The 461,373-nt window shown below is 59.8% G+C and carries 382 protein-coding genes, 4 tRNA genes, 5 rRNA genes, 1 other RNA gene and 8 pseudogenes (1 of these 400 running past the window's edge); 160 read left to right on the top strand and 240 right to left on the bottom strand.

All coding sequences use genetic code 11. The features are described 5' to 3' along the window. Nucleotides 1-94: 94 nt before the first annotated feature. Nucleotides 95-916 (bottom strand): carbon-nitrogen hydrolase family protein, encoded by an 822-nt coding sequence (locus tag KSS91_RS05920; protein ID WP_217837328.1) that lies wholly within the window; start codon nt 914-916, stop codon nt 95-97. 124 nt (nt 917-1,040) lie between these two features. On the opposite strand from KSS91_RS05920, the gene KSS91_RS05915 reads away from it, so the two are divergent. Continuing rightward, nucleotides 1,041-1,841, top strand: coding sequence for a helix-turn-helix transcriptional regulator (locus KSS91_RS05915; RefSeq protein ID WP_217837327.1), 801 nt, complete (start codon nt 1,041-1,043; stop codon nt 1,839-1,841). A 165-nt stretch (nt 1,842-2,006) separates the two neighbouring features. Beyond that, complete coding sequence (locus tag KSS91_RS05910; RefSeq protein WP_217837326.1) at nt 2,007-3,626, top strand: FMN-binding glutamate synthase family protein; 1,620 nt, start codon at nt 2,007-2,009, stop codon at nt 3,624-3,626. A gap of 49 nt (nt 3,627-3,675) precedes the next feature. Here the strand turns inward: KSS91_RS05910 and KSS91_RS05905 are convergent, their stop codons facing one another. The 3 genes from KSS91_RS05905 to KSS91_RS05895 are packed head-to-tail and all read right to left on the bottom strand — an operon-like array spanning nt 3,676 to nt 6,498. Then, on the bottom strand, nt 3,676-5,184 hold the full coding sequence (locus KSS91_RS05905; RefSeq protein WP_217837325.1) for a glucosyltransferase domain-containing protein: 1,509 nt from the start codon (nt 5,182-5,184) through the stop codon (nt 3,676-3,678). A 1-nt stretch (nt 5,185) separates the two neighbouring features. After that, nucleotides 5,186-6,127, bottom strand: a complete 942-nt coding sequence (locus tag KSS91_RS05900; RefSeq protein WP_015093685.1) for a glycosyltransferase family 2 protein — start codon at nt 6,125-6,127, stop codon at nt 5,186-5,188. After that, complete coding sequence (locus KSS91_RS05895) at nt 6,124-6,498, bottom strand: GtrA family protein (protein WP_217837324.1); 375 nt, start codon at nt 6,496-6,498, stop codon at nt 6,124-6,126. Before KSS91_RS05895 ends, KSS91_RS05900 begins: the two co-directional genes overlap by 4 nt. 245 nt (nt 6,499-6,743) lie before the next feature. Between KSS91_RS05895 and KSS91_RS05890 the strand changes: the two are divergent. Further along, nucleotides 6,744-7,862, top strand: a pseudogene (locus tag KSS91_RS05890) (OpgC family protein); the annotation flags it as partial. Nucleotides 7,863-7,883: 21 nt separating this feature from the next. Here KSS91_RS05890 and KSS91_RS05885 read toward each other — a convergent pair. Then, the gene (locus tag KSS91_RS05885; protein ID WP_217837323.1) at nt 7,884-9,305 is read right to left on the bottom strand and encodes an amino acid permease; all 1,422 of its coding nucleotides are present in this window, start codon (nt 9,303-9,305) and stop codon (nt 7,884-7,886) included. A 524-nt stretch (nt 9,306-9,829) separates the two neighbouring features. Between KSS91_RS05885 and KSS91_RS05880 the strand changes: the two genes are divergently transcribed. Beyond that, nucleotides 9,830-12,952 (top strand): transglycosylase domain-containing protein, encoded by a 3,123-nt coding sequence (locus tag KSS91_RS05880; RefSeq protein ID WP_217837322.1) that lies wholly within the window; start codon nt 9,830-9,832, stop codon nt 12,950-12,952. Nucleotides 12,953-13,123: 171 nt separating this feature from the next. Beyond that, the gene (locus tag KSS91_RS05875; protein ID WP_217837321.1) at nt 13,124-17,779 is read left to right on the top strand and encodes a dermonecrotic toxin domain-containing protein; all 4,656 of its coding nucleotides are present in this window, start codon (nt 13,124-13,126) and stop codon (nt 17,777-17,779) included. Nucleotides 17,780-17,842: 63 nt separating this feature from the next. On the opposite strand, the gene KSS91_RS05870 is transcribed toward KSS91_RS05875, so the two are convergent. The 11 genes from KSS91_RS05870 to KSS91_RS05820 all read right to left on the bottom strand — a co-directional run bounded on the left by KSS91_RS05870 (nt 17,843) and on the right by KSS91_RS05820 (nt 31,141). After that, nucleotides 17,843-19,096, bottom strand: coding sequence for a hypothetical protein (locus tag KSS91_RS05870; RefSeq protein ID WP_217837320.1), 1,254 nt, complete (start codon nt 19,094-19,096; stop codon nt 17,843-17,845). A 36-nt stretch (nt 19,097-19,132) separates the two neighbouring features. Next, nucleotides 19,133-19,627: a CS1 type fimbrial major subunit gene (locus KSS91_RS05865; protein ID WP_217837319.1), complete on the bottom strand. Its 495-nt coding sequence runs from the start codon at nt 19,625-19,627 to the stop codon at nt 19,133-19,135. Between the two features lie 63 nt (nt 19,628-19,690). After that, complete coding sequence (locus KSS91_RS05860; RefSeq protein WP_217837318.1) at nt 19,691-20,434, bottom strand: molecular chaperone; 744 nt, start codon at nt 20,432-20,434, stop codon at nt 19,691-19,693. 59 nt (nt 20,435-20,493) lie between these two features. After that, nucleotides 20,494-21,747 (bottom strand): hypothetical protein, encoded by a 1,254-nt coding sequence (locus tag KSS91_RS05855; protein WP_102674814.1) that lies wholly within the window; start codon nt 21,745-21,747, stop codon nt 20,494-20,496. Then, nucleotides 21,748-24,270 carry a CS1-pili formation C-terminal domain-containing protein gene (locus tag KSS91_RS05850; protein WP_217837317.1) on the bottom strand — a complete coding sequence of 841 codons (2,523 nt, stop codon included), beginning with the start codon at nt 24,268-24,270 and terminating at the stop codon, nt 21,748-21,750. A gap of 110 nt (nt 24,271-24,380) precedes the next feature. Next, entirely contained in the window at nt 24,381-24,857 is a 477-nt protein-coding gene (locus tag KSS91_RS05845; RefSeq protein ID WP_102699083.1) for a CS1 type fimbrial major subunit, read from the bottom strand. Between the two features lie 466 nt (nt 24,858-25,323). Beyond that, a complete protein-coding gene (locus tag KSS91_RS28095) occupies nt 25,324-25,893 on the bottom strand; it encodes a hypothetical protein (RefSeq protein WP_225923722.1) in 570 nt (189 codons plus the stop codon). A gap of 752 nt (nt 25,894-26,645) precedes the next feature. Beyond that, nucleotides 26,646-27,230 carry a CS1 type fimbrial major subunit gene (locus KSS91_RS05835; RefSeq protein ID WP_367617151.1) on the bottom strand — a complete coding sequence of 195 codons (585 nt, stop codon included), beginning with the start codon at nt 27,228-27,230 and terminating at the stop codon, nt 26,646-26,648. Nucleotides 27,231-27,238: 8 nt separating this feature from the next. After that, nucleotides 27,239-27,979 (bottom strand): molecular chaperone, encoded by a 741-nt coding sequence (locus tag KSS91_RS05830; protein WP_217837315.1) that lies wholly within the window; start codon nt 27,977-27,979, stop codon nt 27,239-27,241. Between the two features lie 38 nt (nt 27,980-28,017). Further along, complete coding sequence (locus KSS91_RS05825; protein ID WP_217837314.1) at nt 28,018-30,540, bottom strand: TcfC E-set like domain-containing protein; 2,523 nt, start codon at nt 30,538-30,540, stop codon at nt 28,018-28,020. Nucleotides 30,541-30,649: 109 nt separating this feature from the next. Then, nucleotides 30,650-31,141 carry a CS1 type fimbrial major subunit gene (locus tag KSS91_RS05820; protein ID WP_217837313.1) on the bottom strand — a complete coding sequence of 164 codons (492 nt, stop codon included), beginning with the start codon at nt 31,139-31,141 and terminating at the stop codon, nt 30,650-30,652. 358 nt (nt 31,142-31,499) lie between these two features. Between KSS91_RS05820 and KSS91_RS05815 the strand changes: the two genes are divergently transcribed. Beyond that, complete coding sequence (locus KSS91_RS05815; RefSeq protein WP_015093673.1) at nt 31,500-32,075, top strand: PadR family transcriptional regulator; 576 nt, start codon at nt 31,500-31,502, stop codon at nt 32,073-32,075. After that, nucleotides 32,072-32,857: a siderophore-interacting protein gene (locus KSS91_RS05810; RefSeq protein ID WP_217837312.1), complete on the top strand. Its 786-nt coding sequence runs from the start codon at nt 32,072-32,074 to the stop codon at nt 32,855-32,857. Before KSS91_RS05815 ends, KSS91_RS05810 begins: the two co-directional genes overlap by 4 nt. A gap of 189 nt (nt 32,858-33,046) precedes the next feature. Here KSS91_RS05810 and KSS91_RS05805 read toward each other — a convergent pair whose 3' ends face one another. Both KSS91_RS05805 and KSS91_RS05800 read right to left on the bottom strand, forming a co-directional pair. Further along, a complete protein-coding gene (locus KSS91_RS05805) occupies nt 33,047-33,688 on the bottom strand; it encodes a Pr6Pr family membrane protein (RefSeq protein WP_126053026.1) in 642 nt (213 codons plus the stop codon). 2 nt (nt 33,689-33,690) lie between these two features. After that, complete coding sequence (locus KSS91_RS05800) at nt 33,691-33,921, bottom strand: VF530 family protein (RefSeq protein ID WP_007975135.1); 231 nt, start codon at nt 33,919-33,921, stop codon at nt 33,691-33,693. 295 nt (nt 33,922-34,216) lie between these two features. Between KSS91_RS05800 and KSS91_RS05795 the strand changes: the two genes are divergently transcribed. From KSS91_RS05795 to cmoB, 7 genes are all read left to right on the top strand, one after another. Next, nucleotides 34,217-35,599: a carbohydrate porin gene (locus KSS91_RS05795; RefSeq protein WP_217837311.1), complete on the top strand. Its 1,383-nt coding sequence runs from the start codon at nt 34,217-34,219 to the stop codon at nt 35,597-35,599. A gap of 223 nt (nt 35,600-35,822) precedes the next feature. After that, the gene (locus KSS91_RS05790; RefSeq protein WP_217837310.1) at nt 35,823-38,234 is read left to right on the top strand and encodes a glucose/quinate/shikimate family membrane-bound PQQ-dependent dehydrogenase; all 2,412 of its coding nucleotides are present in this window, start codon (nt 35,823-35,825) and stop codon (nt 38,232-38,234) included. 316 nt (nt 38,235-38,550) lie between these two features. Further along, entirely contained in the window at nt 38,551-40,968 is a 2,418-nt protein-coding gene (gene lon, locus KSS91_RS05785) for an endopeptidase La (protein WP_225923721.1), read from the top strand. A gap of 217 nt (nt 40,969-41,185) precedes the next feature. Further along, a complete protein-coding gene (locus KSS91_RS05780; RefSeq protein ID WP_217837309.1) occupies nt 41,186-41,578 on the top strand; it encodes a protease inhibitor I42 family protein in 393 nt (130 codons plus the stop codon). Between the two features lie 2 nt (nt 41,579-41,580). Further along, the gene (locus KSS91_RS05775; protein ID WP_217837308.1) at nt 41,581-42,216 is read left to right on the top strand and encodes a lysoplasmalogenase; all 636 of its coding nucleotides are present in this window, start codon (nt 41,581-41,583) and stop codon (nt 42,214-42,216) included. Between the two features lie 162 nt (nt 42,217-42,378). After that, nucleotides 42,379-43,122, top strand: coding sequence for a carboxy-S-adenosyl-L-methionine synthase CmoA (cmoA, locus tag KSS91_RS05770; protein ID WP_217837307.1), 744 nt, complete (start codon nt 42,379-42,381; stop codon nt 43,120-43,122). Beyond that, complete coding sequence (gene cmoB / locus KSS91_RS05765; RefSeq protein WP_217837306.1) at nt 43,119-44,075, top strand: tRNA 5-methoxyuridine(34)/uridine 5-oxyacetic acid(34) synthase CmoB; 957 nt, start codon at nt 43,119-43,121, stop codon at nt 44,073-44,075. The genes cmoA and cmoB overlap by 4 nt, the downstream gene beginning before the upstream one ends. 131 nt (nt 44,076-44,206) lie before the next feature. Here cmoB and tadA read toward each other — a convergent pair whose 3' ends face one another. Both tadA and KSS91_RS05755 read right to left on the bottom strand, forming a co-directional pair. After that, the gene (tadA, locus tag KSS91_RS05760; RefSeq protein ID WP_007973921.1) at nt 44,207-44,704 is read right to left on the bottom strand and encodes a tRNA adenosine(34) deaminase TadA; all 498 of its coding nucleotides are present in this window, start codon (nt 44,702-44,704) and stop codon (nt 44,207-44,209) included. Next, complete coding sequence (locus KSS91_RS05755; RefSeq protein ID WP_217837305.1) at nt 44,704-46,080, bottom strand: multicopper oxidase family protein; 1,377 nt, start codon at nt 46,078-46,080, stop codon at nt 44,704-44,706. Before KSS91_RS05755 ends, tadA begins: the two co-directional genes overlap by 1 nt. A 192-nt stretch (nt 46,081-46,272) precedes the next feature. On the opposite strand from KSS91_RS05755, the gene KSS91_RS05750 reads away from it, so the two are divergent. Next, nucleotides 46,273-50,919: a membrane-targeted effector domain-containing toxin gene (locus KSS91_RS05750; protein ID WP_217837304.1), complete on the top strand. Its 4,647-nt coding sequence runs from the start codon at nt 46,273-46,275 to the stop codon at nt 50,917-50,919. Between the two features lie 108 nt (nt 50,920-51,027). On the opposite strand, the gene guaA is transcribed toward KSS91_RS05750, so the two are convergent. The 8 genes from guaA to KSS91_RS05710 all read right to left on the bottom strand — a co-directional run bounded on the left by guaA (nt 51,028) and on the right by KSS91_RS05710 (nt 58,384). Beyond that, entirely contained in the window at nt 51,028-52,605 is a 1,578-nt protein-coding gene (gene guaA / locus KSS91_RS05745; protein ID WP_008053207.1) for a glutamine-hydrolyzing GMP synthase, read from the bottom strand. Nucleotides 52,606-52,703: 98 nt separating this feature from the next. Further along, the gene (gene guaB, locus KSS91_RS05740; RefSeq protein WP_102670162.1) at nt 52,704-54,173 is read right to left on the bottom strand and encodes an IMP dehydrogenase; all 1,470 of its coding nucleotides are present in this window, start codon (nt 54,171-54,173) and stop codon (nt 52,704-52,706) included. A gap of 219 nt (nt 54,174-54,392) precedes the next feature. Then, the gene (locus tag KSS91_RS05735) at nt 54,393-54,941 is read right to left on the bottom strand and encodes a hypothetical protein (protein ID WP_007973932.1); all 549 of its coding nucleotides are present in this window, start codon (nt 54,939-54,941) and stop codon (nt 54,393-54,395) included. A gap of 199 nt (nt 54,942-55,140) precedes the next feature. Next, the gene (purT, locus tag KSS91_RS05730; protein ID WP_217837303.1) at nt 55,141-56,322 is read right to left on the bottom strand and encodes a formate-dependent phosphoribosylglycinamide formyltransferase; all 1,182 of its coding nucleotides are present in this window, start codon (nt 56,320-56,322) and stop codon (nt 55,141-55,143) included. Nucleotides 56,323-56,399: 77 nt separating this feature from the next. Then, nucleotides 56,400-56,867, bottom strand: coding sequence for a VUT family protein (locus KSS91_RS05725; RefSeq protein ID WP_217837302.1), 468 nt, complete (start codon nt 56,865-56,867; stop codon nt 56,400-56,402). A gap of 135 nt (nt 56,868-57,002) precedes the next feature. After that, nucleotides 57,003-57,218 carry a DUF1289 domain-containing protein gene (locus KSS91_RS05720; RefSeq protein ID WP_015093657.1) on the bottom strand — a complete coding sequence of 72 codons (216 nt, stop codon included), beginning with the start codon at nt 57,216-57,218 and terminating at the stop codon, nt 57,003-57,005. After that, on the bottom strand, nt 57,215-57,739 hold the full coding sequence (locus KSS91_RS05715) for a gamma carbonic anhydrase family protein (RefSeq protein ID WP_095964847.1): 525 nt from the start codon (nt 57,737-57,739) through the stop codon (nt 57,215-57,217). The genes KSS91_RS05720 and KSS91_RS05715 overlap by 4 nt, the downstream gene beginning before the upstream one ends. A gap of 45 nt (nt 57,740-57,784) precedes the next feature. Continuing rightward, nucleotides 57,785-58,384, bottom strand: a complete 600-nt coding sequence (locus tag KSS91_RS05710) for a CoA pyrophosphatase (protein WP_007973942.1) — start codon at nt 58,382-58,384, stop codon at nt 57,785-57,787. Nucleotides 58,385-58,531: 147 nt separating this feature from the next. Between KSS91_RS05710 and KSS91_RS05705 the strand changes: the two genes are divergently transcribed. From KSS91_RS05705 to nagE, 7 genes are all read left to right on the top strand, one after another. Continuing rightward, nucleotides 58,532-59,083 (top strand): NUDIX hydrolase, encoded by a 552-nt coding sequence (locus KSS91_RS05705; protein ID WP_007973944.1) that lies wholly within the window; start codon nt 58,532-58,534, stop codon nt 59,081-59,083. A gap of 121 nt (nt 59,084-59,204) precedes the next feature. Beyond that, nucleotides 59,205-59,708, top strand: coding sequence for a L,D-transpeptidase family protein (locus KSS91_RS05700; protein WP_007973946.1), 504 nt, complete (start codon nt 59,205-59,207; stop codon nt 59,706-59,708). A 284-nt stretch (nt 59,709-59,992) separates the two neighbouring features. Beyond that, the gene (locus KSS91_RS05695) at nt 59,993-60,724 is read left to right on the top strand and encodes a GntR family transcriptional regulator (RefSeq protein WP_217837301.1); all 732 of its coding nucleotides are present in this window, start codon (nt 59,993-59,995) and stop codon (nt 60,722-60,724) included. Between the two features lie 35 nt (nt 60,725-60,759). Further along, on the top strand, nt 60,760-61,866 hold the full coding sequence (gene nagA, locus KSS91_RS05690) for an N-acetylglucosamine-6-phosphate deacetylase (protein WP_217837300.1): 1,107 nt from the start codon (nt 60,760-60,762) through the stop codon (nt 61,864-61,866). Beyond that, nucleotides 61,847-62,869, top strand: coding sequence for an SIS domain-containing protein (locus KSS91_RS05685; RefSeq protein WP_086780430.1), 1,023 nt, complete (start codon nt 61,847-61,849; stop codon nt 62,867-62,869). The genes nagA and KSS91_RS05685 overlap by 20 nt, the downstream gene beginning before the upstream one ends. 156 nt (nt 62,870-63,025) lie before the next feature. Next, nucleotides 63,026-65,542: a phosphoenolpyruvate--protein phosphotransferase gene (gene ptsP / locus KSS91_RS05680; RefSeq protein WP_217837299.1), complete on the top strand. Its 2,517-nt coding sequence runs from the start codon at nt 63,026-63,028 to the stop codon at nt 65,540-65,542. A gap of 40 nt (nt 65,543-65,582) precedes the next feature. Then, nucleotides 65,583-67,298, top strand: a complete 1,716-nt coding sequence (gene nagE / locus KSS91_RS05675) for an N-acetylglucosamine-specific PTS transporter subunit IIBC (protein WP_217837298.1) — start codon at nt 65,583-65,585, stop codon at nt 67,296-67,298. 199 nt (nt 67,299-67,497) lie between these two features. Here the strand turns inward: nagE and KSS91_RS05670 are convergent, their stop codons facing one another. Both KSS91_RS05670 and purL read right to left on the bottom strand, forming a co-directional pair. Continuing rightward, nucleotides 67,498-67,809 carry a YqfO family protein gene (locus tag KSS91_RS05670; protein WP_217837297.1) on the bottom strand — a complete coding sequence of 104 codons (312 nt, stop codon included), beginning with the start codon at nt 67,807-67,809 and terminating at the stop codon, nt 67,498-67,500. Nucleotides 67,810-67,814: 5 nt separating this feature from the next. Continuing rightward, the gene (purL, locus tag KSS91_RS05665; RefSeq protein ID WP_217837296.1) at nt 67,815-71,711 is read right to left on the bottom strand and encodes a phosphoribosylformylglycinamidine synthase; all 3,897 of its coding nucleotides are present in this window, start codon (nt 71,709-71,711) and stop codon (nt 67,815-67,817) included. 285 nt (nt 71,712-71,996) lie between these two features. On the opposite strand from purL, the gene mltF reads away from it, so the two are divergent. Beyond that, complete coding sequence (gene mltF / locus KSS91_RS05660; RefSeq protein WP_015093646.1) at nt 71,997-73,457, top strand: membrane-bound lytic murein transglycosylase MltF; 1,461 nt, start codon at nt 71,997-71,999, stop codon at nt 73,455-73,457. A gap of 126 nt (nt 73,458-73,583) precedes the next feature. On the opposite strand, the gene pdxJ is transcribed toward mltF, so the two are convergent. The 8 genes from pdxJ to lptF form a co-directional block, all read right to left on the bottom strand. Continuing rightward, a complete protein-coding gene (pdxJ, locus tag KSS91_RS05655; protein WP_217837295.1) occupies nt 73,584-74,330 on the bottom strand; it encodes a pyridoxine 5'-phosphate synthase in 747 nt (248 codons plus the stop codon). A gap of 52 nt (nt 74,331-74,382) precedes the next feature. Then, the gene (recO, locus tag KSS91_RS05650) at nt 74,383-75,072 is read right to left on the bottom strand and encodes a DNA repair protein RecO (RefSeq protein ID WP_217837294.1); all 690 of its coding nucleotides are present in this window, start codon (nt 75,070-75,072) and stop codon (nt 74,383-74,385) included. A 131-nt stretch (nt 75,073-75,203) separates the two neighbouring features. Next, nucleotides 75,204-76,106, bottom strand: coding sequence for a GTPase Era (era, locus tag KSS91_RS05645; RefSeq protein WP_007973959.1), 903 nt, complete (start codon nt 76,104-76,106; stop codon nt 75,204-75,206). Next, complete coding sequence (gene rnc, locus KSS91_RS05640) at nt 76,099-76,788, bottom strand: ribonuclease III (RefSeq protein WP_007973960.1); 690 nt, start codon at nt 76,786-76,788, stop codon at nt 76,099-76,101. The genes era and rnc overlap by 8 nt, the downstream gene beginning before the upstream one ends. Nucleotides 76,789-76,973: 185 nt before the next feature. Next, nucleotides 76,974-77,828: a signal peptidase I gene (lepB, locus tag KSS91_RS05635; RefSeq protein WP_015093643.1), complete on the bottom strand. Its 855-nt coding sequence runs from the start codon at nt 77,826-77,828 to the stop codon at nt 76,974-76,976. Nucleotides 77,829-77,833: 5 nt separating this feature from the next. Continuing rightward, the gene (lepA, locus tag KSS91_RS05630; RefSeq protein ID WP_007973962.1) at nt 77,834-79,633 is read right to left on the bottom strand and encodes a translation elongation factor 4; all 1,800 of its coding nucleotides are present in this window, start codon (nt 79,631-79,633) and stop codon (nt 77,834-77,836) included. A gap of 171 nt (nt 79,634-79,804) precedes the next feature. Next, nucleotides 79,805-80,866, bottom strand: coding sequence for an LPS export ABC transporter permease LptG (gene lptG / locus KSS91_RS05625; protein WP_217837293.1), 1,062 nt, complete (start codon nt 80,864-80,866; stop codon nt 79,805-79,807). Next, nucleotides 80,859-81,977, bottom strand: a complete 1,119-nt coding sequence (gene lptF / locus KSS91_RS05620; RefSeq protein WP_217837292.1) for an LPS export ABC transporter permease LptF — start codon at nt 81,975-81,977, stop codon at nt 80,859-80,861. The genes lptG and lptF overlap by 8 nt, the downstream gene beginning before the upstream one ends. A gap of 432 nt (nt 81,978-82,409) precedes the next feature. On the opposite strand from lptF, the gene KSS91_RS05615 reads away from it, so the two are divergent. Genes KSS91_RS05615 through KSS91_RS05605 form a run of 3 tightly spaced genes read left to right on the top strand, consistent with a single transcriptional unit; the run spans nt 82,410 to nt 84,805 of the window. Next, complete coding sequence (locus KSS91_RS05615; RefSeq protein ID WP_015093640.1) at nt 82,410-83,900, top strand: leucyl aminopeptidase; 1,491 nt, start codon at nt 82,410-82,412, stop codon at nt 83,898-83,900. A 60-nt stretch (nt 83,901-83,960) separates the two neighbouring features. Then, nucleotides 83,961-84,389 carry a DNA polymerase III subunit chi gene (locus KSS91_RS05610; RefSeq protein WP_015093639.1) on the top strand — a complete coding sequence of 143 codons (429 nt, stop codon included), beginning with the start codon at nt 83,961-83,963 and terminating at the stop codon, nt 84,387-84,389. Between the two features lie 8 nt (nt 84,390-84,397). Beyond that, entirely contained in the window at nt 84,398-84,805 is a 408-nt protein-coding gene (locus KSS91_RS05605) for a DNA polymerase III subunit chi (RefSeq protein ID WP_217837291.1), read from the top strand. A 139-nt stretch (nt 84,806-84,944) separates the two neighbouring features. Here the strand turns inward: KSS91_RS05605 and KSS91_RS05600 are convergent, their stop codons facing one another. Beyond that, nucleotides 84,945-85,712: a sulfite exporter TauE/SafE family protein gene (locus KSS91_RS05600; RefSeq protein WP_217837290.1), complete on the bottom strand. Its 768-nt coding sequence runs from the start codon at nt 85,710-85,712 to the stop codon at nt 84,945-84,947. A gap of 100 nt (nt 85,713-85,812) precedes the next feature. Here KSS91_RS05600 and KSS91_RS05595 point away from each other — a divergent pair, with 100 nt between their 5' ends. The 4 genes from KSS91_RS05595 (at nt 85,813) to leuA (ending at nt 91,093) form a co-directional block, all read left to right on the top strand. Further along, nucleotides 85,813-86,703, top strand: coding sequence for a LysR family transcriptional regulator (locus KSS91_RS05595; protein WP_217837289.1), 891 nt, complete (start codon nt 85,813-85,815; stop codon nt 86,701-86,703). A 42-nt stretch (nt 86,704-86,745) separates the two neighbouring features. Continuing rightward, nucleotides 86,746-88,125 carry an exodeoxyribonuclease VII large subunit gene (gene xseA, locus KSS91_RS05590; RefSeq protein WP_217837288.1) on the top strand — a complete coding sequence of 460 codons (1,380 nt, stop codon included), beginning with the start codon at nt 86,746-86,748 and terminating at the stop codon, nt 88,123-88,125. Nucleotides 88,126-88,128: 3 nt separating this feature from the next. Next, entirely contained in the window at nt 88,129-88,950 is an 822-nt protein-coding gene (locus tag KSS91_RS05585) for a M23 family metallopeptidase (RefSeq protein WP_217837287.1), read from the top strand. A 463-nt stretch (nt 88,951-89,413) separates the two neighbouring features. Then, nucleotides 89,414-91,093, top strand: coding sequence for a 2-isopropylmalate synthase (gene leuA, locus KSS91_RS05580; protein ID WP_095964827.1), 1,680 nt, complete (start codon nt 89,414-89,416; stop codon nt 91,091-91,093). Nucleotides 91,094-91,298: 205 nt separating this feature from the next. On the opposite strand, the gene KSS91_RS05575 is transcribed toward leuA, so the two are convergent. The 21 genes from KSS91_RS05575 to trmJ form a co-directional block, all read right to left on the bottom strand. Beyond that, nucleotides 91,299-92,090: an amidohydrolase gene (locus tag KSS91_RS05575; RefSeq protein WP_217837286.1), complete on the bottom strand. Its 792-nt coding sequence runs from the start codon at nt 92,088-92,090 to the stop codon at nt 91,299-91,301. Further along, entirely contained in the window at nt 92,078-93,226 is a 1,149-nt protein-coding gene (locus tag KSS91_RS05570; protein WP_217837285.1) for a pyridoxal phosphate-dependent aminotransferase, read from the bottom strand. Before KSS91_RS05570 ends, KSS91_RS05575 begins: the two co-directional genes overlap by 13 nt. Before the next feature lie 224 nt (nt 93,227-93,450). Then, entirely contained in the window at nt 93,451-94,923 is a 1,473-nt protein-coding gene (gene der / locus KSS91_RS05565) for a ribosome biogenesis GTPase Der (RefSeq protein ID WP_007973987.1), read from the bottom strand. A gap of 232 nt (nt 94,924-95,155) precedes the next feature. After that, the gene (gene bamB / locus KSS91_RS05560; RefSeq protein WP_217837284.1) at nt 95,156-96,307 is read right to left on the bottom strand and encodes an outer membrane protein assembly factor BamB; all 1,152 of its coding nucleotides are present in this window, start codon (nt 96,305-96,307) and stop codon (nt 95,156-95,158) included. Continuing rightward, nucleotides 96,300-96,941 carry a tetratricopeptide repeat protein gene (locus KSS91_RS05555; RefSeq protein ID WP_217837283.1) on the bottom strand — a complete coding sequence of 214 codons (642 nt, stop codon included), beginning with the start codon at nt 96,939-96,941 and terminating at the stop codon, nt 96,300-96,302. Before KSS91_RS05555 ends, bamB begins: the two co-directional genes overlap by 8 nt. Before the next feature lie 41 nt (nt 96,942-96,982). Continuing rightward, nucleotides 96,983-98,272: a histidine--tRNA ligase gene (gene hisS / locus KSS91_RS05550; protein ID WP_217837282.1), complete on the bottom strand. Its 1,290-nt coding sequence runs from the start codon at nt 98,270-98,272 to the stop codon at nt 96,983-96,985. A gap of 23 nt (nt 98,273-98,295) precedes the next feature. Continuing rightward, complete coding sequence (gene ispG / locus KSS91_RS05545; RefSeq protein WP_003185136.1) at nt 98,296-99,405, bottom strand: flavodoxin-dependent (E)-4-hydroxy-3-methylbut-2-enyl-diphosphate synthase; 1,110 nt, start codon at nt 99,403-99,405, stop codon at nt 98,296-98,298. Between the two features lie 3 nt (nt 99,406-99,408). After that, nucleotides 99,409-100,449: a RodZ domain-containing protein gene (locus KSS91_RS05540; RefSeq protein ID WP_217837281.1), complete on the bottom strand. Its 1,041-nt coding sequence runs from the start codon at nt 100,447-100,449 to the stop codon at nt 99,409-99,411. Beyond that, entirely contained in the window at nt 100,449-101,207 is a 759-nt protein-coding gene (gene pilW / locus KSS91_RS05535) for a type IV pilus biogenesis/stability protein PilW (protein ID WP_217837280.1), read from the bottom strand. Before pilW ends, KSS91_RS05540 begins: the two co-directional genes overlap by 1 nt. Before the next feature lie 12 nt (nt 101,208-101,219). After that, nucleotides 101,220-102,368 carry a dual-specificity RNA methyltransferase RlmN gene (gene rlmN, locus KSS91_RS05530; protein WP_015093627.1) on the bottom strand — a complete coding sequence of 383 codons (1,149 nt, stop codon included), beginning with the start codon at nt 102,366-102,368 and terminating at the stop codon, nt 101,220-101,222. A gap of 28 nt (nt 102,369-102,396) precedes the next feature. Continuing rightward, nucleotides 102,397-102,822, bottom strand: a complete 426-nt coding sequence (gene ndk / locus KSS91_RS05525; RefSeq protein ID WP_007903599.1) for a nucleoside-diphosphate kinase — start codon at nt 102,820-102,822, stop codon at nt 102,397-102,399. A gap of 88 nt (nt 102,823-102,910) precedes the next feature. Then, nucleotides 102,911-103,111 (bottom strand): Fe-S cluster assembly protein IscX, encoded by a 201-nt coding sequence (iscX, locus tag KSS91_RS05520; RefSeq protein ID WP_007973999.1) that lies wholly within the window; start codon nt 103,109-103,111, stop codon nt 102,911-102,913. Between the two features lie 14 nt (nt 103,112-103,125). Continuing rightward, on the bottom strand, nt 103,126-103,467 hold the full coding sequence (fdx, locus tag KSS91_RS05515) for an ISC system 2Fe-2S type ferredoxin (RefSeq protein WP_015093626.1): 342 nt from the start codon (nt 103,465-103,467) through the stop codon (nt 103,126-103,128). 2 nt (nt 103,468-103,469) lie between these two features. Continuing rightward, a complete protein-coding gene (gene hscA / locus KSS91_RS05510) occupies nt 103,470-105,332 on the bottom strand; it encodes a Fe-S protein assembly chaperone HscA (RefSeq protein WP_217837279.1) in 1,863 nt (620 codons plus the stop codon). A 51-nt stretch (nt 105,333-105,383) separates the two neighbouring features. Then, complete coding sequence (hscB, locus tag KSS91_RS05505) at nt 105,384-105,905, bottom strand: co-chaperone HscB (RefSeq protein WP_007974002.1); 522 nt, start codon at nt 105,903-105,905, stop codon at nt 105,384-105,386. An 8-nt stretch (nt 105,906-105,913) separates the two neighbouring features. Further along, entirely contained in the window at nt 105,914-106,237 is a 324-nt protein-coding gene (gene iscA, locus KSS91_RS05500) for an iron-sulfur cluster assembly protein IscA (protein WP_007974004.1), read from the bottom strand. A 28-nt stretch (nt 106,238-106,265) separates the two neighbouring features. Next, nucleotides 106,266-106,652, bottom strand: a complete 387-nt coding sequence (gene iscU / locus KSS91_RS05495; RefSeq protein ID WP_007974006.1) for a Fe-S cluster assembly scaffold IscU — start codon at nt 106,650-106,652, stop codon at nt 106,266-106,268. Nucleotides 106,653-106,753: 101 nt separating this feature from the next. After that, the gene (locus KSS91_RS05490) at nt 106,754-107,968 is read right to left on the bottom strand and encodes an IscS subfamily cysteine desulfurase (protein WP_007974008.1); all 1,215 of its coding nucleotides are present in this window, start codon (nt 107,966-107,968) and stop codon (nt 106,754-106,756) included. A 50-nt stretch (nt 107,969-108,018) separates the two neighbouring features. Then, nucleotides 108,019-108,510: a Fe-S cluster assembly transcriptional regulator IscR gene (iscR, locus tag KSS91_RS05485; RefSeq protein ID WP_007974010.1), complete on the bottom strand. Its 492-nt coding sequence runs from the start codon at nt 108,508-108,510 to the stop codon at nt 108,019-108,021. Nucleotides 108,511-108,747: 237 nt separating this feature from the next. After that, entirely contained in the window at nt 108,748-109,524 is a 777-nt protein-coding gene (gene cysE, locus KSS91_RS05480) for a serine O-acetyltransferase (RefSeq protein ID WP_007982740.1), read from the bottom strand. A gap of 2 nt (nt 109,525-109,526) precedes the next feature. Next, on the bottom strand, nt 109,527-110,297 hold the full coding sequence (trmJ, locus tag KSS91_RS05475; RefSeq protein ID WP_007974014.1) for a tRNA (cytosine(32)/uridine(32)-2'-O)-methyltransferase TrmJ: 771 nt from the start codon (nt 110,295-110,297) through the stop codon (nt 109,527-109,529). A 146-nt stretch (nt 110,298-110,443) separates the two neighbouring features. Between trmJ and suhB the strand changes: the two genes are divergently transcribed. Further along, nucleotides 110,444-111,262 (top strand): type III secretion system regulator SuhB, encoded by an 819-nt coding sequence (suhB, locus tag KSS91_RS05470; protein ID WP_007974015.1) that lies wholly within the window; start codon nt 110,444-110,446, stop codon nt 111,260-111,262. Between the two features lie 250 nt (nt 111,263-111,512). On the opposite strand, the gene KSS91_RS05465 is transcribed toward suhB, so the two are convergent. The 6 genes from KSS91_RS05465 to queA form a co-directional block, all read right to left on the bottom strand. After that, complete coding sequence (locus KSS91_RS05465; protein WP_015093622.1) at nt 111,513-112,061, bottom strand: glycine zipper 2TM domain-containing protein; 549 nt, start codon at nt 112,059-112,061, stop codon at nt 111,513-111,515. 121 nt (nt 112,062-112,182) lie between these two features. Beyond that, complete coding sequence (secF, locus tag KSS91_RS05460) at nt 112,183-113,097, bottom strand: protein translocase subunit SecF (RefSeq protein WP_015093621.1); 915 nt, start codon at nt 113,095-113,097, stop codon at nt 112,183-112,185. 9 nt (nt 113,098-113,106) lie between these two features. Then, a complete protein-coding gene (gene secD / locus KSS91_RS05455) occupies nt 113,107-114,975 on the bottom strand; it encodes a protein translocase subunit SecD (protein WP_015093620.1) in 1,869 nt (622 codons plus the stop codon). 64 nt (nt 114,976-115,039) lie between these two features. Next, entirely contained in the window at nt 115,040-115,375 is a 336-nt protein-coding gene (gene yajC, locus KSS91_RS05450) for a preprotein translocase subunit YajC (protein WP_007956696.1), read from the bottom strand. Nucleotides 115,376-115,418: 43 nt separating this feature from the next. Further along, nucleotides 115,419-116,534, bottom strand: a complete 1,116-nt coding sequence (gene tgt, locus KSS91_RS05445) for a tRNA guanosine(34) transglycosylase Tgt (RefSeq protein ID WP_162130301.1) — start codon at nt 116,532-116,534, stop codon at nt 115,419-115,421. 14 nt (nt 116,535-116,548) lie between these two features. Further along, nucleotides 116,549-117,613: a tRNA preQ1(34) S-adenosylmethionine ribosyltransferase-isomerase QueA gene (gene queA / locus KSS91_RS05440; protein WP_217837278.1), complete on the bottom strand. Its 1,065-nt coding sequence runs from the start codon at nt 117,611-117,613 to the stop codon at nt 116,549-116,551. A 107-nt stretch (nt 117,614-117,720) separates the two neighbouring features. Between queA and KSS91_RS05435 the strand changes: the two genes are divergently transcribed. Beyond that, nucleotides 117,721-117,805: transfer RNA gene (locus KSS91_RS05435), tRNA-Leu, on the top strand. A 173-nt stretch (nt 117,806-117,978) separates the two neighbouring features. Next, entirely contained in the window at nt 117,979-118,308 is a 330-nt protein-coding gene (locus KSS91_RS05430) for a hypothetical protein (protein ID WP_217837277.1), read from the top strand. A gap of 385 nt (nt 118,309-118,693) precedes the next feature. Here KSS91_RS05430 and KSS91_RS05425 read toward each other — a convergent pair whose 3' ends face one another. After that, a complete protein-coding gene (locus KSS91_RS05425; protein WP_217837276.1) occupies nt 118,694-119,104 on the bottom strand; it encodes a hypothetical protein in 411 nt (136 codons plus the stop codon). A 64-nt stretch (nt 119,105-119,168) separates the two neighbouring features. After that, the gene (locus KSS91_RS05420) at nt 119,169-119,990 is read right to left on the bottom strand and encodes a lipid II-degrading bacteriocin (RefSeq protein WP_217837275.1); all 822 of its coding nucleotides are present in this window, start codon (nt 119,988-119,990) and stop codon (nt 119,169-119,171) included. Nucleotides 119,991-120,837: 847 nt separating this feature from the next. Between KSS91_RS05420 and KSS91_RS05415 the strand changes: the two genes are divergently transcribed. Together KSS91_RS05415 and KSS91_RS05410 are read left to right on the top strand one after the other, a co-directional pair. Beyond that, nucleotides 120,838-121,143, top strand: coding sequence for a DUF3077 domain-containing protein (locus KSS91_RS05415; RefSeq protein WP_217837274.1), 306 nt, complete (start codon nt 120,838-120,840; stop codon nt 121,141-121,143). Nucleotides 121,144-121,778: 635 nt separating this feature from the next. After that, a pseudogene (locus tag KSS91_RS05410) lies at nt 121,779-124,150 on the top strand (TOTE conflict system archaeo-eukaryotic primase domain-containing protein). 97 nt (nt 124,151-124,247) lie between these two features. On the opposite strand, the gene rrf (KSS91_RS05405) reads toward KSS91_RS05410, so the two are convergent. From rrf (KSS91_RS05405) to KSS91_RS05395, 3 genes are all read right to left on the bottom strand, one after another. Next, nucleotides 124,248-124,363: ribosomal RNA gene (gene rrf, locus KSS91_RS05405) — 5S ribosomal RNA — on the bottom strand. A gap of 165 nt (nt 124,364-124,528) precedes the next feature. Then, nucleotides 124,529-127,422 (bottom strand): 23S ribosomal RNA (locus KSS91_RS05400). A gap of 312 nt (nt 127,423-127,734) precedes the next feature. After that, nucleotides 127,735-129,271, bottom strand: a 16S ribosomal RNA gene (locus KSS91_RS05395). The 16S, 23S and 5S rRNA genes sit together here, the layout of an rRNA operon. Before the next feature lie 375 nt (nt 129,272-129,646). Here KSS91_RS05395 and KSS91_RS05390 point away from each other — a divergent pair. Beyond that, a complete protein-coding gene (locus KSS91_RS05390) occupies nt 129,647-129,931 on the top strand; it encodes a DUF3077 domain-containing protein (protein WP_217838365.1) in 285 nt (94 codons plus the stop codon). 447 nt (nt 129,932-130,378) lie between these two features. Here the strand turns inward: KSS91_RS05390 and KSS91_RS28910 are convergent. Beyond that, nucleotides 130,379-130,591, bottom strand: a pseudogene (locus KSS91_RS28910) (DUF6429 family protein). A 635-nt stretch (nt 130,592-131,226) separates the two neighbouring features. Here KSS91_RS28910 and KSS91_RS05385 point away from each other — a divergent pair. Genes KSS91_RS05385 through KSS91_RS05370 form a run of 4 tightly spaced genes read left to right on the top strand, consistent with a single transcriptional unit; the run spans nt 131,227 to nt 136,359 of the window. Further along, nucleotides 131,227-131,703, top strand: coding sequence for a formate dehydrogenase subunit gamma (locus tag KSS91_RS05385; RefSeq protein ID WP_056855147.1), 477 nt, complete (start codon nt 131,227-131,229; stop codon nt 131,701-131,703). Beyond that, nucleotides 131,703-133,262 carry a formate dehydrogenase beta subunit gene (locus KSS91_RS05380; protein WP_217837273.1) on the top strand — a complete coding sequence of 520 codons (1,560 nt, stop codon included), beginning with the start codon at nt 131,703-131,705 and terminating at the stop codon, nt 133,260-133,262. The genes KSS91_RS05385 and KSS91_RS05380 overlap by 1 nt, the downstream gene beginning before the upstream one ends. Then, complete coding sequence (gene fdhF / locus KSS91_RS05375; RefSeq protein ID WP_217837272.1) at nt 133,259-136,141, top strand: formate dehydrogenase subunit alpha; 2,883 nt, start codon at nt 133,259-133,261, stop codon at nt 136,139-136,141. The genes KSS91_RS05380 and fdhF overlap by 4 nt, the downstream gene beginning before the upstream one ends. Beyond that, on the top strand, nt 136,138-136,359 hold the full coding sequence (locus tag KSS91_RS05370) for a formate dehydrogenase subunit delta (protein WP_015093611.1): 222 nt from the start codon (nt 136,138-136,140) through the stop codon (nt 136,357-136,359). Before fdhF ends, KSS91_RS05370 begins: the two co-directional genes overlap by 4 nt. A 136-nt stretch (nt 136,360-136,495) precedes the next feature. Here KSS91_RS05370 and KSS91_RS05365 read toward each other — a convergent pair whose 3' ends face one another. The 8 genes from KSS91_RS05365 to KSS91_RS05330 all read right to left on the bottom strand — a co-directional run bounded on the left by KSS91_RS05365 (nt 136,496) and on the right by KSS91_RS05330 (nt 148,439). Continuing rightward, a complete protein-coding gene (locus tag KSS91_RS05365) occupies nt 136,496-136,840 on the bottom strand; it encodes a potassium channel family protein (RefSeq protein WP_217837271.1) in 345 nt (114 codons plus the stop codon). A gap of 276 nt (nt 136,841-137,116) precedes the next feature. Next, nucleotides 137,117-138,760, bottom strand: coding sequence for a fatty acid--CoA ligase (locus KSS91_RS05360; protein WP_217837270.1), 1,644 nt, complete (start codon nt 138,758-138,760; stop codon nt 137,117-137,119). Nucleotides 138,761-138,783: 23 nt separating this feature from the next. Further along, nucleotides 138,784-140,562, bottom strand: coding sequence for an acyl-CoA dehydrogenase C-terminal domain-containing protein (locus KSS91_RS05355; RefSeq protein WP_217837269.1), 1,779 nt, complete (start codon nt 140,560-140,562; stop codon nt 138,784-138,786). A gap of 6 nt (nt 140,563-140,568) precedes the next feature. Beyond that, on the bottom strand, nt 140,569-143,088 hold the full coding sequence (locus KSS91_RS05350; protein ID WP_217837268.1) for an efflux RND transporter permease subunit: 2,520 nt from the start codon (nt 143,086-143,088) through the stop codon (nt 140,569-140,571). A 16-nt stretch (nt 143,089-143,104) separates the two neighbouring features. Continuing rightward, entirely contained in the window at nt 143,105-144,196 is a 1,092-nt protein-coding gene (locus tag KSS91_RS05345) for a WD40/YVTN/BNR-like repeat-containing protein (RefSeq protein ID WP_217837267.1), read from the bottom strand. Between the two features lie 149 nt (nt 144,197-144,345). Continuing rightward, nucleotides 144,346-145,704, bottom strand: coding sequence for a DUF1329 domain-containing protein (locus KSS91_RS05340; RefSeq protein WP_217837266.1), 1,359 nt, complete (start codon nt 145,702-145,704; stop codon nt 144,346-144,348). A 41-nt stretch (nt 145,705-145,745) separates the two neighbouring features. Further along, nucleotides 145,746-147,749, bottom strand: coding sequence for a DUF1302 domain-containing protein (locus tag KSS91_RS05335; RefSeq protein ID WP_217837265.1), 2,004 nt, complete (start codon nt 147,747-147,749; stop codon nt 145,746-145,748). A gap of 123 nt (nt 147,750-147,872) precedes the next feature. Then, entirely contained in the window at nt 147,873-148,439 is a 567-nt protein-coding gene (locus tag KSS91_RS05330) for an RBBP9/YdeN family alpha/beta hydrolase (protein ID WP_015093602.1), read from the bottom strand. A gap of 355 nt (nt 148,440-148,794) precedes the next feature. On the opposite strand from KSS91_RS05330, the gene KSS91_RS05325 reads away from it, so the two are divergent. Then, complete coding sequence (locus KSS91_RS05325; protein WP_217837264.1) at nt 148,795-149,829, top strand: AraC family transcriptional regulator; 1,035 nt, start codon at nt 148,795-148,797, stop codon at nt 149,827-149,829. Nucleotides 149,830-150,308: 479 nt separating this feature from the next. On the opposite strand, the gene KSS91_RS05320 is transcribed toward KSS91_RS05325, so the two are convergent. From KSS91_RS05320 to KSS91_RS05290, 7 genes are all read right to left on the bottom strand, one after another. Next, a complete protein-coding gene (locus KSS91_RS05320) occupies nt 150,309-151,319 on the bottom strand; it encodes a YeiH family protein (RefSeq protein WP_102674826.1) in 1,011 nt (336 codons plus the stop codon). After that, nucleotides 151,316-151,642 carry a Rieske (2Fe-2S) protein gene (locus KSS91_RS05315; RefSeq protein ID WP_015093598.1) on the bottom strand — a complete coding sequence of 109 codons (327 nt, stop codon included), beginning with the start codon at nt 151,640-151,642 and terminating at the stop codon, nt 151,316-151,318. Before KSS91_RS05315 ends, KSS91_RS05320 begins: the two co-directional genes overlap by 4 nt. Then, a complete protein-coding gene (locus KSS91_RS05310; RefSeq protein ID WP_217837263.1) occupies nt 151,639-152,301 on the bottom strand; it encodes a DsbA family oxidoreductase in 663 nt (220 codons plus the stop codon). The genes KSS91_RS05315 and KSS91_RS05310 overlap by 4 nt, the downstream gene beginning before the upstream one ends. Next, on the bottom strand, nt 152,298-153,629 hold the full coding sequence (locus tag KSS91_RS05305; RefSeq protein ID WP_217837262.1) for an MFS transporter: 1,332 nt from the start codon (nt 153,627-153,629) through the stop codon (nt 152,298-152,300). Before KSS91_RS05305 ends, KSS91_RS05310 begins: the two co-directional genes overlap by 4 nt. 92 nt (nt 153,630-153,721) lie before the next feature. After that, entirely contained in the window at nt 153,722-154,774 is a 1,053-nt protein-coding gene (locus tag KSS91_RS05300) for a beta-keto acid cleavage family enzyme (protein ID WP_095965801.1), read from the bottom strand. A 101-nt stretch (nt 154,775-154,875) separates the two neighbouring features. Then, on the bottom strand, nt 154,876-155,724 hold the full coding sequence (locus KSS91_RS05295; protein WP_007979208.1) for a TauD/TfdA dioxygenase family protein: 849 nt from the start codon (nt 155,722-155,724) through the stop codon (nt 154,876-154,878). Between the two features lie 13 nt (nt 155,725-155,737). Then, on the bottom strand, nt 155,738-156,718 hold the full coding sequence (locus KSS91_RS05290; RefSeq protein WP_015093595.1) for a quinone oxidoreductase family protein: 981 nt from the start codon (nt 156,716-156,718) through the stop codon (nt 155,738-155,740). 297 nt (nt 156,719-157,015) lie between these two features. Between KSS91_RS05290 and KSS91_RS05285 the strand changes: the two genes are divergently transcribed. Together KSS91_RS05285 and KSS91_RS05280 are read left to right on the top strand one after the other, a co-directional pair. Further along, nucleotides 157,016-158,938 carry an alkaline phosphatase D family protein gene (locus KSS91_RS05285; protein WP_217837261.1) on the top strand — a complete coding sequence of 641 codons (1,923 nt, stop codon included), beginning with the start codon at nt 157,016-157,018 and terminating at the stop codon, nt 158,936-158,938. A 140-nt stretch (nt 158,939-159,078) separates the two neighbouring features. Beyond that, the gene (locus tag KSS91_RS05280) at nt 159,079-159,579 is read left to right on the top strand and encodes a P-loop NTPase family protein (protein ID WP_217837260.1); all 501 of its coding nucleotides are present in this window, start codon (nt 159,079-159,081) and stop codon (nt 159,577-159,579) included. Nucleotides 159,580-159,735: 156 nt separating this feature from the next. Here the strand turns inward: KSS91_RS05280 and KSS91_RS05275 are convergent, their stop codons facing one another. Next, nucleotides 159,736-160,911, bottom strand: a complete 1,176-nt coding sequence (locus tag KSS91_RS05275) for an aspartate aminotransferase family protein (RefSeq protein WP_217837259.1) — start codon at nt 160,909-160,911, stop codon at nt 159,736-159,738. 102 nt (nt 160,912-161,013) lie between these two features. On the opposite strand from KSS91_RS05275, the gene KSS91_RS05270 reads away from it, so the two are divergent. Then, complete coding sequence (locus KSS91_RS05270) at nt 161,014-161,919, top strand: LysR family transcriptional regulator (protein WP_217837258.1); 906 nt, start codon at nt 161,014-161,016, stop codon at nt 161,917-161,919. 34 nt (nt 161,920-161,953) lie between these two features. Here KSS91_RS05270 and msrA read toward each other — a convergent pair whose 3' ends face one another. Together msrA and msrB are read right to left on the bottom strand one after the other, a co-directional pair. Continuing rightward, nucleotides 161,954-162,661: a peptide-methionine (S)-S-oxide reductase MsrA gene (gene msrA, locus KSS91_RS05265; RefSeq protein WP_217837257.1), complete on the bottom strand. Its 708-nt coding sequence runs from the start codon at nt 162,659-162,661 to the stop codon at nt 161,954-161,956. 43 nt (nt 162,662-162,704) lie between these two features. Beyond that, the gene (gene msrB / locus KSS91_RS05260) at nt 162,705-163,223 is read right to left on the bottom strand and encodes a peptide-methionine (R)-S-oxide reductase MsrB (protein WP_217837256.1); all 519 of its coding nucleotides are present in this window, start codon (nt 163,221-163,223) and stop codon (nt 162,705-162,707) included. A 300-nt stretch (nt 163,224-163,523) separates the two neighbouring features. Between msrB and KSS91_RS05255 the strand changes: the two genes are divergently transcribed. Next, a complete protein-coding gene (locus tag KSS91_RS05255) occupies nt 163,524-164,243 on the top strand; it encodes a response regulator transcription factor (RefSeq protein ID WP_116581040.1) in 720 nt (239 codons plus the stop codon). Continuing rightward, nucleotides 164,240-165,760 carry a sensor histidine kinase gene (locus KSS91_RS05250; protein ID WP_217837255.1) on the top strand — a complete coding sequence of 507 codons (1,521 nt, stop codon included), beginning with the start codon at nt 164,240-164,242 and terminating at the stop codon, nt 165,758-165,760. Before KSS91_RS05255 ends, KSS91_RS05250 begins: the two co-directional genes overlap by 4 nt. A 112-nt stretch (nt 165,761-165,872) precedes the next feature. Here the strand turns inward: KSS91_RS05250 and KSS91_RS05245 are convergent, their stop codons facing one another. The 4 genes from KSS91_RS05245 to KSS91_RS05230 all read right to left on the bottom strand — a co-directional run bounded on the left by KSS91_RS05245 (nt 165,873) and on the right by KSS91_RS05230 (nt 171,005). Continuing rightward, nucleotides 165,873-166,628, bottom strand: coding sequence for a class II aldolase/adducin family protein (locus KSS91_RS05245; RefSeq protein ID WP_217837254.1), 756 nt, complete (start codon nt 166,626-166,628; stop codon nt 165,873-165,875). Next, nucleotides 166,625-167,575, bottom strand: a complete 951-nt coding sequence (locus KSS91_RS05240; protein ID WP_126049411.1) for a CobW family GTP-binding protein — start codon at nt 167,573-167,575, stop codon at nt 166,625-166,627. Before KSS91_RS05240 ends, KSS91_RS05245 begins: the two co-directional genes overlap by 4 nt. Then, nucleotides 167,572-169,320, bottom strand: a complete 1,749-nt coding sequence (locus tag KSS91_RS05235; protein ID WP_217837253.1) for an amidohydrolase — start codon at nt 169,318-169,320, stop codon at nt 167,572-167,574. The genes KSS91_RS05240 and KSS91_RS05235 overlap by 4 nt, the downstream gene beginning before the upstream one ends. 80 nt (nt 169,321-169,400) lie before the next feature. Then, the gene (locus KSS91_RS05230) at nt 169,401-171,005 is read right to left on the bottom strand and encodes a 5-guanidino-2-oxopentanoate decarboxylase (protein WP_217837252.1); all 1,605 of its coding nucleotides are present in this window, start codon (nt 171,003-171,005) and stop codon (nt 169,401-169,403) included. 150 nt (nt 171,006-171,155) lie between these two features. Between KSS91_RS05230 and KSS91_RS05225 the strand changes: the two genes are divergently transcribed. The 7 genes from KSS91_RS05225 to KSS91_RS05195 all read left to right on the top strand — a co-directional run bounded on the left by KSS91_RS05225 (nt 171,156) and on the right by KSS91_RS05195 (nt 179,208). Further along, on the top strand, nt 171,156-172,061 hold the full coding sequence (locus KSS91_RS05225; RefSeq protein WP_015093578.1) for a LysR substrate-binding domain-containing protein: 906 nt from the start codon (nt 171,156-171,158) through the stop codon (nt 172,059-172,061). A 300-nt stretch (nt 172,062-172,361) separates the two neighbouring features. Further along, nucleotides 172,362-173,453, top strand: coding sequence for an ABC transporter ATP-binding protein (locus tag KSS91_RS05220; RefSeq protein ID WP_217837251.1), 1,092 nt, complete (start codon nt 172,362-172,364; stop codon nt 173,451-173,453). A 90-nt stretch (nt 173,454-173,543) separates the two neighbouring features. Then, nucleotides 173,544-174,656 carry an ABC transporter substrate-binding protein gene (locus KSS91_RS05215; RefSeq protein ID WP_217837250.1) on the top strand — a complete coding sequence of 371 codons (1,113 nt, stop codon included), beginning with the start codon at nt 173,544-173,546 and terminating at the stop codon, nt 174,654-174,656. Nucleotides 174,657-174,666: 10 nt separating this feature from the next. Beyond that, entirely contained in the window at nt 174,667-175,539 is an 873-nt protein-coding gene (locus KSS91_RS05210; protein ID WP_217837249.1) for an ABC transporter permease, read from the top strand. Between the two features lie 7 nt (nt 175,540-175,546). Further along, nucleotides 175,547-176,374, top strand: a complete 828-nt coding sequence (locus tag KSS91_RS05205) for an ABC transporter permease (protein WP_015093575.1) — start codon at nt 175,547-175,549, stop codon at nt 176,372-176,374. A 300-nt stretch (nt 176,375-176,674) separates the two neighbouring features. Further along, complete coding sequence (locus KSS91_RS05200) at nt 176,675-177,379, top strand: hypothetical protein (RefSeq protein ID WP_007970398.1); 705 nt, start codon at nt 176,675-176,677, stop codon at nt 177,377-177,379. Between the two features lie 398 nt (nt 177,380-177,777). Further along, nucleotides 177,778-179,208 carry an aminotransferase-like domain-containing protein gene (locus KSS91_RS05195; RefSeq protein WP_217837248.1) on the top strand — a complete coding sequence of 477 codons (1,431 nt, stop codon included), beginning with the start codon at nt 177,778-177,780 and terminating at the stop codon, nt 179,206-179,208. A 114-nt stretch (nt 179,209-179,322) separates the two neighbouring features. On the opposite strand, the gene KSS91_RS05190 is transcribed toward KSS91_RS05195, so the two are convergent. The 10 genes from KSS91_RS05190 to KSS91_RS05145 form a co-directional block, all read right to left on the bottom strand. Beyond that, nucleotides 179,323-180,123 (bottom strand): N-acyl homoserine lactonase family protein, encoded by an 801-nt coding sequence (locus KSS91_RS05190; protein WP_217837247.1) that lies wholly within the window; start codon nt 180,121-180,123, stop codon nt 179,323-179,325. Nucleotides 180,124-180,137: 14 nt separating this feature from the next. After that, the gene (locus tag KSS91_RS05185) at nt 180,138-181,097 is read right to left on the bottom strand and encodes a diiron oxygenase (RefSeq protein WP_217837246.1); all 960 of its coding nucleotides are present in this window, start codon (nt 181,095-181,097) and stop codon (nt 180,138-180,140) included. A 67-nt stretch (nt 181,098-181,164) separates the two neighbouring features. Further along, nucleotides 181,165-181,923 (bottom strand): TauD/TfdA family dioxygenase, encoded by a 759-nt coding sequence (locus tag KSS91_RS05180; RefSeq protein ID WP_217837245.1) that lies wholly within the window; start codon nt 181,921-181,923, stop codon nt 181,165-181,167. A 21-nt stretch (nt 181,924-181,944) separates the two neighbouring features. Next, nucleotides 181,945-182,817: a branched-chain amino acid aminotransferase gene (locus tag KSS91_RS05175; RefSeq protein ID WP_217837244.1), complete on the bottom strand. Its 873-nt coding sequence runs from the start codon at nt 182,815-182,817 to the stop codon at nt 181,945-181,947. A 31-nt stretch (nt 182,818-182,848) separates the two neighbouring features. After that, nucleotides 182,849-184,189: a KamA family radical SAM protein gene (locus KSS91_RS05170; protein WP_217837243.1), complete on the bottom strand. Its 1,341-nt coding sequence runs from the start codon at nt 184,187-184,189 to the stop codon at nt 182,849-182,851. 32 nt (nt 184,190-184,221) lie between these two features. Then, nucleotides 184,222-184,866, bottom strand: coding sequence for a glutathione transferase (gene yfcF / locus KSS91_RS05165; RefSeq protein ID WP_217837242.1), 645 nt, complete (start codon nt 184,864-184,866; stop codon nt 184,222-184,224). Between the two features lie 232 nt (nt 184,867-185,098). Further along, on the bottom strand, nt 185,099-185,584 hold the full coding sequence (locus KSS91_RS05160) for a cupin domain-containing protein (RefSeq protein ID WP_217837241.1): 486 nt from the start codon (nt 185,582-185,584) through the stop codon (nt 185,099-185,101). Between the two features lie 84 nt (nt 185,585-185,668). Further along, entirely contained in the window at nt 185,669-186,163 is a 495-nt protein-coding gene (locus KSS91_RS05155; RefSeq protein WP_046040191.1) for a RidA family protein, read from the bottom strand. 48 nt (nt 186,164-186,211) lie between these two features. Beyond that, nucleotides 186,212-187,492: an ATP-grasp domain-containing protein gene (locus tag KSS91_RS05150; protein WP_217837240.1), complete on the bottom strand. Its 1,281-nt coding sequence runs from the start codon at nt 187,490-187,492 to the stop codon at nt 186,212-186,214. 42 nt (nt 187,493-187,534) lie between these two features. Continuing rightward, nucleotides 187,535-188,635 carry an MFS transporter gene (locus tag KSS91_RS05145; RefSeq protein ID WP_217837239.1) on the bottom strand — a complete coding sequence of 367 codons (1,101 nt, stop codon included), beginning with the start codon at nt 188,633-188,635 and terminating at the stop codon, nt 187,535-187,537. Between the two features lie 148 nt (nt 188,636-188,783). On the opposite strand from KSS91_RS05145, the gene KSS91_RS05140 reads away from it, so the two are divergent. Further along, complete coding sequence (locus KSS91_RS05140; protein WP_217837238.1) at nt 188,784-190,202, top strand: aminotransferase-like domain-containing protein; 1,419 nt, start codon at nt 188,784-188,786, stop codon at nt 190,200-190,202. 548 nt (nt 190,203-190,750) lie between these two features. Then, nucleotides 190,751-191,029 (top strand): DUF3077 domain-containing protein, encoded by a 279-nt coding sequence (locus KSS91_RS05135; protein WP_007970376.1) that lies wholly within the window; start codon nt 190,751-190,753, stop codon nt 191,027-191,029. A gap of 100 nt (nt 191,030-191,129) precedes the next feature. On the opposite strand, the gene KSS91_RS05130 is transcribed toward KSS91_RS05135, so the two are convergent. The 7 genes from KSS91_RS05130 to cyoA form a co-directional block, all read right to left on the bottom strand. Next, complete coding sequence (locus KSS91_RS05130) at nt 191,130-191,582, bottom strand: hypothetical protein (protein WP_217837237.1); 453 nt, start codon at nt 191,580-191,582, stop codon at nt 191,130-191,132. Further along, nucleotides 191,566-192,204, bottom strand: coding sequence for a DUF6036 family nucleotidyltransferase (locus KSS91_RS05125; protein WP_217837236.1), 639 nt, complete (start codon nt 192,202-192,204; stop codon nt 191,566-191,568). Before KSS91_RS05125 ends, KSS91_RS05130 begins: the two co-directional genes overlap by 17 nt. Before the next feature lie 231 nt (nt 192,205-192,435). Continuing rightward, nucleotides 192,436-193,323: a heme o synthase gene (cyoE, locus tag KSS91_RS05120; protein WP_217837235.1), complete on the bottom strand. Its 888-nt coding sequence runs from the start codon at nt 193,321-193,323 to the stop codon at nt 192,436-192,438. A gap of 11 nt (nt 193,324-193,334) precedes the next feature. Continuing rightward, nucleotides 193,335-193,670 carry a cytochrome o ubiquinol oxidase subunit IV gene (gene cyoD / locus KSS91_RS05115; protein ID WP_015093559.1) on the bottom strand — a complete coding sequence of 112 codons (336 nt, stop codon included), beginning with the start codon at nt 193,668-193,670 and terminating at the stop codon, nt 193,335-193,337. Then, the gene (locus KSS91_RS05110) at nt 193,671-194,297 is read right to left on the bottom strand and encodes a cytochrome o ubiquinol oxidase subunit III (RefSeq protein WP_015093558.1); all 627 of its coding nucleotides are present in this window, start codon (nt 194,295-194,297) and stop codon (nt 193,671-193,673) included. Between the two features lie 3 nt (nt 194,298-194,300). Next, nucleotides 194,301-196,331 (bottom strand): cytochrome o ubiquinol oxidase subunit I, encoded by a 2,031-nt coding sequence (gene cyoB, locus KSS91_RS05105; protein WP_126049372.1) that lies wholly within the window; start codon nt 196,329-196,331, stop codon nt 194,301-194,303. Between the two features lie 3 nt (nt 196,332-196,334). Continuing rightward, complete coding sequence (cyoA, locus tag KSS91_RS05100) at nt 196,335-197,279, bottom strand: ubiquinol oxidase subunit II (protein WP_217837234.1); 945 nt, start codon at nt 197,277-197,279, stop codon at nt 196,335-196,337. Nucleotides 197,280-197,306: 27 nt separating this feature from the next. On the opposite strand from cyoA, the gene KSS91_RS05095 reads away from it, so the two are divergent. Beyond that, complete coding sequence (locus tag KSS91_RS05095) at nt 197,307-197,567, top strand: hypothetical protein (protein ID WP_041474780.1); 261 nt, start codon at nt 197,307-197,309, stop codon at nt 197,565-197,567. Between the two features lie 551 nt (nt 197,568-198,118). Here KSS91_RS05095 and KSS91_RS05090 read toward each other — a convergent pair. Continuing rightward, a complete protein-coding gene (locus KSS91_RS05090) occupies nt 198,119-198,628 on the bottom strand; it encodes a disulfide bond formation protein B (RefSeq protein WP_217837233.1) in 510 nt (169 codons plus the stop codon). 288 nt (nt 198,629-198,916) lie between these two features. Continuing rightward, the gene (gene hmpA, locus KSS91_RS05085) at nt 198,917-200,098 is read right to left on the bottom strand and encodes an NO-inducible flavohemoprotein (RefSeq protein WP_217837232.1); all 1,182 of its coding nucleotides are present in this window, start codon (nt 200,096-200,098) and stop codon (nt 198,917-198,919) included. 156 nt (nt 200,099-200,254) lie between these two features. Here hmpA and norR point away from each other — a divergent pair, with 156 nt between their 5' ends. The 4 genes from norR (at nt 200,255) to KSS91_RS05065 (ending at nt 203,967) form a co-directional block, all read left to right on the top strand. Further along, the gene (gene norR / locus KSS91_RS05080) at nt 200,255-201,805 is read left to right on the top strand and encodes a nitric oxide reductase transcriptional regulator NorR (protein ID WP_217837231.1); all 1,551 of its coding nucleotides are present in this window, start codon (nt 200,255-200,257) and stop codon (nt 201,803-201,805) included. A gap of 270 nt (nt 201,806-202,075) precedes the next feature. Beyond that, the gene (locus KSS91_RS05075) at nt 202,076-202,978 is read left to right on the top strand and encodes a chemotaxis protein CheV (protein WP_007970363.1); all 903 of its coding nucleotides are present in this window, start codon (nt 202,076-202,078) and stop codon (nt 202,976-202,978) included. A gap of 27 nt (nt 202,979-203,005) precedes the next feature. Beyond that, nucleotides 203,006-203,464, top strand: a complete 459-nt coding sequence (locus KSS91_RS05070; protein ID WP_217838364.1) for a GNAT family N-acetyltransferase — start codon at nt 203,006-203,008, stop codon at nt 203,462-203,464. Between the two features lie 176 nt (nt 203,465-203,640). Next, nucleotides 203,641-203,967, top strand: coding sequence for a hypothetical protein (locus tag KSS91_RS05065; RefSeq protein ID WP_217837230.1), 327 nt, complete (start codon nt 203,641-203,643; stop codon nt 203,965-203,967). A 93-nt stretch (nt 203,968-204,060) separates the two neighbouring features. Here the strand turns inward: KSS91_RS05065 and KSS91_RS05060 are convergent, their stop codons facing one another. Next, nucleotides 204,061-204,318: a hypothetical protein gene (locus tag KSS91_RS05060; protein ID WP_015093550.1), complete on the bottom strand. Its 258-nt coding sequence runs from the start codon at nt 204,316-204,318 to the stop codon at nt 204,061-204,063. A gap of 213 nt (nt 204,319-204,531) precedes the next feature. Here KSS91_RS05060 and KSS91_RS05055 point away from each other — a divergent pair, with 213 nt between their 5' ends. Then, nucleotides 204,532-205,506: a 2-hydroxyacid dehydrogenase gene (locus tag KSS91_RS05055; protein ID WP_217837229.1), complete on the top strand. Its 975-nt coding sequence runs from the start codon at nt 204,532-204,534 to the stop codon at nt 205,504-205,506. Between the two features lie 195 nt (nt 205,507-205,701). Next, nucleotides 205,702-206,211, top strand: a complete 510-nt coding sequence (locus KSS91_RS05050) for a DUF2165 family protein (protein WP_217837228.1) — start codon at nt 205,702-205,704, stop codon at nt 206,209-206,211. A gap of 6 nt (nt 206,212-206,217) precedes the next feature. On the opposite strand, the gene KSS91_RS05045 is transcribed toward KSS91_RS05050, so the two are convergent. Continuing rightward, nucleotides 206,218-207,120, bottom strand: coding sequence for a DMT family transporter (locus KSS91_RS05045; protein WP_095965844.1), 903 nt, complete (start codon nt 207,118-207,120; stop codon nt 206,218-206,220). A gap of 151 nt (nt 207,121-207,271) precedes the next feature. Here KSS91_RS05045 and KSS91_RS05040 point away from each other — a divergent pair, with 151 nt between their 5' ends. Next, the gene (locus KSS91_RS05040; RefSeq protein ID WP_217837227.1) at nt 207,272-208,147 is read left to right on the top strand and encodes an AraC family transcriptional regulator; all 876 of its coding nucleotides are present in this window, start codon (nt 207,272-207,274) and stop codon (nt 208,145-208,147) included. Between the two features lie 117 nt (nt 208,148-208,264). Here the strand turns inward: KSS91_RS05040 and KSS91_RS05035 are convergent, their stop codons facing one another. The 5 genes from KSS91_RS05035 to KSS91_RS05015 all read right to left on the bottom strand — a co-directional run bounded on the left by KSS91_RS05035 (nt 208,265) and on the right by KSS91_RS05015 (nt 214,297). Further along, nucleotides 208,265-210,694, bottom strand: a complete 2,430-nt coding sequence (locus KSS91_RS05035) for a TonB-dependent siderophore receptor (protein WP_217837226.1) — start codon at nt 210,692-210,694, stop codon at nt 208,265-208,267. A gap of 239 nt (nt 210,695-210,933) precedes the next feature. Beyond that, nucleotides 210,934-211,923 carry a FecR family protein gene (locus KSS91_RS05030; protein ID WP_217837225.1) on the bottom strand — a complete coding sequence of 330 codons (990 nt, stop codon included), beginning with the start codon at nt 211,921-211,923 and terminating at the stop codon, nt 210,934-210,936. Continuing rightward, nucleotides 211,920-212,492: an RNA polymerase sigma factor gene (locus KSS91_RS05025; RefSeq protein WP_041474778.1), complete on the bottom strand. Its 573-nt coding sequence runs from the start codon at nt 212,490-212,492 to the stop codon at nt 211,920-211,922. The genes KSS91_RS05030 and KSS91_RS05025 overlap by 4 nt, the downstream gene beginning before the upstream one ends. Nucleotides 212,493-212,727: 235 nt before the next feature. Continuing rightward, nucleotides 212,728-213,135, bottom strand: coding sequence for an HPF/RaiA family ribosome-associated protein (locus KSS91_RS05020; protein WP_007970346.1), 408 nt, complete (start codon nt 213,133-213,135; stop codon nt 212,728-212,730). A gap of 214 nt (nt 213,136-213,349) precedes the next feature. Next, nucleotides 213,350-214,297: a LysR substrate-binding domain-containing protein gene (locus KSS91_RS05015; protein WP_217837224.1), complete on the bottom strand. Its 948-nt coding sequence runs from the start codon at nt 214,295-214,297 to the stop codon at nt 213,350-213,352. 135 nt (nt 214,298-214,432) lie between these two features. Between KSS91_RS05015 and KSS91_RS05010 the strand changes: the two genes are divergently transcribed. Next, nucleotides 214,433-215,809, top strand: a complete 1,377-nt coding sequence (locus KSS91_RS05010; RefSeq protein WP_217837223.1) for an L-serine ammonia-lyase — start codon at nt 214,433-214,435, stop codon at nt 215,807-215,809. 309 nt (nt 215,810-216,118) lie between these two features. Beyond that, complete coding sequence (locus KSS91_RS05005) at nt 216,119-216,436, top strand: DUF3509 domain-containing protein (protein ID WP_102674856.1); 318 nt, start codon at nt 216,119-216,121, stop codon at nt 216,434-216,436. Here the strand turns inward: KSS91_RS05005 and KSS91_RS05000 are convergent. Then, nucleotides 216,433-216,933 carry a phosphate-starvation-inducible protein PsiE gene (locus KSS91_RS05000; RefSeq protein WP_015093539.1) on the bottom strand — a complete coding sequence of 167 codons (501 nt, stop codon included), beginning with the start codon at nt 216,931-216,933 and terminating at the stop codon, nt 216,433-216,435. The genes KSS91_RS05005 and KSS91_RS05000 overlap by 4 nt on opposite strands. A gap of 276 nt (nt 216,934-217,209) precedes the next feature. On the opposite strand from KSS91_RS05000, the pseudogene KSS91_RS04995 reads away from it, so the two are divergent. Continuing rightward, nucleotides 217,210-217,449 (top strand): annotated as a pseudogene (locus tag KSS91_RS04995) (YebG family protein); the annotation flags it as partial. Between the two features lie 260 nt (nt 217,450-217,709). Here KSS91_RS04995 and KSS91_RS04990 read toward each other — a convergent pair. Further along, nucleotides 217,710-218,729 carry a Glu/Leu/Phe/Val dehydrogenase family protein gene (locus KSS91_RS04990; RefSeq protein WP_007970336.1) on the bottom strand — a complete coding sequence of 340 codons (1,020 nt, stop codon included), beginning with the start codon at nt 218,727-218,729 and terminating at the stop codon, nt 217,710-217,712. A 183-nt stretch (nt 218,730-218,912) separates the two neighbouring features. Here KSS91_RS04990 and KSS91_RS04985 point away from each other — a divergent pair, with 183 nt between their 5' ends. Next, nucleotides 218,913-219,716, top strand: a complete 804-nt coding sequence (locus tag KSS91_RS04985) for a SirB1 family protein (RefSeq protein ID WP_217837221.1) — start codon at nt 218,913-218,915, stop codon at nt 219,714-219,716. Nucleotides 219,717-219,833: 117 nt separating this feature from the next. On the opposite strand, the gene maiA is transcribed toward KSS91_RS04985, so the two are convergent. From maiA to hmgA, 3 genes are read right to left on the bottom strand one after another with little or no spacing between them, the layout of a single operon-like run. Then, entirely contained in the window at nt 219,834-220,469 is a 636-nt protein-coding gene (maiA, locus tag KSS91_RS04980; RefSeq protein WP_126049339.1) for a maleylacetoacetate isomerase, read from the bottom strand. Between the two features lie 12 nt (nt 220,470-220,481). Continuing rightward, nucleotides 220,482-221,786 (bottom strand): fumarylacetoacetase, encoded by a 1,305-nt coding sequence (gene fahA / locus KSS91_RS04975; RefSeq protein ID WP_217837220.1) that lies wholly within the window; start codon nt 221,784-221,786, stop codon nt 220,482-220,484. Nucleotides 221,787-221,789: 3 nt separating this feature from the next. Further along, on the bottom strand, nt 221,790-223,094 hold the full coding sequence (hmgA, locus tag KSS91_RS04970; RefSeq protein ID WP_126049335.1) for a homogentisate 1,2-dioxygenase: 1,305 nt from the start codon (nt 223,092-223,094) through the stop codon (nt 221,790-221,792). Between the two features lie 163 nt (nt 223,095-223,257). Between hmgA and KSS91_RS04965 the strand changes: the two genes are divergently transcribed. Further along, complete coding sequence (locus tag KSS91_RS04965) at nt 223,258-224,055, top strand: IclR family transcriptional regulator (RefSeq protein WP_217837219.1); 798 nt, start codon at nt 223,258-223,260, stop codon at nt 224,053-224,055. A 69-nt stretch (nt 224,056-224,124) separates the two neighbouring features. Here KSS91_RS04965 and KSS91_RS04960 read toward each other — a convergent pair whose 3' ends face one another. The 3 genes from KSS91_RS04960 to KSS91_RS04950 all read right to left on the bottom strand — a co-directional run bounded on the left by KSS91_RS04960 (nt 224,125) and on the right by KSS91_RS04950 (nt 230,001). Continuing rightward, on the bottom strand, nt 224,125-226,671 hold the full coding sequence (locus KSS91_RS04960) for a helix-turn-helix transcriptional regulator (RefSeq protein ID WP_217837218.1): 2,547 nt from the start codon (nt 226,669-226,671) through the stop codon (nt 224,125-224,127). A 142-nt stretch (nt 226,672-226,813) separates the two neighbouring features. Next, the gene (locus KSS91_RS04955; protein WP_217837217.1) at nt 226,814-228,184 is read right to left on the bottom strand and encodes a DUF1329 domain-containing protein; all 1,371 of its coding nucleotides are present in this window, start codon (nt 228,182-228,184) and stop codon (nt 226,814-226,816) included. A 23-nt stretch (nt 228,185-228,207) separates the two neighbouring features. Beyond that, on the bottom strand, nt 228,208-230,001 hold the full coding sequence (locus tag KSS91_RS04950; RefSeq protein ID WP_217837216.1) for a DUF1302 domain-containing protein: 1,794 nt from the start codon (nt 229,999-230,001) through the stop codon (nt 228,208-228,210). 544 nt (nt 230,002-230,545) lie between these two features. Between KSS91_RS04950 and KSS91_RS04945 the strand changes: the two genes are divergently transcribed. Continuing rightward, nucleotides 230,546-231,316 carry an N-acetylmuramoyl-L-alanine amidase gene (locus KSS91_RS04945; protein ID WP_217837215.1) on the top strand — a complete coding sequence of 257 codons (771 nt, stop codon included), beginning with the start codon at nt 230,546-230,548 and terminating at the stop codon, nt 231,314-231,316. 74 nt (nt 231,317-231,390) lie between these two features. Here KSS91_RS04945 and KSS91_RS04940 read toward each other — a convergent pair whose 3' ends face one another. The 4 genes from KSS91_RS04940 to KSS91_RS04925 form a co-directional block, all read right to left on the bottom strand. Next, nucleotides 231,391-232,302, bottom strand: coding sequence for an SDR family oxidoreductase (locus tag KSS91_RS04940; RefSeq protein WP_217837214.1), 912 nt, complete (start codon nt 232,300-232,302; stop codon nt 231,391-231,393). Nucleotides 232,303-232,594: 292 nt separating this feature from the next. Continuing rightward, a complete protein-coding gene (locus KSS91_RS04935; RefSeq protein ID WP_217837213.1) occupies nt 232,595-233,497 on the bottom strand; it encodes an alpha/beta fold hydrolase in 903 nt (300 codons plus the stop codon). Continuing rightward, entirely contained in the window at nt 233,497-234,279 is a 783-nt protein-coding gene (locus KSS91_RS04930) for a class II aldolase/adducin family protein (protein ID WP_217837212.1), read from the bottom strand. Before KSS91_RS04930 ends, KSS91_RS04935 begins: the two co-directional genes overlap by 1 nt. 226 nt (nt 234,280-234,505) lie before the next feature. Continuing rightward, nucleotides 234,506-234,961 (bottom strand): flavodoxin, encoded by a 456-nt coding sequence (locus KSS91_RS04925; protein ID WP_217837211.1) that lies wholly within the window; start codon nt 234,959-234,961, stop codon nt 234,506-234,508. 102 nt (nt 234,962-235,063) lie between these two features. Here KSS91_RS04925 and KSS91_RS04920 point away from each other — a divergent pair, with 102 nt between their 5' ends. Together KSS91_RS04920 and KSS91_RS04915 are read left to right on the top strand one after the other, a co-directional pair. Further along, complete coding sequence (locus KSS91_RS04920) at nt 235,064-235,540, top strand: PAS domain-containing protein (protein WP_217837210.1); 477 nt, start codon at nt 235,064-235,066, stop codon at nt 235,538-235,540. A gap of 54 nt (nt 235,541-235,594) precedes the next feature. Continuing rightward, the gene (locus tag KSS91_RS04915; protein WP_217837209.1) at nt 235,595-236,200 is read left to right on the top strand and encodes a hypothetical protein; all 606 of its coding nucleotides are present in this window, start codon (nt 235,595-235,597) and stop codon (nt 236,198-236,200) included. A gap of 3 nt (nt 236,201-236,203) precedes the next feature. Here KSS91_RS04915 and KSS91_RS04910 read toward each other — a convergent pair whose 3' ends face one another. Next, nucleotides 236,204-237,163 carry a MerR family transcriptional regulator gene (locus tag KSS91_RS04910; protein ID WP_217837208.1) on the bottom strand — a complete coding sequence of 320 codons (960 nt, stop codon included), beginning with the start codon at nt 237,161-237,163 and terminating at the stop codon, nt 236,204-236,206. Between the two features lie 223 nt (nt 237,164-237,386). Here KSS91_RS04910 and KSS91_RS04905 point away from each other — a divergent pair, with 223 nt between their 5' ends. From KSS91_RS04905 to KSS91_RS04875, 7 genes are all read left to right on the top strand, one after another. Further along, nucleotides 237,387-237,956 (top strand): putative antibiotic biosynthesis monooxygenase, encoded by a 570-nt coding sequence (locus KSS91_RS04905; protein WP_217837207.1) that lies wholly within the window; start codon nt 237,387-237,389, stop codon nt 237,954-237,956. 171 nt (nt 237,957-238,127) lie between these two features. Then, entirely contained in the window at nt 238,128-238,838 is a 711-nt protein-coding gene (folM, locus tag KSS91_RS04900) for a dihydromonapterin reductase (protein ID WP_217837206.1), read from the top strand. 20 nt (nt 238,839-238,858) lie between these two features. Further along, a complete protein-coding gene (gene folE, locus KSS91_RS04895; protein ID WP_102701473.1) occupies nt 238,859-239,419 on the top strand; it encodes a GTP cyclohydrolase I FolE in 561 nt (186 codons plus the stop codon). 2 nt (nt 239,420-239,421) lie between these two features. Continuing rightward, a complete protein-coding gene (gene folX, locus KSS91_RS04890; protein ID WP_007970304.1) occupies nt 239,422-239,793 on the top strand; it encodes a dihydroneopterin triphosphate 2'-epimerase in 372 nt (123 codons plus the stop codon). 96 nt (nt 239,794-239,889) lie between these two features. Next, nucleotides 239,890-240,186, top strand: coding sequence for a DUF1244 domain-containing protein (locus tag KSS91_RS04885; RefSeq protein ID WP_008023232.1), 297 nt, complete (start codon nt 239,890-239,892; stop codon nt 240,184-240,186). Next, a complete protein-coding gene (locus KSS91_RS04880; RefSeq protein WP_217837205.1) occupies nt 240,179-240,517 on the top strand; it encodes a HopJ type III effector protein in 339 nt (112 codons plus the stop codon). The genes KSS91_RS04885 and KSS91_RS04880 overlap by 8 nt, the downstream gene beginning before the upstream one ends. Nucleotides 240,518-240,765: 248 nt before the next feature. Next, the gene (locus tag KSS91_RS04875) at nt 240,766-242,016 is read left to right on the top strand and encodes a 2-aminoadipate transaminase (RefSeq protein WP_217837204.1); all 1,251 of its coding nucleotides are present in this window, start codon (nt 240,766-240,768) and stop codon (nt 242,014-242,016) included. Nucleotides 242,017-242,189: 173 nt separating this feature from the next. On the opposite strand, the gene trxB is transcribed toward KSS91_RS04875, so the two are convergent. Beyond that, nucleotides 242,190-243,146, bottom strand: coding sequence for a thioredoxin-disulfide reductase (trxB, locus tag KSS91_RS04870; RefSeq protein WP_007970300.1), 957 nt, complete (start codon nt 243,144-243,146; stop codon nt 242,190-242,192). Between the two features lie 315 nt (nt 243,147-243,461). Here trxB and cysZ point away from each other — a divergent pair, with 315 nt between their 5' ends. Both cysZ and KSS91_RS04860 read left to right on the top strand, forming a co-directional pair. After that, the gene (gene cysZ / locus KSS91_RS04865; RefSeq protein ID WP_102675408.1) at nt 243,462-244,214 is read left to right on the top strand and encodes a sulfate transporter CysZ; all 753 of its coding nucleotides are present in this window, start codon (nt 243,462-243,464) and stop codon (nt 244,212-244,214) included. Between the two features lie 57 nt (nt 244,215-244,271). Then, nucleotides 244,272-245,471, top strand: coding sequence for a glycosyltransferase family 4 protein (locus tag KSS91_RS04860; protein WP_217837203.1), 1,200 nt, complete (start codon nt 244,272-244,274; stop codon nt 245,469-245,471). A 100-nt stretch (nt 245,472-245,571) separates the two neighbouring features. Here KSS91_RS04860 and KSS91_RS04855 read toward each other — a convergent pair whose 3' ends face one another. The 3 genes from KSS91_RS04855 to KSS91_RS04845 form a co-directional block, all read right to left on the bottom strand. Then, entirely contained in the window at nt 245,572-246,675 is a 1,104-nt protein-coding gene (locus tag KSS91_RS04855) for an NADH:flavin oxidoreductase (protein ID WP_102675407.1), read from the bottom strand. Nucleotides 246,676-246,895: 220 nt separating this feature from the next. Then, nucleotides 246,896-247,378 carry a glutathione peroxidase gene (locus KSS91_RS04850; RefSeq protein WP_007970293.1) on the bottom strand — a complete coding sequence of 161 codons (483 nt, stop codon included), beginning with the start codon at nt 247,376-247,378 and terminating at the stop codon, nt 246,896-246,898. A 122-nt stretch (nt 247,379-247,500) separates the two neighbouring features. After that, entirely contained in the window at nt 247,501-247,986 is a 486-nt protein-coding gene (locus tag KSS91_RS04845; RefSeq protein ID WP_007942189.1) for an FKBP-type peptidyl-prolyl cis-trans isomerase, read from the bottom strand. Between KSS91_RS04845 and KSS91_RS04840 the strand changes: the two genes are divergently transcribed. From KSS91_RS04840 to yihG, 3 genes are all read left to right on the top strand, one after another. Continuing rightward, nucleotides 247,955-248,281 (top strand): DUF3565 domain-containing protein, encoded by a 327-nt coding sequence (locus KSS91_RS04840; RefSeq protein WP_102675406.1) that lies wholly within the window; start codon nt 247,955-247,957, stop codon nt 248,279-248,281. The two genes, KSS91_RS04845 and KSS91_RS04840, sit on opposite strands and share 32 nt — an antisense overlap. Nucleotides 248,282-248,342: 61 nt before the next feature. Then, nucleotides 248,343-250,442, top strand: coding sequence for a phosphate acetyltransferase (pta, locus tag KSS91_RS04835; RefSeq protein WP_007970292.1), 2,100 nt, complete (start codon nt 248,343-248,345; stop codon nt 250,440-250,442). After that, nucleotides 250,443-251,348 (top strand): 1-acylglycerol-3-phosphate O-acyltransferase, YihG family, encoded by a 906-nt coding sequence (yihG, locus tag KSS91_RS04830; RefSeq protein ID WP_217837202.1) that lies wholly within the window; start codon nt 250,443-250,445, stop codon nt 251,346-251,348. A 178-nt stretch (nt 251,349-251,526) separates the two neighbouring features. Here the strand turns inward: yihG and cysN are convergent, their stop codons facing one another. The 3 genes from cysN to KSS91_RS04815 form a co-directional block, all read right to left on the bottom strand. Continuing rightward, nucleotides 251,527-253,425 carry a sulfate adenylyltransferase subunit CysN gene (gene cysN, locus KSS91_RS04825; protein WP_102701496.1) on the bottom strand — a complete coding sequence of 633 codons (1,899 nt, stop codon included), beginning with the start codon at nt 253,423-253,425 and terminating at the stop codon, nt 251,527-251,529. A gap of 9 nt (nt 253,426-253,434) precedes the next feature. Next, nucleotides 253,435-254,352, bottom strand: coding sequence for a sulfate adenylyltransferase subunit CysD (gene cysD, locus KSS91_RS04820; protein ID WP_007970286.1), 918 nt, complete (start codon nt 254,350-254,352; stop codon nt 253,435-253,437). Between the two features lie 258 nt (nt 254,353-254,610). Then, on the bottom strand, nt 254,611-255,369 hold the full coding sequence (locus KSS91_RS04815; protein ID WP_116580973.1) for a Nif3-like dinuclear metal center hexameric protein: 759 nt from the start codon (nt 255,367-255,369) through the stop codon (nt 254,611-254,613). 103 nt (nt 255,370-255,472) lie between these two features. On the opposite strand from KSS91_RS04815, the gene algW reads away from it, so the two are divergent. Then, a complete protein-coding gene (algW, locus tag KSS91_RS04810) occupies nt 255,473-256,633 on the top strand; it encodes a Do family serine endopeptidase AlgW (RefSeq protein WP_217837201.1) in 1,161 nt (386 codons plus the stop codon). Nucleotides 256,634-256,754: 121 nt separating this feature from the next. On the opposite strand, the gene hisC is transcribed toward algW, so the two are convergent. The 10 genes from hisC to KSS91_RS04760 all read right to left on the bottom strand — a co-directional run bounded on the left by hisC (nt 256,755) and on the right by KSS91_RS04760 (nt 264,703). Further along, nucleotides 256,755-257,807 (bottom strand): histidinol-phosphate transaminase, encoded by a 1,053-nt coding sequence (gene hisC, locus KSS91_RS04805; protein ID WP_217837200.1) that lies wholly within the window; start codon nt 257,805-257,807, stop codon nt 256,755-256,757. 2 nt (nt 257,808-257,809) lie between these two features. Further along, a complete protein-coding gene (hisD, locus tag KSS91_RS04800) occupies nt 257,810-259,135 on the bottom strand; it encodes a histidinol dehydrogenase (RefSeq protein ID WP_007970280.1) in 1,326 nt (441 codons plus the stop codon). A gap of 125 nt (nt 259,136-259,260) precedes the next feature. Continuing rightward, nucleotides 259,261-259,896, bottom strand: coding sequence for an ATP phosphoribosyltransferase (gene hisG, locus KSS91_RS04795; RefSeq protein WP_007970278.1), 636 nt, complete (start codon nt 259,894-259,896; stop codon nt 259,261-259,263). A 124-nt stretch (nt 259,897-260,020) separates the two neighbouring features. Then, a complete protein-coding gene (murA, locus tag KSS91_RS04790) occupies nt 260,021-261,286 on the bottom strand; it encodes a UDP-N-acetylglucosamine 1-carboxyvinyltransferase (protein WP_015093505.1) in 1,266 nt (421 codons plus the stop codon). Nucleotides 261,287-261,308: 22 nt separating this feature from the next. Then, nucleotides 261,309-261,548, bottom strand: coding sequence for a BolA family protein (locus tag KSS91_RS04785; RefSeq protein ID WP_015093504.1), 240 nt, complete (start codon nt 261,546-261,548; stop codon nt 261,309-261,311). Nucleotides 261,549-261,662: 114 nt separating this feature from the next. After that, nucleotides 261,663-261,968, bottom strand: a complete 306-nt coding sequence (locus tag KSS91_RS04780) for an STAS domain-containing protein (protein ID WP_217837199.1) — start codon at nt 261,966-261,968, stop codon at nt 261,663-261,665. Beyond that, complete coding sequence (locus KSS91_RS04775) at nt 261,965-262,618, bottom strand: MlaC/ttg2D family ABC transporter substrate-binding protein (RefSeq protein ID WP_217837198.1); 654 nt, start codon at nt 262,616-262,618, stop codon at nt 261,965-261,967. The genes KSS91_RS04780 and KSS91_RS04775 overlap by 4 nt, the downstream gene beginning before the upstream one ends. Before the next feature lie 11 nt (nt 262,619-262,629). Further along, a complete protein-coding gene (mlaD, locus tag KSS91_RS04770; protein ID WP_007970271.1) occupies nt 262,630-263,097 on the bottom strand; it encodes an outer membrane lipid asymmetry maintenance protein MlaD in 468 nt (155 codons plus the stop codon). Continuing rightward, nucleotides 263,097-263,894: a lipid asymmetry maintenance ABC transporter permease subunit MlaE gene (mlaE, locus tag KSS91_RS04765; RefSeq protein WP_095965888.1), complete on the bottom strand. Its 798-nt coding sequence runs from the start codon at nt 263,892-263,894 to the stop codon at nt 263,097-263,099. The genes mlaD and mlaE overlap by 1 nt, the downstream gene beginning before the upstream one ends. Beyond that, nucleotides 263,894-264,703, bottom strand: a complete 810-nt coding sequence (locus KSS91_RS04760) for an ATP-binding cassette domain-containing protein (protein WP_095965889.1) — start codon at nt 264,701-264,703, stop codon at nt 263,894-263,896. The genes mlaE and KSS91_RS04760 overlap by 1 nt, the downstream gene beginning before the upstream one ends. A 275-nt stretch (nt 264,704-264,978) precedes the next feature. On the opposite strand from KSS91_RS04760, the gene KSS91_RS04755 reads away from it, so the two are divergent. From KSS91_RS04755 to KSS91_RS04710, 10 genes are all read left to right on the top strand, one after another. Beyond that, nucleotides 264,979-265,953 carry a KpsF/GutQ family sugar-phosphate isomerase gene (locus KSS91_RS04755; RefSeq protein ID WP_102675714.1) on the top strand — a complete coding sequence of 325 codons (975 nt, stop codon included), beginning with the start codon at nt 264,979-264,981 and terminating at the stop codon, nt 265,951-265,953. Then, on the top strand, nt 265,953-266,477 hold the full coding sequence (locus KSS91_RS04750) for a KdsC family phosphatase (RefSeq protein ID WP_008018712.1): 525 nt from the start codon (nt 265,953-265,955) through the stop codon (nt 266,475-266,477). The genes KSS91_RS04755 and KSS91_RS04750 overlap by 1 nt, the downstream gene beginning before the upstream one ends. Before the next feature lie 7 nt (nt 266,478-266,484). Further along, complete coding sequence (lptC, locus tag KSS91_RS04745; protein ID WP_217837197.1) at nt 266,485-267,057, top strand: LPS export ABC transporter periplasmic protein LptC; 573 nt, start codon at nt 266,485-266,487, stop codon at nt 267,055-267,057. Next, a complete protein-coding gene (gene lptA / locus KSS91_RS04740; protein WP_104450946.1) occupies nt 267,044-267,592 on the top strand; it encodes a lipopolysaccharide transport periplasmic protein LptA in 549 nt (182 codons plus the stop codon). The genes lptC and lptA overlap by 14 nt, the downstream gene beginning before the upstream one ends. Continuing rightward, nucleotides 267,592-268,317 carry an LPS export ABC transporter ATP-binding protein gene (gene lptB / locus KSS91_RS04735; RefSeq protein WP_007970262.1) on the top strand — a complete coding sequence of 242 codons (726 nt, stop codon included), beginning with the start codon at nt 267,592-267,594 and terminating at the stop codon, nt 268,315-268,317. The genes lptA and lptB overlap by 1 nt, the downstream gene beginning before the upstream one ends. A gap of 245 nt (nt 268,318-268,562) precedes the next feature. Further along, nucleotides 268,563-270,056 (top strand): RNA polymerase factor sigma-54, encoded by a 1,494-nt coding sequence (locus KSS91_RS04730; protein ID WP_015093497.1) that lies wholly within the window; start codon nt 268,563-268,565, stop codon nt 270,054-270,056. 74 nt (nt 270,057-270,130) lie between these two features. Beyond that, nucleotides 270,131-270,439 (top strand): ribosome hibernation-promoting factor, HPF/YfiA family, encoded by a 309-nt coding sequence (gene hpf, locus KSS91_RS04725; RefSeq protein ID WP_007941242.1) that lies wholly within the window; start codon nt 270,131-270,133, stop codon nt 270,437-270,439. A 12-nt stretch (nt 270,440-270,451) separates the two neighbouring features. Next, nucleotides 270,452-270,916 carry a PTS IIA-like nitrogen regulatory protein PtsN gene (ptsN, locus tag KSS91_RS04720; RefSeq protein WP_116580967.1) on the top strand — a complete coding sequence of 155 codons (465 nt, stop codon included), beginning with the start codon at nt 270,452-270,454 and terminating at the stop codon, nt 270,914-270,916. 2 nt (nt 270,917-270,918) lie between these two features. Beyond that, nucleotides 270,919-271,776 carry an RNase adapter RapZ gene (gene rapZ / locus KSS91_RS04715; RefSeq protein WP_150718656.1) on the top strand — a complete coding sequence of 286 codons (858 nt, stop codon included), beginning with the start codon at nt 270,919-270,921 and terminating at the stop codon, nt 271,774-271,776. A gap of 15 nt (nt 271,777-271,791) precedes the next feature. Then, entirely contained in the window at nt 271,792-272,064 is a 273-nt protein-coding gene (locus tag KSS91_RS04710; RefSeq protein ID WP_015093494.1) for an HPr family phosphocarrier protein, read from the top strand. A 66-nt stretch (nt 272,065-272,130) separates the two neighbouring features. On the opposite strand, the gene pmbA is transcribed toward KSS91_RS04710, so the two are convergent. Further along, nucleotides 272,131-273,477: a metalloprotease PmbA gene (gene pmbA / locus KSS91_RS04705; protein ID WP_217837196.1), complete on the bottom strand. Its 1,347-nt coding sequence runs from the start codon at nt 273,475-273,477 to the stop codon at nt 272,131-272,133. A 108-nt stretch (nt 273,478-273,585) separates the two neighbouring features. Between pmbA and yjgA the strand changes: the two genes are divergently transcribed. Beyond that, nucleotides 273,586-274,110, top strand: coding sequence for a ribosome biogenesis factor YjgA (yjgA, locus tag KSS91_RS04700; RefSeq protein ID WP_007970253.1), 525 nt, complete (start codon nt 273,586-273,588; stop codon nt 274,108-274,110). 104 nt (nt 274,111-274,214) lie between these two features. On the opposite strand, the gene tldD is transcribed toward yjgA, so the two are convergent. The 8 genes from tldD to mreB form a co-directional block, all read right to left on the bottom strand. Continuing rightward, nucleotides 274,215-275,657, bottom strand: coding sequence for a metalloprotease TldD (tldD, locus tag KSS91_RS04695; RefSeq protein WP_217837195.1), 1,443 nt, complete (start codon nt 275,655-275,657; stop codon nt 274,215-274,217). A 12-nt stretch (nt 275,658-275,669) separates the two neighbouring features. After that, nucleotides 275,670-276,524, bottom strand: coding sequence for a carbon-nitrogen hydrolase family protein (locus KSS91_RS04690; protein WP_126049272.1), 855 nt, complete (start codon nt 276,522-276,524; stop codon nt 275,670-275,672). Between the two features lie 184 nt (nt 276,525-276,708). Further along, the gene (locus tag KSS91_RS04685) at nt 276,709-280,512 is read right to left on the bottom strand and encodes a YhdP family protein (protein WP_217837194.1); all 3,804 of its coding nucleotides are present in this window, start codon (nt 280,510-280,512) and stop codon (nt 276,709-276,711) included. A 75-nt stretch (nt 280,513-280,587) separates the two neighbouring features. Beyond that, nucleotides 280,588-282,045, bottom strand: a complete 1,458-nt coding sequence (gene rng, locus KSS91_RS04680; RefSeq protein WP_007970246.1) for a ribonuclease G — start codon at nt 282,043-282,045, stop codon at nt 280,588-280,590. A 57-nt stretch (nt 282,046-282,102) separates the two neighbouring features. Continuing rightward, entirely contained in the window at nt 282,103-282,699 is a 597-nt protein-coding gene (locus KSS91_RS04675; RefSeq protein WP_217837193.1) for a Maf family protein, read from the bottom strand. Nucleotides 282,700-282,731: 32 nt separating this feature from the next. Further along, nucleotides 282,732-283,223 carry a rod shape-determining protein MreD gene (mreD, locus tag KSS91_RS04670; RefSeq protein WP_007970244.1) on the bottom strand — a complete coding sequence of 164 codons (492 nt, stop codon included), beginning with the start codon at nt 283,221-283,223 and terminating at the stop codon, nt 282,732-282,734. Next, nucleotides 283,223-284,359, bottom strand: a complete 1,137-nt coding sequence (gene mreC / locus KSS91_RS04665) for a rod shape-determining protein MreC (RefSeq protein ID WP_126049266.1) — start codon at nt 284,357-284,359, stop codon at nt 283,223-283,225. The genes mreD and mreC overlap by 1 nt, the downstream gene beginning before the upstream one ends. A gap of 143 nt (nt 284,360-284,502) precedes the next feature. Continuing rightward, nucleotides 284,503-285,540, bottom strand: coding sequence for a rod shape-determining protein MreB (mreB, locus tag KSS91_RS04660; RefSeq protein WP_015093487.1), 1,038 nt, complete (start codon nt 285,538-285,540; stop codon nt 284,503-284,505). A gap of 211 nt (nt 285,541-285,751) precedes the next feature. On the opposite strand from mreB, the gene gatC reads away from it, so the two are divergent. The 6 genes from gatC to KSS91_RS04630 all read left to right on the top strand — a co-directional run bounded on the left by gatC (nt 285,752) and on the right by KSS91_RS04630 (nt 290,990). Beyond that, nucleotides 285,752-286,039, top strand: a complete 288-nt coding sequence (gatC, locus tag KSS91_RS04655) for an Asp-tRNA(Asn)/Glu-tRNA(Gln) amidotransferase subunit GatC (protein ID WP_007976465.1) — start codon at nt 285,752-285,754, stop codon at nt 286,037-286,039. A 16-nt stretch (nt 286,040-286,055) separates the two neighbouring features. Then, nucleotides 286,056-287,507: an Asp-tRNA(Asn)/Glu-tRNA(Gln) amidotransferase subunit GatA gene (gene gatA / locus KSS91_RS04650; RefSeq protein WP_007976467.1), complete on the top strand. Its 1,452-nt coding sequence runs from the start codon at nt 286,056-286,058 to the stop codon at nt 287,505-287,507. A 10-nt stretch (nt 287,508-287,517) separates the two neighbouring features. Further along, nucleotides 287,518-288,963 carry an Asp-tRNA(Asn)/Glu-tRNA(Gln) amidotransferase subunit GatB gene (gene gatB / locus KSS91_RS04645; RefSeq protein ID WP_217837192.1) on the top strand — a complete coding sequence of 482 codons (1,446 nt, stop codon included), beginning with the start codon at nt 287,518-287,520 and terminating at the stop codon, nt 288,961-288,963. Between the two features lie 163 nt (nt 288,964-289,126). Continuing rightward, entirely contained in the window at nt 289,127-289,501 is a 375-nt protein-coding gene (locus tag KSS91_RS04640) for a septal ring lytic transglycosylase RlpA family protein (protein ID WP_008051680.1), read from the top strand. A gap of 50 nt (nt 289,502-289,551) precedes the next feature. Beyond that, nucleotides 289,552-290,613: a calcium/sodium antiporter gene (locus tag KSS91_RS04635; RefSeq protein WP_217837191.1), complete on the top strand. Its 1,062-nt coding sequence runs from the start codon at nt 289,552-289,554 to the stop codon at nt 290,611-290,613. After that, nucleotides 290,610-290,990 carry a carboxymuconolactone decarboxylase family protein gene (locus tag KSS91_RS04630; RefSeq protein WP_015093483.1) on the top strand — a complete coding sequence of 127 codons (381 nt, stop codon included), beginning with the start codon at nt 290,610-290,612 and terminating at the stop codon, nt 290,988-290,990. The genes KSS91_RS04635 and KSS91_RS04630 overlap by 4 nt, the downstream gene beginning before the upstream one ends. A gap of 156 nt (nt 290,991-291,146) precedes the next feature. On the opposite strand, the gene KSS91_RS04625 is transcribed toward KSS91_RS04630, so the two are convergent. The 9 genes from KSS91_RS04625 to KSS91_RS04585 all read right to left on the bottom strand — a co-directional run bounded on the left by KSS91_RS04625 (nt 291,147) and on the right by KSS91_RS04585 (nt 302,795). After that, the gene (locus tag KSS91_RS04625) at nt 291,147-292,088 is read right to left on the bottom strand and encodes an AEC family transporter (RefSeq protein WP_217837190.1); all 942 of its coding nucleotides are present in this window, start codon (nt 292,086-292,088) and stop codon (nt 291,147-291,149) included. Between the two features lie 159 nt (nt 292,089-292,247). Then, nucleotides 292,248-293,801, bottom strand: coding sequence for a galactarate dehydratase (garD, locus tag KSS91_RS04620; RefSeq protein ID WP_217837189.1), 1,554 nt, complete (start codon nt 293,799-293,801; stop codon nt 292,248-292,250). A gap of 11 nt (nt 293,802-293,812) precedes the next feature. Beyond that, nucleotides 293,813-295,186, bottom strand: coding sequence for an MFS transporter (locus KSS91_RS04615; RefSeq protein ID WP_217837188.1), 1,374 nt, complete (start codon nt 295,184-295,186; stop codon nt 293,813-293,815). 188 nt (nt 295,187-295,374) lie between these two features. Further along, nucleotides 295,375-296,820: an aldehyde dehydrogenase family protein gene (locus KSS91_RS04610; RefSeq protein ID WP_217837187.1), complete on the bottom strand. Its 1,446-nt coding sequence runs from the start codon at nt 296,818-296,820 to the stop codon at nt 295,375-295,377. 59 nt (nt 296,821-296,879) lie between these two features. Then, a complete protein-coding gene (gene kdgD, locus KSS91_RS04605) occupies nt 296,880-297,791 on the bottom strand; it encodes a 5-dehydro-4-deoxyglucarate dehydratase (protein ID WP_007981458.1) in 912 nt (303 codons plus the stop codon). 419 nt (nt 297,792-298,210) lie between these two features. Further along, nucleotides 298,211-298,960 (bottom strand): FadR/GntR family transcriptional regulator, encoded by a 750-nt coding sequence (locus tag KSS91_RS04600; RefSeq protein WP_015093478.1) that lies wholly within the window; start codon nt 298,958-298,960, stop codon nt 298,211-298,213. Between the two features lie 194 nt (nt 298,961-299,154). Continuing rightward, nucleotides 299,155-300,882: an ABC transporter ATP-binding protein/permease gene (locus KSS91_RS04595; RefSeq protein WP_015093477.1), complete on the bottom strand. Its 1,728-nt coding sequence runs from the start codon at nt 300,880-300,882 to the stop codon at nt 299,155-299,157. Nucleotides 300,883-300,979: 97 nt separating this feature from the next. Further along, nucleotides 300,980-301,540, bottom strand: a complete 561-nt coding sequence (locus KSS91_RS04590; protein ID WP_007973041.1) for a response regulator transcription factor — start codon at nt 301,538-301,540, stop codon at nt 300,980-300,982. Continuing rightward, the gene (locus KSS91_RS04585; protein WP_102698840.1) at nt 301,533-302,795 is read right to left on the bottom strand and encodes an ATP-binding protein; all 1,263 of its coding nucleotides are present in this window, start codon (nt 302,793-302,795) and stop codon (nt 301,533-301,535) included. Before KSS91_RS04585 ends, KSS91_RS04590 begins: the two co-directional genes overlap by 8 nt. A 387-nt stretch (nt 302,796-303,182) precedes the next feature. Between KSS91_RS04585 and KSS91_RS04580 the strand changes: the two genes are divergently transcribed. The 10 genes from KSS91_RS04580 (at nt 303,183) to KSS91_RS04535 (ending at nt 316,547) form a co-directional block, all read left to right on the top strand. Beyond that, nucleotides 303,183-303,899: an SIMPL domain-containing protein gene (locus KSS91_RS04580; protein WP_015093475.1), complete on the top strand. Its 717-nt coding sequence runs from the start codon at nt 303,183-303,185 to the stop codon at nt 303,897-303,899. Between the two features lie 447 nt (nt 303,900-304,346). Beyond that, entirely contained in the window at nt 304,347-305,972 is a 1,626-nt protein-coding gene (locus KSS91_RS04575; RefSeq protein ID WP_007973045.1) for an ABC transporter substrate-binding protein, read from the top strand. Between the two features lie 303 nt (nt 305,973-306,275). Beyond that, nucleotides 306,276-307,877, top strand: a complete 1,602-nt coding sequence (locus KSS91_RS04570; RefSeq protein ID WP_217837186.1) for an ABC transporter substrate-binding protein — start codon at nt 306,276-306,278, stop codon at nt 307,875-307,877. 173 nt (nt 307,878-308,050) lie between these two features. Continuing rightward, on the top strand, nt 308,051-309,484 hold the full coding sequence (locus KSS91_RS04565; RefSeq protein WP_126049241.1) for an OprD family porin: 1,434 nt from the start codon (nt 308,051-308,053) through the stop codon (nt 309,482-309,484). 78 nt (nt 309,485-309,562) lie between these two features. After that, entirely contained in the window at nt 309,563-311,158 is a 1,596-nt protein-coding gene (locus KSS91_RS04560) for an ABC transporter substrate-binding protein (RefSeq protein WP_217837185.1), read from the top strand. Between the two features lie 73 nt (nt 311,159-311,231). Then, complete coding sequence (locus KSS91_RS04555; RefSeq protein WP_015093471.1) at nt 311,232-312,242, top strand: ABC transporter permease subunit; 1,011 nt, start codon at nt 311,232-311,234, stop codon at nt 312,240-312,242. A 10-nt stretch (nt 312,243-312,252) separates the two neighbouring features. Next, nucleotides 312,253-313,164 (top strand): ABC transporter permease subunit, encoded by a 912-nt coding sequence (locus tag KSS91_RS04550; RefSeq protein ID WP_095965919.1) that lies wholly within the window; start codon nt 312,253-312,255, stop codon nt 313,162-313,164. 10 nt (nt 313,165-313,174) lie between these two features. Then, nucleotides 313,175-314,143 (top strand): ABC transporter ATP-binding protein, encoded by a 969-nt coding sequence (locus KSS91_RS04545; protein ID WP_217837184.1) that lies wholly within the window; start codon nt 313,175-313,177, stop codon nt 314,141-314,143. Continuing rightward, entirely contained in the window at nt 314,143-315,123 is a 981-nt protein-coding gene (locus tag KSS91_RS04540; RefSeq protein ID WP_007973052.1) for a peptide ABC transporter ATP-binding protein, read from the top strand. The genes KSS91_RS04545 and KSS91_RS04540 overlap by 1 nt, the downstream gene beginning before the upstream one ends. Nucleotides 315,124-315,350: 227 nt before the next feature. Next, nucleotides 315,351-316,547 carry a hypothetical protein gene (locus KSS91_RS04535; RefSeq protein ID WP_217837183.1) on the top strand — a complete coding sequence of 399 codons (1,197 nt, stop codon included), beginning with the start codon at nt 315,351-315,353 and terminating at the stop codon, nt 316,545-316,547. A 185-nt stretch (nt 316,548-316,732) separates the two neighbouring features. Here KSS91_RS04535 and KSS91_RS04530 read toward each other — a convergent pair whose 3' ends face one another. The 3 genes from KSS91_RS04530 to KSS91_RS04520 all read right to left on the bottom strand — a co-directional run bounded on the left by KSS91_RS04530 (nt 316,733) and on the right by KSS91_RS04520 (nt 320,156). Continuing rightward, a complete protein-coding gene (locus KSS91_RS04530; protein ID WP_126049235.1) occupies nt 316,733-316,984 on the bottom strand; it encodes a hypothetical protein in 252 nt (83 codons plus the stop codon). Between the two features lie 146 nt (nt 316,985-317,130). After that, nucleotides 317,131-318,366 carry an MFS transporter gene (locus KSS91_RS04525; protein WP_015093466.1) on the bottom strand — a complete coding sequence of 412 codons (1,236 nt, stop codon included), beginning with the start codon at nt 318,364-318,366 and terminating at the stop codon, nt 317,131-317,133. Between the two features lie 206 nt (nt 318,367-318,572). Then, the gene (locus tag KSS91_RS04520) at nt 318,573-320,156 is read right to left on the bottom strand and encodes a peptide chain release factor 3 (RefSeq protein WP_007981495.1); all 1,584 of its coding nucleotides are present in this window, start codon (nt 320,154-320,156) and stop codon (nt 318,573-318,575) included. 555 nt (nt 320,157-320,711) lie between these two features. Here KSS91_RS04520 and KSS91_RS04515 point away from each other — a divergent pair. The 7 genes from KSS91_RS04515 to KSS91_RS04485 all read left to right on the top strand — a co-directional run bounded on the left by KSS91_RS04515 (nt 320,712) and on the right by KSS91_RS04485 (nt 328,598). Then, a complete protein-coding gene (locus KSS91_RS04515; protein ID WP_217838363.1) occupies nt 320,712-321,401 on the top strand; it encodes an ABC transporter permease in 690 nt (229 codons plus the stop codon). Nucleotides 321,402-321,421: 20 nt separating this feature from the next. Further along, nucleotides 321,422-322,315, top strand: coding sequence for a glycine betaine ABC transporter substrate-binding protein (locus KSS91_RS04510; protein WP_217837182.1), 894 nt, complete (start codon nt 321,422-321,424; stop codon nt 322,313-322,315). A gap of 12 nt (nt 322,316-322,327) precedes the next feature. After that, nucleotides 322,328-322,981, top strand: coding sequence for an ABC transporter permease (locus tag KSS91_RS04505; RefSeq protein WP_217837181.1), 654 nt, complete (start codon nt 322,328-322,330; stop codon nt 322,979-322,981). Then, a complete protein-coding gene (locus KSS91_RS04500; RefSeq protein WP_217837180.1) occupies nt 322,978-324,135 on the top strand; it encodes an osmoprotectant ABC transporter ATP-binding protein OsmV in 1,158 nt (385 codons plus the stop codon). The genes KSS91_RS04505 and KSS91_RS04500 overlap by 4 nt, the downstream gene beginning before the upstream one ends. A 655-nt stretch (nt 324,136-324,790) precedes the next feature. After that, the gene (locus tag KSS91_RS04495) at nt 324,791-325,954 is read left to right on the top strand and encodes a type III PLP-dependent enzyme (RefSeq protein ID WP_217837179.1); all 1,164 of its coding nucleotides are present in this window, start codon (nt 324,791-324,793) and stop codon (nt 325,952-325,954) included. Nucleotides 325,955-326,536: 582 nt separating this feature from the next. Beyond that, a complete protein-coding gene (locus tag KSS91_RS04490) occupies nt 326,537-327,565 on the top strand; it encodes an alpha-xenorhabdolysin family binary toxin subunit A (RefSeq protein ID WP_217837178.1) in 1,029 nt (342 codons plus the stop codon). 31 nt (nt 327,566-327,596) lie between these two features. Further along, nucleotides 327,597-328,598, top strand: coding sequence for an alpha-xenorhabdolysin family binary toxin subunit B (locus KSS91_RS04485; RefSeq protein WP_217837177.1), 1,002 nt, complete (start codon nt 327,597-327,599; stop codon nt 328,596-328,598). 17 nt (nt 328,599-328,615) lie between these two features. Here KSS91_RS04485 and KSS91_RS04480 read toward each other — a convergent pair whose 3' ends face one another. Together KSS91_RS04480 and KSS91_RS04475 are read right to left on the bottom strand one after the other, a co-directional pair. Continuing rightward, nucleotides 328,616-329,392, bottom strand: a complete 777-nt coding sequence (locus tag KSS91_RS04480) for a tetratricopeptide repeat protein (RefSeq protein WP_217837176.1) — start codon at nt 329,390-329,392, stop codon at nt 328,616-328,618. Further along, on the bottom strand, nt 329,389-330,069 hold the full coding sequence (locus KSS91_RS04475) for a Fe2+-dependent dioxygenase (RefSeq protein ID WP_007973074.1): 681 nt from the start codon (nt 330,067-330,069) through the stop codon (nt 329,389-329,391). The genes KSS91_RS04480 and KSS91_RS04475 overlap by 4 nt, the downstream gene beginning before the upstream one ends. Nucleotides 330,070-330,276: 207 nt before the next feature. Here KSS91_RS04475 and KSS91_RS04470 point away from each other — a divergent pair, with 207 nt between their 5' ends. Together KSS91_RS04470 and KSS91_RS04465 are read left to right on the top strand one after the other, a co-directional pair. Further along, nucleotides 330,277-332,601: a TonB-dependent receptor gene (locus KSS91_RS04470; protein ID WP_217837175.1), complete on the top strand. Its 2,325-nt coding sequence runs from the start codon at nt 330,277-330,279 to the stop codon at nt 332,599-332,601. A gap of 253 nt (nt 332,602-332,854) precedes the next feature. Beyond that, nucleotides 332,855-335,383 carry a PepSY domain-containing protein gene (locus KSS91_RS04465; protein WP_217837174.1) on the top strand — a complete coding sequence of 843 codons (2,529 nt, stop codon included), beginning with the start codon at nt 332,855-332,857 and terminating at the stop codon, nt 335,381-335,383. A 38-nt stretch (nt 335,384-335,421) separates the two neighbouring features. On the opposite strand, the gene KSS91_RS04460 is transcribed toward KSS91_RS04465, so the two are convergent. From KSS91_RS04460 to ptsP (KSS91_RS04435), 6 genes are all read right to left on the bottom strand, one after another. Beyond that, entirely contained in the window at nt 335,422-336,321 is a 900-nt protein-coding gene (locus KSS91_RS04460; protein ID WP_217837173.1) for a hypothetical protein, read from the bottom strand. 105 nt (nt 336,322-336,426) lie between these two features. Then, the gene (locus KSS91_RS04455) at nt 336,427-338,673 is read right to left on the bottom strand and encodes an alpha-xenorhabdolysin family binary toxin subunit A (protein WP_217837172.1); all 2,247 of its coding nucleotides are present in this window, start codon (nt 338,671-338,673) and stop codon (nt 336,427-336,429) included. A 285-nt stretch (nt 338,674-338,958) separates the two neighbouring features. After that, on the bottom strand, nt 338,959-340,548 hold the full coding sequence (locus tag KSS91_RS04450) for an alkaline phosphatase D family protein (protein ID WP_217837171.1): 1,590 nt from the start codon (nt 340,546-340,548) through the stop codon (nt 338,959-338,961). Nucleotides 340,549-340,642: 94 nt separating this feature from the next. Further along, nucleotides 340,643-342,382, bottom strand: a complete 1,740-nt coding sequence (locus tag KSS91_RS04445; protein ID WP_217837170.1) for a PTS fructose-like transporter subunit IIB — start codon at nt 342,380-342,382, stop codon at nt 340,643-340,645. Between the two features lie 11 nt (nt 342,383-342,393). Further along, the gene (gene pfkB / locus KSS91_RS04440) at nt 342,394-343,335 is read right to left on the bottom strand and encodes a 1-phosphofructokinase (RefSeq protein ID WP_015093451.1); all 942 of its coding nucleotides are present in this window, start codon (nt 343,333-343,335) and stop codon (nt 342,394-342,396) included. Beyond that, a complete protein-coding gene (gene ptsP, locus KSS91_RS04435; protein ID WP_217837169.1) occupies nt 343,335-346,196 on the bottom strand; it encodes a phosphoenolpyruvate--protein phosphotransferase in 2,862 nt (953 codons plus the stop codon). The genes pfkB and ptsP (KSS91_RS04435) overlap by 1 nt, the downstream gene beginning before the upstream one ends. 290 nt (nt 346,197-346,486) lie before the next feature. Here ptsP (KSS91_RS04435) and cra point away from each other — a divergent pair, with 290 nt between their 5' ends. Both cra and KSS91_RS04425 read left to right on the top strand, forming a co-directional pair. Further along, on the top strand, nt 346,487-347,482 hold the full coding sequence (cra, locus tag KSS91_RS04430) for a catabolite repressor/activator (protein WP_217837168.1): 996 nt from the start codon (nt 346,487-346,489) through the stop codon (nt 347,480-347,482). 3 nt (nt 347,483-347,485) lie between these two features. Then, on the top strand, nt 347,486-348,265 hold the full coding sequence (locus tag KSS91_RS04425; RefSeq protein ID WP_217837167.1) for a TatD family hydrolase: 780 nt from the start codon (nt 347,486-347,488) through the stop codon (nt 348,263-348,265). A gap of 125 nt (nt 348,266-348,390) precedes the next feature. Here the strand turns inward: KSS91_RS04425 and KSS91_RS28720 are convergent, their stop codons facing one another. The 5 genes and pseudogenes from KSS91_RS28720 to KSS91_RS04405 form a co-directional block, all read right to left on the bottom strand. After that, a complete protein-coding gene (locus KSS91_RS28720; protein WP_437179748.1) occupies nt 348,391-349,095 on the bottom strand; it encodes a methyl-accepting chemotaxis protein in 705 nt (234 codons plus the stop codon). A 153-nt stretch (nt 349,096-349,248) separates the two neighbouring features. After that, nucleotides 349,249-349,452, bottom strand: a pseudogene (locus KSS91_RS28715) (HAMP domain-containing protein); the annotation flags it as partial. 1,174 nt (nt 349,453-350,626) lie between these two features. Continuing rightward, entirely contained in the window at nt 350,627-351,463 is an 837-nt protein-coding gene (gene ampE, locus KSS91_RS04415; RefSeq protein ID WP_217837165.1) for a regulatory signaling modulator protein AmpE, read from the bottom strand. After that, nucleotides 351,460-352,020: a 1,6-anhydro-N-acetylmuramyl-L-alanine amidase AmpD gene (ampD, locus tag KSS91_RS04410; RefSeq protein ID WP_217837164.1), complete on the bottom strand. Its 561-nt coding sequence runs from the start codon at nt 352,018-352,020 to the stop codon at nt 351,460-351,462. The genes ampE and ampD overlap by 4 nt, the downstream gene beginning before the upstream one ends. 62 nt (nt 352,021-352,082) lie before the next feature. After that, nucleotides 352,083-354,260: a DUF1631 domain-containing protein gene (locus KSS91_RS04405; protein ID WP_217837163.1), complete on the bottom strand. Its 2,178-nt coding sequence runs from the start codon at nt 354,258-354,260 to the stop codon at nt 352,083-352,085. 264 nt (nt 354,261-354,524) lie between these two features. On the opposite strand from KSS91_RS04405, the gene nadC reads away from it, so the two are divergent. Beyond that, the gene (gene nadC, locus KSS91_RS04400) at nt 354,525-355,373 is read left to right on the top strand and encodes a carboxylating nicotinate-nucleotide diphosphorylase (protein WP_015093443.1); all 849 of its coding nucleotides are present in this window, start codon (nt 354,525-354,527) and stop codon (nt 355,371-355,373) included. 131 nt (nt 355,374-355,504) lie between these two features. Here nadC and KSS91_RS04395 read toward each other — a convergent pair whose 3' ends face one another. After that, nucleotides 355,505-355,810 (bottom strand): DUF6388 family protein, encoded by a 306-nt coding sequence (locus tag KSS91_RS04395; RefSeq protein WP_217837162.1) that lies wholly within the window; start codon nt 355,808-355,810, stop codon nt 355,505-355,507. Between the two features lie 226 nt (nt 355,811-356,036). Between KSS91_RS04395 and KSS91_RS28465 the strand changes: the two genes are divergently transcribed. Continuing rightward, nucleotides 356,037-356,159 (top strand): hypothetical protein, encoded by a 123-nt coding sequence (locus tag KSS91_RS28465; protein WP_263986918.1) that lies wholly within the window; start codon nt 356,037-356,039, stop codon nt 356,157-356,159. 12 nt (nt 356,160-356,171) lie between these two features. On the opposite strand, the gene KSS91_RS04390 is transcribed toward KSS91_RS28465, so the two are convergent. From KSS91_RS04390 to rlmE, 16 genes are all read right to left on the bottom strand, one after another. Further along, nucleotides 356,172-356,247: transfer RNA gene (locus KSS91_RS04390), tRNA-Thr, on the bottom strand. A gap of 140 nt (nt 356,248-356,387) precedes the next feature. Beyond that, complete coding sequence (gene pnp, locus KSS91_RS04385) at nt 356,388-358,493, bottom strand: polyribonucleotide nucleotidyltransferase (RefSeq protein WP_056854971.1); 2,106 nt, start codon at nt 358,491-358,493, stop codon at nt 356,388-356,390. A 206-nt stretch (nt 358,494-358,699) separates the two neighbouring features. After that, nucleotides 358,700-358,969: a 30S ribosomal protein S15 gene (gene rpsO / locus KSS91_RS04380; protein ID WP_015093441.1), complete on the bottom strand. Its 270-nt coding sequence runs from the start codon at nt 358,967-358,969 to the stop codon at nt 358,700-358,702. A gap of 118 nt (nt 358,970-359,087) precedes the next feature. Continuing rightward, nucleotides 359,088-360,005, bottom strand: a complete 918-nt coding sequence (gene truB, locus KSS91_RS04375; protein WP_007973105.1) for a tRNA pseudouridine(55) synthase TruB — start codon at nt 360,003-360,005, stop codon at nt 359,088-359,090. A 3-nt stretch (nt 360,006-360,008) separates the two neighbouring features. Then, nucleotides 360,009-360,410 carry a 30S ribosome-binding factor RbfA gene (gene rbfA / locus KSS91_RS04370; RefSeq protein ID WP_008047443.1) on the bottom strand — a complete coding sequence of 134 codons (402 nt, stop codon included), beginning with the start codon at nt 360,408-360,410 and terminating at the stop codon, nt 360,009-360,011. 159 nt (nt 360,411-360,569) lie between these two features. Next, nucleotides 360,570-363,095, bottom strand: a complete 2,526-nt coding sequence (gene infB / locus KSS91_RS04365) for a translation initiation factor IF-2 (RefSeq protein WP_126049202.1) — start codon at nt 363,093-363,095, stop codon at nt 360,570-360,572. A gap of 27 nt (nt 363,096-363,122) precedes the next feature. Next, nucleotides 363,123-364,604 (bottom strand): transcription termination factor NusA, encoded by a 1,482-nt coding sequence (gene nusA / locus KSS91_RS04360; RefSeq protein WP_007973112.1) that lies wholly within the window; start codon nt 364,602-364,604, stop codon nt 363,123-363,125. 59 nt (nt 364,605-364,663) lie between these two features. Continuing rightward, entirely contained in the window at nt 364,664-365,122 is a 459-nt protein-coding gene (rimP, locus tag KSS91_RS04355; protein ID WP_007973115.1) for a ribosome maturation factor RimP, read from the bottom strand. Between the two features lie 138 nt (nt 365,123-365,260). Then, nucleotides 365,261-365,337 (bottom strand) — tRNA-Met (locus KSS91_RS04350). A 97-nt stretch (nt 365,338-365,434) separates the two neighbouring features. Beyond that, nucleotides 365,435-365,520: transfer RNA gene (locus tag KSS91_RS04345), tRNA-Leu, on the bottom strand. A gap of 22 nt (nt 365,521-365,542) precedes the next feature. Beyond that, nucleotides 365,543-365,926 carry a preprotein translocase subunit SecG gene (gene secG, locus KSS91_RS04340; protein ID WP_060541200.1) on the bottom strand — a complete coding sequence of 128 codons (384 nt, stop codon included), beginning with the start codon at nt 365,924-365,926 and terminating at the stop codon, nt 365,543-365,545. A 4-nt stretch (nt 365,927-365,930) separates the two neighbouring features. Then, entirely contained in the window at nt 365,931-366,686 is a 756-nt protein-coding gene (tpiA, locus tag KSS91_RS04335; protein ID WP_095965943.1) for a triose-phosphate isomerase, read from the bottom strand. 66 nt (nt 366,687-366,752) lie between these two features. Further along, nucleotides 366,753-368,090 carry a phosphoglucosamine mutase gene (glmM, locus tag KSS91_RS04330; protein ID WP_217837161.1) on the bottom strand — a complete coding sequence of 446 codons (1,338 nt, stop codon included), beginning with the start codon at nt 368,088-368,090 and terminating at the stop codon, nt 366,753-366,755. 16 nt (nt 368,091-368,106) lie between these two features. Next, on the bottom strand, nt 368,107-368,958 hold the full coding sequence (gene folP, locus KSS91_RS04325; RefSeq protein ID WP_217837160.1) for a dihydropteroate synthase: 852 nt from the start codon (nt 368,956-368,958) through the stop codon (nt 368,107-368,109). Nucleotides 368,959-368,966: 8 nt separating this feature from the next. Then, nucleotides 368,967-370,877 carry an ATP-dependent zinc metalloprotease FtsH gene (ftsH, locus tag KSS91_RS04320; RefSeq protein ID WP_015093436.1) on the bottom strand — a complete coding sequence of 637 codons (1,911 nt, stop codon included), beginning with the start codon at nt 370,875-370,877 and terminating at the stop codon, nt 368,967-368,969. A 199-nt stretch (nt 370,878-371,076) separates the two neighbouring features. Then, nucleotides 371,077-371,709, bottom strand: a complete 633-nt coding sequence (gene rlmE, locus KSS91_RS04315; RefSeq protein ID WP_007988685.1) for a 23S rRNA (uridine(2552)-2'-O)-methyltransferase RlmE — start codon at nt 371,707-371,709, stop codon at nt 371,077-371,079. 105 nt (nt 371,710-371,814) lie between these two features. On the opposite strand from rlmE, the gene KSS91_RS04310 reads away from it, so the two are divergent. Next, a complete protein-coding gene (locus KSS91_RS04310) occupies nt 371,815-372,123 on the top strand; it encodes a YhbY family RNA-binding protein (protein WP_007942889.1) in 309 nt (102 codons plus the stop codon). A gap of 9 nt (nt 372,124-372,132) precedes the next feature. Here KSS91_RS04310 and KSS91_RS04305 read toward each other — a convergent pair whose 3' ends face one another. From KSS91_RS04305 to grpE, 8 genes are all read right to left on the bottom strand, one after another. Beyond that, on the bottom strand, nt 372,133-372,537 hold the full coding sequence (locus KSS91_RS04305; protein ID WP_015093435.1) for a hypothetical protein: 405 nt from the start codon (nt 372,535-372,537) through the stop codon (nt 372,133-372,135). Between the two features lie 28 nt (nt 372,538-372,565). Then, on the bottom strand, nt 372,566-373,042 hold the full coding sequence (greA, locus tag KSS91_RS04300) for a transcription elongation factor GreA (RefSeq protein WP_032829443.1): 477 nt from the start codon (nt 373,040-373,042) through the stop codon (nt 372,566-372,568). Between the two features lie 2 nt (nt 373,043-373,044). Further along, nucleotides 373,045-376,266: a carbamoyl-phosphate synthase large subunit gene (gene carB, locus KSS91_RS04295; RefSeq protein WP_015093434.1), complete on the bottom strand. Its 3,222-nt coding sequence runs from the start codon at nt 376,264-376,266 to the stop codon at nt 373,045-373,047. A gap of 117 nt (nt 376,267-376,383) precedes the next feature. Continuing rightward, nucleotides 376,384-377,520, bottom strand: a complete 1,137-nt coding sequence (gene carA, locus KSS91_RS04290) for a glutamine-hydrolyzing carbamoyl-phosphate synthase small subunit (protein ID WP_095965946.1) — start codon at nt 377,518-377,520, stop codon at nt 376,384-376,386. Between the two features lie 259 nt (nt 377,521-377,779). Then, entirely contained in the window at nt 377,780-378,583 is an 804-nt protein-coding gene (gene dapB, locus KSS91_RS04285; RefSeq protein ID WP_217837159.1) for a 4-hydroxy-tetrahydrodipicolinate reductase, read from the bottom strand. Between the two features lie 10 nt (nt 378,584-378,593). Further along, complete coding sequence (gene dnaJ, locus KSS91_RS04280; protein ID WP_007973132.1) at nt 378,594-379,718, bottom strand: molecular chaperone DnaJ; 1,125 nt, start codon at nt 379,716-379,718, stop codon at nt 378,594-378,596. A gap of 296 nt (nt 379,719-380,014) precedes the next feature. After that, nucleotides 380,015-381,931 (bottom strand): molecular chaperone DnaK, encoded by a 1,917-nt coding sequence (gene dnaK, locus KSS91_RS04275; protein ID WP_126049196.1) that lies wholly within the window; start codon nt 381,929-381,931, stop codon nt 380,015-380,017. Nucleotides 381,932-382,033: 102 nt separating this feature from the next. Beyond that, complete coding sequence (gene grpE, locus KSS91_RS04270) at nt 382,034-382,600, bottom strand: nucleotide exchange factor GrpE (RefSeq protein WP_007988694.1); 567 nt, start codon at nt 382,598-382,600, stop codon at nt 382,034-382,036. 240 nt (nt 382,601-382,840) lie between these two features. On the opposite strand from grpE, the gene recN reads away from it, so the two are divergent. Continuing rightward, complete coding sequence (recN, locus tag KSS91_RS04265) at nt 382,841-384,514, top strand: DNA repair protein RecN (protein WP_217837158.1); 1,674 nt, start codon at nt 382,841-382,843, stop codon at nt 384,512-384,514. Nucleotides 384,515-384,695: 181 nt separating this feature from the next. On the opposite strand, the gene fur is transcribed toward recN, so the two are convergent. Further along, a complete protein-coding gene (gene fur, locus KSS91_RS04260) occupies nt 384,696-385,100 on the bottom strand; it encodes a ferric iron uptake transcriptional regulator (RefSeq protein ID WP_003197684.1) in 405 nt (134 codons plus the stop codon). 97 nt (nt 385,101-385,197) lie between these two features. On the opposite strand from fur, the gene KSS91_RS04255 reads away from it, so the two are divergent. Beyond that, complete coding sequence (locus KSS91_RS04255) at nt 385,198-385,725, top strand: outer membrane protein assembly factor BamE (protein ID WP_007973139.1); 528 nt, start codon at nt 385,198-385,200, stop codon at nt 385,723-385,725. Nucleotides 385,726-385,786: 61 nt separating this feature from the next. Here KSS91_RS04255 and KSS91_RS04250 read toward each other — a convergent pair whose 3' ends face one another. Genes KSS91_RS04250 through KSS91_RS04240 form a run of 3 tightly spaced genes read right to left on the bottom strand, consistent with a single transcriptional unit; the run spans nt 385,787 to nt 387,939 of the window. After that, entirely contained in the window at nt 385,787-386,101 is a 315-nt protein-coding gene (locus KSS91_RS04250) for an RnfH family protein (protein ID WP_217837157.1), read from the bottom strand. Beyond that, nucleotides 386,094-386,528 (bottom strand): type II toxin-antitoxin system RatA family toxin, encoded by a 435-nt coding sequence (locus KSS91_RS04245; RefSeq protein ID WP_217837156.1) that lies wholly within the window; start codon nt 386,526-386,528, stop codon nt 386,094-386,096. The genes KSS91_RS04250 and KSS91_RS04245 overlap by 8 nt, the downstream gene beginning before the upstream one ends. A gap of 7 nt (nt 386,529-386,535) precedes the next feature. Then, nucleotides 386,536-387,939, bottom strand: coding sequence for a sodium-dependent transporter (locus KSS91_RS04240; RefSeq protein ID WP_217837155.1), 1,404 nt, complete (start codon nt 387,937-387,939; stop codon nt 386,536-386,538). Between the two features lie 118 nt (nt 387,940-388,057). Between KSS91_RS04240 and smpB the strand changes: the two genes are divergently transcribed. Next, the gene (smpB, locus tag KSS91_RS04235; RefSeq protein WP_007933497.1) at nt 388,058-388,540 is read left to right on the top strand and encodes an SsrA-binding protein SmpB; all 483 of its coding nucleotides are present in this window, start codon (nt 388,058-388,060) and stop codon (nt 388,538-388,540) included. Between the two features lie 116 nt (nt 388,541-388,656). On the opposite strand, the gene KSS91_RS04230 is transcribed toward smpB, so the two are convergent. Further along, on the bottom strand, nt 388,657-389,424 hold the full coding sequence (locus KSS91_RS04230) for a GntR family transcriptional regulator (protein ID WP_095965953.1): 768 nt from the start codon (nt 389,422-389,424) through the stop codon (nt 388,657-388,659). A gap of 261 nt (nt 389,425-389,685) precedes the next feature. Between KSS91_RS04230 and KSS91_RS04225 the strand changes: the two genes are divergently transcribed. The 22 genes from KSS91_RS04225 (at nt 389,686) to KSS91_RS04120 (ending at nt 418,107) form a co-directional block, all read left to right on the top strand. Further along, nucleotides 389,686-391,380: a lactate permease LctP family transporter gene (locus KSS91_RS04225; RefSeq protein ID WP_015093425.1), complete on the top strand. Its 1,695-nt coding sequence runs from the start codon at nt 389,686-389,688 to the stop codon at nt 391,378-391,380. A 151-nt stretch (nt 391,381-391,531) separates the two neighbouring features. Continuing rightward, a complete protein-coding gene (locus KSS91_RS04220; protein ID WP_095965955.1) occupies nt 391,532-392,356 on the top strand; it encodes a (Fe-S)-binding protein in 825 nt (274 codons plus the stop codon). Beyond that, nucleotides 392,353-393,810 carry a LutB/LldF family L-lactate oxidation iron-sulfur protein gene (locus KSS91_RS04215; RefSeq protein ID WP_116580919.1) on the top strand — a complete coding sequence of 486 codons (1,458 nt, stop codon included), beginning with the start codon at nt 392,353-392,355 and terminating at the stop codon, nt 393,808-393,810. The genes KSS91_RS04220 and KSS91_RS04215 overlap by 4 nt, the downstream gene beginning before the upstream one ends. Then, nucleotides 393,807-394,478, top strand: coding sequence for a LutC/YkgG family protein (locus tag KSS91_RS04210; RefSeq protein WP_217837154.1), 672 nt, complete (start codon nt 393,807-393,809; stop codon nt 394,476-394,478). Before KSS91_RS04215 ends, KSS91_RS04210 begins: the two co-directional genes overlap by 4 nt. Then, complete coding sequence (locus KSS91_RS04205) at nt 394,475-397,285, top strand: FAD-binding and (Fe-S)-binding domain-containing protein (protein WP_217837153.1); 2,811 nt, start codon at nt 394,475-394,477, stop codon at nt 397,283-397,285. The genes KSS91_RS04210 and KSS91_RS04205 overlap by 4 nt, the downstream gene beginning before the upstream one ends. Nucleotides 397,286-397,474: 189 nt before the next feature. Then, the gene (locus tag KSS91_RS04200; protein WP_217837152.1) at nt 397,475-397,750 is read left to right on the top strand and encodes a PA2433 domain-containing protein; all 276 of its coding nucleotides are present in this window, start codon (nt 397,475-397,477) and stop codon (nt 397,748-397,750) included. Between the two features lie 170 nt (nt 397,751-397,920). Beyond that, nucleotides 397,921-398,199, top strand: a complete 279-nt coding sequence (locus KSS91_RS04195; protein WP_217837151.1) for a PA2433 domain-containing protein — start codon at nt 397,921-397,923, stop codon at nt 398,197-398,199. Nucleotides 398,200-398,293: 94 nt separating this feature from the next. Further along, nucleotides 398,294-398,687: a transfer-messenger RNA gene (ssrA, locus tag KSS91_RS04190) on the top strand. Nucleotides 398,688-398,874: 187 nt separating this feature from the next. Beyond that, a complete protein-coding gene (locus KSS91_RS04185; protein WP_217837150.1) occupies nt 398,875-400,131 on the top strand; it encodes an integrase domain-containing protein in 1,257 nt (418 codons plus the stop codon). Nucleotides 400,132-401,083: 952 nt separating this feature from the next. Continuing rightward, nucleotides 401,084-402,064, top strand: a complete 981-nt coding sequence (locus KSS91_RS04180; RefSeq protein WP_217838362.1) for an integrase domain-containing protein — start codon at nt 401,084-401,086, stop codon at nt 402,062-402,064. Further along, nucleotides 402,061-402,348, top strand: coding sequence for a hypothetical protein (locus KSS91_RS04175; RefSeq protein WP_217837149.1), 288 nt, complete (start codon nt 402,061-402,063; stop codon nt 402,346-402,348). Before KSS91_RS04180 ends, KSS91_RS04175 begins: the two co-directional genes overlap by 4 nt. Before the next feature lie 213 nt (nt 402,349-402,561). Beyond that, nucleotides 402,562-404,379, top strand: coding sequence for a hypothetical protein (locus KSS91_RS04170; protein ID WP_217837148.1), 1,818 nt, complete (start codon nt 402,562-402,564; stop codon nt 404,377-404,379). Nucleotides 404,380-404,921: 542 nt separating this feature from the next. Beyond that, nucleotides 404,922-405,689, top strand: a complete 768-nt coding sequence (locus KSS91_RS04165; protein WP_217837147.1) for an SIR2 family NAD-dependent protein deacylase — start codon at nt 404,922-404,924, stop codon at nt 405,687-405,689. A 61-nt stretch (nt 405,690-405,750) separates the two neighbouring features. Continuing rightward, complete coding sequence (locus KSS91_RS04160) at nt 405,751-407,196, top strand: esterase/lipase family protein (RefSeq protein WP_217837146.1); 1,446 nt, start codon at nt 405,751-405,753, stop codon at nt 407,194-407,196. Nucleotides 407,197-407,208: 12 nt separating this feature from the next. Next, nucleotides 407,209-407,733, top strand: coding sequence for an opioid growth factor receptor-related protein (locus KSS91_RS04155; RefSeq protein WP_217837145.1), 525 nt, complete (start codon nt 407,209-407,211; stop codon nt 407,731-407,733). Between the two features lie 249 nt (nt 407,734-407,982). Then, nucleotides 407,983-410,382: a type I restriction-modification system subunit M gene (locus KSS91_RS04150; RefSeq protein WP_217837144.1), complete on the top strand. Its 2,400-nt coding sequence runs from the start codon at nt 407,983-407,985 to the stop codon at nt 410,380-410,382. After that, entirely contained in the window at nt 410,375-411,697 is a 1,323-nt protein-coding gene (locus tag KSS91_RS04145; RefSeq protein ID WP_217837143.1) for a restriction endonuclease subunit S, read from the top strand. The genes KSS91_RS04150 and KSS91_RS04145 overlap by 8 nt, the downstream gene beginning before the upstream one ends. An 18-nt stretch (nt 411,698-411,715) precedes the next feature. Next, nucleotides 411,716-411,853, top strand: coding sequence for a hypothetical protein (locus KSS91_RS04140; RefSeq protein ID WP_217838485.1), 138 nt, complete (start codon nt 411,716-411,718; stop codon nt 411,851-411,853). Between the two features lie 312 nt (nt 411,854-412,165). Next, the gene (locus KSS91_RS04135) at nt 412,166-415,183 is read left to right on the top strand and encodes a type I restriction endonuclease subunit R (RefSeq protein WP_217837142.1); all 3,018 of its coding nucleotides are present in this window, start codon (nt 412,166-412,168) and stop codon (nt 415,181-415,183) included. Nucleotides 415,184-415,587: 404 nt separating this feature from the next. Next, nucleotides 415,588-416,049 (top strand): cysteine hydrolase family protein, encoded by a 462-nt coding sequence (locus KSS91_RS04130; RefSeq protein WP_217837141.1) that lies wholly within the window; start codon nt 415,588-415,590, stop codon nt 416,047-416,049. Nucleotides 416,050-416,211: 162 nt separating this feature from the next. Continuing rightward, complete coding sequence (locus KSS91_RS04125) at nt 416,212-416,574, top strand: DUF6124 family protein (RefSeq protein ID WP_217837140.1); 363 nt, start codon at nt 416,212-416,214, stop codon at nt 416,572-416,574. A 126-nt stretch (nt 416,575-416,700) separates the two neighbouring features. After that, nucleotides 416,701-418,107: a DUF2252 domain-containing protein gene (locus tag KSS91_RS04120; protein ID WP_217837139.1), complete on the top strand. Its 1,407-nt coding sequence runs from the start codon at nt 416,701-416,703 to the stop codon at nt 418,105-418,107. 92 nt (nt 418,108-418,199) lie between these two features. Here KSS91_RS04120 and KSS91_RS04115 read toward each other — a convergent pair whose 3' ends face one another. Together KSS91_RS04115 and pmrG are read right to left on the bottom strand one after the other, a co-directional pair. Continuing rightward, the gene (locus tag KSS91_RS04115; RefSeq protein WP_217837138.1) at nt 418,200-419,045 is read right to left on the bottom strand and encodes a phosphatase PAP2 family protein; all 846 of its coding nucleotides are present in this window, start codon (nt 419,043-419,045) and stop codon (nt 418,200-418,202) included. A gap of 31 nt (nt 419,046-419,076) precedes the next feature. Continuing rightward, nucleotides 419,077-419,748, bottom strand: coding sequence for a lipopolysaccharide core heptose(II)-phosphate phosphatase PmrG (gene pmrG, locus KSS91_RS04110; protein WP_217837137.1), 672 nt, complete (start codon nt 419,746-419,748; stop codon nt 419,077-419,079). A 261-nt stretch (nt 419,749-420,009) separates the two neighbouring features. Between pmrG and KSS91_RS28710 the strand changes: the two are divergent. Together KSS91_RS28710 and KSS91_RS28705 are read left to right on the top strand one after the other, a co-directional pair. Beyond that, a pseudogene (locus tag KSS91_RS28710) lies at nt 420,010-421,023 on the top strand (methyl-accepting chemotaxis protein); the annotation flags it as partial. Nucleotides 421,024-421,065: 42 nt separating this feature from the next. After that, nucleotides 421,066-421,929, top strand: coding sequence for a methyl-accepting chemotaxis protein (locus KSS91_RS28705; protein WP_371317832.1), 864 nt, complete (start codon nt 421,066-421,068; stop codon nt 421,927-421,929). A gap of 124 nt (nt 421,930-422,053) precedes the next feature. On the opposite strand, the gene KSS91_RS04100 is transcribed toward KSS91_RS28705, so the two are convergent. From KSS91_RS04100 to KSS91_RS04065, 8 genes are all read right to left on the bottom strand, one after another. Then, on the bottom strand, nt 422,054-422,473 hold the full coding sequence (locus tag KSS91_RS04100; protein WP_015093374.1) for a type II toxin-antitoxin system VapC family toxin: 420 nt from the start codon (nt 422,471-422,473) through the stop codon (nt 422,054-422,056). Continuing rightward, a complete protein-coding gene (locus tag KSS91_RS04095) occupies nt 422,470-422,715 on the bottom strand; it encodes a FitA-like ribbon-helix-helix domain-containing protein (RefSeq protein WP_217837135.1) in 246 nt (81 codons plus the stop codon). Before KSS91_RS04095 ends, KSS91_RS04100 begins: the two co-directional genes overlap by 4 nt. A 94-nt stretch (nt 422,716-422,809) precedes the next feature. Next, a complete protein-coding gene (locus KSS91_RS04090) occupies nt 422,810-424,183 on the bottom strand; it encodes a DUF1329 domain-containing protein (RefSeq protein ID WP_217837134.1) in 1,374 nt (457 codons plus the stop codon). A 134-nt stretch (nt 424,184-424,317) separates the two neighbouring features. Beyond that, a complete protein-coding gene (locus KSS91_RS04085) occupies nt 424,318-426,273 on the bottom strand; it encodes a DUF1302 domain-containing protein (RefSeq protein WP_217837133.1) in 1,956 nt (651 codons plus the stop codon). Nucleotides 426,274-426,314: 41 nt separating this feature from the next. Then, nucleotides 426,315-427,616: a phospholipase C/P1 nuclease family protein gene (locus KSS91_RS04080; RefSeq protein WP_217837132.1), complete on the bottom strand. Its 1,302-nt coding sequence runs from the start codon at nt 427,614-427,616 to the stop codon at nt 426,315-426,317. A 239-nt stretch (nt 427,617-427,855) separates the two neighbouring features. Further along, nucleotides 427,856-429,424, bottom strand: coding sequence for an FGGY-family carbohydrate kinase (locus KSS91_RS04075; protein ID WP_217837131.1), 1,569 nt, complete (start codon nt 429,422-429,424; stop codon nt 427,856-427,858). Between the two features lie 20 nt (nt 429,425-429,444). Next, nucleotides 429,445-431,034 (bottom strand): glycerol-3-phosphate dehydrogenase/oxidase, encoded by a 1,590-nt coding sequence (locus KSS91_RS04070; protein ID WP_217837130.1) that lies wholly within the window; start codon nt 431,032-431,034, stop codon nt 429,445-429,447. A 5-nt stretch (nt 431,035-431,039) separates the two neighbouring features. Then, a complete protein-coding gene (locus KSS91_RS04065) occupies nt 431,040-432,635 on the bottom strand; it encodes an FAD-binding oxidoreductase (protein WP_217837129.1) in 1,596 nt (531 codons plus the stop codon). Between the two features lie 210 nt (nt 432,636-432,845). Between KSS91_RS04065 and gliR the strand changes: the two genes are divergently transcribed. Continuing rightward, on the top strand, nt 432,846-433,874 hold the full coding sequence (gene gliR / locus KSS91_RS04060) for an AraC family transcriptional regulator GliR (RefSeq protein ID WP_126049152.1): 1,029 nt from the start codon (nt 432,846-432,848) through the stop codon (nt 433,872-433,874). A gap of 41 nt (nt 433,875-433,915) precedes the next feature. Here gliR and KSS91_RS04055 read toward each other — a convergent pair whose 3' ends face one another. From KSS91_RS04055 to mdaB, 5 genes are all read right to left on the bottom strand, one after another. After that, the gene (locus tag KSS91_RS04055) at nt 433,916-434,284 is read right to left on the bottom strand and encodes a glyoxalase superfamily protein (protein ID WP_015093365.1); all 369 of its coding nucleotides are present in this window, start codon (nt 434,282-434,284) and stop codon (nt 433,916-433,918) included. 234 nt (nt 434,285-434,518) lie between these two features. Next, nucleotides 434,519-435,976, bottom strand: a complete 1,458-nt coding sequence (locus KSS91_RS04050; protein WP_217837128.1) for an N-acyl-D-amino-acid deacylase family protein — start codon at nt 435,974-435,976, stop codon at nt 434,519-434,521. Nucleotides 435,977-436,057: 81 nt separating this feature from the next. After that, on the bottom strand, nt 436,058-437,503 hold the full coding sequence (locus KSS91_RS04045) for a SulP family inorganic anion transporter (protein ID WP_095965975.1): 1,446 nt from the start codon (nt 437,501-437,503) through the stop codon (nt 436,058-436,060). 334 nt (nt 437,504-437,837) lie between these two features. Then, the gene (locus KSS91_RS04040) at nt 437,838-438,749 is read right to left on the bottom strand and encodes a LysR family transcriptional regulator (protein ID WP_217837127.1); all 912 of its coding nucleotides are present in this window, start codon (nt 438,747-438,749) and stop codon (nt 437,838-437,840) included. 248 nt (nt 438,750-438,997) lie between these two features. Then, the gene (gene mdaB / locus KSS91_RS04035) at nt 438,998-439,588 is read right to left on the bottom strand and encodes an NADPH:quinone oxidoreductase MdaB (RefSeq protein ID WP_217837126.1); all 591 of its coding nucleotides are present in this window, start codon (nt 439,586-439,588) and stop codon (nt 438,998-439,000) included. 163 nt (nt 439,589-439,751) lie between these two features. Between mdaB and KSS91_RS04030 the strand changes: the two genes are divergently transcribed. Continuing rightward, nucleotides 439,752-440,066: a putative quinol monooxygenase gene (locus KSS91_RS04030; protein WP_015093360.1), complete on the top strand. Its 315-nt coding sequence runs from the start codon at nt 439,752-439,754 to the stop codon at nt 440,064-440,066. On the opposite strand, the gene KSS91_RS04025 is transcribed toward KSS91_RS04030, so the two are convergent. Continuing rightward, nucleotides 440,056-440,820, bottom strand: a complete 765-nt coding sequence (locus KSS91_RS04025) for a sulfite exporter TauE/SafE family protein (RefSeq protein ID WP_217837125.1) — start codon at nt 440,818-440,820, stop codon at nt 440,056-440,058. The two genes, KSS91_RS04030 and KSS91_RS04025, sit on opposite strands and share 11 nt — an antisense overlap. 215 nt (nt 440,821-441,035) lie before the next feature. Here KSS91_RS04025 and KSS91_RS04020 point away from each other — a divergent pair, with 215 nt between their 5' ends. The 4 genes from KSS91_RS04020 to KSS91_RS04005 all read left to right on the top strand — a co-directional run bounded on the left by KSS91_RS04020 (nt 441,036) and on the right by KSS91_RS04005 (nt 443,413). Then, complete coding sequence (locus KSS91_RS04020; protein ID WP_217838361.1) at nt 441,036-441,920, top strand: LysR family transcriptional regulator; 885 nt, start codon at nt 441,036-441,038, stop codon at nt 441,918-441,920. 42 nt (nt 441,921-441,962) lie between these two features. After that, nucleotides 441,963-442,541 (top strand): NAD(P)H-dependent oxidoreductase, encoded by a 579-nt coding sequence (locus KSS91_RS04015; RefSeq protein ID WP_095965982.1) that lies wholly within the window; start codon nt 441,963-441,965, stop codon nt 442,539-442,541. Nucleotides 442,542-442,590: 49 nt separating this feature from the next. Beyond that, complete coding sequence (locus KSS91_RS04010) at nt 442,591-442,962, top strand: MerR family transcriptional regulator (protein WP_217837124.1); 372 nt, start codon at nt 442,591-442,593, stop codon at nt 442,960-442,962. A gap of 106 nt (nt 442,963-443,068) precedes the next feature. Then, complete coding sequence (locus KSS91_RS04005) at nt 443,069-443,413, top strand: cupin domain-containing protein (protein WP_007900627.1); 345 nt, start codon at nt 443,069-443,071, stop codon at nt 443,411-443,413. Nucleotides 443,414-443,578: 165 nt separating this feature from the next. Here KSS91_RS04005 and mmsB read toward each other — a convergent pair whose 3' ends face one another. Together mmsB and KSS91_RS03995 are read right to left on the bottom strand one after the other, a co-directional pair. Beyond that, a complete protein-coding gene (mmsB, locus tag KSS91_RS04000; RefSeq protein WP_126049136.1) occupies nt 443,579-444,466 on the bottom strand; it encodes a 3-hydroxyisobutyrate dehydrogenase in 888 nt (295 codons plus the stop codon). A 10-nt stretch (nt 444,467-444,476) separates the two neighbouring features. Continuing rightward, on the bottom strand, nt 444,477-446,003 hold the full coding sequence (locus KSS91_RS03995; RefSeq protein WP_015093354.1) for a CoA-acylating methylmalonate-semialdehyde dehydrogenase: 1,527 nt from the start codon (nt 446,001-446,003) through the stop codon (nt 444,477-444,479). Nucleotides 446,004-446,153: 150 nt separating this feature from the next. Here KSS91_RS03995 and KSS91_RS03990 point away from each other — a divergent pair, with 150 nt between their 5' ends. Then, complete coding sequence (locus KSS91_RS03990) at nt 446,154-447,101, top strand: LysR family transcriptional regulator (protein ID WP_007973226.1); 948 nt, start codon at nt 446,154-446,156, stop codon at nt 447,099-447,101. A 47-nt stretch (nt 447,102-447,148) separates the two neighbouring features. Here the strand turns inward: KSS91_RS03990 and KSS91_RS03985 are convergent, their stop codons facing one another. Next, nucleotides 447,149-447,709 (bottom strand): hypothetical protein, encoded by a 561-nt coding sequence (locus tag KSS91_RS03985; protein WP_225923720.1) that lies wholly within the window; start codon nt 447,707-447,709, stop codon nt 447,149-447,151. 183 nt (nt 447,710-447,892) lie between these two features. On the opposite strand from KSS91_RS03985, the pseudogene KSS91_RS03980 reads away from it, so the two are divergent. Beyond that, nucleotides 447,893-448,030 (top strand): annotated as a pseudogene (locus KSS91_RS03980) (LysR family transcriptional regulator); the annotation flags it as partial. A gap of 100 nt (nt 448,031-448,130) precedes the next feature. Here KSS91_RS03980 and KSS91_RS03975 read toward each other — a convergent pair. The 7 genes and pseudogenes from KSS91_RS03975 to KSS91_RS03950 all read right to left on the bottom strand — a co-directional run. Then, the gene (locus tag KSS91_RS03975; protein ID WP_217837123.1) at nt 448,131-449,675 is read right to left on the bottom strand and encodes a class I SAM-dependent methyltransferase; all 1,545 of its coding nucleotides are present in this window, start codon (nt 449,673-449,675) and stop codon (nt 448,131-448,133) included. Between the two features lie 267 nt (nt 449,676-449,942). Beyond that, nucleotides 449,943-450,008: pseudogene (locus tag KSS91_RS28700) on the bottom strand (OmpA family protein); the annotation flags it as partial. A gap of 146 nt (nt 450,009-450,154) precedes the next feature. Beyond that, entirely contained in the window at nt 450,155-452,257 is a 2,103-nt protein-coding gene (recD, locus tag KSS91_RS03970) for an exodeoxyribonuclease V subunit alpha (protein ID WP_217837122.1), read from the bottom strand. After that, nucleotides 452,254-455,943 carry an exodeoxyribonuclease V subunit beta gene (recB, locus tag KSS91_RS03965; protein ID WP_217837121.1) on the bottom strand — a complete coding sequence of 1,230 codons (3,690 nt, stop codon included), beginning with the start codon at nt 455,941-455,943 and terminating at the stop codon, nt 452,254-452,256. Before recB ends, recD begins: the two co-directional genes overlap by 4 nt. After that, nucleotides 455,943-459,392 carry an exodeoxyribonuclease V subunit gamma gene (gene recC, locus KSS91_RS03960; RefSeq protein ID WP_217837120.1) on the bottom strand — a complete coding sequence of 1,150 codons (3,450 nt, stop codon included), beginning with the start codon at nt 459,390-459,392 and terminating at the stop codon, nt 455,943-455,945. Before recC ends, recB begins: the two co-directional genes overlap by 1 nt. A gap of 238 nt (nt 459,393-459,630) precedes the next feature. Continuing rightward, nucleotides 459,631-459,746: ribosomal RNA gene (gene rrf / locus KSS91_RS03955) — 5S ribosomal RNA — on the bottom strand. Nucleotides 459,747-459,911: 165 nt separating this feature from the next. Then, nucleotides 459,912-461,373 (bottom strand): 23S ribosomal RNA (locus tag KSS91_RS03950); it runs 1,432 nt beyond the window's last position.

Here is a 461,373-nt window from a genome sequence, read left to right as displayed (position 1 = left end):
GCCCGCTCCCACATTGGTTTTGTGAATGCCCGAGATCAAATGTGGGAGCGGGCTTGCTCGCGAAGGGGCCGGCACCAGCCACACAGAATCTGGATCAGCCCTTGGGAATCAGCAGCTCGAGCAATCCAGTTGCATGCTCGACCACCTCCCCCGGCAACTTCAGCCGCTGATCATCCAGATACCGATAATCCTGACGCGCCGCCGTCAACTGACTCAGGTCCAGTTCAACGGCAAACTGCCCTTCCTCGCGTCCGGCCTCGAACAGCAGCGTGCCCAGCGGATCGACCAGCGCACTGCCACCGGCAAACAACAAACCGCCATCACCCTCTTCCACCCGGTTGACCATCAGCGCAAACGCCTGGTTTTCCTGGGCGCGGGCCATGATGGCGGTGCGGTGGGTCGGGCCGTAGGGGTCCATGTTGCCGTTGGTGACGATCAACAACTCGGCGCCCAGTTGCGCCAGGGCGCGGGCGCTTTCGGGGAATTCGATGTCGTAGCAAATCAGCAGGCCCACGCGTACGCCGTTCCACAGGCAAGTGGCGTAGCGATCACCCGCCTCGTACACACCGCGATCCGAGGCCCACAAGTGCGTCTTGCGGTATTTCAGCGCGATGCCTTCAGGGGTGATCAGCAGCGTGGTGTTGTAGAAGCGGCCGTTGTCGATTTCGGCCATGCCGATGGCCACGGCGATTTTGCGCTGGCGGGCGGCGTCTAGCACCGCACTGACGGACGGACCGTCCACTGGTTCGGCGACATCGGCCACGGACTCCGCCGAAGGGAAGCCCATCAAATGGCCTTCAGGGAACATGATCAGCTGCGTGTCGGCTGCGCACGCGGCGATGGCCGCCAGGGTGCGTTCGAGGTTGTAGGCTTTATCGTTGTCACGGCCTGCCAATTGGGCGAGTTCGACCTTCATGGGTATTCCTTGTTGTGGCCCGGGCGGCAGAAAGATTGCCCGGTCGGTGTCTGTGCGCCAGTATGCGCAGCAAGCAACCGGGCGGGGAATCACGCCGCTGGGGTAACACGATAGGGGTAGATGCATGACACTCTCGTTGGACGACATCGCCTGGCACCGCTCGGTGGGGCAACTGATCGACGCCCTGGACAAGCCCAATTTCTGGACCCAACTGGTGCGTTTGCTGGATCAGTACGTGCCCTTCGACAGCTGGGTGGCCCTGCTTTTCAGCGCCGATCAGCGCCCGCAGGTGTTCGCCGAATGCCCCGGCGAGGACGGCAGCACCGACCCGTTGTTCCAGGATTACCTGCGCGGCCTGTACCTGCTCGACCCCTTCTACATCGCCTGCCTCGAGCAGTCGCGCACCGGGCTGTATCGACTGTCGGAAGTGGCCCCGGAGCACTTCGAGCTGACCGAGTATTACCAGCGCTACTTTCGTCTGAATGTGGTGGCCGACGAAATCCAGTTCAATTGCCAGCTCGAAGGCGACCGCACGCTGTGCCTGTCCCTGGGCAGCACGCAGCGTTTCAGCGGCCAGCAGATCGCCTTGTTGTCGTTGATCCAGCCATGGGTGCTCGGCCTGTTGCGCCAGCGTCTACCCTATGAAATCAACGAAGCGGCGGCCCTCGCTCCCGCACCGCCGCAAGCCGACTGGCGGGTGCAACTGGAGGCCTCGGTGCAGCAGCTCAAGGGTGCGCAGTTGACCGCCCGGGAGCTGGATGTCGGGCGTTTGATGCTCAGCGGTTGCTCCAGTAAAGAAATCGCCCGTAAGCTGGAAATCTCTGTCGAAACCGTGAAAGTCCACAAGAAACACATGTACAGCAAGCTGGGGATCAAGTCCCAGTCCGAGCTGTTTTCGATTTTTCTCCAGGCACAAAATGCCTGACAACCCATTGGGGGGCTTTGCTTTTATGTGGGAGCGGGCTTGCCCGCGAAGAGGCCATCACATTCAACATTGATAGTGGCCGACACAGCGTCTTCGCGGGCAAGCCCGCTCCCACAGTGTTTTGTGTTTAGCCAAATTTATTGAGTCCGAACCCAAGGAAACCGTATGAGCCTGTCACTCCTGAGCCGCTACGCCTTCTTTGCCGTCTGCGTGATCTTCACCCTCGCCAGCCTGCCCTTTCTTGACTATGACTGGCTCTGGCCGATCACCGCCGTCACTGGCGTCCTCAGCCTGATCGGCCTGTTCGATCTGCTGCAGAGTCCCCACGCGGTGCGCCGCAATTACCCGATCCTGGGCAATATCCGCTACCTGGTCGAAGGCATCCGCCCGGAAATCCGCCAGTACCTGCTCGAATCCGACAGCGAAGCCCTGCCCTTCTCCCGGGCCCAGCGCTCGCTGGTTTATTCCCGGGCCAAGAACGAAACCGCCGACAAACCCTTCGGCACCCTGATTGACGTGTACCAATCGGGTTTCGAGTTCATCGGCCATTCCATGCGCCCGGCGCCGTTGAGCGACCCGAGCAGTTTCCGCGTCACCGTCGGCGGCCCGCAGTGCACCCAACCGTATTCGGCGTCGGTGTTCAACATTTCAGCCATGAGTTTCGGCTCTCTCAGCGCCAACGCCATCCGCGCGTTGAACCAGGGCGCCAAGCTGGGCAATTTCGCCCATGACACCGGCGAAGGCAGCATTAGCCCCTATCATCGGGAACACGGCGGTGACCTGACATGGGAGCTGGGCAGCGGTTACTTCGGCTGCCGCACCAGCGACGGTTGTTTCGACCCGGAACGCTTCGCCGCGCAAGCCCGCACGCCACAGGTGCGGATGATCGAAATCAAGATGAGCCAGGGCGCCAAGCCCGGTCACGGCGGCATCCTGCCCAAGCACAAGGTCACCAGGGAAATCGCCGAAACCCGCGGCATCCTGATGGGCGAGGATTGCGTGTCACCCTCGCGCCACACGGCATTTTCGACACCGATCGAAATGATGCATTTCATCGCACAACTGCGTGAGTTGTCCGGCGGTAAACCGGTGGGTTTCAAGTTCTGCCTCGGCCATCCGTGGGAGTTCATGGGCATTGCCAAGGCCATGCTGGAGACGGGCATCCTCCCGGACTTCATCGTGGTCGATGGCAAGGAAGGCGGCACCGGCGCCGCGCCCGTGGAGTTCACCGACCACATCGGCGTGCCGATGCGCGAGGGCTTGCTGTTCGTGCACAACACCCTGGTGGGCCTGAACCTGCGGGACAAGATCAAACTCGGCGCCAGCGGCAAGATCGTCAGCGCCTTCGACATCGCCAGCGTGCTGGCCATCGGTGCCGACTGGGCCAACTCGGCGCGCGGCTTCATGTTCGCCATCGGTTGCATCCAGTCGCAGAGCTGCCACACCAACAAATGCCCGACCGGCGTCGCCACCCAGGACACCCTGCGCCAACGCGCGCTGGTGGTGCCGGACAAGGCCCAGCGCGTATTCAACTTCCACCGCAACACCCTCAAGGCCCTGGCGGAAATGCTCGCCGCCGCCGGCCTCGAACATCCGTCGCAGTTGTCGGCCAAGCATCTGGTGCGACGCATGTCGGCGACCGAGATCAAGCTGTTCTCGCAGCTGCACGTGTTCCTCAAGCCGGGGGAATTGCTGACCGGCGAAGTGAACGGCGAGTTCTACTCGCGGATGTGGCAGATGGCCCGGGCCGACAGTTTCGAGCCCAACGATGTAGCCGCCGCCTGACCCACGCTGCAGGAGCGGTCGCAGGCTGCGATCTTTTGATCTTCGCCCGTCACCAACGCAGCGATTTGCTCAAGGCCGGCTCCTTCATCACGATAAAACCGTAATCGCCAATCAGGTAAATCCGGTAGAACTGGCTGTCCACCAGCGCCGGATAGCCCTGATAGCCAACCCGCGTCGCGTTGCGGCGCTCGCGCTCCGCCACCACATTGGTGATGCCCGCTTTCGGCAGATTCTCGGCCAGCATGTAAAAATCGGTATTGAGCAGGTAGTGCAGCACCGGCATCTGCTTGAACGTGCCTGCCGCCGCCACCAACCAATAGTCGGAGTAAGTCACCGAGAGGTAGATCCGCCTGGCCTCGCGCAGCGACTGATGGCTGGCGATGTCGTACGCAAGGCTGGCCAGTGCCGTGGACGCAAAGGTTTTCTGCAGCGTCAGCACCCGGCCATAGGCGAACGACAAAGACAGCATCGCCAGCAGCGCAATGATCAACAACAGTGGCAGTCGCTCATGAATCGACGCCAGCGCCAGATGGCTCAAATAGCACAGCAACACCAGCAGCACGGCGAACCCCATCAAGGTGCGGGCACCCTCATTGAAATCGCGGAAAAACAGCGCGACACCGGACACCAGCAGCGTCACCACCGGCACTGTCAGCAAGCACATCAAACCGATCAACAGTTTCTTCGGCCCGTCGTCCTGACGCGCCGCTACGTTCAGTCCCAACCGCACCGCCCCGGCTATCGCGAGCAACAGCAACCCGCCGAACACCCAGAGCCATCCGCCATGGAACAGCAGCACGACTTTTTCCAGGACCCGGGCCATGTTGATCTGGATCTGCAATAAAGGATGCGCCGTCCAGTCCAGCAGCAACGTGCGCTTGGAATCCATGAATAGATAAGCGCTGACGCTGTAGATCAACCCGCCGAGGATGACCTGGGCGGCTTTCCAGCCCAGCAGGTCGCGCCATGGCACCGGGGCGGTTTTATCGTTGGCGGCCCTGAGCAATTCCAGGCAACACAGGCCCAGGAACACATTCAGGCTGATCTGATACAACCCCAGCGCCAGTGCAATCAGGAACGAGGGCACCAGCCATTGCACGCTGCGCCACGGATGACGAAAGGTGATCGCGTAGATCACCGCCACCAGGCTCAAGGTCGTGGTGGGACCGTCGTATTGATAGGACAGGTTCTGCAGGAAGAACGGGTTGTACCAGAGCGGCAACAGCACCAGACAGCAAGCGACGGTCGGCTGGCGAAAATAATGGAAGGTCAGGCTGGTCAGCGCGGCCGCCATGGCCAGCGTGGCGATCAACAGGGGCAAGGGAAAGATGTTCGGCGCGGCATGGCTGAAAGTCAGCGCGTTGTAGAACAGTTGGGCGAAGAGTCGGCCCTGTTCGGACCAGGCCATGCCCGCCGCCAGCGAGCGCCAGTTGTCATCGATGTAGGGATAATCCGCGAGGATCAACGGCAGGACATACACCAGGGTGGCGAGCAGAAAAAACCGCCAGACCTCATGCTGGCTGAGCTCGCGAACGAAAAAGTCGCTGAACCGGCCCATGCTAGTGCCCGCCCCGGTCTTTACCGCCGACGATGTCCTTGATCACATAACGCGGCCGGTGCTTGGCCTCGATATAGATGCGACCGATGTACTCGCCGAGGATGCCGATGCCGATCAGTTGCACGCCGCCGAGAAACAGGATCGCGGTCATCAGCGACGGGTACCCGGGGACGTTGTTGCCGAAGAAAATCTTGTCCAGCACCATGTACACCGCGTAAAACACCGCGAAAATCGAGATGCCGCCACCGACATAGGTCCACAAGCGCAGCGGCACGGTGCTGAACGAGGTCACGCCTTCCAGGGCCAGGTTCCACAGCTTCCAGCCATTGAACTTGCTGTTCCCCGCTACCCGCCCGGCCCGCTCGTACTCCACCACCACGGAGTTGAACCCGGCCCACGACAACACGCCTTTCATGAACAACTGATGCTCGGGCAGGGAACGGATCACGTCGACCACCTTGCGATCCATCAGCCGGAAATCTCCGACGTTTTCCTCGATTCGGGTGTAGGCGATGCGATTGAGCACGTGGTAGAAAATCGACGCGCTGTGGCGCCTGAGGTAACCGTCGACGTCCCGATTGCGGCGCTTGGCGAGCACCACATCGGCGCCCTTCTGCCATTGCTCGACCAACAACGGGATGACGCTGATCGGGTCCTGCAGGTCGACATCCATGGGAATCACGGCATCGCCGCTGGCGTGCTCCAGGCCGGCAAACAGGGCCGGTTCCTTGCCGAAGTTGCGCGAAAAATTGATCAGCAGCACCTGCTCATCGGCCTCGGCCAGTGCTGTGGCCTGTTCGGCCGTGCGGTCGGAACTGCCGTCGTTGATGAAGACGATTTCAACCTCGGTGTCGCCCAGTTTCAACTCTCGGCGCACGGCCTGATAAAACAGGTTGATTGACTGCTCCTCGTTGAATACCGGGACGATGAGCGAAATTTTCATTGATCACGCCCGCGAAACACCACGTATTTGGAATACAGGAAACCGAACACCAGGCTCAACGCTGAAAACAGGGCCACGGTGAGCAGGCCATGCAGGCGCCACACATCACCCAGGTGACCGATGCCCAGGCTCAGTGTCCCCATGCCCAGAAGAAACAGCAGATAACCGCCGATCGTGGCACTGGCGGCGAAGGTAAATTGCGCGTTCATGTAGAACGAAAATGACGCAGCCACGCAGAAGGCTGCCAGGTTGCTGAGTGCCTGACTGAGGCCGGCCGCCACGCTCAGTAGAAAAAAGACCTGCCAGTGAATCAGGGTGTTGGCGACCCCGATCACCGTGTAGCTGGACAGCCCTTTCCACAACAGTCTCATGTGAGGCTCCCGTTTCAAGAACGTTGTACTTATGAGTATTTGAGCCTGTCTGCTGTCAGAAATCGCAGATTGGCGGACCTTTCAGACCAGCGGTTGAGCCTTGGAGCAACGTCCGAGACATCCGGTAATATCCCGGTTTTGCAATTCACTGCGAATCACGCCACCCTGCGCGCCGCCGACTTGGCTCGCGGCCCTTTGCGCCCGCAGCCAATCCCATTTTCACTCGCTGATACGAGCCTGCTGTCATGACGTTAGCGCGCGATCACCGGATCGACTTTTTTCGTGGCCTGGCACTGATCTTCATCTTTTGGGATCACGTGCCCCACAACCCTTTGGGGCAAATCACCCTGCGTAACTTCGGTTTCAGCGATGCGGCCGAGGTTTTCGTGTTTCTGGCAGGTTTTGCGGCGGTGCTGGCGTACGGCAAAGTCCTGGCGCGCGAAGGCTTTCTGATCGCCTGCGTGAAGATCCTGCGCCGGGCGTGGGTGCTCTACGTGGTGCATATCTTCCTGCTGGCGATGCTGATGGGCATTGTGTTTTTCGCCAACAGTCACGTGGAAACACGGGATCTGGTGGAGGAAATGGGCATGCATCATTTCATCAGCAACCCACAGCAGGCCCTGATCGATGAACTGCTGTTGCGCTTCAAGCCGAACCTGATGGACCCGTTGCCACTGTACATCGTGCTGCTGGCCGGACTGCCCCTGGTGCTGCCGATACTGGTGCGCAAGGCCTGGGTGGTGGTCGCGATGTCAGTGGCGCTGTACCTGATGGTGCCACTGGCGGGCTGGAACCTGGCGGCCATCAAGGACGGCGTGTGGTATTTCAACCCGGTCGCCTGGCAATTGCTGTTCGTGCTCGGCGGCGCCGCTGCGATCCACAGCCAGCGCCCGCGCCTGCCCGAAACCCGCCCATTGGTACGCCAGCCCTTGTTTGTGAGTGCGGCGCTGTATGTCGTGGTCGCGGGTGTGTTGACCGTCCTGTGGCGTTGGCCGGACCTGCACGATGCCGTGGTGCCGGCGAGCCTGCAAAACTTCTTCTACCCCATCAGCAAGACCAACCTGTCCCCCGTGCGCCTGCTGCACTTCCTCGCACTGGCCTACGTCACGGCGAAACTGATTCCCGACAGCGGATGGACGCAAAACTGGCTGGCGCAGCAAAGCTGCCGCATGGGCCGTTTCTCGCTGGAGATTTTCTGCCTGGGCGTGCTGCTGGCGCCCTTGGCGGACATGGTCAATGCCCTGACCGACGATGCGTTTGCCATGCAGATTTTCACGGCGCTGGTGGGCGCCGGGCTGATGGCGTTGCTGGCGATGTGGCTTGAGTTCAACAAGCGTTTGAATCAGACAATCAAAAAAGCCCCGGTCAAATGGACCGGGGCACATTCACGAAACCGAACGCACCGCCCCCTGCGACACATTAGTCGGTTGCAGCTTGAACACGTAGAACAGCACCGTCAGCAGCACCAGGAACGCGGGCCCCACATACAACGCCACGCGGGTATCCGGGAAGTACGCCATCAGGCCGACCACCAGCACCAGGAACGCCAGAGCCAGGTACGAACTGACCGGGTAAAGCCACATGCGATATTTCAGGCCGGCCGCTTCGCTGGCGCTCAGCCCTTTACGGAACTTGAGCTGGGCCAGCAGGATCATCACCCAGGTCCAGATCGCGCCGAAGGTGGCAATGGCCGTCACCCAGACAAACACTTTTTCCGGCACCAGATAGTTCAGCAACACGCCCAACAGCAAGGCGCCAATCGACAGCAGCAATGCACGACGCGGCACGCCGTTGTTCGAGGTCTTGGCAAAGCCGGCCGGGGCCTGGCCGTTCTGCGCCAGGCTGTAGAGCATGCGCCCGGTACTGAAGATGCCACCGTTGCAGGACGACAGCGCCGCCGTGATCACCACGAAGTTGATGATGCCGGCGGCGGTCTTGATACCCAGGCGCTCGAAGGTCATCACGAACGGGCTGCCCTGGGTGCCGATTTCATTCCACGGGTAGATCGACAGGATCACGAACAACGCGCCGACGTAGAACAGCAGAATCCGCCAGAACACCGAGCCGATGGCGTTCGGAATGGTCTTTTGCGGGTTCTTCGCCTCACCGGCGGTCAGGCCGATCATCTCCACGCCCAGATAGGCAAACATCACCATTTGCAGGGACATCAACACGCCTTGCACGCCGTTGGGCATGAAGCCGCCATGGGTCCACAGGTTGGAAATCCCCAGGGCCACACCGTCGTTGCCGAAACCGAAAGCAATGATGCCGATGCCGCCGAACACCATCGCAATGATGGTGACGATCTTGATCAAGGCAAACCAGAACTCGAACTCACCAAAAGCCTTGACCGCGATCAGGTTGATCGAGCCCATGCTGATCAACGCAGCGAGCGCCCAGATCCAGCGCGGTACATCGGGAAACCAGATCCCCATGTATACCGCCACGGCCGTGATTTCCGCGACGCAGGTCACCAGCCACAGGAACCAGTAGTTCCAGCCGGTCAGGAAACCCGCCAACGGGCCCAGATAGTCTTGGGCGTAACGGCTGAACGAGCCGGCAACCGGGTTGTGCACGGCCATCTCGCCGAGGGCGCGCATGATCACCAGGATCGCCAGACCGCCGATGATGTAGGACAGCATGATGGCCGGGCCGGCCATTTCGATGGCCTTGGCCGAGCCCAGGAACAGGCCGACGCCGATACAGGCACCGAGTGCCATCAGGCGAATATGCCGCTCGCCGAGTTCACGTTTGAGCGGACCGCCCTGAGCGGTCTCGCCTTGGGGCAGGTGATTGCCTACGGGCATTGGGTACAACCTCGTCTTGTTATTGGATATGACCACCGAGTGGCGAAGCGCAGGCCGATAAGCCATCGCTTCCCGAACCGGCCCTGCCTCGTGGGCAACGCCGTCCTGTAGGAAAAACCCGCAAGTTCAGTGGGAAAAGCGGCGCCGAGTATTGCACAACAATGGTGCATCGTCATGCCCCTGCCAAAGCCGTATTTACCCCTTCGACATGTCTAAATCAGCTATTTCAGACAACCACCCCTTTCCAGCCACAGCAGTACCTGTGGCGAGGGGGCTTGCCCCCGTTCGGCTGCGAAGCAGTCGCAAAACAGGAAAACGCGGTGTACCAGACAATCACCAGTCGCAGGTTTTAGCGCCGCTTCGCAGCGCAACGGGGGCAAGCCCCCTCGCCACAAGTGCTTCAATTAGCCTGATTATTGGTGCGTCCGTGCATCATTTTGCCCTTCACATTTTTTTCACCCTCGCCAACCACCGTCTAAGCTTGAGTCAAGTCCGATCAATCTGCGTGAATGGATCAGTCGACTATGGGCGCTTTGTGGCAAACCGATTCGAGTAAAACCGTGGTCCCGACTGATAGTGTGGATGAAGCGCCTATACCTGAAAAACCCCGTCGTTCCAGACACGGGTGGGGAGCGTTCTGGCTATTGCTGTTGATTATCGCGATTGTCGTGGGGCTGGCCGCCATGAGGGAGATGCGCACCTCGAAGTTCCAGGCCCAGGAAGTCAGCAAATATGCCGCGTCACTGAACTATGAGCTCAAACCCGGCCCCAGCGATGCGATTCGCTATCCAGGCGATGGCCCGTTCGATCGGCGCCTGGGCTACAGCTCTATGGATGAGTTCCTGCCGCGCCTGATCAAGCGCAACTTCGTCGTTGAGGCGCAATCCCGCTTTTCTCCAGAGCTGTTGAAGTACACCGACAAAGGTCTGTTCGTGCCTTATGCCGAGAAAATCCAGGCCGGGCTGTCGATCACCGATTGCCGCGCAGCGCCGCTGTACCAGTACAACTACCCGCAACAACTTTACTCAACCTTTGCCTCGATCCCGCCGGTGGTGGTCAACAGCCTGCTGTTCATCGAGAACCGCTTCCTGCTCGATCCCAGGCAGCCGCTGGCCAACCCGGCGGTGGACTGGCCGCGGTTCGGCATGGCGGCGTGGTCCCAGTTGGCCAAGATGTTGCACGTGCCCGGCCAGTCCGCCGGTGGCAGTACCCTGGCCACGCAACTGGAGAAGTACCGGCACTCCCCCGATGGTTTGACGGTCAACGGCGCGGAAAAAATTCGCCAGATGATTTCTGCCACCGTACGCGCCTATCAGGCCGGGCCACAAACCCTGGAAGCGCGGCAGAACGTGGTTCGCGACTACCTCAACAGCGTGCCGTTGTCAGCCGTACCGGGCCACGGTGAAGTGCATGGCATGGCTGAGGGTTTGCGTGTGTGGTACGGCTCCGATTTCGAAAGCGCCAACAAGGTGCTGAACAGCCCGGCAACGGATCCAAAGACCATGGCGGAAAAAGGCCTGGTCTTGCGTGAAGTGCTGTCATTGATGATTGCGCAGCGCCGCCCGTCGCATTACCTGACCAAGGGCCATGATGAACTGGCCGACCTCACCGACAGCCATATTCGCCTGCTGGCGCAAAACCATGTGATCGACGCCGAGTTCGCCGCCGCCGCCCTGGCCAGCAAAGTGACCTACCGCGACTGGGCCACCCAGCCGACCATGCAACCGATCGAAACCAACAAGGGCATCAGCGTGGCGCGCAGCCGTCTGGCCGGCATGCTCAATCGCCCTTTGTATGACCTCGACCGCCTTGACCTCTCCGCCACCAGCACCCTGCAAGGCGAGTTGCAATCCGAGGCCACCGAGTACCTGAAAAAGCTCGCAGACCCTGAATTTGCCACGCAAATCGGCCTGATCGGCGAGCGCCTCCTGACCACCACCAGCACCACCCAGGTGCGCTACAGCTTCACCTTGTTCGAACTGACACCGGACGGCTCGCGGGTTCGGGTACAGACCGACAGCACCGACCAGCCCTTCGACATCAATGAAGGCAGCAAACTGGAACTGGGCTCCACCGCGAAAATGCGCGTGCTGACCACCTACCTGCAAATCATCGCCGAGTTGCACGACAAATACGCCGGCATGGCCGTTGCGGAACTGAAGAAGGTCGAGGTGCCGGATCAGGACCGCCTGAGCCGTTGGGCGGTTGATTACCTGGTTGAAAACAAGGACCGCGACCTGAAAAAAATGCTCGGCGCAGCCCTGGACCGCAAATATTCCGCCAGCCCCGGCGAGGCGTTTTTCACCGGGGGCGGCCTGCATGTGTTCAACAACTTCCGCAAGGAAGACAACGGCCGGATACCGACCCTGCGCGACGCCCTGCGCGAGTCGATCAACCTGCCGTTCATTCGCCTGATGCGTGACCTGGTGCGCTACACCACCTACTCCGGCCCCAACAGCAGTGCCGAACTGCTCAAGGACGACCGCGACCCGCGGCGCCAGGAATACCTGGCCGAGTTCGCCGACCGCGAGGGCACGTCTTTCCTGCTCAAGTTCTGGAAGAAGTACAGGAACAAGAACACCCAGGAACGGCTCGAAACCTTCCTGGACGGCATGCGCCCGACGCCGATCCGCATGGCCGCCGTACATCGCTACCTGCTGCCACAGGCCAGCCAGGAAAGCTTCAACGCCTTCGTGCGCTCGCACCTGACGGGGGCCAAGCTCACGGAAAAACTCACTGACGAACGCCTCGTGCGGCTCTACGAAGCCTACGGTCCCGGCGCCTACGACTTGCCGGACCAGGGCTTCATCGCCAAGGTTCACCCATTGGACCTGTGGATGATGGGCTACTTGCTCAATCACCCCGACGCCAAGTGGGCCGACGTCGTCAAAGCCAGCCAGTTCGAGCGCCAGGAAGTCTACAGCTGGCTGTTCAAAAGCAGGCACAAAGGCGCCCGTGACAGTCGCATCCGCACCATGCTGGAGATCGAGGCATTCCTCGACATTCACCAGCGCTGGCAGCAAGTCGGTTATCCGTTCGACCACCTGGTGCCGTCGCTGGCCACCGCCATCGGCAGCTCCGGTGACCGCCCGGCAGCCCTGGCCGAATTGATCGGCACCATCCTCAACGATGGCGTGCGCATGCCGACCCTGCGTATCGACAGCCTGCATTTCGCCGCGCATACACCCTATGAAACCCAACTGGTCAATGACCCCGACGTCGGCAAACGGGTGATGCCATCCGAAGTCGCCACGGCCATGCGCGAAGCCCTTTCGCAAGTGGTCGATGCCGGTACGGCCAAACGCGTGTCCGGCAGTTTCAAACTCGCCGACGGCAGCCCGCTGGCGATGGGCGGCAAGACCGGCACCGGTGACAACCGCATCGAAGCCGTCGGTTCGGGCGGGCGGATCCTGAGTTCCAAATCGCTCAACCGCACGGCCACGTTCGTGTTCTACATCGGCGATCACCATTTCGGCACGCTGACAGCTTTCGTGCCGGGCCGCTCGGCGGAGAACTTCACCTTCACCTCGGCGTTGCCGGTGCAGGTGCTCAAAGGCATGGCGCCGATCCTGACGCCGTACCTGCAACCGGGCACCCACACGATGTGTCAGCCAAAGGCAGCAACCGAGACAACCGCTCGCCGCTAGGCATGGATCGGCAGATGCGCCCGCGTGGCTGTAACTATGTATTTTTCACTCCTGATTTTTACCGGGTTCGGGGCGCAATCGACGTCGTTACGAACCGGTTTTTGCGCTTTTTTTGGGGCTGCCGCCTGCCTAGCCTGATCGCTCCATCCATGATCAAAGGACGATCAGGCAATGCCCCACCCACATCGAATTTCAGACCCGGATCAAAGCATCCACTTCGACCTGGTCAGGAAGGCCATCCCCTCCTGGCTATCAGAGGCTTCACTCCCCCGTATCAACGCACTGAAAACTGACCGGGTAAGCATTCCCGACTGGCAGGCTGACGCCGCAAAAGCGTTACAGGAGCGGTTGAAACAGAGCATCAAGCTCGGCTGGAACGCGCAAAACGATGTCGATAGAGTGTTCAGCAAACTGCAGGATGTCTACGCCTTCGCCAAACCCTTGTTGCAACAGGCACTGAAAGAACGTTTCGGCGTTGAAGATGACGTCGAAGAAACCTGGTTGCGGCTGTATGCACCGGCAGAAACGTCATGGTGGGTGCATGACTTTTCCGGCGGAACCACCAGCCGCACCGTCTCGCTGCTGGATGCCGCCCTGCACAATTTTTCCCGTGACGAGGCGTTCACCCAAGCCTCCGAATTCATCACCCGCCCCGACGCCCGCGGGCATTTCAGCGTGGTACAGCTCAAGCACAAGCTGAGTATCGAGCAGTTCAAGTCGCTGTGCCGCGAGCTGGATATCGGCAGCCGTTACCAACAACACCTGAGAGATTTTCTGCTGCCGCATAACCGGGTGGCCAGCAACGTCCTGCGCCACAAAGTCAGCCTCAGCCACAAGACCGCGCTCAACATCGCGGCGAACATGGCGCTGATGAAAAACGACATCGGGCAGGATGCCTTTGACCTGGTGCAGGGACTGCTCGATGACCGCAAGAACCTGCGCTGGAGGGGCCGCTCCGTCGACTGCTACAACCTGTCGATGATGGACATTCACCTGACCGGCATCGTGCTGATCACCCCTGATGCCAACACCGCGACCGATTCCGTGCCCGTGATCGCCTATGTTCCCCATGACCCGCAGCACCCGCTCAAGCAGTACCCGTCGTCGCTCGAATTCATGGCCGAACTGACACGCCAACTGCGCGATGCCGACGCCCCCGGCAGCTACCAAAAATTCTTCAGCCAGTTCGTGCCTCATCAGCAGCGCGGGCATTTTTTTGCCGGGTTGAACAACCGACTGAGCAAGGTCAAATGGCAACCGGCCCCGGCTGGTTCCAACTTGCCGAGCTGGCGGGATACGCCGGTGGATAACCCCAACCTGCAATTTCACCTGTCGAGCGTCAGGAACGATCGGGACACTGTTTTCAACGGCGACCTGTGGGGCTACTTCCACCGACAAAAAATCAACAAGGTACTCAACGACGCATGGGACATCGCGATTTCCACCGAGTACGCCGACCGCATGGCCCGCTGGGCCTGGTGGGACAACCTGGAAAAAATGCTCTCGGACATTCTCAATGCCGCGTTGCTGGTGGCGACGCCACTGGTGCCCGGCATGGGCGAATTGATGCTGGCCTACACCGCGTATCAACTGACCGATGAGGTGGTCGAGGGCCTCGTCGATCTGGCCGAAGGCCGCGTCGCCGAGGCTGGCGAACAAGCCATCGGCGTGCTGCAAAGCGTTGTGCAACTGGGTGCGTTCGCCGCGGGAGGCGCGATCGGCAACGTCGCAAGGGCGAAACTCTCGCCGTTTTTCGAAAGCTTGAAACCGGTGCAGTTGGCAAACGGTGAGACTCGCCTGTGGAACCCTGACCTCAGCCCCTATCAACGAACCGACGTGGATTTACCCACGGACGCCCGGCCTGATGGACAGGGTCTTCACCAGCATCAGGGCCGGCGCATCCTGCCCCTGAACGATCAACACTTCGAAGTGCTGGAAGATCCGGTCACCGGACAACAGCGCATCCGCCATCCGCAGCGTTTCGATGCCTACGCACCGACCTTGCGCCACAATGGTCACGGGGCCTGGGTCTGCGAAACGGAAAACCCGCGCGAGTGGGAAGGCTCGACATTGATGCGGCGACTTGGTCACAGCGTCGATGGTTTCAACAATGAACAACTGGAACAAATTCGCCAGATCAGCGGTACCCATGAAGCCGCACTGCGGCGGATGCACATGGACAGCTCGGCACCACCGCCATTGCTGACCGATACCCTGCAACGCCTGGGCTCACCCGTGCCTGCCAGCACCCCGCTACCCGCCGACAGCGTTGCGCTGTTCAGCGAATTCCCCGACCTGCCCGACACGGTGGCGCAAGGCATTCTCGCCAACGCCAGCGCCGCGGAACGCCAACAGATCGAGCAGAAAAAGCGCCTGCCGCTGCGCCTGAAAAGCCAGGCGCGAGAACTGCAATTCGAGACGCAATCGTTGCGCGCCGCCCACGGTCTGTACGATGACGCGTTGATCAACATCGACACAGAACGCCTGGTGCTGGGCACCTTGCGCATCAACAGCGACACCTTCGGTGAGCTGCGCATCGAGATCAGGGAAGGCACATTCGACGGTGAACTGCGCTGCAGCGCCGGGCCCGAGAGCGCAGCGCGGGTCCGGGTGTTGATTCATGATGACGCGGGAAAATATGAGGTGCGTGACGGGTCGAATCAGCCAATCCATGCAGCGCAGGGCTTTTTCGAAGCCTTGCTGCAGGCGACCCAGCACAATGGGCAAAACGCGCTGGGCTTCAAGCCGGGGGACGCCGAACGCCTCAGGCAGTGGGCCATTGTCAAGATCGAGCCTCTCGGCGAACGTCGAACGATACTCGCCGCACCGCCCATCCGCGCCGTGCCCGAGCATCAGACACTGCTGCTGGTGCGGGGCCCATTCACCAGCCGGGCCGGCGAAACCCTGCACGAGCGAATCCTGGACCTGCACGAGGATTTCAGCGACCGTGAAGTCGACGCCTTCGCCAATGCCCTGATCGCCCAAGGCGAGCCGATGCAAGCCATCGAGCAGCGGGAAGACGATTTCGACGAACTGCGCGTGATCCTCAATCGTTGGGCATACCAGCAGGAAACCACCTGGGGACCGGGCAGCACGGCTTTTCGTGATGAAGGCGGCCAACATATCGCCGAATGCCTGCTCAAGAGCTTCGAGCGAAAGCACAGGGACATCGGCAACCGTAGCGACCCGGACAGTTACGCGCTGGATCTCTCCACCGAGATGCAGCCCCTGAACCTGGATACCTGGTGGTCAAAGCGCCCCCCGGAGCTGCAAAAGTTCCTCGACAAGATCACGGTTCTGAAACTCGCCAACACACGTTTTTCCAGTGAGCCGAACGGCTTGCTCAAAGCGTTCCCGAACCTTCGCGAACTCAGCGCCAGGCGTTGCGACCTGACCAGTCTTCCACACAGCATCGGTTCCCTGCACCGACTGGAACGCCTGCAGCTGAGCGATAACGCGATCGTGTTGGATGCCGCTGCCGTCAAACAACTCAAAGACCTGACCTACCTGGAAATCCTCAGGCTCGACAGTAATCCACTGGGGTTGTCACCAGACATCAGCCGCATGCCGAGGCTGAAAGTCGTGGCCCTGAACAAAACCGGGCTGACCACATGGCCCGAGGGCACGCTGGCGAAAACCAGACCACGCGGTTTCTTGCTGGACCTGCGGGAAAACCCCCTCGACTTGATTCCCGAAGTTGTCCCCGGCTCGGCAAAAGCCTGGGTGATCGCGCGTACCCTGCTGGATGTCGCGGATCTGTCGGAGCTGAATCAGTTGCAATACCAGCAAATCCGACGCTCAGTGAATTTGCCGCCGACGCCCCTCGAGGCATCCACCAGTCTGATAAATGTGGTCATCCACGCCACCGACCCGAACAACTGGACCGATGTGCCCGGCTGGGGAGTGGAGCGGACGGCAAACTGGCTTGAGCTGACCGACGACCCTCAGGCCCATCGGTTCCTGACCGTGGTGCACGAAACGAAAAACTCTGCCGATTATCTCGTCGGCGGTGAACCCCGCAGGCAACTGATGCAACGCGTGGTACGCATGCTCGATGCCGTCTACATCGACACCGCACTGCGGGAAAAGCTCTACACCATGGCCATCGCCCCGGTCGATTGCGCCGATGCAGGGGCGCAGTTGTTCAACAACATGGGCATACAGGTGCTCGCATCCGAGGCTTACTCCTACTCCACGGACTCTGCGGAGCTGGAACGCAAACTGGTCACCCTGGCCCAAGGTGCCGCGCGGCTGGAGCACGTCAACGAGATCGCCCGCGCCGATGTCGCCAGTCGTGGCGGCAACCCGGACGATGTCGAGGTCTATCTGGCCTATCAGACGGGTCTGGCGGATCGCTTGCAGCTGCCCTGGCAATCAAAAGGCATGCTGTACAGGCCAGTATCCGGTGTCACCGACGCCATGATCGATCAGGCGTACGACACGGTGCTGGCGCTGGGCGAAGGTGATGGCCTTGTCAATAAAATGCTTGAGCAGGCATTCTGGGAAACCTGGCTGGGTGAAACTTACCCGATTCAAATCGAGGCGAATAAACGGGAGTATCTGAACAAATACGAGTTGCTGGAGACCCTGCGATCCACCCAGCGCGAATGGGTCGAATCCACGCAATTGACGGATGTGGAACGAGCGGCACTGCGCAACAGGCTTGAAGATCTGGCCAACAAGTTGCCGGTCGCCGAGACGGTTGTCTTCGCCGATGAACCGATAAGCGAAGCGAACTTCGACCGGTTCCTCGTCGATCTGTGGGACGCCGAAAAAGAACTGTCCAGGCGTTTGACGCGCGCGGCGTTGAGCAGGGCCGGGTTGTAATAGCGGCGGCATCGTGAGGCAAACCTGACGGCATTCGTTGCGGTCAGGTTTGCCGCAACCACGTCAGATATCCGAATCCCAGATCACCGTGACATTGCCGGAATAGCGGCTGGCCACGCCCGGCTGCAGCATGAACTCCATCTGGTTTTGTGCAATTTCGAAATGCAGAGTCCCGGGAGCCCGATCAACATAGAAACCAGGTTGAAACTGTTGCGAATTGGCTTGCCCGGTTCGCAGTCGCTGACGCCTGACCGGTTGCCCGGACAGGTCCGTCAGGCCATTTGGCAGACTGACGCTGACTTGAAGCTCGACCGATCGCCTGGAGACGGGATCATTCAACATGCATTCGTAGGGAAAGCCGCCGAACTGACATTCCATCTGCATCTTGAAGCGCGATGAGGCCGAGATATTGAAGGTCTGGTCGCGAAACAGGCTCACTGGCCGGCGGCCTGCCTGCAGCCAGCTCTGCCAGCCACCCACCGGTACCAGTTGGACCTTGTTGCCGCCCGGTGGAATATCGACTTTCAAGGTGTGCTGCACGTCCAGTACAAAACTCAAGGTCAAATCACTGTCGGTTGGCAGCATCACATCACCCATGTCGAAGTCCCCGCCGGGACCGATACGATAGCTCAGGTCACCGGTGTAAAGCCCCGATGACATGCCAAGAGGATTTGGCGTTCGCAACTCGTAGGCGAAATCCAGGTACTCATAGGACATTACCGGTATCAGGAATTTAGCTGTTTTGACACAAGCCGCTTCAACCGGAGTTTTCCAGAAAAAACGAAACGCATGATCTGTATAGAACCCGACACCGCTGTACAGGCAGGGAGGTGACGCGTTGACCCAGGCACCTGCCACGCCCCCCGACCACAAGCGTTGGTGTCCTTGCGCCGCACTCGGTGCGCCTGTCAGATTCGCGGCCGTATCGCTAAGGGCGTATCGGGAACCGATGCCGGCAATGCGCACCTCGACTTTTTCAGATTCCTGCGTAGCCACGTTGGTCACCGTCAACGTCCGCCACTGCGCAGGTACTTTGAACATGGCGCTATTACGCGACACATCATCAGGTTGCATCGCTCTGATCGATTCGAAGCGCATGGGCAACCGGATGCTGAACATCTCGTTGTCCCGGCATTCACTGGGTGCATCCGCGCAGTAGCCACTGGACGGTGTTTTATTGATGAACTTGTTGCTTTGCGGATTGGCTGAGTCGGGCGTGAACAATGCCCTTATTTCCTGATTCACCGCCTCGGCCGAAGTCGGCACAAACAACACCAGCAAGCACAGCCATCCCGGCAGACAAGTATTGAGATTCATGAAAGCTCTCTCCGATATTACAGCGAATGGCCGGGTTCAAGGCGCTGCGGCACTGAAGACCAGATTCACATTGCCGTAGTAGCGGCCCGGCTTGTAACCGCCCGCGGGCACCTTCGGCTGGATCTGCAGGGCAAAGCGCTTGCCCGCGACAGCCTGCTCGCGCGAGAGCACTTCAAGGGGTTGCGGGTCGTGGCTCAACGTCTTGCCGTTGAAGCTGACGAGCAGGTAGATGTTCTGCTCATCGCGGCCGTTGGACAGATAGGGTTCGCTCTCCAGCCGCGCGTGGATGGCGCTGGTGTCATGCTTGACGTCGAAATTCTTGCGCAGCCCCTCCAGCGACCGGGTGTGGATGTTCCACGGAAAAACTTGCTCGCGATGAATCCAGTCCGACTCGGCCGGTATCACGTAGAAACCCAAGGTCGGGATATCCACCGACACTTCGAATCGGTGCTCTTCGCGGGCGGCGAATGCCAGGGAACTCATCAGTGCCGCGACGCCTGTCGACAGGGCGATGGCTGAAAGCTTGATCATTTCAGGTACCTGTTACGTCCAAAAAAGCAGCGGGCAATGACGGCCACGCGTGTGTACCGGCGGTTACTGGCTGGCAATGCGCAAGGCCTTTTTCGATGCGCCCTCGACCAGGTTGAAGCGGTATTCCCGTCCCGGCTTCTTGTCGAATGCGAACTCTTTTCCCGCACGAATGTGGTGCTTGGTGGTGGGCTCGCACTCGTTTTCCTGCTTGATCGAGCAGTTGCGGAATTCGTCGACGACCACCGACGTGTTGCCGTTGTTGCGAATGCGATAAGTACTGGCGCCGTTGTCGATCTGGCTGTCGTACCGGCTGTTGTTCGGCCTGACGAAGAACACCGTGCCGAAGCCGGTCATGACGTTGACACCGGCCGAAAGGTTCTTTTTGTAGTCCTCGCGCTCGTCGCTGGACACCGCGAATTCGTCTTCCTTTTCCGGCACCACCGGGATGAAGCGCACGCGGAAATAGCGCTCGGTATCGCGCGCGCCCATGAACAACAGACGCGTGCCCTGCATGCCGTTGGCCGGAACGATCAGGCGTGCGGGGCTGGCCATCAGCCCGTCGCGCGATGTCGCGCCAGGGTCGCTTTTGACCGGTACTTCAGTGGCGTTGCCATCGGCGTCGTAGACGATTTCCAGAATGTTGACCTTGACGAAGGCCGTGCTGTCACCGCTGTTGAACACGCGCTTGAGGTAGGTGCTTTTGTCGCCATCCAGATAGTCGTACACCGTTCCGACGTTGATTTGCGGCCCGGCTTGAAGGCCCAGGGAAAATCCGCTCAAACCGATCAATAAAAACACACGCTTCATAACTTTTAGTCCTTGGTCATTGAACACACTGCCGGTACGACTGATCGATGCGTTGGCCATCAGATTTCCGAGTCCCAGATCACAATGACAATGCCGGTATAGGTGCCGGCAACACCGGGCCTCAGCATGGATTCCATGTACGATTGCTCAACTTCGAAATGCAGGGTTCCCGGTGCCCGGTCCACATAGAAGCCGGGCTTGAACTGCTGCTCATTCCCCGCACCGGTCCTCAATCGCAGGCGTCTCACGGGTTGGCCTGAGAGGTCGGTTATGCCATTAGGCAGGCTTACGCTGATGTGTAAGACGACTCGACGACCGTTATCCGCACTATTCTCCAGTCCGCATTCGCCACCTATTCCGGGCCCGCATTGCATCAGTATCTTGAATCGCGTCGAGGCCGATATATTGAAAGTCTGGTCACGGAACAGTCGCACCGGCCGGCGTCCGGCTTGCAGCCAGCTTTGCCATCCGCCTTGCGGCTCCAATCGGATTTTGTTGCCACCTGGAGGGATATCGACCTTGAGGGTGTGCTGAACATCAAGCACAAAACTCAGGGTCAGATCGGAATCGTTGGGCACCATCACGTCGCCCATGTCAAAGTCACCGCCCGGCCCGATGCGATAAGTCAGGTCGCCGGTGTAGAGCCCTGAAGACATACCAAGCGGATTGGGCGTACGCAGTTCATAGGCGAAATCCAGGTACTCGTAGTACATGGTCGGAATCCTGAAACTGGCAGTTTTTACGCAGGTGCCCTGAATCGGGGTTTTCCAGTAAAACTGGTAAAAATCATCGGTGTACCAACCGACGCCGCTGTACTGACACGGCGACGGGGGGTTCACCCAGCTGCCATACGGGCCGCCCCACAATGCCCGGTGCCCTTCAAGCGTATTGGGTGCACCTGTAAGGTTGGTGACCTTGTCGTCGAGCACGTACCGCGATCCAAATCCGGCAATGCGCATCTCGACCTGTTCCGACTCACCGGTTTCGGCATTCGTAACCGTCAATGCACGCCATTGCGCCGGCACGGTGAACATCGAACTGTTGCGCTGCGAGTCATGGGGTTGCATGGCCCTTACGGAATCGAACCGTATGGGCAGGCGGATGCTGAAGGTCGCGTTCTGTTCGCATTGGTCGGGATAGTCCGCGCAGTAACCACTGACCGGGGTTTTGTTGATGAACGTATTACGTTGCGGGTTTGCCGGGTCAGGCCGGAACAAGGCCCTGATCTCCTGATTGACCGCCTCGGCCGTGGGCGCCACAAACAGCGCCAGCAAGCACAGCCACTGCGGCATACACGTCTTGAAATTAACCATTCAACTGGCCTCCTGGCGAGTCAATGACGCATCCGCCAACGTATCCGGCGTGCACCGCAGATCGCCGATCATCAACACGTTGTTTTCACTGCGGTGCTTGTCGGTATCGAGCCGGAACTGGCACAGCAACTGGTCGGCGTAACGCACTTCGAGGGTCGGTGAACCGGCATGCATTTCCATCGAGAAGAAGCCATCGACTTCACTCACCCCACGGCTGGCGTGGTTGATCACGTGGTGGCCCTTGAGCGGCCGGCCTTGTGGGTCGACCAGACGTCCGAGCACGGTCAGGGTTTTCATCACGTAGACCTTGCGGTACTCCACGCCGCCCTTGTTCAGGTGATAACGGGTGCGTGCCGGCTCGATGCTGGCCGCTGGTGCGTGATTGCCTTCGAAATCGAAGCTCACCGAACTGTTCCTGTAGGCCGTCAGCGGTATGAAATTGCGCCCCGGACGCAATGCCGCGCTGCCGCCGCTGAGGTCGTCGGCGCGTAACGCGATGCCGTCGATATCAGACTCGACATCGACGATCATCCCGGCCCCTCGTCCTTGATGCTGACTGGTCAGGGCCATGCGCTGGCCACCGACGACCACGGTGCTGTCCAGGTTCAAGCCGCCGGTGAAGTTGTCGTTGAACGACGAGCGCTGGATAAAACCGTCGCCGTTGATCGCGTCGGTGCGAAAGTTCGCCAGGCTCGACAGGCCGACGCCGTAGGTGTCGGTCAACGCAGTCACCGAGACGCTCTGCAGGATGTGGTCTTGCAGGTCTTTGCGATAACCGAGCGAGGCGTTAGTGTCGCGGCTGCCATCACGGGCGGTGCGGCTGCCGATGCTGCCGGAAACCTGCTGACCCGGCCCGCCGAGCGCCACGCTGATGCTCAGGTCGACCCCGCGATTGCGCGCGTCACCACTGCTGTAACTGCCGGGACGATCGAACAGTGACAACCGCCAGTTGGCGTCGCTGCCCAGCAGCATCGTGCGCTGCGTCCAGCCCAGGTCGACGCCGACGCCTTCAACGTTGCCATCACTGTGGGAGACCCGCGCGTTGAGCGAACTCTTGCGGCTGATGCGGTGGTTCAGCGCCAGCGATGAATTGCTGGTCTCGCCGGTGAACACATTGCGTTGGCGCACGCGGGTGCCATCGGGCAACGTATCGTAGGTGTTGGTGGTGTCGAGCCAGCTGCGGTTGTGGCTCACCACCAGACTGCCGGAACCATAGTTGTAGAGCGCTTGCAGATCGGCGCCGGTGCCGTGGTCTTCGGTCTGGTACAGATTGGCATAGAGGCTGACGCTGTTGGCCAGGCTCCAGTCGATGGAACTGCCGTACTGCAGCGTGTTACGCACCTGACGTGCCGACAACCCGAGGATTATCCGTGGATGCAGCAGGTAGTTGATCGCCGCGCCTGCGGTCGCATCGCCGCTGTACTGTTGATCCCAGTTGCTCAGCAGTTTGCTTTCCTGCCCGGCGAACAGGTTGTAGCGCCAGCGCTCCTCAAAGTTGCGCCAGTTGGTCGGTTTGTAGATCAGCTCCTGAGTAGTCGAGGTGACCTGGCCGTCTTCTATCAAGCGCACTTCCACATCATAGATGCCGCCGGGCAACGGGCGGGTATCGAGGGTTTGCAAACCGGCGGGCACCGATTGGGTGTTGAGCAGCAGACCATCGCGATAAATCTCCACCGACGCCTGGCGATTGGCGGTGACATAGATCGGATAAACGCTGGGTTTGGGGCTGTCGATCGCCAGGCTGTCGGAACTGCCGTACATCACGCCAACGGCGGTGTCGGGGCTGGTGCCGAACGAACGGGGCTGACGGGTCAGGCCCTCGGAATTGGGGGTGAAGTAGCCCAGGCGGAAAAAACTGCCTTGCAGTTCGCGCTGGGTGTAGAGCTCGTGTACCGCGTGATAGGTCTTGTCATCCGGCCCGCCGAGACGCGCCAGTTGCATGTTGAAGGTCTGGCTCCAGTTGCCCAGGCTGCCGCTGGCCTCCAGGCCATAACGCCCGCCGAGGTTCTGATCCTGGCCGCCGTTGAGGTTGAGCTGGTTGCGCACCATCAGGCCGCTGCTGCCGCCTTCGGGCTGGTCGTAGAAACGTTTGGCCTCAGTGTCGCGCTCGGCATTTTCAGTGACGATCGACAGCAAAGAGTTTTCCAGGTTGTAGTGCACCGCCAACATCTGCTCGGGGCATTGGCCGCTGCAGGTGCCCAACGCCACGCCGGGTTTCAGAATGCTGGCCCAGGTGTCGCGTTCGCCAGCGCTAAAACGGCTGTCGCTGGTGTCGGTGAAATCGAGCAAGGTGACCCGGTCATCGCGGGACAACACGATCATCGCTTCGCCGAGGGGTTGTTGATCAAGCTCGACCCGTACGGCCAATGGCACATCGAAGAAATGTTCCTCGAAATCGGCCGGCAGACCCTTGGCCTGGGCCAGTAAACTTCGAGGCGTATTATCAACGGAAGTCGGCGCCGCAAATGCGCTGCTACATAACAGCAACGCAAGCGTTGCCGCGATGGGCGTCATCGGGAACATGAACAAATACTCTGATTACAAGGAAGTCAAAGCCCGGTCGGCAAACTTGATAGTTTGCCGACCGGTTACGTTACTTTGAGCAAGTAAACGCTTACCGTCGCAGTTGTTACTTATACGGAAGGTTCAACGACCAGCATGACGACACCGGTGTAATCACCCGCATCAGGTTTACCGCCCAGTGCACTGATCTTGAACGGTGCGCGATAGCGGACGTTCGATTCAGCTTCGCCAACAACTTCCTGCGAAGTGGTGGTCAGGGTTTTACCGTTGAGCTCGACTTTCAAGTCGATGGTCTTGTTCCCGGCGATCAGTTTCGGCACGCCTTCCAGGCGGGCGTTCACTTTGCCGGCGGTGTGCAGCACATCAAAGTGCCCGTCGACGGTCTTCATGGAGTCAGTGCCCGGGTTGTAGCTCATGTCCTGGTCTTTGTTGACCAGGTCCGAATCAACCGGCACCGCGTAGAAATCGTCGGATGGAACATGGGCCACAATGCTGATGGAGTGTTTGGCTTCGGTGGCGGCAAACGCCATCGAGGAACTCAGTGCCAGAACAGCCAGAGGAGCAGCGAACGCGATTTTCTTGAACATCTTTCAGTACCTGTCGTTTAAAAAAAAGGATCTAAGTATTGAAAGTTTCGCTGAAGCAAAACAGTCACGAGCAGTGATGTTCCAGCGCAACTCTCAACGCCGAAAGATGATCGTTCAATAGTTCTGGAAAGTAAGCAGGCAAGTTCCGACAAGCTCGTAGCCGGATCGCCATTACACTGGAGAGAAAAAAGCAGGAATAACTTAAACTTCAATATTTGACCGTAAGAATAATACTACAAATACGAAATCAAAACCAAAAACAATGCCATTTAACAGCAACAACTTCCGTAAGACCGATACTACATTACCCGCAAACAAAGGCCGGCATCAACACATTAGAGAGTTAACACTAATTTCAGCGGCTTGCGCTGATTAAAAGCGCTGTTTTTTTCGATATTGAGGGCTTTGCAGGGGCGCACGGCGCCAGAGCTTGCGCCATTGCCCTGCAAAGCCTCGAACGGTTGGCTCAGATCACTTCCGAATCCCAGATCACCGTGACGTTGCCCGACCAGTTTTTTGCCTTGCCGTCCTGCAGCATCTGCTCGACGTGCTCCCGGGCGACTTCAAAGTGCAGGGCTCCCGGCTTGCGGTCGACGTAATGACCGGGCTGGAACAGCTCGGTGCCGCTGCCATCAAGGCGCAGAGGACGACGATCGACCGCCTGCCCCGAATCGTCCGTCAAGCCGTTGGGCAGGCTGACGCTGGTGTTCAAGGGCACAAGCTCAGAAGAGTCGGCAGCGCGCAACGCGCAGGTGTTGCCAACGGAATGCTGGCATTCAAGCTGCATCTTGAAGCGTGAGGAGGCCGAGAGGTTGAACGTCTGATCGCGGAACAACCGTACCGGCTTGCGCCCCTGATTCAACCAGGCTTGCCAACCGCCTTGGGGGACCAGCTCGATGCGATGGCCGCCGGGGGGGATTTCGACTTTGAGCGAATGCTCGACGCTCAAGGTGAAGTTGAGGGTGATGGCACTGTCGTTGGGGAGCATTACATCACCCATGTCGAAGTCCTTGCCTGGACCGGTGGTGTAGGTCAATGAGCCACGATATTCTCCTGACGACATACCCAGAGGGTTGGGGGTCCTGAGTTCATAAACGTATTCGACTGAGCTGAACCTGAACCAGGGAATATCCTTGGTAGGCACAACGCCGCAGGCCCCCGCGCCTTCAGGAATTAGCCAAAAGAAAAACGCAAAAGCGCTTCCTGCAACATTAATGTCAAGTCCGGTACAGGGGGCTGGCGGTCTTGTCCATGGAGCGCGCCACCTCCCTCCCCCCGGTGGCGTCCAGGCACTAACTCCTGGTGGGTAGGAGATATTCCAGGTACCGCCAATGCCTGCCACTCGCACCTCAACGGTCTCTCGCTCACCTGTACGACTGTGGACAACGTCCAGTGCTCGCCAGCTCGACGGGACACTGAAGGTCGCCCCTTGCCGGGGATCGGCATGCCCGGCTGGAATAGGCTGCGAAGAATCAAATCTCAAACCGGGTACCCTCAGGCTGAAGATACCTAATTGCGCGCAGCGGCTAGCTATAAAGTTTGGGCACACTCCGGTCTGTGGGGTTGTGTTAACAAACCGGTTGATCAGGGGATTCGCCGGATCTGGCACGAACCTGGCACTGATTTCCTGCTCCACCGCTCTGGCGGGTGGGGCATGCAATCCGGCGAGCAAGCCTCCTGCCAACGAGAACGCTGCCATTGTTCTTAGCGAAAAAAATAACTTCATTATTAATTAACCCGAAACTTCAGTATGGTGGCTACACCCGTCACTAATGGCACAGAACAAGATCAAGGAGCGATCGCCTCAAAAATCATATGCACACTGCCGTAGTACTCACCGGATTTATAACCGTCGACAGGTTTGACAGCTGCAATCAGCAACTCCACGCGTTTACCACTTTTACCGTCCAGTTCCGAAATGACCTCAGCATTGTTCACACTGAGTTTTATCCGATTGAACGTGACATCCAGCGCGATGTTGTCGACGTCTCTGCCGTTACTTAAGTAAGGTACCTCACTCAAACGGGCAGCAATCGCTCCATTGGCGTTTTTGACATCGAATTGTTTACGCAGCGATCCAAATTCCGCCGTCTTCAGATTCCAGGGCAGTTTTTGCTCTTGGCCTATCCACCCCGGATCCACCGGCAACACATAAAAATCCGCAACAGGGATAGTCACTGACACTTCAAAGGTTTCGCGTTCCACTATTGCAAAGGCGTAAACACTCGCCAGCGTCAGACATACCATCGAGGTGACGGTTATCCATTTTTTCAACATGATCTTCACCTGTTGCTTGCACTTCAATTCTGCAAACAAAGAAATCGAAATCGATATAAAACTAAAAAGCCTGGAAGCAATGAGACGCTCACCCAACTACGGCTTCATCCCTTGATCTCCAGGTTCTGGCTTTTGCTTCCTTCAACCATCGTAAAACGGTATTGCCTACCAGCCTGCTTTTCGAACTGGAATGTCCGACCGGCCAGAATGTGATGCTTGGTTGTTGGCTGACACTCCTGCTCGTTCTTGATCGAGCAGTCCTTGAATTCCTCGATCACCACCACACTATTGCCGTTGTTGCGGATCCGGTACTGTCCCGCCTCGTTCTCGATCACGCTGTCAAAGCGTGTCTCTTTCGGACGAACAAAGAACACCGTGCCATAACCCGACAGTACATTGACCCCGGCCGACAGGTTTTTCTTGTAGTCGTCGCGTTCCTGCTCGGAGACGGCGAACTCATCTTCCTTTTCCGGCACTACCGGCACATAACGCACGCGGAAGTAACGTTCCTTGTCACGTTCGCCCATGTACAACAAACGCGAACCCTGCATGCCATTGGCCGGCACGATCAGTCGCGCCGGACTGGCCATCAGCCCGTCACGCGATTTAGCGTCTGCCTGGTTGACCAGCGGAAATTCCCGGGCTTTGCCATCGGCATCGTAGATAATTTCGAGAATATTGATCTTGACGAAAGCCGTGCTGTCGCCACCATTGAATACACGCTTCAGATAAGTACTCTTATCGCCGTCCAGATAGTCGTAGACCACCCCGACATTGATCTGCGGCGCGGCCACAACAGCATGGGAGAAAAGAGAAAAACCAAACAGTGCCAACAGACGCTTCATGACATACCACCTCAATAAATTAAAACCGTCGAACCGGATCAACCGGCCGTCTCAGCGTTGCTGGTTGCATCCGCCAACGTCTCTGGTGAACAACGCAAATCCCCAATCATTAACACATCGTTTTCCCGCTGGGCGTTGTCCGGATCGAGACGGAAACGGCAGAGCACCTGATTACCGGAGCGCACCTCCAGCGTCGGTGAACCGGCGTTCATTTCCATGGAGAAGAAGCCGTCGACTTCACTCACCCCACGACTGGCGTGGTTGATGATGTGATGGCCCTTGAGGGGGTTACCCTGGGGGCTGACCAGGCGGCCGAGTACGGTGACGGTTTTGCTGATGGTGATCTTGCCGTACTCGACGCCGCCCTTGTTCAGGTGATAGCTGGATCGAGGCGGTTGAATGCTCGCGGCGGGCACGTGGTTGCCCTCGAAATCGAAGCTCACCGAGCTGCTTTTATACGCCGTGAGCGGCACGAAGTTACGACCCGGGCGCAGCACGGCACTGCCGCCGCTCAGGTCATCGGCACGCAGGGCAATGTCGGCGATATCCGACTCAACGTCGATGATCATGCCCGCTCCATCGCGGTGGGTTTGGCTGGTCATGACCATTTTCCGCGCACCGATTGCCACGGTGCTGTCCAGGTTGAGTCCGCCAGTCAGGTCATTGTTATAGGAAGAACGCTGGATAAAACCGTCACCATTGGCCAGGTCCGATTGCATCGTGGTCATGGCGGACAAGCCCATGCCATAGGTATCGGAGGTCGCGGTAGCCGAGACACTCTGCAGCAAGTGATCCTGAAGGTCTTTACGATAGGTCAGCGAGGCATTGTTATCACGCCCGCCCTCCCGCGCCGTGCGCGAACCGATGCTGCCGGACCATTGTTCTCCTGAGTCGCCCAGTGCGATGTTGAGGCTCAAGTCAATACCACGGTTTCTGTCACTACCTGAACTGACACTGCCCGGCCGGTCGAACAGCGACAATCGCCAGTTGGCATCACTGCCAAAGAGCTGAGTGCGCTGAGTCCATCCCAGATCCAGCCCCGTGCCTTCGGTATTCCCCTGGCTATGGGATACACGGGCATTGACCGAGCTTTTGGTGGTCAGTCGGTGATTGACCGATAGCGATGAGTTGCTGGTCTGGCCGACGAACACATTGCGCTGACGCACCCGCGTGCCGTCGGGCAAGGTGTCGTAAAGCCGGGTCGTGTCGAGCCAGCTGCGGTTATGGCTGGCGACGATGCTGCCCTTTCCATAGGAATACAAACCCTGCACATCAAGGCCGGTACCGTAGTCTTCGGTCTGGTAGATGTTGGCGAAAAGACTGGCATTGTTGACGACCGTCCAGTCGACCGATGCGCCGTATTGCAGGGAGTCACGCACCTGCCGGCCGGTCAAACCGAGGATCACTCGCGGGTGCAACAGGTAGTTGAATGCCGCTCCGGCAGTCATATCCCCCTCGGATTGCTCATCCCAGTTGCTGAGCAACCTGGACTCACGACCGGCGAAAAGGTTGTAGCGCCAGCGCTCGTCATGATTGCGCCAGTTGTTCGGTTTGTAGACCAATTCCTGAGTGCTGGACGTGATCTGACCGTCTTCGACCAGTCGCACTTCCACCTCGTAGATGCCGCCCGGCAGCGGGCGCGTATCGAGGGTTTGCAATCCGGCGGGCACGGCTTGGGTATTGATCAACAGGCCGTCGCGGTAGATCTCTACCGAGCCCTGGCGATTGGCAGTGACGTAGATCGGATAAATCGCCGGCTTCGGATTGTTGATCACCAGGCTGTCGGAGCTGCCATACATGACACCTAGCGCCGTATCGGGGCTGACGCCAAATGTACGAGGCTGACGAGTCATTCCTTCGGTGGTGGGAGTGAAGTAGCCCAGGCGCAGGAAATTGCCCTCCAGTTCGCGCTGGGTATAGAGCCCATGCACGGCGTGATAGAGCTGATTTTCCACGCCCCCCATTCGGGACAACTGCAGGTTGACGGCTTGAGTCCAGTTTCCCAGGCTGCTGCTGGCTTCGAGGCCGTAGCGCCCGCCCGTATCCTGGTTCTGGCCGCCATTGAGGTTCAATTGATTGCGCACAATCAGACCGCTGCTGCCGCCTTCCGGCAGGCTGTAGTAACGCTGCGCCTGCTCATCGCGTTCGGCGTTGGCGGTGAGAATGGACACCAGCGAGTTTGCCAGACTGTAGTGCACGGCAAGCAATTGCCCCGGGCATTTGCCCTGGCAGCTGCCGAGCGCGCCCCCTTGGCTCAGATAGTTTGACCAGGTATCTCGTTCGCCTGCCTTGAATTTGCTGTCGCTGACATCGGTAAAGTCGACGAGGGTAATGCGATCATCGCGACTTAACACCACCATCGCCTCACCAAGAAACTGTTGATCAAGTTCCACCCGGACCGCCAACGGCACATCAAAGAAGTGCTCCTCGAATTCAGTCGGTAAACCCTTGGCCTGAGCCAGCAGACTTCGAGGTGTATGGCCATTGTCCGTCGGCGCAGCCAAGGCATTTGCACAAAAGACAAGGGCAAGCGCCGTCGCGATGGGAGTCATCGGGAACATGAACGAATTACTCTGAATATAAAAACGTTAAAAACCGAACGACAAACAAAATAGTCAGTCGTTCGGCAAGTGCTATCGAATTAGACCTTGGCCTTAATTAATAACCTTATTAAGGACCCACTTTAGGAATGGCGTCGAAGATCACCACGGGTGTGGCGGTGTAGTTTCCACTCTTGCCAGCGGCCGGTTTGGCTGCGGCAATTACCAGTTCGGCCCGAGTGCCAGGTTTAGCCAGGGCTTCACTTACAACTTCCTTGGAGGTTTCCGTCAGTTCTACGCCGTTGAAGGTATAAGTCAGGGCGATCGAATCAGTACCATTGAACAGTGGCTGTGGACCACCTTCAACATAGGCGCCCACTGCACCGTCAGTGTGCTTCACATCGAACATCTCACGCAACGAGCCCAATGTGCCATCCACCACGTTGTAGGCCATTTTTTCGTTGTCGCCGAAGCCAGGGGTCACTGGCTGAGCATGGAAAACGCTACTCGGGACGGTGGCGCTGATATTAATGGAGCTGCGTGCTGTTTCGGCGGCAAATGCAACGGAAGAACTCAGCGCCAGGATTGCCACAGGAACGGCAAATGCAACTTTCTTGAACATGCTTGAATACCTTTTAATTTCAATGACAGATTATTAAAAACAAGCCAAAAACAACAAGAACATGCCGAAATTATATTCAGCAAGTTACTGAATCAGTATTTAGCCAAGTTTTAACCCGAAAGATATTCAAGCAATCACAAGGAAAAGTATGTAGGGATATTCCTCACCGCATGTAGTAATAAAAACCGTACATCAGCGAGTAGTCGTTGTGTCTCTCAAGTCGTTACCCAACCCTGACGTCAACGCCTGAAAGCCACCACCGCTCACCACCGCTCACCACCGTTGGTCACCACCCCTTGCACAGGCCACAAGATATATCTTAAGTTATGTCTAAATACGACGAGAGAGAACGCAAAAAATGAGAGACCATCATTCCCCCCACCGCGAACACGGCGACGGCCGCGATGGCTTCGAGAAACGCCCTGGCCGCGAACGCGGTGGGCGTGGCCCGCGAGTATTTGCCCCCGGCGACCTGAAACTGCTGCTGCTGGCGTTGATCGCCGAACAGCCGTGCCACGGCTACGACCTGATCCGCCAGATCGAAGGCATGTTCGACGGCGCCTACAGTCCCAGCCCCGGCGTGATCTACCCGACCCTGACGTTTCTTGAAGAAAGCGAATTGATTACCGGCGACGCCGAAGGCGGGAAAAAACGCTACAGCGTGACCGACGCCGGACGCCAGTCCCTCACCGAGCAAGCCGTCGCCCTAGAAGGTGTGCGGGTGCGCATCGATGTCAGCAAGCGTTCGTTGCGTGGCCATGATCGCCCGGCCGAAATCCACGAGGCGGTGCACAACCTGCGCCATGCCCTGCAACTGCATCACGGCCGCTGGAGTCCGGAAGAAATCCAGCGCGTTGCGGCCCTGCTCAACGACACCGCCAAAGCCATCGTCGACGGCCCTGCCGTTCAACCCGTTCAGGAGAAAGCCGAATGACTGAAGTGATCGCGCAAACCATTCACCGCGTCATGCACGAAATCAAACGCCGTCGCCTGGAGGTGTTGCGCGTGGTCGACCTGACCCCGCGCATGCGCCGGATTACCCTGGGCGGGCCGGAGTTGGCGGGGTTCGTCAGCCTGGGTACGGACGATCACGTCAAACTGTTGTTCCCGCAGAACGCCGAGCAGGCTGCGGCACTGGAAACCCTGGTGCTGGGCGCCGGCAAGGACAACGGCCCGCTGCCCGAGATGCGCGACTACACGCCGCGCCGCTATGACCTGAGCACCCTGGAACTGGACATCGACTTCGTGCTGCACGGCGACGGCCCGGCCTCGACCTGGGCCGAACAGGCCAAACCGGGGCAGTTCCTGCACATCGGCGGGCCGCGGGGCTCGATGATCGTGCCGGACATGTTCGACAGCTACTTGCTGATCGGTGACGAAACCGCCCTGCCCGCCATCGCCCGGCGGCTCGAAAGCCTGGCGGCCAACCGCCGTGCGCTGGTGATCGTGGAAGTGGAAAACGGCAAGGAGCAGCAAGTGCTGGAAAGCGCTGCCGAGGTCAATGTGATCTGGGTGCTGCGCGAAGGTGGCAAGGACAACCTGCTGACCACCGTGCGCCAGATCCAGGTGCCCGGCGGCAGCCTGTACGCGTGGGTCGCGACCGAGAGCAAGGTGTCGCGGCGGATTCGTCGGGTGTTGCTCGATGAGCATGGGCTGAACGAGCAGTTCGTCAAGGCGGTGGGCTATTGGCGGCTGGATGGCAGCGACGAGGAATAACAGGCGTCACACTGTGGCGAGGGGGCTTGTCGGATCGCCGCACCGCCCCGTTCGGCTGCGAAGCAGTCGTAAAATCTGCTCGTACGGTGTTTCAGATAAAACCTCGTTGCAGGTTTTAGCACTGCTGCGCAGCGCAACGGGGGCAAGCCCCCTCGCCACAAAAAGCATTCCACACCGCCTTATCTGCGGTTACATTCGAGCACGCCACCGATCCAGCGCCACCACCCACAAAGCAATCACCACAAACCCCGCCAACAATCCCCCGGCGTTGATGAACACCTGTGGATAACCCAGTTTGTCCACGTCAATGAACGGGTACGGATAAGTCGCCAGCAAATGCCCGCGCAGCAACGAGTAAGCGAAGTACACCAATGGATAAATCACCCACAACGCGATATGCCCCCAACGCAACGAGCCTTTCGGTACACAGAACCACCAGTACCCCAGAAACAGCAGCGGCATGACGTCATGCATCAGCTCATCGGCCAGCCATTGCCAGCCTTCGGGATGCCATAGATGGCGAAGCAATACGCTGTACGCCAGGCCGACGACAGTGATGCTCACGGCAACCCCACTAATGACCCAGGGCTGCAAGAACCAGCGTCGAGCGGCGGACTCGCGGGACGTCAGTTCACAGGTCAGCACCGTCGCCACCAGGGTGTTGCTCAGCACGGTGAAATAGCTGAAAAAACTCACCAGCCCACCGATCAGACTGGCCCCCAGCGTCCAGCGCGAATAGAAAATCAGGTACATCTGGATGCTCAATCCCGCCCAGCCGAGCATGGCAGCCACGACTACAAAACGGCGGCGCATCGCGCAAGGATCGACCATGTTCAGAGCGGTCGTTTGGTGCGCATCAACTTCACATACAGACGTTCGACCTTCTCCCGCGCCCACGGGGTTTTACGCAGGAACGTCAGGCTCGACTTGATGCTTGGGTCGCTCTTGAAGCAGCGGATATCGATGCGTTCGGCCAGCCCCGACCATTCGTAGTGTTCAACCAGGGCGTTGAGGATTTGCTCCAGCGTCACGCCGTGCAGCGGGTCGATGTTGTGTTCGGTCATGCCGGGCCTTCAAGCAGAGTGGGAATTGGAAGTCGCGCACCTTACGTTAAATGTAGGTGAAACGGAAAAGATCGCAGCCTTCGGCAGCTCCTACATTGGAATGCGATCCCCCTGTAGGAGCTGCCGAAGGCTGCGATCTTTTGTCACTGTTACCGAATCCGAAAGGCTGCATGTCAGTAAAAGCCCTTTCTCTATTTGTAACAGATCATTATCCTTGCACCCGCTTTAGCTGAAACGCTTCTGCTAGCTATTTCTTCCGTTTATTCCCCAGAAAAAGATCAAGAATTTCTTCTCTATGCCTGATTTTCAACTTTCGAAAGACAGCGCTGTCTTCAAACCTGTTGCCTGCCGAAACACCTTGAACCTGATAGGCGGACTCACCGCTTTGGGCCTTGCCACTTGCGCTCACTCGGCTCCGGCCTTCGATAGCGGCTCACCGTGGATGCTCGGCGACTGGAACGGCACTCGCAGCGAACTTGCGGAAAAAGGCTACGACTTCAAAGTCGATTACACCGGTGAAATGGGCAGCAATCTGCACGGCGGCTACGACCACGACCGCACCGCCCGCTACAGCGACCAGTTCGGCCTGGGCACCCATCTGGACTTGCAGAAAATCCTCGGCTGGGACGACGCCGAGTTCCAGCTGACCATCACCGAACGCAGCGGCAACAACATCAGCAATGACCGCATCAATGACCCGCGTGTCGGCGGTTTCACCTCGGCCCAGGAAGTCTGGGGCCGCGGCCAGACCTGGCGCCTGACGCAGATGTGGTATCAGCAGAAGTTCCTCGACGAAAAACTCGACATCAAGGTCGGCCGTTTCGGCGAAGGCGAAGACTTCAACAGCTTCCCTTGCGACTTCCAGAACCTGGCGTTCTGCGGCTCCCAGGTCGGCAACTGGGCGGGCGACATCTGGTACAACTGGCCGGTCAGCCAGTGGGCACTGCGGGTCAAATATCACCTGACGCCAGAGCTTTATGCACAGGTCGGCGCGTACGAGCAGAACCCGTCGAACCTGGATCGCGACAACGGCTTCAAGCTCAGCGGCAGCGGCACCCAGGGCGCGGTCCTGCCGGTGGAACTGGTGTGGACGCCGAAACTCAACGGCCTGCCGGGTGAATACCGCGCCGGTTACTACTACAGCAGCGCCAACGCCACCGACGTCTACAAGGACAGCAACGGCCAGCCTGCCGCCCTGAGTGGCGAAGCCTACCGCAGCGCCTCGAGCAAGCACGGCATGTGGCTGGGCCTTCAGCAGCAAGTCACCAGCCTGGCCAGCGATCATTCCCGCGGCCTGAGCCTGTTTGCCAACGGCACGATGCACGACAAGAAGACCAACGCCATCGACAACTACGTCCAGGCCGGTCTCGTCTACAAAGGGCTGTTCGACGCCCGGTCCAGGGACGACATCGGTTTTGCCATGGCCCGCGTCCACGTCAACCCGGCCTATCGCAAGAATGCCGAGGCGACCAACCAGGCCAATGCCGTTTTCGACTACGACAACCCGTCCTACCTGCCACCCCAGGACACCGAATACAGCGCCGAACTCTATTACGGCGTGCACGTGACCAACTGGCTGACCGTGCGCCCGAACCTGCAATACATCCGCCATCCCGGCGGCGTGAACGAGGTCGACGACGCGCTGATTGGCGGGATCAAGGTCCAGTCGTCGTTCTGAGCAACACCATAAAACCTTTGTAGGAGCGAGCTTGCTCGCGATGGTCGTCAACGATAACGCTGCGAGCCTGACTCCCCGCGGCGTTCTCGGGTTTTTCGCGAGCAGGCTCGCTCCTACAAGGACTACGTCAACCACACCGGTTTTATGAACCATGCCCGCGCCGGATCGTCATCTACAGTGAACTGGCGCAGGACTACTTGAAACATCACGGAGAATCACACTTATGAGCACTGATGGTGCCTTGGGTCGAAGCCGTCTGTTGCCGACCCTGCTCGGCATGCTGCTTCTGCTAATGGGCCTGGCCATGCTGGCCGGGGGGATCAAGCTGAGCATGCTCGGCGGCTCGCTGTACTACCTGCTGGCCGGCATTGGCATTGTGCTGAGCGGCGTGTTGCTGATCGCCGCCCGCCGCGCGGCGCTGGGCCTGTACGCACTGGTGCTGTTCGCCAGTACTGTTTGGGCGCTGTGGGAAGTCGGCCTCGACTGGTGGCAACTGGTGCCGCGCCTGGCGCTGTGGTTTGCCCTCGGTGTGGTGATGCTGCTGCCGTGGTTCCGTCGTCCATTGCTGATCAACGGCCCTGCCCCTGTGGGAACTGGCGCCTTGAGCGTGGCCGTGGTCCTGGCTGGTGTGACCGCCGTGGCCAGCCAGTTCACCCACCCGGGCGAGACCTTGGGCGAACTGGGCCGCGACACCGCGGACATGACCAGCACCGCGCCGCAGATGCCCGAAGGCGACTGGCAGGCCTATGGCCGCAGCGAATTCGGCGACCGCTACTCGCCGCTCAAGCAGATCACCCCGGCCAACGTCGGCAAGCTGCAAGAAGCCTGGCGTATCCAGACCGGCGATCTGCCAACCGCCGATGACCCGGTGGAACTGACCAACGAAAACACCCCGCTCAAGGCCAACGGCATGCTCTATGCCTGCACCGCCCATAGCAAGGTGCTGGCGCTGGACCCGGACACCGGCAAGGAACTGTGGCGTTTCGACCCGCAGATCAAGAGCCCGGTGGGCTTCAAGGGCTTCGCCCACATGACCTGCCGCGGCGTGTCGTACTACGACGAAGCGGCCTACGCCCAGTCTGAAAACGCTGCCTCCGCCGTCATCTCTGAAGCCGGAAAAGCCGTCGCCCAGGCCTGCCCGCGTCGTCTGTACCTGCCAACCGCCGATGCACGCCTGATCGCACTCAACGCCGACACCGGCAAGGTCTGCGAAGGTTTCGGTAAAAACGGTGTGGTTGACCTGACCCAAGGCATCGGCCCGTTCACCCCCGGTGGCTACTACGCCACCTCGCCGGCTGCGATCACCCGTGACCTGGTGATCATGGGCGGCCACGTCACCGACAACGAGTCGACCAACGAGCCATCCGGCGTGATCCGTGCCTTTGACGTACACGACGGTCATCTGGTGTGGAACTGGGACAGCAACAATCCAGACGCCACCGAACCACTGCCAGAAGGCGAACACTACAGCCGCAACTCGGCCAACATGTGGTCGCTGGCCAGCGTCGACGAAAAGCTCGGCATGGTCTACCTGCCACTGGGCAACCAGACCCCTGACCAGTGGGGCGCAGACCGCACCCCGGGCGCCGAGAAGTTCAGTGCCGGCCTGGTCGCGCTGGACCTGGCCACCGGCAAGGTGCGCTGGAACTACCAGTTCACTCACCATGACCTGTGGGACATGGACGTCGGCAGCCAGCCAACCCTGCTGGACATGAAAACCGCCGACGGGGTGAAACCTGCGCTGATCGCCCCGACCAAACAGGGCAGCCTGTACGTCCTCGACCGTCGTGACGGCACGCCGATCATCCCGATCAAGGAAATCCCGGTTCCCCAAGGCGCCGTGAAAGGTGACCACACCGCACCGACACAGGCCCGTTCGGACCTGAACCTGCTGGCCCCGGAACTGACCGAAAAAGCCATGTGGGGGGCCAGCCCGTTTGACCAGATGCTGTGCCGCATCCAGTTCAAGGAGCTGCGTTACGAAGGCCAGTACACCCCGCCGTCGGAACAGGGCAGCCTGATCTATCCGGGTAACGTCGGCGTCTTCAACTGGGGCGGCGTTTCGGTCGACCCGGTTCGCCAGATGCTGTTCACCAGCCCGAACTACATGGCCTTCGTCTCGAAAATGGTGCCTCGCGCCGAAGTCGCGGCCGACAGCAAACGCGAAAGCGAAACAGCGGGCGTGCAACCGAACACCGGCGCACCTTATGCGGTGATCATGCACCCGTTCATGTCGCCGCTCGGCGTACCGTGCCAGGCGCCGGCCTGGGGCTACGTGGCCGGCATCGACCTGACCACAGGCAAAGTCGTGTGGAAACGCAAGAACGGCACCAGCCGCGACAGCTCGCCATTGCCTATCGGCCTGCCACTCGGCGTGCCAAGCATGGGCGGCTCGATAGTCACCGCCGGCGGCGTCGGCTTCCTCAGCGGCACGCTGGATCAGTACCTGCGCGCCTATGACGTCAATACCGGCAAGGAGCTTTGGAAATCGCGCCTGCCGGCTGGCGGTCAGGCTACGCCGATGACCTACACCGGCAAGGACGGCAAGCAGTACGTGCTGTTGGTCGTCGGTGGCCACGGCTCACTGGGCACCAAAATGGGTGACTATGTGATTGCGTACAAACTGTCCGAGTAAGTTTTAGCGGCAGTAAAACGAAAGGCGACGCCCGTGAGGACGTCGCCTTTTTTGTGGCCGCAGATTTCAAATCACCCCCGACCCCCTGTGGGAGCGAGCTTGCTCGCGATAGCGGTCTGACAGTCACTTCAAGGGTGTCTGTCATGCCCCCATCGCGAGCAAGCTCGCTCCCACAGGGGATAGTGTCGCCGCAAAATCCAGCTAACCTGTCTCTGCGCTGAACACGCCTTCGAAACACGGCGTTGCAGAAAATGACCGTTGAAACCACCGCCAACCTGCCCCATCTAAGACCCATACCCATTGTGCAGGTGCCCCCATGAGCGACCAGCAAGAATTCCCCGAAGACCCGAGCGAATACGCCGATCCACAAAGCGCTCCACAGCACAAACCCGGCAAAGGCCTGGCCCTGCCCGGCCAGAACCTGCCGGACAAGGTCTACATCATCCCGATCCACAACCGGCCATTCTTCCCGGCCCAGGTTCTGCCGGTCATCGTCAACGAAGAGCCGTGGGCCGAGACCCTCGACCTGGTGGCCAAGTCTGAACACCACTCCCTGGCCCTGTTCTACATGGACAGCCCCCAGGAAGATCCGCGCCACTTCGACACCTCGGCCCTGCCGCTCTACGGCACCCTGGTCAAGGTGCACCACGCCAGCCGCGAAAACGGCAAATTGCAATTCGTCGCCCAGGGCCTGACCCGTGTGCGTCTGAAAACCTGGCTCAAGCACCATCGCCCGCCGTATCTGGTGGAAGTCGAATACCCGCACCAGCCCACCGAGCCGACCGACGAGGTCAAGGCCTACGGCATGGCGCTGATCAATGCGATCAAGGAACTGCTGCCGCTCAACCCGCTGTACAGCGAAGAGTTGAAGAACTACCTCAACCGCTTCAGCCCCAACGATCCGTCGCCGCTGACCGACTTCGCCGCCGCCCTCACTTCGGCCACCGGTAGTGAGCTGCAGGAAGTGCTCGACTGCGTGCCGATGCTCAAGCGCATGGAAAAAGTCCTGCCGATGCTGCGCAAGGAAGTCGAGGTCGCGCGCCTGCAAAAAGAGATTTCCGCCGAAGTTAACCGCAAGATCGGTGAACATCAGCGTGAATTCTTCCTCAAGGAGCAACTCAAAGTCATACAGCAGGAGCTGGGCCTGACCAAGGACGACCGTAGCGCCGACCTCGAACAGTTCGAGCAGCGGCTGGTGGGCAAAGTCCTGCCGGCGCAAGTGCAGAAACGCCTCGAAGAGGAAATGAACAAGCTGTCGATCCTCGAGACCGGCTCGCCGGAGTATGCGGTCACCCGCAATTACATCGACTGGGCGACCTCGGTGCCGTGGGGGGTGTACGGCGAGGACAAACTCGACCTCAAGCATGCGCGCAAGGTGCTGGACAAACACCACGCCGGCCTCGACGACATCAAGGACCGCATCCTCGAATTCCTCGCAGTCGGCGCCTACAAAGGCGGGATCAGCGGCTCCATCGTGCTGCTGGTCGGCCCGCCGGGCGTGGGCAAGACCAGCGTCGGCAAATCCATCGCCGAATCCCTGGGCCGACCGTTCTATCGCTTCAGTCTTGGCGGCATGCGCGACGAAGCCGAGATCAAGGGCCACCGCCGCACCTACATCGGCGCGCAGCCGGGCAAACTGGTGCAGGCGCTCAAAGACGTCGAAGTGATGAACCCGGTGATCATGCTCGACGAGATCGACAAGATGGGCCAGAGCTACCAGGGCGATCCGGCTTCGGCCTTGCTGGAAACACTCGACCCGGAACAGAACGTCGAATTCCTCGACCACTATCTGGACCTGCGGATGGACCTGTCCAAGGTGTTGTTCGTGTGCACCGCCAACACCCTCGACTCGATCCCCGGCCCGTTGCTCGACCGCATGGAAGTGATTCGCCTGTCGGGCTACATCACCGAAGAAAAAGTCGCCATCGCCAAGCGTCACCTGTGGCCCAAGCAGCTTGAGAAAGCCGGCGTGTCCAAGGGCAGCCTGAGCATCAGCGACAGCGCGCTCAAGGCGCTGGTCGACGGCTATGCCCGTGAAGCCGGCGTGCGCCAACTGGAAAAAAACCTCGGCAAACTGGTGCGCAAAGCGGTGATGAAACTGCTCGACGAACCGAAAGCGGTGATCAAGCTCGGCCCGAAAGATCTCGAAGCGTCGCTCGGCAAACCGGTGTTCCGCAACGAGCAGGTGCTGGCGGGGGTCGGCGTGATCACCGGCCTTGCCTGGACCAGCATGGGCGGCGCGACCCTGCCGATCGAAGCCACGCGTATCCACACCCTCAACCGTGGGTTCAAGCTCACCGGGCAGTTGGGGGATGTGATGAAAGAATCGGCGGAGATCGCCTACAGCTACGTCAGTTCGCACCTGAAGTCCTATGGCGGCGATCCGAAGTTCTTCGACGAAGCCTTCGTCCACCTGCACGTACCGGAAGGCGCCACGCCGAAGGACGGCCCGAGCGCCGGCGTGACCATGGCCAGCGCCCTGCTGTCGCTGGCACGCAACCAGCCACCGAAAAAAGGCGTGGCCATGACTGGCGAACTGACGTTGACCGGGCATGTACTGCCGATTGGCGGGGTGCGCGAAAAGGTGATTGCAGCGCGGCGGCAGAAGATTTTCGAGCTGATCCTGCCGGAGGCCAACCGGGGTAATTTCGAAGAACTGCCGGAGTATCTGAAGGAGGGTATTACCGTGCACTTTGCCAAGCGCTTTGCGGATGTGGCCAAGGTGTTGTTCTGATGGTCTTGTAGCGCCTGTACTGCCGTCTTCGCGGGCAAGCCCGCTCCCACAGAAAATTGAGTCAGTCACAAAACTTATGTGCACCCTCAATCCCTGTGGGAGCGGGCTTGCCCGCGAAGGCGTCGGCACTGACAACGCCAACTCCCAACCCTGTCACACTTTGTCTCATCTTCAGTTATGCTCGCCGTTCGTCGCCAACGCCGGAGCCACTGATCTCATGTCCCCCACTCGCCTGCTTGTCCCCCTCGCCCTCGCCTTGCTGGCCGCGTGCGCCACGCAACCTGCACACAACGTGACTGTGGAAAAACAGAGCGAATGCCCGGTGCAACTCAGCAACGGACAAAACCTGATCCTGACCCTGCCGAGCAATCCGACCACGGGTTATCGCTGGGCGATCCAGGATTCGGCCGGCGGCGTACTGCACGCCTTGGGGCCTGAGGTGTATCGAAATCCGGAAGATGCCGGCATCGTCGGTTCGGCCGGGGTTTCGACCTGGCGCTTCCAGGCTTTTGCGACCGGCACGGGACGCCTGCGCCTGACCTCGCAACAGCCATGGGCGCCGGAAGTGCTGCCGGTGGACTCGTTCGACTGCGCGATTTCGGTTAACTGACCGTGGGCTGGCTGATTCTGGCGCTGATGGGCGCAGTGACCTTTCTTTATGGCCTGAGCGTGCATGCCTCGCTGCTGTGCCTGCTGGTCAAGCCGCTTCCGGTACTGGCCCTGCTCGGCTGGCTGCACGACGCTCCACCCGGCGAGTACCGGCGCTGGATCAGCCTGGGCCTGATTTTCTCCTTGCTCGGCGACGTGTTGCTGGCGTGGCCGGGGGATTTGTTCGTGTTCGGTCTCGGCGCATTTCTGGTCGCCCACCTGGCGTATCTGAAAGCCTACTTGAGCGATTGCCGGCGCCTGGCTCTTTTACCCCTGATCATCGCCCTTGGCGTTGGTGCGGTGCTGTTGGGGATTCTGATTTCTCATGGACTGGGGCCACTACTGGTTCCGGTGATCGTCTACGGCCTGGCGATCAGCACCATGCTCTGGCGTGCGCTGGCCCGGCTTGGCAGTGATGTGCCCAAGCGTTCGGCCTTGCTGGCTGCCGGTGGCGCGGTGGCCTTTGTGTTTTCGGACAGTGTGATTGGCATCAGCCGTTTTGTGGTGCCGTTCGATGCGGCGCCCTATGTGATCATCCTCAGCTATTGGCTGGGGCAGTGGGGTATTACCGCTTCCGCGTTTGGTCAGAAAGAGCGTTAAAAAGATCGCAGCCTGCGGCAGCTCCTACAGGGGATCGCATTCCTATGCAGGAGCTGCCGCAGGCTGCGATCTTTTGATTTGGCGGTTTATCAGACAACCCGCGCATCCCCGCGCCAACTTGGCTAAAATGCCGGCCTTTTCACCGACACCGCTGGAACCGCCGTGAGCAAAGAACCCGATCGCCTTTTCGCCCAGCCTTTGGCCCAGGTGCCTGACTTCGCCTTTAACGAGGACGTGGTGCGGGTGTTCCCGGACATGATCAAGCGCTCGGTGCCGGGCTATCCGACCATTGTCGAAAACCTCGGCGTGCTCGCCGCGCAGTTCGCCCAACCGGGCAGCGTGCTCTACGACCTGGGCTCGTCGCTGGGTGCCGTGACCCAGGCCTTGCGCCGGCATGTGCGCACCGATGGTTGCCGCGTCATCGCTGTGGATAACTCGGCGGCCATGGTCGAGCGCTGCCGCGAATACCTCAATGGCCAGGACTCGATGTTCCAGGAGTTGCTGCCGGTCGAGGTGATCGAGGGCGACATCCTGGCGCTGAAGTTCCAGCCGGCCTCGGTGGTAGCGCTGAACTTCACCCTGCAATTCATCGCCCCGGACCAACGCACCGCGCTGTTGACGCGCATCCGTCAGTCGCTGTTGCCCGGCGGCGCCCTGATCCTCTCGGAAAAACTGCGCTTCGAAGACGAGCAGGAACACGCGTTGCTCACCGACCTGCACATCGCCTTCAAACGCGCCAACGGCTACAGCGAGCTGGAAATCGCCCAGAAACGCAGCGCCATCGAAAACGTCATGAAGCCCGACAGCCTCGAAGAACACCGCGAGCGCCTGTTGGCCGCCGGGTTCTCGAAAGTCGTGCCGTGGTTCCAGTGTCTTAACTTTGCCTCGTTGATTGCCCTGCCATGATTGATCTGTCTCCCCTCGCCCGCCGTCTGGCCGGCACGCCGCTGGCCGAATGGGCCAACACCCTGCAGGCGCAACTCGACAAGAAAATGGAAAAGGGCCATGGCGACCTGGAGCGCTGGCAAAGCGCGCTGGACGCCCTGCCAAGGATCCAGCCGAGCGAAGTCGATTTGCTCAACGGCCTGAAGCTGGACACCGATTGCGACGATGCAACCCGCGCGCAAATGCGTTCCGCGTTGATGGGCCTGTCACCGTGGCGCAAGGGCCCCTTCGACCTGTTCGGTGTGCACGTCGACACCGAATGGCGCTCGGACTGGAAGTGGTCGCGGGTCGCCCCGCATCTGGACCTCGTGGGCAAGCGCATCCTCGATGTCGGCTGCGGCAACGGCTACTACATGTGGCGCATGCTCGGCGCCGGTGCCGACAGCGTGATTGGTGTCGACCCCAACTGGCTGTTCTTCTGCCAGTTCCAGGCGGTGCAACGCTACCTGTCCGAACCGAACGCCTGGCACCTGCCCTTCCCGTTCGAAGACCTGCCGCCGAACCTCGAAGGCTTCGACACAGTATTTTCCATGGGCGTGTTCTACCACCGTCGCTCGCCCATCGAGCATTTGCTGGCGTTGAAGGATTGTCTGGTCAAGGGCGGTGAACTGGTGCTGGAAACGCTGGTGGTCGAAGGCGACAAGCACCAGGTGCTGGTGCCGGAAGACCGCTACGCGCAGATGCGCAATGTGTGGTTCCTGCCGTCGGTGCCGGCGCTGGAGTTGTGGTTGCGACGTGCCGGGTTCACTGATGTTCGCTGTGTGGACGTGAGCACGACCACCGTCGAGGAACAGCGTGGCACCGAGTGGATGAAGTATCAGTCGCTGAGCGATTTCCTCGATCCGGAAGATCACAGCAAGACCGTTGAAGGGCTGCCGGCGCCGATGCGGGCGGTGATTGTGGCCCGTAAATAACAGCCACTGAAGATCCCCTGTAGGAGCGAGCCTGCTCGCGATGGACTCAAGAACACCGCGGGGAACCAGATTGCCCGCGTAATCGTTCACGACCATCGCGAGCAGGCTCGCTCCTACAGGGGGGTCAGTGTTTAGTCGGAAGGTTTTGCTCTTCGGGCCTTGAAGAACTCACTTAAAACAGCCCCGCACTCCTCCGCCAACACCCCCCCCTCATGCAACACCCGGTGATTCAAAAAGCCCTGGGTAAAGAATTGCCCCTGGCTCTGCACAATCCCCGCCTTCGGCTCCAGCGCGCCATACACCACCCGCGTGATCCGCGAATGCACGATCAGCCCGGCGCACATGCTGCACGGCTCCAGCGTCACATACAGCGTACTGCCGGGCAGGCGATAGTTGCTGACGGCCTCGGCGGCGGCGCGAATCGCGACCATCTCGGCGTGGGCACTGGGATCGCTGGTGCTGATCGGGCAATTGAAGCCACGCCCGATGATTTCACCGTCCTGCACCAGCACCGCGCCCACCGGCACTTCGCCCAGGGCTGCGCCTTGGGCGGCCAGGGCCAGGGCTTCACGCATGAATTCGCGATCACGGCTGCGGTCGATGATGGCGGCGGGACGAATCTGACGCATCACGCCACCTCGATGGCGGCCATCAGGCCGGTTTCCATGTGATCGATCACATGGCAGTGGAACATCCAGACCCCGGGGTTATCCGCCACCAGCGCCACTTGCGCGCGCTCGTTCTTGCCCAGCAGATAAGTGTCGGTGAAGTACGGAATCACTTTGTGCCGGTTCGAGGCGATGACTTTGAAGCTCATGCCGTGCAGGTGAATCGGGTGCTGATACTGGGTCATGTTCTTCAATTCAAAAATGTAGCTCTTGCCCTTTTCCAGCTTGGCAATCGGGCGGTCGGCGCAGGTCTTGTCAGTGATGTCCCAAGCCTTGCCGTTGATCTGCCACAGGCTCGGCGGCTTGCCGTTGTCGACGTTGACCGACACCGAGCCGACCCACTCGAAATTGAAGTTGAGTTTCACGGCATTGGCCAGGTCCGGCTCGGCAATCGGGTTGGCCGGCAGTGCCGGCGGCCATTGGCTTGGTGCGTCGGTATTGGCCACTGAACGCAAGGTACCCAGGCGCACCGGGCCGTTGCGCAAGGACAACTCTTCACCGGCCGCTGGCGCCTTGATCGCAAGACAAATGCGCATGCCGGGGCCGAGCCAGTATTCCTTGCCCAGCGGGCGCGGTTCGATGGGGTTGCCGTCCAGCGCGTAGATCTGCGCTTCGACGCCGGGAATGTTCAGGCGATAGGTCAGGGTGTTATCGAGATTGAGAATGCGCACCCGGGTGATCTGCCCCGCCGGCAAGTCGATCACCGCCTGCGGCACACCGTTGATGGTCGCCAGGCGTCCCGCCGTGCCGCCACGGGCCGCTTCCCGGGGAATGCTGAACTCGACGAAATTGCCGACCTCGTCGACATGCCAGCTCTTCAGGCTCAAGGTCTTTTCGTACTTGAAACCGGTGGGCTCGCGCTCTTCGATGATCAACGGGCCCACCAGGCCACGGCCGAGTTCTTCGCTGCTGTTCACATGCGGGTGGTACCAGTAGCTGCCGGCATCCGGTACGCGGAATTTGTAGTCGAAGTACTCGCCCGGCAGCACCGGCAATTGCGAGACGTAGGGTACGCCGTCCATTTCCAGCGGCAAGCGGATGCCGTGCCAGTGAATGGTGGTCGCCACCGGCAAGTGATTGATGAAGCGCACCCGCAGCCATTCACCCTGACGCACCCGCAACTCGGTGCCCGGCGCCGACGGGCCAAAGGCCCAGGCCTGGGTCTTGTGCCCGGCCACCAACTCCACGTCCAACGGCGCCGCAATCAGCTCATAGTCGTGACCGGCATCCGCATCGGCCATCTTGCCCAGCCAGTAGCGCGACGCACCACCGGCTCCCACGCCAACGACAACAAGACCGGCCAGGCCACCGAGTATTTGGCGACGGGTAAAGGACATGAACTCAACTACCTCACAAATCAACGACAGGCCAGCGACCCGGAAAAGGCGAATACGATACACCTGCAACTGCGAAACGGTAAGGGCGATGCAGTGACGCACGCCGGATCGCCCATGCATATAACTATGTAGTACACCTCCTCTGAACGAACGGGTCATGCTCGATACTCGTTTCTCAAGGAGTGAGACTGCATGAATCCAAATCAAAACCGGCCCCTGCCCAATGCAGACGACAAGGCCACCCTCAAGGCCATCGCCACCCGCATCATCAAGACTTGCCCCAGCCTGCAAGACACCGCTCATGACGTCGCCCTTAACCTGCTGAAAAAGTACGGCATCACCGGCCTCGATCCGGACCGGGTGTATTTCCACCGCTTCGACGCGTCGCAAAGCAGCTCGAAGGCCTTCTCCGGATGGGAGCATGTCAACGCCACCCCGACGTCGTCCATGACCCTGACCCAACTGGTGATCCACCGCTTCCGCGCCGCCGATCAGGACAATGCCGATCTGCTGGATGTATATGCGGGTTTCTATACCGTTGGACCGCGCACCGGGACTTTCAATGAAACCAACGAAGTGCGCCTGCACGGCAACGACGTGCTGACGGACTTCTGGAGCATTGACTTCAGCGCGATCTACAACGAACGGCTGACGAGCTTCTGGAGCGAATCCGGCGCCGACTTCCGTACCCTGGCCAAGTGCAATTTTCTCATCAACGCCTTGCGGGCCCGCGACCGTAAAAAGCTCAGTGACGCGGACTTCAATGTCGCCGTCACGGCCGTCATGGGCCCCATCACCTGGCCGGTCAGCCTGCAGATGTTGCAAACGCAATACCCCGATACGCATGCCCAGGTACGAATGCTGGATGTGGCCGGCTACCTGTCGAACAACATTGTGCGCATCAAGGCGCCCAAAGGCCGGCAGATTCTCTACCTTCCCGGAGAGGCCGAAGCCTTCAAGGTGCTGGAAACCGAAACGGACATGCACTTCTGGGTGTTGCTGCAAATGAATGACGAGGCGCGACGCCAGGCATTCATGGCGCACTTCTCCATGGTCGATCGCCAGGACATCGCCGATAACCTCACGGACCTGATGAACCGCCTGGTGGGCAGCTGGAGTGTGTACGACCATCAGTTGATCAATCAGGAAAACCGCGGCGTTGACGGTGACGTTTTCAGTTGGCTGCGAGACTCGACCAAGGCCGCGATGTCCGCCGAGGCCGCGCTGTCACTGACCTCCAATGGCGATCTGCGTGAAAAACTGTGGATCGGTTACCTCAGCGCCGGCGTGAAAGTGTTCGGTCCGATGGCGGTCGTCGGCTGGCCGGTCGCACTACCGGTTATCGGCGCCAGCATCGCCAACATGGGGTTGAACATCGATCAGGCAGTCAACGGCAAAACCGCCGAGGAACGCAAGGCCGGTGTGCTTGGCGCGGTGCTCAGCGGTATCGACATAGTGTTCAACCTGCTCGTCCTCAAAGGTCCCGGTTCGCTGGAAGAAGCCGGCCCCGAAATCGACGCCGCCGAGGCGAAGGAAATGGCTGAGCTGAAGGAGACAACACCACCGGCCAAAGCCCCCAAACCCGGACCGACCGAGGTGGCCGTTGGAACAACGGATAATGTCGGACCTACGGTCAAGGTGCCGGAATCTTTCAAGATCAAGGTATCGCTCAGCGACGACACACTGGTTCACGAACCCGGCAAGTTTCAAGGCACCTATCAGCTTGCTTCCAACCCTTCGTCCGCGATAAAGCTCAACGACAGCGCGTACTTCGTGCGCTATGAATCCGATATCAATGGCCGTGGCACCTGGGCCATCATCGACCCGGCCAACCCCCATGCATTCTCTGGTTCGATCCCCGTGCGTTTAAATGCTGCTGGCACCTGGGAAATCACCCCGCGCCTGGGACTGAGGGGCGGCATGATCGTACCGCCGGTTTCCAGCGCTGGTGCGACAAGCGAGCCCGTCACCGAAGAATGGGCGCGTACACCGGGCATTCATGTGCCCGGCCTCGAAGACCCGCAAATGAGGGCCTGGGCACTCGGTGGACCCGATGTACGTAATTTGTACAGACGTTTACGGAGCATGGGCAGCATAGATGCACGTAGCGAGCTTGGGATCGAAGCAGAACTCACCGAGTCCTTGAGCGAGTTCCAGCTGGATCAGGAAGAGCCACGCAATGAATTGATCAGCGATGCAAACGCTTACTACGAGCTCAATCCCCCGCCCCCTCGCCTTCCAGTCCCTGCACGGGTGTTAAACACATCGACCGAACTGCTCGACGTCGCATTCGCGGAAAAACCGGGACTGATCGTTGGCGAGAGCCGCGGCAGTATCGGCAGTAAGCAGTTCCTGATCGAAAACATGCCCGCCCTGGCCCGCCGCGGCGTGAAGACGTTGTACTTGCAGGAACTGCTGGCCAACGTCAATCAGCTCGATCTGGACACTTTCGCCAGAACCGGCGAAATGCCCGAAGAGCTGGAGAACTACCTGAGAAAACTCGACTTCAAGGCCGGCAACGATCCCGAGGGCAGATTCAACCTGCTGGCGCTGGTGAGGTCTGCCAACGCCCAGCGTGTGCGGGTGCAGGCCATCGATATGACAACGACCTACAACATCAACGAAGACTCGTTTTCCCGGCATCCGGACAGCCAAATGGCGAGGAGTTACTTTGCTGGCGAGGTCATTCAGCTCAATGAAGAATTGAAGGGGCCCGCCAAATGGATTGCCTTGGTCGATCAGGAACACATGACGAGTTTCAGAGGCTATCAAGGCATCAGTGAACAGACTGACGCCTTGAGTGTACGAATCGAAGACGTGACACCGGGTCAGGCACTGCCCATTGGCTCCGATCCGGGATTAGCGGTGGAATATGCAGACTATCCGGGCTCGCCTGTCGAGGAGGAAGGGTCCGGCATCACTGGTTTCGACCACATCCGAGACAGCATCAAAGGCGACTGGCGTGTACAAATGCAAACTCCGTGGGCCTACCGGACGCCACAAGAGCTGCGAGCGCTGTTACCGGAACCGGGGATGTTCACCTTTCAGCGCTACAGAAGCAGCCTGTTGGTGGTCTATCGCAATGCCGAGAACCGAATGGCCGACACTGTGATCAGAATGACACCCGGTGGCAGGATCAACCTGGATACTCCGCTTGGGCCGGCCTATGACTCCATGACAGTGGATAACCTGGGGGAACTGAAACAGGCACTGATTGAAAATGGCATGCAACCGATGGGTTGGCCGCCAGTGGCTGGAGAGGTCGAGGGTGCGGCATCGGAGCTCGAGGAGCTTGCCCGGGTACGACCTGAAGTCCAGCGGCCGAGCATACCCCAGCACTGGCAAGCCAACGAATTGCTGGAAGGGATAACACCCGAAACAACGCCCGGGAAATTCCAGGGTATCTATCGACTCGATTCCGAGCCCTCGACGGCCATCATGGTGAACGAGACTCCCTTCTACGTTCGCTTTCAAAACGATGGCGCCGGATCCGGGCACTGGGCCGTAGTTGATCCGCAGCGACCATCAACGTTCGTCGGCTCGATCCCAGTAAGACTGAATGCCGAAGGTGAGTGGGAAACGATGCCACGATATGGACTCAAGGGTGGCGGTAACGACCTGGAAGGAGTGTCGCTACGCAAACCCACCACAAAATACGACGCACCTGCCAGATACAGCCTCAGGAAACTGGCGATGGGCAAACCGGAGACCCATGTCAAAGTCAGCCGTTTGCCCGACGGCACAATGAAAGGGATAACCACCTACGACGAATACATCGCCGCCCCTCGTGCCGAGTTGTCACGGGACGCTCGAAGCTTCTTTGCCCGCAGCGGTTTCTCCACTTCCCTGCCTACCCGCCCGGCCATCCCCGTCGTCACGCCCTCGACCACCGCCACAGAACTGATCGGGCAGGCGCTGGATGCAGCAAATGGCCTGGTCATCGGTGAGAGTCAGGACCGCATTGCCAGTATGCGTTTTCTCATCGAGAACATGCCGACACTCGCCAGACAGGGGGTCAAAACACTTTATTTCCATCGCCTGCTCAACGATTTCAGTCAACTGGACTTGAACACATTCTTCAGCACCGGGGAAATGTCCGATGACCTGGAGGAAACGCTGCAACAACTGCAAAGCGACCCGTCAGGGCGGTATACGCCGCTTGAAGTGGTCAGGGCTGCGCGACTCAACGGCATTCGGGTTCAGGCGACTGACTGTCTGGCGAGCTATCGCTATCCCGCCTCGCCACTTCCCGACATGCATGAGCAAGCCATAAAGAACTACCTCACCCACACGATCATGCAGGCCAACGAATCCCTCAATGGCGCAGGTAAATGGGTGGTACTGACCGATCAGGAAAACATCAATACCTTTCGCGGCATGGCCGGCATCAGTGAAATACAGGGCGGCATCGGCTTGCGCATCGAAGAAGTGTTGCCCGAACAGCACCTGTTGATCGAGACAGACCGGGGCATCGAAGTGGGACGGGGCTTTACCACGCAACCGGACCATGTCAGTGGCGAATACGATACGCTGTACGCCGACCTGAGCCTGCAGATGCCGCTACCGCTGCTCGAGCGAACACCGGCGGAACTCAATCGGCTGCTGTTCCGGCAAGGCATGTTCACCTTCGAGAAAGTCGATGGAACCTGGACCTTGATTCATCGCGGCAGAGACCGCCAGATTGCGCGAACGCTGGTCGAGCGTACGGCTGACGGCAAATACCTGATCAATCGCCCGACATGGACTGATGTGCATCAGGTGCCATACGCCAGTATCGTCGAACTGTCCTGGGCCCTGAGCCGCATGGGCATGGACCTCGAAGGACGTCTGCCTCTGTAATTCGTGCCTGTTTCTGCCACGCCTGCATGCAAGAAGCCCCCGGTCTCGCGACCGGGGGCTTCTTTTACCGCTATCGTTTTGAGCCCGGGTTCACAGGCTCAAATACGATCACTCCCACTCAATGGTCGCCGGCGGCTTGCTCGACACGTCGTAGGTGACGCGGGAGATGCCTTCGATTTCATTGATGATGCGGCCGGATACGGTTTCCAGCAGTTCGTAAGGCAGGTGAGCCCAACGCGCGGTCATGAAGTCGATGGTTTCCACGGCACGCAGGGCCACGACCCAGGCGTAACGACGGCCATCGCCAACCACGCCAACCGATTTCACCGGCTGGAACACCACGAACGCCTGGCTGACCTTGTGGTACCAGTCGGCCTTGCGCAGTTCTTCGATGAAGATGTGGTCGGCACGACGCAGCAGGTCGGCGTATTCCTTCTTCACTTCCCCGAGGATACGCACGCCCAGGCCCGGGCCCGGGAACGGGTGACGGTAGACCATGTCGTATGGCAGGCCCAGTTCCAGGCCCAGACGACGGACTTCGTCCTTGAACAGTTCGCGCAGTGGCTCGACCAGTTTCAGGTTCATTTCTTCCGGCAGGCCGCCCACGTTGTGGTGCGACTTGATCACGTGGGCCTTGCCGCTTTTCGCGCCAGCCGACTCGATCACGTCCGGGTAGATGGTGCCCTGGGCCAGGTACTTGATGTTGTCCAACTTGCAGGATTCGGCATCGAACACGTCGATGAAGGTGCGACCGATGATCTTGCGCTTCTTCTCCGGGTCGGCTTCGCCGGCCAGGTTACCCAGGAACTGCTCCTCGGCGTTGGCGCGGATCACCTTGACGCCCATGTTCTCGGCGAACATGGCCATCACTTGCTCGCCTTCGTGCAGGCGCAGCAGGCCGTTGTCGACGAACACGCAAGTCAGCTGGTCGCCGATGGCCTTGTGCAGCAGTGCGGCAACCACGGACGAATCGACACCGCCGGACAGGCCGAGCAGGACGTTGTCGGTGCCGACCTGGGCGCGAACCTGGGCGATGGCGTCTTCAGCGATCTTCGACGGGGTCCACAGCGCTTCGCACTCGCAGATGTCGAGGATGAAGCGCGACAGGATGCGACCGCCCTGCTTGGTGTGGGTCACTTCCGGGTGGAACTGCACGCCGTAGTAGCGACGCTCGTCGCTGAACATGCCGGCGATCGGGCAGCTCGGGGTGCTGGCCAGGATGTGGAAGTCTTCCGGCATCCGGGTGACCTTGTCACCGTGGCTCATCCATACGTCGAGGCCGAACAGGCCGTCGGCGTCGATGTGGTCTTCGATGCCGTCGAGCAGACGGCTCTTGCCGACCACGTCTACGCGGGCGTAACCAAACTCACGCAGCTCGGAACCTTCAACCTTGCCGCCCAGTTGCTCGGCCATGGTCTGCATGCCGTAGCAGATACCGAAGACCGGCACACCCAGATCGAAAACGGCTTGCGGGCAGCGAGGGCTGTTGGCTTCGTGAACCGACTCCGGGCCACCGGCGAGGATGACGCCTTTAGGAGCGAATTCGCGGATCGCATCTTCGTCCATGTCGAACGGATGCAGTTCGCAATACACGCCGATTTCACGCACGCGGCGGGCGATCAGCTGGGTGTACTGGGAACCGAAGTCGAGGATCAGGATGCGGTGAGCGTGAATGTCGAGGGCCATGATTCAGTCTCGTCTAAAAAATTCGGAAACAGTCGTGATTCAGAAACAACTCGGGGCTGAATAAAACAGCCCCGGTCGTTAACTTTTTGCTGGAAGGCTCAACCTACGCGGTAGTTTGGCGCTTCCTTGGTGATCTGCACGTCGTGAACGTGGGACTCGGCCATGCCGGCGCCGGTGATCCGCACGAACTCGGGCTTGGTGCGCATCTCTTCGATGTTGGCGCTACCGGTGTAGCCCATCGAGGAGCGCAGGCCGCCCATCAACTGGTGGATGATCGCGCTCAGGGTGCCCTTGTACGGAACACGCCCTTCGATACCTTCCGGAACGAGCTTCTCGGCGCCTGCCGAGGAGTCCTGGAAGTAACGGTCGGAGGACCCCTGGGCCTGGGACATGGCGCCCAGCGAACCCATGCCGCGATAAGCCTTGTACGAACGGCCCTGGAACAGTTCGATCTCGCCCGGCGCCTCTTCGGTACCGGCGAACATCGAGCCCATCATCACGCAGGAAGCACCGGCCACGATGGCCTTGGACAGGTCACCGGAGAAACGGATACCGCCGTCGGCGATCAACGGCACGCCAGTGCCTTCAAGGGCAGCGGCGACGTTGGCGATGGCACTGATTTGCGGTACGCCGACACCGGCGACGATACGGGTGGTGCAGATCGAGCCAGGGCCGATACCGACCTTGACCGCGTCAGCGCCGGCTTCGGCCAAGGCCTTGGCGGCAGCGCCGGTGGCGATGTTGCCGCCGATGACCTGCACTTCAGGGAAGTTCTGCTTGACCCAGCGAACGCGGTCGATCACGCCTTTGGAGTGACCGTGAGCGGTGTCGACCACCACCACGTCAACGCCGGCGGCGACCAGAGCGGCAACGCGGTCACCGGTGTCTTTACCGGTACCGACTGCAGCACCCACGCGCAGACGACCTTGATCGTCCTTGCTGGCCAGCGGGTAAGCCTTGGCTTTTTCGATGTCGTTGACGGTCATCATGCCCTTGAGGGCGAATTTGTCGTCGACGATCAGCACGCGTTCGATACGGTGCTTGTGCAGCAGTTCACGCACATCGTTCTTGTCGGCGCCTTCCTTGACCGTGACCAGACGCTCTTTAGGCGTCATCACTTCACGGACAGTGGCTTCCAGACGGTTCTCGAAACGCACGTCACGGGAGGTAACTATGCCGACCAGGTCGCCATTGTGCAGCACCGGAACGCCGGAGATGTTGTGCATGCGGGTCAATTCGAACAGTTCGCGCACGGTAGCGTCGGCGACGATGGTGATCGGATCCTTGACCACACCGGCTTCGTAACGCTTGACCTTGCGGACTTCGGCAGCTTGCTGCTCGATGGTCATGTTCTTGTGGATGATGCCGATACCACCTTCCTGAGCCATGGCAATTGCCAGACGGGCTTCAGTGACGGTGTCCATGGCAGCGGAGACCAGTGGAATATTCAGCTCGATGCCACGGGTAAGGCGGGTCTTGAGACTGACTTCGTTAGGAAGCACCTCGGAATAACCGGGCACTAGGAGAATGTCGTCGAATGTCAGAGCTTCTTGGCTGATACGCAGCATCGCGGGGGCTCCCGAGCGGGAAAATGGAAGCGCGCCATTATAGTCAGACACCCCCTCGGGTTCAATGTAAAACTCTGACTATTATTGGCATTACTGACATACGGGGCGCTTTTTTGTAGGAGCGAGCTTGCTCGCGATGGTCGTGAACGATAATGCGGGTTGCCTGGAAACCCGCGTGGCCTGAAAGTTCATCGCGAGCAAGCTCGCTCCTACAGAAGTTCAGAGTTCGACTTTGACCCAGCTGACCGGCTGATCGAGCCAGTCGGCGAACTCGTCGAGAAAGCTTTGCTTGAACCCGGCTTCGGCCCAGTTGTTGAAGATGAATCCGAGGTTGGAGAAACCGCATTCCTGCAGGAACAGAAAGCCGTTGATGTCGTCTTCATGCCCGCATTCCGGACAGGTGAAGTTATCGGTGCGCCCCGGCATCCAGTCTTCCAGGCTTTCGAACAGCGCTTCACCGACTTCCTTGCGGCACTCGGCGCAGCCTGCTTCCTCAAGGAAACCCTTGGCCGGCGTATAGATGCAGCGCTTGGTAATGATCTCCAGGCCATTGACCGGCTCACCGAACGGCAGGGCTTCGGGGTGCAGGACCACTGCGCGGGCACCGTCGGCGATGGCATGGGCCATGCGATTGCCGGTGCGGCCGCAGGTGGTCAGCTCTTCCTGGATGATGTTCTTGCGCACCAGCCAGCGCACAACGGCCCGGGCCCGGGGCTCGTGCACCGGCAGGGTGGAGATTTTCGGGACGATGATGCTTTGGGAATTCATGGGTACAGGCCTGGAGCATTGATGAAGGGTCTTGGGCATCCACAAATTATAGGTCGACCCCGACCTGATGCCTGGCACCGATCCTGTGGGAGCGGGCTTGCCCGCGAAGACGGTGGGTCAGTCAACACCTAGTTTGATGTGCCGACGCCTTCGCGGGCAAGCCCGCTCCCACAGGGATTGCAGACTTGCCCGAGAAGTTTTACAGCTCTACCACAACCGCCTGCGAAGCACGGGTCGCCTTGGCGCGGGCGGCTTCGATCGACTCGTCGCGCGCCAGGGCCACGCCCATGCGGCGCTGGCCGTTGACTTCAGGCTTGCCGAACAGGCGCAGCGCGGTATCCGGCTCGCTCAAGGCAGCGCCCAGGTTGGCGAAAGCGGTCCGGGTCGACTGCCCTTCCACCAGAATCACCGCCGAAGCCGATGGCCCGAACTGACGGATCAACGGGATCGGCAGGCCGAGAATGGCCCGTGCATGCAGGGCGAACTGCGACAGGTCCTGAGAAATCAGCGTGACCAGACCGGTGTCGTGCGGGCGCGGCGAGACTTCGCTGAACCACACCTGGTCACCCTTGATGAACAACTCGACGCCGAACAGACCACGGCCACCCAGGGCTTCGGTCACGGATTTGGCGACGCGTTCGGATTCAGCCAGGGCAATCGGGCTCATGGCCTGCGGCTGCCAGGACTCCTGGTAGTCGCCCTTCTCCTGACGGTGACCGACCGGCGCGCAGAAGGTGGTGCCGCCCACGTGGCGCACGGTCAGCAGGGTGATTTCGTAGTCGAAATCGATGAAGCCTTCGATGATCACCCGACCTTTACCGGCACGGCCACCTTCCTGGGCGTAGTCCCAGGCTTTCTGCACGTCATCGACGCTGCGCAGCAGGCTCTGGCCCTTGCCCGAGGAACTCATGACCGGCTTGACCACGCATGGGAAACCGAGGTCTTCGACGGCCTTGCTGTAGTCCTCGAAGGTGTCGGCGAAATGGTACGGCGAGGTCGGCAGGTCCAGCTCTTCAGCGGCCAGGCGACGGATGCCTTCGCGGTTCATGGTCAGTTGCGCGGCGCGGGCGGTCGGAATCACGGTGAAGCCTTCGGACTCCAGCTCCACCAGGGTCGCGGTGGCGATGGCTTCGATTTCCGGGACGATGAAATGCGGCTTCTCGGCCTCGATCACGGCACGCAGGGCAGCGCCGTCAAGCATGTTGATCACGTGGCTGCGGTGCGCCACCTGCATGGCCGGCGCGTTGGCGTAGCGATCCACGGCAATCACTTCAACGCCCAGGCGTTGCAGCTCGATCACCACTTCCTTGCCCAACTCGCCACAGCCACACATCAATACGCGGGTCGCGGTGGGCGACAATGGAGTTCCGATACGGGTCATCTGAAGGTCCTCAAGAAGCGGATCATCGAGGGAAGCACGCTTCCCATGGGGAGAAAGCGCGGCATTTTACATGAACTTCAGCTGACGACAGCCTGTTTGCGCAGGCGCCAGGCCATGATCAGCCACACGGCGGTGACCCCGGCGAATTTCGAGCCCAGGGCGGTGAGGATCACCCCCGGCGTCAGGGCGTCGATCATGCCGAAGAAGATAAAGGTATCGAGGGGAATGCTCAGGGCCGAACTTATCCACAGGCGATCATGCAGCGGGCGCTTGGTGATGCTGAACACCAGCCAGTCGATGCACTCGGAAACCGCGAACGCCGTGGCGCTGGCCAGGGCGATGGACGGATCGGAGGTGGCGTAGGACAACACCAGCGCCACCAGCATCGCCACGAGGGCGCCATGCCCGAAACGGGTTTGCACCATGTCGCGCAACACAAACACCAGCCCGCCCCAGGCCGACCAGAGGATGTCCAGGTGTGGCGCGGTGGAAAAGGCGAAGTTGATCAGCACGACGCTGCTGATGTAGGTGATCAGGAAGAGCATAGGCTTGGAAAGCACCTGTGAATTTGCCGCACAGGATACTGTAGGAGCGAGCCTGCTCGCGATGGTCGTTAACGAAAACGCAGGGGAGTCTGGTTCCCCGCGGTGTTCTTGAGTCCATCGCGAGCGGGCTCGCTCCTACAACCGCGGTTTTGCCCCGATCATCCACACTAACCCACTGGCCTTGGCCCGTTCATGACACAACCCCAGCACCTTGCGCCGTTCGTCGTTGGTCATGCGGCTCCAGCGGGTGATTTCCTCAACCGTGCGCTGGCAACCGGTGCAGATGTCATCGTCATCCAGCGCACAAATACTCACGCAGGGCGACGCTACCGGGCGTTCAGTGGCCGTCATTCTTCCTGCTCGACCAGATCGCGGGCATAACGCTGCGAGTTGTGCACATAGTGGGCAGCGCTGGCTTCCAGCATCTTGATTTGCGGCTCGGTCAATTCGCGCACCACTTTGCCGGGCGAACCCATGACCAGCGATCCGTCCGGAATCTCCTTGCCTTCGCCGATCAGCGAATTGGCGCCGATGATGCAGTTCTTGCCGATCTTCGCGCCATTGAGAATCACTGCGTTGATGCCGATCAGGCTGTAGTCGCCGACGGTGCAGCCGTGGAGCATGGCGTTGTGGCCGATGGTCACGCCGGTGCCGATGGTCAGCGGATAGCCCATGTCGGTGTGCATCACGGTGCCGTCCTGGACGTTGCTGTTCTTGCCGATCAGAATCAACTCGTTGTCGCCGCGCAACACGGCGTTGAACCAGACGTTGGCGCCCTCCTCCAGCTTGACCTTGCCCACCAGCACGGCATTGGGGGCGACCCAGCTCTGTGGATGGGTTTGGACACGGGCGTCGCCCAGGCGGTATTTCATTGTTGTTTTCCTCAGGGCTCGGGCAGTGCCATTCGAACGATGGCTTCAGGTATTGATAAAGCTTTTGGGAGGTTGATGCAGGCTGATTTTGGCGTCATACAGCAGGTTGATCAACTCGACGATCATGATCGCCGTCAGCCCCCAGATCTTGTATTCGCCAAAGCGATAGCTCGGCACGTACCAGCTGCGGCCCTGATAGTCGATGCGATGGGTATGTTCGCGGGGGTCTTTGCGGAAGAATTCCAGGGGCACGCTGAACACCGCGGCAATCTCGGCATCGTTGGCCCGGTATTCGACAAAATCCGGGATCACCCCGACATAGGGCGTGACCATGATGCCATGCAGGCTGATCAGCGGACTGAGCGGGCCGATCACCTCGACCAGCCCCGGCGGCAGGCCGATTTCTTCCTCGGCTTCACGCAGGGCGGTGAAAATCAGGTCGGAGTCTTCGGGGTCGCGGCGACCACCGGGGAAAGCGACTTCGCCGCCATGGGTCGACAGGCCGCTGGCACGCAGGGTCAACACCAATTCGGGTTCGTCACTGCGGGTGATGGGCACCAGCACCGCGGCCTCGGGAAAACGACGATCGGTCTCCAGTGTGCGTGGAGTGTGGTTACTAACCCGATGCAGTAGCTCGTCCAGCATGAGTGTTCTCGATTTGTGCCTTACCCGGCATCATGCACCAATCGCTGCGGTCGCCCAACCCCCGCAACCGCCCCATGTCGCGAAACGACAACTTGCCGACCGGCACTGCCTCACGCCAAGATAGGCGCAGCATTCAGGAACCCCAGCATGAAATTTTGCAGCCAGTGCGGTAACCCGGTGACCCAGCGCATTCCCGAGGGCGATTCGCGCCTGCGTTTTGTCTGCGACAGCTGTCAGGCCATCCACTACCAGAACCCCAATATCGTCGCCGGCTGCGTGGCGACCTGGGGCAGCAAGGTGTTGCTGTGCCGGCGGGCCATCGAGCCGCGCCGCGGTTACTGGACCCTGCCCGCCGGTTTCATGGAAAACGGCGAGACCATCGAGCAGGCCGCCATTCGCGAGACCGCCGAGGAAGCCTGCGCCCGGGTGCGCAACCTGAGCATCTATACCCTGATCGATGTGCCACACATCAGCCAGGTGCATGTGTTCTTCCGTGCCACGCTTGCGGACCTGGATTTTTCTGCAGGCCCCGAGAGCCTGGAAGTGCAACTATTCGACGAAGCGGACATTCCTTGGGATGAGCTGGCTTTCCGCACGGTGGGCCGTACCTTAGAATGCTTCTTCGCCGACCGGCGGACCGAGGTCTATCCCGTACGGTCTGAATCGATTCCGCCGCTTGCTCAGCCTGCCATTATCTGATGCCATATTGGTATCATTCGTAGCCGCTGAAAAATCGTACGAACGCGGCCCGAGCCTTCGGCGGCTCCCACAAAAACATCTATAAATAAATAGTCGCGACACCTCCTGGGGAATCGTTTCAATGCGCTGGTTGCTTGCCCTGTTCTGTTTGTCTTTCGTCGCGGTGTCCCAGGCTTCTGCCCTGGAACCCCTGGACGGCAAGGTCATCGAGAAAATCCTGGTTCTCAAGTCTTCCCATCAATTGCAATTGATCAATGACGGCAAGCCGCTCAAGACCTATCGCATTTCCCTGGGCAAGCGTCCCAAGGGGCCGAAACTGATGGAAGGCGACAAGCGCACCCCGGAAGGCCTCTACTGGGTCGACTGGCGCAAGGTCAGCGATAAATTCAACCTGGCGATGCACATTTCCTACCCGAACATCAGCGACTCGGCCCGCGCCCGTCGTGAAGGCGTCGAGCCCGGCGGCATGATCATGATCCACGGCACCCCGGATACCGAAGACACCCCGGAAGACCTGTTCCACACCCTGGACTGGACCGACGGCTGCATCGCCATGCGCAACATGGACATGCGTGAAGTCTGGAACCTGGTGCCGGACGGCACGATGATCGAGATTCGTCCGTAATTCCTTCGACCATTGGTCGGCATCAAAAAATAAAATCAGAAGATCGCAGCCTGCGGCAGCTCCTACGGGGTGAATACCATTTCGCTCTGTAGGAGCTGCCGCAGGCTGCGATCTTTGTCGTTTTAAAGCCTACCGCTAATACCACTTCAAACCACCCAGCCTCAAGCCGGCCAGAATCGACCTATTCCTGTAAAACACTCGCGTTGACATGGTATGCAAGTGGTATTAGTTTCGCCTCACAACCGGGCGACAACAATCCTATATCCGCATCGGACAATGCCTACATGAACGACCTACAGGCCCTGCGCCCCGACGACACCCAACCCACGCCGTTGTACCTGCAACTGGCACGCAATCTGGAAGCGGCGATCCATGCCGGCCAGTGGAAAGCCGAACAGGCCATGCCGTCGGAGCGCCATCTGAGCGAGACCTTGGGTATCTCCCGCGTCACCGCCCGCAAGGCGCTGGAAGTGTTGTTCGAACAAGGCCTGATCCGCCGTAACCAGGGCTCCGGCACCTTCATCACGCCGCGCCTCGAACAACCGTTGTCGCGCCTTTCCGGTTTCAGTGAAATGCTAAGGCTCAAGGGGTTTGTGCCCGGCTCGCAATGGCTGGAGCGGGAAATCACCCTGCCGACCCACGAAGAGCTGATCCGCCTCGGCCTGTCGCCCAACGACAAGGTCGCGCGGCTCAAACGCCTGCGCAAGGCCGACGACACCGTGATGGCCATCGAGATGAGCACCCTGCCCGCCTCGATCATTCCCAAGCCGCAAGCGGTGGGTGATTCCCTCTACGAATTCCTCGACGGCATCGGCAAGCCGGTGGTGCGCGCCTTGCAGCACATCCAGGCGATCAACGCCACGGACGAGTTCGCCGCGCTGGTCGGCATCGCCCCCGGCACCGCCATGCTGCTGATGACCCGGGTCGGCTACCTGGAAGACAACACGCCCATCGAAGTCACCGACACCTATTGCCGCAACGACTACTACGACTTTGTCGCCGAGCTGCGTCGCTGACAAAACAGCCGGCCGTTAAAAACCGAGATCCCGACATGTCCGAAGACAACATCCTCACAGCCCACGGCTGGGTTCGCGGCCGACTGGTCCACGCCCACGGCAAGGTCGTGTCCATCGAAGGCGTCCCTTGCGATCCGGCGGACAACGACCTGCCTTATCTGCTGCCGGGCTTCATCGACCTGCACGTTCACGGCGGTGGCGGCAAAGACATCATGGAAGGCACGCCCGCCTTCGAAACCATCACCCGAACCCATGTGCGCTTCGGCACCACGTCGCTGCTGGCGACCACCATGACGGCACCGAGCGAAGAGATCACCAGCGTGCTCGAAGCCGTCGGCGAATTCTGTGAACAGCGGCCACAAGGCTGCGCGCGGGTGCTCGGTGTGCACCTCGAAGGCCCCTACATCAACCCCGGCAAGCTCGGCGCGCAACCCAACTTCGCCCACACCGCGTTGATGGCCGAGGTCGAAGCGTACCTGGCACTGGCGCCGATCCGGGTGATCACCATTGCCCCGGAAATCGCCGGTCACGATGCCTTGATCCGCGACCTCAGCCGCCGCGGCATCCGCATGCAGATCGGCCACACCCTGGGCAGTTACGAGGAAGGCGTCGCAGCGCTGGAGGCCGGCGCCAGCAGCTTCACCCACCTCTACAACGCCATGAGCCCGCTGCATCACCGCGAGCCGGGGATTGTCGGCGCCGCACTGGCCCACGCGAAGTACGCCGAACTGATCCCGGACCTGCTGCACGTGCACCCCGGCGCCATCCGCGTCGCCCTGCGCTCGATCCCGTGCCTGTACTGCGTCACCGACTCGACCGCCGCCGCCGGCATGCCCGACGGCGAGTACAAACTCGGCAGCCACACCGTGACCAAGTGCCTGGGCGGCGTGCGCCTGCCCGACGGCACCCTGGCCGGCAGCACCCTGACCATGGATCAGGCCCTGCGCAACCTGGTGAAAATCGGCCTGCCCATCGCCGAAGCCTCGCAGCGTCTGTCGCAATTCCCCGCCGACTACCTCGGCCTCACCGAACGCGGGCGCCTGCAACCAGGGGCCTGGGCCGACTGCGTGCGGCTGGATCGCTCACTGAAACTGACCGCCGTCATGGTCGAAGGAGAAGACATTGACTTCAAAAATGCTTGAAGAGGCGCTGTCCTCGTTCGAGGCCGTGCAAGCCCAATTGCAGCAACTCGACCCGCAGATGATCGAGATCGCCGGACGCCTGCGTCGTCAGCCGCCGCAAGTGGCCATGACCGTGGCGCGTGGCAGTTCCGACCACGCCGCCAGTTACTTCGCCTACCTGACCATGCAGCTACTGGGCATTCCGGTGGCGTCGTTGCCGATGTCGGTGGTGACCATGCAGCAGGCGCCGCTGAAGGTCAGCGGCCAGGTGGCATTTGCCTTCTCGCAATCGGGGCAAAGCCCGGACCTGGTCAACAGCCTGCGCCTGTTGCGCAAGCGCGGCGCCTTGAGCATTTCGCTGGTCAATGCCGAGGACTCGCCGCTGGAAGCCGCCTGTGAGTTCAGCCTGCCGCTGTGTGCCGGCACTGAAAGCAGCGTCGCTGCGACCAAGAGTTTCATCGCCACCCTGAGCGCCAGCGCGCGGTTGATCGGGCACTGGAAGGAAGACGCCGAACTGCTCGAGGCCGGCTTGGCCTTGCCCGACGGCCTGCGCAACGCCGCGCAACAGGACTGGAGCCCGGCCATCGAGGCCTTGCGCGATTGCCAGCGGCTGATGGTGATCGGCCGTGGCGCCGGTTTCGCCATCGCCCAGGAAGCGGCGCTCAAATTCAAAGAGACCTCGGCGATCCAGGCCGAAGCCTTCAGCAGCGCCGAAGTCCGTCACGGCCCGATGGCCCTGATCGGTGACAACTACCCGCTGCTGGTGTTTGCCCCACGGGGCGCCGAACAGGCCGGTCTGCTGAGCCTGGCCGCCGACATGCGCCAGCGCGGCGCCCGTGTCCTGCTGGCCGCGCCGGATGACGTGCGCGAGCGCGACCTGACCCTGACCCGCGCCGAACACCCGGCCCTCGACCCGATTCTGGCGATCCAGAGTTTCTACGTGATGGCCGCCGGCCTGGCCGTGGCCCGCGGCATGGACCCGGACCAGCCGCGGCACTTGAGCAAAGTCACCCGCACCCATTGAATCATTGTCCCCTGTGGGAGCGAGCTTGCTCGCGATGGACGTCAACGATGACGCGTGTTTCCTGAATGAACGCGTTGTTCTCAGGTTCTTCGCGAGCAAGCTCGCTCCTACAGGGGGCACGTTGATCCGAACTGTATTTTTTGATGAGACCGAGCCATGCATAACAACAATAAAGAGCTGACTTTAAGCGCCCCGCTCAGCGGCCCGGTGCTCACGCTCACCAAAGTCCCGGACACGGTGTTTGCCAGCGGCGCCATGGGCGACGGCATCGCTATCGATCCGCTCAACGACACGCTCCACGCCCCCTGCGCGGGGGTGGTGGTGCATGTCGCGCGCACCGGTCACGCACTGACCTTGCGTGCCGACAACGGCGCGGAATTGCTCCTGCACCTGGGCCTCGACACGGTCGAGTTGCAGGGCCAGGGCTTCTCGATGCTGGTCAAGGAAGGGGCGCGCGTCGCCAATGGCCAACCCCTGCTGCGCTACGACCTGGACAAGGTCGCGCAACAGTGCAAAAGCCTGGTCAGCCTGCTGATCCTCACTAACAGCCAGGACTTTCAGGCGCGGCCCATCACCCTCAAATCGGTGAAAGTCGGTGAGCCGCTGCTGCACATCATTCGTCGACAGACATCGACCGCAGAGGTCGATATCGAGTTTGCCGGCGCAGAGATTGTCGGCCTCGTACGCATAGCGCACCGTGGCGGCCTGCACGCGCGGCCGGCGGCGTTGATCCGTCAGACCGCACAAGGTTTCAAAAGCAAATCGCAACTGCACTTCGCCGGCAAGTCGGCCACCTGCGACAGCCTGATTGGCCTGATGGGGCTGGCCATCGGCGAGCAGGCAGAAGTCCAGGTCAGTTGCCAGGGCCCGGATGCCGAAGCCGCGCTGCAAGCCTTGCTCACCGCGTTATCCACAGCCCTGGCCGAAGACACTCACGCCGCCGCGCCACCGACGATCGCCCAACGCAATCGCCCCGCCGAAGCCGGTGTGTTGCACGGCGTTTGCGCGGCGCCGGGCCTGGTCGGCGGGCCGCTGTTTCGACTGAATGCGATCAGCCTGCCAGCGGATGCCGGCCATCATGATCCGCAACAACAACACCAGGTTCTGGACGCGGCACTGAGCCAGGTGCGCAGCGAAATCGACCACACCCTGGCCCAGGCAAAAAAACACAAGGACAGCGCTGAAGAGGCCATTTTCGCCGCACACCTGGCGCTGCTCGAAGACCCGGCCTTGCTCGACGCTGCCAGCCAATCCGTCGACCAGGGCACAGCTGCGACCCACGCCTGGAGCCAGGCCATCGACGCGCAATGCGAAGTGCTCCAGCAAACCGGCAGTACATTGCTCGCCGAACGCGCCAATGACCTGCGCGACCTCAAGCAACGGGTGCTGCGCGTATTGCTCGGCGATACCTGGCATTACGACGTGCCGGCCGGCGCCATCGTCGCGGCCCATGAACTGACTCCGTCCGATCTGCTGCAACTGAGCCAGCAAGGCGTCGCCGGGCTGTGCATGGCCGAGGGCGGTGCGACCTCCCACGTAGCGATTCTGGCCCGGGGCAAAGGCCTGCCGTGCATGGTCGCACTGGGCTCGACGCTGCTCGATCAGCAACAGGGGCAACCGGTGGTGCTGGACGCCGACGGCGGCCGCCTCGAACTGACCCCCGGCACACAGCGCCTGGCCGACGTGCGCCAGCTGCAACAGCAACAGCAACAACGCCGGGCCGAACAACAGGCCCAGGCGCACACACCGGCGTTGACCACCGATGGCCTGCGCATCGAAGTCGCCGCCAACGTGGCGTCCAGCACGGAAGCGGCAGACGCATTGGCCAATGGCGCCGACGGCGTCGGCTTGCTGCGCACCGAATTTCTCTTCGTCGACCGCCACACCGCCCCGGATGAACAGGAACAACACCAGGCTTATCAAGCCGTGCTCGATGCCATGGGCGACAAGTCAGTGATCATCCGCACCATCGACGTCGGTGGCGACAAGCAACTCGATTACCTGCCACTGCCCGCCGAGGCCAACCCGGTGCTCGGCCTGCGCGGCATTCGCCTGGCCCAGGTCCGCCCGGAAATGCTCGACCAGCAACTGCGCGCGCTGCTGCACCTGAGCCCGTTGTCACGCTGCCGGATCCTGCTGCCGATGATCACCGAAGTCGATGAACTGCTGCACATCCGCCAGCGCCTCGACGCCTTGTGTACCGAACTGGGTCTGACGCAACGCCCGGAGCTGGGGGTGATGATTGAAGTGCCGGCCGCCGCGCTGCTGGCCGAGCAACTGGCGGAGCACGCGGACTTCCTGTCCATCGGCACCAACGACCTGTCGCAATACACCCTGGCCATGGACCGCGACCACGCAGGGCTCGCCGCGCGCGTCGATGCGTTGCACCCGGCCCTGCTGCGGTTGATCGCCCAGACCTGCGCCGGTGCGGCGCAGCACAAGCGTTGGGTCGGAGTGTGCGGGGCACTGGCGTCCGATCCACTGGCCACGCCGGTGCTGATCGGCCTGGGAGTCAGCGAGCTGTCGGTGAGCCCGGTACAGATCGGTGAAATCAAGGACCGCGTGCGTCATCTCGACGCCAGCGAATGCCGGCGCATCAGCCATGACCTGCTCAAGCTGAGCAGCGCCAGTGCCGTGCGTCATGCCTGTCACCAGCACTGGCCTCTGAGCTAGCTCTTTACAAAAGAAGAACAAAAATCCAGGGAGATCCGCCATGTACCAACTTTTCATTGAAGGCCTGCAACGCCTCGGCCGCGCGCTGATGCTGCCGATCGCGATCCTGCCGATTGCCGGCCTGCTGCTGCGTCTGGGCGATACCGACCTGCTGAACATCGCGATCATCCATGACGCCGGCCAGGTGATCTTTGCCAACCTGGCGATGATCTTCGCCATCGGCATCGCGGTCGGTTTCGCCAAGGACAACAACGGTACGGCGGGACTTGCCGGCGTGATCGGCTACCTGGTGATGATCGCCACCCTCAAGGTCCTCGACCCGAGCATCAACATGGGCATGCTCGCCGGGATCGTCAGCGGCCTGATGGCCGGCGCGCTGTACAACCGCTTCAAGGACATCAAGCTGCCGGAGTACCTGGCGTTCTTCGGTGGCCGACGGTTCGTGCCGATTGTCACCGGGTTCGCCGCCGTGGGCCTGGGCGTGGTGTTCGGCTATATCTGGCCGCCGATCCAGCACGGCATCAACAGCTTCGGCACGCTGATGATGGAGAGTGGCAGCCTTGGTGCGTTCGTCTTCGGCGTGTTCAACCGCCTGCTGATCGTCACCGGGCTGCACCATATCCTCAACAACATGGCGTGGTTCGTGTTCGGCAATTTCACCGACCCCACCTCCGGTGCGCTGGTCACCGGCGACCTGTCGCGCTACTTCGCCGGCGACCCGAAAGGCGGCCAGTTCATGACCGGCATGTTCCCGGTGATGATCTTCGGCCTGCCCGCCGCGTGCCTGGCGATGTACCGCAACGCCCTGCCGGAACGGCGCAAGGTGATGGGCGGGATATTCCTGTCGATGGCCCTGACCGCGTTCCTGACCGGCGTGACCGAGCCGATCGAATTCGCCTTCATGTTCCTCGCGCCGCTGCTGTTTCTGCTGCATGCGTTGCTGACCGGCCTGTCGATGGCCGTCACCAATGCGCTGAACATTCACCTGGGCTTCACCTTCTCCGGCGGCTTCATCGACATGGTCCTGGGCTGGGGCAAATCCACCAACGGCTGGCTGGTGTTTCCGGTGGGCCTGGCGTATGCCGTGATCTATTACGTGGTGTTCGATTACTGCATCCGGCGTTTCGACCTGAAGACGCCGGGCCGCGAAACCAGCGCTGCCGCCCCGCAAGTGGCGGTGGCCGACAATGAACGCGCTGGGGCTTACATCAAGGCCTTGGGCGGCGCCGCAAACCTGATCACCGTTGGCGCCTGCACCACGCGGTTGCGCCTGGACATGGTGGATCGCAACAAGGCCTCGGATACCGATCTAAAGGCGCTCGGCGCCATGGCCGTGGTGCGTCCGGGCAAGGGCGGGAGCTTGCAGGTAGTGGTCGGGCCGATGGCCGATGCGATTGCCGATGAAATTCGCCAAGCGATGCCGGCGCCGGGTCGTGCCATGGCGTCGTCGCCGGCAGTGGAAATCGATGCGCCTGCACCGGCCGCCGTGGCGACACCTGAAGCGCAGCAATGGCTCAATGCGCTGGGGGGTGGCGACAATGTGCTGCAACTCGACTGCATCGCCATGACGCGCATCCGCCTGCGACTGGCCAATGGCAAGGCATTGTCGGAGTGTGATTTGAAAGCGCTGGGTTGCCAGGGTGTGAGTCAGCTGGACGGCGGGATCTGGCATCTGCTGGTTGGCGACAAGGCGGCGAGTTTGAGTGGGGCGTTGGAAGCGTTGGTCAATCGCAGTGAGGTCAGTGCCAAGGTTTAGCGTCTGATTGTCAGGACCCCATGTGGGAGCGGGCTTGCTCGCGAAGAGGGAGTGTCAGTCACCATCAATGCTGGCTGACCCGCCGCCTTCGCGAGCAAGCCCGCTCCCACAATTCTGATCGGTGTACATTCGTTAAACGGCGCAATAAAAAACCCGCTGAAATCACTTTCAGCGGGTTTTTCATTTCAGCAGCGGAGAATCAGAAATCCTCCAGCCGCCACACTTCATAAGCCGGTGTCTCGTAGGGATGGCTCTGTTTCAGAGCCACCACCACCGAGCGAATCAACTCATCAGCCACTACAAGCTCGACTTTCCATTCCTCGACCTGTTCGACCTGCCCTGCCTCGCCAATGAACGGCTGACTGCCGTCCAGTGGACGAAACTGGCCCAGACCCAACACTTGCCATGCACAGTGGTCGTAAGCACCGATCCGTCCGCCACCGGCAGCGAATACGGCACTTTTGACCTGTTCCACATGACTGGTCGGAACAAAGAAGCTGAGCTTGTACATCGCTATCAGTTAACCCACACACGAGCATTACGGAACATGCGCATCAGCGGTGCATCTTCGTTCCAGTCATCCGAACGCCACGAGTTCTGCACGGCGCGGAACACACGCTCCGGGTGCGGCATCATGATGGTCACGCGACCGTCACGGCTGGTCAAACCGGTGATACCGCGCGGCGAGCCGTTCGGGTTGGCCGGGTAGCTTTCGGTGACCTTGCCGTGGTTGTCGACGAAACGCATCGCCACGCAACCGGACAGATCGGCTTCCAGCAGTGCTTCTTCGCTGGCGAACTCGGCATGACCTTCGCCATGGGCGATGGCGATCGGCATGCGCGAACCGGCCATGCCCTGCAGGAAGATCGAATTCGACTCCTGGATCTGCACCATGGCAACACGGGCTTCGAACTGCTCGGAACGGTTGCGCACGAAGTGCGGCCAGAACTCGCTGCCCGGGATCAGCTCGTGCAGGTTGGACATCATCTGGCAACCGTTGCACACGCCGAGGGTGAAGCTGTCGTTGCGCTCGAAGAAGCCCTGGAACGCATCGCGGGCGCGGCTGTTGAACAGCGCGGATTTCGCCCAGCCTTCACCGGCACCCAATACGTCGCCGTAGGAGAAGCCACCGCAAGCGACCATGCCCTTGAACTCGTTCAGGTCGACACGACCGGCCAGGATGTCGCTCATGTGCACGTCGATCGCGTTGAAACCGGCGCGGTCGAACGCCGCCGCCATTTCCACCTGACCGTTGACGCCCTGCTCACGCAGCACGGCAACCTGTGGGCGGATGCCTTTCTTGATGTAAGGCGCGGCGATGTCCTGGTTGATGTCGTAGCTCAGCTTGACGCTCAGGCCCGGGTTGTCTTCTTCCAGCAGCACGTCAAACTCTTGCTCGGCGCAATCGGCGTTGTCACGCAGGCGCTGGATCTGGTAGCTGGTCTCGGCCCACTGGCGTTGCAGCAGACGACGCTGGCCTTCGAACACGGTGTCACCGTTGAAGGTGATACCGATCTCGCCATTGTTGATTGGCTGACCGATCACCGACACGCAATCGCCCAGGCCGGCAGCGCTGAACTGCGCGAGGATGTCCGGGGTGGCGTCCTGGCGAACCTGGATCACGGCACCCAGTTCTTCGTTGAACAGGATCGCTGCGATGTCGGCGGAGGAATCCGCCAGGCTGTCGAGGTTCAGGCTCAGGCCGCAGTGACCGGCGAAGGCCATTTCGACGACGGAGGTCAGCAGACCACCGTCGGAACGGTCGTGGTAAGCCAGCAGGTGACCGTCGGCGTTGAGGCCCTGGATCACGGCGAAGAAGGCCTTCAGGTCTTCGGCGTCGTCGACGTCCGGCGCCTGTTTGCCGAGCTTGCCGTGAACCTGCGCGAGGATCGAGGCGCCCATGCGGTTCTGGCCGCGGCCCAGGTCGATCAGGATCAGGTCAGTGGTGCCCTTGTCCATGCGCAGTTGCGGGGTCAGGGTCTGACGGATGTCAGTCACTGGCGCAAAACCGGTCACGATCAGGGACATTGGCGACGTGACGGACTTGTCCACGCCTTCATCGTTCCAGCGCGTGGCCATGGACATCGAGTCCTTGCCCACCGGAATGGTGATGCCCAGCTCAGGGCACAGTTCCATGCCGACCGCTTTCACGGTGTCGTACAGACGCGCGTCTTCGCCCGGGTGACCGGCAGCGGACATCCAGTTCGCCGACAGCTTGATGTCGGAGATCTTGCCGATGCGCGAGGCCGCGATGTTGGTCAGGGTTTCGCCGATGGCCATGCGGCCCGACGCCGGAGCGTCCAGCAGTGCCAGCGGAGTCCGCTCGCCCATGGCCATGGCTTCGCCGGTGTAGACGTCGAAGCTGGTGGCGGTGACGGCAACGTCGGCCACCGGAACCTGCCACGGGCCGACCATCTGGTCACGGGCCACGAGGCCGGTGATGGTGCGGTCGCCGATGGTGATCAGGAAGCTCTTGCTCGCCACGGCCGGGTGATGCAGGACACGCTCGACGCAGTCGGCAATGTTCAGGGTCGACGGATCGAAGTCGTCGCCCAGCTCGGCTTCACGTACCACCGAACGGTGCATGCGTGGCGCCTTGCCCAGCAACACTTCCAGTGGCATGTCCACCGGGCTGTTGCCGAAGTGGCTGTCGGTGACGGTCAGCTGGGGTTCGGCAGTGGCTTCGCCGACCACGGCAAACGGGCAACGCTCACGTTCGCAGATCGCCTTGAAACGCTCGAAGTCAGCCGGGCCGACCGCCAGAACGTAGCGCTCCTGGGATTCGTTGGACCAGATTTCGTGCGGGGCCATGCCCGGCTCGTCGTTTGGAATGTTGCGCAGTTCGAAACGGCCACCGCGGTCGCCGTCGTTGACCAGTTCCGGGAAGGCGTTGGACAGACCACCCGCACCCACGTCGTGGATGAAGCTGATCGGGTTCTTGTCGCCCAATTGCCAGCAACGGTCGATGACTTCCTGGCAGCGGCGTTCCATTTCCGGGTTTTCGCGCTGTACCGAAGCGAAGTCCAGGTCCGCCGAGCTGGTGCCGGTGGCCATGGAGGAAGCCGCGCCGCCACCCAGGCCGATCAGCATCGCCGGGCCACCGAGCACGATCAGCTTGGAGCCAACGACGATCTCGCCTTTCTTGACGTGCTCTTCACGGATGTTGCCCATGCCGCCAGCCAACATAATCGGCTTGTGGTAGCCGCGAACTTCGTCACCGTGCGGGGTGGTGATCGACTGTTCGAAGGTACGGAAATAGCCGGTCAGGGCCGGACGACCGAATTCATTGTTGAACGCAGCGCCGCCCAATGGGCCTTCGATCATGATGTCCAGCGCGGTAACGATGCGCTCAGGCTTGCCGTATGGCACTTCCCACGGCTGTTCGAAGCCCGGGATCTGCAGGTTGGACACGGTGAAACCGGTCAGGCCGGCTTTCGGCTTGGCACCGCGACCGGTGGCGCCTTCGTCGCGGATTTCGCCACCGGAACCGGTGGACGCGCCCGGGAACGGAGCAATCGCGGTCGGGTGGTTGTGGGTCTCGACCTTCATCAGGATGTGCACCGGTTCCTGCACCGCGCCGTACTGGCGGGTTTCAGGGTCCGGGAAGAAGCGACCGGCCACGGAACCGACGATCACCGAAGCGTTGTCCTTATAAGCCGACAGGACGCCTTCGTTGTGCATCTGGTAGGTGTTCTTGATCATGCCGAACAGGCTTTTATCCTGGCTCTGGCCGTCGATGTCCCAACTGGCGTTGAAGATCTTGTGACGGCAGTGCTCGGAGTTCGCCTGGGCGAACATCATCAGTTCGATGTCATGTGGGTTGCGCTTCAAGCCGACGAAGGCGTTGACCAGATAGTCGATCTCGTCTTCGGCCAGGGCCAGGCCCAGCTCGGTGTTGGCTTTTTCCAGCGCGGCGCGGCCGCCGCCCAGCACGTCGATGGCGGTCAGGGGTTTCGGTTCGGCGTGGCTGAACAGGCCGGCGGCCTGTTCGAGGTTGCCCAGGACGATCTGGGTCATGCGGTCGTGCAGACCGTCAGCGATCAACTGGGCTTCAGCGTCGCTGAACTGGCCGGCCACGTAGAACGCGATGCCGCGCTCCAGGCGCTGGATTTTCGCCAGGCCGCAGTTGCGGGCGATATCGCTGGCCTTGCTCGACCACGGCGAGATGGTGCCGAAACGCGGCAGTACCAGAAACAGACGACCGGTCGGTTCTTGTACCGGAACGCTTGGACCGTACTTCAGAAGGCGCGCGAGCACCTGCTGTTCGTCGCCGGTCAGGACGCCGGTAACTTCGGCGAAGTGAGCGAATTCAGCATACAGGCCGCTGACAGCCGGAACCTTCTGGCTCAGTTGCTCAAGGAGCTTGCTGTGGCGAAAGGCGGAAAGGGCAGGAGCGCCGCGCAGGATCAACATCTTCGGGACAGCCTCGGGAAGGGGTGTGCTTTGAGGCCGTGCATTCTAGCCTAAACAGCCCGCGACATCACCCGAAACGCTACGCACGGTTGCACTCGGGTGTCGATCTGTGTTTCTGCCCCGAAAGTCAGGTTAACCGGGCGTGTGACGACAGCTTATTTTTACTGTGACAAAATGCAGACAAGGCCCGTTCCTGCGGGGTTTCGGCCGGATTTGTGATCTCTAGCAGACTCGCCCTTCACTGTCGAGATATGGCGCCCGTGGTCCTTTGCGTATACTGCGCAGATGTTTTTCCCAATGGCTTTGCGTCCGCGGTACGCCAAATGGCTGATCGCAACCGGACTCTTCCTGATGCTCGGCGCCTGTGTTGATAAACCCAACACGCTCGAGCGCGTAAAGGAGGATGGCGTGCTGCGGGTGGTTACCCGAAACAGCCCCGCCACCTACTTTCAGGATCGCAACGGTGAAACCGGCTTCGAATACGAGCTGGTGAAGCGCTTCGCCGACGATCTGGGGGTCGAGCTCAAGATCGAGACCGCCGACAACCTCGATGACCTGTTCAACCAGGTAGGCAAGCCCAACGGCCCGGTGCTGGCGGCTGCCGGTCTGGTCAGCAGCGAAGAACGCAAGAAGCAGGTGCGCTTCTCGCACTCTTATCTGGAAGTCACCCCGCAGGTCATCTACCGCAACGGCCAGTCACGGCCGACCGACGCCAAGGACCTGGTGGGCAAGAAAATCATGGTGCTCAAGGGCAGCACCCACGCCGAACAATTGGCAAAGCTGAAACAGAAATTTCCCGGCATCGAATACGAAGAGTCTGACGCAGTCGAGGTCGTCGATCTCCTGCGCATGGTCGACGAAGGTCAGATCGACCTGACGCTGGTCGACTCCAACGAAGTCGCGATGAACCAGGTGTACTTCACCAACATCCGGGTCGCCTTCGACCTCGGTGACGCCAGCAACCAGAGCTGGGCTGTCGGGCTAGGCGACGACAACAGCCTGCTCAACGAAATCAACGACTACCTCGACAAGGTCAAGAAAAACGGCACCCTGCAACGCCTCAAGGATCGTTACTACGGGCACGTCGACGTTCTCGGCTACATGGGCGCCACCACCTTTGCCCAACACTTGCAGCAACGCCTGCCCAAGTACGAACAGCACTTCAAGTCCTACGCCAAGAAAGAGAAAGTCGACTGGCGCCTGCTGGCGGCCATCGGCTATCAGGAATCCCTGTGGCAACCGACCGTCACGTCCAAGACCGGTGTTCGCGGCCTGATGATGCTGACCCAGAACACCGCGCAGGCCATGGGCGTGTCCAACCGCCTCGATCCGAAACAAAGCATCATGGGCGGCGCCAAGTACCTGGCCTACATCAAAGAACAGCTCGACGACTCGATCCAGGAACCGGACCGTACCTGGTTTGCCCTGGCGGCCTACAACGTCGGCAGCGGCCATCTGGACGACGCGCGCAAACTGGCGGCCAAGGAAGGATTGAACCCGGACAAATGGCTGGACGTGAAGAAGATCCTTCCGCGCCTGTCCGAGAAAAAGTGGTACAGCAAGACCCGCTACGGCTACGCCCGCGGCGGCGAACCGGTGCATTTCGTGGCGAACATCCGTCGCTACTACGACATCCTGACCTGGGTAACCCAGCCACAGCTTGAAGGCGACCAGGTCGCCGAGGGCAAACTGCTGGTTCCGGGGATCGACAAGAGCAAGCCGGCTCAAGAGCCTGCGCCGCTCTGACAGAACAACCGAGATCAAATGTGGGAGCGGGCTTGCTCGCGAAGACGGAGTGTCAGCTAACAGAGATGTTGACTGATAAACCGCTTTCGCGAGCAAGCCCGCTCCCACATTGGCAATCTGTTGGCTTTAAGATTTGGCAGCAGCCGCCAGAATCAGCGCCTTCATCTCCGACACCGCCGACTTGAAGCCAACGAACAACGCATGGGCCACCAGCGCATGCCCGATGTTCAGCTCGTTGATGCCCTTGATCGCGGCCACGGCTTCAACGTTGTGATAATGCAGGCCATGCCCGGCATTGACGATCAGGCCCTGGGCCAGGCCGCAGGCCACGCCATCGGCGACACGCTTGAGTTCTTCGGCGACTTCGGTCGGTGTCTCGGCATCGGCATAACGCCCGGTGTGCAGTTCAATGGCCGGGGCGCCAACACGGCGCGAGGCTTCGATCTGACGCTCGTCGGCGTCAATGAACAGCGACACTTCGGAGCCGATCTTCGACAGGCGTTCGACCGCCGCCTTGATCCGCGCTTCCTGTCCCGCTACATCCAGCCCGCCTTCGGTGGTCAGCTCCTGACGGGTTTCCGGCACCAGGCAAATGTGCGCCGGGCGGATGCGTTCGGCGAACTGCATCATTTCTTCGGTGATGCCCATTTCGAAGTTCATGCGGGTTTGCAGCACATCCTTGAGCACCAGAACGTCGCGCTCCTGAATGTGCCGGCGGTCTTCGCGCAGGTGCACGGTGATGCCGTCAGCCCCCGCCTCTTCCGCGTCCAGTGCTGCCTTGACCGGGTCCGGATAACGGGTGCCCCGGGCCTGACGCAGGGTGGCAACGTGGTCGATGTTCACGCCAAGAAGAATACGGGTGCTGGTGGTCACGGAAAGCGCTCCAGAAGAAGAGAAAGTTCGGTGCACAGCATACACGGGGAAATTACGGCTTTCGAAACAACTCGCGGGAAACCAGTGGGCGTCCACCCAGATGCACGGCCAATGCCTGACGCATCAAACGCTTGGCCGCCGACAACGCACCCGGTGCGCTCCAGTCGGCATCGGCCATCGCCAGCAGTTCGGTGCCGTTGAACAGACCCGGTTGCAGCAGGTAGACCCGCTCCAGCCCGGCATCCACTTGCAAACGGTAGAGACCGTCGGGGGCGATGGCCTCATCGTGGATATCCGCAGTCAGTGAGAATCCGTAGCCAAGATCATCGAGCAAGCGCCATTCGAACGAACGCAGCAACGGCTCCAGCGCCCGACCTTCGGCCAGAGCAAGCAGGGTCGCGGCGTAATGTTCGAATACGGCGGGATGGGGATCTTCGGCAGGCAACAGGCGAATCAGCAGCTCATTGAGGTAAAGACCGCTGAACAGCGCCTCGCCATTGAGCCAGGTAGAAACACCGGCACTTTCCATGCGCCCGACGTTCTTCAGTTCGCCCTTGCCCCGGAACTCGACTTCCAATGGCACGAATGGCCGTGCCAGCGTCCCGGCCTTGCCTCGCGCACTGCGCAACACCGCCCGCAGCCGGCCTTGCGGCGTCAGGAAATCCACCAGCGCACTGTTTTCACGGTAGGCGCGCGAGTGCAGGACGTAGGCGGGTTGGGCGATGGGCGGAGTTGAGGACATCAAGTCTCACATACTGTAGGAGCGAGCTTGCTCGCGATGGTGGATAACGATAACGCGGGCTTTCTGAATGAACGCGGCGCTCTCAAGTCCATCGCGAGCAAGCTCGCTCCTACAGAGGGGCTTTCGGGGTATTACAGGTCGCCGTAACCCAGCGAACGCAATGCGCGCTCGTCATCGGACCAGCCGCCCTTAACCTTGACCCACAGGTTGAGCATGATCTTGGAGTCGAACAGCAGCTCCATGTCCTTGCGCGCTTCGGTGCCGATTCGCTTGATGCGCTCGCCCTTGTCGCCAATGATGATTTTCTTCTGGCCATCGCGCTCGACGAGGATCAAGGCATGGATGTGCAGGGTCTTGCCCTGCTGCTTGAACTCTTCGATTTCAACGGTGATCTGGTACGGCAGCTCGGCGCCCATCTGGCGCATGATTTTCTCGCGCACCAGCTCGGCGGCGAGGAAGCGGCTGCTGCGGTCGGTGATCTGGTCTTCCGGGAAGAAGTGATCGTTTTCCGGCAAGTGCTCGGCAATCACCCGCTCCAGTGCATCGAGGTTATGCCCGTGCTGCGCGGAAATCGGGATGATCTGCGCATTCGGCAGCTGCTCCTGCAACCAGCTCAGGTGCGGCATCAGCTCGGCCTTGTCTTCGATGCGATCGGTCTTGTTCAGCGCCACGATCAGCGGGCCGGTCACGTACTGGACGCGCTCGAGCACCATCTGGTCTTCTTCGGTCCACTTGGTGCGGTCGACCACGAAGATCACCACGTCGACGTCTTTCAACGCCGCCGAAGCGGTCTTGTTCATGTAGCGGTTCAGGGCCTTCTCGCCACCCTTGTGCATACCGGGGGTGTCGACGTAGATCGCCTGCACGTCGCCCTCGGTCTTGATACCGAGCATGTTGTGGCGGGTGGTTTGCGGCTTGCGCGAGGTGATCGCCAGCTTCTGACCCAGGATGTGGTTCAGCAGCGTGGACTTGCCCACGTTCGGACGGCCGACGATGGCAACATAGCCACAGCGCGTTGCGTTTGTATCAGTCATTGCCATTCTCCACACCCAGGGCAATCAGTGCTGCGGCGGCCGCTACCTGTTCGGCAATACGACGGCTCACACCCTGACCTCGGCTTTTTTCATTCAGTAAGATGATTTCGCATTCGACGAAGAACGTCCGGCAATGCGGCTCACCCTGGATATCCACCACTTCGTAACGCGGCAGCTCACAACCACGGGACTGCAGGAACTCTTGCAGGCGGGTCTTCGGATCTTTGTTGGTGTCGACCAGCGTCAGGCCTTCGAACTCTCCGGCCAGCCAGGCGAGCACACGCTCGCGGGCCACTTCCATGCCGGCATCGAGGTAGATCGCACCGATCAGCGCTTCGAGGGCATCGGCCAGAATCGACTCGCGACGGAAACCGCCGCTTTTCAGCTCGCCGGAGCCCAGGCGCAGGTACTCGCCCAGATCGAAACCACGGGCCAGTACGGCCAGGGTCTCACCTTTCACCAGGCGTGCGCGCAAACGCGACAACTGGCCTTCGCGGGCCAGCGGGAAACGCTCGAACAACGCCTCGCCGGCGACGAAGTTGAGGATGGCGTCACCGAGGAATTCCAGGCGCTCGTTGTTACGCCCGGCAAAACTGCGGTGAGTCAGGGCCAGGACCATCAGTTCCTGATCCTTGAAGGTGTAGCCGAGCTGACGCTCTAGACGGCTTAAGGAGACGCTCACGGTTTACCCACGCTGAGTTCGTGGTTCGATTGCACTGCCATCGCCGTGAGGCGGCGCAGGCTTGGGACAATTAACGCTGTGTTCAAAAATAACGTCCTGAATATCATTGGCTTCATGCTTTTTCCGTCACCTTCTTCAGGTTCCAGAAATGCATTCGGCGCTGTGTTCAACAGCGCCGTGTTTGATTACTTGATCAGGCCAACCCGCGAGAAATTCGGCAGGTGACTGAGTTTGGGTTCCGGCCAGCTCATCCAGACCGCGAAGGCCTTGCCGACGATATTCTTGTCGGGAACCATGCCCAGCAGATCCTTGGGAATGCTCGGATCATCCCAGTAGCGACTGTCGTTCGAGTTGTCACGGTTGTCGCCCATCATGAAGTAGTGCCCGGCCGGCACGGTCCACGAATGGTCCGGCATGGCGCGGTAGCGACTCATCTCTTTACGGATCATGTGCTCGGCGGCGCCGAGTTTTTCCTTGTAGAGCTCGGCGCTGCCCAGCGTGCCCGGCTCGGAGCCGACCAGTTGCTCGGCAATCGACTGACCGTTGACGAACAGACGCTTGTCGGCGGTGTAGCGAACAGTGTCGCCCGGCAAGCCAACCACACGCTTGATGTAGTTGACGTTCGGATCGCTCGGATAGCGGAATACCATCACATCGCCGCGCTGCGGATCACCGACTTCGATGACTTTCTTGTCGATCACCGGCAAGCGGATCCCGTAGGAAAACTTGCTCACCAGGATGAAGTCACCGACATCCAGGGTTGGCTTCATCGAACCGGAAGGAATCTGGAACGGTTCCACCAGGAACGAACGCAGCACCAGCACGATGAACAACACCGGGAAGAACGACTTGCCGTATTCGACCAGCAGCGGCTCTTTGTTCAGCTGCTCGACCACGACCATGTCAGGCTGGCTGACGCTGCCCTGATAGGAAGCGATGGCGGCACGCCGACGCGGGGCCAGGATCAACAGATCGAGCAACGCCAACAAGCCGCAGACAAATACGGCGATGACCAGCAACAGCGGGAAATTTAGTGACATAGGACCTAACTATCCAACCTGAGCACTGCAAGGAAGGCTTCCTGTGGAATTTCCACGTTGCCGACCTGCTTCATGCGTTTCTTACCGGCCTTTTGCTTTTCCAGCAGCTTTTTCTTACGGCTGACGTCACCACCGTAGCATTTGGCCAATACGTTCTTTCTGAGCGCCTTGACGGTTGTCCGCGCCACAATCTGCCCGCCAATGGCGGCCTGGATTGCCACGTCGAACATCTGCCGAGGAATCAGATCCTTCATCTTCTCGGTCAGCTGGCGACCTTTGTAGTGCGAATTGTCACGGTGCACGATCAGCGCTAGGGCGTCGACCTTGTCACCGTTGATCAGCACGTCCAGTTTCACCAGGCTGGCCGATTGGTAACGATCGAAATGGTAGTCCAGAGAAGCATAGCCGCGACTGGTGGATTTAAGACGATCGAAGAAGTCCAGCACCACCTCGTTCATCGGCAAGTCGTAGGTCACTTGTACCTGAGAGCCGAGGAACAGCATGTCGACCTGTACACCGCGTTTTTCGATGCACAGGGTAATGACGTTGCCCAGGTGCTCTTGCGGCACAAGAATATTGGCGCGCACGATCGGCTCGCGCATGTCTTCGATGGCAGACAGGTCCGGCAGCTTCGACGGGTTATCGACGTAGATCGTCTCGCCGGTCTTGAGCAGCAGCTCGAAGATTACCGTAGGCGCCGTGGTGATCAGGTCCAGGTTGTACTCGCGCTCCAGGCGCTCCTGGATGATTTCCATGTGCAGCATGCCGAGGAAGCCGCAACGGAAGCCGAAGCCCAGGGCATCGGAGCTTTCCGGCGTGTATTGCAGCGACGAATCGTTGAGGGTGAGCTTTTGCAGCGCCTCGCGGAAGTCTTCGAAGTCGTCGGAGCTGACCGGGAACAGGCCGGCGTAAACCTGCGGCTGAATGCGCTTGAAGCCTGGCAGCACGTCGACGTCCGGCGTCGAGCTCAAGGTCAGGGTATCGCCCACTGGCGCACCGTGAATGTCCTTGATGCTGGCAATGATGAAGCCCACTTCGCCGGCCTTCAGGTCAACGGTCGGGGTGTGTTTCGGGTTGAATACACCGACGCTGTCCACCAGGTGGATCTTGCCGGTGGACTTGACCAGGATCTTGTCGCCCTTCTTCACGCGGCCGTGGCGCACGCGCACCAGGGAGACAACGCCCAGGTAGTTGTCGAACCAGGAGTCGATGATCAACGCTTGCAGCGGATCTTCGATGTTGCCGGTCGGCGCAGGAATGGTGGTCACCAGGCGCTCGAGCACTTCATCGACGCCCAGACCGGTCTTGGCAGAGCAAGTGACCGCGTCGGTGGCATCGATGCCGATGATTTTTTCGATTTCTTCCTTGACACGCTCAGGATCGGCCTGTGGCAGGTCGATCTTGTTCAGCACCGGCATCACTTCCAGGCCCTGCTCGATCGCCGTGTAGCAGTTGGCAACCGACTGCGCTTCAACGCCTTGGCCGGCGTCGACCACAAGCAGCGCGCCTTCACAGGCCGCCAGCGAACGGCTGACTTCGTAGGTGAAGTCAACGTGGCCGGGGGTGTCAATGAAGTTCAGCTGGTAGTTGATACCGTCTTTGGCTTTGTAATACAGAGTAACGCTGTGCGCCTTGATGGTGATCCCGCGCTCGCGCTCGAGGTCCATGGAGTCCAGGACCTGGGCTTCCATTTCGCGCTCGGCCAGGCCGCCACACATCTGGATGAAGCGATCGGCCAGCGTCGACTTGCCATGGTCAATGTGGGCGATGATGGAGAAATTGCGGATATGACTCAAATCACTCACGGATCAACACTCAAAAAGGCTGCAGGCATAGCCCGCCGAAAAATAGCCGGGAATTGTACCTGATCCACGGCACAAGCGTCACGTTCGCAGGTCAGACGGCACCTACAAAAACGCCCCGGTCTTGCGACAAGGGCGTTTTTGATCGTCAAAGCGGTCGGAAAAAGCCCGCCATCAACCTGCCCGGCGCAACAGCCAGAGCCCGGCCACGGCACAAATACCCGCCGGCACCAGCACCGAAAGCAACGGTGGGAAGCCGAACACCTGGCTCGAAGGGCCCAACAAATCCTGAACGATGCGGAAGGTGAAGCCCACCAGCACGCCGGTGAACACCCGTTGACCCAGGGTCACCGAACGCAGCGGACCAAAGATGAAGGAAATCGCCATCAACACCAGGGCGGCAGTCACCAGCGGCTGCAACACTTTGACCCAAAATGCCAGCCAGTAACGGCTGTTGTTCAACCCCTGGTCCGCCAGGTAGTGGATATAACCCCACAGACCGCTGATCGACAGCGACTCTGGCACCATGACCACGGTGCTCAACAGTTGCGGACTCAAGGCCACGTTCCAACGCTCGACCGGGTGCGACACCACTTCAGTACTGCGCTCGTGGAACACTGTGGTCGTGACGTCCGTCAACTGCCAGTGATCCGTGTCGAACTCGGCACGCTTGGCGAAACTCGCCGACAGCATGTGCCGCTCGCTGTCGATACGATAGCGAGTCACGCCGTACAGGATGCCATTAGGCTGCACCGAGTTGACGTGAATGAACTCATCGCCCTGGCGGTGCCACAAACCGTGCTTGGCGCTTTGTGCATCGCCGCTGCCCTGGGCCAGCGAGCGATTGGCCTGCGCGGCGGTTTCAGCAGGCGGAGCGACGTACTCGCCGATCAGCAAGCCCGCCAGCATCAACACCAGCATCGGTTTCATGACCGCCCAGACGATCCGGCCGACCGACACACCGGCGGCGCGCATGATCGTCAATTCACTGTTGCTGGCCAGAGTGCCCAAGCCGATCAGGCAACCGATCAGCGCGGCCATCGGCAGCATTTCGTACATCCGGCGCGGCGCCGTCAGCGTCACATAGCCCAGCACATCGACCAGAGTGTAGGTATCGCTGACTTCACCCATCTCATCGATGAAGGCAAACAGCGTCGCCAGACCAAGAATGATCCCGAGCACCGCGAGAATAGCCATGAACACGCTGCTACCAATGTAGCGATCCAGCTTAACCACGGGCCACCTCCAGCGCGCTGCGGCGACTCGCCCGCTTCAAGCGCAAAGGCTCCCAATAGAGCAGGCCCAGGCCAATGGTGAGGAAAATCCCGTGCACCCACCACAAGCCCACCGCGGCGGGGATCTTGCCTTTATCAAGGGCACCGCGGGCGGCAATCAGAATGCTCAGGTAAGCCATATAAAGAAGAATCGCCGGCAATAATTTGAGGAATCGGCCCTGACGCGGGTTGACCCGCGACAGCGGCACCGCCATCAAGGTCACGATGAACACCAGCAATGGCAGCGATATGCGCCATTGCAATTCGGCGCGCATGCGAATGTCTTCACTGCCGATCAACGTACTGGTCGGCATCGCATCGCGGTCGGTGACTTCGTCGCTGACTTCCGGCTTTGGCAGCAATACGCCGTACTCTTCGTACTTGATCGCCCGGTAGTCGGCCTGACCCGGACTACCGTCATAGCGATAGCCGTTATCCAGGATCAGGTAGCGGTTGCCGTCCGGGCGAATTTCCTGACGCCCCTTTTCCGCCACCAGCACGGAAATTCCGCGATCCTTGTTGTTGGAACTGATGTTCTTTTGCGAGATGAACACACCGCCCAGATTCACGCGATCATCCGACATGCGCTCGGTATAGGTGACCCGGGTGCCGTCACGCAGGGACTGGAAGCGCCCCGGCTCCAGGGTATCGAATTCGGTGAGCGCATCCTGCTTGTTCAGCAGCAGCTGAAACTGATTGGCCCCCTGTGGCGCCAGGCTCAGGCTCAGCCACGCGACGACGAGTGCAACCAGGGTGGCAGGAAACATCGTCATCCAGACCAGCCGCTGCTGACTCATGCCGGTGGCCGAGAGCACGGTCATTTCGCTTTCGAGGTACAGCCGCCCGTAGGACAACAGGATCCCGAGAAACAGCCCCAGCGGCAGGATCAGCTGGAGGAACCCCGGCATGCGAAAGCCCATGATCAGGAACAGCGAGCCCGGATCCAGCAGGCCCGAGGCCGCCTGGGCGAGGTATTTGATGAAGCGACCGCTCATGATGATGACCAGCAGCACGGCGCTGACGGCGCTCAAGGTCAACAGGACTTCGCGGGACAGATAACGGAAGACGATCAAACCAGACACTCCAGGGTTGTCAGGCTAAGGCGGCCAAACAAGCAAACATATCGGACAGCCCGCAAGACAGAGCCGCCGAAAAAAGATGGCGCATTATCCTGTGATTGGGTGCGCCTGTCACTGCGCAATGCATAGGGCCGCAGGGTGTAGGGGCGAGCTTGCTCCGGGCGGCGTTCCGACGATGGTCGTCAACGATAACGCGGAGAGCCTGAAGCCCCGCGGTGGTCTCGGGTTCTTCGCAAGCGGGCTCGCTCCTACAGAGGCCGTCAATTCCATGAAGATCGTACAACCGAGGGTTGTCAGCCGCCGGTAGCGAGGTTCAAACTGCGGCCTTTGTCGCCGGTCGATCCTGGCGCCTTTCTTTATATAAGCAATCGACGCACATAAGGTGTCGGGTGCATGCGTGATAACCATCAATTCAGGGACCCGGACATGGAACTGGTTGTAAAAAGCGTCAACCCGGAAACGTTGAAGACCGCCACTCTCGTGGTCTCCGTCGGCGAAGGCCGCAAGCTCGGCGCTGTTGCCAGACAACTCGACGAACTGAGCGGCGGCGCGATCAGCGCAGTGCTCAAGCGCGGCGACCTGGCCGGCAAGGTTGGCCAGAGCCTGTTGCTGCACAGCCTGCCGAACCTCAAGGCCGAACGTGTTCTGCTGGTGGGCACTGGCAAGGACGACGAACTGGGTGACCGCCCGTTCCGCAAAATCATCGCTGGCATCCTCAACACCCTGAAGGGCCTGGGCGGCAGCGACGCGGTACTGGCCCTCGACGAAGTCGTGGTCAAGGGCCGCGACAGCTATGGCAAGACCCGCCTGCTGGCCGAAACCCTGGTGGACGGCGAGTACAGCTTCGAGCAGTTCAAGAGCCAGAAAGCCGATCCCCGCGCCCTGAAGAAAATCACCCTGCTGACCATCAAGGCCGCTCAAGCTGAAGTGCAGCGCGCCGTGACTCACGCCACTGCCATCGCCAACGGCATGGCCTTCACCCGTAACCTGGGCAACCTGCCACCAAACATCTGCCACCCGACCTTCCTCGGTGAGCAGGCGAAAGACCTCGGCAAGGAATTCAAGGATCTGAAAGTCGAAGTCCTCGACGAGAAGAAGATCAAGGCCCTGGGCATGGGTTCGTTCTACGCCGTAGGCCAGGGCAGCGCCCAGCCGCCACGCCTGATCGTCATGCAATACAACGGCGGCAAGAAATCCGAGAAGCCGTATGCGCTGGTCGGCAAAGGCATCACCTTCGACACCGGCGGCATCAGCCTCAAGCCAGGCGCCGGCATGGATGAAATGAAGTACGACATGGGCGGTGCCGCCAGCGTGTTCGGCACCCTGCGTGCCGTGCTGGAACTGAAGCTGCCGATCAACCTGGTGTGCATCCTGGCCTGTGCCGAGAACATGCCGAGCGGCAACGCTTCGCGCCCTGGCGACATTGTCACCACCATGAGCGGCCAGACCGTGGAAATCCTCAACACCGACGCCGAAGGCCGTCTGGTGCTGTGCGACGCCCTGACCTACTCCGAGCGCTTCAAGCCGCAAGCGGTCATCGACATCGCGACCCTGACCGGTGCCTGCGTGGTCGCTCTGGGTTCCCACACGTCGGGCCTGCTGGGCAACAACGACGAACTGATCGGCCAACTGCTGAGCGCCGGCAAGGCTGCCGACGACCGCGCCTGGCAACTGCCGCTGTTCGATGAGTATCAGGAACAGCTGGACAGCCCGTTCGCCGATATCGCCAACATCGGCGGCCCGAAAGCCGGCACCATCACCGCCGCCTGCTTCCTGTCGCGCTTCACCAAGAACCTGAACTGGGCGCACCTGGACATCGCCGGCACCGCCTGGACCAGCGGCGGCAAGGACAAGGGCGCCACTGGCCGTCCGGTTCCTCTGCTGACCCAATACCTGCTGGACCGCGCCAAAGCCTGAAACCAATGACCCTGGGGGGCATTGCTTTCGGGCAGTGCCCCCAAGGGCTCAGGAACCGCAATGACCAAAGTCGACTTCTATATACTGCCCAGCGCCGATCCTTCGGCACGCCTGGATTTCGCTTGCAAGCTCACCGAAAAGGCCTGGCGCATGGGGCACCGCGTCTACCTGCATTGCAGTGACGCCGCCCAACGCAACGATCTCGACGCACGCCTCTGGACGTTCAAGGGTGAAAGCTTCGTTCCCCACGGCCCCGCCGAAAACGAACCGGATGGCTTGATTGTCCTGGGTCTGGGTGACGATTGCGGTCAGCATCAGGACTTGCTGGTCAATCTCGACCTGAAAGTCCCGGCCTTCGCCCAGCGTTTCGCCCGCGTGGCGGAAGTGGTGGTGGAAGACCCGACGATTCGCCAGGCCGCGCGGGAGAGTTTCCGTTTCTACCGCGAACAGGGCTATCCTCTGCAAGATCACCGTTTACAGCGACTCTGAGCCTTCCAATGGACACTCCAAAACCGCTGCAACAGTCCGCGCACCTGCTGGACGACCTTGAGTCGATCCGCCAATTGCTCGGCGATGACAACCTGCAACCGCCCCTGCTGACCGACACGGTCGAGGAAGGCGATCAGGAACAGATTCCCATGTTGTTCGACGCGGTCAGCGAGCCTTCGCCGCCCGTCGAACCGACAGCCCCTGCCCCGATCGTAGAGCCGGTCATCACTGCTGCGCCGGCGCCTGCAGCCAGCAAGAACCCGGATGACCTGTTGCACCTGGACAGCGAACTTCGCGCCGCCGCGCAGCTGATCATGCAAGACGTGATCGACGATTTCGCCCCGCACATCGAGACCGAAATCAAACGCCGCCTCAGTGCACGACTGGAGCGGTTGTTGAGCCAGTACAACGATTGAACAACTTGCGGTGAGGGCTCTTCTGTGGGAGCGAGCTTGCTCGCGATGAGGGCGTCATATTCAACATTGATGTGTCTGTTTGACCGCTATCGCGAGCAAGCTCGCTCCCACAAAAAGCCCCCTGCAACAGGTTGAATCTTCAGGTGCTGAGATAGCGCCCGATCAACGCAATCCCGCTGGCCAGCACCAGCCACGTCACCAGACGCACGAACCCCTCGCGGGACATCCGCATGGTCAGGCGCCGCCCAATCCACAGCCCCAGCACCATCGCCGGCAACAGACACACCGCCAGCACCAGCAATGGCAGATCGGCATACACACCGGCGATTGCAAACAGACTCAATCGCACCACTGTACTGCAACTGATCAGTGCGCTCTGGGTGGCCCGGGCCGCCTCCTTGGGCAACCGACTGTTCAGATAGATCGCATACAGAAAGCCGCCGCTGCCAAACAACGCGCCAAACATCCCGCCCACCGTCCCCATCGGCAGAGCCCACACTGCGGACAACTGCGTCGGGCGGGTTTTAACCCACAGGCTGTAGATCGCATAGGCACTGATAAACAGCCCCATCAACAGCAACAACAGATCGGACTTGAGGTTCAGCAGGAAAATCACTCCCAGCGTGCAGCCCACCGCCATGCACGGCAGCAGCCGCAACAGCTCCGACCGGGCAACATCCCGCCGCGAAGGCAACAGGTTGCCGAATGCCGCGACGAAATCGAGCAACACCAGCAATGGCACGATCTTCGACAGCGGCATGAACAGAATCAGAATCGGCCCCGCGATCAACGCCGTTCCGAACCCGGCGATGCCGAACACAATGTAGGCCAGGGCGATGCCCGCGCCGATGACCAGCCAGTCCATGGCGCTGAAAGGCCATTGGTTCAACAACGTCAATACGCTCATTGCAGCGTTCCTCTACTTTAAGTTCGCTGACTTTAGCCATCGCTAAGCGTTGCGACTAATATCATCAAAGCCACTAACCCATCTCAAAAAGGCATGCCTTGTGCTTTCAACCCGGCAACTGCGTTACTTCGTTGAAATCGCTGAATGCGGCAGCTTCAGCGCCGCAGCCGAGCGCCTGTTCATCGCCCAATCGGCCCTGAGCCGGCAAATCAAGGACATGGAAGTCCACCTGCAAACCCCACTTTTCGAACGTACTGCACGGCGGCCCCAGCTCACTCCAGCGGGTGAGGCTTTCTTACCCCGCGCCAAAAACCTGTTGAGCGAGCTGATCAAAGCCAGCGAGACGGCCACCAGGATCGGCAAAGGTCAACACGGCACCTTACGCTTGAGCCATTCCAGCACTGTGCCCATGAGCGGCCGACTGCTGCGCAGCGTCGGCCGTTATCTCGAACATCATCCTGGCGTGTCCATGGACATCGCTCAGTTGTCTTCCGAGGCGCAGCTGCAAGAGTTGGCGGACGGCCGACTGGACATCGGCCTATTGCGCCTGCCAGTGCTGCGTCAGTGTGAAGAGGTGCAAATCGACCCGCTGTACGACGAAGCTTTGCTGGTGGCAGTCCCGCCCGATCACTGGCTGGCCGGGGACAAATCCGGGCGGAAGATCAACCTGGCGCAGCTACGCGACGAAGCGTTTATTTCCATCCCTCATCCCCAGCGAGGCGGTCTTAGCTACCTGTCTGCCGAGTTGTGCATGCGCCAGGGCTTCTTTCCCAAAGCAGCTCGGGTAATGTCGCGTAAAACCACGCAACTGCAACTGATCCAGGCGGGATTTGGTATCGCCCTCTTGCCGGAATCGATGCAAGACATTGCGCCACCCAACGTTCTTTTCCTGCCTTTGGCAGACCCCGGCAGCCATAGCTGCGTCGCTCTGGCGTACCGCAAACACCCCACAGCACTGGTTCAACAGTTCCTCGAGCATTTGGTCATATAGGGGTCGTGCATTCACTTGAAGAATGCCTTTAAACTGCGCCCCATGATTAAAGATCCCTTTGCAAGACTCGGCCTGGACCGCGAAGTCCTGACCGTCAGCCAACTCAACGGCCGCGCGCGGGTGTTGCTCGAAGACGTGTTCAGCAACATCTGGGTAGAGGGCGAAATCTCCAATCTCGCCCGCCCGGCGTCCGGCCACGTGTATTTCACCCTCAAGGACAGCGGCGCCCAGGTGCGTTGCGCGCTGTTCCGGCAGAACGCGGCACGGGTTCGTCAGGCCTTGAAGGACGGGCTGGCGGTCAAGGTGCGCGGCAAGGTCTCGTTGTTCGAGGGGCGCGGTGACTATCAACTGATCCTCGACACCGTGGAGCCGGCCGGCGATGGCGCCTTGCGCCTGGCCTTCGATGCACTCAAGGAAAAGCTCAGCGCCGAAGGCCTGTTCAGTGCCGAGCGCAAGGTCCCGCTACCGGCGCATCCGCAACGCATCGGCATCATCAGTTCGCCCACCGGGGCGGTGATCCGCGACATCATCAGCGTGTTCCGCCGTCGCGCACCGCAGGTGCAGTTGACGCTGATCCCCACCGCGGTTCAGGGCCGCGAAGCCACCGCACAGATTGTCCGTGCGCTGAAGCTGGCGGATGCCCGGGGTTTCGACGCCCTGATCCTGGCCCGGGGTGGAGGTTCGCTGGAAGACCTCTGGTGTTTCAACGAAGAAGCCGTGGCCCGTGCCGTGGACGCTTGCGTGACGCCGATTGTCAGCGCGGTCGGGCATGAAACCGACGTGTCGATCAGCGACTTCGTCGCCGATGTTCGCGCGCCCACCCCCTCCGCTGCCGCCGAATTGCTGGCACCTGATTCCAGTGACCTGGTGCGTCGGGTCGAAAGCCTGCACCGCCGGCTGGTGATGCGCATGCGTGACCGCTTGATGCGCGACCGCCTGCGCCTGGAAGGTGTCTCTCGCCGCCTGCGTCATCCCGGCGAGCGCCTGCGCCAGCAAGCGCAACGCCTGGATGACCTGGACATGCGCATGCGCCGCGCGTTCGAGCGTAGCCTCAACACCCGTCGCGAACGCTTGATCCGTCTGCAAACCCGTCTGGCCGCACAGCATCCGGGCCGGCAACTGGCGATGTTGCGCCAGCGCCTCGACAGCCTGGCCGAACGCCTGCCGCGCGCCATCCGCGAAGGGCTGAAGAACCGTCGCCTGCAATTGCACAGCCAGATGCAGACCCTGCATGTGGTCAGCCCGTTGGCGACCCTCGGCCGTGGCTACAGCATTTTGCTGGACGAGCGCGGCATTGCGATCCGCAACGCCGCGCAAACCCATACCGGCCAGCGCCTGAAAGCCAAGCTGGGCGAAGGCGAACTGCAAGTGCGGGTCGAAGACAACCACCTGACGCCTGTCACCCTTTCTTTACTGGACTGATCCATGCCGCGTTTCCTGGCTCCATTGCTGTTGCTGCTCCTGACCTTCAACGCCCACGCCGACAGCTACATCACCCGCCTGTTGAACAAACCGGTGCCGGGCGGCGTGGCGGTGGTGGATCTGGGCCCGTCCGCCCAGGCGCCAAAAGCCAGTTATCAAGGCAAACCCGTGCTGGTCGTGAAGGAGCAGAACAACTGGCTGGCCATAGTCGGCGTGCCGCTGACGGTCAAGCCGGGGGCTCACTCGATCAGCAGCGGCGGCCGCAATCTGAATTTTACGGTTGGCAACAAGAAATACCCGGAACAGCGCATCACCCTGAAAAACACCCAGCAGGTCAATCCGGACCCGGAAAACCTCAAGCGCATCGAGCGTGAACTGGCCGAGCAGATTGCCGCTTACCGCACGTTCAGCCCCAATACGCCAAGCAATCTGCTGCTGGACAAACCGGTGAACGGGCCGCTGTCGAGCAAGTTTGGCGTGCGCCGATTCTTCAACGGCGAAGAACGCAATCCGCACTCAGGCCTGGACTTTGCCGTGCCGGCCGGCACACCGATCAAGACCCCGGCCGCGGGCAAGGTGATCCTGATCGGCAACTACTTCTTCAATGGCAATACGGTTTTCGTCGATCATGGTCAGGGCTTCATCAGCATGTTCTGCCATATGTCGAAAATCGACGTGAAGGTGGGGCAGCAACTGGCGCGCGGTGGCGTGGTTGGCAAGGTCGGGGCAACCGGCCGGGCTACAGGGCCGCATATGCACTGGAACGTCAGCCTGAACGATGCGCGGGTGGATCCGGCCATTTTCATTGGGGCGTTTCAGCCCTGAATCTTCGCCGAGGCTGATGGCCTCTTCGCGGGCAAGCCCGCTCCCACAGGGATTGGGCTGTACCTGTGGGAGCGGGCTTGCCCGCGAAGGCGCCATTCCAGCCACCAGAACCCCCAAGTCTGCCTCCTGGAGTCCCGCTTCACTCAATTGCGCACCGCTCAAACCTCGCGCAAAAAACAAGATCATCGCAACCACTTGAAGCAATAAAATCTCGATAAACACCCATCCACGAGTATTCCTCTCAATTTTTTTCGACTGCTTGCCATCCTTTCCCCCCGCGGTTAGGGTTGAAGGCATGAAAACCTCTCACACCCTCATTCAGCTCCGCCAGCACCGCAGCCTGTGCCTCGTCAGCGCACGACTGCCGGGCTGAATCGTGGTGCCTCGTCCCAAGCGTCAGTCCAAGAACTTTTGATCCACCGGCAGGCCGCCTTTTTTCGGCCCACACAATAAGGATTTCCCGATGAGCATGCTCAAAGACCCGTCTTCGAAATACCGCGCGTTCCCGACCATCGACATTCCGGACCGCACCTGGCCATCGAAAACCATCACCGCAGCACCGATCTGGTGCAGTTCCGACCTGCGCGACGGCAACCAGTCGCTGATCGAGCCGATGGACGCCGTCAAGAAGCTGCGCTTCTGGAAAACCCTGGTACAGGTCGGCGTGAAGGAAATCGAAGCATCGTTCCCGGCCGCTTCGCAAACCGACTTCGACTTCGTCCGTACCCTGATCGAAGGCAACCACATACCGGACGACACCACCATCCAGGTGCTGACCCAGGGCCGTGAAGACCTGATCGAGCGCACTTTCGAATCCCTGCGCGGCGCGAAGAAAGCCATCGTTCACCTGTACAACGCGACCTCCCCTTCCTTCCGCCGCATTGTCTTCAACCAGGACAAGGACGGGGTCAAGGCCATCGCCGTGAACGCCGCCAAGCTGTTCGTCAAATACGCAGCCATGCAGCCGGACACCGAGTGGACCTTCGAATACTCGCCGGAGACCTTCAGCGCCACCGAGCTGGAGTTCGCCAAGGAAGTCTGCGACGCGGTAATCGAGGTGTGGAACCCGACGCCTGAGCACAAGATGATCCTCAACCTGCCGGCCACCGTCGAATGCGCGACCCCGAACATCTATGCCGACCAGATCGAATGGTTCGGCCGTCACATCAACCGTCGTGACAGCGTGATCATCAGCCTGCACACCCACAACGACCGTGGCACCGGCGTTGCTGCCACCGAACTGGGCCTGATGGCCGGCGCCGATCGCGTCGAAGGCTGCCTGTTCGGCAACGGCGAGCGTACCGGCAACGTCGACCTGGTGACCGTGGCCCTGAACCTCTACACCCAGGGCGTGAACCCTGAGCTGGACTTCTCCGACATCGACGGCGTGCGCAAAGTCGTAGAAGAGTGCAACCAGATCCAGGTACACCCGCGTCACCCGTACGTCGGCGACCTGGTGCACACCGCGTTCTCCGGCTCGCACCAGGATGCGATCCGCAAGGGCTTCGCCCAGCAGAAATCCGATGCCTTGTGGGAAGTGCCGTACCTGCCGATCGACCCGGCTGACATCGGCCGCAGCTACGAGGCGGTCATCCGCGTCAACAGCCAGTCGGGCAAGGGTGGTATCGCCTACCTCCTGGAGCAGGAATACGGCATCAGCCTGCCACGTCGCATGCAGATCGAATTCAGCCAAGTCGTGCAGCGTGAAACCGACCGCCTGGGCCTTGAGATGACCGCCCAGCAAATCCACGCGCTGCTGCACAGCGAGTACTTGCAGGCCAACACCCCGTACGCGCTGGTCAGCCATCGCCTGCAGGAAGAAAACGGTCACAGCGCCGTCGAAGTGGAAGTGGCCAGCAAAGGCCAGGGCGAGACCAACCTGCACTGGCGCGGCAAGGGCAACGGTGCCCTGGAAGCGCTGGTGGCCGGTCTGCCGATCCCGGTGGAAATCATGGACTACAACGAGCACGCCATTGGCGCGGGCACCAATGCCAAGGCTGCGGCCTACATTGAACTGCGCGTGAACGGCGAACGTGCGGTGCACGGCGTCGGCATCGATGAAAACATCACCACCGCCAGCTTCAAGGCCCTGTTCAGCGCGCTGAACCGTTCGCTGAGCCAGCCGGAAGCGAAAGCGGCGTAATCGGCCTTCGCTGAAATGCAAAAGGCCCCGGGGTTTGCACCTCGGGGCCTTTTTTTGCCTGCTTGTTTTTTGTTGTCTGAACCGGCCCCTTCGCGGGCAAGCCCGCTCCCACAGGGTATGTGGGCGTACACAAAATTTGTGTTCGCAACGGTCAACTATGGGAGCGGGCTTGCCCGCGAAGAGGCCCTGTCAGGCAGCGAAAATCTCAGGTGAACTCGAAGGTATCGGCATCCAGATTCGCCGGAAACCGTGTGCGATAAGCTTGAAGGTCTGCGGCATTCAGAACGACCTGAAACACCCCATCCGCCTCTCCCGCGCTCAGCAACGTCTCGCCCTGGAAATCCAGCACCTGGCTGTCCCCGGTATAGGCAAAGCCCTTGCCATCTGAACCAATACGATTCACCGCCGCCACATAGCACAGGTTCTCGATCGCCCGCGCCGGCAGCAGACGGTTCCAATGCTGGCGTCGCGCACCTGGCCAATTGGCGGTGTACAGCAACAGATCCGTGTCCTGAGCGTCACGACTCCACACCGGGAAGCGCAAGTCGTAGCAAATCAGCGGCCGCACGCGCCAGCACTTTAACTCGAACTGCACCTGACGCTCGCCCGGGGTGTAGTGGTTGTGCTCACCGGCCATTCGGAACAGGTGACGCTTGTCGTAATGCAACACCTCGCCATCCGGGCGTGCCCACAACAGGCGATTGCGGTGACTGCCGTCGGCGGCCTGGATGATCACGCTGCCGGTAATCACGGCATTAAGTCTTGCCGCCTGAACCCGCAGCCACTTGCTGGTGGGGCCGTTTTCCGATTCCGCGAGGGTCTCGGACTCCATGGAAAAACCGGTGGTGAACATCTCCGGAAGAATGATCAGGTCAGCGCCGCGAGCCTGCTCCAGCAATGACTCAAAATGCTCCAGGTTGGCCTGACGGTCGTGCCAGGCCAGGGATGTCTGGATCAGCGCCACGGTCAGGTTCGGCAATTCACTCAGATCGCGCATAGTTTTTCCGCCGCTTCACACAGGGTCTCCTCACGCTTGGCAAAGCACAGCCGCACCAGACGCTGCCCTTCAGGCGGCGTCTGGTAGAACACCGAAATCGGGATACTTGCCACACCATGTTCGCGAGTCATCCACAGGGCCATCTCGACATCATTGAGGTCCGGGCGGATCTGCGAGTAATCGACCAACTGGAAATAGGTGCCGCTCACCCGAGTGAAACTGAAACGCGACGGCACCAGCAGATCGCAGAACAGATCACGCTTGGCCTGATAGAAGTCCGGCAGCTCTTCGACGTGCTCAGGATGCTCGGCCATAAAATCGGCCAAGGCATATTGCAGCGGCGTCACACCACAGAAATTGACGTACTGGTGCACCTTGCGCAATTCCGCCGTCAGGGCCGGCGGCGCGACCACGTAGCCGGTTTTCCAGCCGGTGACGTGGTAGGTCTTGCCGAACGAGCTGACCACGAAAGCACGCTGATACAGCTCTTCATGGGCCAGCACGCTGACATGGGGCACACCGTCATACACCAGGTGTTCGTAGACTTCGTCGCTGATCACATAGATGTCGCGATCGCGGATCAAGGCGGCCAACTGATCGAGTTCGGCACGACTGATCAATGCGCCACTGGGGTTGTGCGGAGAGTTGAGAATGATCATCCGCGTGCGCGGGCTCAGTGCCTGGGCAAGCTTCTCGAAGTTGATACTGAAATCGTTCAAGCCCAGTTGTACATGCACGCAACGACCGCCGGCCAGCTCTACCGAGGGCTCGTAGCTGTCGTATGCCGGGTCAAACACGATGACTTCGTCGCCGCTGTGGATAACCGCCTGAATGGCACAGAAAATCGCCTCGGTCGCGCCTGGGGTGACCGTCACTTCAGTATCCGCATCCACCTGCGTGCCATAGCTGCGGGCGATCTTCACCGCAATCTGCTGACGCAACACCGGCAGGCCGGTCATCGGCGAATACTGGTTGTGGCCACTGGCGATATGCCGGCCGACCGCATCGCACAGGGCCTGCGGGGCCGCGAAATCGGGAAAGCCCTGGGACAGATTGAGCGCGCCGGTCTGTGCCGCGAGCTGAGACATCTGCGTGAAGATGGTGATGCCGACATTCGGCAGCTTGCTGGTGATCATCGGTGGTTCCCTGCTCTACACCCGGCTCTACGGCGGCGCGGGGGAGTCCGAGAATAGCCCAAACGGCGCCCATAAAAAAAGGGCGCTCTGGTGAGCGCCCTTTCTCTGACCGACCCCTGTAGGAGCTGCCGCAGGCTGCGATCTTTGATCTTGTCTTTAAAGCAAAATCAAAAGATCGCAGCTGCGGCAGCTCCTACAAAAGCGGTCGATCTGGCCTTCAGGAATCAGCGCTTATCGCGGCGCTTCTTGTCGGCTTTCTTGTGGTGTGACATCAAACGACGCTTCTTGTTGACCTGACGGTCGGTGAGCGTGTTCTTGTTGCCTTCGTACGGGTTCTCGCCACCCTTGAACTCGATGCGGATCGGCGTACCGACCAGCTTCAGCACACGACGGTAAGTGTTTTCCAGATAGCGCACGTACGACTTCGGCACCTTCTCGATCTGGTTGCCGTGGATCACGATGATTGGCGGGTTTGCACCACCGAGGTGGGCATAACGCAGCTTGATCCGGCGGCTGTTGACCATCGGCGGCTGGTGCTCGCTGACCGCGTCTTCGAGGATCTGGGTCAGGCGGCTGGTCGGCCAACGGGTAACCGCAGACTTGAACGAGTTCTGTACCGACGCGTAGAGGTTGCCCACGCCGGTGCCGTGCAGGGCCGAGATGAAGTGGATATCGGCGTAGTCAACGAAGAACAGCCGACGTTGCAGCTCGACCTTCACGAAGTCGCGCTCGCTCGGCGTCATGCCGTCCCACTTGTTGATCGCGATGACCAGCGCACGACCCGATTCAATGGCGAAGCCCAACAGGTTGAGATCGTGATCGACCACACCTTCGCGGGCGTCCATCACGAAGATCACCACGTTGGCGTCTTTGATCGCCTGCAGGGTTTTGACCACGGAAAACTTTTCGACTTCTTCGTGGATCTTGCCGCGCTTGCGCACACCGGCCGTGTCGATCAGCGTGTACTTCTCGTCGTTACGTTCGAACGGGATGTAGATACTGTCGCGGGTGGTGCCGGGCTGGTCGTAGACGATGACCCGATCTTCACCGAGCATGCGGTTGACCAGGGTCGACTTGCCGACGTTCGGACGGCCGATGATCGCGATCTTGATCCCGTCCTTTTCACTTGGGCCAGGAATGCGCTTGGCTTCCTCGCCTTCAGCGACGACCTCTTCCTCTTCGCCTTCCTGCGGCTCGTCTTCGTCACGCGGGAATTCACTCAGTGCCGCTTCCAGCAACTGGGTGATACCACGGCCGTGGGCACCGGCGATCGGGATCGCATGGCCCATGCCCAACGGGGCGAATTCGGCGCGGGCCATTTCCGGGTCGATGTTGTCGACCTTGTTGGCGACCACGTGGGAACGCTTGTTACGTTTGCGCAAATGCTCGGCGATCATCTGGTCGGCGGCGGTAAAACCGGCCTTGGCATCTACCAGGAACAGAACGACATCGGCTTCTTCGATGGCCAGCAGCGACTGCTCGGCCATCTTTTCGTCCATACCGTGCTCGTCACCGGAGATACCGCCGGTGTCGATCAGAATGTAGGAACGCCCTTGCCACTTGGCCTCACCGTACTGGCGATCACGGGTCAGACCGGACAAGTCGCCGACGATGGCGTCACGAGTCCTGGTCAGGCGGTTGAACAAGGTGGACTTGCCGACGTTCGGTCGGCCCACCAGGGCGATTACGGGAACCATGCGGCTCTCCACTTCGTTATTTCAGAAAATACAAAAGCCGCTGCGAGGCAGCGGCTGGTGCTCGGGGCAATCACGTTGTCATTTGTAGGAGCGAGCTTGCTCGCGAAAAACGCCAAGACACCGCGTTTATTCAGGCCGCCAACGTCATCGTTGACGTCCATCGCGAGCAAGCTCGCTCCTACAGTCCTACAAACGGTGAAGCCGCTTGGGGGTTAAAACCCAAGCATAGTCGTTACTTTATGGTCAGGGCTTCCAGTTTGCCGCTGTTGCCATACACATAAATCGTGTCACCCACCACCAGCGGACGGGCACGCAGGCCGTCGCTGTCGATGCGCTCGCGGCCGACGAATCGACCGTCCACCTGACTCAGCAGGTGCAGGTAACCTTCCAGGTCACCGACTGCAACGTAGCTGGAGAACACTTCCGGGGCCGACAGTTGACGACGGGCCAGCGAATCGTTGCTCCACAAGGCTGTGGTGGAACGCTCGTCGACGCCTTCAACGGTACCCGAAGACAGGCTTACATAAACGGTGCCAAAGCCCTGGGCGACACCGGCGTAGCTGGAAGCATCACGCTGCCAGAGCTGACGGCCGCTTTGCAGGTCCAGAGCCGCAACGCGCCCCTGATAGCTGGCGACATACAGCGTCTCGCCCGACAGCAGCAAGCCACCGTCAATATCGACCACGCGCTCCAGCTCCGAACGACCTTGCGGGATCGCTACGCGCTGTTCCCACACCGGTACGCCGTTGGAGATGTCCACGGCAACCACTTTGCCGGTCGACAGGCCAGCCACCGCGAGGCGGTTGGTCACGATCGGCGCACTGGTGCCCCGCAGGGTCAGAACCGCAGGCGTGCTGTCATAGATCCAGCGACGATCACCGGTGGAGGCATCCAGGCCGATCAGGCGATCGTCCTGGGTCTGAACCACCACAACGTCACCGTTGTTGGCTGGCGGTGCCAGCACTTCGCTGGACACGCGAGCGCGCCACTTTTCTTCACCGTTGATCGCGTCCAGGGCAACGATTTCACCCTTGATCGTACCGATCGTGACCAGACCGTAACCAACGCCGACAGCGCCGGAAACAGACAGCTCGAGATCTTTCTTCCATTTGACGTCGCCCGTGTGGCGATCCATCGCCATCAACACGCCAGTGACATCGGCGGCATAGATGGTATCGCCATCGATGGCCGGAACCAGCATGTTGTAGGTTTCGCCCTGACCGTCACCGATCGAACGACTCCACTGCTTTTGCAGAACCACTTCTTCCTTGAAGTCGACCAGTTCGGCCGGAGGCAGTTCTTTTTTGCTGTTGCTGCTGCAACCCGCGGCCAAAATGGCCAGGGCCAGCAATGCTGCATGTTTCCAACGAATCACGTCACGCATCCCCTTTGGCCAGGTCGTCCAGCTTGATTTGCAGGCCACCGACCGCCGCTTCATCCGACAGTGCCGCCTTGGCTTTTTGATACGCCGTGCTCGCCTCGTCGGTACGACCCAACTGCACCAGCAGGTCGCCCTTGAGTTCTTCGCGGGTGGCCAGGAATGCCTTGTCGGCATCGCCTTCGAGCAGCTTCAGGGCTTCGTCGGCCTTGTTCTGCGCGCCGAGTACCTGGGCCAGACGCTGACGGGCGATTTCGCCCAGCGCCGGGTTGGCCGGCTTGGCGACAATAGCCTTGAGCTCGGTGACCGCGTCGTCCAGCTTGCCGCTGTCGACCGCGACCTTGGCCACGAACAGGCTGCCGTACTGCGCGTAGGCGCTGCCGCCGTACTCGCTGTTAAGCTTGCCGGCCAGGTCCGAAACACGAGCCGCATCAGGCTTGCCGTCAGGCGTCAGCGTGGTTTCGAGCAATTGCTGATAGAGAATCGAGGCGCCTTGCGACTGATTGCTCTGATACTTGTGGAACGCCTGCCAGCCGAACACGATGACCAACGCCAACAGGCCGCCAGTGACCAGGGGCTTACCGTTGCGTGACCACCATTCCTTCAGTTCCATCAAATGTTCGTCTTCGGTACTCGACACCCCAATACTCCTTAATCGCTAATTCGGCTGTTTAGACAGCTTCAACCCTGCACGACGCAGGTGGCCAGGTGCGCTGCAAGCGCATCCCAGGCAATGCTTTGTTGTTCACCCTGGCCACGCAGGGGTTTGAAACCTACCACTTGCTGGGCCATTTCGTCGTCACCGAGGATCAGCGCGTACAACGCACCGCTCTTGTCGGCCTTCTTGAACTGGCTTTTGAAACTGCCGGCGCCGGCATTCACTTGCAGGCGCAGGTTGGGCAACTGGTCACGGACGCGCTCCGCCAGGGTCAGCCCGGCGAGTTCGGCGGCTTCACCGAAGGCGCAGAGGTAGACGTCAACCTGACGGGAGATCTCTTGCGGGATCTGCTCCAGGGTTTCCAGCAACAGCACCAGGCGTTCGATGCCCATGGCAAAGCCAACGCCGGCGGTCGGCTTGCCGCCCATCTGCTCTACCAGGCCGTCGTAACGACCGCCAGCACACACGGTGCCCTGGGCGCCGAGCTTGTCGGTGACCCATTCGAAAACGGTCTTGCTGTAGTAATCCAGCCCGCGAACCAGCTTCGGGTTGATCACGTAGGGAATGCCGGCGGCGTCCAGGCGAGCCTTGAGGCCCTCGAAGTGCACGCGGGATTCTTCGTCGAGGTAGTCGGCCATCTTCGGCGCATCGACCAATACCGCCTGGGTCTCGGCGTTCTTGGTATCAAGAACCCGCAGCGGATTGGTTTTCAGGCGACGCTGGCTGTCTTCGTCGAGTTTGTCCATGTGCGCCGAGAGGTATTCGACCAGTGCTTCGCGATAACGGCCGCGGGATTCACTGGTGCCCAGGCTGTTGAGCTCGAGCTTTACCGCATCGCGGATGCCCAGCTCGCCCCACAGGCGCCAGGTCAACACGATCAGTTCGGCGTCGATGTCCGGACCGTCGAGGTTGAACACTTCGACACCAATCTGGTGGAACTGGCGATAGCGACCTTTCTGCGGGCGCTCGTGACGGAACATCGGACCGATGTACCAGAGTTTCTGAACCTGGCCGCCGCCGGTGATGCCATGTTCCAGCACCGCGCGCACGCAAGCCGCCGTGCCTTCAGGGCGCAGGGTCAGGGAGTCGCCGTTGCGGTCGTCGAAGGTGTACATCTCTTTTTCGACGATGTCGGTCACTTCACCGATGGAGCGCTTGAACAGCTCGGTGAACTCGACGATCGGCATGCGGATCTGCTTGTAACCGTAGTTATCCAGCAGGCGCGAAACGGTGCCTTCGAAATGACGCCACAGGGGAGTCTGTTCGGGCAGGATGTCGTTCATGCCACGAATGGCTTGCAGAGACTTGCTCACGTTAAATCCTTAAATTCGTTCGATCAGCCACGCGCGATAACGGCAGCGTCAGCTTCGACCTTTTCGGCCGCTTTCTGGCGGATCAAGCGTTCAAGCTCATCCACCAGATTGTCATTCGTCAGTTTCTGCGATGGCTTGCCATCGATGTAAATCAGGTTGGGCGTGCCGCCGGTCAAGCCGATATGGGCTTCCTTGGCTTCACCCGGGCCGTTGACCACGCAACCGATGACCGCAACATCCAGCGGTACCAGCAAATCCTCGAGGCGCCCTTCCAGCTCGTTCATGGTCTTGACCACATCGAAGTTCTGCCGCGAGCAGCTCGGGCAGGCGATGAAGTTGATGCCACGGGAACGCAGGTGCAGGGATTTGAGAATGTCGTAGCCGACTTTCACTTCCTCGACCGGGTCGGCCGCCAACGAGATGCGGATAGTATCGCCAATCCCTTCGGCGAGCAGCATACCGAGGCCCACGGCAGATTTCACCGTGCCTGAACGCAAACCACCGGCTTCGGTGATGCCCAGGTGCAGTGGCTGGACGATTTCCTTGGCCAGCAGGCGGTACGCTTCGACGGCCATGAACACGTCGGAGGCTTTCACGCTGACCTTGAAGTCCTGGAAGTTCAGACGTTCAAGGTGCTCGACGTGACGCAAGGCAGACTCGACCAGCGCAGCAGGCGTGGGCTCGCCGTATTTCTTTTGCAGGTCTTTTTCCAGGGAACCGGCGTTCACGCCGATACGGATCGGGATTCCGCGGTCACGGGCGGCATCGACCACCGCGCGCACGCGATCTTCGCGACCGATGTTGCCCGGGTTGATCCGCAGGCAATCGACACCCAGCTCGGCGACGCGCAACGCGATGCGGTAGTCGAAGTGGATGTCGGCAACCAGGGGGACTTTGACCAGCTGCTTGATCTTGCCGAAGGCCTCGGCAGCGTCCATGTCCGGTACGGAAACCCGCACGATATCGACGCCAGCCGCTTCCAGGCGATTGATTTGCGCGACCGTGGCCGCGACGTCGTTGGTGTCGCTGTTGGTCATGCTCTGCACAGCGATAGGCGCATCGCCGCCAACAGGCACGTTACCGACCCAGATCTTGCGGGATTCGCGACGTTTGATTGGAGATTCGCCGTGCATGACTTATTGACCCAACTTCAGGCGAGCAGTCTCGCCACTGGTGAACGGAGCGACATCGACTGGCTGGCCGTTGTAGCTGACCTGAGCGCCGCGGGCAAAGCCCAGGCGTACGGAAAACGGTGGTTTGCCATTGACCGCCAGGCTGTCGCCTTTGCGTTTGAGACCGCTGAACAGCACCTTGCCGCTACCGTCGGTCACTTGTGTCCAGCAATCAGAGGTGAACTGCACCTGAACCTGGCCTTGACCGGCCACCGGTGCGGCTGCGGCTGGAGCAGGAGCAGGAGCCTGAGCGACTACCGGTGCAGTCACCGCAGGAACCGGGACGGCAGCCGCTGCCGGAGCCGGATTTGCCGGGGTCACCGGCGCTGCGACAACGGGCGCGGGGGTATGAGCGGGTGCGGCTGGTGTGGTCGGCGTTGCCGGGGTGGCCGGCGTTGTCACTTGAGCCTGTTCCGGTGCTTCAGCCGGAGCCTCGGCCTGCGGCAACGCGAGAGCGGTTCCGCCTTCGGTCTGACCTTCCACGACGGCCTGGTCTTCCGGCTCGTCCAGCGGATGAATCTGTGTGGTACCGTCGGCCCCTTCGACTTCTACGTGTTCCGGAGTCAGACCGATCAGGTCCTTGGTGCGCATCGAGGTCTGATCCTGCCACCAGACGAAACCGCCACCAATCACCGCTACCAGCAACAGCAGGCTGACGACTCGCAAAATGGTGTGGGAAACCCGGACCGGCTCTTCAATACGACCCAGGCTGTGAACATTGCTGCCCTGGGAGTCGGTACCGGTGGATTGATCGAATTGCTGGACTAGAACGGCCTGGTCCATGCCGAGCAACTTGGCATAGGCGCGAATATAACCACGGGCAAAGGTATGCCCAGGCAGCTTGTCGAAAGCGCCGGCTTCCAGATTGCTCAAGGAAGTGGTGGTGAGGTTGAGCTTGAGGGCCACTTCGGCCAGCGACCAGCCATTGCTTTCGCGGGCCTGGCGCAAAGTCTCACCGGGGTTAACGCGATTCGCTGCTACAACTTCGGGATGCGCCGCTTTCATCATTGCTCCGACAGGTATTGCTGATATTCCGGCGTACCGGGATAGAGTCTTTTTAGTTGCAGGCCTTTACTTGCAGCCTTGTCGCGATCTTCGAACACGTTTGCCAGCCGAACGCCGAGCAATAGACTACGTGCATTTTGCTCGGAGAGCTGGCTGAAACGGTCGTAATAATCTCGCGCGGGCACATAATGCCTGTCTTCGTAAGACAACTCAGCCATTTCCAGCAATGCACGAGGTTGTTGCCGGTTCAGGCGCAGGGCTTTTTCCAGTTGCTGCAGGGCCAGATCACGCTGGCCGAGCATCGCAGCGGTCATGCCCAGGTTCTCGAACACCCGCGAACGCTCAGGATACAGCGTATCGGCAGCCGCTTGTTCAAAGCGCTCGTAGGCTTGCGTGTAACGTTTTTGCTCGAAAAGAAAGCTGCCGTAGTTATTGAGGATTCGTGCGTCGCCCGGACGGGAAGACAGCGCCTTGCGAAAATGCTCGTCAGCAAGTTCCGGCTCCATCTCGGCCTGGAACACCAGCCCCAGCGCCGCGTTGGCATCAGGGTCGGAGCCATCGAGTTCCAGGGCTTTTCTCAGCGGAACCTTGGCGCGCTCGGTCATGCCTTGTTGCAAATACCCGATACCGAGTTGCACATACGCCTCACGCGCTTCATCACGGCCCTTGCTGGTCTTCATCGGGTTGTAATCACCCGAAAGCACGCAGCCAGCACACAGGCTGGCCAACAGCAAAAGCAGCGCAAAGCGCAGGGACATAGAGATCCTCTCTTAATTGTTGTTCGCAGTGCTCGAAGCAACATCGCTGTCGGCGTTCAATTCACGCACGGCGATATAACGTTCGCTGCGACGGGTGCGATCCAGCACCTGCCCTACCAATTGACCACAGGCGGCGTCGATGTCTTCACCACGGGTGGTGCGGACGGTGACGTTGAAACCGGCATGATGAAGCTGATCCTGGAAGCGACGAATGGCGTTGTTGCTCGGACGCTCGTACCCGGAATGCGGGAACGGGTTGAACGGGATCAGGTTGATCTTGCACGGGATGTTCTTTAGCAGCTCGATCATTTCCACTGCGTGCTCAAGCTTGTCGTTGACGTCCTTGAGCAAGGTGTACTCGATGGTCAGCACACGCTTTTCGCCCAGGGACGACATGTAGCGCTGGCACGACTCGAGCAGCATCTTAAGCGGATACTTCTTGTTGATCGGCACCAATTGGTTACGCAATGCGTCATTCGGTGCGTGCAGGGACAACGCCAGGGAGACGTCGATGTGCTTGGAGAGCTCATCGATCATCGGCACCACGCCGGAGGTCGACAGGGTCACGCGGCGCTTGGAAATGCCGTAGCCCAGGTCGTCCATCATCAGATGCATGGCCGCGACGACGTTGTCGAAGTTCAGCAGCGGCTCACCCATGCCCATCATCACCACGTTGGTGATGGCACGGTCGACGGTTGCCGGGACGCTGCCAAAGGATTTGTTGGCAATCCACACCTGGCCGATGACTTCGGCGGCGGTGAGGTTGCTGTTGAAGCCTTGCTTGCCGGTGGAGCAGAAACTGCAATCCAGGGCACAGCCTGCCTGGGACGAAACGCACAAGGTGCCGCGTTTGCCCTGGGGAATGTACACGGTCTCGACGCAGCTGCCGGACGCCACGCGCACCACCCACTTGCGGGTGCCGTCGCTGGAGATGTCCTCGCTGACCACTTCCGGACCACGGACCTCAGCAACAGCCTTGAGCTTTTCGCGCAAGGCCTTGCTGACGTTCGTCATGGCATCGAAATCATCGACACCAAAGTGGTGAATCCATTTCATTACCTGACCGGCACGGAAACGCTTCTCCCCGATTGAGTCGAAGAATTTTTCCATTTCCTGTTGAGTCAGACCCAGCAGGTTAGTTTTTACAGTCGATGTAGTCATGGATTCACCTTCACTCTTAAGCCAATGCTTAGCGAGTGGTTACTTCAGTAGCTGCGAAGAAGTACGAGATTTCGCGAGCGGCAGCGGCTTCGGAGTCCGAACCGTGTACGGCGTTGGCGTCGATGGAGTCAGCGAAGTCAGCGCGGATGGTGCCGGCAGCAGCTTCTTTAGGGTTGGTAGCGCCCATCAGCTCACGGTTCAGAGCGATAGCGTTTTCGCCTTCCAGAACCTGAACGACAACCGGACCGGAGATCATGAAAGCAACCAGGTCGTTGAAGAAGCCACGAGCGCTGTGCTCAGCGTAGAAGCCTTCGGCTTCGGCTTTGGACAGCTGCTTCAGTTTCGAAGCTACAACGCGCAGGCCAGCTTTTTCGAAACGAGTGGTGATCTCGCCGATCACGTTTTTAGCAACGGCGTCAGGCTTGATGATGGAGAAAGTACGTTGAACAGCCATGGTGTAACTCCAGAAACGGTAATTTACGAAAAATTAAACCCGCGAATTATACGCGGGTTCTCGGGTATTGCCTAACCTGCGGCGTGGCTCAATCGCGTTCTTCGATCCAGTGGGCCTGAATGGCCTCCAGGATCTTTTCGCCACAATGCTCAGGCATATCGTCGAAATCGGGCAATTCCATTACCCATTTGCGCAGATCGACGAAGTTGACCGACATAGGGTCCACGTCGGGCTTGCTTTCAGCCAGCTGGATCGCGATCTCCAGCACATCAGTCCACTTGAGTTTCATGACAATTCCTTGAATCAATGCGGCGCTTCGGCGGCGTGGTTGAGCGAGTACTTCGGAATTTCGACCGTCAGGTCTTCGGTACCGACCTTGGCCTGGCACCCCAGGCGGGACTCGCGCTCAAGACCCCAGGCTTTATCAAGGTAGTCTTCTTCCAGCTCGTCGGCTTCTTCCAGCGAGTCAAAACCCTCACGGATGATGCAGTGGCAGGTGGTGCAGGCGCAGACGCCGCCACAGGCGCTTTCCATCTCGATGTGGTGCTCATGAGCCAGTTCGAGGATGGAAACCCCCGTCTCAGCCTCAACAACCATGCCTTCGGGGCAAAACTTCTCGTGTGGCAGAAAAATGACCTGCGGCATCGTTATTCCTCAATCTCATTCAGGTTGCGCCCCGCCAGCGCGGCTTTCACCGTCGAGTCCAGGCGGCGGGCAGCAAAGGCGTCGGTCACTTGCGACAGACGCTTGGTCTGCTGCTCGATGGCGTAACCATCGGTACCTTTCATCAGTTCATTCAGTTCCTGCACCTGCGCATCGATGACCATGCGTTCCTCGGCGTCGAGCAAGCGCTCGCCATCGGCCTCCAGAGCGGCCTGCACGGCTTCGATCAGGCGCTGGGCGTCGACCTGCTGTTCGCGCAGTACACGGGCAACCTTGTCGTCATTGGCGTGCTGGAACGAGTCCTTGAGCATTTTGGCGATTTCGCCGTCGGTCAGGCCGTAGGACGGCTTGACCTGAATGCTGGCTTCGACGCCCGAACCCAGTTCGCGAGCGGAAACACTGAGCAGACCGTCGGCGTCGACCTGGAAGGTCACGCGAATCTTCGCCGCACCCGCCACCATTGCCGGGATACCGCGCAATTCGAAGCGCGCCAGGGAGCGGCAGTCGCTGATCAGCTCGCGCTCGCCCTGCAACACGTGGATCGCCATGGCCGACTGGCCGTCTTTATACGTGGTGAAATCCTGGGCGCGGGCGACAGGGATGGTGGTGTTGCGCGGAATCACCTTCTCCATCAGGCCGCCCATGGTTTCCAGGCCCAGGGACAGCGGAATCACGTCGAGCAGCAGCAGTTCGCCACCATCGCGCTTGTTACCGGCCAGGGTATCAGCCTGGATCGCAGCACCAATGGCGACCACTTGATCCGGGTCGATTTCAGTCAGGGGCTGGCGACCGAAGGCTTCGGCGACGGCTTCGCGAACGCGAGGTACGCGAGTCGAACCACCGACCATGACCACGGCGTGCACGTCTTCCAGCTCAATACCGGAATCACGCACCGCACGACGGCAGGCCTTGAGGCTGCGTGCGACCATCGGCTCGATCAGCGCATTGAAGGCTTCACGGGTCAGCTCGGCTTTCCACTCGCCATAGGCGACTTCAACGGCAGGCGCATTGGTCAGGGCTTCCTTGGCCGCACAGGCGGTTTGCAACAAGTTGCGCTGCGCACCTGGATCGAGGTCGGCGGACAGGCCCGCGCTCTCGATGATCCAGCCAGCGATCGCGTGGTCGAAGTCATCGCCGCCCAGGGCGCTGTCGCCGCCGGTGGCCAGGACTTCGAAGACACCGCCGGTCAGGCGCAGAATCGAAATATCGAAGGTACCGCCGCCCAGGTCGTAAATGGCGACCAGGCCTTCGGCATGCTGATCCAGACCATAGGCCACAGCGGCAGCGGTCGGCTCATTGAGCAAACGCAGCACATTCAGGCCGGCCAGCTTGGCCGCATCCTTGGTGGCTTGACGTTGAGCGTCATCGAAATAGGCCGGAACGGTGATCACCGCCCCCACCAGCTCACCGCCCAGGGTCGCTTCCGCGCGCTGGCGCAGGACCTTGAGGATATCGGCGGACACTTCGACCGGGCTTTTCGGGCCCTGGATCGTGTCGATGAACGGCATGTGCGACTCGCCGCCGACAAAGCGGTAGGGCAGTTGCTCGCCCAGCTGCTTGACGTCGGACAGACCACGACCCATCAAGCGCTTGACCGACAGCACGGTGTTCAAGGGATCGGTGGCGGCAGCCAGCTTGGCGGATTCGCCAACCTCGACGCGATCGGCGTGATAGCGCACGGCAGACGGCAGGATGACCCGCCCTTGCGCGTCAGCCAGAGGCTCGGAAAGTCCACTGCGCAATGCAGCGACCAGCGAATTGGTAGTGCCCAAGTCGATCCCCACAGCCAGACGACGCTGGTGCGGTTGAGGACTTTGGCCGGGTTCGGCGATCTGCAGTAGGGCCATCGTTATCAGGACTTATCTGTATATCAGGCGTGCGACCGGAGCGGCACTGGGTTAGTCGTCGAGGCGCTCTTCTAACTGGCGCACTTCGTAGGTGAGCTTGTCGAGGAACTGCATGCGCCGCATCAGGCGTTCGGCCCGTTCACGTTGCGCGGCATCGTTCCAGCAAGCTGCGAAGCTTTGGTTCAGTTCATCCTGGGCAGCCTTCAGGCGACGCTTGAAGACGGCAACGCCATTGAGGTCGGCGCTGTCCTGCAGGTCTTCGAGCTCTTCACGCAGCTCCATCTGCTGCAGAAGGAACTCCGGATCATGCACCGTGACCTCCAGCGGCAGCTCGCCACCATTCAAGGCGAGCAGGTAACGCGCGCGCTTGGGTGGACTCTTGAGCGTCTGATAGGCCTCGTTGAGGCTCGCGGATTGCTCCAGCGCCAGCCGCTGCTCGCGCTCGGAAGCGTCTGCAAAGCGGTCCGGATGAACGCCGCGCGCCAACTCACGGTAGCGCGTAGCCAGCTGATCGAGATCCAGATCGAAACTCGGTTGCAGCTCGAATAAAGCGAAATGACAAGGAGTACCCACGACAAGCCTCAGATGTTGAAGCTTTCGCCGCAGCCACATTCACCGCGCACGTTGGGGTTGTTGAACTTGAAGCCTTCGTTCAACCCTTCCTTGACGAAATCGAGCTCGGTGCCGTCCAGGTAGGCCAGGCTTTTCGGGTCGATAATCACTTTTTCGCCGTGACTTTCGAACACCTGGTCCTCAGCAACCACCTCGTCGACAAACTCCAGCACGTAGGCAAGGCCGGAACAGCCCGTGGTGCGAACACCCAGACGAATCCCTTCACCCTTGCCGCGCCCGTCGAGGGAGCGTCGCACGTGCTTGGCCGCCGCTTCTGTCATGCTGATAGCCATCGTTGACTCCTTACTCGTCGCCAAATGCTTAGATCAAGCCTTTCTTCTGCTTGTAGTCGCGAACAGCCGCCTTGATAGCGTCTTCAGCGAGTACCGAGCAGTGGATTTTCACTGGCGGCAGGGCCAGTTCTTCAGCCAGCTGGGTGTTCTTGATGGTTTCCGCTTCGTCCAGGGTCTTGCCCTTCATCCACTCGGTAGCGAGGGAGCTGGATGCGATAGCCGAACCGCAGCCGTAAGTCTTGAACTTGGCATCTTCGATGATGCCGGCGTCGTTGACCTTGATCTGCAGGCGCATCACGTCGCCGCACGCCGGAGCGCCGACCATGCCGGTGCCGACATCAGGATCTTCCGCGTCCATCTTGCCGACGTTGCGCGGGTTTTCGTAGTGGTCGATGACCTTTTCGCTGTAAGCCATGATTCTCAATCCTCACTCATCAGGGCCGCTCTTGAGACCCTGTAGTTGCGCTGCATTTACCGCCGCGCTGCTACAGGACCTGTATCCGGCGGCTTCTATAGTTAGTGTGCCGCCCACTCGATCTTCGAGATATCGACGCCGTCTTTGTACATGTCCCACAGCGGCGACAGAGCGCGCAGCTTGGTTACGGCCTCGCAGACTTTCTGCGCGGCGTAGTCGATTTCTTCTTCGGTGGTGAAACGACCGAAGGTGAAGCGGATCGAGCTGTGAGCCAGTTCGTCGTTGCGGCCCAGGGCGCGCAGTACGTACGAAGGCTCAAGGGATGCCGAGGTGCAGGCCGAACCGGACGAAACCGCCAGATCCTTGAGCGCCATGATCAGCGACTCGCCTTCAACGTAGTTGAAACTCAGGTTCAGGTTGTGCGGAACGCGAGCGGTCAGGCTGCCGTTGACGTACAGCTCTTCCAGGTGCTCTACCTGCTTGTAGAAACGGTCGCTCAACGCCTTGATGCGTGCGTTCTCGGCTGCCATGTCTTCCTTGGCTACGCGGAAAGCTTCACCCATGCCGACGATCTGGTGGGTCGCCAGGGTGCCGGAACGCATGCCACGCTCGTGGCCGCCACCGTGCATGGTCGCTTCGATACGCACGCGCGGCTTGCGGCTTACGTACAGGGCGCCGATGCCTTTAGGACCGTAGGTCTTGTGGGCGGAGAACGACATCATGTCGACTTTCAGCTTCTGCAGGTCGATCTCGACCTTGCCAGTGGACTGAGCGGCATCGACGTGAAACAGGATGCCCTTGGAACGGAGCAGTTCGCCGATCGCTGCGATGTCGTTGATGGTGCCGATTTCGTTGTTCACGTGCATGACCGAAACCAGGATGGTGTCGTCGCGCAGTTCGGCTTCGATCATCTCAGGCGTTACCAGACCATCGGTGCGAGGCTCGATGTAGGTCACTTCGAAACCTTCACGCTCCAGCTGGCGCATGGTATCCAGGACAGCCTTGTGCTCGATCTTGGTGGTGATCAGGTGCTTGCCTTTGGTGGCGTAGAAATGTGCCGCACCCTTGATTGCCAGGTTGTCGGATTCGGTGGCACCGGAGGTCCAGACGATTTCACGCGGGTCGGCGTTGACCAGGTCGGCCACCTGACGACGGGCGTTTTCAACGGACTCTTCAGCTTTCCAGCCGAACACGTGGGAACGGGACGCCGGGTTACCGAAGTTTCCGTCGACCAGCAGGCATTCACTCATCTTTTGCGCGACACGCGGATCAACCGGGGTGGTCGCAGAGTAATCAAGGTAAATCGGCAATTTCATGGACTATCTCCTAAATCAGGCTGGCTGGCGTGCCGCTAGCTCTTTGGCTGTCATTCGACGGCGGACGCTTCAATCTTGTCCAGGCGTGGCACCTTGCTGTTGCAACGGCGCTGGTCCTGACGCTGGGCTACTTCCTGCACCTCACGGCGAGTTACAAGGTCAGCCAAGCTGATACCGCTCAGAAATTCGTGAATCTGCAGGCTCAGGTCGCACCACAAGTGGTGGGTCAGGCAGGTGTCGCCTTGATGGCAATCACCTTGGCCCTGGCATTTGGTGGCATCGACCGATTCGTTCACCGCATCGATCACCTGGGCGACCTGGATGCCCTGCATGTCGCGGGACAATTGGTAGCCACCGCCCGGACCACGCACGCTGGACACCAGATTGCTGCGGCGCAATTTGGCAAAAAGCTGTTCGAGGTAGGACAGGGAGATGCCTTGGCGCTCGGAGATATCGGCCAGGGACACGGGCCCGTGCTGCGCGTGCAACGCCAGGTCAAGCATGGCGGTCACGGCGTATCGGCCTTTTGTAGTCAGTCGCATGGACAATTACCACGGAGTTCGGAATGAGGCGAGTATGCAATTCCCTAGTATTTAAGTCAACTATAAGACCTAGTACTTTAGTCAGGATTACCCGCAAAAGAGCGGGCGCATCATAGCAAAGGCTGGGCGTGTATCACCAGTAAATGCGCGTTATCGTTCTTCGCGAGCAGGCCCGCTCCCACAGGGGCGATGAACATCCTGTGGGAGCGGGCTTGCTCGCGAAGGGAGCGGCGCGATCTAGCTGGCCTGACTCTGATCCTTGTCCTTCACACAGGCGAAATCTTCTTCGCGCAGCTCAGGCAGATCTTTCGCACAGTAATTACTGCCCAGATCCTTCAACGCCCCGCACATCCCCTCCAGTCGACCATCGACCGCCTGCAGGTGATCGAGCAATTGGTTGATGGCGCGAGCCACCGGGTCAGGCATGTCTTCAGTCACGCCGTAGGCATCAAAACCGATCTTCTCGGCCATGGCCTTGCGCTTGGCATCCTGCTCTTCGTCGGATTTGACGATGATCCGCCCCGGAATCCCGACCACAGTCGCACCCGGCGGCACTTCCTTGGTCACGACAGCATTGGAACCCACCTTGGCACCGGCACCGACAGTGAACGGGCCGAGCACCTTCGCACCCGCCCCGACCACCACGCCATCACCCAGGGTCGGGTGACGCTTGCCCTTGTTCCAGCTGGTACCGCCCAGGGTCACGCCCTGGTAAATAGTGACGTCGTCGCCGATCTCGGCGGTTTCACCGATGACAATGCCCATGCCATGGTCGATGAAAAAACGACGACCGACCTTGGCCCCCGGATGGATCTCGATCCCGGTCAGCCAGCGACCAAAGTTCGACACCAGCCGCGCCAGCCACTTCAGGTCCGCGCGCCACAGCATCGCCGACAAACGGTGAATCCAGATGGCGTGCATGCCGGGGTAGCAGGTCAGGACTTCAAAAGCGTTACGCGCCGCCGGGTCTCGATGGAATACGCTCTGGATATCTTCACGCAAACGCTCAAACATCATTAATCCTTCCGCTTTAGAAGCTCACCACGGGCCGCTTTCTGGGTTTCCGTGAGGATGCCACGCAAAATATTCATTTCCGCCCGGCTGACCGAGCTGCGTCCGTACAACCGGCGCAGGCGCGCCATCAAGTGCCGTGGCTTTTCCGGATCGAGGAATTCGATGGCCACCAGGGTTTGCTCCAGGTGTTCATAGAATCGCTCCAGCTCGTCCATGGTCGCCAGCTCAGCGCTCTTAACCGAAGCCACCTCTTCCTTCTCGACCTTGCTTGGCTGGCCCTGGGCCGCCAACCAGGACATGCGCACTTCATAGCTCAACACCTGCACCGCCGCCCCAAGGTTCAGCGAACTGAACTCAGGGTCGGATGGGATGTGCACGTGATAATGACATCGCTGCAGCTCTTCGTTGGTCAGGCCGGAATCTTCACGACCGAACACCAGGGCGATTTCCGCGCCCTGCCCCGCTTCCTCGACCACCTTCGTTCCGCATTCGCGGGGATCGAGCAGCGGCCAGGGAATGCGCCGGTCGCGGGCACTGGTACCCAGCACCAGATTGCAGCCGACCAGGGCATCTTCCAAGGTGGCGACGACTTGCGCGTTTTCAAGGATGTCACCGGCACCGGAAGCACGGGCGTCGGCTTCGTGATGCGGGAACTGACGAGGCTCGACCAGCACCAGCCGCGACAAGCCCATGTTCTTCATGGCACGCGCAGCCCCGCCGATATTGCCCGGATGGCTGGTATTGACCAGGACGACACGAATGTTATGCAGCAAGGGAGGCGCTCTCGAACACGATAATCGGGAGCGGAATCTTACAGCTGAAGCTACCGTTAAGCCATGAAAGCGAACGTCGTCCTTCTCCTGTAGAAACTTTCTGATAGAATGCCCGGCTTTCTTTAACAACCTTAGGTGACACATCCATGCAGCCCATGCTGAATATCGCGCTGCGCGCCGCCCGCAGCGCCAGTGAATTGATCTTCCGCTCCATCGAGCGCCTGGATACCATCAAGGTCGACGAAAAAGACGCCAAGGATTACGTATCCGAGGTGGATCGCGCCGCCGAACAGAAAATCATCGACGCCCTGCGCAAGGCGTACCCGAATCACTCGATCCTGGGTGAAGAGACCGGCATGCACGCCGGCACCGGCATCGAAGGCGAAGAGTACCTGTGGATCATCGATCCGCTGGACGGCACCACCAACTTCCTGCGCGGCATTCCTCACTTCGCTGTCAGCATTGCCTGCAAATACCGCGGTCGCCTAGAGCACGCTGTTGTTCTGGACCCGGTTCGCCAGGAAGAATTCACCGCCAGCCGTGGTCGCGGCGCTCAACTGAACGGTCGTCGCCTGCGCGTCAGCGGTCGCACCAGCCTGGACGGCGCCCTGCTGGGTACCGGCTTCCCGTTCCGTGACGAGCAGATGGACAACCTCGACAACTACCTGGGCATGTTCCGCGCCCTGGTTGGCCAGACTGCCGGCATCCGCCGCGCCGGCTCCGCGAGCCTGGACCTGGCCTACGTAGCTGCCGGCCGTTTCGACGCCTTCTGGGAGTCGGGCCTGTCCGAGTGGGACATGGCCGCTGGCGCCCTGCTGATCCAGGAAGCAGGCGGCCTGGTGAGCGACTTCACCGGCGGTCACGACTTCCTCGAGAAAGGCCACGTCGTTGCCGGCAACACCAAATGTTTCAAGGCAGTTTTGACGGCGATCCAGCCGCACCTGCCGGCCTCGCTGAAGCGCTAAGCTTCCCGCGACAGAAAAAGCACCCTTCGGGGTGCTTTTTTTTGCCTGGAATTCACCCCTCAAAAACACCACAACCCTCTGTAGGAGCGAGCCTGCTCGCGATGGTGGTCAACGATAACGCGGGAGTTCTGGAAGAACGCGGCGTCCTCGGATTTTTCGCGAGCAGGCTCGCTCCTACAGGGGGTTGCGGTGCTGCATAAATCCCGGGCACAAAAAAAGCACCCCGCAGGGTGCTTCTTTTTTATCCAGATCACTGACCTTGCTGATTCTCCGACAGGATCAACTTGCCTTCCTTGTCCACCGGAATCTGGTTGCCCGGATCACGATCCATGCGCACCTTGCCTTCCTTGCCGTCCAGCGAATACCGCACGTCGTAACCTACAACCTTGTCACTGATGTCGTTGACCGTGTTGCAGCGGGTCTGGGTCGTGGTGTAGGTATCACGCTCCTGCATACCTTCCTGCACCTTGTTGCCGGCATAACCACCACCGACAGCACCCGCGACCGTGGCGATCTTCTTGCCGGTGCCGCCACCGACCTGGTTACCCAGCAAACCACCTGCCAATGCACCGACCACAGTACCGGCGATCTGATGTTGATCTTTCACCGGCGCCTGCCGGGTGACAGTTACATCCTTGCACACTTCACGTGGAGTCTTGATTTGTGTCTTGACCGGCTCAACGGCGAGTACTTGTGCGAACTCAGGACCGCTTTTAACCAGGCTGTAGGTGGCCACAGCGCCCCCGGCAGTCACACCGACAGCACCCAGTACAGCACCAACCAGCATCGACTTGTTCACATGAACCTCCTGGACCATCACATACGGAACATGTCCGCGCTTCTCCCAGCCTTGGAGCACAAAAAAAGGCGCGAGTTCAACTCGCGCCTTTTTTGGACTACACCGCCAGAAGAATTGTCCTTCAAGGACGGTCGTCGACTTCCTTCTCGGTATTGGCAGGAGGAATCAGGTCTTCCGTGCTCAGGTTCAGCCAGATCAGCACCACGTTCGCGATGTAGATCGACGAGTAAGTACCCGCCAGAACACCGATGAACAGGGCGATGGAGAAACCGAACAGGTTGTCGCCGCCGAAGAACAGCAGGGCCGCGATCGCCAGCAAGGTGGAGATAGAAGTCGCCATGGTCCGCAGCAGGGTTTGCGTGGTCGAGATGTTGATGTTCTCGATCAGGCTGGCCTTGCGCAGGACACGGAAGTTCTCACGAACCCGGTCGAATACCACGATGGTGTCGTTGAGCGAGTAACCGATGATCGCCAGTACCGCCGCCAGCACCGTCAGGTCGAAGGTGATCTGGAAGAACGACAGGATACCGATGGTCACGATCACGTCGTGGATCAGGGACACGATCGCACCGATCGCGAACTTCCACTGAAAGCGGAACGCCAGGTAGATCAGGATGCCGCCCAGCGCCATCAGCATGCCGAGGCCGCCCTGGTCGCGCAGCTCTTCACCCACCTGCGGGCCGACGAATTCGACACGCTTGACCGTCGCCGGGTTCTCGCCGCCGACCTTCTGCAAGGCCTCGGCCACCTGGTGACCCAGTTGCGGGTCTTCGCCAGGCATGCGCACCAGCAGGTCGGTGGTTGCACCGAAGTTCTGCACGACAGCGTCATTATAACCGGCGCTCACCAGCTGCTCACGCACCTTGGAGACATCAGCCGGACGCTCGTAGGTCAGCTCGATGAGCGTACCGCCGGTGAAGTCCAGGCCCCAGTTCATGCCCTTGGTGGCGACACTGAACAAGGCCAGCACGGTAAGGAACAATGTGACGCCGAACGCGAAGTTGCGAACGCCCATGAAGTTGATTGTACGTAACATGGCAGCCCCTTAAATCCACAACTTCTTGAAGTCACGACCGCCGAAGATCAGGTTGACCATCGCGCGGGTCACCATGATGGCCGTGAACATCGAGGTAAAGATCCCGAGGGACATGGTCACTGCGAAGCCCTTGACCGGGCCGGTGCCCATGGCAAAGAGGATGCCGCCGACCAGCAAGGTGGTCAGGTTGGCGTCGAGAATCGCGGTGAATGCCCGGCCGAAGCCTTCGTTGATTGCACGCTGCACGGTCATGCCGGCAGCGATCTCTTCACGGATCCGCGAGAAGATCAGCACGTTGGCGTCGACGGCCATACCCATGGTCAATACGATACCGGCGATGCCCGGCAGGGTCAGCGTTGCACCCAGCAGCGACATCAGCGCCAGCAGCATCACCATGTTCACCGCCAGAGCGACGGTGGCGATGAGGCCGAAGAAGCGGTAGATGGCCATGATGAACAGCGAGACGAACAGCATGCCCCACAGCGACGCATCGATACCCTTGGTGATGTTGTCGGCACCCAGGCTTGGACCAATGGTGCGCTCTTCAGCAAAGTACATCGGTGCAGCCAGACCACCGGCACGCAGCAGCAGCGCCAGCTCGGACGACTCGCCCTGGCCGTTCAGGCCGGTAATACGGAACTGGGCACCCAGCGGCGACTGGATGGTCGCCAGGCTGATGATCTTCTTCTCTTCCTTGAAGCTCTGAACCGGCACGTCTTTCTCGACGCCGTTGACCACTTGCTTGGTATAGGTGGTAACCGGACGCTGTTCGATGAAGATCACCGCCATGCTGCGACCGACGTTCGAACGGGTCGCACGGTTCATCAGCTCGCCGCCGTGGCCATCCAGACGGATATTCACTTCTGGCCTGCCGTGCTCGTCGAAGCCGGCCTTGGCGTCAGTCACCTGGTCGCCGGTGATGATCAGGCCGCGCTCGATCAGCGCTGGAGGACGGCCGCCTTCACGGAACTCGAAGGATTCGGAAGTGGCTTTCGAAGCACCAGGCTCAGCGGCCAGACGGAACTCGAGGTTGGCCGTCTTGCCGAGGATACGCTTGGCTTCGGCGGTGTCCTGCACACCCGGCAGCTCAACCACGATGCGGTTGGCGCCCTGGCGCTGGACGATCGGTTCGGCAACACCCAGCTCGTTGACGCGGTTACGTACCGTGGTCAAGTTCTGCTTGATGGAGTATTCGCGGATTTCCGCCAGCTTGGCCGGGGTCATCGCCAGACGCAGCACCGGTTGACCATTGAGGTCGGCCGGAACAATGTCGAAATCGTTGAAGTTCTTGCGGATCAGCACACGGGCCTGTTCACGGCTGTCTTCATCAGCGAAGCCCAGCTGGATGGCACCATTGAGTTGCGGCAGGCTGCGATAGCGCAGCTTTTCTTTACGCAGCAGGCTCTTGACGTCGCCTTCGTAGACTTTCAGGCGTGCATCGAGGGCTTTGTCCATGTCCACTTCCAGCAGGAAGTGCACACCACCGGACAAGTCCAGACCCAGCTTCATCGGGTGCGCAGCGAGGTTGCGCAGCCATTGCGGGGTGGTTTGCGCCAGGTTCAATGCAACGACGTAGTCATCACCCAACGCCTTGCGTACAACGTCCTTGGCCGGCAACTGGTCTTCAGCCTTGGTCAGGCGAATCAGACCACCCTTGCCGCCCTCTGCCAGCGTGGCAGCCTTGACGTTGATCCCGGATTCCTTGAGCGCAGCGCTCACACGATCCAGATCAGCCTGATTGACCTGCAGTGCAGTGCTTGCACCGCTGACCTGAATGGCCGGGTCATCAGGATAAAGATTGGGAGCGGAATAAATCAGACCGACCGCCAGCACCGCCAGGATCAGAATGTATTTCCACAGAGGATATTTGTTCAGCATCACGCCGCCCGTTTATGACGCGGGGCGCCTTGCGCGCCCCGTCGATTGAAAATGAAGTTGAAACTTAGATCGCTTTGAGCGTGCCTTTTGGCAGCGTGGCGGCGATGGCGCCTTTCTGGAACTTCATTTCGACGGTGTCGGAAACTTCCAGAACGACGAAATCGTCGGCCACTTTAGTGATCTTGCCGGCGATGCCGCCGGTGGTCACAACTTCGTCGCCTTTCTGCAGACTGCTCAGCAGGTTTTTCTGCTCTTTGGCGCGCTTGGCCTGTGGACGCCAGATCATCAGGTAGAAGATGACCAGGAAGCCGACCAGGAAAATCCACTCGAAACCACCGCCCATAGGGGCTGCCGCAGGGGCTGCAGCGTCTGCCATGGCATTAGAGATAAAAAAGCTCATTTAGCACTCCAGTTGCAAATGTTGAATCTTGGGGTCAGGAAACTCAGTCCAAAGGCGGAACAGGTAACCCGCGTTTGGCGTAGAAGGCATCGACAAAGGCGGCCAATGTACCCTGTTGAATAGCCTCGCGCAAACCAGCCATAAGCACTTGATAATGACGCAAGTTATGGATGGTATTGAGCATGCTTCCCAGCATTTCGCCGCACTTGTCCAGGTGATGCAGATAAGCGCGGGAGAAGTTCTGGCAGGTATAGCAATCGCAGGTCGGATCGAGCGGCGAATCATCATGGCGATGGAACGCGTTACGGATCTTCAGCACGCCGGTATCGATGAACAGATGCCCATTGCGGGCATTACGGGTTGGCATCACGCAATCGAACATGTCCACACCGCGGCGCACACCCTCAACCAAGTCTTCCGGTTTGCCAACGCCCATAAGGTAACGAGGTTTGTCAGCCGGCATCATGCCCGGCAGGTAATCCAGCACCTTGATCATTTCGTGCTTGGGCTCGCCCACCGACAGGCCGCCGATGGCCAGGCCATCGAAGCCGATCTTGTCCAGGCCTTCCAGGGAGCGCATGCGCAGGTCCTGGTGCATGCCGCCCTGAACGATGCCGAACAGCGCCGCGGTGTTGTCGCCATGGGCTTCTTTCGAACGCTTGGCCCAACGCAGGGACAACTCCATGGAAATACGGGCGACGTCTTCATCAGCCGGGTACGGCGTGCATTCGTCGAAAATCATCACGATGTCGGAGCCCAGGTCACGCTGGACCTGCATCGACTCTTCCGGCCCCATGAACACCTTGGCGCCGTCGACCGGCGAGGCGAAGGTCACGCCCTCCTCCTTGATCTTGCGCATGGCGCCCAGGCTGAACACCTGGAAACCGCCGGAGTCGGTCAGGATCGGGCCTTTCCACTGCATGAAATCGTGCAGGTCGCCGTGCTTCTTGATCACTTCCGTGCCCGGGCGCAGCCACAGGTGGAAGGTGTTGCCCAGAATGATTTCAGCGCCAGTCGCCTCGATATCCCGTGGCAGCATGCCCTTGACCGTGCCGTAGGTGCCCACCGGCATGAAGGCCGGGGTCTCGACGGTACCGCGCGGGAAGGTCAAACGACCGCGACGAGCCTTGCCATCAGTGGCCAGCAGCTCGAAAGACATACGACAGGTGCGACTCATACTGTTTCCTCTGGGCCCGATTCTTTAGGGGCAGTCGGCGCAGGATTACGCGTGATGAACATCGCATCACCGTAGCTGAAAAAGCGGTACCCGTTGTCGACCGCGGCCTTGTAGGCCGCCATGGTCTCGGGATAACCGGCGAACGCCGAAACCAGCATCAACAGCGTGGATTCGGGCAAATGGAAGTTGGTGACCAGGGCATCGACCACATGAAACGGCCGGCCAGGGTAAATGAAAATGTCTGTATCGCCGCTGAACGGCTTGAGCACGCCATCGCGCGCTGCACTTTCCAGCGAGCGCACGCTGGTGGTCCCCACCGCCACCACGCGACCACCGCGCGCGCGGCAGGCGGCAACGGCATCCACCACGTCCTGGCCGACTTCCAGCCATTCGCTGTGCATGTGGTGGTCTTCGATCTTCTCGACCCGCACCGGCTGGAACGTACCCGCGCCCACGTGCAAGGTCACGAACGCCGTCTCGACGCCCTTGGCGGCAATCGCCTCCAGCAGCACCTGATCGAAATGCAGCCCCGCCGTCGGCGCCGCCACCGCGCCCAAACGCTCGGCGTAGACGGTCTGGTAACGCTCGCGGTCGGCACCTTCATCCGGGCGGTCTATATAAGGAGGCAACGGCATGTGCCCGACGCGGTCGAGCAGCGGCAACACCTCCTCAGTGAACCCCAGCTCGAACAACGCATCGTGCCGCGCCAGCATCTCGGCCTCGCCACCGCCGTCGATCAGGATCTTCGACCCAGGCTTGGGCGACTTGCTGGAACGCACATGGGCCAGCACGCGATGACTGTCGAGCACCCGCTCCACCAGGATTTCCAGCTTGCCGCCGGAAGCCTTCTGGCCAAACAGCCGCGCCGGAATCACCCGGGTATTGTTGAACACCATCAAGTCGCCGGGACGCAAATGCTCCAGCAAATCAGTGAATTGACGGTGTGCCAGGGCGCCGCTGACCCCATCCAGGGTCAACAGACGACTATTGCGACGCTCGGCCAAAGGATGGCGGGCAATCAGCGAATCAGGTAGCTCGAAAGTAAAGTCAGCAACGCGCATGATGGGGTTCGTCTAGCAGGGCCGGGAAGTCTAGCGGAATTATCAAAAATTCTCCATGTACCTGATTGACCAGCGGTTATCTCATCTCTATACTTCGCCGCCATTGAGCCCTGATGGCGGAATTGGTAGACGCGGCGGATTCAAAATCCGTTTTCGAAAGGAGTGGGAGTTCGAGTCTCCCTCGGGGCACCAAAATTAAGAAAGGTCTTGCTTAGCAAGGCCTTTTTTTTCGCCCACAGAAAAGCCACCCCTGACACACCGCGAACAACGCACTGACCTGTAGGAGCTGCCGAAGGCTGCGATCTTTTGATCTTGCGTCTCTTCTACCCTCCTCGCCGGAAGAACATTTCACAAGGATTTCCCCCATGGAATTGCACTTGGAAACCGTCGCCCTCTTCTCCCTCAAACTGGCTTATGAAACGGAAGGTCAGAGCCCGATTTTGCGGGATGATTTGGTCATGGGGGATTACCAGCGGGATGTGTTTGAGTTGCTGGTGCGGCGGGGGGATGTTGAGACAATCCAGCAAAAAGTGGACGCGTGCGTGGGCTTGGCAATGGAGGCTCTAGGCGGTGCGGAGAACCCCCTTGGACGAGAGCTAAACAGACTGGCGACTGATTTTAGCAGCGCACAGACGATGGAGCAGCTTGATTCCCCGCTCATGGCACTCAGGGAGTACTTGAAAGCTGTCCAGTGACGGTCCGCTTGTTGGCCAAATGCCTTGGCCGCCATGTGTTGACTAATAGTAAATCTGCCCCCCTTTCTGCAATTAGAATCTGTCGCCGCCCTTTCCGTAGATCACGCGCAAGAAGACGATCCAGCACAAGGACGTCGCGACATAGAACATCGGGGATGTGTCGGCTAAGCCAGGACATGACGATGAGCCAGATGTCTGGTTTGTCGAACATACTTGACAACTGAATTCCCCTTTTTTTTGGGGGGGGACCGAGAATAGGTCCGGCAATTCGCGCCACCCTCATCTACCTGGAGCAAAAAAGGGAACAAGGGCGTGCCAGATACGAAAAAGCCATAGCGATTGTTGAGGCTTTAGAGATGTACAGGGATAAAAAACGCTGCTACGACTATGCATTTCGTCTGCGGAATAACGCCAAATCCTGTCGGACAAATAAAAATGTTGCAACTAAATAAACAAGTGCTGGCGCAAGAGCCAGTAAAGAAACGTCATAGGCCAATGCCAGACTTAAAGCTCCGACAAAAAACGTAAATAGCATTACGGGTAAGCGCACCAGAAATGACAGCACCGTGACCCATTTTTTGTTTGGAGCCCATACCAGTAGAAAGGAAGAAAAAGCCTGTAAAACCATAACAAAAGCAGAGAAGTACGCAACATAAAAAACCACAAAAAACGTAGGAGCTGGTTTTTCCCCCTCATCTACGTTGACGATGGAGCTATAGAGTGAGCCCCATAGCAAAATGACGCCCAACACAAGCAACAATGCTGGGGAAAAATACTTGCAAAACTGCTTAAACATATCTTTCTCCGTCCGTGAATTATCTGAAGTAGGCGCCTCGAAAAACAAAGGCGCCTATGTTACATCAACGATTGATCGAGACGCCTAGTGAACCCTCAATCGCGATTTCATAGGGTTGACCATTCATTACTCTGTGTATCGCGTCAAGGACTGCGGTAGAGGACTCACCAAGCCAGCTCCGATGAGTGCTTGGGTTGCCGTCGTAGATATCGTTGTAAGCCTTGGCATTACCGTTGAAGTTCAAGCGGCCATCTGCCGTCTTGGTGACTGCACCTTCAATTTTCAGAGTGATGCTCCCGAGCCAGGATGCGGTCATCCACGAGTCGTTTGCTGTATTGTAGGGCACTTTGTCTAGGTAGATTGAAGAGATACCAACCGGGGCTGCGGCTAGTGCAGTTTCCAGCAATGGCATCTTCGTGGTGGACAGTTGCAAGCTCAGCTTGTTGATATTGGTTCTTGCAGTAGCACCTTTGCCGAACACCAAATGCCCCATCGCTGCAACTGGAGTCAAAACCCCGCCCGAAAAGTACGCTGTATCGTATTCAAATAGCTTTTTGTCCGCGATTTGGCGGCTGGCGTAGTTCAAAGCTTGCGCAGGGCTCTGATCAGAATCATTAGAGCTGAATGTATCTGCCCAACGCATCACCCCGAAATCGAAGGGAAAACCCGGCACGACATAGTTTACTTGACCATAATGCGCTTGCTCATTACAAAGCTTAATTATCATTTCGCGCCAATGGCCATTTGCATAATGAACATTTCGCTGTTGTTGCTGATGTAGCAGAATGACTCCTGGGTTTGGGGCTGGAAACGGTGCACCAGGTGGATTGGAATAGCCAGGTTCCGTTGCATAAATATAAATCGGTGGCAGTTCGATTGTGTTCATGGTTTTACCTACGTTGCTTCAGTTGCGCAGCATTTGCTGCGGTTGAGTCGCTCGTAGGCGATTGCTCGAGGCTCTTGACCCCGTCGCGGGCATGCACCATGCCGAACTTCATGACGCGAGTATCGGTTTCCATAACTTCACCACAGCAGGTGGTCTTGTCACCCTTGCGAATGAGGTATCCCTTTCTCATTGCTTGCACTCCGTGTCCATTCACGCGCCAAGTAAGGCGCGTGCTGCGGTTATATGAATCGCGCCGACTCAAGAATGAGTGGGCGAATACAAAGTACGTGGGCGCGGAGGCAATTCAAGACGTTGCGGAGCGAACAGGAGAGTTCCTACAAGCTATACAGAAATAACCGACGAAGATTGAGATAGAACAAGCCCCCCCGTTGGTGCTTGTTTCGCACTCAAAACCGGAAAAATGGAAAAGACCACATTACGTCACCACTCAGATTTGTGGCCGATATGTCTGAAGGTTGCAGGAATGGAGTCCGCACGATACCCTTCCACCGTCGCTGCCAATTCAGCGACCGGGTGTGGAAACCCGTGTAATTCAAGGCGCAACAGCGCCCCCATCACGTCTGCCGGCGCTTTTTTTATGCCTGCGGCGTGAGTTATGGCGGCTGTGCGTGGGACGTCTTCGGGCGTGCCGGTTTCCTTGATTCCCGGTTTTCCACCCTGCGCACAGCTGTCACCCATTCGTGTGGAAACGAACGTGACAGCTCCTCATATCAAGGAGCTGGATAATGCGCAGTATCAATCCGTTTGAAATTTGGCTTTTCTCTCTTCGCGATTCCCAATCGCGTAATGCCCTCCCCCATTGCCTCTCCATCCTCGGAGGTGGGCAATGACTGAACAAACTGAACTCAAAACCATTGGCTTGACGCCGGCCATCTACTGCGCAGATCAAGCGCTGTTTCATGTCACTCGCGGTGTTCCTCTTGGCGATGCGTTGTCGATGGCCTCCGATTTTCTGTTCCTGGCCAAGACGCTCACTGAAGATGCTGCTTATGCCAGAGACACCGACCGTCACGCCTGGGCTGCACATTATCTGACTTCGATGAGTAAGGCGTTGGTGGATGATGCGGTGAAGGTGCTGATGCGGGATCGGGATAATGAAGTGGCGTCCAAGCGGGCGGGGGCTACGGCTTAGGGGTAGTGGGCGACGCGCCGGGATAGCTTTTGGTTTCAAGCGTCGGGCGTGATGTTGTGAGGGCGGGCTTGGTTGCGGTGGACAGGGGTGTTCAGTGGGACATGTGGATGCCTTGGGTTTTTCGCGAGCGGGCTCGCTCCTACAGGGGGTTGTGGTTTAGTTCAGGGGTTTGTGCTGGCCGGGCTGGCGCCTTCGCGGGCCCGCTCCCACAGAGGGTTGCGGTGAGCTGGCAGGCATTGTTTGGCTCCAGCGGGTTTTGATTTCGGTGCACCTTCGGCATTGATAGTGGTTGGGCTGGCGCTTTCCGCCCCGCACTGAATATCTCGTTTGGTTTTTGAACGACCACATGAACCCAAACTCGAAATCGACGCCCTACTACCTGCTGACTACAAACCTGATCACTCTGCGCCTGGGAAAATCCTGGAACTTTCCACGCTAGCCGAATGCCAGCAACTGCGCGCTCTGTATCCCTCACCGGCAGATTGAGCCTGCCAACGATTTGATTAGGATTAGGGCGGACCTCTTGAGCTCCTGAACCGAACCTCTGTTGTTTGATAACCTCTATGTTTTACTGATGGACTGAGGGTTGTAGCTCGAGGCTACAGGCTTCACCTGAGACGTAGAGGCTCAAGGCGGTGATAGACACTAGTCTGGTGGCGCAACTAAGGGCTGAGAATTCAAGATTGGTTGCCTTGCTGGATGCTCATGGCATCGATTGGCGCCCGCCTGCTGAGCCAGTCAAGATAGCGATTGTCCAAGCAGAGCAATCACAGCAACTCGATACTGAAGGAAAGCTTGCCCTATTCCGAAGCTTGTTTCGCGGTAGAACGGACGTCTACCCCATCCGTTGGGAAAGCAAGACAGGCAAATCAGGATACGCACCCGCTTGCGCAAACGAATGGAGACTAGGCGTTTGTGAGAAGCCCCGAATCAAATGTGGCGACTGTGGTAACCGCCAGCTGCTTCCGCTGACCGATGAGGTGGTCTATTGCCATCTGGCGGGCGAAGTGGTCGTTGGTATCTACCCCCTACTCTCTGATGACACTTGTTATTTTTTGGCGGTCGACTTCGATGAGGCCGAATGGCGTGATGATTCCAAAGCTTTTGTGCAGTCATGCCATGAGCTGAACGTCCCGGTGGCGCTGGAAATATCGCGCTCAGGCCAAGGGGCTCATGGCTGGATTTTCTTTGAGCGTAATGTTCCTGCCTGCGATGCGCGCCGCCTCGGTGCCGCAATCATCAGTCATGCCTGCGAGCGCACCCGCCAGTTGGCGCTCAGCTCCTATGATCGACTGTTTCCAAACCAGGACTATATGCCCAAAGGCGGCTTTGGAAATCTCATCGCGCTCCCTTTGCAAAAGCGGGCCAGGGCCCAAAACAACAGCGTTTTTGTAGACGACACGCTTGAGCCTCATCCTGATCAATGGGCCTTCCTGGCATCGATTCAGCGCATGAGTCCAGAAGATATCCAGCCCGTTATTATCCAGGCGATGGGTAATCGAGACCCTCTAGGGGTCGCCTATGTCGATGACGAAGGTGATGCAGAACCCTGGAAAGATCGTGAATCGAGATCACGTAAATTGACATGCCCGTTGCCCGCTGCTGTCAACATCACGCTGGCTAACTTAATTTACTTTGAAAAGTCGGAATTGCCACAGCCATTGGCAAACCAGCTTGTCCGGCTCGCTGCCTTTCAAAATCCAGAGTTCTACAAAGCTCAGGCCATGCGCATGTCAGTGTGGAACAAGCCAAGGATTATCGGCTGCGCCCAGAACTTCCCCAAACATATTGCGTTACCGCGTGGCTGTTTGGATGCTGCGCTGGAGCTTTTAGAGGAAAACGGGGTTACCCCTATTTTTAAAGACGAGCGCTTCGTGGGCGACCCCATCGACGTGAGTTTTCTCGGGACCCTGCGTTCTGACCAAGAGGCTGCTGTCAGCGCAATGCTAAGTCATGACACCGGTATCCTCTGCGCACCGACAGCTTTCGGTAAAACGGTGAGTGCTGCTGCATTGATTGCCACTCGTGGCATAACACGTTGGTGCTTGTGCATCGGACGGAACTGTTAAGGCAGTGGCAAGAGCGCTTGCAGGCGTTCATGGGAGTCGAGAATGGTGTCGTTGGTACCCTTGGGGGCGGAAAAGCGAAGCTTACCGGCATCATCGACATTGCCGTAATGCAGTCGTTATCGCGAAAAGGCGAGATCAGCGATCAGGTAAAAAACTACGGCCAGATCATCGTTGATGAGTGTCATCACCTATCAGCCGTGTCATTCGAGGCGCTACTGAGGAGCGCGACCGCGCGGTACGTACTGGGACTCACCGCAACCCCAGTGCGCCGAGATGGGCAACAGCCTATTATTTTCATGCAGTGCGGACCGATCCGACATTCTGCTGCTCGGCCAGCGAGTGCGCCTCATGACCTATCTGTCGTGCCTCGATTGCTGTCCAAACCAATAGTGGTTCCCGACGGCTTTGGGATTCAGGACATTTTTCGGCGTCTAGCCGACGACTTTGAGCGGACAGCCAAAATCGTCTCGGAGATTGAACTGGCGTACAACGAGGGTAGAAAAATTCTAGTGCTAACGGAACGGACGGAACATGTGGATGCCCTTGAATTAGAATTGAAGCAGCGCGTGCATAACCTTTTCACGCTTCATGGGCGAGTGCCTAAGAAACAGCGCATTTCCCGTATGCATGAGCTTGAGTCCCTTCCCCCTGATGCTCCACGGGTGCTGTTGGCAACAGGAAAACTAGTAGGTGAAGGTTTCGATCACCCGCCGTTGGACACGCTGGTACTGGCAATGCCCATCTCATGGAAGGGAATCCTTCAGCAATATGCGGGGCGGTTGCATCGATCGCATGCCGATAAGGCCGACGTGCGAGTGATTGACTTCGTTGACGGGGGAAATGTCGCGCTGCTGAGAATGTGGGATAAGCGCCAGGCGGGTTACAAAGCGATGGGCTACCGCATGGCTGATTCCATGGCCACCATGGACCTACTCTAACGTGGTTGACGGTCAACTTCCGCACCAGTCTCAGGATGCTTTTTTCAAGGACAAACAAAACCCCAACTGCTTTCTCAATTGGGGTTTCGGAATTTAATCTTGACGATGACCTACTCTCACATGGGGAAACCCCACACTACCATCGGCGATGCATCGTTTCACTTCTGAGTTCGGGATGGGATCAGGTGGTTCCAACGCTCTATGGTCGTCAAGAAATTCGGGTACTGAGTCGTGGCCAGACGGCCTCGCTTCAGCAAATTGGGTATGTGACAGCTGGGTGTTTTGTGAGTCTTTCGAACTTTCGGTTCGTTTCGTCTTCACACACCGCAATCTGGTTGCTCTGGATTAGAGAGCCGACGCAAATTGCTTGGGTGTTATATGGTCAAGCCTCACGGGCAATTAGTATTGGTTAGCTCAACGCCTCACAGCGCTTACACACCCAACCTATCAACGTCGTAGTCTTCGACGGCCCTTCAGGGGACTCAAGGTCCCAGTGAGATCTCATCTTGAGGCAAGTTTCCCGCTTAGATGCTTTCAGCGGTTATCTTTTCCGAACATAGCTACCCGGCAATGCCACTGGCGTGACAACCGGAACACCAGAGGTTCGTCCACTCCGGTCCTCTCGTACTAGGAGCAGCCCCTCTCAAATCTCAAACGTCCACGGCAGATAGGGACCGAACTGTCTCACGACGTTCTAAACCCAGCTCGCGTACCACTTTAAATGGCGAACAGCCATACCCTTGGGACCGGCTTCAGCCCCAGGATGTGATGAGCCGACATCGAGGTGCCAAACACCGCCGTCGATATGAACTCTTGGGCGGTATCAGCCTGTTATCCCCGGAGTACCTTTTATCCGTTGAGCGATGGCCCTTCCATACAGAACCACCGGATCACTAAGACCTACTTTCGTACCTGCTCGACGTGTCTGTCTCGCAGTCAAGCGCGCTTTTGCCTTTATACTCTACGACCGATTTCCGACCGGTCTGAGCGCACCTTCGTACTCCTCCGTTACTCTTTAGGAGGAGACCGCCCCAGTCAAACTACCCACCATACACTGTCCTCGATCCGGATAACGGACCTGAGTTAGAACCTCAAAGTTGCCAGGGTGGTATTTCAAGGATGGCTCCACGCGAACTGGCGTCCACGCTTCAAAGCCTCCCACCTATCCTACACAAGCAAATTCAAAGTCCAGTGCAAAGCTATAGTAAAGGTTCACGGGGTCTTTCCGTCTAGCCGCGGATACACTGCATCTTCACAGCGATTTCAATTTCACTGAGTCTCGGGTGGAGACAGCGCCGCCATCGTTACGCCATTCGTGCAGGTCGGAACTTACCCGACAAGGAATTTCGCTACCTTAGGACCGTTATAGTTACGGCCGCCGTTTACCGGGGCTTCGATCAAGAGCTTCGCGTTAGCTAACCCCATCAATTAACCTTCCGGCACCGGGCAGGCGTCACACCCTATACGTCCACTTTCGTGTTTGCAGAGTGCTGTGTTTTTAATAAACAGTCGCAGCGGCCTGGTATCTTCGACCGGCGTGGGCTTACGGAGCAAGTCCTTCACCCTCACCGGCGCACCTTCTCCCGAAGTTACGGTGCCATTTTGCCTAGTTCCTTCACCCGAGTTCTCTCAAGCGCCTTGGTATTCTCTACCCAACCACCTGTGTCGGTTTGGGGTACGGTTCCTGGTTATCTGAAGCTTAGAAGCTTTTCTTGGAAGCATGGCATCAACCACTTCGTCACCCAAAGGGTAACTCGTCATCAGCTCTCGGCCTTAAGATCCCGGATTTACCTAAGATCTCAGCCTACCACCTTAAACTTGGACAACCAACGCCAAGCTGGCCTAGCCTTCTCCGTCCCTCCATCGCAATAACCAGAAGTACAGGAATATTAACCTGTTTTCCATCGACTACGCTTTTCAGCCTCGCCTTAGGGACCGACTAACCCTGCGTCGATTAACGTTGCGCAGGAAACCTTGGTCTTTCGGCGTGGGTGTTTTTCACACCCATTGTCGTTACTCATGTCAGCATTCGCACTTCTGATACCTCCAGCAAGCTTCTCAACTCACCTTCACAGGCTTACAGAACGCTCCTCTACCGCATCACCCGAAGGTGATACCCGTAGCTTCGGTGTATGGTTTGAGCCCCGTTACATCTTCCGCGCAGGCCGACTCGACTAGTGAGCTATTACGCTTTCTTTAAAGGGTGGCTGCTTCTAAGCCAACCTCCTAGCTGTCTAAGCCTTCCCACATCGTTTCCCACTTAACCATAACTTTGGGACCTTAGCTGACGGTCTGGGTTGTTTCCCTTTTCACGACGGACGTTAGCACCCGCCGTGTGTCTCCCATGCTCGGCACTTGTAGGTATTCGGAGTTTGCATCGGTTTGGTAAGTCGGGATGACCCCCTAGCCGAAACAGTGCTCTACCCCCTACAGTGATACATGAGGCGCTACCTAAATAGCTTTCGAGGAGAACCAGCTATCTCCGAGCTTGATTAGCCTTTCACTCCGATCCACAGGTCATCCGCTAACTTTTCAACGGTAGTCGGTTCGGTCCTCCAGTCAGTGTTACCTAACCTTCAACCTGCCCATGGATAGATCGCCCGGTTTCGGGTCTATTCCCAGCGACTAGACGCCCTATTAAGACTCGCTTTCGCTACGCCTCCCCTATTCGGTTAAGCTCGCCACTGAAAATAAGTCGCTGACCCATTATACAAAAGGTACGCAGTCACCTAACAAAGTAGGCTCCCACTGCTTGTACGCATACGGTTTCAGGATCTATTTCACTCCCCTCTCCGGGGTTCTTTTCGCCTTTCCCTCACGGTACTAGTTCACTATCGGTCAGTCAGTAGTATTTAGCCTTGGAGGATGGTCCCCCCATATTCAGACAAAGTTTCTCGTGCTCCGTCCTACTCGATTTCATGACTAAGAGATTTTCGCGTACAGGGCTATCACCCACTATGGCCGCACTTTCCAGAGCGTTCCGCTAATCTCAAAGCCACTTAAGGGCTAGTCCCCGTTCGCTCGCCACTACTAAGGGAATCTCGGTTGATTTCTTTTCCTCAGGGTACTTAGATGTTTCAGTTCCCCTGGTTCGCCTCTTGCACCTATGTATTCAGTACAAGATAACCATCTTATGATGGCTGGGTTCCCCCATTCAGACATCTCCGGATCAAAGTCTGTTTGCCGACTCCCCGAAGCTTTTCGCAGGCTACCACGTCTTTCATCGCCTCTGACTGCCAAGGCATCCACCGTATGCGCTTCTTCACTTGACCATATAACCCCAAGCAATCTGGTTATACTATGAAGACGACATTCGCCGAAAATTCGAATTTCTCAATTAAGAGAACTCACAAATTTTACCTTAGCCTGATCCGTTACCAGTGAAAGTAACGTTCAGTCTATCTTTCTATCACATACCCAAATTTTTAAAGAACGAACTAGTCAAAGACTAGAAATCAATATTCACGCTGGAATACTCATTTCTAAACTCTAACGAAACAGACCACCTTAAAGGCCGGCCTCTCGTCTTCTTCAATGAATCAAGCAATTCGTGTGGGAACTTATGGAGCAGCTGAGTCGTCGATTAAGGAGGTGATCCAGCCGCAGGTTCCCCTACGGCTACCTTGTTACGACTTCACCCCAGTCATGAATCACACCGTGGTAACCGTCCTCCCGAAGGTTAGACTAGCTACTTCTGGTGCAACCCACTCCCATGGTGTGACGGGCGGTGTGTACAAGGCCCGGGAACGTATTCACCGCGACATTCTGATTCGCGATTACTAGCGATTCCGACTTCACGCAGTCGAGTTGCAGACTGCGATCCGGACTACGATCGGTTTTGTGGGATTAGCTCCACCTCGCGGCTTGGCAACCCTCTGTACCGACCATTGTAGCACGTGTGTAGCCCAGGCCGTAAGGGCCATGATGACTTGACGTCATCCCCACCTTCCTCCGGTTTGTCACCGGCAGTCTCCTTAGAGTGCCCACCATAACGTGCTGGTAACTAAGGACAAGGGTTGCGCTCGTTACGGGACTTAACCCAACATCTCACGACACGAGCTGACGACAGCCATGCAGCACCTGTCTCAATGTTCCCGAAGGCACCAATCCATCTCTGGAAAGTTCATTGGATGTCAAGGCCTGGTAAGGTTCTTCGCGTTGCTTCGAATTAAACCACATGCTCCACCGCTTGTGCGGGCCCCCGTCAATTCATTTGAGTTTTAACCTTGCGGCCGTACTCCCCAGGCGGTCAACTTAATGCGTTAGCTGCGCCACTAAGAGCTCAAGGCTCCCAACGGCTAGTTGACATCGTTTACGGCGTGGACTACCAGGGTATCTAATCCTGTTTGCTCCCCACGCTTTCGCACCTCAGTGTCAGTATCAGTCCAGGTGGTCGCCTTCGCCACTGGTGTTCCTTCCTATATCTACGCATTTCACCGCTACACAGGAAATTCCACCACCCTCTACCATACTCTAGCTTGTCAGTTTTGAATGCAGTTCCCAGGTTGAGCCCGGGGCTTTCACATCCAACTTAACAAACCACCTACGCGCGCTTTACGCCCAGTAATTCCGATTAACGCTTGCACCCTCTGTATTACCGCGGCTGCTGGCACAGAGTTAGCCGGTGCTTATTCTGTCGGTAACGTCAAAACACTAACGTATTAGGTTAATGCCCTTCCTCCCAACTTAAAGTGCTTTACAATCCGAAGACCTTCTTCACACACGCGGCATGGCTGGATCAGGCTTTCGCCCATTGTCCAATATTCCCCACTGCTGCCTCCCGTAGGAGTCTGGACCGTGTCTCAGTTCCAGTGTGACTGATCATCCTCTCAGACCAGTTACGGATCGTCGCCTTGGTGAGCCATTACCTCACCAACTAGCTAATCCGACCTAGGCTCATCTGATAGCGCAAGGCCCGAAGGTCCCCTGCTTTCTCCCGTAGGACGTATGCGGTATTAGCGTTCCTTTCGAAACGTTGTCCCCCACTACCAGGCAGATTCCTAGGCATTACTCACCCGTCCGCCGCTGAATCAGAGAGCAAGCTCTCTTCATCCGCTCGACTTGCATGTGTTAGGCCTGCCGCCAGCGTTCAATCTGAGCCATGATCAAACTCTTCAGTTCAAACATCTTTGGGTTTTGAGAAAACCCTAAACTTGGCTCAGCAATCGTTGGTTACATCTTTGATTTCTCGCGGAGTAACTTGTGATGCTGATAATCTGTTGACTAGCAGTCTGACCCCACAAGCACCCACACGAATTGCTTGATTCAGTTGTTAAAGAGCGGTTGGTTAAGATCTTTCGTCTCAACCGAGGCGTGCACTCTACAGCAAACCCCTTTAAGCAGCAACCTTAAAAGCTTCTGATTTCAATAATAAAATCAACCACTTAAGCCAAAACCAGCATCAAACTGCTCGTTAGCGGGAGGAGAATACTACAGCATTAAAATACGTGGTCAACCCCTGCCTAGAAATTCTTTTCCCTTACTGAACTCAAAACCATCGGCCTGACACCCGCGATCTACTGTGCGGATCAAGCGCTGTTTCATGTCACTCGTGGCGCTCCTCTCGGCGATGCGTTGTCCATGGCCTCCGATTTTCTGTTCCTGGCCAAGACACTCACTGAAGATGCTGCTTATGCCAGAGACACCGACCGTCACGCCTGGGCGGCGCATTATCTGACTTCGATGAGTAAGGCGTTGGTGGATGATGCGGTGAAGGTGCTTACTCGGAATCGGGATAATGCGCTAGCGTCCAAGCGGGCGGGGGCTAAGGTTGCGGGGTAGTGAGTGAAGCGCCGGGGAAAAATCAGGCGTTAGGTTGCGACAGCGGGTTTGCTTGCGATGGGCGGGGTATTCAGCGGGATATGTGGATGCCTTGCGTTTTTCGCGAGCAGGCTCGCTCCTACAGGGAATTGGCGTAGCTAGTTCCGTGCTTCATAAACAAGAAGACCCGAACGTAATGCCGGACTGAGCCAGCACCAGAGGATCGGGCGCGATTGGGGTTGATGCCGCCGCAGCTTACGGACCGAGTCAATGTATGCAGCTTGCGACGATCTACCACGGGCGAAACCGCCCGCTTGTGAGAAGCCTGAAACAGCGCACTGTGAAGAGTTGTAGGCCTTTCCTGAATAGCGGCAGGGACATTCTCGACGATGCCAGACGCTAGCGAAATTCGCCTATGGCAACGGCTGAGAGTTGGACTCAAGCTGGCCTAGAGTTTTTCACGCCGAACTACTGGTCAGCTATCCGCCGACCTCGCTCCAGCCCTTCCTCCGTTAACCAAACTGATTTGTTCCTGTTCACCGGATTACTGATCAAACCATGTTCAAGCTATCGGTTCATGATCTCGAAATCGAACCCTTTCCAAGTGTTGCCACTGTCGGAACTGAAGGCTGCCAATAGAGCAAGCACGGCGTCTTCAATGAGTTTGTCGTCGTATTCCATGATGATTGTTCCGCTCATAATCGATAGCTATCGTCGAGTCTATGGAGGGTGCTCCATCCCCGAGGACATCCATGGAATTAATAATAGTAGTGCGCTCAGCCAGGCGACACGGGTGAACAGACCCACGGCTTCTGTATCCAGCTTTTCAACTGAGCAAGTGCCGCCAGGCGACCGATCCAGTATTGATGGTGGTTGGGCTGGCGCTTTCGCGAGCAGGCTCGCTCCCACAGGGTTAGCGGCGTACTTCAGAGCATCTGCTCCGTAGAATTGCCCTCGGTTCTGATGCTTCTTCTCCCCTGTAATGCTTGCTATACATCAGCCATCGACAAGCCCTCCGGGCATTAGGCCAGTGCGTGAACGCCCTACGCACCACTCATCTAGACTTAATGGATAGTCGTAGGCAGAACCGAGCACGTCGCTTTGGTGCAGGTCGATCAATAGCGGCGTGGCAAGCTGCCTTTTATGCCCAGTAGAGGTGCGACGTAGATCGCGCCGGGCACAACAAGATGCCCGTTCAGGGTGCCCTGGCCAACGGCCAAATTGCCACGATACCGTGACGTGGTGTGAGTGCCGCAGCCGACACTTTCGGACGACCGACGACCTTCTGGTTTGTCCGTGACCGTGAGGATTGCTGAATGCCTGATGAGATGTTGCACCTGCCTGTGGTCAACAGTTTGCTGGAGCGCCACAAGGGCTCTGCGGGTGCGCTGTTGCCCATTCTTCATGATATTCAGGAGCGTATCGGTTACGTCCCCGATGTCGCCGTCCCCGAGATTGCCCATGCCCTGAACCTGAGCCAGGCCGAGGTTCGTGGGGTGATCAGTTTTTACCATGACTTCCGTACCGCGCCGCCCGCGCGGCATATCCTGCGGCTGTGCCGGGCCGAGTCGTGCAAGAGTCGCGGTGCCGAGCAGTTGGCTGCGCAGTTGCGTGAGCGTCTGCAACTGGATGACCACGGCAGCAGTGCCGATGGCAGCATCAGTTTGCGGCCGGTGTATTGCCTTGGGGCCTGTGCCTGCTCGCCGGCTCTGGAACTGGATGGTCGGGTGCATGCGCGGCTGAGTGCTGAACGTCTGGATGCGCTGCTCGATGCTTGCCGGGAGGACGCGTGATGCCGACTCTTTATCTGCCCTGTGATTCGCTGGCTCGTGCTGTGGGTGCCGATGAGGTCTCGACGGCCCTGATCACTCAGGCCAAGGAACGCAATCTGCCGCTGGAACTGCAGCGCACCAGTTCGCGCGGTCTGTATTGGCTGGAACCGTTGCTGGAGGTGGACAGCCCGCAAGGCCGTATTGGCTTCGGGCCGCTGACAGCCGCCGATGTGCCGTCGGTGCTTGATGCGCTGCAAGGCGAGCCGTCCGCTCATCCATTGGCCCTGGGTCTGGTGGAAGAGCTGCCTTATCTAAAGTCTCAACAACGCCTGCTGTTCGCCCGCGCCGGCATTACCCGGCCGCTGTCGCTGGATGATTATCGAGCCCATGGCGGTTTCGAAGGTTTGAACAGGGCCGTCGCCCTTGGCGGTGAGCAGACCGCGACGGCGGTGTTCGATTCAGGCCTGCGTGGCCGTGGCGGCGCGGCCTTCCCCGCCGGGATCAAATGGCGCACGGTGCGTGCGACCGAAGCGGCGCAAAAGTACATCGTGTGCAACGCCGACGAAGGCGACTCCGGCACTTTTGCCGACCGCATGCTGATGGAAGGCGACCCCTTCCTGCTGATCGAAGGCATGGCCATTGCCGGCATTACTGTCGGCGCCACCTACGGCTACATCTATGTGCGCTCGGAATATCCGGATGCCGTGGCCACCCTGCGCAACGCGCTGCAGATTGCCCGGGAGAACGGTTACCTGGGCGCCAATGTTGGCGGCAGCGGTCAGGCCTTCGATATGGAAGTGCGGGTCGGTGCCGGTGCCTACATCTGCGGTGAGGAAACCGCGCTGCTGGACTCTCTGGAAGGCAAGCGCGGGATCGTCCGCGCCAAGCCGCCGATTCCTGCCTTGAAGGGGCTGTTCGGCCAGCCGACGCTGGTGCACAACGTGCTGACTTTGGCCTCGGTGCCGCAGATTCTGGCCAAGGGTGCGCAGTTCTATCGCGATTACGGCATGGGCCGCTCCCTGGGCACCATGCCCTTCCAATTGGCGGGCAATATTCGTCAGGGCGGGCTGGTGGAACGGGCCTTTGGCCTGACCCTGCGGGAACTGGTGGAAGACTACGGTGGCGGGACTGCCAGTGGCCGGCCGCTGAAGGCTGCGCAGGTGGGCGGCCCGCTCGGCGCCTGGGTGCCGCCGTCGCAGTTCGACACGCCGCTGGATTACGAGGCCTTCGCCGCCATCGGCGCAATGCTCGGTCACGGTGGTGTGGTGGTGGCGGACGACACCCTGGACATGGCCCATATGGCGCGTTTCGCGATGGAGTTCTGCGCCGAGGAATCCTGTGGCAAATGCACGCCGTGCCGCATCGGCTCGACTCGGGGCGTGGAGGTGATCGATCGCCTGCTGGCAGCGCCTGACCAGAACGGTCGCGATGAGCAGGTGATCATCCTCAAGGACCTGTGCGACACCCTGCAATACGGTTCGCTGTGCGCATTGGGCGGCATGGTTTCCTTTCCGGTCGCCAGCGCCCTCAAGCACTTCCCCGCCGACTTCGGCTTGCAGCCCTCGGAGGCCGAGCAATGATCACTCTCTTCGACCCGAACACCGATATCGATCTGGGCACCCCTGCCCGCGAAAGTCAGGTGCAAATCACCCTGAACATCGACGGCCGCAGCATCAGCGTGCCCGAAGGCACCTCGGTGATGCGCGCCGCTGCGCTGCTGGGCACCACCATTCCCAAACTCTGTGCCACCGACAGCCTGGAAGCCTTCGGCTCCTGCCGCATGTGCCTGGTGGAGATCGACGGCATGCGCGGTTATCCGGCGTCCTGCACCACGCCGGTCACTGAAGGCATGACCGTGCACACCCAGACGTCGAAGCTCGCCACCCTGCGCCGCAACGTCATGGAACTGTACATCTCCGATCACCCGCTGGACTGCCTGACCTGCTCGGCCAACGGCAACTGCGAGCTGCAAACCGTGGCCGGTCAGGTCGGCTTGCGGGAGGTGCGTTACGGCTATGAAGGCGACAACCATCTGGCCGATGTGAAGGACACCTCCAACCCGTACTTCGACTACGACCCGAGCAAGTGCATCGTCTGCAACCGCTGTGTGCGCGCCTGCGAAGAAACCCAGGGCACCTTTGCCCTGACCATTACCGGGCGCGGTTTTGAATCCCGGGTGGCGGCCGCCGGTGGGGATAACTTCCTCGATTCGGAATGCGTGTCCTGCGGCGCCTGTGTACAGGCCTGCCCTACCGCAACCCTGATGGAAAAAAGCGTGGTCGAACTGGGTCAGCCGGAACGCAGCGTGATTACCACTTGCGCCTATTGCGGCGTGGGCTGCTCGTTCCGCGCCGAGATGAAAGGCGACCAGCTGGTGCGCATGGTTCCGGACAAGAACGGCCAGGCCAACCACGGCCACTCATGCGTCAAGGGGCGCTTTGCCTGGGGCTACGCCACCCACCCGGATCGCATCACCAAGCCGATGATCCGCAAGCACATCAACGACCCGTGGCAGGAAGTCAGCTGGGATGAAGCGGTGACCTACGCCGCCAGCGAATTCCGTCGGTTGCAGCAGAAATACGGCCGCGACTCCATTGGTGGCATCACCTCCAGCCGCTGCACCAACGAAGAAACCTACCTGGTGCAAAAACTGGTGCGCGCCGCGTTCGGCAACAACAACGTCGACACCTGTGCGCGGGTCTGCCACTCGCCTACCGGCTATGGCTTGAAACAAACCCTGGGCGAGTCCGCCGGCACCCAGAGTTTCGACTCGGTGATGCAGGCCGACGTGATCCTGGTGATGGGCGCCAACCCCAGCGACGCCCACCCGGTGTTCGCCTCCCAGCTCAAACGGCGTCTGCGTGAAGGCGCGCGGCTGATCGTCATCGACCCACGGCGCATTGATCTGGTGGACTCGGTGCACGCCCGCGCCGAACTGCACCTGGCCCTGCGTCCCGGCACCAACGTCGCCATGCTCAATGCGCTGGCTCATGTCATCGTCACCGAAGGGCTGCTCAACCAGGCCTTTATCGACGCCCGTTGCGAGGGCAGCGATTTTGCTAATTGGAGCGAGTTCGTCAGCCGTGCGGAGAACTCGCCGGAAGTACTTGGCGCGATCTGCGGCGTGCCCGCTGCCGACATCCGCGCCGCAGCCCGCCTGTATGCCACCGGCGGCAATGCGGCGATCTACTACGGCCTCGGCGTCACCGAGCACAGCCAGGGCAGCACGGCAGTCATGGGCATCGCCAACCTCGCGATGGCCACGGGCAACATCGGCCGCGAAGGCGTGGGCGTGAACCCGTTGCGGGGGCAGAACAACGTTCAGGGCTCCTGCGACATGGGGTCTTTCCCCCATGAGTTGCCCGGTTACCGGCACATCTCCAACGAGGTGGTGCGGGCGCAGTTCGAACAGGCGTGGAACGTCACTCTGCAACCTGATCCGGGGTTGCGCATTCCCAACATGTTCGAAGCAGCGCTGGGCGGCAGCTTCAAGGGCCTGTATTGCCAGGGTGAGGACATCGCCCAAAGCGATCCGAATACCCAGCACGTCACCGCCGCTTTGTCAGCGATGGAATGCGTGGTGGTGCAGGATATTTTCCTCAACGAAACCGCCAAGTTCGCTCACGTGTTCCTGCCGGGCAGTTCGTTCCTGGAAAAGGACGGCACCTTCACCAACGCCGAACGGCGCATCTCCCGGGTGCGCAAGGTCATGGACCCTCTGGGCGGCAAGGCCGACTGGGAAGGCACAGTGGCCCTGGCCAATGCCCTGGGTTACCCGATGCATTACAAACACCCGTCGGAAATCATGGATGAAATCGCCAGCCTGACGCCGACCTTCACCAACGTCAGCTACACCGAACTGGATCGCCACGGCAGCCTGCAATGGCCGTGCAACGCCGCGGCGCCGGACGGCACACCAACCATGCACATCGAAGAGTTCGTGCGCGGCAAGGGGCGTTTCATGCTCACCGGCTACGTGCCCACCGAGGAGAAGGTCAACACTCGCTATCCGCTGCTGCTGACCACCGGGCGCATCCTCAGCCAGTACAACGTCGGCGCCCAGACCCGGCGTACCGACAACGTCGCCTGGCACGACGAAGACCGCCTGGAAATCCACCCGAGCGACGCCGAAAGCCGGGGCATCAACGAAGGTGACTGGGTCGGCATCGGCAGCCGTGCCGGGCAGACTGTATTGCGTGCGCGGATCACCGAACGGGTCGCCCCGGGCGTGGTGTACACCACTTTCCACTTCCCGGAATCGGGGGCCAACGTGATCACCACCGACAACTCCGACTGGGCCACCAACTGTCCGGAGTACAAGGTCACTGCCGTCGAAGTCAGCCGCGTTTATCACCCTTCGGAGTGGCAAAAGCGCTTCCAGGAATTCAGCGAGGAACAGGACCGTTTGCTCAAGGATCGCCGCCACGCCCGTGGTGATAAAGCCGAGGTGCGCCGATGAGTACTGAAAACCTGATCAAAATGGCCAACCAGATCGCCCAGTACTTCGCCAGCCAGCCGGACCAGCAACAGGCGGTGCTCAGTGTGCGCAATCATCTGCAGATGTACTGGGCGCCCAGCATGCGCAAGGAATTGCTGGCCTGGCAGACGGAGCATAAAGGGGCGGACCTGCATCCGCTGGTGCAGGCGGCGGTTAGTGGGGCGGGTTGGGGGGCTTAGCCTGAAGGAGCCCGGATGAATAACTGTGGGAGCGGGCTTGCTCGCGAAGGCGTCAATCCAGGCGACATTGATGTTGAATGTACTGGCCCCTTCGCGAGCAAGCCCGCTCCCACAGGAGAGTGCGTGTTGGTTGCCCCTATTCCTTGTCCTTGCGTGACGCCGTCACCGTCACTTCAATCGCCCGGACACTGATCGCCGCGAATGTCGCCGTCATCAGTACCCCATTGAAACCCAGCAGAATCGCCAGTACCCGTGACACACCCAGTTTGGGCACCAGTTCTCCGTAGCCGATGGTCAGCCCGGTCACGAAGGCAAAGTAGACGCCGTCAAACGGGCTCCACCCTTCCAGGTGGGCGATGATGAGGCCGAACGCAATGATCACTAGCAGCAGTATCGAAAAGATCGGCCACACCACTTTGAAGTAGAACCAGACGGCCTTGTAGAACTCGTGGCGGACGTTTGATGCACGGGTGAGGTTCATGTCGTGGGCTTCCTGGGAATTGACTGATGCACAGCGGTTCAATACCCCGTTCAGCTTGGCACAAGCGCTGAAAACTGCGACCAACGGGGCGTTATCTCTGGCCAGGACTATGACAAAGATGACGCCAACCGGGCTATCCGGAAACCGCCCGCTGTTGGATTCCTGTAGGAGCGAGCCTGCTCGCGATGGTCGTCAACGATAACGCGTGCTTCCTGTTTAAACGCGGCGCGCTCTAGTCCATCGCGAGCAGGCTCGCTCCTACAGGGTTCCAGGCTCTCAGTTCGCTTCCGTTTCCCGAATCAGCTTCTTGTTAATCTTGCCAACACTGGTCTTGGGGATTTCCGCGACGAACTTGAACTGCTTGGGGATCGCCCATTTGTTGATGCGGCCGCCGTCGACGAAAGCTTGCAGGTGCGTCTCGAGGATCTTGCGGTCCAGGTATTGCCCCGGCTCGCACACCACCATGGCCATGGGCCGCTCGCCCCACTGCTCATCGACGATGCCCACCACCGCGACGGACATGACGCCCGGGTGTTCGCTGATCAGGCTTTCCAGTTCCAGGGAGCTGATCCACTCGCCGCCAGTCTTGATCACATCCTTGATGCGGTCCTTGATTTCCACGCCGCCCTGTTTGTCGATCGAGGCCATGTCGCCGGTGTGCAGCCAGCCGTTGTGCCACAGTTCCGCGCCTTTGTCCGGGGCTTTCAGATAGCCCTGGGTCAGCCACGGCGCGCGCACCACGATCTCGCCCAGGGACTCGCCGTCATGGGCCACGTCATTGCCCTCGGCGTCGATGATCTTCAGGTCGACCAGCGGCACCGGCGTGCCGGTCTTGATGCGGATCGGCAGCTGGGCTTCAGCGGATAGCTGAAGATCCTCGTCGCGCAGGTAGGTCAGGCACAGCAACGGGCAGGTTTCCGACATGCCGTAGCCGGCGTGCACCACCATCCCTTTGGCGCTGGCTTCACTGGCGATGCCGAGGGTCAGCGCACTGCCGCCGAGGAGCATTTTCCAGCCGTCGAAACGGGTCGCCTTGCCTTCTTCACAGTTGAGGATCATTTGCAGGATGGTCGGCACGCAGTGGGAGAAGGTCACCTTCTCTTCGCGGTACAGCCTGACCAGGCTATTGGGTTCGTAGCGGCCGGGATAGACCTGCTTGATGCCCATCAGGGTCGCGACGTACGGCACGCCCCAGGCATGCACGTGGAACATCGGCGTGATCGGCATGTACACATCGTCGGAACGCAGCAGCGGCTGGCCCTGATAGACGCCCAGGGTGCCGACGGCATTCAGGGTGTGCAGCACCAGTTGCCGATGGCTGAAGTACACGCCTTTCGGATCGCCGGTGGTGCCGGTGGTGTAGAACAGCGTGGCGACCGAGTTCTCGTCGAAATCGGGGAAGTCGTACTGGTCCGGGGCCAGGGACAGCAACTGCTCGTACTCACCGAGCACCGGCAGCGATGTCGTAGTCGCCTCGTCATCGGTGAGCTGCAGGTAGCCTTTTACCGTTTCCAGCCGCCCGTGAATCTGTTCGACCAAGGGCAGGAAGTCGTCATGCACCAGCACCAGGTCATCCTCGGCGTGGTTCATGGTGAACAGCACCTGATCCGGTGACAGGCGAATGTTCACCGTGTGCAGCACCGCGCCGATCATCGGCACGGCGAAGAAGCATTCCAGGTAGCGGTGGCTGTCCCAGTCGAGCAAGGCCACGGTGTCACCGGCCTTGACCCCGGCCGCCGTCAGCGCATTGGCCAGGCGGCGGATGCGCTGGTTGAGCGTCTGGTAGCTGTAGCGCAGTTTGTCGGCGTAGACGATTTCCCGGCCCGGCTCGTAACGCACGCCGGACAGCAGCAATTGCTTGATCAGCAAGGGATAGGCATAAGCGCCGTCGGCGGGCGGGATTATTTTTGTTTTCAGCATGGTTGGAGTTCCTTGTCCTTCGATCAGAACTGATCGGCTTTCAGCTCGTAGAGGCAGTCACTACCGGCCTTGACCGATGCGCTCAACGAGTGGATACGCGGCAGCAACCGGGCGAAGTAGAAACGCGCGGTGGCCAGTTTGCTGGTGTAGAAGTCGTCTTCGGCATCCCCGCTGATGACGGCCTTGGCCATGCGCGCCCACATGTAGGCGTACGCGGTGTAGCCAAACACGTGCAGGTACTCGACCGAGGCCGCGCCGATTTCATTCGGGTTGCCCTGGGCCCGGTCCAGCAGCCACGCGGTCAGCTCGTCGAGGGTATCCACGGCGGCATTCAGCGGCTTGGTGAACTCGTCGAGGTCCGCAGCGGCGTTAGCGGTAAAGTTGCGGATTTCCGAGGCGAACAAGCGGTAGAGCGCCCCGCCGCTGCCGACGATCTTGCGCCCGGCCAGGTCCAGGGACTGGATGCCGTTGGTACCTTCGTAGATCTGGGTGATGCGCACGTCGCGCACCAGTTGCTCCTGGCCCCACTCGCGGATGTAGCCGTGGCCGCCGAAGACCATCTGACCGTGCAAGGTGGTTTCCAGGCCCATGTCGGTGAGGAACGCCTTGGCCACCGGGGTCAGCAGTGCCACCAGTTCTTGCGCGCGATTGCGAGTGACTTCATCTTCGCTGTACCTGGCCGTGTCCAGTTGCAACGCGACGTAGCTGGAGAACGCACGGCCGCCTTCGTTCAAGGCTTTCATGGTCAACAACATGCGGCGCACGTCCGGGTGCACGATGATCGGGTCGGCGGCCTTGTCCTTGTTCTGCGCACCGGTCGGCGCACGGCTTTGCAGACGGTCGCGAGCATACGCGACGGCGTTCTGATAGGAACGCTCGCCCTGGGCCAGGCCCTGGATGCCCACACCCAGACGCTCGTAGTTCATCATGGTGAACATCGCCGCCAGGCCTTTGTTCGGCGCGTCGACGATCCAGCCGGTGGTGCCATCGAAGTTCATCACGCAAGTGGCGGAGGCCTTGATGCCCATCTTGTGTTCAATGGAGCCGCAGGACAGCGCGTTGTTTTCGCCCAGCGAACCGTCGGCATTGACCAGCACCTTGGGCACCAGGAACAGCGAGATGCCCTTCGGCCCCGCCGGTGCATCCGGCAGGCGCGCCAGCACCAGATGGATGATGTTCTCGGTCAGGTCGTGGTCGCCGCCGGTGATGAAAATCTTGCTGCCGCTGACCTTGTAGCTGCCATCGGCCTGGGGTTCGGCCTTGGTGCGAATCAGGCCCAGGTCGGTGCCGGCGTGGGCTTCGGTCAGGCACATCGAACCGGTCCAGGTGCCGGCGTACATGTTTGGCAGATAGCGTTGCTTGAGCTCTTCGCTGGCGTGGGCCTTGATCGACAGGCAGGCACCGGCGGTCAGCATCGGGTACAGGCCGAACGACAGGCTGGCCGAGTTGACCATCTCTTCGACCTGCGCCGAAATCGCCTTGGGCATGCCCATTCCGCCGTACTGTGGATCACCGCCGACACCGACCCAACCGCCCTCGGCGAAGGCTTGATAGGCCCCGGCAAAACCCTCTGGCGCGGTGACCGAACCATTGCTCCAGGTACAGCCCTGTTCGTCGGTGGCGCGGTTCAAGGGTGCGATGACTTCGCCAGTGATCTTGCCGGCCTCTTCGAGGATGGCAGCGGCGGTTTCTTCATCGATCACGTCGGCCAGGCCGGGCAAACTGGCCCAGAGCCGGGACACCTGGAAAACCTCGTTGAGTACGAAGCGCATGTCGCGCAGGGGAGCTTTGTATTCAGACATCTTGGCTTACTCGGAAGTGGTCAGGGCATGGGGCATGCCCGGACGTTCAGTGGATTCAGTGTTCTCGGCGGCGGTAGCGGAGCCCGGCTGCGGGACCCGTTCGCGCAGCAGGAAGTACGACAGGGCCGGAATCAGGATCAGCGCACCGAGCATGTTCCACAGGAACATGAAGGTCAGCAGGATGCCCATGTCGGCCTGGAACTTGATCGGCGACCAGACCCAGCACACCACGCCGGCGGCGAGGGTGATGCCCACCAGCCCGACCACCCGGCCGGTAAAGGACACGGCGTTGCGGTAGGCCTGGGACAGCGGCAAGCCCTGGCGCTGGAAGTGCAGTTGCACGCTGAGCAGGTACAGGGCGTAGTCCACGCCGATACCCACGCCGAGGGCGATCACCGGCAGGGTCGCGACTTTCACGCCGATGCCCATGGCCACCATCAGGGCTTCACAGAGGATCGAGGTCAGCACCAGGGGCAACAGCGCCACCAGCGTGGCCCGCCAGCTGCGGAAGGTGATCAGGCAGAACAGCGTCACCGCCGCGTACACGTACAGCAGCATGGTGCGATTGGCTTCGCGCACCACGATGTTGGTCGCCGCTTCGATACCGGCGCTGCCAGCGGCGAGCAGGAACTGGCGATCCTCGGTGCTGTTTTCCCTGGCGAACCTGTCGGCAATCGCCACCACCGCATCGAGGGTTTCGGCCTTGTGATCCTTGAGGAAAGCGATCACCGGCATCAGCGAGCACTCGGTGTTGAACAGCTCCGGGGAGTTGACCGAGGCTTGCTGCGCGGCGTAGTTGAGCACGTCCTGGTTGCGCTGGATGCTGTTGAGCTTGGGATTCCCTTCGTAGGTGCCGGCGGTGATCTGCCGTACCGCGTTGACCAAGGACGCCGTGGCCTGCACGCCCGGATACTGTTGCAGCTCCCAGGCCAGGCGGTCGGCGAGCACCAGGGTCTTGTAGTTCAGGCAGCCTTCCGGCGCGGTCTTGATCATCACCGCGAACAGGTCGCTGGACAGTGCGTAATGCTGGGTGATGTAGGCGTTGTCGCGGTTGTAGCGCGAGTCGGCGCGCAACTCCGGGGCGCCGCTTTCCAGGTCACCGATCTTCAGGTTGAGGCTGACCACATAGCCGCCAATGCCCATCAGCACCGCGACCAGCACGGCACCGGTGGCCCACTTGGCGGTGGTGAAGCGGTCGAGCGCGTCCCACAACCGGCCGAAGCCTTTGTGCTTTTCGGCACGGGTGTCGATTTTCAGCGCGCGCTCGGCGGCCTTGGCGCCAACTCCGATATAGGACAGCGCCACCGGCATCAGCAACAGCGAGGTGAAGATCAGCACGGCGACGCCGATGCTGGCGGTGATCGCCAGGTCCTGGATCACCGGAATGTCGATCAGCATCAGCACCGCAAAGCCCACGGCATCGGCCAGCAATGCGGTGACGCCGGCAATGAACAGGCGGCGGAAGGTGTAGCGCGCAGCGATCAGCTTGTGGGTGCCACGGGCGATGTCCTGCATGATGCCGTTCATCTTCTGCGCGGCGTGGGACACGCCGATGGCGAAGATCAAAAACGGCACCAGCACCGAGTACGGATCGATGGCGTAACCGAGCCAGGCGACGATGCCCAGTTGCCAGACCACCGCGACCAGCGAGCAGCCAACCACCAGCAAGGTGCTGCGCACGCAACGGGTGTAGGCGTAGATGATGGCCAATGAAGTGACGACGGCCAGACCGAAGAACATCATCACCTGAATCAGGCCATCGATCAGGTCGCCCATGAGTTTGGCGAAGCCGATCACCCGCACCTTGTAATGGCCGGTGCCTTCTACCCCGGATTTACGCGCAGCGCTGTCGCCGGCGTATTCGATCTTGTCGCGCAACTGCTCTTCGAGCATCTGCGAGAACGCGTGGTAGTTGATGCGCTGGCCACCGGCGGCGGCTTTGTCCAGCAGCGGCACGATCAGCATGGTCGACTTGAAGTCGCTGGCCACCAGGCTACCGACAATGCCGGCGCGGGAAATGTTCTGGCGCAGCTGTTCGATCTGTTCAGGCTGCCCTGAATAGGTGTCGGGCATCACCGGGCCACCCTGGAAACCGTCCTCGGTGACTTCGGTCCAGCGCACCGCAGGACTCCACAGCGACTTCATCCAGGCGCGGTCGACGCCTTCGGTGAGGAACAGCTGGTCGTTGACCTGCTTGAGTACGTCGAGGTATTCGGGATCGAAAATATCGCCCTGGGTGTTCTCCACCACCACCCGCACCGAGTTGCCCAGACCGCGCAGCGAAGCGCGGTTTTCCAGGAAGTTCTGGATGTACGGCTGGCTCTGCGGAATCATCTTTTCGAAGCTGGGGCGCAGCTCCAGGCGCGTCGCTGCCATGTAGCCGAGCACCACGGTGGCCAGGGCCATCAGCAGCATGAACAGCGGACGGAAGTTGAACACCAGGCGTTCCAGGCGGTTGCCGGAGCGGTGGTCGAAATCACGCAGATCGCGGATCACCGGCATGGCGTCTTGTTTGATGTTGCCCATGTCTGGGTTCTCGCTCTTAGGGTTCGAGGGCTGGATCGGCGGACAGCGTCCGGGCACCACGGTTTCCCGCCAGCATCAGTGCGCCGTCGGTGGACTGGGCAGCGCCGGCGACCGGTGTCGGTGCCGGTTGCCGCACCAGATGCATCTGCGCGCCCGTCCCCTGGCTGACCAGCATCTGCCCGCCCTGGGTGAACAAGCGATAATTGCCACGGGCATCGATCAGGCCCGCGGTGATGCTGACGTGCAGGCCGCTGTCCAGCGCAGTCCAGCTCTGGCCGCCATCGGTGCTGCGCAGCACGTTGCCGCGCAGGCCGTAGACCAGCACTTCGCCGGGCTTGCCGAGCACGCCGAAGAAGCTGCCCTGATACGGCGTCGGCACGGCATTGAAGCGTTGGGCGCTGTCGTCCCACTTGAGCAACAGGCCTTGCTCGCCGGCGATGTACAACGCATCGCCAGTGGAGGCGATGGCGTTGAGGTGGAAGCCCTGCGGGTTGTCGGTGCGGTCCTGGAATGGCGTCCAGGTCTGGCCGCCGTCGTCGGTGCGCAGGATCAGGTTGAACACGCCGACCACATAGCCGGTTTTTTCGTTGGCGAACCAGACATCGAGCAGCGGTTTGTCCGCGCCCTGATCGACTAGTCGTTGGCCTTCCATAGCCAACTGGGGCCATTGCTCGTTGCCCGGCTCGGCCTTGGCCAGCGCCGAGTAATGCTTGATCAGCAATTCGCCGATCTGGCGACCGTCGAGCTGCTTTTGCCAGGTCGCGCCGGCGTCGCTGCTGTGCAGCACCACGCCGTCATTGCCCACCGCCCAGCCTTGGGTGGTGGTCGGAAAATTCACCGCAGTGAGGTCGGCACTGGCTGGTACGGCGGCCTGCTGCCAGTGGCTTCCCGAATCATCGGAAAACAGAATATGGCCACGCTGGCCGACGGTAATCACGCGCCCGCCAGCGCGGGTCATACCGGACAACGGGCTGTTGATCGCCAAGGGACTGGCCTTGGCGGGCAGGTCCAGCACATCGACGTAATCGGCCGCCTGGACGATGCCCAGCGATAGGCCGAGCACAACGCCTGACGCCAAACGCACAATATTATTTTTATACGAACACATGCTGCGTCCTCTTCGGAAAACCGCGTCGTGCAGGTCATGTGGGAGCGAGCCTGCTCGCGATGGACGTTAACGATGACGCGTGCTTTCTGGATGCCCGCGTCGCCCTCTGGTCCATCGCGAGCAGGCTCGCTCCCACAATGGATCGTGGCTTAGCGAATACCGGCGCCGGCCAGGGATTCCGAAGACCATTGGGCCTTGGAGAGCGGCTCGATGTACTTGATGCCGCCGTAAGGGCCGACCACACCGTTGATGTTGTACGAACCACCGACCAGGTCGTAGATCATGAAGGGCGTGGAATCCGGAACCTGCTTGTCATAGCTCTGGCTGAGGAAGGCGAAGGAACCGCGATACAGCTGACCACGGGCGTCATATTGATCCGAGGCCAGAGCGGTCCAGCTGTCTTCGTCGAGGTAGAAGCGGCGCTTGGCGTAGATGTGACGGGCACCGGCCTTGAGGTTGCCTTCGACGACCCACACGCGGTGTTTTTCCCAGCGTACGAAGTCAGGCGACAGGTGATTGGCGGTGGTCAGCGACTTCGGATCCTGGACGTAGGTCAGTTTGTAGGTGTTGTAGGGCACGATCATTTCCTGCTTGCCCACCAGTTTCCAGTCGTAGCGGTCCAGCGCACCGTTGAACACGAACACGTCATCGTAGGTGCCCGCGCCGGCGGTACCCGGGTTAGGCGTGTCGTACGCCAGGCTCGGCGCCAGTTTCACCCGACGCTGCCCCGGCAAGTACTGCCAGGCACGACGCGGCTGCTGCAACGGGTTGGCGGCGTCCTTGAGCATGATCGCCTCGCCGGCACGGCGCGCAGGGCCGGTGTACGCCAGCTTCATCTGGTAGTAAACGTCGGCGCTGCTGATCGGCTGCGAGAGGTTTTCATAGATCGGGTAGGAGATGTTCGCTTGCCCGGTGGTCGCCAGGCTCGGCACACCGGCGGAGTCGACGTTCCAGGAGTCGTACTTGGAGCTGATGCTGACGCCCTGGTAGCGCAACAGGAAGTTCCACATCGCTTCATTGCCGGACTGCGGAATCGGGAACGGAATGCCCGGCAGCACGTTGTCGATGGCCAGGCCACCTTCGAGGGACTTGGCGCCGCTGGCGTTCTTCACGCCGTTATCCAGAATCGCTTGAGGCAGCGAAACGGTGCGGTGCGTCGGGAACACGTCGACACGGAACGTCGGGAAACGCTTGGCCAGTTCTACCGTGGTTGCCGTGAGCTGCCCCTTGTATTGATCGACGTTCTTGCCGTCGATCACCAACAGCGGCTTTTCGCCGGCAAACGGATCCGGGCGCATGCTGTCGCCGGCTTTGAAGCTAGCCGGCGCGGTGGTCAGGCCACCGTTGTAGGCGGGAATGGAGCCATCGGCGTTCCCGGCTTTTTCGGCGCCCACCAGCGTCAGGCTGGTGCCCAGCTTGGCAGCTTCCTGAGTTGAAACAGCAGCCTGTGCCTGGGCGGCAAAGACCATGGCCAGCGAAGCGGCCAACACGGTTTGAACAAATTTCATCTTGTTATTCTCCTGCTTGCTTTGAGCAAATCAGTGGTGAATCAGAATGTTGTTTTCATCGTCAGGTACACGGCGCCACGGTCCTCGGTCGTGGCACCACCGCCGGAGAAGGACGAGTAGCCGCCGGCGTAGCAGGCGTAGTTTTCGTTGCCGCTGAATGCGTTCGGGGTGGAGCCGTCGCCGCCGTTCGGGCCGGTGCTCACACCGCTGACGTTGCACTTGTCGGTCTGGCCGAAGGAGTCCACGTACTTCAGGTCGATAAAGTATTTGTTGTACACAATGGCGCCGACGCCCACGGCATAGTTGCCGGTGTCCTTGGCACCGCCACCGGAGACCGGCGACACACCGTCGAGACCGACGTTGACGGACATTGGTGCGTTGAGGTCGACACCGGGGAAAACCTGGTACCAGGTCGGTGTGAAGTTGACTGCCAGACCCCAGTTGTCACGGGTCGGCGCGTCGATGCCGCGATAACTGTCCTTGCCCTTGTAGAGCGCTTCGTTCTTGCTATCGAGCTTGAGCAGGTTGCTGTAGTACAACTCGGCCAGCACGGTGGCCTGATCGAACACCGGCGTTTTCGGCAGGGTCATCAGACCGTTGAGCGTCCAGTGCAAGGTGTCGCCTGTGGCGCTCATGCTGTCGCCACGGCTCGGGGTGTCGTAGACCACACCGGTGGCATCCGTACGTGCAGGCAGCAGACCCAGACCTTGACCCAGGCCCAGCGGGCTGCGGGTACTGACGATCGCCGGGATACTGGCCAGCGGCATGTTGTGGCGAACGTTCAGGTCCGAACCGACGCTGATCCCGCCGACATCCTTGGACAGGCTCAGGCCAAGGATCTTGATGTTGTCGGCATAGGCCAGTTGATAGGTGGCGGTGTCCAGCGAATTGAGGGTGTTGATCACCGCAGGCACTTGCCCTGCCGGGCGGGTGCCGTTCGGGTTGGCCGAAGTAATGCCCCTGGCGTCCAGATAGGCTTGCGGCAGGATTTCCGAGGTTTCGCGGTAGTAAACGCCGAGGGTGCCATCCAGCCACGCCGGCGACCACTTGGCCATGACGCCCCAGTCGCCGCTGTCATGTGGCGTCAGGTCCTTGCCGCGACGCACATTGGTCAAGGCGTTGCACGGCGCCAGGCCACAACCCAGCGGGCTGCCCGGTACCACGGCGTTGGTGTTGCCCAACAGGAACGATTGCGCGCCGAAGCCGACCAGGTCGGAACCGCCGTAATAGGTGCCCGCTTCCGGCAGGCGCGCGGCATCCCAATTGAGGAAGTACTGGGCACCCACGGTCAGCTCGGGATTGACGGTGAACGTCATCGACAGCTGGTTGCGCGGAACGAACAGTTCCTTGGCCTCGGTACCCGGCGACGCGGCAAGCTTGGCCAGGTCGAGGCCGGACTGGCCATAGCTGACCGAGTGCACCGGGTTGAGAATGGTCTCGCCCCAGAACACGTTGTGCTGACCGGCCTTGGCGCTGAACATCGACTCCTCGCCCACTTCGGTGCTGTAGAACACGAAGGCATCGAGGATTTCGCCCGAAGGACCGCTGTAGTAGCGCTGGGCATAGTTGCTCAGGTGCGGGCTGCCGTTGCCGACGTTGTCACGGGTGACCCCGGCCAGGCGCGGGTCGTTGGCAATCAGGCCCGAACGCGCATCGTTGCCGTTGACGAACGGGTTGGAATTGGAGCCGGTGTTGTCATAGGCCTTGTCGTACCAGCTGGCGGCGCTGACGCGAAAACCCATGGCGTTCTTGTAGACCACGTCCATTTCGGTCAACAGGTCGATACGGTTGGTGATGTTGGTGCCGGCCTTGCGGAAGTTGTAGTCGCCGTCGTTGTTGTTCGGCGTTCCCAACATGCGTTTGTCGGCGCTTTCGGTGCGCACGCCATAGTTGTACTTGATGGTGTTATCCACCCGTACGTTCCAGTCCGGATTCCCCGTCTCGATTTCGGCCCCATCGGCCACCGGCACGGTTGCCGCGAGAATGGCCGAGGCCAGCAAGGTGTAGCGTGGAGCGGTGAAGCCGTGACTCTTGTTGTTGTGCATTGCGTTGTCTCCGCCTTTTTGTATTTGTTTTTAGCGCAGCCGCCCTCACGCAAGCCTCTTCGGGTTTGCGTTTAAGGAATGAGGGCAAATGCCGGTGGCGTACTGCCAGTCCAGCTCCTTGTACTAGCGGTCCAGCTCCAGGATGAGTGCTTCGGCTTGCGGCCAGTGGCCAAATCCTGCGGCCGGATTGAGGTGACCGACATCGCCCAGATTGAGCAATTCGGCGCCCCAGCCTTCTGCCATGCGGGTGACCGCAGGCAGCGTGGCAAGGTGATCGTTGGTGCTGCCGGCGACGATGCTGCGAAATGGCAGCGGACCTTGTGGCAGAGGATTCCAGCCCTGGCTACGCAGGGTTTCGGAAGATGGATAGTTTGCCGGCCAGACCGCATCGAGGTCCGGTGGCGCGGCCAGCAAAGCGCCCTTGATCGGACGGCTGTAGTGCGCAGCCCAGTGCGCGACCATCAGTACGCCGGCACTGTGGGCCACCAGAATCACCGGCCCGTCGATCTGCTCGAGTTCGTGCTGGATGGCCCGCACGCGAGCCATGCAATCGAGCTTGTCGGTCTCCAGCGGCGGGACGCTACGCACGTTGCTCAGCCTGGCTTGCAGCAACGTTTGCCAATGTTCGGCCACGTGCTCGCGCAGACCTGGAACGATCAGAACGGTGGCGGCAGTTTGCAGTTTGTCCACGGTCAACACCTTCGCTTTCTCGATAACTCGACTGGCTGTTTGCGCCAGGGGCTTTTTGTAGGGTCGACATTAAAGAGCGCCCACCCGAAGCGCTTTACATTGGACGTCAGGCACTTTTCTTTTGACGACAAATTGTCCGACACTCAGACGCGTGACCGCCGGTCTAAAAACCCCGCAGGTTGGCGCAGGGTCACTGTAATCAACGGATGAGCGCTGATGGCTCCCTGCAGCGTAGAAGATGGGTGAGCGCACAGCATGAAAACCATCGACGACATGACAACTGTTCAACTGTTGATACGCTGGATATAGTCGCCACGCTCACGCCAATCGCCATCGGCACAGGGAAGCCCCTCGCATGACCAAGCTTGTTCGCGCCGCCGTCTTGACCAACTACCTTGAGGTCACCCAGTACCTGGGTTTCAACCCGCGCGACGTGCTGGCCGCTGTCGGCCTGAGCAGGGCCCAACTGCTAGCCCCTGAACACCGCATCCAGATCGATGCCGCCGTACGCCTGCTGGAAGACTCGGCCACCGCCAGCGGTTGCCAGACCTTCGGCCTGAGCATGGCCGAGTCGCGCCAGCTCTCGGACTTCGGCGTGGTCAGCCTGTTGCTCAGCCACCAGCGCACCCTGCGCGATGCCTTGCAGGTCGTGGTGGATTACCGACACCTGATGAACGACTCGCTGGCCATCTTCATCGAAGAGGCCGGCAAGATGGTGATCATTCGCGAAGAGGTGGTCACCGAAACGCCCATGCCAAGCCGCCAGGCCACGGAGCTGGCCATCGGCGTGATGTTCCGGCTGTGCTCGGCCCTGCTGGGCAGTCACTGGCACCCCTACAGCGTCAACTTCATGCACCAGGCACCGGACAACCTGCACCTGCACCGCCGGCTGTTTGGCTGCAAACTGGAGTTCGGCAGCGAGTTCAACGGCATCGTCTGCCCCGACATCAGCCTCGACATGACCAACCCCAACGCCGACCCGGCCATGGCCCGCTACGCCCAGAGCTACCTCGACTCGCTGCAGGGCCACGAAGGCACCTCGATGCTGTTCGAAGTACGCAAGGCGATCTACCTGCTCCTGCCCATGGGGCGCGCCACCATCGAACAGGTCGCCCAGAGCCAGGGCATGAACGTGCGCACCCTGCAACGCCGCCTCAAGGACGACGGCTGCGCCTTCAACGACGTGATCAACGATGTGCGCCGTGATCTGGTGCTGCGTTACCTGGACAACCCGAACTACTCGCTTAGCCGCATTGCCGACATGCTTGGCTATTCGATGGCGAGTTCGTTTACGCGGTGGTTTATCAGTCAGTTCGGGATGCCGCCGGCTTCATGGCGTGCGCAAAAACAATCCACAGCAAAACCTGGCGCAGGCCCGAAAGAATCCTGAGTCGAGCACACAAAAAAAGGTTCTTCATGTAGGAGCCAGCCTGCTGGCGATGGACTCAAGTGCGCCGCGTTGACCCAGGTCACCCGCGTTATCGTTAACGACCATCGCTGGCAAGCCAGCTCCCACAAGGGACCGCGCCCACGCTGAAACTGTAGGAGCCAGCCTGCTGGCGATAGACTCCAGTGCGCCGCGTTGATCCAGGTCACACGCGTTATCGTTGACGACCATCGCTGGCAGGCCAGCTCCTACAGGGGACCGCGTTTATCCAGCCCATACGCGTCATCGTTGACGACCATCGCGGGCAAGCCAGCACCTACAAGCGACCGCGTCCGAGTCCAAACCAGTGAAAGCAAAAAAAACGGCGACTGCTGGTACAGTCGCCGCGAAAGACCGGTGTTTGTGACACCGGTCGAGAGCCCCACGGCATGAGGAGTCAACGCCGTGTGGCCCTGCCATAAAACCTGTGCGTGATGAAGCGTTCAGAGCCCCCAGCGCAGCAGCAACAGCACCAGCACGACGAGGAACACCGTCTCCCCGACCATCAGCAGGATCGGCTTGATCCCGACCGCCGCCAGCTCACGCAAGCGGGTCTTCATGCCCAGGGCACTGATGGAAATCACCAGGCACCAGCGCGACAGTTCGTTGACCGTGCCTTGCACCGCAGGCGCGATCCATCCAGTGCTGTTGATGCAGGCCAGGATCAGAAAGCCGACGGCGAACCACGGCAACAGCGGCGGGCGCTTGCCGGTCGGGTCGGCGCCTTGCATGCGGGTGATCATGGCGGCGGTGACGATCACCGGCAGCAGCATGGCAACACGCATCAGCTTGACCACCGTGGCCGTGTCGCCGGTCTCGGTCGACATGCTGTAGCCGGCGCCGACCACCTGGGCTACGTCGTGGATCGTGGCGCCGAGGAACACGCCCGCCACCTGCGGCGATAACTCTAGCCAGTTGGCGATCATCGGGTAGACGATCATCGCCAGGGTCGATAGCGCCGAGACGCCGATCACAGTGAACAGTGTGGCCCGCTCTTTCTGCGGATGGTTCGGCAGCGCCGCTGCCAGTGCCAGGGCCGCCGAGGCGCCGCAGATGGCGGTCGCGCCACCGGTGAGCATGCCGAACAGGCGCTGGAAACCCAGGGCCTTGGCCGCGACCACCGAGACACTGATGGTCACCACCACCAGGATCACCACCAGCGCAATCGGCTTCCAGCCCAGCGCGGCCATTTGCTCCAGGGTGATGCGCATGCCCAGCAGCGCCACGCCAATGCGCAGCACGGTGCGGGCGGTGAACTCGATACCGGCCTTGCACGGACCGTCATCGGCGAGAAAATTCAGCGCCATGCCCAACAGCAAGGCGAACAGCATGACCGGCGCACCGTAATGCTCGGACAGGAACGACGCGGCGGCCGCCACGATCAGGCTGACGATAAACCCCGGTGCCAGTTCGCGCGTGCGACTGTGGATGCGGGTGAGAGCAATGGCGCTCATGGCGCGGCCTCCTCGGAAACGATGACGATAAACGCCTGGCCGTCGATGATCTCGACCGGGTAGTTGGTGACTTTGACTTGCCTGGAGTTGAGCAAGTAGCCGCTGTGCAAATCGAAGCGCAGACCATGGGCGCAGCATTGAATCACCCGGCCCTCAAGACGCCCGCCACACAGCGAAGCGCCCTGATGCGGGCAGCTGTCGTCGATGGCAAACAGCTGCCCGTCGACGTTGAACAACGCCAGGCTTTTGTCCTCGAATTCGAACAGCGCCCGGCCACCGGCCTGCGGGTGTTTGCCGGCCGGCACGGGAATGCGTCGGGTCATGCTGGCTGCCGCTCGCGATCACTTTCCTTGAGGGCCTCGTTCATGGCCCCGAGCAACGCCTGAGCAGGTTGTGCACCGATCACCGTCATGCGGTTGTCGAACTTGAAGCTCGGCACGCCACTGGTCGCGCCGGGAGCCCCTTCAAACGGCGTGGCATCGCCCTTCAGGCAATCGAGCAGCCCGTCCGGAGCGACGCCGCAGGAGCGGGCAATGGCCAGCAAGGTCTCGCGGCAACCGAGGTTTTCGCGTCTCAGGAAATAAGCGGCGAACAGTCGTTCGAGCAACATTTCACGCTGACTGGCATTGCCCAGTTCGCTGACACGCTCGAACAAACGATGGGCGTCTGCGGTGTTGGGCATCGTCTCGATACGGCTGAGGTCGATGGCCAGGCCGACCGCACTGGCCGCCTGCTGCACCTGCTTCTGGCGCATGGTCATGGCGTCGGCATTGCCCAGGCGCTTGCGGTAGAAATCGGCGAAGGGTTCACCCTCTACCGGTATCTGAGGCAACAACTGCACGCCATGCCACACGGTGGTGATCTGCACGTCCGGGTGGCGACTGCGAAACTGCACCTGCGCATGCTCCAGTTGGCGTTTGCCGATCAGGCACCAGGGGCAGATAAAATCGAAAAACACATCAATACGTAAACGACGACTCACAACTTCACCTCTAAACCCGCTTCACCGACAGGGTCAGGCACGCTCTGACCCTGAAGCCGGGCAATATCTTTGTGGTAGTGACACTTGGCATAAAAGAACACCGCCGCCGCCGCGAGGCTGACCAGTGGCACCAGTTGAAACGCGGCATGCAAGCCGATGAGATCGGACACCCGGCCGGTGATGAACGGACCCGGTGCCAGCCCCAGCATGTTGTTGGCCAGGGTCAGCGTGGCGAACGCCGTACCGTGCACCGAGTAATGGGTCAGGTTGGCAACCATCGCACCGGCGGGGCCTGTGGTGCCGGTGGCAATCGCCATGCCCAGGCAGATCAGCAGCAGTTGCACTGGCCCTGCCTGCAAGGCAAACGCCGCCGACAACAGCAGGCAACTGCCCAGGCAGAAGCCGATGGCCAGGCTGACCTTGCGCTCCGGCGAGTTGCGACACAGGCGATCGCTGAGCATGCCGCACAGGATCATGCCCGCACCGCTGCACAACACGATGATCGCCGCCATGCCGCCGGCCTTGTCGGTGGGCATGTCGTAGTAGCGGTTGAGGTAGCTGGGAATCCACACCATCACCGTGCCGCCGACGAACAGCTGCAAGCCGCTGGCGATATAGGTCGACACCACCGAACGGCTGGACCACAGCGTGCGCAGCGGACGCTTGACCGCGGCAGCTGTCTTGTTCGCAATCTGCGCGGCACGTTGTGGCGCAATGCGCGCCTCCTTGACGATGAGCGGATAAATCAACGCCAGCACCAGGCCAAACAACGACATGCCGGCGAACGACCAGCGCCAGCCGAGCTTGGCGGCAATCGCACCACCCAACGCCATGCCCAACACCGAACCGAACATCCCGCCCGCCATGAAGGCACTGGCCAGGGTGGCCCGCATGTGTTTGGGGAACACCGAAATCACCACCGCGATGCCCACGCTGCCGTAGGCGGCTTCGCCGACACCGACCATGAACCGCGCGATGAACATCTGCTGGTAGTCCTGCGCCAGCGCGCAACCCAGGGTCGCCACGCTCCACAGAAACGCCATCAGCGCCAGGCTCTTGACCCGGCCGAAACGGTCGGCCATCAACGACAGGGGAAACGTCAGCAGGCCGACCATCAGGGCGACGATGCCGCTGAGCAGCCCCAGCTGTCCGTCGCTCAACGCCCACTCAGTCTTGAGCAGGGGGAATACCGCGTTCAGTACCTGACGCGACATGTAATCGGAAATCAACAGGCCGAACGTCAAGGCAAAGACGATCCAGGCATATTGGCGCGCAACGCCGACTCCGCTGGAGTCGTCATCGTCAGCGGCTATTGGGTGAAAGGCCATGCAGCCTCCTCAAGAGCTTTGTTTTATTTTTGTTATCAAGCGTGTAACGGTCAGGCGGACGAGAGGTCACGGCCTCTCGTCCCGACCCTCGGTCAACCGCGTTGCGGTACACCTTTTTGCCCAGCCTTGCGGTTGGGGGCCATGCCGTTGGCCAACAGGGTTTCTTCGATGGTTTCGTACTGCACGCCGATGCGGTAGATCTCGCGGGCTTCTTTGCCGGTGGCGATTTCGCGGCCCAGTTCGTGGGCGATGCGCACGGTCTGCCGGATCTGTGCCACCGAGCCGAAACGATCGCCCTTGTGATCAATGATAGTGTCTTCATTGCCCACGCGCGGGTGCATGCCCATGGCCATCGACATGGTGTTGAACGGCATGACGTTCTTGAGCAGCGATTCGGAGGTCAGGGTGCAACCGTCCGGCGCGCGGTGGATGAAGTTGAAGAAGTTGAACGGGTTCGGGCCGTCGAAGCCGCCGCCGATGCCGATCCAGGTCAGGTTCAGCGGGCCCTTGTAGATGCCCCTGCGCACCAGGCGCTCGAGGGTTTCCATGGCGTGCATGCCGGTCAACTGGAAGTGCGGCTGGATGCCGTTGTCCATCAGGCGCTTGAGGTGCTCGGCAACCCAGGCAGGGCCGGCCGGTACGGTCATTTCGCTGTAGGCAGCCTGGGTCAGCGGATTGGCCAAGGAAGTACCTTCCAGGTATTCCGGATACAGCAGCTCCATGATGTTCATCTGGGTGGTGTTGATCGCCACGGTGACCTGATCCGGCTTGGGGGTCAGCTCGGCCAGCATGTGACGAGTGTCGTCCGACAGCCACTTGGCCGCTTCGCCATCGCTTTCCGGGGCGAAGGAAATCGAACCGCCGACCTGGATGATCATGTCCGGCACGGCTTCACGCACACCGGCAATCAGCTCGTTGAATTTCGACAGGCGCTTGGAGCCCTTGCCGTCCAGTTCACGCACGTGCAAGTGCAGCACCGTGGCACCGGCTTCATAGCATTCGACCGCTTTCTGGACTTGCTCGTCCATGGTCAACGGGATGTCTTCCGGGAAGTCTTCGGGCATCCACTCCGGGCCGTACGGGGCCACGGTGATGACTACCTTTTCCATGTTTTCCGGGTGCAGCGAATCGTCGAAGAATTGCATGGTCTACTCCAGTTCTTATGATTGTCCCGCCCACCCGGAGTCGAGCCGGGTTGGCGTGTTTACGAGTGCGAATGCGCGAGTGCGATGCCGGTGGCGTTCGATCAGAACGTCTTGTCGCCGATGATCCCGGCACGTTCCATCTTGCGATGGCACGGCGGGTAATCCATGACGGCGTAATGCTGGGTACTGCGGTTGTCCCAGATGGCGATGCTGTTCGGCTTCCAGCGCCAGCGCACCTGATACTCGGGGATGTACGCCTGACTGATCAGGTAGCGCAGCAACTCGCCGGCGCCAGGGTTGGCGTCCTGGCCGAAGCGCACCCGCTCAGGGGTGTGGTAGTTGCTGAAGTGGGTGGTGAACGCGTTGACGAACAGCACTTTCTCGCCGGTTTCCGGATGGGTGCGCACCACCGGGTGCTCGGCGTCCGGGTACATCGCCTTGAGCGCCAGGCGTTTTTCAATCGGCATCGCCGCACCGAAGCTCGCTTCGATGCTGTGGCGGGCACGCAGGTCAGCGATCTTGACCTTCACGTCTTCCGGCAAGTTCGCATAGGCCTGGACCATGTTGGTCCACATGGTGTCGCCGCCCACTGGCGGGCATTCCACGCAACGCAGCACGCAGCCCATCGGCGGTGCTTCGCGCCAGGTGGCGTCGGTGTGCCAGGCGTTTTCATAGCGATCCATCGGCTGGTCCGGATTCTTGTAGATCCGCACCAGCCCCGGATGATCCGGATCACTGCCGGCCACCGGATGATCTTCCAGCTCGCCGAAGCGTCGGGCGAAGGCCACGTGCTCGGCGCGGGTGATGTCCTGATCGCGCAGGAACACCACGCGGTGCTTGAGCAACTGAGCACGAATCTCGGCAAACAGACCGTCGTCATGCACCGCGTCGGCCAGGTTGACGCCGATCAGTTCGGCGCCAATGCTGCAGGTCAATTGTTCGACTTTCATGGCTGGCCGCTCCTTAAACGACGAAAATCGAAGAGCCGGTCGTCTTGCGCGATTCAAGGTCGCGATGGGCCTGCACCGCGTCCTGCAAGGCGTAGTGCTGGTTGATCTCGATCTTGATCCGGCCGCTGCCGACGTGGTCGAACAACTCGCCAGCCAGGGCGGCTTTTTCGGCCGGGTCGCTGATGTAGTTGGCCAGGGCAGGACGGGTCAGATACAGCGAACCTTTCATCGCCAGCATCACCGGGTCGAACGCCGGGATCGGTCCGGATGCGGTACCCACGCAGACCATCAGGCCACGGGGTTTCAACGAATCCAGCGAACCCATGAAGGTGTTCTTGCCAACACTGTCGAACACCACGTTGACGCCCACGCCGTCGGTCAGTTCGCGAACGCGAGCGGCGACGTCTTCATGGCTGTAATTGATCGTATGGTCACAACCGTGAGCCCGGGCGATTTCCGCCTTTTGTTCGGTCGACACCGTGCCGATCACGTTCAGGCCCAGCAACTTGGCCCACTGCGAAACGATCAGGCCGACACCGCCGGCAGCGGCGTGCAGCAGGATGCTGTCGCCGGCCTTGAAGTCGTAGATGCGTCGCATCAGGTACGAAGACGTCAGGCCGCGCATGGTCATCGCAGCAGCGGTTTCGAAGCTGATGGTTTCCGGCAGCTTGATCAGCGGCGCGGCCGGGATCAGGCGCTCGGTGCTGTAGGCGCCGAGGGTATTGAGAAAACCGGTGTAGGTGACGCGGTCACCGACCTCGACGTTGGTGACCCCTTCACCAACCGCCTGGACCACGCCGGAAGCCTCGACGCCCATGCCATTAGGCATAGGAATCGGATAGGTACCGTTACGGAAATAGGTGTCGGCGTAGTTCAAGCCAACCGCCACATGACGCAGACGAACCTGGCCTGGACCGGGTTCGCCGACTTCGACGTCCTCGTAACGTAGAACTTCGGGACCACCGGTTTCATAAAAGCGTACGGCTTTGGCCATTTTCTTATTCTCCAATCTGCAATATGGGCGTGTTGCATCGAATTGCGCTGATTGGACTGTAGGACGCGGCCTGTTGTGACGCTTCTCATCAGGCGACAATGGCTTTTCATTTCATGACAGGTAGGGCCGCTCCCGGGCAACGAGCAAAATGGCCAATGCCGGCAGGATGATTTTGTACATGTGTTCCTCCCTCCCGCTGAAATGCCGGCACAGGGCGCGGCAGATTCACTCTAGCCAGTCCCATCGTCACCTGCGCTATCATCGCCCGCCTCGATGCCCCAAGAGCCTTGACCCCGGATGTCCGAAACACTGCCACTGCCCGATGATCACCCAGCCCTGCCGCCGGTCCTGGCGGGCCCGCTGCTGCGGCGCCTTGAGCCCACGCGGCTGGTGCTGTGGCTGGTGGGTTCCAGGGCGCTGGCGCTGACCTTGCGCCTGCAGGGCGTCGGTGACATCCGCCTCGATCGCGGGCAATGCACGGTGATTGCCGTAGGGGCTCATGCCTTTGTGCACTTGATCGACGTGCCACTCGATTGCGCCCTGCCCTGCGACGAGTCGATCGACTACGACCTGCTGATCGACGGTGCAGAAAAAGGCATCGCCGACTGGGCGCCGCACCTGCTGTACGGCGATGCCCCTTGCCCGAACTTCGTCCTGCGCGCACGGGTCGATCAATTGCTGCACGGTTCTTGCCGCAAGCCTCACCACCCGGCGGCAGACGGCTTGCTCTGCGTCGACCGGTTGCTGGCGCAGGAACATGCAGCCACGGATCGCCCGGCGCTGTTGATGATGACCGGCGATCAGGTCTACGCCGACGATGTCGCGGGGCCGATGCTGCGGGCGATTCACGCCTTGATCGAGCGTCTGGGCCTGTTTGGCGAACACCTCGAAGGCGCCGTGGTCAGCGACAGCGCCAGGCTCTACGAACATCCGGCCAGTTACTACCACCGTGCGGATCTGCTGCCGGCGCTGCAAAGCAATGAAACCCTGCGCGAGCGTTTCTTCGGCGGTGCGCGCAAGCCGATCTTCACCAGCAGCAGTGCCGACAATCACCTGGTGACCTTCGCCGAAGTCATGGCCATGTACCTGCTGGTCTGGTCCCCTGTGCCCTGGACTCTGATAGCCCCCCAGGCACCGACGCTGACACCGGAACGGCTCAAGCGCTACACCCTTGAACAGACACGCATCGATGTCTTCACGGCCGGCCTTGGCAACGTCGCCCGGGCACTGGCGCATCTGCCGACGCTGATGATTTTCGACGACCACGACATCACCGATGACTGGAACCTGTCCGCCCAATGGGAGGAAACGGCCTACGGCCATCCGTTCTCCCGGCGCATCATCGGCAACGCACTGCTGGCGTACATGCTTTGCCAGGGCTGGGGCAACAACCCGGATGCCTTCGCTGCCCTGCTGCACAAGGCCGGTGCGTTGAGCGCCAGCACACAGGAGCGCCACCTCGACAGCAGGGTTCAGGACGATCTGATCGATGATCTGCTGAAATTCCAGCACTGGCATTACGTGCTGCCGACCACCCCGGCCATGGTCGTGATCGACACCCGCACCCGGCGCTGGCGCAGCGAAATGAACCTCAAGCAGCCTTCCGGCCTGCTCGACTGGGAAGCCCTGAGCGAACTGCAACAGGACCTGCTGGACCACCCGAGCGCGATCATCGTTTCACCGGCGCCGATCTTCGGCGTCAAACTGATCGAAACCGTGCAGCGGGTCTTCAGCTGGTGCGGTTATCCACTGCTGGTGGACGCGGAAAACTGGATGGCCCATCGCGGCGCGGCCCAGGTGATACTGAATATCTTCCGCCACTCGCGCACGCCGGGTAACTACGTGGTGCTGTCGGGCGATGTGCACTACTCCTTCGTCTACGAAGTGCTGATCCGTCACCGCAAGGCCGGGCCACGCATCTGGCAGATCACCAGCAGCGGCATCAAGAACGAATTCCCCGCCACCCTGCTCGAATGGTTCGACCGCATCAACCGCTGGCTGTACTCACCACGCTCGCCACTGAACTGGCTGACCAAACGTCGACGCATGCGCATCGTGCCGCATGTCCCGGAACACGCCGAAGCCGGAGAGCGGCTGTGGAACTCGGCGGGGATCGGGCAGGTGTTCTTTAATGAAAAGGGTCAGCCGCAGGACATTTTTCAACACAACGCCAATGGCTCACCAAAGACACGAATGGTTGCGCCGGAGGGTGAGTACTAAAGGTATAACCCCTGTGGGAGCGAGCTTGCTCGCGATGGCGGCGTATCAGTCGACATTGATGTTGGCTTTGAGTCCGTCATCGCGAGCAAGCTCGCTCCCACAGTGATCCTCGTCAGGCACATAGGTAGAGGCAACTCGGCATGGACCTCACCCGCACCCTGATCATCGGCAACTCCGGCTCCGGCAAGAGCTGGCTGGCGCAGCGGCTGGCCGAGCAATTGCGTGAGCCCTGGACCGATCTCGACCGGATTCACTGGCTGTCCGACGAACACAGCATCGCTCGCCCCCGAAATGAAGCGCTGGGAATGGCACGGATCGCGGCCGATGAAGAGCGCTGGTTGATCGAAGGCGTGTATGGCTGGATCGCCAGCGAACTCCTGTCACGGGCGACTGCGCTGATCTGGTTGAGCCTCGGGGACGAGGATTGCGTGGCCAACATTCGCCGACGGGAAACACAGGATGACGAACGGTTGGTGGCCTTGCTGGAGTGGGCGGGCAGTTATCGCAAGCGTGATGATTCAAGTGGATTTGCTGCGCATCAGCGGTTGTTCGAAGGCTTTACCGGTTCGAAAATTCAATTGATGGATTGGAAAGAAATCACCGACTTCGCTTCAGAAGTAGGAACAATACCTATCAGTTAAGGCACAAAACCTGTGGGAGCGAGCTTGCTCGCGATGGCGATTGCACAGTCAACATCGTCGTTGACAGACTCTCCGCTATCGCGAGCAAGCTCGCTCCCACAGGATTTGCGGTGCGCACGGCCTTATCCGATCGGCATCACGCTGTAGGGCCGTGTTTCAAGCCTCTTTCACCACACCACTCACCCCCCTGACAATCATCTCCACCTCCCGCTCATCCAGAGTCAACGGCGGTAGCAGACGAATGGTTTTCCCCCGCGTGACGTTGATCAGCAAGCCATGATCCCGCGCAGCGATCAGGCTCAGGTCGCGGATCGGTTGCTTGAGTTCGATGCCGATCATCAGCCCCAGACCACGGATCGCAATGACGTTCGGGTTGTCCGCCAACTCGGTGCGCAATCTGTCGAGCAGCCGCGCGCCCTGGAGCCGTGCGTTTTCCAGCAGCCCTTGTTCTTCAACGATATCCAGCACGGTGCACCCGACCCGGCAGGCCAATGGATTACCGCCGAAAGTGCTGCCGTGGCTGCCCGGCGTGAACAATTCGGCCGCCTTGCCACGGGCCAGGCAAGCGCCGATGGGCACGCCGTTGCCCAAGCCTTTGGCCAGGGTCATGACGTCCGGAACGATGCCTTCGTGCTGGAAGGCGAACCACTGGCCGGTGCGGCCGATGCCGGTCTGGATTTCATCGAGCATCAGCAGCCATGAGCGCCGATTGCACAGTTCGCGCACGGCCTTGAGATAACCCGGTGGCGCCAATTGCACGCCGCCTTCGCCCTGGATCGGTTCCATCAATACCGCCACGATCCGCGAACCGTAAGCCTGTTGCACCTTGTCCAGCGCATCGAGGTCGCCGAACGGCACTTTGACGAAATCCCCCGGCAGCTGGTGGAACCCCAGGCGCACCGCCGGGCCGTCGCTGGCCGACAAGGTGCCGAGGGTGCGCCCATGGAACGCGTTCTCCATGACCACCACCAGCGGCTGTTCGATACCTTTGTGCCAGCCGTGCAGCCGGGCGATTTTCAATGCGGTTTCGTTGGCTTCGGCCCCGGAATTGTTGAAAAACGCCCGGTCCATGCCCGCCAGCCGCGTCAGTTTCTGCGCCAGCCGTTGTTGCCAGTCGATGCTGTAGAGGTTCGAGGTGTGCAGCAGCAACCCGGCCTGCTCGGTGATGGCGGCGACGATTTTCGGGTGGGAGTGGCCGACGTTGGTCACCGCCACACCGGCGACCGCATCCAGGTATTCGCGACCGGCCTGATCCCACAGGCGAGTGCCCAGCCCCTTGTCGAAACTCAGGGCCAGGGGTTGGTAAGTGCTCATCAGGCAGGCGGCGGTCATGACATCAAGCTCCAGCAAGGGTCGGTGTTTTTGCAGTATGGTTAGCCACCTGAGCTGGATAAACGCTGTAGAACTTCAATCATTTAAAAGCTGGGCTTGATAATGGATCTGTTCCAGGCAATGAGCGTTTACGTGAAAGTGGTGGAGACCGGCAGCATGACCGCCGCCGCTTTTCAGTGCGACATGTCCACGACCATGGTCGGCAACCACCTCAAGGCCCTGGAAGAGCGCCTGGGTGTGCGCCTGCTCCATCGCACGACGCGGCGTCAGCGGCTGACCGAATTCGGCGTCGCCTATTACCAGCGTTGCCAGGAAGTACTGGGTCTGGTGGCCGATTCCGAGCGTCTGGCCGAGCAGGCCCTCGACGAACCGAGCGGGACGCTGCGCATTACCGCTCCCCTGACCTTCGGCACCGAACGCCTGGCGCCGGCACTGAGTGAGTTCAGCCGGCAAAACCCGCGGGTGAAACTCGACGTGGTACTGACCAACCGGCGCCCGGATCTGCTGGAAAACGGCCTGGACGTAGCCTTTCGCCTCGGCGCGCTGGAGCCCTCCAACCTGATCGCCCGCCCGCTGATCGACTACACCCTGACCATGTGCGCGTCACCGGACTATCTGGCCCGTCGCGGCACACCGCAAACGCCTGAAGACCTGCGACACCACGACTGCCTGTCCTTTGCCTATCCGGCCGGGGATGACTGGCAATCGGTGCAAAAGGAATGGCGCCTGGCCGGTCCCGAGGGCGAAGTCAGCGTGGGGGTCAGCGGGCCGATGCTGATCAACAGTTCGGCCGGTTTGCATCAGGCGGCGCGGACCGGCATGGGCATCGTGATGATGCCCGACGCCCTGGTCGAGCAGGACCTCAAGGACGGAAAGCTGTTGGCCTTGATGCCCGATTACTGCCCGCCCAGCCGGCCGATGCACCTGGTCTATGCCCAGGATCGCCACCGTTTGCCGAAACTGCGACGCTTCGTCGAATTCGCCGTACAGATGTGGGGCAAGCACTAGTCGGTCGAACAGGCATGCAGTCGCTGATCGCCATTTACCTCCCCGCCTTCACCAGCACCGGCTGTTCCTGATAACGATTCGGGTACAGCTGCTTCAACTGCGCAACCTTCGGCAAATCATTGATCACGATGTACGGATAGGTCGGATGCTCGGTCAGGAAATCCTGATGTTCCTCCTCCGCCGGGTAGAAACCGTTGAAAGTTTCAAGTTTGGTGACGATCGGCTTGTCGAAGGCATGGGCGGCGTCGAGCTGGGCGATGTAGGCCTGTGCGACCCGCTGCTGCTCGGCACTTTTGGTAAAGATCGCCGAACGATACTGGGTGCCGGTGTCCGGTCCCTGGCGATTGAGTTCGGTCGGGTTGTGCGCCACTGAGAAGTAGATTTGCAGCAAGGTACCGTAGCTGACCTGGCTCGGATCGAAAGTCACTTCGACAGACTCCGCATGGCCGGTATTGCCGTTGCTGACACGCTCGTATTGCGCCGTGTTGGCCGCGCCACCGGCGTAACCGGAAACCGCATTTTTCACACCTTTGACGTGCTGAAACACCCCTTGCACACCCCAGAAACAACCGCCGGCGAACACCGCCGTTGCGCTTTGAGCCTGGGTGGTTTCATCGAGGGCCGGCGGCGGAATAACGACGGCGTCTTCAGCACCACTGAGAGAGAACGCCGAGCATGTACCGATAACGCCAACGGTGGCCAGTGCCAACAGCGTACGGCGCCAGGTGAGCAGGTTTTTCATGTAAGGAACTCCTGAATGATCCAAGGGGGCAGGCAGTCAAAAATCAGACGGTTCGGGGCTCGAACTTCATCGCCAGGCCGTTCATGCAGTAGCGCAGGCCGGTGGGTTTCGGGCCGTCATCGAAGACATGGCCCAGATGCCCGCCACAGCGCCGGCAGTGCACCTCTTCGCGGACCATGCCGAACGCACGGTCCTGACGGGTGGCCACGGCCTTGTCCAGCGGTGCCCAGAAACTCGGCCAGCCGGTGCGGCTGTCGAACTTGGTGGCCGAGGAAAACAGCGGCAGATCGCACCCGGCACAGACGAAGGTGCCGTCGCGGTGCTCGTTGTTCAGCGGACTGCTGTAGGCCCGTTCGGTGCCCTCTTCGCGAAGGATCTCGTACTGCTCGTTACTGAGAATCGCGTGCCATTCGCTGTCGCTGTGGGTCACTTCGAATGTTTCCGCTGCGCTGGCCTCACTGATCAAGGCCGAGCCTGTGGAAAACTTCGGCAACAGGCCGATCGCCAGAGCTGCAACGCCCAGCCCGCTGCTCGCCAGAAGAAATTGCCGTCGTGAAAACATGCTCGCCTCCAAAAATCCAGGGGTGTTTCATGGAACACAGCCTAGGCTTTGGGTGATCGCCAAATCCTCACGGGAAGTTAAACAATTCGTGATAACTCGGGCGCTGAAAAACCCGCACAATGCATAACGCCAACCTTGAACACTGCTATTCCTGTGGGAGCGGGCTTGCTCGCGAAGGCGGAGTGTCAGTCGATGGTGATACTGGCTGACCTGACGCTTTCGCGAGCAAGCCCGCTCCCACAGTTTTTCTTGAACATAAGCCGAATGGCATGTGCTCATTGCACCGAAGGATTGATCTGGATGGAACAAACCAAACGCGTCCTCGTGGTCGAGGACGACCAGCACATCGCCGACCTGATCTGCCTGCATCTTCGCGATGAGCAGTTCGAGGTGGTGCACAGCGCCGATGGCGATGAAGGCATGCGCCTGCTGCAGCAAGGCAACTGGGACGCACTGGTCCTCGACCTGATGCTGCCCGGTGTCGACGGCCTGGAAATCTGCCGCCGCGCCCGGGCCATGGCGCGCTATACGCCGATCATCATCACCAGCGCGCGCTCCAGCGAAGTGCACCGGATTCTCGGCCTCGAACTGGGCGCCGACGACTATCTGGCCAAGCCCTTTTCCATGCTCGAACTGGTGGCACGGGTCAAGGCGCTGCTGCGCCGGGTCGATGCCATGGCGCGCAACCTGAAGATGGACGCCGGCAGTCTGCTCACCGACGGCCTGGCGATCGACCCGATCACCCGCGAGGTGGCCCTCGACGGACGGCGCCTGGACCTCACGCCCCGGGAGTTCGACTTGCTGTACTTCTTCGCCCGCCAGCCCGGCAAGGTGTTTTCGCGCATGGACCTGCTCAACGCCGTGTGGGGCTATAGCCACGAAGGCTACGAGCACACGGTCAACACCCACATCAACCGCCTGCGCGCCAAGATCGAGGCCGATCCGGCGCAACCTGTACGCATCCTCACTGTCTGGGGCCGCGGCTACAAATTCGCCACCGGGGAGGAGCCGCAGCCATGAGGCTGACCCTGACGCAACGCCTGTCCCTGGTGTTCGCCGTGCTGCTGCTGGTGTGCTGCGGCACGTCGGCGTGGATGCAGGTGCGCTCCAACCAAATGCATGAACAGGAAGTGGTGCAAGGCTTGTCCCGGGACCTGGCGCAGCACATCGCCAGCGACACGGTGCTGATGGACACCCAGGGCCTGATGCCCAATGCCGTGCGCGATTTGTTCAGCAAGCTGATGCAGGTCAACCCCAGTGTCGAGGTGTACCTGCTCGACACCGAGGGCAAGATTGTCGGCAGTGCCGCGCCCGAGGGCCGGATCCGTCGGGAGCGGGTCGACCTCGCGCCGATCCAGCGCCTGCTACGGGGCGATCCGCTGCCGATTCCCGGCGACGACCCGCGCAGCGTCGATGCGCGCAAGGTGTTCAGCGCAGCACCGCTGAAGGTGGATGGCAAGCCGGTGGGCTATCTCTACGTGGTGCTGCTCGGTGAGGATCACGACCGCCTGGCCGAACGCGGTGCAACCAGCGCGGCGCTCAACACAGCGCTGCTGTCCATCGGCCTGGTGGCATTGCTGTGCCTGATTGCCGGCCTCACCGCGTTTGCCCTGATCACCCGGCCGTTGCGCCGCTTGACCGAAACCGTCAGCCAGTTCGACATCGATGGCGTACCGGTCACGCCGGCCCTGCCCGTCGCGGTGGAAAAAGCCGCCAGCCACGATGAAATCGCCGTGCTCGATGCCGCGTTTCGGCAGATGCAGGCCCGCCTGGGCGAACAATGGCGTTCGTTGACCCGCCAGGACCAGGAGCGCCGCGAACTGGTGGCGAACATCTCCCACGACTTGCGCACGCCGCTGGCCTCGCTGCACGGCTATCTGGAAACCCTGTCGCTCAAGGACGCCACGCTGTCCCCTGCCGACCGCCGTCGCTACCTCGGCATCGCACTGGACCAGAGCCGCAAGGTCGGTGGTCTGGCGCAGTCGTTGCTGGAACTGGTGCGGCTGGAACACGGCTTCGTGCAGCCGGTGCTGGAGCGTTTTTCCCTGACCGACCTGGCTCAGGACATCTTCCAGAAATTCGAACTCACCGCCGAAGCGCGCCAGGTCGAACTCAAAGCCACGTTCGCGCCAAACGCCTCGGCGGTCTGCGCGGACCTCGGCTTGATCGAGCGGGTGCTGACCAACCTGTTCGACAATGCCCTGCGCCATACACCGTCAGGTGGAGACATCGAACTGGGCCTGCGCCCGCAAGGGGCATTCATCGAAGTCACGGTCAGCGACACCGGCCCGGGCATTGCCCCGCAATTGCGCGAAGGCTTGTTCCTGCGCCCGTTCAACATCGGCGGCGCACGGCGTGATGGCGGGCTGGGGCTGCGGATCGTGCATCGCATCCTGCAATTGCACGGGCGCGATATTCAGCTGATCGATGTGCCGGGACGGGGGGCGACCTTTCGGTTTTCGTTGCCGATCGATGAAGAGACAGCGTTGGCGCTGGCGGTGCGGTCGATGAACCTAAATACACCGAGGCAGGCCTGACAGACCGCGGCGCCTGCTTCGCGAGCAAGCCCGCTCCCACATTTGGAATGCATTCCCCTGTGGGAGCGGGCTTGCTCGCGAAGAGGCCGGCTCAAACAACACAGGATCTGGATCAGTCGCGATAACCCGGCGCCACTCGATCCAGCATTCGCAACAAGGCCGCCCAGGCCAGTTGCATGGCATCCGGGTCATCGAACTCGCCCTCATCCAACGGCCGCCCCGGATCATTGAACTGCCGCTCGGTGTGCGCGCAGACCTCGTGCGACGGCAGAACAACTTCACCGGCAGCTTGCGCGGCCAACTGGATTTCGCAGGCTTTTTCCAGGTAGTACATGCGCAGGAACGCCTGGCTCACCGTTTCGCCCACCGTCAGCAACCCGTGGTTGCGCAGCATCATCACCGGCTTGTCGCCCAAGTCCGCCACCAGCCGTTGCTGCTCGCTCAAGTCCAGCGCCACCCCTTCGTAGTCGTGATAGGCAACACGGCCGTAGAACTCCATGGAAATCTGATTGACCGGCAACAACCCGCACTTCAACGCCGCCACCGCACACCCGGATTTGGTGTGGGTGTGCAGCACGCACTGCGCGTCTTCTCGAGCGCCATGGATCGCACTGTGAATCACGAAACCCGCCGGATTGACCGGGTACGGCGATGGCTCCACAGCGTGGCCATCGAGGTCGATCTTCACCAGGTTGGACGCGGTGATTTCGTCGAACATCAGCCCGTAGGGGTTGATCAGAAAGTGATGCTCCGGCCCCGGAATGCGCACCGAGATGTGGGTGAAGATCAAATCGGTCATGCGAAAGTGCGCAATCAGGCGGTAGCAGGCCGCCAACTCTTCACGCAGACGTTGCTCTGTCGATGTCATACCCCGGCAACCTCTTTCACAGTGCAATCTTCCAGCCCTTGCCCCAAGGCCTCCCAGCCATCGAAACCCCGGCGAGCGATGAACACCAGGCGTGTTGTGTTGGCCAGGGCGTCATCCAGCGCCGGCAGAAACTGACTGCGGGTGCCGACATGTTGCAGCCAGTGCGCCGTGCTGCCCGGCGTCAGCAACACCAGGCCTTTGACCCGGAACACATCACTGGGCAACGCCCTCAACCAGCCACGCAAGCACTCGACATCGAGGGCCGCGTTGCTCTGCCACAACCAGCTGCTGAACATCTCGCCGTGATCGCTATCGGACACCCGGGTCAGCGGTTTCTGCGCCCGAGGCTCAAGGTCCAGATCGGTATCCAGCCACAACGCATCGGGCAACTCGGCTTGCACACTTTCATGCACACGCGTTCGGGCGCCCAGTGCATCGCGCAAGGCCTGCAACTGCGCCGCGTCGACCAGATCGGTCTTGTTCAGCAACAGCAAGTCGGCAGCGGCCACCTGCGCCCGAGCCAGGCGCGCGTATTCACCGTCGAGTTGCAGATGGCGGGTGGCGTCGACCACCGTGATCACCATGTCCAGTTGCATCTGGCTGCGCAGCTGTGGATAAGCCAGGGTCTGCACGATGCGCTGCGGATCGGACACACCGCTGCACTCGATGACGATACGCTCCAACCTTGGTTCAAGCTGCGCCAGGCTGGCGAGTTGCGCCAGCAGGTCTTCCTGCACCGTGCAGCAGATGCAGCCGTTTTGCAGGCTGTACACCGCGTCGGTGACTTCGGAAACGATGGCCGCATCGATGTTCAGCTCGCCGAAATCGTTGACGATCACCGCCAGCCGACTGCCTTCGGCACGGCGCACCATACGGTTGAGCAAGGTGGTTTTACCGGCGCCGAGAAAACCCGACACCACGGTCACGGCGATACGTGGGGAAGTCATTCTGCCTTGCCCTCCAGCACCGGTGGTTCGCCCTGCCAGACGGCTTTGAGGCCGACCGTTTCCAGCGTTGAGTGGCGGTCGTAGACCAGTTGCCCTTCAACGAAGGTCAGCAGCACCTGGGTCTTGTGGATGTAGTTGCGTGCCGGTGCAGCGAACAGGTCGCGGTCGATGACGATCAGGTCCGCCGACTTGCCCACTTGCAGGCTGCCGGTGCTGTGTTCCAGGCCCATGGCCACGGCGCCGTTGCTGGTGATCACGGTCAGCGCCTGTTCGAGGCTGATCGGGTCGCCGAAGCACGCCGGGTCGTCGTTCCACGGGTTCTGCCGGGTGATCATGGTTTCCAGCGCCAGCCACGGGTCGATGGACGCCACCGGCCAGTCGGTGCCCATCACCGCAGTGCCGCCGGCGGCGAGCACGCCTTTGAAATCGTAGATGCGCTTGAGGCGTTCCTGGCCGTAACCGGAACGCGCACCGCTGGCGAACGGCGTCGGGTACCAGGCGGCCGGCGAAAACTCGGCGATGACATTCAGCTCCTTGAAGCGTGGCAGGTTGCCGGGGTGCAGCAAGGTGCTGTGGGCGCACTGGTGGCGCACACCGCTGAAACCGTTGCGACGACGGGCCTCGGCCACGGCATCGAGGAACACATCGGACGCGCCGTCACCGGTGCAGTGGGCGATCACGCGGATGCCCTTGCGGTCCATGTCCACCACCATGTCGGTGATGTGTTCCGGGGTCAGGTTGAGCTTGCCGCGCCAGCTCGATTCCTGCGGCCACGGGGTCAGCAGGTACGAAGACTTCGGCTCCACGGTGCCGTCGAAGTGGAACTTCACCGCGTTGGCGCTCAGACGCGCGCTGCGGTAGTAGTGACGTTCACCGGCCAGCAGCTCCCAGCGACGACGCACCGGGAAGATGTCGTCCTGCCAACTGATCGCCGCTTCGATGCGCACCGTCAGCTCGCCGCTGTCGTCCAGTTCCTTGAGGGCCTGCAAACGCTGTTCGCAGACGTGCACGTATTTGCTCGCCGTGACGCCACGCGAACTCTGGAAGTGCACGCCATCGCGGTAGGCGCGACGCAGTACGCTGACCGGTGTCGGTGGCATGGCGGCATGGATCATCGCGTAGGCGCCGTCGATCATCAGGCCGGTGGGTTCGCCGCTCAGCTCGTCACGCTCGAAATAACCGTTGCGCGGGTCGGACGTGTGGCGGTCGATGCCGGCCAGTTCCAGGGCCTTGGAGTTGACCATCATGGTGCCCCACATGCGGTCGAGCAGTGCCACCGGGCGGTCCGGCATGACGCTGTCGAGCCACTCGCGGCCCGGGGTCAGGCCGGCCTCACGGAAGGTGTAGCGCACCCAGTACTGGCCGTAGATCCAGCCGTCGCCGGGATGGCTGTCGGCGTAGGCGAGGATGCTTTCGCGCAGCTGCTCCGGGGTCGGGTCTTCGATGCCGACGTCGAGGTCATCGGCGTAGCGTGGTGCCAACGCGAGGTCGGGGTGCGTGTGCATGTCGTGCAGGCCCGGCATGCAGAATGCGCCTTGCAGGTCGTGCATGCGGGTGTTCGGGCCCTTGAACATCTCGATCTGGCCGAGGCTGGCGACTGCGATCAACTTGCCGTCGCGGATGGCCACGGCCTCGGCCCACGGGTTGGCCGGGTCCTGGGTGTAGATACGCCCGTTGGCGAGGATCAGGTCGGCGTAGGTCCCCTGCACGGAATGGGTAGAGGAAAAGTTATCGGACTCAGCCATGTAAGCCACCTTTGAGTTCAGGAGATTGAAAGGTCTGCCGACGTAGTGCGTGTCGGCGACCTGAAAAAATTGTTGTTGTTTTAGTCAGCCAGAAAGGTTGCGGCATCGACCTCGATCATCACCGGCTCATCGCTACTGCGGAGTTGCCCCAGCAGCTCGCACAAGCCGTCCAAATCCCGTGCCCGGTGATGGCTGACGTGGCAGCTTTGCGCCAGCGCAGCGAAGTCCGGCGTGAGGATGTCCACCCCCAGCAACGGCACCGCCTTGGCGTTCATGTAGTCGCGGATTTCGGCGTAGCTGCTGTTGTTCCACAGCAGCAGGATCACGCCGACGCCGGCCTCTTTGGCGGCGATCAGTTCGGCGCTGGAAAACTGCAAGCCACCGTCGCCGACCAACGCCACCACCGGTCGCAGGGGTTGGGCTAGCTTGGCGCCGATGGCGGCGGGCAAACCGTAGCCGAGGGTGCCGTAGCCGCTGCCGGCGTTGAACCAGCTATTGGGGGTTGGCGCCCGGTAGCCGAGGGCGCCCTGGTACACCGGTTGGGTCGAATCGCCGACGATCAGTGGCTGCGGCAAGTGATCGCGCAGGGTATCGAGCAGCGTTTGCATACGTGATTGTCTGGCGCTCCAGCCGGCGTGTTCGAGGGCGTTGACCTGGGTCACTCGCTCAGCCGCCCAGGCTGGATCGGCCTGGCGCTGCGGCAGTCGATCGAGCAACAACAGCAAGCCTTGCCCGGCATCGCCCAGCAAGCCGACCGTGGCCGCTTGTACACCGAGTATTTGCATGGGATCGATGTCCAGGCGAATCAGCGGTGCCTTGAACTGCACAGGGCCAAGACCGAAAAAGTCGTAGTCGGTTTCCCCGAGTTCGGTGCCGACGGCCAGCACCAGGTCGGCCTCGGCAAACAGTTCGCGACCATGGGCCGAGGACTGCACACCGTCGAGCAACAAAGGATGTTCGGGGGCCAGCAAACCGCGGGCATTGGTGGTCAGTGCCACGGGGGCCTGCAGGCGTTCGGCGAGTGCGGTCAGGGCTTCACTGGCCCGGCGCGCGCCACCACCGGCGAGAATCAAGGGACGCTTGGCGTTGTTGATCAGGGCCACGGCGTCATCGATGGCTTGCGCCGCCGGGGCCGGCGCGGCTGGCAATGAACGCGGGCGCAGGTCCAGCCCGTCGGCAGACATCTCCAGCACATCCAGCGGAATCTCGATGTGCACCGGCCGCGGCCGCGTACAGCCGAACAAGGCAAAGGCCCGTGCCAGCACTTCCGGCAATTGCGACGGGTGTTGCAGCGTATGGCTGAAGGCACAGACCCCGGCGACCAGCGCGCGCTGATCCGGCATTTCATGCAGGTGGCCATGGCCCAGGCGCAGGTGTTCGCGACGGTTGCAGGTGGAAATCACCAGCATCGGCACCGAGTCGGCATAGGCCTGGCCCATGGCGGTGATGATGTTGGTCATGCCCGGTCCGGTGATGATGAAGCACACTCCGGGCTTGCCGCTGGCACGGGCATAACCATCGGCCATGAACCCGGCGCCCTGCTCGTGGCGCGGGCTGATGTGCTTCAGGCGACTGCCGTGCAGGCCACGATACAACTCGACGGTGTGCACGCCGGGAATACCGAAGACGGTTTCAACACCATAGCCTTCCAGCAACTGAACGAGCGCCTCGGCACAACGGGTCATGCAGCACCTCTTGGATAAGGGGCCAGCTCGGCCCAACGACGAATGGGGCTAGTATTGTTGAATCAACCGATACAACAATCGATTTTTTTTGGCCTGACTGTTCGATTTACGTCACCATATCGACTGCTCAAAACCATAACGGGATGATTTATGCGTTTTCCTTCGATGACAGCCCTTCGTGCGCTGGATGCGGTTGCCCGTCTGGGTAGCGTGTCGGTCGCGGCCCGTGAACTGAACCTGACCCGCAGCGCCATCAGCCACCAGATCAGCAAGCTGGAGGAGTGCGTCGGTTTCGCCCTGACCGAGCGCATTGGCCGAGGCATCGGCCTGACGTATCAGGGCGAACGCTATGCGCGGGAAGTGCACGGGATTCTGTTGAACCTGCTCGACGCCGGGCAGTTGGTCGACGACCAGGAAATCTCTGGGCGGCTGTGCGTCAGTTGCGCGCCGGGGTTCGCCACCTATTGGTTGTGCCACCACATTGGTGCGTTTCTGCGCCAGTACCCGCAAGTGCAACTCCAGCTGATTTCACCCCGCACGCCGGATGACGTAAATAACCCGGCTGCCGACCTGTGCATCGCCTACGGGATTGGCGACTGGCCGGAAATGATCGTCGAGGAGATCGTGGCATTGCGTTTCTTCCCGGTGTGCAGCCCGCGCCTGATCAACGCCTTGGGCGGCCTGAAAAGCCCGCAGGAACTGAGCAGCTACCCCTTGCTGCACATGACCGACTACTCGGACTGGCGCGTGTGGCTGACCGCCGCGGGGGCTTCCGGGGTCAATGCGACGAGCGGCATCCTGTTCTCCGATGCGCACTGCGCCCAGTCCGCGTGCATTGCCGGCCAGGGCATCGCCATCGGTGACAACCTGATCAGCGGTGACGCGTTATCCAAGGGTTTGCTGGTGCGCCCGTTCGACATCACCATCGATTTGCACCGTGGCTACTACCTGGCGGCAGACCCGCAAAAGGCCGACCGCGCCGTGGTCCAGGCCTTCGGCAACTGGATCAAGACCCAGCTGCAATCGTCCCGTCAGACCTGGCAGGACACCCTGTAAAAGCACATCACATTCCCCTGTGGGAGCGAGCTTGCTCGCGATGAGGCCACCACAGTCACCATTGATGTCGCCTGATAAATCGCTATCGCGAGCAAGCTCGCTCCCACAGGGTAGAAGCTCTATTTCGGGGCCTCTGGCCGAGGCGAAATACACAGCTTATTTGTTCAATAAAACTAACCAATACGAGCAAAATAATTCCATTGATGTAGCGATATTTTTAACAATAATAAGCCCAAAGCCCATTTCGGATTCGCATCCGTCCTCGTACGTCTTATGGGCAATAAAAAGAGGAACCTCATTGTGTCCAGCCGTTCAGCGATCCAGCTCAGCGCTCAAGGTATCAGCCAGTATTACGGCCGTTTCGCGGCGCTGGATAACGTCGATCTCGACGTTCGCCAAGGTGAATTTCTTACCCTGCTGGGTCCGTCCGGCTCGGGCAAAACCACCTTGCTGATGATTCTGGCCGGTTTCCTCAGCCCGACCTCGGGCAAGCTGATGGAGCAAGGCGTCGACATCATCCGGCGCTCCGCCGAGAAGCGGAACTACGGCATGGTGTTCCAGGGTTATGCGCTGTTTCCGCACATGAGCGTGGCCGACAACGTGGCCTACCCGCTGCGCATCCGCAAAGTCCCCGCTGAAGAACGAAATCGCCGGGTCAAGCACATCCTTGAAGTGGTTGGCCTCAGTGCACACATGCACAAGAAGCCCGCCGAGATGTCCGGCGGCCAGCAGCAGCGCGTGGCGATTGCCCGGGCGCTGGTGTTCGAGCCGGAACTGCTGCTGCTCGACGAGCCACTGTCGGCGCTGGACAAGAACCTGCGCGAACAACTGCAAACCGAGCTGCAACGCATCCACCGTCAGGTCGGTACCAGTTTCGTGTTCGTCACCCACGACCAGAACGAAGCATTGGCGCTGTCCTCGCGCATCGCGATTTTCAACCACGGCAAGCTGACCCAGGTCGACACCCCGGAAAACATCTACAACCGCCCCGAGAGCCGTTTCGTCGCCGAGTTCCTGGGCAAAATGAACCTGTTCCCGCTGGACAACCTGACCCGCAACGGCCAGACCGCCAGCGGCCGCTGCGGCACCAGCGTATTGCATGCCCAGGCGCCGAACGCACTGAGTGCGGCACCGATCGTGCTGGCCGTGCGCCCGGAGCACATGGAGCTACACAGCGAGTGCCCGACCAGGGAGGGCTACAACGTGATGCCCGCGCAACTCACCGACAAGGTTTATCAAGGCTCCAGCACCCATCTGGCGCTCAAGGTCGGCGGCGACACGCTGCCGATCAACCTGTCCGTACCCGGCAATCACCCGGGCGCGTCGATGCCCGGCGGCGCGCCGGTGTGGCTGAGCTGGCCGGTGCAGCAAAGCTTCCTGCTTCAGGCCTGAACCCAAAAAAAATTGCGTCACAAAGCTCTCTTCCAATGACAACAACAAGGCTGGTGCCCATGCAGGCACCCGCTGACTGAGGACTTGCCCATGCGCCAGGATCACCAACAAGACTGCATCGAAGTGCTTATCGACAAGGCCCGCGACGGTCAGATCAACCGCCGCACCTTTATCCAGGCCATGGGCCTGCTGGCAGCGGTGCCCCTGGCGCTGCGCAGCGGCATCAGCTGGTCGGCGGACAAGCCGCTGGTGGTGGTCAACTGGGGCGGCGACGCCCTGAACGCATTCCGTTCGGCATGGACCGACACCTTCACCAAAAACACCGGCATCCAGGTGCGTATCGACGGTGCCGGCCCGACCGAAGGGGCCATCCGCTCGCAGCTGGCCAGCGGCCAACCGAGCTGGGACGTGGTCGACGTCGAGAGCTACAGCGCCATCGTGCTGGGCCGGGAAAAGATCCTGCAGCCACTGGACTACAACACCATCAAGCGCGATCAGGTGGCCCCGGCGCTCTCCTCCGATTACGGCATCGCCAGCTACCAGTTCAGCTACGTGATGGCCTGGGACAGCGAAAAATTCGGTGAAAACGGGCCCAAGACCTGGGCCGATTTCTGGGACGTGAAGAAATTCCCCGGCAAGCGCACGCTGTACAAGTGGATGAACGGCATGCTCGAAGCGGCGTTGCTGGCCGACGGGGTTCCAGCTGATCAGTTGTACCCGCTGGACGTGCCACGGGCCCTGAAGAAGATCGACGAGATCAAGCCGCACGTCCTGTCGTTCTGGAGTTCGGGTGCCGAGAGCCAGCAACTGATGGTCGACGGCGAAGTGTCGGTGGGCGCGATCTGGCACACCCGCGCCAAGCTGCTCAGCGAAGACACCGACAACCGCGTGCGCTGGAGCTTCGACAACGGCTTCATCAACTCCAGCAGTTGGGCGGTATTGAACGGCAACCCGGGCGGCACTCAACCGACCATGCAGTTCATCCAGCAAGCCTTGCAGCCTGAAGGCCAGCTCAAACTGTTCGAACTGCTGGGCAACGGGCCGTCCAACAGCGCCACGGAAAAGCTGATGTCGGCCAAGCAACTGGAAACCAACTGCGCCTCCGAAGAAAACCTGAAGAAGCAGATCGCTCTCAACGCCCAGTGGTACGCCGACAACTACTCCAAAGCTCTGGAAGAGTACCTGACGCGGCTGTCCAAGTGAGCCTGTGACCATGACCACCACCCTGACCTCGACCCTGACCGCCCCCAAGCCCCGCTTCAGCTCGCCGGGCCTGGAGCGCGCCCTGCTGCTGTTTCCACTGCCGGTGTTGCTGCTGGTCTTCTACGTGCTGCCGTTCCTCGGCGTGGTCGGCTGGAGCTTCTCGCTGCCGACGCCGGGCATCGAGCAGTACCAGCGCATCGCCACGGACCCGGCGATCCACGAAATGCTCTGGCGCACGTTGCGCCTGTGCCTGACCGTCAGTGGCCTGGCCTTGATGATCGGTTACCTGCTGGCCTACTGCTGGGTGTTCAGCCCGCCATTCTGGCAGCGCGTGGTGGAGATCTGCATCTTCATTCCGTTCTGGATTTCCGTGTTGGTGCGGGCCTTCGGCTGGTTGATCGCCCTGCGCAGCAACGGCGTGCTCAACAACGGGCTGATGGGCATGGGGTTGATCGACCAGCCGCTGCAACTGAGCCGCAATGAGATAGGCGTGGTCATCGGCATGCTCCACGTGATGATTCCGTATGCGGTGTTCCCGCTGCTGTCGACCATGCGTCAACTCGACCAGCGTGTGCTCATGGCCTCGCGCGGCCTGGGGGCCGGTGCCTTGCGCACCTTCTGGCAAGTGCTGCTGCCGCAGACCCTGCCGGGCATTCTGGGCGCGTTCATCATGGTCTTCGTGTTCTGCCTGGGCTTCTTCATCACCCCGGTGCTGTTGGGTGGCGGGCAAACGGTGATGATCGCCGAGTATGTGTTCCTGCAAATGTTCCAGACCAGCAACTGGGGCCTGGGCGCGGCACTGAGCGTGGTGTTGCTGGCCCTGGTCAGCGCGCTGATCTGGGTGCTGTTGAAAATGACCCGCGTCAACCGACTGGTAGGCTGAGATCACTATGAATACCCATCGCACAAGCCTGAGTACGCGGCTGTTGGCCGTGGTCGCCATGGCCTTCATGCTGTTCCCGCTGCTGACGGTCATTCCGGTGTCGTTCACCAGCAAGCGCTTCCTGTCGATGCCCGAAGGCAACTGGTCGCTGCGCCACTACGAAGCGCTGGTGAGCAACCCGGACTGGTTCCACGCCATCAGCCAGAGCCTGACCATAGCCTTCGCCACCAGCGTCATCGCCACCCTGCTGGCCGCGAGTTTCAGCCTTGGCATCTGGTACATGCGCTCCAAATGGGCCACGGCCCTGATCGGCCTGGTGCTGTTACCGATGGCGATCCCGCCGGTGATTTCCGCGCTGGTGCTGTACTTCATGGAGACCAAGCTCGGTCGTTTCGCCCCCGGCATGGGCTACGACACCCTGACCGGCGTGGTGATTGCCCACGTGATCATGGTGGTGCCGTACGGCGTGGTGACCATGCTGGTGGCCCTCAGCCAGATCGACCGGCGCATCGAACTGGCCTCGCGCAACCTTGGCGCCAGCCTGATGCAGACCACGTTCATGGTGATCCTGCCGAACCTGAAACTGGGTCTGGCCTCCACCGCCTTGCTGGGGTTTGCCCTGTCCTGGGAAGAAGTGGCGGTGACGCTGTTCATCACCAGCGTCAACGTCGACACCCTGCCCAAGCGCATCTGGAGCGGCTTGCGCGATAACGTCGACCCGAGCGTCGCGGCGATTTCGGTGTTGCTGATCTCGCTGACGTTGCTGGTGCTGATCGGACGGCTGGTGGTTCAGCATCTGGCGGATAAACGGGCGCAGAAACTCCTGCATCCGTAAGCACTTCAAAAAAAAGCCCTGCGCTTGCCATACAAGCGCGGGGCTTTTTTCGTTCAACCGCCGCCACTCCTGTAGGAGCGAGCCTGCTCGCGATGGTCTCAAGGGCACCGCGCTCATCCAGAATGAACGCGTTATCGTTAACGTCCATCGCGAGCAGGCTCGCTCCTACAGAAAGCAAAAACATGACCAGCCGCCTGTTGATCCGTGACAACGCGGCGTCGGTCCAATAGATTAGGCGGCCTGAAAAAGCCCCCGGGCTTTCTCGCCCCTATTCAAGTTCAAAGAAGTAGTGAAATTTCAATGTCCGATTCCAACACCGCTGAATCCGTAGTCACCTTGTCGTCCAAAGCGGAATACGAAAACTCCATCAATCTTTCACAACACGTACCCCAGGCGAAAACCATCAGCGAGATGGTGCTGGACGCTTTCCAGTCCACCCGCGAAAGTGATCAGATCCGCGAACTGCGCGCCGCCATTCGGCAGGCCCACGACAGCTTCGACGACGACAAGGCCTATGAACTGATGGGCCAGCTCAAGCAACTCAAGGACGCCGAAGCCGCCGACATCGCCGCGCTGGAAGACCTGAGCAGCAAGTTCCCGATCAGCCGCATCCTCTCCAGCTTCAAGGACGACCCGGCGTTCCAGGAAATCGTCTACGGCCTGGCCCTGAAGGTGCTGAACCAGACGCACCAGGCCATCAGCAACCCGAGCGGCGGCAAGAGCAAGGCCGCCAAGGCCAAGAAAGAAGTCGAAGTGTTCACCATCAGCAAGGACGGCATCAGCGTCACCCTGCCGCTGCGCACCCCGCGCTCGCGCCTGAACGTCGACCGTGAAGCCCTGGAGTTCCTCGGTTTCACCTTCGTTGGCGAAGGCGATGAGGCGGAACTGGAAAGCGAGACGTTCCTGGACAACAGCGGCGCCGAGCAAGCGGTCAACCGCAAGAACATCATCACCGCCCTGCAGCAGCAGACGGCGTTCGATGGGTACAGCATCGCTGCGCAGTAAAGCACCCCGTGGTGAGAGGGCTTGCCTGTGGCGAGGGGGCTTGCCCCCGTTCGGCGGCGAAGCCGTCGTAAACTCGGTGAATGCGGTTTTACTGAAAAACTCAAATAGCTTGATTGGGGCCGCTTCGCAGCCCAACGGGGGCAAGCCCCCTCGCCACAGGCAAGCTCCTCACCACAGGCCCCCTCCCCTCCCCATAGAGTCCTCAGCGACTGACTCAAGAGCCCCGCCATCCGTGCGGGGCTTTTTATTGCCCGTGATTCAGGCAAAACCGCGATTACTCTTCCAGTATCGACGCTGAACAACACTTCCCTTCACCCATGAGCACCACGGGTCCGCCTGCGGGGAGCGTCAACTCACTTTCCAGCCCAGACCTTGGTGGTGCAACTGCTGAGGTCATCATGAACACGACCCCTTTGTATCGCCAACTGGCCAATCACTATCTGGACGCTATCCGCAGCGGCACCTTGAAAACCGGTGAACGCTTGCCCTCGATCCGCTTGATGATGGAAAAACACGCCGTCAGCCTGTCGACCGCGGTGCAGGTGTGCCGGGAACTGGAAGATTGCGGCGTCCTGGAAGCCCGACCGCGTTCCGGCAACTACATTCGCCTGCCCGATACCTTGCCCAGGCCCACCCCGGTAGCCTCGGCGCCAGCGCTGGATACCAGCGCCTATGTCGGCATTCATCAACAGGTCTCAACGGTGCTCAAGGCCAGCCAGCGCGCAACGATCAAGGTCAATTTCGCCAGCGCCTACTGCGCGCCGGAGCTTTATCCGCTGAAGACCTTGCAAGACAACATGATCAAGTCGCTGCGCTACGACACCCGCCTGCTCGGCGCCGCGGGCTCGACCTGCGGCAACAGCGCATTGCGCCACCTCCTGGCGCGGCGGGCGCTGGCCAGCAAGACCCACCTGGCCCCCGAGCGGATCGTGATCACCAACGGCGCCACCGAAGCAATCAACCTGGCCTTGCGTGCAATCACCCGCCCCGGAGACACCGTGGCCGTGGAGTCGCCGACCTTCTACGGTCTGCTGCAAATTCTCGAAAGCCTGAGCCTGCGAGTACTGGAAGTCCCGGCCTCGGCCCACACCGGGCTCAATCTGGCGGCCCTGGAACTGCTGCTGCAAGGCCCTGAACGGGTCACGGCGTTGATCGTCATTCCCAACCTGCAAAACCCGCTGGGCAGCATCATGCCCGACGCCAACAAGGCACGCCTGGTGAAACTGTGCGCCGAGCACAACACCGTGCTGATCGAGGACGACACCTACGGCGACCTGGTGGACACCGAGCAGCCGCTGTCCACGCTCAAACATTGGGACTGCACCGACAACGTGATCTATTGCGCCTCGCTGAACAAAACCCTGGCACCGGGCATGCGCCTGGGCTGGATCAGCGCTGGCAAATGGCACGACCGTGTGGAGATGCTCAAGCACACGCAGTCGCGGGGGGGCGAGCTGTTATCGCAACTGGCGGTCAGCGAATTCATGCGCACACCCTCTTATGAACGTTACCTGCGACGGTTGAGGAAAACCCTGACCGGACAACGCGCGCAGATGAGCACGGCAATCGCCCGCTATTTTCCCATCGGCACCAGCGTGACCCACCCGCAAGGCGGCACGCTGTTATGGGTGGAATTGCCTCGCCGGCATTCATCCATGGCGTTTTTTCACGAAGCGCTGAAGGTCGGCATCCAGATTTCCCCTGGGGATATCTTTTCCAACACCGAGCGCTTCAATCACTTTGTGCGCATTGGCTGCGGCGCGCCGTATTCGCCACGGATTGATGAGGCACTGCAGACGTTGGGACGTATCCTGAAAGCTCAGGGTTAACACCGGTACTGTGGGAGCGGGCTTGCTCGCGAAGGCGTCTGTACGTTCAAAATTGATATGTCTGACACACCGCTTTCGCGAGCAAGCCCGCTCCCACAGGGTTTGAGGTGATCTTCAGATCGGGGGTTGGTGCAGACAAACGATATGCGGATCGTCATTCCAGTGCGCGAAGCGCTCGGCGATCAGCGGGTCGTGGCCGGGGATGACGTGGTCTTCACCATCGGCCAGGCGGTCGATCTCGGTGAAGGCTTCGAGGGTTTGCGCCAGGTCATCGAGGATCGGGAACGGACTGCGCTCACGAATGTTGACCCACAGATGCGCGGCATCCGAGGCCAGTACAATCCAGCCGCGCTCAGTGTTCACGCGCACCACCTGGCTGCCCGGCGTGTGTCCGCCCACGGGGTGCAGGGTCACACCTGGCAACACTTCGACCGTGCCGCTGTGCAAACGCATCCGCCCTTCGAACAGCGGCGGCAACGCCGACATCACGTCCTCGACTTCGTAGGTTTTGTTCACCGTGCGATGGGACATTTTCGGTCCGGTGCAAAAACGCAGTTCCGCCTCCTGCAAATGCACGGTCGCCTTCGGGAACAGCCCGAGGTTGCCGGCATGGTCCCAGTGCAAATGGGTCAGGATCAGGTGTTCGACCCGGGCCGGATCGATGTCCAGTTGCCGCAGGGATTCTTCCGGCAGGCGGTACATCTGGCGATTGCGCCGGTCCGCCGTGGCCGGTTGGAAACAGGTGTCGACCACGATCACCTGCTGCTCGTTGCGGATGACCCAGAAGTAGTAATCCAGCGGCATCGGCGCATTCGGATCACCGCAACAGGCGTCGTAGAGAAAATTCTCCCTGGCGGTGCGCTGGGCGTTTGCGCCGACACGGATGGCGAACACTTCGTACACAGGCATGGACATAGACACCTCCGGGCTCAGGCGGCCGCCGTGGTTTTGAGGGTCGGACGGAAGTCGAAATCGATCTGCTCGCTGATGCCCAGGTCCTGTGCCAGTTTATGCAGGCCGCTGTAGTCGCGCATGATGGTCGCGTTCTTGTTGCTTTCGCGGGTGTCGGCAATGATCAGTGCCGCCTCCTCGACCCCGAGCTGCGTCAGAATCGCCTCCCACATCGAATAGTCCTGAGCGACAAAGGCACTCAGCGCCACTGACAGGTTGCGTGCGAAAAATTCCCGCTGGGTCGGCTGCATGTTGGCGTACATGACCTTCGCCACTTCAGCCAGCACCTTGCTGTGAGCGTATTCGTCGCGGTTGTGCAGCTCGGCCACCCGGCGGTTCTGCGGCTGGATGGTCTGGTCATCCGCCAGCAAATCCAGATAGGCGTTGACGCTGATCTCGGCCACCACCGCAAAAGTGATCGCCGCCAGATCCCTCTGCCATTGCTCGGTCAGCTCTGCCTGCAAGGCCTTCAGGCGCAGGTAAGTGACGGACGGTGGCAGATCCAGATTCTGATCCAGCGCCCGCTCCAGCCTGGTCCGTTCGATGGCGCGCAGGTGCATCAGTGTGTGGTAGTGCTCGTCGATCAGGGTCTGTTGCATGGCCTCGCGAAAATGCCAGTCGTCCTTGCCCAGGTACTGATTGGCAATGACGCTGAGGGCCGGATTGACAATGTGTTCTTCGGCGGTGACGGTGCGCAGGTTGTAGCCGATCCAGCCCCAGGTCACCACGCTGCTTTTGAGCTCATCACTCAAGGCCTGGAATTTTGGGTGATGGAAAAACGGCACCATGCACTCCGGGTAATCCGGGCGCAGCGGGTCGAACTCTTCAGTGATCCGGGCCCTGTCCGGCGCACAAACGGAGGCGCGCCTGGTCCAGGCCTGGTTGAGCCGCACGATCAGTTGATGATCGACCTGGGCGATCTCGATTGCTGTTTGCATGACGCGATACCTGTAGGACGCGTACCCGCCAAGGGGTACGCCAGAAAAATGAAGGACGCCGGAAAAATCAGGCCAGCCAATAGCGGGTCAGGTTGCGCGCCGGATCAGTGTAACGACTGCGGGCGTGAATCATCCGCCAGTTGTCCCAAATCAGCAGGCATCCGTCGGGAATGAGCACAGGAATGTTGTGCTCGACGAAGTACGCCTCGCCGAGCGCGGCAAACCTGGCCAGCGGCGAGGTGCTGTTGGCGACCAGGGATTGTTGTAGAGCTTCCCTGGACGGGTTTACATCGCCGTAGTGAAACTGGTTGTAACTGAAACGGAAAATATCCCCGTCCTCCGTAGGCGTGAGGATGTACTCCTTGACCCGCCGTTGGCCCGGTTCACCCGGTTTGGCGGTGGCGACAAATTCGACCGGAGTGTCATCGAGCCATGCGCGCAGTTGCGGCTCGCTGCGTTCGAGGGCGCGGAGAAATTCAAAGCCGTCCACCAGCCCGGTGTGCCCGCCCCCGCACGTGGCCTGCTTATGGCAATGCAACGCCAGGTAACGGGGCGGCGGTCCGTACACCGGCGCCTCAGTGTGCGGGCCAATGCCGTTCATGCTCTGGGAATACGGCAAGTCTTCGTAGCCTGGCTTGCGGGTAATGGCAAAGGCCGTCTGGCCGTTGAACTGCGGAATGATCCGACCGAACGCCTGCAAGGTACCGGTGACATCATCGGCAAATTCGTCCGCAGTCAGCACAGTCCAGCCCAGCGTCGACAGTTCTTCATGGCGATGGCCGAGCAAAATGTAAGGTTGAGACGCAACAATCCCTTGATCCGACATGGTGAGATTCCTGGCAGGTGATCAGGCGTTTACGGTTGAGGTGTAGGCGGCAATGAAGTCGCGGCAGGCGTCGCCCGGTCGATAGCGCCGCTCATCGATGCTCTGCACCGGGGTGATTTCGGCGGCGGTGCCGGTGAGAAAACACTCGTCGAAGTCGCCGAGTTCCGTAGGCAAAATCGTCCGTTCGACCACCTGATAGTCCAACGCCCTGGCCAGTTCGATCACGGTTTGCCGGGTAATGCCGTTGAGAAAGCAATCCGGCAGCGGGGTGTGCAGCGTCCGGCCTTTGACGAAAAACACATTGGCGCTGGTGGCTTCGGCGACATGGCCGCGCCAGTCGAGCATCAACGCATCGTGGTACCCCGTGCTCTCGGCGTCGTGCTTGCTCAGCGTGGCGATCTGGTAGTGCCCGGAAGCCTTGGCCTCGAACGGGCTGCTGCAAGGTGGCGGGCGGCGCCAGCTCGCGGTTTTCAAGCGGATGCCGGCCATGCGCGCCGCCGGGTCGAAATAGCTCGGCCACTGCCAGCAGGCGATGGCCAGGTGAACACGGTTGAAGCGTGCAGAGGTGGAGATCATTTCACTGCCGCGCCAGGCCACCGGGCGCAGATAACCGTCGACCACCTTGTTGCGTTGCAGCAGTTCATGGCTCGCCGCCTCCAGTTCGGCCAGCTCATAGGGGATGGCAAAGTCCATCAGTTGCGCCGAGCGGTACAGCCGCTCGCTGTGCTCGCGCAGCTTGAAGATCCTGCCGTTGTAGACCCGCTCGCCTTCATACACGGTGCTCGCGTAATGCAGGCCATGGGTCAGCACATGCAACTGCGCCCGGGACCACTCGACGAACTCGCCGTCGAGCCAGATGACACCCTCGCGCTGATCAAACGGGATACTGCTCATTTCCATATCTCCCCATTGCTCATGAATTTTCCTACGCCGTTTCCAGTAACACCGGTATCAATTCCGGCACGGCAGAGAGCTCGGTCTGAAAGAAGAACGAACGCTCGCCGAAGGCCGGTTGCAAGTCGTCGAACCAGGTCGCTTGCGGATCGAAGCGCGCGTAGAACGTGCGCAACACCCATTGCGGATTGCGTGCCTGGAGGAACTGCAAGACGAAGACTTTTTCCCCGGCGACGGTCTCGATGCCGTTGATCAACACCTTGCCGTAGAAGGTGCTCATGGACGGCCCGCGCACCGTTCGCGCAAGCCCAGACACCGTGCGGTACGCCGCCTGGAAGATCTCGAAGGCCCGTGCCAGCGGCATCGCGAAGTAGTGGCTGGGGCCGGTGTCACGCTCGACGAACATGTAATACGGCACGGCCCCTAGCCGCACGCCTTCGGTCCACAGCGCGGCCCAATCGGCGGGGTTTTCGTTGATGTGGCGGATCACCGGCGCCTGCATGCGCAGTGTCGCGCCCGTCGAGCGGATGCGCTCGATGGCCTGGCGGGCAATGGCCTGGCGGATCTCCACCGGGTGGTTGTAGTGGCCCATGATCGACAGGTTTTTACCCACCGCGACGATGCGCCGGAACAGCTCCAGCAACTCGGGCGCATCCTTGTCGCTGACAAAACGCTGCGGCCAGTACGCCACCGATTTGGTGCCGATGCGGATGCTCTTGAGGTGTGGCAATTGCAGCAGCGGCTCGATGTAACCGGCCAGCGAGCGGGTGTTCATGATCATCGGGTCGCCGCCGGTAATCAGCACGTCCGTGACTTCGGTATGCACCCGCAGGTAACTGACCAGCTCCTGGGACTCTCGGGCGTTGAATTTGAGTTCTTCCTCGCCGATGAACTGCGCCCAGCGGAAACAGAAGGTGCAGTACGCGTGACAGGTCTGACCGGCACCGGGGAAAAACAGCACGGTCTCGCGGTACTTGTGCTGGATGCCCGGTAGGACTTTGCCGTTGAGCGTGACGCCGTTGTGGGTCAACTGTCCGGCCGGATGCGGGTTCATGCGCAGCCAGATCGCCTCGATCCGATGCTTGATCGCCGCGCTGTCATCCAGCTCGATCAGTTGTTTGAGCGAGGCGTATTCCTCTGGCAGCAACATGTCCTTGTGGGGAAACGTCATGCGAAAAACCGGATCGTCCGGAATGTTGTTCCAGTCAATCAGTGTGCCCAGCACGTATTCGTTGGTGCGAAACGGCATGACCCGGGCCACCACGGTCATGGCCTCCTGCAACGCCGGCGTCAGCTTGTGCCAGTAAGGCGTGTCGCGGATGGTGCGTGAGTTATAGGGTTTGTAGCGTTCGTGCTCCGACAGTCCTTGCATGGCCGCGCTCCTGGTGGTTGCCCTGAGTGTTGTTAGGCGATGGCCGGCGCTTTGCGCTCTATGTCCATCCACGCCCGGACGCTGTCGCGATCCCACTGGCGACGCACATAGGCTTGGAGCCGTGCCGGCACCGGATCGCCGTTGGCAACCAGGCGATTGAGCATGATTGCCAGGTCGGTGTCGGCAATGCTCCAGTCACCGAACAGATGCTCGGCGCCCTCCTCCAGCAAATGGTCGGAGACGAACAACAGGCGTTCGACGGCGGCTTGGGCCTCGTCGGACAGCGCGGTGTTTTTCTTGCCGAAATACACCAGGTCAAACGGGCGCTCCTTGCGCACCACCAGCAAGTCACTACGCAACCAGGCCTGCAATTGACGGGCGCGGGCACGCTGCTGGAGGCCTTGCGGATAGAGTTTTTTATGCCCCGGGCAGAGTTCATCGAGGTACTCGGCAATCGCCGAGGATTCCGACAAGGCAAAATCGTCGTGAACCAAGGTTGGTATTTTGCAGGTCAGCGAAAGATCGCGATAACTAGCCCCATAGTTCTCGCGCGATTTCAGATCAACCGTAACAAGTTCAAATGAAAGTTGCTTTTCGTTGAGCGCGACAAAAGCCGACATCGCAAAAGCGCTGACATGATCGGCGCCGACATACAGTTTTAGTTTCCTGTTTTCCATAGAGCACTCCATTCACTGACTGCAGGGATTAACGTGCATTGGAAGTGATCTTAGTTAGTTGAATGAAGGCTGAATAGATACAGAATTTGTCCGTTTCAATCGATACAGAAAGTGGCTCTTTACCGGCAGACACGCAGCCAAAAGCGCTGCAAATGGGAATACAGCGGCAGGCCTGTAAAACAAAAAAAGGGAGCCAACGAAGGTTGGCTCCCTGGGTTGATGCATTGGGAAATTACGGCTGGGTGGTGATCAGGCCATGGCTGTCGGCAAAGTTCGAGAGCAGTGCCATTTGTGGCATGTTGCTCATGTTCAGCATCGCCAGAGGCTCGTGTTTGCTGGTGTTGACGAAACCATGCCGGGTCCATGCCGGTACCAGCAGCACGTCGCCGCTGCTGACGTCGACCCCATCGGCATCCCCGAGAGTCAGCACGCCACTGCCACACTGGATAACGAACAGATGCCACCAGGAATGGGCATGACCGTTGAGCGTTACACCGGGGTTCAGCCATTGCATGGCGATCGCCATCCCCGGCGTCACTGCACAGCCGTCAATGCTCTTGTCATGAGCCAAGGCGACAATATCCACGTCGCTGGCCTCTAGGGTCTGACGCATTCCCGCCAACTCAGTGCCTTTCCACACCTTCGCACTTTGCTGTCGATGATGCAGGCTCTGACGAAAGTCCTTATATGAAAAAAACGCACCTTGAAAGTTATCCATTCGCACGTCCTTTCTTTTTATTTCCCACACTTTAGCGCTAAACCTTAAGTTATAGGGTTCAGCGCTGTAAAGTCTGGAATTAATTTACAAAACCGATGGACGCAGGGCGGCAATCATGTCCACTTCTATCGCGGCATTCTTGGGTAATTGATAAACACCTACTGTAGTGCGCGTATGTTTACCGGCATCGCCCAACACGTGGCTGAACACATCCGAGGCGCCGTTGGCCACTTCGCTCAAGTCGACAAAATCCGCCGTGGACTTCACATAGACCGTTACCCGGATCAATGACTTGATCTTGTCCAGCGAACCGATGGCATCGACGATCAACGCCAGCCCGCGCATCGCACTGATGCTGGCGGCCGCTTGCGCATCGGCCATGCTGAGGTCCAGCCCGACGCGGCCAGGGTAATGGATCTTGCCGTTCATGCGTGGCACCAGGCCGCTGATGTACAACTCATCGTGATGACGGATCAGCGGCGCGTAATGCCCGCCTGCGGTGTTTTCGCCGTAGATGTCATAGCCAAACTCTTTGGCCAGGGCGATGAAGCGTTCATCGCAGGTCATGTGCTGGATCATTGATCGAACCCTCTTGATCGGTAATGCAAAAAACGGGTGCTTGCGGGCTCAGCACACGGCGCGACTGGCCGGTGCCAGGCAAGTCACCTCAATGCGTGACTCAATCGACTCGGCCAGGCGCAACAGGTCGTTGCTCAGTTGCCCGTAGTCTTCGTTGAACAACACGATGTGGCCGACGAATGAGAAGTTGTCTTTGACCAACGCGCTGACCGAGTCACCGATACGTTTGGCGTACTGCCCTTCCACCATGTCGATACGCAGTGCGCGGGCCAGGGCCTCGATGTCTGGTGTTGCCCGCAGGATGCCGCCGGCTGGCGCTCTTAGCAGGCGAATGCCGCAGTAGCCGCGAGCCACCGGCTCATGCTGCTCGGTCTTGCCTTCCACCGCCCAGCGCACCCAGCGTTCCCACGGATCGAAATTGACGAAGGCGTGCTTGGCCAGGTCCCAGATGTGCATGCCGCCAGGGCGCATGTTGGTTTCCACGGCGCTGGTCAGGTTCTCGCGGCGCAGGAACACTTCGTTGTGCCAGGCACCGTTGTCCCCGGACACCAGACCCGCCATATGCCGACCGGCAGCCATCAAGCGTGCCTGAACCTGCGCCGCAAGCGGTGCAGGGACGACTTGCTGGATCTCGGCGCGGTAGGCGCCTTCGGTGGTGGTTTTTTCAGTCACCCAGGTGCTGCCGGCCACATAGTCCCAGCTGTATTCGCGGGCGTTCTGCACCAGTTCTTCAAGGACGATGCCGCCTTCGCGGTAGGGCTTGAGTGCGAGCCAGGCGTCATCGCATTCCGAAGGGTGATGGATCACGCGACAGCCTCGGCTCGCCCCTTCGCAGGCTGGCTTGATGAAGGCCTTGCCACCCAGTTCGACGACGCTCTGGCGCAATTCCGGCAGGCTTTCGATCCGCACGGAAAACACCGGCCGGTATTCTTCGGGGGAACGGCTGGCCGTGGCTTCAAGCCGGCGAAAGATCTGCTTGTCCAAGCCCGCCCGTGCTTCGTCCGGGGTAATGCCCGGCAGGCCGAAGTGAGTGGCCAGTGCTGCACCGAGCAGCACGCCGCGATCGGAGAACGGCAGTACGCCGATCAGCTTCCAGTTGTCGGCATTCAGGCACCCCACCACCAGTTCAAGGGACGCCGCCACGTCTTTCTCGGCCAGTGAAGTGCTGCAGACGTGATCGGCCACCTGGTCGTCATGGGGCTGAATCTTCTCGACCAGCAGGATGAGCCTGGCGTTGTAGAGCGACTTGCACAGCTCGCGCAATTTCTGGATGTCGTGAACCCGATTGCCGTTGTAACCGACCACTACCACGCATGAAGTCGTATTCATAATGCCCCCGACCTGCAAAGTGAAAACCGCAACGGCGATGACTCAGTCATGCAGCGACGCATTGGATTTACGGTTGAGCCAGTACCAGGCCAGGATCCCGCCGGCGCCGATGGCGGCGAGGACCAGCGCGTTGTACGGCGCCGGCACCACTCGCATGATCAACACGGTCAGCCCGGCCCCCACACCCAGGGACACTTCCTTGACGAACATGTTGTTTTGCTTGACCGAGAAGTAGTCGAGGTAGCTGAAGGCGCATTCGGCGATCGACAGCAACGCCACCCAGATCAGCGCCCCGGCAAGGGTTTCGACGTGGAATGCGGCTGGCGAAGACAGCACGGCAAAGCCGCCGACGATGATCCCGATCACCGCCACGACCTTGAAGCGCCCGGTGCGCTCGATCAGCTTCATCACTGGCACCTGGGCGAACACCACCACGGCGCTGTTGAGGATCAGCATCAGGCCGTACCAGGCCGGCAGCTCGCCGGTCTTGAGCAGGATCGCCTGTGGCAGGATCGAGAACACCCCGAACAGCTTGATGCCCATGATGATCCCGGCGATCACCCACGGCAGTTTGTTGCCCCAACTGCTGCCGACCTGACTGGCCGGACGGGCCAGCACCGGTTCGCTGGTGAAGGTTGCGCCGAGGGCAATCGGCAGGCACAGCAACACGAACGCCGCCGCACCGAGGAAAAACATCGTAGGCGTGAGAAGCGGCGACAGCAGGATCAAACCGGCCACCAGACTGCCCATGTTCATGGCCACGCGGTTGTAGGCCGCGCCTTCCTTGGTCTGGGCCGCTTCGCTCTTGATCAGGTAACCGGCTATGGCAATGCCGTAGGCAAAGAGTGCGGCGGCAAACATCACCATGCCTTGATTGCTGGTCAGCGCCAGCAGCACCAGGCCAAGGCCGGCACACAGCAGCGTGACGCTCAGGGAGCGGCGGCCAAGCACCAGTAAAGTCAGGGGCAACAGCAGTAACAAGGCACGATATCCAAGGGCCAGGATGCTGTTGGTGGCCGTGTCGAGCCAGACGTTGGCCTTGCCCAGCACCGCGAACAGCGAGACAGCCGTGATGATCCGGATCGTGAATAACCGCAGGTTAATGACCGGCTTGGCCACCGCGACCGTTGTTTCGACACTCATGCAGCACCTCAGGAACCGGATGAACGCCCACCAATAAAGGCCGACATTCGGAAAAGTCTGTAAGGGCATGGTAGAGAGAGAGGCTTGTCCTGATCAGGGCAAGTTCGTATAGAATCCAACGAACTTTACTGCCGGAGAGACCAGTAAAATGCAGGTTCAACGCGCAGTCATTGCCGCCATTGAATTCCAGCCCGGCGCGCCGCTGGTGCAGCAGATCGTCGATCAGTTAACGCATGCCATCAGCACCGGGGGCCTGCCCCACGGCGCCAAGCTGCCGCCGATTCGCGAACTCTCCGACTTGATGAACGTGGGCAAGTCCACGGTGGTCGATGCCCTGGACCGGATGCGGGCCAAGGGGCTGGTGGTGTCGCGCCAGGGCTCGGGGCATTACGTGCATCGCTCCGAAGCGGCGCTGAAAAGTGGTACCGGCCCGGACCTGCAACCCCAGGACACCCTCAGCGTGATTCGCCGCGCACTGCTGTTGGACAACGGCGCGCTGCGCCCCGGCTGCGGTTTCCTGCCGACCTCGTGGCTACCCGCCGAAGAATTGCAGAAAGCCGTGCGCAGTACTCTGCGAGCGACATCGTTGCGCATGGGCGAGTACGGCGTGGCCGGCGGTTACTTGCCATTGCGCCAGGCTCTGCGGGTCAAACTCGCGACCTTCGGCATCGAAGCGCCGGTGGATCAGATCATCACCACCGCCAACACCATGCAGGCCATCGACCTGCTGATGCGCCTGCTGGTCAAACCCGGCGACACCGTACTGCTCGATGATCCGTGCTACTTCAACATGCACGCCAACCTGGCGCTGCACGGGGCCAAAGTCATCACCATCGCCCGGGATTGCGACGGCATGGACCTCGATGCGCTCGAGCAACTGCTGATCGCCCACAAACCCGTGCTGTACATGACCAACAGCACACTGCATAACCCCACCGGCCACTCGTTCACCCCGGCCCAGGTCTACCGCTTGCTGGAATTGAGCCACCGCCATGGCTTCCACATCGTCGAAGACGATCTGTATTGCGATATCCAGCAACGCCGCACCCCGCGCCTGGCGGCCAGCGGGCTGGACAATGTGAGTTATGTGTCCGGCTTCTCCAAGACCCTGACCGCCAACAGCCGCGTCAGCTACACCGTGCTCTCGCCACAACTGGCGGCGCGGATGGTCGCCCTGAAAATGGCCTGTGGTGGCGTGACCTCGGAACTGGCGGAGCAGATCACCTGCACCATGCTCAGCGACGGCAGCTATGCCAAGCATGCGCGGCGCACGGTGGACCGGCTGTATGAATCCAACAGCCGAGTGGCCGGTTGGTTGGCGCAGGCCGGGTGTTCGCTTTCCTCGCTGCCCGGCGAAGGCGTGTTTATCTGGGCGCGATTGCCGGATGGATTGCATGCCGAGAACCTGGCTCGCCAAGGGCTGGAAAATAACATGGTATTGGCACCGGGTACCTTGCTGAGCAAAGGGCCGAATGCCAGTCAGTTCCTGCGCTTCAATGTGGCGCACAGCGATAGTCTGCAGGTGCGTGAGCGGTTTTTCCGGTTGCTGGATAAACCCCATAAATAACTGACTGCTCTCAATCCTGTGGGAGCGGGCTTGCTCGCGAAGAGGCCGCCACATCCAGCATCAATGTTGCCTGACACACCGCCTTCGCGGGTAAGCCCGCTCCCACAGGAGGTCAGCGTCGTACATAAAATTGGCGGCACAACTGATCCTATGTGGGAGCGGGCTTGCCCGCGAAGAGGCCGTCACATCCAGCATCAATGTTGCCTGACACACCGCCTTCGCGAGCAAGCCCGCTCCCACAGGGGTTGTGGTGTCCCGGTCATCCCCGCCGGCAAGGATGAGGTCGGCAATCGTAGCGATCTGCTGGTTGCCGGCGCTTTTTTGTGTCTGCACACTCGTGCAATGGCGGCTGTGCGTGGGAGCCCTTCGGGTCTGCCGGGTTCCTGTATCTCCGGTTTATCAGCCCGCGCATAGCTGCCACCCATTCGCCTGATAACGAACGTGGTAGCTCTCTACTTGATACGGGAGTTTTACTCATGAACGCCATTGATCCCTCTGCTACACCTGTCACGCCCCTCCACCTCCAGCCCAGCAGGAGGTGAAACCCAATGACCAACCCCCAAGACCTGAAAACCATCGGCCTAACCCCCTTCTCCTACCACGCCAACGAACCACTGTTCCGCATCAACGCCGGCGTCCCGGTGATCGAAGCCCTCTACCACGCCTCCGACCTGCTCCACGTAGCCAAACTGCTCGCCTCAGACGCCGCCATGGTTCGCGACTCCGACCGGCACGCCTGGGCCTCGCACTTTCTGCAGGACATGAGCAAGGCGATCATCGATGACGTGGTGAAGGTGCTCGATGCACCGTGTAACAACCGCGCATAAACAAAAAGCCCCACCCTTCTCTCGAAAGGCGGGGCTTACAAGCTGACGATTGTTGTCACTTCAGGGCCGAACGAGGTAGCCCGTTTGTTGCAAGCTGGACTCAGAAAAACATTGCACGCTGCTCAGCTTCGTAGTGCCGGGTCTGGAAAGGCATGAGGGTTTGGGCTTTCAGGCCGAGGCCCTCACTCAATCCCCAAGAGACAGCGAGCTCATCACGACGTCGACGTAATGGCGTGACGGTTTGTAGCGTCGCGACTTGCCTGGAAGTCGAATGTGCAAAAAGCTCGAGGACATTGAGGGTCTCCGACACCCGTAGATCGGATAAGCAAGTAAATCGAGTGAATCGTTCGAGCAGATAGCCCGCGCGCCGAACCTCCACTTCGTCAGTGTGACGACTCAAAAAAGCGCTGACCTCGTTTTCCAGATTTGAATTCGAGTACCAGACCGCTTTGGCGGCGCTCACGAGTGCATCGTCATCCGCTTGATTCAAAGGTCTTGTTACCAGCGTGTCCAATGCGGATGAGAGGACGTGGCCGCTATGGGGCTTCGTCATCTGGGCTCTCCAGGTAATCGTGCAAAATATTCGTAAGAACGGAGATGGGTGGCTCTTTATTGCCAACATATACATCAATTGCCTGCAACGCCAGTCGACGGAATTCGCTGGTCAGTACGAAACCCGCCCTGAGAAGTGCCTTGATATCACCAATGTCCTGATCGGTCGCTCTGCCCAGCTTGGAAATGGCAATGTCGACAGGTGCTGCAATATGAACGTGCAGCGGGGATTCGACAGGAAACTCTTCAAAGGGAAGGCTGCGCTCCCAATAGTCCTCGTGAATCGGGCCAAAACTGGTGTTGTATTGAAGGTCGTAGTTCAGCTCCATCAAGCGTCCTGATCGCTCATCGACAAACTGTTCGGGTATCTCCGCGAGCATGGTTTGCAGATGTAAACCGTCGGGGACATGAGCCTCATAAATCTCGGCATCGACGTCGGTGGAAACGCGATGATGGGTGTAAAGGTGAACAGCGCAGCCACCGAAGACGATGATTTTGACCGCCCCGGGTCCTGCGCTCTCAAGTTCCAGCTCCGCTTCGACAGATTTGAACATCGAAATCAAAGCCTGCCCTAACGCTGTATTCGTATTAACGCGCGGGGTGATTACCTCTGGCAGTTCCATCGTAGAGCCTCTGGGATGCTTGTAATGACAGCATTCCGAGGCTAGAGATACGACTTCCGACCCTCAACCTGAAAGCCCCGTAGGACAGTACTGGTACATACGTAAGCATTTTCGCTTGCCCGCTCGCCCCATTGTCAGCGAGCCTGCTCGCCGTGGCGGCGCCAGGAAAATCCCAATGAAAAACCCCGCTCCTCTCTCGAAGGCGGGGCTTTTCGTTACAGCATCTAAACCTTAAGGCGCGTACGTCAGCAGCAACTCAGTCGGCACTTTGAAGTCCAGGGACATCATCACGCTCAACGCGGTAATGGTGAAGATCGAGAACACGAACAGCTTGCGTGCCCAGACCGTGTCATCCACTGCCTTGTAGCCGGTCCAGGCCATGTACAGCCAGTACATGCCCATGGCCGCGGCGACGGCGAGGTAGCTCATGCCGGCGTAGCCGCTGAAGGTCAGCATCAAGGTCGCCACGAGGAAGGCCAGGATGTAGATCAGGATGTGCTTCTTGGCCACTTCGATGCCGCGCTTCACTGGCAGCACCGGAATCGATGCGGCCAGGTAATCGTTGAAGCGGAAGATCGCGATGGCGTAGGAGTGCGGCATCTGCCACAGGCTGAACATCACCAGCAGGGTCAGCGCGGCCATGTCGAAGGTGTTGCTCACCGCGACGTAGCCGATGACCGGCGGCATGGCGCCCGACAGGCTGCCCACCAGCGTGCCGTGAACCGACTTGCGCTTGAGGTACAGGCTGTAGAAGCCGACGTAGATCACGAAGCCGATGACGGCGAACAGCGCAGCCAACGGATTGGCCACCTTGTACAACAGGGCAACGCCGGCGACACCCAGGACGGTCGCATAAACCAGCGCCAGTTTCAGGGAAATCAAGCCCTGGACCAGCGCCCGGTTCTTGGTGCGTTCCATCTTCAGGTCGATGTCGCGGTCGATGCAGTTGTTGAACACGCAACCGGAGGCAACCACCAGGGACGTGCCGATCATGGCGGCCAGGAAGATGGCCAGATCGACATGCCCTTTGGAGGCCAGGAAAAATCCGCCTGCCACAGAAAGCACGTTACCGAAAATGATCCCCGGTTTGGTGATTTGGATAAAGTGCTTAAGGGACATGCGGATCTACCTCACTTCGCCATCATGAACGTGTGGATGCTGAACATGATCCACAGCGACAAGCCAACCAGCAGGACAATCACGATCGCGGCGAAGACAAACGCAATCACGTTGTTACGCTGCGCGGCCGAACGGTCCAGGTGCAGGAAGTACACCAGGTGCACCAGCACCTGGACGATCGCGAACGCCAGGACGATCAACAGGGTGATCGACTTTGGCAGCGTCGGGTACATCACCAGACCGAATGGAATGACGGTCAAGATCACCGACAGGATGAAGCCGATGGCGTACGACTTGTAGCTGCCGTGACCGGCGTCGTCGTGGTGGGAATGAGCTGGGTTAGCCATTTACATAGTCCCCATCAGATAAACAACGGTGAATACGCAGATCCAGACAACGTCCAGGAAGTGCCAGAACAGGCTCAGGCAGCTCAGACGGGTCTTGTTGGTCGCCGTCAGGCCGTTTTTCTGCACCTGGTACATCATGATGCCCATCCAGATCAGACCGGCGGTCACGTGCAGACCGTGGGTACCAACCAGGGTGAAGAACGCGGACAGGAAACCTGAGCGGCTAGGGCCGTAGCCTTCGGAGATCAAAATGTGGAATTCATTGATCTCCATGGCGATAAAGCCTGCACCTAACAGGAAGGTCATGCCCAGCCAGCCGAGCACCGCCTTCTTGTTACCCTTGTACAACGCCAGCATGGCGAAGCCGTAGGTGATCGAACTGAACAACAGAAGAGCGGTTTCGCCCAGTACGTATGGCAGTTCGAAGATGTCGTGACCCGAAGGGCCACCCGCTACGTTGTTAACCAGTACCGCGTACACCGCGAAGATCGACGCAAACAGAATGCAGTCGGTCATCAGGTAGAGCCAGAAACCGTATACGGTCATCTCGCCCGAGTCGTGGTGGTGGTCATCATGCCCATGTCCATCGACATGGGTGTGTCCAGCATTGGTCACTAAATTCGACATGGTTTAAGCCTGTTCCAACGAGGTTTCAACACGGGTGGCGGTGGCCGGGATTTTCCCTGCCGCTACCAGACGCTTGTGCTGCTCGGCTTCGATGCGCTCGATCACATCGACCGGCACCATATAGCCTTGATCATCACGGGCCGCGTGGATCACGAAGTAGATCACGGTGCCGGCCAGGCTAGCGATTGCCAGCCACCAGATGTGCCAGATCATCGCGAAACCGAACACGGTCAACAGTGCACCCATGACCACACCGGTGGCGGTGTTGTTGGGCATGTGGATCGGCTGGTACTTGGCCGGAGCCTTGTAAGCGGTGCCGTTTTCCTTGGCTTCGGTGAACGGGTCGATGCAGTCGGCTTTCGGCAGCACGGCGAAGTTGTAGAACGGTGGTGGCGACGAAGTCGACCATTCCAGGGTGTGGGCATTCCACGGGTCACCGTGTTCGCACATGTTTTCCGGCTTGTTGCGGTCACGCACGCTGACGTACAGCTGGATCAACTGGCAAGCGATACCCACGGCGATCATCAGCGCACCGAACATGGCGACGTACAGGTACGGCACCCACTCAGGGTTGGTGGTGGCGTTCAGGCGACGGGTCATACCCATGAAGCCCAGTGCATAGAGCGGCATGAATGCGACGAAGAAGCCCGAGATCCAGAACCAGAACGCTGCCTTGCCCCAGCCTTCGTGCAGCTTGAAGCCGAACGCTTTAGGGAAGTAGAACGCGAAACCTGCGATGTAACCGAATACCGCACCGCCGATGATCACGTTGTGGAAGTGCGCGATCACGAACAGGCTGTTGTGCAGAACGAAGTCGGCACCCGGGATGGCCAGCAGTACGCCGGTCATGCCACCGATGGCGAAGGTCACCATGAAGCCCAGGGTCCACAGCACCTGGCTGGTGAAACGCAGACGGCCCTGGTAGATGGTGAACAGCCAGTTGAACAGTTTCACACCCGTCGGGATGGAAATCAGCATCGTCGCCAGACCGAAGAAGGCGTTGACGCTGGCACCCGAACCCATGGTGAAGAAGTGGTGCAGCCAAACCATGAAGCCCAGGATCGAGATCGCACCCGATGCGTAGACCATCGAGTGGTGGCCGAACAGTTTCTTGCCGGTGAAGGTCGAGATGACTTCGGAGAAGATACCGAACGCTGGCAGGATCAGGATGTACACCTCAGGGTGACCCCATGCCCAGAACAGGTTCACGTACATCATCGGATTGCCACCAAGTTCGTTGGTGAAAATGTGGAAATCCATGTAACGGTCAAGCGTCAGCAGTGCCAGGGTAGCGGTCAGGATCGGGAACGAAGCCACGATCAGGACGTTGGCCCAGGTGCAGGTCCAGGTGAAGATCGGCATGTCCATCAGCTTCATGCCAGGGGTACGCATTTTCAGCACGGTGGCCAGGAAGTTGACCCCCGTCAGCGTTGTCCCCAGACCCGATAGCTGTAGCGCCCAGATGTAGTAGTCCATCCCCACGCCAGGGCTGTATTGCAGGCCTGACAGCGGCGGATAGGCAACCCAGCCGGTCTTGGCGAATTCGCCGACGCCCAGGGACAGGTTGATCAGTACCACGCCGGAAACCAGCAGCCAGAAGCTCAGGGAGTTCAGGAACGGGTAGGCAACGTCACGCGCGCCGATCTGCAGCGGCACTGCAAGGTTCATCAGGCCGGTGAAGAATGGCATCGCCATGAAGATGATCATGATCACACCGTGGGCGGTGAAGATCTGGTCATAGTGTTCAGGTGGCAGGTAGCCAGGCGAACCCTCGGTGGCCATGGCCAGTTGGGTACGCATCATGATGGCGTCGGCAAAACCGCGCAGCAGCATGACCATGGCGACGATGATGTACATCACGCCGATTTTCTTGTGGTCGACGGACGTCAGCCACTCGGTCCACAGGTAGGTCCACTTCTTGAAGTAGGTGATTGCAGCGAACAGCGCCAGACCACCGAGCGCGATCATGGCGATGGTCACCATCACGATCGGCTCGTGGAACGGGACCGCTTCCCAACTTAATTTACCAAACATCGTTTACTCCTCTGCCCCGGCAGCTGAATGCGCGTTCATGTCCATTACTTGCGTAGCGGCCACTTCTTTCTCTTCTTTCTCGTGCTTCACTTTCGGACCCGGTTTCATGCCTTCGTACTTGTCGACGATGGTCTGGAACAGGTTCGGCGTCACCGAGGAGTAGAGCTCGACTGGGTTGTTCTGGCTCTGCTTGGCAAGGGCTGCGTATTCAGCTTGTTCAAGCTGTTTAGGTGCCTTTTTGACTTCACTTACCCAGGCGTCGAATTCTTCCTGAGTCGTTGCGATCGCTTTGAATTTCATGCCGGTGAAACCAGCGCCGCTGTAGTTGGCGGAGATACCGTCCATCTCAGCGTTTTCGTTGGCGATCAGGTGCAGCTTGGTCTGCATGCCCGCCATCGCGTAGATCTGGCCACCCAGTGCAGGGATGAAGAACGAGTTCATCACGGCGTCAGAGGTAATGCGGAAGTTGATCGGGGTGTGCGCCGGGAACACGATCTTGTTGACCGTGGCGATGCCTTGTTCCGGGTAGATGAACAGCCACTTCCAGTCCAGTGCGACCACTTCGATGGTCACAGGCTTCACGTCCGATTCCAGTGGCTTGTACGGGTCCAGAGCGTGGGTCGACTTGTAGGTGACGTAACCCAGGGCAATGATGATCAGCACCGGAACGGCCCACACCGCGATCTCGATCTTGGTGGAGTGGTTCCATTTCGGGGTGTAGGTGGCGTTGGTGTTGGACGCGCGGTATTTCCAGGCGAACAGGAAGGTCATGACGATGACCGGAACCACGACCAACAGCATCAGCAGCGTTGCGGTGATGATCAGGTTTCGCTCGTCCAGACCGACCTGGCCCTTGGGATTGAGCAAGGTCATGTTGCAGCCTGACAGCAACAACGTGCCGATCAGCGGCAATAAGCCTAGTAGTCTGGGGTACCTGTTTTTACTCATCTCACGACCTCTAAAGCAGCTTGCGCAATGCAGTTGGGTTTTGATCGCCAACACTTCACCCTGCCAAGGGTTGGCATTTTTCTTGGATTGAATAAGGGCATGCCCGTCGTGCGTCAGACGCTGTACGACAAATCCCGGGCCTGCGGTGAGTTCTTATTCGAATTCGTGGTCAAAGGCCTTGTTACAGACCAATTCCATTTGGTGCGGGTAGTTGGAGGCTCCGACACCTGGGCATCGCATGAAGCCACCAGACCTCTCGACACCCTGTTCCTGCACATACCTGGTTAAGATTTGAGCAGCGTCGGGAATTCAGTGCGGGCGATTGTAGATATGTAGCGTTTTATAAACCATGTCTCATCCCGAAATAATTTTTATCCGAACCGGCAACAATCATTCACCGTTTTCGCAAAAGTGGCGCATCTTATCGAAATTGATTCTCAACAAAAACACCAAAATAAGTAGGTCTTCCGCCCACAGTTCAGACAGTATCGGATGCCGCCCTGGTGCCCTTGACCCTGCCAGAGGCCCGATATGACGGGGACTCCGGCCAATCGTAAGCCCCTGTTAAAACTGCCTGTTCGGGTCCGGGACGGAAAAAAACGGGAGCCTGCAAAACAGCCCAATTTCGTTACGAATCCATGTGCCAATCCGGCTTCCATGAACGCCCTGCGACACCGACTCTGTGACAACATGTCGCACATGTGTCGCACCCTTGGCTGCCCCACATCAGGGTCTTTTTACCTGGGCTCTGGAATGCGCTGCTCAACACAAAAAAAGCCCCGCTCCTCTGTGCAAGGAACGGGGCTTTTTTGTCCGACAATACGTAGCAGCAGATGACCTCAGCGCAGCGCTTTGCGGTTACGCGACGTCAGCAGCGGCACCAGCACCACGATCAGTACGAACGCCACCAGCGCCCACTGCGCCAGCGACAAACCGAGGATCGGCGGGTATGGCGTGGAGCAGAAGCCATCGACCTGGAAACCCAGCGGGAAGATCTTCGCCAACGGCAGATCATCGACAATCGGTTGCAACACATCGATGCCGCAGCTGACCGCCGGATAGAACTGCGTATAAACGTGATGCCCGGCAACGCCTGCACCTGCCAACGCGCAGATCACCACCAGGGTTTCGAACACCGAGATGCTGCGACGGTTGCGCATGGCCGCGCCGATGAAGGCGAAGATCGCGATCAGCAGCAACGCATAACGTTGCAGGATGCACAGCGGGCAAGGCGCCTCGCCCAGGACAATTTGCATGTACAGCGCGCCGCCGATCAACGCCAGGCAAATGATGCCCAACAACACCAGGTAGCGCCGTTCACGCCCCAACCGCATGGATTCATCGCTCATCGCGTTTCCCTTCAAGATTCGAGTGCCCGCCAGTCTACACGCTGGCCCGGACCTTTGAGAGTCTGGAGCATGTGAGGGGGATTCGAGGGAATAGACGATAAGGCGGTTAAGAAGGGATTAACTTTCGAGCGTTTTTTCAGTTCAGGACCGCAGTGCGGCATTCGCGAGCAAGCCCGCTCCCACATTGGACCTGTGTCGTTCACAAAATTTGTGTTCGCCGAAGATCCAATGTGGGAGCGGGCTTGCTCGCGAAGCAGGCGACTCGGTCCCCCGAGTCGCCGCAACCACTTATTCCAGCGCCGCTGCCGGCCCGAAGAACTCATAGCGGCTTTGCTTCTCCGGGACACCCAGTGCCTTGAGATGGCGCTTGATGGACGCCATGAAACCTTTCGGCCCCAGGAAGTAAACATCCAGGTCACGCTGCTCCGGCAGCCATGCATTCAACTGCTGCTGGCTCAACAAACCGACCTTGTGCGCCGCCGGGCTCACGCCATCGTCCTCGGAATAGCAGTAGAAGCGCTTGAGTTGCGGGTGACGCTCGGCCAGGCCATCGATCCAGTCGCGGAAGGCATGCACGCTGCCGTTGCGCGCGCAGTGGATGAAATGCACCGGCCGCTGAGTCTCCAGCGCCGCTTCGAGCATCGCCAGGGTCGGGGTGATGCCAACGCCGCCGCTGATCAGTACCAATGGTTTGTCGCTGGCGGTCAGGGTGAACTCGCCCGATGGCGGGAACAACTGGATGCTGTCGCCGACATGCATCTGGTCATGCAGGTAGTTGGAGGCGCGACCACCGGCTTCACGCTTGACGCTGATGCGGTACTGGCCTTTGTTCGCCAGCGCCGACAGCGAGTAGTTACGACGGATCTCTTCACCGTCGAGGATCAGTTTCATGCCGATGTACTGGCCGGGTTCTGCCGCGAGGATCGGACCTTTGTCCACAGGTTCGAAGTAGAACGAAGTGATCTCGGCGCTTTCCTGGACCTTGTCCACCACGATGAATTCCCGCGCCCCGCGCCAGCCGCCGTGGGCCTGTTCTTTTTGGTCGTAAACGCTGGCTTCGGCACCGATCAGGATGTCCGCCAGTTGGCCGTAGGCCGCGCCCCAGGCCGCGATCACTTCAGGGGTGGCGATCTCTTCGCCCAGTACTTCGGCGATGGCCCGCAGCAGGCAGCTGCCGACAATCGGATAGTGTTCAGGCAGGATCTGCAGGGCCACGTGCTTGTTGATGATCTTGGCCACCAGGTCGCCCAACTGGTCGAGCTGATCGATATGACGCGCATACATCAATACGCCGTTGGCCAAGGCACGCGGCTGGTCACCGCTGGCCTGGTGGGCCTGGTTGAACAGCGGGCGCACTTGCGGGTATTCGGAGAGCATCATGCGGTAGAAGTGCGTGATCAGCGCCTCACCACCGCTTTCGAGCAGCGGCACGGTGGATTTGACGATGGCACGGTCTTGAGCGCTCAGCATAAGGTGACTCCTGGTCTTCTTGGGTTGCTAACGGATTACCCTATGCGTATCAGCTTTCGTGCCAACTATTTAATCGTTTAAAATCAATGAGTTAATAACTTAATAGTCATTTCGACACTGCCTGCTTTATAGTCATACCGACTACACGGAGTCACTATGACTGCAAAACCACTGCTCACCGCTTTGCTGCCCCTGGTCTCCGACCTGTCCCGCGAGCTGCCCGAGGGCGAGCGTTATCGCCGCCTGCTGGAAGCCATGCGCGCCTTGCTCCCGTGCGATGCCGCCGCCCTGCTGCGCCTTGATGGTGAATGGCTGGTGCCACTGGCCGTCGACGGCTTGAGTACCGACACCCTCGGTCGGCGTTTCAAGGTCAGTGAGCACCCGCGTTTCGCAGCGCTGCTCGGCAGCCCCGGCCCGACCCGTTTCGCTGCCGACAGCGACTTGCCTGATCCTTATGACGGCCTGGTCGATGGCCTGGATGATCATCTGGAAGTCCACGACTGCATGGGTTGCCCCTTGTTCATCGACGAGCGCCCATGGGGTCTGTTGACCCTCGACGCCCTCGATCCGGAGCGTTTCGAACCGATCGAACTGGATGCCCTGCAAGCCTTCGCCAGCCTCGCGGCCGCCACGGTCAACGCCGCCGAGCGCATCGAGCGATTGAACAACCGGGTCGAAGATGAGCATCAGCGCGCCGAGGTCTACCGCCAGGCCAGCGGCCAGCAGAATCGCGAGTTGATTGGCCAGAGCAAGGCCCACAAGCGTCTGGTCGAAGAAATCAGCCTGGTCGGCGGCAGCGACCTGACCGTGCTGATCACCGGCGAAACCGGGGTCGGCAAGGAGTTGGTGGCCCAGGCCATCCATGCTGCCTCGCCCCGCGCCGACAAGCCGATCATCAGCCTCAACTGCGCCGCATTGCCCGATACCTTGGTGGAAAGCGAGTTGTTCGGCCATGTCCGCGGCGCTTTCACCGGGGCGATGAACGACCGTCGTGGCAAGTTCGAACTGGCCAATGGCGGCACGCTGTTTCTCGATGAAGTCGGTGAGTTGTCGCTGACCGTGCAGGCCAAGCTGTTGCGCGTGTTGCAGAGCGGTCAATTGCAGCGACTGGGTTCGGACCAGGAGCATCAGGTCGACGTGCGCCTGATCGCGGCGACCAACCGCGACCTCGCCGAGGAAGTGCGCAGCGGTCGTTACCGTGCCGACTTCTACCATCGCCTCAGCGTTTATCCGCTGCTGGTGCCGGCCCTGCGCGATCGCGGGCGCGATGTGCTGCTGCTCAGTGGTTACTTCCTCGAGCAGAACCGCTCGCGCATGGGCCTCAACAGCCTGCGCCTGAACAGTGACGCCCAGACCGCGCTTTTGGCCTACGACTGGCCCGGCAATGTGCGCGAGCTTGAACATTTGATCGGTCGCAGCGCCTTGAAAGCCTTGGGCAATTGCAAGGAACGGCCGAAGATTCTCAGCCTGAGCGCCGCCGACCTGGACTTGCCCAACGCCAGCGTTGAAACCGCTGCAGAGCAACCTGTCGCCACCGTCACCCAAGCGCCGACCGGCGATTTGCGTGAGGCCACCGAGCGTTATCAGCGTCAAATGATCGGTGCCTGCCTGGAACGGCACAACAACAACTGGGCAAGCGCGGCCCGTGAGCTAGGCTTGGATCGGGCGAACCTGGGGCGAATGGCCAAGCGGTTAGGGATGAAATAGTGTTTTTCAGTGTCGAGTGAAATCTTGTGGCGAGGGGGCTTGCCCCCGTTGGGTCGCGGAGCGGCCCCAGCTTTCCAACAATCAAACCGAGTCGCTGGATTTACGACCGCTTCGCGGCCGAACGGGGGCAAGCCCCCTCGCCACAATGGTCCTGTGTTTGACCCAAGATAGGCATTCACCCTAAAGCCTGCCCCCGACAAGTCGATAACCCGGCATCGAAGTCATGGCAATCCCGGGATTGCCCGTCACCTTTTTCCAGAGAAGGTTCATATGTCCTCCACCAAAGCCCGCGCAGACTCACTTTCGCTTCTGCTGTTTACCCTGCGCAGCGGCAAGCTGATGGCGATCAACCTGCTCAAGGTCAGTGAGATCATTCCCTGCCCGCCGCTGACCCGGCTGCCGGAGTCACACCCCCATGTCAAAGGCATCGCCACCCTGCGCGGCGCATCGCTGTCGGTGATCGACCTCAGCCGCGCCATTGGCGAGCGCCCGCTGGAAGACCCGAACGGCGGCTGCCTGATCGTCACCGATGTCAGCCGCTCCAAGCAGGGCCTGCACGTTCAGGCCGTGAGCAAGATCGTCCATTGCCTGACCACCGACATCCGCCCGCCGCCCTTCGGCTCCGGTGGTTTGCGCGCCTACATCACCGGCGTGACGTCGGTCGATGGCACCCTGGTGCAGGTACTGGACATCGAAAAGGTCATCCACGGCATCGCCCCGGCACAAATCGAAATGGCGCCGACCGAACTGAGCATGGAAGACGCCGAACTGCTCGGCAACGCGCGCATCCTGGTGGTCGACGACAGCCAGGTCGCCCTGCAGCAATCAGTGCACACCTTGCGTAACCTTGGCCTGCAATGCCATACCGCCCGCAGCGCCAAGGAAGCCATTGACTGTCTGCTGGACCTGCAAGGCACCGCGCAGCAGATCAACCTGATCGTCTCGGACATCGAAATGTCCGAGATGGACGGCTACGCCTTCACCCGCACCCTGCGGGAAACCCCGGACTTCGCGCATCTTTATGTATTACTGCACACGTCGCTGGACAGTGCGATGAACGCCGAGAAAGCACGACTGGCGGGGGCGAACGCGGTGCTGACCAAGTTCTCTTCGCCGGAATTGACCCAGTGCCTGATCACTGCGGCCAAGGCTGTCGCCGAACAGGGATATTGAGCCTTGGCCGAGGATTTTTGCTGGCTGATGCGGCGCGACCTCACTGAAGTCGTGCCGTCACCCGATTGGCCAGCTGGCCTGCAACTGAGCGAATACCATCCCGAAATCGGCGCAGCCGTGCACCGGTTGATGGAGTTCGGTTACCTCGAAGGTGGCGGTCGCGTGGCAGCGCTGGACATGTGGCAATGGCAGTTCGAAAGCGACCCGGAATATGACCCGGCGCTGTGCTTTATCGCCCGGGATGCCGAAGGCATTGTTGGCGTGTGCCAGTGCTGGACCAGCGCCTACATCAAGAACCTGGTGGTGCATCCACGGTTTCAGGGTCGAGGATTGGGACGTGCCTTGTTGTTGCAGGCGTTCAAGGTGTTCCAGCAACGGCGCGAAGGATATGTGGATTTGAAGGTGCTGGAAGACAACCACTGGGCGCGGCGATTGTATGAAAGTGTCGGGATGCGTGCCGTTCGCCGGGAGCCGGTTCCGGACTGATACGCCGCAGTCGCGAGCGGGCTCGCTCCCACAGGGTTATGTGTCGTGCACAGAATTTGTGGTCGTACTCGGTCAGTGTGGGAGCGGGCTTGCCCGCGAAGAGGCCGGCAAAACCGCCTCAAAACCTTCAGGCATACTCCAGCCTTGACCATTGCACATCCAAGGACGCCTGAACCATGAAAGCAGCCACCCTGGCTTTTCTCAGCCTCACCGCCCTCACCTCTCAGGCCTGCGCCTCCAGCCCCGACGCCTGGGCAGCCTACGATAAAGCCGTACTCGCCAGTTGCACCAAGGCCAGCGGCCTGAAAGACGCCAAACCCGTGGGCAACGCCGCGCAGTTCGATGACCGGGTTGGCTATACCGCGCTCCTGCTCCAGGGCCAGTACCCGCAAAAGCACATGAAAGGCGCACAAGGCGCCGAGCTGTGCCTCTACAACAAAAAGAGCAAAACCGCGTACGTCACCGAATGGGACTCCATCCGCCCGGCCGCCAAGGTCAATTGAGTGGCGCACATTTCGTTGCGGGCAGTTTGATCAATAACTTGTGCTACCAGCATTGGCCTGCTCGCGAAGACGGCAGGCCAGGCACTGGAAACTTCAGCGTTTACCCATCGACCGACGAGTCCCCGGCGGCGCCATGCCCGGCGTCTTGGTGTGGCCGTTCTTGGCGCCGTTCTTGTACCACGGCTGGTTCGAGCCTTTGGCTGCCGCCAGTTCGCCCGGCTTGAACGGGAACTTGAATGCCGGGATCCCGGCTTTGGCTTCGCTGTCGGTGCTGGAGTCAACGCTGACTGGCAGCTCGGCCTGCACGTCGCTCTGGGCGTCGGCGACCGGCGGTTGTTTCGGGGAAGTCATGAAAGCTCCGGGTGATGCATGAAATGTCGGGCCCGGTGAGCGAGCCGCATGCCACAGTATAAGAAGTGCGGCAGTATACCGGAACGGCAGCGACAAGCTTCAAGCGGCAAGCTGCAAGTTAAAAACGATGGGGGCGACTTTTAAACTTGCAGCTTGCCGCTTGAAACTTGTAGCTTGCTAAGCATTCTTCACCGCCCGACGAGCCCGCCTCTCATGAAAAAGACTGTCCTGGCTTTCAGCCGCATCACCCCGGTAATGGTCGAACACCTGCAACAGGATTTCGACGTCATCGTGCCGAACCCGAAAAACGGCGACATCAACGCCCAGTTCAACGAAGCCCTGCCCCACGCCCACGGCCTGATCGGCGTTGGGCGCAAACTCGGCCGCGCCCAACTGGAAAACGCCGCCAGGCTGGAAGTGGTGTCCAGCGTCTCGGTGGGCTACGACAACTATGACCTGGCCTACTTCAACGAACGTGCAATCATGCTGACCAACACGCCGGATGTGCTCACCGAAAGCACCGCCGACCTGGCGTTCGCGCTGTTGATGAGCAGCGCACGCCGCGTCGCCGAACTGGATGCCTGGACCAAAGCCGGGCAATGGCAGGCCACTGTCGGTGCGCAGCTGTTCGGTTGCGATGTGCATGGCAAGACCCTGGGGATCGTCGGCATGGGCAATATCGGTGCTGCCATCGCCCGACGTGGTCGCCTGGGGTTCAACATGCCGGTCATCTACAGCGGCAACAGTCGCAAGACCGGGCTGGAGCAGGAACTCGGCGCGCAGTTTCGCAGCCTCGATCAGTTGCTGGCCGAAGCTGATTTCGTCTGCCTGGTGGTGCCGCTCAGCGAGAAAACCAGGCACTTGATCAGTCATCGCGAACTGGCGCTGATGAAGCCGAGCGCGATATTGGTGAACATCGCCCGTGGCCCGGTGGTGGATGAACCGGCGCTGATCGAAGCGCTGCAAAACAAGCGCATTCGTGGTGCCGGGCTGGACGTGTACGAAAAAGAACCACTGGCCGAGTCACCGCTGTTCCAGCTGAACAACGCCGTAACCTTGCCGCACATCGGCTCGGCCACCCATGAGACCCGCGATGCCATGGCCAACCGTGCCTTGGCCAACTTGCGCAGTGCCCTGTTGGGCGAGCGGCCACAGGATCTGGTCAATCCGCAGGTGTGGAAAGCCTGATTAAACAATGGCACGTCATAATCGGCGTGCCACTTTATATAAAGCCTGGAAAACATCCCCTTTTAAACAACTTACCACCCAACCCATACAACAAGCGACACAACTCGCAAAGCACTCCCCCCCCAACACCATCTAAACATCTATAAACTCCGAAAAACAATAACGCATCAATCGTACATTCGGAGATCATCCTGCATGAGCTATTTCACCACTGCCTGCCTGGTAAGGCGGAGCAAATTAATAGTTGTCTTCATGGCGGCATTATTCGGTATAACGACCCTTCTCAACAATATTACCGACTACGCTGCATACGCTGAGTATATCGGGCGAATCATCAGCATGAGCGACACCACCGGCAATGACTCCCGCCAATACCGCGCCATCAGCTCAACCCTGTTTCACCACCGATTTTACTGGGCACTGATCACACTCGAGACCATATTCACATGCAGCTGCATAGTTGGAGTCTATCAACTCTACCGTAAACTCAACGCACCACTCAGTGAGTTCCACGAAGCCAAAAAATTCGCAATAAGCGGCTTTATTACAGCCATTTTTGCGTATCAGACCTTCTACATCATCATACTAAACGAATGGTTTGACTTAGAGTACTCCAAACAGGCCAACGCCTTTGAATGGGCACAAACTCACATTGAATACATGTTCTTCGGCATTATTTATCTGTTGGCGGCAAAGGATTCCTGAATAGTTTCAGGCCAGCTTGCCCGCCACCGGACTGGCACTTGCCTTGGGCTTGCGAAACACCAGCACATTACCCAACATGACCATCACCAGCCCCGCCATTGCCGGAGCGGTCCACTGGTAACCCTCGGCGAACGCCGAGACATTTAGCGCCACCACAGGGAACAGCACAGTGCAGTAGGCAGCACGTTCCGGCCCCATGCGGCCGACCAGCGTCAGGTAGGCGGTAAAACCGATCACCGACCCGGGAATCACCAGATACAACAGTGAGCCGATATAACGCGCGCTCATTTCCAGGTCGAAGGGAATGCCTTTGACCAGACACCACACCGAGAGCATCGCCGCCCCGTAGGCCATGCCCCAGGCATTGGTGGTCAGCGGCTTGAGACCGGCCTTCTGTTGCAGGCTTGAGAGCATGTTGCCCGCCGAGAAACACAAGGTGCCGCACAGGGCCAGACCAAGGCCGAGCAAGGTTTCCGGGCTGGCGGTATGCCCGGCCAGTTCCGGCCAGAACAGCAGGCCCAGCCCAAGCAGGCCCAGCGCACCGCCCATCAGCACGTTGCGGGCGATTCTCTGACCGAAGAACACCCGCGCGTTGAGGGCATTCCACAAGGTGGCGGTGGAAAACACGACGGCCACCAGACCGCTGGGGATCCACTGGCTCGCGGTGAGGAAGCACATGAAGTTGACGCAGAACAGGCACAAGCCCTGAGCCAGGCAAATCAGGTGTCCGCGACGGTTCATCACTTGCAGGCGCCGACTGAGCAACAGGATCACGAACAGCACCAGCGCGGCGAGGCCGAAGCGATAGACGATCGACACGGGAATCGCCACCACGCCCAGCTGCCATTTCAAGGCAATCCAGGTGGTGCCCCAGATCAGCACGGTCAGCAGGTACAAAGAAAGGTTCATGACAAAGGCTCCTCGATAGGTGCCCAGTGTCCGGCGCCACGCCTGGACGCACTTGCATAAACTTGCGCTTTTGTCTGGCGACAGGCTGGCAGGCGCACGTCTACGGAGTAGGATGCAGGGCGTTGGATGCAGGTGTTAGAGAGCAACGATCATGGCTGCACTGGATACCCTACAAGTCTTTCAAGCCCTCAACCGCTCGCCGAATGCTCGTCTGGAGCACAGCGCCGAGCTGGGTGACGGCTTGTCTGCAGCCTTGTGGAGCAATCACCACGACGCCCGGGAATACGAAGCGCCCAGCCACCACACGTTGTCCTGCTACATAGCCGGCGGCACCGGCACCTTCCGTCGCGATCAGCCCGGCAACAAGGGCGCCCCGGACAAACTGTGCATCCTGCCGGCCGACCACCAGTCAGGCTGGGTGATCAACGGCGACATTCGCCTGGCGCACCTGTATTTCAGCCCCGAACAATTTGCCCTCGGCTGCGTCACCCTGCTTGATCGCGAGCCACGGGAAATGCAGCTGCGCGAGCAGACCTTTCTCGATGACCCGCAGCAGGCGCTGCGCTTTCGGCAATTGATCAGCTTGAACTGGGACGAACCGGGCGAACGCCTGCTGACCAGCAGTCTGGCCCACGAACTGCTCAGCCATGCCCTGCTCAGCCAGGTCAACGCCCGACAAGGCCTGCGCCTTAAAGGTGGATTGGCCGCGCATCAGCGTCGGCATCTGGTGGAGTACATCAACAGCCATCTGGACGAGGCCATCAGCCTCGGTCAGTTGGCTGCGTTGTGCGCGTTGTCGGAGTACCACTTCGCGCGGATGTTCCGCGAAAGCTTCGGCTTGCCACCCCACCAGTACCTGCTGGCGCGGCGCATGAACCGGGCGCGGGAATTGCTGCGCACGACGGCGCAGCCACTGGGGGAGATTGCGCTGGCTTGCGGCTTCTCCAGTGCCAGCCACTTCACTAACCGCTTTCGCCAGTCACTTGGCGGGACGCCCGGTGAGTATCGGCAGGCGTTTTTGCGCTAGATCCGGGATCTTCGGCGCCTTTCAGGCCGCCATCGCGAGCAGGCTCGCTCCCACCTTTGGACTGCTTTTCCCTGTGGGAGCGAGCCTGCTCGCGAAGAACGATGACGCGGTCTGTCGTCAGAACTCCAAGGTGCTCGACAGCGTCACCTGCCGCGAATCTCCCATGGAAACAAAGAACCGGCTCGCCGCCGAGGTGTAGTAGGTGCGGTCGAACAGGTTCTTCACGTTGAGCTGGAACTTGACCCTCTGTCCGTCGACCTGGGTGTCGTAGGTGGCGAACGCATCGGCCACGGTGTAGCTCGGCAGGTCGAAATCGTTCACCGCGTTACCCGCGCGCTCACCCACATAACGCGCTCCGGCGCCGACCCGCAGTTGATCAGCGCCAATGACGCTGCCGAAGTCATAGACCGCCGACAACGAACCGCTGTTCTTCGCCACGTTTTGCAGTTGATTACCCTTGTAAACCGGGTCTTCGGTGACTTCGGCATCGGTGTAGGCGTAGCTGCCGATCATGCTCCAGCGATCGGTGAGCTGACCGCTCAAGTCCACTTCCAGGCCACGGGAGCGCACTTCGCCAGCAGCGCTGTAGATCGTGGTCGGGCCTTCGGCGTTGGCCACCAGCACATTGCGCTTCTTGATGTCGAACAGCGCGATGTTGCCGGTGACGCGACCCGGCAGATCAAGCTTGGCACCCAACTCCCAGGACTTGGCTTCTTCCGGCGCGATGCCGCCGTCAAGCACCGTACTGCTGCCGCTCAACGGCGCGATGGTCGAGTTGGGTTTGAACGATTCGGTGTAGCTGCCGTAGAACGACAAGGCATCGGTGTACTTGTACACAAGGCCCGCGCGCGGCACCCATTGCTGCCCGTTGCTGTCGGTGTTGGCGTGGAACGGCACGCCTTTGCCGGCGTACTGGTCATAAACCTGGAAACGCGCGCCGGCCACCAGAATCCATTGCTCGTTGAGGTGGATGGAATCCTGCAGGAAGGCCGAATCGCTGCGCAGTTCATCGGTCTGCGCACTGTCGGGCGCACTGACGGTGGTGCCCGCCACTTCCCGACCATAGACCGGATTGACATAACTGAACGTGGTCAGGCTTTTCTGGCGGATCAGGTCTTCGCGGTAGATCTTGCGGTACTCGTCATCGATGCCGAACAGCAGGTCGTGCTGCATGCCGAGCACATTCACATTGCCTTCGAGGCTGGCGGTGGTGAATCGGTCGGTGCTGATCGCGTTCTGCGTGCCGTCCATGTTGCGGGTCAGGGTGCCCTTTTTTGTGTCGATGGCGGTCACTCGCACCTGGCTGGCGTCGTAGGTTTCGCGGTTCCAGCTATAGCCGAAATGGGCTTTCCAGTTGTCGTTGAGTTCGTGATCGGCCTCGAAGTGATAGAGGTCCGAACGCCCTTCCATGTTGTTGAACGGCTCGTCGAGACGCTCGTTGCGCGAGATGTCCAGCGGGTGGTTGGTCCGCGGGTCGATCAGCGTACCGCGGTCGAACGGCGTGAGGAATTCGCGGTGCTCATAGGCGAACAGCAGCTGGGTGCTTTCGCCGTACCAGGCCAGCGACGGCGCAATCAGGCTTTCGCGATGCACGCCGAAGTTGCGCCAGTAATCTTCGTCTTCGTAGTCCAGCACCATGCGGTAGGCCAGCCCGGAATTGCCGAGGGCGCCGGTGCTGTCGAGAGTGCCGCCGCTGCCGTTCTTGCCGTCGTCATAGCTCGAACCGCGCGCAGTCAGCGCGTTGTATTGCTCAAGTTCGGGCTTCTTGCTGACCATGTTGACCACGCCGCCCGGATCCTGGATGCCGTAGAGCAACGAGGCCGGGCCCTTGAGCACTTCGACCCGGTCCACGCTGGCGTTGAGACCGCGGCCCTGCACGATCGGCATGCCGTCGCGCATGATCGAGCCGTTACGGTTGTCCCCAAAACCGCGAACCATCACCGAGTCCTGGGTGCTGCCCAGGGTGTTGGCCTGGGTGATTCCGCTGACGTTGGCCAGGGCGTCATCGAGATAGCGCGGTGCCTGATCGCGGATCACCTGGGCCGGGACGACATTGATGGTCTGCGGGATGTCCTGAATCGGGGCGGAAGAGCGCATCACCGAAGAGGTCGGCGGCGGCTGGTAGCTCATGGACTCATCCATCACCGAGGTGATAGTGGTCGCGCCCAGTGTCAACGCACCTTCAGTCGGCTGCGGTTCCAGCGCCATGGTATGGCCGTCGGTGCGGCGGAACGTCAATCCCGAACCGGTGAGCAGACGTTGCAGGGCCTGTTCGGCACTCATCTGTCCATTGACCGCCGGCGCATTGAGGCCGTACGGCGCTTCATCGGTATAAACGACGCTGATGCCGGTTACCCGACTGAAATCACTCAGGGCCTGGGGCAGCGGTTTGGCGGCCAGCGAGAAACTGAACTGCGCACGCGGCTGACTGCTGCCCGTCTCTGCGGCCAGCGCCAGGCCAAGCGGCAACAACACCGATGCCGAAAAGCTCAACGCAGACACACCCAACCATTGTTTGACCGAACCCGATTTTGCCCTGGACTTCATGACTCATGACCTGTGTAGAACCGCAACGGATGCGAATGACTCGCAGTTTCAGTCACTACACGGATGGCGATCGGGTTTACCTCACAACGATTTGAAAATATTTTTTATTCAGGGTGACGTGGTGTTTGAACTGGCCCCTTCGCGGGCAAGCCCGCTCCCACAGGGTTGTGTGTTGCCCTAATCGTGTGACCGACTCAGTACCTGTGGGAGCGGGCTTGCCCGCGAAGGGGCCGCCAGCTTCAACGCAAAATAATCAGATGCCCCAACACCTGATGCTGCTCAAACCCCAACACACCCTGCAACGAACTCAACACCGCCTGCGGGTCCCTGCTCGGGAAGCTGCCACTGACCCGGCGTGCCGCCAGTTCATCGTTGAGCAACACAATCCGCCCGGGGTAATAGCGCCCCAGATCCCGCACCACATCGGCCAGCGTCGCCTTGTAATAATTGAGCCAGCCCTGGCGCCATGCCAACTGCGCTTCGCTGTCCACCGCGTGGAGTATTTGTGCCGAGCCTTCGCCGTAGGCGACTTGCTGGCCGGCGGTGAGGATTTGCTGTTCGGCATCCTGGTCCGCCGTCACCCCGACTCGCCCGGACAGCACTGTGACCTGCGCCCCCCGAGGTTGCAAACGGACTTCGAACTGCGTGCCCAGCACCCGTGCCTGGCCTTTCTCGGCGTCCACCACAAACGACTCACCGCTGTGAGTAACGTTGAAAAACCCGGCGCCGCGACGCAGTTGCACATGCCGCTCGCCGCGACTGAAATCCACGGCGATGGCACTGTCGGCATCCAGTGTCACCTGCGACTGATCGGCCAGGGTGACGGTGCGGATTTCCCCCGGTGCCGAAACGAAGTCCGCGCCCAGGTCATCGATCCAGCGCGAGGGCTGCCAGCCTGTACCGAGACTGACCATCAACAGCAGACACGCCGCCATCGCCAGCGCACCGGACCAACGCCCGACCGTGCTGCGCCGAGACTTGTCCATGGCGTTGAGATACCTCTGCAAGGCCAGGGCTTCTTCATCGGCGAGCATGCGCGCCGGTCCTTCGCTCAGCTCCCACAAGACCTGCGCCCGGGCATAGGCCTCGGCATGGGCGGGATCGGCCTGCAACCAATGACTGAAAGTCGCCTGATCAGCACTGCTGGGCTGGTCATGCAACAGACTCAGCCAGGCCAGCGCTTGCTGTTCCTGAGCGGGCGTCGGGATGACGCGTTCGAAGTGGTTCACGGTGCTTTCCCTGGCGTACGCGGTTCGGGGTCCCGAAGGCTGGCCTTGCAGGCTTCGAGGGCGCGCATCATATGTTTTTCGACGGCACTTTGGGACAAGCCCATGGCCTTGGCGATCTCGGCGTATTTACGGCCGTGAATGCGATTGAGCAAAAAGATCTGCCGCGTGCGCTGCGGTAACGCGCGCAATGCGGCTTCGACGTGACGCAGATCGTTGCCCGCCTCCAGCGCCGCTTGCGGTCCGCTGCCATGGCTGTCCGGTGATTCCACCAGCATGCCTTCGCTGGCCCGCACCCGCGTGCCTTCACTGCGCAAATGATCGATGGCGATGTTGCCGGCGCAGCGCAACAGGTAGGTACTGAGTTCCTCGACTTGCACCAGCGGCCGCCGCCAGAACCGCAGGAACAAGTCCTGAACCAGGTCCGCTGCCGTCGCCTTGCAACCGACACGCCGACTCACCAGCGCTTCCATTTGCGAACGCTGGGAGAGAAACACCTGGAGAAAATGTGCACGGTCGCCGCGCTGTTGATCACGCTCGATATCGTGGGGGTCGGGTGGGAGAGTCATCATCGTTCATGTTTCGACCTGAAAACCGGGGAGGCCACGACAGCCTCAGGGGCCCGGCAAGGCCGCAATATTAATGATAAATATTCTCATATGCAAAAAGATCGGGTGAAGCCCTCTATCTCACCCGTTGGTTCACCACAGCCCATGCCAATGACCATGGAATCCAAAAGCCACCGAAACGAGAACGGGCCTGCAGTGCAGGCCCGTTCTCATGGGAAGGTAAAAAGTGAATCAGGTGTCAGCCGTTAAGCGCTGCCTGTTCGTTTTCCAGAAACTCTTCTTCCAGCAGCTGGTCGGCATGGGCGCCACTCTCGATGGGCACCACATTTGCTCGTTTGCCGCGTAATTTGCCGAACATATGCTCCAGCGCATGTTCAAGTTTGGTGGCTGCTCCGTCGATCGCCTGCTCCATGGTGGAGGCTTTATGGGTGACGGAAACCGGTTGATGGCCTTTTGGCCGCGCCTCCAGCTGGCAGCGCATGTCGTGGGGACCCGGCTTGTCGCCGTTCTCGTCCCGCAGGTGAACCTCGACGCGTGTCAGGTCCTCTTCGTAGCGTTCGAGCGTGCTCTCAATGGTCGTACGTACCCACTCCTCCAGTCGTTTACTGCCTTGAATATGGTTATCGCTATTGACTTGGATTTGCATAGTTCATCCCTTATTTCAGCTAGCTCGCGAGAGGCCGGTCAGCTAAGCCCTTGGGCGTCATCACCGTGACCTCTTGGTTACACAATCGGTCTGTACGCTGAACAATTCAACCCCCTGAAAAAGATAAATGTTCAATCGCAAAAAAAGCCGGACAACCGGTAAAAGCGCTGTTAAGGTCGGGAGTTGGGTCGACCTGCTCTTGCGTAATAATTGCTCACATTTGCTGCTCCCCCAACGGATGCAGGCTGCGAAAAGCCTCCGCCTCCTCCACCAACCAATCGTGCACCGCGCGCACACCCGGATGGCTCAATGCCCCCGGTGCGTAAAGCAGCATGTAGCGCTTGTGATTGGGCACCGCCAGGCCAAACGGCACGATCAACGCCCCGCGTTCCAGCTCATCGTTGAGCAACGTTCGTCGGGCAATCGCCACGCCCATCCCGGCAATGGCCGCTTCGATGGTCAGGTGATTGCGATTGAAGGTATGCCCGCGCCGCACATCCGCCCCTTCGAAGCCGATGGCGTTGAGATAAAACTCCCATTCCGCATATTCATAGCTGCCGCGCCAGGCGGTGATGTCGTGCAACAACGGAAAGTGCATCAGGTCTGCCGGACCGTGCAGCGGCGGACGACCCCGCAACAGGCTCGGCGCACACACTGGGAAAATCTGTTCATCGAGCAAGGCTGTGGATAACAGCCCCGGGTAGCTGCCGTCGTTCAGGTCGATCGCCAGGTCGAAGTCACCTTCATGCAACGGCACGCTGCTGTCCTCGGCCACCAGGCGCAACTGAATGTCCGGGAACCGCTGCTGCAAACGCGGCAGGCGCGGCGTCAGCCATTTGCTCAGGAAGGACGGAATCGAACGCACCCGCAGAATCCCGCTGATCATGCCCGCATCCAGTCGCCGCAATTCCGCGTCGATACTGCCAAAAGCCTCGTTGACGGTAATGGCCAGTCGCTGGCCCTCCGCGCTCAGCTCCACGCCACGGGCGCGGCGGTGAAACAGGCGAAAGCCCAGGCGCTCTTCCAACTGGCGGATCTGCTGGCTGACCGCTCCCGGTGTGATGTGCAGTTCTTCGGCGCAGCGGGTGAACGACAGGTGCCGCGCGGCACAGGCAAACACGTTCAGCCAGACATAGGTCTGGGCATGTAATTGACGGCTCATCGTTTAGTCCTGCTAAAGGATGTCTTAGGAAATTTCGTTGGTCACGTAGGACCTTGGCGGGCAGTATCGCCGACATAGCGCTTGTCCTACAAAAATGGCGGCGATTCCTCTTCCATTGCTTGTGCAGGCTTTAGCATGGCTATCAGTGTTTTCGATCTCTTCAAAGTTGGCATCGGCCCGTCCAGTTCCCATACCGTCGGTCCGATGCGCGCCGCCGCGACCTTCGCTCAACAACTGGTCGAACTGGGTTTTCTGACTGACGTGCGACGCGTGGAGATTCGCCTATACGGCTCTCTGTCGGCGACCGGCGTCGGTCACGCGACGGACCGCGCCTGCGTCATGGGCTTGATGGGCGAATGGCCCGACAGCATCGATCCCACCACCATCGACCGCCGCATTCACACCCTGCGCGAAACCGGCAAATTGTGTCTGGCAGGCGTTGCGGACATTGCCTTCGACTGGCAACACGATCTCCTGCTGCTTGACGAAAGCCTGCCCTACCACCCCAATGCCATGTCCCTGACGGCTTTCGGTGAAACCGGCGAGCTGTTCGAGCAAACCTATTACTCGGTGGGTGGCGGTTTCATCATCGAAGCCGCCGAAGCCGAGTCCGGGATCGCACCGGCCGGCGATGTGGTGCTGCCTTACGATTTCTCCAGCGCCGCCGAACTGCTCAAGCTGTGTAACGAGCACGGGCTGCGGGTCAGTGAGCTGATGATGGCCAACGAACGGGCGTGGCGTGGGGATACCGAGATCCGCCAGGGCCTGTTGCATATCTGGTCGGTGATGCGCGAATGCGTCGAGCAAGGCTTGCGTCACGAAGGCATACTGCCCGGCGGTCTGAATGTTCCACGCCGAGCGGCGAAACTGCATCGCAGCCTGCAGGAAATCGGCAAGCCGAATGTCATCACCTCCACCTTGTCAGCAATGGAATGGGTCAACCTGTACGCCCTTGCCGTGAACGAAGAAAACGCGGCAGGCGGGCGCATGGTCACGGCGCCGACCAACGGCGCAGCGGGAATCATTCCGGCGGTGCTGCATTACTACATGAAGTTCAATGCCGATGCGTCTGACGACGACGTGGTCGCGTTCTTCCTGGGTGCAGCCGCCGTTGGCATCCTGTGCAAGAAAAACGCATCGATCTCCGGGGCCGAAGTCGGCTGCCAGGGCGAAGTCGGCTCTGCCTGCGCCATGGCCGCCGCGGGCCTGGCAGAGGTGCTGGGGGCCAGCCCGGAACAGTTGGAAAACGCCGCCGAAATCGGCCTGGAACACAACCTCGGCCTCACCTGCGACCCGGTTGGCGGTCTGGTGCAAGTGCCGTGCATCGAACGCAACGCAATCGCCGCCGTGAAAGCCATCAACGCCACGCAAATGGCCCTGCGCGGTGATGGCAAGCACTTCATTTCCCTGGACCGGGTGATCCGCACCATGCGCGACACCGGAGCCGACATGCACGACAAGTACAAAGAGACGTCACGGGGCGGACTGGCGGTGAACTGGGTGGAGTGCTGATCACTTTGGAGGCACGTCGAGGTTTATTGCCCTGAAACGTGCAGAAAACGCGGCCCCTGTAGGAGCGAGCCTGCTCGCGAAAAACCCTCAGGCGCCGCAAACCATCTGGTTTGACGCGTTATCGTTGACGACCATCGCGAGCAAGCTCGCTCCTACAGAACTTGTTTTTTGTCCGACAATTTTTCCGGCATGGGCCTTGCTACTTCCCTGTTGGAACAATGATGGCGAGATGGCCGATGGTCTGACGTTGCGAACCAACCCGATCACGGCCGGTCAACAACTGCACGTTCAATCAGGCGGTGACGCATCATGGACAACCCTTTCCAGCTCATTACCGATGCCTTTGCAGCGGACTACCAGATCAACCTGAGCATTCAGGGCCTGGACGGCAGCATCATGCTGACCCTTTCCAACAGTGGGCGCGTAGTGGCCAAACGCATGATCAGCGCCGAACAACGCAATGACCCCCAACGCCTCAAGCGACTGGTTCAAAGCATTCAATTCGGCATTGCCATCGAACAGGGCCACAGCGCCGTGGCCATCCTCGAAGCCATGACCACCGGCAGCGGACGGAACTTGCCGCCCCCTGCCGTCAAAGGGCGGCTGCGCCCCACTCTCGGACTCTAGATTTCGCCCTTCTCGACCTCTGGATGTTCACTGGAACCCGCGCCGGTCTTGCGATGCGGATTTTCGATCTTCACCGAGGGAAATTGCGACGAAGCGTAACGCACCACCAGAATCGCAAACGCCAACAGCAGGATCCCGCCGCACAGGTAAATGATCCCCAGGTCCGGCGGGTTGTGGTGCGAAACGTTGGAAATCAGCAGTCGCGTCAGCGCGGTAATCGCCACGTAGATCAGGAAGCGCACGGGCATGTGGTTGGTCTTGAAGTAAATCCCGACCATCGCCCCCAGTTCCAGATAGATGAACAGCAGCAGGATGTCATCGATCTTGATGTGCCCCTCTTCGATCATCCCGAGAAATTCCATCACCGCCGCCCACGCGGTCACCGCGCCGATGGCGAACAGCGCCAGGTAATGAAAGGTCTCGACGAACAGATTGCCCAGGGACTCGGCCAGTTCATGCACGCTCTGCCGCAGTTTCTCGGCCCAGTTGATTTTCACGATGATGCTTCCTTAGGTCGGTTCGACCGGATGATGCGGGTTGGACGTGACGGTTTTTCTGCATGCAGAAAAAAGGCCAGCCCATGATGGCGAGGCGTTCTGGATTGCGCGCCGTGGCGTTTGGTCGCACCTGTGCAGGACCTCGCCTGACAAATACCGAAACCGGTCTACATTAAAAAGCCACTACCCAAACGACAGGGTTTCGCTTATCCTTTCGCTGTATATAGATACAGTAGTCGAAACCGACAACCAATGTGAAGGCATGTGAGGTGGTGAATGGCCGTCGAAGTGGTATACCGCAGCAGCCGAGATCTGGAGCGCTTGTTCATGGATAAAGCCGAAGCTGACCGTCATGACAAAATGCTCGAACTGGCCGAATTGCTGGCTGAAGTGTTGCAAAAAGCCGTTCCGTCCCTGACCGAGCAGCAAGTGGAAGAAGCCGGGATCTACATGGCGAAGAATCGCGATGTGTTCGCCAAGGCGTTCAAGAGCCAGCCGGACGCCCTGTCCGAACTGCTTGCGGCACCTGTTGAAGTCGTGGAACCGGTTGTAGCGCCTGAGGTGGTTGAAGCCGCTGAGCCGATCACCTCGGCCAAGCCTGCCAAGGCTGCGAAAACAGCAAAATAAGCGACTCCCGAATTGAATAGGCCCTGAGTCCGATGGAGTCAGGGCCTTTTTCATGTCCTAAGATCAAAAGATCGCAGCCTTCGGCAGCTCCTACACGGGATAACGTTCAACTTGTAGGAGCTGCCGAAGACTGCGATCTTTTGATCTTTTTATCGATACAGCACCTTTTCCGCCAACTCGTCCGCCACCCGGGCCGGCGAACGTTTTTCCGCCTGGGCGTGGGCAAACACCTCGGTCAGGCGCGAGCTGATTTTCGACAGGTGTGCGGTGATGGTCGACAGTTCTTCACCACGGTGCTTGAGCGACACATAGATCAGACCGCCGGCGTTGATCACGTAGTCCGGCGCATACAGGATGCCGCGACGTTCCAGTTGGTCGGCGACATCCAGATGCGTCAGCTGATTGTTCGCCGAACCGGCCACTGCCGAGCAGCGCAGTTGCGTCACGCTGTGGCTGTTCAGCACCCCACCCAAACCGCATGGCGCAAGAATATCGCAAGGTGTGCTGAGCAGTGCGTCGTTGGCGATGGGGTGAGCCCCGAGTTGCTCCATCGCCAGTTGCACCTTGCCGTGATCGATATCGCTGACCAGTAGTTCGGCACCGGCGGCGTGCAACTGTTCTGCCAGGGCATAACCGACGTTGCCCAGGCCCTGAATGGCGACGCGCAGACCTTCGAGGTTGTCGCTGCCCAGTCGTGCCATCGCAGTGGCGCGAATGCCGGTGAATACGCCCATCGCCGCGTGCGGCGCGGGGTCACCCGCCGAGGTGGTGCTGGTGACATGTTGGGTCTGTTGGGCGATGCAATCCATGTCCGCCACTGAGGTACCGCTGTCGATGGCCGTGATGTAGCGCCCGTCCAGCTGATTGATACAGCGCCCGAAGGCTTCGAACAGCGCGGCGCGGTTGGCCACATGAACGGGGCGAATGATCACCGCCACGCCGCCGCCCTGGGCCAGACCGGCCAGTGCCGCCTTGTAACTCATGCCTTGGGCAAGGCGCACCGCATCCTCGACCGCAGACTCGTCGCTGGGATAGGCAAGATAACGACATCCACCCAGGGCAGGCCCCAGTCGGCTGTTATGAATGGCAATGACCGCCTTTAACCCGGTGACCGGGTCAACGCTCAGATGCAGCGATTCAAGGCGAGTACTTTGCATGAGAGCGAACATCGTAAGGCTCCCGAATCACTTCTTGTAGACGCCAGTATAGGCTTGCGCCCGAAAATTGCAGAAGCGCACCGGAATAAGCACGGCTTCGATGCAGGCTTTCGGAAATAACCGGAATTCGCTCTTGCGCAGCACTGGACGAATGCCGGCGAGGGGACTAAAACGAGGCATTGCCCGGAGATTTTGATGACCCCGCGCCAATCGTTCTTCGCCTGCCTGCAACGTTCACCGCCCGCGCTGTTCGAGGCGGCGCTATGGATTGCGGTCGAGCATGACGGTGAAGTGAACCCCCAGGCGGTGCTGGCCGATTTCCAGGAATTGCAGCAACGGGTCAGCGGTGGCTTGCCGATGCTGCCGGTCAGTGAGCTGGCCCAACCGCTATTGCGGCGCATGAACGACCTGGGCTTCGCCCAGGACGACTTCACACCCTTGCGCCCGCAAGTGGCACTGCTCGACAAAGTACTGGATCGTCGGCGAGGGCAACCCTTGACGCTGGGGTTGATTGCGCTGGAGTTGGCCAGGGGCCTGGAGATCCCCATGGTCGGGGTCAACTTTCCCGGGCATTTCCTGCTGCGGGTGCCGGGCTCCGATCATTTACTCGATCCCTGCGGCGGCCGTCGCCTTTATCCGAACGATTGCCGAGAGTTGTTGCATCGCCAGTATGGCCCGGACATGAAGCTCAGCGCCGACCATCTGGTCACCGCCGAGCCGGTGCAGATGCTACAACGGCTGTCGCGCAACCTGCGCCAGTTGTACCTCTCCCACGACGACTTCATCAATGCCCTGATCGACGCCGGACGCGTCCTGGAACTGGGCAATGCCAGTAGCGCCGATTATCTGGCCCGGGCCAGCCTGTACCAACGGCTGGACTGCCCGAACGCCGAGCGTTTTGACCTGGAGCACGCACTGCTGCTCAGCGACGATCCCATCCAGCGGATTCGCCTCACGGACCGGCTGGGGCATCTACCGCCGAATGCCATCGTTCACTGATCAAAAATCATTGTGGGAGCGAGCCTGCTCGCGAAGAGGGAGTGTCAGTCAAATCAATATGACTGACACACCGCTATCGCGAGCAAGCTCGCTCCCACATTGGGTCGGTGTGAACCGTTATGGCGTATCTGGCTGATTCGCCGGATGCGCCTGGATGAACGCCGGATGCGTCGCCGCCAATGCCGCCACTCGCCGAATGCGTGGATAAGCCTCAAGGGAAACATTGAAGCGCTCGGCCGCGTACAGCTGCGGAATCAAGTACACGTCCGCCAGCCCCGGCTCGGGGCCGAAGCAGTAACCGTCATCACCAATCAACTGCTCTACCGTGGCCAACCCCTGGCCGACCCAGTGGCCGATCCACTCCACCACCTGCGGTTCGTCGTGGCCCGACTGGCGCAACCGGTTGAGCACGCTGACGTTGTGCAGCGGGTGCACATCGCAGCCGATCACTGCCGCCACGCCACGCTCATGTGCGCGGCTGGCGAGGTCCCTGGACAGCAGCGGCACCTGTGGATAACGCTCCTCCAGGTATTCGATGATCGCGGGAGACTGGATCAGCAACTCGCCTTCATCGGTACGCAAGGCCGGCACGCGGCCCTGCGGGTTGATGCCCAGATAAGGCAGCTGTCGATGCTCGCCGCCCTGGGGTGCGATCAGGTTGACTGGCAGGGATTGATAATCCAGGCCCTTGAGCGCCAACGCGATACGCACCCGGTACGACGACGTCGATCGGTAGTAAGTATAGAGTTCCATGCCCCGCTCCTCTCAGCGCGCCGGCAGCACTTTGCCGCGGCACTCACCGAAACCGATGGAGGCGAAACCGTCGCGGCGGCAACGGCCGCGCAGGATGATTTCGTCTCCGTCTTCAAGGAACTTGCGCACCTCGCCCGAGGCCAGTTCGATCGGTTTTTTACCGCCTTCGGTGATTTCCAGCAGGCTGCCGAACTGACCGCTCTCCGGCCCCGACAAGGTGCCCGAACCGAACAGGTCACCGGCCTGCAACTGGCAGCCGTTGACGCTGTGGTGCGCGACCATTTGCGCCACGGTCCAGTACATGTGCTGTGTGTTGCTCAGGGTCAGGCGATGGGCCGGCAGGTTCTGCTCGCGCATGGCCTCGGTGAGCAGCAGCACTTCCAGTTCGATGTCGAACCCGCCAGCGGCCTGATCGCGTTTGTCGAGCAGGTACGGCAGAGGCTGCGGATCGCCTTGCGGACGTGCAGGCTGGGCACGGCGGAATGGCTCCAGTGCTTCGGCGGTGACGACCCACGGCGAGATGCTGGTGATGAAGCTTTTCGACAGGAAAGGCCCCAAAGGCTGGTATTCCCAGGCCTGGATGTCCCGTGCCGACCAGTCGTTGAGCAGGCAGAAACCGGCGATGTGATCGGCGGCATCGCCGATGGCAATCGAGTCGCCCATGTCGTTGCCCTGGCCGATCCAGATGCCCAGCTCCAGTTCGTAGTCCAGGCGCGCACAAGGGCCGAACGTCGGTTCGCTCTGACCGGCCGGCAACGTCTGGCCTTTCGGGCGACGGACGTTGGTACCGGACGGGCGAATGGTCGACGCACGACCGTGGTAGCCGATTGGCACGTACTTGTAGTTCGGCAGCAACGGGTTGTCGGGACGGAACAATTTGCCGACGTTCTGCGCGTGCTCGATGCCGACGTAGAAGTCGGTGTAATCATTGATTTTTGCCGGCAGGTGCATCTCGCAATCCGCCGCCAGCGGCAGCAGTTTTGCGCCCTGGGCTTCGATCTTGCCGTGCAGGGTGCTGCCCTCGGCGAACAGTTCCAGCAAGCGCTCGCGCAACGCGACGCGAGCCTCACGTCCCAGCTCGAAGAAGGCATTCAACTGACCACCAAGGGTCGCTTCGACCGCGGCTTTCGCAGCGCCATCAAACAACCCGGCCTCAAGGGCCGCTTGCAGGTCAAAGATGTGTTCGCCGATGGCCACGCCACTGCGCGGTGCCGAGCCGTTGAGGCTGAACACGCCCAGCGGCAGGTTTTGCAGGGGAAAATCCGCATGGCCGTTGGCGGATGCAACCCAGCTGCGAGTGATGGAAGTCTGCGTCATGGGTTATCTCCGGGTCGGGTCGAAAGTGGCGGGCAGCGTAGCCCAGCAGGCATCGTAAGTGTTTTGCAGTTGCGGGCAATCGAGGGCGAAACGGCTCGGACGCAATACCTGGCTGGTTTCGAACATGAATGCCATGGTGTTGTCGATTTTCGCCGGTTTGAGGTCAGCGTTGATCGCTTTGGTGCAAGTCTCTCCGTCGGGACCATGGGCGCTCATGCAACTGTGCAAGGACGCACCGCCGGGCACAAAGCCTTCGGCCTTGGCGTCGTATTCGCCCTGGATCAACCCCATGAATTCGTTCATCAGGTTGCGGTGGAACCACGGCGGACGGAAGGTTTTCTCGGCCACCATCCAGCGCGGCGGGAAGATCACGAAGTCGAGGTTGGCCAGGCCATGAACGCTGGTCGGCGAGGTCAGGACGGTGAAGATCGACGGATCGGGGTGATCGAAACTGACGGTGCCGATGGTGTTGAAACGGCGCAAATCATATTTGTATGGCACGTTGTTACCGTGCCAGGCAACCACGTTGAGCGGCGAATGATTGAGCTCGCACGCCCACAGCTGGCCGAGGAATTTCTGCACCAGCGTGGTGGGTTGTTGCAGGTTCTCGTAGGCCGCCACCGGGGTCAGGAAGTCCCGCGGATTGGCCAGGCCATTGCTGCCAATCGGCCCCAGGTCCGGCAGACGCAACGGCGCGCCATGGTTTTCGGCGACATAACCACGGGCCTGCGGGTCGAGCAGTTCAATGCGGAATTTAAGACCGCGTGGCAGCACGGCAATTTCCAGCGGCTCCAGTTCAAGCACGCCCAGTTCGGTGGCAATGCGCAGGCGCCCCAGTTCAGGCACCAGCAACATCTCGCCGTCGGCGTTGAAGAACACGCGCTCCATGGAACGGTTCGCGCGGTAGTTGTAGATGCTGATACCGGCCGGCTTTTCTGCGCCCGAGTTGGCGGCCATGCTCACCAGGCCGTCGATGAAGTCGGTCGGCTCGGCGGGAATGTCCAGCGGGTTCCAGCGCAGGCGGTTGGGGGTCACCTCACCCAGCGGGCCGCCGGCCAGCTGCCGATCGAGTTTGATGAACGCCGGATGATTGGCCGACGGCTGAATGCGGTACATCCACGTCCGCCGCCCCTCGCTGCGCGGCATGGTGAACGCCGTGCCGGAGAACAGCTCGGTGTAGAGACCGTACGGGGCTTTTTGCGGGGAGTTCTGGCCGACAGGCAGTGCGCCGGGCAAGGCTTCGCTGCTGAATTCGTTGCCGAAGCCTGACAGATAGGCCAGCGCTGGCATCGTTGAATCGGGGTTCATGGAGCCTCCTGAACAGGGAGTCGGCAGTGGCCGCTCACTCTGTTGCAGAGGTCGAGGCACGCCTGGGTTATTTTTATCGTAATTTGATTACGCATAACGTAATTTGATTGGTATTGACCGTCAAGCTATAAAGACGCCCATTCGTCCCGGGATCCCAGCCACCATGGAAAAAACCAGCGACAACAACGGTAAACAGAAAGTCCGCTCGGCCGAGGTGGGCACTGACATCCTCAAGGCACTGGCCGAGTTGTCGCCTTCGACTTCGCTGTCGCGCCTGGCCGAGCATGTGCAGATGCCGGCGAGCAAGGTCCACCGCTATTTACAGGCGCTGATCGCCAGCGGGTTTGCCGAACAGAACGCAGCGACCAACCATTACGGCCTGGGCCGTGAAGCCTTGCGCGTGGGGTTGGCAGCACTCAACAGTATGGACGTGCTGAAAGTCGCCGCCCTGCCCCTGGCCGAGCTGCGTGATGACTTGAACGAAACCTGCTTTCTGGCGGTATGGGGCAATCAGGGCGCGACCGTGGTGCACATCGAGCCGGCAGTGCGTGCGGTGACGGTGGTGACCCAGCTGGGCTCGGTGCTGCCGCTGCTCAGCTCTTCGACGGGACTGGTATTTGGCGCCTACCTGCCGAAACGCGAGACCGAGGATCTGCGCGTGCAGGAGTTGCAGTCCCACGCAGCCCATGTGCTGGCAGACGATCAGGCCTACGCGGCCCAGTGCGAACAAATCCGCGCACGCGGTTTGCACCATGTACATGGTTTGCTGCTGCCAGGGGTGGATGCCTTGTCGGCACCGGTATTCAATGCGATGGGCAGAGTGGTTGCCGTGCTGACGGTGGTGGGGCCGACTTCCTTGTTCCATGCCGATGAAAACGGACCGGCGGCGCAACGCCTGTTATCCGCCAGCCGTGCGGTCAGCTGGCGCATGGGTTATGAACCCGCCGCATCCGCGACCTGACTGCCATAGCTGTGCCAACCAGGCAGGGTTGGCATGCCTTTAATTCATTCCAAAACCAAAAACCAACACTTACCAAACCTGCATTATCAATCCCAGCTTCTTCGCCATGGCAACTGCCTGTGTGCGTCGCTCCACACCCAACTTGCTGTGAATGCGCCGGGCATGGGTTTTCACCGTATGCAACGAAATGAACAGTTGTTCGGCGATTTGCTGATTGGAGTTGCCTTGGGCAATCAGGTCCAGCACTTCAAGCTCTCGCCCACTCAGCAAACTGACATCGGTGTCCCTATCGACCACTGACGCCGTTCCCTGTAGACGACAAATCAATCCCGGCTGGCGCAAATTCAAATCACGCAATGCCTGTTGCCCATGACAACGCTTCACCAAGGCCAGGCCGGCCTCCAGCGCTGCATGAGCCATGTCCGGCTCATCCGTCAGGTACGCCACTTCACAGATTGCCAATTGCAACTCCGTTTCCAGCGCCAGCATGGCCTGTTGTTGCGCCTGCTTGAGTAACGCCTTGAGACGATCCATTGGACTTTGCGCCAGTTGAAGTTGAGTCTCGGCCAACACCAACTGGTATTCGATACGCGCAATCAGTTGCAGCGTGGCGGGTGGTGCCTGGCGTGCATGAGTCCCGCGATAATGACGCAAGACTCGGGTCAGCGCTTCCCGGACCAACTCCGGGCGCCCTTGCTGCAGCCAGAAATGACTGCTGATTTGCAGCAGTACGCTGCGATAAACCGTGTCGGGGATCTGTCGTTGCTGCATCAACCGTTCGGCTTCGCGCAGACGATCAAACGCAAGGGCATAATCGCGCTGGTTGGCGGCCATCTGCGCTTGCCCGAGAAAGCCATACAGCGCGTGCTTGTCCTGGCTTTTCAGGCAGTCCTCCAGGCCGGACTGGAAGAAACCGGCGGCCAGCTCATCTTGTCCCTGACAGAGGGCCAGCCGTCCTCGGCGCAGGGCAATTCGCCCCAATAGCGGCGTCGGTCGATCAGCTTCTCGAGACAACAGCGCAACAGTATCAGCCAACAAGCTCTCGGCGCGTCGGGGCGCTCCGCGCATCTCCAGCAACTGCGCGTGATCGAGTTCAAGCAGCCCTTCGAACAATAGCGAGCCTTGGGCGCGCGCCAGGCACAGTGCCTCGCGATTGAACGTCTGCGCCACATCGAGTTCGGCGTTGAGCAACGCCTGCTGGGTCAGTCCTGACAGGCACAATAGTCGCGCCGGCCAGGCATCGACGCTCAACTCGGCCAGCGCTTCGAGAAAGTGCCCGCGAGCCGCCTCCATACGGCCTTGCAAATGCAGGAGCCAGCCCTGTTGCGCCTGCCAGCGTGCCAGCAGTTGCCGTTGCAGCGTCTGCGTAGGCTGCGGGGTAAATCGTGCCAGTTGCCCGATGCACGCGGCGGCAGGATCGAAACGTCCGGCAAACAACAACGCCGCGCTGACCAGCCCGACCAATTGCGGCGTAACAAGGGTCAGCTCAGCCTGTTGACGCTCGTGGAGTTTCAACAACAGGCAGACATTTTCGCGCCGGAACAAATGTTCGAGGCTGAAGTGCTGCAACAGACTGACCGCCACTTCGAACTCCTGCGCCAACAGCGCCTGCTCGAACGCACCTTGCCAGTCCTCTTCGGCGCTGAACCATTGGCACGCGCGGCGATGCCAGGATCGCCCGGCCGGGGTCGGCTCTTCAGCCATTGCCCGGGCCAGTGGCTCGAAGATCCGCAACCACTCGACGGAATCTTCCCAAGGTTCAATGAAGCAGCCCATGTCCTGCAACGCGTGCAGCCACTGCGCGCCCTCTCCCGTACCGAAAAGATGCTCGCACAGGCTGGCGTTGAAGCGTGGCAGATGAACCAACACCTGCCAGACCTCAACCAACTCCGGCGGCAAGGTGTTGAACAACTCGTGCTGCAGATAATCGAGCAACGTTGCCGAACGCCCCTGCTCAACCGACCACGGGCAACCATTGAGCAACGCAATCCGCACACCAGCGCACCAGCCACCGCTGCGCTCAACCACCCTCTTGGCGGTCTGGGCCGCCAGGGTCGGCTCGACATGACCGAGTAACTGCCCGACCTCGGCCTCGGTAAACGCCAGCGCCCGGCCTTCGCACTCGTACAACTCATCATCGAGCAGCAGCCGCGGCCAGTTGCAGGAGGGTCGACGACGGGAACCCAGCCACCAGGTCAGCGCCGGGCTGGCGACGGCCAACAGGCGATCGAGCATCCGGTCGAGTTCCGCGTTGGGTGCACGGCAGTAATCATCCAGAAACAGCCAGGTCGGGGTCTGTAATCGGGCCAGATGCGCCAGCAGCCCGGGCTCATCCGCCGAGGGCAGATCCAGCGCTTGCGTCAGGCGCAACAGAAAATCGGCAGCACTCAACGACTCCCCCGCCAGCGGCAGCCAACAGACCCGACAGTGCTCCGGCGCCCGCAGCAGGCATTCGCTGAGCAACGCGCTCTTGCCACTGCCGGGCGGTGCGCAAAGCAACTTCACCCTCGCGGTCGACACCAGCATGGGCTCGATCAGCCGCTCGCGGGACAGATGATGGGACGACAGTCGGGGCACAAGGCCTGGGCGGTCCAGACAGTGCGTCATTGCAGTCATTGTGATGCGCCTTTTTTTATAATTCTGGCGCCACCCTAGCCCCCTCCCGAGCGCTTGTTGAAGAAGTATTCAACACACTGATCGCCCCCTATAAAAAAGGTGACCGCAAAGTCACCCTTTTGTGTAGAAGCCTGTAGGAAACCTACCTGACCCCCGTGCTACGCAAGGCTGCTGGTGTGTAGTCCCCCGCTTTTGCATCGATGTTGAATTCGAAGCTGCGCTTTTCTTCGTTCTTCATTCCCAGTGCGATATAGCGACCGGCAATCAGGTCATACAGCGCTTCGACGGTGTAGGCCGGCACCTGGTGATCGTAGTAGAACTGGGCATGCCCTTCGGCGACGCGCCAGAGCTGTCCACGCCCGTCGTAGTGGTCGGCCAGCGCCACTTGCCAGCTGTCTTCGTCGATGTACATGTGGCGCTTGGCGTACACGTGCCGCTCGTTCGGCTTGACCGTGGCGACGACTTCCCAGACCCGGTGCAACTCATAGCGGGTCAGGTCCTGGTTGATGTGCCCGGCCTTGATCACATCCGTGTACTTGAGGTCTGGCGAGTCGAGCTTGTAGCTGTTGTAGGGGATGTACATTTCCTTTTTGCCGATCAGCTTCCAGTCGTAGCGATCCGGCGCGCCGGAAAACATGTCGAAGTTGTCGGTGGTGCGCAGGCCATCGGATGAGGTGCCGACACCGTCATAGGCAACCTGTGGCGCACGCCGTACCCGACGCTGGCCGGCGTTGTAGATCCAGGCCTTGCGCGGTTCCTTGACCTGATCGAGCGTCTCGTGAACCAGCAGCACGTTGCCCGCCAGCCGCGCCGGTGCGGTCACCTCCTGCTTGAAGTAATTGAGCACGTTATCGTCGCTGCCCGGTTTCAGATCGCTGAGCAACGACGGCACGGCGACTTCGTCCTTGAAGCGGATCACCGTGAAATCGCCATTGGATTGCGGCGTCGCCTGGGTGATAGTGCGACGCAGATTGCCGCCGTGGTAACGGGTGACGTGGTTCCAGATCACTTCCACGCCATTCTTTGGAATCGGGAACGCGTAGTAGCGATTGCCGGTGAAGTTGGCCAGACCGTTACCGTCGTTGATCGGTGTTACGTTCAGCGCACTGCGCTTGGCCGACTCATAGATTTCTGCCGGTAACGCCACGGTGCGGTGGCTGGGATAGACCGGGATCTTGTAAGTCTCGGGGTAGCGCTTGAACATCGCTATCTGGCCGTCGGAAAGCTTGTCCTTGTACTTGTCGACGGTCGCTGCGGTGATCACGAACAATGGTTTTTCGTGGGCGAACGGGTCGGCCAGGAAACCTTTGCTGTCCACCGCGCCAGCGTTTTTCGGGATGCCACCGGTCCAGGCCGGAATCGAACCATCGGCATTGCCGGCCTTCTCGGCTCCGAGCGGGGTCAGGCTGGTGCCAAGCTTGTTGGCTTCCTCTGGCGACACCGCGGCCATCACGTTGGCGGCCAGCAGACTCAGAGCCAGAACGGTGCCCAATTGCAGAATCATCTTGCGCATTGAATTCATCCTTTTCAGCCAGATCAGAAGTTCACACCAAAGCTCAACGCCACGAAGTCACGGTCGGTGAGGACGTTGTAGTCCCCGCCGAAAAAATCGGTGTAACTGAGGCTTGCGGTATAGGTGTTGCGATAGTCCGCATCGACACCGAGGCTGATGGCCTTGGCGCCTTCGTTGAACAGGCCGTTGGGGCCATAGCCGGAGACGTCGTGGGACCACGAGAGATTGGGCCTGACGTTGATCCCGGCGATGAGGTTGTTGTAGTCGAGGATGGCCCGAGCGCGATAACCCCACGAAGTCGAGGTCACGAAGCCGTCGGTGTCGCCGCCGAAACCATACTGGCCATACACCGAGTCGCGGCCGTAGCGCAACTTCGTACGTGCTTCCAGGCCACCGACCCGAACCACCGCCGCCTCGCCCACCAGCGTCAGGCGATCGGCACCTGCGACCTGATCGATGAAATGCGTCAAGGTGCTCTGGACCTGCGTCACCTCCTTGCGGCGGTAACCTGTGTTGTCAGCCCCCGGTGACGTGGCGATGGGCGATGCCGCACCGCCTGCAATCGGATTGAGCATGGCCAGGGTCAGGTCATTGGTGTTGACCTGTACCGGGAGGTTGGGGCGGTAGCTGATTTCCCCGCTCCACGCAGTGCCGGTCGATAAGGTGGTGGCGAAGCTGGCGCCGTAGAGGCGGATGTCCTCCGGATATTCGAGGTAATACTGGCCGCGACCGAGCATCACACTCTGGGCCAGGCCTGAACCGCTGCCGGGGGCGATTCGGTTGGCGGCGGCTACGATTCCCGGAAGGCTTGCCAGCGTGCTGAGCCCGGCGGTGGTGGTCCCGACGTTGGGGCCGCGGCTGTGGTAGTTCATGAAGTACAGGCCGTACTCGGTGTCGTCCCCCAGCCAGCGCAACGCCGTACCCCACTGTCCGGAATCCCGGGCATCACGGTCGCCACCACGGGGAACGATCACGCCCTCTTTGCTGACCTCGAAGCCCTGTCCAAAGGCAGCCGCAATCGGCTGCAAGGGTGCAATGGCCGGGCTGGCGACGGTGTAGCCCTTGTTGCAGCCATCGGCCACCACATCGACACCAAAGAAGGTGCCACAGTTATCGACGACCGTCTGATCCCATTCCAGTTGATAGAAGCCTTCCACGGTCAACTTCTCCGTCAGGCCCTGGGAGGCGAACAGCATGTTGACCGGGATCAGGCCCTCCTTGATCTCGGCGCCAGGACGACGGAACGCGGACACGTCGACCGGGTTGATACTGTTGATCGAGTTGCCGATGAAGGTGCTCTCCCCCCAACTGACCACCTGCTTGCCGGCACGCACCGTGCCCGGCAAATCGGCGAGGGAGTAGTTGTGATAGACGAATGCGTCGAGGATTTGTCCGCCTGAAGACTTGGCGCCTTCTTTGCGATTGTGATCGCTGATGTCCTTGAATGGGCGGCTTTCATCCTTCAGTTCGAAGTCGTACCAGTACTTGCCACGCACAAACGCGCCGGTGTCGCCGTACTTCAGTTCGAGGTCATGAATGCCCTTGAAGATCTTCGAGAAGGTTTCGCCTTTCTTGAAGTTCAGGCGCCCGTCGTCACCAGTCGAAGACTGGCCGGAACCGCCATTGACGGTGCCTACCAGGGCATCATCCGCATCACGCATGCCCCAACTCGCGCCGACCGACAATGAGGAGTCAAACGTCCCCTCGATTTCCCCAATGCTGAACGAAATGGCCTGAACCTGGGCACAGCAGCCCAATGCGACCGCGGCCGCCAGCGCCTGCGGTGTGAAGATGGCGCGCATTGTTGTTTTTGTCATGCGTCTTCCCCGGTGAGTGACAGAAGGCCTCACCCTACTGCCGGGGCACCGGGATCGATAAGCGCACCAAAGAGGTATTCGTGGTGTACCTCTAAAGGATGACTGGCACAAGGTCACTACCCGGAAGTCGGGCAGCCGAATCCTGACTGTTGCCCGTGCTGCAACAGTGCATGTCGGGAATTGGTATTTTTCCTACGGCGCCGAGGGCTTATTCTTACTTGGCTGCCACGGAGCCTGCGCCGTGACTGAAGATTTCAGATGATTCGAGGATTCGGTTCATCGCCCGTGTTCACTGACGTTGATTTGTAGCTCCTGATCCAACGTCTTACTTTGGCCGCTGCGTTTGCAGCGGCCTTTTTTATGGGCGATGTTTTTTGATGAATGACTGCGACCAGGAAAAAGTTCGCATGCCTACATTGCTTTCAGAAAACGACTACCAGCATTGGGAAACATCACAAGCACTCCAGCCATTAAGTTGACCAGCAAGTCGGCGAACAACCTTGATCTTCGTCCGACTGCAAACTTACTTATTGCGAGTGCAACCATGAAGCCCATCAACTACAACAAGTATCGCTCAGCCAGAAGCTTCAACAGCCGAATACGCTTTCTGGTTCTTCACTACACCGCCGCTAACTTCTCAAGTTCTGTCAGTGCCCTGACCGGCCCGAATGTCAGCGCGCACTATCTGGTTCCGGATATCACCGACCCCAGCTACCTGAAAGCCGGTTATACCGGGCAAGAAGTGTTCAACCTGGTGGATGAAAGCCATCGCGCGTGGCATGCGGGCGTCAGTCAGTGGGGTAACCGTAGCAATCTGAATGACACGTCAATCGGCATTGAGGTGGTCAACCTGGCGACTGACAACAAAGGCCAATTCACCTTCCCGCCTTATCACCCCGAGCAGATTGCCGCGATTGAACTACTGGCGCTGAACATCCTCAAGCGCTACCCGGATATCACGCCGACGCAGGTGTTGGGCCACTCCGATATTTCAATCGGCCGCAAGAGCGACCCGGGGCCGATGTTTCCCTGGCAGGCGCTGTACCTGAAAGGCGTCGGCGCCTGGTTCGATGAAGCCACTCGGGACCAATACCTGAGTCAATACACCACATCGGGTGTTCCAGGCCGAAGCGAATTGCTGGGGCTGTTCAAGTCCTATGGATACAATGTTTCGGGCGCCTCGACGGAAGGTGGTTTTCAACAATTGGTGCGGGCATTCCAGATGCATTTTCGCCCGGAAAAATTTGACGGAAAAATGGATGCGCAGACAGCCGCCAATCTGAAGGCACTGGTATCCAAATACTTTTCCGACTGATCGATGGCAAACGATTTTCCAACCGACAAATGCAGCAACCGGCAAGGTCAGTCAGTGTGACCTTGCCGGCAATGTCAGAGCGAATACTTCTGCAAATTCCCCATCATTTCCTTCAATGCTTCGATGTTGTCCTTCGGATGCGCCGCACCTTCGAAGTCGCAAATCTGTTGCCAGTGCGCCGCCACGTCTTCCGGTGAGAAGCCGGCCCGTGGGTCGAACCCGACACCGAGACTGCGTTCCCAGCGGACCTTGCCCATCCAGCCACCGCCGACTTCAAACAGACCGGAGGTTTCCTGGCAGGTCTCGCTGGCCAGGTACACCACCAGCGGGCTGACCAGTTCCGGCTTGAGCTGTTCGAAGACTTGCGGCGGGATCAGGCCTTCGGTCATGCGCGTGCCGCCGGTGGGGGCGATGGCGTTGACCAGGATGTTGTTCTTGCGGCCTTCGATGGCCAGGGTGCGGGTCAGGCCATAGAGACCGAGCTTGGCCATGCCATAGTTGGACTGGCCGAAATTGCCATAGATACCCGAGGTCGACGCAGTGAAAATCACCCGGCCGTAGTTCTGCTCGCGCATATGTGGCCAGGCGGCACGGGTGACTTTGTAGGCACCTTCGACGTGGACGCGGTAAACCAGGTCCCAGTCGGCGTCTTCCATTTTGTGGAAGGTCTTGTCACGCAGGATCCCGGCGTTGTTGACCACCACGTCGACGCGACCGAAGACGTCCAGGGCATGCTGGACCAGTTTGTCACCGTCAGTGACCGAATCGTGGTTGGCCTCGGCAATGCCGCCGGCCTCGCGTATGTCCGCTACCACGCGGTCGGCGGCCGAGGCATTGGCGCCTTCGCCCTGGGTCGAGCCGCCCAGGTCGTTGACCAGAACCCTGGCGCCCTGTTTGGCGAACAGCAGTGCATGCGCCCGTCCCAGGCCGCCACCGGCACCGGTGATGATCACGACTTTATCTTCGAAGCGCACAGACTCATTCATGGGGGGACTCCAGCAGGCCAAGGGACAATGAGTCCGAGTTTCCGGCACGGCGCAGCGGGTCACAATCAACACGGGGGAGGCTGAATGGTGCGCGATAAGGCTGGGGGATGATTGATAGAGAAATGGACACGAACCCTGTGGCGAGGGGGCTTGCCCCCGTTGGTCTGCGAAGCGGCCCCAAAATACAGCGCAGTGATTCAGATACAACGCGTTAAGCAGGTTTACGACTGCTTCGCAGCCGAACGGGGGCAAGCCCCCTCGCCACAAAAGCCCAGCAGGTTCACGCTGCGAATCAGGAGCAGGCGACTTTGCGCGGCGGAGAAAGCAGTTGATCGCGAAACGCCAGGTAGTGCCTGAGGACCTCGCAGGGTGCCTCGATCTGCGGGTAGTGACCGATGTCGGGCAACACCACGGTGTCCGCATCCGGGATCAGTTCCCGGTAACGCTCGACCATATGCACACCGGAGATCGGATCGACCCCGCCATCGATCACTCGCAGCGGCACTTCACCGCGCTGCATCGCGCTCACCCAGCGGTTGCGCCAGACGCGTCGTTCCGGGATGTAGGCGATCAACTTGTGCATGATCCGTGGCCCACGCTGGCTTTCGACCAGGCTCCAGAAATCATCCATCTGGCTTTCACTGGGCCGGGTTTGCGGGCCGAAAATCTGCCGAAAGCTTCTCACCAGGCCATCACGGCTGAAGGCGCGGCCAATCATCCAGCCCAAAGGGCTGAGCAAGAGCTTTTGCATCAATACCGGGCGGTGGGTTTCCGGAAACAACCCGCCGTTGAGAAACACACAACTGGCCAGCTCCACCCGCGACTCGTAATGCCGGGCCAGCAGTTCCTGGGCCACGCTGTCGCCATAGTCGTGGGCGAACAGGTGCACCGGCTGCTCGACATTCAGGTGTTCAAGCAGTGCCTGTTGCAGATCCGCTTGCTCCAGCAGGCTGTATTCGTGGTTCTCCGGTTTGGCCGAATCGCCGAAGCCCAGCATGTCGCAAGCGATCACGCGAAAGCGCTGGGTCAATGGCTGCCACAGGTAATGCCAGTCCCAACTGGCGGACGGAAAACCGTGAATCAGCAACAGCGGCTCACCCTGCCCCGCCGTCCAGTAACGGATGCTGTGGCCACGGAACAAGAACGTCTGGCTGCGTTTGCGCCAGACACACAGAGGAATCTCGGCAAGTGCCATTAGAGTTTATAACCCGGGTCCAGTTTATCGAGCTTGCGCAGCAGCGCCGGCCACGCCAGCGCTCCGCCCATTCCTTGAGCACTTCTGGTGACACCCGCGATCATGGCTTTGGCGCCGGCCAGAATCTGCGGTTCGATTGCAATCAGTTCAGCCGCACCGTTTTGTGCCATGACCTGAATGTCGCAGGCACGCTGAAAGGTAAACATCATCAGGAACGTATCGGCGATGCTGCTGCCGCATGTCAGCAGACCGTGGTTATGCAGCATCAGGAAATTGTTTTCACCGAGATCAGCCTGCAGCCGCACCTTCTCTTCATGGTTGAGCGCCACACCTTCGTAGGCGTGGTAGGCCAGGCTGGAAAGCACGAACAACGACTGTTGGCTGATCGGCAGCACGCCCTGCTTCTGTGCCGAGACCGCCACCCCTGAAGCCGTGTGGGTGTGCAGCACACAAACAACATCGTGACGGACTTCATGCACGGCGCTGTGGATGGTGTAACCCGCCGGATTGATCTCGTAAGGACTGTCCATCAGCTTGTTGCCGGCCTGATCCACCTTGACCAGGCTCGACGCGGTCATTTCGTGAAACATCAGCCCGAACGGGTTGATCAGGAAATCTTCGGTGCCGGGCACCTTGGCAGAGATGTGGGTAAAGATCAGGTCATCCCAACCATGTTGGGCAACCAGGCGATAACAGGCTGCCAGGTCGACGCGGGTCTGCCACTCGGCAGCACTGACCTGGTCTTTGACACTGTGTGGCGATTGGACGGGAGCGACAGTCACGGCAAGAAGCCTCGGTGTTTTTATTATGGAGTGTTTCCTATGTTCACCGAGTCTAGTCAGCCCTTGAGGTTCGTGTAGTTGCATTGGCAGCCAGCTTGGTGACCCTGCGAGTCAGTCGCCCTGCCACCCAAGGATCCATGTCAAACGACCGGCGCCAGCGATGGTCTGACAGGCAGTTTTTTACCGTACTGTCAGAACCCTGACTGACATGGATGTGAGGTTAACGTCAGGTGCGCAGTGCGCTGATCAGGTCCTCCAGCCAAGGCTCGGCGTCCGTCTCGGGGGTCACGCTTTCGCTGGCGTCCAGGCGCAGCATTGGCAGCACTTCGCGAATGCCCAGTTCACCGAACAATTCGCGCATCTGCTCGCCGCCGCCACAAAAAGTATCGCCATAACTCGCATCGCCCAATCCGATCACCGCCCCCGGCAAACCGCGCCAGGCTGCTGGCAATTGGTCACGAATGGTCGAATACAGTGGTTGCAGATTGTCCGGCAGCTCACCCATGCCGGTGGTCGAGGTCACCGCCAGAAAGGCTTCGGGGCCAAACGCCTGGACGTCGGCGAGGGTCGCACGCGAGTTGTGCCAGGTTTCGAAACCGGCAGCGTTCAACAGGCTGACGGCGTGGCGGGCAACTTCTTCGGCCGTGCCGTACACCGAGCCGGAAATGATGGCGACTTTCATCAAACTGATCCTGAATCCGAGTAAAAGACCCGGATATTAACACCACAGTCGTGATTATTCTTTTAGAATGCAATTGACAATCAATCAGGAAGGGATGCTCCGATGATTAATGCTCAACTGCTGCAAATGGTGATCAACGCCTCCAACGACGGCATCGTCATAGCCGAAAAGGAAGGCGATCAGGACAAAATCCTCATTTACGTCAACCCCGCGTTCGAACGCCTGACGGGCTACTCCAGCGAAGAGATCCTCTATCAGGATTGTCGTTTCCTGCAGTCGGGGGATCGCGACCAGGACGCCCTGCCGTTGATTCGCGACGCCTTGAACCGAGAAGGTTCCTGCCGGGAAATACTGCGCAACTACCGTAAGGACGGCACACCGTTCTGGAATGAGCTGTCCCTTTCAACGGTGAAAAATCCAGCGGACGGGCAGACCTACTTTGTCGGTGTGCAGAAAGACGTCACCGTGCAGGTCAAGGCGCAACAGCGCGTGGCACAACTGGAGGGACAGGTGGCTGAACTCCAGGCGGAGCTTGCTGCGCTCAAGGCGACGAACGGCGCAAACGAAACCCAGAATTAATGGTCAGTAACTACAATCACCAATGACTTTGTAATTATATCTTTCGAGCTGGCCATGCAACGCGACGCGCTCCTGACCCAGGATGAGCTGGATTTCATCCAGACCATGCAACACAACCCGCAACTCAATGTGCGGGATGCGACGTCGAGCCTGCTCGTCAACGGTGGATCGCAAATCCGTGACCTGCTCACCCGCCTGGCGGCCCATGAGCAGGTCACCATTCAAGCCAGCTTCGAAAACCAGCAAATAACCTTCCCCCTGCACCTGGTGGAAGACGAGTTCCATGCGATGCATTTGCGTCTCGGCGTGCCGAGCATCTATGAAGACGGGCCCATGGCCCGGCCTTGGCGTCTGGTACTGGACGAGCCGGTAGCGCTGGAAAACGCCCAGGGTCAACCCGGCACCCTGTGGGTACACGAAGTGTCGTGCAAAGGGGTGTTGCTGGAGGTTCGCAACAAGACCAAGCCACCGAAGCATTTCGCCTTGTGGTTCAGCCCCTCAGGCTATGAGCGGATTGCCTTGCGCGGCACCTTCGAGAAGGAAAACGCACAGGGTTTCTACGCCTATCAACTGAACCAGAGCGATACGGACGAAACCGAGCGTCTGCGTCAGTTCATCCTGCAACAGCATCGTCTGACTCATCCAACGCTGCATCTCTGAACTTCAAGTATCCAGATTTCCCGCCAGGAACTGGTTCAGACGCTGGCTCATGACCTTCCCTTCATTGCCCAGGCAACCGATCGATGACCCGGCCAGGCTGCCCTGCGCCAAGTCAGAGGCATCACCGGCCAAAAACAATCGACACTCCAGGCCCATGGCCAGGCGATTCAAGCGACGCGGCAACTCGGCATTCGGTACATGATTGGAAAACAGCACCAGTGCCACGGGCTTGATCCTTTCACACATCAGCGCCAGCTCCTCGAATGGCTGGCCTATGTTCAATACGCGAATGGTCGATGGCCCGGAACTCAGGAACAGGGCGGCGACCAACAGCTCCAGCTCCCGACAGTGACCATCCAGGGCACAGATGACCACGTGATGCGGTTGCCTCTCGCGCGTCAACAGCAAGCGCTGCACTACCCGGGAACGTAGAAAACCATCCAGGAACAGCCACTCGCTGGTTACGCCGAACTGGTCCTGGCGTTGCAACAACTGCTTCCAGACGGGGATCAGAATGTCCTGAAACACCACCGCCAGGGCGTAACTGGAGAAGATTTGCCCGTAGACCTGCTCCAGCTGAAGGTCGTCAAACCCGTTGACTGTCGCAAGAACCTGCTGCTGCCACTGCGCGTAATCGGCTTCCACGAGGCTGTTGGGGATGATGTGCGACAACGTCTGGAGCGGCTCGGTCCTGGCCAGGATCTTGCCGATCCTGCTGACCGCAACACCGCGTTCGATCCAGCCGAGAATGCTGCGAACGCGCTCAATATCGGACATCGAATACAGTCGATGCCCGCTATCGGTGCGTGTTGGAACAATCAGGCCATAACGTCGCTCCCAGGCGCGAAGCGTGACCGGGTTGACACCTGTCAGTCGCGCCACCTCGCGAATGGGAAAGAGCTCTTCCTGTTCGAGTGTGATGGCCTGCGCGGATCGTGAAGCGACGTCTGTATGTATCGGCATCCTGTTGAAACATCCTTGTATCGTCCGAGCGTCATTCTAACGCCCCCGCCCCATAAAGTTTCCGTAAAAAATCGATACTGCGAATGAGCGGATAAACGTCACAGACGCCACGGGCAGAATCAGGAATAATCCTTGCTTGTTTCAAGTCGCAGCCCACCACCCCGGCGCTGCGCCTGGCGAAGCCCCTATCCGGAGCGACGCAAATGCCTTATGGAGATACACAATGTCTACCTCACCCGTCACGCTGATGGTTGCGCGCCGCGTTGCCAATGGACGTTATCAGGACCTGATCGCCTGGCTGCGCGAAGGCGAACAACTGGCCACCGACTTTCCCGGTTATCTCGGCTCCGGTGTACTCGCTCCGCCGCCCGGGGACAACGAATTCCAGATCATCTTCCGCTTCGTCGACGAGCAGACCTTGCACGCCTGGGAACATTCCGTCTCTCGCAGCGCCTGGCTCGGACGCGGCAGCGACCTGTTCGCCCACCCGACAGAACACCGGGTCAGCGGCATCGAAGGCTGGTTTGGCGTCGCCGGCCAACGCCCGCCGCGCTGGAAACAGGCCGTGGCGATCTGGCTGGCGTTCTTTCCGGTCTCGCTGCTGTTCAACTTTGTGCTGGGGCCGCTGATCAGTGACATGAGCCTGCTGCCGCGGGTGTTCATCAGCACGCTGTGCCTGACGCCACTGATGGTTTATTTGTTCATTCCGTTGTCGACCCGTTTGCTGGCCAATTGGCTGAACAGTGCGCCAGCTCGACCGCTGCCCGCAGAACCCACCGTCCAAAATCGCTGATCCCCCTGTGGGAGCGAGCTTGCTCGCGATGAGGGCGTGTCAGTCAACATATGTGTCGTCTGACAGTCCGCAATCGCGAGCGAGCTCGCTCCCACAGTTGTTTCCCCCCGCAATAGGTAGAGCGCTGCCGTCGCTGGTATAGTTTTACTCTCACCGCGACGCGAGCCGTTCATGACTTCTTCCGCAGCCCCTATCCTGATTACCGGCGCCGGCCAGCGTGTCGGCCTGCACTGCGCCCGGCGATTGCTGGAAGACGGCCATCGCGTGATTTTCAGCTACCGCAGCGAGCGGCCCGGCGTACAAGCCCTGCGCGACCTGGGGGCCACCGCCGTGTTCGCGGACTTCGCCAGCGAGGCCGGGATCCTCGCCTTCATCAGTGAACTGAAAACCCACACCGACTGTTTACGGGCGATTGTCCACAACGCCTCCGAATGGCTGGCCGAAACACCGGACACTGACGCCGCCGCATTCACCCGCATGTTCAGCGTGCACATGCTGGCGCCCTACCTGATCAACCTGCATTGCGCCGATCTGCTGCAACGCTCAAGCCCCGCCGACATCGTGCACATCAGCGATGACGTGACCCGCAAGGGCAGCAGCAAGCACATCGGCTATTGCGCCAGCAAAGCCGGACTCGACAGCCTGACCCTGTCCTTCGCCGCCAGGTACGCGCCGGACATCAAGGTCAACGCGATTGCGCCCGCCCTGCTACTGTTCAACCCTGAAGACGACGCGGCCTACCGCGCCAAGGCACTGGCCAAGTCCGCGCTGGGCATCGAACCCGGCTGCGAAGTGATCTACCAGAGCCTGCGCTATCTGCTCGACAACCCTTATGTCACCGGCACCACCCTGACCGTCAACGGCGGAAGGCACATCAAGTAAGTGTCCCGCGAGGATTTTCCATGACGTTATCCCTGCCCCAGAATTATCGAGAGATCCTCATCGGCCTCGGTGAGAATCCAGACCGCGAAGGCCTGCTCGACACCCCGGTGCGCGCAGCCAAAGCCATGCAGTACCTTTGCCATGGCTACGAACAAAGTGTCGAAGAGATCGTCAATGGCGCGCTGTTCGCCTCCGACAACGATGAAATGGTGATCGTCGACAACATCGAGCTGTATTCGCTTTGCGAACACCACATGCTGCCCTTCATCGGCAAGGCGCATGTGGCTTATATTCCAACCGGCAAGGTGCTGGGGCTGTCGAAGATTGCGCGGCTGGTGGACATGTTCGCCCGGCGCCTGCAAATCCAGGAAAACCTCACCCGGCAAATCGCCGACGCCGTGCAACAGGTGACCGGTGCGGCAGGCGTCGCAGTGGTCATCGAAGCGCAGCACATGTGCATGATGATGCGCGGCGTCGAGAAACAGAATTCGACCATGAACACCTCCGTGATGCTCGGTGCCTTCCGCGAGTCGAGCAACACCCGCCAGGAGTTCCTGCAATTGATTGGACGGAGCAAGTAGCAATGCCACAACTTCAGCCAGGCATGGCACGCATCCGGGTCAAAGACCTGTGCCTGCGTACCTTCATCGGCATCAATGAGGATGAAATCCTCAACAAGCAGGATGTGCTGATCAACCTCACCATTCTGTACGCGGCCCAGGAAGCGGTACGTGACAACGACATCGATCACGCGCTGAACTACCGCACGATCACCAAGGCGATCATCGCCCACGTCGAAGGCAACCGCTTTGCGCTGCTCGAACGCCTGACCCAGGAAATTCTCGACCTGGTGATGGCCAACGCATCGGTGCTCTACGCCGAAGTCGAGGTCGACAAGCCCCACGCGCTGCGATTCGCCGAATCGGTGTCGATAACGCTTGCAGCGAGCCGCTAGCTACAAGCTACAGGCGCCAAGCTGTAAACTTGCAGCCACCGCAATCCAACTTGCAGCTTGAAGCTTGCCGCTTGAAGCTGTCTCGCAGAGACCGCCATGACCGATCAACAACGCCTTGAACTCGAAGCCGCCGCCTTTCGTCGGCTGGTGGCCCACCTGGACAGCCGCAAGGATGTGCAGAACATCGACCTGATGAACCTCTCGGGCTTCTGCCGCAACTGCCTGTCCAAGTGGTACAAGGCGGCAGCGGATGAGCGCCAGATCGAGGTCAGCCTCGACGAAGCCCGCGAAGTGGTTTACGGCATGCCGTACGCCGAATGGAAAGCCCAATATCAGCAAGAAGCCAGCGCCGAACAACAGGCGGCGTTCGCCAAAGGAAAACCCAATGAGTGATTTGAACACCCTGCGCGCCAGCCTCAACAGCGGCGAACACGTCTTCGCCGACACCCTGGCGTTCATTGCTGGCGGTTACGACTACCAGCCTCAGGCCTTCAACAACGGTGGTGTGGAAAACGCGGCCGGGCAGAACGAAGGCTCGTGCAAGACCCTGGGGCTCGCGCTGCTCGAAGGCTTGAGCGATGAAGAAGCCCTGCTGGCTTTCGGCGAGCATTACCGCTCGGTGCTGGCAACGCCAGAAGGCAGCGACCACGGCAACATCCGGGCGCTGATTGCCCACGGCCTGGCGGGTGTGAAGTTCGTCCAACAGCCGCTGACACGCCGCTGATTTGATTTGTAGGAGCGAGCCCGCTCGCGATGGACTGAAGAACGCCACGGGGTGTCAGGCTCCCAGCGTCATCGTTCACCACCATCGCGAGCAAGCTCGCTCCTACAGGTTTTGCGTTCATGGCGCGGAATTGATCACAAGCACAACCCGACTTTTAAGATTGACCCGGCAACTTTATTTCGTTTGCCCCGTAGCGCCGCTCACGGCTTAGATAAAAAGAAGTCCTCCTTCTTCCGAGCCGGTCATTCATGCGCAGCGAAACCATCAGCCAGTCGATCAACATCGTTCACCCTGTCACGCTCAGCCACGGCAAAAACGCCGAGGTCTGGGACACAGATGGCAAACGCTACATCGACTTTGTCGGTGGCATTGGCGTGCTCAACCTCGGCCATTGCCATCCGCGCATCGTCGAGGCCATTCGCGAACAAGCCACGCGGCTGACCCACTATGCGTTCAACGCGGCGCCCCATGTGCCTTACCTCGAACTGATGGATCGCCTCAGTGCGTTCATGCCGGTGGGTTACCCGGTCAGCGGCATGCTCACCAACAGTGGCGCAGAAGCGGCGGAAAACGCCCTGAAGATCGTCCGTGGCGCCACCGGGCGCAGCGCGGTCATCGCCTTCGACGGTGCATTCCACGGCCGCACGCTGGCCACGCTCAACCTCAATGGCAAGGTGGCGCCCTACAAACAGAAAATCGGCGTGCTGCCGGGGCCGGTGTATCACCTGCCCTTTCCCGGCCCGGACAACGGCGTGACCTGCGCCGAAGCCCTCAAAGCCATGGAGCGCCTGTTCAGCGTCGAGATTGATGTCGAAGACGTCGCCTGCTTTATCTTTGAACCGGTGCAGGGCGAAGCGGGTTTCCTGGCCATGGACGTCGAGTTCGCCCAAACGCTGCGCAAGTTCTGCGACGACAAGGGCATCGTGCTGATCGCCGATGAAATCCAGTCCGGTTTCGGCCGCACCGGCCAGCGCTTCGCTTTCTCACGGCTGGGCATCGAGCCGGATCTGGTCCTGCTCGGCAAAAGCATCGCCGGCGGCGTGCCGCTGGGGGCGGTGGTCGGGCGCAAATCGCTGATGGATAACCTGCCCAAGGGCGGACTCGGTGGCACTTACTCGGGCAATCCCATCGCCTGCGCCGCCGCGCTGGCGACGCTGGATGAAATGACCGATGCCAACCTGCACGCCTGGGGCGCACAACAAGAGGAAGCGATTGTCGGCCGCCATGAAACCTGGCGCGCGAACAACCTGACGCCGTACCTGGGCCGACTTACCGGTGTAGGTGCGATGCGTGGTATCGAGCTGATCAACGCCGATGGCTCGCCCGCCCCGGCACAATTGATCCAACTGCTGACTTTGGCGCGGAATGCGGGCCTGCTGCTGATGCCCAGTGGCAAATCGCGGCACATCATTCGCTTGTTGGCGCCATTGACCATCGAGGCTGCGGTGCTGGAAGAAGGGCTGGATATTCTTGAAGCCTGTCTTGCAAAACTGACCTGAACACTATCCCTGTGGGAGCGGGCTTGCTCGCGAAAGCGGTGGATCAGCCAGCATCAATGTTGAATGACACACCGCTTTCGCGAGTAAGCCCGCTCCCACACCGGAGTGTTATCAAGCATTAAATCGTGGGCATAAAAAAACCGGCCGAGGCCGGTTTTTTTACCAAAACAGAATCAAGCGTTCTGCAGATTGTCGAGGTAACGCTCGGCATCCAGTGCCGCCATGCAACCGGCGCCCGCCGAGGTGATGGCCTGACGGTACACGTGGTCGGCCACGTCACCGGCGGCGAAAATGCCTTCGAGGTTGGTGGCGGTGGCGTTGCCGTCACGGCCGCCCTGCACAACCAGGTAACCGTCTTTCAACGTCAGCTGGCCTTCGAACAACGAAGTGTTCGGGGTGTGGCCGATGGCGATGAACACGCCGTCGACTTTCACTTCGTCGAAGCTGCCATCGTTGTTCTTCAGGCGGGCACCGGTCACGCCCATGTTGTCGCCCAGCACTTCGTCCAGGGTCGCGTTCAGCTTCAGCTCGATCTTGCCTTCGGCAACACGGGCGTTCAACTTGTCGATCAGGATCTTCTCGGCGCGGAAGGTTTCGCGACGGTGGATCAGGGTGACTTTGCTGGCGATGTTGGCCAGGTACAGGGCTTCTTCGACAGCGGTGTTGCCACCGCCGACCACAGCCACCGGCTTGTTGCGATAGAAGAAACCGTCGCAGGTTGCGCAGGCGGAGACGCCTTTGCCCATGAACGCTTCTTCGGACGGCAGGCCCAGGTAACGAGCACTGGCGCCGGTGGCGATGATCAGGGCGTCGCAGGTGTAGGTCGCACTGTCGCCAGTCAGGGTGTATGGCTTGGCAGCGAAGTCCACGGCATTGATGTGATCGAAAACGATCTCGGTTTCAAAGCGTTCGGCGTGCTCGCGCATCCGCTCCATCAGCGCCGGGCCGGTCAGGCCGTGGACGTCGCCCGGCCAGTTGTCGACTTCGGTGGTGGTGGTCAGTTGACCGCCGGCCTGCATGCCGGTGATCAGCAGTGGCTTGAGGTTGGCACGGGCGGCATAGACCGCAGCGCTGTAACCGGCAGGGCCGGAACCGAGAATAATCACTCGCGAATGACGAACTTCAGACATGACCTGCTCCTGTTGACCGGCCCGGAACACCTGGCGCGGAACGCCGGATCGCCGGCTGGAATAAAAAAGAACGGTTGAAAGCACTTGGGGAAGGCTTGAACACGACCGTCCTGTAAAAAGATTGGGTGCAGCGTATCGAGGGGGCGAAGATTAAGGAAATACGGATTAACAATCCAGCTCATAGGTGGTCTCTATGCAATCTGCCCGACGATATCGACGTCTTTGTTACAGTGAATGTCGATACCGCCACCGCGCTTTCGCATGTGTAGCAAAGCCGGTAAGGTCGGCGCGTTTTCCCTCTGCTCGGAGCACGTTATGCCCGCCCCTGTTCTGTCCGGCCCGCAATACCTGCGCGAAGGCCTCAAGCTGGTATTGAGCCCAAGCCTGCGTTTGTTTGTGCTGTTGCCGCTGGCAATCAACCTGGTGCTGTTCGTCGGATTGATTTACCTGGCCGGTCACCAATTCAGCCTGTGGGTCGACACGCTGATGCCGTCCCTGCCCGACTGGCTGAGTTTTCTCAGCTACATCCTATGGCCGCTGTTCGTGGTGCTCGTGGTGCTAATGGTGTTTTTCACCTTCACCATGCTTGCCAACGTCATTGCCGCGCCATTCAACGGCTTCCTCGCGGAGAAAGTCGAAGTGGTGGTGCGCGGCACCGATGATTTTCCGGCCTTCAGCTGGGGCGAACTGATTGCAATGATCCCGCGCACCCTGGCCCGGGAAATGCGCAAGCTTGGCTACTTCCTGCCACGGGCGATCGGGCTGTTCATCCTTTCGTTCATCCCGGTAGTGAACATCATTGCCGCGCCGCTATGGCTATTGTTCGGGGTGTGGATGATGGCGATCCAGTACATCGACTACCCGGCGGACAACCACAAGCTGGGCTGGAACGAAATGCTTGGCTGGCTGCGCGAGAAGCGCTGGCAGAGCATGAGTTTCGGCGGGATTGTTTATCTGGTGTTGCTGATTCCGGTGGTCAACATCCTGATGATGCCGGCGGCCGTGGCCGGGGCGACGCTGTTCTGGGTGCGTGAGCGCGGCGCGGAAAACCTGGTGACCCAGCGCTGAGCCATCAGCACCGGTACCACAGTCACAAATCCATCATCCCGACGTCACACTGACGACATGGCCCCAGCCGACACTGGGGTCATGACGACAGCTCTGCATATCACCCTGATCACCGAAACCTTCCCTCCGGAAATCAACGGCGTGGCCAATACCCTGGGTCGCTTGTGCGACGGTTTGCGCGCGCGCGGGCATCAGGTGGAACTGGTGCGACCACGCCAGGGCTGCGACCAGCAGTTGGGCAGCGACGATGAATTACTGCTGTGCCGCGGCTGGCCGCTACCGGGCTATCCCGGCCTGCAATGGGGTCAGTCGTCGATGCACAAGCTGCTGCGGCGCTGGACGCGTCACCGCCCGGACGTGCTCTACATTGCCACCGAGGGCCCGTTGGGCCTGTCGGCCTTGCGTGCAGCACGGCGTTTGGGGATTTCCGTGGTCAGCGGTTTCCACACCAATTTCCAGCAGTACTCCAACCAGTACGGCCTTGGTTTGCTCACGCGCCTGCTGACTCACTACCTGCGCTGGTTCCACAACCGCTCGACCATGACCCTGGTGCCCAGCGTCAGTCAGCGCATGGAGCTGGAACGACGGCATTTCGAACGGCTGGCGTTGCTCTCCCGAGGGGTCGACAGTGAGTTGTTTCACCCGGCCAAACGCTTGAATGGCCTGCGCGAGCAATGGGGATTGGCCGAGGACGACATCGCCGTCATTCACGTCGGTCGCCTGGCCCCGGAAAAGAATCTTGGCCTGCTCAAACGCACCTTCAATACCCTCAAGGCGAGTTATCCCCGGCGCACCCTGAAACTGATCGTGGTCGGCGACGGTCCGCAGCGCCAGGAGCTGGAAAAGGAAATGCCCGAGACGATTTTCTGCGGCACCCAGCGGGGTGAAGCCCTGGCGTGTCACTACGCATCAGGCGACGTGTTTCTGTTTCCGAGCCTGACTGAAACCTTCGGCAATGTGGTGCTTGAAGCACTGGCCTCGGGGCTCGGCGTGGTGGCCTATGATCAGGCAGCAGCGGCCCAGCATATTCGTCATGGCTACAACGGTGTGTTGGCAATGCCGGGGGATGAAGAAGCGTTCTGCGATGCAGCGGCATGGCTGCTGGAGGACGGGGAAGCCTTGCGCAATGTGCGGCTCAATGCGCGCCAGCATGCCAGTCGCCAGGGTTGGGCGACGATCATCGAACAGTTCGAGGGACAGTTGCGCGGGGCCTGTGCCCGGGAGATGGTGGTGCCGAATGCACCGATTGTTCCCTGATTTTGTAGTGTTCTTTAGCTCAGTCTTCGCGAGCAAGCCCGCTCCCACATGGGAGTTGTGGGAGCGGGCTTGCTCGCGAAAGCGTCAGTCCTGACGCCGCTTAAACCAGCGTCATCAACGCTTCACGGCTGAACGGCAGGATGTCGTCCTCACGACCGTCGCGTACTTTCTGTGCCCAGTCCGGGTCCACCAGCAACGCACGACCGACCGCCACCAGGTCGAACTCGTCGTTGTTCAGGCGCTCCAGCAGTTTTTCCAGGCTGGCCGGTTGTGCCACCTTGTCGGTGTTGACCATGAACTGCAGGAACTCGCCATCCAGGCCGACGCTGCCCACGGTGATGGTCGGCTTGCCGGTGAGTTGGCGGGTCCAGCCAGCCAGGTTCAGCTCGGAACCGTCGAACTCCGGCTCCCAGAAGCGGCGGGTCGAGCAGTGGAAAATATCCACGCCGGCATCGGCCAACGGCTTGAGGAACTCGCCCAGCGCCTCCGGGGTTTGCACCAGGCGCGCGGTGTAGTCCTGCTGCTTCCACTGGGAGAAACGGAAGATGATCGGGAAGCCTTCACCGACCGCGGCACGCACGGCTTGAATCAATTCAATGGCAAAGCGTGAACGGTTGGCCAGGCTGCCGCCGTATTCGTCGGTACGCTGGTTGCTGCCTTCCCAGAAGAACTGGTCGACCAGGTAACCGTGGGCGCCGTGGATTTCCACGCCGTCCATGCCGATGCTCTGGGCGTCCCTGGCAGCCTGGGCGAACGCGGCGATCACATCCTGGATATCCTGTTGGGTCATGCCGTGCACAACGACCTGGCCGTCCTTGATTTTTTCCGACGGGCCATAGCCCGGTACGCTGGCGTCCGGCTCGGTGCCGATACGACGTACGCTGCCCACATGCCACAACTGCGGAACGATCTTGCCGCCTTCGGCGTGAACGGCGTCGACAACTTTCTTCCAGCCGGCCAGAGCCGCTTCACCATAGAAGTGCGGAACGTTAGGGTAGCCGTTGGAAGCCTTGTGACCGACGGTGGTGCCTTCGGTGATGATCAGGCCGACGCCGGCAGCGGCGCGACGACGGTAGTATTCGATCACTTTGGAATTCGGCACGCCGCCGGGAGAAAAGGAGCGGGTCATCGGCGCCATGACGACGCGGGTCGGCAATTCGAGGGTGCCGAGGTGGAACGGTTTGAACAGGGCTTTTACAGGCATGGGACGCTCCACGGAAGGATGACTTTATGACGGGGATAATATGGAGTGTCCAACGCATTGAACAGCATTATTGATCAGCGTGATTAAGGGTCAAAAGGCAGGGAGTATTGTAGGAGCGAGCTCGCTCGCGATGGTCGTCAACGATGACGCTGTAATCCAGACACAGCGCGGCGTTCTCAGGTTCATCGCGAGCAAGCTCGCTCCTACAGGGGGGGGAATTTCAGCTCAGCGCTTTTTCAATCGCATGAACAATGGTCGGATCATCCGGCGCCGTACGTGGCGAGAACCGCGCCAGTACGCGGCCGTCCTTGCCCAGCAGGAACTTCTCGAAGTTCCAGGTGATATCGCCGGGGAATTCCGCGCCCTCGCCCGCCAGCAAGCGGTACAACTGATGGCGGTCATGCCCGTTGACTTCCAGCTTGCTGGACAACGGGAAGGTCACACCATAGTTGAGGCTGCAGAAATCCTTGATCTCCTGCTCGGTCCCCGGTTCCTGCCCGGCAAACTGATTGCACGGCAGGCCCAACACGCTGAAGCCTTTGGCCTTGTATTGTTGGTAGAGGTTTTCCAGCGCCGCGTACTGCGGGGTCAGGCCGCATTTGGAGGCGACGTTGACCACCAATACGACTTGGCCTTTGAAAGGCGCCAGAGGTAGCTCCTGTCCATCCAGGGCTGTCAATTTAAGGTCGTGAAAAGCACTCATGGCGTACTCCAGATTCCCGTGTTCTTCTCGAAACAGCCACTTGGCGGTGTCATCAGGGACAGCCGCAGACTAAAAAGGCGCCCTCGGGGCGCCTCTCCAGTTATCTGAGCTTAGCGCAGAAATCAGTGGTGATGGCCACCTTCGCCATGGACGTGGCCATGAGCGATTTCTTCCTGGCTGGCGTCACGGATGGCAACGATCTTGACCTGGAAATTCAGGCGCTGACCGGCCAATGGGTGGTTGCCGTCAACGGTCACGTCGTCGCCGTCCAGATCACGGATGGTCACGATCTGCATCTGGCCGTCCGGAGCGGATGCGTGGAACTGCATGCCCACTTCCAGCTCGTCGACGCCTTCGAACATGCTGCGGCTCAGGGTGCTGACCAGTTCGGCAGCGTATTCGCCGTAAGCGTCTTCCGGTTCAACGGCTACGGTCAACTCGTCGCCGACAGCCTTGCCTTCCAGAGCCTTTTCCAGGCCCGGGATGATGTTGCCTGCGCCTTGCAGGTAGACCAGCGGCGCGCCGCCGGCGGAGCTGTCGATGACCTCACCAGCGTCGTTGGTCAGGGTATAGTCGATGGAGACAGCCTTATTGGCGGCGATCAGCATGGGGCGAGACCTTTTGCATAAGAAGATTGAAAGGCCAAGTTTAGCGAAGCAATCGACCGAAAGCGAACACAACCCGGACAAACGGGATTCGACGGTCACAGGCTTCCATCAGGACGAGGACGGCCACTGGGTGGCCGAGCTTTCCTGCGGCCACACCCAACACCTGCGGCACCAGCCGCCCTGGCAATCCCGGGCCTGGGTCATGGACCCTGTGCTGCGCCAGGAAAAAATAGGCCAGCCCTTTGATTGCGGTTGGTGCGCACAAGGCACGGTTAGCGATAACCTTGGCGACTGAATTTCGGTAATCGACCAGCCATAGGTCGTGACCATTGCCATGCACCTTCCAGAGAATCCGCATGCAAACTTTTTTTATCGCGCCCACCGATTTTGGTGTGGGTCTGACCTCCATCAGCCTCGGGCTGGTACGCACCCTTGAGCGCGCCGGGCTCAAGGTCGGCTTTTTCAAACCGATTGCCCAGCCGCATCCGGGCGACACGGGCCCGGAACGTTCCACCGAGCTGGTGGCGCGCACCCACGGCTTGAAACCGCCTCAGCCACTGGGCCTGGCGCATGTCGAGCGCATGCTCGGCGACGGCCAGCTCGATGAGTTGCTCGAAGAAATCATCACCCTGTATCAGCAGGCGGCCATCGGCAAGGACGTGCTGATCGTCGAAGGCATGGTGCCGACCCGCAGCGCCAGTTACGCCGCGCGGGTCAACCTGCACCTGGCCAAGAGCCTCGACGCCGAGGTGATCCTGGTCTCGGCACCGGAAAACGAAGTGCTGACCGAGCTTTCCGGTCGCGTCGAACTACAGGCGCAATTGTTCGGCGGCCCGAAAGACCCGAAAGTCCTCGGCGTGATCCTCAACAAGGTCAAGACCGAGGAAAGCATGGAGGCCTTCGCCACGCGCCTGAAGGAGCATTCGCCATTGCTGCGCAGTGGTGATTTCCGCTTGCTCGGCTGCATTCCGTTCCAGCCGGAACTGAACGCCCCGCGCACCCGCGACGTCGCCGACCTGATGGGCGCGCAAGTGCTCAACGCCGGTGATTACGAAACCCGGCGCATGACCAAGATCATCATTTGCGCCCGCACCATGCGCAACACCGTGGAGTTGCTCAAGCCCGGCGTGCTGGTGGTGACCCCCGGCGACCGCGACGACATCATCCTTGCCGTCAGCCTCGCGGCCTTGAACGGCGTGCCGCTGGCCGGGCTGCTGCTGACCAGCGACACCCTGCCCGACCCACGCATCATGGACCTGTGCCGCGGCGCCCTGCAGGCCGGGCTGCCGGTGCTGTCGGTGAGTACCGGTTCCTATGACACCGCCAACCTGCTCAATGGCCTGAACAAGGAAATCCCCATCGATGACCGCGAGCGCGCCGAAATCATCACCGATTTCATCGCTGGCCATCTCGATGCCAACTGGTTGCACCAGCGCTGCGGTACACCGCGCGAGATGCGCCTGTCGCCAGCGGTGTTCCGCTATCAATTGATCCAGCGCGCCCAGGCGGCCAACAAGCGCATCGTGCTGCCCGAAGGCAGCGAACCGCTGACCGTGCAGGCCGCAGCGATCTGCCAGGCCCGCGGCATCGCTCGCTGCGTGCTGCTGGCAAAGCCCGAGGACGTGCAGGCCGTCGCCCGCGCCCAGGGCATCGAGCTGCCGCCCGGCCTGGAAATCATCGATCCGGACTTGATCCGCGAACGCTACGTCGAGCCGATGGTCGCACTGCGCAAAAGCAAAAGCCTCAATGCGCCGATGGCCGAGCAACAACTGGAAGACACCGTGGTGATCGGCACCATGATGCTGGCTCTGGATGAAGTCGACGGGCTCGTATCGGGCGTGATCAACACCACCGCCAACACCATCCGCCCGGCCCTGCAGCTGATTAAAACGGCACCGGGCTGCACCCTGGTGTCTTCGGTGTTCTTCATGCTGTTCCCCGAAGAAGTGCTGGTCTACGGCGACTGCGTGATGAACCCGCACCCGAGCGCCAGCGAACTGGCCGAGATCGCCCTGCAAAGCGCCGACTCGGCGGCCGCATTCGGCATCACGCCACGGGTGGCGATGATCAGCTACTCCAGCGGCGAATCGGCCAGCGGCGAGGAGGTCGAGAAGGTCCGCGAGGCCACCCTGCTCGCCCACGAACAACAGCACTCGCTGCTGATCGACGGCCCCTTGCAGTACGACGCCGCGGCCAACGAAAGCGTCGCCCGGCAGCTGGCGCCGAACAGCCAGGTGGCCGGTCGTGCCACGGTGTACGTGTTCCCCGACCTCAACACCGGCAACACCACCCACAAAGCCGTGCAGCGTAGCGCCGACTGCGTCAGCCTCGGGCCGATGCTGCAAGGCCTGCGCAAACCGGTGAACGATTTGCCGCGCGGCGCGCAGGTCGACGACATCGTCTACACCATCGCCCTGACCGCGATTCAAGCCGCCAACCGACCTATGGATGTGTAAATGCTGGACTTCCTACCCGCCCCGTTGCGCGGCGTGATCGCCTCGCTGCTGCTGGCATTGAACACGATTTTGCTCTGCTCGTTCCTGTTCTGCGTGGCACTCGTCAAGGCATTGCCGTTCGCCCTCACCCAACGCATCGCGGGCTGGCTGATGAGTCATACCCATGAAGCCTGGATCAGCCTCAACAAAGGCTGGATGAACCTGGTGCGCCGCACGCGCTGGCACATCAGCGGCCTGCAAGGCCTCGACTACCGGCACTCGTACCTGATCACCAGCAACCACCAGAGCTGGGTCGACATCCTGGTGCTGCAATACGTGCTCAACCGACGCATCCAACCGTTGAAGTTCTTTCTCAAGCAGGAGCTGATCTGGGTCCCGGTGATTGGCCTGGCCTGGTGGGCGCTGGGCTTTCCGTTCATGAAGCGCTACTCCAAGGCCTATCTGGAGAAGCACCCGGAGAAGAAAGGCAAGGACCTGGAAACCACCCGCAAGACCTGCGCGAAATTCCGCGACAACCCGGTGGGAATCTTCAACTTCGTCGAAGGCACGCGCTTCACCGAGGGCAAGCACAAGCAACAACAATCACCCTTCAAGTACCTGCTCAAGCCCAAGGCCGGAGGCATTGCCTTTGTGCTGGATGCGATGGGTGAGCAACTGGAGTCCATCGTCAACGTGACCATCCACTACCCAGCCGGGCGTCCTGGTTTCTGGGACTTGTTGTGCGGGAACATTGCGGACGTGGTGGTGCACTTTGAAGAGTTGAACATTCCGCCGCAGTTCATCGGCAAGAACTACGACCAGGATGGTGAGTACCGATTGCAGTTCCAGGGCTGGATCAATCAGATGTGGCAGGACAAGGATGCGCTGCTGGAACAGTTGCATCGCGAGTATCCAGCGAAGTCTTGAGGTGCCTGTACTGGCCTCTTCGCTGGCAAGCCAGCTCCCACAGGGACCGTGTCGTTCACAAATTTTTCGAACGCCCTCAAAACTGTGGGAGCGGGCTTGCCCGCGATAGCTATTTCCAGGACACAAAAAAACCCGCAGACAATCACTTGTCTGCGGGTTTTTCATTTTGCGCTAAGGCTTAAATCGCACCACGCTCGCGCAGCAGACCCAACACTTGCTTGACGCCTTCTTCCAGCGACACGGACTGGGTGTCGATCACCAGGTCGGCATCCAGCGGCACGTCGTACGGGAAGGACTCGCCCGGGATGTTATCCCCGGCCGCCGCGTACAGGCCCTGCGGATCACGCTCGGCGCAGACGGTCGGCGAAGCCTGGACGTAGACCGTCAGCAGACGTTCCTTGCCGATCAGTTCCCGGGCCTGTTCACGACCTTCGGCACTCGGCGCAACGAACGCCGCCAGGGTCAGCAGACCGGCTTCGTTGAACTGACGCGCAACGTGCGCGGCACGACGCCAGTTCTCGGTACGCCCGGCGCGATCCTGTGGCAGACCTTTGTTCAGGTCGTGACGCAGGTTCTGGCCATCGAGTACGAACACCGCACGACCCAGGTCGAACAGCTTGCGTTCAACCGCATACGCCAGGGTGCTCTTGCCCGCGCCCGACAAGCCGCTGAACAACACGGTGGCCGGTTGCTGGCCGAAGCGCTGGGCGCGCTCTTCAGTGGCGACGTGGGCCAGCTTGCCGTGGTGCGTGCTGGTGCCATGGGCCAAAGGCTGGGCGACGATCATGCCGGCGCCGACGGTGCCGTTGGTCAAGCGGTCGATGATGATGAAGGCGCCGGTAGTGCGGTTGCTGTCGTAACCGTCGAGGGCAATCGGCGCGTCGAGCGCGATCTTGACCTTGCCGATTTCGTTCAACTGCAACGCGCTGGCCGGACCTTCTTCCAGGGTGTTCACGTCGACTTTGTTGACGATGCTGGCGATGGAGCCCGGCACGTAACTGGTGGCGCGCTTGATGTCGTATTTCTTGCCCGGCAGCATCGGCTCTTCAGCCATCCACACCAGCATGGCTTCGAAGCTGTCAGTCACCGGCGGCACGTTGTCGGCGTGAACCAACAGGTCGCCACGGGAGATGTCGATTTCGTCTTCCATGGTCAGTGTGACTGCCTGACCTGGACCGGCGTGTTCCAGCTCACCTTCGAAGGTGACGATGGACTTCACGCGGCTGCTCTTGCCCGACGGCAGCACCACGACTTCGTCGCCTTTCTTGACGATGCCGCTGGCCAGTGTACCGGCGAAGCCACGGAAGTTCAGGTTCGGACGGTTGACGTACTGCACCGGGAAACGCAGGTCGGTGAAGTTGCGATCGCCCGCCACTTCCACGGTCTCGAGGATTTCCATCAGCGACTGGCCGGTGTACCACGGCGAGCGCTCGGACTTGTTCACCACGTTGTCGCCCTTCAGTGCCGACATCGGCACGAAGTGCATGCTGGTGGGCTTCATCTTCAGGCCTTCGGCGAACTGCAGGTAGTCGGCCTTGATCGACTCGAACACGCCTTGGTCGAAGTCCTTGAGGTCCATCTTGTTGATGGCGACGACTATGTGCTTGATGCCCAGCAACGAGGCGATGAAGCTGTGGCGACGGGTCTGGGTCTGCACGCCGTAGCGGGCGTCGACCAGGATGATCGCCAGGTCACAGGTGGACGCACCGGTGGCCATGTTGCGGGTGTACTGCTCATGGCCGGGGGTGTCGGCGATGATGAATTTGCGCTTGGCGGTGGAGAAATAGCGGTACGCGACATCGATGGTGATGCCTTGTTCACGCTCGGCCTGCAGACCGTCGACCAGCAACGCCAGGTCGATGTCTTCGCCGGTGGTGCCGACTTTTTTCGAGTCGCGGGTGATCGCTTCCAGGTGATCTTCGTAGATCATCTTGGAGTCGTGCAGCAGGCGCCCGATCAGGGTGCTCTTGCCGTCGTCGACGTTACCGCAGGTCAAAAAGCGCAGCAGCTCTTTACGTTCGTGCTGGCCCAGGTAGGCGAGGATGTCCTCGCTGATCAAATCAGATTGATGCGACATGACAGCCCCTTAGAAATAACCTTGACGTTTTTTGTCTTCCATCGAGCCTGCGCCATCGTGGTCGATGACACGGCCCTGGCGCTCGGAAGTTCGCGTCAGGAGCATTTCCTGAATGATGTCCGTAAGGCTTTCGGCCTCGGACTCCACCGCGCCCGTCAACGGGTAGCAACCAAGGGTACGGAAACGCACTTTCTTTTTGACGATGCGCGCTTTGTCTTCATCGCTCAGGTGCTCGAGGATGCGCTCGTCGTCGATCATGATCAGCGTGCCGTTCTTCTCGATGACTTCACGCTCGGCGGCGAAGTACAGCGGAACGATCGGGATGCCTTCAAGGTAGATGTACTGCCAGATGTCCAGTTCGGTCCAGTTCGACAGCGGGAAGACGCGGATCGACTCGCCCTTGTTGACCTTGCCGTTGTAGACGTTCCACAGCTCGGGACGCTGGTTCTTCGGGTCCCAGCGGTGCTTGCTGTCGCGGAACGAGTAAACGCGCTCCTTGGCGCGGGATTTCTCTTCATCGCGACGGGCGCCGCCGAACGCTGCGTCGAAACCATGCTTGTCGAGTGCCTGCTTCAGGCCCTCGGTCTTCATGATGTCGGTGTGCTTGGCGCTGCCGTGGGTGAACGGGTTGATGTTCTGCGCCACGCCGTCCGGGTTGACGTGGGTGATCAGGTCGAGGCCCAGTTCCGCGACCATCTTGTCACGGAAGGCGTACATCTCCTGGAATTTCCAGCGAGTGTCGACGTGCATCACCGGAAACGGCAGCTTGCCCGGGAAGAACGCCTTGCGTGCCAGATGCAGCATCACGGCGGAGTCTTTACCGATGGAGTACAGCATCACCGGGTTGTCGAACTCGGCGGCCACCTCGCGGATGATGTGGATGCTTTCCGCCTCCAGCTGTTTCAGATGCGTCAGTTTGTCGACCATGGCTACTCACGAAAGCTTTCTTATGAACGGCCAGCGGGCCGTGTTCGAGCGGGGATCCTAGCACAGCGACCTCTTCTAATCAGGACGCCAACTAGATCGAAAGAGCATATGAATATGCCCCGCTGTTTGGGCACATCGCCCCCCCTGTAGGAGCGAGCTTGCTCGCCATGAACCTGAGACCACCGCGGGGTGTCAGGCTTCCAGCGTTATCGTTGACGACCATCGCGAGCAAGCTCGCTCCTACAGGGGATCCCGGATTCAGATCGGATTGGGGCAATCGATGAAGATGTGCTCCAGCGCAAAGCGCCGCGCCAGATAATCCCCCAGCGCCTGAACGCCGTAGCGCTCAGTCGCATGGTGACCGGCGGCGATGAAGCTGATGTCGTTTTCCCGTGCACTGTGGAAGGTCTGCTCGGAAGCCTCGCCGCTGAGGTACAAGTCGACGCCGGCCGAAATGGCCTGATCGATGTATCCCTGGCCACCACCGGTGCACCAGCCGACGCGGCGGATCATGGCGCTGCCTTCGATCAACAGTGGCTCACGACCCATGACTTCCTGCACGCGGCGGGCAAAATCCCGGGGCATCATCGGCTCGTTCAGCGAGCCGACCAGACCGACTATCTTCAGATTATCCGGGTCCAGCGGACCTTCGACGGTGATGTCGAGCTGCCGCGCGAGCTGCACGTTATTGCCGACGTCCGGGTGCAGATCCAGCGGCAGGTGATAGGCCAGGAGGCTGATATCGTGCTTGAGCAGGGTCTTCAAGCGGCGCTGCTTCATGCCGGTGATGCACGGGTTTTCGCCCTTCCAGAAATAGCCGTGATGCACCAGTACCAGATCGGCATTGGCCTCTACCGCGGCATCCAGCAACGCCTGGCTGGCAGTGACGCCACTGACAATGCGCATCACTTGCGGACGGCCTTCGACTTGCAAGCCGTTGGGGCAGTAATCGGCGATTTTGGCGCTGTTGAGGTAACGGTCGGCTTCTTCGACCAGGGTGCTCAGGGCGACGGCCATGAAAGACTCCTAAATATCCCGTCCAGAGGCGCGTGCGGCCTCGTATAATGCGCGTCATTATGAGCGGTCTCTTACCGCCTGCAACTCTCTCAGGAACTGTTTAATGCTCAAGGCGCTGCGTTTTTCCGGCTGGCCGCTGTTGGCCGGCGTGCTTGTCGCTCTTTTGATAATCCAGCGTTACCCGCAGTGGGTCGGGCTCCCGAGCCTCGACGTCAATCTGCAACAAGCGCCGCAAACCACCAGCATGCAACAGGGCCCGGTGTCTTATGCCGACGCGGTCACCACCGCGGCGCCGTCGGTGGTGAACCTGTACACCACCAAAGTCATCAACAAACCCAGCCATCCGTTGTTCGAAGATCCGCAGTTCCGCCGTTTCTTCGGCGATAACTCGCCCAAGCAGAAACGCATGGAATCTAGCCTCGGTTCCGGCGTGATCATGAGCCCGGAAGGCTACATCCTGACCAACAACCACGTGACCAGCGGCGCCGACCAGATCGTCGTGGCGCTCAAGGACGGCCGCGAAACCCTGGCCCGGGTGATCGGCAGCGACCCGGAGACTGACCTCGCGGTGCTGAAAATCGACCTGAAAAACCTGCCGTCGATCACCGTGGGACGCTCCGACAACCTCCGCATCGGCGACGTGGCGCTGGCCATCGGCAACCCGTTCGGCGTCGGCCAGACCGTGACCATGGGCATCATCAGTGCCACCGGGCGCAATCAACTGGGCCTGAACAACTACGAAGACTTCATCCAGACCGATGCCGCGATCAACCCCGGCAACTCTGGCGGTGCACTGGTGGACGCCATTGGCAACCTGACCGGCATCAACACGGCGATCTTCTCCAAGTCCGGCGGCTCCCAGGGCATCGGTTTCGCGATCCCGGTAAAGCTGGCGATGGAAGTGATGAAGTCGATCATCGAGCACGGCCAGGTGATTCGTGGCTGGCTGGGTATCGAAGTCCAGCCGTTGACCCAGGAACTAGCCGAATCCTTCGGTTTGTCCGGGCGTCCGGGCATTGTCGTGGCGGGGATTTTCCGTGATGGCCCGGCACAGAAGGCCGGCCTGCAACTGGGTGACGTGATTCTTGCCATCGATGGCGAACCGGCCGGTGATGGCCGTCGCTCGATGAATCAGGTGGCGCGGATCAAGCCGACCGACAAGGTCACGATCCAGGTAATGCGCAACGGCAAGGAGCTTAAGCTGACCGCGGAAATCGGTTTGCGTCCGCCGCCGGCACCGGTCAAAGAGAAACAAGAAGAGTAAGGGGCATCCAAAACCAATGTGGGAGCGGGCTTGCTCGCGAAAGCGGTGTGTCAGTCGACGCAGAAGTTAACTGACACACCGCTTTCGCGAGCAAGCCCGCTCCCACAGGGTTGGCGGTGGTTTAGAGTTCGCCCAGGCCGTCGATCAGCGCCTGGTTCTGCTCTGGCGTGCCGATGGAGATCCGCAGGAACTGGGCAATCCGCTCCTGCTTGAAGTGCCGGACGATCACGCCTTGCTCACGCAACTTCGCCGCCAACCCCGCCGCATCGTGCCGTGGGTGACGGGCGAAAATGAAGTTCGCCGCTGACGGCAGCACTTCAAATCCCTTGGCCTGCAATTGCCCGACGACCTTCTCGCGATTCTCGATCACCAACCGGCAAGTCTTGTCGAAATACTCGCGATCCTCGAACGCGGCAGCGGCGCCGACATTCGCCATGCGATCCAGCGGGTAGGAGTTGAAGCTGTTCTTGATCCGCTCCAGCGCTTCGATCAGATCCGGATGCCCTACCGCCAGGCCAACCCGCAGACCGGCCAGGGAGCGGGACTTGGACAGGGTCTGGGTGACCAGCAGGTTGGGATAACGATCGACCAGAGTGATTGCCGTCTCGCCGCCGAAATCGATGTAAGCCTCGTCCACCACGACCACCGAATCCGGGCTGGCCTTGAGAATCTGCTCCACTGCTTCCAGCGCCAGCAGGCAGCCGGTCGGCGCGTTCGGGTTGGGGAAGATGATCCCGCCGTTCGGCCTGGCGTAGTCCGCCGGGTTGATCTGGAATTGCTCGTCCAGCGGCACCGCGTCGAAGTTGATGCCATACAGTCCGCAGTAGACCGGATAGAAGCTGTAACTGATGTCCGGAAACAGCAGCGGCTGATCGTGCTGCAGTAAACCGTGGAAGATGTGCGCCAGGACTTCGTCGGAACCGTTGCCGAGGAATACCTGATTGCCTTGCACGCCGTAGTATCTGGCGACCGCGTTTTTCAGCAGGTCGCTGTTCGGGTCCGGGTACAGACGCAGGTTGTCGTTCAGTTCGGCCTTCATCGCGGCCAAGGCTTTGGGCGATGGACCGTAAGGGTTTTCGTTGGTGTTGAGCTTCACCAGCTTTGCCAGTTTCGGCTGCTCGCCCGGCACGTAAGGCACCAGGTTCTTGACGAACGGGCTCCAGAATTTACTCATCTTCATTTCACCTGCTTGTCGTCAACGATGCGGTATTCGGCGCTACGCGCGTGCGCGGTCAGCGACTCGCCACGGGCCAGCACGGATGCGGTCTTGCCCAGTTCCGATGCGCCCTGCTCGGAACAGAAGATGATCGATGAGCGCTTCTGGAAGTCGTACACACCCAGCGGCGAGGAGAACCGTGCAGTGCCGGAGGTCGGCAACACGTGGTTAGGGCCTGCGCAGTAGTCGCCCAGGGCTTCGGAGGTGTGACGGCCCATGAAGATCGCGCCGGCGTGGCGGATCTGTGGCAGCCAGGCTTGCGGATCGGCAACGGACAACTCGAGGTGCTCCGGCGCGATGCGGTTGGCCACTTCGATGGCCTGTTCCATGTCGCGAACCTTGATCAGTGCACCACGGCCATTGATCGAGGTTTCGATGATTGCGGCACGCTCCATGGTCGGCATCAATTTGGCGATGCTGGCGGCGACCTTGTCGAGGAACCCGGCGTCGGGGCTGACCAGAATGGCCTGGGCGTCTTCGTCGTGCTCGGCCTGGGAGAACAGGTCCATGGCGATCCAGTCCGGATCGGTCTGGCCGTCGCACACCACGAGGATTTCCGAAGGGCCGGCGATCATGTCGATGCCGACCTGGCCAAACACGTGGCGCTTGGCGGTAGCCACATAGATGTTGCCCGGGCCCACGACCTTGTCGACCTTCGGCACGCTTTCGGTGCCGTAAGCCAGCGCCGCAACGGCCTGGGCGCCACCGATGGTGAACACGCGGTCGACACCGGCGATGCAGGCCGCAGCCAGCACAAGCTCGTTGATTTCACCGCGCGGGGTCGGTACGACCATGACCACTTCGGTAACGCCGGCAACCTTGGCCGGAATCGCGTTCATCAGCACCGACGACGGGTACGACGCCTTGCCGCCCGGCACGTACAGACCGGCACGATCCAGCGGCGTGACTTTCTGGCCCAGTACGGTGCCGTCCGCCTCGGTGTAACTCCAGGAGTCCTGCTTCTGCTTCTCGTGGTAGCTGCGCACGCGGGCTGCGGCGACTTCCAGTGCTTCGCGCTGGGCCACGGAGATGCGGGTCAGTGCCAACTCCAGACGCTCACGCGGCAGGATCAGGTCGGCCATGGACTTCACGTCCAGGCCGTCGAACTGACGGGTGAAGTCCACCAGCGCCGCGTCACCGCGTTCGCGCACGGCCTTGATGATGTCCAGCACCCGCTGATTGACCGAGTCGTCAGACACACTTTCCCAGCTCAGCAGATGATCCAGATGATGTGCGAAATCCGGGTCAGCAGCGTTGAGTCGGCGAATTGCAGTCAGTGCGGTCATAGCGAGAGCCTCATAGGAATGGCAAAAAACTCAGGCGCCCGAAGCTAACATTCGATCCGCTTGGGCACCTGAGAATTCTGGCTATGAGGCGGATAGACGGCGCGCCTTGCGGTCGCGCAGGTGAATCAGCCGCGGTGTCGAGACTCCACTGCCTTGCGCAGGGTGTCGATCAACGCCTGGATACGTGCGTGCTGCATTTTCATCGAAGCCTTGTTGACGATCAGGCGGGAGCTGATGGCCGCGATGAAATCCTGTGGCTCCAGGCCGTTGGCCCGTAGCGTGTTACCGGTGTCGACCACGTCGATGATCTTGTCCGCCAGACCGATCAGCGGCGCCAGTTCCATCGAACCGTAGAGCTTGATGATATCGACCTGACGACCCTGTTCGGCGTAGTAGCGCTTGGCAACATTGACGAACTTGGTAGCGATGCGCAGACGACCCTTGGGCTCGACTGCACCGACTTTACCGGCGGTCATCAGCTTGCACTGGGCAATTTGCAGGTCCAGCGGCTCGTACAGGCCCTGGCCGCCGTATTCCATCAGCACATCTTTACCGGCGACGCCTAGGTCGGCAGCACCATGTTCGACATAGGTCGGCACATCGGTGGCACGCACGATCAGCAGACGGACATCGTCCTGGGTCGTGGGGATGATCAGCTTGCGGCTCTTGTCCGGATTCTCGGTCGGCACGATGCCCGCTTCAGCCAGAAGCGGCAAGGTATCGTCAAGGATGCGGCCCTTGGACAGTGCGATGGTCAACATGGGAAACGTCAGTCCTTATCAAGGTACTCATGCCCGGTCGCAAATGGCGCCGGACACACATCGAGCCGAAAACGGCTCGACTTCAACAAATCAACGGGCATGTCCTTATGCCCTTGCAGCAGTACTAGCCCGGAACGCGACGGATCTTGGCGCCCAGCATCTGCAGTTTTTCCTCGATGCACTCGTAGCCACGGTCTATGTGGTAGATGCGGTCGATCAGGGTGTCGCCCTCGGCGACCAGGGCCGAGATCACCAGGCTGGCCGAAGCCCGCAGGTCAGTTGCCATCACTGGCGCGCCCTTGAGCTTCTCGGTACCGGTGACGATCGCGGTGTTGCCCTCGACCTGGATCTTGGCGCCCATGCGGTGCAGTTCGTAGACGTGCATGAAGCGGTTTTCGAAGATCGTCTCGATCACAGCACCCGTGCCTTCGGCAATGGCGTTGAGGGAGATGAACTGCGCTTGCATGTCGGTCGGGAACGCCGGGTACGGAGCGGTGCGCACGTTGACGGCTTTCGGCCGCTTGCCGTGCATGTTCAGCTCGATCCAGTCTTCGCCGCAGGTGATCTCTGCACCGGACTCCCGGAGTTTTTCCAGAACGGCTTCGAGGATGGTCGGATCCGTGTCCTTGACCTTCACGCGACCACCAGTCACAGCCGCCGCCACCAGATAGGTGCCGGTTTCGATACGGTCGGGCATCACTTTGTAAGTCGTGGTATGCAGACGCTCGACGCCATCGATGGTGATGGTATCGGTGCCGGCACCGGAAACCTTGGCGCCCATGGCGTTCAGGAAGTTCGCCAGGTCGACCACTTCAGGTTCGCGTGCGGCGTTTTGCAGGACGCTGCGGCCCTTGGCCAGCGCGGCGGCCATCATGATGTTTTCGGTACCGGTCACGCTGACGGTGTCGAAGAAGAAGTGCGCACCGCGCAGACCACCTTCAGGCGCCTTGGCCTTGATGTAGCCGCCCTCGACGTCGATGACCGCACCCATGGCTTCCAGGCCACGGATGTGCAGGTCAACCGGACGCGAACCGATGGCGCAACCGCCAGGCAGCGCGACTTCGGCTTCGCCGAAACGGGCAACCATCGGGCCAAGCACCAGGATCGACGCACGCATGGTTTTAACCAGTTCGTACGGTGCGACCAGGGTCTTGATGGTGCGCGGGTCGATCTCGACGGCGAGTTTTTCGTCGATCACCGGCTCGATCCCCATGCGACCGAACAGTTCGATCATGGTGGTGATGTCGTGCAGGTGCGGCAGGTTGGCAACGGTCACCGGACCATCGCACAGAAGCGTGGCAGCCAGGATCGGCAGGGCAGAGTTCTTTGCCCCGGAGATGCGGATTTCGCCGTCAAGACGAGCACCGCCAGTAATAATCAATTTATCCATAAGAATCTCGACGCCCTTGGGCTCAGGTGCGCTCGGCCCAGGCCGCGCTGCTGAAAAATTTCATTGTGACCGCATGGATGCTGCCATCGGTGATCCATGGGTTCAAATGGGCATAGATCTGCTGCTGACGCTTCACCGGGCTCATCGCCGCCAGTTCATCGCTAATCACATTCAGCTGGAAATTGCAGCCTTCGCCCTCGACTTCTACCAACGTTCCGGGCAGCTTTCCTTCAAGGAAGCTCTTCACTTCTACGGCCTGCATGCTCAACCTCAATCGGCGCCCTGTGCGCGCGGGTCGGACATCATACAAAAAAGCCCCGCGCCTGCGAACCCCGCGAAGCAGGACTCTGACGGGGGGCTTCTTTATAGATGCGGGTTAGGGATGCGCCAACAGCTCGGTCAGCTCGCTGACCTGAGCGATTTCACGCATGTCTTCCGGCATTCCTCGGATGCTCAACGCCTTGCCGGCCGCCTGAGCATCGCGGATGAAACACAGCAGCAATGACAAACCGACACTGCTGGACTTGGTCACCGCCGAACAATCGAGCACCAGCGCCGCAGCCTTGCTGGCCTTGATCAGCGCCTTGCCCTGTTCACGCAGGCCAGGACCGGTGCGGTAATCCAGCACGCCACTGAGTCGCAGCTCACCCGCTTCGTCCATCTGGACTGCCGACTCACTCATTGGGCTGACTGCTCTGGCTTCTTGTCGGTGGCTTCCTTGGCCTTGGCGACTTCCCCGGCCCAACCATTGATGGTCTTGTCCAGGTCGTTGCCATTGCGCTGCATCGCATCGGCGAACTGATCGCGGAACAGCTTGCCGATATTGATGCCGTTGATGATGACGTTACGCAGTTTCCACTCGCCGTTGATCTTTTCCAGCGTGTAGGACACCGGATAGATCGCGCCGCTGCTGCCTTTGACCGTCATGCCAACGCTGGTACGGTCGCCCGATTCGTCCTTGGCCGGTTCAACGGTGATGCCCTGGTTGTTGTACTCCAGCAAGGCATTGCCATAGAACTGGAACAGGCCCCTCTTGAAGTTTTCTTCGAAGGTCTTCATCTGCGCAGGTGTAGCTTTACGCGAGTACTTGACCGTCATGATGCTCTTGGAAATACCCTCGGCATCCACGACCGGCCCGACGATGGTGTTCAGCGCCGCATAAAAGTCTTGCGGATCCTTCTTGTACTTCTCTTTGTTTGCCGCCAGGTCCGCGAGCATACGGTTGGTTGTGTCCTGCACCAGATCGTGCGCCGAAGGTGCCGCTACGGCGTGGGACACCAACGGAAACACCGCAAGCATTACCAACAGGCCACGTCGCAAGGTAGAGATCATTTAACAGTTCCTCATTTAGCTTCTTTGCTAACGGTATTGAGCAGGAATTTACCGATCAGGTCCTCGAGCACCAGCGATGACTGCGTGTCATGGATGGTTCCACCATCCTTGAGCAGGGTGTCTTCCCCGCCCACGCTGATACCGATGTACTTCTCGCCCAACAGTCCTGCGGTCAGGATAGACGCAGTGGAGTCCGCCGGCAGATTATCGATGCGTTTCTCCAGCTGCATGGTCACCCGACCGGTAAAGCTGTCGCGATCCAGATCGATGGCCGTGACCTTGCCGATGGTCACACCGGCCATGGTCACCTTTGCTCTGACAGTCAAACCGGCGATATTGTCGAAGTAGGCGTAAAGTTTATACGTGTCGGTGCTCGGAGTCGGGGACAGGCCACTGACCCGCAACGCCAACAAGAGCAAAGCCAGGATGCCAGCCAGCAAGAAAAGGCCGACACCGATTTCCAGGGTGCGGTTTTGCATCAGAAATCTCCAAACATCAAGGCGGTCAGAATAAAGTCCAGGCCGAGCACTGCCAACGAGGCATAGACAACGGTCTTGGTAGTGGCACGACTGATCCCCTCGGAAGTGGGTTCGCAGTCATAGCCTTGGAATACGGCGATCCAGGTCACGACAAAGGCAAAGACGATACTTTTGATGATCCCGTTGAGCACATCTTCAGTGAACGTCACGCTGTTCTGCATGTTCGACCAGTAGGAACCTTCATAGACCCCCAGCCAGTCGACAGCGACCCACGAGCCGCCCCAGATGCCCACCACGCTGAAAATCATCGCCAGCACCGGCAGGGAAATGAAGCCGGCCCACAAACGTGGTGCGATGATGTACTTGAGCGGGTCAACCCCGATCATTTCCAGGCTGGACAACTGTTCGGTGGACTTCATGTTGCCGATTTCCGCGGTCAACGCGGAACCTGCGCGCCCGGCGAACAGCAAGGCGGTCACCACCGGCCCCAGCTCTCTCAGCAGCGTCAGTGCAACCATCTGCCCGACAGCCTGCTCCGAACCGTAGCTGGAAAGGATGTTGAAGCCCTGCAGCGCCAGCACCATGCCGATGAACACCCCGGAGACCACGATGATCACCAGGGACATCACGCCCACCGAATGCAGCTGCTTGACCAGCAGCCCGAAGCCGCCACCGATACCACCGCGACCAAGCAAGGCATGAAACAGGAACAAGGCCGAACGCCCGAACACCGCCAGCACATCGATGCCGGCCTGACCGAAGCGGCGAACGCGCTCTATCAATGAAATTCTGCGCATCAGCGCTTCCCCAGAATATCTGCGCGGTAATCCGTCGCTGGAAAGTGGTACGGAACCGGGCCATCGGGTTCGCCGGTCATGAACTGACGAATGCGCGGTTCATCCGAGTTCATCAGTTCGTCCGGGGTCCCCTGCCCCAACACCTGACCATCGCCCACCACATAAATGTAATCGGCAATACTCGCGGTCTCGGCCAGGTCGTGGGAAACCACGATGCTGGTGATACCCAGCGCATCGTTGAGCAAGCGAATCAGACGCACCAGAACGCCCATGGCGATGGGGTCCTGGCCGACAAAGGGCTCGTCGTACATGAGAATCTGTGGATCGAGCGCAATCGCCCGGGCCAGTGCAACCCGGCGCTTCATGCCGCCGGAAAGCTCGTCGGGCATCAATTCGATGGCACCGCGCAAACCCACGGCCTGCAATTTGAGCAGGACGATGTCGCGGATCATTTCTTCCGGCAGTTGCGTGTGAACCCGCAGCGGAAACGCGACATTCTCGAAGACATCGAGGTCGGTAAACAGCGCGCCACTCTGAAACAGCACACCCATATGCTTGCGCGCATCGAACAGGTCGCTGCGCGACAGTTTCGGCAGGTTCTGACCGTTGACCCATACCTCGCCCCTGGTAGGCCGCAACTGGGCCCCCATCAGACGCAAAAGCGTGGTCTTGCCGCACCCGGAAGGCCCCATGATGCCGGTGACCTTGCCTCGCGGGATACGGATATCGACGTTATTGAAAATGCTGCGCGTTCCGCGCTTGAAGGACAGTCCCTTCAGCTCGACCGCGTAGGCGTTATCGGCACTCATCTAAACTCCTTGCGATGCAGCCTCTCACTCGGACGCCTGGCTTTCAGACGAAAGCACATGCCTCCCTGCAGGCCGAACTGGCGGCGAACTATATCACTGCAAAGGCTGCACGCCCAAGACCAAAGCCGAGTCTTGTACAACTGCAGGAGTGGTTCAAAGCCCCGTCTAGAGGGTTTCCGGTAGCAAGGAATGACAATGCGCGACGAACTTGCGTGAGGGATTCGATCATAACCGCTATAATCGCCGCCTTTTCATCAGGCTATACGATTTCTGACATGAGCCAATCCAGCGACCTGATTCAATCAGCACAACGCACCATCCGCCTCGAAGTAGAAGCCGTGCAAGGCTTGCTACCCCATATCGACGCAGATTTCGTACGCGCTTGCGAGATGATTCTGGCCAGCAAAGGCCGCGTGGTCGTGGTCGGCATGGGCAAGTCGGGGCACGTCGGCAACAAGATCGCCGCAACCCTGGCCAGCACCGGCACCACGGCATTTTTTGTGCACCCGGCGGAAGCCAGCCATGGTGACATGGGCATGATTACCCGCGACGACATCATTCTGGCGCTCTCGAATTCCGGCTCCACCAATGAAATCGTCACCCTGCTGCCACTGATCAAGCGCCTGGGCATACAGTTGATCAGCGTGACCGGCAACCCTGATTCGCCGCTGGCCAAGGCCGCCGAGGTCAACCTGAATGTTCACGTCGAACACGAAGCCTGCCCGCTGAACCTGGCACCCACCTCGTCGACCACCGCCGCCCTGGTCATGGGCGACGCCCTGGCGGTCGCGCTGCTGGAAGCCCGTGGCTTCACCGCCGAAGACTTCGCCTTTTCCCATCCCGGCGGCGCCCTGGGCCGACGCCTGCTGCTGAAAGTGGAAAATGTCATGCACGCCGGCCAGGAACTGCCGCAGGTCCGGCGCGGCACCCTGCTCAAGGATGCCTTGATGGAAATGACCCGCAAGGGCCTGGGCATGACCGTCATCCTCGAGGCCGACGGCAAGCTGGCCGGAATCTTCACCGATGGTGATTTGCGCCGCACACTGGACCGCAGCATCGACATCCACAGCGCTATCATCGACCAGGTCATGACGGCCCATGGCAAGACCGCCCGCGCCGAAATGCTGGCCGCCGAAGCGCTAAAAATCATGGAAGACCATAAAATCAGCGCGCTGGTCGTGGTCGACAGCGAAGACCGCCCGGTCGGCGCCTTGAACATGCACGACTTGCTGCGTGCAGGAGTAATGTAATGAGTGCGGACCTGCTGCAACGCGGCAAACAGATCAAACTGGCGGTGTTCGATGTCGACGGCGTGCTGACCGATGGACGCCTGTACTTCCTCGAAGACGGCAGCGAGTTCAAGACGTTCAACACGCTCGACGGCCAAGGCATCAAGATGCTGATGGCCGCTGGAGTGCAAACTGCCATTATCAGTGGCCGCAAGACCCCGGTGGTCGAGCGGCGAGCCAAAAACCTCGGCATCCCGCACCTGTATCAGGGCCGCGAAGACAAACTGGTGGTACTCGACGAACTGCTGGCCCAACTGAATTTGAGCTACGAACAGGTGGCCTACCTCGGCGACGACCTGCCCGACCTACCGGTGATTCGCCGCGTCGGCCTGGGCATGGCGGTGGCCAACGCCGCCAGTTTCGTGCGCGAACATGCTCACGGCATCACCCTCGCCCGTGGCGGCGAAGGTGCCGCTCGCGAGTTCTGCGAATTGATCCTGCGCGCCCAGGACCGCCTCGATGCGGCCAATGCGGCGTACCTGTGAGCCCGATATGCTGAGCAAAAAGTTTCGTAACACCCTGATGTTCAGTTGCATCGCGGCGATATTCGTCGCGGTTGGCTACTGGAACATCAGCCCGGAACGCTTCCTCGACAAGCCGGTAACGCCGGTCGATGAAAGCGCGATCGACTATTACGCCATCAACGCCCACAGCGTGCAGTACCTGCCGGACGGCAAGCTGCAATATGATCTGGTGTCCGACAAGGTCGAGCACCTGAAGGCGACCGAGGTGACACTGCTGACCAACCCCGACCTGAACGTGTTCCGCGGCACTGAGTTCCCGTGGCACGTCCAGAGCCTGCGCGGCGAGGTCAACCCTGACGGCACGCAGGTCGAGTTGATCGATGATGTGCGCATCACGCGCTTCGACGAGAAAAACCGCAAGACCCTGATCACCAGCACCCGCATGACCGTGTTCCCGCAGCAGCAATATGCGCAGACCGAGCAAGACGTTAGAATCGACGGCGCTGGCGGTGTATCGACTGGCAAGGGAATGAAAGCGTATTTGAAAGAAAGCAGGATACACCTGCTATCGAACGTAAGAGGACAGTATGAGGCTCGTTAAAACCCTCCCGATTTTGCTCAGTCTGGGCGCAGCACTGGGAAGCGTGAGCGCCTGGGCTCTGCCGGAAGACCAACAGCAGCCTATCCGCATTCAGGCCGACGATGCCCAACTGGACGACAAGCAAGGTATTGCTACCTATAAGGGTGACGTGATCATCACCCAAGGCTCGATGAAGGTGACAGGCAACACCGTGACCATCACCCGCACCCCGACTGGCGACATTGACGTAGTGACCTCGGTGGGCAACCTGGCGTACTTCGAGCAATTGCAGACGGCTGGCGATACCAAGCCTGTTCAGGGTTGGGGCGTGACGATCCAGTATCACGCCACGCAAAATCGCGTCGTGTTGATCGACAAGGCCAAGGTTGTCGACAAGGACAACAACGTCACCCAAGGCGAGAAAATCGTCTACGACACCGAGAAGAAGCTGGCCAGCGCCGGGCGCGCCACCGGCAGCAAGGTGACCGAGTCGCGTCCGCGCATCGACATGGTCATCCAGCCGAAGAAGAAAACCGACGAGAAAAAGGCCCAGTAATGGCAACTCTGAAAGCTCAGCATCTGGCCAAGAGCTACAAGAGCCGCCAGGTCGTGCGTGATGTCAGCCTGTCCATCGACAGCGGTCAGATCGTCGGCCTGCTTGGCCCGAACGGCGCCGGCAAGACCACCTGCTTCTACATGATCGTCGGCCTGGTGCAAGCCGACCAGGGCCGCGTCCTGATCGATGACCTGGACGTCAGCCACCAGCCGATGCACGGCCGTGCAAAAGCCGGTATCGGCTATTTGCCGCAAGAAGCATCGATCTTCCGCAAACTGTCGGTGGCCGACAACATCATGGCCATCCTCGAGACCCGCAAGGAGCTCGACAAGGCCGGTCGCCGCAAGGAGCTGGAAAGCCTGCTGCAGGAATTCCACATCAGCCACATCCGCGACAACCTCGGCATGAGCCTGTCCGGTGGTGAGCGCCGCCGCGTGGAAATCGCACGCGCCCTGGCCACCAACCCGAAGTTCATCCTCCTCGATGAACCGTTCGCCGGCGTGGACCCGATTTCGGTCGGCGACATCAAACAGATCATTTACCACCTGAAGGCCAAAGGCATTGGCGTGCTGATCACGGACCACAACGTTCGTGAAACCCTGGATATCTGTGAAACCGCCTATATCGTCAATGACGGCCAATTGATTGCCGAAGGTGACGCAGAGACCATCCTGGCCAACGACCTGGTGAAGGAAGTGTACCTGGGCCATGAGTTCCGCCTGTAAACGCTGAGCTGTGCCCAGGCAAGGCGCCCGGGCACCGGTCTCGCGATTCATCGGGCCTGATGCGAACCTGCGCGTTCAGCCCCCAACATGGGCAGCACCGCAACACAAATTTATAGTTTTTTATTGTTACAGCGCTCTAGGCAAATCCTTCAGTTTCAGGCATATAATTTGCTTATGTTTGGCGCCCCGGCGCCCTGTAGTGGATGGCGCATGTGCGCCGGCGAATAAGGTGTTAAGCCCCTGCCATGAAACCATCGCTAGTCTTGAGAATGGGCCAGCAGCTGACGATGACACCTCAGCTGCAACAGGCCATCCGCCTGCTCCAATTGTCGACCCTGGACCTGCAACAGGAAATCCAGGAGGCCCTGGAGTCCAATCCGATGCTCGAACGCCAGGAAGAAGGCGACGACTTCGACAATTCCGACCCCTTGGCCGACAACGCCGAACAAAAGCCCAACACCGATATCCAGGAACCCTCCTACCAGGAAAGCGCCCCGACGGTTGACAACCTCGATGAGGGTGACTGGAACGAGCGTATCCCCAATGAACTCCCCGTCGACACCGCATGGGAAGACGTTTACCAGACCAGCGCCAGCAGCCTGCCCAGCAATGACGATGACGAGTGGGACTTCACCACCCGCACCTCGGCCGGTGAAAGCCTGCAAAGCCACTTGCTGTGGCAACTGAACCTGGCTCCGATGTCCGACACCGATCGCCTGATCGCGGTGACCCTGATCGACTGTATCAACAATCAGGGCTACCTGGACGAAACCCTCGAGGAAATCCTCGAAGCCTTCGACCCGGAACTGGACATCGAACTGGACGAAATCGAAGCCGTCCTGCACCGCATCCAGCAATTCGAGCCGGCCGGCATCGGCGCACGCAATCTGGGCGAATGCCTGCTGCTGCAATTGCGCCAGTTGCCCGCCAAGACCCCTTGGCTGGCCGAAGCCAAGCGCCTTGTCACCGATTACATCGACCTGCTTGGCAGCCGCGACTACAGCCAGCTCATGCGTCGCATGAAGCTCAAGGAAGATGAGCTGCGCCAGGTCATAGAGCTGGTCCAGAGCCTCAACCCGCGCCCGGGTTCGCAAATCGAGTCCACCGAAGCCGAGTACGTCGTTCCTGACGTCATCGTACGCAAGGACAACGAGCGCTGGCTGGTAGAGCTGAATCAGGAGTCGGTGCCACGGCTGCGGGTCAACGCCCAGTACGCCGGTTTTGTGCGCCGCGCCGATACCAGCGCCGACAACACATTCATGCGCAATCAGTTGCAGGAGGCCCGCTGGTTCATCAAGAGCCTGCAGAGCCGCAATGAAACCCTGATGAAGGTTGCCACCCAGATCGTGGAGCATCAGCGCGGGTTCCTCGAATATGGCGACGAAGCCATGAAGCCGCTGGTCCTGCATGACATCGCCGAAGCGGTCGGCATGCATGAGTCGACGATTTCGCGGGTAACGACCCAGAAGTTCATGCACACCCCCCGGGGCATTTATGAACTGAAATACTTTTTTTCCAGTCACGTAAGCACCTCCGAAGGCGGCGAATGCTCGTCCACGGCGATCCGGGCGATCATCAAAAAACTGGTTGCCGCGGAAAATCAGAAAAAGCCGTTGAGTGACAGCAAGATCGCTGGTTTACTGGAGGCACAAGGCATTCAGGTGGCTCGCCGCACCGTCGCCAAGTACCGCGAATCCCTCGGGATCGCGCCTTCGAGCGAACGCAAGCGGTTGATGTAGAGCCACGCCACAGCGTTCCAGTGGTAGATCATCTGATCTACCGCTTTATGCACTGGCAACGAAGGAGAAGCTGTATGCAAGTCAACATCAGTGGACACCAACTGGAAGTGACCGAACCTCTTCGCACCTACATCGGCGAAAAACTCGAACGATTGGAGCGACATTTCGACAAGATCACTAACGTGCAGGTCACGATGACCGTCGAGAAGCTGAAGCAGAAAATCGAAGCCACGCTGCATATTCCCGGGAATGAAGTGGTCGCCAATGCGGAACATACCGATATGTACGCTGCGATCGATGCACTCACCGACAAGCTGGATAAACAACTCAAAAAGCATAAGGAAAAGACCCAGAGCCTCCTTCAGGGCGCAACCGGTCGTTAACACTCCCTACCCATGATCCGACTTGAAAGTATCCTGACCCCCGGCCGTTCCCTCGTGAACGTGCCGGGCGGCAGTAAAAAGAAAGCCCTCGAACAAATTGCCAATCTGATCGCCCGCGAAGTGCCGGCTCTGGAGATGCAAGATGTCTTCGAGGCGCTGATTGCCCGTGAAAAACTCGGCTCCACCGGTTTTGGCAACGGCATCGCTATTCCACACTGCCGTCTCAAGGGGTGTGTATCGCCCATCAGTGCATTGATGCACCTGGACGCCCCTATCGATTTCGACGCCATCGACGGCGCGCCGGTTGACCTGCTGTTCGTTCTGCTGGTCCCGCAAGCCGCTACCGATGCACACCTTGAGCTGCTGCGACAGATCGCCAGCATGCTTGACCGCAAGGACGTTCGCGAAAAACTGCGTAATGCCGCAAGCAACGAAGCCCTGTATCAGGTTGTCCTGGACGAGCAAAACGGTCAGTAATCATGCGCTTGATCATCGTCAGTGGCCGTTCCGGCTCGGGTAAAAGCACCGCCCTCAATGTTCTTGAGGACAACGGCTACTACTGCATCGACAATCTGCCTGCCGGCCTGCTGCCGGAACTGGCCGAACGAGCGTTGATTCATACCGAACTGATGCAGCCGCTGGTGGCCGTTTCCATTGACGCCCGCAACCTGCCCAGCCACCTGTCACGCTTCCCTGACCTGCTCGAAGAAGTCCGCAGCCGCCACATCCAGTGCGATGTCCTGTACCTGGATGCCGACGAAGAAACCCTGCTCAAGCGCTTCTCGGAAACCCGCCGACGTCATCCCCTGAGCAACGCCAACCGCTCGCTGGCCGAAGCCATCAACGTCGAGAGCGTCCTGCTCGGGCCGATTGCCGACCTCGCCGATCTCAAGATCAACACCACCAGCCTGAATCTCTATCAACTGCGCGACACCATCAAGCTGCGCCTGTTGAACCAGCCAGAACCCGGGACTGCGTTCCTGGTGGAATCCTTCGGATTCAAGCGCGGCATGCCGGTGGACGCCGACCTGGTGTTCGATGTGCGTTGTCTGCCCAACCCCTACTGGAAACCGGAATTGCGCGAGCAGTCCGGACTCGATCAACCGGTTGCCGAGTACCTGGCGGCACAGCCGGATGTCGAAGAGATGTTCCAGGACATTTCCACATACCTGCTAAAGTGGCTGCCTCGTTTTGCCGCCAGCAACCGCGCCTACGTCACCATTGCCATTGGCTGCACTGGCGGACATCACCGCTCCGTCTACCTGACCGAGCGTCTGGGGCAGGCGCTGCAAAAAACCCTGAAGAACGTCCAGGTTCGCCACCGCGACCTCAGCTAAAGGATTCACATCGCGATGCCTGCTCTGGAAATCGAAATCATCAATAAACTGGGCCTGCACGCCCGCGCTTCTGCAAAATTCGTTGGGGTCGCGGGTCAGTTCCCGTGCCAGATCCGGGCCGGTCGCACACCAGAGTCCATGGTCGATGGCAAAAGCATCATGGCGATGATGATGCTGGCCGCTGGTAAAGGCACCACGATCCACTTGAGCACAGAAGGTGAGCGGGAACAGGAAGCCCTGGATGCGCTGGTCGCGTTGATCAACAACTTCTTCGACGAAGGCGAATAAAGATCTTTTGACTTAAAAAAAGCGCGCCACCCGATGGGTGGCGCGCTTTTTGTGTAACGGGGAGGCTTAGCTGCCTGCCACCGTCATCCGCTCGATCAGCACCGAGCCCGTACGAATGTTGCTACGCAACTCAAGATCATTCCCCACGGCGACGATCTGTTTGAACATGTCGCGCATGTTGCCGGCGATGGTCACTTCCTGGACCGCGAACTGGATTTCGCCGTTCTCGACCCAGTAACCCGCCGCGCCTCGGGAATAGTCACCGGTCACCATGTTCAGGCCCTGCCCCATCAGTTCAGTCACCAACAGCCCGCGCCCCATGCGCCGCAGCAAGGCCGCCTGATCTTCATCGCCATGGGTGACGAACAGGTTGTGCACGCCGCCGGCATTGGCGGTGCTCGGCATGCCGAGCTTGCGGCCTGAGTAGGTGCCGAGGATGTACGACACCAACTCGCCTTTTTCGACAAACGGTTTGGCGTAGGTTGCCAGACCATCACCATCGAACGCCGCGCTGCCCATCGCACGCATCAAGTGTGGGCGCTCGTCGATGGTCAGCCACTCCGGAAACAGCTTCTGCCCCAGCGTGCCCTCAAGGAATGACGACTTGCGATACAGGCTGCCTCCGGAAATCGCCGACAGGAAACTGCCGAACAGGCCACCAGCCAATTCTGCGGAAAACAGCACCGGAACCTCACAGGTCGGCACCGGACGCGCGCCCAGGCGGCTCGCCGCCCGTTGCGCGGCACGCTGGCCGATGCTCACCGGATCGGCCAGCAAGTTGCCCTGACGGTTCACGTCGTACCAGTAATCACGCTGCATCTGGCCGTCCGCTTCGGCGATCATCACGCAGCTGAGGCTGTGGCGAGTCGACGCATAACCACCGATAAACCCGTGACTGTTGCCATAAACGCGGCAGCCCTGATGGGTGCTGAGGGTGGTACCGTCGGCGTTCTTGATCCGGCTGTCAGCGGCAAACGCTGCGGCTTCACAGGCCAGGGCCTGCTCGATGGCTTGCTCCGGCGTGATGTCCCATTGGTGAAACAGGTCGAAATCCGGGAGATCCCGCGCCATCAACGCGGCATCGGCCAGGCCCGAGGCTTCGTCTTCCGAGGTGTGCTTGGCGATAGCCAGAGCAGCGGCCACCGTTTCGCGAATCGCTTCCGGACCGCTGGCCGACGTGCTGGCCGAGCCCTTGCGCTGGCCTACGTACAGGGTGATGCCAAAACCCTGATCGCGGTTGAATTCGACCGTTTCGACTTCACGCTGGCGCACCGACGTCGAAAGGCCCTGCTCCAGGGAGACGGCCACTTCACAGGCGCTAGCCCCCTGGCGCCTGGCTTCAGCGATGATCTGCTCGACCTGTTCCTGCAGTGCCGGCAATGCTTGTGGGCCGACGCTTTCAACTGCACTCATGCTGTTCTCCACTCAAATTCTGCTTTCGGTAACGGTCATTGAGCGACCGGGCCGGACAAGCGGCCCCCGACTGGTTATCATGGCGGCGTTTCTTTGCGGACTGCCACCATGGTTGATTCTTACGACGACTCCCTCGATACGGGAGAAAAAAGCAAATCCCAGGTCAAACGCGAGCTGCATGCTCTGGTTGACCTCGGCGAGCGCCTTACAACGCTCAAGCCTGACTTGCTCAACAAACTGCCATTGACCGACGGATTGCGCCGGGCCCTGGCCGATGCGCCCAAGCACACCGCGAACATCGCGCGTAAACGGCACCTTCAGTTCATCGGCAAACTGATGCGCGATCAGGACACTGACGCGATTCTGGTTCTGCTCGATCAACTCGATGCCTCCACCCGTCAATACAACGAACGCTTCCATAACCTGGAACGCTGGCGCGATCGTCTGATTGCCGGTGACGACGCCGTGCTGGAAAAATTCGTCGTCGAATATCCCGACGCGGATCGCCAGCAACTGCGCTCCCTGATCCGTCAGGCCCAGCATGAGGTTGCGCAAAACAAGCCTCCTGCTTCCAGCCGTAAAATCTTCAAGTACATCCGTGAGCTGGACGAGACTCAACGCGGACTGCGTTAAGTCATCGAGCCCGCCTGTAGGAGCTGCCGCAGGCTGCGATCTTTTGATCTTTAAAAAGCAAAGATCGCAGCCTGCGCCAACTCCTACAAAGGCGGTATATCTCCTTACGACCCCGTGCCACCCACGGTGATCGCATCAATCTTCAGCGTTGGCTGGCCGACACCCACCGGCACCGACTGCCCATCCTTGCCACATGTGCCCACGCCGCTGTCCAGCGACAGATCATTACCGACCATCGACACCTTGCTCATGGCTTCCGGCCCGTTGCCGATCAGGGTCGCGCCCTTGACCGGAGCGGTAATCTTGCCGTCCTCGATCAGGTACGCCTCGCTGGTGGAGAACACGAACTTGCCGCTGGTGATGTCCACCTGACCGCCGCCGAGGTTGGCGCAATAGATGCCGCGTTTCACCGAGGCGATGATTTCTTGCGGATCGCTTTCACCGGCGAGCATGTAGGTGTTGGTCATGCGCGGCATCGGCAGGTGCGCGTAAGACTCGCGACGACCGTTGCCGGTGCGGGCCACACCCATCAAGCGGGCGTTGAGCTTGTCCTGCATGTAGCCCTTGAGTACGCCGTTTTCGATCAGCGTGGTGCACTCTGTCGGCGTACCCTCGTCATCGATGCTCAACGAACCGCGACGTCCGGCCAGGGTGCCGTCATCGACGATGGTACATAGCCTGGAGGCAACCATCTCGCCCATGCGCCCGCTATAAGCCGAACTGCCCTTGCGGTTGAAGTCGCCTTCCAGACCATGACCGACGGCTTCGTGCAGCAGCACGCCCGACCAGCCGGAGCCGAGTACCACCGGCAAGGTACCGGCAGGAGCCGGAATGGCTTCAAGGTTGACCAGCGCCTGGCGCAACGCTTCACGGGCATAGCCCATGGCGCGGTCTTCAGCGAGGAAATAACGGTAATCGGTGCGGCCGCCGCCGCCATGACCGCCGCGCTCGCGGCGACCGTTCTGCTCGACGATCACGCTGACGTTGAAACGCACCAGCGGACGTACATCCGCCGCCAGGCCACCGTCGGTGGACGCCACCAGAATTCGCTCCCAGACACCGGCCATGCTCACGGTGACCTGCTGGATACGTGGGTCAAGTGCTCGGGTCGCGGCGTCGACGCGCTTGAGCAAATCGACCTTTTCGGCACGGGTCAGCACTTCCAGGGGGTTGTCCGGCGCATACAGCTGCGCGACATCCTGGCTGGTGAATGCCTGCACCGTACCGTTTTGCCCGGCCCGGGAAATCGAACGGGCGGCACGCGCCGCCGCGCCCAGGGCTTCAAGGGTGATGGCATTGCTGTAGGCAAAACCGGTTTTCTCACCCGATTGCGCACGCACGCCGACACCCTGGTCAAGGTTGAAGCTGCCTTCCTTGACGATGCCGTCTTCCAGCGCCCAAGACTCGGAGATCTGCCCCTGGAAATACAGGTCGGCGGCATCGATGCCCGGCCCGGCCAGATCGCCGAGCACGCCTTGCAGGCTCTCGATCGTGACGCCACCGGGCGCCAGCAGGTGTTCACTGACTGAGGACAACAACTCGCTCATATGCTTTACGCCTTAAATTCGTGTTTCTGATGCAGGTCGCTGGGCGCCCTGCGAGAAAAAGCGCCGGTGACTGGACACCGGCATCCGCGCCCGGATGGACGCCTGTTCGCTGCTGTCGCGTTCGGCCAGCAGCACGGCCTCGCCTTGATCCTGTTGTGCCAGCACACGCCCCCACGGGTCGACGATGGCGGCATGCCCGAAGGTTTCCCGCGGCCCCGGATGCGTGCCGCCCTGGGCAGCCGCGAGCACATAACATTGGGTCTCGATGGCCCGCGCACGAATCAGCACATCCCAATGCGCCGCGCCGGTCACCGCCGTGAAGGCCGAGGGAGCGGTAATCAGTTCCGCGCCGGCAGCGCGCAGTTCGCTGTACAGTTCGGGAAAGCGCAGGTCATAGCAGACCGTCAGGCCGACCCGGCCAACCGGTGTGTCCGCCACGACCACACCGCTGCCATAAGCATAGTCATCGGACTCACGGTAACGACCACGATTGTCCGCCACGTCCACGTCAAACAGGTGCAGCTTGTCGTAGCGCGCCACCGTTTCGCCATGTTCATCGATCAGCAACGAACAGGCGTGCGCCTTCGCCGTCGGCTGATCCACCGGCGGTAACGGCAACGTGCCGGCCACTATCCATAACTTGAGGTCACGTGCGGTCTGTTTCAACCAGGGCAGGATCGGGCCTTCACCCAGCGCTTCGGCGCGCCCGATGTCGGCAACGTCGCGCCGGCCCATGGCGGCGAAATTTTCCGGCAATACCGCGAGTTTCGCGCCGCCGGCAGCCGCTTGCTCGAGCAGTCGACGGGCCTGGGCCAGATTGGCCAGCACATCGCTCTGGCTGACCATTTGAATCACCGCTACAGACATGGCCTTTTCCTTATTGAAATCAACACAGACCTTGTAGGAGCGAGCTTGCTCGCGATGGACGTGAACGATGACGCAGGTTGTCTGAAAAAACGCGTCGCATTCAAACTCATTGCGAGCAAGCTCGCTCCTACAGGGGGGCGAGCCGCAATGGCCATGCTACTCCATAGGCCCGAAGGATGGTTTTTCAAAAAGCCTTGTCGAAGGTGATTTTCGGTTCTTTCCACGGCCCTTTGACGCTGTACTTCACACTGGCGAAACGGGAGACCCGGTCACCGATCAGCTTGTCGATCAGGAACAGTGCCCCGCCGACCGCCGGCGCACCGACGATCAGCGCGGCAATCGGCAGGTTATTGGTCACCGGCAAGGTCACCATCAGTTTCGCATCGATCTGATCGGCCACCATGTTCAGCGTGCCGTCGAGTTCGATGGTGCTCGAAGGGCCAGTCAGCTGGATCGGTTGACGGGTGACATACACACCATTCGTCCCGACCAGCAGCCCTTTGACCCGGTCATAACTCAGGCCTTTGCCGAACAGGTCGGAAAAGTCCAGGCGCAGCCGCCGGCCGATGGAGTTGAAGTTGAGCAAACCAAACACCCGCAGGGCCTGGGCACTGCCTTCGACTTCGACGAACTGGCCCTGATTGAGTGTCGCATCGAGCGAGCCGGAGAAACGCTTGGTCGCCACCCAGGCCGGCGAGCCGGGCCAGCGGCCATCGACATCCATATAAAAGTCCCGACTGGTGACGCTCGGCGCAAACCCCCAGCCCTTGAGAACATCGGCCAGGTTCTTGCCGCTGATGCGGCCCTTGTACCAGCTGTTGCTGGCGCCGGGCACCCCTTCCCAGCCACCACTGCCCACCAGCAGCATGCCCTTGAGTCCCAGATCCAGCGAGTTGAACACAATGCCCCTGGGCGTTGGGCGAACGTTCAGCGACCAGCCACCGACCAGATCCTGGCCCTGGAATAACCGATTGATCGTGATGTCCATCGCGGGGATTTTCGTCGGATCCACTGACGCCAGCGGATCCGGCGAGTTTTCATCGGCCAGTACGGTCGGGTCCGGTGCCGGCAGGCGCACGGTTTGCAGATTGATCGCGATTGGCATGGCCTTCGAGTCGGGCAGGTTGGCGCTGCCCTTGATCTGCTCGCTGTCGAGCTGCAGCGCCCAGGCGGAAGGTTTGCGCGCCAGCTGGATCGAAGCCTGATCAAGCGTGGTGCCGATACCGCTGAGCTTGCCCACCTTGAAATCCGCACCGCTGAGCAATTGCTTGGCGCTGCCGCCGGGGTCCTGCCCGGCGTATTTATCGACCAGATCCTTCCACGGGCCTACGTCCAGCTCGGACAACACGCCCCGTACCCGCAGGCCTTTGGTGCCCGGCAACACAGCCTCGCCGCCACCGAGGAACAAGTCCCCGCGCCCCTCGGCAAAATTGCTGGCTGGGGCCGCAAAGGTGAAACTCGCCAGATCCCCGTAGTTGACCCAATAGCGCCGCTCGTCGCCCTGCAACGTCATGCGAAACGTCGTGTCGCGCCCGGCATCGGCGGCCATGCCGAAGGGCGCAGGCAAATCGACCGCCACGCCCTTGAGGTTGGAGTTGACCAGCAATTGGCTGTCGAGGCCATCGAGGGTCAGTTGCAGGTGATAAGGGATCACGCCACTCACCGGCAAAGGCTGGGTCACCTTCAGCCAGTCGGTCAGTTTCTTGACTTCGACCTGGCCCGACGCGGTTACCCGGGTATTGAGCTTACCCGGGCTGCCATCGGCAAAAATCTGTGCAGTGACCGGCTTGTCGAATGCCCGGGCGCTGATGTTATGGCCGCTCAGGCCTTTGGCGCTGTCGAAACGGAAGTCACCTTTGAGCTGGGTCAACTCCAGCACCGGTTCGGCCAGTTTCAAGCGTGCCTTGGCGGTCTTGAAGTCGACAAGGACCTTCGGTTCCTCGCCTTTTGCCAGCGGAATATCCAGCTTCAGCTTGCCTGTCAGATCACCCTCGCCTTCCCAGCCGGCAAAAGTCGCCCCGGTGCCTATCGGCGCTTCCTGAAGGATTTTCAGGCCATCGCCCAAACCACCGGCAAATCCGCCATCGAGGAACAAATGAACGTTCTGCCCGGCAGGCGCATGGGGAATGTTGACGTAAATATCGCTGACCTGGGTGTCGAGCAACTGGCCTTTGCTGGCCAGGATCCGCACGCCGCTGTCTTCGACAAACACATCGCCGCTGACCTTGCTGACATGGGGCCAGCCCGGCTGAAAGGCCAGTTCGGCATCGTGAACCTTGAAGTACAGGCTGATGCTGCGATCGACGTCTGCGGCACCGTGGCTGAGCGACCCTTGATACTGGAAGAAGCCTTGATCCACCGCACCCTTGAGAATCGCCGTGCGCAGCCATTCATCCAGCGCCGGGCTGAGGACTGTGGGCAGGTATTTGGCGGTGTAGCGACCGTCACCATCGACCAGGCCAACCCGCAGGTCCATGTAGTCTTCCTGGGTGTCATCAAAATGCAGGCGAATCAGGAAGTCGCCGGCAATCTTGCCCTCCTCGCCCAGCACCTTCAGATACGGCGCAATCAGGGTGAAGCCTTCTTTGTCGAGTTTCCAGGTCAGCTGCGCATTGGCCTGAATGTACTGCCATGGCTTGGCGAAAATCGGGTCCAGGTGCAGCATGAAATCCTTGCTGTCCATACGCAGTTCGCCGCGCCCCAGGTCACCGCTGATGCTGCCGCTGACATTTCGTGCCGCCGGTGCACCGTGATAGGCATCGAAGCCCACCTGGTCGAGGTTGGCGGCAAAGCTGAACTTGCTGTCGTCAGTGGCATTGGGCCGCACGTCGATCAATACATTGCGCAGTCCGCCCTTCACCTTGAGCCGCTCGACAACGGTGGCAAAGCCTTTCGGAAACGGCGCCAGGGCATTTAGCAGCGGCGTGAGCGGGGTCAGGTCGACCCGGTCGGCCTGTAGATGCCAAAGCTCTTCGGTCTTGTCGGTGGCGGCGCTTTGCTTGAGCTGCAAATGCGTTTCCCAGCGGACGTCGCCGAGGTTCATTGCCAGGGAATCCAGGGTCACCTGCATGCCTTCGGCACTGCGCAGGAAGTAACCATTGAGCGCCAGGTTGTTAATCTGGATCGGCTTGCGCTCGGCGTAGGCGCCCTTGAGTTGTGGCGCGTTCAAGCGCACTGCCGCGCTTTGCAAGACGCCTTTGCCCCAGGTCAGCCACAGCTCGCCGCCGGCCTTGATCTCGGAGAAATTCCATTGCTGGCTGACGCGCTCGGGCAGCCACTTCGACCAGTCGCTTTGCGGCAGGCTCAGGTAGAACTCGGCTTCACCGTCCTGCCATTGGCTGGCTCGAATGCGGGTACGCAGGCTCATGGCCACAGGCTGGCCGTCGGGCAGGGTCAGGCGGGCGTCGAGCCGCTGCCGTGACGCACCGGTTTTCAGATTCAGGCCGACATAGGTCAGGGTCAGCGGCGACTGTGCAAACGGCTGCAAGGTCACCTGGCTGTCGAGTACCGACAGTTGCTGGATCATCTGCATGCGATTGAGCAACTGTTGCGGATCGATCGGTTGATCCTGTTGCACCGGCAATCCTTCGAGCGCCCATTGACCGTCGTCGCCCTCCTTGACGCTGATCTTCAGGCCGCTGAGTTCCAGATGAGCGATGCGTACTTCACGTGCCAGCAGACTGGCCCAAAGGTCCGGCACCGCGCGCACCTGATCCAGGTGCAGGGCATTGGCGCCTTCGCCGACGGTCACGTCGTGCGCCATCAATATGGGGGCGAATCCACGCCAGTTGCCTTCCAGTTCGCCGATTTGCAGCGGCATGCCCAAGGCATCGCTGGCTTTGGTTTCGATTTCGGCACGGTACTCGGCGACTAGCGGAGTCAGCTCCCGGCCAAGGCTGACGTAGAGCGCCATCAACACCAAAACCAACGCGCACAGGCCCAGACCCCAGCGGGTCAGTGCGGCCAAAATGCGTGTCAGACGGTCCATGTCAGATGGCCCCCATGGCAAAAGTTTTGCAAAAAGCTGAGGCCAGCCATTCTCGAAAAATCACAACGAAACGCTTCAGAGCAGCACCACGTCGTATTGTTCCTGGGAATACATGGTTTCGACCTGGAAACGGATGGTGCGCCCGATAAACCCTTCCAGCTCGGCGACGTTGCCCGACTCTTCGTCGAGCAGGCGGTCGACAACTTTCTGGTTTGCCAATACACGATAGCCCTCCGCCTGATAGGCGCGAGCCTCACGCAGGATTTCGCGAAAGATTTCGTAGCACACGGTTTCCGGCGTCTTGAGCTTGCCGCGCCCCTGACAGGCGTTGCACGGCTCGCACAATACCTGCTCAAGGCTTTCGCGGGTGCGCTTGCGGGTCATCTGCACCAGGCCCAACTCGGTGATACCGATGATGTTGGTCTTGGCGTGATCGCGCTCCAGCTGCTTCTCGAGCGTGCGCAGCACCTGGCGCTGGTGCTCTTCATCTTCCATGTCGATGAAGTCGATGATGATGATCCCGCCGAGGTTGCGCAGGCGCAATTGACGGGCGATGGCCGTCGCGGCTTCGAGGTTGGTCTTGAAGATGGTTTCTTCGAGGTTGCGATGGCCGACGAACGCCCCGGTATTGACGTCGATGGTGCTCATGGCTTCCGCCGGATCGACCACCAGATATCCGCCGGACTTGAGCGGGACCTTGCGCTCGAGGGCCTTCTGGATTTCGTCTTCGACGCCATACAGGTCGAAAATCGGCCGCTCGCCCGGGTAATGCTCCAGACGGTCGGCAATCTCCGGCATCAATTCGGCGACGAATTGCGTGGTCTTCTGGAAGGTTTCCCGGGAGTCGATGCGGATCTTCTCGATTTTCGGGCTTACCAGGTCACGCAGGGTGCGCAGCGCCAGACCGAGGTCTTCGTAGATCACGCTGGGCGCGCTGATGGTTTTGATCTGGGCGCTGATCTGATCCCAGAGCCTTCGCAGGTAGCGGATGTCCATGAGGATTTCATCGGCGCCGGCGCCTTCGGCTGCCGTACGCAGGATGAAACCGCCGGCCTCCTTGATACCTTCCTTGGCCACGCAATCGGTGACCACTTGCTTGAGACGTTCGCGCTCGGCTTCGTCTTCGATCTTCAGGGAAATCCCGACATGGGCCGTGCGCGGCATGTACACCAGGTAGCGCGAAGGGATCGACAGCTGAGTGGTCAGGCGTGCGCCTTTGGAACCGATCGGGTCCTTGGTCACTTGCACCACCAGGCTCTGGCCTTCGTGCACCAGTGCGCTGATGCTCTCGACCGCCGGGCCTTCGCGCAGGGAAATTTCCGACGCATGAATGAACGCCGCACGGTCCAGGCCGATATCGACGAATGCCGCCTGCATCCCCGGCAATACCCGCACGACTTTGCCTTTATAGATGTTGCCGACGATTCCGCGCTTTTGCGTACGCTCGACGTGGACCTCTTGCAGGACACCGTTTTCGACCACCGCCACGCGCGACTCCATCGGCGTGATGTTGATCAGGATCTCTTCACTCATGGCAGGGTCTCGTTCAGGCATGTTCACGATAATGGCCGCATCTGTTCAGAACGTTGCTTAGTGTGCGTTCCGGGTTTGCCAACAGGGTATGCCGAAATGGCCGAGCAGTTCCGCGGTTTCGCAAAGCGGTAGTCCGACCACCGCTGAATAACTTCCATTGAGCCCGGCGACAAACACCGCACCCAGTCCTTGAATGCCATAACCGCCCGCCTTGTCCTGTGGTTCACCGCTGGCCCAGTAGGCCACGGCTTCATCGCGACTGATATCCCGAAAACGCACGCGACTGGTGACAACCCGGGATTCGCAACGCTCGCCATCAAGTACCGCAATCGCGGTCAGGACTTCATGCTCACACCCTGACAACATCATCAGCATGGCGCAGGCATCCGCTTGATCAACCGGTTTGCCGAGAATTTTTCCATCGAGCACCACGGCGGTATCGGCGCCGAGTACGCAGAACGGTTCGTCAGGCACGACGCTGCCGCGCCCGGCCTCGGCCTTGCCGCGCGCCAGACGCTCGACATAGGCCGACGGGGATTCTTGATCTATAGGAGTTTCATCGATGTCCGCACTGACAGCGCAGAACGGAACGCCGATCTGCGTGAGCAATTCACGCCGGCGTGGCGAGCCAGAGGCGAGGTACAACCGTTTCATCAAGACCTCTCCCTGTCTAATGCCTGAGCGAATTAATTGATTTTGTAACGTCGACGCAATCCGCGCAAACCGAAACTGATCCAGGGCCAGAGCAATGCACTGACCAGTGCCGGCAGCACCAGCGCCAGCGTCGGCTGACGATTGCCGGTCAAGGCACTGAGCCAGAGTTGTACAAGCTGGGCGAGGCCGAAGATCACCAGGATCACCAGACTCTGCTGCCACATCGGGAACATCCGCAAGCGTTGTTGCAGCGCCAGCACCAGATAGGTGATGAGCGTCAGGATCAAGGCGTTCTGACCCAGCAAGGTACCGTAGAGCACGTCTTCAGCCAGCCCCAGGCAGAACGCCGTCACCATCCCGACGGTCTGCGGCAGGTTCAGCGCCCAGAATGCCAGCAACAAGGCCAGCCACAGCGGGCGCAGGATTTCCATGAATTGCGGCAGAGGTGAAACGCTCAGCAGCAGACCGACGGCGAACGTCAGCCAGACTATCCAGCCGTTTCGGGATGCTTTTACACCGCCCATTATTCTCTCCCCACTGGAGTGGCCGGCGCGGAGACTGGCGGTTTGGCGGCAGGCTTCGCGGCAGCGGGTTGCGCCGCCGGCGGTTTAGCCGCCGCAGGATGCGTGGCCGCAGGCTTGGCTGGCGTGGTGGTTGGCTTGGCGGGGGCCGTCGCTGCAGGCGCCGCCGTGGCAGGTATAGCCGGTGCGGCAGCCGGTGCGGCGGGGACCGCGGGGCTGACCACTTTCGGAACCGTCGTCGGAAGGGTCGGCCCACCGCCCTGTGCATCCAGGCTTTCCTGGGCCTGGGCGGCAGCGTTGACGCGCTCTTCGGCAGTCCGGTTGTCGCTGAATACCAGCAGCAGGTAGCGGCTGCGGTTCAAGGCGGCGGTTGGAACGGCTCGGACAATGGCAAACGGCTGGCCGGAATCGTGAATCACTTCCTTGACCGTCGCCACCGGGTACCCGGCCGGAAAACGTTGGCCGAGACCGGAGCTGACCAGCAAGTCGCCTTCCTTGATGTCGGCGGTATCGGCCACATGCCGCAACTCGAGGCGCTCCGGGTTGCCGGTGCCACTGGCGATCGCCCGCAAACCGTTACGGTTCACCTGCACCGGAATGCTGTGGGTGGTGTCGGTCAGCAGCAGGACGCGGGAGGTGTAGGGCATCAACTCGACCACCTGGCCCATCAGGCCACGGGCATCGAGTACCGGTTGACCGAGGACCACGCCGTCGCGCTCACCTTTATTGATGATGATGCGATGGGTGAAGGGGTTGGGGTCCATGCCGATCAACTCGGCCACTTCGACCTTCTCGTTGACCAGTGCCGAAGAGTTGAGCAACTCACGCAGCCGAACGTTCTGCTCGGTCAGGGCGGCAAGCTTCTGCATGCGCCCCTGCAACAGCAGGTTCTCGGTCTTGAGTTTCTCGTTTTCGGCGACGAGTTCGGTCCGGCTGCCAAACTGACTGGCAACGCCTTCCCAGAGTCGTCCGGGCAGGTCGGTGATCCAGTAGGCGTCCATCAGCACCAGCGACATCTGGCTGCGTGCAGGCTTGAGCAGACTGAAACGGGCATCGACCACCATCAGCGCGACCGATAGCACGACCAGCACCAACAGGCGCACGCCCAGTGAAGGGCCCTTGGTGAAAAGCGGTTTAATAAGCCGCTCCTCCCAGGCAAATGTTCTGTTTATTCATACGACAGCAATCCGGCCTGGATGCAGACTGACAGAAGATAAACGCGGACAGGCAGCACTGCAAAGTGCCGCCTGCGCGCTCAACAGCATAGAAGCGATCCGGCGACTTATTCGCTGGAAAGCAGGTCCATGGTGTGTTTATCCATCATTTCCAATGCACGGCCACCGCCGCGAGCAACGCAGGTCAGCGGGTCTTCGGCAACGATCACCGGCAGACCGGTTTCCTGGGCCAGCAATTTGTCCAGGTCACGCAGCAAGGCGCCACCACCGGTCAGTACCAGACCTCGCTCGGCGATGTCGGAAGCCAGTTCCGGAGGCGATTGCTCCAGGGCGCTTTTCACGGCCTGAACGATGGTTGCCAGGGACTCTTGCAGAGCTTCCAGCACTTCGTTGGAGTTCAGGGTGAATGCGCGTGGAACGCCTTCGGCCAGGTTACGGCCACGAACGTCGACTTCGCGAATTTCGCCGCCCGGGTAGGCCGTGCCGATTTCCTGCTTGATGCGCTCGGCGGTGGATTCACCGATCAGGCTGCCGTAGTTGCGGCGCACGTAGGTGATGATCGCTTCGTCGAAGCGGTCGCCGCCAACGCGGACGGATTCGGCGTAAACCACACCGTTCAGGGAGATCAGCGCGATTTCGGTGGTACCGCCACCGATATCCACGACCATCGAACCGCGGGCTTCTTCGACCGGCAAGCCGGCACCGATCGCAGCGGCCATTGGCTCTTCGATCAGGAACACTTCACGGGCACCGGCGCCAAGGGCCGATTCGCGGATGGCGCGACGCTCAACCTGGGTGGATTTGCATGGAACGCAGATCAACACACGCGGGCTAGGCTGCAGAAAGCTGTTTTCGTGAACCTTGTTGATAAAATACTGCAGCATTTTTTCGCACACGCTGAAGTCGGCGATCACGCCGTCCTTCATCGGACGAATGGCAGCAATGTTGCCCGGAGTACGGCCGAGCATGCGCTTGGCTTCGGTGCCGACAGCAACGACACTTTTCTGGTTACCGTGTGTCCGAATGGCCACAACGGAGGGCTCATTCAGGACGATACCGCGCTCGCGCACGTAAATAAGGGTGTTGGCAGTGCCCAGGTCAATGGAAAGATCGCTGGAAAACATGCCACGCAGTTTCTTGAACATGGGAAAGGGACCCTAGGCAACGCGTGGGTAAAAAAGTGCGGCAAACTCTAACAACGACAGGGATTTTGGGCAAGGCGCCAATATGTTAAATTGGACGCTTTTCTGTGCACCAAGCCCCACAATCGCGGCCTTATGACCGTAGAAGTGCGGTAGTGTTCCGACAATCTAACACACGGACGCGGTCCGTTTTGTTTTCCACTGGAGAATCCCAATGGCGCTAGAACGCTCCGACGTGGAAAAAATCGCTCATCTGGCCTGTCTGGGCCTCAATGATGCCGATCTTCCACACATCACTTCGGCCCTCAACAGCATTCTCGGGCTGGTCGACGAAATGCAGGCGGTCAATACCGACGGTATCGAACCGCTGGCCCACCCGCTGGAAGCAAGCCAGCGCCTGCGCGCGGACGTCGTGACCGAGACCAATAACCGCGAGGCCTACCAGTCCATCGCACCAGCGGTCGAAAACGGCCTGTACCTGGTTCCGAAAGTCATCGACTAAAGGGAAAGAGCCTTCAATGCATCAATTGACTCTGGCCGAGATCGCCCGCGGACTCGCCGATAAAAAGTTTTCCTCCGAAGAGCTGACCAAAGTCCTGCTGGCGCGCATCGCCCAGCTCGACCCACAGCTCAACAGTTTCATCAGCCTTACCGAAGACCTGGCGCTGACGCAGGCGAAAGCCGCTGACGCCCGTCGGGCCAATGGTGAGAGCGGCGCCCTGCTCGGCGCGCCGATCGCCCACAAAGACCTGTTCTGCACCCAGGGCATTCGCACCAGTTGCGGCTCGAAGATGCTCGACAACTTTAAAGCACCGTACGACGCCACTGTCGTCGCCAAGCTGGCTGCCGCCGGGGCCGTGACCCTGGGCAAGACCAACATGGACGAATTCGCCATGGGTTCGGCCAACGAGTCGAGTTACTACGGCGCGGTGAAAAACCCGTGGAACCTGGAACACGTGCCGGGCGGTTCGTCCGGTGGTTCGGCGGCGGCGGTGGCCGCTCGTCTGTTGCCGGCTGCCACCGGCACCGACACCGGCGGTTCGATCCGTCAGCCGGCAGCCCTGACCAACCTCACCGGTCTGAAACCGACGTACGGTCGTGTTTCGCGCTGGGGCATGATCGCCTACGCCTCCAGTCTCGATCAGGGCGGCCCGTTGGCGCGCACGGCCGAAGACTGCGCGATTTTGTTGCAAGGTATGGCCGGGTTCGATCCGAACGACTCCACCAGCATCGATGAACCCGTGCCGGACTACAGCGCCAGCCTCAACGGCTCGCTGCAAGGCCTGCGCATCGGTGTACCGAAGGAATACTTCAGCGCCGGTCTCGACCCGCGCATTGCCGAACTGATCCACAACAGCATCAAGGAGCTGGAAAAGCTCGGCGCCGTGATCAAGGAAATCAGCCTGCCGAACATGCAGCACGCGATTCCTGCGTACTACGTGATCGCCCCGGCGGAAGCCTCTTCCAACCTGTCGCGTTTCGACGGTGTGCGCTTCGGCTATCGCTGCGAGGACCCGAAAAACCTGGAAGACCTGTACAAGCGCTCCCGTGGTGAAGGCTTCGGCGCGGAAGTGCAGCGCCGGATCATGGTCGGTGCCTACGCGCTGTCCGCCGGTTACTACGATGCCTACTACCTCAAGGCGCAGAAGATCCGTCGCCTGATCAAGAACGACTTCATGGCGGCCTTTAATGAGGTCGACATCATCCTCGGCCCAACCACGCCGAACCCGGCCTGGAAGCTCGGCGCCAAGAACAGCGACCCGGTCGCTGCGTACCTGGAAGACGTCTACACCATTACCGCCAACCTCGCCGGTCTGCCGGGCTTGTCCATGCCTGCAGGCTTCGTCGATGGCCTGCCGGTCGGCGTGCAACTGCTCGCCCCATATTTCCAGGAAGGCCGCTTGCTCAACGTTGCGCACCAGTACCAGCTGAACACTGACTGGCACACTCGCACCCCAACCGGCTTCTGAGGAGACACACATGCAATGGGAAGTCGTGATCGGGCTGGAGATTCACACCCAGCTCACCACCCGGTCGAAAATCTTTTCCGGTAGTTCCACCACGTTCGGTTCCGAGCCGAACACCCAGGCCAGCCTGATAGACCTGGGCATGCCCGGCGTGCTGCCGGTGCTGAACCAGGAAGCGGTGCGCATGGCGGTGATGTTCGGTCTGGCGATTGACGCCGAGATCGGCCAGCACAACGTGTTCGCCCGTAAAAACTACTTCTACCCGGACCTGCCCAAGGGCTACCAGATCAGCCAGATGGAATTGCCGATCGTCGGCAAGGGCCACCTGGACATCGCCCTGGAAGACGGCACGGTCAAACGTGTCGGCATCACCCGCGCGCACCTTGAAGAAGACGCCGGCAAAAGCCTGCACGAAGAATTCAGCGGCGCCAGCGGCATCGACCTGAACCGTGCAGGCACGCCGTTGCTGGAAATCGTTTCCGAACCGGACATGCGCAGCGCCAAGGAAGCCGTGGCTTACGTCAAGGCGATCCACGCGCTGGTGCGTTACCTGGGGATTTGCGACGGCAACATGGCCGAAGGCTCGCTGCGTTGTGACTGCAACGTATCGATCCGTCCGAAAGGCCAGGCCGAGTTCGGCACCCGCTGCGAGATCAAGAACGTCAACTCGTTCCGCTTCATCGAAAAAGCGATCAACAGCGAAATCCAACGTCAGATCGAGCTGATCGAAGACGGCGGCAAGGTGATCCAGCAGACCCGCCTGTACGATCCGAACAAGGACGAAACCCGTCCGATGCGCAGCAAAGAGGAAGCCAACGACTACCGTTACTTCCCTGATCCGGACCTGCTGCCAGTCGTGATCGAAAACACCTTCCTCGACGACGTGCGCGCCACCCTGCCGGAATTGCCACCGCAGAAGCGCGAACGTTTCCAGGCGCAGTTCGGTCTGTCGGCGTACGACGCCAACGTGCTGGCCACCAGCCGCGAGCAGGCGGACTACTTCGAGAAGGTCGCAAGCATCAGCGGCGACGCCAAGCTGGCGGCGAACTGGGTGATGGTCGAGTTGGGCAGCTTGCTCAACAAGCAAGGCCTGGACATCGAACAGTCACCGGTTTGCGCCGAGCTTCTGGGCGGCATGCTGCTGCGCATCAAGGACAACACCATCTCCGGCAAAATCGCCAAGGTGGTGTTTGAAGCGATGGCGAACGGCGAAGGCAGCGCGGACGAGATCATCGACAAGCGCGGCCTCAAGCAAGTGACCGACACTGGCGCGATCTCGGCGGTGCTGGACGAAATGCTCGTGGCCAACGCCGAGCAGGTCGAACAATACCGCGCGGCAGACGAAGCCAAGCGCGGCAAGATGTTCGGCTTCTTCGTCGGCCAGGCCATGAAAGCCTCCAAGGGCAAGGCCAACCCGCAGCAGGTTAACGAACTGCTGAAAAGCAAGCTCGAAGGCTGATGAGAATGGAGCCAGCCCGGCAATCTGGCTCCATTCCCTTGTGGGAGCGGCGGTGCGACGATTCGACTTGCTCGCGAATGCTGTTCGGCACTCAACACAAAGTTGACTGTCAGAATGCATTCGCGAGCAAGCCCGCTCCCACATTTGTTTTTGGAAGCTTTAAATGAAGCGTCTACTTGGATTATGCGCCCTCCTCTCGCTCCTGGCCGGTTGCGCCAGCACCGACACCGTCGATCCGCATGGTTACGACAAAACCGGCGTGGCTTCGTACTACGGCGCCAAACACCAAGGCAAACGCACCGCCAACGGCGAGCGTTTCAACATGAATTCCATGACCGCCGCCCATCGCCAGCTACCCTTCGGTACACGGGTGAAGGTCACCAATCTGAATAACGACAAATCCTGCGTGGTGCGCATCAATGATCGCGGGCCGCACACCCGGGGCCGCCTGATCGACCTGTCCAAGGAAGCCGCCGAGCGCCTGGGCATGCTGCGCAGCGGCACCGCGCGGGTTCGCGTGCAAGCCCTCGACGACTGAGCGATGGAGCCCCGACCATTTTCGGACTAGCCGATTTACCCCTGATCAGCGTGATCGAATTGCTCAGCGGATTGCTCCTGCTGATTGTCGGCGCCGAATTGATGGTGCGCGCCGCCGTACGCATTGCCGCGCGGTTGCACATACGCCCGTTGATCATCGGCCTGACCATCGTCGCCCTCGGCAGCAGCGCACCGCAAATGGCGGTCAGCCTGCAGGCGACCCTGGCGCACAATGCCGACATCGCCGTCGGCAGCGTGATCGGCAGCAGCATTTTCAACATCCTCGTCACCCTCGGGCTGTCCGCCCTGATCATTCCTTTGCGGGTTTCCCGGCAACTGGTGCGCCTGGATATTCCACTGATGATCGGTGCCAGCCTGCTGGTGTTCGTACTCGCCTGGAATGAAGAACTGACCCGTGTCGACGGCGTGATGCTGCTGACGGCACTGGCGATTTACCTGGGGTTGCTGCTGCGCCAGTCGCGGCACTCTGCACGCCCGGTATCGAGCCATGACCATCATGCGCAAGCGCCATGGCTGAGCAGCCTGCTGATGATCGTCGCCGGGCTGGCGATGCTGGTGTACGCCGGGCACTTGCTGCTGGGTGCCGCGGTTGTGGTCGCCACCGATCTTGGGTTGTCGGAGCGGATCATCGGCCTGACCATCGTCGCCGTCAGCACCTCACTGCCTGAGCTCGCCACTTCGTTGATCGCGGCGATGCGCGGCGAACGTGATATTGCCGTGGGCAACGTGATTGGCAGCAACCTGTTCAACCTCCTGGGCGTGCTCGGCTTTACTGCCCTGGTGGCGCCATCGCCACTGTCGGTGTCGCCCAATGCCCTGGATTTCGACCTGCCGGTGATGCTCGGCGTCGCGGCGCTTTGCCTGCCGGTGTTCTACTCCGGCTACCGGGTGACCCGCGCCGAAGGCCTGTTGTTTCTGGGTTTGTACCTGGCGTATGGGCTGCACGTGGTGTCGTTCACCACCGGCATGCCACTGGCCGGCAAGCTGGAACACCTGATGCTGTTTTTCGTCCTGCCGGCGCTGGTGGCGTTTTTGCTGTTCACGTCGCTACGCGCCTGGCATCGCCAACACCATAAGAAGGAAGCCCCATGACCGAGAATAAAAAAACCGGCGTTGAAGTTCGTCGCCAAGTAATGGGCGACGCCTTCGTCGACCGCGCACTGGGCAACGCCACCGAGTTCACCCAGCCGCTGCAGGACTTTGTCAATGAACACGCCTGGGGCGGCGTGTGGAATCGCGAAGGCCTGCCGCTGAAAACCCGTAGCCTGATCACCCTCGCCGCCCTGACCGCGCTCAAGTGCCCGCAGGAATTGAAAGGTCACGTGCGCGGGGCCTTGAACAACGGCTGCACCGTGGAGGAAATTCGCGAGGCGTTGCTGCATTGTGCGGTGTATGCCGGCGTGCCGGCGGCGATCGATGCGTTTCGCGCGGCGCAGGAAGTGATCGACAGCTATCAGCAACCTGAGTGAGTCATTGAAATTCAGGTTGCCTGATCTGGCGCCATCGCGAGCAAGCTCGCTCCCACAGGGGGCTTCGGTGTGAACAGAGTTTGATTAACAACAACGAAACCTGTGGGAGCGAGCTTGCTCGCGATGAGGCCCTGAAGAACGCCACAAACTCCAGGGTCAGATCCACCCACCCCACTGCAACAAAAAGATCCCGACGTTGGTGGTGACCGCCGCCATCAGCGTGGTGATCACGATAATCGCCGCCGCCAGTTCATGATTGCCCTCGGCCGCCCGCGCCATCACAAAACTGGCAGCGGCGGTCGGGCTGCCGAAGTACAGAAACAGAATCCCCAGTTCCGCGCCGCGAAAACCCCACAACCACGCGCCCAGCGTCGCCAGCACCGGCAAGCCGATCATTTTCACCAGGCTTGAACTCAACGCCATGTTGCCGCTTTTGCGCAGCGCCGCCATGGATAGGGTGCCGCCGATGCAGATCAGCGCCAGTGGCAAGGTGGTTTGCGCCAGGTACTGGCCGGAGGTCTCCAGCCAGCCTGGCAAGCCGATCTTGAAATAGGCGAAAGGCGCCGCCGCCATCACGCTGAGGATCAGCGGATTGCTCAACACGCTTTTGCAGATGCTCCACGGATCGGACTTGATCACCGGGCTGTACACCGCCAGGACGATGGTCGACAGCGTGTTGTAAAACAGGATCACCAGCGCCGCGAGGATCGCCCCGAGGGAAATCCCGTAGTCGCCGTACATGCTGGCCGCCAGCGCCAGGCCGATCACCCCGTTGTTACCGCGAAAGGCGCCCTGGGTGTAGATCCCCCGATCTTCCCGCGGACACTTCCAGATCGCCCAGCCCCAGGCGATGGCAAAGCCCACCAGGGTCGCGAGGGAGAAATAGATCAGCAGCGCCGGCTGCAACGCCGCGTGCAGGTCGGCATGCAGAATGCCCAGAAACAGCAGCGCCGGCATGGTGACGTTGAACACCAGGGCCGACGCCGTGTGGATGAAATTGTCGTTGATCCAGTCGATGCGCTTGAGCAGCGCACCCAGAAACAGCATGGCGAATACCGGCGCGGTGATGTTCAGGGTTTCGAGGAATATTGCCAGCATGCCGGAGAGGACCTTGGGGTGGGCGTCGTTAGGGGGCTAATGATAAGCCACCAAGTCCTTCGGTGTCTGGTCGACCGCCTTCGCGAGCAAGCCCGCTCCCACAGGTTCAGCGCAATCCTTGTGGGAGCGGGCTTGCTCGCGAAGAACGATAACGCGGTCTCAGGTAATCGGCGCCGGGTTGAACAGGGTGATGTCGTTATGCAGCTTGTGCTGCTCCGCCCAGGTCTGCTTCTTGCCGCTGGCCACGTCCAGATAGTAGTGGAACAGCTCCCAGCCCAGCTCCTCGATCGATGCGCGGCCGGTGGCAATGCGCCCTGCGTCGATGTCGATCAGGTCCGGCCAGCGCTGCGCCAATTCAGTCCGGGTCGAGACCTTGACCACCGGTGCCATGGCCAGCCCATAAGGCGTGCCGCGACCGGTGGTGAACACGTGCAGGTTCATCCCCGCCGCCAACTGCAACGTCCCGCAGACAAAGTCGCTGGCCGGCGTCGCGCAGAAGATCAAGCCTTTTTCCTTGAAGCGCTCGCCAGGGCCGAGCACGCCGGTGATCGCGCTGCTGCCGGATTTGACGATCGAACCAAGGGACTTCTCGACAATGTTCGACAGCCCGCCCTTCTTGTTCCCCGGCGTGGTGTTGGCGCTGCGATCCGCTTCACCCTTGGCCAGGTAACGGTCGTACCAGTCCATTTCCCGCACGAGCTCCTGAGCGACTTCCTTGGTCTGCGCGCGGGACGTCAGCAGGTAGATCGCGTCGCGCACTTCGGTGACTTCGGAGAACATCACCGTCGCACCCGCACGCAGCAACAGATCCGATGCGTAACCCAGCGCCGGGTTGGCGGTGATGCCGGAGAACGCATCACTGCCACCACACTGCATGCCGAGAATCAGCTCGGACGCCGGCACGGTTTCCCGGCGACGTTGATCGAGCTTCTTCAAACGGATTTCGGCCAGTTCCATGATCTGCTCGATCATCTCGGTGAAGCCGTGGCTGGAGTCCTGCAAGCGGTACAGCCATGGCTCGCTCAAATCCACCGAACTGTCGTTCTCGTGCATCACCTGCCCGGCCTGCAATTTCTCGCAGCCCAGGCTGATCACCAGCGCTTCGCCGCCCAGGTTCGGGTTGCGCGCCAGGTTGCGCACCGTGCGAATCGGGATGTACGCGTCGGTGGCGGTGATCGCCACGCCACAGCCGTAGCTGTGGGTCAGGGCCACCACGTCATCGACGTGCGGATACTTGGGCAGCAACTCGGCCTTGATGCGCTTGACCGCATGGTCCAGCACCCCTGTCACACATTGCACGGTGGTGGTGATGCCGAGGATGTTGCGCGTGCCGACGGTGCCGTCAGCGTTGCGATATCCCTCGAAGGTGAAACCTTCCAGCGGTGCTTGCGCGGCGGGCACGTCGGTGGACAGCGGCAGGCTGTCCAGCGGTGGCGCGGTCGGCATGCGCAGTTGATCTTCCTTGACCCAGCTGCCGCGGGGAATCGACTGCAAGGCGTAGCCAATGACCTGGCCGTAGCGAATCACCCGGCCACCCTCGGGAATGTCTTCCAGGGTGACCTTGTGGCTCTGTGGCACGAAGTCCACGGTCACCAGGCCGTCCGCAAATTCGGTACCGGCCGGTACGCCCTGATCGTTGACCACGATCACTACGTTATCCCGCTCGTGCAGGCGGATGTAGCGCGGCGAGTCGGAATGTTCAATCAACTGCATGACGCCGCTCCTCAGGAATGCGCTTGAGACAATTTGCCAGGGGCTTCAGAACCATTTGCGGGAGGCTCTTTGAGCACCACACGCTTGATCGGGCCTACGATCACCAGGTAACTGAACACCGCGACCAGCGCGTTGCAACCGACGAACACCAGCGCCCACTTGAACGAACCGGTGGAGCTGATGATGTAGCCGATGACGATCGGGGTGGTGATCGAAGCCAGGTTACCGAAGGTGTTGAACAGGCCACCGCTCAGACCGGCGATCTGCTTGGGCGAAGTATCGGACACCACGGCCCACCCCAGTGCGCCAACGCCTTTGCCGAAGAACGCCAGGGCCATGAAGCCGACGACCATCCATTCGACATCCACGTAGTTGCAGGCCACGATGCTGCTGGAAACCAGCAGGCCCGCAATGATCGGCGCCTTGCGGGCGAAGGTCAGGGAATGGCCTTTGCGCAACAGGTAATCGGAAATCACCCCGCCTAGCACACCACCGATGAAGCCGCAGATCGCCGGCAAGGACGCGATGAAACCGGCCTTGAGGATGGTCATGCCACGCTCCTGCACCAGGTACACCGGGAACCAGGTCAGGAAGAAGTAAGTGATGCCATTGATGCAGTACTGGCCCAGGTACACGCCGAGCATCATGCGGTTGGTCAGCAGTTGACGGATGTAGTCCCACTTCGGACCGTCGGTCTTGTTGCCTTTGCCTTTGCCTTTGTCCTGGTCCATGTCGACCATGCCGCCGTTGTCGGCGATGTGCTTGAACTCGGCATCGTTGATCATCGGATGCTGGCGCGGGCTGTAGATCACCTTCAGCCAGATCCCGGAGAAGATGATGCCGATCACGCCCATGACGATGAACACATGCTGCCAGCCAAAGGCGTAGACAATCCAGCCCATCAGTGGAGCGAACAACACGGTGGCAAAGTATTGCGCCGAGTTGAAGATCGCCGAAGCGGTGCCGCGTTCAGCGGTCGGAAACCAGGCTGCGACGATGCGCGCGTTGCCGGGGAAGGATGGCGCTTCGGCCAGGCCCACCAGAAAGCGCAGCATGAACAGCGCAACCACGGCTGTGGACATGCCGAACTCGCCGACATAACCCTGCAGGACGGTGAACAGCGACCAGGTGAAGATGCTCAACGCGTAGATTTTTTTCGAACCAAAACGGTCCAGCAGCCAGCCGCCGGGGATTTGCCCGGCCACGTAGGCCCAACCGAATGCGGAGAAGATGTAGCCGAGGGTAACGGCGTCGATGCCCAGGTCTTTCTGCAGGCTGGAGCCGGCGATTGCGATGGTAGCCCGGTCGGCGTAGTTGATCGTGGTCACCAGAAACAGCATGAGCAGGATCAGATAGCGGACGTGAGTCGGCTTGGTCGATTGCATGTAGATGTACTCCCACTGATTATTTTTATGCGGGTAATAACGGTGCTTTGTGGGAGCGAGCTTGCTCGCGATGGTCGTCAACGATGACGCTGGGCATCAGGCTGCACTTCGCAATCTCGAGACCATCGCGAGCAGAGCTCGCTCCTACAGGGGGCGCGGTATCGTTGCCAATACCGCGGTGTTTCTTGTTACGAACCGATGTAGCTGGTTTTCACGACCGTGTAGAACTCTTGCGCATAGCGACCTTGCTCACGTGATCCATAGGATGAACCTTTACGCCCACCGAACGGAACGTGGTAATCCACACCGGCGGTCGGCAGGTTGACCATCACCATCCCGGCCTGGGAGTGGCGCTTGAAGTGGTTGGCGTATTTCAGCGAGGTGGTGGCAATGCCCGCCGACAGCCCGAACTCGGTGTCGTTGGCCATGGCCAGCGCAGCTTCGTAATCGGCGACGCGGACGATGTTGGCCACCGGGCCGAAGATCTCTTCGCGGCTGATGCGCATCGACGCTTCGCTGTCGGCAAACAGGGTCGGCGCGAGGAAGTAGCCCTCGGTGTCACAGGTCACCAGACCACCGCCGCTGACCAGTCGTGCACCTTCGGACTGGCCGATGTCGATGTACTTCATGTCCTGTTCAAGTTGCGCTTGCGAGACCACCGGACCGATGTCGGTACCGGCCTTCAACGCATGGCCGACCTTGATCGACTTCATGCGCTCGGCCATGGCTTCGACGAACTTGTCGTGGATGCCGGCGGTGACGATAAAGCGACTCGAAGCTGTGCAACGCTGGCCGGTGGAGTAGAACGCGCTCTGTACCGAGAGCTCGACCGCTTGTTTGAGGTCGGCATCGTCGAGAATGATCTGCGGGTTCTTGCCGCCCATTTCCAGCTGCACCTTGGCCTGACGCGACACGCAGTTCACAGCGATCTGACGACCGACACCGACCGAACCGGTGAAGCTGATGCCATCGACTTTCGGGCTGTTGACCAGCGCTTCGCCGACTACGCGACCGCTGCCCATTACCAGGTTGAACACGCCTGCCGGGAAACCGGCGCGGGAGATGATTTCCGCCAGGGCCCAGGCGCAACCCGGAACCAGGTCCGCCGGTTTGAGCACGACGCAGTTACCGTAGGCCAGGGCCGGGGCGATTTTCCACGACGGGATCGCGATCGGGAAGTTCCACGGCGTGATCAGACCGACCACACCCAAGGCTTCGCGAGTGACTTCAACGTTGACGCCCGGACGCACCGACGGCAGATAGTCGCCGGACAAACGCAGGCATTCACCGGCGAAGAACTTGAAGATGTTGCCGGCGCGGGTCACTTCACCGATGGCTTCGGGCAGGGTCTTGCCCTCTTCCCGGGCCAGCAGGGTGCCGAGTTCTTCGCGACGGGCAAGGATTTCAGTGCCGACTTTATCCAGGGAATCGTGGCGCGCCTGGATGCCGGAAGTGGACCACGCCGGGAACGCCGCACGGGCAGCTTCGATGGCAGCGTTGACCTGGGCCAGATCAGCCTTGGCGTAGTCGCCGATGGCGTCGCTCAGCTCGGACGGGTTGATGTTGGTCGAGTAATCGCTGGCTGCGACCCATTCGCCATTGATGTAGTTATCTAAACGCTTTGCATCTGCCACGAGATGTTCTCCTCACGCAAAAAGCCGCTGATCGCTCAGCGGCCCTGGTTTATCGGGTGTTACTGCGCGCCCTGCTTGTCGATCAGCGCGGCGAGCATTTCGTACTCTTCGCCGGTCAGATCGGTCAGCGGTGCACGCACGGGACCGGCGTCGTAGCCGGCAATTTTTGCCCCGGCCTTGACGATGCTCACGGCATAACCGGCCTTGCGGTTACGGATGTCCAGGTACGGCAGGAAGAAGTCGTCGATGATCTTGCCGACGGTGGCGTGATCTTCGCGAGCGATCGCGTGGTAGAAGTCCATCGCGGTTTTCGGGATGAAGTTGAACACCGCCGAGGAGTAGACCGGTACGCCCAGTGCCTTGTAGGCCGCGGCGTAGACTTCGGCGGTCGGCAAGCCACCCAGGTAGCTGAAGCGATCACCGAGGCGACGACGGATCGACACCATCAACTCGATATCACCCAGGCCATCCTTGTAGCCGATCAGGTTCGGGCAGCGCTCGGCCAGGCGTTCCAGCAGCGGCGCGGTCAGGCGGCAGACGTTACGGTTGTAGACCACCACGCCGATGTTGACCGATTTGCACACGGCTTCAACGTGGGCGGCAACGCCGTCCTGGCTAGCTTCAGTCAGGTAGTGCGGCAGCAGCAACAGGCCCTTGGCGCCCAGGCGCTCGGCTTCCTGTGCGTATTCAATGGCCTGGCGGGTCGAACCGCCCACGCCGGCCAGGATTGGCACGCTGGTGGCGCAAGTGTCGACCGCAGTCTTGATGATTTCCGAATATTCGCTGGCCGCCAGAGAGAAGAACTCACCGGTACCGCCCGCGGCGAACAGCGCCGAGGCGCCGTATGGGGCCAGCCATTCGAGACGCTTGATGTAACCCGCGCGATTGAAGTCGCCCTGAGCATTGAAATCGGTGACCGGGAAAGACAGCAGACCGGCAGAGAGGATGGACTTCAGTTCTTGTGGATTCATTATTCGAACACCCTGGATAGCGACGTTGTGTGAGATAACCGTTCAGCCTGCGCCGAAGTTGTAGGTCATCGTACAACTTAAAATACAACCGTCAACTGCATTTCATCGCTGGGGGTGAAATTTGTTCGACACGAATACGTACAACCCTTGTTTTATTGGCTTACGCGGAAAAAGACAGGGATGATCACACCTCGAAAAACAGGTGCTCAGGAGATACGTTGTCGGAGGATTGTGGCGAGGGATAAGTACAACAGAGGCTGACTGAAGGTTTTGTGGGATGGCTTACTTTCGCGAGCAAGCCCGCTCCCACATTTGAGTTTCTGCGAACTCACAATTTGTGCACGACACAGATCAAGTATGGGAGCGGGCTTGCTCGCGAAGGCAATCTGTCAGTCCAACACAGGATTGGATCAGTACACTCAGCCCCGCTGCGCCTCAGCCTCTTCATGGGCATGGCGCAACCGTTCACGACTGTTGGTCAGGTGCAAACGCATGGCGGCCCGCGCCGCATCGGAATCCTGGCGGGCGATGGCGTCGTAGATTTCCTCGTGCTCACGGCTCAGACGCCCCATGTAGTGCTGCTGGTCGTCATGGGCCAGGCGCGCGGAATTCAACCGTGTGCGCGGGATAATACTGGTGCCCAGGTGGGTCATGATGTCGGTGAAATAACGGTTGCCTGTGGACAGCGCTATTTCGAGGTGAAAGGCGAAGTCCGAAGCCACGGCGTCACTGGCGTGGGCGGCGCTTTCATTCAACGCATCGAGGGCGGCGCGCATGTTGGCCAGTTGTTCCGGACTGCGACGTTGCGCCGCCAGGCCGGCGGACTCCACTTCCAGGCTGATGCGCAACTCCAGGATCGCCAGCACATCGCGCAAGGTCACCACGGTCGCCGGATCGATACGAAAGCCACTCGGGCTCGGCGTGTCGAGCACGAAGGTGCCGATGCCATGGCGGGTTTCCACCTGGCCGGCCGCCTGCAGACGGGATATCGCTTCGCGCACCACCGTGCGGCTGACACCATGGGCATCCATGATGGCCGACTCGGTGGGCAACTTGTCGCCACGCTTGAGATGACCGTCGCGGATCTGCTCGGACAGCACCGTCACCAGTTCCTGAGCGAGGCTGCGGCGCTTGCGTGGGAGGCGTGGTGTGTCGATCGGGTTTTCCATGGTGAACATCGGTCTCGAAAAGTTCGGCGGCTGAAAGCGCATCATAGCGCAACGCGGTTGTACGATCACCACCGCCCCATGTAGGAGCGAGCTTGCTCGCGATGGAGGCTAACGATAACGCGTGCTTTCTGAATAAACGCGGCGCTTTCAAGTCCATCGCTAGCAAGCTCGCTCCTACAAGGAATCGGGGGTATTTACGCGGTCACGGCCTGGTCCACCAGATGGCCATTCTCGATACGAACGTGCCGCGGATGGAAGCGTTTGAGGCTGCTGCGATGGCCGACGCTGACAATGCTCAGCCCCGGCAATTCATCGATCAGCGCCTGGTACAGCGTGGCCTCGTCTTCTTCGTCCATCGCCGAGGTCGCTTCGTCCATGTACAGCCATTGCGGTGCATAAAGCAGCGCACGGGCAAAGGCCAGGCGCTGCTGCTCACCCGGAGATAACATGCGCTGCCAGTGGTTGGCTTCGTCGAGACGGGCAATCAGGTGCGGCAAACGACAGGTTTCCAGCACCTGCACGTAGCGCTCGTTCGGATAGGTATCGCCGGGCTGTGGATAACTGAGGACATCACACAGGGTGCCAATCGGCAGATACGGTTTTTGCGGCAGGAACAGGTAACGCGCCGATGGCAGGCGAATACTGCCATGGCCGGCCGGCCACAGATGCCCCATTGCCCGCAGCAGTGTCGACTTGCCGCTGCCGGAGCGACCGCTGAGCATCACGCGTTCGCCCTTCTCCACAGTCATGTCGGCGTTGGTCAGCAGGTGACGACCGTCCGCCAGGTCGAGGCCGAGGTTGTGCACCTTCAGGACGGAGCCCGAATTCTGCACGTCGATCGCTGGCGCACGCTCTTCGTTGTCACGCATGGCCTGGTGGAAGCTCAGCAGACGATCACAGGTGGCGCGCCAGGAAGCGAGGCTCTGGTAGGCGCTGATGAACCAGCTGAAGCTTTCCTGCACATTGCCGAACGCCGAGCTGATCTGCATCAGTTCGCCCAGTTCGATCTTGCCGGAGAGGTAACGCGGCGAGGCAACGATGAACGGGAAGATGATGGCTGCCTGGCTGTAACCGGCGGTGAAAAACGTCAAGCGCTTGGACACTTTCATGATGTCCCAGAAGTTATGCCAGACCATCCCGAAACGACTGCTCAACCGACGATTTTCGTTCGGCTCGCCGTTGTACAACGCGATGCTTTCGGCATTCTCGCGAATCCGCACCATGGAGAAACGCAGGTCGGCTTCGAAGCGTTGTTGTTGGTTGTTCAGACCGATCAGGCGACGACCGATCAAATGCGTCAGCCAACTGCCCACCACGGCGTAAACCAGCACGCACCAGAACATGTAGCCGGGAATCGTGATGCCGAACACTTCGATACTGCCCGACACGCCCCACAGAATGATCGAGAACGACACCAGGCTGACGATATTGCGCAGCAGCCCGATACCCAGCTCAAGGGTATTGGAGGTGAAGTTGTTGAGGTCTTCGGAAATCCGCTGGTCCGGGTTATCGGTGTAACCGCCCTGCTCCAGCTGGTAGTAGTTTTTGTCCGCCAGCCAACGGCTGAAATGCTTTTCGGTGAGCCACGCCCGCCAGCGGATCGTCAGCATCTGCGTCAGGTAGAGCCGATACACCGCGCCGACGATCGCCACCGCCGCAATCGCACAGAAATACAGGATCAGTTGCCAGAATGCTGCCTCGTCCTTCTTTTGCAGGGCGTTATAGAAGTCCTTGTACCAGGTGTTGAACCACACCGAGATCCCCACGCTGATCAGCGACAGCGCAATCACCGCGATCAGCAGTGTCCAGGCCTTGACCTTCTCCTCACTGCGCCAGTAAGGCGTGATCATCGCCCACACTTTGCGAAAAAACTGCCCGCGCACGGCGTCGTTGACCGCGGAATACTCAGCGTTCTGATTCATGGATAAGGCTCGATAAAGAAAAGAACACGCACGAACCGATCATAGATGATCGGTCCGGTTTGTCGCGAGATACGGCCCGCATTCGTTCAGCGCAGGTTCAGCGGCGAACGGGACGCTTCTGCAGTTTGCGCTGCAGGGTGCGGCGGTGCATGCCCAGGGCGCGGGCAGTGGCGGAGATGTTGCCTTCGTGCTCGGTCAGCACGCGCTGGATGTGCTCCCACTGCAGGCGGTCCACGGACATCGGGTTTTCCGGCACCAGGCTGTCGAGATCGGCGTGTTCGGACAGTAGCGCCGCCAGCACGTCGTCGGCGTCCGCCGGTTTGCACAGGTAGTTGCAGGCACCGCGCTTGATCGCCTCGACAGCGGTGGCAATGCTCGAATAACCGGTGAGGATCACCACGCGCATTTCCGGGTCCATTTCCAGCAACTTGGGCAGCAGCACCAGGCCCGAATCGCCGTCCATTTTCAGGTCCAGGGCGGCGTAATCCGGCAGATCGGCCTTGGCCAGTTCCAGGCCTTCTTCGGCGGAACCGGCAGTACTGACGCGAAAACCGCGGCGAGCCATAGCGCGGGCCATGACGCGGGTGAATGTGGCGTCGTCATCGACCAGCAACAAATGCGGCAGTTCTTCGCCTTCGACTTGGATCTCTTCACTCATGTTCGTCTCCTCGGGCGACACGGGGAAGGCGCAGCTCGGTGAGTGTGCCGCCTTCCTCATGACTGTAGAGTTTCACTGAGCCGCCGGCGCGTGTCACGCTGGCCTTGCTCAAAAACAGGCCCAGGCCGAAACCTTTGCCCTTGGTGGTAAAAAACGGCTTGCCGATTTGCTCGGCGATGGCCAGCGGTACACCGGCGCCATGGTCACGGATGCTGATGGTGAGATTTTCCCAATCCCAGTCCAGCGTCACCTGCAGCCCTTCGGGGCAGGCATCGGCGGCATTGTTCAGCAGGTTCAGCAACGCCTGGGTCAAGTCCGGCGGCGGCGCCATACGGGGTACAGGGCCCTGGCCGAGGCGCTGGAAGCGATAGCTGGCTTCCGGGCGCATCAGGTGCCAGCGATTGAGGGCTTCATCAAGCCAGTCGGTGACGTCCTGCATCTCCACCGCCAACCGGCGATTGGCCTCTGCGGCGCGCACCAGATGCTGCAAGGTCTCTTTACACAACTTGACCTGATCCTGCAGCACGCTCAGGTCATCCTGCAACATCGGGTCAGGGTGGTCCTGACGCATTTCCTTGAGTAGCACACTCATGGTCGCAAGCGGCGTACCCAGTTCATGGGCGGCACCAGCGGCCTGGGTGGCGACGGCCAACAGTTGCTGATCGCGCAGGCCTTCTTCGCGACGAATGGCGCGCAGCTCTTCCTGACGACGCAGTTCTTCGGCCATGCGCGCGGCGAAAAACGTGATGACCGCAGCCGCGAGGGCAAAACTCAACCACATCCCGTACACCTGCAGGTTTTCCCGGGCGATGGGGAAGGTTTGCAACGGATAGAACTGCGCCAGCAGCAGTGTGTACATCGTCAACGCGATACCCGAGAGGATCACCGAATAACGCCATGGCAACGTCACGGCGGCAATGGTCAGCGGCACCAGGTAATAGGAGACGAAGGGGTTGGTCGAGCCACCGGAGAAATACAGCAATGCGCTGTGGATAAACAGGTCGCAAGCCAGTTGCACGGCGTATTCGAGCTCGGTCACCGGCCACGAGGTACGCAGGCGAATCGCTGTGAACACGCACAACAGCATCGAGCAAGCGAGGGTCGCAGCCAGTTGAAACCAGGGCAGAGGCAACAATTCGAGCCAGTAGGCCAGGCCCACGGAACCGGCCTGGGCGGCCAGCACCAATGTGCGGATGAATGTCAGCCGCCAGAGGTTCTGGCGAGTGGCGGAAGTGATTTGAACGGGGGCGAGCATGAGCTCTCCTGATGAGCGCTCCAGGCGGATCGCAGGGAGTATAACCAAGCGCGGGGGCTGACAGGCAAAAGTGCGGCAAACGGCCACAGTCATTGGCGTGGAACTGCGTGCAATGAACTCTGTGGCGAGGGGGCTTGCCCCCGTTGGACTGCGAAGCAGTCCTAAAACCTGCCGCCGCATTTTATCGGTTGAACCAAGTGAGGCAATCTGCGACTGCTTCGCAGCCGAACGGGGGCAAGCCCCCTCGCCACAGCAAGCTCGCACCTACAAAAGGCCGCATGCATCTGTATAGAAGTTGTAACTGTGCGAACCAGAGCATAAAAGCTAGAGTCTGATGGTTTCACGCAGGCCCGGACCATACCCCTGCGCACCTTTCAAGGAGCCTTCATGCACACATTCCGCCGCAGCGCCGCCCTCCTCGCCCTGAGTCTCGGCACCGTCGCCAGCCTCCCGGCCCTGGCCGCCGACGAACTGCATTACAACCAGATTTCCCTGCGCGCCGAAGTCAGTCAGGAAGTGGCTCGCGACCTGATGATCGTGACGCTCTACACCGAAGAACAGAACAGCGACCCGGCCAAACTCGCCGCCGACGTCAGCACCACCATGAACAAGGCGCTGGCCCAGGCCAAGCAGGTCAAGGACATCACCCTGCGCCAGGGCAGTCGCAACAGCTACCCGATCTACGACACCAAGGGCCAGAAAATCACCGGCTGGCGCGAGCGCGCCGAATTGCGCCTGGAAAGCTCGGACTTCGCCGCGCTGTCGAAGCTGACTGGCGAGCTGCTCACCGACCTGAAAATGGGCGGCATGGACTTCGCCATTGCCACCCCGACCCGCAAGACCAGTGAAGACGCCCTGCTCAAGGACGCCGTGACCGCCTTCAAGGCCCGCGCCCAACTGGCCACCGATGCCCTCGGCGGCAAAGGCTACAAAATCGTCAACCTGAACCTCAACAGCAGCGGTTATCCACAGCCTTACCTGCGCGCGCCGATGATGATGAAAGCGGCCGCCATGGACGCCGCCCCCGTGACGCCGGATGTCGAAGCCGGCACCAGCCAGGTCAGCATGACCGCCGATGGCTCGATTGAAGTGCTGATGCCTTGAATCGATAGCCCGTAGACATAAACGGCGATCATTAAAATGATCGCCGTTTTTTTTGGCAGTTTTCAGGCATGAGCTATAACTGGATAGGTCCACCCGAGAAATGCCGTCGATTGGCCACTATCGGTGCAACAATAACCACTCTTATTCACGCCATGCCCACCCCAGCAGCCGGGGTATGAATAAGTAACACCCCCGCCCCACGCGGGAGCAACCCGAGCCGGGCGCGCACCGTAAAAGTGCGTCACTTGCACCGTAAAAACGCCGCGCAAACGGTCAAATGCGTCAGGAATTATACAAATGCGACATTAAGGTACGTTCGTGCCACCGTTTAAGGCTTGTAGTCACTCTGGATCTTGCATTGGGTATGGCCCCTGCATAAGTATCCGCAGGCACGACTCACGAGGTCGTCCTCTAATTCCAAAAATGACAACAAATCATGAGGCCACCATGCTTAAACAAGCGGTCATTCCGTTTTTAGTCGGCGCCAGCCTGTTGGCTAGTGCACCGTTCGCTCAAGCTGCGACTAACCTGGTGTTCTGCTCCGAAGGGAGCCCGGCCGGTTTCGATCCAGGTCAATACACCACCGGAACCGACTTCGACGCCTCTGCAGAAACCATGTTCAACCGCCTCACCCAGTTCGAGCGCGGCGGCACCGCTGTCATTCCAGGTCTGGCGACCAGTTGGGACGTCTCCGATGACGGCCTGACCTACACCTTCCACCTGCGTGAAGGTGTGAAGTTCCACACTACCCCGTACTTCAAGCCGACTCGTGAGTTCAACGCCGACGACGTGCTGTTCACCTTTAATCGCATGATTAACAAGGATGACCCGTTCCGCAAAGCATACCCGACCGAATTCCCGTACTTCACCGACATGGGGATGGACACCAACATCACCAAGATCGATAAAGTCGACGACAAAACTGTCAAGTTCACCCTCAAGGACGTTGATGCCGCGTTCATCCAGAACATGGCCATGAGCTTCGCCTCGATCCAGTCCGCCGAGTACGCCGCCCAGCTGCTCAAGGAAGGCAAGGCCGCCGACATCAACCAGAAACCGGTGGGCACCGGCCCGTTCGTGTTCAAGAGCTACCAGAAAGACTCCAACATCCGCTACACCGGGAACAAGGACTACTGGAAGCCTGACGACGTGAAGATCGACAACCTGATCTTCGCCATCACCACCGACCCGTCGGTACGTATCCAGAAGCTGAAGAAGAACGAGTGCCAGGTCACCCTGTTCCCTCGTCCGGCCGACCTGAAGGCGCTGAAAGAAGACAAGGACCTGAAACTGCCTGACCAGGCCGGCTTCAACCTGGGTTACATCGCCTACAACGTGATGCCCAAGGTCAAGGGTCAAACCGATGCCAACCCGCTGGCCGAGCTGAAAGTTCGCCAGGCACTGGACATGGCGGTCAACAAGCAACAGATCATCGACTCCGTGTACCAGGGCGCCGGCCAACTGGCCGTCAACGCCATGCCACCGACCCAGTGGTCTTACGACACCACCATCAAGGATGCGCCGTACAACCCTGAGAAAGCCAAAGAGCTGCTCAAGGAAGCTGGCGTGAAAGATGGCACCGAAATCGTTCTCTGGGCGATGCCGGTACAGCGTCCATACAACCCGAACGCCAAACTGATGGCAGAAATGCTGCAGTCCGACTGGTCCAAGATCGGCCTCAAGGTCAAGATCCAGAGCTACGAGTGGGGCGAGTACATCAAGCGCTCCAAAGGTGGCGAGAACCAGGCGATGCTGATTGGCTGGAGCGGTGACAATGGTGATCCGGACAACTGGCTGAACGTGCTGTTCGGCTGCGACTCGCTGGAAGGTAACAACTTCTCCAAGTGGTGCGACAAGAAGTTCGACGACATCGTCAAGCAGGCCAAGCGCACTTCCGACCAGGCCAAGCGCACCGAGCTGTACAAGCAGGCGCAACACGTCCTCAAAGATGCAGTCCCAATGACACCTATCGCTCACTCGACGGTGTTCCAACCCATGCGCGCCAACGTGCAGGACTTCAAGATCAGCCCATTTGGCTTGAACTCCTTCTACGGCGTCAGCGTCAGCAAATAAGGTTTTGCAACGGCGACGTTTCTGACGTCGCCGTTGCTTTATCTACCGAGCAAGCAGGAATTTGCCTACATCCAAATCCGCAGCTGACTACAGCATCGGGTGAGGACGCGTCGCCATTTCCTACGAGTCTTTAGGACTCTACGCATTTACTGCCGGACCCGTGGCTCATACCGTCGGGATCCGACCAGTGCATGCGTGGGTCATCGGTTATTGCTGCGTGCATGGCTTGAAATCAGTGATGCCTCTACGTCTGCGGACGGGACGACGGCTCATTGACAACACTTTGAGAGAGAAGGGAGCGTTATGCGCCATACCTTGGTTTTATCCGCATTGCTGGGCACCGGCCTGTTGGCCGCCACTTCCGTCAGCCAGGCCGCCAACAACAGCCTGGTATTCTGCTCCGAAGGCAGCCCCGCCGGTTTCGACACGGCGCAGTACACCACCGCGACCGACAACGACGCTGCCGAACCGCTGTACAACCGGCTGGCAGAGTTTGAAAAAGGTGCGACCAACGTCGTACCAGGCCTGGCCACGAGCTGGGACATCTCCGAGGACGGCCTCAAATATACCTTTCACCTGCGCGAAGGGGTGAAGTTTCATACCACCAAATACTTCACGCCAACCCGCGACTTCAACGCCGACGACGTGCTGTTCACCTTCAATCGCATGCTCGATCCGCAACAACCATTCCGTAAGGCTTATCCGACAGAGTTTCCGTACTTCAACGGCATGAGCCTGAACAAGAACATCGCCAAGGTCGAAAAGACCGGGCCACTGACCGTGGTCTTTACACTCAACAGCGTGGACGCCGCGTTCATCCAGAACATCGCCATGAGCTTCGCCGCCATCCTGTCGGCCGAATACGCCGACAAGCTGTTGGCCGAAGGCAAGCCGAGCGACATCAACCAGAAGCCGGTCGGCACCGGGCCGTTCGTGTTCAAGAGCTATCAGAAAGACTCGAACATCCGTTACACCGGCAATAAGCATTACTGGGACCCGAGCCGGGTCAAGCTCGACAACCTGATTTTCGCCATCAACACCGACGCTTCGGTGCGCGTGCAGAAACTCAAGGCCGGCGAGTGCCAGATCACCCTGCACCCGCGCCCTGCCGATGTGCCCGCACTGAAGAACGACCCGGCCCTGCAACTGATCGAGAAGCCTGGCTTCAACCTCGGCTACATCGCCTACAACGTGCGCCACAAACCGTTCGACCAACTTGAAGTACGTCAGGCGCTGGACATGGCAGTAAACAAGCAGGGCATTCTCAATGCCGTTTACCAGGGCGCGGGACAACTGGCGGTCAACGCCATGCCGCCGACCCAATGGTCCTACGACGACACGATCAAGGACGCCGCCTACAACCCGGAGAAAGCCAGGGAATTGCTCAAGGCTGCCGGCGTCAAGGAAGGCACTGAAATCACCCTCTGGGCCATGCCGGTCCAGCGTCCGTACAACCCCAACGCCAAGTTGATGGCCGAAATGCTCCAGGCTGACTGGGCGAAGATTGGTCTCAAGGTCAAGATCGTCAGCTATGAGTGGGGCGAGTACATCAAGCGCACCAAAAATGGCGAGCACGACATCAGCCTGATCGGCTGGACCGGTGACAACGGGGATCCGGACAACTGGCTGGGCACGCTCTACAGCTGCGACGCCATTGGCGGCAACAACTACTCGATGTGGTGTGATCCTGCCTACGACAAGCTGATCAAGCAGGCCAAGGTCGTCACCGACCGAGACCAGCGCACCCTGCTCTACAAACAGGCGCAGCAGTACCTCAAGCAGCAGGTGCCGATCACGCCAGTCGCCCACTCAACGGTCAACCAGCCGCTGAGCGCCAAAATCGAAGGGTTCAAAGTGAGCCCGTTCGGCCGCAATGTGTTCTCGGGTGTCAGCATAGAAAAATAACCGATTAGCCAGAAATGCAGGGGGGCGGATTTTCCGCCCTCACGCAGACGCTTTGCCGTCTTTTGCCAATTTGGCCGACAGCAAACGTTTGCGATGCCGTGAATGAGTTCTAAACCAATAGCCGGATCACAAAAAAAGACCGGTATAAAAAAAGAAAGTAAGGAGCTTTACCCATGAAACTGAGCAGCACCGCGTTATTGGCCCTGGCCATCAGCAGCGTAACCGCCACGGCTTACGCAGAAACCCAAAGCCAGGCTTTCACCCCGGTCACCGTGAACGAGAAGAATGCCCAAAGTGAAGCCACCGGTTTTGTCGAAGGCCAGTCGATCACCGGCACCACGCGTAACTGGTACGCCAATGAACAACTGAAACGTGGTGCAAAATTCAAATACAACGATCACGGCACGCTGACCGATACCGATCGTCGTATCAACTGGGTCCAGGGCACCATCGTCAAATACAACTCCGGTTTCACCGAAGGGACTGTCGGTTTCAGCACCGAAGTGGCGGCTTACAACGCCATCGCACTTGACCAGGATCGTAAAGACCTGGCATCCGGCAACGGTGGCGCACCGGGCACTCGTCCAAGCGCAGGCAACAACCGGACCCTGACCAAAGAAGGCGGCGACGCTCAAGGCCAGTGGAGCAAACTGGGCCTGGCCAACGTCAAGGCCCGTGTCTCCAACACCACCCTGACCGCCGGCCGCATGAACTTCAGCAGCCCGATGGTCGACGTGATCGGTAACCGCGCACTGCCTTCGAGTTTCGAAGGTGTGGCCATCCACAGCGAAGAGCTGAACAACCTGGCCTTCGACCTGGCCACCTTCGACCGCAACTCACCGCGTACCGAAGAAAGCCAGCGCAAATTCCGCACCGAATACGCCAACGGCATCGTCGAGACCGATCACGTCTACACCGGCGGCCTGACCTACACCCCATTTGCCAGCCTGACCACCAGCCTCTGGGCGACCCAGGCGGAAGACATCTGGAACCAGTACTACTTCGGCGCTTCCCACGTTCTGGGCGACAGCCAGGTACTGAGCCTGACCACCGGCCTGAACTACTACAAAACCCAGGACACCGGTAAGGCCCTGATCGGCACTATCGACAACGACACCTATTCCCTGTCGTTCGGCCTGACCCACCAGGCCCACACCCTGACCCTCTCGTACCAGGAAGTGAACGGCAACGAGTATTTCGACTACCTGCACGAAACCAACGGTATCTACCTGGCCAACTCCCTGCTGTCGGACTTCAACGGCCCGAACGAAAAATCGTTCCAGGTTGCCTACGGTCTGAACATGGCCGAATACGGCGTGCCAGGCCTGAAGTTCAACATCTACCAGGCGCGCGGCTGGGGTATCGACGGCACTCACTACACCGGCAACGGCGGCGTGCCAGGCAAGGGTTACGACGGCATCCAGTCCCAGGATGGCGAACACCACTATGAATACGGCATCGGCGCGACCTACGCCGTGCAGAGCGGCCCACTCAAGGCCACCACGATCCGCGGTACCTACACCGCTCACCGTGCCAGCGAAAACCAGGCTGACGGCAGCATCAACGAGTTCCGTCTCGTGACCACGGTTCCGTTCAATATCCTGTAATGCGCGGGCCTGACGGCTGATTCAATGACGAATCGGCCGTTGGGTTTTAGTCCTTTAACTGATTGCAGAGGGTTCTTGATGAAAATGCTTCCCCTACGTGCGGCCATCGCGGCTGCTTTGCTCAGTGTCGCTGTCGGCGTTTCGGCCAAGCCCCTGGTGGTTTGCACCGAAGCCAGCCCTGAAGGCTTCGACATGGTCCAGTACACCACTGCAGTCACCGCCGATGCCGTGGCCGAAACCATCTTCAATCGCCTGGCGGACTTCAAGCCCGGCACCACTGAAGTGATTCCGGCACTGGCCGACTCCTGGGACATCAGTGAAGACGGCCTGAGCTATACGTTCCATCTGCGCAAAGGCGTCAAGTTCCACACCACCGAATACTTCAAGCCGACCCGCGACATGAATGCCGACGACGTGGTCTGGAGCTTCCAGCGCCAGCTGGACCCGAATCATCCGTGGCACAAACTGTCGAGCGTGGGCTTCCCGTACTTTGAAAGCATGGGCTTCAAGGAGCTGCTCAAAAGCGTCGAGAAAGTCGACGACAACACGGTCAAGTTCACCCTGACCCGTCGCGAAGCGCCGTTCCTGGCCGACATCGCCATGGCCTTCTCGTCGATCTACTCCGCCGAGTACGCCGATCAGTTGCTCAAGGCCAACAAGGCCGGCGACCTGAACAACAAGCCAGTCGGCACCGGCCCGTTCGTCTTCCAGCGCTACAACAAGGACGCCCAGGTTCGCTTCAAGGCCAACCCGGATTACTTCCGTGGCAAGCCACCGGCCGATGCGCTGATCCTGGCCATCGCCACCGACAACAACGTACGCCTGCAGAAGCTCAAGGCCAACGAGTGCCAGGTTGCGCTGTATCCGAAACCGGATGACATCCCGAGCATCAAGAAAGACTCGAACCTGAAGGTCGACGAACTGAACGCGATGACCGTTTCCTACATCGCCATGAACACCACGCACAAGTACATGAGTGATGTGCGGGTGCGTAAAGCCATCGACATCGCCTTCGACAAAGAGGCGTACGTCAATGCGTTGTTCGGCAAGGGCAATGCAACGGCCGGGGTCAACCCGTACCCGGACACCCTGCTGGGCTACAACCACGACCTGAAGAACCCGGCCCGTGACCTGGACAAGGCGCGCGCCTTGCTCAAGGAAGCCGGCGTACCGGAAGGCACCACCTTCACCCTGTTCACCCGCAACGGTGGCGGTCCGACCAACCCGAACCCGATGCTCGGCGCGCAGATGATGCAAGCCGACCTGGCCAAGGTCGGGATCAAGATCGACATCCGCGTGATGGAATGGGGTGAGATGCTCAAACGCGCCAAAAACGGCGAGCACGACATGGTTTCCGCCGGATGGGCGGGCGATAACGGCGACCCCGATAACTTCCTTACGCCTATGCTCAGTTGTGAAGCGGCCAAGAACGGAGAAAACTACGCGCGCTGGTGCAATGACAAATTCCAGGCGCTGATCGACCAGGCCCGGGAAAAAACCGATCCGGCCGAACGTGCAGCGCTCTACGAGCAGGCCCAGGTTATTTTTAACCAGGACCAGCCATGGATCAGCATGGCGCACACTAGAATGTTTACCGCGATGCGCAACAACGTAGAGGGCTATCACATTAGCCCCCTCACCACGAACAACTTCGCCACCACCCAGGTGAAGTAGATAAGAAAACTCCCGGCATTCCTGACGCAGGGATGCCGGGCACGCCTAACCGGCTGATGAGGTACACCTTACGATGTTTAGTTTTATTGCCCGCCGACTGGGGTTACTGATCCCCACGTTTTTCGGCATCACCTTGCTGACATTCGCGTTGATTCGCATGATCCCTGGCGACCCCGTGGAAGTCATGATGGGCGAACGCAGAGTCGACCCGGAAATGCACGCTCAGGCAATGGAACGCCTAGGTCTGAACAAACCCCTGTATGCCCAGTACCTGGATTACATCGGCAAACTGGCCCACGGCGACCTCGGAGAATCCCTGCGTACCCGTGAAAGCGTCTGGAACGAATTCACTTCCCTGTTCCCCGCGACCCTGGAGCTATCCATGGCCGCCCTGTTGTTCGCCGGCATCCTGGGCCTTCTGGCCGGGGTGATCGCGGCACTCAAGCGAGGATCCCTGTTCGACCATGGGGTGATGGGTATCTCCCTGGCGGGATACTCGATGCCGATCTTCTGGTGGGGCCTGATCCTGATCATGTTCTTCTCGGTGAGCCTGGGCTGGACCCCGGTGTCCGGAAGGATCGACCTGCTCTACGACATCGAGCCACGCACCGGCTTCATGCTGATCGATACGCTGCTGGCCAACGAGCCGGACGCCTTCTTCGACGCCCTGCACCACCTGATCCTGCCGGCCATTGTGCTGGGTACCATCCCGCTGGCGGTGATCGCGCGGATGACCCGCTCCTCGATGCTCGAAGTACTGCGTGAAGACTACATCCGTACCGCCAAGGCCAAGGGCCTTTCGCCGTCGCGCGTGGTGTTCGTGCACGGTCTGCGTAACGCGCTGATTCCGGTACTGACCGTGGTCGGCCTGCAAGTCGGCACTCTGCTGGCCGGTGCGGTCCTGACCGAAACCATCTTCTCGTGGCCCGGCATCGGCAAATGGCTGATCGAAGCCATTGGCGCCCGGGACTATCCCGTCGTGCAAAACGGCATCCTGTTAATCGCCTGCCTGGTGATTCTGGTCAACTTCGTAGTGGACATTCTCTACGGCTTTGCCAACCCACGCATCCGTCATCAGCGCTGAGATCATGACCATGACCACTCCAATTCCATCGGTAGCAGTCGATCAAAGCCTGCTGTACCCGTCTCCGTACAAAGAATTCTGGCAAGCGTTCTCCAAGAACAAAGGCGCCGTCGCCGGCCTGATGTTCATGCTGCTGGTGATTTTCTGCGCCATCTTCGCCCCGTGGGTCGCCCCCCACGACCCAAGCGAGCAGTACCGCGATTTCCTGCTGACTCCGCCTGCCTGGCTGGAAGGTGGGCAACTGCAGTTCCTGCTCGGCACCGATGAACTGGGCCGCGACCTGCTGTCGCGCCTGATCACTGGCTCGCGCCTGTCGCTGCTGATCGGCTTGTCGTCGGTTGTCATGTCGCTGATCCCGGGGATTCTGCTGGGTCTGTTCGCCGGGTTCTTCCCGCGCGTGCTCGGCCCGACCATCATGCGCCTGATGGACATCATGCTGGCCCTGCCGTCCCTGCTGCTGGCCGTGGCGATCGTCGCCATCCTCGGCCCTGGCCTGATCAACACCGTGATCGCTATCGCCGTGGTATCCCTGCCGTCCTACGTTCGCCTGACCCGCGCTGCGGTGATGGGCGAGCTGAACCGCGACTACGTGACCGCTGCGCGCCTGGCCGGTGCCGGCCTGCCACGCCTGATGTTCGTCACCGTGCTGCCCAACTGCATGGCGCCGCTGATCGTTCAGGCCACCCTGAGTTTCTCTTCGGCGATCCTCGATGCCGCCGCACTGGGCTTCCTCGGCCTTGGCGTACAACCGCCAACCCCTGAGTGGGGCACCATGCTGGCTTCGGCCCGCGACTACATCGAACGCGCCTGGTGGGTGGTGAGCCTGCCTGGTTTGACCATTTTGCTCAGCGTGCTGGCAATCAACTTGATGGGTGACGGCCTGCGCGACGCGCTGGACCCGAAACTCAAGAACGCCGCCTGAGGAGATTCCCATGTCACTGTTAGAAATCAAGAATCTCAACGTTCGCTTCGGCGACAAGAACGCCACGCCAGTGGTCGACGGCCTCGACCTGAAAGTGGACAAGGGCGAAGTGCTGGCCATCGTTGGCGAGTCCGGTTCCGGCAAGTCCGTGACCATGATGGCGCTGATGGGCCTGATCGAGCACCCCGGCATCGTTACCGCCGACTCGCTCAGCTTTGACGGCAAGGACATGCTCAAGCTGAACAATCGCCAGCGTCGACAGATTGTCGGCAAAGACCTGTCCATGGTCTTCCAGGATCCGATGACCGCGCTGAACCCGAGCTACACCGTCGGTTTCCAGATCGAAGAAGTGCTGCGCCTGCACCTGAAAATGTCCAGCAAGGCGGCCCGCAAGCGTGCCATCGAACTGCTGGAAAAAGTTGAAATCCCGGGTGCAGCCAGTCGTATGGACGCCTACCCGCATCAATTGTCCGGCGGTATGAGCCAGCGTGTCGCGATTGCCATGGCGATTGCCGGCGAACCGAAACTGCTGATCGCCGACGAACCGACCACAGCACTCGACGTGACGATTCAGGCGCAGATCATGGACCTGCTGCTGGCGCTGCAGAAAGAGCAGAACATGGGTCTGGTGCTGATCACCCACGACCTCGCGGTCGTGGCCGAAACCGCCCAGCGCGTGTGCGTGATGTACGCCGGCCAGGCGGTCGAAGTCGGTCAGGTGCCGCAACTGTTCGATATTCCGGCACACCCGTACAGCGAAGCGCTGCTCAAGGCGATTCCGGAACACAGCCTGGGGGCCTCGCGCCTGTCGACGCTGCCGGGCATCGTTCCCGGTCGCTACGACCGTCCGCAGGGTTGCCTGCTGTCGCCACGCTGCCCGTACGTGAAAGACAACTGCCGTCAACAACGTCCGGCCCTTGACCAGAAAAGCAACAGCCTCGCTCGCTGCTTCTACCCGCTGAACCAGGAGGTGGCGTAATGGCCGTCGTTCTTACCGCCCGCGACCTGACCCGTCACTACGAGGTGTCCCGAGGCCTGTTCAAGGGTCACGCCACCGTGCGCGCCCTCAACGGCGTGTCGTTCGAACTGGAAGCCGGCAAGACCCTCGCTGTCGTCGGTGAATCCGGTTGCGGCAAATCCACCCTGGCCCGTGCCCTGACCCTGATCGAAGAGCCGTCCTCCGGCTCCTTGAAAATCGCCGGCCAGGAAGTGGCGGGCGCCGACAAGGCCCAGCGCAAGCAACTGCGCAAAGACGTGCAGATGGTGTTCCAGAGCCCGTACGCCTCGTTGAACCCACGGCAGAAGGTCGGTGATCAGTTGGCCGAGCCACTGTTGATCAACACCAACCTGAGCGCTGCGGAACGTCGTGAGAAAGTCCAGGCGATGATGAAGCAGGTGGGCTTGCGTCCCGAGCACTACCAGCGTTATCCGCACATGTTTTCCGGTGGTCAGCGCCAGCGGATCGCCCTGGCTCGCGCGATGATGCTGCAACCCAAAGTGCTGGTGGCAGACGAACCGACCTCGGCGCTGGACGTGTCGATTCAGGCACAGGTGCTCAACCTGTTCATGGATCTGCAGCAAGAGTTCAACACCGCCTACGTGTTCATCTCTCACAACCTGGCGGTGGTTCGCCACGTGGCCGACCATGTGATGGTGATGTACCTGGGTCGCCCGGTGGAAATGGGCACGAAGGAGGACATCTACTCCCGTCCCCTGCACCCCTACACCCAGGCACTGTTGTCGGCGACGCCAGCCATCCACCCGGATCCGGACAAGCCGAAAATCAAGATCGTCGGCGAGTTGCCCAACCCGCTGAACCCACCACCGGGCTGCGCCTTCCACAAGCGCTGCCCGTACGCCACCGCGCGTTGCAGCACTGAAGAGCCGGCCCTGCGCTTGCTCGACAATCGCCAGGTGGCTTGCCACTACGCCGAGCAATTCCTCGACGGCGCGGCATAAAAAAACGCCTCGGTCATTGGGGCGCGCTTGAGTCAACCAAACCCCTTCTCATTCGATTGCGCATCAATCGATACAGGAGGGGTTTTTCTTTTGCCTGTCGAGTGGTGATTGAGCGTCGCTGTTTTGCAGAAGCACACCTGTCAGTCCTGAGAGCTTCGAACGCTCGGCCGTTTTGTTTGAATCCTGTCGGTGAGTCATTCAAAAACTATAAGGACAGGTGAAGCCTCATGGGCACTCAAGCAATAGACGTAATCCTGCTGGACGCGGGTCAACTGGACCCGGAATTTGGTGTGTCTGGACAGATCAGGCCTGACTTTCTGGCGGGCTCGGTCAGGGCCATTGTGTTATCGGCTGAAGGTGAATTGACCTACGCCACTCGGCAGGGGGAAAGTTTCACTGTGTATCGCACCGATTCTGACGGCATCAAGGACAAGGCGTTTGGCAATGACGGGAACACAGGTGAGTGGCAGTTTGTCAGCGGTAAAAAGGCAAGTCCGTCGCGTTTGCTACTGCAAGAGGATCGCAAGATCCTGGTGATCGGTGATACCCGAGAACCCGACGGCATTGGGCGGGCAGCACTGAGGCGCTTTCATGCCAACGGTAGCCCTGACCTGAACTTCGGCAGTGTCGTGATTCCTGTAGCACAGCATGATTATTCCCAAGTGGCATTGATCGACGGTTGCCTGCAGGGGGATGGAAAAATACTTGTGGCGTTCAGCTATTTCATCAGTGAGTCCGAAGGGTCACTGCTGGTTCGCCTGCACAGTAACGGCGAACTCGATACCGGTTTCGGCAATAACGGTTTTGTCGAGATCGAAACCGGGGGCGACTTCATCCGGCTTTGCAGCGTTGTGATTCAAGAGGGAAAAATCGTTGTTGGCGGAACCACTGTGTCCGGTCAGCTCGTTCTTGCACGTTACGACCTGCAGGGGCACGTCGATAAACAATTTGGTGTCGATGGTTTTGCTTTCCTGGCAACAACGGATGGCTCACTCAAAATGAGTCAACTCATCGCACAGGCTGATGGCAAGCTGGTATGTGCCGGCGGTCTCCAGGAGAGCATGGGCATGGCGATGAGGTTTACCGCAGACGGTCACCCCGATAAGGAGTGGAATGGCGGACTTCCTGTATTCACCAACGCCGGTCCTGGAACATTCTGGCGATCCCTGGCCCCGCAACCGGATGGCAAGATGGTCGTGGTCGGTTACAACCGGGCACTCCATATTATCGCTGGCAGGTTGCTGCCCACTGGAGACTATGACACCCACTTCGGCGGGACTGGGTCCGGGTGGGTTTCTTTTGGTCCTTCTGGAGGATTGCCGTGGGATGTGAAGGTCCAGAGCGGTGCTCGCATTATCGTTGGCGGCGAGGCTTTCATCGAAATGGGGAGTCGCGGCCCGGTAGTCTACGGGCTCCAGGCCTGACCCGTTCTCGACGGCGCGGCATAAAAACAGTGGGAGCGGGCTTGCTCGCGAAAGCGGTCTGTCAGTCGACATTGATACTGACTGGCATGACACCTTCGCGAGCAAGCCCGCTCCCACAGGGTTGGAGTTGTAACAGAACCCCCTTCTACCTCTATTGCCTATCAGTCATGCTCGCCATCGAGCGATTACGTCTGGCTGTCGCCTTCTTCATCGGAGTCCGGCTCGTCGGTGGTCGAGTCATCGTCGTTGTCAGCACCACCCTGCCCCAGATCTCCCGGTTCCGATTCGGATTTGGCGAGCATCAACCCCGCGTATCCCGCTTGCCCGCTCGAAGCCTGCTCCCCGTGATCGATGCACTCGGCCCACGCCGTCGACGTCCCGAGCGATAGCATCACCAACACCTTCAACAGCAGAAAAACGCGAAACAACCTGTTCATAGCCGATTCCTTCCTTTCGTGGAGTGCCTGTCTGGCGCTGAGTGAAATCTAGTTCCGATCAGCCGGGTTCTCCAGATTGGACGCTGACGAGCGAGCAGAAATGCGCTCAGTAGAAAGACCGGTTTCAAATATACCCAATAGCCGGATCAACTAAGCGAAACAGTCCGGCGGGGCTGCCCCTCAAGCTTGTCTGGAGCGCGAGGGCGGGTAGCCTGATAAATCATGGGTATGGACAGCAGCGCCAGTGCCGCACTGACCAGCCACACACTGTGCCCGCCAAAGTGGCCGTACAACTGACCGCCAAGCATCGGCGACAACAGCGCGCTCGCACTCCAGCTCATAAAAAACACGCCAAAGTACTGTCCGCTTTTTCCACGTTGCGCATGCTGCATGACCAGTGCATTCAGCGGCGGCATGAACAGCGCCTCGCCCAATGTCCAGACCACCGTCGACAGACAGGCATAGAACAGCCCGGAACCCAACGGCAACATACCGAGCCCACAGGCCAGCAACAGACTGCCCGCCATCAGTTGGCGACGCGTACCCCAGCGTTCGCCCCAATGGGTCAACGGAATCTGTAACGACACCACCAATACGGCATTCAATGCGAACTGCCAGCCGATAGCTTCGGTGCTCAGGCGATAGTAATCACGCAGGTAGTTACCCAGCGTGCTGTAGACAGTGTCGAATGCCATCCCGAGCAAGACCGTCGTCGCCAATAACCAGAGAAAGGGTTTGTCGCGATACGGCACGCATGAGCCTGAGCCGGTGTCAGGTTTCTCATCAGGCACCAGCACCGGTCGGCGCCATGTCGTGCGGACAAACCAGAGCAAGGCCAACAGGGTCATGGCTGCGCTGGCGAAGAACACCCAGCGAAAATCGGTCTGCGCCAAAACGCCGCCCGCCACCCCGGCAACGGCCATTCCGAGGTTCCGGGCGACCCGGCTCAAGGCCTGTGCCCGGGAACGCTGCGCAACCTCGCAATACTCCATGATCAACCGCTGATGCAGCGTACGGATCGCCCCGTCGACGGCCCCACTGAGCAACAGCAACCCGGCCAGCAGCGGAACCTGCGTGACCAGCCCGAGCAGGATCAGAACCCAGATCGACACAAAGAACAGCGCCGCGGTGAGCCGTGCCGTGCGCACATGGTCACTGAGCAAACCACCGAGCATCGAGCCGATCAGCAATCCAGCGCCATAGGCTGACAACAGCCAGCCTACGGTTTCAATAGCCAGCCCCAGTTCCTGACGCAGGTACAGCGCCATGAACAACTTGACCATGCTGCTCAGTCGATTGATGAACAACAGCGCCGCGAGCACCCAGGCCATCACGCCGAAATAGCCGTCCAGCCTCAGCCGATGCGTCATTCCCTTGATCATCAAGATGGCCGCTGTTTGCGAAATGTGTCTTGAACACTAAACGCCAACGACTGACTTGTCGCGGGCAAATCTCCCCATAGGGAAAAACCAGAGGCAGGCTACAAATGAGAAGGAAAAGACCTACGCAATCGCCTCCAGCGCAAAATCAATCCACAAAAAAAGCCCGCTGTTTTCACAGCGGGCTTTCGGGTGTCGCCATTCAGCGCTTAATGATGCTCGCGGGTCGCGCGGAATTTCACGTCCGGCCAGCGCTCTTCCATCAGTGCCAGGTTGACCCGCGTAGGCGCGAGGTAGGTCAGGTGACCGCCGCCGTCCAGTGCCAGGTTTTCCACAGCCTTGTTGGAGAATTCCTCAAGCTTCTTCTTGTCGCTGCATTCGATCCAGCGCGCGGAATAAACAGTGATCGGCTCGTAGGAGCACTCGACCTTGTATTCCTCTTTCAAACGGCTGGCGACCACATCGAATTGCAGCACACCGACGGCGCCGAGGATGATGTCGTTACTGCGTTCCGGGAAGAACACCTGGGTTGCGCCTTCTTCGGCCAACTGCTGCAAGCCCTGGCGCAGTTGCTTGGATTTCAGCGGATCCTTCAGGCGCACGCGTCGGAACAGTTCCGGGGCGAAGTGCGGGATGCCGGTGAAGCCCAGGACTTCGCCTTCGCTGAAGGTGTCGCCGATCTGGATGGTGCCGTGGTTGTGCAGGCCGATGATGTCGCCGGCAAACGCTTCTTCTAGTTGCTCACGCTCGGAGGAGAAGAAGGTCAGCGCGTCGCCGATCCGCACGTCCTTGCCGGTGCGCACATGGCGCATCTTCATGCCTTTTTCGTACTTGCCGGAGCAGATACGCATGAAGGCGATGCGGTCGCGGTGTTTCGGGTCCATGTTCGCCTGGATCTTGAAGATGAAGCCCGAGAACTTCTCTTCCACCGGCTCCACGGTGCGCTCGTTGGCCACCCGGGCCAGCGGGCGCGGAGCCCAATCAACGACGGCGTCGAGGACGTGGTCGACACCGAAGTTGCCCAGCGCCGTACCGAAGAACACCGGGGTCAGCTGACCGTCGAGGAATTCCTGCTGGTTGAACTCGTGGCAGGCGCCCTGCACCAGTTCAAGCTGTTCGAGGAAACGTTCGTACTCGTCACCCAAGTGCGCACGCGCCTCGTCGGAGTCGAGCTTCTCGATGATCTTGGTTTCGGTGCGCTCATGGCCGTGACCGGCGGTGTAGACAATGATGTAGTCGTCGGCGAGGTGATACACGCCTTTGAAGTCACGGTAGCAACCGATCGGCCAGGTGATCGGCGCGGCCTTGATCTTGAGGACGGCTTCGATTTCGTCGAGCAGTTCGATCGGGTCGCGGATATCACGGTCGAGTTTGTTGATGAAGCTGACGATCGGCGTGTCACGCAGACGGCAGACGTCCATCAGGGCGATGGTCCGTGGCTCTACACCTTTACCGCCGTCGAGAACCATCAACGCCGAGTCCACCGCCGTCAGGGTGCGGTAGGTATCTTCGGAGAAGTCTTCGTGGCCCGGGGTGTCGAGCAGGTTGATCATGTGCTCGCGATACGGGAACTGCATGACCGACGTGGTAATGGAAATACCACGCTGCTTTTCCATTTCCATCCAGTCGGAGGTGGCATGGCGGTCGGATTTACGAGATTTCACCGTACCGGCTATCGCGATCGCCTTGCCCATCAGCAAGAGTTTCTCGGTGATGGTGGTCTTACCGGCATCGGGGTGGGAAATAATGGCGAAAGTGCGGCGTTTCGCGACTTCGGCGGCCTGTTTGGTCATGGGAAATCGCCTGGCAGGTGATTCAAAAAAGGGCGGCGAGTATAGCTTAAAAAGTGATCTACGGACCACCGTCCATACACCCCGATCCCCCTGTAGGAGCTGCCGAAGGCTGCGATCCTTTGATCTTCGGCGTCATTGAAAACGCCAAAAGATCGCAGCCTTCGGCAGCTCCTACAGGTGGCCACATGGCATTTAATGTGGGAACCTTTTAAAGCACGGAGACGTCCACTCCCCCGTAACGACCACTCGTCGGGGGCCTGAAACACCTGCAATTCGGCCTGACGAGGCTGTGCTCATGGCTCGATTGCCCTGCGCCACCCCCTGTAGGAGCGAGCCCGCTCGCGATGGACTTCAACGATAACGCTGGGTAGCGAATGTATGCGTTGCCTGGACGTTTTTCGCGAGCAAGCTCGCTCCTACAGTGGAACGCGCTCGGCATGAGCTGCTTCTCGCGATCATTTTTTCGGCAGCCAGGAATGGCGTTGCCACGCGAAAAAGTGTTCGCCGACTGAAAAAAGGAGTCCGCCTGTGGCTATCCGCTATGGCAAAGGGCTGATGGGAGGCGCGTTGGTAATCGCCCTTCTGGCCCTGCTGGTCCAATGGATCGGCATCAACACGATCGAACACTACCGCGACGATTTGCTGTTTTACCTGCAAGCCCATCTGATTCTCGTCCTCGCGTCCATGCTGGCCGCCCTTGTCGTGGGCATCCCCGCCGGTATCTTGCTCAGCCGCCCGTCCATGGTCGGTCGCGCTGAACGTTTCATGCAGCTCTTCAACATCGGCAACACCGTGCCGCCTCTGGCCGTCCTGGCCATCGCCCTGGGCATCCTCGGCATCGGCAGCGGCCCGGCCATCTTCGCCCTGTTCCTCGCCTCCTTGCTGCCCATCGTGCGCAACACTTATGAGGGCCTGAAAAACGTTCAGGGCTCGCTCAAGGAAGCCGCCGTCGGCATCGGCATGACGCCGCACCAGGTGCTGTGGAAAGTCGAGCTGCCGAACGCCGTGCCGATCATCATCGGTGGCGTGCGCGTGGCGTTGGCGATCAATGTCGGGACGGCGCCGCTGGCGTTCCTGATTGGCGCCAACAGTCTTGGCAGCCTGATATTCCCCGGCATTGCCCTGAACAATCAGCCGCAGTTGATGCTCGGTGCCGCATGCACCGCGTTGCTGGCCCTGTTGCTGGACGGCATGGTCACCCTTGGCAGTCGCCTCTGGCTCGAACGCGGCCTGCGCCCGTCTTAAGCCTCGGCAAAGGAAATCTCATGAAAACAACAAGCTTTTTACTAGGCTGCGTTCTGCTGTGCGCAGGATTTGCCCAGGCCGCAGAAAAACCGTTGATCCGCATCGGCGCCCGGGTGTTCACCGAACAAACCCTGCTGGCGGAAATCACCGCGCAATACCTGCGCGCCAAGGGTTACGACGTGCAAGTGACCGGCGGCCTGGGCAGCAATCTAGCCCGCAGTGCCCACGAAAGCGGTCAACTGGACATGCTCTGGGAATACACCGGTGTGTCGCTGGTGGCCTACAACCATGTAACCGAAAAACTCGACAGCGAACAGTCCTACGCGCGGGTAAGAGAACTCGACGCACAAAAAGGCCTGGTCTGGCTCACTCCGTCGAAATTCAGCAACACCTACGCCCTCGCCCTGCCGAAAAACATCGCTGACCAATACCCGCAGATCAACACCATCAGTGAGCTGAACAGGGTGCTGCACAACGAGGCCGAGACCAACAATCTGGTGGCGCTGGATACCGAGTTCGCCAACCGTTCGGACGGACTCGCAGGCATGGTGCAGCTGTACGACATGAACCTGACCCGCAAAAACATCCGGCAGATGGACGCCGGGCTGGTCTATACCGCGCTGCGCAATGGCCAGGTGTTTGCCGGCCTGGTCTACACCACTGATGGTCGCCTCAACGCCTTCAAGCTGAAATTGCTGGAAGACGACAAGCACTACTTCCCCGACTACACCGCCGCGCCCGTGGTGCGTCAGGTCTTCCTCGATGCGCATCCGCAACTGGCTGCACAGCTCAAGCCACTGGCGGGACTGTTCGACGACAACACCATGCGCGAGCTCAACGCGCGGGTGGATGTCGATCACCAGAGTCCTTCAGCCGTGGCCGCCGATTTCCTGCGCCAGCATCCATTGAACTGAGAAGGAGAAGTCATGGAATTCTTGAACGCCTTTTCCCATCTCGACTGGCAACAGGCGATGCATCTGACCGGGCAACACATCACGCTCGTCGGCATTGCCGTGACCCTGGCGATTCTGGTCGGCGTGCCACTGGGCATTTTGATGACGCGTTTCCCGAGCCTCGCCGGGCCTTTGCAGGCCAGTGCAACGGTGCTGCTGACGGTGCCGTCGATTGCCCTGTTCGGCCTGTTGCTGCCGTTCTACTCCAGATTCGGCCAGGGCCTCGGCCCGATGCCAGCGATCACCGCAGTGTTTCTCTATTCACTGCTGCCGATCATGCGTAACACCTACCTGGCCCTGACCAGCGTCGAACCGGGCATCCGCGAAGCGGCGCGCGGCATCGGCATGACGTTCGGCCAGCGCCTGCGCATGGTTGAGCTGCCCATCGCCGTGCCGGTGATCCTTGCCGGCGTACGCACCGCCGTGGTCATGAACATCGGCGTCATGACCATCGCCGCCACCATCGGTGCCGGTGGCCTCGGTGTACTCATCCTCGCTTCCATCAGCCGCAGCGACATGTCGATGCTGATCGTCGGCGCCGTGCTGGTCAGTGTGCTGGCGATCATCGCCGACCTGATCCTGCAAGTACTGCAACGCTCGCTGACTCCAAAAGGACTGCTCAAATGATCGAACTTCAAAACCTCAGCAAGACCTTCCAAAGCAACGGCAAGGATGTGAAAGCCGTGGACTCGGTGAGCCTGACCGTCAATGAAGGCGAAATCTGCGTGTTCCTCGGGCCATCGGGTTGCGGCAAAAGCACCACGCTGAAAATGATCAACCGCCTGATCACTCCGACCTCGGGCAAGATCCTGATCAACGGCGAAGACACCACCGGCCTCGACGAAGTGACGCTGCGCCGCAACATCGGTTACGTGATCCAGCAGATCGGCCTGTTCCCGAACATGACCATCGAAGAGAACATCGTGGTCGTACCGAAACTGCTCGGTTGGGACAAACAGAAATGCCACGACCGCGCCCGCGAATTGATGAGCATGATCAAGCTCGAACCCAAGCAGTACTTGCATCGCTATCCACGGGAGTTGTCCGGTGGTCAGCAACAACGGATCGGCGTGATTCGCGCCTTGGCGGCAGATGCGCCATTGCTGTTGATGGACGAACCGTTCGGCGCGGTCGACCCGATCAACCGCGAGATGATCCAGAACAAATTCTTCGAGATGCAGCGGGCGCTGAACAAGACCGTGATCATGGTCAGCCATGACATCGACGAGGCGATCAAGCTCGGCGACAAGATCGCGATCTTCCGCGCCGGCAAGCTTTTGCAGATCGATCACCCGGACACCTTGCTCGCGCACCCGGCGGATGAGTTTGTCAGCAACTTCGTCGGCCAGGACAGCACGCTCAAGCGCCTGCTGCTGGTGAAAGCCGAAGACGCGGCGGACAACGCGCCCTCCGTCAGCCCGCAAACCCCGGTGGCTGAAGCGCTGGAGTTGATGGACGAACATGACCGTCGCTACGTGGTGGTCACTTGTGCCGAGAATAAAGCCCTGGGTTATGTACGACGCCGCGACCTGCACCGTCAGACCGGTACCTGCGCGCAGTACCAGCGCGAGTTCAACGCCACGGCCGCGTACGACGAGCATTTACGCATCCTGCTATCGCGCATGTACGAGTTCAACCGGTCGTGGTTGCCGGTGATGGATGCCGAGCGGGTGTTTTTGGGTGAGGTGACGCAGGAGTCGATTGCGGCCTACCTGAGTTCGGGACGTTCGCGAGGGATGAAAACCAATATCGTCTCGCCTGCCGAGGCAGTAGTCGCCTGACAGCTTGCTCGGTAAAAATACAAAACCTGTGGGAGCGAGCTTGCTCGCGATAGCATTTTCACAGCCAACTTCGTAGTTGACTGACATAACGCTATCGCGAGCAAGCTCGCTCCCACAGTTTATGTGCAATTTTTCAGGGATTCGCAGGTCGGAAAAAAATATCAACAGCAGCGGATGCAAAAGCTATCCGAACATACCTTTTGAAATAGCCAATTCCCCCCTCAGCCCACCTTCTCGCAGCCAACGTCGCCGATGTTGACGCCATCGCACTTATCCATGACTTAGCGCACATAAGCATCGAACGTGCAGGTATTTTTAACACTTCGCAATTCTTCGGGAACATCCGACTGTCATCTGAGTCGGTTACAAAGAGTGATGCCCGCAACGCGCGTCAGAAGAGTGCAAAAACGCGACATTTTTTGTTGATCTCAAGCCCCTCACGCCCTAAAGTTCGCGCCGAACGTCCATGCTGGAAACGATCCATCCGGCTCAAGTACTGACGACGAGACAGCAAGGCCAAGGGAAAGCTGCACATCCCATGGCCTTTTTGCTTTCGGCGACATGCCTTGGGAAGTAGGCGAACCAAAGTGGGGATACGGAGGACGTTCATTTGCACCCATTGATTACTAACGTTTGCCAGTAGGAGCTCCCAGGTATGTCGATCCAGGTCGAAGACTATTTCGCGCGTGAAACCTTTCAGAAAATGAAGGCGTTCGCCGACAAACAGGAAACCCCGTTCGTGGTGATCGACACCGCAATGATCGCCCAGGCCTACGACGACCTGCGCGCCGGTTTCGAATTCGCCAAGGTCTACTACGCGGTCAAGGCCAACCCGGCCGTCGAAATCATTGACCTGCTCAAAGAGAAAGGCTCGAGCTTCGATATCGCCTCGATCTATGAGCTGGACAAAGTGCTGGGCCGCGGCGTCAGCGCCGACAACATCAGCTACGGCAACACCATCAAGAAGTCCAAGGACATCCGCTACTTCTACGACAAGGGCGTGCGCCTGTTCGCCACCGACTCCGAAGCCGACCTGCGCAACATTGCCAAGGCCGCACCGGGTTCGAAAGTCTACGTGCGTATCCTGACCGAAGGCTCGACCACCGCCGACTGGCCGTTGTCGCGCAAATTCGGCTGCCAGACCGACATGGCCATGGACCTGTTGATCCTCGCTCGCGACCTGGGCCTGGTGCCTTACGGCATCTCGTTCCACGTCGGCTCGCAGCAGCGTGACATCAGCGTCTGGGACGCGGCGATCGCCAAGGTCAAAGTGATCTTCGAGCGCCTGAAAGAAGAAGACGGCATCCACCTGAAGCTGATCAACATGGGCGGCGGCTTCCCGGCCAACTACATTACCCGCACCAACAGCCTGGAGACCTACGCGGAAGAAATCATCCGCTTCCTCAAGGAAGACTTCGGTGATGACCTGCCGGAAATCATCCTGGAACCGGGCCGTTCGCTGATCGCCAACGCCGGCATCCTGGTCAGCGAAGTGGTGCTGGTCGCGCGTAAATCCCGTACCGCGGTAGAGCGTTGGGTGTACACGGACGTGGGCAAGTTCTCCGGCCTGATCGAAACCATGGACGAAGCCATCAAGTTCCCGATCTGGACCGAGAAAAAGGGCGAGATGGAAGAAGTGGTCATCGCCGGCCCTACCTGCGACAGCGCCGACATCATGTACGAAAACTACAAATACGGCCTACCGCTGAACCTGGCCATCGGTGATCGCCTGTACTGGCTGTCGACCGGTGCGTACACCACCAGTTACAGCGCTGTCGAGTTCAATGGTTTCCCGCCGCTGAAATCGTTCTACGTGTAACCCCACGCCGCTTGAAAAAGGCCCATGTATTCATGGGCCTTTTTTATTTGCGTGTGTCCAGACCTCAAGATGGCCAAGCATCGAAACAACTTCCAGGCTGGCGATCTGGAAAGGCTGAACAACCTGAAATCCACCTGACTGACGGGTTGAACGTTGGTGCTGCCAAATTGTTTTCCTGTAAATACATCATTGCCCCACTCCGAATGGCCAGACGATTGTTCTCATACTCCTGATCCGACGCCTTATCTTCTCCGAACTTTTAATATTGACTATTCTTTTGCAGCGCCAATCCGATCATACAGAACGGAAATCAATCAGCGCCGCAAATCAACTTTTCTCGAAACACCACCACACACAAACAATCAAATATAAAAATCAAACACAACCCACTCATGCAGTGCAAAAAATCGTCATCACCGCGCCCTCAATTCAAAACTTTCAAAGAAAAAACAAAAAACAACCAACAACTCGTCACACTCAATACATATACTCAAAATCAACAACAACCTTAAGCTAAGGATTCAAATCACACTTCAAGGAAGTTAAAAGTGCAACCGATTCAAAGTCCATATATCACCAAAAATGACATCAAAAAAAAAAAATTACATTTCTGCCGCCAAAGAGCTACCTCAAAGTACCGAAGACGTTGAAAAACAATTAAAAACAGACCACACCGACATTGTCGGGCTGGAGCTAATAGATATTGTCGAGCTGTATATCTCGATCACAAAAAACGCCAGCCTCTGGGCAGACATCGAGTATTCGATGAAACGTGTGGCCAGTAGTCTGGCAACCTTCTCGGAGGATCTGGAAAGTTTCGGCCAGAACATTATCGACGCCACCGAGACCATGCCCGGCTACATAGACTATCTGGGCACCATCGACTCGCTGACCGAGGAAGAAATCAATAGCCTTCCACCCCTGGAAATCGGCAAGACAGAGAGGAACCGATTTGGCTCCATACAGGAGTCGCTGGCGTTCATTGCAAGTTCGATCGAAGAGAAAAAACTCAGCAGCCAGGACGTCAACGAGCGCCTGAAATATTTCAAGTCTGATCTTAACGATAAGGTTGCGATCAACATTGGCGAAAAACTGAAGCTGGCCAGCGACGAGCAAATCAACCGACAACTCACCGAACTGAATGCCGAAATCGATCTGGCCCAGCAACGAATAGATGAAAAAACCAAAGAGACTGAACCCAACTTTTTCGAGCATATCCTCGGATTTGCCGCTGGCATCAATGGCAGCTCATCGATGTATTACCGTCTGCTCGAGGTGCAGCAGGCAGCCCACTTGCGCCCGCTGATCACTCAACGAGACTTATTGACGGAACAGGTCAAGCAAAAAAACATTCTCGCCGGCACCCTCATGGAATTTCAGACTGGATTGAGCAGTATGTCGATTTATGTAGAGGGCGCTATCCAGAGTACCTCGCAATTGGAGACGCTGTGGATCTCCATTACCGATTACATCAACGCCTCGCAAAACAAAGTTATGGGCATGAATGACTTCCTGACCCTCAGAGGCTTTGTATCGAGCTTCAAGGTTGTTCTTAAAAACTGGAAAACAGTTCAATCCAATTCGAACCAACTGATCAGTGCTTTCGACTAATTCCATCTAATCAATAAAGAAGAGTATTTTCATGACAAACGTTTCCTATGACCAACCCGACCTCGCCCGTATTCAAGAAAGTCGCGAGGCTATTCGTTATCAGGCGATCATTGGCTCCGCTAATCTGTACATCAAAGCCCTGAGCGATGAGTTGCTCGGCTTGAATGCTGCCGTCAGTGAACTGGATCTGACGGCTGCCAACACCATCACTTCGGCAATTTCGGCGCTGGACACGGACGAACTGAATGAAAACCTGCAAGCACTGGTCAATCTCAAAGGTGATGATTCGAACGCTGAAGCTGAAAAAGCACGCAAGGTGTATTCGCAAAACGTCACGCAACTGATCAAGTTGTGCACCGAGCAAATGACCAAGCTGCACTCGTCACTGCACAACGGTGTGTTTGGCGTGCAGAGCATCACCATCAGCAACAACCGTTTCAGGCTCGAAGAACTCGCCGCCGCCAAAATCAATCTGGACGGCGAATACAGCGCCGAGAATATACCTCTGGCTGAATTGAAAGAGGATGAGAATGTTCTGAACCTGGCGATTACAGAGTTTGAAAAGCTGACATTCATTGATCGAATCAAGCCTTTGCTCGAACAACTGAAGGCAATGATCGGCAACAAGCCCAAACCACCTGAAGCTGCAGCGCTGGAAGCCGGACTGATTGTCGCCAACAAGTTTCTCGACGAAGCCAACGAGCTGATCAAATACAACGACCTGATCAATGCGCGACAAATCATCCACACGCGCCTTGCTCAACGTGAGGAGCGCGTGGCGTCACTGGCCAAACAATTGCGGGACAACGACGACATGACTCGCCAGTTGAACGATACACAGAAAGTCGTGCCACACCAGCAAACCTACGTCAGCGAAACCGGTAAGTTGGTGGACGCATTGTCAGCGTTTCTCGGCGCGGTCATGGCTGCGCCCGACGAAGACACCCTGCTCCGCGGCGAGCGAGTGCTTGAACACAGCCAGGCCTTGCGCAATTACCTGATCCCCCTTCAGGGACGCTGGTTGCGCGGCTGATTGATGGCGCCTGCCCTTCAATGGCGATGTAGGGCAGGAACCTCGGCGCCATGGGCCGACAGACGCTGACGGAACTCGGCACCCATGGCGCGTATCTGCGGATGCGGGGACATAAGCAGCGATTCGCTGCTGACCCGCAAGAACTTCAAGCTGCCGATCACTAGCGCCTTGCGAAGCCATTGCAGTGCCTCTTCGATTCGCCCGGTTTCGGCCAGGATCGCGGCGTGACTAAACTGCCCGCGAAAGTCCCCACCCTCGGCGGAACGTCGATACCAGTTGTGCGCCGCTGTCAGATCCATCGGGCACACCCGCCCTTCTTCCAGATAACGTCCCAGCAGGTTCATCGATTTGACGTGGCCGGCTTCAGCGGCGCGTTGATACAGAGCCAGGGCTTGAAGTTGATCCTCAGGCACTCCGCGCCCGGTGGCGAGCAGATTGGCCAGGTTGTACATCGCCCAGTCCAGCCCGGCATCGGCGGCACTTCGATAGTGCCGTGCGGCAATCGACTCATCAGCGACACAACCCCACCCGTGCTCATGGCAACGCCCGAGCATGTTGCGCGCCATCAGGTAACCTTGCCCGGCAGCGATGCCGAACCAGCGCAGGGCCAGAGGCTGATCCTGGGCGATGCCACGGCCGTCGAGCAGGATCTGCCCCAGCAGCGCCTGCGCTTCAACAATGCCCTGGCCCGCAGCGAGAAGAATCGCCTGCGCGGCACGGGCCGGACTTTCTTCAAGCATGGCGCTGAGCTGCGCACCGTCGAGCACTTCCTCACGCCGCAGTTGAAAACTCATACCTCGACCCAGCGACGCAACAGATTGTGATAGGTGCCGGTCAGGCGGATCAGCGATGGATGATCAGGGACATCGCGGGTCAGTTGCTGGATGGCCCCGTCCATCTCGAACAACAGGGCTCGCTGACTGTCTTCGCGCACCAGGCTTTGCGTCCAGAAAAACGAGGCGAGTCGCGTTCCGCGTGTCACCGCGTTGACCTTGTGCAGGCTGGTGCCGGGGTACAGCACCATGTCGCCGGCGGGCAGTTTTACTCGCTGGGTGCCGAAGGTGTCCTGAATCTCCAGCTCGCCGCCGTCGTAATCCTCAGGCTCGCTGAAGAACAGCGTGGCGGACAAATCCGTGCGCACCCGCTCGATGCTGCCTTTGGGCTGACGCACCGCGTTGTCGATATGGAAATCGAAACTGCCACCGGCGGTGTAACAGTTCACCAGCGGAGGAAAGACTTTGTGCGGTAGAGCAGCCGACATGAACAGCGGATTTTTCCACAGCCGCTCCAGCATCGCCGCGCCGATCTCCTTGGCCAACGGGTGGCCTTCCGGCAGTTGCAAATTGTGCTTGGCCTTGGCCGACTGGAAGCCGGCGGTGATCTTGCCATCGGCCCAATCGGCCTGTTCCAGAGCCTCGCGAATGCGCTGCACTTCGTCTTTCTCGAACAGGCCTGGAATGTGCAGCAGCATGACAAGACACCTGAATACGAAAGGGGCGCTAATGGTATTGATTCTTATTGCCCATGTAAAACACATCCGACGAATGAGTCAGCAGAAACCGTAAGGTTAAATTGTAAAGATTGTAAATTCAGTGCGAATAGTAATGTTTCGCAATTGTTACGAATACCTATTTACCCTATATTTCGCGGCCTCAAATCCTTGGGGAGGGGAATTCAAATGTCGCGTCAACAACCACAAGTACCGGTCAGTTCACCACGTCTGCTCGCATCGGCCATCGGCATGGCGATTACTGCCGGCTCTGCGGGCCACATGGTTTTCGCGGCGGAGAAAACCGACGGAAAAGCACCGGACAATGTGATTTCGCTGGGCGCCACCGCCATCACCGGCGAAGCCCAGGACGAGACAAGCTACAACGTAGAGAAAGCCTCCTCGCCCAAGTACACCGCGCCGCTGATCGACACGCCGCGCTCGGTGACCGTTGTTCCGCAACAAGTCTTGAAAGACACCGGTTCGCTCAACCTACAGGACGCGCTGCGCACAGTTCCAGGCATCACCTTCGGTGCCGGTGAAGGCGGTAACCCGCAAGGCGACCGTCCGTTCATCCGCGGCTTCGACGCCCAGGGCGACACCTATCTGGACGGCGTGCGCGATACCGGCTCCCAGAGCCGCGAGATCTTCGCCGTTGAATCGATTGAAGTCAGCAAAGGCCCGAACTCCGCGATCGGCGGCCGTGGCGCAGCGGGCGGCAGCATCAACCTGGTCAGCAAGAAAGCGCACCTGGGCGATTCGCTCGATGGTGGTTTCACCTGGGGTTCCGACCAGACCCAGCGTTACACCTTCGACGGCAACTACCAGTTCACCGACACCGCCGCAGGCCGTCTGAACCTGCTGAGCCACGAGAGCAATGTCGCCGGGCGTGACAGTGTCGACTACGACCGCTGGGGTGTTGCACCGTCCCTGGCCTTCGGCCTGGGTACGGACACTCGCGTCAACCTCGACTATTACCACCTCGAAAGCAACGACACGCCGGATTCGGGCATTCCGTATTCGATCCCGGCCGGTGGCGCGGGTGCGCGTACCAAAGCCAATCCGGACAAGCCGAATGACGGCGGCGACAGCAGCAACTTCTATGGCCTGAACGACCGCGACTTCCGCAAGACCCGCGTCGATACGGCGACCTTCGCCATCGAGCACGACCTGAGCGACGCGCTGACCATCAAGAACACCCTGCGTCACGGCACCAGCATGCAGGACTACATCCTGACCCAGCCGGACGACAGTAAAGGCAACGTCAACAATGGCACCGTCTGGCGCCGCGCGAACACCCGCGTGAGCAACACCGAGACCACCACCAACCAGACCGACCTGTTTGGTGATGTCTACATCGCCGGTTTCAAGAACAGCTTCTCCACCGGTGTCGAGTACACCCATGAGGAAAACCAAAAGTCCTCGTACAACGTCAACACGGACACCACCCCGGGAACAACCCCGGTAACCACCAACTGTTCGCCGGCCCTGATCGGCGCGCCAAGTGGCTACAACTGCACCTCGCTGTCCAATCCGAACCCGAATGATCCGTGGAACGGCGCCATCTCGCGTAACTACGCCGGCACCGACACCAAGGCCGACACTTACGCACTGTATGTGTTCGACACCCTGACGTTGTCCGAGCAGTGGCTGGTGAACATGGGCCTGCGCTACGACCATTTCGACACCAGCTACAAAACCTTCAACGGTTCCAGCGTGACCACGTCCAAGGGCGATGACATCAGCGAATTCGTCACCGGTCAGTTCGGCGTGGTGTACAAACCTGCGGAAAACGGCAGCATCTATGCGTCCTACGCGACGTCCGCCACGCCACCGGGCAACACCCTGGGCGAAGGTTCGGAGGGCAACCCGTTGGGTGGCACACCGGATCGCAACGGCAACCTGCTGAAAAGCGACATGGAGCCGGAAACCACCAAGAACTACGAAATTGGTACCAAGTGGGACCTGTTGAACGATCGTCTGTCCGTGACCGCCGATATCTTCCGCACCGAGAAAGACAACGCTCGGGTGCAAACCAACACCACCACTTATGAGAACGCCGGTAAAACCCGCGTTCAAGGTGTCGAACTGTCGGCCAGCGGCAAGCTCACCGACAAATGGCAGGTCTTCGCCGGTTACGCCTACATGGACAGTGAACAAATCGATGGCGGTGATATGCCGGCAAACAAAGCCAACGACGGTAATGAACTGCCGAACACGCCGAAAAACAGCGCCAGCCTGTGGACGACCTATCAGGTCACGCCGAAGCTGACCATCGGCGGCGGTGCGTTCTATGTCGATGACGTGTTCGGCAACGTGGCCAACACCACCATGGTTGACTCCTACGTTCGTTACGACGCGATGGCAGCCTACAAGCTGAGCAAAAACGTCGACCTGCAACTGAACGTGCAGAACCTGACGGACGAAACCTACTACGACAAGGCGTTCTCGACTCACTTCGCCAACCAGGCGGCCGGTCGCACCGCGTTGCTGAGCACCAACTTCCACTTCTGATTGCCACTCACACTGCAATCCCTGTGGGAGCGAGCTTGCTCGCGATGACGTCGCCACATTCAACATTTATGTTGGCCGACACACCGCTATCGCGAGCAAGCTCGCTCCCACAGGAGAGGGTGAAAGCTGAAATCAGACCCGGCCCCGTTCATCCAGATGAACGGGGCTTTTGCGCGTAAAAAAATGCTTCTCGACAACCCCACGGCATAATGCGCGCCGTGATGAATCAACTTGAACGAACAAGGCGAGTGACGTGTTGAAGAAAACCCTGTTCCAGTTGCACTGGTTTTTCGGCATCAGCGCCGGGCTGGTCCTGGCCCTGATGGGCATTACCGGGGCGGCGGTGTCGTTTCAGGATGAAATCCTGAGCACACTCAACCCTTCTGTATTGCAGGTCGAAAAACAGCTCGCCGGTGTGCTGCCGCCTGCCGAACTGGTGGAGCACATCGAAGCCGCTTCGGGCAAAAAAGTCTCGATGCTCACCGTGGAAACCGACAGCGGCAACGCCGCCAAAGTGTGGTTCACCCCGCCGCCGGGTGAACGCCGTGGCGAGATGCGCTACTTCGACCCGTACACCGCCGAATTCCTCGGCGACGCCAGCGGCAAGGATTTCTTCGGCCTGATGCTGCAACTGCACCGCTTCCTCGCCATGGGCGACACGGGTCGGCAGATCACCGGCGCGTGCACGTTGATCCTGGTGTTCTTCTGCCTGTCCGGCCTGTACCTGCGCTGGCCTCGCCAGTGGAGAAGCTGGCGCGCCTGGCTGACCCTGGACTGGAAGAAAAAGGGTCGCAGCTTCAACTGGGACCTGCACTCGGTGGCCGGCACCTGGTGCCTGGTGTTTTACCTCCTGGCAGCGCTGACCGGGTTGTCCTGGTCCTACGAGTGGTACAACAAGGGCCTGACCCGGTTGCTCTCCGACTCACCGCAGAACGAACGCGTTCGCGGCGGACGTGGCCCTGCGCCGCAAGGTCCGGCACCAACAGCCGATTATGCGGCAATGTGGAGCAGTATCTACAGCGCTGCCGGCCCGCAACTCAGTTCCTATAACGTGCGCATGCCGCCAGTGGCCGGCCAGCCAGCGACCGTTTACTTCCTGCTGAAAACCTCGCCCCACGACCGGGCGCTGAACCAGATCACCCTCGACCCGGCCACGGGCGTGGTCAAACGGGTTGACCGCTATAGCGACAAGAGCCTCAAGGCGCAACTGCTGACCAGCATCTATGCACTGCACGTCGGCAGTTACTTCGGCATCGTCGGGCGCATCATCCTGACCCTTACGGCGCTGAGCATGCCGCTGTTCTTCGTCACCGGCTGGATGCTGTACCTGGATCGTCGCCGCAAAAAAAGACAGATCAAGGATGCGCGCAAAGACCTCGTGCAAACCGCCAGCGATGTGCCAGCGTGGCTGATCGGCTTCGCCAGCCAAAGTGGTTTTGCCGAGCAGCTGGCGTGGCAGACTGCCGGCCAATTGCAGGCCGCCGGATTAGCGGTGAAGGTGCAGCCACTGGCAAATGTCAGCGAACAGGATTTGCGTGATTCCAGTAATGCGCTGTTCGTGGTCAGCACCTTCGGCGACGGCGATGCACCGGACAGTGCTCGCGGTTTCGAGCGCAAGGTACTGGGTAAGACTTCGACGCTCGACAGCCTGAATTACGCCGTGCTCGGTCTCGGTGATCGTCAATATCAACACTTTTGCGGGTTCGCCAAACGCCTGCATCAGTGGCTGAGCGAACACGGCGGCAAGACGTTGTTCGCGCCAGTGGAAGTCGACAGTGGTGATCCCTACGCCCTGCGCCACTGGCAAACCCAGCTCGGTCTGCTCACCGGGCAGGCACCGGTCGATACCTGGCAGGCACCGAGCTACGACAACTGGACACTGGTGCGTCGCGAATTGATGAACCCTGACAGCAGCGGTTCGCCGGTTTATCTGTTGGGCCTGATTGCTCCGAACACAAGCAGTTGGCTGGCCGGCGATCTCGTCGAAGTGCTGCCGCGCAACTGCCCGTGGGCCATCGAACACTTCCTCGACGGCCTCGGTATTCGTGGCGAGACCACAGTGAAAATCAACGGCCTCGAAGAGCCGCTTGAAGTAGCGCTGGCCTCGCGTCAACTGCCGGAACACCGCGCGCATCTGGTGGGCCTGCATGCTCAATCATTGGTCGATGCAATGGTGCCTTTGGCTGTGCGTGAATACTCGATCGCCTCAATTGCAGCAGACGGCGTTCTAGAGCTGATCGTGCGCCAGGAGCGGCATGCCGATGGCAGTCTCGGCATTGGTTCCGGCTGGTTAACCGAACATACGCCGGTGGGTGGCAGCATCAGCCTGAGGGTACGGCGCAACAGCGGGTTCCATTTGCCAAACGAGCCGGTGCCGATGATTCTGCTGGGTAACGGCACGGGTCTGGCCGGGTTACGCAGTTTGCTCAAGGCGCGGATTGCTGACGGTCAACAGCGTCAGTGGCTGCTGTTTGGCGAGCGAAATCGTGAGCACGATTTCCTCTGCCGCGCGGAACTGGAAGAATGGTTGATCAACGGTGATCTGGCGCGTCTCGACCTGGCCTTCTCGCGGGATCAGGCCGAGAAGATCTACGTGCAGGATCGCTTGAAGGAGTCGGCCGAGGAACTGAAAAAATGGCTGGCAGAGGGTGCGGTGATTTACATCTGCGGCAGTATGCATGGGATGGCCAGCGGGGTTGATCAAGTGTTGCAGGAAGTCCTGGGAACAGCGCAGGTAGAAACGCTTATCGAACAAAACCGTTATCGCCGCGACGTCTATTGAGTGCAGCCGGATCTCATCCGGCTACAACTCCACGTTGCTCATTGTTCTTCAACAGCATATTTACCTTTATGGCGCATGAAGTCTGACCACTCCTGCAACCTGTCTATCCGCAGTTGCAGTGGGTTCAGCAAGCTGGCAACCAGGTTCAGCACCAAGAGCACTGTCGAATACGTCGAGGAAGCTGTTATTGAGGAAAGCCTGTCAATCATCACCGTCAATAACAGCTGAATCCTGTTCAGAAAATTGCCGAAGTTGAATAGTGCGGAAGCGGAGGACGCGTATATGCCTGTCAAACGATACAGCTCCAGCGTTTGCGGTTCAGGATTTCCTCTGTACGGCCTCCTGAAATCGAAGGGGGAGGTCCCGGAACCCGAAGGAGGCTTTTGCGGTGAGTAGCCATACGCCTCTATTTTTTGTTTTCTTGCTGCAACGATGCGGTAGAACATTGGATGAATCCCTCGCTCCATCGAGGAGACATTCAATCTGTACCGTTCAACTGTTTTCAGGTTGGTGCGGCACTGCTCAATGAAATGGCTCACGACTCCGGAAACGTTGTAAAAGCTGCAAATGGCAAGGTGAGGTTGGTGGAAGTCGAAAGGAGCGCACCCCAAAGTATCAACAGCCACCCGTCGATAACGCGTCACGCCTGGCTTGGCCTCAATGAAAACCTGCCGAAGATCTCGGGCTTGATCGACGCAGGCAAGCACTCCCGCCCTTACCGACTCCACATCATCCACCAAGGACTGAAATCTGGAGAGATCGGCGTCAGCCTCTTCACTCAACTTCTGCGCATAGGCACTTAGCACCTTTGATGTCTCAGGGGTGGAGTGAGTGATGAAATCCCTGTGGAGCACCTCGTTCAAGAACAATTTGTATGCGCGCAACGAAATAAAATCATCTTCCTGAAAAAACAGGACATCCCTGCTCTCGTCGCTCATAGGCGCCTCCTGTGAATATTCAATCCCGAGTAATAGAATCATTAAATAACCGTGCATCGAGTGGCTCGACGCACGGCCATTCAAGGGCGGTATGAAACGTAATACTTACAGATAAGAAAGCTGATTCAGGTAACCGACAAAACCATTGGCGGTAGAGAAAAATTCTGAAATCTGCTTACTCAAGGGCATAGCCTGATGAGCCTTCATCGAGTTCAAGAAACTCGACACTGTTTTGTCGATCTTTTCGAACTCTGTCACGTAGAGCTTGCGCTGCTCATTCATCTCGCCAAATACTTCGATCAGCTTGATCTTGTCGGCAGTGATTCGTGCGCTGCGCTTTTCGGCAGCGATTTGCGCCTGCACCTCCAAAGTTTTATCACGAAGTATCTGATTCTGTTTTACCATCAAGACAAAGGAAACACTCTTAACTGCGCCCTCCAGGTCCTGTTTCACTTTTTCGATCGCAGCCAGCACAAGATCAACCTGAGATGGCTTTGCACCAAGCTTCTTGACCGCTTCAACACTCAGTTCGATATTTTTGGTAATACCGGAAATTCCGAGTTTATTGAGTTCATCCACAGCTTCGTTGATGATTGCACGTTTTTTTTCAAGATCAGTCAGGCTGGAATCCAAACGTTCCAGTACGACTTCACGCTCTGAAACGTCATTAATCAACGAGGCTTTGAATCCCTGCACGGTCGTCTCGTCGTAGTCTGCGTTGATATTCTTGAGGCTCTCACTCAACGAGTTGGAGACTTCACTGACGGATGCCTGTGCCTCATTCAACAACACTGCCTGCTCGCCATGAATTTCATCGACCTCTTCGGAACCTTCTTGCAGCTCTTCATCGAGCGACATCAACTGTCCAAGCGTGGATTTAAGTAAGAATTCGGTTTTCAGAGCCTTTTCCCTGACCACATTGGAGCAGCTCGAAATGTCGACCGAAAGTGTTTTAAATTTTTCGCTCAAGTCCGGAAGATAATCAGTCTTCATAAACAACAACTTTGCTTCCACTGCAATGTTACGCAGCTTCGAACTGCTGCCCTGCAAGACATCGGTTTGCACGCCAGGGTACATATCACTTTGCATTAAAGACCTCCTTGATCTTTTTCCTTGAAAACCGTACTCCCTCATGTATTCCATTTCCGCCTCGCGGAATAATTCAACAAGTTCATCCGCGCTGTCGTGGATTGCGCGCCATGGCGCAGCGACCAAACGAAATTGAGTAATGAAGCCTAGCAAGCGAACGCCGCCTTCGATCTTCGAGATCGCTTTTCCGGAGCTTTCGAGGTAGGTATGGAGCACATTCCAGGTATGAACCACGTTATTTGTCGCCACTTCAGCATCCAGAGCAACCGTCTGCATATCCTGCATGTCACCTCTGATTCGTGCGATCGAGCCCAGGGTCTTGGACTTGCTCTCAAGGCTATTGATGGCCGCTGCCTGGAGGCGGCTCAGATCATTGCGCCGGGATCGAACACTTTCAGCTTCGACTCCGATATAGATGGCAACCCCCAACCCTATGGGCGAAAGTGTGCTCGCCGACTCAAGCGATTTCATTACCAGCGCCTTGTACTCTTTATTCAACTCATCAATCTGATTAGCGCGTTCCTTGATCTCGTTATTCAAACTCTCGATATCCGCCGCGTACGTATTGCTCTCGAGAGCCAGCGCCAGCAACTTGATCGTGGGAATGACATCGTTAGTCAGTTGTCGACTAAACGTATTTAGATCGATTTTGATTTCAACGGCCGTCTGCAGATGCTCCTTGACCTGTTCGAATATCAGATCCAGAACATCCCCCAGGTCCGGGATGGTGTCCTCTTCCAACGCAAGATCCGGGAACGGTTTGCCTTCTTTCACTTCCCAGTCACGCAACTCCTTGTAGTTGGTGATTTTGTGCGTGCCCAGCGACTTTGCCAGCTTGATTTCAGCGAAAACTTCCTCGACCGAAGTAAGGTATACCTCCATGCTCAAAGCAAACACTTTCAAGTGGGTTCCCGTCAGCATGATGCGAGAGCGCAGGGGGGACCACAAACTGGCATGCGAGTTTATCTTCGTAAAAGATGCGAGAAAGTCTTCCGTTGTGAAGCCCTTGCCACCGTCTTCGTCGCCAAAGTTCAGATAGGTCGCAAGGGATCGCTCGTTGGTCGGAAGTGCCAGCCCTACGGCTTCGTACTTTCGCAGGGAAATGATTTGGGCTTTGGTCAGTATCAAACCGTTTGGGCGAGTAATGTCATTCGTGCCCCCGGTCGACAAAGACATTAGTGATTGGGGGACAACGGCTGCAAGATCTGCAATTTCTTCGTGATTTTTGCCTTCCAGGCTCTTTTCCCACAATATAGCGGACATAGCGACTCCTTTCTAAAATTTGACTCTTAACCAGACCATTTAACTTTCATAGCCTGCTTATCGCCATAAAATTGAGAAAAGAAAGTAAGCAACCCGCCAATGTCGATCAAGCGATTAAATATATGAAAATATGATAGCTAGAAAACCGGGATAAAACCCCAGCAAAAAAAACACCAAACTCAGCGACTAACGAGAGTCACTGAAACTTCAATCAACATCTACACACCAATACCCAGAGCCATGCATTTGACAGTAATGACAAATAAAACCCCGCAACTTCCAGTATCAGCTTTTTGTGCAAAAATCATTTCCCACATAGCGAGCAACTGCCGAGTCACACGGTGACAGTTTTTGCTCGAATACCGACACGCCATCCAGATCGCGCAACACCACGTTCAACTCCCCCGTCTGTCCATCGATATTCACCTCGCCGAAAAACTGAAATCCGGCAAGCGGCGAGGCGTTATGCACAGGGGAGGCCTTCTCGAATACCACTTCAGGGCCAAAGGTCATATCCAGCGAGTCAGGCCCGAAACTGCCCGCATTCAACGGCCCGGCAATAAACTCCCAGAACGGTTCAAAGTCCTGGAACGCTGCCCGATCCGGGTGGTAATGATGGGCCGCGCAGTAATGCACATCCGCCGTCAGAAACAGGAAATTGCGCACCTGCTGCGCCCGCAGGAAACCGAGCAATTCGGCGATTTCCAGTTCGCGACCCCGGGCAGGTCCAGGGTCGCCGTTGGCCACCGCTTCCCACCGCGTGACACCGGGGCTGACTTCACCGTCAGGCGCGCCAAGGCCGATGGACATGTCAGTAGCGATCACTTTCCATTGCGCGTTCGAGGCCTGCATTTCGCGCTTGAGCCAGTCCAGTTGCTCACGCCCGAGAAACGGCCTGGCTTCGCCAAGGTTGTCGTCGTTGGCCCCGCGATAACTGCGCATGTCCAGCACGAACACATCCAGCAGCGGCCCGTAACCGAGCTTGCGATAGATCCGCCCGCCACTCTCGGCACTCTGCAAGCGCATCGGCGCGTATTCGAGCCAGGCTTGACGCGCGCGGTCCACCAGGCTGTGGATATCTTTGCTCTGATATCGTGCATCCGGCTTTTTGCCCGGCGACCAGTTGTTCATCACTTCGTGGTCGTCCCACTGCCAGATCTGCGGGACCTCGGCATTGAAGTGGCGAATGTTTTCGTCCATCAGGTTGTAGCGGTAATTGCCGCGATACTCATCGAGGGTCTCGGCGACTTTGCTCTTGGCCTCGGTGGTGATGTTGCGCCACACCCGGCCGCCTTCCGCGCTGAGCTGCGCCGGGATCGGGTTGTCGGCGTAAATGGTATCGCCGCTGTGGATAAAGAAGTCGGGCAGGCGCCGGCGCATCGACTCGTAGATGCGCATGCCGCCAATGTCCGGGTTGATACCGAAGCCCTGGCCGGCCGTGTCGCCACTCCAGAGAAACCGGATGTCGCGCCGGGTCTGCGGCACGCTGCGCAAGTGACCGAACCAGGGTTCACTGGCAACACCGCTCTGGGCGTCTTCAAATTGCACTCGATAGAAAATCGCCTGGTCGGCGGGTAGCCCGGTGAGTTCGACCCGGGCAGTGAAATCGGTGCGCGCATCAGCCAGGGGCGAGACAAATCGCCGAGGGTCGGGAAACAGGCTGCGGGTGTCCCACTCCACCACCATCCGTGCGGGGCGGTCGCAGCGACTCCAGATGATCGCCCGGTCACCCAGCAGATCGCCGGACTGCACGCCGTCGGTGAGTTGCGGTCGCTCCTTGACCGAAGCGATCACCGCCGGCGCCAGCCCCGGCAACAACAACCCGGCGCCGACCGCTTGCACGACACGACGGCGCCCGAGGTTGAAATCGCTCATGGTGTTCTCCCTGAAATGGAAAACCAATGCATGGCCCTATGACCCTGACATGACACAAATCCTTCCCACACCCTACCACCCACAGTTATTGGTGTCAGGCCTTGGCCGGCTCCAGTGCCAGCTCCACCGTCTCCGGCCGCTTCACCAACGCATACACCACCGCCGTCAACAGGCTCCCCGCGACAATCGCCAGCAGATACAACAGCGCATGGTTGATCGCATTCGGGATCGCCAGCACGAACAAACCGCCGTGGGGCGCCATCAGTTTGCAGCCGAAATACATCGACAGCGCACCGGTCAGTGCACCGCCGGCGATACTCGCCGGAATCACCCGCAACGGATCTTTTGCGGCAAACGGAATCGCCCCTTCGGAGATGAAGCATAGCCCCAGCACCAGCGCCGCTTTGCCGGCTTCGCGTTCAGTCTGCGCAAACTTGCGTCGGGCAATGAACGTGGCGATGCCCAGGCCAATCGGCGGCACCATGCCGGCGGCCATGGTCGCTGCCATCGGCGCGTAACTCTGCGATGCCAGCAAGCCGACCGAGAAGGCATAGGCCGCTTTATTGATCGGCCCGCCGAGGTCGACACACATCATGCCGCCCAGCAGCACACCGAGCAGGATCGCGTTGGTGGTGCCCATGCTGTCGAGGAAGTGCGTGAGTCCGGCGAGCATCCCGGCCACCGGTTTGCCAACCACGTAGATCATCACCAGACCAGTGAACAGACTCGCCAGCAACGGAATGATCAGGATCGGTTTCAATGCCTCAAGGCTCTGGGGTAAACGCGCGTATTTATTGATCGCCCTGGCCGCATAACCGGCGAGGAAACCGGCAATAATCCCGCCAATGAAACCGGCACCCAGGGTGCTCGCCAGCAATCCGCCGATCATCCCCGGCGCGAGGCCGGGACGGTCGGCGATGGAATAGGCGATATAGCCTGCCAGCAACGGCACCATCAGCTTGAATGCAGTGTCGCCACCGATCTGCATCAACGCCGCCGCCAACGTGCCCTCTTCCTTGAACGCGGTGATGCCGAACACGAACGACAAGGCGATCAGCAAGCCGCCGGCGACCACCATCGGCAACATGAACGACACGCCGGTCAGCAGGTGTTTGTAAATGCCGGTTTTTTCCTGTTTCACCGTTGTATTGGCAGCGCTTGATGCGCTTTCCTGCTGGCCTTCGGCCAAGGCTTTTTTCAAGGTTGCTTCGGCTTGCTTGAGGGCAATGCCGGTGCCACAGCGATAGATCTTCTTGCCGGCGAAACGCTCGGTGGCGACTTCGATATCGGCCGCCAGCAGCACCACATCGGCCTCGGCAATCGCCGCTGCGCTCAATGGATTGCGCGCACCGACCGAGCCCTGGGTTTCCACCTGCAGGTCATAGCCCAGGCGCTTGGCCGCTTGCTGCAAGGCTTCGGCGGCCATAAACGTGTGAGCGACGCCCGTCGGGCACGCGGTGACGGCCACCAGGCGCGGCGCGTGTTGGGCAACAGCCACTGGCTCGATGACCGCTTCAGAAGCGGCGTAAACCTGCGCTTCCCGGGCACCACGTTGCAGCACGGCTTCCACGTCTTGCAGGGCCTGGGCCGGGGTGCTCTGGAACACTCGCTTGCCGACAAACCGCGCCATGTCCACGGGCGCGCTGGTCACCAGCAGCACCCACTCGGCCGCGTCGAGGGTGGCCGCCGACAATTGCTTTTCCGGATGTGCGACATCGGTGATTTCGACACTGGTGCTCCAGCCCTGACGCTGGGCCGCGGCATCGAGCAACCGGGCACACAGCACACTGGTGACCATGCCGTTCGGGCAGGCCGTAATGATGGCTAACTTCATGACAAACCCTCTTATTGTTCTGTCAGGGGACGCACGCGCACACCCTGTTCGAGCTGCGCCAGTTGCGCTGCATCGCCAATGCCGAATCCGATCTGGGTCACTGCCATCGCGGCAATCGCCGTGGCAGTGCGCAAGGTTTGCTCCGGCGTATCGGCACTGAGCAAACCGTGAAGCATCCCCGCCAGCAACGAATCACCCGCGCCCACCGTGCTGGCGACGCTGACCCTGGGTGGCGTGGCATGCAGAGCCGAGCCGACGCTGAACCAGTTCACGCCTTCGGCGCCGTGGGAAATCACCACATGCTCGATGCCTTGGGCGTGCAAACGCTCCGCTGCCAAGGCCTGGGCACTGACCGACACGACCTCGCAGTCCAGCACCTCGGCCAGCTCTTCGGCGTTGGGTTTGATCAGCCAGGGGCCCGCTTTGAGCGCTGCACGCAACGCATCGCCGCTGGTATCGAGGGCAACGTTCAGGCCCAGCGTCTTCAAGCGCAAAATCAGTGCCTGCAACCACTGCGCACTGACGCCCAAGGGCAAGCTTCCGGCGACCACCACCGCATCGTGACCCGGGGCAATCTGCTCCAGTCGATCGATCAAGGCCTGCTGCGCCGCTTCGCTGACCTGCGGCCCCGGTCCGTTGATGTCGGTAATGCGTCCGTCGCTTTCCGCCAGTTTGATGTTGCTGCGGGTTTCACCGGGAACGCGGATGAAGGCGTCGACAAAACCGCGTTTGGCGAACAGCGTTTCAAACGCTTGCAGGTTGTCTTCTCCAAGAAAACCACTGACGGTCAACTGATGCCCGAGGTCGGCCAGCACTTGCGCCACGTTCACACCTTTACCGGCGGCGTGGGTGTGCATGACATCGCTGCGATTGACCTGGCCGGCTTCAAGGCGCGGCAACTGGACGGTCAGGTCCAGCGCCGGGTTGAGGGTCAGGGTGAGAATCCGTGCCATTACAGGGCCTCCACGAGTGCGCGCACTTCATTGGCGCTGCCCACGGCCAAGGCCTGTCGGGCAAGGGTTTGAGTCTGAGTGAAGCCCAGTTCGCGAATCCGCGCCTTGACCTCGGCAATACTGCGCGCGCCGACACTGAGCTCATCCACCCCGAGGCCGACCAGTACCGGCACCGCCAGCGGGTCGGCTGCCAGCTCGCCGCACACGCCGACCCATTTGCCGTGGGCATGGGCCGCGCGCACGGTGATGTCGATCAGTTGCAGCACCGCCGGATGCAAGCCATCGGCCTGGGCCGACAGCGTCGGATGGCCACGGTCGATGGCAAGCGTGTATTGGGTCAGGTCGTTGGTACCGACGCTGAAAAAGTCGACCTCTTTGGCCAGCACCGGCGCCAGCAAGGCCGCCGACGGCACTTCGATCATGATCCCCAGTTGCAGGTCGGCAACCGGGATTTCCAGGCGCAGACGTTCGGTCATGTCACGGGCCTGGCGCCACTCGTCAACGCTGCCTACCATCGGGAACATGATCCGCAGCGGACGGTTGTCGGCTGCCCGCAGCAAGGCACGCAGTTGTGCTTCCATGATCTGCGGGCGCTGCAATGTCAGGCGAATGCCACGCACGCCGAGAAAGGGGTTTTCTTCCTTCGCAATCGGCCAGTACGGCAGCGGTTTGTCGCCACCGACATCGAGAGTACGCACCACCAGCGGTCTCCCGGCCAGACCGTCGAGGACGCGGCGGTACTCGGCTTCCTGGGTCGCCTCGTCGGGCGCTTGCGGGTGGGCCATGAAAATCAGTTCGGTGCGCAACAGGCCGATACCTTCGGCGCCCTGCTCCACCGCACTGGTGACACCGGCACTTTCGCCGATATTGGCGAACACTTCGACGGCATGGCCGTCGCTGGTCAGTGCCGGTTGGTGGCGTTGCTCGGCGGCTGCCTTCAAGCGCTGCTCGCGGGTATCGCGTTCGGTCGTGGCGCGCTGCAAGGTCATCGCGTCAGCGTCCACATGCAGACGCCCACGCTGGCCATCGAGCAGCAATGGCGTACCCGACGCCAGCAGCAACACGCCACGGCCGGCGCCGACCAATGCCGGAATTCCCAGGGCCCGGGCAACAATCGCACTGTGCGCTGTAGCGCCGCCCCGTGCGGTGAGAATCCCGGCCACGCGAGCCGGGTCCAGACGCGCGACGTCGGACGGGCCGACCTCGTCCATCACCAGAATGTACGGTTGATCCGGCTCGCTCGGGGTTTCAATACCACTGAGTTGCAGCAATACGCGACGCCCGATGTCGCGCAAGTCGGCAGCGCGCTCGGCGAGCAAGGCATCCTGCAACGCTTCCTGCTGCAGGGCCGCCGCTTCAATCACGACCATCCACGCAGCCTCCGCGCTTTCGCCCTGCTTGAGGCGCGTATCGACCTCATCGGTCAGTTCCGGGTCGTCGAGCATCTCCTGGTGGGTGATGAAGATTTCGCGAATGGCTTTGCTTTTGCTGCGTTCGATCAATCCCTGGATGTCCCGGCGCACCTGCGCCAGCGCATGCTGGAGACGTTCACGCTCGATGGCGGCGGATTCACCGCGCAACGGGTAATCGATGGTTTGCAGGACTTGAATATGCGCCGGACCGATGGCAATGCCCGGGGCGGCGGCAATGGCCTGGACCACGCTGCCGGATGTCGGGGCGAGGATCACTTCGGCCATATCGGCAACGACTTCCCGTGCCTGGCTGACTGGCGGCAGCGGCTCGACTTCTTCACCGAGGCCTTCTTCGATGGCGGCCAACAGGGCCGGCAATGCATCAGCCGCGATGCCCGGTTCGGCGATGAACTCCAGGACCTGCCCGCGACGGGCGCCGAGGCTGAGCAGTTTGCTCAGGCTCTTCACCGACACCGCGCTGTCGTGGCCGTCGACGATCCGCACGCGGATTTCACCCTCAAAACTTTTCGCCAGTTGCGCGAGGATTTTCGCCGGCCGCGCATGCAAACCATGAGCATTGGCCAAGGCAATGCGCGCACTGGGCCAGTCGGCGGGCACTTCGCCACCGAGCACTTCGAGAACTTTGCGACTGCTGGTGGCGCGCCCCAATTCATGGCCACGTCCTTCGATCAACAACGCGCACAGGCGCTCGAGCAGGGCTTGATGGGCTTCACCGAGGCTGGCCAGGCAGAACAGTCCATTGAGCGGCTGGCCGAGATAGCGCAGTGGTTTGTCCGGGGTGACGAAGGCCAGGCCGGGGCGTTTCACCGTTTGCTCGCTGTGCAGCCACCACAGGCCATCGCCCAACGGCAACGCTTCAACCTGTTGCAGCACGGCGGAAAAACCATTGCTCACGCAGTCGGCCTGGCGCAACAAACGTGCGCCGCGCCAGACCAGTTCCTCGAAATCTTCGGCCGCCACACCGAGGCCGATCATCTGCGCATCCAGCGCCAGCTCCTGCGGCGCGCCTTGCAGCAATTTCAGCAGCGCTTCAGCGGAACCGGCGCGACGCAGGGCCTGGCCCAGGTCAGTCTCGCCGAGGGCGCGGGTCAGCAATTGCAACAGGCGCAGATGCTCATCGGATTTGGCTGCGATACCGATCGCCAGGTAAACGATATGACCGTCGCCCCAGTCCACACCTTCAGGGAACTGCATCAGGCGCACACCGGTGGTGAACACCAGGTCGCGGGTTTCGGGGGTACCGTGGGGGATGGCAATACCTTGACCGAGAAAGGTCGAGCCCTGGGCCTCCCGCGCCTGTAAACCGGCCAGATAACCCTCGGCAACCAGGCCGTCGGCGACCAGATGCCGAGCCAGCAATTGCAGCGCTGCGGATTTATCCACAGCCGACTGGCCCATGGAAATCTGCTCTACAGTGAGCTCGAGCATGCTTTCTCCTTTTTGGCGCCTTGGGGCACCAGGTATTGTTTTGAATGAGTCAGCTTAGGCGCTTGGTCATCGCTTTTGGCGGTTTCACGGCAGAACCGGCCAAAGGCACCTAAAACGTAGAAAATACGCCTGCTGAAACGTTTAATCTAGATCGATTGGCACGTTACTCGATATTGGCCCATCCTTGAAGTCCAACTTGTCGGATGCGTTGCGACAATGGTCGCCTGCCTTAATCGGTTAGGATTGACGAAAATGTCGAGGCAATCTCGAAAAAACAAGGAAACAGCGGGTTGAAACTCAGTGATATTGCCCAGTTGGCCGGTGTGTCCGTCACCACCGCCAGCTATGTCATCAATGGCAAGGCCGAACAACAGCGCATCAGTAGCGCCACCGTCGAACGCGTGCGCGCGGTCGTCGAACAACATGGCTTCACGCCTAACCCACAGGCCGCCGGCTTGCGCAGCCGACACACGCGCACGTTGGGGTTCATTCTGCCGGATCTGGAAAACCCCAGTTACGCGCGAATCGCCAAATTGCTCGAACAAGGCGCACGCGCCCGCGGTTATCAGCTGCTGATCGCCAGTTCCGACGATGCCCCGGACAGCGAGCGGCAATTGCTGCAACTGTTCCGCGCCCGGCGTTGCGACGCGCTGATCGTTGCCAGCTGCCTGCCGGCCGGCGACGACAGCTATCACCAGTTGCAAGCCAAGGGCATACCGATCATTGCCATCGACCGGGTCATGGAACCCGAGCACTTCTGCTCCGTGATCAGCGACGACCGCGAGGCCAGCCTGCAACTGACCCGCAGCCTGCTGGAGCCGCAGCCCAAACAGATCGCCCTGATCGGTGCCCGCCCGGAACTGAGCATCAGCCGGGAACGCGCCGCGGGCTTCAATGAGGCCCTCACCGGGTTCAGCGGCGAAGTACTGATCGAAGAAGGCGAATCTTTCAGCCGCGAGTGCGGCAAACAATTGATGGAAGAGTTGCTGCTGCGCCTGGGCCATTTGCCCGATGCGTTGGTGACCACCTCCTACGTGCTGCTTCAGGGCGTGTTCGATGCGCTGCACGACTTCCCGCTGAAAAACCGCCCGCTGCGCCTCGGCACATTTGGCGACACCCAGTTGCTCGACTTCCTGCCATTGCCGGTCAACGCCATGGCCCAGCAACACCAGTTGATCGCCGACAAGGCCCTCGCGCTGGCCCTGGCAGCCATTGAGCAGTCGGATTACCGGCCCGGCGTACAAGCCATTGCGCGCACGTTCAAGCAGCGTATTCGCCAGGACTGAACCGTGGAGCTGATCGATACCCACACCCATCTGGATTTTCCGGACTTCGACGCCGATCGCCAGGCGTTGCTGGCCGAAAGCCGCGCCCTCGGAGTGCGGCGGATCGTGGTGCTGGGGGTTTACCAGGCCAATTGGCAAAGGGTCTGGGAGTTGGTGCAGAGTGACCCCGACCTGCACGCCGCGTTCGGGCTGCATCCGGTGTATCTGGACGATCATCGCCCGCAACACCTGAGCGAACTCGGTGACTGGCTGACCCGCCTGGCCGGCCATCGGCAACTGTGTGCGGTGGGCGAGATCGGCCTGGACTACTTCATCGAATCCCTCGACCGCGACCGCCAACAGGCGTTGTTCGAGGCGCAATTGCAACTGGCGGCGGACTTCAATCTTCCGGCATTGATCCATGTGCGGCGTAGCCATGCGGCAGTAATTGCCACGCTCAAACGGTTTCGCCTGAAACGTGCCGGGATCATCCACGCTTTCGCCGGCAGCAAGGAGGAGGCCCGGGAATACATCAAGCTCGGTTTCAAGCTCGGCCTTGGCGGCGCCCCGACCTGGCCACAGGCGCTGCGCATGCACCGCGTGCTCGCTGAGCTGCCTCTGGATTCGGTAGTGCTGGAAACCGACTCGCCGGACATGGCGCCCGCCATGTTCCCCGGCCAGCGCAACAGCCCGGCACACTTGCCGGCGATCTGCGCGGCGCTGGCCGGCATCATGGCGATCAGCCCCGAGCAATTGGCCGCGGCCAGTACAGCCAATGCCTGCGAGTTGTTCAACTGGTCATAACTGCCAGCACCAGCCAACTGTGGGAGCGGGCATGCTCGCGAAAGCGATCTTTCAGTCACATTGATGTTGAATGTGCCGCCGTCTTCGCGGGCAAGCCCGCTCCCACAGGTTTCCCGAGGAACCTTTCAAACCCGGAATGCGCTGATCAACCGTTTCAACTCCACGACCTGAGCCGACAACGCCCGACTGGCGTCTTCGGTCTGGTGCGCACCTTCAGCGGTACGCTCACCGGCGCGATTGATCTCGACGATGTTCTGGTCGATGTCGTGGGCCACGGCGGTTTGTTGCTCCACGGCGGCGGCAATCTGCTGGTTCTGGTCGACGATCATGCCGACCGCACCCAAAATGTTTTCCAGCGCCCGCTGGACCTTCTCCGACTGCCCCACCGTGCCGTTGGCCATTTCATGGCTGGTGCCCATGGCCTTGACCGCTGCGCCGACTCCGCCATGGAGCTTGGCGATCATCTGCTCGATTTCTTCGGTCGATTGCTGGGTACGCTTGGCCAGGGTCCGGACTTCATCGGCGACCACGGCGAAACCGCGCCCCTGCTCACCGGCCCGTGCGGCCTCGATAGCGGCATTGAGTGCCAGCAGGTTGGTCTGCTCGGCGATGCTCTTGATCACTTCCAGAACGCGGCTGATGGACTGGCTGTCGCTGGCCAGTTGATTGATCACCAGCACCGACTGATCAATTTCGTTGGCCAGGGCGGCAATGCTGCCTTGCTGCGACTCCACCAGACCGCGACCGCTGATGGTTTCGTCGTTGACACTGTGGGCGCTGCTCACCGCCGCAGCAGCACTGCGCGCGACCTCCTGGGAAGTGGCCGACATCTGGTTCATCGCCGTGGCCACTTGTTCGATCTGTGTGCGCTGCCCGGCGACGGCCTGATTGCTTTGCGCGGAAACGTTTTGCACCTGACCGGCCTGGCGCTCGACTTCGCTGACGGTCTGCCCCACCCGTTCGATCAGGTCATGGATTTTCTTCACGGTGCCGTTGAACACCTCGCCCAATTCGCCCAGTTCGTCACGGCTGTGGGCGCTGAAGGTCACAGTCATGTCGCCGGCCGCCACCTTGTCCATCACCGCTCCAAGGCGCTTGAGCGTGGTGCGGGTCGAGGCATAGAAAGCGCCGTAGAGATAAAAGATCAACACGAATACGACTGATAACGCCACGGCCTGCAAGACCATGTGCGTGCGGTTCTGGTCCAGGCGTTGCTGCAACTGCGGGCCCAGATACTTGAGGGTTGCTTCGTTGAGTTGGTAAGTCTGGTCCATCAGGGCGCTGACCTGATCGTAAAAGCCCTGCCATGGCGCATCGAGGGTATCGGCCATGACCACTTGCTCTTCGAACAGCTCGCTGGCTTTCTTCAAGGATGCCCGGCTGCTATCGGACTGAGCGGCCAGGGTATCGCGGGCGGCTTTGCTGGAACCCAAGGCGTCCTGCAACTTCAGGCCATATTCGGCCTGGAGCTTTTCAATCTGCGCCAGCAATTCATCGAAACGGGTACTCGAAGCCGAGTTGATGAAACCCTGCCCCAACGAGTAAGACCCCATTGCCCGACCTTCGCCCAGAATCTGGGTGACACGTGGTGTGACGAGGGTGACGAGTTCGCTCAACTGGCGCATGTCGCTCTGGTTGTCGCGGCTGAGGCCGGACTGGCTGGTGATGAGCTGGCTGAAAATCTGCGCGCTGCCCACCAGTTTGCCAATCAAGGCGCTTTTACTCTGCAGGGAGTTTTCCGTTTGCTGGGCCTTGAACCCGGCGATCATCTCATCGCGCTTGCCATCAAACACCGCGACCTGCTCCGGGTCGCTGGTCATCGCCGTCAGCCCTTGCAGGCGAGTCAGAATATTCTGTTCGAGGGTGCTGATTTTCGATTCTACATTGCCGGCCTTGCCGGATTGGCCGAGGCTGACATTGATCTGCACCAGGTTGTTCAGGGTTTCCAGATCGCGCCGTAACGTCAGGCTGCTGCCCAACAGATCGAGACTTTGCAGTTCGATGCGCGTGCCCTGGAATTCGCGGTAGGAGTCACGCACCAGATAGAAGTTGGTCACCAGCATCGGCACCAGGAACAGTACGCTGATCAGGCTGAACTTCATGCCGAAGCTCAGGCGATTCATCAGTGCGACAGCGGGATAGAGCAAGCTCTTCACTGGATGTCTCCCTTCAATTTCTTATTTTTTTTATTGGCAGGCGCAGACAGACAGCAGATAGCCACTATACGGCGCTATCTCTGTATAACTTAAATCGGCAGGATGTTTTGTAACTTAAGGTTAACGACAGGTTTCATCCGCACTGGCGGATGAACCATTGTGGCGAGGGGGCTTGCCCCTCACCACAATGGAATTAACTGCAGGACTAATGCAAGACCGTCCACAACGCAAACCCCGCATACCAGAGCACCGCCGCACGCAGCAGCAGCGCCCAGATGCGGTCCAGGTTGTTGATACCTTCCACGCCGGCCACCGGTGCCGGAATTTCACCGGCCACCAGCCCGACTTTCACGATCAATTGCGCGGCGCTGATGTTCCAGTTCAGCAGTTCATGCAGCATCACCCGACTGACCGCGACAAAATTGCCGACCAACGCCAGGCTGGCCGCCAGCAGACGCACCGGCAACCAGTCGAAGGCGTGGCGCAGTTGCCCGGCGCGCTCGACCAGCGCCGGGTTTTTCCCGTGCTCTTCGGCCAGTGCCAGCAGCCGATAACTCAGCGCCGCGACCGGCCCTAAGAGGAAGTACCAGAAAATCACCGCGAAAAAGCTCTGGTAGGCCTCCCACAGCAAATGCCCTTCGACCTGCTCCAGCAACTGCTCGCCACTGTCTGCGCAGATATCCAGATCGCGCTGGGCGACATGGGCCGCTGCTTGCAGGTCCTCCCGACGCCAGGCATCGCGGAACGGCCCGAGATCGCCCAACAGATCACCGCGCCCCAGGCTGTAGATCACGACCAGCAAATGGATCGGCAACGCGAGCAACCCGTAGGCCACCGGTTCGATGACGATCAGCAGCAAACCCAGCAACGCCACCGGCAACAAGACCACTACCGACAACACCAGCCATGGCCGGCCCGAAAGCCGCGGGCTGGCCTCAAGCTTGTTCAGCTCGTGTATCCAGCCACTGTCACGCTGAACCCGATGGCGCAGGGCCGAGAACTTCTCGATCCACACCGCCAACAGCAACACCAGAAAACTCATCGTCCTTCCTCTTGTGCCAGGGCGGCACGATAGCGTGCCCAGTCGAACGCCGGCCCTGGATCGGTTTTGCGCCCCGGTGCAATGTCGCTGTGCCCGCAGATGCGCTCTGTGGTGATTGCCGTGAACGCCTGTTGCAACTGGCGGGTCAGGGCTGTCAACGCGTTGTATTGCGCGTCGGTGAACGGCAGATCATCCGTGCCTTCGAGCTCGATGCCCACGGAAAAATCGTTACAGGTCTCCCGCCCCTTGAAGCTCGATACCCCTGCATGCCACGCACGCTCAAGGCATGAAACAAACTGGGTGACCGTTCCGTCACGCTCGATCAGAAAGTGCGCGGACACCCGCAAATCCGCAATCCCTTCAAAATAGGGATGTTCGGTGACATCCAGGCGATTCTGGAAAAACTCCTGCACCTTGCCCGTGGCGAACTGCGCTGGTGGCAGGCTGATGTTGTGGATCACCAGCAGGGAAATCTCGTCTGTGGGGCGCGCATTGAAGTTGGGTGAGGGGCAGACATGCACACCCTGAATCCAACCGCTCGCGGGGTCCAACTGCATACCGATTCCTTCAACGTCGACTGTGTTGGCACAGTATGCCGCGATATTCCCCCAAGGCGCGATCACTTGCCGCGCTTGAGGTTGCCGATCACCCGCTCGAGAGCTCGCTCGAACAGCAAGGTGTCGTCAAGCACTCGCGCCACGCCATTGCGCAGCTCCAGGGCCAGGTCAGGGCGACTGCGCTCGAGCACTTTCATGCCGGTGCGGTTGACGAAGATGTATTGGCCGGTGGTTGCAATGATGGCCACCAGTTTGCAGCGAAGGCTGTTTTCCGGGTCTTCCTGAAATTCGACCCAGCAGCCCGGAAGCATTTTATCGACCTGACGCAACCCCGCATCGTCCGCCAGCAAACGTATCGGCTCACTGTGCACCTGACTTTCGTCAGCCATGTGCAGGACGACAGGCATCAGCACTTCGATCATCAGCGACGCACTGGCGGATGCGCCCCCCGCTGCCTGAACGTGCAAGCTTTCCAGCTCGCTGAAAAATTCACTGGCGGCAAATGGATCGAACGCCGATGAGCTCAGTCCGTCGCGCAACGACTTGAGCAAATCCGGTATCAGGGCCAACATCCTGGTCGCATCGGACTCGTGGTGGCGCTGAACGCTCCAGACCAATTGCTCCAGGGTACGCACATCGGCATGCCACTCTGCCGACTGATCGCCATGCTTGAGGTACGTCAACAGCAGTACTTTGCTCCAGGCCTCCTGGACAAACCCCAACACGCCTTGCGGCAGGAACTTGCCAAACAACGCCTGATTCAGCACCTGCTCGACACGCTGGCGGGCCAGCCCGGTCTTGGCCCGTCCTTCCTCGGCATCACGAATGCGTTGTTCGAGCAACTCGCTGCGACGGCGCTCGTCCTGGGTAAACGCGAGAAAATCGGCCAGCAGTTCGGAAAATATCGCGGGCTCATCGACAAAGTCATTCAACAAACGTTGTACGACCTGATCGATGCGCACGTACAGGCTGTCACGCTGATGATCGTCACAGGCATCCCACCCCATTGCCGCGCTGGCGATTTCGTTGAGCAGGCGTCGTGCCGGGTGACTGCTGCGACTGAAGAAACTCTTGTCGAGCACGGCCACCTTGACCAGTGGAATCTGCAATCGGCCGATCAGCGCCTTGAGGGGATCCGGCAGATTGCGATCATCGCGCATGCATTCGAACAGCATGGCGACCAGGTTGATCACATCTTCATCGGCCTCCCCGAGAACCCGCGACCTGCCACTTTTGACGCTGACCCGGGTGAGTAACTGTTCGAGCTGATTGCGCAGGTCAAAATCGTCCACGACTTCCGGAGCCGGCACGTATTGCTGCAAATGCGACAGCAGGCGCAACAGATCGCGCGTGGATATCGGCAGCGCAGTGGCACTGACTTCCAGCGTTGGAGACAGGCTGCCGCGAACGTTGAACAGCAGGGCCTGCAACGCGGCGAAAACCTCCTGGACATTGTCATCGATGGGCAAGCAGGCCGCAGTAGCGCCCTCATCAGTCGATTCGACGGGGGCGCTGTCAGGCCGGTCCATGGTACGGCGCACCGGGGCCGGTTTAAGGCCGGGCAACACACCGGTAGCAAGCAGCAGTTGATTGGCTTCGGCGTAAAGTTGATCGGTCTCGCTGAGCACATAACGCTCGAACAACCCGAGGATGATCAGCTTGACCTTGATCTCCAGCCCCAGCTGGCGTGCAGCCTGCAAGAAGTATTCGCAGAGCATCGCCGGGCTCAGGGGGTTGTGCAGATCGCCCAACGCCTTGCCCGACAAGGCGCAGAGTCGGGCCGTCAGTTGATCCAGGGCCAACCCGTCGCGGTCCAGCACCCGGCTGACCATCGCGTCCACCGCGACTGAGCGCTCCCGCTCGTCATCAGTTTGTGCCAAGGATGCATCGGCCGCCAAGGCCTGGGGCATGGCTGCAATGGCAGGGTCGTACTGGGCAAGCCGGATGAACGCGCCGAAAAACTGCTCGAGAAACACCCGCTCGATGCTTTTGTGCTTGAGACGCAAATCGCGCATTGTTTGAAAGAAGATGTTCTGCTCGACGTCACAGCGAGCTCGGTCGGCCATTTCGAAGAGGGTGTCGTCGGCGTTATCGAACAACGCCTGCAATCCGTGTCGCAGCTGTTGTGCGGCCTTGTCGCGGACCTGGAGAAGAATCGCCGGCAGTCGGGCGAGTGGCGATTGAGCCACCTGGTCGGTAGTTGCCTTGTGCAAAGGCACTACATTCCCGTCGTTGTGCATTCGGCCTCCCTGGAACGGTGATGCTTCGACTCGTCAAACCGATGACGTCAAATACAAGGCGAATTATCTTGTAAAAGCTCACCTTTGCGCCAGAAGACTCTGCATCTCATCTCAAACAGGCGTTTGCTCGGTATCGATGGCCCACACCGACACCCTCAGGGATTCGACCAAATGCAGGCGCCATTGCCAACGTAATGCTCTGATGCCTTGGGTTGGTCCGCGCCATGGCCCTATAATCGAGCCACTTTGTTTGTGGAGTCCGTTATGCCGAATCTACGTCTCGCCGATCTGACCGCCGAAATCGAAGCCAACGTGCGCCGTGCGTTGCTTGAAGACATCGGCAGCGGCGATATCACCGCGCAGTTGATCCCGGCCGAACGCCTGGCCACAGCCACCATCATCACCCGCGATGCGGCCGTCATCAGCGGCACCGCCTGGGTGGATAACGTGTTTCGGCAACTGGACCCACGGGTGGCGGTGCACTGGCAGGTTGCAGACGGTGAACGGGTGACGCCCAATCAGGTGCTGTTCCACCTCGAAGGCCCGGCGCGGTCACTGTTGACCGGTGAACGCAGCGCCCTGAACTTCCTGCAACTGCTCTCGGGTGTCGCCACCCGCGCGCAATACCTGGCGGACTTTGTGGCCGAGACTCAGGTCAAGCTGCTCGACACCCGCAAAACGCTGCCGGGGCTGCGCCTGGCGCAAAAGTACGCCGTAACCTGCGGCGGTTGCCACAACCACCGCATCGGCCTCTATGACGCCTTCCTGATCAAGGAAAACCACATCGCCGCCAGCGGCGGCATCGCGCAGGCCATCGCGGCCGCGCACAAGATCGCCCCGGGCAAGCCGGTCGAGATTGAAGTGGAAAGCCTGGATGAACTGAAAGAAGCGCTGGCGGCCGGTGCCGACATCATCATGCTCGACGAACTGAGCCTGGACGACATGCGCGAAGCCGTGCGCCTGAATGCTGGCAAGGCCAAGCTGGAGGCCAGCGGCGGGATCAACGAGAGCACGTTGCTGCCGATTGCCCGGACCGGTGTGGATTACATTTCGATCGGTGCAATGACCAAGGATGTGAAGGCGGTCGATCTGTCGATGCGTCTGAGTATCTGATCACACGTATGTGAGTTGCAAAAACTGTAGGAGCGAGCTTGCACGCGATGTACCTGAGAGCGCCATGTTTAACCAGTAAACACGCGTTATCGTTAACGACCATCGCGAGCAAGCTCGCTCCTACATGAGTGTCAAACCACCAGATTGTTCATCTCGCAGTACTCTTCCCACTCGACGCCCAACACCTCGGCCGCTTCTTTGTGCAACTTCAAGCGTTCTGTCTCGTACTCCTCCGGGGTCGAGGTGTACTTGAGCGTCAGTTCCCATGGCTGCAAGCCCTGGGCTTCGGCTTCATCCTCGAAGGCCCATTGAATCTGGTCTTTCTGATCGTCCGGACTCAAGTCCTTGATCTCCTCCATCAATTCGGGCGCGTCCAGCATGTACTTCTTGAGGGCTTCTTCGTGTCTTTTTTCTTGGCTCAATTCTTTTACGGTCATGTCGTTCTCGCTGATCTGGGGAATGGAAGATGGATCTGGATCATCAAGGATCTCTCTGACGCAGAAGAACCGCTTGTAGTCCGGTCTGTCTGGCCTTCAGAACCATTCGGGATCATCTGAAAACTGCTGGGCGAAGCTCATGCAGGCTCCGAATATAGGATGTTTGTCGGACGATTTGCACGTCTCTTTACATCTCCCCACAAAAAGTTGTGCACAGGATGCGCTGATGGCGGCGAGAAGTTCAGACAGCAGCGGGATTTCCAGCCTGAAACGGGAAATCAGCGATCAGGACCGCGAACCCGACAACCTCAAGCGGACCGTCGAGGACTTGAGCAGAAAGGTGAAATAACCATAGGGGAGATGGTGCCCGAGACAGGAATCGAACCTGCGACCTTCGCGTTACGAGTGCGCTGCTCTACCGGCTGAGCTACACGGGCGGTGGGCTAAACCTAGCATTGCTATCGAGGTCCGGCAACTTCGCGCAATGTCTCGATGTTTCGCAGACAAAAAAATCCCCCGTCGTTTTCACGGCGGGGGATTTTTTTACAACGTTGAAGCGGTCAGGCGTAAGGCGCGATTAAACGCCCGAAGCCTTGGCTGCTGCCACGTCTTTGATGGACAGCTTGATACGGCCGCGGTTGTCCACGTCCAGTACCAGCACTTCCACTTCCTGGCCTTCTTTCAGGATGTCGGTCACTTTCTCTACGCGAGCGTCGCTCAGCATGGAGATGTGAACCAGACCGTCCTTGCCTGGCAGGATGTTGACGAATGCGCCGAAGTCGACGATGCGCTCAACCTTGCCCACGTAGATCTTGCCGATCTCGGCTTCAGCGGTGATACCCAGAACGCGCTGACGTGCAGCTTCAGCAGCTTCCTTGGTTTCGCCGAAGATCTTGATCGATCCGTCGTCTTCGATGTCGATCGAAGCCTTGGTTTCTTCGCAGATCGCACGGATGGTCGCGCCGCCTTTACCGATAACGTCACGGATCTTGTCGGTGTCGATTTTCATCGCGATCATGGTCGGAGCGTTGGCCGACAGTTCGGTACGCGACTGGCCAATGATCTGGTTCATCTGGCCGAGGATGTTCAGGCGCGCTTCCAGGGCTTGGCCCAGAGCGATCTCCATGATTTCTTCGGTGATGCCCTTGATCTTGATGTCCATCTGCAGCGCGGTTACGCCTTTGGCAGTACCGGCTACCTTGAAGTCCATGTCACCCAGGTGGTCTTCGTCACCCAGGATGTCGGTCAGGACGGCGAATTTCTCGCCTTCTTTAACCAGACCCATGGCGATACCGGCAACCGGAGCCTTCATTGGAACGCCAGCGTCCATCAGGGCCAGGGAAGCGCCGCAAACGGATGCCATCGAGCTCGAACCGTTGGATTCGGTGATTTCCGACACTACACGGATGGTGTACGGGAACACGTCAGCGGCAGGCAGCATGGCCGAAACCGAACGACGGGCCAGACGGCCGTGACCGATTTCACGACGACCAGCACCACCCATGCGACCACACTCGCCCACCGAGAACGGAGGGAAGTTGTAGTGCAGCATGAACGGGTCTTTTTTCTCGCCTTCCAGGGTATCGAGCAGCTGTGCATCACGGGCAGTACCCAGAGTTGCAACGACCAGAGCCTGGGTTTCGCCACGGGTGAACAGGGCCGAACCGTGGGTTTTTGGCAGAACACCGACTTCGATGTTCAACGGACGTACGGTCTTGGTGTCGCGACCGTCGATACGTGGCTTGCCGTTTACGATGTTTTCGCGAACAGTGCGGTATTCGATTTCACCGAAAGCCGCTTTGACGTCGGAAGCGGAAGGCTGGCCTTCTTCACCGGACAGCTTGGCAACGACCTGGTCCTTCAACTCGCCCAGGCGAGCGTAACGGTCGGCCTTGACAGTGATGGTGTAGGCTTGGGAGATCGCTTCGCCGAACTCGGCACGGATAGCGCCCAGCAGTTCGGTGGCTTCTGGCGCAGGAGCCCAGGTCCAGGTTGGCTTGGCAGCTTCGGCAGCCAGTTCTTTGACCGCGTTGATCACAACCTGGAACTCGTCGTGAGCAAACAGTACCGCGCCCAGCATCTGGTCTTCGGTCAGCTCTTTGGCTTCCGATTCAACCATCAGCACGGCGTCCGAAGTACCGGCAACGACCATGTCCAGGCTCGAAGCAGCTTGCTGCTCGTAAGTCGGGTTCAGCAGGTAGCCGGTGCTTTCGTGGAAAGCAACGCGGGCAGCGCCGATCGGGCCATCGAAAGGAATGCCGGAGATCGCCAGGGCAGCCGAGGTACCGATCATCGCAGCGATGTCCGGATCGGTCTTTTTGCTGGTGGAAACGACGGTGCAGACAACCTGCACTTCGTTCATGAAGCCTTCAGGGAACAGCGGACGGATCGGACGGTCGATCAGTCGGGAAGTCAGGGTTTCTTTCTCGGAAGGACGGCCTTCGCGCTTGAAGAAACCGCCAGGGATCTTGCCGGCAGCGTAAGTCTTTTCCTGGTAGTGAACAGACAGAGGGAAGAAGCCCTTGCCTGGATCGGCTTGCTTGGCACCGACTACGGTCACCAATACGCTGACGTCGTCGTCAACGGTGACCAATACTGCGCCGGAGGCCTGACGGGCGATGCGGCCAGTCTCGAGGGTAACGGTCGACTGACCGAACTGGAATTTTTTGATTACCGGGTTCACGGTGTCCTACCTTCTTTGTGGCTCTTGGGGGAACTGGTTTCTTGCGAAATTCTTGGGCAATGTCGGGAATCGGCCCGACCGGTTTGTCCAGGTGTTACTCAGGCAAAGCAGGTATCCAGATAAAACTTGAGGCTGGGAGCCTGCCATGCGCCGGCGGGAAACCCGCTGGTGCACGACAGACAACCAACCTCTAGCGCAATCGCTTATTAGCGACGCAGACCCAGGCGACCGATCAGAGTCTGATAGCGACCCAGATCCTTGCCTTTCAGGTAGTCCAGCAGCTTACGACGCTGGTTAACCATGCGGATCAGACCACGACGGGAGTGGTGGTCTTTACCGTTGGCCTTGAAGTGACCTTGCAGCTTGTTGATGTTGGCGGTCAGCAGTGCAACTTGCACTTCTGGCGAACCAGTGTCACCAACAGCTTGCTGGTAGTCAGCAACGATTTGAGCTTTTTCTTGAACGTCGAGAGCCATGAGGCAATCCTTTTATCAGGAAACTGTTTGTCGAAAAACAGTTTCAACAGGCCAGGGACAAATCCCTGTATCTAAAAATGAGTAGTGACCGTGCCTGTTAACAGCCACCCTCGTTCGGTCATTCTGACCGAATCAGTCGACGCGGCGCGATGCGCCCGTCTTCGCTCACTTCACCGATACCGATGAAGCGACCATTGTGATCCTGTACCCGCACCATGCCGAACTTCGGAGCATCCGGGGCACGTACCGGCTGGCCGTTGAGCCAGTAGAACGCACTTGCTTCCGAGAACTGCAACAGTGGCCAATCCAGCAGGCCGCTGTCCGATGGCATCAGGAAGCGATCGACCGCTTCGTTGCCGCCTTCGGCATGTACCGCTTCCAGCTCTTCGAGAGTAACCGTCTGCGCCAGGGTGAATGGCCCGGCCTGGGTACGTCGCAGTTCTGCAACGTAAGCGCCACAACCGAGTTGCTCACCGATATCCTCCACCAGGGTACGGATATAGGTGCCTTTGCTGCAATCCACCGCCAGCCGCGCAGTATCTCCTTCGAAGGCCAGCAATTCCAAGCGCGTAATAGTAACAGAACGCGGTTCGCGCTCCACTACTTCGCCTGCACGAGCCAGCTTGTACAGCGGCTGGCCATCACGCTTGAGCGCCGAGTACATCGGCGGTATCTGACTGATTTGCCCACGAAATTTCGGCAGTACAGCCTCGATATCGGAGCGACCAACGGTCACCGGGCGCTCCTGCAAAACTTCACCTTCGGCATCCGCCGTGGTGGTGGTCTTGCCCAGTTGCGCCAGGGTTTCGTAACCCTTGTCGGAATCGAGCAGGTATTGCGAGAACTTGGTGGCCTCGCCGAAGCACAGCGGCAACACGCCGGAGGCCAAGGGATCGAGACTGCCGGTATGACCTGCCTTTTCGGCGTTCAGCAACCAGCGAACCTTCTGCAAGGCCGCGTTGGAGGTGAACCCCAGCGGCTTGTCGAGAAGGATAATGCCGCTGACGTTGCGACGGATACGTTTGACCTGAGCCACCGATTACTCCTTGGTGTCTTCGGCTTCTGCCGTAACCGGATGCTGATTGTCTTCAGCCACTGCGCGCTCGATCAATGCCGACAGATGCGCACCACGCACGACGCTTTCGTCGTAGTGGAAGTGCAGCTGTGGAACGCTGCGCAGCTTCATCTCGCGAGCCAGCTGCATGCGCAGGAAACCGGCGGCGGAGTTCAGCACCTTGATGCTTTGTGCGATTTCTTCGGCGCTGTCCTGCCCCATCACGGTGATGAAGATCTTGGCGTGACCGACGTCACGGCTGACTTCCACTGCGGTAATGGTGACCAGGCCGACGCGCGGATCTTTGACTTCACGACGGATCAGTTGTGCCAGCTCACGCTGCATCTGATCGCCGATACGTTGGGTACGGCTGTATTCTTTTGCCATGTCTTGTTACCTGTTACTGCCACACGGTGAAACCCGTGGGGTCTGAAAGCGGCAAACGCCCGGCCTGACAAAAGCCAGACCGGGCGTTGCGTTTAGAGTCCTGGTGACGAATTGCGCATTTGCATGCGGCTCCCCGTCACGGCTCCTGAAGTGCGCGAGTTAGAGGCTGCGAGCAACCTGCACCTTCTCGAAGACTTCGATCTTGTCACCGACCTTGACGTCGTTGTAGCTCTTCACGCCGATACCGCATTCCATGCCGGCACGTACTTCGGAAGCGTCATCCTTGAAGCGGCGCAGGGATTCCAGCTCGCCTTCGAAGATAACGATGTCTTCACGCAGTACACGGATTGGACGGTTACGGTGCACAACACCTTCGATAACCATGCAACCGGCGATCGCGCCAAACTTCGGCGAACGGAACACGTCACGCACTTCGGCGATGCCCAGGATGTTCTCGCGAACATCGCTGCCGAGCATACCGGTCAGGGCTTTCTTGACGTCTTCGATGATGTCGTAGATCACGTTGTAGTAACGCATATCCAGACCTTCCTGCTCGACGATCTTGCGCGCGCCGGCATCGGCACGCACGTTGAAGCCGAACAGTACAGCGTTGGAGGCCAGCGCCAGGTTGGCATCGGATTCGGTGATACCACCGACGCCGCCACCGACCACACGCACTTGCACTTCGTCGTTACCCAGGCCGTTCAAGGCGCCGTTCAACGCTTCCAGCGAACCACGGACGTCGGATTTGAGGACGATGTTGAGCGTCTTCTTCTCTTCCTGACCCATGCTTTCGAAGATGTTTTCCAGCTTGCCGGCGTGAGCGCGAGCCAGTTTGACTTCGCGGAACTTGCCTTGACGGAACAGAGCCACTTCACGGGCTTTCTTCTCGTCGGCAACCACGCTCATCTCGTCGCCAGCGTCCGGGGTACCGTCCAGGCCGAGAATCTCGACAGGGATGGCCGGACCGGCTTCCTTGATTGGCTTGCCGTTCTCGTCGAGCATGGCGCGAACGCGACCATAGTTCGAACCGACCAGGACCATGTCGCCCTGACGCAGGGTACCGTCTTGAACCAACACGGTAGCCACCGGGCCACGGCCCTTGTCCAGGCGGGATTCAACCACGACACCACGGCCAGGAGCCGATGGGGTTGCAGTCAGTTCCAGGACTTCGGCTTGCAGCAGAACGGCTTCGAGCAGTTCGTCTACACCGGTACCCATCTTCGCCGAAACCGGTACGAATGGAGTGTCGCCACCCCACTCTTCCGAGGTCACGCCGTGTACCGACAGTTCGCTACGGATGCGATCGAGGTCAGCGCCTGGCTTGTCGATCTTGTTCACAGCGACAACCAGCGGAACGCCAGCAGCCTGAGCATGCTGAACAGCTTCGATGGTTTGCGGCATTACGCCGTCGTCCGCTGCAACCACGAGGATCACGATGTCGGTCGCCTTGGCACCACGGGCACGCATCGCGGTAAACGCGGCGTGACCAGGGGTGTCGAGGAACGTCACCATGCCACGGTCGGTTTCAACGTGGTACGCACCGATGTGCTGGGTGATGCCGCCGGCTTCGCCAGCTGCAACCTTGGCACGACGGATGTAGTCGAGCAGGGAAGTCTTACCGTGGTCAACGTGGCCCATTACGGTCACGACGGGTGCACGGGAAACAGCCTCGCCTTCAAACTTCAGGGACTCGGCCAGGGAATCTTCCAGGGCGGTGTCGCTGACCAGGGTCACTTTGTGGCCCAGCTCTTCGGCAACCAGCTGGGCAGTTTCCTGATCCAGTACCTGGTTGATGGTCGCTGGAGTACCCAGTTTGAACATGAACTTGATGATTTCAGCAGCCTTGACCGACATCTGCTGGGCCAGATCGCCCACAGTGATGGTCTCGCCGATCTTCACTTCGCGCACGACAGGGCCGGTCGGGCTCTGGAAACCGTGGGCGTTGCGCTTCTTCAGCTTGGCCTTGCCGCGACCACCACGACGGAAGCCATCGCTTTCTTCGTCGGTAGTACGTGGGGCAACGCGTGGCGCTGGCGCCTTTTCCTTGACCGAAGCACGATGCGGAGCGTTTTTGCGCTCGCCATCGCCACCACCGCGACGATTGTTGTCGTCGGCACGTGGTTTGTCCGGACGGCGTTGCTCGTCGCGCTTGCGAGTGTCTGCCGCAGGTGCCGGAGCGGTAGCTACAACCGGTGCGCTTTCACGCACTGGCTCGGCTACCACAGCAGGCGCTGCAACAGGTTCGGCTGGAGCGGTCGGCGCAGCAGCAGGCTGGCGACGCGCTTCTTCTTCGGCGCGACGCTTGGCTTCTTCTTCAGCCTTCTGACGTGCAGCATTTTCTACTGCGCGACGTTCATCCAGTTCACGCTTGCGCTCGGCTTCGATTTCTTCCGGGCTGCGCTGTACGAAGACTTTCTTCTTGCGTACTTCAACGCTGATGCTTTTGCTGCCAGCAACCCGCAGGGTGCTGGTGGTTTTACGCTGCAGCGTAATCTTGCGTGGTTCTTCCACTTTCGCCTTGTGGCTGCTTTTCAAGTGAGTCAGCAACGATTGCTTCTCACTGTCAGTCACACTTTCTTCGGCGGCGGTGTGCGGCAGACCTGCCTCACGCATCTGCTGCAACAGGCGCTCTACCGGTGTTTTGACCTCATCGGCCAGTTGTTTCACCGTGACTTGCGTCATGCACTTCTCTCCTCAGGCCGCGCCTAATTACTCGAACCAGTGGGCTCGGGCGGCCATGATCAACTTGCCGGCACGATCATCGTCAATGCCGTCGATGTCGAGCAGGTCGTCAATAGACTGCTCGGCCAGGTCTTCGCGGGTAACTACGCCGCGCACCGCCAGTTCCATCGCCAAATCCTTGTCCATACCCTCAAGCGAGAGCAGGTCTTCGGCCGGATGGGCGTCTGCCAGCTTTTCCTCAGTAGCGATGGCTTTGGTCAACAAGCGATCCTTGGCACGAGCGCGAAGCTCGTTGACGATTTCCTCGTCAAAGCCGTCGATGTTGAGCATTTCTTCCAGCGGTACGTAGGCAATCTCTTCCAGGCTGGTGAAGCCTTCATCTACCAGCACCTGAGCCAGCTCTTCGTCGACTTCCAGCTCGTCGATGAAGTTGCGCAGGATGTCGCCGGTTTCTGCTTGCTGCTTAGCCTGGATGTCCGATTCGGTCATCACGTTCAGGGTCCAGCCAGTCAACTGGCTGGCCAGACGCACGTTCTGACCACCGCGACCGATGGCCTGAGCCAGATTGTCTGCGCCAACGGCGATGTCCATTGCATGGGCATCTTCGTCAACGATAATTGCCGCAACCTCGGCCGGGGACATGGCGTTGATCACGAACTGAGCCGGGTTGTCGTCCCACAGAACGATGTCAACACGCTCACCGCCCAACTCACCCGACACTGCCTGGACGCGCGAACCGCGCATACCGATGCAAGCGCCTTGCGGGTCGATGCGTTTGTCCTTGGAGCGGACGGCGATCTTGGCGCGGGATCCCGGATCACGGGACGCAGCCATCACTTCGATCAGGCCTTCGGCAATTTCCGGCACTTCGATGCGGAACAACTCGATCAGCATTTCCGGCGCGGTACGCGACAGGATCAACTGCGGGCCGCGGTTCTCGGTGCGGATTTCCTTGAGCAGCGCACGCAGACGCACGCCAACCCGGAAAGTTTCGCGAGAAATGATGTCTTCACGGGCCAGCAACGCTTCGGCGTTGTTGCCCAGATCAACGATCACGTTGTCGCGGGTGACTTTTTTCACGGTGCCGGAGATGATTTCGCCCAGGCGCTCGCGATAAGCATCAACAACCTGAGCTCGCTCGGCTTCGCGAACTTTCTGCACGATGACTTGCTTGGCAGTCTGTGCAGCAATGCGGCCGAATTCGATGGACTCGATTTTCTCTTCGACAACGTCACCGACCTTGGCGCCAGGGTGCGTTTCGGCAACCTTGCTCGGCCAGGTTTCGATGGCCGGATCGTCCAGGTCTGCCTCTTCGACGACCGTCCAGCGACGGAAAGTCTCGTAGGCACCCGTGTGGCGATTGATTTCCACACGCAGATCAACTTCGTCTTCGAAACGCTTTTTGGTCGCAGTGGCCAGGGCCAGCTCCAGCGCTTCAAAAATCACGTTTGCCGGTACACCCTTTTCGTTGGATACCGACTCAACAACCAGCAGTACTTCTTTGCTCATCGTACGCCTCGCCTTTCGCAAGCCATTGGATCCGCGGGATCCGCAGTATCTGGCACGCCTCAGTCAAAACTGGGAATAATGTTGGCCTTGTCGATCATATCGATCGGCAACAGGAACTCATGGTCTTCTACCTGCACCACGACATCCTGCTCTTCTACGCCGCGCAGAAGGCCCTGAAAGTTGCGTCGTCCTTCAAAAGGCGAGCGCAGCTTGATCTTCACTTGTTCACCGGCAAATTTTGCAAACTGCTCAAGAGTGAACAGAGGGCGTTCCATGCCAGGCGAGGAAACTTCAAGGGTGTATTCAACGGAAATTGGATCTTCAACATCCAGCACACCGCTGATCTGACGGCTGACGATGGCACAATCGTCCACCAGCACGCCGCCCTCTTTATCGATATAAACGCGCAACATCGAGTGACGACCCTGAGCCGAAAACTCGATACCCCAGCATTCATAGCCTAGGGCCACGACCACCGGGGCCAGCAAGGCCTGCAACTCTTCTAGCTTGCTCGACACCTGAACCCCCTAGTGCATGTATGTGCATGCTATGCAAAATAAAAAAATGGGCGAAACGCCCATCCTTGAAACGCCGTCGAACAGCGGCGTAGAAAGTGTCCAGCTAACAAAAAGCCCCTTAAAAGGGGCTCCTTAAACTGGTTGCGGGGGCCGGATTTGAACCGACGACCTTCGGGTTATGAGCCCGACGAGCTACCAGACTGCTCCACCCCGCGACAAAGCTGGGGCGGAAGTATACGACCGATCCCCTACAGGGTCAATGTAACCTTCCACCTGCAAGAAAGCCCGCAACAGCGGGCTCTCCTGACTAATTGGTACCGAGAAGGGGACTCGAACCCCTACACCCTATGGGCACAACCACCTCAAGGTTGCGTGTCTACCAATTCCACCACCTCGGCAATACTACGTTTGAAACCCTTCTTACTTCTGCTCTTGAGCTGGAGGCACGTCAGTCGCTGGAGTAGCCGACTTTTGCTCTTGAAGCACCGGGACATCATCAGAAGCCGGTTGTTGCTTTGGAACTTCCAGTACCGCTGGATTTGGGAGACCTACTTGAGTCAGCTCTTGAGCCTTCTCTTTAGCAAAGTAACCTAACCCCAAGCTGGTTATGAAAAAACCTGCGGCAAGTATAGCAGTAAACTTACTAAGAAAGGTAGAGGAACCTTGGCTTCCGAACACAGTATTTGAAGCACCTGCTCCGAAAGACGCACCAGCGTCCGCACCTTTACCCTGCTGCAGCAAAACCAGAGCTACTACGCCCAATGCACCCAGCAGATGAAAAACGACTACGACTGTTTCCAGCATTTTTTCAGTTTCCCGCGGCGCGACAAATCGCACCGAACTCATCTGCATTCAGGGAAGCCCCACCAATGAGGCCCCCATCGATATCCGGCATGCCGAACAGTTCGACCGCATTGGCCGCCTTCACGCTGCCGCCGTATAGAAGCCGCACACCTTGTGCGACTTCAGAATTCTCTGCCGCCAACTGGGCGCGAATGGCTGCATGCACATCCTGCGCCTGTTGTGGCGTTGCAGTCAGCCCGGTACCAATGGCCCAGACCGGCTCGTAAGCGATCACTGCCTTGGCAAAGGCACCGACACCCAGCTCCTCAATGATACTGCCTAGCTGACGCGAGACAACCTCAAGAGTCTTTCCGGCCTCACGCTGCTCAAGGGTCTCCCCTATACACAACACCGGAATCAAGCCACATGCCTGTGCCGCTGCGAACTTGCGGATCAGCATTCCGTCTTGCTCGCCCATGATCTGGCGGCGTTCGGAGTGCCCGACAAGCACCAGGGAACAACCTGCATCCACCAACTGACTCGGTGCAACCTCACCAGTCAACGCACCTTGCCCGGACTCCACCGCAGAATTCTGCGCGCCGACCGAAATCGACTTTCCCTTCAAGCCATCAATCACTTGATTGATATGCAGAAAAGGCGGGAATACCGCGACATCAACACCGCTCGGCAAGGCCAAGTCACGAAGGCCGTTGATCAGCTCAGCGACGCTGGCGCGGGTACCGTGCATCTTCCAGTTACCAGCTACCATAGGGCGACGCATGCTGTACCTCGTCGGTCAAAGTGGGCGCAGATGTTACCCAACACAATCAAGGCTGGCAAGCCGAATTCAGGCAGAAACTTCAGTAACCAGTTTTGCCAGCTCTTCGGCATAGCCGCGAACCAGGGTTTCGTCTTCGCCTTCAACCATCACACGCACCAGCGGCTCGGTTCCGGACTTGCGCAACAGCACACGCCCACGCCCTGCCATCGCCTGGGTCACACGCTCGCTGGCCTCCTTGACCGATGGATGCTCGAGGGGATTTGCACCACCGCCGAAACGCACATTGATCAGCACCTGGGGGCACTTGCGCAGCGCCTGACGAGCCTGCGCCAGACTTTCATCCCGCGTGCGCAGCGCCATCAGCACCTGCAGCGCGGCAATGATTGCATCACCCGTGGTGGTGTGACTGAAGCACACAACGTGTCCGGAGTTTTCACCACCCACGATCCAGTTGCGCTCCAGCAATTCGGCAATCACATAGCGGTCACCGACATTGGCACGCACAAAGGGAACACCGAGGTCAGCCAAGGCCAGTTCCAGCCCCAGGTTACTCATCAGGGTTCCGACCACGCCGCCCTGCAGCTTGTCGCGCTCATGCAGGTCACGGGCAATGATGAACAGCAACTCGTCGCCATCGACCACCGCACCCGTGTGGTCGACCATTTGAACGCGATCGCCATCACCATCGAAGGCGATGCCCAGATCGGCATGTTCAGCCACGACGGCAGCCTGCAGCGGCCCCATGTGGGTCGAACCGCAATTGTCGTTGATGTTCAACCCGTTCGGCTGCGCCGACAGCACGACGACTTCCGCGCCCAACTCACGGAACACACTCGGCGCCACTTTATAAGTTGCACCGTGAGCGCAATCGATCACGATCTTCATTCCGGTGAAGCTGGTGCCGGTGGGCACGCTGCTCTTGCAGAATTCGATATAGCGTCCCGATGCGTCGTTGATTCGCGACACTTTGCCGATCTTGCTCGACTCCACCACGGTCATTGGCGTATCGAGCAACTCTTCAATCATTAGCTCAACCTCATCCGGAAGCTTGGTGCCTTTGCCGGAGAAGAACTTGATGCCGTTGTCATCATGCGGATTGTGCGACGCACTGATCACGATGCCGGCCTCGGCATGAAAGGTGCGCGTCAGGTAGGCGATCGCCGGGGTCGGCATTGGCCCAAGGAGCATCACATCGGCACCCGCGGAAGTAAGCCCCGCTTCAAGTGCAGACTCGAACATGTAGCCGGAGATCCGGGTGTCCTTGCCTACCAATACCTTGCAGGCGCCCATCTTGCGGAACGCCATGCCGGCAGCCCAGCCGAGCTTGAGCATGAAATCAGGAGTAATCGGGTATTCACCGACACGCCCACGAATACCATCGGTGCCAAAATATTTTTTGCTCATAAGTGCTCCATCATTCTTATTCGGCTGATTCCACTGCGGCGATCATCCGCACCACATCCACTGTTTCGGCTACATCATGGACGCGCAATATACGCGCACCTTTCGCCGAAGCCAGCGCCGCGAGCGCCAAACCGCCATACAGCCGGTCTCCCACCGGACGATTCAATGCCTGGCCAATCATGCTCTTTCGCGAAACCCCGACCAACAGGGGTCGCCCCAGCGCATGCAGGGCTTCCATATGTTTGAACAAGCTCAGATTGTGCTGCAAGGTCTTGGCGAAACCAAAGCCGGGGTCAAGAATGATCCGCTCCGCTGGAATACCCACCAACGAACACTGATCCATGCGCTCGGCGAGAAACTCACCGACTTCCCTTGTAACGTTCTGATACTGCGGATTGTCCTGCATATCGCCTGGCTCGCCCAGCATATGCATCAGGCAAACCGGCAGACCGGTGGCCGCCGCGGCATCCAGCGCACCATCGCGGCGCAACGAACGTACGTCATTGATCAACCCGGCACCCAAACGCGCAGTTTCACGCATGACGGCTGGCGTTGAGGTATCGACCGAGATGATGACGTCCAGCTCGCGAGCAATGCGCTCGACAATTGGCGCTACGCGCTCCAGCTCCTCAAGCGGCGACACCGCCCTGGCACCAGGACGGGTGGATTCGCCACCGACATCGATCAGCGTCGCACCGGCCGCCACCATGGCTTCGGCGTGGCGCATGGCCGCGTCGAACTGGCTGTATTGGCCACCATCGGAGAACGAATCAGGAGTGACATTGAGGATACCCATGACATGCGTCTGGGCCAAATCAAGAACCCGGTTGCCGCAAGGCAACCGGGTCGAGGACTGAACAGAAGTCATTTCAAACCTTATACGTCAGCAGCAGGACCGCCGATCGGTGTTTCCGGACGCTCATCCTGCACCACCGGCGGGGTGCCGGAAGTACCCGTGCCACCCGACCAGTCGCGTGGCTCGCGAGGCGTACGACCCGCCATGATGTCGTCGATCTGCTCGGCATCGATGGTTTCGTACTTCATCAAGGCATCAGCCATGGCGTCGAGCTTGTCACGGTTGTCGGTGAGGATCTGCTTCGCCGTGCCATAGCACTGATCGATGATGCTGCGCACTTCGGAGTCGATCAGCTTGGCCGTCTCACCGGAGAAGCTTGCACTTTGACCGCCACCGCCGCGACCGAGGAACACTTCACCCTCTTCTTCGGCATACATCAACGGCCCGAGTTTTTCCGAAAGCCCCCACTTGGTCACCATGTTCCGCGCAATCTGGCTGGCACGCATGATGTCGTTGGAGGCACCGGTGGTCACGCCATCGAAGCCCAGGGTCATTTCTTCTGCGATACGACCGCCATACAACGAGCAGATCTGACTGATCAATGCACGCTTGGACAGACTGTAACGATCCTCTTCCGGCAGGAACATGGTCACACCCAACGCACGACCGCGCGGGATGATCGACACCTTGTACACCGGATCATGCTCAGGCACGACGCGCCCCACAATGGCGTGGCCCGCTTCGTGATAAGCCGTGTTCTGCTTTTCTTTCTCGGACATGACCATGGATTTGCGCTCGGCGCCCATCATGATCTTGTCTTTCGCCAGTTCGAACTCTTTCATCTCAACGATGCGTTTGCCCGCACGGGCAGCGAACAGCGATGCCTCGTTCACCAGGTTGGCCAGGTCAGCACCGGAGAAGCCCGGGGTACCACGAGCGATCACGGCCGGAGCAACGTCGTCACCCATTGGCACTTTGCGCATGTGAACCTTGAGAATCTGTTCGCGGCCACGAATGTCCGGCAGACCGACCACAACCTGACGGTCGAAACGGCCTGGACGCAGCAACGCAGGGTCCAGCACGTCAGGACGGTTGGTCGCGGCAATCACGATGATGCCGTCATTCATTTCGAAGCCGTCCATCTCGACCAGCAGCTGGTTGAGCGTCTGCTCGCGTTCGTCGTGACCGCCACCCATGCCAGCGCCACGATGGCGACCGACCGCATCGATTTCGTCGATGAAGATGATGCATGGAGCGTGTTTCTTGGCCTGTTCGAACATGTCGCGAACACGGCTGGCACCCACACCGACGAACATCTCGACGAAGTCGGAGCCGGAAATGGTGAAGAAAGGTACTTTGGCTTCGCCGGCGATAGCCTTGGCGAGCAGGGTCTTACCGGTACCCGGAGGACCGACCATCAGCACACCGCGAGGAATGCGGCCACCCAGGCGCTGGAACTTGCCCGGATCGCGCAGGAACTCGACCAGCTCACCGACTTCTTCCTTGGCTTCGTCGCAACCGGCAACGTCAGCCAGGGTAGTTTTCACCTGATCCTCGGAGAGCAGGCGCGCCTTGCTCTTGCCAAAGCTCATCGGCCCGCCCTTGCCACCGGCACCGCCCTGCATCTGCCGCATGAAGAACATGAACACGGCGATGATCACCAGGATCGGGAAGCTGGCGACGAGGAGTTGGGTCCAGATGCTTTGCTGCTCAGGCTGCTTGCCTTCGACCACGACGTGGTTGTCCACCAGGTCGCCGATCAGGCCGTTGTCCTGGATCGCCGGGCGAATGGTCTTGAAGCTGTCGCCATCGTTGCGTTTGCCGGTAATCACGTAGCCATCAACCGCCACGCGCTCGACCTTGCCATCCTTGACCTGCTGGATGAAGTCGGAATAGTTGAGGGTCTGCGGCTCGTTAGGGCTGGAGAAGTTGTTCATCACCGTCACCAGGACAGCCGCGATGATCAACCACAGGATCAGATTCTTTGCCATATCGTTCAATTAACTACCCTCTGAAGCAAGCTCCGCTACTGGCGCGCGCTTCGCATGATATTCACCGGCCTAACTTACTACATTACCTACAACTTGGCAGGCGCCGTCTGTAACCCTTTGTGAAACACTTCCTACACAATATTCGCTAATTCTGACAAGGCGTAATACAAAAATCCTATCACCCCGATCGAAAATTCACTCATTCCTCACTGCGACCGCGGAAACCGCGGCCCAGCAGGTACTGCTCGCGAGAACGGTCGCGCGACGAAGTCGGCTTGCGCATCTGTACCTTCTCGAACTGCTGGCGAACGCTCTTGTGGAACTCGTCGAAACCTTCGCCCTGGAAGATCTTGATCAAAAAATCACCACCGGGCTTGAGCACCCGCGTCGACAGATCCAGTGCCAATTCGCACAGGAACATCGCACGCGGCATATCAACGGCCGGCAATCCACTCATATTGGGGGCCATGTCGGAAATCACAAGGTCTACTTCTTTATTTCCGACGGCATCGAGGATCTGAGCCAGCACGGCATCCTCGGTAAAGTCGCCTTGAATAAAGGTGACGTCGGGGATGCTGTCCATTTCAAGAATGTCAGAAGCGATCAGTGTGCCCTGCCCGCCAATCAGACGACTGGTCACCTGCGACCAGCCACCCGGAGCCGCACCCAGGTCGATTACGCTCATGCCCGGGCGGATCAAACGGTCCTTCTCCTGGATTTCCAGCAGTTTGTAGCTGGCGCGGGAACGGTACCCGTCTTTCTGTGCCATTTTGACGAATGGGTCGTTGAAATGTTCTTGCAGCCACTTAAGGCTTGTCTTGGAACGGGCCACGGGATACCTCGGAATTAAAACGGGTCGTGATTAACTGGGCGGTCCCGGACTCGCTCGGGTAAACTGGCCGCCGCTTTTTACAAGATCAGACGCAGGGGTCAGATTATGCCGCTCACTCAAGAGCAGAAGAAACAGTACAAATCCATTGGCCACCATCTGAAACCAGTTTTGATTGTGGCAGACAATGGTTTGACTGAAGGTGTGTTAGCCGAACTCGAACGCGCTTTGGCGGATCACGAGCTGATCAAGATCAAGCTCAACATCCTCGATCGCGAATCGCGCCTGGCGTCCATTGCAGAGCTCTGCAAGGTCGGCAAAGCGGATCTGGTTCAGGTCATCGGCAAGATGGCACTGATCTACCGCAAGAACTTCAGCGTCAACAAGCAGCTGTCGAACGTCCATCGCTTCAAGTGATGGCAAGGGTCAAGGGTGTGCCTGGCGCACCCTGCCACTCCACCCCGGAACCGGCTGCAACACCAGCACCAGCCCGGAAAAGCCCAGGACAAGATAGCTGAACGCCTGCCAACGCAGCGCATCCGGCCAACCGAAGCGCACCACGAAGAACATCGCGCACGCATACAGTGCCATCAACAGCAGTTGCCCGCGTATATCCCGCCATAGACTGACAAGGCCCTCGGCCTTAATCAGCACCAAAGCCTGAAAAATCAAACACGCCGTAGCGAATCCCACTACCAGCGCATTGAGCGTACCTGCGATTTCGTCGATCAGTAGCGGCGCCAGGCCAATTCGGCCCAGCACCGGCAACAGACCAACTTGCAACAGCCACAAGCCACCGACCCACAACATCTGGGTCAGTTGCCAAAGCATGGCGCCCGCAAGAAACGGGCGCCGGCCTTCAGACGTGGCGAACTTCGACAATCTCGTACTCGATAACACCGCCAGGCGTTTTCACAGCGACCACATCACCCTCTTCCTTGGCAATCAAGGCGCGAGCGATCGGCGAACCGACGGAAATCTTGCCCAGCTTGATGTCAGCCTCGTCCTCACCAACGATCTGGTAAGTCACGCTTTCATCGGTTTCGACGTTGGCGATTTCGACGGTGGTGCCGAAAATCACCTTGCCAGTGTGAGGAATGGTCGTCACATCGATGATCACCGCGTTCTGCATGCGGCCTTCGATGTCACGGATCCGCGCCTCGACCATACCCTGCTGCTCGCGGGCAGCGTGGTATTCGGCGTTTTCCTTCAAGTCGCCCAACTCGCGGGCCGTACCGATGTCCTGGCTGAGCTTCGGACGAACGACCTTGGTCAGGTGAGTGTGCTCTTCTTCCAGGGCGCGAGCGCCCTGAACGGTCATTGGGTACTTCGTTATGCTCATGCCTTCAATCCTGCGTGTAGATCCTGCAAGCGGCGCACGGTCTTCTCGGGACCGAACTTCAGCGCTTCGCAGATGGCTTCGCCAGCAGCAATGGTGGTGGTGCAGTAAATCTTGTGCTGCAGGGCATTACGACGAATGGAGTACGAATCAGCGATCGACTGACGACCTTCGGTGGTGTTGATGATCAGCGTGACTTCGTCATTCTTGATCATGTCGACCACGTGCGGACGACCCTCGGTCACCTTGTTCACACGGCGCACTTTCAGGCCTGCAGCCTCGATCAGCTTGGCAGTCCCGGCAGTGGCAACCACTTCGAAGCCCAAGTTGATCAGATCACGGGCCACGCCTGCAACCAGCGGCTTGTCGTCGTCACGTACGCTGATGAACGCAGTACCGCCGGTCGGCAACACTTCGCTGGCACCCATCTGGGCCTTGGCGAACGCTTCACCGAAGGTGTCGCCCACGCCCATCACTTCACCGGTCGACTTCATCTCCGGGCCGAGGATCGGGTCAACGCCAGGGAATTTGGCGAACGGGAACACCGCCTCTTTCACGCTGTAGAAGTTCGGGATGATTTCCTTGGTGAAACCCAGTTCTTTCAGGGTTTTACCGGCCATGACGCGCGCTGCGATCATCGCCAGGGAAACACCGATGCACTTGGACACGAACGGTACGGTACGGGAAGCGCGCGGGTTGACTTCGATGACGTAGATGTCTTCGCCTTGCAGCGCCAACTGAACGTTCATCAGGCCGACCACGCCCAGTTCCAGGGCCATTTTCTTGACCTGTTCGCGCATCTCGTCCTGGATGTGCGCCGGCAGCGAGTACGGCGGCAGCGAGCACGCGGAGTCACCGGAGTGAACACCGGCCTGCTCGATGTGCTGCATGATCGCGCCGATTACCACATCTTTACCGTCGCAGACCGCATCCACGTCCATTTCGATGGCGCAGTTGAGGAAGTGGTCCAGCAGCACCGGGCTGTCGTTGGACACTTGAACCGCTTCACGCAGGTAGCGCTTGAGTTCTTCTTCTTCGTAGACGATTTCCATCGCACGACCGCCCAGTACGTAGGACGGGCGCACCACCAACGGGTAACCGATCTTGGCGGCAGCACGAATGGCTTCGTCTTCGCTGCGCACGGTGGCGTTTGGCGGCTGACGCAGGTTCAGGCGCTGAACCATTTGCTGGAAGCGCTCACGGTCTTCGGCACGGTCGATGGCGTCAGGGCTGGTGCCGATGATCGGCACGCCAGCAGCTTCCAGGGCGCGGGCCAGTTTCAGCGGGGTCTGGCCGCCGTACTGGACGATCACGCCTTTCGGCTTCTCGACGCGAACGATTTCCAGCACGTCTTCCAGGGTCACTGGCTCGAAGTACAGGCGATCAGAGGTGTCGTAGTCGGTGGAAACGGTTTCCGGGTTGCAGTTGACCATGATGGTCTCGTAACCATCATCGCGCAGGGCCAGTGCCGCGTGTACGCAGCAGTAGTCGAACTCGATGCCCTGGCCGATACGGTTCGGACCGCCGCCCAGGATCATGATCTTGTCGCGACCCGATGGCGCTGCTTCGCACTCTTCCTCGTACGTCGAGTACAGGTAAGCGGTGTCGGTGGCGAACTCGGCAGCGCAGGTGTCGACGCGCTTGTAGACCGGGAAGATTTCCAGCTTGTGACGATGAGCACGCAGGGCCTTCTCGGTCACACCCAGCAGCTTGGCCAGCCGCATGTCGGAGAAGCCTTTGCGCTTGAGGCGGAACATCAGGTCACGGTCGATGCTGGTCAGACCCAGGGTCTTGACCTTCTCTTCGTCCTTGATCAGGTCTTCCATCTGCACCAGGAACCAAGGATCGATCATGGTCATGCCGAAGATGTCTTCAACACTCATGCCGGCGCGCATGGCGTCCGCCACGTACCAGATACGCTCGGCGCCCGGCACGGTCAGCTCTCGCTTGAGCACGCTCATGCTTTCCGGGTTGCTCAGATCAACCTTCTCGTCCAGGCCGCAAACACCAACTTCCAGGCCGCGCAGGGCTTTCTGCAGGGATTCCTGGAAGGTACGGCCGATGGCCATGACTTCACCCACCGACTTCATTTGGGTGGTCAGGCGCGCGTCAGCCTTGGAGAACTTCTCGAAGGCGAAACGTGGCAGCTTGGTCACGACGTAGTCGATGGACGGTTCGAAAGACGCCGGGGTCTTGCCGCCAGTGATGTCGTTCGACAGCTCGTCGAGGGTGTAGCCCACAGCCAGCTTGGCCGCGACCTTGGCGATCGGGAAGCCAGTGGCTTTCGAAGCCAGCGCCGAGGAACGCGATACGCGCGGGTTCATTTCGATCACGACCATGCGACCAGTGTTCGGGCAGATACCGAACTGAACGTTGGAACCACCGGTTTCCACGCCGATCTCGCGCAGCACCGCCAGGGAGGCGTTACGCAGGATCTGGTATTCCTTGTCGGTCAGGGTCTGTGCCGGAGCAACGGTGATCGAGTCACCGGTGTGCACGCCCATCGGGTCGAAGTTTTCGATGGAGCAGACGATGATGCAGTTGTCCTTCTTATCGCGGACAACCTCCATCTCGTATTCTTTCCAGCCGATCAGCGATTCGTCGATCAGCAGCTCTTTGGTTGGCGACAGGTCCAGACCACGGGCGCAGATTTCTTCGAACTCTTCACGGTTGTAAGCGATACCGCCACCGGTGCCGCCCATGGTGAAGGACGGACGGATGATGCACGGGAAGCCGAGCTTCTCGAGGACCGCGTTGGCCTCTTCCATGCTGTGGGCGATACCGGAACGCGGGCACGCCAGGCCGATGGACTTCATCGCCTTGTCGAAACGCGAACGGTCTTCAGCCTTGTCGATGGTATCGGCGTTGGCACCGATCATCTCTACGCCGAACTTCTCCAGAACGCCTTCGCGCTCCAGGTCCAGGGCGCAGTTCAGGGCGGTCTGGCCACCCATGGTCGGCAGCAGCGCGTCCGGACGCTCTTTCTCGATGATCTTGGCAACGGTCTGCCACTTGATCGGCTCGATGTAGGTGGCGTCGGCCATGGCCGGGTCGGTCATGATGGTGGCCGGGTTGGAGTTCACCAGGATGACGCGGTAACCCTCCTCGCGCAGGGCTTTACAGGCCTGGGCGCCGGAGTAGTCGAATTCGCAGGCCTGGCCGATCACGATCGGGCCAGCGCCGAGAATCAGGATGCTTTTAATGTCTGTACGTTTTGGCATGGGTTTGTCACTCAAATCCGCAGGTCAGTCGGCAAGCCGTCTTGTTCAATCTCTGAAGACTTGAGGGGGCCGCCGATGCGGGACCACCCTCAAGCTTTGCTACATCATGGCGAGCGATCAGCGTCGCTTGGCCATCTCGTTGATGAAGCGATCGAACAATGGCGCCACGTCGTTCGGGCCAGGGCTGGCTTCCGGGTGACCCTGGAAGCTGAAGGCGCTCTTGTCGGTACGCTCGATCCCTTGCAGGGTGCCGTCGAACAGCGATTTGTGGATCGCGCGAACGTTGGCCGGCAGGGTGGCTTCGTCCACGGCAAAACCGTGGTTCTGGCTGGTGATCATCACCACACCGGTGTCCAGGTCCTGGACCGGGTGGTTGGCACCGTGGTGACCGTGACCCATTTTCAGGGTCTTGGCACCGGAGGCCAGGGCCAGCAGTTGGTGACCGAGGCAGATACCGAAGACCGGGATCTCGGTTTCCAGCACGTCCTTGATCGCCTGGATCGCGTAGTCGCATGGCTCCGGATCACCAGGGCCGTTGGACAGGAACACGCCGTCCGGCTTCAGCGCCAGCACATCGGCAGCAGGGGTTTGCGCCGGCACCACGGTCACGCGGCAACCGCGCTCGACCAGCATGCGCAGAATGTTCACCTTGACGCCGTAGTCGTAGGCAACCACGTGGTACGGCAGCTCGGAAGCTTCGATGGTCGCGTGGCTGTCGGTTTTCAGATCCCAGACAGTCGAACGCCATTCGTAGCTGTCCTTGGTGCTGACAACCTTCGCCAGATCCATGCCTTTCAGACCAGGAAAACCCTGGGCGGCGGCGATGGCGGCTTCTTCGGAAATGTTGTCACCGGCCATGATGCAGCCGTTCTGCGCGCCTTTTTCACGCAGGATGCGCGTCAGGCGGCGGGTGTCGATACCGGCGATGGCTACAACGTTGTTGGCCTTCAGGTAATCGGACAGGGACATCGTGTTACGCCAGTTGCTCGCCACCAGAGGCAGGTCACGGATGACCAGGCCAGCGGACCAGACGCGGTTGGACTCGGCGTCTTCCGGAGTGGTGCCGGTGTTGCCGATGTGCGGGTAAGTCAGGGTAACGATCTGTTGGGCGTAGGAAGGATCGGTAAGGATTTCCTGATAGCCGGTCATTGCGGTGTTGAACACCACCTCACCAACGGTTTGACCGTCGGCTCCAATGGCTTCGCCGCGAAAAATGCTGCCATCAGCAAGGGCGAGTATGGCTGGCTTAGTCAAGAAGACCTCCCGTAAATAAAGCCTGAAAGGGCGATCGCAGGTTGTAAAAAAGCGGAGTGACGTATGGACACGTCACCCCGCTTCTTCACTGAATTATTCTGCGCGCTTTTAGTGGACACACTAAAGCTGTAGCTTACAGAAAAAGGCCTTTTCGGTCTACCGCCAATGAGCCTTAAAGGCTGGAGAATGCGACAGGACGTCGCTTGACGGAACAAAACCGGGCTCGAACGCTGTGCGCGAGCCCGATTTCGGGTGCATCTTAACGCAGATCGAGCACGTCTTGCATGTCGTAAAGGCCAGGCTCGCGCCCGTCCAGCCACAATGCAGCACGTACCGCGCCCTTGGCGAAGGTCATGCGACTGGACGCCTTGTGGGTGATCTCGACACGCTCGCCGTCGGCGGCAAACAGCACGGTGTGATCACCGACGATGTCGCCGGCACGCACAGTGGTGAAGCCGATGGTTTCACGATCACGCGCACCGGTCTGGCCTTCACGGCCATACACCGCCACTTTCTTCAGGTCACGACCCAACGCATCGGCAATCACCTCACCCATGCGCACGGCAGTGCCGGACGGCGCGTCGACTTTATGCCGATGGTGAGCCTCGGTGATTTCGATATCGACATCGTCACCCAATACGCGAGCAGCCGTGTCGAGCAACTTCAGGCACAGGTTGACCCCGACACTGAAGTTGGCCGCGAAGACAATCGGAATGTCCTTGCCCGCTTCCGCCAGCAACTGCTTTTCTTCAACACTGAAGCCCGTGGTACCGATGATCATGGCCTTGCCGTGTTTACGACAGAAAGCCAGGTTCTTCAGGGTCACCGTCGGGTGTGTGAAGTCGATCAGCACGTCGAATTCGTCGACCACCCGATCCAGATCGCCGGACAGCGGCACGCCGATGCGACCGATAGCCGCCAGTTCACCGGCATCCGCACCGACCAGCGTGCTGTCAGGACGATCCACTGCCGCCGTCAACCCGGCGCCTGGTGCCTGCTGCACCGCTTCAATCAGGGTCTTGCCCATGCGCCCGGCGGCGCCCATCACTGCAATACGTCGCATGCCTGTCTCCTTACAAATCGCCGAAGAAGCGTTTCACGCCTTCGAACCAGCCAGTGGTTTTCGGCGAATGGCTGTTGTCGTCCGCCAGCGAACTGCGGAATTCCTCGAGCATTTCGCGCTGGCGACGGCTCAGGTTGACCGGCGTTTCGACCGCCACACGGCACATCAAGTCGCCCGCACCACCGCCACGCACAGGAGCGACACCCTTGCCACGCACACGGAACTGCTTGCCGGTCTGGGTCCCCTCGGGGATCTTCAACTTGACCCGGCCATCAAGGGTCGGAATCTCCAGCTCGCCACCCAGCGCCGCATCGACGAAGCTGATCGGCACTTCGCAGAACAGGTGCTTGCCATCACGCTGGAAGATCGAGTGCTCGCGCACGTTGATCACCACGTACAGATCACCGGTCGGGCCACCCTGGGCACCCGCCTCGCCTTCGCCGGACAGACGAATGCGGTCACCGGTATCGACGCCGGCCGGCACTTTCACCGACAGGGTCTTGTACTCTTCGACGCGACCTTCGCCGTGGCAGGAATCACACGGATCGGAAATGATCTTGCCCTGGCCATGGCAGCGCGGGCAGGTCTGCTGCACCGAGAAGAAGCCTTGCTGCATGCGCACCTGGCCGATACCGCCGCACGTCGGACAGGTCACCGGCGAAGAACCTTTCTTGGCACCGGAGCCATCGCACGGCTTGCAATTGACCAGCGTCGGAACGCGGATATTCACGGTCGTGCCGCGTACCGCTTCTTCCAGGTCCAGCTCCAGGGTGTAGCGCAAGTCACTGCCGCGCTGAGCGCCGCCACGGGAACCGCCGCGACCGCCACCGAAGAAGTCACTGAAGACATCGCCAAAGATGTCGGAGAAGTTCTGGCCACCGAAACCGGCACCGCCGCCACCCATGCTCGGGTCGACACCGGCATGGCCGTACTGGTCGTAGGCCGCGCGCTTGCTGGAATCCGATAGCACTTCGTAGGCCTCGTTGGCCTCCTTGAACATCTCTTCCGACGCCTTGTCATCGGGATTACGGTCCGGGTGGTGCTTCATCGCCAGGCGACGGTAAGCCTTTTTCAGGTCCGCTTCGCTTGAGCCACGCTCAACACCCAATACTTCGTAATAGTCACGCTTTGCCATAAGTCTTTGCACTCTTGAGGACGTCCGGCAAAACCCTCCTGAGTTTGCCGAACTCGTTGAGCCCCAATACAGGCCCGGACCCAACTCACGTCAATTCAACGATCCTGGTCTTTGTTTCAAAGTGGCACTTTCGGCTCGGAAAGCAGGAGCATTCCCGGGCATGCCAGCAGCATCCGAACTTCGTCGCATGCTGTAAAAATTCGCGTATTCCAGATACGCCAACGCGGGAGCAAGCTCCCGCGCGGCGACATCCTACCAGTCACCGCCTAAAGGCAGTCAACCGGCCGACCAACAACTTACTTGTGGTCTTTGACTTCTTCGAACTCGGCATCGACAACGTCGTCAGCCTTCTCTGCCGATTCGCCCTGCGGTGCAGCGCCTTCAGCAGGCTGAGCCTGTTCGGCGTACATCTTCTGCGCCACCGGAGCGGAGACTTTCGACAGCTCTTCAACCTTGGCGTCGATAGCGGCCTTGTCGTCGCCTTTGACGGCGGCTTCCAGGGCAACTACGGCAGCTTCGATTGCAGTCTTCTCTTCGGCAGTCACTTTATCGCCGGCATCGGTCACCATTTTGCGCGTCGAGTGAACCAGTGCGTCGCCCTGGTTACGGGCAGCGGCCAGCTCTTCGAACTTGCGGTCTTCCTCGGCGTTAGCCTCGGCATCACGCACCATGCGCTCGATTTCCTCGTCGGACAGACCGGAGTTGGCCTTGATCACGATCGACTGAGTCTTGCCGGTGGCCTTGTCCTTAGCACCTACGTGCAGGATGCCGTTGGCGTCGATGTCGAAGGTCACTTCGATCTGCGGCACGCCACGTGGAGCTGGTGGAATGTCGGCCAGGTCGAACTTGCCCAGGGACTTGTTCTGAGCAGCCTGCTTACGCTCGCCTTGCAGCACGTGAATGGTCACGGCGCCCTGGTTGTCGTCGGCAGTCGAGAACACTTGCGATTTCTTGGTAGGAATCGTGGTGTTTTTCTCGATCAGCGCAGTCATCACGCCACCCATGGTTTCGATACCCAGGGTCAGCGGGCTGACGTCGAGCAGCAGAACGTCTTTTACGTCACCGGCCAGTACCGCACCCTGGATGGCAGCACCCATGGCAACCGCTTCGTCCGGGTTGACGTCTTTACGAGCTTCTTTACCGAAGAACTCGGTGACCAGCTTCTGAACCAGTGGCATACGGGTCTGACCGCCCACCAGGATCACGTCGTTGATCGCGCCAACGTCGATACCGGCATCTTTCATTGCGATGCGGCAAGGCTCGATGGTGCGCTGAACCAGGTCTTCCACCAATGCTTCGAGCTTGGCGCGGGAGATCTTCACGTTCAGGTGCTTCGGACCAGTGGCGTCTGCAGTGATGTACGGCAGGTTCACGTCGGTCGACTGGCTCGAGGACAGTTCGATCTTGGCTTTTTCAGCGGCTTCTTTCAGGCGCTGCATGGCCAGCGGGTCACCCTTGAGGTTCATGCCGCTTTCTTTCTTGAATTCGTCGACGAGGTAGTCGATCAGACGAATGTCAAAGTCTTCACCGCCCAGGAACGTGTCACCGTTGGTGGCCAGTACTTCAAACTGGTGCTCGCCATCGACTTCAGCGATCTCGATCACGGAAACGTCGAAAGTACCGCCGCCCAGGTCGTAAACGATCACGGTGTGATCGCCCTTGGCCTTGTCCATACCGTAAGCCAGAGCAGCAGCGGTTGGCTCGTTGATGATACGTTTTACGTCCAGACCGGCGATGCGGCCGGCGTCTTTGGTCGCCTGACGCTGGCTGTCGTTGAAGTAGGCCGGAACGGTGATCACCGCTTCAGTCACGGTCTCGCCGAGGTAGTCTTCGGCGGTCTTCTTCATTTTCTTCAGGATTTCAGCCGAGATCTGTGGCGGTGCCATTTTCTGGCCGTTCACTTCAACCCAGGCGTCGTTGTTGTCAGCCTTGACGATCTTGTAAGGGACCATCTGAATGTCTTTCTGCACGACTTCTTCGTCGAAACGACGACCGATCAGACGCTTCACCGCATACAGGGTGTTATGCGGATTGGTCACAGCCTGACGCTTGGCCGACTGGCCAACCAGGATTTCGCCATCGTTGGCGTAAGCGATGATCGACGGCGTGGTACGCGCGCCTTCAGCGTTTTCAATAACTTTGGCCTTGCCGTTTTCCAGCACGGAGACGCAGGAGTTGGTAGTCCCCAGGTCGATACCGATAATTTTGCCCATGTTCACTCTCCCGAAACTTTGGATTTGGTTGCCGCAGCAGTGGTGGCTAACTGCGGTAGCACTTAAACGCTTGACTTATAAATGGGGGCCTTGCGGCGGATTTCAAGCCTGCTCGTCAATCGAAGGCGAAACCGGCGCAGGCGCCTTGCTGACCACAACCATCGCCGGGCGCAGCAGGCGACCATTGAGCTGATAGCCCTTCTGGAACACCTTCAGAACACTGTTCGGCTCGACATCGGCGCTTTCCTGCATGGCCATCGCCTGATGCTGAACGGCATTGAACGGTTCGCCATGCGGATCGATCGCTTCAAGCTGATAACGCTTGAGAGTGTCGTGGAACATTTTCAGGGTCAGCTCGATGCCTTCGCGCATCGGACGAATGCTTTCGTCGTCCGGGCTGGACAGCTCCAGGCCGCGCTCCAGGCTGTCGACGATCGGCAACAGGTCGCCGGCGAATTTTTCCAGCGCAAACTTGTGAGCCTTCTCCACATCCTGCTCGGCGCGACGGCGGACGTTCTGCAGATCGGCGGCTACACGCAAAGCCTGATCCTGAGCGCCTGCCAGTTGCTCTTCGAGCACTTGTACACGAGCCGCCAGGTCTTCACCCGAAGCCTCGGGCGCCTGGTTGGCGTCTGGGTTTTGCGTATCCACTGTCTGTTCGTCAGCCATAGATTTCTCCTTTCAATATCGTCCGCGAGCTCAACTCGCGCTTCTGCCCAGCTATATGGGGCCGCAAAATCCGGCTTCAAGGGGCGTCGATGATTAACCCTACAAAAAACAATCGCATTGTCATGCCAGCTCGCGATAAGGGTTTTGTCGGACCGAGCGAATCGAGCTAACGGAGGGCATTGTCAGCCAGAAACAAAACACTGTATAAATAACCAGACCTAACACCTGGGAGCGGCCCATATGCTGGTGCACCTGTCCGTACACAACTACGCCATCGTTGAACATCTCGATCTCGAACTCGATCGCGGGATGAGCGTGATCACCGGGGAAACCGGCGCGGGCAAGTCGATCATGCTCGACGCGCTGGGCCTGACCCTGGGCGATCGTGCCGACAGCGGCGTGGTCCGCCCGGGCGCCGACAAGGCCGATATCCTGGCCACCTTCGATCTGGCCGACATTCCGGAAGCCAGCGCCTGGCTGGCCGAACGCGACCTCGAAAACGACGGCCCGTGCATCCTGCGCCGGGTGATCACATCAGAAGGTCGCTCGCGCGGCTACATCAACGGCACGCCCTGCCCGCTTGGCGATCTCAAGGCGCTGGGCGAGTTGCTGATCGACATTCACAGCCAGCACGAACACCAATCCCTGCTCAAGACCGACACCCACCGCCGCCTGCTCGATGAATATGCCGGCGCAACGGATCTGGCCCGCCAGGTTCAACTGGCCGCCCAACGCTGGCGCCAGACCCGCCAGGAACTGGAGCGGCTCTCCAACTCCGGCGACGAGCAACGTGCACGTCATCAATTGCTCAGCTATCAACTCGAAGAACTGGAAAACCTTGGCCTCGGCGACAATGAGCTCGAGCAGCTGGAACAGGAACACAAGAACCTGACCAACGCCGAAACGCTGCTGGGGATTTGCCGGCAAGTCGTCGAACAATGCAGCGAAAGTGATTCCGGGAATGTCCTCAACGCCCTCACCGCCAGCCTCAACCGCCTGTCGAGCGTGAACAGCTCGATCGGCGCCCTCGGCGAAGCCAGCAGCTTGCTGACCAGCGCACAGATCCAGGTTGAAGAGGCCGTGGGCGAACTGAACCGCTTCCTCGACAATTTCGATGCCGATCCATCGCGCCTTCAATACCTGGAAGAACGCCTCGATGCGATCTACACCCTGGCGCGCAAACACCGCATCCAGCCGACTGAAGTGGCCGAGATGCAGCAGAAACTGCTGGATGAAATCGAGACCCTGAATGCCAACGACGAATCCATCGAGCGCCTGAGCGATGAGCTGTCGTCCTATGCCCGTCACTACCAGGAAAAGGCCCGGGAGCTGAGCGATCTAAGGCATCAAGCCTCGAACAGCCTGGCCAGCGCCGTGGAGCAGGAAATCCAGCGACTGGGCATGCCAGGTGGCCGCTTCACCATTGAACTGCGTCCGAACAGCGGCAACGAACTACTGCCAAACGGGCTCGAACAGGTAGAACTGCTGGTCAGCGCCAACCCCGGCCAGCCACTGAAGGCCCTGGCGAAAGTGGCGTCCGGCGGCGAACTGTCGCGGATCAGCCTGGCGATTCAGGTGATCACTGCACAGACCTCCCGCGTACCGACCCTGGTATTCGACGAAGTCGACGTCGGCATTGGCGGCCCGACCGCAGAAATCGTCGGCCAGTTGCTGCGCAGGCTCGGTGAGCGTGGGCAGGTACTGACCGTAACCCACTTGCCGCAAGTGGCAGCTCAGGGCCATCAGCATCTATTTGTGCATAAAGTGCGCGGAGAAGATGCCACCCGCACGGCGGTTTCCAAACTGAGCAAAAACGAGCGCGTCGAAGAAATCGCGCGGATGCTGGGCGGCATCGATCTGACCAAGGAATCCCTGGCTCACGCCAAGAAAATGGTCGTCACTGCAAAAATCTGAAGCGCCCCCTGTAGGAGCTGCCGCAGGCTGCGATCTTTTGACTTTGCCCTTTCTAAAAGCACAGATCAAAAGATCGCAGCCTACGGCAGCTCCTACAGAAACCTTGTGCACCGCAGAAAGCACGAAGGCGACCCTGGGGTCGCCTTCGCTCGTTTCGCGAACGGATGTTCGCGCGACATGCTTACTTTTTCTTGCGTACGTACAGCACCAGATTGTGATCAACCATCTCGAAGCCATACTTGTCGACGATTGCTTTCTGAAGCCGCTCGATTTCTTCGTCGAAGAATTCGATCACTTCGCTGGTCTCGACGTTGACCATATGGTCGTGATGCTTTCCGTCATCCAGTTCGAAGACCGCATGACCTCCGTCGAAGTTGTGCCGCACCACAAGGCCAGCTGCCTCGAACTGGGTCAGAACACGGTAAACCGTGGCCAGACCGACGTCCTCACCAGCCTCCATAAGGGCCTTGTAGACATCCTCGGCACTCATGTGGCGTTGCTCGGCGGAGTCGAGCATTTGCAGAATTTTGACCCGTGGCAGGGTCACTTTGAGGCCGGCTTTGCGTAGTTCGCTATTTTCAACCATGGTCAGCTTTCTCGCGATGCTGCTTCGCAGCTTCTCTTAATGCGGGTATGATCGGCGTTTACGTTGTCCCAGCCAAGATAGTGGAAGTCGCCCACCGATGCAAAACACCAAGCTCTTGCTAACCAGTTTCACCTTTGTGGGACTGCTCGCACTCGCCGGTTGTTCATTCCCCGGGGTTTACAAAATCGACATCCAGCAGGGCAATGTCGTCACGCAGGACATGATAGACCAGTTACGCCCGGGAATGACCCGCAAGCAAGTACGGTTTATCATGGGCAACCCTCTGCTGACTGACACGTTCCATGCCGATCGCTGGGATTATCTGTACAGCCTGCAACCGGGTGGCGGTGAACGCCAACAGGAACGCATCAGCGTTATCTTCAACCCAAATGATCAGCTTGTCAGCCTCTCTGGTGATTTCATGCCAGGCGTGAGCCGTGACGAAGCCATTCTCGGCAAGGACAGCGGCACGACAGTGGCTGCCCCGGCAGAAAACGTCGAGAAGCCAAAACCAGAAAAGCCGGTCAAGCCAGGTTCGCTGCTGGACCAGATCCAGAAGGACGTCGACGGCGTAGAAACCGTTCCGGTCCCGACGCCGCAACCACTGGACACCTCGCCGCAATAATTTGCGACGCAATAAAAAGCCCGGCATGCCCGGGTTTTTTATTGCCTGGTGTTCAAGACACTCACTGATTTCGCGCTTTGGCCTCGGCCGCTTTTGCCGCGCGCAGTCGGCGCACCTCTTTCGGGTCGGCCAGCAACGGGCGGTAAATCTCGATGCGATCCCCGGCCTGGACAGACCGATGCTCTGGATCAGCTACAACCTTGCCGAAGATCCCTACGGGACAATTGGCCAGATCCAGCTCCGGAAACTCCTCAGCCAGAGCAGACCCAAGCAAGGCTGCCCGCACGCTCGTCCCGACCGGCACCGTCAGCGTCAGCAGCACCTGACGGTCCACGGCCGCGTAGACCACCTCGATTTCAATCATGACCTCAACCATGTATCTGCTTGGCACGCTGGCAGAACGCATCCACCAGGGTGTTGGCGGCCTGATTGAACAGCGGCCCCAAGGTGGCACGAACCAGTGGCCCGGCATAATCGAACGACAGATCGAGGCTGATCTTGCAGGCTTTGTCAGTCAGCGCCTTGAATTCCCAGATGCCATGCAATTGGGTGAAAGGGCCCTCTTCGAGGTTCATTTCGATCGACTGCCCAGGAATCAGGGTGTTGCGCGTGACGAAATGCTGGCTAAGGCCACCCTTGGCCACCCCAACGCTCGCCCGCATATGCTCAGGGGAACTCTCCAGGACTTCGGCCGAAGAGCACCACGGCAGAAACTCCGGGTAGCGCGCCACGTCGTTGACCAGGTCATACAGCGCTTGAGCCGGGTACGGCAGCAAGGCCGAACGTGAAATGTGTGTCGTCATGTCAGCGTTACTTCCACAGCTGGGCGGCAAACACTACGAGGATGCCGATGGGCGCCACATAGCGCATCAAGAACAAGGACAGACCAAACAGCGCCGGGTTGCGGATCGACAACTCGTCGCGCACCGCTTCACGCCCCATGATCCAGCCCGCAAACACCACGAAACACAAACCACCAAGTGGCAGCATGAGTCGCGAGGTGAAGAAATCGATCACGCCAAAGAAGTCGAGACCACCGGTTGCTCCCCATTGGTAGAGGTGGAACATCCCGCCTTCATTCACGAAGAACTTGGCCTCCTTCCAGATATTGAAGGAGAACACCGTGCCCAGACCGACAAACCAGCAGCTGAAAGCCAGCCAGAAGGTGACCCATGCACGACTCACTTTAGTGCGTTCCACCAGGTAGGCCACCATCGGTTCAAGCAGGGAAATCGCCGAACTCCAGGCAGCGACCGCCACCAGCACGAAGAACACCACCCCCATCAATTGCCCGAACGCCACGTTGCCGAAGGCAAACGGCAGACTGACGAACATCAGCCCCGGCCCTTCGCTCGGGTTCAGGCCCGCCGCGAAAACAATCGGAAACAATGCCAGGCCAGCCACCAGGGAAACGAAGGTGTCGAGCAGCGCCACGCCAACGACAGTCCCCGATATCGACGAGCTCTTCGGCATGTAGGCGCCATAGATCATGATCGAACCGACGCCCACGCTCAGGGAAAAGAACGCATGCCCCATCGCGGGCAACAAGCCATCCATAACCTTTTCCGGGTGGAAGTCGAACATGAAATGCACGCCCTCCATGAAATGGCCGGTGGTCAAGCTGTAGCCCAGCAGCACCAGGACCATCACGAACAACAACGGCATCATGATGCGCAAACTGCGCTCAAGCCCGGCGACCACGCCCTTTGCGATCACCACCGCTGACAGCAGCATGAAAATCGTGTGCCAAAGTGTCAGGCGCCAGGGATCGGCAATGACATTGCCGAAGTAAGCCCCCACCTGATCCGCGGTCACACCCTGAAAGTCGCCACGCCCCATGTCGATGATGTAATCCAGCGACCAGCCGCCCACCACACTGTAGAACGACAGGATCAGCAACGCCGTGATCATTCCGGCAAATGCGCCCCAGGACCATTTGCCCGATTGCCCCGCCTCGACCGCCAGCGTCTTCAGGGCATTGGCCGGGCTCTGCCGTGCACGCCGGCCGATCAGCGTTTCGGCCAGCATGACCGGCACGCCAATCAGCGCGATGCAGGCCAGGAACATCAGCACGAAGGCACCGCCGCCATAGACGCCGACCATGTACGGGAATTTCCAGATACTACCCAGCCCCACGGCCGAACCGGTCGCGGCGAGTATGAAGACCCAGCGGCTAGCCCAACTGCCGTGGACAGAAACCTTGTCTGTCGACATCGTTATCACGCCCAAGCGTTCAAAAAAGAGGCAGCATTGTCCGGGATTCAATCAACCTGCTCAAGCACGTAGCAACCCCGTAGCCGACTCTGTTGTAACTCCCTATAATGCCGCCCCTATGGCTAAACAGAAGAAACACCCAACAGGGACCATCGCGCAAAATAAAAAGGCGCGACACGATTACTTCATCGAGCACAAGTTCGAGGCTGGTCTGGTCCTGGCCGGCTGGGAAGTAAAAAGTCTGCGGGCAAGCAAGCTGCAACTGGTTGACAGTTATGTACTGCTCAAGGATGGCGAAGCCTGGCTGCTCGGCAGCCACATTACGCCCCTGACGACCGCCAGCACCCACGTCATCGCTGACCCGGTGCGCACCCGCAAGTTGCTGCTCAACCGGCGCGAACTGGAAAAGCTGGCCGCTGCCGTGCAGCAAAAGGGTTACGCCTGCGTGTGCCTGTCCTGGTACTGGAGCAAGCACATGGTCAAGTGCGAGATCGCCCTGGGCAAGGGCAAGAAGGAATACGACAAGCGCGATACCGAGCGCGAACGCGACGCTGGCCGCGAGTTGCAGCGTGCGGTGCGCAACAAGGGCAAGGAAGACTGATTTTTCTGCCTGTGATTCGCAGCGCCATCGAAAAGATCGCAGCCTGCGGCAGCTCCTACATTGGAATGCGTTCTCTGTAGGAGCTGCCGAAGGCTGCGATCTTTTGCTTCAAAAGGTCACATCCCCTTGCGCCGCTCCGCCCGGGCCACGCGCTGTACTTCCTGACGCACTTCTTCCAGCACCTCCTGCACATACAGAATGTGCCGGCTGGAAACTTCCCGCGCCTGCTCCGCCCGCCCTTCGATAATCGCCTGGTACAACTCCCGATGCTGCGTGATCAGCATGTCGCGGGTTTCAGTGCGCTGCTTGTACATGCCACCGATGTTGGTCACCACGTTGCGCTTGAGCAAATCGAAGAGCCCGCGAATGGTATGCAGCAGCACAGCGTTGTGGCTGGCCTCGGCGATCGCCAAGTGAAAACTTGCGTCCGCAGCCCCCTCTTCGGCACGACTCACCTCTTCGTGACGCGAATAGCAGTCCTGTAACGCGTTGAATGCCGCGGTCAGCCGCTCGCGATCCACATCGGTGGCGCGCAACGCAGCGTAGTAGGCGCAGGACGCCTCCAGCGTATGGCGAAACTCGAGCAGATCGCGCTGTGCCTCAGGATTGCTTTCCAGCAGATGCAACAAGGGATCACTGAAGGTGGTACCCAGTGATTCCACCACATAGTTGCCGCCGCCCTGGCGACTGACCAGCAGCCCCTTGGCGGTCAGCTTCTGAATGGCTTCACGCAACGAAGGGCGGGACACGCCAAATTGTTCGGCCAACGCGCGCTCGGCCGGTAAGCGCTCCCCGGCCTTCAGCGTGCCCTCGAGGATCATGCCCTCAAGCTGCTCGACAATATCGTCAGACAAACGGCGCTGACGAATCTGATCAAACCCCATAACTCGATTTCTCCACGATCCGACGGCTCGCCGGGGCTCTATTCTGGCCTATCGGCGCCGCACCAGCACCTGCCACAGCGCATTTGTTCATGCCAGACGGACGACCTGCGCACTTTGCATTCGACAAAAGTTTTAGGGCGGCAAATTGACACACCGCCTACAAGGCTTTTACCCTAGCCAACAGCGATTGTAAATTGGTATTACCAATTATCCAAAAACGCTGATCAGTGCCTGACCAACAACAATTAGGGGCCACCCCATATGCAAACCTGGCAACAGCTCTATACCCCGCTCGGCAGCCTCGGCCTGTCCGCACTCGCAGCCGTCATCCCCATCGTGTTTTTCTTCCTCGCCCTGGCCGTGTTCCGCCTCAAAGGGCACGTGGCCGGCAGCATCACCCTGGCTTTGTCGATCCTGGTGGCGATCTTCGCGTTCCAGATGCCGGTCGATATGGCGCTTGCCGCCGCCGGGTATGGCTTCGCTTATGGCCTGTGGCCGATTGCCTGGATCATCGTGGCAGCGGTGTTCCTCTACAAGCTGACGGTCAAGAGCGGTCAGTTTGAAGTCATCCGCAGTTCGGTCCTGTCGATCACCGATGACCAGCGCCTGCAGGTCCTGCTGATCGGCTTCTGCTTCGGTGCATTCCTGGAAGGTGCCGCCGGTTTCGGCGCGCCGGTGGCGATTACCGCCGCACTCCTTGTAGGACTGGGCTTCAACCCGCTGTACGCCGCTGGCTTGTGCCTGATCGCCAACACCGCGCCGGTAGCCTTCGGCGCCCTCGGCATTCCGATCATCGTGGCCGGGCAAGTGACCGGCATCGACGCGTTCAAGATCGGCGCCATGACCGGCCGCCAACTGCCGCTACTGTCGTTGTTCGTGCCGTTCTGGCTGGTGTTTATGATGGATGGCCTGCGCGGCGTGCGGGAAACCTGGCCAGCAGCCCTGGTGGCCGGCTTGAGCTTTGCCGTGACCCAGTACTTCACCTCGAACTTCATCGGCCCGGAACTGCCGGACATCACCTCGGCCCTGGCCAGCCTGATTTCCCTGACCCTGTTCCTGAAAGTCTGGCAACCAAAACGCGCCGCCGGCCAACACATCGTCGGCGCTGTCTCGGCCTCCGTGGTGAGCGCCAGCGTCGGTGGTTTCGGCCAGAAGCGCACAACCGTGGCTTCGCCTTACAGCCTTGGGGAAATCGTCAAGGCCTGGTCGCCGTTCCTGATCCTGACCGTACTGGTCACCATCTGGACCCTGAAGCCGTTCAAGGCGATGTTCGCCGCCGGCGGCTCGATGTACAGCTTCGTGTTCAACTTCGCGATCCCGCACCTGGATCAGATGGTGATCAAGGTCGCGCCGATCGTGGCCGCGCCAACCGCCCTTCCGGCAGTGTTCAAACTGGACCCGATTTCCGCCACCGGCACAGCGATCTTCTTCTCGGCGCTGATCTCGATGCTGGTACTGAAGATCAACGTCAAAATTGGTCTTACCACTTTTAAAGAGACCTTCTACGAACTGCGCTGGCCGATCCTGTCCATCGGCATGGTGCTGGCGTTCGCCTTCGTCACCAACTACTCAGGCATGTCCTCGACCATGGCCTTGGTGTTGGCAGGCACCGGTGCAGCCTTCCCGTTCTTCTCGCCGTTCCTCGGTTGGCTGGGCGTGTTCCTCACCGGCTCCGATACTTCGTCCAACGCCCTGTTCAGTTCGCTGCAAGCGACCACCGCGCACCAGATCGGTGTCAACGACACCTTGCTGGTGGCGGCGAACACCAGCGGCGGCGTGACCGGCAAGATGATCTCACCACAATCGATCGCCGTGGCCTGCGCCGCGACCGGCCTGGTGGGCAAGGAATCGGATCTGTTCCGCTTCACGCTCAAGCACAGCCTATTCTTTGCAACGATTGTCGGCTTGATCACCCTGGCTCAGGCCTACTGGTTCACCGGCATGCTGGTGCACTAAGGACTACAAGCAAAACGGCAAAAACCGACGCCGGGCCACGCCCCCGGCGTCCGCAATTCACACCCCGGTCTGTAAGGCTGCTGAAAGCTTCCGGCTCTATATTCAGCGGCCTCAACAGACGAATAACCGGGACCACCCGGAGACACGCCTGATGAGCGAGCTTTTTTACAACGCTGTGCCGAATGCGACCCGTGTCGCCCCGCCACTGCCCGAGCCTCGGCAATACCCCAGCGAGAAACCGTCACGGGTCTACCTGTTCGGGACCTGCGTGGTCGATTTGTTCTACCCCGAAGCCGGGATGGATGCGATCCACCTGCTGGAACGCGAAGGCATTCGTGTCGAGTACCCGCAAGGGCAAAGCTGCTGCGGACAACCGGCCTACACCTCGGGTTACACCGAACAGGCACGGACCGTGGCGCGCTCGCAACTGGCGCTGTTTGCCGGGGATTATCCGGTGGTGGTGCCGTCAGGCTCTTGTGCCGGGATGTTGCGCGAACACTATGCCGACTTGTTCAAGGACGAGCCGCACACGTTGAAACAGGTTCAGGCGCTGGCTGCCAGAACCTTTGAGCTGGCCGAGTTCCTGTTGTTTGTCTGCAAGGTGCAGCTCAAGGACAGCGGCGAGCCGGTGAAAGTGGCGCTGCACACTTCGTGTTCGGCACGCCGCGAAATGAACACCCACCTGCACGGCCGCGAGTTGTTGTCGCAGTTGAGCAATGTGGAGCGGGTCAATCACGATCACGAAAGTGAGTGCTGTGGCTTTGGCGGAACATTCAGCGTCCGTATGCCAGACATTTCCGGCGCAATGGTGGCTGACAAGACCCGGGCGTTGAAGGAGTCCGGTGCGCACAAGGTATTGAGTGCCGATTGCGGCTGTTTGATGAACATCAACGGCTCATTGGAAAAACAGCAGGAAGCGTTGCGCGGTCAGCATCTGGCCAGCTTCCTCTGGCAGCGTACCGGAGGTGCCCGATGAGCACCTCCACGATTATTCCTACGGTTGCCGTAGAAGAAGATTTCCGCACCCGCGCCCACAACGCGCTGGGTGACGCGCAATTGCGAGGCAACTTTCGCAAGGCGATGGATTCACTGATGACCAAACGGGCAGCGGCGTTCAGCGATGCCCATGAAAGAGAACACTTGCGCGCACTGGGCAATGCAATCCGTGCCCGCGCGCTCTCCAAGTTGCCCGACCTGCTCGAGCAACTGGAACAGAACCTGACCCGCAACGGTGTGACAGTGCACTGGGCGGAAACGGTGGACGAGGCCAATGGCATCGTCCTCTCGATCATCCGCGCTCACGAGGGGCGGCAAGTGATCAAGGGCAAATCGATGGTCAGCGAAGAAATGGAGATGAATCATTTCCTGGCTGACCGGGGCATTGAATGCCTGGAATCGGACATGGGCGAGTACATCGTCCAGCTCGACCACGAGAAGCCTTCACACATAATCATGCCGGCAATCCACAAGAATGCCGGTCAGGTCGCGTCCTTGTTCCACGACAAACTTGGGGTGGAATACACCAAGGACGTTGACCAACTCATTCAGATCGGTCGCAAGGTCTTGCGGCAGAAATTCTTCGAAGCGGACATCGGCGTCTCCGGTGTCAACTTCGCCGTAGCCGAAACCGGCACCCTGCTGCTGGTGGAAAACGAAGGCAACGGGCGCATGACCACCACCGTACCGCCCGTGCACATCGCCGTCACCGGTATCGAAAAAGTCGTGGAAAACCTGCGCGATGTGGTGCCGCTGTTGTCGCTACTGACCCGCTCGGCCCTGGGCATCCCGATCACGACCTACGTCAACATGATCTCCGGCCCGCGCAAGGAGCATGAACTCGACGGCCCGCAGGAAGTGCACCTGGTACTGCTCGACAATGGTCGCAGCCAGGCCTTTGCCGACAGCGAATTGCGCCAGACCCTGAACTGTATTCGCTGCGGTGCCTGTATGAATCATTGCCCGGTGTATACCCGAATCGGCGGTCATGCCTATGGGGAAGTTTACCCCGGCCCTATCGGAAAAATCGTCACCCCGCACATGGTCGGCCTGGCGAAAGTCCCGGATCACCCGAGCGCTTCTTCGCTGTGCGGTGCCTGCGGCGAAGTGTGCCCGGTAAAAATCCCGATCCCTGCGTTGCTGCGGCGCCTGCGCGAAGAAAACGTCAAGGCCCCGGACAGCCCCCATCAAGTGATGCGTGGCCAGGGCAGCAAGTATTCGCGCAAGGAGCGCTTCCTCTGGAACGCCTGGGCGAAGCTCAACAGTTCGCCGACGCTGTATCGCCTGTTCGGTTTCTTCGCCACCCGCCTGCGCGCCCTCACGCCGAGCAATGTCGGCCCGTGGACGCAAAACCACAGCGCACCGAAACCCGCCGCCCGCTCACTCCATGACATGGCCCGCGAGCACTTGGCCAAACAGGGAGACCGCCGATGAGCGCCAAGCAAAATATCCTCGCCAAACTGCGTAAAAGTCTGACAGGCACCACACCGGTGGCCGACAACTTTGATGTCGATCTGGTGACCCAGCCTTACACCTACTCGCCTGAGCAACGCATTCCACAACTACGCAAACTGATGGAAGCGGTACACACGGAAATCCACCTGACGTCCGGCGAAGAGTGGCCGGTGCTGTTGGAGCAATTGCTGCGGGACCGCCAGTTGCCAAGCCTGCTGATCGCACCGACAACGCCCCACGGTCAACGCATCACACAGCATTGGGCGAATAATCCCGATCTGCCGATGCTCAAGTCCTACGACCGCCCGGTTGAAGAATGGAAAGCCGAGTTGTTCAACGACACCCCGGCGAGCCTGACCACCACCCTCGGCGCCATCGCGGCAACCGGTAGCCTGATTATCTGGCCGACCCGGGAAGAACCGCGCTTGATGAGCCTGGCGCCACCGGTGCATTTCGCCCTGCTCAAGGCCAGTGAAATCCGCGACAACTTCTATCAGGTGCAACAGGAATTCGAATGGGCCCAGGGCATGCCGACCAACGCGCTGCTGGTGTCCGGCCCGTCGAAGACCGCCGACATCGAGCAAGTGCTGGCGTACGGCGCCCACGGCCCGAAAGACCTGGTGGTGCTGATCCTGGAGGACCAATGAGTCTACCGGCCGCTTTCCTGCGAGATGCACAGCAACTGATTCCACAAGAGCGACGGTTCGACGACCCGCTGTCGACCCTGGCCTTCGGTACCGATGCCAGTTTCTATCGTTTGATTCCGCAACTGGTTATCCGCGTCGAGTCCGAAGACGAAGTGGTGGCGCTGCTGCAACTGGCGCAACGCGATCAGGTGCCGGTGACCTTCCGCGCCGCCGGTACCAGCCTCTCTGGCCAGGCGATCAGCGACTCGGTGCTGATCGTGCTGGGGGACAACTGGAACGCGCGCGAGATTCGCGGGCAAGGCACACAGATTCGCCTGCAACCGGGTGTGATCGGCGCCCAGGCCAACGCCTGGCTGGCGCCGTTCGGACGCAAGATCGGCCCGGACCCGGCCTCGATCAATGCCTGCAAGATCGGCGGCATCGTCGCCAACAACGCCAGTGGCATGTGCTGCGGCACGGCGCAAAACACCTACCACACCCTGGCCGGCATTCGTCTGGTGCTGGCCGACGGCAGTCGTCTCGACACTGAAGATGCCGCCAGCGTCGCGGCGTTTCGCCAGAGCCATACCGCGTTGCTGGAGCGCTTGGCGACTCTGGGTCGCGAGACCCGCGCCAACGCTGATCTGGCTGCGAGAATCCGCCACAAATACCGTCTGAAAAACACCACCGGCCTGTCGCTAAATGCCCTGGTGGATTTCGACGAACCTGTGGATATCTTGAGCCACTTGCTGGTGGGTTCCGAGGGTACGCTCGGGTTCATCAGTGCGGTGACCTACGACACGGTGATCGACCACCCGAACAAGGCCTCGGCCCTGATTGTCTTCCCGGATGTAGAGACCTGCTGCAACGCGGTCACCGTACTGAAAAGCCAACCGGTGTCGGCCGTGGAACTGCTGGACCGGCGCAGTTTGCGCTCAGTGCAGGACAAACCCGGCATGCCGTCTTTCGTACAGCATCTGTCGAACAATGCCTGCGCCTTGCTGATCGAATCCCGCGCAGCGTCGTCCGCCCTGCTGCACGAACAACTGGCACAGATCATGGCGTCGCTGCAGGCGTTCCCGGTGGAAAAGCAGGTCGACTTTACGGAGGACCCACAGGAAAACGCCCGTCTCTGGGCCATCCGCAAAGACACCTTCCCCGCCGTCGGTGCGGTGCGCAAGACCGGCACCACGGTGATCATCGAAGACGTCACCTTTCCGGTCGAACAACTGGCCATCGGCGTCAATCGCCTGATCGAGTTGTTCGACAAACATCACTACGATGAAGCGATCCTTTTCGGACACGCACTGGAAGGCAATCTGCACTTCGTCTTCACCCAAGGCTTCAACAACGCGCAAGAAGTCGCACGCTATCAGGCGTTCATGGATGACGTGGCGCAATTGGTGGCAGTGGAGTTCGGCGGTTCGCTGAAAGCCGAACATGGCACCGGGCGCAACATGGCGCCATTCGTCGAGCTGGAATGGGGCAGCGATGCCTACCAGCTGATGTGGCAACTCAAGCGTCTGCTCGACCCCAACGGGATTCTCAACCCGGACGTGGTGCTCAGCGAAGATCCGCAGATCCACCTCAAGCACCTCAAGCCCTTGCCGGCCGCCGACGAGATAGTGGACAAGTGCATCGAGTGCGGCTTCTGCGAACCGGTCTGCCCGTCGAAGGGCCTGACGCTGAGCCCACGCCAACGCATCGTGATCTGGCGCGACATTCAGGCGCGAAAACGCGCCGGCATCGATACCACCGAACTCGAAGCCGCGTACGAATATCAGGGCATCGATACCTGCGCCGCCACCGGCCTGTGCGCACAACGTTGCCCGGTCGGCATCAACACCGGCGAGCTGGTGAAAAAACTCCGCAGCCGCACGGCAACCCATACGAAAACCGCCAACTGGCTTGAAGGAAATTTCGCCACGGCGCTACAAGGGGCGCGGTTCACCCTGCACGTCGCCAATGGCGCACGGATGTTGTTGGGCGCACCACGCCTGGCAAAACTCTCGGCGACGCTGACGAAACTGTCCAAAGGTCAGGTCCCGCAATGGACCAACGCCATGCCGCAGCCGGAAAAAGCCATCCGCTTCAGTCCCGCCGTGTCGGACGAACGCCCGCGGGTGGTGTACCTGGCGGCGTGTGTGTCGCGGGTCATGGGGCCAGCGGCGGGGGATAAAGAGCAGGTGTCGTTGTACGACAAAACCCGCGGGCTGCTGGAAAAGGCCGGTTACCAGGTGGTCTTCCCGGACAATCTGGACAACCTCTGCTGCGGCCAGCCATTCGCCTCCAAAGGCTACGCCGAACAAGCCGAACACAAGCGCCAGGAACTGATCGGCGCCTTGCTGCACGCCAGTCGCGGCGGGCTCGACCCGATTTATTGCGACACCAGCCCCTGTACCTTGCGGCTCACTCAAGACCTTGGCGACGTTCGACTGGACCTCTACGACCCGGTGCGTTTCATCCGCACGCACTTGATGGATCGCCTCGACTTCACACCACAGGAAGCGCCGATTGCAGTGCACGTCACCTGCAGCACTCAGCACCTCGGCGAGAGTCAGGCCTTGATCGATCTAGCGCGCAAATGCAGCAAAAACGTGGTCATTCCCGAAGGCATTCACTGCTGCGGCTTCGCCGGCGACAAGGGCTTCACCACGCCACAGCTGAATGCCCATTCGCTGCGCACACTCAAGGACGCGGTGCAGCAGTGCAGCGAGGGGATTTCCACCAGTCGCACTTGTGAGATCGGGCTGACGCAACATGGCGGCATTGATTACCACGGTCTAGTCTATCTGGTGGACCGCGTTACCCAGGCTAGGGTGCCCTGATAGCAGGACCCAAGGAAGGTGCATAGATGTACTTACTTGCCGGAATCGATAGCTCCACAGTAAAAAACAGAACCCTGAGGTGCCGCCGCAGTCCACTGATCAAGTCCCGTAAATGCGGGACTCTCCCAACACTCGGTAGCCCGACTTGATGGCCAGCAATGCCTGGCCCTTCAGCTCAAGGAGATACACATGAATCGTTCTGTGCTGTTAGGTTTGTTTATTACTGCTTCCATGATGGCTTCCACTTCGTTTGCTGCAGAAGATGACCTTTGCGCTGTCAACCTGAAAACCATCGAAAACGCCAAGGCACAGATTCCTCCGGAAATGACTGAGCAGGTAGAAAATTCCGTCAAGCAGGCCAAAGCTGACTATGCAAAAGGCACCAAGGCAGGCATTGATGATTGCGTCGCCGAGACCAACGACATCATCAAGACCCTCACCGACGCGAAAAAAGGCGGGAAGTAATCCGACACGAAGCAAACCAAAACCCGCCAACGGCGGGTTTTGTTGCATTCGGGGTCCGGGAATGTGTAACCGCCATCGCAGGAAAAGCCCGACACGTTGTCTGAAAAAACCGAATTCTTGTGTTGAATCGTAGTCTTTGAGGTAGGCCCTATCCGTTCAAGGTGATACCCATGAAGCGCACCACACTCGCTGGTCTGTTCATTTGCGCTGCAATGCTGGCCTCTCCTGCATTTGCAGCGGACAACAACCTTTGCACGAGCAAGCTGCAAGAGCTCAAAGGCAAAGTGAATGCGCTGCCAGCGACCTCCGGAAACACCGCCATGGAGATCAAGAGACTGATGTCCAGCGCCGAAGCCTCCCAAGCCTCCGGAGACGACACAAAATGCGTCACCGAAGCCACCCAGGCATTGGCACTCACTGACAAACAGCGCAACGAACCCAACCAATGATGTGTAGTGGCCTACCTTCGGGTTGGCCTTCCGGCTCGCGTTGACGTACACTGTACAGGCTTGTTGCTCACTTGATTCACAGAGCATCAGGCTCGGGGCCGTTTAGGATTCGACGCCGGTTGCGAAACTTTAGGTGCATGCCGAGTTGGTAACAGAACTCGTAAATCCACTGTTGCAACTTCCTATAGTTGCCAATGACGAAACCTACGGGGAATACGCTCTCGCTGCGTAAGCAGCCTTAGCCCTTCCCTCCTGGTACCTTCGGGTCCAGCAATCATCAGGGGATGTCTGTAAACCCAAAGTGATTGTCATATAGAACAGAATCGCCGTGCAGTACGTTGTGGACGAAGCGGCTAAAACTTACACAACTCGCCCAAAGCACCCTGCCCGTCGGGTCGCTGAGGGTTAACTTAATAGACACGGCTACGCATGTAGTACCGACAGCGGAGTACTGGCGGACGGGGGTTCAAATCCCCCCGGCTCCACCACTTCATCATCTAAAGACGTCCACGGACGTCTTTTTTTGTGCCTGAAATCCAGTAAATACTGGGGTTTCAGCTCTTTTTGGGGCTTTGGAGGTTTTCTGAGTTCCAGCCATTCGGGTATTCCAAACGGTATTCCAGGCCATCCGGTGCTAATCTTTGGAATACCCAATCAGTGCCTGAGGACAATCTCATGCCTGCTCAAACTCTTCGTCTCTCCGATCGACAGCTCAAGGGAGTCAAACCCGCGTCCAAGGATTACGTCCTCACTGACGGTGACGGTTTGCAGCTCCGAGTCCGCAGCAACGGCTCGTTACTGTGGAATTTCAACTACCGCGAGCCGGTAACCAAGAACCGTATCAATATGGGGCTCGGCACGTACCCAGAGCTCTCACTGGCGAACGCACGAAAGATGGCAGTCGAAGCCCGCGAGCTGCTCGCCCAGGGCATCGATCCGAAGGTGCAGCGCAATACGTTGAATGAAGCCAAGCGTGCAGAAACGGAACACACCTTCGCGAACGTGGCCACCGCCTGGTTCGAGCTAAAGAAAGACTCGGTCACCCCAGCCTACGCCGAGGACATTTGGCGATCGCTCACGCTGCACTTGCTCCCCGACTTGAAGACGACCCCTCTCGCGAAAATCACCGCGCCGATGGTGATCGAGTTGCTTCGTCCGATCGAAGCGAAAGGCAGCCTGGAGACGGTCAAGCGCCTTAGTCAGCGGCTTAACGAGATCATGACCTACGGGGTGAACTCCGGCCTGATCTTCGCCAACCCTCTCAGCGGTATCAGGGCAGTATTCAAAAAGCCCAAGAAAGAGAACATGGCTGCGCTTCCACCCGACGAGCTCCCCGAGCTGATGCTGGAGATTGCGAACGCCAGTATCAAACGCACGACCCGCTGCCTGATCGAATGGCAGTTGCATACCATGACTCGCCCAGCAGAAGCGGCGACCACTCGCTGGGCAGACATCGACTTTGAAAGGCGTGTCTGGACCATCCCTCCGGAGCGTATGAAAAAGCGCCGCCCACACACCATCCCGTTGAGTGATCACGCTGTCGCATTGTTGGAGTCACTGAAGACTCACAGCGGCCATCGCGAATACGTCTTCCCTGCAGATAGAAATCCGCGCACCCACGCCAATAGTCAGACCGCCAACATGGCGTTGAAACGCATGGGCTTTCAAGACCGTTTGGTCAGCCACGGGATGCGCTCGATGGCCAGCACCATCTTGAATGAACATGGCTGGGACCCGGAGCTCATTGAAGTCGCACTGGCGCACGTTGACAAGGATGAGGTGCGGAGCGCCTACAACCGAGCCGACTACATTGAGCGCCGACGTCCGATGATGGCTTGGTGGAGTGAATACATTCAGAAAGCCGCCACCGGTAGCCTGCTCGCCTCAGCATACGGTCAAATCAGAGACAAGAACGTGGTGCCGATCCGCTAACGCTTTACAGATGCAATAACGGCAGCCACAACAACTGCGAGATCAAGATTCGGGTCAAGCAGTCTCGTTTATCCGCTTATAAGCGCGGGTCCATCCAAACAGGGCTGCAAAGCCGCCCTGTTTGGATGGACCTCACTTTGAAGAGCTAGAAGCCACTGCGCTGTCCGGGGTTTACCACGGAATTCCATAGGTGGATAACCGCCCTCCAAGTGCAATGTAGCGGTAAATTTCGATTCTTGACCGGGTTTATCTACAGGCGTAAAACTGGCCGTGCAAGCGCTGTCGATGACAGCACCCCAGGTGGCCCGAACCTTGAAGGTCACGCCGCTCTCGCGGTGGTTCTCCCCGAAAGGCGATTCGCGTCCGGCAGCTCGCCCGGTCACCTCCTCGGTGATGGATGCCCACTACAAATCATGGCCCTCGTGCGCCAGACGACACTTCCTACTTCGCTGCCCTGCAGCAACCTATCCGCTTGGCCAAATCTTGAGCCAACCTGCGCCCGTCTCTTTCTCCTGGAAAGAGACGGGCGCTCCTAACACTGCTGCAGCCCTTATCGCACATGGCTTTACGGCAATTCCACTCGTGACAATCGGCGTGACAAACGCCGATGTCACCAGCAACAGCGCTGCAAATGATGGTGCCGCAGACCAGGGAATGAACTGCACCTGACTGACAGTCAGGCATGCCCCGGTCATCGCAGTGCTGCTTTCACCCGGCTCAGGATCTCGCGGCGCTGGTCTCGTCAGCCAGTGCAGCCTCCCCCCGCCCACCGGTATCGGTGCTCAGGAGGCCAGATCATGAGATGCCCTCGCTCCCGGCCGTAAGGAGCCGCCAGTCCTGCGTCAGTGGACACCCTCACAGGTCGCAGGGGCCTTGATCCCTGATAACACTCAACATTCTTGGCGGGATGACGTGGGGCGAGGATTGGAGCACGGGAGATGAGGTGACCGACATGGCATTGGTGGGTAGACGCGATGGTCGTAATTTCGGCTATGGCAGACAATTGAGCTATGCAGGGCCGCAGGCGCTAAAGGATATGTTCGGCGGTGGTCATTACGGGACGGTCAAAGCGCACTGTGATCGGTGGTTGGCATTCGTGAAATGGTGCCGCTCCGAACAGGGGCCCGGCATCAATGACTCGCGGCTGATTGATCGGAAGCTGTTGGCCGACTATGCGACGTACCTGCGCGACCAGGTTCGGCGCGGTGACCTCGCCGTCAGCACCGCACAAAACCGGCTATCCAGCGTTAACAGGACCATGGCGGCGCTTCGCGGTGATCAGTACGTGAAGTTGCCAAGTCCGAGCAAGGCGTTGGGAATGCAGCGTACCAGCGTTCGACATTCAGTGCCGCAGGGTCAAGACCGCGAACAGGTTAAGCAGATCGTCGATGCACTGTGCAGCCAACATCTGATACGGGCCGCTGCGATCGTTCTCTTAGCGCGAGCCACTGGCATACGCTTGCGTGAGGCCATCCTGGCTGACTTGCTGCGGCTAAACCGTGAGGCTAACGACCTAGGCAGGATTAACATTCAGGATGGCACTAAAGGTGGTCGCGCCGGCGCCTCGGCACCCCGTTGGATTACGGTGGATGACCATATTCGTGGTGCGCTTAGGTTTGCACGGCAGGTGTCGCCTGTGGGTAGCCGCAACCTGATTGCGCCACACGAAAGCTACCTGAATCTTGTGCAAAAAATCATCCGCCCTGCACGGGCCATCCTGCATGCGCACAACCTCAAAGGCTTCCATGAGCTACGAGCGGCGTACGCGTGTGAGCGCTATGAGCAAATTACTCAACACCGGGCGCCTATCAACGGCGGCCAATGTTGCCGGGTAGATAGGCAACTTGATCGTGAGGCCTGGAGGCAAATCAGCTATGAGCTGGGGCACGGGCGGATCGACGTGGTCGCCGCGTACATTGGAGGGTGGTCATGAGTAAGCCATTCGATATGGAGCTGTTTTTGGCTGGCGTGCTGACCGGCTCGCACGCAACCCGGCAACGCCATGTGCGACAGGCGAAAATCATCCAGACTGAAATTGCAGAGCGCTGGCAGCGAAAAACGCCTTGGGCTTGGCAGAGAAAGCATGTGGCCTGGTTCCTTGAACATCGCCTAGATCGACGCAACGACGCGACGCGGTATTACTATTTGCTGACCGTGCGGCTGATCGTTCGTCGTTTAGAAAAATCATGGACTTTGCCCCCCAGAGAGAGGATCTGATTTTGATAGTCACGACCGACTACAGACGATCCAAACCGGTCAGTCATTTCAGGAAGTAATCCGCCATTAGCAGTCCTTCATGTCAGCCTATGATTGCTCGCAAGCAGCCATGCTCTGTTAAAGCGTATCCATCTATACAGTCTTAGTGGCATTGGGCTACCCTCATCGAGTTGATGGACTCCACGTTTTACCCCTTGCCATAGGGAAACGGACATGATCGATGAGCTTCAAGCCAGCAAATCCTGCTACTTCTATCGCCGAAAAGCTCCGATCACAATGGGCGCAATCACGGTGTTGTTCCGGGCGATCAGATGTGCTCAAACATCTCCCTCGAACAACCTATTCTCTTTCATACGGCAGGCCCACGGGGCATCAATCTGGTCTGCTCTATGCTTTCAATTCGACAAGACACCAGCTTTCCTACCTGACGCTGACGACGTGATCGACCGAGTAACCGGATATTTGCTGATCGTCGAGCACCGTGATTACGTCGCCATTTTCAAATCCCAGATCGACGTCCCCGCAGATTTCACCAAGCGGCACCTGCAGCGCATCAGCTCCCAAGATGTTGACCGTGGACTCACTAGCAAGGATTCAGTATTCGCCCGGGTTCGGCTGCGCCATATGACGTTGTCCCGCTTTGCATTGCGCAGCAAGACACTTGAGGGCGAGAACCTCCAGAACAACGTGGGCATGGCCTCCTCGGCTCGATTTGCCCCGCTGGGTTACAGCTTCACAGAGGCGGACGAGCACTTCTCAACAACACCGCGAACCGGCCGGATTTCACTTCGAGCGGATCGTGCTGGCTACCTGGAACTAGTGGATTATGCCTGCAGTATCATTGACCGCCTGCACCCTCGACCTGGAAGGCCATCGTCCTCCCCTTTTCTGGCAGCTTTCGCGCGACCGCTGGAGCTATCGGATCTGACGGCTAGCCCTACCCAATTTGCGGTTGATACAGCCATCCTCGGACAGGCCATCTTTGACGACAAAGTTATTCGTTTGGTCAAGCGGGACGGAGGTGGCTATCGAGAGCTGCCAAAGGTAGAAGTCGATCCGATACTCGCAGAGCTGACAGACGTCTTGGGAGTTGCCAGAAACGCCGCCGGAAAACTGCTCGTGTCCCAGCTTGCAACAGGCGTCGAAGTGGGCGAACTCGCGATCAACAAAACGCGAATCGCCTTGAAACGCCTCACGCTACCTCTGCTCGCCGATGTCTATGTCGAGGACACACAGTTCGCTCTAGGAGCGGACGAAGGTCGCGTTCTGCTTAAGCAGTTCATCGACAAAGAAGACACGTACATTGTCCTGTTCGACCAGCCTCGCTTTGCCTATCTGGACGGCAACCTTTACCAGGACGACTCCTTGGTGAACGGTGGCAATCAGTTCCTGGGCTACCTCTTCGGCAATGCAGAGCTGGCTACTGTCACGGACGAGAAAGGTGCCTTTACCGCTGTCCATCATACGTTCGATCTTGACTCCACGTTCGGCGCAGTACTATCGACGGTCGCGCCCGAAGACGATGTTATGGTCTGCGATGATCTTGGTGACGAATGGGCTGATTTCATTGGCTTCCGAACGGATCCAGCCTCTCCAAGAATCACCTTCTACCACGCCAAGCACGGGGAGTTGACTCTCGGCGCGAGCGCGTTCCACGTTTCTGTCAGCCAGGCTATCAAAAACCTGGGCAATCTCAATTTGCCCGCACCGGCCATGACCAAGAAATTCGCGAGATGGAATCGGCTTTATACCAACAACAGGGTAAAAACAGGCATTCATCGCACATGCCGAGGCACAACCGCAGATTCTCGAACTGCAGTGGAGTTTTGCAGGAATGCCCCTCACACCTTCAAACGGGTGGCCATCGTGACCTCATCCCTGAGCAAGGCCGCAGTTGAGCAAGCTTTTGAGGACATCAAAGCGGGTCACAGCGCCAGCCCCTACTTCGTCCAGCTCTATTGGTTACTGTCGTCTTTCTTTGCTGCCTGTACGGAGGTCGGAGCCTTCGGATGCGTGATATGTCAGGAATGATGGCGTGCGCTCAAAGCACGGATCTGTTGCGTCATCCCCTCCCAATCGCTGGCTTTATTCCATTTCGCCGCTTCGATACTTGCTTGAGCATCATGGGCACAGTTGGCTGGCGCTTCAGGTCGACCGCAGGGCTGAACAGTCGCGGGCGGGAATGTGCCCAATGATCCAACTCGTCGCTGTAAGCTCTAGGCTCTGTACGAAATGCATCCGAGTTCACCAATGCCGCTTTGAAAACAGGCTCGATCGCGAGCCAGGTCGGACGCGACCGGGTCGGAAAGCTCACTGGCAACCAGTCAACCCGAGAGCGGGCCCAGTCCGCTTCCTCACTGGTTTTCGCCTTGCCGAACCTGCGTTTCAGAACCTTTCGTACACAACCTAAGGGGCTTTTTTATTTCGTGGTTGTACGTAAAATTCGGCTCTGGAATTTTAGGAGCCAGAAGCGTTCTGGTTTCGTATTGTCAGGTCGAACCCCGCTCACCCCAAGGACTGATTCGGTTAGCGCCACGTGCTGGTCACGTGGAGTAGGCCGTCAGAAAGGTGCCATGGACTTCACCGATTTTGATCCCGAATTAATCACGGCACTGCAAGGTGCGCAAAAGATCACCGTGTTGACAGGAGCAGGTGTATCCGCTGAAAGCGGTATCCCGACGTTCCGCGATGCATTGACCGGACTATGGGCGAATTTCGACGCCGAGAAGCTTGCCACGCCCGAAGCGTTCCGGCGCGATCCTGCCTTGGTTTGGGGCTGGTACGAGTGGCGGCGCGCGCAGGTTCTTGCGGCGAGGCCTAATGCCGCTCATGTGGCCATCTCCGAGCTTGCTCGCCGTGTCCCGCAACTTACATTGTTTACCCAGAACGTCGACGATCTGCATGAGCGTGCCGGAAGCACCGATGTGCAGCATCTTCACGGCAGTCTTCACCATCCGCGGTGCTTCGAGTGCGCGAGCCCGTTCTCGTTGGTGGATAGCCTGTCTGAGGTGCCTGGGGTGGACGGGCGTTTGTCGCCACCCCAGTGCCAGACATGCACAGGTAAGGTCCGGCCAGGCGTCGTATGGTTCAACGAGCTGTTGCCTGAGGGCATGCTCGATAGGGCATTTAAATCATCCAGTTCATCCGATCTGCTCATCGTGGTGGGCACCTCGGGCAACGTTTACCCTGCCGCTCGACTTCCAAAAGAGGCGAGCCGGGCGGGCTGTAAAGTTATCCAGATCAATCCAGAGAAAACCGAACTCGACAGCGTCTGTACCTGGAATGTTCGGGGAAAGGCTGGAGTCGTCCTGCCTGCATTGGTTAACTGCGCCTTTTTATGATTCGTGAATGTACGGAGATGGAAGTGAGAGAAACGCTATGAAGGGGCGCTGGATCAGAGCAATGGACGATACGGCATCGCCGATGGCCGTAGTATTTTTGCATGGGGTGCTGTCCAACGGTGAAACGTGCTGGCGTCATCAAAATAACACCTACTGGCCGGACCTACTTTCCCAGCATGCGGCTATAGGAAGCGTGGGCATTTATGAGTTCACCTATCGCACGGAGTTCTTCAGCGGTACCTACAGCCTGAGCGATGTTGTCGATTCATTGAAGGAAAGCCTGCACCTCGATGGTGTCAACAGGGCGCGGAAAATTGTTTTCGTTGCTCACAGCATGGGAGGCATCGTGGCCCGACGCTATATTGTGCAGCGCTTAGATGACCTTGTTGGGCGCAGTACTGAGGTTGGGCTTTTCCTGATCGCTTCTCCCTCACTGGGTTCGTCTTATGCCAATTGGCTCGGGCCGATCGCAAAGTTCATGGGGCATGTTCAAGGTCAAGCGTTGGCGTTCTGTCAGAACAATGTCTGGCTCAACGACCTGAATAGCGATTTTCGCAATGTGTTGATGAACCGCAAGTTGGTGATCTATGGTCGGGAACTGGTGGAAGACCAGTTCGTTGTGCTTAAGCGCTTTTTGAGGTGGCCGCAGGTCGTGCCCCCTGTCAGTGGAGCCACCTATTTCGGCGATGCTCTAAAGATCCCATCGTCAGATCATTTTTCCATCGCCAAGCCGGTGGATGCACAGGCAATTCAGCACCGCGTGTTGTGTGATTTCATCGAAGGTATCGTGCAGCAAAAGGGCAACACCACCAATGTCTGGGAGTGTCCCGGCGGCTTCCGTACCAGCGTCGGAGAGAGTGAGATCAGCATCGTCACTGGGCGTATCGAAAATCACCCGGTGGACTCGAAAACAACCGTGGTGGCGTTACCTTGCAATGAGTATTTCGAAGACCATTGCGCCCGCGATACCCGTAGTGCGCTGGGCGTTTATATCAACCAGCATTGCGCCGAAACGGCGTCGGAATTCTCGGATCTTGTCAGGCAGCAATGCCGGATTCGCTTTGGCGACGGTGAGCTGCAACAAAAGACGATCGATGAGTCCAGCGAAAGCTATGGTCCCGGCCGAGCCATCCTTGTTTCGGACCCTTCGAAAAACGCGGCCGCAATAGCCTTGGTTTCCACCACCACACAGCGCGCGGGGCAAGGGCTGGCCGCCAGAATGTCCTACGTATTCGATGGTATGCAGGAACTGTTCGAGCTGCTTGCTGACAAGCGGATCAACGAAGTGGTCATGCCAGTGCTAGGCGCCGGGCACGGTGGAATTGATCCATCGTTGGCGATTGCCGGGTTGGTATTGGCGTTGACGGAGGCCGCTCGTTACGGTGCTGATAGGCAGCGTCGCAAAAAGATCACTATCGTTGTCTTCCAGCGGACAACACAAGACCAACCAGAAGTAGCGCCTGATGTCATCCGTAAAGCGCTGGAACTGGTGGCCAATAAAGCGTAACGAGGGCAATGTATGGCGAGTGCGAAAGAATTGATTCGCAACTATCTGGGTTACGATGGCATGGACCATCGCCAGCGTACATTAGCCCAGGCATTGGCCTGGGATGATGGAACTCTGGAAAGCACACATGACTTCATACAATGGTGGTTTCCGCTGGTTGAGCCCAGTGCTTTCAACAGCCACTCGCCAGTGGCGAGCCTTGCTGAGTTCGACGAGCTAGCGAACGACGAGCGCGTCAGAGGCGGGGTAGGACGCGCTCTGCGTCGCATGCTGAGTTTCTATGGTTTACGCCAGCAAGCGTCGGGGCTGATCGAGAAATCAGGCGACTGGGATAGCCGGAGTCAGAACTGGGCATTCAGACAGAATCACAACGACCTGCGAATGACGCGTATCCTGAAATCATTGTGCTTGCTGGGCCACCGGGCACAGGCGCAGATGCTGTTCGTCATCCTGGAAGAGGTTATCCAGCAAACGCGTGAGCCATGGGATCAAGTGCCGTTGCGATTCTGGCGTGAAGCGCTATCTCTCCCCTCATAAAATACGCGCCGCAGGCCACCACCTGCGGAGCCTAGACTCGTTCAGCAAGCATCATGGTGCCTTCTTAAAGTGTTCGACCATCGTCGACCGTAATGTTGTAGTTCGGAAGTAGTGTTCGCCATCCGCTTACCTAACCTCTGCCAAAAGTACAGCTGCATTGGTTAAGATGCGCTCCTTAGCTTGTAAATGGGTGCGGTACACCGCCCTAGCAGCGCTGCTATTCAGCGCTTTGATTTGGAGTATCTGCAGTTGAACCACGCGGTCCACAACAAACTGGTTTCATTTATCTGGTCGATTGCCGATGACTGCCTGCGCGACGTGTATGTGCGCGGAAAATACCGTGACGTCATCCTACCCATGGTGGTGCTGCGCCGGCTCGATGCCCTGCTAGAGACCAACAAGGCCAAGGTGTTGGAAGAATTGGCCTTTCAGCAACGTGAAATGAGCCAGACCGAACTGGACGACAGCGCCCTGCGTGCCGCTTCCGGCTATGTGTTCTACAACACCAGCAAGTGGACGCTAAGCCAACTGCAGAAGACCGCCACCAACAACCAGCAGATCCTCCTGAGCAACGTTGAGGAATACCTCGACGGCTTTAGCGATAACGTCAAAGACATCATCCGTCGCTTCAACCTCAAGTCGCAGATGCGCCACATGGCCAGCAAAGACGTGCTGCTCGACGTACTGGAAAAATTCACCTCGCCCACCATCAACCTCACCCCGTACGACAGCGAAGACCCACAAGGCAACCGCCTACCAGCCCTGAGCAACCTGGGCATGGGCTATGTGTTTGAAGAGCTAATCCGCAAGTTCAACGAAGAGAACAACGAGGAAGCCGGCGAGCACTTCACCCCGCGCGAAGTGATCGAGCTGATGACCCACCTGGTCTTCGACCCGATCAAGGACCGGCTGCCCACAGTGATGACCATCTACGACCCGGCCTGCGGCAGTGGCGGCATGCTCACCGAGTCGCAGAACTTTATCGAAGAAAAATACCCGGACTCGACCACTCAGCGCGACATCCACCTCTACGGCAAGGAGATCAACGACGAGACCTATGCCATCTGCAAGTCGGACATGATGATCAAGGGCAACAATCCTGCCCACATCCGCCCCGGCTCCACCCTCTCGGTGGACGAATTCGCCGGTAGCCGCTTCGACTTTATGCTGTCCAACCCCCCCTACGGTAAAAGCTGGGCCAGCGAGCAGAAATTCATCAAAGACGGCGGCGACGTAATCGACCCGCGCTTCAAGGTCAGCCTCGCAGACTACTGGGGCAACGCCGAGATGCAGGACGCCACCCCGCGCTCTAGCGACGGCCAGTTGCTGTTTCTGATGGAAATGGTCAACAAAATGAAAACCCCCGGCGACAGCGGCCTCGGCTCGCGCATCGCGTCGGTGCACAACGGCTCCAGCCTGTTTACCGGCGACGCCGGCGGTGGCGAGAGCAATATCCGCCGCCACCTGATCGAAAACGACCTGCTCGATGCCATCATCCAATTGCCCAACAACCTGTTCTACAACACCGGCATCACCACCTATATCTGGCTGATCTCCAGCAACAAGCCGGCGCAGCGCCGAGGCAAGGTGCAACTGATCGACGCCAGCCTGCTGTACCGCAAACTGCGCAAAAACCTCGGCAACAAAAACTGCGAATTCGCCTCCGAACATATCGAACTGATTACCCAAACCTACCTCGATCTTGCCAGCATCGACCGCCCGACCGGCGGCGACGGCGTTGCCGCCCAGGTGTTCGATAACCGCGATTTCGGCTACCACAAGGTCAACATCGAACGGCCAGACCGGCGCAAGGCGCAGTTCAGCGCCGAGCGCAATGAAACCCTGCGCTACGACAAAGCCCTGCGTGAACCCATGCAGTGGATCTACCAGCAGTGGGGCGAGACGGTGTATCAGGATGAAACCCTGGCCACCCATGAAAAAGCTATTCTCGCCTGGTGCGAGGAACAGAGCCTGGAACTCAACGCCAAGCAACGCAAGAAGCTGCTGAGCCTAGAAACCTGGGTCAAGCAGTCGCTGCTGGTCACCGTGGCTAACTACCTGATGCAGGCCATAGGCCCGGAGGAATACGACGACTTCAATTTATTCGCCAAACGGGTGGATAAGACGCTTAAACAACTGAGCAAAGAGGCCGGCATCAAGCTCGGCGCCAGCGAGCGCAACCAAGTGCTCAATGCGGTCAGCTGGTACGACGAAAACGCCGCCAAGGTCATCCGTAAGGTGGAGAAATTCGACCGCGCCGAGCTGGCCGCGCTGCTGGAGCGGCTGGAGTGCCGTGAGGCCGACCTACCGGACTTCGGCTACTACCCCAGCGACAGGGCCGGCGAATTTATTACCTACGAATCCAACAGCGACCTGCGCGACAGCGAAAGCATCCCGCTGGCCGATGCCATCCACCGCTTCTTCAAGGCCGAAGTGCAGCACCATGTCGCCGAGGCCTGGATCAATCTGGAGTCGGTGAAGATCGGATACGAGATCAGCTTCAACAAATACTTCTACAAGCACCAACCGCTGCGCAGCATGGACGAAGTGGCGCGGGAGATAGTGGCGCTGGAGCAGCAGGCGGAAGGATTGATTGCGGAGATTTTGGGAGTGCCTCTCGACGAGGTTTCTGGAGTCAACAATGACTAAATCTCTCGGCTCTCACCCGACATATGAGAACTATCGCGACTCCGGAGTTGAGTGCTATGGAAGTGTTCCTGCGCACTGGAAAACCTTGGCAAACAAGTACATTTTTGCTCTTAATAAAAACCTTGTTGGCAAGAATTCCAGTCGTTATACGCTTCTATCGCTCACTCTAGGCGGGATTATCAAACGCGACATGGACAATCCAGAAGGAAAGTTTCCTGCGGAGTTTGATACCTACCAAGAGGTCGCTCCTGGTGACTTTGTTTTCTGCTTATTCGATGTCGAGGAAACGCCCAGGACCATTGGCCTTTCCTCTTTGCACGGAATGATAACGGGCGCCTACACGGTGTTCCGGCCACGTAGGAAATTTGACGAAGAATATCTTCAATACTTATACCTAAGTCTTGACTCAGGAAAGCGACTGAGATTTCTGTACAAAGGGTTGAGAAATACCATTCCGAAGGATGTATTTCTGGCTTTTAAATCACTCACTCCGCCAATTCAAGAGCAAAGGCTTATTGCGCGGTTTTTATCTATTAAAACTGCGCAGATTGATCAGGCGATTCGGACCAAGAAGCACCAGATCGAACTGCTCAAAGAGCGTAAGCAGATACTGATCCAGCGGACCGTAACCCTTGGCCTTGATCCTGACGCGCCCATGCGGGACTCCGGTATCGAATGGATTGGCCAGATTCCGGCACATTGGGAGGTTGTTTTTAATCGCCGACTTTTCAGGGAAAAATCTAGGCCTGTTCAGGGAGATGAACTGCCTCTGTCGCTATCACAGGTTGACGGAGTTGTACCTTCCGATGAGATGAAGGAACGCTCCCTTAGTCCCGCTCATAGAAAGAACTTCAAGCTTTGCTTTCCGGGCGACTTAGTAGTGAACCGCTTCAAAGGACACTTAGGCGTTTTCTTTGAGTCTGCCTTTGAGGGAGTCGTAACTTTTCACTATGGAGTTTTTGTGCCTCAGAAAGGCGTAGTCACAAAATATTTTGAGCACTTATTCCATACCGAGCCATATAAGACCATATATGCCGGGGCCTCAAATGGCATGACGGTAGGGCTACAGAACCTTTCAAATAACAATTTCTATGCAATTAAATCCCTGCTCCCTAGCGTCGATGAACAGACTGAAATATGCAGCTATATTGAAGATCATTCAGCCCGAATAGATCAGGCTGCAAACAATATTTCCAGTCAGATTGAAAGGCTCAAAGAATACAAAGCCTCCCTGATCAATAGCGCCGTGACCGGCAAGATCAAGGTGCCGGGGGTGGTGGAGCCTGCCGAACTAAAGGAACGGGAGTTCGCCTGATGAGCGTGGAGCGCCATTTTGAGCTATCTGCAATCGCTGTTGCGGGAGCTGTGCGCGTTGTCGCAGGAAACCGAGTGGGTGGAGGCAGGGCTGATCCGCCTCTACGATCCTAATGCTAACCGCAAGGCTTATCGCTGTTTACCGAGCTGGGCCTGAACTAATTTGACTGAGACGGCCAGCGGCCCGGGGAGAACCATAAAACCTCGTAGATTCAAGGTGTTGGAAATAACGCTCATATGACTGAGCAAATAGCATTAGACGAACAAGCCGAGCCGCCAGACTTTCTGCGGCTTGTCAACCAGCCCTGCTCACGGCCGTTATTCCATTCAAATCAATGGTTTAGTGTTAATTCAGGTGGGTGACGGCGAATGTCTAACCCCCGTTGGCTGAATAGCTTTAGACATTTCTAGACATCCGTACTGAACGCCGGGCTAGCCTGGCAGCTACGACAGGCACAAGGAAGCCGGCATGGTAAGCAAGACCAACGAACAGGCGCTGGAAGCGAGCATCGAGAAATACCTCACCGGCACCTGCCTAGAGGAGCTGGCGGCGATCCGCAACAGCCCAGCACAGGTGCCTGCAGGCCCCAACCACGGCTATCAACGGGGCAGCACCTCGGATTTCAAGGCACGCTATGCCGTGGATAGCCGTTGCTTGTGGCAATTTCTTGAGGCCAGCCAGTGCGATGAGTTGGAGCGTCTCAAGCAACGCTACGACGATTGGGATCTGCGCATCCTCGAACGCTTCGACCGGCTGGCGAAGAAGTACGGCGTGCTGCACCTGCTCAAGCGCGGCCTGGCCATCGACGATGTGCACTTCAACCTGATGTACCCCGCGCCACTTGCCAGCAGTTCGGAGCGGGTCAAAAAGCAGTTTGCGGCGAATATCTTCAGCAGCACCCGCCAGGTGCGTTACTCCCTGAGTAATCCGCTAGAAGAGATCGACCTGGTGCTGTTTATCAATGGCTTACCCTTCGCCACGCTGGAGCTGAAGAACCCCTGGACGGGCCAGAACGCCCGTTATCACGGGCAAAAGCAGTACAAGCAGAACCGCGACACGGGCCAGCCGTTGCTGCAATTCGGCCGCTGCCTAGTGCACATGACGGTAGACACCGACGAGGTCTACATGACCACCAAGTTGGCGGGTGTCGCGACCTTCTTCCTGCCATTCAACAAGGGCCATAATCACGGGGCTGGCAACCCGCCCAACCCCGCCGGGCACAAGAGCGCCTACTTGTGGCAGGAAATTTTCAGCCGCGAAAGTGTGGCCAACATCATCCAGCACTTTGTGCGCCTGGACGGCAGCAGCAAGATGCCACTGGCCAAGCGTACGCTGTTCTTCCCGCGCTACCACCAACTGGATGTGGTGCGCCGGCTAGTGATGCATACCAGCCAGCATGGTGTGGGTCAGCGCTACCTGATCCAGCACTCGGCCGGCTCTGGCAAATCGAATTCCATCACCTGGGCGGCCTATCAGTTGATAGAAACCTATCCGGTTTCGCTGGAGGTTGCCGGCGCTCGCGCTCTAGATGTGCCGCTGTTCGACTCGGTGATTGTGGTGACCGACCGCCGCCTGCTGGACAAGCAATTGCGCGAGAACCTACGCGAGTTCTCCGAGGTGAAAAACATCATCGCTCCCGCGCTGAAGTCCTCTGACCTCCAGCGGGCGCTGGAGCAGGGAAAAAAAATCATCATTACCACCATCCAGAAATTCCCGGTGATCGTGGATGGCATCGACGACATGGCCGGCAAACGCTTTGCCGTGATCATCGACGAGGCACACAGCTCGCAGGACGGTAGCAGCCACGGCACGATGAACAAGGTGATGGGCGGCGACGAGCAAGACGACACTCAGGAGAAGATCCTCAGCGCCATCAAGAACAGCAAGATGCGCGGCAATGCCTCGTACTTCGCCTTCACCGCCACGCCGAAGAACAGCACGCTGGAGAAGTTCGGCGAGCACCAGGCCGATGGCCGCTTCGCGCCCTTCCACCTGTACTCGATGAAGCAGGCCATTGAAGAGGGCTTTATCCTCGATGTGCTGGCCAACTACACCACGTACCGCAGCTACTACGAAATTCAGAAGTCCATCGAGGACAATCCGCTGTTTGACACGCTGAAAGCACAGAAGAAGCTACGCGCCTATGTCGAACGCGACCAGCAGACCATCGACGTTAAGGCTGAGGTGATGCTGGAGCATTTTATTGAGCAGGTGGTCACGCCGAAAAAGCTTAAGGGCCAGGCCAAGGGCATGGTCATAACCCAAAACATCGAAGCCGCTATCCGTTATCACAAGGCCATCAGCCGCTTGCTGGCAGCGCGCGGCAACCCGTTCAAGGCGCTAATTGCCTTCTCCGGCGAAAAATTGGTTGATGGTATCGAGTACACCGAAGCCGGCATCAACGGTTTCGCAGAAGCGGATACGCGAGACAAGTTCGACACCGACGAATACCGATTGCTGGTAGTGGCCAACAAGTACCTGACAGGCTTCGATCAGCCTAAGCTGTGTGCCATGTACGTGGACAAGAAGCTGCAGTACGTACTCGCTGTGCAAGCGCTGTCGCGCCTTAATCGTGCCGCGCCCAAGTGGGGCAAGAAGACCGAAGACCTGTTCGTTCTGGATTTCTTCAACCAGGTGGAGGACATAAAAGCCTCCTTCGACCCGTTCTACACGGCCACCAGCCTGTCCGGAGCAACGGATATCAATGTGCTGCACGAACTCAAGGACCAGTTGGACGAGGTCGGTGTCTACGAGTGGCCGGAAGTAGAGGCATTCGCCACGCAGTATTTCGACAACGTCGATGCCGAAAAGCTCGCTGTGCTTATCGATATCGCCGCCGAGCGTTTCGACGTGGAACTAGAGTTGGAGGATGAGGCAAAGGTCGATTTCAAAATCAAGGCCAAGCAGTTTGTGAAGATCTACGGCCAGATGGCCTCGATCATGCCGTATGAGATTGTGGCCTGGGAAAAGCTTTTCTGGTTCCTCAAGTTCCTGATCCCGAAACTCAAAGTGCAGGACAAAGACGCCGACGAAATCGACGCTCTGCTCAACTCGGTCGACCTCGCATCCTATGGGCTGGAACGCGTCAAGTTGAACCACAGCATTGCGTTGGATGACGCGGAAACCGAGCTGGACCCAGCCAACCCAAATCCGCGCGGGGTACATACTGGTGAGCAGGAAAAAGACCTGCTGGACCAAATCATCCAGAGCTTCAACGAGCGTTGGTTCCAGGGCTGGGGGGTGACCACGGAAGAAAAGCGCGTGAAGTTCCTGAGCATTCTAAAGGGCATTCAGGAGCATCCGGACTTTGAGCCAAAGTACCAAAAGAGCCAGGACGAAGACCACCGTGCACTGGCGTTCGAGAAGATTTTCGAGGAAGTCATGCTGATACGCCGCCGCCAGGACCTAGAGCTTTACCGGCTGGTAGCCAGTGATGAAGCGCTCAAGTCTTCGTTGCAGCAGAGCATGAGGGGCATGCTGGGCTGAGATATGTGCAAGCTCGGCGTGTCTCAGCATGTCCGGTCCATACGGCTAAAGCCGCCACGCCCATTCGCATGGAGCTTTAACCTCGAAGCCCTGGAGGGGGCCGAACTCAACAATGACCGTCCATCGGAAGCCAGACCACGCAGCATTCCAGCTGGTATTCCAAGGAGTTCATCTGATCAATTATTAGCCAATAAAAACAGATGGCTACAGAGCTGTTTCAAATCCCCCCGGCCCACCAACCAAAGCTGACAAGGCCCGCCCAGTGCGGGCTTTGTTGCATCTGGGGTTTAATAATTCATACCGCCCCCTGTGGGAGCGGGCTTGCCCGCGATGAAGCCATTGAAACCGCCCGAATGTTCCAACCGCAGGTCCCCGCGTCACCACCCTCTCTCCCGGAGAAGCCCATGCGCCAAGCCCTCCTGATCATCGACGTACAACCCGGCTTCGCCCCGCCGCAGTGGCTGGTCGACGGTATCCGGGCACTCATCGGCACCCTGCCCAGTGTCGCCACGGTCGAGCGTCACGACGAGTCCATAACCCCTTTCGAAAAACAGCTTGGCTGGCACCCCGCGCCGGACGATGACAGCCTGATCCCCGCCGACCGCATTTTCATCAAGCACGGCTACGCCCCCACAGCGCAAACCATCGACTACCTGAAAAGCCTGAACGTCGAGCGCGTGCTGGTGTGCGGCCTGCAGACCGAAACCTGCTGCCTGGCGGCGGGGTTTGCGCTATTTGATGCGGGGTTGCAGCCGACCTTGATTACGGATTTGACGGTGGGTTCGTCGCTGGACCGGACGGGCGGGTTGGGGGTCAGGCTTTGGGAGCATCATTTCAAGCACACGGTGAAATCTAGCGACCTGTGACTTCACCGCGTCCTAGGACATTTCCCGCAAAACGCATCGCCTTTCATGAACTGGCGGGGCCTCCTTCTCGACGATAGCCTTTCTGGGTCGCTGAAAATCAGCGACCGGCTTTGACAGGCTGAAAACCGGGGCAGCTCCTATAAACAAACCAGGATCTCCATCATGAAAAGCCAAAGCCCCACCCTGCAAAACTCTTCACCTGATGCAACAACCGAATCACCCGACTTATCCAACCTCTCCAACACCACCGAACCCGCCATCAGCGCCCGCCTGCGCAACCCCAATCACCTCGACCCCGTCAGCGACGTCTTCACCATTCGCCCCGACATCGACACACCGTCCCTGCTCACCCACGCCAGCGAAACCCTCGCCTCGCTCAACGTCATGAGCACCGATCTTGCCTGCGAGCTTGAGAGTTCGCGTCGCAACATCGCCCTGGCAATCCAGCAACTGGCCGTGCTGGCGCAATTGCTGGTGAACCGGGCACTGGACAACATCGCGCCACTCGACGAAGCAGAGGCTTGAGATGGATCGATACATGCCGATGCCTGACAGACAGGTCAGTCGCCGGGCAAACACTTCGGATGAACCCGCAAAGCCCTTCTACACTCCATTCGCAATCGCCCTAAAATACCCGTCGAATAGGCCCCCATGACCACCCTCACCGACCGTTTGAAGCAAGGCAAGGATGCGCGCAAGAAGTGCTCGCGCAGTTCGCAAGCAGCCTTGGGCAATGTCGATCGCGATCCGATACCGCTGATCAAGGCGTCAAGTGAAGGACGCGTCAAATCGCTGGTGGAGCTGCGTTACGGGCGCATGCTGGTGTCGCCGTTCACCTTCTTTCGCGGCAATGCGCTGCTGCAGGCCCACGACCTGGCGGGCACCTCGCACATGGGGCTGGTTTCGCCGATTTGTGGCGATAGCCACCTGATGAACTTCGGCGGTTTCGCAACGCCTGAACGCAACCTGCTGTTCAGCGTCAACGACTTCGACGAAGCCCACCCCGGGCCGTGGGAGTGGGACTTGAAACGCCTGGTGGCGAGTTTTCTGGTGGCAACCCGCGACTTGCGCCATGGCGAGTCGGTTGAAGACAGCATCTGCCATGAGGTGGTGAGTGCCTATCAGAAAACCATGCTCGAATGCGCCGAACAAAGTTCGCTGGAAACCTGGTACGAATCCATCAGCTATAACGACCTGCTGGCGCAGGCCAACCAAAGCACCCTGGAACACGTGGAACGCGCCATCGAAAAAGCCGAGCGTCGTACCCATGCCGAACTGCTGCCAAAAATCAGCGAACGCGACGGCCATGGGCGTCTGATCATTCGCGATGACCTGCCGGAAATTTTCCACCTGCACAAGAACACCACGCTGCTGGACGCCGATGATGACTGGTTGCGCCTCTCGGACTGGCGTCCGCTCTACGACACCTTCATGCGCGACTATCGCGGCACCCTGCAAGCGGACCGCCGTGAGCTGCTGTCGCGTTTTCACGTACAGGACATGGCCTTCAAGGTGGTGGGCGTCGGCAGTGCAGGCACCCGTTGCCTGGTGGCGCTGCTGACCGACGATCAGCAGTTCCCGCTGTTCCTGCAATTCAAGGAAGCGCGGCGCTCGGTGCTCGCCGGCTACGTGAAGGCCAGGTCGCGGGTGCGCCATGAAGGACAGCGTGTGGTCGAGGGTCAACGCCTGATGCAGTCGGCCAGCGACCTGTTCCTCGGCTGGACCACCGGGCCCAGCGGGCGGCATTTCCATGTGCGGCAATTGCGCGATATGAAAATCTCCGCCGAACTCGAGACCTTCGATGGCGATGCCTTCGCGGCCTATGGCCGGCTTTGCGGCCGGGCCCTGGCTCGCGCCCATGCCAAGTCTTCCGGGCAGGCGGCGGTGATCAGCGGCTACATCGGCAAGAGTGAGGCATTGGCCGATGCGCTTTATAAATACGCCCAGGGCTATACCGAGCAGAACGAGCGCGATTTCGAGCGCTTCCAGCAAGCCTGCCGCAAGGGCCGTTTACGTGCCCGGTCGGAAGCCGACTTTGCCGCCGATCATTTGCCGTAGCGGTGTCGCAGGCTCTGGTGCGGGGCTTTGTTCGAGATGAATTTTTCTTCACCCCACCCTCTCGCGCCAGCCTGTACATTTCGCTCGCTCATTCAAGAAACTACGGTTTGCCCGCCCTCCCGCGGGCTTTTTTTTGCCTGCGAATTCGCTTCGCAGAGCACCGGCTGTTCCAGCCTCGCTCGCCCGTAAAACGCCAGCGCCGTCAGCAAACACGCCAGCCACACGAAGATCCCGGCCCAGAAGGTGTGGGACATGTAGTGCCAGCCTTGCAGCACTCGCGTTGTGCCGTAGATGAAGCCGAGGGTCAGCGAGCCGTACATGATCGCCTTGGCATAGCGCCAGCGATAACGGCGAGCCACGAAGTACAACGCCAGCATGGTGAAACCGCCCGAGGCATGTCCGCCCGGCCAGCAGCGGCCGTCACCGGCAACTTTCAGCAGGTCGAAATTTTCATACCACTCAACGTGCTGCATCTTGCCGCCGTACAGTGTCGTCTCGATCGGGCAATACACGCTGGTGTGGCCCTTGAGGTAGTGAATGACCCCGGTGCTGATGGAAAACGCGAACACCACGTAGAGAAAGTCGCGTCGATGGCGGTTGGCAAAGCGCAGCACCGGTGCGACTTTGATTTTTTCCAGGAAGGCGATGATTTTCGAGTGTTTTTCAGCCTTCAGGCGCGGCCAGAGGAACGACAGCAAGGCGCCGATAATCGCAATTTCGCCGGTCCAGTTCGGGATGATCCGCGCCCATTTGTGGGTGATCTTTTCGAACAGGTGGATCTGGTCCAGCGGGTACGTCTGCGTCACCGGGTCAAAAAAATAGTTGTTGAAGGCGATGTCGATGCGGGTCATGTCGAACATCAGGAACACCACGGCCGCGCAGGCCAGCGGAATACCGAAGTTCACCCAATAAAAGCGGTAGCGGGAGGCAGTCTGCATGCTCAATCCTGATTCAAAGGGAGGCTGAAGTTCAACGGGGTGTCACCGTGGGCCAATCCGATGCTTCGATAAAACCAAGCATGCGCGGACTGTTCGGCGTTTCGGCGGAGATAAACAGAGACGCCCCGTAACCCAGGGTTGAAGTCGTCAAATCGAGGTCTTTTTCCAGTTGCGCCATGCATTCGCTGTGGGTCACCAGAATCAGGTTACGCCCGGCCACCTTGTGCGCCAACGCGTCGCGCAGCATGCTGCCCTTGCAACCGACCAGCCAGTCTTCGCCCGCGCCGGCCTTGTTGAACATGAAGCCGGCAGTCTGCGCCGTTCGCAGGATCGGGCTGTGGTAGATATCGGCCTTGTCCAGGCCCAGGTTACGGAATTGCGCCCCGACTTTTGTGGCAACACTGCGCGAACGCTCGGTAATGCCATCGTTGCCGATCAGGCAGGCAGCTGAAGAGTGATCGCAGCGTTCGACGTGGCGCACCAGCACGATCAGGTCGCCCTTGGCCCACTCCTTCATCAACGCCTGTGCACCGCGCACATTGCCATGCGCCAGGTCCGAAACGGTGGCCGGTCGCAGTAAAAACACCGTCAACGGGATCACCAGCAGCGCCGAGGCCAACACCACCGCAGCGTTGCGATAGCGGGTGAAGCGCTTCAGGTCGATCGAGCGTTTTATCCCGAAAAGACTCAGTCTTAATTCCACATCAAGCCGCCTCGCCGGCACGCACCACCTCATCAGATCCCCGGAGGTTAAAGATGCGTGCGTCGGCGGCGGGTGAAACCCGTGTGAAAAAAAGCTTAAAAGCGCTGTAAAGATCTTGTTACAGAATCCGTTTGGAAAAATCCTTTCAGCTCCCGCCATTGCTGCCGATACATCCTGCTTACACAGCTTGGCGGCCCCCAAAAAAAACAATCTTCCAGCCAACCGACGAAAAAAGAAGCACTACGTTCCTGGAGGAATTTGATGAATAGCTGGTTCGGCAACATCAGCGTGAACCTGAAACTGGGCCTTGGGTTTGGCCTTGTGCTGGCACTGACCTGCGTCCTCGCCCTGACCGGCTGGACCAGCCTGGGCGGGTTGATCGACCGCAGCAACTGGATGAGCGACATCACCCAGCTCAACGCCGGCCTGACCAAGCTGCGCGTGGTTCGCCTGCAATACATGCTGACCAACGGCGACGAAACCGCCGCGCAGGGCGTGCAGACCACCCTTGACGCCTTCTCGGCCCAGCAACAGGCCCTGCTGGCGAAGTTCAAGAGCCCGGAAAACCTCAAGCTGCTCCGTGAGCAAGGCACCGTGATCGACGCCTACAGGACGTCCCTGGGCAAAATGCGCAACGCTTATCGCGCCGGCAACAGCGCCCGCGACGCCATGAGCGCCAACGCCGAAACCGCCCAAACGCTGATCAATGAGATCAACACCCGCGTGCAGCAAATGCCGCTGAGCGACCAGCGCTTCGAACAGTTCCAGGCCATTACATCGGCCAAGGAAGCGTTCCTGCTGGCGCGTTACGAAGTACGTGGTTACACCGCCACCACCAATATCGAAACCGAGCAAAAAGCGGTCGGCCAACTGGACGCCGCCATCGCCAGCCTGAAACCGCTGAACGCGCATTTCGCCGACACCCAGCAAGACGCCCTGCGTCAGCTGGAAACCGCGCTGGGCAACTACCGCAGTGCCTTGCAGGCCTACAAGGCCGCCAGCAATGACGCGGTGCAAGCGCGCAAGGAAATGACCGACCAGGGCGCCGCCATCGTGTCCCAGAGCGATCAGCTGTATCAGATCCAGCTCGACCGCCGTGACGCAGAAAGCGCCAGGGCGCGCACGCTGCAACTGATCAGCACGCTGCTGGCATTGTTGGTGGGCATCATTGCCGCCGTGGTCATCACGCGCCAGATCACCCGTCCATTGCGCGAAACCCTGGCGGTGGTCGACCGCATCGCCAGCGGCGACCTGTCCCAGAACGTGCTGGTCACTCGTCGTGACGAACTCGGCGTGTTGCAGCAAGGCATCGCACGCATGGGCGTGACCCTGCGCGACTTGATCAGCGGCATCCGCGACGGCGTGACCCAGATCGCCAGCGCCGCCGAAGAGCTCTCGGCCGTGACCGAACAGACCAGCGCCGGGGTCAACAGCCAGAAAGTCGAGACCGATCAGGTCGCGACCGCCATGCACGAGATGACCGCCACCGTGCAGGAAGTCGCGCGCAACGCCGAAGAAGCTTCGCAAGCCGCTGCGGCGGCGGACGGTGAAGCCCGTGAAGGCGACAAAGTGGTCAACGAAGCCATCGCCCAGATCGAGCGTCTGGCCAGCGAAGTGGTACGTTCCACCGAAGCCATGAGCGTGCTGCAACAGGAAAGCGACAAGATCGGCAGCGTCATGGACGTGATCAAGGCCGTGGCCGAACAGACCAACCTGCTGGCGCTCAACGCCGCCATCGAAGCGGCCCGCGCCGGTGAAGCCGGTCGTGGTTTTGCCGTGGTGGCCGACGAGGTCCGCGGCCTGGCCCAGCGCACGCAGAAATCCACCGAGGAAATCGAAGGCCTGGTGGCCGGCCTGCAGAACGGCACGCAACAAGTGTCCGCCGTGATGAACAACAGCCGCGTCCTCACCGACAGCAGCGTGGCCCTGACCCGCAAGGCCGGCGAGTCACTGGAGAGCATCACCCGCACGGTGTCCAACATCCAGTCGATGAACCAGCAGATCGCCGCTGCGGCCGAACAGCAAAGCGCCGTGGCCGAGGAGATCAGCCGCAGCATCATCAACGTGCGCGATGTGTCGGAACAGACGGCTGCGGCGAGCGATGAGACCGCCAAGTCCAGCGTTGAACTGGCGCGGTTGGGTGGTCAATTGCAGCAGATGGTGAGCCACTTCCGCGTTTGATGAATTCAGGCTCGTCCTGTAGGAGCGAGCTTGCTCGCGATGGTGGTCAACGAAAACGCGTGCATTCTGAATGACCGCGGCGCTGGCAAGTTCTTCGCGAGCGAGCTCGCTCCTACAGGGGAGCTCAGCTCATCCAGGGATCTATCACTTCAACACCGCTGAACTCGAAATCTCGAACATTGCGGGTGGCTATGGCAGCCCCATGGCTTCGGCAAGTGGCGGCAATTTGCGCATCTGCCATTGAAACTGCACGCCCGTTTGCTTCAGCACCCGCTGTCAACGCTGCGTACTCAACAGCGGCATGAGCATCGAACGGCAAAATGCGTCCGGCAAAGTCCTCTTCGAACATTGCCATGGCATGGGCTTCAAGTTTTTGTTTGCGCTTGCCAGATGGAAGGCGCGCGATTCCGTGAAGTATTTCTGCCACCGTCACCGCACTGACTGCCAGATCCATTGATGGCTGCGCATCAGCCCAGGCAAGCACCCGGGTTTCAGGCTCCACTCGCATAAACTCTGAAAGAACGTTGGTATCGAGCACTATCATTCAGAAAAATCCACCGCCGTTGCTTTCTCTGAACGCTTTGGCAGATCAAGCTCGACTCCGCCGATGGCGTTGAATCTGTTGCGGATCCTGCTTCCAAGTCCACCGGCGCGATCAACAGTCGTCAAGGCTCTGCCCAGAATCAGGCGAGCCTCTTCTTCCATGGAATGTCCGTTGTGAGCCGCTGTGATGCGCAGTTGCTCCTTGAGCTGATCATCAAGGTTTCGAATCGTGATGCTGGCCATGATGCCTCCTGCAATCAATGAAATCATTGATTGCAGACTAGCACATTCTGACCGACCAAAACCTGACGAGCTGCCAAGTGGTTAACGGCCTTTTTTACCGCGTCCCACGCTGGCGCAATGCCGACGGCATGAAGTACGCGTCTTCCGGCACCGGTTGGGCGAAGTCCACAGTGCCCTGCTCTTCGTTATCCAGGTTCTGCACGTAGTAACGACGTGCTTGCAAGTCATGGAATACGTCCAGCGCGCTCCAAGTGGTGGGCAGGTCGTAGAAGTTCTTCAGGTAGGCCATCGACACCCGCCACAACTCCCCTCGCCCGTCATATTGATCGACCAACGCGGCGCCCCAACTGTCCTCGTCCAGAAACAGCACGCGCTTGGAATAGATATGCCGCGCGCCTGGCTTGAGCGTGCCTTCGACCACCCAGACCCGGTGCAGCTCATAACGGGTGTATTGCGGGTTGAGGTGGCCCTGTGTGAGCAACTGCGCGTACTTCACCTCAGGGCTGCCGACTTTGTAGTTGTTGTAGGGAATGTAGACCTCTTGCTTGCCCTTGAGCTTCCAGTCGTAGCGGTCCGGCGAGCCGTTGAACAGGTCGGTATCGTCCGCCGTGCGCAGGCCGTCGGACGAGGCGATCGGGGTGTCATACGCGAGGTTCGGCGCCCGGCGCACACGACGTTGGCCGGCATCGTAGACCCAGGCCTGGCGCGGGTCCTTGAGCTGGTCCAGGGTCTCGTGAACCAAGGCCGCACCACCCGCCAGGCGGGCCGGGCTCTTCACGAACGCCAGATAGTAAAACAGGACGTTTTTCAGGTCGGCGAATTGCCCGCCCGGGCGGTAATAGTTGAAGAGCCCCTCCTGTTGCGAGGTCACAAGCGCGAAGCTGCCGTTGCGTTGTACCGGCGCTTCCGAGGCACGACGGACCACATAGATACCGCGATAACGGGTGATGTGGTTCCACAGCACCTCGACCCCGTCCTTGGGCACCGGGAACGGCACACCGCCATAGGCATCGGCAAAACCGGTGCCGCCATCGAGAAGCTTGGTCGCGGTCGCATTCTTCAAGGTGTTGTCATACAGCCACTGCGGCGCCGAGCCAGAGCGGCGTGAGGGATAGACCGGCATCTGGAAGGTGTCGGGGTAGCTGTTGAACAGGGCGACCTGACCCGGGCTGAGGTGGGCCTTGTACTGTTCAAGGTTGGCCTTGGTGATGGTGAACAGCGGCTTGTCCGCCGCATACGGGTCCGGGTGATGCTGGCCTGGCTTGTAGCCCGCCGGCGCCTGGGTGATGCCGCCGGTCCAAGCCGGAATGGTCCCGGCGGCGTTGCCGACACGCTCGGCGCCCAATGGGGTCAGGGTGGTTTTCAGTTGCTCGGCCAGCTGGGGCGTGACCGCGGCCAGCGCGCTGCCGGCGGCCAGGCTCAGGAACAGCGCCAGCGTGGTCTTGGTCAGTCGTGAAGTGTGAAACATGATCGTTCTCCGAAATACAAAAACCTGTGGGAGCGAGCCTGCTCGCGAAAGCGGTTTTTCAGGCGACATCTGTGTTGAATGTGCCGCCCTCTTCGCGAGCAGGCTCGCTCCCACACAGGGTCTGCGTGTAGCAATCAAAGGAAGTACTTGAGGTTGAAGCCGATGTTGTCGCGGTCACGCAGGCCGTTGTCCTGCCCGCCGCCATAGAACTCGGTGTATTGCAGCTCGGCCTCCAGCCTGTTCTGGTAGTTGGCCTTGATCCCCAGGGTGTAGGCCTTGCGACCCTCGATGACGTTGCCCGCCTGATAGCTGTTGCCCTCGAAGTCATCCTTGTAGACGACATAGGGCGAGACGTTGACCCCGGCATACACGTCGTTCCAGGTGCCGTTGAGCATCGCGGTGTAGCTGTAGGAGTTGCGGTTGACCTGGTCGCCGCGCTCGCCACCGGACACATAGGAAAAGTTACCGGTGCCCGCGTAGTAACGGTTACTGCCGTCATAAGCGGTGTATTGCAGGCTGCTGCCTCGCAGGTGCTCGGACGCCAGCTCGAATACGCCGAACATCGAGTCGAATGACAGGCTCGGGCCAAAGTTGTAAATGGTGCCCAGGGACGTGTTGAACGCTTCCACGCGCTCGGCGTTATTGATCTGGCTGTCGAGCGTGACCTGCTGCCCGCCGATGTTGATGGTCTGGCCACCTGCCGCTGCGGCGGCGCCGTTGGCCAGGTCGCCGATCAGGTCGTTGGTGGCGGCGACCCCGATGGGCAGGTTCGGCCGATACGCCACTTCACCGAACACCGACGCCTGGCCCAGGGTGGTGTTGAAACTGAAGCCGTACATGCGAATGTCTTCGGCGTAACGCCGGTGCGCCTGAATATTGCCCAGCACATCCACGGTCGCCAGGCCGTTGGCCAACTGCCCCGCCTGGCTGCCGGCGACACCGGCCAACAGGTTGGTCAGGGCATTCATATCGATGCCCTGGTACCCGCCCAGGTCGGCGGAAATGGTCGGCTCCTTGGCGTGGTAGTTGACCATGTACAACCCGAACTCGGTGCTGTTGAACTCTTCTGCGATATAGCGAAAAGCGAAACCGAACTGTCCGTCGTTGCGCGCGTTGAAATCCTTGCCGACCGTGGCCACCTTGACGGTGTTGCCAAAGGTCGGGGTGACCCCGTTGGCGTACAGGCCGGTGGTGCTCAGGGCCTGGTTGAGCAGCGGGTTGTTGCCTAGCGCGCTGTACAGATCGATCACGTTACCGAAGCCAGGCACCGGGGTGTCCAGCGCGGTACCGCTGAAGTTGTTGTAGGCGGTGTTGCCGCCGTCGGCGAACAGGTCCGTCTGCGAGTAGAACGTGCCGACCGGGTCGATGCGGGTTTCCTTCCAGTTGGTCTGGTAAAAGCTTTCCATGGTCAGGCTGTCGGTCAGGCCGATGTTGAAGCTCAGCGCCTCCACCGGGACCAGCACTTCCTTGACTTCGGCCCCGGGCAAACGGTACTTGGCCGCATCCACCGGGTTGGTGGTGTTGATCCCGCCACGGTAGAAAATCCCTTCGCCCCAGTTGAACACCTGGCGCCCGATACGTACGGTGACCGGCATCTGCGCCACGTCCCAATTGCCATAGAGGTAGGCGTCGAGCAACTCCGCCCGGCTGCCGGCGATATCGCGGGTCTGGCTGGTGAAATGGTCGTCCTGCGGGTAACTCTGACTGGGTTGCGACGGGTTGTTGTTGCGGTAGTAATCGTTGCGTTTGTCCATCAGTTGGGTGTCATAGAACGCGGTACCGCGCACGAACATCCCGTAGTTCTGATAGTTGGCCTCGAGCTCCGAGGTGATCTTGTACACCTCGGAAACCAGCCCGGTGTCGAAGTTGCGATTGCCGTCGTTGGTGTTGACGTCGTCGTTGTTCTTGTCCCGGCCCTGAACCCGCCACAAGCGGCCATAGGACAAGGTACTGTCGAATGAACCGGTGACCTGGTTGTCCAGCACGCTGAACTCCTCGGCCTGCACGCCGTCGACCGCGCACAGTTGCAGCAGCCCTGCCAGGCCCACACCGGGAAGCGCCGCGCCAGACAGGCGAAATCGAGTGCTCATGATCTGTTCCTCTTTCCCTGGATTTATTGTTTTTGTGTGCGTTACTGCGATGGCTGGGGCGCCAATCCCGCACCGGCATAAATCCGGCTGTGTGCGCCGAAATGCCCCAGCAGTTTGAACAGCTGTCGGTTAAGTGCCGGATGGTCGAAGTCTTCGCGCTGCAGCTGATTACCGCGGCTGAAATCGCCGGTGATCGGTGCTGTATCCAACCATTGGCCGATGGCTTGATCGAACGCTGCGGACTCGTCGACGGACTCGGCACTCACCACTTCGCGCAGGTAATCCACCGAGTACGGCGGGTATCGGGTGTCCTGGGCAGAATCGGCATAGGCGTCGAGCATCGGGTGAGGCTGGCCTGTGCGCAGCAAACGACGCAGCCAGCTCGACTGATACTTCTCCACTTCCATGTGCCGGGTCGCAACGCGCTCGATGGACGCCTGCTTGTCCGCCGCGAAACCGGCCAGTGCCTTGCCTTCCAGCAGAAGCAGACTGGCGAGGCCGACACCGGGCAATGGCTTGGCGTGATAAGGCTGGGTCAGGTCCTGAATGTGGTGCAGGCCCCAGCCGAGAAAGCGATAACCCCAATATGGATGGCCGGTGGCAAAGGCCAGTCGCGCCAACCCCATGTATTGATAGGCGCGCCAGTCGGGCCAACTGCGTTGGAGAAATCCGGCAGCGGCGTACACCACCGGGCTCTCATGGAAAAACCCCATGTGGAACGGCGCCTGGGAGCTGTACTGAAACCGCGCGTCACCGAACGGCTGCGGGCCGAAGCCGTACAGCGTGCCGACGTCGCCGGGGTTGTCGCTGAACAGGTTGATGTCGTGGCCGTAATCCGGCTCATCGGCGGCGCTGGCCAACACGGCCAAGGGTGCGACTTGTTCGTGGTCAGCGACGACGATGAAGCGCTGGCGATTCCATGGCGAGAGGGTCTGCTCGACCATGACCTGCTCGGCCTTGAGGTGCTCACGCTCGGGTTGATCCTTGCCCGGCATCGGCTGGATGACCATCGCCAGATGAATCCCGGGATTGATGCGCAGTGCGGTGAGGAAGTCGTGGCGCAGATTGTCCCCGGGCACGGCTGGCAATCGCAGGTTGTCGGGGCGCGGCGGGTACTGGGCGAAGTGCTCGCGGGAGAAGCGCTCCTGCTCGTCGAGCAACGCGCTCACCGCCTCGTATTGTTGCCAGAGAAACTGCTCCAAAGGCTCGACTTCGACCTGCGGTGCATCGCGCAAGGCCGGCAGGTCCTGCAGCGCCAGGTAGCTGCCCACCGTATGGTTGGACCAGCCCCACGCCATCGGCGCCGTTCCACAAAGCAGCAACAGGAGGAATGTCAGCTTCATTGCCTGGTTCTTATTGGATGTGCAGTGAGGGTTGAGCCTAACAACCGACCCTGCCCCTGACACTGTCCAATCTCACCAGAAAAGTTCTCCGATAGCGCCACATGCACGGCGCAAAAAACACCACGCTTCATTGTGGGAGCGGGCTTGCTCGCGAAGGCGGAGTGTCAGTCGCCATTGATGTCACTGACACATCGCCTTCGCGAGCAAGCCGCTCCCACAGGGAGATCTACGGTGTTTTTTCAGGCGGGGTAACCGGTGATTTTGCGGATGCTCTGGTACAACGGCTTGAGCTGTCGATACATGCGCAGGTAGACCTCTTTGTACAGTCGCTCATAGACCTGTTGCGCTTCGGGTTGCGGCAGGAAGACTGCACCGACCCGCGTCATGGCGGCGATCGCCGTGGGGAAATCCGCGTGCAGTCCCAGCCCCACCGCGCAGCAAATGGCCGCACCCAGGCCGGAGGCTTCGTAGACATGCGGACGCTCGGCCGGCAGGCCGAAAATGTTCGCCGTGAGTTGCATCGCGGCATCACTCTGGGAGCCGCCACCGGCGACGCGCAAGCGCGTGATGGAGACCCCCGAACGTTTCTCGATCTTCTCCATGCCCTGGCGCAAGGCATACGCCAGGCCTTCGAGGATGGCCCGGTAAATGTGCGCGCGGGTGTGCACGTCGCCGAAGCCGATCATCGCGCCCTTGGCTTCCACACCCGGCTCGCGGATGCCCGGCGACCAGTAGGGTTGCAGCATCAATCCCATGGAGCCCGGCGGCACGGCCTCGACCAGCGCATCGAAGAGTTGTTCGGGCTCCACGCCCTGGGCTTTGGCCTGCTGCATTTCCCGCAGGCCGAACTCGTTCTTGAACCAGCTGACCATCCAGTAGCCGCGATAGATCATCACCTCGCAGTTGAATTGATCCGGCACCGCCGACGGGTAAGGTGGAATCAACGGGACGATTTCCAGGTAGCGCGAGCGGGTGCTGGTGATCGTCGCCGTGGTGCCGTAGGACAGGCACACGGTGCTGGCATCGACGACACCGGAACCCACGACTTCGCAGGCCTTGTCGGCACCCGCGGCAATCAGCGGCAGCCCCTCGGGAATGCCGGTGTGGCGACTGGCCTCGGCGCTGATGTAGCCCAGGGTTTCACCGGGCTTGTGCAGACTCGGCAGTTGCTCGGGACGCACCGCCAGCGCCTGCCATTTCCAGTCGGTGGGTGCGGCCCATTTCAGGCGTTTGAAGTCGAAGGGCAAGTAACCGACGCAACACCCCACGGAATCGACAAAGCGCCCACAAAGACGATGGGTGAGAAACCCCGAGAGCAGCAGGAACTTGTCGGTCGCCGCCCACACTTCAGGCTGGTGGCGGGCGATCCAGTTGGCCTCGGCCTGGGCGCGGAAGTAGTCCACCGTGGCTTGCGCGCCGACCAGTTTGAACAACCAGCCCCACGGTCCCTTGATACCGCCTTCGACTTCGCTCTGACGCTGATCGAGCCACAAAATGGCCGGGCGCAAAGGCTTGCCCTGGGCATCGACGTTGATCACCGTGCCGCGTTGGGTGGTCAGGGACACGCCGGCAATCTGTGAGCGATCGATCCCGGTTTGCTGCCACACCTGCTGGCAGGCTTCACCCAGTTTCTCCCAGTAATATTCCGGATCTTGCTCGGCCCACCCAGGTTGTGCCGAGTAATAGGCCTGCAACTCGACCTTGCCTTTGCCCAGCAGATTGCCCTGCAGGTCGAAGAGCAGCGCGCGCACGCTCTGGGTGCCATTGTCGATGGCCAACAGGTAACGCTTGTTCGGGTGGTTATCCATGGAGCTCTCTTCAATGGGCATCAGTGCGTGGCATCCGGCAATCCGTGATGGCGTTGCCACAACGCCCGATAACGCTGTATCTCCTGCTGCCAACGCTCATCGCCCCAGCCCAGTCGCGGCTGGCAGAGTTGGCGAATGGCCGCGAAACAATCCTCGCCGCCACGCGGCAGCAGCAGGCCCAGGCGGGTGCGGCGCAGCAGCAAGTCATCGAGATGCAGAACCATTTCCGTCTCGCAGGCAACGGCCAGTTCCGCCCACAAGGTGTCCGTGCTGCCTACCGTTTCGTGGCCCAATCGGGCGATCAGTTGCGCCAGCCTCGGCAGGTCACGACCATGCCGCCCGGCCAGACGCCGCCACTGGCTGGCGCTGAGCCCCGGTATCGCCAGCGGCGGCACGACGGCGAAAACCGGCGCGGCGTCATCATTGAAGGGCCGCTCGAGCATGCTCGCGCAGGCCCTGAGCACTTCGATCGCCTGCGGGCGAAAGGTGGTCAGCTTGCCGCCGGCCAGGGTCACGCAACCCGGCTCCTGCCACAGCACATGCTCACGAGTTTCATTCGACGGTTTGAGTTCACCCGCCACGCTGCCAACCACCGGGCGCACGCCCGACCAGGTCGACAGCACATCGGCTGCGACCACTTCAGCGCCGGGAAATTGTTGAGTGCAAGCCGCCAGCAGATAGTCGAGTTCCTCAGCGCTGATACTCGCGCTTTGATCCAGATCTTCGCGATGATCGAGGTCCGTGGTGCCGACCACCGTGGCACCCTCCCAGGGGAAAACGAACACCGGTCGACGGTCACGCTCGTGCAGGAAGGTGAAGGCTTGCGCCACGGGCAAACGCCAGCCCGGGAACAACAGATGACTGCCACGCAACGGGCGCAACTGGCGAGGCTCATCGGGCAGGCGCAAGCGCTCGGCCCACGCGCCCGTGGCCACGGCCAACACCCCACAACGCAATGTCAGTGATCCGCCCCCCTCGCAGTCTTCGACCTGAACCCCGCAAACACGTCCCTCCTCACGCAGCAATTGCTGCACGCGCACGCCGTTGAGCACCACGGCGCCGTCGGCCCGGGCTTCGCCCAACACGCGCATCACCAGGCGGGCATCATCGGTCAGCGCATCGACAAAACAGGTGCCACCCAGCAGGTCATCTTCCTTCACCCCGGGTGCCAGATACCGCAGTTGCTGCGCGTCATGAAAGTGATGGCTGCGCCGCCCGGCCAACGCGTCATAGATGGACAGCAATCCACCCAGCACCCGCGGTCCGGGAAAACCGCCACGGTAATGCGGCATCATGAAACTCATCGGCTCGACCAGCCCCGGCGCTTCGTCCAGCAGCCGCTGGCGTTCACGCACCGAATCGCGGGTCAGGCGCCACTGGCCCTTGGCGATGTAACGCAAGCCACCATGGACCATTTTCGAAGAGCGGCTGGAGGTGCCCCAGGCGAAGTCGCGCTGTTCCAGCAGCAGGCAACGCCACCCTCGGCGCGCTGCTTCGCGCAGGATGCCGGCGCCGCTGATGCCGCCGCCGATGACGATCAGGTCCCAGGTTTCAGCCGCCAGCGTCGGCAGCACCTGCTGACGCCACGCCGCGTTCCAGTCCAGGCTCATGGCCATCACTCCTGCAACAGCGTGCCAGGGTTCAGTCGCCCGGCCGGATCGAAGTGCCGACTCAATGCCTGCAGGGTGTCCATCGCCAGCGCGCCCTTCTCGCGCAGCAGATACGGCGCATGGTCCTTGCCCACGCCATGCTGGTGACTGATGGTGCCGTGGTTGTCGACGATGGTCTGGCTGGCCGCCTGCTTGAGTGCCTGCCAGCGCGCCAGGGTGGCGGGGTAATCCGCCGCCGGGCGAAACACGTAGGTGGTATAGATGCTCGAGCCTTCGCCGTAGACGTGGGACAGGTGGGTGAACACGTGGACCCGTTCGCCTTGCGCCGCCAAGGCCTCACGCAGGCTGGTTTCAATCAGCGTGAGCAGGTTATCGACGTTGCTCCAGTCGGTGGCCGTTTCCAGGGTGTCGACCACGTAACCGGCGTTCCACAGGTTCTCGCGCAGGTAGGGAAAGCGGAAGCGGTTCTGCGCCCACTTCTTGCCGAGCAAGGTGCCGGTAAACACCCCGCCGAACGCCTTGAGATGCTGCCGGGCCTGACGCAGGGACAGCGCATTTTGCCGACGGTTGCCGGTCACACCGAACGTCAGCAGGCATTTGCCCTCACCGGCGCCGCGCAGGGCCAGGTACTTTTCCAGCCAGGCGATCTGCTGCGGGTGACCGGCCAGTGCCAGCTGGGTTTCGGTTTCCACCGCGTTGGACAGGCGCAGCATCGACAGCGGCACGCGCGCCTGGGCCAACTGGCGGATGGCTTGCAGCGCCTTGGGCCAATCGGGCAGGAACACCCCGTAGAAACGTTCATCGGCGGGCAGTGCGCTGACCCGTACCTTGACCTCGGAAATGATTCCGAAACGGCCCTCACAACCCAGCACCAACTCGCGCAGATCGGGGCCGGCCGCCGAGGCCGGAAAGGAGGGAATGTCCAAAGGTCCGGCAAAGGTTTCCAGGGTTCCGCCAGCGAACAGTTGCTCGATCCGCCCATAGCGCAATGACTGCTGGCCACTGGAGCGGCTGGCGACCCAACCGCCCAGGGTCGACAACTCCCATGACTGCGGGAAGTGCCCCAGGGTGTAACCACGGGCACGCAACTGACTTTCCACCTGCGGACCACTGGTGCCGGGGCCGAAGGTGGCCAGCAGGCTCTCTTCGTCGAGGTCCAGCAGGCGATTCATCCGCGCCAGGGAAACCGTCACCACCGGCCGCGCAGAACTCGGCGGATTGATGTGACCGGCCACCGAAGTGCCGCCGCCATAAGGAATCAGGCACAGGTCCTGTTCATGGGCGAGCTGCAGTAAACGGCGAATCTGTTCAGCGCTCGTCGGATAGGCCACGGCGTCGGGATAATTGCCCAGCGCGCCCTCACGCAACGCCAGCCAGTCCGGCAGGCTCTGGCCGCGAGCATGCAGCAAACGATCATGGGCATCCACGCTGTACAGGAAGTGTTGCTGCAACCGCGACGGGGGCACGCGGGCCAATGCCGTCTCAAGCGTCGCGTCGGGCAGCGCTCGACCGTCACCTATCCGCCGGGCGAGAAAACTCGCGCCCTGGGCCGGTAGTTCGACCACCGTGGTTGCATCTCCCCAGCCGTTCCAGCGTCGCATGCGTGTGTCCTTTTGCGGTTCTGATCAGTGATATTTCAGGCCCCCATACTAGTCAGCCGCCGGAAAGTGTCACGGTCGCATCGGGCCAGTTCGAGTAGCCAATTGAGTCAAACGTCGCGCAGGCGTCAGCCATTTACTTTAGTCGTGCTTTCAAATTACCTTTCAGCGCATTCATCCGCGCACGCGGGCCTTGATCAAAGGAATACGATCATGCAATCCCTGGGCTTCACTTCCGTTCCGCCGCTGCTCAAATACCTGCGTCATGCCGAACAACTGGGCATGGCCATCGAGCCTGCGTTGGCGGCTGCCGGGTTGCAGGCGCAGCAGTTGAGTGACAACAGCCTGCGGTTGCCCGGTGAAGCCCATGAACGGCTGCTCGATTATTTCTGCGAGCATTCGGGCGATCCGTTGTTCGGTCTCAACGCCGCGCGTTTTGTGTTGCCCAACTCCTGGAGCGTGCTGGGTTACATCACCATGAATTGCGCGACACTGGGCGATGCGATGAGCCGCATCATGCCGTTCGAGAAACTGGTAGGAGACATGGGTGTCAGCCGCGCCGAGGTGCAAGGCAGCGAGGTGCACCTGATCTGGACCTGCCGCCATCAACGCCCGCGAATTCGCCGGCACCTGGTGGAAAACGTGCTCGGCTCCTGGCTGCAATACGCGCGCTGGATCGCCGACACGCAAATGTCGCCGGCCGCCGTCTGGCTGGAACATGCCTGCCCGGCCGACACGACGCTGGCAGAGTACGAGCAGTTCTTCGACTGCCCGGTACTGTTCGACCAGCCTTATTCGGCGCTGATTGTGCCGTTGCCGTATTTGCAGTTGCCCTTGCGCCAGGCCGATGCGCAATTGCTGCGCACGCTGGAGGAACATGCCCAGGGGTTGATGGCCACACTGGAGGACGCGTCGCTGGAACAGCGGGTCAAAAGCATCCTGCGCCAGCTGCTCAAGGAGGGCCTGCCACGCAAGGAGCAGGTGGCCGAACATCTCGCCGTGTCGGTGCGCACACTGCAACGCCAGCTGCATCAGGCCGGTACGTCGTACCAGCAGATCCTCGATGACCTGCGCCAGGAACTGGCCGAGCATTACCTGCTCAACAGCACCTTGCCGATTCAGGACATCGCCCAATACCTGGGTTTCACCGAACCCCGCTCGTTTCACCGCACGTTCAAAAGCCGACGCGGGATGCCGCCCGGCGAGTTTCGCCAAACCCACCGGGTACCGAACGAAGGCTGATGGCTTAAGTCTGAGGGGCTGAAGGCTCAGGGGTTGAAGGTTCAGAGACTGATCGCGTTGGTGAACACCAACCGATTGCCGAACGGGTCGGCGATGGTCATGTCCTGGCTGCCCCAGGGCATGGCCTGAATCTGTGGATGGGAAAATCTGTATTCCCTGGCCAACAGTTGCTGTTGAAACTGCTCCAGCTCATCCGTCTCGATCCGCAGCGCAGAACCCGGCGTGCTGTCGCCATGGTGTTCGGACAAATGCAGCACACAATCGCCACGGGAGATTTGCAGGTACAGCGGGAAATCCGCTTCAAGTCGATGTTGCCAGTCGATCTTGAAACCGAGGAAATCGACGTAGAACTCCACTGCCTTGGCTTCGTCGAAAATACGCAGGACCGGAGTGGTTTTACCGAAGTTCATCGGGTTGCTCCCAGACATTGAAAAACCTGTGGGAGCGAGCTTGCTCGCGATGGTCGTTAACGATGACGCGTCTCTACTGGATAAACGCGGCGCTCTTTTGTCCATCGCGAGCAAGCTCGCTCCTACATAGACGTACCGACCCGCAATGGTAGTCGGGTTTGATGTCAGTCCTTCGGCGCGGAAATGCCAATCTTTAATCTCAAAGTGCCATCACTGTGACGCAATCCGCGAAACTCACTGAAAACCCGTGCGCAAATCCCCTTGCCGCGCCAAAAACCGCCCTTCCCTGCGTCCGTTGGCCTGGCCATCGCGGTAACTCAACACACCGTTGACCCATACGCTCTCGATGCCTTGTGCCGCCTGCTGCGGATCGTTGAAATCAGCCACATCCCGAATGGTCGCCGGATCGAACAACACCAGGTCCGCCCAATGGCCTTCGCGTATTTCACCGCGTGCCTTCAAACCGAAGCGTGCCGCCGACAGCCCTGTCATTTTGTGCACGGCGGTGTGCAGCGGGAACAGTCCTACGTCACGGCTGAAATGTCCGAGCACCCTGGGGAATGCGCCCCACAAGCGTGGGTGTGGGAACGGGTCTTCCGGCAAGCCGTCGGAGCCGACCATCGACAGCGGATGCGCGAGGATCCGGCGCACATCCGCCTCATCCATGCCGTAGTACACCGCACCGGCCGGCTGCAGTTGGCGGGCGGCATCGAGCAACGACAGGTTCCATTCGGCGGCGATGTCCATCAGGTCGCGGCCGCCCATCTCCGGATGCGGCGTCGACCAGGTGATGGTGATGCGGTGGGCATCGGTCACCTGCTTGAGGTCCAGGGTCGATGAACTCGCGGCGTAGGGATAACAGTCGCAGCCCACCGGGTGGGTCTTCGCCGCCTGTTCGAGGGACGCCAGCAACTGCGGACTGCGCCCCCAGTTGCCGGCACCGGCACATTTGAGGTGGGAAATGATCACCGGGCTTTGCGCATGGCGACCAATCCGGAACGCCTCGTCCATGGCCTCCAGCACCGGCTCGAACTCACTGCGCAAATGTGTGGTGTAGACCGCGCCGAATGCGCTCAACTCTTCGGTCAGTTGCATCACTTCATCGGTCGATGCCGAGAAGGCACTGGCATAGGCAAGGCCAGTGGACAGGCCCAGCGCACCGGCCTCAAGGCTTTCGCGCAGCTGCTCGCGCATCACGGTGATTTCTTCGGTTGTGGCGGTACGGAACAGATCGTCGAGGTGGTTGCTGCGCAACGCGGTATGACCCACCAAAGCGGCGACGTTCAGCGTGGTGTTCGCCGCTTCGACCGCCGCCCGATAGTCGCGGAAGGTCGGATAAACGAACGCAGCGGCCATGCCGAGCAGGTTCATCGGGTCCGGCGGATCACCGCGCAAACTCACCGGTGAAGCACTGATCCCACAGTTGCCGACGATCACAGTGGTCACGCCCTGGCTGAGCTTGGGCAGCATCTGCGGCTGACGAATGACCACGGTGTCGTCATGGGTGTGCACGTCGATGAAACCCGGTGCCAGCACATGGCCCTGTGCGTCGACTTCTTCGTTGGCACGGGCATCGCGCAAGTCGCCGATACGCTCAATGCGCCCGCTGAGAATGGCCACGTCGGCGGGATAACCGGGGCTGTTGCTGCCGTCGATGATCAGGGCGTTACGAATCAGCGTGTCGTACTGCATGTCAGTCTCCCTGCGGCAGGTGATCATCACCGACCGGCCGATCTTTCCCCGCTCAGCGTGGGAAAGATCGAATGGCTGAGTTCAGTCGTGCTGCATCCGGGCGCGCTTGAGCAGCTTTTTGCAGCGCTCGGACAAGTGCAGCACTCGCAAGTGTTTTCCAGCCTTGGCGTAGCGCTCGCGCAAGGTGCCCAGCGCGGCGATGGCCGAGTAGTCGACAAAGCTCAGGTGCTGGCAATCCAGGGTCACTTGCGCCGGGTCATTGGCCGGATCGAACTGATTGAGAAAGGGTGTGGTCGAGGCGAAGAACAGCGTGCCATGCACCCGATACAGCTTGCTGCCGTCGTTCTCCAGATGACTGTCGGCATACAACTGGCGGGCCTGCTGCCAGGCAAAGTTCAGCGCCGCAATGATGATGCCGCAGAGCACTGCGGTGGCCAGGTCGGTGAACACGGTAATCACCGTTACCGCGATGATCACCAGCACGTCGTTGAGCGGCACTTTGTTCAGCACCCGCAACGAGGCCCAGGCAAAGGTCTGTTGCGACACCACGAACATCACCCCGACCAGCGCGGCCAATGGAATACGCTCGATCAGCGGCGACAGAAACAGGATGAACAGCAGGATCGACACCCCGGCCACCACCCCGGACAAGCGACCGCGGCCGCCGGAACTGAGGTTGATTACGGTCTGGCCGATCATGGCGCAACCGCCCATGCCGCCGAATGCACCGGACACCACATTCGCCGCTCCCAGCGCCACGCACTCGCGATCCGGGTAGCCACGGCTCTCGGTGATTTCGTCGGTGAGGTTGAGGGTCAACAGGGTTTCCAGCAACCCGACCAGCGCCATCAGGATCGCGTAGGGCGCGATGATGCGCAGGGTGTCCAGATTCCACGCAATGTCCGGCAGCGCCAGCGTCGGCAGACCACCGGCAATGTGCGCCATGTCGCCCAGGGTGCGGGTTGGCAAGCCAAGCAGATACACCGCCAGGCCCACGCCGAGAATCGCCACCAGCGCCGGCGGTACGGTACGGGTCAGGCGCGGCAGTACGTAGACAACGGCCATGGTCACCGCGACCAGGCCAAGCATCATGTACAGCGGCGTGCCGCTCAGCCAGGCCTCACCGTCCTTGAAGTGCTCCAGTTGCGCCAGGGCAATGATGATCGCCAGGCCGTTGACGAAGCCGAGCATCACCGGGTGCGGCACCATGCGCACCAGTTTGCCGAGCTTGAGCAGCCCGAACGCCATCATGATCAGCCCGCCCAGCAACACCGTGGCCAGCAAATACTGCACGCCGTGTTGCACCACCAGCGCGACGATCACCACGGCCATCGACCCGGCCGCGCCGGACACCATGCCCGGTCGCCCGCCGAAGAGCGCGGTCAGGGTGCAGATGATGAACGCGCCATAGAGCCCCATCAGCGGATTGAGGTGGGCCACCAGGGCGAAAGCGATGCACTCGGGCAACAGGGCGAAGGAGGTGGTAAGCCCGGCCAGGACATCGGCGCGTAGACGTTTTGCTTTCATGGGGGGACCGCATACAGAGAGACGAAAAAAGAGTGTGCGGATGTTACGGAATCGAGGGCCGACCGGCCATCATCTGTGTCATCGAAAATGTCTTCGCGAGCAAGCCCGCTCCCACAATTGATCGCGCTCCGTCAGAAGGAATGCGATCGAATGTGGGAGCGGGCTTGCTCGCGAAGAACGATGACGCGGTCTAATAGCGAATCCACACCATCTCGTCGCGAATCCACTCCACCACAGACATGCGCTTCGGCACCCAACCCAACAGTTCCCGCGCAAGACATCGAGCAAGGCTTGCGCCGCGCCACGATGATCGCCTCTGCGCAGGAGTCACGAATCAGCCTTTGAAATCCGCGCTCGCATAATCCGCCAACTTGCCCTGGATAAAGTCCAGGAAGCATTGAATCCGCAAGGCCAGCTGCGAGTTGCGGTAGTACACCGCATTGATCGGCTGGCGGTAGCCGCTGTTGAATTCGGCCAGCAACACTTTCAAGCGTCCGGCACGAATGTCCTCGATGGTCATGAAGTGCGACAGGCTGGCGATGCCCTGGCCGTCCAGTGCCAGATGGCGGATGGTCTCGCCGCTTGAGGCGCTGATCGACGCCTGGATCGGCCAGCGATCGCCATGCACGTAACGCAGCGGCCATTGGTTGAGGCCTTCGTTCTGGGTGAACCCCAGCAGCGTATGGTTGGCCAGGTCAGCCACGGCTTGCGGTGTGCCGTGCTTATCCAGGTAGGCCGGGCTGGCGACGATGTGCAGCGGGCTGCAGCCCAGGGAGCGGGCATGCAGTGTCGAGTCGGTCAGGGTGCCAATGCGAATGGCGATGTCGGTGCTCTGTTCCAGCAGGTCGATGATCAAGTCGTTGCTGTTGAGTTCGAGCTGGATGTCGGGGTAAAGCCTGCGGAATTCCTCGATGTAGGGCACGATGGCGTGCAGCATGAAGGGTGAAGCCGCGTTGATCCGCAGCCGCCCGGACGGTGTTTGCTGGCGTGAGGACAGGCGCTCTTCGAGCTCGTCCATCTGATCGAGAATGCGCTTGGCATGCTCGAAGAAATACTTGCCCTCCTCGGTCAGGTCCATGCGTCGCGTGGTGCGATTGATCAAGGTGGTGTCGAGCTTGGACTCCAGCCGCGACAGCGTGCGGCTGACCGCCGAAGGCGTTTGCCCGACCTGCTCGGCCGCCGCAGAAATCGACCCGCATTCAATCACGCAGACGAATATCTGCAATTCATCGGATCTGGCTTTCACGTGTGTCCCTTATCGATAGTCCTGCGCCGCTTCTTTTGAGTTGTGAGGAACCATTGTGGCGAGGGGGCTTGCCCCCGTTGGTCCGCGAAGCGGACCCACAACCCACTAACGCGGTGGCTCAGGAAGTCACGCGTCAAGCGACTTTACGACGGCTTCGCCGCCGAACGGGGGCAAGCCCCCTCGCCACAAAGGCCCCCTCGCCACAGGAACGGTGCCGGACTCAAATAATCGATAGTAGCCCGAAACAGTCACGCCTTCAGGCCAAACACCTCAATCAAATGCTGCTCATAACGCGCCACGTCGCCTTCGATGTTCGGGCGCTTCATCACATCTACGCACAGGAACGTCGGCAAACCGGTCATGCCCAGGAACTCGTTGGCCTTGTGGAACGGGAAGTAAACCGCGTCCACACCTTTGGCTTCGAAGAAATCGCTCGGGTCGTCGAAGGCTTGCTGCGGGGCGTTCCAGGTCAGCGACAACATGTATTGCTTGCCGTGGATCAGGCCGCCGCTGCCGTATTTCTGCGAGGCGTCGGAACGGGTGCGGCCGTCGCTGGCGTAGAGGCTGCCATGACCTTCGGTGAAGACTTCATCGATGTACTTCTTCACGGTCCACGGCGCGCCCATCCACCAGCCGGGCATCTGGTAAATGATCACGTCGGCCCAGAGAAACTTGGCCACTTCTTCGGCGACGTCGTAGCCCTCGCCGATGAAGGTGGTTTTGATATCCATACCACCGCGATCCAGCACGCTCAACGCGGCTTCATGCAGGGTGGTGTTGTAGCGGCCGTCGGAGTGCGCAAATTGTTTGCCGCCGTTGAGCAACAGGACTTTTTTCATGGAAGGTCTCGGTAAGGGTCGGGAATTCGATGGCGGCAGAGTACCGATCGGCCTCGCGCGGAATAAGCGGCGATTTGGCAAAAGTCATTTGACCTACAAGCACGAATCAGTAGTCGATTATTGCCTTAGACTGGCGCCCATTCTGACCTGAGGAGAGATGTAGATGAGTGAAATCCAGGGCTTCATCCTGCACGCCAAGACCCGTCCGGAAAAATCCGACGCCTTCGAAGCGTTTTTCAGCGGCTACGTGCAAGCAAGCCGCGCCGAACCCGGTTGCATCGAATACCACATGCTGCGCGATAAACAGGACCCGACCCTGTTCATCTTCTACGAGATCTGGCAGTCCCAGGCCCATCTGGACGTGCACTCGAACCTGCCGCACATGAAGCAATTCCTCGAGCAGCGCGATGAATATCTGGAACGAGACTTCGACATCCGCGCCATCGACATGATCAGCCCGTCGTCCGCTAGCCGCTGAACAGCAAATGGCCGCCAAGTACACCCAGGCCAACGAAAAACACGCGCTTGAACCACAAGGCGCTGATCCGCTGGCGCAGCGATTGTCCCAACCACATGCCGAGCATGGCCGGGATCAGCGCCAGCAGCGAGGCGCTCAACTCGCCCCCGCCGAGCGCGCCGCGCCATAGCAAGCCACCGGCCAGGGCCAGGGTCGAGACGGTGAACGACAGGCCCAGCGCCTGCACCAGTTCGTCCCGGCTCAAACCCAGCGCTTGCAGATAGGGCACCGCCGGAATCACAAACACGCCGGTGGCCGAAGTGATGACGCCGGTCAGCAGGCCGCACAGCGGACCGAGCCAGCGTTCACGCTGGGGTCCTACGCGCAAGGTCGGCAGGCACAATCCGCTCAGCGCATACAGCAACAACGCAGCGCCCAACCCTCGCACCACCCAATGGCCAGCGCTCATGCCGATCCACAGCGTGCCTGCCCCGGTGCCGATGAAAATCGCCAGCAACATCGGCCACAGTCGTTTGATCAATCCGGACAAATGCCCGCCGAATGCCAGTTGCCAGACGTTGGTGAGCGTTGCCGGAATGATCAATAGCGCGGCTGCCTGCGACGGCGCCATAGCCAGACCGAGCAGTCCCATGGCAACCGTTGGCAGGCCGAGGCCGATCACGCCCTTGATCATGCCGGCCAGTACAAAGGTACCGATCACCAACAGTGACAGGGCAAATCCGAGGTTCTGGTAAAACGCCGAGAGTGTGTTCATGGGGCTATGGTGAGCCCGCGGGGGGGTGATTGAAAATCTGCCATATACTTAGGCTGCCTCTTGCTTTGACAGAGGCTGATTGTTTTGCTGCGGCACTGGCCTCTTCGCGGGCAAGCCCGCTCCCACAGGAGATTTGTGAACAACACATAACCACTGTGGGAGCGGGCTTGCTCGCGAAGGGGCCAGTCCAGACAGCAAATAAACCGGGGATGACAATGCACTTCGACCTGACCGACCTGCGCCTGTACCTGAACATCCTCGACTCCGGCAACATCACTGCCGGAGCCGCACGCAGTCATCTGTCACTCGCGGCGGCCAGCGCACGAATTCGCGCCATGGAGGCATCACTGGGCGTCGAGTTTCTTCAGCGTAACCGTCGCGGGGTCAGCCCGACGCCGGCCGGCGATGCTCTGGCCCGGCACGCCCGGGTTCTGCTGCAACAGGCCGAACGCCTGCAACAGGAACTGGCCGAATACGCCAAGGGCGTCAAAGGCCAGGTACGGCTGCTGTGCAATACCACGGCGATCACCGAGTACCTGCCGGAGTTGCTCGCGGACTTCCTGCACAACCATCCCAACCTCGACATCGACCTGCAGGAACTGCCCAGCACCCGCATCACCCACGCCTTGCGCCAGGGCGCGGCGGACTTGGGCATCGTTTCCGACGCGGTGGACACCGATGACTTGCAGACCCGAGCGTTCCGCGATGATCCGCTGGTGCTGATCATGCCCCGCGAACATCCCCTGGCACAGGCAACCTCGGTGAGCTTCACCGATACGCTGCATCACGACTACGTCAGCCTGAATGCCAACAGCGCGCTGGCGGTGTATCTCGAAGAACAGGCGCTACACGCGGGCCTGCGCATGCAGATCCGCATCCGTGCCGATGGCTTCGACGGCGTGATGCGCATGGTCGCCCGTGGCGCAGGCCTGGCGATTGTGCCGCTGGCCGCGGTCGAGCGCGGGTCCGGCGGCCTGTCCTTCAAGAGCCTCGCCCTGCAGGAAGCCTGGGGCCAACGCAAATTGCTGCTCTGTGCACAGGACTTCGCCGCATTGCCCGGCTATGCCAAGGCCCTGCTGCACGCCTTGACTCTCCCCTGAGGGGCAGACTTTATCCTTGAGGTTTGATCTTCAGGGACAGCGGTGATGGGTAAACGAATACTGGTGATACTCGGGCATCCGTCCGGCAACAGCTTCTGCGCCGCCCTTGCCGAGCGTTACACACTGTCGGCCGTGCGCGCCGGGCATGAGGTGCGTCAGTTGTTTCTCGGCACCCTGGATTTTGACCCGGTGCTGCGCGAAGGCTATCAGCAGGTTCAGCCGCTGGAGGCCGACTTGCGTAACGCCCAGGCCGACATCCTGTGGGCCGAACAACTGACGCTGGTATATCCGATCTGGTGGGGTGGCGTACCGGCCTTGCTCAAGGGCTTTTTCGACCGGGTGTTCTTGCCGGGTTTTGCCTTCAAGTATCGTCAGGGCAAAGCCTTCCCCGACAAACTCCTGCGCGGCCGAACCGCCCACCTGTTGGTGACGATGGACACACCTCCCTGGTACTACCGCTGGATCTACCGCATGCCCGGCTTGCATCAGGTCCGTAAAACCACACTGGAATTCTGTGGCATCAAGCCAACCCGAACCCTCACCTTCGGGCCAATTCTCGGCGCCAGCGCAGACCGGCATGCGGCCTGGTTACGCCAGGCCGAAGCTATCGCCAGCGCTTGAGTCGGTCGATAATGCGCCGAGCTTTATCCTCGGAGAAAAGGACCTTCCCATGTACATCGGCCAAGCTGCGCAACGTTCCGGAACCACTGTCAAAAGCATCCGTCACTACGAGTCGATTGGCCTGCTGCCTGCCGCTCGACGTCAGGGCAAGTACCGCATCTACGACCAGCACAGCGTCGATCTGCTGATGTTCATCAAATGTGCGCAGCAGCTGGGTTTCAGACTCAAGGAATTACAGTCAGCCTTCGCCGGACATCAGGGCCCGCAGTTGCCATGGGAACGGGCCCATCAGGTCATCGCCAGCAAAAAACAGGAAATCGCCGAACGGATAGCGGCGCTGTCGCAACAGCACGCGCAATTGGTCGAGTTCGAAAGCAGCCTCGAACAATCCAGGCTCGACTGCACGTTGACCCGTTTTTGAGGGCTGTGCGTTTCTGGACAGCTCAGTGTCGAGCACAGACAACTGACCCACGGACAGGCGCTATAGGGTGCGACTTCAGTTCCTGAGCCCACTGCCCGGAGTCATCATGACCGCACCGATTACCGTTCTTCGCGACACCCACCCGCTGCCCGTACTCGACGCCTGCAAATGGGAAAAACTCGAAGGCGACCCGCACACCGTCAACCTCAACGCCTACACCAGTGAAGACGGCAGCAAGATCATGGGCACCTGGATCTGCACGCCGGGCAAGTGGTACGTGGAATATGTGAAGTGGGAGTACTGCCATTTCCAGGAAGGCTACTGCATCATCACCCCCGAAGGCATGGCGCCGATCCACCTGCGCGCCGGGGACATCTTTGTCATCGAGCCCGGGATGAAAGGCACCTGGGAAGTGGTGGAGACCGTGCGCAAATATTTCGTGTTTGCCTGAGACAAAAAAACCGGGGGATCACCCGACGTGATCTCCCGGTCAAAAGTCTTTAGGTAAGCGCCGTACCCTGTGGGAGCGAGCTTGCTCGCGATAGCGGTGGGTCAGTTACCATCAATGTCGACTGTAACGACCTCATCGCGAGCAAGCTCGCTCCCACAGTTTTTGCTATTGCGGCTTGCGATAGCTATTGATGATCGCCGAGAAGTCATTCCCACCTTCCCCACGCAAACTCATCGCCTGATACAGCTGCTGTGCCACCGCGCCAAGCACTACCGGCTGGTGCGCCTGACGCGCCGCTTCAGTGGCGAGCCCCAGATCCTTGAGCATCAGTTCGGCCCCGAAGCCGCCGGTGTAGCCGCGCGACGCCGGTGCTGTTTCGACGATGCCCGGCCACGGGTTGTACATCTCCGAACTCCAGCAACGCCCGGTGGAACTGTTGATGATGCCCGCCAGTACCTTGGTGTCGATGCCCAGGGCATCACCCAGCGCCATGGCTTCGCTGACGCCGACCATGGAAATCCCCAGCAGCAGGTTGTTGCAGATTTTAGCGATTTGACCGGTGCCGACCTCACCACAATGGACGATGTTACGGCCCATTTGCGCCAGTACCGGTTGCAGGGTAGCGAACAGTTCAGGCGTGGCGCCGACCATGAAGGTCAGGGTCCCGGCGGCGGCACCACCGGTACCGCCAGAGACTGGCGCATCGGCCATGGTCACGCCCTGTTTGGCAGCGGCGGCGGCCACGTCCCGCGCGGTCTGCGGATCGATGGTGCTGCAATCGACGGCCGGTACGCCTTTGCCGATACCGGCGAGCACACCGTTTTCACCCAGCCACACACTGCGCACATGCACCGCGGCAGGCAGCATGGTGATGACCAGTTCGGCGCCCTCCGCCGCTTCACGGGCCGAGGCACTGATACTGCCGCCCAGTTGCTCCAGTTCGGCCAGCACGGCCTTGTTCAGGTCCACCAGGCGCAGCGCATGGCCGGCCTTGATCAGGTTGCGCGCCATCGGCGCACCCATGTTGCCCAGACCGATAAAAGCGATTTTCATGTCCGGCTCCTTATCGCAGGTTGATCGTGGTGTTCACACCGTCGTTGACGCTGTTGTCGTCGAACCAGCGGCTGGTGACGGTCTTGGTCTGAGTGTAGAACTGCACCACTTGCTTGCCGTACGGACCGAGGTCGCCGAGCTTGGAGCCGCGCGAGCCGGTAAAGCTGAAGAACGGGACCGGCACCGGGATCGGGATGTTGATGCCGACCTGGCCGACATCGATCTCGCTCTGGAATTTACGTGCCGCCGCACCGCTCTGGGTGAACAGGCCCGTGCCGTTGCCGAACGGGTTGGCGTTGACCAGGGCGATGGCCTCGTCGAGGGTGGCGACTTCCAGCACCACCAGCACCGGGCCGAAGATTTCCTGGGTGTAGATCTGCATGTCGGTGGTCACGCCGGAGAACAGGGTCGGGCCGACAAAGTTGCCCTTCTCGTAGCCCGGAACCGAGATTTCGCGACCGTCCAGCTCCAGCTTGGCGCCTTCCTTGATGCCGCTTTCGATCAGGTCGAGAATCCGCGCCTTGGCTTTCTTCGAAATCACTGGACCGACATCGGTGCCCGGCTCGCTGCCGGCATTGACCTTGAGTTTTTGCGCCAGCGCCTTGAGGTCCGGCAGCCATTGCTTGGCCGCACCCACCAGCACCACCACCGAGGTGGCCATGCAGCGTTGACCGGCAGCACCGAAGCCGGCACCCACCAGCGCATTCAGCGCTTGTTCGCGATTGGCGTCCGGCAGCACCACGGCGTGGTTCTTGGCGCCCATCATCGATTGCACGCGCTTGCCGTGTTTACCGGCCAGGTCATAGACATGAGTACCGACGGCGGTCGAGCCGACAAAGGAAACCGCCTTGATGTCCTTGTGGGTGCAGAGCCCGTCTACCACATCCTTGCCGCCATGCACGACGTTGAGCACGCCGGCCGGAATGCCCGCCTCGATCGCCAGCTCCACCAGGAGCATGGTCGACATCGGGTCCTGTTCAGACGGCTTGAGCACGAAGGTGTTACCGCAGGCAATGGCCATCGGGAACATCCACAACGGGATCATCGCCGGGAAGTTGAACGGGGTAATGCCCGCGCACACGCCGATCGGCTGGCGCAGGGTGTAGGTGTCGACGCCACCGGCGACGTTTTCAGCAAATTCGCCCATTTGCAGGCTGCCGATGGAGCAGGCGTGCTCGACCACTTCCAGGCCACGGAAAATATCGCCTTCGGCGTCGGCAATGGTCTTGCCCTGCTCGGCGCTCAGGACCGCGGCGATGCGCTTGGAGTGCTCGCGAATCAGCGCCTGGAGCTTGAGCATGATGCGCATCCGCGCGCCGATGGGTGTCAACTTCCAGGTCTGGAAAGCACGATGAGCGGCGCTGATGGCGGCGTCGACTTCTTCGGCGGTGGCAAACGGCACTTTGGCCAGCACTTGCTGGGTCGCCGGGTTGACGATGTCGTGCCATTCGGTGGACTTGGACTCGACCCATTCGCCGTCGATCAACAGTTTGACCTTTTGCACGGTGGTGTCATTGGGCGTGAGCGATGCGTTCATGTGAGTCTCCGGATCTTTGTTGTTATCTTGGGAGCCAGGGCGAAAGGGTCGCCCTGAGATGAGCTGTTTGTCGCGAATTGGTTCTCGGACTGTTTTTGGAGTATAGATGTGCAAACTTCTGATAAGAACGCACATAAAAACCGGTCCAACATGCAAAAAAACATCACCTCCCTCGGTTCGCTGAACTGGGATGACCTCAAGTTTTTCCTTGAAGTCGCCCGCACCCGCAAGGCCAGCACCGCGGCCAAGCGCCTGGCGGTGGACTACACCACGGTGTCGCGGCGCATCAGTTCGCTGGAAACGGCGCTGGGCACCTTGCTGTTCGAGAAGTCCCGGACCAACGGCTTTGTCCTGACTGCCGAAGGCCAGCGGTTGATGGGATATGCCGAATCGATCGAAAGCACCTTGCACATGGCGTGCGAGCAGGTTTCCGGGTCCGGCGTGGCGCTGTCCGGTCATGTGCGCATGGGCTGCACCGAAGGCTTTGGCAGCTTTTTCATCACGCCGCAGTTGAGCCACTTCGTCGACACCTACCCGGCGATCTCGGTGGACATCCTGCCGCTGCCGCACTTCATCAGCCTGTCCAAGCGCGAGGCCGACATCGTCATCGCCCTGGAGCGTCCGGAGCATGGCCCGTACGTCTGCTGCAAACTGTGCGACTACCGGTTGCAGCTGTACGCGACCCAGGATTATCTCGACAACCACCCGGCCATCCACCGCCCGGCAGACCTGGCGAAACATTCGTTTATCAGTTACGTCGACGACCTGGCGTTCAGCTCGGAGCTGTTGTACCTGGCCAACGTACTGCCCGGTGCCAGCGCCAACCTGCGCAGCACCAGCGTGATCGCGCAGTTCGTGGCGGCGCAGCAAGGACGCTCACTGGCGATCCTGCCGTGCTTCCTCGCCACTCAAGACCCGCGCCTGCTGCCGGTGTTGCCACAGGAAATCAACATCACCCGACAGTTCTGGATGTACTGCCGGGAGGACCTCAGGAAGCTCAAGCGGATCACCCTGTTGTGGGATTACATCCGCCAGGTCACCGAGCAGAATCAGGGCCTGTTGATGGGCGAAAGCCGGGAGATGTTGTTTGCCGATTAGGGATTGTCTGTCAGATCCTCAAAGGCCACTGGTACGACCTTACTGCCTCAGTTCTTTAACGAAACTTGTTTGGCTTCGATTTTCAGATCACTGAGGCGCTTGAGCATAGCAATGATGTTTACCCGAGCGGATCCCTCATTGGCCAAGCGTAGTCGCTTGATTCCTATAACCGAATCACCCATGCCAGCTGTAAAAGGGGTCCGGATAATTTCACGCAGGATGACCTTGTTAGCGCCTGACTCAATCAAGGTGTATTCAACTTCACTGATCACTTCAAAATCCAGCCCGAATATAGGCTGGTCAACGCGCAGCAGGTTGGCACGCAGAGCGAAAGGGGCTGACTCGTCGCCAAGCAAATCAGCATTGACGAGCGATTGCTTGAGTGCAGCGCCGAAGTCGGGGGCATCGATTTCGGAAGTCCACAGAGGGTTGGTTTTATCTCCACCATTCACCTCAGAAAGCCGTACATTGTTTCGCAGCTGGGAGTCATAGGTGTTTGCCTTGGCCTGATCACCCGATACTGACATGCCGGAAATTTGAGCAGGCGAGGCACAGCCAGTGCAAAGAGCAATCAGGGCTGAAGCTAAAAGCAAGCGAAGGTAGGTCATTCGAAAAGTCCTTTTAATTGCAAAAAGTACCAAAGAGATCACCGATAGTAGCACTACGCCACCAGCCAGAACAGTTAGCTCGACACCTGATACGGTGTCTGGAAATTCTCTGGCTCAGTCCTTCGAGCGCGAATGTGTGGATAGAATGGTCCCTGCATTCATTGGGTTGACCTGAGCTACTTGCAGTTATGGATGTTCTGCCGGGAGGATCTGCGCAAGCTCAAGCGGATCACCCTGTTGTGGGATTACATCCGCCAGGTCACCGAGCAGAATCAGGGCCTGCTGATGGGCGAAAGCCGGGAGATGTTGTTTGCCGACTGAAGATTTGAAGGAATCAGGTAGCGGCACCGTAATGAGGTCAGCAGGTTAAAGCCCACGCGAGGGCTCCCATGATGGGGGCGTCTGCCCCCCCATCTGTCGGTCAAACGATGTTCAACGCCTTGAGAACCACCAGCGATTGCTCGGCAAACGCTTCGGCCTGCTCAGTCAGTTCGGCGATATTCTCCTCAGCTGTGGTCAACGGCTGATTGTCCTTGATGAGGACTTCGCCTTGTTCGGCGAGAACGCCCCACGCCAGCTGTGCCCATTCAGCCGGATGTTTTCTGCCTTGCTTGATGGATATCAGGAACAGCAGCTGGAAGCGGCTGACCGGCACGCCGCCGCCCGTTACCGGACTGGCCAGGACCTGGATTTTGTTACTGAGCAGCGCACGTTTGCAAAGCTGCAGATTGAGGGTGTTGCAGCGCGCCTGCACCAGTTTCTCGGCCACTTCGCTCTGGCACGGTGCTGCAGCGCCCATCCCGATCAATACGGTGATGGCCTGCACCAGATCGTCATAAGGCATCGAGGGCACGGCCACGGCCAACTGGCGCAACGTTTTCGGTGCATAGGCGTTGGCCGTCAGCGCTTCGAGTACGGGGCCATAGACCTCTGCCTGCAGCGTCGCTTCGCCGGCAGGCCCCCTGACGGTGTCAGATATGCTTTCTGCCGCCTGCAACAGGACAAAGCGCGTGTTGTACATACCCTGGCGCTGTTCAGCGGCGGACAGTCGGTTGGCGCCGCGCACGTACAGATCTCGACGGAAATGCTGGTTGACGAAGTAGTCGCGCGCTTGTTCACGCATGACCGGGTGCTCGATTCCTTCCAGGAAGTCCATGCCTTCTGCGCTCAAGTTGAGCGGGGCCACCGAGTCCAGAGGGACAGCCGTCGTGGCGTAGTCGAGTTTGGCAGGGGCCAGGGCATCGACCACGTCGGTGAAATACATGCAGTTCCAGTCGCGGTTGAAGTATTCATGGGCGACGTACTGGCGATCCTGGCCTTTGATGCCCTGGAGCTTGTCGTTCAGGTTCGGTACCGCGCTGGCGTAGTTGGGGTTGGCCGCCAGCAGCGTTTCGGAGAATTGCAGTGCGGCCTCGATACGCTGGTCCGGGCGAACGCTGGTGTTCGTGGCGAAGCGGTCGTGCAGCCTGAACAGATGACGCAAGGGCGCCGACGGCGACCAGCCGGGGAAGCAGTTGTAGCTTATGTACAGCAGGCCACCGGGTTTGAGGTGACGACGGGCGAACTCGACGATCAGTTTCTGGTTGTCGCGGCTGACCCAGGTCCAGATGCCATGCAGGCTGATGCTGTCGAATTGTGGCAAGTCGTCGCGGGCAAGCAGTTGCTCGAAGCTGTCGTCATACAGCCGCGCATCGCTGTTCCAGGCAGTCGCCAGTGCATTGGCATGGGCTGCCTGGCCTGGGTGGAAATCCGTACCTATGTAGGACCCTGGGTTGGCGGCGGCATGGATATTGATCGAGACACCCTGGCCAAATCCCAATTCGCAGTGATAGCCATCGGTCGTCTCAAGACTGGAAAAACCGCGCAACAACAAGCAATAGCGCTGGAAGACTGGATTGATTTCCCGGCTGTAGCTGTAGGTGTAGCCCTCGTCCGTAAAATACCCTTCGTTCCAGGCGTCGCTCATGCTTGTTTCCCTTTATTTCGAGAGTGAAAAGTTGCTCTTATAAGGGGTAGCTCTTGCGCACTACAAGCAATAAAAAACGTGTGAACAACTTTTCGTGTCCACGCCAGGCTGTAGCCGTTGCGGCCACAGATGGTACAGATTGAGCGTGAACGATAGGGACGCCCTTGGCTTGCATGAGGGAGGCTAGCGCGTCCGCATATCCAGCTCACCAAGAGCCGCTCTCCAATTAGTCGGAGCTAACGCCGATGGCGACCCGGCGATTCTCGGTGCGTCGGTGTGGCCATCGACCCGCTCTCGCTCGATACCCACACCGAGCAGCGCCTTGCCGACGCGCTCTGTCATCCTGACAGCCACCTTCATGCAGGGATACTCTTGGACCGAAGCGAAAGGATGCCGCAACGACAGCACAGCGAGGAAATGCCAGCGAGGCCACGTACTACGCCGCCTCTGGCAACTTCCTACAATCGCTCACTGACCTTTCAGCCTATCGGCTCACTGCCGTCCTTCAGTTCCAGCATCAGCCCGCTCAAGCGCTTGACCCGGCGTTTCACCGCCTCTTCAAATACGCCTGCGCGCGATTCGATCAGGGTGAACCAATCCTTGGCCCGGGTAATCCCGGTGTAGATCAATTCCTTGGTGAGGACCGGATTCAAGGCGTCAGGAAGAATCAACGCGGTGTGCGCGAACTCCGAGCCTTGGGATTTATGCACAGTCATGGCGTACACGGTTTCGACATCATTCAGACGGCTTGGCAGGACAAATCGCACGCCGCCCTGACCGTCATTGCGTGGGAACGCCACACGCAAAACCTGTTTTCCGTGGCCCTCCTGCTCCGGGAGTTTGAGGGCGATGCCAATATCGCCGTTCATCAAGCCCAGCCCGTAATCGTTGCGAGTCATCAGCACGGGGCGACCTTCGTACCACTGCTGGTCGCTGTCGATCAGGCGTGCCCTGAGCAACGCCTCCGTCACTCGCTGGTTCAGACCCTCCACACCCCACGGCCCCTTGCGCACGGCACATAACAGCTGGAACGCGTCAAAGGCTTGCAACACCTCCCGGGCCCAGTCGGTCCAGCTCGAATCGTCCAGCGGGCTGTCGAGTGGCGGCCGGTGTTTGCGCAGCAAGGTCAGGTAATGCCGATAACCCTGCGGCCCCTCACCATGGCCTTCGAGCAGCAAACGCTCCAGGGTCCGGTCTTGCTCGCCCTTGAGGGACAAGCCATACACATCGTCATGGCTTCGCGCAGACAACAACTTGCGGGCTTCTTCCGGTTGCTGCTGGTTGACCCAACGAGCGAGCTGACCAATGCCACTGCCCTCACCGAATCGCCGGGAATGGCGCAACATCACCACCTGTTGGGCCAGTGGATGAGCGCCCTGCGTATCCTCCTGCAATCCGCCGGCCTGCAGGCTTTCGCCGCTGACGACTTCCAGCCACTGGCGTGTCTGCGGGCTGTACCAGCCAGCCTCCGCGTCACGACACAGATCCCCCAGTACCGCACCGGCTTCTACCGAAGCCAACTGATCCTTGTCACCCAACAGCACGAGGCGTGCATGGGCCGGCAAGGCGTCGAGCAGATTGGCCATCATTTCCAGGTCGATCATCGAGGCCTCGTCCACCACCAGCACATCCAGCGGCAGGCGATTGCCCGCGTGGTGCCGGAAATGACGTGTCCCGGGCCGGCTGCCCAGCAGACGGTGAACGGTGGTGACATCCGACGGGATTTTCTCGCGTATGGCTTCGCTGACCTTCAGGGTCCGGACTTGCTGACTGATGGACTCTGTCAGACGCGCCGCGGCCTTGCCGGTCGGTGCGGCGAGGCGAATGCGCAATGGCATGCCGGCCTCGACCGCCGGCGCCTGGAGCAACGCCAGCAAGCGCACGACGGTGGTGGTCTTGCCGGTTCCCGGCCCCCCCGTCACGATGCTGAAGGCGCTGCGCGTCGCCAGGGCGCAGGCGAGCTTCTGCCAGTCGATCACTTCACCCGGCCGGGCAGGCCCAAACAAGCCGGTGAGGCGCTGGAGCAGGTCGTTCGGCGTGGACTCGTGCTCCGCCAGACGCTCGCGCAGCGAAAGGTCGATCCGCCGCTCGTAGGCCCAATAGCGGCGCAGGTACAAGCGTTTACCCGACAACACCAAAGGTCGGTCACGCACGTTGTCACGGCTGTCGGCGGCCAGTGCGACCAGGTTGCTGGCGGCCAGCACCTTGCACCAATGAGCACCGTCCAGCGATCCGAGCAATTGCGACGGCAAAAGCATGGCGCCGCCTTGCACATCACCTTCGGGTGGTAATGACAGGGCGAAGTCCGGCTCTTTCAGTGTCTCGAACAGGTCGAGGCAGACATGCCCGTGGCCCAACTGGTGGCTGGTCAACGCGGCTGCCAGCAAGACCAACGGATCATCCTCTGGCGCCAGTTCATGCAGAAACGCTACAAAGGCTTTGTCCAGCGCGCGCAACCAGCCTCGTTCGACCCAGCGCGTGAGCAGCAACAGCAAGTCGTCGGCACGACTCAGCGGCGCCAGATCGGCCAGGCTTTCGGCTGCCAGCGATGTCGGCAGCAAATCGGCGAATGAGCGATTCATAACAGTACTCCCTGTTCCCAGGCGGGTTCGGCCTTGGGCTCTGGCTTGCCCTGGAACAGCCTGTCCAGACGCTCGATCAGTTCTCTTGGCGGACGGGTGAAAAACACACCCTGGCTGGCCGCACGCGTCCCCCGCAGGAACAGGTACAACGCACCGCCGACATGCCGGTCGTAGTCGTAATCGGCGAGCCGCGCCTTGAGCTGGCGATGCAGGGCCAACAGGTACAACACGTATTGCAGGTCATAGCGGTTGTCGAGAATCGACTGCTCCATGGCCGGCACGGTGTAGGACGCATCATCAGCGCCAAGCCAGTTGGATTTGTAGTCGGCAACGTAATAGCGGCCGTTGTGCTCGAACGTCAGGTCGATGAAGCCCTTGAACATGCCGTTGAGCAGCACCGGTTCGGCGGCCACCCGGGCCACGCCGTCATGGGTGTACTGGCACACCAGCGCATCAAGCTTGAGTACATCGACCTTATGGCTGGCGAACCAGAATTCCATCTCGACCTGATATTGCGTCAACTGCCCGAATATCACCGGCACCTGATCGGCCCCCAGTTGCAACGGCGACTTGAGCAGATGCTGCAGCCAGTCACTCAGCGTGGTGATCCAGCCCTCCCAGCCTCGGCGATTGCAGCGACGGGCAATAGCGTCGATCACCTCCTGGGGTGCCGCGGCAAACCCCTCGCCCCCCGCCCATTCGAGCAGACCATGGAGGAAGGTGCCGGGGTTCGGGCCGCGTGGGAAGCGATGGATATCGCCGCCGCTGGCCACCACTTCCCTGGGAGCCTGCGGGTCGAGACGTTCGTCATCGAACAGTTTTTGCGCCTGTGGACTCTCCGGCGCCTCGTCCGTGCCGACACTCAGGGTGTCGCTAATGCGCAATGCGCTGTAAGAGGCGATCCACCAGTTTTCACTGGCCTTGCGTTTGGGGATCAGCGGAGCCAGCAGCGCCGCGTCGTTTTGCGGTGGCTGGTAATGCTCTGTTGTCGCGTCAGGCATCTGGGCATAGGCCAGCGCCGGGCAGTTCTGTTGCAGGTCACGCAACCACTGCTGCAACGCCGGGGAGTCGGCCAATGGTGCACCGCCGCCCAACAGATAACCCAAGGCCGACAGATGCAGCACCGAACCATTGTTGTTGCCGCGCTTGAGGTCAGCCACCCCCAGCCAGCAGGCGTGCTGCGCCCGGGTCAGGGCGACATAGAGCAAGCGCAGATCCTCAGCCAGACGCTCATCGTCGGCCAGGGCAATCAATTCTGGCGTCGGCTTCAACGTGACCTGGGCATTGCCTGATTCATCGTGGTAGTGCAACGGCAGGCGGCTGCCATCCACCGGTTTCGCCGAACAGATGAACGGCAGGAACACCAAGGGGTATTCAAGGCCTTTGGACTTGTGGATGGTCACGACCTTGACCAGTTGTTCATCACTTTCCAGACGCAGAATCTGCTCCTCGCCTGCCTGCCCCGACAACGCCAGATGCTCGGACAAATGCCGGATCAGCGCTTGTTCGCCATCGAGTTCGGCGGCGGCCTGTTGCAGCAATTCGGACAGGTGCAGGAGGTTCGTCAAGACCCGCTCGCCGTCACTGCGGGCGATCAACGCCTGGGGCAGGCGGAAGTCGTGCAGCAAACGGCGCAGCATCGGCAAAACACCCTGCTTGCGCCAGACTTCGCGATAGCCACGGAACTGCATGACCCGGGACTCCCAGGCCAATTCGTCCTGATTCAAGCGCTCCAGCTCGGTCAACGAAAGGTTCAAGGTGATGCTGGCCAACGCGGCCCGCAGCGGGCGCTCGACATCCGGCTCGGCGCAGGCCTTGAGCCAGGTCAGCACGTCATGCGCCTCCTGGGCGGCGAACACCGAGTCCTTGTCCGACAGGTAGACACTGCGCACGCCCCGTGCAGCCAATTCGCCACGCACCGCCTGCGCTTCCTTGCCATCGCGCACCAGGATGGCGATGTCCGCCGGCAGCAGGCCCCTGAAGGCTTTGCCGTCCTGGGTGAATCCCGCTTGCCCCTGCTGCCCGCCATTGAGCAATGCCGTGATTTCACTGGCGCAGGCCGCCGCCAGATGTTGCCGGTACACCGCACCGGACAACGGTTGTTCGGCCGCCAAGTGCCAGATATTCAAGGCCGGGACAGGCTGATTATTTATATGCAGCACTTCTTTGCGGCCCTGGGAGGCCACCGGCATGAACGGAACCGGGTTGGCGCCATTCGGTTCCCGAAAGAGGAATGCGCCCCGTCCCGACTCCCGTGCTTCGGCACGCTCGAACACATGGTTCACCGCGTTGACCATGCCATGGCTTGAGCGGAAGTTGGTGCCCAAGGTGTGCAGGCGGCCGGTGGTGGCCTGGCGGGCGCGCAGGTAGGTATGGATGTCGGCCCCGCGAAAAGCGTAGATCGCCTGTTTCGGGTCGCCGATCAGGAACAGGCCGCACTCGGGGCTGTTCTCTTCAATGCGGTAGATGCTCTCGAAGATCCGGTATTGCACCGGGTCGGTGTCCTGGAACTCATCGATAAGGGCGACCGGAAACTGTTCACGAATCAGGGTGGCCAGGCGCTCGCCGCCATCGGACTGCAAGGCCGCATCAAGGCGCAGCAACATGTCGTCGAAGCCCATTTCCGCACGACGGCGTTTCTCTTCTTCGAATCGTGCCCCGACCCAGCGGGCGGCATGTTGCAGCACGGCGGCATCGGGCGCTGGCAACCCGTCAAGACAGGCCTTGAGACCGGCCATCGCATCGAGCCCCGGATGTCGAGGCGCTTCGCCCTTCCAGGCTTCGGCCATGCCATCAGGGGTCAGACGCGTGAAACCGGTGCCGATATCCAGTTGCTCGAGAGATTCGTCTTCGGCCCAGGCTTTGATTTTTTCGAACCAGGGCTCGAAATAGCGTGCCTGCATCTTGCGACCGTCGACAGCCTTGCTGGCAACGCCCTGGTGGCAGATGGCAAGCAACTCGTCCGACCACTGCGGCCAGGGCTTTTTCAGTTCGATCAGGGCAGCCCGTCGCTCTTGCAAGCATTGCGAAATTATCTCGGCGGGCTCTTTGCCTTGAAGCGTATCGCGCTCACTGGCAAACAGCGCACGAATCCGCGGCAGCAGCGCCGCCGGACCGCCCCAATTGCTGCGCACCCAATTCAGCGCATCACCTTGCATCGGGTAGCAGAACAGCCGCCAGTAATCGCGCAGGACTTCCCCCAGCAAGTCGCTGTGGTCGGTTTCCAGGGTCTGGGTAAACAGGCTGCCGCTGTCGAAGGCGTGCTCGCGCAACATGCGCTGGCACCAACTGTGGATAGTCGACACTGCCGCCTCGTCCATCCATTGGGCGGCGATATCCAGGCGGTTTGCACAACCGGGCCATTGCTCGGGCAAGTACTGATCACGCAGCTCGGCAATCAGGCTGTCGGGGGCAGGCGTTTCATCGCGGAAAAAGCGTGCGGCCTCGGCGAGTCGCGTGCGAATGCGTTCGCGCAATTCTTTAGTAGCGGCGTCGGTAAAGGTCACGACGAGGATTTGCGGCGGCAACAGTTCGCGTCCGAAGCCCCTGCCTTCCCCGCCATTGCCCAGCACCAGGCGCAGGTACAGCGCGGAAATGGTGAAGGTCTTGCCGGTCCCCGCGCTGGCTTCGATCAGTTGACTGCCACGCAGCGGGAAGGCCAGGGCCAGAGGTGTCTTTGTACTCATCAACGCGACTCCTCGCTGGACAGTGAACGCCAGGGTGCTTCAAGCAGCGGGCGATAGAGCGCATCACACCAGTCGGGGAAGGTTTCATCGGCGCTCAGGGCATCGTAATCGGCGAACTGGCGTGCAAGTGCCGGACTTTCGCGTCGCTCTCCGTCCGTCGTCTGCCCGTCCCCTTCATAGGCCTTGCGCGCAACGGCCGTGGCTTTGACCGGGTCGGTTTGCCCCAGCCACGCAAAGGCGGTCTTGACCGCGATCGGCAGAGGCTGGCGCATACCCGACTGCCAGGCCATCAACAGGTCACCGAGAATTTTCCGTGCCGTGGACTCGTCCATCGGTGCGAGCAACAGGCTGTCGTCGCTGGCCACCAGTGCAGTGGTCAACGTCATGCCACTGGCACAGGCCACCAGATGCGTGAGCCACGGGCGCGTCAGTCGATGCCATTTGCGCGATTTGATCGAGCCGATACTGTTGGGGATCGTCGTGACAGACAGCAAACCACCATCAGCGCGCTGATGCAGACCGCTGAGCCAGCCCTCGACGTGCAGGCCTTGCAGTTCAAGATTGACGGGCAACGCACTGCTGAGCGGTGTCGGCCACAAAGCCAGGAGCTGTTGGTGGCGTTGCAGCAAGTCGGGCAATGGTTCGATCAATTCACGTTGCAGGCACTCACCGAAACCGGCCATGGGCAGCAGCCCGCTGTTTTGCAGGCGTTTGGCCTGATCCTCTAGTGCCTGTCCGGTATTTCCCGGATCTGCCAGCGCCGCTTCGAGCAAACGATCGCTGAGGCTGTAACGCTGCAGTGCATCCAGGACAAAAGGCTCTTCATCGCCCAACGGCACTTCAGCCGCCTCGAAGAAGACTTTCAGTCGCTGGCTGAAAAAGTGCCGTACCGGATTGCGCAGGAAATCCTGCAGCTGACCGAGGCTGAGGGGTTCGTCCTGAACGTGAGCCTCAAGCACTTCGGCGCTCGCCTGTTGCTCTGCCGCTTGATGAAGGACCTGCCATTCGGTGGCGTAGCTGAACGACTCATCCCCTTCGTGAAAGTAGCGGGCGCTGAAAGGCTGCAAGGGGTGTTCCCGGGTCATGGCTTCAAGCAGATCCTCGCCACTTTGTGCCAATCGCCAACCGCTGGCCAGGTGGTCACGCAACTGGCCGATCAATACCGACGCCGGCCTCTCGCTATTGTCGCGGATGCTGCGGCCCACCCAACTGATGTAGAGCTGATCGCGAGCCGACAACAAGGCCTCCAGTAGCAGGTAACGGTCATCTTCGCGTCGGGAGCGATCACCTGGCCGGTAATCACTGCCCATCAGATCGAAATCCAGCGGCGGTTGAGCACGCGGATAATCGCCGTCATTCATGCCCAGCAGGCAGACCAGCTTGAACGGGATAGCACGCATGGGCATCAAGGTGCAGAAGTTCACCGCACCGGCCAGAAAGCGTTGGGACAAACGGCCCTGGTCCAGGCCTGCAAGCCAGGCTTCACGGACGACCGTCAGCGGCAACTCGTCCTGCAAGCCGACGGATTCGCAGGTCTCGAGCCAGGTCTCACGCAGTTCTTCGAGCTGAGCCAGCAAGTAGTCATCGTGTTCGTTGCTGGCGAGGAAGAACAACTGCACCAACGCCTGCAAGCGCAAGCCCCATTGCCGCGGCGGTGCAGGCTGAGAGAGTTCATGGTGAGCCACTTCCAGCGCGTCCAGCAGCGCAACCAGCGGACCAATGAGCGCAGCGTCCAGACCACCGATCTCGTCGTAGGGCTCGATACCCTCATAGGCATCGGCGCTGCCAACGGCATAACCGAGCAACATCCGTCGCAAGCCGAAACGCCAGCTGTTTTGCTCCAGTTCATTGGGCAGCCCGAGTCCGGCACGTTGCTCGGCATTCATGCCCCAGCGAATGCCGGCACCTTCGATCCAGCGGTGCAGGGTCGGCAGGTCACGCTCCTCGACACCAAAGCGGGCGCGCAGTGCCGGGACGTCCAGCAGATCGAGAATCTCACTGACGGGGAATCGGCTGTCAGGCAGCTTGAGCAGGTGCTCCACAGCAATCAGCAGTGGATCGCGACCACGCTGGCCCTGGTCAGCCAGCGTAAACGGAATGAAGCGCGGGTCCTGACGGTCGAGCTGGCCAAACACGGCACGAATGTGCGGGGCGTAGCTGTCGATGTCCGGGACCATGACGATGATGTCCCGGGGGCGCAATGCCGGATCGGCACTGAAGCGCGCGAGCAGTTGATCGTGGAGAATCTCGACTTCTCGCTGGGCGCTGTGGGCAATGTGAAAACGGATCGATTCGTCCGTCTGCAGATCGATGGCCGGCCAGCGCTCCCGAGTCTCGTTGAGGGGACGCAACTCGAGGATGTCATCCTGCAACTGGTTGAGCACATTCAGCGGCTGACCGTCACTGAACAGGTCGATGCGCCCGTCACGAAATGCGGAGCGATAGCTGTTGGGATCGTCGTAACTGTCGAGCAGGTTGATATAGTCCCGCCCCTGTTTACCCCAGGCAGCCAGCAGCGGGTGAGCATGCTGGTGCAGGGTTTGCGGATCGATCACTACCGGCATGCCGCTCTTGCGGGCCTGTCGCTTGTATTGATGCCGCAACAGGTCTTTATCGGCGACGATGTCCGCCCAATGGTGACGACACGGGTTATGTACGCACAGCAGGACCTGACTGAATCGTGCCAGCCCCGCCAGTGCTTCCAGGGCTTGGGCAGGCAGCGAAGAAATCCCGAAAACGATCACTCGCGAGGGCAATCCCTGGGGAGCTGTTTCGAGGTTGTTGATGCGCTCGACGAATCGCTGATGAACCCCGGCACGGCTTTGCGCCATGCCTTGCTCTCCGACATCCAGCAAGAGTGCACGCCATAACTCTGCCTGCCAGCAATTGGCCGGCGTCAGGGCTTTGGCCTCGCCCCTGGCGCTTCTTGTCTGATGTCGACCTTCTGCCCAGTCTTCAAGCCAGTCAGCCCGATAGACCTGGTACTGGTCGAACAGGTCCGCCAGACGCTCAGCCAATTGATAGCGTTTGCGCAGATCGGTGTCATGGGTCAGGAAGCGCTGCAGCGGCTCGAAGTGTGGCTGGTTGATCAACTGCGGCAGCAGGCGCATCAATCGCCAGGTCAGCGGAGCTTTATCGAGCAGGGACTTGGCCGGAATTTCATCGCGCCCAAGGACCATGCGATAGAGCTGCCACATGAAACTGCCGGGCAACTGCACGTCGATGGCCGCGGCGATACCACAGCCGCCCATGTCGTCTTCTTCGGCATCTTCCGCCAGTGCCAGCTTCAGCCATTGGGCAATGCCATTGCTTTGCACCAACGCGATTTCATTCTCCAGGGGAGCCAGCGGGTAGCGCCGCATCCAGCTGACCACCAGGCTGCGCAACTCGTCCAGGCGATTGCCGTGAACCACCATGAATCCAGCACTGAGGGACGTCGCGTCCGGCATAAGGCTTCCTTGGAAAATGCAAATTCGAGGGGCGACTTTAGCATTTGTAGGAGCGAGCTCGCTCGCGAAGGTCGTCAACGATGACGCGGGTTGTCTGGGGTAACGCGGTGCGCTGAAGTTCTTCGTCGGAACGCCGCCCGGAGCAGGCTCGCTCCTACAGGGAACAGCGCTTGAGGTGTATGGAGGCGCAAAAACAAAACCCCTACCTGCATACGCAGATAGGGGTTTCGGAATTTAATCTTGACGATGACCTACTCTCACATGGGGAAACCCCACACTACCATCGGCGATGCATCGTTTCACTTCTGAGTTCGGGATGGGATCAGGTGGTTCCAACGCTCTATGGTCGTCAAGAAATTCGGGTACTGAGTCGTGGCCAGTTGGCCTCGCTTCAGCAAATTGGGTATGTGACAGCTGGGTGTTTTGTGAGTCTTTCGAACTTTCGGTTCGTTTCGTCTTCACACACCGCAATCTGGTTGCTCTGGATTAGAGAGCCGACGCAAATTGCTTGGGTGTTATATGGTCAAGCCTCACGGGCAATTAGTATTGGTTAGCTCAACGCCTCACAGCGCTTACACACCCAACCTATCAACGTCGTAGTCTTCGACGGCCCTTCAGGGGACTCAAGGTCCCAGTGAGATCTCATCTTGAGGCAAGTTTCCCGCTTAGATGCTTTCAGCGGTTATCTTTTCCGAACATAGCTACCCGGCAATGCCACTGGCGTGACAACCGGAACACCAGAGGTTCGTCCACTCCGGTCCTCTCGTACTAGGAGCAGCCCCTCTCAAATCTCAAACGTCCACGGCAGATAGGGACCGAACTGTCTCACGACGTTCTAAACCCAGCTCGCGTACCACTTTAAATGGCGAACAGCCATACCCTTGGGACCGGCTTCAGCCCCAGGATGTGATGAGCCGACATCGAGGTGCCAAACACCGCCGTCGATATGAACTCTTGGGCGGTATCAGCCTGTTATCCCCGGAGTACCTTTTATCCGTTGAGCGATGGCCCTTCCATACAGAACCACCGGATCACTAAGACCTACTTTCGTACCTGCTCGACGTGTCTGTCTCGCAGTCAAGCGCGCTTTTGCCTTTATACTCTACGACCGATTTCCGACCGGTCTGAGCGCACCTTCGTACTCCTCCGTTACTCTTTAGGAGGAGACCGCCCCAGTCAAACTACCCACCATACACTGTCCTCGATCCGGATAACGGACCTGAGTTAGAACCTCAAAGTTGCCAGGGTGGTATTTCAAGGATGGCTCCACGCGAACTGGCGTCCACGCTTCAAAGCCTCCCACCTATCCTACACAAGCAAATTCAAAGTCCAGTGCAAAGCTATAGTAAAGGTTCACGGGGTCTTTCCGTCTAGCCGCGGATACACTGCATCTTCACAGCGATTTCAATTTCACTGAGTCTCGGGTGGAGACAGCGCCGCCATCGTTACGCCATTCGTGCAGGTCGGAACTTACCCGACAAGGAATTTCGCTACCTTAGGACCGTTATAGTTACGGCCGCCGTTTACCGGGGCTTCGATCAAGAGCTTCGCGTTAGCTAACCCCATCAATTAACCTTCCGGCACCGGGCAGGCGTCACACCCTATACGTCCACTTTCGTGTTTGCAGAGTGCTGTGTTTTTAATAAACAGTCGCAGCGGCCTGGTATCTTCGACCGGCGTGGGCTTACGGAGCAAGTCCTTCACCCTCACCGGCGCACCTTCTCCCGAAGTTACGGTGCCATTTTGCCTAGTTCCTTCACCCGAGTTCTCTCAAGCGCCTTGGTATTCTCTACCCAACCACCTGTGTCGGTTTGGGGTACGGTTCCTGGTTATCTGAAGCTTAGAAGCTTTTCTTGGAAGCATGGCATCAACCACTTCGTCACCCAAAGGGTAACTCGTCATCAGCTCTCGGCCTTAAGATCCCGGATTTACCTAAGATCTCAGCCTACCACCTTAAACTTGGACAACCAACGCCAAGCTG

The sequence above is a fragment of the Pseudomonas azerbaijanorientalis genome (genome assembly GCF_019139795.1).
GTDB lineage: Bacteria > Pseudomonadota > Gammaproteobacteria > Pseudomonadales > Pseudomonadaceae > Aquipseudomonas > Aquipseudomonas laurylsulfatiphila.
This window is presented reverse-complemented; position numbering and strand designations above follow the sequence as displayed.

What these genes read in the sequence shown, in the direction of transcription:
- cyoE (WP_217837235.1), bottom strand. Translation starts at nt 193,323, where the DNA reads ATGTCCCTTAAGCACTTTATCCAAATCACCAAACCGGGGATCATTTTC.
- KSS91_RS04515 (WP_217838363.1), top strand. Translation starts at nt 320,712, where the DNA reads ATGGGAGGCGCGTTGGTAATCGCCCTTCTGGCCCTGCTGGTCCAATGG.
- KSS91_RS05190 (WP_217837247.1), bottom strand. Translation starts at nt 180,123, where the DNA reads ATGTCCATGCCTGTGTACGAAGTGTTCGCCATCCGTGTCGGCGCAAAC.
- KSS91_RS05255 (WP_116581040.1), top strand. Translation starts at nt 163,524, where the DNA reads ATGGAACAAACCAAACGCGTCCTCGTGGTCGAGGACGACCAGCACATC.
- KSS91_RS05755 (WP_217837305.1), bottom strand. Translation starts at nt 46,080, where the DNA reads ATGTCCTTTACCCGTCGCCAAATACTCGGTGGCCTGGCCGGTCTTGTT.
- KSS91_RS04310 (WP_007942889.1), top strand. Translation starts at nt 371,815, where the DNA reads ATGCCGCTCACTCAAGAGCAGAAGAAACAGTACAAATCCATTGGCCAC.
- KSS91_RS04115 (WP_217837138.1), bottom strand. Translation starts at nt 419,045, where the DNA reads ATGCAGACTGCCTCCCGCTACCGCTTTTATTGGGTGAACTTCGGTATT.
- KSS91_RS28720 (WP_437179748.1), bottom strand. Translation starts at nt 349,095, where the DNA reads ATGTCGGCCACTTCCCAGGAGGTCGCGCGCAGTGCTGCTGCGGCGGTG.
- hmgA (WP_126049335.1), bottom strand. Translation starts at nt 223,094, where the DNA reads ATGAACCCCGATTCAACGATGCCAGCGCTGGCCTATCTGTCAGGCTTC.
- KSS91_RS04710 (WP_015093494.1), top strand. Translation starts at nt 271,792, where the DNA reads ATGCCTGCTCTGGAAATCGAAATCATCAATAAACTGGGCCTGCACGCC.
- KSS91_RS04450 (WP_217837171.1), bottom strand. Translation starts at nt 340,548, where the DNA reads ATGAGCGATTTCAACCTCGGGCGCCGTCGTGTCGTGCAAGCGGTCGGC.
- fahA (WP_217837220.1), bottom strand. Translation starts at nt 221,786, where the DNA reads ATGACGCAGACTTCCATCACTCGCAGCTGGGTTGCATCCGCCAACGGC.
- KSS91_RS05340 (WP_217837266.1), bottom strand. Translation starts at nt 145,704, where the DNA reads ATGAAATTTGTTCAAACCGTGTTGGCCGCTTCGCTGGCCATGGTCTTT.
- xseA (WP_217837288.1), top strand. Translation starts at nt 86,746, where the DNA reads ATGATTAAAGATCCCTTTGCAAGACTCGGCCTGGACCGCGAAGTCCTG.
- KSS91_RS04905 (WP_217837207.1), top strand. Translation starts at nt 237,387, where the DNA reads ATGTCTACCTCACCCGTCACGCTGATGGTTGCGCGCCGCGTTGCCAAT.
- KSS91_RS04615 (WP_217837188.1), bottom strand. Translation starts at nt 295,186, where the DNA reads ATGCAATCGACCAAGCCGACTCACGTCCGCTATCTGATCCTGCTCATG.
- KSS91_RS05420 (WP_217837275.1), bottom strand. Translation starts at nt 119,990, where the DNA reads ATGAACACAATCGAACTGCCACCGATTTATATTTATGCAACGGAACCT.
- KSS91_RS05210 (WP_217837249.1), top strand. Translation starts at nt 174,667, where the DNA reads ATGACCACCACCCTGACCTCGACCCTGACCGCCCCCAAGCCCCGCTTC.
- KSS91_RS05110 (WP_015093558.1), bottom strand. Translation starts at nt 194,297, where the DNA reads ATGTCGAATTTAGTGACCAATGCTGGACACACCCATGTCGATGGACAT.
- hisD (WP_007970280.1), bottom strand. Translation starts at nt 259,135, where the DNA reads ATGACCGCACTGACTGCAATTCGCCGACTCAACGCTGCTGACCCGGAT.
- KSS91_RS04050 (WP_217837128.1), bottom strand. Translation starts at nt 435,976, where the DNA reads ATGCAGTACGACACGCTGATTCGTAACGCCCTGATCATCGACGGCAGC.
- recC (WP_217837120.1), bottom strand. Translation starts at nt 459,392, where the DNA reads ATGCCGGACGCGACGTCCCTCAGTGCTGGATTCATGGTGGTTCACGGC.
- lptB (WP_007970262.1), top strand. Translation starts at nt 267,592, where the DNA reads ATGGCAACTCTGAAAGCTCAGCATCTGGCCAAGAGCTACAAGAGCCGC.
- cyoD (WP_015093559.1), bottom strand. Translation starts at nt 193,670, where the DNA reads ATGGCTAACCCAGCTCATTCCCACCACGACGACGCCGGTCACGGCAGC.
- gatB (WP_217837192.1), top strand. Translation starts at nt 287,518, where the DNA reads ATGCAATGGGAAGTCGTGATCGGGCTGGAGATTCACACCCAGCTCACC.
- KSS91_RS05010 (WP_217837223.1), top strand. Translation starts at nt 214,433, where the DNA reads ATGGCTATCAGTGTTTTCGATCTCTTCAAAGTTGGCATCGGCCCGTCC.
- KSS91_RS05275 (WP_217837259.1), bottom strand. Translation starts at nt 160,911, where the DNA reads ATGACCGCCGCCTGCCTGATGAGCACTTACCAACCCCTGGCCCTGAGT.
- KSS91_RS04955 (WP_217837217.1), bottom strand. Translation starts at nt 228,184, where the DNA reads ATGCGCAAGATGATTCTGCAATTGGGCACCGTTCTGGCTCTGAGTCTG.
- KSS91_RS04145 (WP_217837143.1), top strand. Translation starts at nt 410,375, where the DNA reads ATGACTAAATCTCTCGGCTCTCACCCGACATATGAGAACTATCGCGAC.
- mmsB (WP_126049136.1), bottom strand. Translation starts at nt 444,466, where the DNA reads ATGAAAATCGCTTTTATCGGTCTGGGCAACATGGGTGCGCCGATGGCG.
- KSS91_RS05875 (WP_217837321.1), top strand. Translation starts at nt 13,124, where the DNA reads ATGCCCCACCCACATCGAATTTCAGACCCGGATCAAAGCATCCACTTC.
- KSS91_RS04560 (WP_217837185.1), top strand. Translation starts at nt 309,563, where the DNA reads ATGAAAATGCTTCCCCTACGTGCGGCCATCGCGGCTGCTTTGCTCAGT.
- KSS91_RS04785 (WP_015093504.1), bottom strand. Translation starts at nt 261,548, where the DNA reads ATGCAGGCCGTAGAAGTGAAGAGCTTCCTTGAAGGAAAGCTGCCCGGA.
- fdx (WP_015093626.1), bottom strand. Translation starts at nt 103,467, where the DNA reads ATGCCGCAGGTCATTTTTCTGCCACACGAGAAGTTTTGCCCCGAAGGC.
- KSS91_RS05670 (WP_217837297.1), bottom strand. Translation starts at nt 67,809, where the DNA reads ATGTACAAGCTCAGCTTCTTTGTTCCGACCAGTCATGTGGAACAGGTC.
- msrA (WP_217837257.1), bottom strand. Translation starts at nt 162,661, where the DNA reads ATGAAAAACCTGCTCACCTGGCGCCGTACGCTGTTGGCACTGGCCACC.
- grpE (WP_007988694.1), bottom strand. Translation starts at nt 382,600, where the DNA reads ATGGCTGACGAACAGACAGTGGATACGCAAAACCCAGACGCCAACCAG.
- KSS91_RS05305 (WP_217837262.1), bottom strand. Translation starts at nt 153,629, where the DNA reads ATGGCCTTTCACCCAATAGCCGCTGACGATGACGACTCCAGCGGAGTC.
- KSS91_RS05865 (WP_217837319.1), bottom strand. Translation starts at nt 19,627, where the DNA reads ATGATCAAGCTTTCAGCCATCGCCCTGTCGACAGGCGTCGCGGCACTG.
- KSS91_RS05425 (WP_217837276.1), bottom strand. Translation starts at nt 119,104, where the DNA reads ATGTTTAAGCAGTTTTGCAAGTATTTTTCCCCAGCATTGTTGCTTGTG.
- guaB (WP_102670162.1), bottom strand. Translation starts at nt 54,173, where the DNA reads ATGCTGCGTATCAGCCAAGAAGCTCTGACATTCGACGACATTCTCCTA.
- KSS91_RS04575 (WP_007973045.1), top strand. Translation starts at nt 304,347, where the DNA reads ATGCTTAAACAAGCGGTCATTCCGTTTTTAGTCGGCGCCAGCCTGTTG.
- KSS91_RS04135 (WP_217837142.1), top strand. Translation starts at nt 412,166, where the DNA reads ATGGTAAGCAAGACCAACGAACAGGCGCTGGAAGCGAGCATCGAGAAA.
- KSS91_RS04180 (WP_217838362.1), top strand. Translation starts at nt 401,084, where the DNA reads ATGGCATTGGTGGGTAGACGCGATGGTCGTAATTTCGGCTATGGCAGA.
- KSS91_RS05290 (WP_015093595.1), bottom strand. Translation starts at nt 156,718, where the DNA reads ATGGCCAAAGCCGTACGCTTTTATGAAACCGGTGGTCCCGAAGTTCTA.
- KSS91_RS04505 (WP_217837181.1), top strand. Translation starts at nt 322,328, where the DNA reads ATGGAATTCTTGAACGCCTTTTCCCATCTCGACTGGCAACAGGCGATG.
- KSS91_RS04875 (WP_217837204.1), top strand. Translation starts at nt 240,766, where the DNA reads ATGCGCAGCGAAACCATCAGCCAGTCGATCAACATCGTTCACCCTGTC.
- KSS91_RS04485 (WP_217837177.1), top strand. Translation starts at nt 327,597, where the DNA reads ATGACAAACGTTTCCTATGACCAACCCGACCTCGCCCGTATTCAAGAA.
- KSS91_RS05180 (WP_217837245.1), bottom strand. Translation starts at nt 181,923, where the DNA reads ATGTCGGATCAAGGGATTGTTGCGTCTCAACCTTACATTTTGCTCGGC.
- KSS91_RS05490 (WP_007974008.1), bottom strand. Translation starts at nt 107,968, where the DNA reads ATGAAATTGCCGATTTACCTTGATTACTCTGCGACCACCCCGGTTGAT.
- trxB (WP_007970300.1), bottom strand. Translation starts at nt 243,146, where the DNA reads ATGTCTGAAGTTCGTCATTCGCGAGTGATTATTCTCGGTTCCGGCCCT.
- hmpA (WP_217837232.1), bottom strand. Translation starts at nt 200,098, where the DNA reads ATGCTGAGCGCTCAAGACCGTGCCATCGTCAAATCCACCGTGCCGCTG.
- rbfA (WP_008047443.1), bottom strand. Translation starts at nt 360,410, where the DNA reads ATGGCAAAAGAATACAGCCGTACCCAACGTATCGGCGATCAGATGCAG.
- cmoB (WP_217837306.1), top strand. Translation starts at nt 43,119, where the DNA reads ATGATTGATCTGTCTCCCCTCGCCCGCCGTCTGGCCGGCACGCCGCTG.
- yajC (WP_007956696.1), bottom strand. Translation starts at nt 115,375, where the DNA reads ATGAGCTTTTTTATCTCTAATGCCATGGCAGACGCTGCAGCCCCTGCG.
- KSS91_RS05150 (WP_217837240.1), bottom strand. Translation starts at nt 187,492, where the DNA reads ATGAATACGACTTCATGCGTGGTAGTGGTCGGTTACAACGGCAATCGG.
- nagA (WP_217837300.1), top strand. Translation starts at nt 60,760, where the DNA reads ATGTCCGAAGACAACATCCTCACAGCCCACGGCTGGGTTCGCGGCCGA.
- KSS91_RS05025 (WP_041474778.1), bottom strand. Translation starts at nt 212,492, where the DNA reads ATGATGACTCTCCCACCCGACCCCCACGATATCGAGCGTGATCAACAG.
- KSS91_RS04200 (WP_217837152.1), top strand. Translation starts at nt 397,475, where the DNA reads ATGAATCGTTCTGTGCTGTTAGGTTTGTTTATTACTGCTTCCATGATG.
- KSS91_RS05895 (WP_217837324.1), bottom strand. Translation starts at nt 6,498, where the DNA reads ATGAGACTGTTGTGGAAAGGGCTGTCCAGCTACACGGTGATCGGGGTC.
- KSS91_RS05885 (WP_217837323.1), bottom strand. Translation starts at nt 9,305, where the DNA reads ATGCCCGTAGGCAATCACCTGCCCCAAGGCGAGACCGCTCAGGGCGGT.
- KSS91_RS04600 (WP_015093478.1), bottom strand. Translation starts at nt 298,960, where the DNA reads ATGGAAAACCCGATCGACACACCACGCCTCCCACGCAAGCGCCGCAGC.
- KSS91_RS05900 (WP_015093685.1), bottom strand. Translation starts at nt 6,127, where the DNA reads ATGAAAATTTCGCTCATCGTCCCGGTATTCAACGAGGAGCAGTCAATC.
- KSS91_RS04565 (WP_126049241.1), top strand. Translation starts at nt 308,051, where the DNA reads ATGAAACTGAGCAGCACCGCGTTATTGGCCCTGGCCATCAGCAGCGTA.
- pfkB (WP_015093451.1), bottom strand. Translation starts at nt 343,335, where the DNA reads ATGGCACGGATTCTCACCCTGACCCTCAACCCGGCGCTGGACCTGACC.
- iscX (WP_007973999.1), bottom strand. Translation starts at nt 103,111, where the DNA reads ATGAAACTCAAGTGGACTGATGTGCTGGAGATCGCGATCCAGCTGGCT.
- KSS91_RS04475 (WP_007973074.1), bottom strand. Translation starts at nt 330,069, where the DNA reads ATGCTGCTGCACATTCCAGGCCTGTTCGAGAAAGACGAAGTGCAGCGC.
- KSS91_RS04950 (WP_217837216.1), bottom strand. Translation starts at nt 230,001, where the DNA reads ATGACAAAAACAACAATGCGCGCCATCTTCACACCGCAGGCGCTGGCG.
- fur (WP_003197684.1), bottom strand. Translation starts at nt 385,100, where the DNA reads ATGGTTGAAAATAGCGAACTACGCAAAGCCGGCCTCAAAGTGACCCTG.
- KSS91_RS05160 (WP_217837241.1), bottom strand. Translation starts at nt 185,584, where the DNA reads ATGGATAACTTTCAAGGTGCGTTTTTTTCATATAAGGACTTTCGTCAG.
- mreB (WP_015093487.1), bottom strand. Translation starts at nt 285,540, where the DNA reads ATGTTCAAGAAACTGCGTGGCATGTTTTCCAGCGATCTTTCCATTGAC.
- KSS91_RS04935 (WP_217837213.1), bottom strand. Translation starts at nt 233,497, where the DNA reads ATGGCACTTGCCGAGATTCCTCTGTGTGTCTGGCGCAAACGCAGCCAG.
- KSS91_RS04965 (WP_217837219.1), top strand. Translation starts at nt 223,258, where the DNA reads ATGGAAAAAACCAGCGACAACAACGGTAAACAGAAAGTCCGCTCGGCC.
- KSS91_RS04395 (WP_217837162.1), bottom strand. Translation starts at nt 355,810, where the DNA reads ATGACCGTAAAAGAATTGAGCCAAGAAAAAAGACACGAAGAAGCCCTC.
- KSS91_RS05570 (WP_217837285.1), bottom strand. Translation starts at nt 93,226, where the DNA reads ATGATCACCAGCAAGCTGCCGAATGTCGGCATCACCATCTTCACGCAG.
- KSS91_RS05845 (WP_102699083.1), bottom strand. Translation starts at nt 24,857, where the DNA reads ATGTTCAAGAAAATCGCGTTCGCTGCTCCTCTGGCTGTTCTGGCACTG.
- KSS91_RS05075 (WP_007970363.1), top strand. Translation starts at nt 202,076, where the DNA reads ATGTCCTCCACCAAAGCCCGCGCAGACTCACTTTCGCTTCTGCTGTTT.
- KSS91_RS04840 (WP_102675406.1), top strand. Translation starts at nt 247,955, where the DNA reads ATGGAGACAGCCTTATTGGCGGCGATCAGCATGGGGCGAGACCTTTTG.
- KSS91_RS04940 (WP_217837214.1), bottom strand. Translation starts at nt 232,302, where the DNA reads ATGAATGAGTCTGTGCGCTTCGAAGATAAAGTCGTGATCATCACCGGT.
- KSS91_RS04045 (WP_095965975.1), bottom strand. Translation starts at nt 437,503, where the DNA reads ATGAAAGCAAAACGTCTACGCGCCGATGTCCTGGCCGGGCTTACCACC.
- KSS91_RS04885 (WP_008023232.1), top strand. Translation starts at nt 239,890, where the DNA reads ATGACCGATCAACAACGCCTTGAACTCGAAGCCGCCGCCTTTCGTCGG.
- cysZ (WP_102675408.1), top strand. Translation starts at nt 243,462, where the DNA reads ATGCCCGCCCCTGTTCTGTCCGGCCCGCAATACCTGCGCGAAGGCCTC.
- KSS91_RS05345 (WP_217837267.1), bottom strand. Translation starts at nt 144,196, where the DNA reads ATGTGTTCGTATAAAAATAATATTGTGCGTTTGGCGTCAGGCGTTGTG.
- KSS91_RS04525 (WP_015093466.1), bottom strand. Translation starts at nt 318,366, where the DNA reads ATGATCAAGGGAATGACGCATCGGCTGAGGCTGGACGGCTATTTCGGC.
- KSS91_RS04850 (WP_007970293.1), bottom strand. Translation starts at nt 247,378, where the DNA reads ATGAGTGCTTTTCACGACCTTAAATTGACAGCCCTGGATGGACAGGAG.
- cyoA (WP_217837234.1), bottom strand. Translation starts at nt 197,279, where the DNA reads ATGAGTAAAAACAGGTACCCCAGACTACTAGGCTTATTGCCGCTGATC.
- KSS91_RS04550 (WP_095965919.1), top strand. Translation starts at nt 312,253, where the DNA reads ATGACCACTCCAATTCCATCGGTAGCAGTCGATCAAAGCCTGCTGTAC.
- KSS91_RS04480 (WP_217837176.1), bottom strand. Translation starts at nt 329,392, where the DNA reads ATGAGTTTTCAACTGCGGCGTGAGGAAGTGCTCGACGGTGCGCAGCTC.
- nadC (WP_015093443.1), top strand. Translation starts at nt 354,525, where the DNA reads ATGCCGAATCTACGTCTCGCCGATCTGACCGCCGAAATCGAAGCCAAC.
- KSS91_RS04095 (WP_217837135.1), bottom strand. Translation starts at nt 422,715, where the DNA reads ATGGCCAGCATCACGATTCGAAACCTTGATGATCAGCTCAAGGAGCAA.
- KSS91_RS05140 (WP_217837238.1), top strand. Translation starts at nt 188,784, where the DNA reads ATGCAGGTTCAACGCGCAGTCATTGCCGCCATTGAATTCCAGCCCGGC.
- KSS91_RS05860 (WP_217837318.1), bottom strand. Translation starts at nt 20,434, where the DNA reads ATGAAGCGTGTGTTTTTATTGATCGGTTTGAGCGGATTTTCCCTGGGC.
- rlmN (WP_015093627.1), bottom strand. Translation starts at nt 102,368, where the DNA reads ATGACTACATCGACTGTAAAAACTAACCTGCTGGGTCTGACTCAACAG.
- kdgD (WP_007981458.1), bottom strand. Translation starts at nt 297,791, where the DNA reads ATGAATCCACAAGAACTGAAGTCCATCCTCTCTGCCGGTCTGCTGTCT.
- era (WP_007973959.1), bottom strand. Translation starts at nt 76,106, where the DNA reads ATGACTGATACAAACGCAACGCGCTGTGGCTATGTTGCCATCGTCGGC.
- secG (WP_060541200.1), bottom strand. Translation starts at nt 365,926, where the DNA reads ATGCTGGAAACAGTCGTAGTCGTTTTTCATCTGCTGGGTGCATTGGGC.
- KSS91_RS05315 (WP_015093598.1), bottom strand. Translation starts at nt 151,642, where the DNA reads ATGACCCGACGCATTCCCGTGCCGGCCGGCAAACACCCGCAGGCCGGT.
- KSS91_RS05880 (WP_217837322.1), top strand. Translation starts at nt 9,830, where the DNA reads ATGGGCGCTTTGTGGCAAACCGATTCGAGTAAAACCGTGGTCCCGACT.
- KSS91_RS04845 (WP_007942189.1), bottom strand. Translation starts at nt 247,986, where the DNA reads ATGCTGATCGCCGCCAATAAGGCTGTCTCCATCGACTATACCCTGACC.
- KSS91_RS04760 (WP_095965889.1), bottom strand. Translation starts at nt 264,703, where the DNA reads ATGAGTGCCGATAACGCCTACGCGGTCGAGCTGAAGGGACTGTCCTTC.
- KSS91_RS04125 (WP_217837140.1), top strand. Translation starts at nt 416,212, where the DNA reads ATGAAAAGCCAAAGCCCCACCCTGCAAAACTCTTCACCTGATGCAACA.
- KSS91_RS03995 (WP_015093354.1), bottom strand. Translation starts at nt 446,003, where the DNA reads ATGAACGCATCGCTCACGCCCAATGACACCACCGTGCAAAAGGTCAAA.
- dapB (WP_217837159.1), bottom strand. Translation starts at nt 378,583, where the DNA reads ATGCGACGTATTGCAGTGATGGGCGCCGCCGGGCGCATGGGCAAGACC.
- folM (WP_217837206.1), top strand. Translation starts at nt 238,128, where the DNA reads ATGACTTCTTCCGCAGCCCCTATCCTGATTACCGGCGCCGGCCAGCGT.
- KSS91_RS05605 (WP_217837291.1), top strand. Translation starts at nt 84,398, where the DNA reads ATGGACACTCCAAAACCGCTGCAACAGTCCGCGCACCTGCTGGACGAC.
- cysD (WP_007970286.1), bottom strand. Translation starts at nt 254,352, where the DNA reads ATGGTCGACAAACTGACGCATCTGAAACAGCTGGAGGCGGAAAGCATC.
- KSS91_RS05205 (WP_015093575.1), top strand. Translation starts at nt 175,547, where the DNA reads ATGAATACCCATCGCACAAGCCTGAGTACGCGGCTGTTGGCCGTGGTC.
- KSS91_RS05855 (WP_102674814.1), bottom strand. Translation starts at nt 21,747, where the DNA reads ATGGTTAATTTCAAGACGTGTATGCCGCAGTGGCTGTGCTTGCTGGCG.
- yihG (WP_217837202.1), top strand. Translation starts at nt 250,443, where the DNA reads ATGCTGGACTTCCTACCCGCCCCGTTGCGCGGCGTGATCGCCTCGCTG.
- KSS91_RS04580 (WP_015093475.1), top strand. Translation starts at nt 303,183, where the DNA reads ATGCACACATTCCGCCGCAGCGCCGCCCTCCTCGCCCTGAGTCTCGGC.
- KSS91_RS05070 (WP_217838364.1), top strand. Translation starts at nt 203,006, where the DNA reads ATGCGGCGCGACCTCACTGAAGTCGTGCCGTCACCCGATTGGCCAGCT.
- KSS91_RS04510 (WP_217837182.1), top strand. Translation starts at nt 321,422, where the DNA reads ATGAAAACAACAAGCTTTTTACTAGGCTGCGTTCTGCTGTGCGCAGGA.
- tadA (WP_007973921.1), bottom strand. Translation starts at nt 44,704, where the DNA reads ATGCGTCAGATTCGTCCCGCCGCCATCATCGACCGCAGCCGTGATCGC.
- KSS91_RS03975 (WP_217837123.1), bottom strand. Translation starts at nt 449,675, where the DNA reads ATGAGCGACGCCTGGAACGAAGGGTATTTTACGGACGAGGGCTACACC.
- KSS91_RS04880 (WP_217837205.1), top strand. Translation starts at nt 240,179, where the DNA reads ATGAGTGATTTGAACACCCTGCGCGCCAGCCTCAACAGCGGCGAACAC.
- KSS91_RS04175 (WP_217837149.1), top strand. Translation starts at nt 402,061, where the DNA reads ATGAGTAAGCCATTCGATATGGAGCTGTTTTTGGCTGGCGTGCTGACC.
- KSS91_RS05065 (WP_217837230.1), top strand. Translation starts at nt 203,641, where the DNA reads ATGAAAGCAGCCACCCTGGCTTTTCTCAGCCTCACCGCCCTCACCTCT.
- KSS91_RS05910 (WP_217837326.1), top strand. Translation starts at nt 2,007, where the DNA reads ATGAGCCTGTCACTCCTGAGCCGCTACGCCTTCTTTGCCGTCTGCGTG.
- garD (WP_217837189.1), bottom strand. Translation starts at nt 293,801, where the DNA reads ATGCAGTTGATTGAACATTCCGACTCGCCGCGCTACATCCGCCTGCAC.
- KSS91_RS04590 (WP_007973041.1), bottom strand. Translation starts at nt 301,540, where the DNA reads ATGAGTGAAGAGATCCAAGTCGAAGGCGAAGAACTGCCGCATTTGTTG.
- KSS91_RS05610 (WP_015093639.1), top strand. Translation starts at nt 83,961, where the DNA reads ATGACCAAAGTCGACTTCTATATACTGCCCAGCGCCGATCCTTCGGCA.
- KSS91_RS05215 (WP_217837250.1), top strand. Translation starts at nt 173,544, where the DNA reads ATGCGCCAGGATCACCAACAAGACTGCATCGAAGTGCTTATCGACAAG.
- KSS91_RS05295 (WP_007979208.1), bottom strand. Translation starts at nt 155,724, where the DNA reads ATGAAAGTCGAACAATTGACCTGCAGCATTGGCGCCGAACTGATCGGC.
- leuA (WP_095964827.1), top strand. Translation starts at nt 89,414, where the DNA reads ATGAGCATGCTCAAAGACCCGTCTTCGAAATACCGCGCGTTCCCGACC.
- pilW (WP_217837280.1), bottom strand. Translation starts at nt 101,207, where the DNA reads ATGTCCCTGCGCTTTGCGCTGCTTTTGCTGTTGGCCAGCCTGTGTGCT.
- KSS91_RS05095 (WP_041474780.1), top strand. Translation starts at nt 197,307, where the DNA reads ATGCAGTTGGGTTTTGATCGCCAACACTTCACCCTGCCAAGGGTTGGC.
- KSS91_RS04185 (WP_217837150.1), top strand. Translation starts at nt 398,875, where the DNA reads ATGCCTGCTCAAACTCTTCGTCTCTCCGATCGACAGCTCAAGGGAGTC.
- rapZ (WP_150718656.1), top strand. Translation starts at nt 270,919, where the DNA reads ATGCGCTTGATCATCGTCAGTGGCCGTTCCGGCTCGGGTAAAAGCACC.
- KSS91_RS05270 (WP_217837258.1), top strand. Translation starts at nt 161,014, where the DNA reads ATGGATCTGTTCCAGGCAATGAGCGTTTACGTGAAAGTGGTGGAGACC.
- KSS91_RS04570 (WP_217837186.1), top strand. Translation starts at nt 306,276, where the DNA reads ATGCGCCATACCTTGGTTTTATCCGCATTGCTGGGCACCGGCCTGTTG.
- KSS91_RS05805 (WP_126053026.1), bottom strand. Translation starts at nt 33,688, where the DNA reads ATGGTCGATCCTTGCGCGATGCGCCGCCGTTTTGTAGTCGTGGCTGCC.
- KSS91_RS05155 (WP_046040191.1), bottom strand. Translation starts at nt 186,163, where the DNA reads ATGATCCAGCACATGACCTGCGATGAACGCTTCATCGCCCTGGCCAAA.
- KSS91_RS04530 (WP_126049235.1), bottom strand. Translation starts at nt 316,984, where the DNA reads ATGAACAGGTTGTTTCGCGTTTTTCTGCTGTTGAAGGTGTTGGTGATG.
- norR (WP_217837231.1), top strand. Translation starts at nt 200,255, where the DNA reads ATGACTGCAAAACCACTGCTCACCGCTTTGCTGCCCCTGGTCTCCGAC.
- KSS91_RS04230 (WP_095965953.1), bottom strand. Translation starts at nt 389,424, where the DNA reads ATGGGGTTTGATCAGATTCGTCAGCGCCGTTTGTCTGACGATATTGTC.
- KSS91_RS04010 (WP_217837124.1), top strand. Translation starts at nt 442,591, where the DNA reads ATGTACATCGGCCAAGCTGCGCAACGTTCCGGAACCACTGTCAAAAGC.
- ptsN (WP_116580967.1), top strand. Translation starts at nt 270,452, where the DNA reads ATGATCCGACTTGAAAGTATCCTGACCCCCGGCCGTTCCCTCGTGAAC.
- KSS91_RS04780 (WP_217837199.1), bottom strand. Translation starts at nt 261,968, where the DNA reads ATGAGTGAGTCGGCAGTCCAGATGGACGAAGCGGGTGAGCTGCGACTC.
- KSS91_RS04910 (WP_217837208.1), bottom strand. Translation starts at nt 237,163, where the DNA reads ATGCCGATACATACAGACGTCGCTTCACGATCCGCGCAGGCCATCACA.
- KSS91_RS04405 (WP_217837163.1), bottom strand. Translation starts at nt 354,260, where the DNA reads ATGCACAACGACGGGAATGTAGTGCCTTTGCACAAGGCAACTACCGAC.
- nagE (WP_217837298.1), top strand. Translation starts at nt 65,583, where the DNA reads ATGTACCAACTTTTCATTGAAGGCCTGCAACGCCTCGGCCGCGCGCTG.
- KSS91_RS05790 (WP_217837310.1), top strand. Translation starts at nt 35,823, where the DNA reads ATGAGCACTGATGGTGCCTTGGGTCGAAGCCGTCTGTTGCCGACCCTG.
- KSS91_RS04065 (WP_217837129.1), bottom strand. Translation starts at nt 432,635, where the DNA reads ATGCGACGCTGGAACGGCTGGGGAGATGCAACCACGGTGGTCGAACTA.
- KSS91_RS05830 (WP_217837315.1), bottom strand. Translation starts at nt 27,979, where the DNA reads ATGAAGCGTCTGTTGGCACTGTTTGGTTTTTCTCTTTTCTCCCATGCT.
- KSS91_RS05360 (WP_217837270.1), bottom strand. Translation starts at nt 138,760, where the DNA reads ATGCTGAAAACAAAAATAATCCCGCCCGCCGACGGCGCTTATGCCTAT.
- KSS91_RS05045 (WP_095965844.1), bottom strand. Translation starts at nt 207,120, where the DNA reads ATGAACCTTTCTTTGTACCTGCTGACCGTGCTGATCTGGGGCACCACC.
- KSS91_RS28705 (WP_371317832.1), top strand. Translation starts at nt 421,066, where the DNA reads ATGGGCGTGACCCTGCGCGACTTGATCAGCGGCATCCGCGACGGCGTG.
- KSS91_RS04500 (WP_217837180.1), top strand. Translation starts at nt 322,978, where the DNA reads ATGATCGAACTTCAAAACCTCAGCAAGACCTTCCAAAGCAACGGCAAG.
- KSS91_RS04455 (WP_217837172.1), bottom strand. Translation starts at nt 338,673, where the DNA reads ATGTCCGCTATATTGTGGGAAAAGAGCCTGGAAGGCAAAAATCACGAA.
- KSS91_RS05600 (WP_217837290.1), bottom strand. Translation starts at nt 85,712, where the DNA reads ATGAGCGTATTGACGTTGTTGAACCAATGGCCTTTCAGCGCCATGGAC.
- mdaB (WP_217837126.1), bottom strand. Translation starts at nt 439,588, where the DNA reads ATGAAAAAAGTCCTGTTGCTCAACGGCGGCAAACAATTTGCGCACTCC.
- glmM (WP_217837161.1), bottom strand. Translation starts at nt 368,090, where the DNA reads ATGAGCAAAAAATATTTTGGCACCGATGGTATTCGTGGGCGTGTCGGT.
- rpsO (WP_015093441.1), bottom strand. Translation starts at nt 358,969, where the DNA reads ATGGCTCTCGACGTTCAAGAAAAAGCTCAAATCGTTGCTGACTACCAG.
- yfcF (WP_217837242.1), bottom strand. Translation starts at nt 184,866, where the DNA reads ATGGAAAACAGGAAACTAAAACTGTATGTCGGCGCCGATCATGTCAGC.
- KSS91_RS04815 (WP_116580973.1), bottom strand. Translation starts at nt 255,369, where the DNA reads ATGGCCGTCGCCCTGAGCACCCTGGTCGAAGAAGCCGACCGTTACCTC.
- KSS91_RS04990 (WP_007970336.1), bottom strand. Translation starts at nt 218,729, where the DNA reads ATGTTCGCTCTCATGCAAAGTACTCGCCTTGAATCGCTGCATCTGAGC.
- KSS91_RS04495 (WP_217837179.1), top strand. Translation starts at nt 324,791, where the DNA reads ATGTCGATCCAGGTCGAAGACTATTTCGCGCGTGAAACCTTTCAGAAA.
- KSS91_RS04030 (WP_015093360.1), top strand. Translation starts at nt 439,752, where the DNA reads ATGAGTGAAATCCAGGGCTTCATCCTGCACGCCAAGACCCGTCCGGAA.
- yjgA (WP_007970253.1), top strand. Translation starts at nt 273,586, where the DNA reads ATGGTTGATTCTTACGACGACTCCCTCGATACGGGAGAAAAAAGCAAA.
- hpf (WP_007941242.1), top strand. Translation starts at nt 270,131, where the DNA reads ATGCAAGTCAACATCAGTGGACACCAACTGGAAGTGACCGAACCTCTT.
- KSS91_RS05915 (WP_217837327.1), top strand. Translation starts at nt 1,041, where the DNA reads ATGACACTCTCGTTGGACGACATCGCCTGGCACCGCTCGGTGGGGCAA.
- KSS91_RS04625 (WP_217837190.1), bottom strand. Translation starts at nt 292,088, where the DNA reads ATGCTGGCAATATTCCTCGAAACCCTGAACATCACCGCGCCGGTATTC.
- queA (WP_217837278.1), bottom strand. Translation starts at nt 117,613, where the DNA reads ATGCGCGTTGCTGACTTTACTTTCGAGCTACCTGATTCGCTGATTGCC.
- KSS91_RS04085 (WP_217837133.1), bottom strand. Translation starts at nt 426,273, where the DNA reads ATGAGCACTCGATTTCGCCTGTCTGGCGCGGCGCTTCCCGGTGTGGGC.
- KSS91_RS04445 (WP_217837170.1), bottom strand. Translation starts at nt 342,382, where the DNA reads ATGAAGTTAGCCATCATTACGGCCTGCCCGAACGGCATGGTCACCAGT.
- KSS91_RS05385 (WP_056855147.1), top strand. Translation starts at nt 131,227, where the DNA reads ATGCCTGATGAGATGTTGCACCTGCCTGTGGTCAACAGTTTGCTGGAG.
- KSS91_RS05280 (WP_217837260.1), top strand. Translation starts at nt 159,079, where the DNA reads ATGGACCTCACCCGCACCCTGATCATCGGCAACTCCGGCTCCGGCAAG.
- KSS91_RS05015 (WP_217837224.1), bottom strand. Translation starts at nt 214,297, where the DNA reads ATGAGCCGTCAATTACATGCCCAGACCTATGTCTGGCTGAACGTGTTT.
- KSS91_RS04545 (WP_217837184.1), top strand. Translation starts at nt 313,175, where the DNA reads ATGTCACTGTTAGAAATCAAGAATCTCAACGTTCGCTTCGGCGACAAG.
- KSS91_RS05135 (WP_007970376.1), top strand. Translation starts at nt 190,751, where the DNA reads ATGACCAACCCCCAAGACCTGAAAACCATCGGCCTAACCCCCTTCTCC.
- KSS91_RS04630 (WP_015093483.1), top strand. Translation starts at nt 290,610, where the DNA reads ATGACCGAGAATAAAAAAACCGGCGTTGAAGTTCGTCGCCAAGTAATG.
- KSS91_RS05575 (WP_217837286.1), bottom strand. Translation starts at nt 92,090, where the DNA reads ATGCGCGATCTGAGTGAATTGCCGAACCTGACCGTGGCGCTGATCCAG.
- mlaD (WP_007970271.1), bottom strand. Translation starts at nt 263,097, where the DNA reads ATGCAAAACCGCACCCTGGAAATCGGTGTCGGCCTTTTCTTGCTGGCT.
- KSS91_RS04070 (WP_217837130.1), bottom strand. Translation starts at nt 431,034, where the DNA reads ATGAGCCTGGACTGGAACGCGGCGTGGCGTCAGCAGGTGCTGCCGACG.
- KSS91_RS04080 (WP_217837132.1), bottom strand. Translation starts at nt 427,616, where the DNA reads ATGAAGCTGACATTCCTCCTGTTGCTGCTTTGTGGAACGGCGCCGATG.
- KSS91_RS04205 (WP_217837153.1), top strand. Translation starts at nt 394,475, where the DNA reads ATGAGTCTACCGGCCGCTTTCCTGCGAGATGCACAGCAACTGATTCCA.
- smpB (WP_007933497.1), top strand. Translation starts at nt 388,058, where the DNA reads ATGGCTAAACAGAAGAAACACCCAACAGGGACCATCGCGCAAAATAAA.
- KSS91_RS04640 (WP_008051680.1), top strand. Translation starts at nt 289,127, where the DNA reads ATGAAGCGTCTACTTGGATTATGCGCCCTCCTCTCGCTCCTGGCCGGT.
- fdhF (WP_217837272.1), top strand. Translation starts at nt 133,259, where the DNA reads ATGATCACTCTCTTCGACCCGAACACCGATATCGATCTGGGCACCCCT.
- KSS91_RS04985 (WP_217837221.1), top strand. Translation starts at nt 218,913, where the DNA reads ATGACCCCGCGCCAATCGTTCTTCGCCTGCCTGCAACGTTCACCGCCC.
- KSS91_RS05750 (WP_217837304.1), top strand. Translation starts at nt 46,273, where the DNA reads ATGAATCCAAATCAAAACCGGCCCCTGCCCAATGCAGACGACAAGGCC.
- secF (WP_015093621.1), bottom strand. Translation starts at nt 113,097, where the DNA reads ATGTTACGTACAATCAACTTCATGGGCGTTCGCAACTTCGCGTTCGGC.
- iscU (WP_007974006.1), bottom strand. Translation starts at nt 106,652, where the DNA reads ATGGCTTACAGCGAAAAGGTCATCGACCACTACGAAAACCCGCGCAAC.
- KSS91_RS04490 (WP_217837178.1), top strand. Translation starts at nt 326,537, where the DNA reads ATGACATCAAAAAAAAAAAATTACATTTCTGCCGCCAAAGAGCTACCT.
- nusA (WP_007973112.1), bottom strand. Translation starts at nt 364,604, where the DNA reads ATGAGCAAAGAAGTACTGCTGGTTGTTGAGTCGGTATCCAACGAAAAG.
- KSS91_RS04020 (WP_217838361.1), top strand. Translation starts at nt 441,036, where the DNA reads ATGCACTTCGACCTGACCGACCTGCGCCTGTACCTGAACATCCTCGAC.
- KSS91_RS05780 (WP_217837309.1), top strand. Translation starts at nt 41,186, where the DNA reads ATGTCCCCCACTCGCCTGCTTGTCCCCCTCGCCCTCGCCTTGCTGGCC.
- gliR (WP_126049152.1), top strand. Translation starts at nt 432,846, where the DNA reads ATGCAATCCCTGGGCTTCACTTCCGTTCCGCCGCTGCTCAAATACCTG.
- KSS91_RS05035 (WP_217837226.1), bottom strand. Translation starts at nt 210,694, where the DNA reads ATGAAGTCCAGGGCAAAATCGGGTTCGGTCAAACAATGGTTGGGTGTG.
- lptA (WP_104450946.1), top strand. Translation starts at nt 267,044, where the DNA reads ATGAGGCTCGTTAAAACCCTCCCGATTTTGCTCAGTCTGGGCGCAGCA.
- KSS91_RS04945 (WP_217837215.1), top strand. Translation starts at nt 230,546, where the DNA reads ATGAAGCCCATCAACTACAACAAGTATCGCTCAGCCAGAAGCTTCAAC.
- KSS91_RS05810 (WP_217837312.1), top strand. Translation starts at nt 32,072, where the DNA reads ATGACTGAAGTGATCGCGCAAACCATTCACCGCGTCATGCACGAAATC.
- KSS91_RS05415 (WP_217837274.1), top strand. Translation starts at nt 120,838, where the DNA reads ATGACTGAACAAACTGAACTCAAAACCATTGGCTTGACGCCGGCCATC.
- hisG (WP_007970278.1), bottom strand. Translation starts at nt 259,896, where the DNA reads ATGTTGACCATCGCACTGTCCAAGGGCCGCATCCTTGACGATACCTTG.
- KSS91_RS03990 (WP_007973226.1), top strand. Translation starts at nt 446,154, where the DNA reads ATGCAAAAAAACATCACCTCCCTCGGTTCGCTGAACTGGGATGACCTC.
- KSS91_RS05700 (WP_007973946.1), top strand. Translation starts at nt 59,205, where the DNA reads ATGCGCTGGTTGCTTGCCCTGTTCTGTTTGTCTTTCGTCGCGGTGTCC.
- folE (WP_102701473.1), top strand. Translation starts at nt 238,859, where the DNA reads ATGACGTTATCCCTGCCCCAGAATTATCGAGAGATCCTCATCGGCCTC.
- KSS91_RS05125 (WP_217837236.1), bottom strand. Translation starts at nt 192,204, where the DNA reads ATGGAACTGCCAGAGGTAATCACCCCGCGCGTTAATACGAATACAGCG.
- KSS91_RS04240 (WP_217837155.1), bottom strand. Translation starts at nt 387,939, where the DNA reads ATGTCGACAGACAAGGTTTCTGTCCACGGCAGTTGGGCTAGCCGCTGG.
- KSS91_RS05905 (WP_217837325.1), bottom strand. Translation starts at nt 5,184, where the DNA reads ATGGGCCGGTTCAGCGACTTTTTCGTTCGCGAGCTCAGCCAGCATGAG.
- KSS91_RS05350 (WP_217837268.1), bottom strand. Translation starts at nt 143,088, where the DNA reads ATGGGCAACATCAAACAAGACGCCATGCCGGTGATCCGCGATCTGCGT.
- maiA (WP_126049339.1), bottom strand. Translation starts at nt 220,469, where the DNA reads ATGGAACTCTATACTTACTACCGATCGACGTCGTCGTACCGGGTGCGT.
- KSS91_RS05695 (WP_217837301.1), top strand. Translation starts at nt 59,993, where the DNA reads ATGAACGACCTACAGGCCCTGCGCCCCGACGACACCCAACCCACGCCG.
- KSS91_RS04005 (WP_007900627.1), top strand. Translation starts at nt 443,069, where the DNA reads ATGACCGCACCGATTACCGTTCTTCGCGACACCCACCCGCTGCCCGTA.
- KSS91_RS05820 (WP_217837313.1), bottom strand. Translation starts at nt 31,141, where the DNA reads ATGTTCAAGAAAGTTGCATTTGCCGTTCCTGTGGCAATCCTGGCGCTG.
- KSS91_RS04750 (WP_008018712.1), top strand. Translation starts at nt 265,953, where the DNA reads ATGAGTGCGGACCTGCTGCAACGCGGCAAACAGATCAAACTGGCGGTG.
- tldD (WP_217837195.1), bottom strand. Translation starts at nt 275,657, where the DNA reads ATGAGCGAGTTGTTGTCCTCAGTCAGTGAACACCTGCTGGCGCCCGGT.
- lptC (WP_217837197.1), top strand. Translation starts at nt 266,485, where the DNA reads ATGCTGAGCAAAAAGTTTCGTAACACCCTGATGTTCAGTTGCATCGCG.
- KSS91_RS05540 (WP_217837281.1), bottom strand. Translation starts at nt 100,449, where the DNA reads ATGAAAGCGGCGCATCCCGAAGTTGTAGCAGCGAATCGCGTTAACCCC.
- KSS91_RS05245 (WP_217837254.1), bottom strand. Translation starts at nt 166,628, where the DNA reads ATGACATCGACAGAGCAACGTCTGCGTGAAGAGTTGGCGGCCTGCTAC.
- KSS91_RS05355 (WP_217837269.1), bottom strand. Translation starts at nt 140,562, where the DNA reads ATGTCTGAATACAAAGCTCCCCTGCGCGACATGCGCTTCGTACTCAAC.
- recB (WP_217837121.1), bottom strand. Translation starts at nt 455,943, where the DNA reads ATGAGTACAAAGACACCTCTGGCCCTGGCCTTCCCGCTGCGTGGCAGT.
- KSS91_RS04130 (WP_217837141.1), top strand. Translation starts at nt 415,588, where the DNA reads ATGCGCCAAGCCCTCCTGATCATCGACGTACAACCCGGCTTCGCCCCG.
- KSS91_RS05815 (WP_015093673.1), top strand. Translation starts at nt 31,500, where the DNA reads ATGAGAGACCATCATTCCCCCCACCGCGAACACGGCGACGGCCGCGAT.
- hscA (WP_217837279.1), bottom strand. Translation starts at nt 105,332, where the DNA reads ATGGCCCTACTGCAGATCGCCGAACCCGGCCAAAGTCCTCAACCGCAC.
- KSS91_RS05735 (WP_007973932.1), bottom strand. Translation starts at nt 54,941, where the DNA reads ATGAATTCCCAAAGCATCATCGTCCCGAAAATCTCCACCCTGCCGGTG.
- ampE (WP_217837165.1), bottom strand. Translation starts at nt 351,463, where the DNA reads ATGAGTTTTCTGGTGTTGCTGTTGGCGGTGTGGATCGAGAAGTTCTCG.
- KSS91_RS05195 (WP_217837248.1), top strand. Translation starts at nt 177,778, where the DNA reads ATGAACACGACCCCTTTGTATCGCCAACTGGCCAATCACTATCTGGAC.
- suhB (WP_007974015.1), top strand. Translation starts at nt 110,444, where the DNA reads ATGCAGCCCATGCTGAATATCGCGCTGCGCGCCGCCCGCAGCGCCAGT.
- KSS91_RS04685 (WP_217837194.1), bottom strand. Translation starts at nt 280,512, where the DNA reads ATGGACCGTCTGACACGCATTTTGGCCGCACTGACCCGCTGGGGTCTG.
- KSS91_RS05040 (WP_217837227.1), top strand. Translation starts at nt 207,272, where the DNA reads ATGGCTGCACTGGATACCCTACAAGTCTTTCAAGCCCTCAACCGCTCG.
- KSS91_RS04555 (WP_015093471.1), top strand. Translation starts at nt 311,232, where the DNA reads ATGTTTAGTTTTATTGCCCGCCGACTGGGGTTACTGATCCCCACGTTT.
- bamB (WP_217837284.1), bottom strand. Translation starts at nt 96,307, where the DNA reads ATGCGTGACGTGATTCGTTGGAAACATGCAGCATTGCTGGCCCTGGCC.
- KSS91_RS05200 (WP_007970398.1), top strand. Translation starts at nt 176,675, where the DNA reads ATGTCCGATTCCAACACCGCTGAATCCGTAGTCACCTTGTCGTCCAAA.
- KSS91_RS04165 (WP_217837147.1), top strand. Translation starts at nt 404,922, where the DNA reads ATGGACTTCACCGATTTTGATCCCGAATTAATCACGGCACTGCAAGGT.
- KSS91_RS05825 (WP_217837314.1), bottom strand. Translation starts at nt 30,540, where the DNA reads ATGTTCCCGATGACTCCCATCGCGACGGCGCTTGCCCTTGTCTTTTGT.
- KSS91_RS05225 (WP_015093578.1), top strand. Translation starts at nt 171,156, where the DNA reads ATGCGTTTTCCTTCGATGACAGCCCTTCGTGCGCTGGATGCGGTTGCC.
- KSS91_RS05920 (WP_217837328.1), bottom strand. Translation starts at nt 916, where the DNA reads ATGAAGGTCGAACTCGCCCAATTGGCAGGCCGTGACAACGATAAAGCC.
- KSS91_RS05365 (WP_217837271.1), bottom strand. Translation starts at nt 136,840, where the DNA reads ATGAACCTCACCCGTGCATCAAACGTCCGCCACGAGTTCTACAAGGCC.
- KSS91_RS04775 (WP_217837198.1), bottom strand. Translation starts at nt 262,618, where the DNA reads ATGATCTCTACCTTGCGACGTGGCCTGTTGGTAATGCTTGCGGTGTTT.
- cyoB (WP_126049372.1), bottom strand. Translation starts at nt 196,331, where the DNA reads ATGTTTGGTAAATTAAGTTGGGAAGCGGTCCCGTTCCACGAGCCGATC.
- der (WP_007973987.1), bottom strand. Translation starts at nt 94,923, where the DNA reads ATGGTTCCCGTAATCGCCCTGGTGGGCCGACCGAACGTCGGCAAGTCC.
- KSS91_RS05325 (WP_217837264.1), top strand. Translation starts at nt 148,795, where the DNA reads ATGACCAAGCTTGTTCGCGCCGCCGTCTTGACCAACTACCTTGAGGTC.
- KSS91_RS04245 (WP_217837156.1), bottom strand. Translation starts at nt 386,528, where the DNA reads ATGACGACACACATTTCACGTTCGGCCTTGCTGCCGTACCCGGCTCAA.
- KSS91_RS04925 (WP_217837211.1), bottom strand. Translation starts at nt 234,961, where the DNA reads ATGAAAGTCGCCATCATTTCCGGCTCGGTGTACGGCACGGCCGAAGAA.
- purT (WP_217837303.1), bottom strand. Translation starts at nt 56,322, where the DNA reads ATGACCCGTATCGGAACTCCATTGTCGCCCACCGCGACCCGCGTATTG.
- gatC (WP_007976465.1), top strand. Translation starts at nt 285,752, where the DNA reads ATGGCGCTAGAACGCTCCGACGTGGAAAAAATCGCTCATCTGGCCTGT.
- KSS91_RS04090 (WP_217837134.1), bottom strand. Translation starts at nt 424,183, where the DNA reads ATGTTTCACACTTCACGACTGACCAAGACCACGCTGGCGCTGTTCCTG.
- KSS91_RS05615 (WP_015093640.1), top strand. Translation starts at nt 82,410, where the DNA reads ATGGAACTGGTTGTAAAAAGCGTCAACCCGGAAACGTTGAAGACCGCC.
- KSS91_RS05285 (WP_217837261.1), top strand. Translation starts at nt 157,016, where the DNA reads ATGTCCGAAACACTGCCACTGCCCGATGATCACCCAGCCCTGCCGCCG.
- tpiA (WP_095965943.1), bottom strand. Translation starts at nt 366,686, where the DNA reads ATGCGTCGCCCTATGGTAGCTGGTAACTGGAAGATGCACGGTACCCGC.
- KSS91_RS03985 (WP_225923720.1), bottom strand. Translation starts at nt 447,709, where the DNA reads ATGACCTACCTTCGCTTGCTTTTAGCTTCAGCCCTGATTGCTCTTTGC.
- KSS91_RS05175 (WP_217837244.1), bottom strand. Translation starts at nt 182,817, where the DNA reads ATGAGCAGTATCCCGTTTGATCAGCGCGAGGGTGTCATCTGGCTCGAC.
- hisC (WP_217837200.1), bottom strand. Translation starts at nt 257,807, where the DNA reads ATGAGTAAATTCTGGAGCCCGTTCGTCAAGAACCTGGTGCCTTACGTG.
- ftsH (WP_015093436.1), bottom strand. Translation starts at nt 370,877, where the DNA reads ATGGCAAAGAATCTGATCCTGTGGTTGATCATCGCGGCTGTCCTGGTG.
- guaA (WP_008053207.1), bottom strand. Translation starts at nt 52,605, where the DNA reads ATGGCCCTCGACATTCACGCTCACCGCATCCTGATCCTCGACTTCGGT.
- carB (WP_015093434.1), bottom strand. Translation starts at nt 376,266, where the DNA reads ATGCCAAAACGTACAGACATTAAAAGCATCCTGATTCTCGGCGCTGGC.
- KSS91_RS04255 (WP_007973139.1), top strand. Translation starts at nt 385,198, where the DNA reads ATGCAAAACACCAAGCTCTTGCTAACCAGTTTCACCTTTGTGGGACTG.
- recD (WP_217837122.1), bottom strand. Translation starts at nt 452,257, where the DNA reads ATGAATCGCTCATTCGCCGATTTGCTGCCGACATCGCTGGCAGCCGAA.
- KSS91_RS05370 (WP_015093611.1), top strand. Translation starts at nt 136,138, where the DNA reads ATGAGTACTGAAAACCTGATCAAAATGGCCAACCAGATCGCCCAGTAC.
- KSS91_RS04160 (WP_217837146.1), top strand. Translation starts at nt 405,751, where the DNA reads ATGGACGATACGGCATCGCCGATGGCCGTAGTATTTTTGCATGGGGTG.
- KSS91_RS28465 (WP_263986918.1), top strand. Translation starts at nt 356,037, where the DNA reads ATGGCGGCGAGAAGTTCAGACAGCAGCGGGATTTCCAGCCTGAAACGG.
- cysE (WP_007982740.1), bottom strand. Translation starts at nt 109,524, where the DNA reads ATGTTTGAGCGTTTGCGTGAAGATATCCAGAGCGTATTCCATCGAGAC.
- mlaE (WP_095965888.1), bottom strand. Translation starts at nt 263,894, where the DNA reads ATGCGCAGAATTTCATTGATAGAGCGCGTTCGCCGCTTCGGTCAGGCC.
- KSS91_RS05380 (WP_217837273.1), top strand. Translation starts at nt 131,703, where the DNA reads ATGCCGACTCTTTATCTGCCCTGTGATTCGCTGGCTCGTGCTGTGGGT.
- KSS91_RS05850 (WP_217837317.1), bottom strand. Translation starts at nt 24,270, where the DNA reads ATGTTCCCGATGACGCCCATCGCGGCAACGCTTGCGTTGCTGTTATGT.
- KSS91_RS04210 (WP_217837154.1), top strand. Translation starts at nt 393,807, where the DNA reads ATGAGCGCCAAGCAAAATATCCTCGCCAAACTGCGTAAAAGTCTGACA.
- KSS91_RS04170 (WP_217837148.1), top strand. Translation starts at nt 402,562, where the DNA reads ATGATCGATGAGCTTCAAGCCAGCAAATCCTGCTACTTCTATCGCCGA.
- KSS91_RS05705 (WP_007973944.1), top strand. Translation starts at nt 58,532, where the DNA reads ATGAAATTTTGCAGCCAGTGCGGTAACCCGGTGACCCAGCGCATTCCC.
- KSS91_RS05170 (WP_217837243.1), bottom strand. Translation starts at nt 184,189, where the DNA reads ATGCAAGGACTGTCGGAGCACGAACGCTACAAACCCTATAACTCACGC.
- KSS91_RS05795 (WP_217837311.1), top strand. Translation starts at nt 34,217, where the DNA reads ATGCCTGATTTTCAACTTTCGAAAGACAGCGCTGTCTTCAAACCTGTT.
- KSS91_RS05320 (WP_102674826.1), bottom strand. Translation starts at nt 151,319, where the DNA reads ATGAGCGCCATTGCTCTCACCCGCATCCACAGTCGCACGCGCGAACTG.
- tgt (WP_162130301.1), bottom strand. Translation starts at nt 116,534, where the DNA reads ATGTCTTTCGAGCTGCTGGCCACTGATGGCAAGGCTCGTCGCGGTCGT.
- ampD (WP_217837164.1), bottom strand. Translation starts at nt 352,020, where the DNA reads ATGCAGTTGGACCCCGCGAGCGGTTGGATTCAGGGTGTGCATGTCTGC.
- KSS91_RS04540 (WP_007973052.1), top strand. Translation starts at nt 314,143, where the DNA reads ATGGCCGTCGTTCTTACCGCCCGCGACCTGACCCGTCACTACGAGGTG.
- algW (WP_217837201.1), top strand. Translation starts at nt 255,473, where the DNA reads ATGCTCAAGGCGCTGCGTTTTTCCGGCTGGCCGCTGTTGGCCGGCGTG.
- KSS91_RS04470 (WP_217837175.1), top strand. Translation starts at nt 330,277, where the DNA reads ATGTCGCGTCAACAACCACAAGTACCGGTCAGTTCACCACGTCTGCTC.
- KSS91_RS04250 (WP_217837157.1), bottom strand. Translation starts at nt 386,101, where the DNA reads ATGGTTGAGGTCATGATTGAAATCGAGGTGGTCTACGCGGCCGTGGAC.
- pta (WP_007970292.1), top strand. Translation starts at nt 248,343, where the DNA reads ATGCAAACTTTTTTTATCGCGCCCACCGATTTTGGTGTGGGTCTGACC.
- KSS91_RS04920 (WP_217837210.1), top strand. Translation starts at nt 235,064, where the DNA reads ATGATTAATGCTCAACTGCTGCAAATGGTGATCAACGCCTCCAACGAC.
- ispG (WP_003185136.1), bottom strand. Translation starts at nt 99,405, where the DNA reads ATGCACGGCGAATCTCCAATCAAACGTCGCGAATCCCGCAAGATCTGG.
- KSS91_RS04120 (WP_217837139.1), top strand. Translation starts at nt 416,701, where the DNA reads ATGACCACCCTCACCGACCGTTTGAAGCAAGGCAAGGATGCGCGCAAG.
- KSS91_RS05050 (WP_217837228.1), top strand. Translation starts at nt 205,702, where the DNA reads ATGAGCTATTTCACCACTGCCTGCCTGGTAAGGCGGAGCAAATTAATA.
- KSS91_RS05145 (WP_217837239.1), bottom strand. Translation starts at nt 188,635, where the DNA reads ATGAGTGTCGAAACAACGGTCGCGGTGGCCAAGCCGGTCATTAACCTG.
- KSS91_RS04535 (WP_217837183.1), top strand. Translation starts at nt 315,351, where the DNA reads ATGGGCACTCAAGCAATAGACGTAATCCTGCTGGACGCGGGTCAACTG.
- KSS91_RS04855 (WP_102675407.1), bottom strand. Translation starts at nt 246,675, where the DNA reads ATGCCTGTAAAAGCCCTGTTCAAACCGTTCCACCTCGGCACCCTCGAA.
- KSS91_RS05235 (WP_217837253.1), bottom strand. Translation starts at nt 169,320, where the DNA reads ATGGCTGAGTCCGATAACTTTTCCTCTACCCATTCCGTGCAGGGGACC.
- KSS91_RS04755 (WP_102675714.1), top strand. Translation starts at nt 264,979, where the DNA reads ATGAGCCAATCCAGCGACCTGATTCAATCAGCACAACGCACCATCCGC.
- lon (WP_225923721.1), top strand. Translation starts at nt 38,551, where the DNA reads ATGAGCGACCAGCAAGAATTCCCCGAAGACCCGAGCGAATACGCCGAT.
- KSS91_RS05020 (WP_007970346.1), bottom strand. Translation starts at nt 213,135, where the DNA reads ATGCAAATCCAAGTCAATAGCGATAACCATATTCAAGGCAGTAAACGA.
- KSS91_RS05060 (WP_015093550.1), bottom strand. Translation starts at nt 204,318, where the DNA reads ATGACTTCCCCGAAACAACCGCCGGTCGCCGACGCCCAGAGCGACGTG.
- KSS91_RS04195 (WP_217837151.1), top strand. Translation starts at nt 397,921, where the DNA reads ATGAAGCGCACCACACTCGCTGGTCTGTTCATTTGCGCTGCAATGCTG.
- KSS91_RS04730 (WP_015093497.1), top strand. Translation starts at nt 268,563, where the DNA reads ATGAAACCATCGCTAGTCTTGAGAATGGGCCAGCAGCTGACGATGACA.
- KSS91_RS04220 (WP_095965955.1), top strand. Translation starts at nt 391,532, where the DNA reads ATGAGCGAGCTTTTTTACAACGCTGTGCCGAATGCGACCCGTGTCGCC.
- KSS91_RS04055 (WP_015093365.1), bottom strand. Translation starts at nt 434,284, where the DNA reads ATGAACTTCGGTAAAACCACTCCGGTCCTGCGTATTTTCGACGAAGCC.
- KSS91_RS05005 (WP_102674856.1), top strand. Translation starts at nt 216,119, where the DNA reads ATGGACAACCCTTTCCAGCTCATTACCGATGCCTTTGCAGCGGACTAC.
- dnaJ (WP_007973132.1), bottom strand. Translation starts at nt 379,718, where the DNA reads ATGGCAAAGCGTGACTATTACGAAGTATTGGGTGTTGAGCGTGGCTCA.
- KSS91_RS04460 (WP_217837173.1), bottom strand. Translation starts at nt 336,321, where the DNA reads ATGAGCGACGAGAGCAGGGATGTCCTGTTTTTTCAGGAAGATGATTTT.
- mreD (WP_007970244.1), bottom strand. Translation starts at nt 283,223, where the DNA reads ATGGGCGGTGTAAAAGCATCCCGAAACGGCTGGATAGTCTGGCTGACG.
- KSS91_RS05240 (WP_126049411.1), bottom strand. Translation starts at nt 167,575, where the DNA reads ATGACTTCCCCACGTATCGCCGTGACCGTGGTGTCGGGTTTTCTCGGC.
- KSS91_RS04595 (WP_015093477.1), bottom strand. Translation starts at nt 300,882, where the DNA reads ATGAATCAGAACGCTGAGTATTCCGCGGTCAACGACGCCGTGCGCGGG.
- KSS91_RS04960 (WP_217837218.1), bottom strand. Translation starts at nt 226,671, where the DNA reads ATGACTGCAATGACGCACTGTCTGGACCGCCCAGGCCTTGTGCCCCGA.
- murA (WP_015093505.1), bottom strand. Translation starts at nt 261,286, where the DNA reads ATGGATAAATTGATTATTACTGGCGGTGCTCGTCTTGACGGCGAAATC.
- dnaK (WP_126049196.1), bottom strand. Translation starts at nt 381,931, where the DNA reads ATGGGCAAAATTATCGGTATCGACCTGGGGACTACCAACTCCTGCGTC.
- KSS91_RS05720 (WP_015093657.1), bottom strand. Translation starts at nt 57,218, where the DNA reads ATGACGGCCACTGAACGCCCGGTAGCGTCGCCCTGCGTGAGTATTTGT.
- KSS91_RS04585 (WP_102698840.1), bottom strand. Translation starts at nt 302,795, where the DNA reads ATGCTCGCCCCCGTTCAAATCACTTCCGCCACTCGCCAGAACCTCTGG.
- lepB (WP_015093643.1), bottom strand. Translation starts at nt 77,828, where the DNA reads ATGTCACTAAATTTCCCGCTGTTGCTGGTCATCGCCGTATTTGTCTGC.
- folP (WP_217837160.1), bottom strand. Translation starts at nt 368,958, where the DNA reads ATGACTTCTGTTCAGTCCTCGACCCGGTTGCCTTGCGGCAACCGGGTT.
- ndk (WP_007903599.1), bottom strand. Translation starts at nt 102,822, where the DNA reads ATGGCTGTTCAACGTACTTTCTCCATCATCAAGCCTGACGCCGTTGCT.
- KSS91_RS04215 (WP_116580919.1), top strand. Translation starts at nt 392,353, where the DNA reads ATGAGCACCTCCACGATTATTCCTACGGTTGCCGTAGAAGAAGATTTC.
- infB (WP_126049202.1), bottom strand. Translation starts at nt 363,095, where the DNA reads ATGACGCAAGTCACGGTGAAACAACTGGCCGATGAGGTCAAAACACCG.
- KSS91_RS05300 (WP_095965801.1), bottom strand. Translation starts at nt 154,774, where the DNA reads ATGCAATTCTTCGACGATTCGCTGCACCCGGAAAACATGGAAAAGGTA.
- KSS91_RS05335 (WP_217837265.1), bottom strand. Translation starts at nt 147,749, where the DNA reads ATGCACAACAACAAGAGTCACGGCTTCACCGCTCCACGCTACACCTTG.
- KSS91_RS05715 (WP_095964847.1), bottom strand. Translation starts at nt 57,739, where the DNA reads ATGAAATACCGCCTGGGCGACGCCCGTGTCCAAACCCATCCACAGAGC.
- cysN (WP_102701496.1), bottom strand. Translation starts at nt 253,425, where the DNA reads ATGTCGCATCAATCTGATTTGATCAGCGAGGACATCCTCGCCTACCTG.
- iscA (WP_007974004.1), bottom strand. Translation starts at nt 106,237, where the DNA reads ATGGCTATCAGCATGACAGAAGCGGCGGCCAAGCACGTGCGACGCTCC.
- KSS91_RS05230 (WP_217837252.1), bottom strand. Translation starts at nt 171,005, where the DNA reads ATGACCCGTTGTGCCGAGGCGCTCGTTCAGTTGCTGGAAGGCTATGGT.
- KSS91_RS04520 (WP_007981495.1), bottom strand. Translation starts at nt 320,156, where the DNA reads ATGACCAAACAGGCCGCCGAAGTCGCGAAACGCCGCACTTTCGCCATT.
- KSS91_RS05185 (WP_217837246.1), bottom strand. Translation starts at nt 181,097, where the DNA reads ATGCAAACAGCAATCGAGATCGCCCAGGTCGATCATCAACTGATCGTG.
- KSS91_RS05710 (WP_007973942.1), bottom strand. Translation starts at nt 58,384, where the DNA reads ATGCTGGACGAGCTACTGCATCGGGTTAGTAACCACACTCCACGCACA.
- KSS91_RS05055 (WP_217837229.1), top strand. Translation starts at nt 204,532, where the DNA reads ATGAAAAAGACTGTCCTGGCTTTCAGCCGCATCACCCCGGTAATGGTC.
- KSS91_RS04225 (WP_015093425.1), top strand. Translation starts at nt 389,686, where the DNA reads ATGCAAACCTGGCAACAGCTCTATACCCCGCTCGGCAGCCTCGGCCTG.
- pmbA (WP_217837196.1), bottom strand. Translation starts at nt 273,477, where the DNA reads ATGAGTGCAGTTGAAAGCGTCGGCCCACAAGCATTGCCGGCACTGCAG.
- msrB (WP_217837256.1), bottom strand. Translation starts at nt 163,223, where the DNA reads ATGTTTTCACGACGGCAATTTCTTCTGGCGAGCAGCGGGCTGGGCGTT.
- KSS91_RS05430 (WP_217837277.1), top strand. Translation starts at nt 117,979, where the DNA reads ATGGAATTGCACTTGGAAACCGTCGCCCTCTTCTCCCTCAAACTGGCT.
- KSS91_RS04075 (WP_217837131.1), bottom strand. Translation starts at nt 429,424, where the DNA reads ATGGATAACCACCCGAACAAGCGTTACCTGTTGGCCATCGACAATGGC.
- KSS91_RS05800 (WP_007975135.1), bottom strand. Translation starts at nt 33,921, where the DNA reads ATGACCGAACACAACATCGACCCGCTGCACGGCGTGACGCTGGAGCAA.
- KSS91_RS05090 (WP_217837233.1), bottom strand. Translation starts at nt 198,628, where the DNA reads ATGAGCGATGAATCCATGCGGTTGGGGCGTGAACGGCGCTACCTGGTG.
- KSS91_RS04155 (WP_217837145.1), top strand. Translation starts at nt 407,209, where the DNA reads ATGGCGAGTGCGAAAGAATTGATTCGCAACTATCTGGGTTACGATGGC.
- KSS91_RS04690 (WP_126049272.1), bottom strand. Translation starts at nt 276,524, where the DNA reads ATGTCTGTAGCGGTGATTCAAATGGTCAGCCAGAGCGATGTGCTGGCC.
- KSS91_RS05250 (WP_217837255.1), top strand. Translation starts at nt 164,240, where the DNA reads ATGAGGCTGACCCTGACGCAACGCCTGTCCCTGGTGTTCGCCGTGCTG.
- KSS91_RS04100 (WP_015093374.1), bottom strand. Translation starts at nt 422,473, where the DNA reads ATGATAGTGCTCGATACCAACGTTCTTTCAGAGTTTATGCGAGTGGAG.
- recN (WP_217837158.1), top strand. Translation starts at nt 382,841, where the DNA reads ATGCTGGTGCACCTGTCCGTACACAACTACGCCATCGTTGAACATCTC.
- KSS91_RS05870 (WP_217837320.1), bottom strand. Translation starts at nt 19,096, where the DNA reads ATGAATCTCAATACTTGTCTGCCGGGATGGCTGTGCTTGCTGGTGTTG.
- KSS91_RS05585 (WP_217837287.1), top strand. Translation starts at nt 88,129, where the DNA reads ATGCCGCGTTTCCTGGCTCCATTGCTGTTGCTGCTCCTGACCTTCAAC.
- iscR (WP_007974010.1), bottom strand. Translation starts at nt 108,510, where the DNA reads ATGCGACTGACTACAAAAGGCCGATACGCCGTGACCGCCATGCTTGAC.
- secD (WP_015093620.1), bottom strand. Translation starts at nt 114,975, where the DNA reads ATGCTGAACAAATATCCTCTGTGGAAATACATTCTGATCCTGGCGGTG.
- ptsP (WP_217837299.1), top strand. Translation starts at nt 63,026, where the DNA reads ATGCATAACAACAATAAAGAGCTGACTTTAAGCGCCCCGCTCAGCGGC.
- KSS91_RS05725 (WP_217837302.1), bottom strand. Translation starts at nt 56,867, where the DNA reads ATGCTCTTCCTGATCACCTACATCAGCAGCGTCGTGCTGATCAACTTC.
- purL (WP_217837296.1), bottom strand. Translation starts at nt 71,711, where the DNA reads ATGTTGATCCTGCGCGGCGCTCCTGCCCTTTCCGCCTTTCGCCACAGC.
- KSS91_RS04305 (WP_015093435.1), bottom strand. Translation starts at nt 372,537, where the DNA reads ATGCTTTGGCAACTGACCCAGATGTTGTGGGTCGGTGGCTTGTGGCTG.
- recO (WP_217837294.1), bottom strand. Translation starts at nt 75,072, where the DNA reads ATGTCCTCAACTCCGCCCATCGCCCAACCCGCCTACGTCCTGCACTCG.
- mltF (WP_015093646.1), top strand. Translation starts at nt 71,997, where the DNA reads ATGTTTTTCCCAATGGCTTTGCGTCCGCGGTACGCCAAATGGCTGATC.
- KSS91_RS04915 (WP_217837209.1), top strand. Translation starts at nt 235,595, where the DNA reads ATGCAACGCGACGCGCTCCTGACCCAGGATGAGCTGGATTTCATCCAG.
- KSS91_RS05130 (WP_217837237.1), bottom strand. Translation starts at nt 191,582, where the DNA reads ATGACGAAGCCCCATAGCGGCCACGTCCTCTCATCCGCATTGGACACG.
- KSS91_RS04860 (WP_217837203.1), top strand. Translation starts at nt 244,272, where the DNA reads ATGGCCCCAGCCGACACTGGGGTCATGACGACAGCTCTGCATATCACC.
- KSS91_RS04675 (WP_217837193.1), bottom strand. Translation starts at nt 282,699, where the DNA reads ATGAAACGGTTGTACCTCGCCTCTGGCTCGCCACGCCGGCGTGAATTG.
- folX (WP_007970304.1), top strand. Translation starts at nt 239,422, where the DNA reads ATGCCACAACTTCAGCCAGGCATGGCACGCATCCGGGTCAAAGACCTG.
- KSS91_RS04025 (WP_217837125.1), bottom strand. Translation starts at nt 440,820, where the DNA reads ATGAACACACTCTCGGCGTTTTACCAGAACCTCGGATTTGCCCTGTCA.
- rng (WP_007970246.1), bottom strand. Translation starts at nt 282,045, where the DNA reads ATGAGTGAAGAGATCCTGATCAACATCACGCCGATGGAGTCGCGCGTG.
- ptsP (WP_217837169.1), bottom strand. Translation starts at nt 346,196, where the DNA reads ATGCTCGAGCTCACTGTAGAGCAGATTTCCATGGGCCAGTCGGCTGTG.
- gatA (WP_007976467.1), top strand. Translation starts at nt 286,056, where the DNA reads ATGCATCAATTGACTCTGGCCGAGATCGCCCGCGGACTCGCCGATAAA.